Source organism: Acetilactobacillus jinshanensis (genome assembly GCF_004359375.1).
GTDB lineage: Bacteria > Bacillota > Bacilli > Lactobacillales > Lactobacillaceae > Acetilactobacillus > Acetilactobacillus jinshanensis.
Genome location: NZ_CP034726.1, coordinates 865,073 through 1,326,445, shown reverse-complemented (window position 1 = coordinate 1,326,445; position 461,373 = coordinate 865,073). Strand labels below are relative to the sequence as shown.

Here is a 461,373-nt window from a genome sequence, read left to right as displayed (position 1 = left end):
ATGTTTCCCGACGGAAGCGTCGTAAAGTTATCGATACGGTTGCTGCTGAGTTAATTTTACAAACCTATTTAGATCGTAAAGGTCCGTTGACTAAACTAGATTCAAAGAAGTGAGTTGTAATCATGGAAAGTTTAAATAGTAATCAACAGATTTCATTAACCGATAAAGACGGAAATACAGTTGTTTATAACGTCCTATTGACTTTTAAATCGACTGATTTTCATAAATCATACATTTTGATTTATCCTGACGGTCGACCTGAAAATCAGCAGGTTGGCGTTAGGGCATTTGCGTTACCGCCTGATGAAGATCCGGCTAATCCCCAGTCTGGTGACTTAATGCCAATCGAGACCCAAAAGGAATGGGACATGGTCGAGTCCGTTTTAAATACGTTCATTAATCCAAATGAATAATAATAAATATTAAATTATAGCTAGTCTCTCATTCGTTAAAAACATTAGAAAAGAATGAGGGTCTTTTGTTTACTTTCGTTAAAGTTGAGATATGATAAAATGGCACTAGGTTTAGAAGGGACTTTTAATGAGTAACTCGAAGCAAGAACGACTTAAAGTGACTTTAGATGGTCACGTATATACTTTTGTTGGCCAAAGCTCATTAAGAAATATGAAGGCTACAGCTCAGTTGTTACAGAAGCAATTAGGTCAGATCAAAAGATTATCGCCACGGATTAGTGATCAGGACGCCTCAATTTTGTTGGCGTATAACGCGATCTCTAATCAGTTGAAATTGCAAGATCAGTTAGATCGAATGAGAAAGAATGATTAATAATGATCCTTTCTTTAATTATTTTATTTTTAATCATCATTAACCTCTGGACTGGTTATCGTGACGGCTTAGCGTATGAATTCATCAGGATTATCAGTTATATCGTGGGCTGGATAATTGCTGTTCAGTTTACACATCCGTTGGGTTCGTTCATTAATCAGTTCCTGGGCTTTAATCCGATGTTGATTAACGGAATTAGTTTCTTAATTATTTTAGTGGCTTCAGTTTTAATTCTTAAAGCCATCGGCCGAGTGATTAACCGGATTACTAATTTACCGATCATTCATCAGTTAAACGCGATTGGTGGTGCCGTTGCCGGTGCAATCGTCGGCTACGTAATCGTGTTGATTTTATTAGACATTGGCTTAGCACTGCCTAATCAGTGGATTCATAATGAATACATTAATTCACCGGTCGCCATGAAGATTGTTAATCAAACACCTGGAATGACTGATCATTTAATTAATAAGTAATTAAGATGATTTTGGAGGATACGTATGAATCGTAAAATTCTAAAAACTCTTGAATATTCGAAAATTAAGGATAAGATCCATCGCTTTTTAACTACTACGATGGGAGAAGATGCCTTACGTCGTCTTGGCCCCAGTAACAGTCCGTTTCTAATTCAAAAGCGGTTAAACGAGACGGATGATGGTTTCCACCTTTATCGAATTAAGGATGGGATTCCAGTTCCGCGATTATCTGACGTTACCATTTATTTGAAACGGCTGAATATTAACGCATCGCTTAACGGGCCAGAATTGGCTAAGGTCGGTAAGATTTTAGTATCGACCAGTGCCTTAATCCGTTTCTTTGAACATTTGCGAAATAATGGCGTTCATTTTGAACGGTTATATCAAATCATTGAAGCGTTCTCTGATATTCCGGCCGTATCGAAACTATTGCGAAGATCGATCGATGAAGACGGAAACATCTTGGACGGTGCTTCCCATGAACTGTATGGACTGCGAAAGCGTTTAACGGATATTGATTCAAAAATCAGGTCTCAAATGGATCGATATCTAAACGGCAAAAACGCTAAATACTTAAACGGTTCTGAATTAACGGTTCGTGATGGTAGTTATGTAATTCCAATCAAGGCTTCCGCTAAAAATCATTTTGGCGGGATCGTTCATGATCAGAGTGCTTCTGGTGAAACGTTATTTGTTGAACCGGCTAAGATGATCAGTTTAGATAACTATTACCGTCGAACGAAATTAGAAGAACGAAACGAAGAACACCGGATTTTGGTTAATTTATCTAAAACTCTGCGTCCGTACCAAAAGGATATTATTCGAAATACCAAAGTCTTAGGCCATTTGGATTTGATCAACGCCATGGCTCATTATGCCTACGTATCGAGATCCACTAAGCCGACGGTGTCCAAAAAGAACTGGGTTAATCTGAAGCAGGCTCGACACCCGTTGATTGATCTGCATAAAGTCGTTCCGAACGACATTAAGATTGGTGAAAAATACCGAGCCATCGTCATTACTGGTCCGAATACCGGTGGTAAGACCATCACGATTAAGACATTGGGTTTACTGCAGTTAATGGGTCAGTCCGGGATGTTCATTCCGGCAGACGAAGGTAGTCAGATTGGTGTCTTTGATGATATCTTTGCCGATATCGGTGATGATCAATCGATTGAGCAAAATTTAAGTACGTTCTCATCGCATATGGATAACATCGTTGATATTATGCACCATATTACGCCGCACAGTTTAGTTCTGCTGGATGAAGTTGGTTCCGGAACGGATCCAAACGAAGGTGCTGCTTTGGCAATTTCAATTTTAGATGCAATCGGCAAAATCAATAGTATGGTGGTTGCCACGACCCATTATCCTGAATTAAAGACCTATGGGTATGATCATCCAGGCACCATTAATGCGTCAATGGAATTTAATTTTAAGACGCTTAAGCCGACGTACCATTTGATCTTGGGTGTTCCCGGACAAAGTAATGGCTTGAACATCGCAAAGCGGCTAGGATTAGATCAAAGTATTATTGATGAAGCTAAATCACTGACCAGTAACAAGAGTCAGAATATCAATAATATGATTACGCAATTGACCAAACAGACTCATTACGCCCGTTACGACGCTAAACATTTACGCCACGAATTATGGGCTGCTACTAAGCTTCATCATGAATTAGCTAGTGCCTTTGATGACTATAAAAAACATCAGCACAGCCTAAATTTACAGGCTAAAGAGCGGGCTAATCGAATGGTCAACGAAATCAAGAAACGTGCGAACCATATTATTGATGATCTTCACCGAAAAGAGAAAGCCGTTGGTAACGCTCCAGTTAAGGAAAATGAATTGATGAACGATAAAGGGAAGTTAAATTCCCTCCAGCAGAACGTTCATTTAAAGCATAATCACGTCTTAACCAAAGCTAAGGAAGCTAAGGCATTACATCCTGGTGACGACGTTTACGTTAAACCTTATGGGCAACGTGGTGTCTTAATCACCCATTTGAATAGTAAACACCAGTGGGAAGTTCAGATTGGAATCCTTAAGATGGCCATCAGTGATGGTGATCTTAAGAAGATTAAGCCAACCAAACCGAAGCATTCCTACACGATGGTTAAACGAGCATCTTCCAGCGTTGTTCCACCAACGTTGGATTTACGTGGAATGCGTTATGATGCAGCCATGGAAAAGCTAGACAAATATATTGATTCAGCGTTGCTTTCCGATTATGCTCAAGTCACCATTATTCATGGTAAGGGAACTGGTGCCTTGCGAAAGGGTGTCATTTCTTACCTTAAGCGAAACAAGCGTGTTAAAAGTTTTCAATATTCACCGCCGAATGCCGGTGGAAACGGCTCAACAATTGTTAAGTTTAAATAAATGATTTAGACTGTATCTATATCTAATTCTTAATGATTTGTAAAATGAACATGAATTAATGAAATAAGAACAAGGGAGGCATTATCATGGTTTCTGAAACTACAGACAGAACATTTGATCAAGATACAGCTAAAGGGGTTACTTTAACTGATTTCTGGGCAACGTGGTGTGGCCCGTGTAGGATGCAGTCACCCGTAGTTGAACAATTATCCAATGAATTGGGTGATAAAGTAAAGTTCACTAAAATGGATGTCGATAAAAATCCTGAGACTCCCCAGAAATTTGGAATCATGAGCATTCCAACATTGATTATCAAAAAAGACGGTAGAGTCGTTGATAGCGTTGTTGGTTATCATAGTAAAGGCCAATTAAAAAAGGTCTTAGGTAAATACGTTGGTTAAAAATTGAAATAAATAAAGGCCATAACATTCGAGTTATGGCCTTTTATTGTATATAGAGATAGAAACGCGATCTTAAAATGAAAACAATTGTAATTGCTACTAAAAATCAGGGTAAAGCTCGTGAATACCGAAAGATGTTCAAGGCCAAGGGCATTAACGTAAAAACGTTAAATGATTTTGATAATCCACCGAAGATCAAGGAAACGGGTCACAGTTTTGCTGAAAACGCCATGATTAAGGCAAAAGCCGTCGTTAACTGGCTTCACATCCCATCTCTAGCTGATGACTCGGGACTTGAAGTTCATAGCATTAATAATGAACCAGGGATTTATTCGGCTCGTTATGCCGGTGATCATGATGATGCCGCTAATAAGAAAAAGTTATTGAAACGTTTAGCAGGTCATCAGGATCGAAGCGCAACGTTTGTGACTTGCTTGGTGTTATTAAAGCCAAATGGGAAGAAGTTAATCGTTGATGGTAAATTAAACGGTGAAATTCTTAAGACACCCCGAGGGTACAACGGCTTCGGCTACGATCCGTTATTTTACGTTCCGAGTAAGCACCAAACGTTAGCTGAAATGACGACTAATCAAAAAGACGCCATCAGTCATCGGGGGATCGCTGCACGTAAGATGATGAAGCATTTTGATGAATGGTGGCAAGATTAATTATTTGATGTATTTGGCATAACTAATGGTGATTTAGGTAATTTAATTCCATTCTTGGTTAGAGCTTCTAAATAATAGCCCAAGTATTGACGCTGGATTGCCCACTGAGCACCGTTTTTAGTTGTGATGTAGATTTGAATGGCAACTGAACCATCAGGCAAAGTAACCGTTCCTCTGACATCTGGTTTACCAATGATGTCTGAGTTATTAGCCGCATGAAGCTGATTAACTTTTTCAATAACGTTGAGTGATTTTTTAATTGGCGTGTCTGGATTGATCTTAATTTGAATAATTGCAATCATGTTATTACGAGAGAAGTTTGAGATGACGGTAATGTTACGGTTCGGAATATAATTTAACGTTCCGTCGACTGAATTAATTTGGGTAGTTCGGAGGCCGATTGCTCTGACGGTTCCTTCAATGTCACCAATCTTGACGTAATCACCGACGTTTAGCTGATGTTCAAATAAAATAAAAAAGCCGCTAACGATATCGGATACAAAGCCCTGAGCGCCTAAGCCAATGGCTAGACTAAAAATCCCGGCGCCGGTAACTAACGTTCCAATTGGGATGCCGATCATTGATAAAACGGAATATATCCAAAAGATAACGAGTCCGTAGTTTAGTGTATTGATCGATAGGGTGTGTAAAGTTGATATTCGTCTTAACGAAAATTCTTCGGAAGTCTTTTGTTGATGCTTCCTAAATAATCGATTAATGAAAAATAAACCGACCCGTTTAAAGACCCAGAATAAGATCGTTATGAAAATGATCATAACAATCTTTTTAGACAGGTTACTTAAAATTTGATCCCAGTTAAATGTTTTAATGTATCGTTTCAAAAAAGAATTATTAACGACTTGAGCTTGTGTGAGTAGATTCGTAAACATTTCTAATCAGCGCTCCTTACCCGATGAAATTATATCAAGGTTCGTTACCTAGTGAAATATGTTTTGACTTTATTGTCAAAATATTTTTAAAATGCTATTCTTAGTTTAGTTGAAGTTCGAAAGGAAGCATTCCATGACAGCTGGTCAAGTTGCTGGATTATTAGCGGCATTTGCGCTGCTCGTTCTGGTTATTTTTATTGGCATTTTTTTAACAAAATTAGTGTCAACATTAGATAGAGTTAATCATAGTTTAAATGATGTAACTAAAGACATTAACGCAATTTCTAAAAAATCTGAAGGGGTATTAACTGAGTCACGTCAGTTAATTAATGAAGTTAATCATGACATGAACATAGTCCGTCCGGTTTTTAAAGCAAGCGCTGATCTTGGTAAAAGTGTTTCTAACGTTAATCAAACGGTTAGCGATATGGGTAAACATTTTAAAAAGCGTAGAAAATTGAGACGTTCACGTTTTTATAAACTTGGTGCACTTTTATTTAGTATTTTTAGTTTACGTAAGCATAAATAATGGAGTGATTTGTTATGAGTAAAAAAATGGGCTTTCTAGTGGGTCTACTTTTAGGTGGTGCCGCAGCTGTAGTTGCCTTTAAGCGTTTGGATCCTGTTAAGCGACAGAAGTTAATTAACGATGTAAATCGAAAAGCCTCTGATTTAAAGGATAAAGCTGTCGATTATGCTTTTTACGCAAGTGATGCGATGGATAACGCAACGGATCATTTACATAAGGGTACTAAAGGCGCTACTTCCCATGCCAAATCAGCATTGAACTATGCCCATCGACATGCCGTTCAATTAAAGAATCATTTTAACAATCCATTTAATCATGATGATAGTGACCCAAAAGGTAGTACCCAGTTTCATACCGCAGCGGATCACCTTCGTTCAGAATTAAGCCAAAGTTCCGACTCTGACGATATCGTGGTTGACGCCACTAAGAATTTTAATCAAGTTCCTAAATACGCAACCGTAGTTTGTTATCCAGATGGTACCGTTAGAAAATATTAAATTATAAAAAATTATTGTTCAGAGTGGGTCCTATAATTTAGGGCTCTTTTATTTTACGTCAGTTAGCTTGCTAAAAATGGCAGTATCTGTTATATTATGGCTTGTGAAAGCGCTATTTTTATTAAGAGGAAGACTAATAATATGGAAAAACAAAAAGTCACCATCTACGATGTTGCGCATCAGGCGCAAGTATCCATGGCTACGGTATCACGAGTCGTGAATGGCAATTCAAACGTTAAACCTCTTACTAGAAAAAAAGTTCTAAAGGTTATTAAGGATCTGAACTATCATCCAAACGCGGTTGCTCGTGGACTAGCTAGTAAGCGTACCACTACGGTTGGGGTTATAACGCCCAATGTTGCCGATACGTATTTCTCTGAATTAGCTTTAGGAATTGATGATATTGCGGCTATGTATAAGTACAATATTATTCTAGCTAATTCAGATGATAATAGTAAAAAAGAAATTCATGTCTTGAACACGTTACTTACTAAACAAGTTGACGGCATTATCTTCATGGGTAATGAAATCACGGATGCTTTGAGAAAGAAATTCCGTGAAGCTAAAACACCCATTGTTTTAGCTGGATCCATTGATTCCAAAAAGACCGAACCCAGTGTAAACATTGACTACCGTCAAGCGACTAAAGATGAAGTGAGTCATCTAATTGAACGTGGCAACAAGCACATCGCGTTCGTTACGGGATCATTAGACCAAGCCATTAATTCTAAGCATCGATTACTTGGGTATCAGGATGCGTTAAAAAAATATCAGTTACCGTATGATCCTAAATTAGTGTTCTCTACAGATCGTTCCTATCACAGTGGTTATAAATTGAGTCAACGTTTGATCAAATTAAACGTTTCTGCTGCGATGGTGAGTAATGATGAGTTAGCTGCCGGTGTAATGAACGGCCTAACCGATAGCGGGATTCGAATTCCTGATCAATTTGAAATCGCGACTAGTGATGATACTAAATTAACCAAGATGACTCGTCCAACCATGACATCAATTACTCAACCATTATACGATATTGGTGCGGTTGCAATGCGATTACTAACCAAGATTATGAATAAAGATAAAATCACTAATCAGGATGTATTACTTCCGTATGGCTTAATTAAGCGGAATTCAACTAAGTAATTCGTTAAATATTTATTAGTCTTCATTTTAAAGTGCTTTCTTGATTAAAATTATGAAGATTGCTATAATTATAGCCGTTTAACAAGATTCGAAATGAGAGGAGTATGCGATAATGTCAGGACATTCTAAATGGCATAACATACAAGGTCGTAAAGGCGCTCAAGATAAAAAGCGTGGCAAAATTTTCCAGAAATTATCTCGTAACTTATATCAAGCTGCTAAAGCAGGTGACCCTGATCCAGCCAACAACCCAGATCTTCGTTTAGTAATTAGTAAGGCACATGCTCAAAACATGCCAAAGCGTAATATTAAACGTGCGATTGATAAAGCTACTGGTGCAGGTGGCCTTCATTTCGAACAGATTACGTACGAAGGGTACGGACCTGGTGGTACCGCTATTATGATTTTAGTCTTAACTGATAATAAGAACCGAACGGCTGCCGCAATTCGTTCCGCATTTAAGCACCATGGTGGTTCATTGGGTACCAGTGGATCAGTATCATACCTGTTCGATCGTAAAGGCTTAATTGTTATTAACCGTAAGGGACTCGACGCTAGTGAAGATTCCGTATTAATGGATGCTTTAGACGCTGGTGCTGATGACATGAAGACTTATAAAGATCGTTTTGTTATCACCACAGCACCGAATGCTTTGAAGAAAGCTAAAGATACCTTACAGAAGAAATACGATTTAGATACTGCTGAAGTTAAGATGGTTCCAAAGACCGTTACAACGGTACCTGATGATAAGGTTGATCAGTACAAAGGCTTGATTGATGAATTGGACAGTAATGATGATGTTCAGGATATTTATGAAGCCGCTAAATTACCTGATAACGTCAAATAAAACTAAAATTTAATTTTAAAATTATTTTAATCACGATAAGTTTAAAACTTATCGTGATTTTTTTTTACATTTTTTGATTATTTTAAGGTAATTTTTCGTAATTATAGATTGTTGGAGGGTGATGAAATTAAGATTGAAAAATTATTAACGAATTTATGGCAATTTAGCGTTGAGCATCAGGTTTCTGACGTATATTTTTTGCCTAATTCGAAAGGTTATGTCGTGAAATTAAGGATGGTGAATAAGCTAATTATTCAGCATCGACTTTCGTTAGATCAGGGTCAGCAATGTATTAATTACTGTAAATTTCACGGCGGAATGAACATCAGTGAGCATCGGCGGCCTCAGTTGGGATCAGCAGTATTTAATAAACAATATTTTCTAAGGTTCTCAACGGTTGGTGATTTTTATAATCATGAATCAATGGTAATCAGGATAATTAAAAGTTTATCTAATCAACGTTTAAATTTCTTGATTCCAGAGCAATTTACTAGATTAAGGTCATTAGCACAACGACGTGGCTTAATGCTATTTGTGGGTCCAACGGGATCTGGTAAAACAACTTCGATTTATCAGTTGGCGGAAGATTTAGGTCATCAAAAAATGGTCATGACAATTGAGGATCCGGTTGAGATTATTAAGAGTGGTTTTCTACAGTTGCAAATTAATTTAAAAGCCGGAATGAATTACCAACGATTATTAAAAGTTGGTTTAAGACACCGTCCCGATATTTTTATTATCGGTGAAATTCGGGATGCAGATACCGCAAGTGCTGCGGTTCAAGCGGCTTTAAGTGGTCATTTAGTATTAAGTACCGTCCATGCGCAATCTCCAGAAGGTGCCATTGACCGGTTATCACAGCTTAAGGTCGATCGCCATTATTTACAGCAATGCATTAATTCAATTGTGTATCAAAGACTTTTACCAACTCGTGGTGATCAAATTGGGGCGTTATTTAACATCGTCACTAATGATCAATTATGGCAAAAGCCGATCCAAGATGACTCGATTTTGAAATGGAGGCAACAATTACATGACTTGGTTAAAGGACAACAAATTAGTTCAAAAGTTTCTCGACAATTTAAATTCGGGTAAGCTATCAACTAATAATCAAATTACTTTATTTACTTCAATCCATGATTTTTTAAAAAATGGCTTCACGTTAAAAGAAGCCTTTAGCTTTTGTTCCACAGTTCATCCTGAATTAGAGGATGCAATCACTGTAATTAAAAGATCTTTATCAAATGGTAATAGTTTTGCCGATGGCATTAAAACGTTGGTGAATTTTAGAACGTACTGCCAGATCAAAATTGCTGAATATCATGGTGATTTGGTTAAAACGTTGGGTAGCGTTAGTAAATTTCTAAAAATAAAGCAACAGCAGAAGAATAAATTAACAGAACTCATGGTGTACCCGATTTTTCTGCTAATTCTTCTGGTGGGAATTGTTATCACGATTCATTTGCTGGTAACGCCTCAATTTCAGAATTTAAGTTCTGGACAAACTGAACATCATTACGGTCTATGGCTATTAATTAGTTTGTTGCCGATTGCGATTGTTATTTATGGATTTTGGAAATATTGGCGAAATCAGAATCAAATTTGGCGGATTAATCATGAGTTAAAAATTCCGGTTATTGGAAAAATATATCAAGCGTATTGCGCCTATTACTTATCGAGTAATTTAGCGTTAATGATGAAATGCGGGATGGATTTACAACAGATCGTTAAATTTATGATGAATTTTAAATCTAATCCGTTGATTTTAAAATTTAGTCAAGATGTTAAACAGGTCATTAATCAAGGTAATAATTTGCGGTGCTTAAAATCTAAATATCATTTTTTACCGAAACAAATGATGATGCTGATTGATAACGGTGATACGACCAACGTTTTAGCCCAAAAGCTAAATGCTTATTCAAAATTGGAATTTAAATCAATGGTCAAGCAGTCAACACGTTTAATTTCAATGTTACAACCAATCATGTTTTTAATTATCGGTTTGTTAATTGTTGGGACGTATTTGAGTATGTTATTGCCGATGTATAGTTCGATTCGAGGGATTAATTAAAATGAAAAAGAATTACCGAAAACGGAAGGGCTTTACCTTAATTGAAATGACGATTGTCCTTTTCATTATCTCGTTATTAGTGTTGATCATTATTCCAAACATGACGAAGTCTCGAGAGAACGCGAATGCCGTTCATAAAAACGCGATGACATCAGTAGTTCAATCTCAACTGGATGACTATTTAGATGATCATCCTGAAAATGACGAGCCTGGTCGTGGCGTTAGTTTATCCAAGCTCCAAACTAGTGGTTACCTATCCAATGATCAGGTTAAAAAAGCTAGTGCTGAAAAAATTGATATTGATAACAGTAAAGCACCGGTAGTAACTAAGGATGGCAAACCCATTAATAAGTCAGATCAGAATTCTAGTCAGTCTTAATAATGATGAGATATAGAAATGGTTTTACCTTAATTGAAACCACGATTGTCCTGGTTATTTCAGCAATGATCTTGAGCTTGAGTTTATACATGAATCAGCACGTTAATTTGGATCATTTTAAGGATTTTTTCTTCTGGGAAAAATTTCAAAATCAATTTGAGTTAGCTGAAGATGCGGCCATTAATAATAATTCAAGCGTAGCGGTTACGTTTCATCGGCATGGTTTAGTAATCATGAAGTATCGAAATAAAAAGGTGATCTTGCGCCCACCAGAAAATCTGACATTACTAACTAATAAACGGATTGAAATTAAAAATAATGGTTATATAGCACCATATCCGGTTAGATGGTTAGTCGATAAGCATGCGGTATTGGATCAAAATTTTCAACTCGGCTGGGGGAAGTATACTTTTCATTATGAAAGAACGTAAAGGTGTAACGTTAGCTGATTCATTATGTGGCTTGTTTATCCTTAGTTTAGGTTTAGGCCTATATTATCAAGTTAATCAAGTTATGAAACATCAAATCGTGGTTAGTGACCATCAGTTAATGCAGAAACGAAGAATTTATGAACAAACTTTATCGAAGTCAAACCAAAAATAATCGAAATGGTTTTACGTTGGTTGAAACGATGCTTTCGTTGATGATAACGGCATTCGTCATTTTAATCGTCGGCTCGACGTTTTCTGACGTTAGACATAGTCGTTATCACAATGTGATGACTCAATTTTATGTGTATTTAGATGCGATTGAAGATTATAAGGTAACGTCATATGGTGATGGAGAATTGAATTTAAAGAAAGGCCGTAAAAATTATTATGTTGAGCTCCAAGATCATGACTTGATTTTAACCACTCATCATGGCGGTTACATGCCATTTCTATACCATGTGAAAAAAGTTGAATGGCATCGAACGGATAACGGACTTTTAGACCATCACGTAATAATGCAAAATGGCCAGCAATTTGACGGAAAGAGTCGATTAAATGAGTAGACGACAAGGCTCGTTAACGTTATTAAGCTTAAATTTCTTGTTAATGATCAGTATATTAATTGGCTATCAGATATCTAATTATCGATCACGAATTTTGGTTAACCGGACGTTAATTCATCGGTATGATAATAAGATTAATAAAATTTCTAGATAGTTTCACCTTAGATGAGTGTGCTAAAATGTTAATTGAAACTTTTATTAGGGAGGTAGATTACACTGCCTAAGACTAATGTAGAAAAGCTATATGACGTTTTAGATCGATCAAGTAAACTATTAGAAAAAACGATGAATTTATCCTATCTGGATGGTTTTGTTCAAACCGGTCGGAATATTTTAAATAACGACCAGGTTGAAGTAAAGAACGGTCGTCCAAATGCTGAAGACGTAAAAAAGTTAACGGCATTATATAAATCCCTGAATTATCGTCAGTTACCTGCTGAAGTGATTCGACGCGGAATTCAATTGACGATGATTAAAGCGATTCGTGAAGATAAGATCCAGGCTAATCACCAAGTTACACCTGATGTAATTGCCTTTATTATGGGCTATATCATGATTCGAATCGTCGAAAAACATCAGCACTTAAATCTTTTGGATTTAACCGTTGGTACGGGTAATCTTTTATTTGCCGTTATGCATCAATTAAAACAGTCAATCCATTGCAAAATTTCAGCAACGGGAATTGATGTCGATGATACGTTACTGGCAATTTCTCGTGTAAGTGCCCAGATGCAGGGATTAAACGTTAATTTAATTCATCAGGATTCTGTTATGGATTTTGGGCCCAAAGATAATGATTTGGCGATCTCTGATTTACCGATCGGTTATTATCCATTGGATAATAATACCAGTAAATATCAAACTAGAGCCACCAATGGCCATTCATATGCTCATCATCTGTTGATTGAACAAGCTATGAATCACGTGAAGCCAGGTGGCTTTGGTGAATTCCTGGTACCGTCAACATTATTTGATACTCCACAGGCTAAGTCGCTTTTAAAGTGGATGGAAACCGATGTGTATCTACAGGGGATGCTTAATTTACCACCGGAATTGTTTGCTAATAAGCAAGCTCAAAAAGCTATTCTGTTGTTACAACGTCGTGGTGGTAACGCTAAGCAAGCCAAACGAGTTATGATTGGTGAATTCCCATCGTTTAAAAAGCCTGGTGAATTTCAGAAATTTATTGCTGAGATCGTTGAATGGGAAGAACATGACTTATTAAATAATTAATTTGAATATTATATAGCTGGCTAATTACCATCTTTTTTATTAATTTTTACATTCTGATGGTTAGTGATTGCGTGTATACTGTTGTTAAAGGGTGGATAATAAATGAAAAACGGTGAACACGATAATCAATTAGCGCATGGCCTGAAGCCTAGGCATGTTCAGTTAATTGCGCTAGGTGGAGCGATTGGTACCGGTCTGTTTTTAGGTGCCGGTCAATCGATTAAATTAGCAGGGCCTGCAATTATATTTGCGTATTTAATTGCCGGGCTAGTGTGCTTCTTGATTATGAGGGCATTAGGTGAATTATTAATTTCAAATCCTAATTGCCGTTCATATATTGATTTTATTACTAAATATTTAGGTCGAAGAAACGGCTTTGTTGTTGGTTGGACATATTGGATATGTTGGATCACCATTGCGATGGCTGAGATAACGGCTGCTGGGATGTATATGAAGTTCTGGTTTCCCCATCTGCCACAATGGGTGACGGGATTAATTGTTTTAATAATCTTGTTCATCTTGAATTCTAAGAACGTGTCGGTATTTGGTGAAACTGAATTCTGGTTTGCGTTAATTAAGATTTTTGCCATTATCATGTTAATCTTAACCGGAATTATTATGGTGATGGTTCATTATCGAACCCACGTTGGTTTTGTAAGTTTGTCTAATTTAGTTAATTACGGTTTTTTTTCACACGGCTTGAAGGGCTTTTTACTGTCGTTTCAAATGGTCGTATTTAGTTTTGTCGGCATTGAAATGATTGGTATGACCGCTGCCGAGACCAAAAGCCCGCAACGTGAAATTCCTAAATGCATCAATAGTGTTCCAACTCGAATTCTGTTATTCTACGTTGGCTCATTACTGGCCTTAATGTGCATATATCCTTGGATTGATGTGTCAGCATCGTCTAGTCCATTTGTTCAGGTATTTGCTAACGTCGGGATTAAATTTGCGGCATCCATTATTAACTTTGTCGTTTTAACTGCCGCGTTATCTTCATGTAATAGTGCTATTTTTACTACGGGACGAATGGTGTTCTCATTATGTTATAATCACCATTCTAAATTTGGCCGAAAACTTAGTTCCGTATCTAAGAAACATCATGTTCCGACCTATGCAATTGGCTTTTCAACGTTGATTATTGCGATTTCGGTACTATTGAATTTGATGACACCAAGTGGTGTATTCTCATTTATTTCAAGTGTATCCACGACGTGTTTCCTGTATATTTGGGGAATGATTGTCCTTACCCATTTACAATATCGTCGAAAAGTTGCTAAGAAACATCTAACCAGTAAACTAGAATTTAAAATGCCCGGTTATCCAGTCAGTGATTATTTAGCATTAGCCTTTTTAGCATTTGTAATGGTGATCTTGATGTTTAAACCTGAGACATTCATCGCTTTAGTCGGGTCAGTTATCTGGCTGATTTTAATGTACTGGGGCTATTCAATTTATAGTCGAACCGACAGAGATTAATTCTTATATAATAACGATAGATTTTAAGGAGCGACTGCTATGGATCGAAAACAGGTTGATGACCTGGTTCAACAAGCTCGTGCTCATCGAGCTCCTTTAGCTGATATTAAACAGGTTTCTAAAGATAAATTATTAATTAATGGACATCCATATGATTTGATTGTCGATAATCATCATACTTTTGATTTGGATGCCTTTAAATATAGATACAATCCCGTTTATAGCAATTATGGCTATATCTTAGGTGATTGGAGTTACGACCAACTGAGATTGACAGGCTTTTATGATGATAATTGTCACGTCGCTGACGATTTAAAAATTTCTTATTTACAGGATTTCTTGATGGAATATTGCAATTTTGGCGTATCATACTTTATTTTAAAGAACGCTGATGTCACCAAGCGAAGTCATAAACGTCATTTTAAACGACGGTCATTTCATCATCGTCCGTCTAACCGTCAACATAAATCGTTTAAACGAAATCCACATAAGCAATTTCGAATTGCTAAACGTCATTAAGAGAGGAAGAACCTTATGCCTAAATATAAAGGCTACTTTATTGATTTAGATGGTACTGTTTATCGAGGGAAACATCGAATTCCTGCAGCGCGACGATTCATTGAACGTTTGCAGGCTAAGAAGATCCCGTTTTTGTTTGTGACTAATAATACGACCAAAATGCCGGTTGATGTGGTCCGCAATCTATCTGATAATCATGATATTCATGTTAAGCCCGAAAATGTATATACCGCTGGTTTGGCAACAGCAGATTATTTAGATGATATTGCGGATCCCGGTAAAGAGAATCGAACGGTCTTTGTCGTTGGTGAAAAGGGCTTAAAACAAGCTTTAATGCAAAAAGGCTTTGTAATTACACCGCATCACCCGAAGTTCGTTACGGTTGCTTTAGATGACCAGGCAACTTATAAAGATTTTGCGATTGCGACATTGGCGATTCAGCATGGCGCTACATTTATCGGGACTAATATCGATACTAATATTCCAAATGAAAAAGGGATGTTACCTGGTGCTGGAGCCTTAGTCGACATGGTTAGATATGCCACCCAAACTCAACCCATTGTGATTGGTAAACCGAAGACCATTATTTTACGAAATGCCTTAAAATTAATTGGCTTGAAGAAAGATCAAGTTGTCATGGTTGGTGATAACTACATGACCGATATTTCTGCGGCAATTAATTTTGGAATGGATTCGTTATTAGTGTATACCGGAGTTTCCACGCCACAGCAAATTGCCACTAAGAAGATTAAGCCCACTTATCAGATTAAATCGTTAGATCAGTGGAAGCTTTAATGTAAAATGATTTACCGATTAAAAGATAACGTGAAGATATTGACTATCATTATTTTCGTAATTTTATTGTCAGTATTTTTAACGATTAATGTATCTGGTTTGTTTTATTGGATTGCAATTCAGCATTTTCATCTAAGACAAATTTCAGGATTGAGTAGTGCTTCGTTGATGAAGTGCTATTTTTTTATGTTGAGATATTTACAGGTTCCGTGGGATTCTCACTTGAATTTAGAATTCTTTCGAAGTTCTCAGAAGGGGCTTGCTCATTTTAGGGATGTTCGTCATTTAATTATGGCTAACAACCTATGTTTGATTGTTCTTGGTGTCGTTAGCCATATGCTTATTAAGCAGTTAATCAAGAAAGATCTTCTATGGAAATTAATAAATCCATTCAAGATCTTTCTAACGTTTATATTAGTAATAATGAGTATTGCTCTTGTTAATTTTCAGAATTTCTTTATTAAATTCCATCAGGTGATGTTTAGAAACCGAGATTGGGTCTTCAGTGTTCGTTTGGACCCGGTTATTAAGGTATTACCTACAGGTTATTTTGCGTGGTGCTTAATCGGCTTTATCGCGTGTTTAACGTTGATTTCAACCTTGATAATCCATTATTCAAAATAAAAGTGAAATATATTTTAATAACCCATTGACAGTAATATGGGAAACGAGTAAAGTATTAATTGTCGTCGCGTGAGAGCAACGAGTAGTTATCTTAATTAATTATTGATCTTAATTAAAAGATTTAAAATGCTGCTTGACAATATTTCACGGGAGTGATATATTAATAATTGTCACGTGAGCGAGAGCTCATGTGGTTAGCAATTGTAGGTCTTTGAAAACTGAACAAGATTTTGACATCACAAGTGCAAGTGGTCTCGTTATTTTATAATGAGATTTTTAACTTTACGTGCGTTTTTAATAAATTCGTTCGTACAACTAAACTAGTAATTTAATCTTAAGAGCTTGTAATTAAGTTCTTATGTTATTTTTAACATGAGAGTTTGATCCTGGCTCAGGATGAACGCTGGCGGTGTGCCTAATACATGCAAGTCGCGCGCACTCCCGTAGATGATTTTGATGCTCTGCATCAAATGATTCTACATTCGAGTGAGCGGCGGATGGGTGAGTAACACGTGGGTAACCTGCCCTTGAGTCTGGGATAGCATCTGGAAACGGATGATAATACCGGATAACAACTGAAACCACATGGTTTCAGTTTGAAAGGCGCGTTTGCGTCGCTCTTGGAGGGACCCGCGGTCCATTAGTTAGTTGGTAAGATAAAGGCCTACCAAGACGATGATGGATAGCCGAACTGAGAGGTTAATCGGCCACATTGGAACTGAGACACGGTCCAGACTCCTACGGGAGGCAGCAGTAGGGAATCTTTCACAATGGGCGAAAGCCTGATGAAGCAACACCGCGTGAATGAAGAAGGGTTTCGGCTCGTAAAATTCTGTTGCTAGAGAAGAACGTACCAAGTAGGAAATGGCTTGGTAGTGACGGTATCTGGTTAGAAAGTCACGGCTAACTACGTGCCAGCAGCCGCGGTAATACGTGGGTGGCAAGCGTTATCCGGATTTATTGGGCGTAAAGCGAGCGCAGGCGGTTGTTTAAGTCCGATGTGAAAGCCTTCGGCTTAACCGAAGAAGTGCATTGGAAACTGAGCGACTTGAGTACAGAAGAGGACAGTAGAACACCATGTGTAGCGGTGAAATGCGTAGATATATGGTAGAATACCAGTGGCGAAAGCGGCTGTCTGGTCTGTCACTGACGCTGAGGCTCGAAAGCATGGGTAGCAAACAGGATTAGATACCCTGGTAGTCCATGCTGTAAACGTTGAGTGCTAGGTGTTAGAGGATTTCCGTCCTTTAGTGCCGAAGTTAACACATTAAGCACTCCGCCTGGGGAGTACGACCGCAAGGTTGAAACTCAAAGGAATTGACGGGGACCCGCACAAGTGGTGGAGCATGTGGTTTAATTCGATGCTACGCGAAGAACCTTACCAGGCCTTGACATACTTCTGTTAGGCTAAGAGATTAGCTGTTCCCTTCGGGGACAGATCTACAGGTGGTGCATGGTCGTCGTCAGCTCGTGTCGTGAGATGTTGGGTCAAGTCCCGCAACGAGCACAACCCTTGTGACTAGTTGCCAGCATTCAGTTGGGCACTCTAGTCAGACTGCCGGTGATAAACCGGAGGAAGGTGAGGATGACGTCTGATCATCATGCCCCTTATGGCCTGGGCTACACACGTGCTACAATGGACAGTACAATGGGTTGCGAAACCGCGAGGTCAAGCTAATCCCATAAAGCTGTTCTCAGTTCGGACTGCAGTCTGCAACTCGACTGCACGAAGCTGGAATCACTAGTAATCGTGGATCAGCATGCCACGGTGAATACGTTCCCGGGTCTTGTACATACCGCCCGTCACACCATGAGAGTCCGTAACACCCAAAGATAGTGCGGCAACCCCTTCTGGGGAGCCAGCTATCTAAGGTGGGACGAATGATTAGGGTGAAGTCGTAACAAGGTAGCCGTAGGAGAACCTGCGGCTGGATCACCTCCTTTCTAAGGATTTACATTCAATCGGAAACTTGTACAGATATCGAAATCTTGTTTAGTTTTGAGAGACCTATGGTCTCTTACTTGGTTCTTTGAAAACTGGATAATATTTATATTTCCTATTGAAATTATTATTTATTTTAAATTTTAATTTCAACCGAGAACACCGCGTTATTTTTGAATTCTAAAATTATTCAAAATGACCAAAACCGTTGTCACGCAAGTGACAAACATTTAGGTTAAGTTATTATGAGCGTATGGTGGATGCCTTGGCACTAGGAGCCGAAGAAGGACGGAACAAACACCGATATGCCTCGGGGAGCTGTAAGTAAGCTTTGATCCGGGGATTTCCGAATGGGGAAACCCAATCACCTCAGTCGGTGATTACTCGCCAGTGAATTGATTAGCTGGCGAGGGGAAAACGCTGTGAACTGAAACATCTAAGTAGCAGCAGGAACAGAAAGAAATTTCGATTCCCTAAGTAGCGGCGAGCGAACGGGGAAGAGCCCAAACCATGGAGCTTGCTTCATGGGGTTGTAGGACTGAACATTTGAGTTACCAAAAGCATTAATAGTCAAAAGATTTGGAAAGATCTGCCAGAGAGGGCGAACGCCCCGTAGGCGAAATTGATGCTTCTCAGTTCAGGATCCTGAGTACGACGGAACACGTGTAACTCCGTCGGAAGCCGGGAGAACCATCTCCCAAGGCTAAATACCACCTAGTGACCGATAGTGAACCAGTACCGTGAGGGAAAGGTGAAAAGCACCCCGGAAGGGGAGTGAAACAGTTCTTGAAACCATATGCTTACAAGCAGTTAGAGCCCGTTAACGGGTGATAGCGTGCCTCTTGCAGAATGAACCGGCGAGTTACAGTTGCATGCGAGGTTAAGGCGAAAAGCCGGAGCCGCAGCGAAAGCGAGTCTCAATCAGGCGTTGAGTATGTTGCCGTAGACCCGAAACCAAGTGAGCTATCCATGTCCAGGATGAAAGTTCGGTAATACGGACCGGAGGTCCGAACCAGTGTAAGTTGAAAATTGCTTGGACGAGATGTGGATAGCGGTGAAATTCCAAACAAACTTGGAGATAGCTGGTTCTCTCCGAAATAACCTTAGGGCTAGCCTCGGATGAAGAATCATGGAGGTAGAGCGACTGTTAGAATGAAGGACTCGTCTTGAGCTACTGATTTCTGATAAACTCCAAATGCCATTGATTTAAATATCCGGGAGTCAGACTGTGAGTAATAAGATCCATGGTCGAAAGGGAAACAGCCCAGACCACCGATTAAGGTCCCTAAATATGTGCTGAGTGGAAAAGGAAGTGAAATTGCATAGACAGCTAGGATGTTGGCTCAGAAGCAGCCATCATTTAAAGAGTGCGTAATAGCTCACTAGCCGAGTGGTTTTGCGCCGAAAATTTACCGGGGCTAAGCACATTACCGAAATCGTGGACACGCACCGTCAGGTGCGCGTGATAGGAGAGCGTTCTAAGGGCACTGAAGCAGGACCGTGAGGACCTGTGGAGCGCTTAGAAGTGAGAATGCCGGTATGAGTAACGAGAAACTAGTGAGAATCTAGTTCACCGGATGACTAAGGTTTCCTGGGGAAGGTTCGTCCGCCCAGGGTTAGTCGGGACCTAAGCCGAGGCCGAAAGGCATAGGCGATGGATAACAGGTTGAGATTCCTGTACCGGTTAATTGCGTTTTAAGCGAAGGAAAGACACAGAAGGCTAAGTAATGCATGCCGCTGGTTGTGCATGTTCAAGCTGCGAGCCAGGGAATGAGTCAAATGCTTGTTCCCGTTCACGTGAGCAGTGACGAGGACTGAAGTTTAGTAAGGAAGTTACTGACGTCACGCTGTCAAGAAAAGTTTCTAGCTAGTGATTAACCGCCCGTACCGCAAACCGACACAGGTAGTCAGGATGAGAATTCTAAAGTGAGCGAGTGAACCTTCGTTAAGGAATTCGGCAAAATTGCCCCGTAACTTCGGAAGAAGGGGCGCTGCACGTCAGTGCAGCCGCAGTGACAAAGCTCAGGCGACTGTTTACTAAAAACACAGGTTTATGCGAAATCGTAAGATGAAGTATATGGGCTGACGCCTGCCCGGTGCTGGAAGGTTAAATGGATGAGTCAGCTTCGGCGAAGCTCTGAAATGAAGCCCCAGTAAACGGCGGCCGTAACTATAACGGTCCTAAGGTAGCGAAATTCCTTGTCGGGTAAATTCCGACCCGCACGAAAGGCGTAACGATCTGAGCACTGTCTCAACGAAGGACTCGGTGAAATTGAAGTACCTGTGAAGAAGCAGGTTTCCCGCGACAGGACGGAAAGACCCCGTGGAGCTTTACTGTAGCTTGACATTGGGTGTTCATATGACTTGTACAGAATAGGTAGGAGCCGTGGAAACCGGAACGCTAGTTTCGGTGGAGGCGTCTTTGGGATACTACCCCTGTTGTACGAACACTCTAACCCATGCCACTGATCGTGGCAGGAGACAGTGTCAGGTTGGCAGTTTGACTGGGGCGGTCGCCTCCTAAAGAGTAGCGGAGGCGCTCAAAGGTTCCCTCAGAATGGTTGGAAATCATTCATCGAGTGTAAAGGCACAAGGGAGCTTGACTGTGAGACCAACGGGTCGAGCAGGGACGAAAGTCGGACTTAGTGATCCGGTGGTTCCGAATGGAAGGGCCATCGCTCAACGGATAAAAGCTACCCCGGGGATAACAGGCTTATCTTCCCCAAGAGTTCATATCGACGGGAAGGTTTGGCACCTCGATGTCGGCTCATCGCATCCTGGAGCTGTAGTTGGTTCCAAGGGTTGGGCTGTTCGCCCATCAAAGCGGTACGCGAGCTGGGTTTAGAACGTCGTGAGACAGTTCGGTCCCTATCCGTCGCGGGCGTAGGAAATCTGAGAGGAGCCGTCTTTAGTACGAGAGGACCGAGATGGACATACCGCTGGTGTATCAGTTGTCCCGCCAGGGGCACTGCTGAGTAGCTATGTATGGATGAGAGAAACGCTGAAAGCATCTAAGTGTGAAACCCACCTCAAGATGAGATTTCCCATTCCCTTCGGGGAAGTAAGACCACTCATAGATGATGAGTTCGATAGGCTGGACGTGGAAGCGCCGCGAGGCGTGAAGCCGACCAGTACTAATCGGTCGAGGACTTAACCCAAAAAGGTATCCTCGGAGAAGTATGAATATTAGCCAGTTTTGAGAGAACGAAGTTCTCTTGAAAATATAGTGTGGTGGCGATAGCCGGAAGGATACACCTGTTCCCATGCCGAACACAGAAGTTAAGCTTCCGCGCGCCGAAAGTAGTTGAGGGATCGCCCTCTGCGAGGATAGGCCGTTGCCACGCAATCCTGGAGGATTAGCTCAGTTGGGAGAGCATCTGCCTTACAAGCAGGAGGTCATTGGTTCGAGCCCGATATCCTCCATTTTAATATGAGCCGTTAGCTCAGCTGGTAGAGCATCTGACTTTTAATCAGAGGGTCAAGGGTTCAAATCCCTTACGGCTCATACCAGTCGTATATTATTTATGATGCCGACTTAGCTCAGTTGGCAGAGCATCTGTTTTGTAAACAGAGGGTCGAAGGTCCGAATCCTTCAGTCGGCATTATTTTTGCGGAAGTAGTTCAGTGGTAGAACATCACCTTGCCATGGTGGGGGTCGCGAGTTCGAATCTCGTCTTCCGCTTTAGTTAAATATTTATTTAGCTACCTTGCCGGGGTGGCGGAATTGGCAGACGCACGGGATTTAAAATCCCGCGGACATTTTTGTCCATATCGGTTCGAGCCCGATCCTCGGCATGTTATGCACCATTAGCGCAACTGGATAGAGCGCTTGATTACGAATCAAGAGGTTATAGGTTCGAGCCCTATATGGTGCATATATTCTTCGGGAAGTAGCTCAGCTTGGTAGAGCGCCTGGTTTGGGACCAGGAGGTCGCAAGTTCGAATCTTGTCTTCCCGATTGATACTTATTGTATCAACTAATTAAACATTTTCGCGGTGTAGCTCAGCTGGCTAGAGCGTCCGGTTCATACCCGGGAGGTCGTGGGTTCGATCCCCTCCGCCGCGATAAGGTTTTGGACCTTTAGCTCAGTTGGTTAGAGCGGACGACCCATAATCGTCTTGTCGTGGGTTCGAGTCCTACAAGGTCCATTCCTGGAGTACGTAAGCTCTTTAGCAATTTTGGTGGATTACTCAAGTGGCTGAAGAGGACGGTTCTGAAAACCGTTAGGCGGACTGTATCCGCGCGGGGGTTCGAATCCCCCATCCACCTTATTATCGCGGGGTGGAGCAGTTTGGTAGCTCGTTGGGCTCATAACCCAAAGGTCGTTGGTTCAAATCCAGCCCCCGCAATTATATGTTTAACTATGGTTCGTTGGTCTACTTGGTTTAGGACGCTTGCCTGTCACGCAAGAGGTCACCGGTTCGAGTCCGGTACGAACCGTACTTGGCTCGGTAGCTCAGTCGGTAGAGCAAACGGTTGAAGCCCGTTGTGTCGGCGGTCCGATTCCGTCCCGAGCCACTAATTGACAAAAGATATAAATGCGGGTATAGTTTAATGGTAAAACCTCAGCCTTCCAAGCTGATGTTGCCAGTTCGATTCTGGTTACCCGCTTTATAATAAAACTTGGGTCTGTAGCTCAGTTGGTTAGAGCGCACCCCTGATAAGGGTGAGGTCGACAGTTCGAGTCTGTCCAGACCCATTATGGAGAGTTACTCAAGTGGCTGAAGAGGCACCCCTGCTAAGGGCGTAGGTCATCAATTTGGCGCGAGGGTTCGAATCCCTCACTCTCCACTTCTTATGACCCGTTAGTCAAGTGGTTTAAGACACTGCCCTTTCACGGCAGTAACACAGGTCCGAATCCTGTACGGGTCATTAATGGTTCGTTGGTCTACTTGGTTTAGGACGCTTGCCTGTCACGCAAGAGGTCACCGGTTCGAGTCCGGTACGAACCGTTAGACAATTTGATATTATATCTAACATGATATGGCTTGGTAGCTCAGTCGGTAGAGCAAACGGTTGAAGCCCGTTGTGTCGGCGGTTCGATTCCGTCCCGAGCCATTTATGGACGGGTAGCGAAGTCTGGTTAAACGCGGCGGACCGTAAATCCGCTCTCTTACGAGTTCATAGGTTCAAATCCTATCCCGTCCACTAATATACGGATATCTTCCAATTGGTAGGATTATGGTCCCCAAAACCATCGATGCTGGTTCGAGTCCAGCTATCCGTGCTTGTTTATGGCTGTGTTGGTGAAGTTGGTCAACACACACGGTTGTGGCCCGTGCACGCGTGGGTTCGAGTCCCACACACGGCCCTTTTATTTAAATAATTTCTAATGGCGGTATAGCCAAGAGGCTAAGGCAGAGGTTCGCAAAACCTTTATCATCCGTTCGAATCGGATTACCGCCTTATTTTTATACACCCCATTGCCGAAGTGGCGGAATTGGCAGACGCGTTGGATTCAAAATCCAGTGGCCTTTGCGGGCCGTATGGGTTCGAGCCCCATCTTCGGCATCATAATATTTGGTTATAAGGAATCTCATTTAAGAGGTTCCTTTTTTGTTTACCCAAATTAAAGTGAACAAGGGATGATACGATTGCCAATTAGACATAAGGAAACGATACCTAATAATATCGAAGTTTATGGTGCTAAGGTTAATAATTTAAAGAACATCAACGTCTCGATTCCGTTGAATGCGTTTGTTGCCATTACCGGGGTTTCCGGATCTGGTAAGTCATCATTAGCAATGGGCGTTTTATATGCTGAAGGTGCTCGTCGATATCTAAATGCACTGGCAACATACACCAGACGTCGAATTGGTCAGGTCGGTCGAGCAAACGTTAGAAAAGTTAAGTACTTACCAAGTGCGATTGCGCTACGACAAAGACCAGCTGTACCCGGTGATCGCTCGACAGTTGGAACGATGTCAGAAGGATTAAACGTTTTACGACTGATATTTTCTCGGTTGGGTTCCCATCAATGTCCAAATGGTCATCAGGTTCCACCAACAATTAAAGTTGCTCAAGCCATGGATTTACCAGGTGAGGCCATGGGTAAAATTAAATGCCCAACCTGTGGAAAAGTCTTTATGGCACCAAGTGCTGAAGATTTTGCCTTTAATTCCGATGGTGCATGTAAAATGTGTCAAGGAACTGGAAAGGTTCGACAAATCGTTAAATCGCGATTAGTACCAGATGCTAATAAAACCATTAGTGATGGTGCTGTGGCATCCTGGCATTTACCAGGCCGTAACTTTATGCCGTGGGTAGCACGTGAAGTCGGAATCCGAATTAATGTTCCATTTAAGGATCTGACCCAACATGAAAAACGCTTGGTATTTGCGGGACCGAGAAAGACGTATGCCATTAATATTCCATCACGAACCGGAAAAATCTTTCATATGAACAACGCCGAGTATGAGAATGCGTTTGCTGCTGTTAAAGATAGTTTAGCAACTACTCATAACGCTCGGGCTATTAAACGCTTGGATCGTTTCTATGAATTTGGGACGTGTCCACGTTGTCATGGGATGCGCTTTGATCCAACTTTATATCGGACCAAACTAGCCAGTAAAAATATTGGCCAGGTTTGTAATATGACCTTGACGGAATTAAAACCTTTTATGCACAAAGTACTGATGTGGTTACCGAAAACGATGCATAAGTTAGGCCGAACCTTAATTAACGAATTAATGGACAGCATCAAACCGCTTTATGATTTAGGATTAGATTATTTAACTTTATCTCGAGCTGGTAATACTTTATCGACCGGTGAATTACAACGAATTCAATTAGGTCGAACCTTACGGAGCCAAACGACAGGCGTTCTTTACGTTTTAGATGAACCATCCGTTGGCTTACACGCTGCTAATGTCGCTGGATTAGTAAAGGTTTTACGACAGTTGGTTTCACAGGGTAATTCGTTAGTGGTGGTCGATCATAATATCGACATTATTTCCGCTGCAGATTACATTATCGAGATTGGACCAAAAGCTGGTCGATGGGGTGGCACGATCGTTGATCACGGAACGCCAAAAGAAATTGAGAATAGTCCACATTCGTTGATTGCGCCGTTCTTAAAAGGTGACGCTAAGGTTATCGTGCGTCATCGACCACCAAAAGATCAGATCTTTAAATATGGTTATTTACAATTAGGTATTAGTCATCGGTTTAATCTTCATCACGTTCAGGCTAAGTTTCCTAAAAAGCGTTTAACCGTCGTTTCAGGTTATTCCGGAGCTGGTAAATCGACGTTGATTATGGACGGTTTAGTAAAATCGATGCAGAATCAGAGCAAGCATCAGCCGTTACCGTCCTATGTTACTAAATTTAATAACGGGGGCTTAAAACGGGTCATCAAGATCGATTCCGTCCCAATTGGGAAGAACGTTCGATCGACGGTCGCCACGTATTGCGGAATTTGGGATCCGATTCGCAAATTATTTGCGCAGACTTCGTTAGCTAAAAAACGACATTGGCGAGCTGGTCATTTCTCATATAACGTTAAATCGGGTGCCTGCCCAAATTGCCAGGGAACTGGATCTATTTCGTTGGATATTCAATATCTGCCGGATATGACAATGACCTGTCCGGTTTGTCACGGTAAACGTTATTCTCAACCGACTTTACAAGTGAAGTGGCACGGTTATAGTATTGCTGACATCTTAAATTTGTCAGTGAGGGATGCCGAAAAGGTCTTTCGTAACCAAAATAAAATTGAGTTTATCTTAAAAGCTTTAGATCGGATGGGCTTAGGCTACTTAATTTTAGGTGAAAGTACACCAATCCTCTCTGGTGGTGAAGCTCAGCGTTTAAAACTGGTATCCCAAATGGGTCGTCATCAGGACGACACACTATTTGTCTTTGATGAACCGTCAGTGGGTTTACATCCGAAAGATGTCCAAGTTTTAAATCATGTTTTTGACCAGTTAATTGAAAAGGGTGCCACATTAGTTGTAATCGAACATGATTTAGACGTAATTATGAACGCAGATTATGTAATCGATTTAGGACCTAAAGGTGGCATTCATGGTGGTGAAATCGTAGCTACTGGAACGCCACGTGAAATTGCGAAATCACCGAAGAGTCAGACCGGGAAGTATCTTGCCAAGCGGATGCATCTGGATCATTTAATCTAAAGTTTACTAAATGGTAACTAAATATGGTATTATAACTATCGTTATATGTGCATATTCCCGATAGGATTCACTTATTGTGAAGGTGCCTTGTAACCTGTAAAACTTTTTATAGGGGGAACTTTTAAATTGAGAAATAAACATTTGTTTACGTCTGAATCGGTATCTGAAGGTCATCCAGATAAAGTGGCTGACCAGATTAGCGATGCCGTTTTAGATGCATACCTGGCCAAAGATCCGAAGTCTCACGTGGCCTGTGAATGTTCGGTCACGACTGGTTTGGTCCTAGTATTTGGTGAAATCACTAGTAAAGCCCATGTTGATATCCAAAAGGTCGTTCGTCATACGATTAAGCGAATTGGCTATAATACGGATGACTATGGCTTTAACGCTGATACCTGTGCCGTGTTAGTGGCCTTGGATCATCAATCACCTAATATTGCTCACGGGGTTGATAATTCAATTGAAGCTCGTCATGGTGACAAGGATAAGTTCGACAAGCTAGGTGCTGGTGATCAAGGTATTATGTTTGGTTATGCCTCTGATGAGACATCTGAATTAATGCCGATGCCAATTGAATTAGCTGATAAGTTAATGCTTTACACCACGAAAGTTCGTAAGAGTGGTGTGATCCCTTACTTACGTCCAGATGCTAAGTCGGAAGTCACCGTTGAATATGATGATAACGATCGACCGTTCCGTGTTGATACCGTTGTTCTCAGTACTCAACATGATCCTGACGTTAGTATGAAACAGATTCGTCATGACGTAATTAATAAGATTATTAAGCACGTTATTCCAGGTAAGTTATTGGATGACAAGACTAAGTACTTCGTTAATCCTGCGGGTCCGTTCGTTATTGGTGGACCACATGGTGATGCTGGTTTGACCGGTCGTAAGATCATCGTTGATACTTACGGTGGTGCCGCTCGTCATGGTGGTGGTGCTTTCTCCGGTAAGGATCCATCCAAGGTTGACCGTTCAGCTTGCTATGCCGCTCGTTACGTTGCCAAAAACATCGTTGCTGCTGGTTTAGCTCATAAGGTTGAACTCCAATTAGCCTATGCCATCGGTGTTGCTAAGCCCGTTTCAATTACAGTCAATACCTTTGGAACTGGTAAAGTTTCTAACGATGCTTTACATAAAGCCGTTTTAAAGCTTTTTGATTTACGTCCGTTAGCTATTATTTATAATTTGAATTTACGTCGACCGATCTACGAAAAGACCGCTGCCTACGGTCATTTTGGTCGAACCGATATTGATTTACCATGGGAACACACTGATAAGGTTCCGGCTTTAAAGAAGTATTTCCATTTAAAGTAAATTAATGAAGATTAAAATGAAAAATCGTCCTAATTATTAAGATTAGGGCGATTTTTTAGTGTCTCAAATACAATTATAATTTCTGGATTGCGACTAAGATCGGTGGATCGTTAACCTGGTTGATGAACTGATACTTTAAAACGGTGTATTGTTTTTGATTTAATTTGCTAGCAAACTGTAAAACATCGTTCTTTTCCGGTTTGCCACCGGGATGTCCATAATACAGAACTAGAACGATCATGCCGCCTTTTTGTAAGATCATTAAGCATTGTTTGATGGCACTTAACGTCGTTGTCGGTCGAGTAATAATTTTTTTGTTACCGCCAGGTAGATACCCCAAATTAAAAATGGCGGCTGAAATAGACGTCATTCCAATCGTATCTAGAATATGTTGATGTCCAGTGTGATATAAAGTTACCGATTTCGTTAAATTACTTTTAATCAATCGCTGTTTAGTTTTTTGAAGTGCTTGATCCTGAATATCGAATGCGTAGACGTTACCATGATCACCCACTAATTTAGCAAGGAATGCGGTGTCGTTACCGTTGCCCATGGTCGCGTCAATCACGTTATCGCCACGTTGAACGACCTGTTTCAATAGCACGTGGCTATACTTCAAAGCTGCGGGAATTTTCATGTTGATTTACTCCCTTATTTTTAAATTATCTAAGACTATTTTAACTAACTTCGTTATCGTGTGCTATACTAAAAAATGTTCAATATTAAATTGATGTGAAGCGAATTAGTATGTTAACTAATCTTTCAGCGACTGAATGGTTGGTGTGAATTCAGACTTTAGTTAATTGAACTCGTCGTGGATTGTTAAGCTGAAAATAACGTAGGCTTAAACGTTTAGTCAGCGTTAATGATAATCAAGTGCCTTACGTAAGTAAGGAATTTAGGTGGTAACGCGGAAAGATTCGTCCTATTGATTCTACTAAATAAGTAGATTTAATAGGGCGTTTTTCTGTTTACTGTGAAAGGAAGATCCATATGGCATATAATCATATGAAAATTGAAAAAAAGTGGCAGCATTACTGGCTGACTCATAAGACTTTTAAAGCCAGCAATGATTTCTCCAAGCCGAAGTACTATGTATTAGACATGTTCCCGTATCCGTCTGGTCAAGGCCTTCATGTTGGTCATCCAGAAGGTTATACTGCAACTGACATCATCGCCCGTATGAAGCGAATGCAGGGCTTTAACGTTTTGCATCCGATGGGCTGGGATGCCTTTGGCTTACCAGCTGAACAATACGCTTTAAAGACGCATCATGAACCTGGTAAGTTTACTGAAGAAAACATTAATCATTTCCGTCGTCAGATTCAGTCCTTAGGCTTTTCTTACGATTGGGATCGTGAAGTCAACACCACTGATCCTAAATATTATAAGTGGACCCAATGGATCTTTGAACAGATGTACAAGCACGGTTTAGCTTACGAAAACAAGATCGACGTTAACTGGGCACCTGACTTCATGGGTGGTACCGTCGTTGCTAACGAAGAAGTTAAAGATGGCAAGACCGTTCGTGGTGGTTACCCGGTTTACCGTGTTCCAATGCGTCAGTGGGTCCTTCGAATCACCAAGTATGCTGATAAGTTACTTGATGGCTTAAAGACCATTAATTGGCCACAGAGTATTAAACGAATGCAACGAAATTGGATTGGCCGTTCTGAAGGGGCTGCGGTTTACTTCCCAGTTGTAGGTCATCCTGATACCAAGATCGAAGTCTTCACGACCCGCCCTGATACATTATTCGGCTGTACATACATGGTTCTATCACCTGAACACAAAGTCGTCGATAAGATCATGACTAAGGAACAAGCTCCTAAGATTAAGGCTTACCGTAAGAAGATCGCCACAAAGTCTGATTTAGAACGAACCGACTTAAACAAGAATAAGACCGGTGTATTTACCGGTGCTTACGCTAAAGATCCGATTAACGGTCGCAAAGTTCCAGTATGGATCGGTGATTATGTATTACCATCTTATGGTACCGGTGCTATTATGGCGGTTCCTGCCCATGATGACCGTGACTATGCATTTGCTAAGAAGTTCCACTTACCAATGATTCAAGTCATCAAGGGTGGCGACATTAAGAAGGAAGCTTATACCGGTGACGGAACCCACATTAATTCTGGATTCTTGAACGGGATGAACAAGAAACAAGCCATTAAAGCCGCCATTAAGTGGTTAGTTGACCATAACTGTGGTAAACGAAAGGTCAACTACCGTCTTCGTGACTGGATCTTCTCACGTCAGCGTTACTGGGGCGAACCAATTCCAGCAATTCACTGGGAAAACGGTAAGACGACCATGGTTCCTGAAGACCAGTTGCCATTGAAACTTCCTAAGGCCGATGATTTGAAAGAATCTGGCAGTATGGAAAGTCCGTTAGCTAATCTGAAAGATTGGGTCAACGTTACGGATCCAAAGACAGGCATGAAAGGTAAACGTGAAACCAACACCATGCCACAATGGGCCGGCAGTTCCTGGTACTACTTACGTTACTGTGATCCACATAATGATCATGCCTTAGCTAGTCGTAAATCAATGAAGTACTGGTTACCAGTTGATTTGTACGTTGGTGGTGCTGAACATGCCGTTTTGCACTTACTTTACGCTCGTTTCTGGCATAAATTCCTTTACGACATCGGTGTTGTACCAACTAAGGAACCATTCCAGAAGTTAGTTAACCAAGGAATGATCTTAGGTAAACATCACGTTAAGATGTCTAAGTCTAAGGGTAACGTCGTTAACCCTGATGACATCGTTAAGCAATACGGTGCTGATACCCTTCGTCTTTACGAAATGTTCATGGGGCCTTTAACTAAGGCTAAGCCTTGGAGTACTTCTGACATTAAAGGTGTTTACCGCTGGGTCAACCGTTACTGGAACTTGATCATTGATGACGATGGCAAAGTTCGTAGTAACATCGGTTCCAAGAACGATCATTCATTAGACCGAATTTATAACAAGATGGTTAAGGACGTTACTTATCATTACGAACACATGCAGTTCGACCTTGCCATTTCTAAGATGATGGTCTTTACTAACCAAGCTGCTAAAGCTAAGTTCATTCCGAAGAAGTACATCGAAGGTTTCGTTAAGTTAATTTACCCAATTACTCCACACATCTGTGAAGAACTCTGGCAGCGCTTAGGCCACAAAGGTACGATTACTTATCAGTCCTGGCCAAAGTTCGATCAAAGTAAGTTAGTTCAGACCAAGATGAAGATGGCTATTCAAGTTAATGGTAAAGTCCGAGTTGTTCTGACCTTTGATAAGAGCGCTGACAAAGACACTATTAAGAAGACCGCTTTAGCTAATCCACGGATTAAGAAATTTACGGACGGCAAGACGATCCGGAAAGTCATCGTAATCCCTGGTAAGATCGTAAACGTCGTTGCTAATTAGATTTTGAATTAGAGCGTGATAAGTTATGAATAAAAATGAATTAGCTTGTACCACGATGCTAGTTGGTAAAAAAGCTAGCATTGATGGTTCAACTATGATCGCCCGAAACGAAGATTATCCGAAGCCAATCGGACCGATTGAATTTAAAGTCGTTCCGGCCAACTCATTACCATCCGTTTATAAATCACAGGATGGTTTAGAAGTTAAATTACCAAGTCATTCCTATCGTTATACGGCTCAACCGATTAAGGGTAATGATAATCATTACTTTGAAGAAGGCGGCATTAACGAAAAAAACGTTGCCATGAGTGCAACGGAAACCACTTTTACTAATGACCGTTTCATGGGTGCTGATCCATTAGTAGCTAAGGGTGTTAATGAAGAAAATATGCCAACGTTGGTATTACCATTCATTAATAATGCTCGTGAAGGTGTTAAGCGTCTTGGTAAATTAATCGAGAAGTATGGAACCGGTGAAAGTAACGGGATTGCTTTTTCTGATAAGAACGAAGTCTGGTATTTAGAAACTGCCGGCGGTCATCATTGGGTTGCCGAACGAATTCCTGATGACGCTTATGCGATTGCCCCTAACCAGATGATGATTCAGGACGTTAATTTTAATGATCCTGATCACTTTATGTACTCACCTGGCTTAAAGGAATTTGTTGAAAAGCATCATCTTAATAATCATCCGGATAGTTTTAACTTCCGTAATATTGCTGGTACTCATTCCACATGGGACGCTCATTACAATACACCACGTGCTTGGTACGGCCAGAAGATGTTTAATCCAGAAGTTAAGCAGAGCCCGATGAGCCAGAACATTCCGTTTATTCATCACACGGGCCGTAAGTTATCTGTGCAGGATGTTCAGAATTTCCTGTCATCTCATTACCAGCAGACGCCTTACGATCCATTTACCCATCCGGACTTATTCAAGCATCCATTATTCCGACCGATTGCAATCGATCGAAACGCTGCATCTCACATCATGCAGATTCGGAATGACGTTCCTGATAAGTACGCCGCAATTGAATGGTTATCACTAGGGTTTAATAGTTACAGTCCGTTCGTACCGTTCTACACGAATATTAATCAGACTGCTAAGAATTATCGAACCCTTGGCAAACGCATCAGCATGAACAGCGCTTACTGGATGTTCAAATCATTAATGATTTACATTGAGCCTCATTATCACGACTTCATGGATGAAGTTAATGATTACCGAACTAATGTTCAGGCCTACGCACTTCACCGAATTGAAACAGTTGATAATGCTGTTAACTCACTTGATGGCGCTAAGTTAACGGATCAGTTAACTAAGTCGACGGTTAAGACTACTAACCATATCTCTGACATGACGTTAGATTTAATCAGTAGTTTAATGAAGCAATGTTTGAATATGTCACACATTAACTTTTAACAATTAGGTCTTAAGATACAAAAAAGTCGCTTTATCAATTTTGATCGATAAAACGACTTTTTATTTTAGTTATTTTTAAGTTTAACGACGTGCTTCGTGGCGTTTCATATATTGCGGGATGTGGCTGATGATTTGCGTTGGTAAGACGACGTATTGATTTTGTGCTAAATGATCAGCGATGTCACTATGAGCATATACTGCAGAAGCGGTAGCATAAAGTGAGTTACTGAACTGAGCACAGAAGCCACCGACCATGCCGGCCAATGTATCACCCATACCACCGGTAGCTTGAGCAGGTGTGCCGATTGGGTTTTGAAGCATTGGCTTGTCACTATAGATTTGAGTATGGTGAGATTTGAGAACTACGATGCCACCGATTCGGTCACGAGCTTTCTGGTTCTTAGCAATGTCACCTTGATCAGCTAACTTAATGCCGGATAAGCGTTGCCATTCAACCTGGTGCGGTGTGAAGATCAAGTGAGCCTTTGGTAACGGGATGTGCTTTAAAGCCACTAAAGTAATGGCCGAGCCATCGATCACCACAATTTGTTTTGGTGAGATGGCATCAAAAGCTTCCTTCAGGATTTGTTGGCTGTGGGCATCAGTCCCTAAGCCGGAACCAATCACTACGACTTTAGCAGGTTGAATTAAAGCTTTGACCTGTTTGGGATCATTGACATCCGCAATCATGGCCTCAGGTAATCTAGCGTGAAGGCTAGATAAATTAGCCATGTCAGATACGGTCGTTACTAAACCAGCACCAGAATAAACCGCCGCGGAACTAGCCATGATAATGGCACCACCGAAGTGTTTGTTACCACCGACTAAAGTAACTTTGCCGTAAGTACCTTTAAAACTTTGGTTGGGCCGAATTCGAATTGTTTTTCGAAGCAGGTCATCAGTAATCGTTGGGATAGTATCATCTCCGCTTTGATTATATCATCGAACGGATTTATTGCTTCGAATTAGGCTTATCCTGTAAGGCGTCACGAATTTCGGTTAATAACTGATCGGTGGTCGAAACTTGAGCTTTCTTTTCTTTATGGGAGATGGCGTTAATGACTTTAATGATCATAAAGACAACGAAGGCGATGATTAAAAAGTTAATGATGGAGTTAATAAAGTTACCAACCTGGAAATTGGCCTGGCCAACACTGAATTTAATGCTGGAGAAATCAACTTTACCCATGAATAAGCCGATTAACGGGTTAATTAAGTTCTTGGTCAATGATTTGACGATGCCAGTAAAGGCACCACCAATAATGACACCAACAGCCATGTCGACGACGTTGCCTCGTGAGATAAAATCCTTAAATTCCTTAAACATTTGAATTGATTTCCTTTCTGTATGTAAAATATTATTAAGTTAGTAAGGTTGCGATAATTTGAAACATTGGCGAATGTGGCTTGCGTTAGCTGTAGTGGTGATTGTGATTTCGGCGTTGGTAATCTGGACTCAAAATCATTCGGCTAAACCTTGGATTCTGATTTTAGTATGGGCCTTTGTAATCATCATTTTACAGTTAATGTTTATTTACCTGATTGTTGTTAAAAATCACAAATAAAAAAGTGGTAACTCATTATAAAATAGTTACCACTTTTTCTAACTTACTAAGTTAATTAGTGCCCCAAGTAGGATTCGAACCTATACGGGAAAAATCCCACGGCGACCTGAACGCCGCGCGTCTGCCAATTCCGCCATTGGGGCATTACATTTAGTATTATACACGATAGGGAAAGCTTTGAAAAGGATTCTAGTGTAAGCTGATTTAATAATAATGGTTAATCAAAGCTTTTTTTGTTACAATATCAGTGTGATTATAGACATAATCACATTTTTAAATGGAATAAATATCGCTTAAAAATTGAGGAGTAATTAACATGTGTGGATTCGTTGGTTACGTTGACCAAAAGGATGTCCCAAAGGGCACCATCGAAAATATGGCTAACCGAATTAAGCACCGTGGCCCTGATGACGAAGCTTATTTTAATGATGGTCGAGTATCGATGGGCTTCCGTCGTTTATCCATCATTGATTTAGCTCATGGTGGCCAGCCACTATTCAGTCAAGACCACACCAAAGTTTTAACCTTTAATGGTGAAATTTATAACTACAAAGATATTCGAAAAGAACTTAAGAAACTAGGTTACACTTTCCAGACCGATGTTGACTCTGAAGTTATTATCAGAGGCTATGAAGCCTGGGGTGCCGGTATTCTTAAGAAATTACGTGGGATGTTCGCCTTCGTAATTTACGACAGTACCAAGAAACAGATCTTAGCTGCCCGAGACCACTTCGGGATTAAGCCACTGTATTATTACTACGATGGCAAAACGTTCCTGTGGGGTTCAGAAATCAAGACCTTCTTGGAACATCCAAACTTCAAAAAGGAATTCAACACTAAGTTATTACCAATTCACTTGAGTTTTCAATTTATCCCAAGCGATAAGACGTTATTTAAGCACGTTTATAAAGTAATGCCTAGCCAATACGTAATTTATCATATTGATAGTAATCGACTGGAAAAGCATGAATATTATCACTTTAATTATGATCACATCAATAACCAAATGACGACCAAAGAAGCCGTTGATAAAATTCATAAACTGGTTAGTAATACGGTTAAAGCACACATGGTATCAGATGTTCCAGTCGGTTCTTTCTTATCTAGTGGTGTTGATTCAAGCTACATCTTGAATGAAGCTGCTAAGCACACCCCAATTCACTCGTTCTCATTAGGATACAAGAATTCTAAGTACAGTGAATTGAAGTATTCATCTAAATTTGCGAACAGCATTCACCAGAAGAACACTAAGATCTACATGAACGCGGACGATTACTTTAAGATCGTTCCTACCATTATGTACTACATGGATGAACCGCTATCCAACGCTGCTGAAAACCAGGCCTTCTACCTGTCAAAAGATACCCGAAAAGCCGTTAAGGTTGCCCTCAGTGGTGAAGGCATCGATGAATTCTTCGGTGGCTACGTAACTTACATGGATTATCAAGCCTTTGAAAAGTACAAGAAGATCGTACCGAAGTTTATTCGAGTTGGCTTAAGCAAATTAGCTATGAAGTTACCTCGTTTCCACGGTCGTCGTTTCTTAATCCGTGGTGGTCAGCCACTGTGGGAAAACTATTACCGTGTTAACTACATCTTTAATAATCAAGAACGAAACAAGTTATTAAAGAACCCTAGCTTGAACGTTGATTCTGGTAAGTATACAAAACACATCTTTGATCAGGTTAGTGATAAGGATCCTGTAACCCAAGAACAGTACTTTGACATTAAGACCTGGTTACCATTTGATATTCTTCATCAAGCTGATCGAATGAGCATGTCTAACTCGTTAGAGGTTAGAACCCCATTCGTTGATAAAGAAATCGCTAACTTTGCCATGACGGTTCCAGCTCGATTACGAATTAAGAACGGCGTAACCAAATACATTTGGCGAAAGGCCGCTAATTCACAGGTTCCGATGGCTGCTAACCGGCCGAAGTTAGGCTTCCCGTCACCATTAGCTTCATGGATGCGGATGCCAAAGTACCATGAGATGATCATGAAGGTCTTCCATTCCGATGTTGCTCACCGTTTCTTTAACGTTAAATACTTAGACAAACTGGTTAAGCAGCATGATAATGGCAAATCCAACATGCAGAAGATCTACACGCTTTATTGCTTTATCATCTGGTACATGATTTACTTCCCAGAAAACACGAACGTCAACATGCGTAAGAATGTTCATTTAACTAAGAATGACCGGTAAGATACTCCAGCTGGAAGGAAATTTATTTTGAAATTATCAATAAATGTCGATGAGATCAAGACCCTGTTACTGGAACATCATCTTTTAAAATCGATTAAGGTCGGTAAGTTTACGACATTTACGTCCGTAACGTACGATTCTCGAACTACTAAACCCCAAGGGTTATTCTTCTGTAAAGGTAACTTTAAGCCGACTTATTTAACCAGTGCTAAGAATCGTGGCATCGGCGGTTACGTCAGTGAACGACCGTATCAAGAAGGATCCGGTCTTACCCAGATCATCGTCAGCGATATCCAGAAAGCAATGGCTTTATTGGGCGCTTGCTATTATGGTTATCCGCAAGATGATTTATTTGTAATTGCGTATACCGGTACGAAAGGTAAGACGACTTCGTCCTACTTTACGCGTAGTATCTTGCAGTACACTACGCATCAGCGCACCGGGATGTCCAGCACGATTGATACGTTCTTGGGCAAGGGTGAAAAATATAAGTCTCAACTGACGACACCCGAATCCCTGGACACGTTTAGAAACATGCGCCGGGCCGTTGATAACGGAATGAAGACGTTCGTAATGGAAGTTTCGTCACAGTCTTATTTGAGGAACCGTGTTTATGGTCTTCACTATGACGTCGGCTTCTTCTTGAACATTACACCGGATCACATCGGGCCAAATGAACACCCGAACTTTGCTAATTATCTACATTGTAAGGAACAGTTGTTACGAAATTCGCGCATCTGTGTTGTCAACGCTGAGACCCAGCATCTAGAAGACGTTTACCATGCTGCCAAAGCAACAACACCGCCTGAAAACATCTATCTCTTTACACGAAAGGGTAGTCACCCTGAAATCCCGGTTAAAGTGGACTTTACGTTTAAGAGCTTAAAGGATACGATGTCAGCTAATCAGATTGTGATCGACTGCGTTAGCCCTAAAGCTAAGAAATTAAACATCCATGGCACTTATCAGTTAGCCATGCCTGGTGACTATAACGAATCTAATGCGACCGCAGCTGCGATTGCCGCAGGTTTTGACGGTGCAACTCCTGATGACATTTACAAGGGATTGAAACGGGTTACCGTACCTGGTCGAATGGAACGTTATCACACTAAAGATCATGGCACGGTCTTTGTTGACTATGCCCATGATTACGGTAGCATGCACGCCTTATTAAGTTTCTTACGTCGAGAAAATTCAACGGGACGAATTATCTGTGTATTAGGCAGTACCGGTGATAAGGGCGTTAACAGACGTTCTGGATTTGGTAAAGCATTAACTGAAAATGCTCAAGAAGCATTCTTGACGACTGATGATCCAGGTTACGAAAGCCCGTTAAAGATCGCTAAAGAAATTGATCAGCACATTGATCACCATAAGGTCGAAGTTCATTTTGAAATGGATCGACCAACGGCGATTAAAGAAGCGATTAAAGCCGGTAAGCCTAATGATATGGTAATCATTGCCGGTAAGGGCCGTGATCCTTATCAAAAGATCCGAGGTCGCAACGTTCCGTACGCTACTGATTCAACCGTTGTTCAAAAGATTTTGAAGGGATAATAAAAATGAATAAGCAACCAAAATTTACCGTCATTCTATTAGGTAGTGATTTCAATGTCTATGGAATGGCTAGATCTTTATACAGTAAATATGGTCAACCCATTAAAGCTTATGCCCAGCGTCAATTTTCACCAACCCGCTTTACTAAGATCGTTAATTTAACCACGATTCCTGGCTTTGCTAGCGATCCGGTTTGGATTCAGACGATGCGGAAATTAAAGAAAAAGTACGCTTCGCATAAAGAACCCGTTATTTTAATCGGGTGCAGTGATGGTTACGCTGAATTAATTTCCAAACATAAGGACGAATTAAGCGACGTTTTTGATTGTCCTTACGTTGATTATAAGGAAATTAAACAGTTAAATGATAAGGAAAACTTCTACCACGTTTGTGATAAGTATCATCTTCCTTACCCTAAGACTCAGATCATCACCCGTAAGATGTATGATGACAAGTCACCAATCAAGCAACCATTTGGTTACCCTGTTGAATTAAAACCCGCCAACAGTGTTGAATGGCTTAAGATTCAATTTAAGGGCCGTCGTAAGACCTTCACCATTAAGAGTGAAAAGGAATTCAGACACATCGTTTATGAAATCTATAGTCATGGCTATCAGTCTGACCTGATCTTACAGGACTTTATTCCTGGTGACGACAGTAACATGCGTGTCTTGAACGCCTATGTTGATAAGTATCATAAGGTTCGCATGATGTGCTTAGGTCATCCGTTATTAGAAGACTGTACGCCATCTCAGATTGGTAATTATGTTGCCATTTTGCCTGAATACAATAAGAAAATTTATGATACCGTCAAAAAGTTCTTGGAAGCCATCAAATTTGTTGGTTACGCTAACTTCGATATTAAGTTCGATCGTCGTGACGACTCGTTTAAAGTCTTTGAAATTAACTTACGTCAGGGACGCAGTAGCTTCTACGTTTCCTTAAATGGTTACAACTTAGCTGACTGGGCTGTTCAGGATTATGCCTTTGATAGCTTAAAGGGTAAGCCTTGCGTTTATGCTAACAAAGATCCAAAGAAATACATGCTTTGGTTAGGTGTTGGTAAGAACGTCTTCAAGCATTACACCAAAGATAGTCCTGATAAACGGACCGCAATGAAGTTGATTAAAGAGGGTCGTTACGGTCGAACGTTCTGGTACCGTAAAGACCGTAATTTCCATCGTTGGTTATTACTTAAATGGATCGATCATAATTACACCAAGAATTTTGAAAAGTACTTTGCATTAACGAAAGAATAATTAATCAATGAAGCGATTTTTTACAATTTTGGGTGGAATGGGTACTGAAGCCACCGAGAGTTATATTCATCTCTTAAATTTAAGAACGCCTGCTCATTCCGATCAAGATTATTTAAATTACATCTTGGTTAACCACGCCACGATTCCGGACCGGACGAGTTACATCATGGATCACAGTAAACCAAATCCATTACCGGCATTGTTAGATGACGTTCGCCAGCAGAATCTGTTGCATCCGGAATTCTATGCATTGCCGTGTAATACCGCGCACTACTTCTATAAACAGATCAGTGATGCTGCTAACGCACCGGTTTTGCATATGCCGAAAGAAGCCGTTGCTGAAATTAGTAAACGGTATCCGAACGCCAAACGAGTTGGTTTAATTGCCACTCAAGGAACGTTAGCTGATCATATCTATGATGCTGACATCAAGAATCATGGCTATCAGTTGGTGTTACCTGATAAACACGTTGAAGCTGAAACGATGCATCTGATTTATCACGATGTCAAGGCTAATAACGATGCTGATCCAAAGTTGTATCACCATATCTTGGCTGAAATGGTTAACCAATTTCATTGTGACGTTATTATTCTGGGTTGTACCGAATTATCGTTAGCTCAGGAACGAGCTGGCAATCATCGGTATCCGGTAATTGATGCCCAGGCCGTTCTGGTTGATCATTCAATTCAATTGGCCGAAAAGGATCAGAAGAATAAGTAATTAATAAAACGTTTAAAGTCAGGTGATTTAAAATTACTTGACTTTTTGTTTACATTTCTTTAGCAATCAAATCAATTTATGATACACTATTCAATGGTTAGCCATGTTCCGATGGATGAGACGAATAGTGCCTCTTTGGGATGTCTCCGACAAAATGGATCTGAAGGTAGCAGTTGTCCGTTGCACTTGAACCTTGCATGAGAAGAGCGTTGGGACAAAAACCTAAGTGGACATAGAAACCACCGACAACTAATGCTCTAGAACCTGATGGCCACAGGCTGGCTCTTAGTATCAGGAGCCGTGGCAACAATAAAGAATACGTGTTCAACGCAAAAAAAGGTGTTATTCGAGTGGAACTCGGGTAGCACTTTTTTGGTACCATCATGCGCTATAATAAAATCAAGTTGTATTGTTAACGTCAAAAGTTAAGAAAGCTTGATTAAGTTTGGATTTATCTAAGGACATGAATAATATTGTAATGGCACCTTGGACTGGCCTTTACAGTTTTAATTTTAAGATTGCTAAAATTCCAGATTTAATTAATTTAATGTTGGGTGAACCAGGATTTAACACCCCGATGCACGTTAAAGAAGCGGCCGTAAAATCAATTTGGGATAACCATAGCCATTACACGGACCCTCGAGGCCTTTTAAGTTTAAGAACTAACGCTAGCCAATATCTTAAGCGTAAGTATCATTTAAATTATGATCCGAAGACGCAAATGATTGTCACGACGGGCGTTAGTGAGGGCCTTAACTCAACGTTGACCGCCATTTTGAATCCTGGAGACGAAGTGATCGTTCCTACACCTGGTTATCCGTTTTACATTCCGAATATTTTATTGCACGGTGCTAAACCGATTTACATTGATACATCTAAAGATGGCTTTTATATTAAGCCTGATCGGTTAAATCAAATTCTAAAAAGTCACCCCAAGGTAAAAGCACTAATTTTAAACTATCCGGATAACCCGACGGGGATTACTTATGATCAAGAGCAATTAGAAGATCTTGCTGAGGTTATTCAACGGTATCATGTCTTTTGCCTTTGTGATGAAATTTACAGTGAATTAACGTATGATCATCCGCATTATTCAATGGGTAATTTATTACCAGAACAGTCGATCGTTTTTAACGGTGTATCAAAGGCTTTCGCAATGACTGGTTGGCGGATTGGGATCGTTTGCGGTCCCGCTAAAGTTATCAATGGAATTAATAAAGTGCATTCGATCACCGTAACCGCACCAAACACCTTTGCTCAATATGCCGCAAGTGAAGCCTTTAAAAATGGTTATAAAGATGACGTTAAGACTCGTGATGCCTATAGGGTTCACCGAGATATTCTAAAACACGGTCTTGAATCTTTAGGCTTTGATTGTGCTAATCCACAGGGCGCTTTCTATATGTTCCCAAAGATTCCTGCTAAATACGGAGCCAACAGCATGAAATTTGCGTTGTCACTAGCTAGAAATGCACGTGTGGGTGTTGTCCCTGGTAGCATTTTTGGTCCTGATGGAGAAGGTCACGTCAGGATTACGTTTGCCGCAAGTCTCGAAAAGATTAATGAAGCTCTGAAACGGATTAAGTTATACGTTCAAAGCCACTGATAAATAGCCATTCATATAATGATAACTAGAAACATACTTTTAATCTATATCAATAATGTTCTATAATAATCATGCGATTGTGAAATTTATCCCATGATAATTGATGCAATTCTTAAGGAGATTGTTGGTATGGACATGTCAAATCAAATGAGTACGTTTGTTCAGAATATCAAACCAAACGAGATTTTAAGTTTTAATCAGAAAATTTCTGGGATTCCAAATTTAATCAAATTAACTTTAGGTGAACCTGATTTCAATACTCCTGACCACATTAAGCAGGCTGGTATTAAAGCGATTAAGGATAACGAAAGCCATTATACTAATCCGCGTGGTATTTTACCTTTACGTCAGGCCATTTCAAAGTTCTTAAAGGATAAGTATGGTTTACATTATAATCCGAAGAGTCAGATCGTTGTTACATCAGGAGTTACGGAATCAATTCGTGCCGTCTTCAGTGCGATCTTAAATCCTGGTGACGAAGTCATTATTCCAACTCCAATCTTTTCGATTTATACGCCAAACGTTATCTGTGATGGTGGTAAACCGGTAATCGTTAACGTATCGAATGATAACTATTTATTAACACCGCAACGATTAGAAGCCACTCTTAAAGCTCATCCTAAGACCAAAGCCTTAGTCTTGAACTTCCCTAATAACCCGGTTGGTAATACTTACACCAAGGCACAGCTTGAGGCATTGGCCAATGTTATTAAAAAGCACCACATCTTCTGTATATGTGATGAAATTTACAGTGAATTAACTTATAATCAACCGCATACTTCAATGGGAACCTTATTACCTGATCAAGCTATCGTTATGAACGGAGTATCCAAGACGTTTGCGATGACCGGCTGGCGAGTCGGCTTCGTTTGTGGACCTACGAATGTAATCACCGGTGTTAATAATTTACACGTCCTGGACGTTACCTCCGTAACCACCTGTGCACAATACGCTGCATTAGAAGCCTTTAAGAATGGTTACGATGACGGTCCAAAGATGCGTAAAGTTTACAAGAAACGTCGTGACATCTTACGTGCTGGTCTATCTAAAGCTGGTTTTACTAGTCCTGAACCAAGCGGTGCTTTCTATATCTTTGCCAAGATTCCAAGTCAGTTTACTCAGGACAGTTTTAAGTTTGCTTACCAGTTAGCTAAGGAAGCTCACGTTGGCACAATTCCAGGCAATGCTTTTGGACCTGGTGGCGACGGCCACATTCGAATTAGTTACGCCGCCAGTACAGATAACATCAAAGAAGCGGTTCGTCGAATTCAGAAATTTGTTAAAACCCACAAGGATTAAATGAAAAGTGACACGCTATCTTTAAAAGCATAAAATAGGGGATAGAAGGAAGTATAGGTATGGATAAGAATAAAGATATTGCTAAAAAGCTAACTAAAAAGGATAAAGAACGAAAATACAATATTAAGCAGAACCGTGAAAAACGGCTTCAAGTGGTTAAAGATCTAAAGTCCGTAATTAGTGATATCCACGAAATTCTTAAAATCTATAGTAAATTAAACGATGATTCCGGTAATTTAAGTCATCACGCCAAGAAGCAGCTTCGTAAACAGGCTCATGAAGAATTGACCATCACTGAAAAAGGCTTCGCGGATGCTGAACGTGATACCGATGATGTCTTGATTCGGAAGCGGATCAGTAATTTAGAATACAACATTCTTCAATACAAGCCGAACGAAGTCTTTGAAATCTTGGACGGCTTGATCAGTGATGCCCAGAGTGAAGCTGAAAGTAATCTGTTTATTCAGACTCAGTTCAACCCAACTGAAGAAGCATATAACAAGGATAACCTATTGATCTTTGTTGATACGAAGTGGACTCATCAGAAGCCGGAACACTTTTATAATGATGATGGTGTCAGTTATTATGCTTACTACAAGAAGGATAAGAACCACTACATCATTAAGTACGCAACGGCTCGTGAAATCATCAGTGATAAAAACTTCCTGTTCTCTGAACGTGAAAAAGAAATGATTGACAGTCGTTTACAATTAAACGGTTCCACGTTAAATACGCCGTCAATTAGTTTAGAAGAAGCCCAGGCTCGTTTTAACGAAAAGGTTAACTTCTATTAAATCAGAATTTAAATTGAACCATAATAAAAAGCAGATTAATTATTTGATAATTAATCTGCTTTTCTGTTTATTATAAATGGTTTAAACCGCCAATTTAATTCGTAAATTCCGGATGTGCTGAGCAAATTGCGAATTCAAATATAAATTCTCAAGTTTGAGCCGATTTTCAGCACCGATTTTATTGATGGGCAACTTACCGTGTCGAGATTTACTAATTAATTTCTGTGGAACACCGGTTTGATCTGAAATGTATTTAGTCCCGATCTTCGAATTAAAAAGAAGTTCAATCCGAAGATTGATTTCATTACTGTTTTGATACCATTTTTTGATTAGCATCCGAATGGTTCCAGCATCCTTAGCTTGGATAAATCTGTATTCATGACTACTGGGGTCATAGACACAAAGGTCATCTAAATATTTATTATTCTTAAGAGGTTTCTTTAGAATCTCCGTAATTTTTCGATAACTAAGGATTTGGACGTGGCCCCGACGATATAAATACGTATTAAAATTACCGTGAAAATTATTGATGAGGTTGACCAGAAAGCCATCACCGGTAATCCGTTGGATAGCTTCAGCTGTACAGTAGTTTTCAAGTAATTTTGTAACTTCCCTAGATACGCTATTCAATGCTTACACCTCTTCGGGTCCTAATTGTATCACGACTTAAGGCGTGGATCTTTAAAATGAAACACTGACTCTGTACAAGCCTTAATCAATGAGACTATTATGATTAATGTTATTAATTGATAATTAAATATTTTCAAGTTACAAACAATGGGTAGAAAGGAAAAAGCAATGAAAACAAAGGAAACAATGGTGACGAAGGGGATTATGTGGGCCTTTGCGTCTTCAGCAATGTTCGGGATCTCAACCACCGTTCTTCAATTCGTTTCGCAGGGTGAAGCGATTCCAGCGCCGTGGTTCTTGTCTGTAAGAACGTTATTCGCCGGACTGATTTTATTAGTAATTAGTGCTTTTATATATGGTAAACATATCTTTGATATCTTTAAGTCAGTTATGGGTGTGATTAGTTTAGTTGCTTACGCCATTTTTGGTTTAGGCGCTAATTTATTAACGTTTTATTTAAGTGTTCAAAATGGTAATTCCGCAATGTCAGCAATTCTGCAGTATTTAGCACCGCTTTTTGTTGTCATTGGGATGATCATCTTTCAGCATAAACGACCGTTATGGACGGATTTATTGGTCTTTATTATTGCCATGGTTGGTGTGACGTTCGCACTAACGAAAGGTGATTTCTCGGAATTATCAATTCCGATGGTTTCGTTGTTCTGGGGGATTGGCTCTGGTTTGACCCAAGCTTTGTACATTGTATTACCAAGACCATTGGTAAAAAGGCATTATCCACCGATGTTAATCCTAGGTTGGGGCGCTTTAATTGCTGGAGTACTGTTTAACATCAATCGTCCCGTCTGGGTTGGCGTTCCTAAGATTAATATGGCTTTAATTCTAAGCGTTGGCTGTATGATCTTGATTGGGACTGTAATTCCGTTTATTATCGTTCTGCATTCCACTAAGTTTGCTTCGTCCGAAGTTATTAGTTTAGTGGACGCTACTGAACCGATCGTTACTTTTATTTTAAGCATTATTTTCTTTAGTCTTCAGGTTAACGCGATTGAATTAATCGGGGCTGGGATGGTCATTGTGGCCATTGCAATTCTTCAGTTATCGCATGGCCATCTAGAGAAAAAGGCTGAGAAACTAAATAATTAATGTTCGATAATCCTGAAAATAAAGCCACGACATTTGTATGATGCCGTGGCTTTATTTTGCTTGATAATCGTTTTGAAAATTGAAATTGAATAATATTTTTAATTATGTATTTAGAGATTAATCATTAGGCAAATGAATGATACGAAGAGGCTAACTAAGACAATGAAAATAGCGAAGGAGAGAACTGAATAATCATCGTTATCGTTTTTGTCCATCCCGTTCCGGCGAACGTTGGCTTGGATTGCTAATTTCTGAAGCTGTTCTTTATTCATAACACTCATTTCCTTTCGTCATTAATATAGAGCTGGAAGTTACCAGAATTAATTGCATGCAAAAGTATGTTCTTTTATTCACAAGTGGAAATAAAATTAAAGGCCAGATTCTTTGATCATCTTATGGGATTTAAGCGCTTTAATGGAGTAAATGGAACCAAGTCCCTTAACGAATCCATAGCTAAGTGGTAATGTAACGGCAATAATAAGTGAAGCTAAGATACTTAACGTCATAAAAATTGTCCTTTCCAAACTTATAATTATCAATAATGACACGTCAAAATGAATTAGAACATTGTTCAAATATTCACAACTCATTTCACCTTTAAATGTAGTAGCTTTTTTATTAATAGTCAACATTTTTTGTCAAGAAAATAAATTAATTTTGGTTTTAAGGAACATTAATCTAATAAGGTTTATAAATGTGGAGTAAATTAATTTCTAATAAAATGAAATCGTTTAACTAGTAATATATAACTGCCGGCCGGCATGGTTACCCAATAGATTCATTTAATTTATTGACCCGCAATTCCTTTTTAACATACAAGTTGAGGATGCCAATTGGCACCATATTAATGTAACTTGTTTTCATCCCTTTGAAGCGTCCCGCCAATATTATTATGGCGGGATGTTTTTGTTACGCAAAAAGGCCTAGTTACATAACTTTATGTAACTAGGCCTTACGTTGATTTAAATTAATTTTGATTAATTAAATCTTTTAAGATCCTGATCAACGCTTGTGATTAATGACTTTAATGAATAGCTTGGCATGTGATAGTCACCGTAAACTAATTTAGTGGAATAAACTTGATCAGCCTTAACTTTTAAGGCTGCGGTTAGAAGTTCGCGAGCTTCTTTAATATATTCATCAGCACGTTCACCTTGCTTAGCAGTATCGATTAAACTGCTGGCGCGGGTTAAGAGATCAGTTTTAATTTGAACGCCAGAACGATATTGTCCCGTTGGGATGTGATCGGAACCGATATCATCTAATCGAGTTGCGACGTCCTTAATATCTTTGGCGTGTTCTGCAGTTTTTTTAATGTCTAATAATTCATTTTTAACAACGCTAGGTTCTACTTCCATGGTTAGATATCCTTTCCTTGCAGATCTTTACCGTATTTCTTTTCTAAAGCGGCTAATCGAGAATTAATCATTTTATACGGATGGAAAGTAACGTGATAATTAGTTTTACGATTCCAGATTTTGACCATCCGGTGATTAATGATGTTTTCTTCCTGAAGATTACCACGAATTTCATAGTCAGCGATCAACGGGATCCCATATTTATGATGATAATGGCGAGCCGTCCAGCAATAACAGTCGACTCCAAAATTACGGTTACCAGAGCCAATTAATCCTAGGCAATTTTTATAATTGTGATGATAACCTAATTCGTCATTCATCGTCAGGGTGTCCATTTCTTCGATATTCTCAGGAAGTGATGAATCATCGACACGGTGGTAAGCATCAAATTGAACACCACGGACGTAGGTCGGCACGAACACAAAATATTTGTGTGGGATTATGACCAAATCACTTTGATCAGTAATCTCATGCGGCTGGATATTGTTGAATAATTTAGCCATTTCCATGACGAAGTGCCTGGTGTTACCTTCAATGGAAATGTAGTAAACGGGGATCTTCGTAGAGATTTCCTTTCTGAAGTTCGAGTAAAAACGCTTGAAACACTTTTAATTATACAATATTCATGGCTTGTAAATAAAAAGCTTCGTCACATTAATTAACGTAACGAAGCTCATGATTATGATTAAAGCTTCATTTTTAATAAACCGAAGTTGGTAAAATCGACCAAGTTTGGAAGATCATGTAAATCAGTAAAACCGCGAAGACAACGTCAAGTGTGAATTTACCAAAATTACCGCTCTGCTTCTTTCTGAAGTCAGTTTCAACCAAGGCAGCACTTACCAAGCAAAGAATTCCGCTGATGCTAACAACGACCGGTCGAGATTTAAAGTAGTAAAAGGTGATCATAACTTGACTAATGATTAAGCAGATGTAAAAAATTCTGGAAAGAATTAAGCATTTGACTAATTTCTTGGATGAATGTCGATTTAAGCCGACCAAAGCAAAAATTAGAAGAAATAGCCAAAACAAAAAGTTAAGTGTAATCCACATGTTTTTTCCTTCTTTATTAAATTTAACGTCAATTAAATCTGAGACGTTTAAAATAGTCCTCTTATATGATAACATTTATAAATGTAGATATTAGTCATGCGGGCATAGTTCAGCGGTAAAATCTGGGCTTCCCAAGCCTAAGTCGCGGGTTCGATTCCCGTTGCCCGCTCTTGAAAATTAATTTTAATAATTATTTCAATGATAAAAGAGTAGTAGGTTCGAGTAGCTACTTAGCGAGTCTAGATTTGGTGAGAGCTAGATTAGTGAACGGATTGAACGTGCTTTTTAGAAAATAATTCCTTAAGTGGATACCGATCTATCAATAAGAGTGGTACCGCGGGTTATCTCGTCTCTTACAATTTATTTGTAAGAGATTTTTTACTATCTAGAGGAGGATAAAACGTGAATTATAAACAACAGATTGCTAAAGCAGTTTCTAACGCTTTAAATAATAAAGTTAGCGCTAAAGATATCTTATCTAAAATTGAATACCCAAAGACTGATAAAAATGGTGATTTATCATTCCCATGCTTCGTTTTAGCTAAGGTCTTTCATAAGAATCCAAAGGAAATTGCTGACAATTTAGTTAAGAAGATTGACCATACCGGCTTTGACAAAATTGAAGCCGTTGGCCCTTATTTAAACTTCTTCTTTGATCGCAAACAGTTTAGCGAAGACGTTTTAAATAACATCTTAAAAGATGGTTCCCATTATGGTGATAACAACATCGGTAAAGGTCGTAACGTTGTTATCGATATGTCTTCGCCTAACATTGCTAAACCGATTTCAATGGGTCATCTCCGTTCAACCGTAATTGGTAATTCAATTGCCCAGATCATGATGAAGAGTGGTTTTAAGACCATTAAGGATAATCACTTGGGTGATTGGGGCACCCAGTTCGGTAAGTTAATTACCGCCTACTTAAAGTGGGGTAATAAAGAAGCCGTTGAAAAGGACCCGATCAACAAGTTAGTTAAGTATTACGTTCATTTCCACCGCGTTGATAAACAGCATCCTGAATTGGATGATGAAGCCCGTGCCTGGTTCAAGAAGTTAGAATCAGGTAATAAAGAAGCCATGGACCTATGGAAATGGTTCCGTCACGTTTCCTTAATCTCATTCCATAAGACCTACGAAAAATTAGGTGTTAAGTTCGATACCCACCATGGTGAATCATTTTACCGTAACATGTTGCCAGGTGTCGTTAAGTTCCTTAAGCAAAAGGGCTTGCTTCATAAATCACAGGGTGCTCAAGTCGTTGATTTAAGTAAGTATCACTTAAACCCAGCCTTAATCTTAAAGAGTGATGGCGCAACACTTTACATCACCCGTGATATTGCTTGTGCTATCTGGCGTGATCGTAACTACCATCCGGCAATGAACATTTACGTCACCGGTGGTGAACAGATCTACTACTTCAAGCAGTTAAAAGCCGTTTTGAATGAAATGGGCTTACCAAAGAACGTTCATCACGTTCCGTTTGGCTTAATCACTGAAAACGGTAAGAAGTTATCTACACGTTCCGGACGCATTATTCTTTTGAATAAGGTCTTGGACGATGCCGTTCGTTTGGCTAAGAAGCAGATTCAAGAAAAGAACCCAACCTTACCTAATAAAGATGAAGTTGCTCGAGAAGTCGGTGTTGGTGCCATCATCTTCGGTGATCTTAAGAACAACCGAATGGACAGCATTAACTTCAACTTGAAGCAGCAGTTACAATTCGAAGGTGAAACTGGTCCTTACGTAATGTATTGCCGTGTTCGTGCCGAAAGTATCTTAAGAAAAGCCGGAAAAATCGACTTAAAGAATGCTGATAAGGATGTTAAGGATCCAGAAGCCTGGAACATCATTAAGTCGTTAAACGCATTCCCTAAGATCGTTCGTGAAGCTGGTAAAGAATTCGAACCATCTGACGTTGCCAAATACGCTTTACACTTATCCAAAGACTTTAACCAGTACTACGCTCATTCCCGAATCTTAAAGAAGGATCCACAATTGGGTGCTCGTCTATCATTAGTTAAGAGCGTTTCAATTGTATTGAAAGAATCGATGCGCTTATTAGGTGTTAAAGCACCAAACAGAATGTAAATTAGCTTTAATTAAAAAATTAGATTTAAGCGGTATTCCGTATATAACGGAGTACCGTTTTTATTTAGCTTAAAACGATTAACGAAATATAATATAATGTACTCAACTTATGGTTCTTAAGAATTCGGTTATAAAAGAGGATTATTTTGAATTATGAATCAAAACAATTTTGGTAAACAATCCAAAAAATCGGGATCTTTTTTCAAATATAGTGATCGAGTCTGGCAAGGTATTAAAGCCATTAATCATCGTTATCAAATTATTCGTTGGTTAATTCTGATATTTCTAACGTTATTTTTAATGATGAGTATCTACATGACGTATATCGCCAAGACGATGGACGTTAGTAATTTACATTCGTCTTTAAAACGACCGACCATTATTTATGATGATTCTGGTCATCAAGCAGGTCAATTTTCGGGGCAAAAAGGTAGTTACGTTGGCTTAAAGGAAATCTCACCAAATTTACCCAACGCTATTATTTCGACTGAAGACCGTAATTTTTATCACGAACATGGTTTCTCAGTCCGTGGTTATGGTCGTGCCGTTTTATTAATGATCAAAAATAAGCTGCTTCACCGTAACTACATCAGTGGTGGTGGTAGTACGCTAACTCAACAATTGGTTAAAAACACCTACCTAACCCAACAGCAAACCTTTAACCGAAAACTAAAGGAACTATTTATGTCGATTCAGGTTGCGAACGTTTATCCTAAAAACGACATTTTAACGATGTACATGAATAATGCTTACTTTGGTAACGGTGTCTATGGTGTTCAAGACGCTTCAGAAAGGTACTTTGGTCTACCGGCAAGTAAGTTACCGGTTCAGGATGCCGCAATCTTAGCCGGGATGTTGACTAATCCAGGTGCATTTAACCCGATTAATCATCCCAAATTGTCTAAGGAACGTCGGAATGTCGTCCTGTACCTGATGGCTGAAAATCATAAGATTAGCATGAGTAAGGCTCGTGCATTGGCAAAAACGCCGATTAACGTTAAAAATAATTATATTTACCGAAGTTATTATCAATATCCGTATTATTTTGACGCGGTTATTAATGAAGCCATTAACCGTTACGGAATTTCTGAATCGGATATTATGAATCATGGTTACCGAATTTACACGACTTTAAACCAGAAGCAGCAATCAGATTTACAAAATAATTTCAGAAATAAAAATAATTTTCCGCATAATGCCCGTGATGGTGCCAAGGTTCAAGCCGCATCAATTGCGATGAATCCACATACCGGTGGTGTTACAGCCGTTGTCGGTGGTCGTGGTAAACCCGTCTTCCGTGGCTATAATCGTGCTACTCAAATGACTAGACAACCTGGTTCAACCATGAAACCGTTAGCTGTTTATACACCAGCTCTGGAAAGTGGTTATCGTTACGATTCCAAATTGCTTAATAAACCGAAATCGTATGATCATGGTACGTATACACCAAAGAACTATAACAATGTCTACACGGGACACGTGCCAATGTATAAAGCATTAGCCCAAAGTATGAACGCACCGACCGTTTGGTTATTAAATCGAATTGGCGTTGATAAGGGCTTTAAATCAGCTGAGAAATTCGGGATTCCGTTAACTAATCGAGATAAGAACCTTGCTTTAGGCTTAGGCGGCTTATCCAAAGGTGTCTCGCCTCAGCAGATGGCCAGTGCATACACAGCGTTTGCTAATAAGGGGACCCGAACTTCGCCGCATTATATTCGTAAGATTGTTAATGCATCTGGTAAAGTGATCGTTAATAATACCGGTAGTACCACTCATAACGTGATGTCACCAGGAACGGCTAAACAGATGACCAGTATGATGCTAGGCGTCTTTGATGACGGTAGCGGTGTTGATGCTAAACCAAATGGTTATCAGGTTGCCGGCAAAACCGGTAGCACTCAAGCTGATAATACCGGTGATAGTGACGCCACCCGTGATAAATGGATCGTTGGCTACACACCAGACGTTGTCCTAGCTACTTGGGAAGGCTTTGATAAGACGGATCGTGCTCAGCATCTAGAAAACTTAAGTGGAACTGGAATTGGACCGTTATTTAAGACCGAAATGCAGGAAATCATTCCAACCACCAAGGAAACGTCGTTTAACGTTAAAGATGCCCAGACGATTGCCGATAAGAAGAATTCCAGTTCTTCAAATAATTTAGACGACTTTAAACAAAAAGCATCGAAAGTTACCGCTGATTTTGACCAGGGCTTTGATTCGGTTAAGAAGTCAACTCATCAGTTGTTTAATAAAGCTAAGCATTTCTTGGAATAGTGAGGAACTTATGAAATTTATTCATACCGCGGATTTACATTTAGATAGTCCGTTTGATAATTTACGAAACGATGGAACGCCGGATGCGGTCTGGAACTTAGTTTATCACTCAACTTATCAATCGTTTGCTAAGATTGTTCGATCCGCCATCGATCAGCAGGTTGACTTTGTTTTAATCGTTGGTGATCTATTTGATCGACAGGATCAGAATGTTCATGCCCAGAATTTTTTGAAGCATGAATTAAGCTTATTAGATCAGCACCAGATTCCGGTCTTACTGAGCTTTGGTAATCATGATTATTATTCTGGTGATTACCAGAAATTGAGTTACCCAGGGAATACCTACGTTTTTCCTAAACAGGTAACAACTAAATCGTTAAAATTACGTGACGGAACTATCGTGAACGTTACCGGGTTTAGTTATGGTAGTCGTTGGGAACAGCAACGCATAATTAATGATTTTCCGGTCAAACATGATTGTGATTATCAGATCGGGATGATTCACGGCCAAATTAGTAGTGGATCTTCTAATTACACGCCGTTTAGTCTTGATGAACTGCTTAGTAAACACTATGATTACTGGGCCTTGGGTCACATTCATAAGCGTCAGGTTCTTAATAAATGGCCACCAGTTGTTTATCCAGGTAATATTCAGGGTCGAACCCCGAATGAAACGGGCGATAAGGGTTATCTTCTAGTTGATAGCAATCATCAATTTCAACCTGAATTTCATGCTACGTCACTGATTAATTGGGTAACGTTACCGGTTCAAGTAACGACCGTTAAAGATGAAAATGAATTAGTTGATTTAATTTTAAGTACTGTCCAACAGCAGAAATATCAGAAATTCCATCTGGTGAATATCCAGTTGCAATTGACTAATGCTACTAATGTAAATTCTGATTTAATAACGTTGATTAACAATCAGAATTTATTGGATCAGTTGCAAGCCTTGTTACAGAATCATTATCAGGAGTGGAATGCTTGGGTATATAACGTCACTTTAAGTCAACATCATGATTCGAAGCTCCAGCTTAAATCGGATGTCTGGAAAAAGAGTGCTGATCAGGTCTTTCAGATTGGTAATGTTGATCAAATTGCTAAGAAATTATTCCAGCGTTCGTTTATTAATCAGCGGTTTAACAAGTCAAAAGCAATTAATCAGTTAAAACAGCACGTAACGCAATTAATACTTAATCATAGGGGTTCTCAAGATGATAATTAAGCAGGTCCACATCTTTAATTATGGTAAATGGCATGATATAACACTTCCACTTCGGAAGGGTTTAAACATTCTTTACGGACGAAATGAAGCCGGTAAAACAACGTTACTAAGCTTTATTCGTGGTGTTTTGTTTGGTTATGTAAATCGTCATTCTAGTCATAAAAATTATATCCCCAGTAAATCAAAGAATTATGGTGGTCAGTTAGAGATAATTGCGAATGACCAAACTTATATCGTTCAGCGCATGGCTGGGAAAAACGGTGGCCAAGTAACGATTTTAAATAATCATGGTGACCAATTAGATAAGTCACTCTTAAAGAAAATATTAGGGCCGTTTGATCGAAATACGTTTGATGCTTTGTATTATTTTGGAACCGTTGACTTGCGAAAGGTCGGTAAGCTAAAGCAACGTGATTTAATTTACCGGATCCAGAGAATTGGGTTAGCACACAGTAACGACTGGATTGATTATCGGGAAGCTTTAAATAAAGACGCTAAGAAAATATATACCCCACGTGGATATAAGCCACCGTTAAACCAGAAATTAAAGCGCTATGCTCGATTACTTGATCAAATTAAAACGGCTAAATCAGGTTACACAACGTATCAGGAATTACTTAAAGCCATTGACCGATATCATCGTGATCAACACGTAATTCAAGCTCAATTAGATCAACAAAACCAGCGTGTTAAGCAGGTTAACCAAGCTCAAAATACGTGGCTTCAGTATCAAAAAGTAAAGTCTTTACGACCGGTAATGAATCATAAGTTGTTGCCAGGTTTTACGGCTGACGATGCTGATCATTTACAGCAGTTATCTAAGCGGTTAATCAAGGCTCAAGAACACGTCAAATTGATTAATCAGCAAATTGATGAAGCTTCATCACAAGTGGCTAATGATGGGTCTACACGCTATTATGTTCAGCATCTAGATGAGATTAGAAAACTTGCGGATCAATTTAACGATGTTGAGCGTAAACTTCAGCAGGTTAAGTTATCACAAGAACACCTAGCTAATCTAAATGATCAGTTGAAAACGTTACGGTCTAAATATCTAGTTAATGATCATGTTTTAAGGCCAATGAGCCGGGATGATTATCAATCAGTTCAACACGTTGCCGATCAAATTCATCAGAATCAGACTAAGTTGCAAGTATTAAGCCAACGATTATTAATGCTTCAAAATCAATCTGGACCTCATAATTCTGGAAAAGATTATGTCACTTATGGAATTAGCGGTTTATTAATTTTAGTTGGTGCAATTTCATCGATTTGGTTGATTGCTATATTGGGCATTATTCTTGGTATAATTTGGTTTGCCTATCGTCTTCAAGCCATTAAACAAAATCATGCTAAACTCAATAGTATTCATAAAGATGTTCATGAGCACCAACAGGCGACTAATAAATTTAGCCGTCAAATTAACCAATACCAATCGAAATATCACTATCCAGATAGTTCGGTGGAAAAATGGATCGTGATTCAGGATGACCTGAAACGAATCGTTAAACTTACGTCTGAAAGACAAACGTTAAAACAACATATTACTCAACTTACGAATGATTTAAATAAGTACTTTAATGATTGGTCATTTATGAATCGTCAGTTAACACTTAGTTCTGATCGGTCTAGTGAGATCATGCAACTTAAAAATTACGTGGCAAAAATGCACCAAATTTTAACGTTGAATAAGCAGGCTGATCAGCAGCGACAAAAATATCAACAACAATTAGATGAAGCTGATGGTAAGCAAAGGACTGTTAAAGATAACCTTGATCAGTTTTATCAGGATCGACATGTGAAAGACGCTAACGAATTTACCCAGCAACAAAAAGCGCAGACTAAACTAAAGCAACAACAAGCTACTTATCGTGACTTGTCTAAACAGATTGGTAATAAAGAACTTGCAACTTTAAAGCATTATCAATCCTATGGTGAATTAAAGGCTTTAAAGACTCAAATTACCCAGGAAGCAAATACCTTGGAAGCTCGTTTACAGGATGTTACTAAAAAGTTAACTGCTGATCAAGTCAAATTAGATCATTTAATCCATAACGGTAGTTACGATGAACTTCAGCAACGTGCAGCCAACGCTCGAACCGAAATTAATACGTTAGTTGAACGTTGGCTGGATGAAGTCTTGGCTAGCCAGTGGATTAATGCCGCCTTAAATTTGGCAACCAAAGGACGAGTCCCTAAGATTGAACGACAGGCCCAAGCTAACTTTAAAACGTTGACCAATGGTCGTTACGTTTCAATTGTCTTTAATAAGACCCAAATTAAAGTTATGCGTAACGATAAACAACGGTTTACCCTTTATGAATTATCAAAGGGAACCGTTCAGCAGCTTTATTTAGCGTTGATCTTTGCCATGGCTCAGGTCTTTGGCACGGATTATCCAATGCCGATTATAGTTGATGACGGCTTTACTGATTTTGATGTAACCCGTCGTAAAGCGGCCGTTAATTTACTAAAACAACTTAGTGATAAATTACAGGTAATTTACTGTACATCTGACGAAAACTTTTCTAGTGGTCAAGATGTGATGGATCTAAATCAGCTTTAGGAAATATTAGCATAACAAAAAGGGCGTCATCTCATGTTTTTGAGGTGACGCCCTTTATTTTTGCAACAAAAAAAGTCCTGAAAAAATTCAGGACTTAGTATTAAAGATTAAATTTTATAAATTACTTAACGGTAACAACGAATGCACCTTTAACTGGAGTAGCCATGGCAACTAAAATCTTGTCACCTTTCTTAGCTAAACCAGAGTTAACGGCTTCGCTCATTGCTTCCTGTAAAGCACTCTTGAAGTCTGCAGGAGCCTTAGCCATTACTGGGTGAATACCCCAGTCAATAGTTAAGCCGTCACGAATACGTTCAGTAGGAACTAATGCTAATACATCAGCATTTGGATGGTACTTAGAGAACATACGTGGCATGTGACCGTTCTTGGCAAAGCAAACGATGGTCTTAATGCCTAAGTCAGTTGCTTCTAAAGTAGCACTGTGTGCAACTGCTTCTTCAGTGTCACCACCGTCGAACTTTGGACGAGGGTAACCATATTCTGCGAAGTGGTTTTCAGCCTTGGTATCAATACGTGCCATTGAAGCAACGGCATGTACAGGCCAGTCACCATTAGCAGTTTCACCAGAAAGCATCGTAGCATCGGTACCATCAAATACGGCATCGGCACAGTCAGATACTTCAGCACGGCTAGGACGAGGATTAACAGCCATTGAAGCTTCCATCTGGGTAGCAGTGATTACAGGCTTACCGATCTTGTTACAGTAATGAATCATGTGCTTCTGTACTAATGGAACATTTTCGAATGGAATATTAACGGCCATGTCACCACGAGGTACCATGACACCATCGGCAAACTTCATGATCTGTGGTAAGTTATCAATACCTTCTTGATTTTCTAACTTAGGGAAGATCTGAACATCAGTCATGTTTTCATCCTTTAAAATCTTCTGGATATCACGAACATCCTGAGGCTTACGTAAGAATGATGCGGTGATAAAGTTGATATGCATGTTTTCACATGCGAAACGAATATCATTTTCATCTTTCTTAGTAACACCAGGTAAGTTAACAATGGCACCAGGAATGTCGGCAGTCTTACGAGAACCTAAGGTAGCGGTATTTTGCACTTTAACGTGTAACTGACGCTTAGAGCTATCTTTGCTTACACAAATGGTATCTAAAATACCATCATCGAACATAACGTGTCCACCAACGTGAACATCGTCAAATAAGCCATCGTAAGTGGACTGAACTAAGTCCTTGGTAGTTTCTTTCTTACCATCGGCATCCATTCCAATATTAAAGGTGTCACCTGGATGATAAGTAAATTTCTTACCATCTTTGTTAGCGGTAGTACGAATTTCAGCACCCTTAGTATCACAATCGATACCAACGTTCATGCCAGTCTGCTTTTCAGCCTGGACAACCATCTTGTAACGCTTGAAGTGTTCAGGATGACTACCATGTGAGAAGTTGAAACGGAAAACGTTAGCTCCTGCTTTGATTAACTTAGCGATCTTCGGGACCGTAAAGCTGGCAGGACCTAATGTACTTACAATTTTTGTCTTTTTCATAAGTAAATCCTCCTCTTTCCGTTTTAAGTGTATCACAACTCGACCCTTAATTTGTTCATAATTCCTATGATTTTTGGTTTATTAACAAAAAAGCGCCCAATAATCAGAATTGAATTGATTATTAGGTGCTTAAGATTTAATTTACAAAGTTATTGATTACTTAGATGATGACATGTAACCAGCCAAAATATTCTTTAGGCTGTTATCTTGAATGTTAACATCACCGTTTTGTAAGACTTTAGAAACGACCTTATGCATAAGGGAAGCGTTCTTCATTTCCTTATCGGTGATCTGATTTTCTAAAGCGGCTTTATTATCTTTGTAAGTACCACGTTCAGGCTTATGGATCATCTTGATGATCTGATAACCATATTGGGTTTTAACCGGTGTCTTGGTGTATTCACCGTTATGAAGCTTGAAGGCAGCATCCTTGAACTTAGGACTTAACTTAGCGGTGTTGTCAAATGGAGCTAAACGGCCACCATTCTTCTTGCTAGGGTCCTTAGAATACTTCTTAGCAACTTTGGCAAAACTGTCGCCAGACTTTAATTTCGATTCAACGGTCTGAGCCTGAGATTTGCTGGTTACTAAGATTTGGGCAACCGTAACTTTAGGTTCGAAGCTCTTGAACTGCTTCTTTAACATCTTCGGTGTAAAGTCAGTATTATGCTTTACAGCTTCACGTAATAATAACTTACTACGAAGGCTTTGACGTAATTGAGCGGTCGTCATGCCTTGTTGCTGTAATAACATATCGAATTCTGAACCATATTGAGCTTTCATCTGGTTCATAATGGCGTTAACTTGAGAAGATTTAACGTCTTTACCGTAATCTTTGGATAACACTTTATCTAAGATCATCTGTTGTAAGACTTGCTTACCGTTGGCGGTCTTCTTCATATTATTATAATAAGAAGTTCTTGTGATTCGACCACCTTTGGTAGTAGCGACAGCTTGGTTACCACAAGCGGCTAATGATAAACACATTAAGCCACCCATTGCGCCAAGTAAGATTTTCTTTCTTAATTTCATTCTTTTCAAACACCCATTTCTATTAAGTAATCTGTCTTATAACATAACATATCATTCATAAAAATGTTGAGAAATAAATTAATTAGTTTTAGTTTGCTTAATTGATTTCTGTAGTTGATTAATTTTTACTTGAAGCTGATTGACGGAATGATTGGTCCGTTGTTCAATCTTATTCACATCAACGCCCTTAATACTGTGCGTGAAGTTTTGAAGAGCATCTTTAGAAGTTTTTAATTGTTCTATCAACCTGTTAATCAACTGTTTTGATGTGATCAGATACTTTTTAAGGTAGCTGAGGTCCGATTTAACTTCCTTCGGATGAAGTAAACAAGCTAAGCCCAATATAGCTGCCGTTTCACCAGTATACTTAGTGAATCTATTCATGCTTATTTCTCCACGTGTTTTTTAATGTCATTCATAACCTTAGTGAATTTGGCGTTATCGTATTCAGAATTATGGTTAGTGAAGTGCATGGAAAAGCCATCATTTTCCGTATAACGGGGAATAAGATGGAAATGAGAATGGAATACGGATTGAGAAGCTAACTTACCATTGTTATTAAGAATGTTTAAGCCCTTGATCTTAGGATTAGATGCTTTAACAGCACGTGCGATCATCGGGATTCTAGAAAAGACTTCACCGGCATATTTAGCATCATAAGCATAAATATTGGGGATATGACGCTTTGGAATCACTAGAGTATGACCAGGGGTGGTCTGTGAAATGTCTAAGAATGCTTTTACAACGTCATCTTCATAAATCGTGTAACTAGGAACTTTACCTTCAATAATTTTACAAAAGATACAGTTGTCATCGAGTTCGTTACTCATAATCAGACTTCTTTCATCAGTAAATATTATTCAACTTAATTATACACTAACCTTACCGCGTAAATGAGAATCGGTATGATATAATTACTTACGTAATTACGATTTTAATCGATTTAAAGAGATGAATGAAATTAATGTCTTTAGTTGTATCCCATTTAACCGGTGGTTACTCACAGCTTCCGGTCTTACACGATGTTTCGTTTAACATTAAAGATGGTGAATTAGTTGGTTTGATCGGCCTTAACGGTGCCGGTAAATCAACTACGATCAATCACATTATCGGTTTATTGAAGCCGTTTTCTGGTTCCATTAAGGTTAATGGCGTTTCAATCGATGATGATAGTCAGAAATATAAGCAGCAGATCGCTTATGTTCCTGAAACACCGATCTTGTATCCGGAATTGACCTTAAAAGAACATCTGGAGATGACGATCATGGCCTATAATTTGGAACCCAAGAAAGCTTGGCATCGAGCTAAATACCTATTATATCGATTCAGATTATCCAACAAATTGAATTGGTTCCCAATCGATTTTTCAAAGGGTATGAAGCAGAAAGTCATGATTATCTGCGCCTTTTTAACGAACGCTAAGTTATTTATTATTGATGAACCGTTTCTAGGTTTGGATCCGTTAGCAGTTCACGATCTGTTGGCTTTGATCAAAGAACGAAAAGTGCAGGGCAGTAGTATTCTGATGACGACTCATGTTTTAGATACGGCCCAACGGGTTTGTGATCGATTTGTCCTAATCCATAACGGTTACATTCGAACTGAAAGTACTATGGACCAGCTTCGTAAGCAATATCATAAAGATACGCTATCGGATGTGTACTTATCATTAGCAAAGGATGCCAGAAAATGACACGGTTATTTAAGCAACGATTAAGCACTCATTTAGTCCACATGACTAAATACCTTAAATACGTATTCAATGATTTCTTTGTCATTGCGTTACTGTTCTTTGTCGGTGGCTTAGGGCTGGCATACTCTAATTTCTTAAAGACGCTTCGAATCGGAACTTGGTGGCTAACACCAGTAATTGGTTTAGTCATCCTGATTTCAATCCAGCTCGGTCGTTTAGCGACGTTAACGCAGGATCCTGATTACGTCTTTCTTTTGCCTAAAGATAGTGCAATGAAAGGGTACCTGAAACAAGCTATTAAGTACAGTTCTTTTAATGCTGGAATTATCCAAATTGTAGTTTGGTTTGTATTACTACCTTTATTTAGGATCCGTTATCAATTGGACTGGTTAGAATTAATTAGCTGGCTGATAATTATGCTACTTCTTAAAGCTAATTGGTTAACCGCAGAGGCTGATCTAGAATACCAAGATAAGAACCGATTTAGTTCTAGATTAGTTAGTCGGCTGATTTTACCGGTGATTATCATCGCATTTGGCTTGATGTTAACACCGTGGATTAGTTTAATTTTAATTTTGGTATGGTATTTGATCGAAAATTATATCTTTAATCACCAATCTAGCCCAGTTGATTGGCTCCGCATGATTAGAACCGAAAATCATCGGATGCATGATATTTACACCATCTTCAACATGTTTGTTGACGTACCTAACTTTGGCAGCGCAATTACACGTCGACGTTATTTGTCACCACTATTGAAATTAATTAAACGAACCCGAAAAAATACTTATCTGTACCTATATTGGCACGGCTTCGTTCGTGATAAAGAATTTAGTAATTTATACGCTCGTTTAGTTATCATTGGCTTAATTATTTTAATCTTTATTGATGGTACGACTTTGTCAATAATTATGGGTTTAGTATTTGTATATTTAACGGTATTTCAAATCATTCCGTTTTATTTCCATTTTGAATCGAACGCGTTTATTCATATTTACCCATTAAACGGTGTTAACCAGCTTAAGAGCTTTCAAAAGATGCTCTGGACGTTAATGGGGACCGTTGAATTTCTGTTCGTTATCGGTGGCTTGATCAGTGGCCGATCCATAATGTGGGATGTGCTTTTACTGGCTCTAATGATGATCGAAGTATATGGAATGATTAACGTTTATTTACCGAAACAAGTTAAGAAGTATAATTAGGAGGCTATTAATTTGCGTGCAAGACATAAAAAATGGGCGGCACCATATATTGCAGCTCATCCGCAGACGATCGTAACAGACCCTGATCAATTACAAGGTGAATGGGAAGACCGTTTTCCCAAGAAGCAGCCAATTTATTTAGAAATTGGGACTGGCAAGGGTCAATTTATTGACACGATTGCTAAATTACATCCCGAAATTAATTTTATCGGGATTGAACTAGAAGAATCAGTAGTTGCGATGGCTTTAAAGAAAGTTATTGCTCATCACCGTTCTAACGTTCAATTAATCGAAGGTAATGCTAACCAGGTGGTTGACTTCTTCAAGCCACATCAGATTCAATGTCTATTTTTGAATTTTTCTGATCCGTGGCCAAAAAAACGTCATGCTAAACGACGTTTAACGTCATCACGTTTTTTACCACGTTATCATGAGATTTTAGCACCGAACGCACCGATTAAATTTAAGACCGATAACCGGAATTTCTTCGAGTATTCGTTAAAATCCATGAATAATTATGGCTTAAAATTTGATGATATTACGCTAGATTTACACCATAGTAAAGAAAACGAACATAATATCGTTACTGAATACGAAGAAAAAACGATGAGTCACGGGCCCATTTATCGGATTGTAGCTCATTTTCCTGATAAGACAGATAAGTAATTAATTATCGAGAATCAGCTGACCGTTTTGATCCGCTTCGAATCGGTGCTGAAGCCATTGATGATTTTCTTGAACGGTAATTCCACCAATATAGTGATTACCATGCTTTTGGATCCAGGTGCCTTTAATATTAAAGCCCTGATACCTAGATTGAATTTTTTTCAGGATTTGATTTTCGATGTGATCATTATAGAGTCGATTGATTTGGTGGGTACTCAATAACGTAATACCAATACTTAATCCCAATAATATGAGACTGAATTTTGTTAATTTTTTCATGACTGATTCTCCAATCAATTATGTTGGTTTGTTATAGATAAGTTATAATAATTTTAGTACACAAATTCGTTAAAGACCAAAATCTTTAGATCAAAGGAGTTTTTTACATGTTAGCAGCCGGATATAATCCTTCTCAAATGGGTGATATTTTAGTTGTCATCCTACATCAAGATACTAAGCAGCAGAGTGTTAAGATCAATAAAAACGTCGTTAAGATTTTTGACCCAAAGCAAAAAATTACTTTAGGTTTTAATTTCTTAGATGCTAGTCACGTATTACCCGATTTAAAAGGTAAGAATGGTGAAATTCATTTAACTAACGATGACTTAAGCAAGTTAAACCAAGCCATTAAGAACGCTGGCTTCAATGATCAGTTGAAGCAGGATCCGATTCCACGATTTGTGGTTGGTTACGTTAAGACCTGCAAACAACATCCCGATTCCAGTAAATTAAAAATTACCCAAACTGAAATTGATGGTGGTAAGACCGTTCAGATCGTCAGTGGTTCTCCTAACATGAAACAGGGGATTAAAGTCGTGGTCGCTAAAGTTGGTGCCATGATGCCAAACGGTTTAATCATTTGGCCAAGCAAGTTAAAGGGCGTTGAAAGTAACGGGATGATCTGTGCCGGATACGAATTACGCATTCCTGGCGCTCCGCAGCATCCAGGTGCTTTGATTTTACCGGACTCATATAAAGTCGGTGAACCATTTGATTTCAAAACGGCTACCAAATTATTTAAATAATTATATTTAATGGATTTTTATTTAAGGATGAAGAGTAAATGAACCATTATGATGGGCCTGCCTTTTACCGGAAATTTGTACATGACGGTACCGTAAATAAAAATAAAAAGGTTAATGCGATCAGGGAACGTAAATCCAGATATTCCCGTAGTGGTAAACGAAACGTAACGGGATTTTCTCGTGATGTTCAACGGGCTAACTTTAATGACTTTAAGCCTTATAAAACTAGTTCCAGTCACATTGATCTTCAAAATAATCCAATCGCAAGAATGACTGCTGAATTTAAACCGCGACATCATTATGGTACTCCGGATCAGAATGTTAAACAGCCAAGTAGCGCTCCAACGGAATTTGAACGGATTAATACTCATTATCAGCAATTAACGAGTGAATTAAGCCCAAGTGATGATGACGTTATTTTATTGGCTAGTTCAGGCGCATCGGAATCGACACAAAGAACGGACAGTCTTCATTTTAAATTGGCTTCAAGTTCCAGTAATGCTGAAAGTTCTAATTCATTTGAAACGGTTGAACATATACACTCGACTCAATCAGATCAGAACGATGGTCCGTTCGTCAGTGATACTGACTTTAATTCTGATGAGAGAGTCAATGAAAAGTCGAGTTCATCAGAGCAGAGTGTTAATGATGCGGCACCTGAGGGTCAGTCAGAAGCTTCCGATTCCCAGGATAATGAAGTAATAAGTTTTGCCAGTAGTAACTCAGATTCATCATCAGCAAATAATTTTGAGGATAGTTCCGAAGCCGTTGAACATTCGGAATCGTCTTTCTCAAATGGTGTCAAGTCGTCTAATTATGATTCGGATGAAGAGTCAGAATCATCTAATTCATCAGTAAAACCTGACGTTGAATCTTCTGAGAGTGCTGAACCTCTAGGCCATGACTTTTCATCGATTATGCGGGATGAAAAACAGGACATTAAGAATAATCTAGAATTGTTCAAGAAGTCTGAATTGGCTTCAAAGTCAGGAGCAGCCACCAGTAACGAATCGGAGAATGCTTCTAATGAATCCAATATTTCAGAATCATCTAAAGCTTCTGAGGGTTCTAGTCAATCGAATAATAATGAAACAAAATCATTGTCTTCAAATCAAGATGTCATGATTGAGTCGAGTAATACGTCAGTTGAATCTCAATCATCAAGTGACGATGAATCATTTGGCAAACGACCTGATTTTGTGGCTCAAAATCCAACTAACGTTCAACCAAATAGCGATTTTGATGATTCTGATTCGGGTGATGATGAACATCCCGAAATTCAGCCGTCGACCAGTTCTAATTATCATTTTCCAAGTCACGATTTATTGGTGGCACCAAAACGAAATTATGATCAGGGCTTAGATGACTGGATCTTAGATAAGGCTAATACCTTAAATAAGACCTTGAGAGCATTTCACGTGAACGCCCAGGTTGTTGATTGGACGAACGGTCCGACCGTTACCCAATTTCAGGTTAAACTTCATTTAGGGGTTAAAGTCAGTAAGATCAATCATCTATCAGACGATTTAAAGATGGCTCTCGCCGCTAAAGACATTCGAATTCAGGCCCCAATCCCTGGTAAAACCACATGTGGGATTGAAATCCCGAATCCGAAGCCACGTCCGGTTATGCTTTCGGAAGTTGTTAATTCAAAGACCTTTAGAGACAGTAAGTCTGATTTAACAATCGCTTTAGGTGTTGATTTAACGGGTAAACCTCGAGTTACCGATTTAAGAAAGATGCCGCATGGTTTAATTGCTGGTGCGACTGGTTCCGGTAAAAGTGTGTTCATCAACTGTATGTTGGTTTCGTTAATGTATAAAGCAACGCCACAAGAATTAAAGATGATCTTAATTGATCCAAAGGCCGTTGAATTTGCACCGTATAACGGAATTCCGTATCTGTTATCACCGGTCATTTCTGAGCCTAAACAGGCGGCCGCTTCATTGAAGTGGGCAACTAAGGAAATGAACGAGCGTTACGAAAAGTTAGCTGCTGCGGGTGTCCGAAACATTGAACAGTTTAATGAAAAAGCTGAAAGTCATCATCAACCACAAATGAAGATGCCGTATATCTTGATCGTGATTGATGAATTAGCTGATTTAATGATGGTTGCTGGTGACGAGATTGAAACCTACATCGTACGAATTACTCAAAAGGCTCGTGCCGCAGGGATTCATTTAGTCGTTGCTACTCAGCGACCAAGTGTTGATGTCATCACTGGTACAATGAAGAACAACATTCCAACCCGAGTTGCATTTATGGTATCAAGTCAGGTTGATTCAAGAACGATTATTGATCAATCCGGTGCCGAACGCTTGCTGGGTAAAGGTGACATGCTGTTCTTAGGTAACGGCAGTAGCCATCCGATCCGATTACAGGGTTGTTATGTAAGTAACCAGGAAATTGATAAGGTGGCTGGCTTTGCTCGTAAACAACAACCTGCTCAGTACGTATTCCACCCAGGATCATTATTAAAACACGTTAATAAGTTAGAGAATCAGGATAAATTAATGCCACAAGTCTTAGCATACATCGCTAAGGAAAAGACGGTTTCCACGTCTAAATTGCAGCGAGTTTTCTCGATTGGTTATAATCGTGCCGCTAAGATTATTGATGATTTAGAACAGCATAATTATATTTCTGGTCAAGAAGGGTCAAAGCCTCGAGATGTATACTTGACCGAAGCTGACTATAAGAAATTGAACCTGTAATGCTTTATTTGTCATTATTAATATGATATAAATATAGCGAACCAGAGAATTAGAGGAAGATTAGTATGAAACAAAATACCGTTTACTATTTCGTTGGGATTAAAGGTACCGGGATGGCATCAATGGCTTTGATCTTACATGATCGTGGCTACCAAGTCGAAGGTTCCGATATTACTCAAACTACATTTACTCAGAAACCGTTAGAAAAAGCAGGAATTAAAATTCTGCCTTTTAATCCAAAGAATATTCATTCCGGTTTAACTATCATTGCCGGAAATTCATTTACTGATGAACAACCAGAAATTAAAGCTGCGTTGGACCAGGGCTTAAAGGTTTACCGTTATCACCAGTTCTTAGGCAAGATGATCAAGGGTTACACCAGCATTGCGATTGCTGGGACTCATGGTAAAACTAGTACCACCGGTTTATTAGCTCATGTTCTGAGTTCAATCGAGCCCACTGATTATTTAATTGGTGATGGTCGAGGTTATGGTTGTAAGAACGCCAAGTTCTTTGTCTACGAAGCTGATGAATACCGTCGTCACTTCTTAGGCACTAGCCCTGACTACGCCATTTTAAATAACATTGATTTTGATCATCCAGATTATTATACCGGTGTCCCTGATTACGTCGACGCCTTTCAGACGTTTGCTAACCAAGTTCACAAGGGTATCTTTATCTGGGGTGATGACAAGAACTTACGTAAATTAACCGCTAACGTTCCAATCTATACCTTTGGGACTGATGACCGTGATGATTTCCAGGCCAAGAACGTTAAGAAAGATACTAAGGGTTCAACATTTGATGCTTACTTCCACGATAAGAAGTTAGGCACCTTTACCATTCATCTGTTTGGACCTTACAACATCTTACATGCTTTAGCTGTCGTTGCCGTATCCCATATGGAACACGTTGACCTAAAGCAGGTTCAAAAAGAATTAGTTACATTTAAAGGTGAAAAGCGTCGTTTTGCTCATCACCACGTAGCTGATATGGAAATCATCGATGACTACGCTCATCATCCGTCAGAAATTGATGCAACCATCATGGCTGCCCGTCAGCAGTATCCTGACAAGGAATTAATCGCCGTATTTCAGCCACATACCTATAGCCGTACCAAAGCCTACTTATCTGGCTTTGGTAAGAGCTTGAGTCGTGCTGATCGTGTCTACGTCACCAAGATTTACGCTTCACCGCGTGAAAAATCTGGTCAGGTCTCAGCACAGGATGTCGTTGATCGAATCACCAAGCCAAGTACTTTAATTAAAGGAACTGACATGCGTCCGTTACTTAAATATCATCATCAGGTCGTCATTTTTATGGGTGCCGGTGATATTCCAAAGTACGAAGACGCTTATGAAAAGCTATTGAAAGAAACTCATGAATAAAAGGAGCTGTTATATTGAATAACTTCAATTTTAATGAACAACGGCCCGATGTTGATCCTACTAATGGTCGGATTCTCGTTAATGAATCAGAAGGCTTAAATTCATTTTTAACTAAAATGTATGCCTGGATGGCATTAGCCGTTTTAGTTTCAGCTGGTGTTGCTTATTATGCCGGTAGTGTTATGAAAGTTACACCAACCGGTGGCATGAGCTGGATCTTATTGATTGCCTGGTTTATTTTACCGTTCATTTTAGGTCGAGCTGCCATGCGGAATGCCGTCGTTGGCTTTATTGAATTAATGGTCTATGCCGCCTTGACCGGTTTGATGTTTTCTAGTATTTTCATTGCTTATACCGGGACTACCATCACAACCGCATTTGTATCTAGTGCTAGTATCTTCGTTGCCATGAGTGCCGTTGGTTTATTTACCAAGCGGAGTCTAGCAAAGTTAGGTACTCAGTTATTTGGTGCAATGATTGGTTTAATCGTTGCCATGCTCGTCAATCTATTCTTAAAGAGTGGCATGATTGAATTATTCTTATCATTGGCTGCCGTGGTTATCTTCTCACTATTAACAATGTTTGATACCCGTCAGATGAAAGCTTTATACATTAACTTCCATGACCGGATTTCGATGAATGGTTTAGCTATTAATGGTGCCTTGGCATTATACTTAGACTTCATTAACATCTTTATCAGCTTATTAGAAATCTTTGGCGGTGTTGGTAACAACCGTAATTAATTTTTGAAATATTTATTAAAAATAACGGTTTTCAGAATTATTTCTGAGAACCGTTTTTGTTTACTCATCGTTAAACACTAGATATGTTATGTGGTTAGGTACAATATATAGTGCTAAAATGATGGTAGCGTAAAAATGAGGGAGAATTCTATGTCCAAAAAAAGGCTATTATTAATTGATGGAAATAGCATCCTGTTTAAGGCATTCTATGCATTGTATAGATCGATCGATCGGTTCACAAGTCCAACGGGTCTTCATACCAACGCACTTTATGGCTTTAACGTCATGCTTAGTAAGATGCTAGATAAAATCCAGCCAACCGCTGTCTTAGCTGCTTTCGATGCCGGAAGCGTAACGTTTAGAACCAATATATATGCAGATTACAAAGGCAACCGACGCAAAACGCCACCGGAATTAACCGAACAGTTTCCCGTGATGATGAAGTTACTTAAAGCTCGTGGCATTAAGAGTTACGAGATTAAGAATTACGAAGCCGATGACATCATTGGGACGTTAGCTCGTGAAGCTGATGAAGCGGGTTATCAAACGTGGATCGTTACTGGTGACCGTGATTTAACTCAACTCTGTTCTAAACACACGACGGTTAGCATCTCTAAGACTGGGGTTACCCATACGGTTCACTACACCCCGGCTTACTTGAAAAAGACATTGGGACTCACTCCTCGTCAGATTATTGATAAGAAAGCTCTGCAAGGTGATAGCTCGGATAATTATCCGGGAGTCACCAAGGTTGGTAAAAAGACTGCTGATAAACTAATTAAAAAATACGGTAACATCGAAAATTTATATAAAAATGTTGACACCATCCACGCCAAAAAATTACATCAGCATTTAGTTGAAGATAAACCAATTGCATTTTTAGCTAAAAAATTAGCTACAATCGATCGGAATGCACCCATTAAAATTGGTCTAAAGGATATTACTTATCATGGTGACCAAACTAAAGAACTAGTTAAACTTTACCAGAAGTTAGGTTTTCGTAAGTTCTTAAGCCAGATGCACGTCACCTTTAACCAAACGGTTAGTTATCATGTCTTAACCAAAGCTAATCTTGATCAGGCAATGAAACAGATGACTGATCACGTCGAATTTTATCTTGGGATGTTCGGGCTTAATTACCATGTAGCACCGTTTGTGGGTTTTGCGATTGGTAGCACCGGTAATTGGTATGTCTCAAAAGACGTGGATTTACTTAAGCTTGAACCATTAAAGAAATTACTAGAAAGCCAAACGATCACTAAAAACGTTTTTGACGCTAAGCGGACTTACGTAGGCTTACATCGACTTGGCATTAAATTAAATAACGTTGATTTTGACATGTTATTAGTATCTTATCTTCTTAACACCAGTGAAAACGAAAATGATTTAGGTAAGATTGCTAATTTACACGGCTATTTTGGGGTCAAGACCGATAGTGAAGTTTACGGTACCGGAAAGAGTCGTCATTTACCTAAAGATGATCGAATTTTGTTCAATCATTGGACCCGAAAATTAATCGCAATTGATAAGTTGAGAGCTCCATTATTTAAACAACTAAAAGGTCATGAACAGACTAAGCTTTATACTCAGATTGAATTACCATTATCATTTGTCTTGGCACGAATGGAAATTGCTGGGATTACGGTTAACACCAAGATTCTTACTAACATGAAGAGTAAGTATAGTGAACGGTTAGAAGAATTAAAACAGGGTATCTATGAAGATGCCGGCGAAACGTTTAACATTGGTTCACCAAAACAGTTAAGTCGAATCTTATTCTGGAAACTTCAGTTGCCACCGTTAAAGAAAACTAAGACTGGTTTTTCAACATCGGTTGGTATTCTGAAACGTTTAGCACCTGATGCACCAATCGTTCAGAAGATTTTAAAGTACCGTCGGTTATCAAAGATCCTGTCAACGTATATTGATGGCTTATTAAAAGACGTTTATTCATCTGACCATAAGGTTCACACCCGTTATTTGCAGACTTTAACCCGAACCGGTCGTTTATCATCGGTTGATCCAAATCTACAAAACATTCCGGTTCGAACCCCTGAAGGTCGAAAGATTCGCAAAGCCTTTATTCCAAGGAAAAAGGGCTGGGAAATTTGGTCATCGGATTATTCCCAAGTTGAATTAAGGGTCTTAGCTTCAATTTCTGGCGACCATAATATGCAAGAAGAATTCTTGCAGGGTCGTGATATTCATGCTTCGACCGCCCGGCGAATTTTCGGACTGAAGTCGAATAACGAAGTTACGCCGAACTTACGTCGTCAAGCTAAAGCCGTTAACTTCGGGATCGTTTACGGAATTAGTGCCTTTGGTTTAGCCCGAAATACTGGAATTAGTCGAAAACGAGCCAGTATCTTTATTCATAAGTACTTCGATGAATATCCAAACGTTAAGAAGTACATGCATGATTCCGTTGAAAAAGCTCACAAACTAGGTTATGTTGAAACGATTACTCATCGTCGCCGATATTTGCCAGATATTCACTCTAATAATTTCCACACCCGTTCGTTTGCTGAACGAACCGCAATGAATACGCCAATTCAAGGAAGCGCTGCGGATATTATTAAGATGGCAATGATTAAGATGGAGAAAGCCATTAAGAATATGCAGGCAACGATGTTATTACAGATCCATGATGAACTAATCTTTGAAGCGCCCAAGTCCGAACTTCCTAAATTAGCTAAAATTGTCCCTGATGTAATGGATCACGCCGTTAAATTAGCGGTTCCGTTAAAGGTCTCAAGTCATCATGGCGATAATTGGTACGATTTTTAGAAAAACGTTATAGATTCAAAAAGGAAGTTATTAAGACATGCCTGAATTACCAGAAGTTGAAACGGTTAAACGAGGTTTAAACGAATTAGTTAAGGGCTCTACTATTGAACACGTTGACGTTCGTTATCCAAAAATGATTCAAAATGTTTCCGCAAATGATTTTAAAGATCGTTTAAAGAATAAGAAGATCAAGCGGGTCGATCGCCGGGGTAAATACCTATTATTTCGATTAACTGGTGATATGACGTTGGTTTCCCATCTCCGAATGGAAGGTAAATACATGGTTCATAAAAGTGGTGAACCGTTAGATAAGCACGATTACGTCATCTTTCATTTAAACGGTGATCGAGAATTACGTTATAACGATACCCGTAAGTTTGGTCGAATGTGGCTAATTAAGAACGGTCAGGAAAAGACCGTTTCTGGATTGGGGGCATTAGGACCTGAACCGACCGCAAAAGATCTAACGTTTGCTTACATGAAGAAGATCATGAACAAGAGTCGTGGCCAAATTAAGCCGTTCCTGTTAAATCAAAGTCACATCGCCGGTTTAGGTAATATCTATACCGATGAAGTCCTGTGGATGAGTAAAATCCATCCGAAACAAAAGACTAATCTGATCAGTGACGCTAAAATAAAATTACTTCGTAAGAACATTATCAATGAAATTCAAGCGGCCATTAAAGGCCACGGGACAACCGTCTTTACGTATAAGAACGCCTTTGGTAAATCAGGATCTTTCCAGCATCATTTACACGTTTATCACCGAACTGGTAAACCATGTGGCCGTTGCGGAACCCCAATTAAAAAGATTAAAGTTGCTCAACGTGGGACGCATTTCTGTCCTAAATGTCAGAAGCTGGTTAAATGATTATCGGTTTAACGGGTGGAATTGCAACTGGTAAATCCAACGTTAGTAAATATTTAAATCAGCGTGGCTTTTACATTGTTGACGCTGATAAAATTACACATTTGGTTCAAGGTAAAGGTCAACCAGGTTTACATGCCATGATTCAGCATTTTGGCAAACAATATTTGAATTCGGACCAAACGTTGAACCGACGTAAATTAGGTCATTTCGTTTTTACGCACCCACAAGAATTACGGGACTTAGTTCGAATTATCGACCCGTTTATTCGAAACGGGATCGTCACTGAACTAAAGCGTGATTGCCGAACATCAAAGCACGTCGTTTTAGATGCGCCAACCCTTTTTGAAAGTGGTTATCAATATCTAGTTGATAAAATTTTGGTTGTTTCGTGTGATCCCGTTATTCAGCTAAAGCGGGTTATGTTACGCGATCATTTATCGATTAGTAATGCTGAAGCTCGAATTGATAGTCAATGGCCGTTAAGTATCAAGGAACGATTAGCGGATTGGGTCATTAATAGTGATGGTACTAAGCAGCAAACGTTATCGCAGGTCAAAGAATTAATTGATTGTCATCAAATTTAATTTCTAAGGTGATATTATGAGATGTCCACATTGTCATAAGAATGGATCACGTGTGATCGATAGCCGTCCAACCGATGGTGGCAGTGTAATTCGTCGTCGTCGGAAGTGTGAAAATTGTGGCTTTCGATACACTACATTTGAAAGAATTGAAAAGACGCCGTTATTAGTAATTAAAAAGAACGGCACTCGTGAAGAATTTAATCGTGAAAAGATTCTTCGTGGGATTATTCGTTCGGCCGAAAAGCGACCGATCCCAATGAGTAAAATGATCAGTATTGTTGATCACGTTGAAAATAAGATTCGATCCCTTGGTTTAACTGAAGTTTCAAGCCGGCGGATTGGTGAATACGTTATGCACGAATTATCATCCGTTGATGAAATTGCGTACGTTCGTTTTGCCAGTGTTTATCGTCAGTTTAAAGATATGACGGAATTTTATCACGAATTAAAAGAAGTTATGGATCGTGATAAGACCAAGAAGGAACATCAGCAAAAGCAAAATCAAATGAATGACCAGAAGTCTGCTCAGGCTAAACCTCGGCAGTCACAAGCAGCTGATGAACCAAAATCGAAGTCCAACGCAAAAGATTCTAGTCAAGAAAGCCGGAATTAGATATGGACCCGAAGGCTGGCTTTATCATCGTTAGGGATGACAACCTTTCAAATACTCGTCGGCGTTCCTTAGACCTTTTATATCAACCGTTATTACACCCAATCGCCTATGCTTTAACTAATTTACTGTGGCAATTAGGTGAAATCAGTAAGAACCCGTTGTTTAAACGCCCAATCAGTGATCTCTTAGCTTATTTAAACGTGGATATTAACGTCTTTGAAAGGGCTTTGAGACGTGTTGAGGGCGCTGGATTAATGAGAACTTTCTATAAAAAGGATTCGGTTCATCCTTTTTATATTTTTCATTTAATTCAACCGGTTTCAGCTCGTGAGTTTTTTCGATCAGATCTATTAAGTATCGGTTTACTGGAGATCGTTGGTGGTCACCGGTTCTTAACCCTAAGTCGGGATTTAATCGCTAAGCCGTATCAGTTTAACAACGTTCACGATTTAACCCGTAACTTTTTAGAAGTATATAATGTCGGTCACCAGGATATTACTGATCTACCAACGTTGATTAAACAGATTCGGTCAGGAATGACGGCTAAAATGGCTTCAAGTCTTAAGGAAGACCAAAGCTACATCAATGAGTCGCATGATTTTAACTTCGAGTTACTTTTAGATTTAATGAAGCAAAGTTATTCCGATGTCGATGCGGTCAAACGGCATCGTCAGCTCATTTTAACTGAACACACGTTGTATGGCCTAGATGAACCGGCAATGGCCAACTACATTAAACAGGCTACGTCGATCACTAGTAATAAGATTGACTTTAATAAATTTAAATGGCTGATTTCCAAATCGTTCCAAGGCAATCCTGGCATCCCGTCGAAGACTAAATTTAAAGTTCAGCCGGGTCAGAGTATTAAACAGAATCCGAAGGTATCACGTGAAAAGGCTGGTTTAATCAAAGCTGCTGACTATTATTCACCAGTTCAGTTTCTGTATCATTTAAAGAAGCAGATTAATTCTCATGCGATTGTTACGCATCAGGAAGAAAATATCCTTCGTCAGTTAATTGATAACCATGCTTTCCGTGACAATCAGGGTGTAATCAATATTCTGAGTTATTATATGATCGTTGAGAAACACCGGCCAGCTCTGCAGTCAACGTATATGCAATACATTATGGCAGCTTGGGGACAAGCTGGAGTGAATACACCTGCTGAAGCCCTGAACGAAATTGAAAAGTTTAACCGGGGCGTTACCGAACGAAAGAATAAAAGGATTAAGAAAATGCAGGGTAATCACGCTAGGCGATACAGCTACAATCGTCGCAAACCCGTAATCAAACAGAAGTTGCCTAAGTGGGCCCGCTCGGATTACCACGTTAAATTGCATCCGACTAATCCAAAGGTCCAGCGTAAAATTAAGCAACAATTAGCAAAATTGAATCATCAGCCCAATCATGGAAAGGGTGGTAGGAAATGAAAAATGTTCATAATGGCATGAAACGAACGCTAGATTTGATTATGAAGGAGCATCATCTGCTGCCTTATCGTCAAATCATGCATCAGGTCTATAACGATCCTGATGTAAAGGCCTTTATCCATAAATATCGTAGCGAAATGTCACAGGATAATTTAGTTCGTTCAGCACCTAAATTGCATGAATACGTCCAAGAAAAGAATAAATTAAAAAATGGTCAGCAGGGCTTAATGCCAGGTTACGTTCCGCATCTAGTTTTAAATGACCACTCCATCAGTATTGCTTATCAGCCGACTGAACATACTGCTGAAGTAAAACGACAACAAGCGCTTCGTGATCGGGTTCATTCGGTTGCGTTACCAAAACAGGATCAGAATGCTTCATTAACTAATTTTGATAGTCAATCCGATTCAAGTCGATCGACGATCCTTGAAGCCGCCATTAATTTTGTTGGTCAGTATGAAAATAATCCTAATAAGTATCATAAAGGCCTGTATATTTACGGACCCTTAGGTGTCGGTAAAACGTTCTTACTGGCAGCCATTGCCAATAAATTAGCTAAAGATGGCTATGAATCAGCTTTAGTTCATTTTCCGACCTTTGCCGTTGAAATGAAGGCTTCGATTTCAGATAACAGTACCGCCCGTAAGATCCGTTCGATTGAACAGGCCCCCGTCTTAATGCTTGATGATATTGGTGCTAACGTGATGTCATCGTGGATCCGGGATGACATCTTTAGTGTGATCCTAGAATACAGAATGCAGAATGAAATGCCAACGTTCTTTAGTTCTAACTTTTCCATGAACGATTTTGCTAAGACCCGTTTGTCATACGATACGCGTGGTGATGAAGATCCGCTGAACGCTAAGCGGATTATGGAAAGAATTCGTTTCCTAGCCAATGAATATCAAATGTTAGGACAAAACCGAAGGAACCCAAGTCAAAATAATTAAATTAATTCAAAATCCTCTTGACATTTCTAATAATTAATGGCTAAATATAACCATACGAGGAAAACTTTAAGAGATATGATTTAAATCCTTAGGTATCCAGGGAGAAGGAGCCTTGAATGGAAGCTCTTTTATACCGGAATTTAGACCACCGCTCTTATTAGCGCTCAGAGGAAATTCTGAGCCGGATCATGGATCCGTTAGTATCCTAGTTGAGTGTTCATAACTGTTATTTACGGGTAGTAGCGTAAAAGGTTATGGATGAAATTTGGGTGGAACCGCGTTTAATTATTGAAAGACGTCCCTAATGCACATGTTGCATTAGGGATTTTTTAGTATCGTCTGGGACCACCGTATTTTAAAAAGGAGAGGTTTTATATGTCTCAACTTTCTTTTAAATTCCCTGATAATAGCGTTAGAAAATTTGATGCTGGCGTTACTGCAGGTAAGATTGCTAAGTCAATTGCAGTTAGTTTAGCTAAAAAGGCCGTTGCCGCTAAGGTTGATGGCGAATGGGTCAATTTAGATCAGCCTTTAAACAAGGGTGGCAAGATTCAGATCGTCACTGCCGATTCTAAAGATGGCTTAACAGTATTACAGAATACTGCCGCTATCTTCTTAAAGGCCGCTTTAGCTAAGACATTCCCAGGTATTCGTTTCGGTGAAAGTGGTTCTGAAAAGAACGGCTTTTACGTTGATACTGATAAAAAAGGTACTCAGGTCAACTCCGATGACTTAAAGCCATTATCTGACTTAATGAACAAGTTCGTTAAGAATGATACTAAGTTAGAACGTAAAGTCTTATCACTTAAAGACGCCTTGAACCAGGTTGATGGTGATCCATACCAGGCTGAAATCGTTCGTGCCTTTGCTGAAAAGCATGATGGTAAAGTTCCGTTCTATCAGGTTGATGACCAGTTAGTTTACGCTAAGGACGGAGCCTTATCCGATGCTAAGGCCATTAAGTACTTCAAGTTACTTAACGTTGCCGGTGCTTACTGGAAAGGTGAATCCTCTAACCCAATGCTTCAACGTGTATACGCAATCGTATTCTATAAGCAAAAGGGCTTAAAGGCTGAATTGGCTAAGATTCAGGATGCTAAAGAACGTGATCACCGTGTTATCGGTAATAAGTTAGACTTATTCTTCGTTGATCCAAAAGTTGGTCAAGGTCTTCCTTACTGGATGCCAAATGGTGCCACCATTCGACGAGTAATCGAACGATACATCGTTGATAAAGAAATCGCTAACGGTTACTTACACGTATATACCCCAGTATTAATGAACTTAAATGTTTATAAACGTTCTGGTCACTGGGCTCATTACCGTGATGACATGTTCCCACCAATGAAGATGGATAACGGTGAATGGTTAGAATTACGTCCTATGAACTGCCCAAGTCATATCCGAATTTATAACCAGCACATTCGTTCATACCGTGATTTACCAATGCGTATCGCTGAATTAGGTATGATGCACCGTTACGAAAAATCTGGTGCCTTACAAGGTTTACAGCGTGTTCGTGAAATGACCTTAAATGATGGTCATACTTTCGTTGCACCTGACCAGATTCAGGATGAATTCAAACGTATTTTGAAGTTAATGATGGATGTTTACCATGACTTCAACATTGATAACTACCACTTCCGTTTGAGTTACCGTGACCCTAACAACACCAAGAAGTACTTTAATGATGATGCCTTATGGCACAAGTCCCAGAGCATGTTAAAGGGTGCCATGGATGACTTACACTTACCATACGTTGAAAAGGAAGGTGAAGCTGCATTCTATGGCCCTAAGTTAGATGTTCAGACTTACACTGCCTTAGGCAATGAAGAAACTCTATCCACCATTCAATTAGACTTCATGTTACCAAAGCGCTTTGACTTACACTACGTTGGTAAAGATGGTAAGTTACACCGTCCAGTAATGATCCACCGTGGTATTGTATCCACTATGGAACGTTTCGTTGCTTACTTAACTGAACAGTACAAAGGTGAATTCCCGACTTGGTTAGCACCTCATCAGGTTCGTATTATCCCAGTAAGCATGGATAAAGATGGTGACTACGCCAAGAAGTTAGACAAGCAGTTCCGTAGCATGAAGTTACGTTCTCAGTTAGATGACCGTAACGAAAAGATGAACTACTTGATCCGTGATTCACAGACCAAGAAGATTCCTTATACCTTAGTTGTTGGTGATAAGGAAAAGGCTAACAACCAGGTATCAGTTCGTGAATACGGTCATAAAGACAGTAAGGAAATGAGTGTTCCTGATTTCTTGAAGATCATCAAGCACGATATCGCAACTTATTCCAGAAATGAATAAATAAGTATTGACTATCAGGTCAATAATTGATATTATTATAAATGTTGTGATTGAAATCAAGTAGGAGTTCCCGCTTCTCGCCTGACAACTTCGGTCGTCGGGCTAGTCGTTTTCAATTAATTCTTATTAATCGTTTATAATAATAGAATTAATAAATAGCGGGTACTTTATGTACTCGCTATTTTTTTATAAGAAATTCTTGGAGGTGGATAATTATACGTAGACAATATCGTAACAGCCGTACAATTATGAACCAGAAAATTCGAGCTTACAAAGTTCGTTTGATTGATCAAAACGGCAAACAAGTTGGTATTAAAGACACTAAAGAAGCCTTACAGATGGCTGAAGACGCTGGCTTAGATTTAGTACTAGTTGCACCACAGGCTAAGCCACCGGTTGCTAGAATTTTAAATTACGGAAAATTCCGTTTCCAGCAACAGAAAAAGGTTAAGAAAGCCCGTAAGCGTCAAAGAACCGTTCGAATGAAAGAAATTCGATTAAGTCCAACCATTGATACTAACGACTTTGATACCAAAAGAAATCAAGCTAAACGCTTTCTTCATAAGGGTGCTAAAGTAAGAGTATCCATTTGGTTTAAGGGTCGAGCAATTACCCATAAAGAAATCGGTCGTGGCGTCTTGAATAAGATGTACGACGGTTTAAAGGACGTTGCTAAGTTAACCCAGAAACCTAAGATGGATGGTCGTAACATGTTCTTGATGTTATCACCTATCGATATGAAGAAAAAACAATAATTTGAGATCAATAGTTTAAGGGGGATTACAATTATGCCTAAGATTAAAACTAACCGTGCCATTGCTAAACGATTCAAGCGTACTGCCAGTGGTAAGTTAAAGTGTGGTCATGCCAAGACTAGCCACCGTTTCCATGGTAAGACCAAGAAACAGCGTCGTCAGTTAAAGGGTACTCGAATGGCCAACAAGACTATTTCTAAGACTTACAACAAGATGTTACATAACTAATTATTTGAGTTATTGATCGGATTTATATCTAGGAGGAATTATCAATGCCACGAGTAAAAGGTGGAAATACCACTCGTCGACGTCGTAAGCGCATTTTAAAGGCAGCCAAAGGCTACCAAGGCGCTAAACACGCATTATTTAAGACTGCTAAAGACCAGGTTATGAAGTCACGCGAATACGCATTTCGTGACCGTCGTAAGAACAAGGCTAACTTCCGTCGTTTATGGATTGCTAGAATCAATGCCGCAGCTCGTCAGCACGGTATGAGTTACAGCAAATTCATGCACGGTTTAAAGGCTGCTAAGGTTACCATTAACCGTAAGATGTTAGCTGACATCGCAGTTCGTGATCCTAAATCCTTTACCGCTTTAGCTGAACAAGCTAAGAAATCTTTATAATTTAAAAGAATTATAAAAGGATTAAAAAAAGCTTTTGCCTGTATTATGATTAAGGTGAAAGCTTTTTTGTTGTCTTAAGTAGTTTTGAGGCGTAATTTATGATTAACTGGTTCAAACCGACGTGGATGGTCAAGACGATTTATAACGTTTCACCAGCTCGATTAAAACGACATGGCATTTCTGCCATTTTTTCAGATTTAGATAATACACTGATCGCGTGGAATAATCCCGACGCTACGATTCAATTAAAGCACTGGGCGGACTATCTACGTCATCATCAGATTCAATTGGTAGTGGTGTCTAATAATACTCATCACCGAGTTTCAAAAGCTTTACAGGGGTTAAATTTACCGTTCGTTAGCTGGTCAATGAAGCCATCTGCGTTCGGGATTACCCGAGCTAGACATCGATACCATTTAAAAAAAGAGCAGGTCGTTATGGTTGGCGACCAGTTAATGACTGATATTTGGGCTGCACATAATGCCCACGTAAAAAGTATTTGGGTTCAACCATTGATCAAAACTGATAAATGGAATACCCGAATCAATCGTTTCTTTGAACGTCGTATTTTTCACATCTTAAAACGAAAGTATCGTCAAACAATGATTTGGCGGGGGGATATTAATGACTAAGAATAACGATGATGTACTGCGCTGTGTTGGTTGTGGTGCACCAATTCAAACCAAAGATCCGAATAAGCTAGGCTATATTCCGAAATCTGCGTATGAAAAGAATAAACAGAGTGGCAAATTTTATTGTCAGCGTTGCTTCAGATTACGGCATTATAGTCAGATTGCACCAGTTAGTTTAACCAGCGATGATTTCTTAAAATTATTAAACCAAATTCAAAACACCGATGCATTAGTAGTATGCATGGTTGATATCTTTGATTTTAACGGAAGTTTAATTCCTGGGATTAATCGTTTTGCTGGTAATAATCCGGTTATGTTAGTTGGTAACAAGTCAGATCTCTTACCAAAATCGTTTAAATTAAGTAAGTTAGAGGACTGGATGCGTCAGCAGGCTAATTTAGCCGGTATTCGTCCGGTCGATGTTGAACTGGTATCAGCAAAAACGGATCAGCAGGTTGATCATTTACTGGAGAAGATTGATCAATATCGTCATGGTCGAGATGTGTATGTTGTCGGAGTCACCAACGTTGGTAAATCCACGTTAATTAACCAGATTATCCGTGATAATACTGGGATGCGTGAATTAATCACCACGTCCCGTTTTCCAGGAACGACGTTGGATCAGATTAAAATCCCGTTATCTGATGGTCACCATCTGATTGATACGCCAGGAATTATTCACAATACTCAAATTACGCATTATTTAAAGGGTAATGATCTAAAGGTCGCTGCACCGAAAAAAAGAATCAAGCCTCGTGAATATCAGTTGAATCCGGGGCAAACCATTTTTATGGGTGGCTTAGGTCGTTTTGACTATTTAAAGGGTCGTGATAAGTGTCCAGTAACCGTTTACGTTTATAATAAGTTACTGGTTCATCGAACTAAGTTATCCAATGCTGATGAATTTTATAAACGACACGTTGGTGAATTATTAACACCGCCTAGTCATAAGTACATTAAAGATTTTCCGCCATTAATTCATCATCAATTTAAGACGACATACCGGAGTGATCTAGTAATTGCGGGATTAGGTTGGATTACCATTCCCGCCAACATCGTGATTGACGGCTGGGCACCTAAAGGTGTTGCTGTTATGATTCGTCGAGCAATGATATAGATAAGAGGTACCAATATGCATTTACGTGGTAAACAAAAACGTTATTTACGAGCTCGTGCTAATCAGATGCGAGCAATCTTTTCCGTTGGTAAACAGGGCATGACCCAAACGTGGTTAAATGAATTAATTAAAGCCTTGGATAAGCGGGAATTAATTAAGATCAAAGTTCTTCCTAATTCTGGCGAAGACACTAGCGACGTTAAGAAATATATTGAAGGCCACAGTTCAATTGACGTCGTTCAGGAATTAGGTAAAACGTTAGTATTATTTAAGCCTGCTAAGTTAGCTAAATATCAGAAACTGTCTAAGATCGTTGCTAATATTTAGAGGTAATTAATATGAAACGAACTGCACGGACGTCCGTCACGCCCAAGATTAAAGAATTAAGTGAAACCGTTAAAGACATTCCGAAACACCGAATCGGAATTATGGGTGGGACGTTCAACCCGATTCATAACGCCCACTTATTGATCGCTGATCAGGTTATGACGCAGCTGGGTCTTGATCGGGTTGCGTTTATGCCAGATGCTAATCCGCCACACGTTGACCGTAAATTCGCGATTGATGGCCGGGATCGAGCTAATATGATTAAATTAGCGATTCGGTCCAACCCCCGTTTCTATTTAGAAACAGAAGAGCTTCGTCGTGGTGGAACCAGTTATTCTTACGACACGATGCTGAAGTTAACTCATGAACATCCCGAGAATGAATACTTCTTCATTATCGGTGGTGACATGGTGGCCTATTTACCAAAATGGTACCGGATCAATGATTTGTTGCACTTAGTTCATTTTGTCGGAGTTAAGCGTGCCGGTTATCCAGTGAAGTCTAACTTATATCCGGTGATCTGGGTTGACGTACCCTACGTTGATATTTCGTCAACGTTAATTAGACGTTATATTCATCAGGGCCAATCAATCCGTTACTTAGTTCCGGATTCAGTTCGTAAATATATAAAGGAGCACCAGCTTTATCACTAAGGTTATTTTAAAATATCACGAAAATTTAGTTCCGAATAATAGTCGTGATGAATTATTAAAGAAAATGGCTCATGCTTTACGTAAGCCACGTTTTGAACATTGTCAACGAGTTGAACAGATGTCCATTAAATTAGCCAAAATGTATGGTGTGGATCCTGAAAGAGCTGGTATTGCTGGATTGGTTCATGATTATGCCAAACAGCGTCCGGCAAAGGACTTTATTAAAGCCATCAAGAAATATAAGATGGATCCCATTTTACTTCAGTATGGCAACCCGATCTGGCATGGAATGGTCGGTTGGCACTTTGTTCAAAATGAACTGGGTATTAATGATGCCGAAATTCTAGACGCCGTTAAGTACCACACCGTTGGTAATCGATACATGACTAAACTCCAGCAGATCGTTTACATGGCTGATTATATTGAAATGGGTCGAGACTTCCCTGGCGTTGATTTAGCTCGTAAGATCACCTTTAAGAATTTACAGAAGGGTGTTGCTTACCAGACCAAGCATACGTTAGAATACTTAATCCAGAATAATCAGAATGTGTTCCCGAAGACGTTAGATACTTATAACGCCTGGGTTCCCGGTTCCGGAGTTAAATAAGGAGGAATATCATGAGTAACAGTGATGAAATTTTAAAGTTAGTCGTTAAATCGGCTTCTGATAAGCGAGCCCATAACATCGTTGCTTTAAACATGCGTAAGATCGGTGTTTTAGCCGACTACTTTGTAATCATGGACGCATCGAATTCACGTCAGGTTAAGGCCATTGCTAATTCAGTCATTGATCAAAGCAAAAAGAACCACGTTGACGTTTTAGATGTTGAAGGGATGAGCACCGCCAAATGGATCTTAATCGATTTAGGTGGTGTAATCGTTCATGTCTTCAAGCATGAAACCCGTGACTTCTATGATTTAGAAAAGTTATGGTCCGATGCACCTAACGTTGACGTTAGCAAGTGGGAAAAGTAATTAACCATGCTGAATGCCGTTGGGATTATTGCTGAATTTAATCCACTCCATAATGGACATCGTTACTTAATTAAACGGGCTCAACAAACTACCAATGCCGATTTAGTGGTGGTGGTAATGAGTGGCAATTGGGTTCAGCGTGGAATTCCAGCAATCGTTGATAAATGGCAGCGAACCCAAATGGCGTTAGCTGCTGGTGCTGATTTAGTGATTGAGTTACCAGTTCAGTTTGTTGTTCAACCGGCTGACATTTTTGCTTTTCAAGCCGTTAAGTTAGTCAAGCAACTTGATTGTCAGTGGTTAGCGTTTGGGTGCGAGCATTCGAATTGGGATTTTGATCATTTGGCTCAGATTAAGGTCAGTAGTGATCATCAGGCTTTTCAGAATTACCGAGCTACTTACGCAACGTTAATCCGTCAGAATTTTTATCAACAAACGGGATTAAAAATTACCGGTCCCAATGATTTATTGGCGTTAAATTACGCCCGAGCAAAGCGTAGTTTAGAGGCCTCATTTAAGTTGAAACCGATATTACGTTCGTCTGGTCATAATGATAAGGTTGCTGAACAAAGTTCTAAATATGTTAGTTCAGCGGTCATTCGTCGATCGTTATTTAATGACCATAATTTAAATTCAGTAAGCCAGTGGATGCCAAAATCCAGCATCGAATTGATGCAGCAACCATGGTTTAATTGGAACACTTTTTGGCCACTATTACGTTACCGGATTATTGAGTCGTCATTGGCTGATTTACAATCGATTTATGAAATGCGAGAGGGCCTTGAGCATCGTTTAAAGCAGGGTGCTATTCAATCCAAGACCTTTAAAGAATTTATTCAGTTCATTAAAACGAAACGGTATACTTATTCAACACTTCTGCGATTATGTTTTTATGTTCTAATCGGTTTAACTAAAACTGATTGGAAATCGATAAAAACAGAATCGTATTTAAGGATCCTGGGCTTTGATAAAAAGGGCCGTCAGTACTTAAATCAGATTAAGAAACAGGTTATGGTACCTATTATCACGAACGTCACTAAGGATGCGTTAAACAAATATCTTGAATGGGATTTTAGAGCAGGGATGCTTTTTCAAATGGAATCTCATCATTATGAAGACTTGTATCAACACCCGATAATCAAATAGGTATCAAGGAAATCACCTTGACATCTAATTTGACGATAGGTTATAATTATCCTTGTCGAATTGGGATGATTAGTAATGAAGTGGTCTTGGCAACGCTTATCAACGTTGGATGAACCGATTCATATTCATAGAACGATGGCTTTATCGCATCAGTTAGTTTCAAGAGATTCTGATGAAATTTTATCTGCTAGTCCCGTTAAAGTTAACGGTCTAGTTAAATATGATTTTGATAAAGTGGTCGTAAAGGCTCAGGTTAACTGTTCATTAGTAGTTCCATCGAGCCGATCGTTAGTTCCCGTAAAACTGCCGTTAAATTTCCATTATAAAGAAATTTATGTCAAGACTAAGTCTGACATCAAGCCGTATTTACAGGAACATCCCGAAGGGGATACGGTTTTAACTCCTGATCAAAATAATGAAATTGACTTTGAAAAGTCAATCATTGATAATATTATTCTTCAAATTCCGACTAAGGTTTTGTCGCCAAAAGAAAAACGTGATCACATCATGCCCAAAGGGAATGGTTGGAGCGTTATTTCAGAGGATCAATATGAACATCCAAAGACGGCAGGCCATCAAAAAGTTGATCCACGTCTTGCTAAATTGAAATATTATTTTTCTAAAAATAATAAAAAGAAATGAGCAAGGCTTAAAAAGTTTCACTAGTGGATATTTTTTAAGCAGAAGGAGGTGCTAAACGATGGCAGTATCACCACGAAAAACTTCTAAAGAACGTAAGCGTTTGCGTCGTACTAACATCAAGTTACACATGCCTGGCTTAAGCCCATGCCCTAACTGCGGTGCTTTACGTAAGCCTCATTTTGTATGCCCTAACTGTGGCTACTATGATGGCAAAGAAATCATTAACAAAAAGTAAATTAAATTTCTCGAGAAAGAAGCTTTCAGAATGCCTAGGATTCTGTGGGCTTTTTTGTTTTACCTAATTTGGGTAACTAAAAAGGGCAACTAAAATAATTATTTTAGTTGCCCTTAAATATTATATAAATTGTTTTACTTATTATGATTTTTCATAGCTTGATTGTGTTCACGATTTAATTCGTGGATCTTGGCAAGTGTTGGATCATTATTAGATGAACCATTACCAGTCGTTGTCGGTTGAGCGGAATGATTAGGCGTAACCTTAACGGGTTTAACCGGATGAGCTTTGGCGTAAGCAACAACTTTACGTCTAATTCGTGGACGGTACAGGTTAATGATCAACGTCTGGATACAAGCAAAGATTCCACCGATGAAGAAGTAAAGACCTAATCCAGCTGGTGAACTAAAGGTTACGATCAAAATCATAACTGGGTTAAATAACATCATCATCTTCATCTGCTTTTTCTGTGATTCAGGGATTCCAATTAAAGAGATGTAAGCCTGAAGGACATAGATTAGGAATGACAGGACAGCAAGTAAAATACTCTTCTGACCCAAGCTAATTCCCATAAACGTGGTGTGGGCTAATTCTGGTGAATAACGGATAGCTGCGTATAGTGCGGCAAAGATTGGCAATTGAATTAGTAACGGTAAGCAACCAATTCCACCCACCATACTAATGCCGTTGTTTCGGTATAAGGCCATCATTTCTTGGTTGGCAGCCATACGATCTTGAGGATCTCTAGCGTGGCGAAGCTTATTTTGAATAGCCTTTAACTGAGGCTGAATAAAACTGATCTTTTCCTGCTGAACGGTCATCTTTTTCATCTGACTGATCATTAACGGCATTAAGACTAATCTGACGATTACGGTCAAGACAATAATGGCCAAACCATAACTGCCAACGTATTGGGCGATTAGGTTCATAACTTTCTGACCAGGAACGGCTAAGTAATCATATACAAAACCGTATGGCTTGCCACTGGAAGTGGTTCTAACACAACCGGTTAGCAGTGGCATTAAGCCGCCTAACATTGCCAGGACGCTAAGGTGTTTGATATTTTTTTTCATTAAGTAAATCCTCCTAATGTAGTGTATAATTAACGTTATTTAACGCCAAAGAATTTGTAATTACGGTCCGTAATTGGCTCGATGTCTACATGTGAAACGTGTCCGTAGGGTGTCGGTGATCTTTTAACGGCTGCGATAAAACGCTTCATGGCTAATGGTTGAGCCTGAGCGATGATTTTCACGGTACCATCAATTAAATTGATGACGTAGCCGGTTGCCTAAATCATCGGCAACTTGCTTAGCAGCCCATCGGAAGCCAACACCTTGGACACGCCCACTGACGATCATTCGAACTGTTTTTAACATGTTACGGACGACCTCCTTATAAAAGTAAATCAACTTAATTATAACAAATCTCTGAGTGGCTAAATGGATATATTGTATGGTAAGCTAAAAGATGTTAGGTGACATTAATACATGAAAGAAATTAAATCAACTCAAAATAAAAAAATTAAAGAGTGGAGTAAACTCACTCAAAAGAGCGAACGCCGTAGAACTGGCTGCTATTTGATTGAAAGCTGGCACTTAGTTGGAACCGCAATTCAAACTAAACAGCCGATCAAATGGATTTTAACAACTCCTGAACAATTAAATCAACATCGAGACGTTTTAAACCGTTTTGAAAATTTGATTTTAATTACTGATCGGGTTGCTAAACGGTTAGGTTCAACGGTTCATCCCCAAGGGATTTTTGCAATCGTTCAGATGCCTGATTCATCATCGATTGATCCTAAACAGGTCAAAGATGGTCGATGGTTACTATTGGATCAGGTTCAAGATCCAGGTAATATCGGGACAATGGTAAGAACCGCTGACGCTGCTGGCTTTTCTGGTGTGATCTTTGGCTTGGGGACGGCAAGTCCTTATAATCCAAAGGTTGTTCGAGCAATGCAGGGCAGCCAGTTCCATTTGAAGCTTGCTAACGGTAATCTGAAGGATTGGATTACAAATTTAACCACTAATCACGTTCCAGTATACGGAACCATTTTAGATCCGGAAGCAATCGATTATCGAAAGGTCAAGCCATCGGATCGATTTGGCTTAGTAATGGGTAACGAAGGTAATGGGATGCAAAAACAGTTACTGAAGTTAACCACAAAGAACTTATATATTCCAATTAAAGGTCAAGCTGAATCGTTGAACGTTGCCGTGGCTGCCGGAATTTTAATGTTTGAGTTAATTAAATAACTGGAGTGAATTGAATGAAAGCTAACCAGTGGAGACATGATAAGGGATATTTAAAACAGGTCAGTGACCTTTTGGCCAATCCGGCCGTTTTAAAACTCCGTCATTTTACGCATCATCACCATTCTAATCGTCTGGCGCATTGTATTTACGTATCATACGTTAGCTATTTGATTGCCAAAAAACATCATTTAGACGCCCGAGCTGCTGCTAGGGGTGGTCTATTGCATGATTTATTCTATTATAACTGGCGAACCACTAAGTTTAGTTTAGGCACCCATGCTTTTATTCATCCGCGAGTCGCTTTACGAAATGCGGAACGAATTACTAAATTAAGTCCAAAAGAAAAGGACATTATTTTAAAGCACATGTGGGGCTTTACGTTAGCTAGGCCAAAGTATAAAGAAAGTTATATCGTGTCATTCGTTGATGACTACGCGGCGATTCGAGAATTTTTTACTCCAGTCAGAAAAGATTTACATCGGTTATTAACTAAGATTTAAAGGAGGCGTTAAAATGCCCCAAGCTAATAACTCGGTTAAGAAGTCCTTTCATTTATGTCCAAAATTTTATAAGACATTCACGATGTTAGGTAAAAAATGGAACGGTTTGATCATTGAAGCATTATTATGCGAAGGACCGCTTCGTTTTAAGAACCTTTCGAACATCATTAAAAAATGTAGTGATCGAGTGATGGTTGAAAGATTACGTGAATTATGTGAGTGCGGGATTGTTCAACGAAAAACCTTCCGCAATTCGGCATTAATTGAATACTCATTAAACGAGAAGGGACAAGAATTGAAGCCAATTATGAAGGCCGTTCATCAATGGTCTGATAAGTGGTGTCAATGTAAGTGTGATTGCTGTGATGATAAACATTAAAGTTAATCACGTCTTGATTTAACTATCTAAATATTTTATTGTTTAGATGAAAAGTTTTGAAGAAAAAGTAGTAGGCCACTTTGTACAGGAAGAGCGGGTTGACTGAGAACCGTTTCGTTTGGCTAAATTCGTTTTCCGAACTGATATTGGGAATCTAAAAAGACGAAAAATATCCGGTGTCATGCCGTTATCTAGTTAAGAGTGTCTGTTATTATATAATACAGGCAAAATAGGGTGGCACCGCGAAGCTTCGTCCCTTTCTGGGACGAAGCTTTTTTGTTTTGTAAATAAGGAGGATCTTAAAATGTCGCTTAAGGATCAATTAACCCAATTAAGAGACAAGGGCTTGTCTGAAATCAAACAAGCTACTGATTTAAAGACCTTGAACCAGAAGATTAGAGTTCAGCTTCTGGGTAAAAAGGGTCCGATCGTCAAGACGTTACGTGGAATTGGTAAATTACCAGTTAGTCAACGCCCGATCGTTGGTAAGTATGCTAACCAAGTTAAAGGTCAGTTATTCCGCAGCTTAAAAAAGCGTAATCTAGAATTAGCCAAGGCTAAGTTGAATGATGAACTAAAGGCTGAAAAGATTGACGTTACGTTACCAGGTAAACCGGTTAAAGCTGGTCATCCGCATTTAATTCAGGTTGTTATGGATCATATCTGTGATCTTTTCATCGGCATGGGCTACGAAGTCTTAAACGGTAACGAAGTTGAAACTGATGAATACAACTTTGAACGAATGAATTTACCTAAACATCATCCAGCTCGTGATATGCAAGCTACTTTCTACATTACACCGGATAAGAACTTGTTATTACGAACTCAGACTTCTGGGATGCAAGCTCGAACTTTAGAAAAACATGACTTTTCTAAAGGTCCGTTAAAGATGATTTCACCAGGAGTTGTTTTCCGTCGTGATAACGATGATGCAACCCATTCTCATCAGTTCCATCAGATGGAAGGCCTAGTCGTTGGTAAGCACGTTACCATGGCCGACTTAAAGGGAACCTTAGAATTTTTGATTCATAAGATGTTCGGTAACGAATTTGATATTCGTCTTCGTCCAAGTTACTTTCCGTTTACTGATCCATCGGTTGAAGTTGATATGACTTGCTTTAATTGTGGTGGTAAAGGCTGTTCAGTATGTAAAGGTACCGGTTGGATCGAAATGTTAGGTGCCGGTGTCGTTCACCCTAACGTTTTAAAGAATGCTGGTTTAGATCCGCACAAGTTAAATGGCTTTGCTTTCGGTTTAGGGATCGATCGTTTTGCCATGTTAAAGTACGGTGTCGATGACATTCGTGACTTTTACTTAAACGACATGCGTTTCTTATCACAGTTCGATTAAAGCAACAGAGGAGGAATATCGATGAGGTTATCGTACGATTGGTTAAAACAATATTTAGACATTAACGTTCCGGTTAAGCAGTTAGCCGAAAAGATTGAACGAACCGTCGTTGAATATGACGACATTATTGAACCTAGTAAGGGTATGAAGAAGTTAGTCGTCGGCAAAATTTTGAGTTGTAAGAAGCACCCGAATGCTGACCGCTTAAAGATTTGTCAAGTTGATGTTGGTGCAGACAAACCACTTCAGATTATTTGTGGTGCACCTAATTGCCGAGCCGGCAAAAAGGCGATTACCGCGATTCACGGCGCCCGAGTTGGTGTTAATGGTAACGTTAAGATTAAGCGTGCCAAAATGCGTGGTGTTCGATCAAACGGGATGCTTTGTGCCTTAGACGAAATCGGCTTCGATAAGGACGTTGTTCCAAAGAAATGGCAGGATGGTATTTACTATTTACCTGATGATGCTAAGATCGGTGCTCCGGTTTATGATTACTTAGGCATGAATGACCAGATTATTGATCTCTCAGTTACACCTAACCGTGGTGACATGTTAAGCATGACTGGGATTGTTCATGAATTAGCCGCCATTTATAATAAGAAGCCACACTTCACTAAGCCAAGTGTCAATGAAGATCCAACCCATCAGGCTAAGTTTGAAGTTAAAAGCAAAGCTGATCCAAAGGTTGCCCCAATTTATAAGTTAAGGGTTCTCAATAACGTTGATGTTCATGACAGTCCATTATGGTTACAGATTCGTTTATGGAACTGTGGTATCCAGCCTAAGAACAACGTTATTGACGTCACTAACTACATTATGCTTAAGTATGGCCAGCCAATTCACGCCTTTGATTTAGATAAATTAGAAGGCCATGAATTGGTTGCTCGTCACGCTAAGCAGGGCGAAACCGTTGTTAATAATGATAAAAAATCAATTAAGTTGGATCCTAAGGATGTTGTGGTTGCTGATGCTAAACAACCTGTTGCCTTAGCTGGAGTTTCTGGTGGCTTGAAAGCTAACGTTGATTCTAAGACGAAGAATATTGTATTGGAAGCAGCCGCTTTTGATCCAATTATGGTTCGAATGACTTCTCGTCGTCACAGCATTCATACTGAATCATCCAAGCGTTTCGAACGTGGTATTAACCATGCCGGAGTTGGTGAAGCTTTAGATGATGCCGCTCAACTTGTAAACCAGACTTCAAAGGGCCAGGTTGCTTCCGGTATTATTACGGTTAATGACCAGAAGGTTGAACCAAAAGTAATTACGGTTTACTTAGACAGCATTAATAATGTCTTAGGGACTCACTTATCTAAAGACACGGTTGTTGATATCTTCCGCCGCTTAGGTTTCAAAGATCAAATTACTGGTAATCAATTCAGAGTTACGGTTCCTGCACGTCGTTGGGACATTACCATTGCACCTGACTTATATGAAGAAGTTGCCAAGTTATATGGTTACAACAACATTCCAAGTACCTTACCTGGTGGTCCTTTAACCTCTGGTGAATTATCACCAAAGCAAAAGACCTACCGTAAATCACGTCGGGTTCTAGAAGGTGCCGGATTAAGTCACGCCATTTCATATTCATTGACCACCGTTAAAAAGGCTCACATGTTTATGTCAGACGATCATTTCTATGAAACGAAGTTACTTTATCCAATGAGTGTGGACCATGCTGCTTTACGAATGAACTTAATCAGTGGCTTATTAGATGACGTTGCTTATAATCAGGCTCATAAGGTTACCAATACGACATTATTTGAACAGGGTCGTGTATTCTTACGTTCTTCTAAAGACCAGCAGAAGCCAACTGAATTAATGCATGTCGCTGCAATCGTATCTGGTTCCTTAGATGCTGATTCATGGTATCAAAAGGCTAAGCCCGTTGACTTTTACCAGTTAAAAGGCATTTTAGATATGTACTTACGTGAAATGGACGTTGCTGGAACCGTTGAATACAAAGCAACTGATAAGCATCCTGAAATGCACCCAGGCCGAACCGCTGATGTATACGTTGGTGGTCAGCACGTTGGGATGATCGGTGAAGTTCATCCGAAAGTCGCTCATGAATTTAACGTTTCTAAGCCGGCATATGTCTTTGAATTAAGTCTTCATAAACTAATGGCAATGCCAAAGCGTTCTCAGCAGTATCAAGCTGTACCAAAGTACCCAGCAATTAGCCGAGATATTGCTTTACTCTTGGATAAAGACATTAGTAACCAGTCCGTAATTGACTTGATTAAGCAACGCGGTGGTAAGGATTTGACTCAGGTTAAATTATTTGATGTTTATACTGGTAAGCACGTTCCTGCTGGCAAGAAGTCATTAGCATACAACTTAGTATTCCAGAATCCAACGCATACTTTGGTTGAATCCACGGTTAACAAAGCTTTTGATAAGATTCAAAAGGATCTTAAGAGTAAATTTAACGCTCAAATCAGATAGTAAAGATGTTATTTGCTCCTAATTTAAATAGAAATTACAATAATTAACGGAGGAATGCATCTTGAACTCTCAAACTAACTCAGCACATCGTCCGCCGAGTCGCTTTGGTAAAAAAATAATTGTTTCGGTAATTGTGATCTTAGTAATTTTAGGCTTCTGTCTATTTTTACTAGGTCGTAATTACATGAAAGAATCGTTAAAACCATTAAAGCCACACAGTGATGAAATTATTGAGGTCAAAGTTCCGTTGGGTGCGTCTGACAGAAAGATCGGTTCATTACTTCAGCAGCGGAAGGTTGTTCGCAATGGATTAGCGTTTAATTATTATATTAAATCGCACGACGTGAAGAATTTAAAAGCCGGTTATTACTGGTTATCGCCTTCGATGAGTTTGAAGAAGATTACTAATCAGTTAAGAACTGGAGGAACCAAACGACCGGTTCGTCATCCAGCACATTGATTAGTTCGTTTTAGAAATAGATGCTATCAGGGAGTCGTTTAAGAACATGTTAAAAGAGCAAAAGCGTCCCGTTTTAATTGGCGTTTCCGGTGGATCCGGAAGTGGTAAAACTACCGTTAGTGACGCCATTTTCCATCGGTTAGTTGGGAATTCCAATTCATTGTTGATTTTACATCAAGATTCGTATTATAAGGATCAGTCCAAAATGACGATGACCCAACGTCGTGGTGTTAATTACGATCATCCGAACGCTTTTGATATGGACCTGTTAATTAGCCAACTGAAACGACTGTTGAATTATCAACCGGTTGATATTCCAATCTATGATTACGGTAAATTGACCAGAAGTTCTAAGACTCGTCATCAGCAACCTTGTGACGTCATCATTTTAGAAGGTATTTTTGCACTCTATAGTGAACGTTTACGAGATTTGATGGACATCAAAGTTTATGTTGATGCCGATGATGACATTCGTTTGATTCGTCGAATTCATCGTGATCTCCATGAACGACACCGGACTTTAAAGCAGGTTATTCAACAGTATTTAGCGACCGTCAGACCGATGTTTCATCAGTTTATCGAACCAACTAAACGGTATGCTGATGTTATTATCCCTGAAGGTGGTGAAAACCAGGTTGCAATTGATCTTTTGACCACTAAAATTAGATCAATTTTAAAATCACATGGTAATTATCACGAGGTACATTAATTATAAAAAGTAATAATAACGTATAGATTTGGAAAGGATGGCTGTTATGGCTGAAAAAACATACCCAATGACTGCTGAAGGTAAACAGAAATTACAAAAACAATTAGATGATTTACGTCTTCACAAGCGTCCTGAAGTTATTAAACGAATTAAAATCGCTTTGGGATATGGTGATTTATCAGAAAACACCGAATATTCTTCCGCTAAGAATGAACAAAGTCTATTAGAAGGTAAGATTCAGACCATCGAACACATGTTACAATACTCAAAAGTCGTTGATAACAGCGACGTTAGTACTGATGTTGTTAACGTCGGTAAAGTTGTAACCTTTAAAGATATGAAGAGCGGCTCCACCATGAAGTACGAAATCGTTGGTCAGTCTGAAGCCGATCCATTAAAGGGTAAGATTTCTAACGATTCACCGATCGCAAAAGGCTTAATGGGTAAGAAGCAGGGTCAGACCGTTGATATTAAGATTCCTGCCGGTGTCATGAAAGCTAAGATCGTAAAAGTTGAATAACTAATTCGTTAAATATGATTTTAAAAGTCTGATTATTGATCAGGCTTTTTGTTTGTCTTATCCATAAGATACTTTAATAACATTGCCAAGATTGTTAGTAACGTAATCAATGATCCTAACGGTAGATATGGCGGAGTAAACGTTAGTTTGACGTTATGTTTACCAGGTTTGACCTTGGCACCAATGAATTCACCAGCAATTTTATAGATTTTACGTGATTGACCATCAATTTTGAGATGCCAGCCGTTAGTTGCTGGGATACTGGTTCCCATCACCGGTTGATTGACCGTTGATTTAAAGGACCCGGTAACTTTACGGTTGTTAACTATGTGGACGTGGCTGTGGTTCATAAAACGGTGCTTTATGGGTTGTTTATTCAGCTGATACAGTTGGAAAGGCCTTAAATCCAATTTAGATTGAAACGGCTGAATTTGAAAGTGAATGGGCTTAACGTTAGTTCCTGAAGATATGTTTAGAATAATTGGGTGATTGTACGCAGTATTAGGCAGTAATTCATGGCCATTCATGGTAATTTTACAATCCTTGTTGTTGATTTGAGGACCGATTAAAAGATAGTAAGCATGATTTAATTTTGGTCTTAAGGTTAAATTTGAGGTGCCATGAATTAAAGGATTATTCGTGATTAATTGTCCCTGGTGAATTCTGAGGTTATTTTGCCGAACTGAATTAAATAGCAAGGGCTTAAATCTAGCGTCATTCCGATTAGTAATGGCCTGGTACAATCGTTCCTGATTCATTATGGGACCTTGATTTAATTTAACCGTTAGCGCCTTTGGGTATGTAGGAAAAATGAGTGGTAAGACATTGGAATTCTTGTGAATCACTAAGTTGTTATCCCGATGAATTTCCGGATAATTTATTACGTCCGGTCGGTTAATCACGCATTTATTATATTGATGATTGTCATTCGTTAGATAATAGCGGAATCCCAAGAGTTGGTCACTTAATAATGTTCCGTTGGTGTACGTTACAAAGCCTGATCCTTCGGGTTGGCCAATCTGCTCCATGAATTTCGGGGTTGTGTATTCAAGTGATGAGTCAAAAGCGTCACCGCCAATGTAGTTGTTGCTAAACGGATCATCTTTGGATCGATAGAACGTTTTACCAATTCGATTGGGTTGACGAGAATGGATTTTATTAACTGCATAGCTTAAATTCTCAGTGTATTTAGTGTAACTAGCGTTACTAATGTAACTCAGGTTATTTAATGAATTGTTAGCGTTGAGCGTCATTTCAAAGATTGACAGAATCATCAGCGCAAATGAAAACAATCGGGTCCCGTTATGTGTATATATCAACAACACGAAAGTTATCAATAGAAATAAGATTCCAGTTGCAAAGTTGAGTGGTGAGATAAACGGAAATTTAGGTAGGTTAAGAAAGACGTAGATGATGAGTGAACCTAGAATAGCTACGATTATCATCATCGTTATCCAGCTTACTGAGTATGATGAATTAATACCGTGAGCTGCGATCCAGATGATCCAGAAACAAAATATGAACGAAAATCGATCGGGATACCAAATTGGGAATTGACCGGCGTGCCATAGCAGGTCTAGAGGTCGGTAGCACATTGATAAAATAAGGATTAAAGTAATTAAGAAGCTACCCAATCTTTGTCGGAGTGGGATGTCGTGCCGACTTAAGTAGATGAAAAAACTAATTAGAGCAACGCTACCGACAAAAATATTCGGTAAACCATTTGGAAGCTGATTAAAATCTAGCGCCCCGTTAAATAATTTACTGAACATTTTGAATGGAAAATACTCAAATGTAAAACGGACATGTGGGAAGCTATAGTGTGCTTTGCCTTGTTTTAGTGATGCAAGGGTTGGCAACGTTAACCAAGCCGTTAAACAAAAGCTGTAAAACGTGTCGAGAAATAAACGTTTGACAACGAATTTTAATTGAGTAGCGTTAAGTGATGACGTTGTAAATTTAAAAATTACGTAAATTACTGTAAATAAGGCAATCATATAGGCGATGTAATAGTTAGTAATGATTGCTAGGGTCATGGCGATTAAATACGTTTTCGTTGGTTGCCCGTTAAAAATTTGATGGATCCCTAAGACGACTAAGGGTAACCAGATCATGCCATCAAGCCACATGATGTTTAATTGATTGGCGATTATCCAGCCGTTTAAGGCGTAGATTACGGACCACATAATGGTTAACGCTGAATTCGGTTTAATAGATTTGGATAATAAGTAGCCAAAACTTAATCCGGATAATCCGTATTTAATCAAAGTAACGATTAGAATACCTGCCGGTAAGTGTTGAGTTGGAAATAAGAGGAGTAATAGATTAATGGGTGACATCAGGTAATAAGCCCAGGTGCCAAACATTTCACCACCGAATGCTTTTGAAAAAGAATAAAAGAGCCCACTAGGATCGCTTAAAAGGGTGTGGCGAAAGTACGCAAAGAAATCAACATATTGCTGACCTAGATCGACCGTTAAAATACTTCGATTACCAAAGGGCGACATATTGCGATATGCAAAGTAAAATGCCATAATGAATACTGGTAATAAAAAACAAATTAGTAGAGGCCATACCTTTTTATGGGTGGACTTTTTCATTTATTTCACCGCTTTCCGACATGATTTTAAGTAACGATGATTATTTTACATGTTATAGGAGTCATTATAAATCTATCCGTAGCGCTAAGATCTGAAATGTGAAGGAGATTATTTTCTTGAATAATTTTATTAAAGAAATCTTTCATCATCAGAATCACCACGATCAGTCTAAAATTCCGTTTCGACTGAATTTTATTTTTGTCGTCGTGGGACTTCTGTTTGCCGTTTTAATTGGTCAGTTAGCATATTTACAAGTGTTAAACGGACCACAGTTTAGGGCTGAAGTTAATCGTTCTGATAACACCATTAAAACGGGAAATGTTCAACGAGGGATGATTTATGATTCACAAGGCCGTTTATTGGTCGGTAATAAAAGTCATCGAGCAATTACATACACCAAGAATTTTGGTCAGACACCAAGTAAGATGTATAAGACCGCTAATCGATTAAGTGACTTTATTAAGGTTCCTAAAGCCGCATTAACAAAGCGCCAGAAGGCTGATTATTATTTAGCAAGTCCGGCTCACTCTAAAGCAGTCATGAGTAAGATTAACGTCAATAAGAAATCCGAAAGTCAAACTTATAACCGAGAATTAAGTTATGTTAAAAATAGTGGCAAAATTCATTTTACTAAAAAAATGAAGAATGCTGCTGAAATATATCGAACGATGAACGGTGCGTACCAGTTGTCAACTACTAACATCAAGAGTTCGAATGTTAAAGGTAAAGAATTAGCTGAAGTTGGTGAACACTTATCAGAAATGCTAGGTGTTCACGTCGGAACTAGCTGGTCACGTCAATATCCACAGGGTAAATCCATTCAGACTTTAGCCGGAACTGTTTCAAGTGAAAAGGCTGGTTTGCCTAGTGGTGAAGTTAATGAATTGACTTCTGAAGGTTATTCAAGAAATGATAGCGTTGGTCAAAGCTTCTTAGAACAAGAATATGAACCAGCACTTCGAGGTACTAAGTCACAGACTCAGGTTAGAGTTATGGGTGGCAATAAAGTATCAAGTGAAGTTAAGAAATATGGTGGTAAGAAGGGTGATAACCTTCAATTAACCATCAATGGTAAATTTCAAAAACAGTTACAACGACTAGTAAAACAAGCTGATCAAGGTGGCGTTGGTGAATCCAACGGTGCTTACGCAGTTGTTATGAATCCTAATAATGGTGACATTATTGGGATGGCTGGTGTTAACCGAAAGCCATCTAGTGGTAAGGAAACACCTAACGATTTAGGTGCAATTAACAGTGATATTGTTATGGGATCCGTTGTAAAGGGTGCTATGGTATCTGGTGCTTTCATGGATCACGTGATTACACCAACTAACAGTACGATGGAAGATAAACCGATCACCACTAACGGAACCACGAAGTATTCATGGTTTAACCATGGTGGTGGTTCTGATATCCCAGTTACCGCTTCAGACGCCTTAGAAGTATCATCTAACTCGTACATGATGCAGTTAGCCATGAAGGAAGCTCATTTCCATTATCATTACGATGGTAATTTTGATGCTGTCGGTCCGTCGATCTTTAATACTTTACGTGGTTACTTCAACCAGTTCGGTTTAGGTGTTAAGACCGGGATCGATTTACCTGGTGAAACGACAGGGATTAAAGGTCCTAGTGGCCCTGGTGATGTTCAGCAGGCATTGGATGAATCATTTGGTAACTATGATGCTTACACGACGATTCAGTTAGCTCAGTACATGTCAACGATCGCTAACGGTGGTTATCGTCTCCAGCCGCATATCGTTAAGGCCATTCGTGGAACTGGTCATGACGGTAAATTAGGTCGAGTTGAATACTCCGTTGAACCAAACGTCTTAAACGAAATTCCAATGACGGCTGCTGAACGAAGAGTCGTTAAAGATGGTCTATACAAAGTGGTTCATGGTACTAACCCATATAAGACTGGAATTAGTTTAGACCAAATTCATCCAGAAGTGTCTGCTAAGACCGGGACTGCCGAAACGTATTTCCATCATCAGAAGACCGTTACTTTAAGCTTAGCTTCATTTGCACCATCTAATCATCCACAGGTTGTCGTTGCCTTAGCAATTCCTAACTTACCAGAAAGTGCTGAAACCAATAACATTAATTTGGCTAAGGAAATTTACAAGGCATATTGGGCTGATGTTGCCGCTAAGTCTCAAGCCTAAAACATTTATTGCTGTTAAGTAATTTTGTTTGACACCCTGGTATTAGTGGGTAAAAGATGATAATATAATAAAGTATAGATAAATAAGTTCGAGGTGAATCTTGATGCGTGTAAACATTACTTTAGAATGCACTTCATGCAAGAAGGAACGTACTTACTTAACTTCTAAGAACCGTCGTAACAATCCAGACCGCTTAGAATTAAAGAAGTACTGTCCACGTGAACGAAAAGTTACGGTATTCCGTGAAGTTAAATAAGAAGGTCGGGGATTTGATACCCAAACCTTTTTTTATTATCTAGTGAGGTTGTAATGACTAAACAAGCTGCTCGTAAGCTAGTTATTCAACGCTTAAAAAAACATTCTCATTATAATTATCAAGAGCTGTATCATCGTTTATTCACGAATGAAAAATGGCAACAAGCAAAGACGGTTGCCGTCACGATGAGTACGCCGATCGAAATTCCAACGATGCCGATCATTCGCCACGCTTGGCAAGATCATAAGTCAGTGGTTATTCCAAAAACGTTATCGCAACGTAAGATGGTGTTCTGCTATTATGATAGAGATACGAAGTTACAGCGAGATCGGTTCGGAATCTTGGAACCTGTTAAAAATCATGTAATTAATGCAAATAACATTGATTTAATGATTGTTCCTGGGGTTGCTTTTACTAAAAAAGGTGACCGACTTGGCTTCGGTGGCGGTTATTATGATCGTTACTTGAAGAAGTATCATGGTGATACCATTGCTTTAGCTCGTAAGTTACAAGTTTTTGTTCGTCCGATATGGTCCGTAAATAAATGGGATTTAAGCGTTAATGAAGTTATTAGTGAATAAAAGGAGCATTGGGTGATTAATATTAAAGATCGACCATACATAACTGAAGCATTATTAGGGATAATGATTTTAGTGTACCTAGTAATGTCCGTTACGGGTGGTACTAATAATCCATATAATCTGATTCGATTTGGAGCCAAAGTAAATCCGTTAATTATTCAAGGTCAATACTGGCGTTTCGTTACACCAATATTTATTCACCTTAATTTCACACATATTTTGTTTAACGGAATTACGTTTTATTATTTAGGTGTTCAGATTGAAAGACTTTTTGGTCATCTACGATTTTTAATCATCTTTATGATTTCTGGAATAGCTGGAAACATGTTCAGCTTCGCGTTTAATACTTCGATATCAGTAGGTGCTAGTGGGGCCATCTTTGGTTTACTAGGTGCCTTTATGATGATCGGTGAAATTGCGTGGCGGAATCCAGCTATTCGACAAATGACGAAGTTATTCGTTATTTTTATTTTATTAAATTTAGTAAGCGATTTCTTAACCGTCGGAATAGACATTAGCGGCCATATTGGTGGTCTGATCGCAGGCTTTTTGTGTGCATATATTGTTGGTCTTCCGCATCGTTTGGACCATAATTCTATCAAAGGAGCCGTTGCAGCTGTTACGCTAATTATAGTATTAGGGATTATCCTGTACCGAGGCTTTAATGCGTAATAACGGCTATTCATAATGCAATCTGACAAAGGATGTGGGACAATGAAGACGTTATATGATGTTCAGCAATTACTTGAAAAATTCGGCATTCTCGTTTACGTCGGTAAGCGAATGTGGGATATTGAAGCAATGGCCATTGAGATCGATCATTTATACCGAGCTCACGTCATATCGCAAAAACAATTTCTGCAAGCAAAATTGATTTTGACCCGCGAGCATAGATATGAAGTACGTCGAGCTAAGAAAAATCACAAATCAATAGGAGGAATTTGACTATGGCTGATAAATTATTAATTGGGATTGACCTTGGTGGAACCACTACCAAGATGGCTTTCTTAGAAAAAAGCGGTAAAATTATTGATAAGTGGCGTATTAAGACCGATACCTCAGATAATGGTAATCACATTGCACCGAATATTGCTAAGTCGATTAATAGCGAAATGACTAAGACTAACCATACTAAAGATGAATTCTTAGGTATGGGCATGGGTACCCCTGGTACTATTGATAATAAAGCTGGTACCGTTTATGGTGCTTACAACTTAAACTGGGGCGACAAACATCAGGTTAAGTCCGTAATTGAAAAGGGCGTTGGCTTACCGTTAATCATGGATAACGATGCCAACGTTGCAGCTTTAGGTGAATTCCGCCGTGGTGCCGGTAGTAAAGACCAGGATATCGTCTTTGTTACTTTAGGTACCGGTGTTGGTGGTGGTATCATCACTGAAGGTCACTTATTACACGGTTGTAATGGTGATGCCGGTGAAATTGGTCACATTTGTGTCAAGCCTGGTGGCTACATGTGTACCTGTGGTAAGCGTGGCTGTTTAGAACAATATGCTTCTGCTACCGGTGTTGTACATATTGCTCATGACATGGCTGAAAAGTTTACTACTGGCAAATCTCGTTTAAAGCAGTTAGAAGATAAGCACCAGAAAGTTACTTCTAAGATAGTCTTTTACTTAGCTGATAACGGTGATATCTTAGCTAACCAGGTTGTTGACCGCGTTTGCTTCTACTTAGGCTTAGCATTATCCGATGTTGCGAACGCCTTTAACCCAAGTAACATTATTATCGGTGGTGGTGTTTCCAACGCCGGAAATACGTTATTACAGCCAACCACTCGTTACTTCCAGGAAAATGCGTTCCCGCCGGTACGAGACTCAACTAAGGTTCAGTTAGCTCAGTTAGGTAACGATGCTGGTGCCATTGGTGCTGGATCATTAGCATTAAAATTCGATAAATCATCAAAAAATAAATCATCTTGGGACAAATAAGGAGCATTTATAGATGCCTGATTTATTAGTATCAACTAATTTTGTCCTGACGATTGTTTTATTAATTTTAATTATTGCGTGGATTGTTTACTCAGTAATTAACCACATTCGAGTTCATAAAATTGCTAAATTTATTTCTCAAAAGCAATTCGTTAAGGGCAAACGACGAGCTCAAATCGTTGATTTACGTGAACGAAAAGCATTTAACGCGGGCCACATTCTAGGGGCCCGGAACATTCCGTTCTCAACGTTTAGAACTTTTTATAATGGAATTCGTAGTGATATGCCAGTCTACTTATATGATCAAAGTACAGCTTTAAGTTCACGAGCTGCAGTTTATCTGTATAAGAAAGGTTACCGAAAATTATATATCTTAAAAGAAGGTTACCGTAACTGGACTGGTAAGACCAAGAAGAGGGATGTTTAAGATATAAACATCTCTTTTTATTTCCGAGAATTAATATCTGGAGACTAAATAATGAAAAAAGTTTTATTGATTGTTGGCCCAACCGCCGTTGGTAAAACTAAATTATCTTTAAAATTAGCGCATCGTTATAACGGTGAAGTGATTTCATGCGATTCGATGCAGATTTACCGAAGCTTAAATATCGGTACCGCAAAATTAATGCCAAAGGATCGTCAGGGGATCCCTCATCATTTAATCGGAATTCGAAATGTTTATCAGCGTTATTCCGTCGCTAATTTTGTTAACGATGCTTTAAAGTGGATTCAAATTATCCATCAGCGTCGTCATCTGCCAATTATCGTTGGTGGTACAAACTTATATTTGCAGGCGCTTTTGGACAATTTAAATCTAGGTGGTGATCGCTTCAAAGGCTTTGGGACCCGACGTAAATTAAAGTCGTATGGTGATCAACACGGTAAGCAAGCCCTATGGGACTGGCTAAATAAGGTTGATCCAAAGTACGCTGAAAAGACACCATACCAAAATGAACGCCGGGTAATTCGAGCCCTTGAAGTTTATCTAACGACGCATCATCGTTTTTCTGAACAGAAATTAGTGCCAAGAAAGGGCTTGGATTTCTTAATCATTGGCCTTAATACGGATCGACAGTTGTTGTACAAACGGATTAATTCCCGGGTTGATAAAATGGTCAAGCAAGGATTATTGAAAGAGGCCCGATGGCTTTACGAATGCGGTGGTAGTGTGCTACCTGCAGGAATGGGTATCGGTTATCATGAACTATATCCTTATTTTGACCATGAACGATCTTTGCAGGATGCCATTATTCAGATTAAACGTGATTCACGGCACTATGCTAAACACCAATTAACCTGGTTTAGAAATAAGATGAAGGTTAATTGGTATGATTTAATTCAACATCCTGAGCAATTAAAGCCGATGTGTAATCAGATCGATACTTGGCTAGGTAAAAAGACGGAGGCGAACCGATAAAATGGCAACCAGACATAACTATACAAAAAATGATATTCGTAAGATGGCTAAAGATCATAACGTTAGTTTCTTACGGTTAATGTTTACTGATTTATTCGGGACCGAAAAGGACGTTGAAGTTCCGGTTAGCCAATTAGAAAACGTTTTGAATAACAAGATCATGTTCGACGGATCTTCCATTGAGGGATTTGTTCGAATTGAAGAAAGTGACATGTATTTACATCCTGATTTATCAACTTGGATGATCTTTCCGTGGAGTCCTGATCGTGGCCGAATTGCCAGGATCATTTGTGATGTATACACTATGGACGGTAAGCCATTTATGGGTGACCCCCGTAACAATTTGAAGCGGGTTCTTAAGGACATGAAAAGGTCTCATTTTACGTCTTTGGATATTGGACCCGAACCAGAGTTCTTTCTCTTTAAGCGTGATCGGGATGGCAAACCAACGTTACAGCCCAATGATTCCATCAGTTATTTTGATTTAGCTCCGGCTGATACAGGGGCAATCTGTCGCCGTGATATGGTACTAGCGTTAGAAGACATCGGTTTCAACGTCGAAGCGGCTCACCATGAAGTATCACCTGGTCAGCACGAAATCGATTTTAAGTATTCGGATGCTTTAAATACGGCTGATAATATTCAAATTTTTAAATTGGTCGTTAAAGCCGTTGCTAAGAAACATAATTTATACGCAACCTTTATGCCTAAACCAATTACGGGGATTAATGGTTCTGGGATGCACATCAATATGTCGTTATTCCAGCACCATAAAAATGTCTTCTATGATCCAAAGGGCAAGTTAGGTCTATCCAAGATTGCTTATTACTTCTTGGGCGGAATTTTAAAGCACGCCCGAGGATTTACCGCAATCGGTGATCCAATTGTTAATTCATATAAACGCTTGGTTCCTGGTTACGAAGCCCCAGTATACATTGCCTGGTCACCTAGTAATCGCTCACCGTTAGTTCGAATTCCGAGTTCACGAGGGATTCAAACTCGATTGGAATTGAGGAGTGCTGACCCGACGGCCAATCCTTATATGGCCTTTGCGGGTGTATTGGAAGCCGGGTTAGATGGCTTACGTAATAAGATCGTTCCACCAGCAGGGATTAACCGAAATATTTATCGGATGGATGCTCAAGAAAGAATTGCGGACCACATCTATAACCTGCCTGATAATCTGAGGGATGCTATTACCGCATTAAAGCACGATCCAATTATGAAGCGCGCATTGGGGACCAAACTCTTTAATACGTTTATAACGGCTAAGACCTTCGAGTTTAATTCCTATCGGCTTCAAGTGTCAGCTTGGGAATTAAAGCATTATTTGAAGAAGTACTAATTTCTGATGAGGAGAAGTTGAAGTAAACATGAGTCAAGACGTTAAAAAGATCGATGAAAAAAGTGATCAAGCGCTATCCCAAAGCTTAGCTGGTAAATCTAAATATTTACAGCGCCTTCAAGATGCTTTGGATAAAGATGATGACTTATTGGTTTATAAATTATTAAACACTACCAAGTACTACCACGTTATGAAACAGCGACGTTATACCGATAGTAATAATTATCAGACGTTGGTTAAGGATTTACGGCCTGAATTAAGCCATCATTTAAGTCATCGCTTAATCAAATATCTAAAAAAGACTTATCCATTCTTCTATTATTATGAAGATCAGTTAGGCCATTACCAAGTTTACTTTGGTGATTGGTGGGGCCATAAACTTTTTGGCAGCCTTGACGTGATTAATGTTGAATTTAATTTTGATAATAAAGAATTTGCTAAGTTAAAGCGTGCTTTTAATGATCAGCATTTTGATACCCAGGATATGAAGGCCATTCAACAGCAGAATAGCCGCTTAACTGAACTGGCAAAGACTCAAGATAAGCGAAGTAATGAAGAGACAGAATTAAAAGCGGATTTAAAGGCTAATAAGTCCCAGGCCCGAATGCCATGGAATTCGAACCGGATTAATGCTGAATACGCTAAGATTATCGGTCGATTAAAGAAGTTATCGAACCTCGATAAGCAAGCCGATGACGCTAAAGCCAGAATTAAGGGTAATCAACAGAAAATGTTGAAATTATCAACTGAAAATACCGTCATTGACTACGAAAAGAAAAGCGTTAAAAAATACTTTGGTGATTTAAGCCAGTTTAACGACAATAATAAGCAGTTATATTATAATTACGTTTCCAACTTATTAGCCGGAGGCAAAGATTAATCATGGATAAGAAAAATATAACTAACCAACCCGTTTTAAAACAGTACAACGAATCAATTAAAAAGGGCTTAAGAAACGGTATTAAATTTACGAAATTGATTGATCAACTAATTACAACTGAACATCCTTCTGAATTATTATCAGCTGCTAAACAATTAGTATCATATCAATTGAATACCCATTACGTTCAGTTTCCGCATCAATATGGTGCCCAAGATTATTACCTTGTATTTATGAACCGGTTATTATCAATTCATAATTTAGGTGCTCGATTAAGCCTAAAAAGTGACCAGATGAAACTTTACCAGGTCGCAAAAGTTCTTGGTGACAAGGATAACTTTATCTTCAGTTTTGATTTGCAGGCTAAAGGCGATGGCGGAGCTTATTATCAAGATACCCGAAATCACGAGAATCTCTTCTACATTAATTTAGATCGCAAATTATTACGTTTCGACAGTCACGCTTTAACCGAATTATTCATCGTGGACTATTATAATCAAGTTGATCCGCATAAGATTAAACGGTTAGCTGGTACGTTACTTGAATTTGCTACGTTCTTACAAAAGGATTATGACTTCAACGTTGATCTTAGTATTTTAAATGCTGACAACGATCGCTTTTATAAGTTTGCTTCGTCTAAATTACCCGCTGGAATCATGGATAAATTGTTTATCGTTGCGGCAAAGCACCATTATATGTTAAAGTCATACCATCAAAACGGTGCCCAGCTTCGATTAAGTAATGATATTTTGATTAATATCTATCCAGATCAAGACAAACACTGGGGACTTGTCGTTCAGGATTCAAAACAGGATTATTCATGGTTTGATATTCTATTGAACTACGACTTTTTACGTAAATGGTACTTAGATAATCTTGATCAGTTAATGTTAAATTAACGAGAAGGAGTAATTTAGTAATGAACGTTTCTCAAATGTTAAAGGAATCGGTTTTATATCACAGAGAAAAAGAATTACACAGTCGGTTCAGGTATTTACCAATGGTTCGAGTCAAGAACGCATACGTTGTTCTAGATGTCCTATTGGCTAAATTAGCGGATTCAATTGGCTGGTATTATAACCAAGTTCCAAAGAAAGACGCTCATTTAAAGAAACAAATCCTGTCCTTATATGTTAAGGGCCTTGATCATTTCTTCTTAATCGCTAATTTAAAGAATTGGAACCAAATCGTATTGACCTCTGATGAAGAATTGGATCGGTTAAGTGATCGTAAAAAGACTAAATACCTTAGTCAACTATATTTAGCAATTAAAAACATGCTTTATGATAGCTACTTTAACCACAACATCAATGACTTAATGTATTCGTGGAAGCTTTATCTGAAGTTGGGCTTAAGTGATTTAGGCTTGACTAAAAATGGAATTGCTAAGGCTTTTAATCAAAAATATGGCCAGAAGCCACTTAAATGACTGATGAAGAGTTGACTTTGTAAGCCAAATTTAATACAATATTAAGTGTCGTCACTATGTCGCAGTGGCTCAGCTGGATAGAGCAACGGTCTTCTAAACCGTGGGTCGTGGGTTCGAACCCCACCTGCGACATTGACCTATGAAAGACATGAGTTTTACTCATGTCTTTTTTATTTTCAGGTTGATAATTAATAAATATCCAGGTATACTTAAATTGTTGTAATTGTGGACTTCCCACAGCTGCAACCGCACGATTTTGAGCTTAAGTTCTATTTAATTTAATAGGCGCTTGATTCGGCGAGTCTAAGTAAATTAATAAGGAGGTGCACTTAAATGTACGCAGTTATTGTAACTGGCGGTAAGCAGTACCGTGTTGCCAAAGGTGACACCGTTTATGTTGAAAAGCTTAACGCCAAAAAAGGTGACAAGGTTACCTTTAAGAACGTCGTATTCGTTGGTGGTAAATCTGTTAAGATTGGCACTCCAACCGTTAGCGGCGCATCCGTTGAAGGTTCTGTTGTAAAGCAGGGCAAAAACAAGAAGGTTACCCTTTTCCGTTATCATGCTAAGAAGGGCCATCATTCTAAGAAAGGTCACCGTCAACCATATACAGCAGTTAAGATCAGCGCAGTTAATGCCTAATTATTATGATTAGAGCAACTGTTATTTACCACAATCATTTGATTAACGGCTTTAAATTAATTGGTCACGCTAATTCAGCTAATTATGGACATGATATTGTCTGTGCAGCTGTATCAGCATTATCGATCACGACCGTTAATAGTTTATCTTCACTTGCTAGCATCAAGCCTCAGGTGAAACAAGATCAAGTGAATGGTGGTTTATTAATCGTTAAAATTCCTGAAGTTCATGACTACGTTAAAAAATTAAAAGTTCAGACGTTGTTACAAAGCTTTGAATTAGGGATCAAAATGATTGCTGATCGATATCATCGTTATATAAAATTAAATATTATTCGTTAAAATATACGGAGGTGTAAAACATGAAATTAGTAATGGATTTACAGTTCTTCTCAACCCATAAAGGTACTGGTTCTACTGGTAACACCCATGATTCAATTGGTCGTCGTTTAGGCTGTAAAGCTGCCGATGGATCTACTGTTACCGCCGGTTCTATCTTATATCGTCAACGTGGTACTCGTGTATATCCTGGCCTTAACGTTAAGAAAGGCGGGGATGATACTTTATACACCACCATTAAAGGTGTAGTTCGATTCGAACGTATGGGTCGTCGTAAGAAGAGAGTATCAGTATACCCTGTATCTGAAGCCGCAAAGTAAATTAGAATTTATTATGACAAAAGGGGCCCAACTTATGAGTCCCTTTTTATTATTGATTTTTAAAGAGATGAACATATTATGGCAAAAATTTCTTCAAATTCATTTCGACCTGGTATGACGATTATTCTCAAAAATGCCGTTTGGCGTTTAATTAAGGTCGTCCACGTTAACCCAGGCCGTGGTAGTGCTTTTGTACGTACTCGGATTAAGAATCTTCAGGATCAGTCTGTAATCGAAAGAACTTTCCGTGCTGGTGAAAAAGTACCTCAGGCAATCATTACTGATCATGCTATGCAGTACTTATACAAAGGCAGTGCTGGTTATGTATTCATGGATTCCAAGACCTATGAACAGGTTACCGTTCCGGCTGCCAACATTAAGCCTGCTTTAAAGTACTTAAAGCCTAATTTACCAGTTACTCTATTTGAATTTGATGGTAAAATCTTAGGAATTAAATTACCTAATACCGTTACCTTGACCGTTAAGCAAACTCAACCTACTATTAAAGGTAATACCGCATCAGGTGGTTCTAAGCCAGCTACTATGGATACTGGTTTAGTAGTTCAAGTTCCGTTCTTTGTAACTAATGGCCAGAAGTTAGTTATTAACACGCAGGACGGAACCTATGTTTCAAGAGCTTAATGATTATTTAGCCGCGTCTATTTAATGAGGTGATACTTTGGCTGAAGACGTAAATATAACCCTTAAATCGGGTCAATCTAGCTTGGGTAAAATTAAAATCGCACCCCGTGTCTTAGAAATTATTGCCAGCATCGCTGCTGTACAGGTTAAGGGTGTCAACCGGATGCGCGGTTCCTTAGCAACGAGCGTTAATGAATTATTTGGCCATCGAGAATGGGGCAAAGGAATTCGTTTAGCTTTTAATAAGCACCATGAATTGATCGTTGATATTTATGTGTACATTAATTATGGCTACTCGGTTCCAAAAGTTGCCTTACAAATTCAGGATAAAGTTAAACAACAACTGTTGTTTATGACCGAATTAAACGTAGGTACGGTTAATGTTCATGTTGAAGGAATCGTACCGAAGAAGAAAACATCTCATGTTGATCCAAACCATTTATTTAAGGATAATCAGGGTGAACAAAATTGAATTTAACTAGACATCGTATCCGTGAGGTTGCGTTTCAAACACTGTTCGCGATGAACGCTAATCCCAAAGCTGATCCGATTCAATTGTTTCAGGCATTAATTAAGAGTCAGGATGCTAATTATCCTGAATACCTGATTCAATTGGTTGATGGTGTAAACAAGGATCGCAAGGCCCTTGATGACCAGATTAGCAAATACCTAAGTTCCGATTGGACCATTGACCGAATTGCTAAGACGGATTTAATCATTTTGAGAATTGCCTTTTACGAAATCGATAATGTAGAGGCAGTTCCTGATAAAGTTGCCGTGAATGAAGCATTACAATTAGCCAAAGAATACAGCGATGATCGTTCTCGTCGTTTTATTAATGGTGTTTTAGGCAATAAAATTAAATAAATATTATAATGTAAGGCGGATTTATAATTATAAATCCGCCTTTTCATATCTAAAACTAAGTATGATAAACTTGATTTAGTCTTTATGAGAGTAGTGATTGATTTTTGTCTATTATTGATGGTCGTATTGATGGTCGAAAATTAGCTAAACAATTAAGTTTAAAAACCAAAGAAAACGTGGCATCTTTACGTAATATAGGTGTGGTGCCCACGTTAGTTGAAATTTTAGTTGGTAATGATCCCGCTAGTCGAATGTATTTGAATTTAAAGCATCGAAAAGCCGGACGATTAGGGATTAAGTCAATCGTTAAACGATTACCTGCTGATACAACCCAGGATCAGTTGTTAAACCTAGTCCAGCAGTGTAATTTAAATGATGATATTGACGGAATCGTTGTTCAGTCACCGTTGCCAAAACACATTAACGAACGGGTGATCAACGCTGCAATTAATCCTGGCAAAGATGTTGACGGGGTCAATCCGTTGAACGAAGGTCAGTTATTCGAAGGTAGTCAGAGCAACTATCCAGTTGGATGTACGCCCAAGGGGATTATGACGATGCTGCATCATTATCACGTTCCGTTACGTGGCCGTCGAGTAGTTGTAATCGGTCGAAGTCGCATCGTGGGCCGACCAATGACTAGTTTATTAATTAACGCTGGTGCGTTGGTAACGGACCTTAATCACTATGCCAAACCGATTCGTGATTTTACTAAACAGGCAGATGTAATCATTAGTGCAACCGGTCACATTAATTTATTGAACGGTGATGACGTTAAGCCCGGTGTAACCGTAATCGATGTTGGTGAAAATATGAATGCCAACGGTAAATTAGTCGGTGACGTTAATTTTAAGAGCGTCGCTAAAGTTGCTGGTTTGATTACACCGGTCCCCGGTGGCGTTGGCCCGATGACGGTTGCTACATTAATGCAGCAAGTTGTTGACTTAACCGAATGGAGTCGAAATGATGACTAATCACAAGTATTTAACGGTAACTGCCCTTAGCCAGTACATCAAGCGAAAATTTGATTATGATCCTTATTTAGGTCGAGTGTACCTAATGGGTGAAATATCTAATTATCGATATCGCCCCAACGCTCATCAATATTTTAGTTTAAAGGATGACCACGCCAAGATCAGTGCCGTGATGTTTCGTTCCGAATTTTCCCACGTTAAATTTCGACCTGAAGAAGGGATGAAGGTTCTAGTTACCGGTCGGATTTCGGTTTATGAACCGCAAGGCAGTTATCAGATTTATGTCGATCACATGGAACCTCAGGGTGTTGGTGAACTATACGAAGCTTATGAACAGTTGAAGAAAAAGCTGTCTAAGGAAGGCCTGTTTAATCCTGCTCATAAGAAACCATTACCGCATTTTCCAAAGCGGATTGCCGTGATTACGTCCCGTTCAGGCGCCGTGATCCGTGATATTATCGTCACCACCCGTCGGCGGTATCCGATCGTTCAGATCGTGTTATTCCCGGCAATTGTCCAGGGTAACAACGCGGCCGATAATCTAGTTAAACAAATTCACCGAGTTGACCAGGACAGTCATTTCGATACGTTGATTATTGGCCGTGGTGGTGGATCGATTGAAGATCTGTGGCCATTTAACGAAGAAAGCGTTGTCCGAGCCATTTATAACTGCCGGGTTCCGGTAATTTCTTCGGTTGGTCATGAAACTGATACGACACTTGCCGATTTAGTAGCCGATGTCCGAGCGGCCACGCCAACAGCGGCTGCTGAATTAGCTACGCCAGTTTTAACCGATGAAATCACTAACATTGTTAACCTTAGGGAACGAATTATAACTGCGTTCCGTGATAAGTTGGCATTACTTCAACAGCGTTTAACTAAAATTCAGCAATCATATGTTTTTAGACAACCGAAACGATTATACGAAACGTATATTCAACAGGTCGATAACTTGAAGGCTAATTTACGAAACGTTGTTCAACAGTATCTGACCAAGTATCAGCGTCGATTACAATCTGATGTTTATCAGCTGAATTATCATTCACCCAAGCAAAAGATTGTTAATTATCGTCAGCAAATCCAATTAGCAACCCAGCAATTGAAGACCGCAATGCAGACCATCGTTAATAATAAAAAAGCCGTTTTTCAAAATGCCGTTAGCTCATTAGATCATTTAAGTCCGTTAAAGACCATGAGCCGTGGCTACAGTTTAGTAACTAGACAAAATCATTTGATTAAGGGAATTAAAGACTTGAAACCAAAAGATTCGGTGACTTTAAACTTTCGTGACGGGACTGCCAATGCGGTTGTTAATCGAGTTCAACCGAACAAGAAAGGGAAATAATTATGCCAAAGAAAAAAGTAAGCTTTGAAGATAATTTACAAAAGTTAGAAACCATCGTCAACCAACTTGAAAGCGGCGACGTTCCGTTAGATAAGGCCTTAGATCAGTTTAAAGATGGCGTCAAGTTAAGCAATAAACTTCAGAGTACCTTATCCAATGCTGAAAATACTTTAACTAAAATGATGACTAACGATGGTAAGGAAGTCCCTTACGACCGTGATAAGAACGGTCAAGATGTTAATAATAGTGTTGGTGGCAACCAGGGAAATGACCAGCGATGAGTAAGGATCCACGTTTAGCTAAGTTTGAGTCCATGTATCATCCTAAAATTAACCAATATTTAAAGGATAATTTAAAAAAGGATGTTGATCAGAAGACCTTAAATCAAGCCATGAATTTCTCAGTCTTAGCCGGTGGTAAAAGGTTACGACCGATGTTAACTTTAGCGACCTTAAAGACGTTAGGCGCTAAATTAACTCCGGCTAAGATGAAGGCCACTTGCGCTTTAGAATTACTTCACACCTATTCTTTGATCCATGATGATCTGCCAGCAATGGACGATGATGGCTTACGTCGGCATAAACCGACTAGCCATGCCGTCTTTGGTGCTGGAATGGCTACGTTAGCTGGGGATGGCTTATTAACGTTAGCTTTTCAGTGGCTAGTTGATAATTCGTTATCAGTTGACACCAAAGTTAAGTTAGTTGATGGCTTATCTAAAGCTGCTGGACCGAGCGGCATGGTATCCGGTCAGGCTAGCGATATTGAATTTGAAGATCATCAGTTACCATTAAGCCGTTTAAAAGTTTTACATCGGCATAAAACGGGTGCTTTAATTCATTATGCGGTTCAGGCCGGTTTAATCATGGGTCATGCAAAAAAAGAGTTGGTTAAGCCATTGTTACGCTTTGCGGATTGTTTTGGTTTAGCTTTCCAAATCTATGATGATATTTTAGATGTCGTGGGGAGCGAAGTTGAACTTGGTAAGCCCGTCGGTCAGGATTCTGGTAAGAACACTTACCCAAATTTATTGGGCTTAGTCGGAGCTTATGATCAATTAGAAGCAGTTCTTGATCATGGTCGACGTGATCTAGATGATTTGAATCGTAAATCATCAATTGATACCGGATTATTAAAATCCTTTTTTAGTTATTTTCAAGTTAAGAGACGCAATCGTCGGAGATAATAGATATGAAAGATAAAGAACGTGTTGACGTTTTATTAGTTAAACAAGGACTGTTCAGCAGTCGAGAAAAGGCTAAACGAGCTGTAATGGCCGGCCAAATCTTAGGTAAAAATAATATGCGACTGGATAAGCCGGGAACTAAGATTCCCGCTAGTACGCATCTGCATTTTAAAGGTAAAAAGATGCCGTACGTTAGTCGTGGTGGTCTGAAATTAGCGAAAGCCTTAAATGTATTTCACATCAGTGTAAAAGGCAAAGTCGTCCTGGATATTGGCTCATCAACCGGTGGCTTTACCGATGTAATGCTACAGAACGGTGCCAAACGAAGTTATGCCCTTGATGTGGGTACCAACCAGTTAGTATGGAAATTACGAACGGATCCCAGGGTTATCGTTATGGAACACACTAACTTTAGGTACAGTAAACCAAGTGATTTTAAGAAGGGTCAGCCAGAATTCGCGTCAATTGATGTTTCATTCATTTCATTAAAGCTGATCTTGCCACCGTTAAAGCCCATTATTAAGCCTGGTGGTGAAGTAGTTGCCTTAATCAAACCCCAGTTTGAAGCCGGCCGTGACAAAGTTGGTAAGCATGGGATCGTCCGTGATCATAGTGTTCACGTTCAGGTGATTAAGAACGTCATCGGTTACGCTATGCATTCTGGATTTTCCGTATTAGGCTTAAGTTTCTCACCAATTGAAGGTGGCAAGGGTAACGTTGAATTCTTAATTCATTTAAAGTCCGCAGCAGTACCGAAGCTAAATCCAGCCATTTCAATTGATAAAACAATTGACGCCGCTAGAAAGCAGTTTGACATCAACAATTAGTTTTTAAGAAAGGTAATCTGAAATTGATCCAAGAGTTAGATATTCAAAACTTAGCAATTATCGATCACCTTAGGATTAGTTTCTCGTCAGGGATGACGGTTCTAACTGGTGAAACTGGTGCCGGTAAATCCATTATCATTGATGCCTTGAATTTACTTACTGGTAGTCGGGGCTCGAAACGGTACATTCGAACTGGTTGCAAAAAACTGGTTCTTCAGGGACTGTTCGTCTTTCCTAAAAATTCATCTGCTTATCGTATTTTGGATCAGTTAGGAATTGATCATAGTGACGGCAGCGTTATCATTCAACGTGAAATTTACCGGAACGGTCGTAACCTATGCCGAATTAACGGTTTGTTAGTGAACACTAGTGCTCTGCGTAAACTAGGTAGTCGAATCGTTGATATTCAGGGTCAGGATGCTCATCAGACTTTAATGGATCCGGCGACTCACTTAAGGCTCTTAGATGCTTTTGATAAGAAGCATATCCAGCCGGTCCTTGATAAATATCAGCGCTATTACGCTCGTTACCAGAAATTAACGAAATTGGTTCACGAAAGAACCGCTAATCAGCAGGAGTGGGCTCAACACATTGACATGCTAAAGTTCCAGAGTCATGACATCAAAAAGGCTAATTTAAAACCGAATGAAGACGAAACGCTAACTAATAAAAAGAATTTATTAAAGAATTATCAGAACATTAGCACTGCCTTGCAGAAAAGCTATGAGTACATTAATGGCAATGATTCTTATTCACCGTTAGACATGATTGGTAGTGCCATGAACACCATGCAAAACATTAGTCAGTATGGTGATAACTTTAAGAAAATTCAACAGCAGTTAGCGAATGCCTATTATGATCTCCAAGACGTCGCCAATACCATTTCTGATCAATTGGAATCCCAGACGTTTGACGAAGACGAGTTAAATCGAATCGAAAGCCGTTTGGATTTGATTGATCAATTAAAGCACAAGTATGGTAATTCCATTGATAAGATTTTGATGTATTACTCTCGGATTACCGAAGAATTGAACAAGCTGCAGACCAATAAAAACAGTGGCGAAAGCGTTACTAGCCGGTTGAAGAAATGTAAAGACCATCTCCAAAAATATGGTCAGCAACTTAGTGTGCTCCGTCATCAGATTGCAACTAAATTAGAAAAGCGAATTAAACGTCAGCTCAAAGATCTTTACATGGGTCAAGCGATTTTTAAAGTTCATTTTGAAAACACTGATGATTTTCATTCGTATGGTACCCAGAAGATTGAATTTTACGTTCGAACTAACCCTGGTGAAAAATTGTTGCCGTTAGCCAGCAGTGCTTCCGGTGGTGAACTTTCCAGGATCATGTTAGCTTTGAAGACCGTCTTTGCTAAGGTTCAAAACGTTAGTACAATCGTCTTTGATGAAATTGATACTGGTGTTAGTGGTCGGGTTGCTCAGGCAATCGCTGATAAAATGGTCATGATTTCACGACATGCTCAAGTACTTTGCATTACTCATTTACCACAGGTTGCCGCAATGAGCGATCATCATTTCTTGGTAAAGAAGCACGTTAGCAAGAATCAGACTAGTACCCGGCTGAAGAGATTAAGTCATCAAGGTAAAATTGATGAACTCGCTCGAATGTTAGCCGGAACTAAAGTGACGAAATTAGCTCTGGAACACGCAAGCGAATTATTGAAACTAGCGGATCAGGCTAAGCAAAAAATTAGTTTTACTGGTTGATAAATGAATCATAATCTTTCATAATATAGTATGTATCTTTAATCGAAAGGAACTGGACATGTCTAAAAGAGGGATGCTAATCGTCTTATCAGGACCATCTGGTGTTGGTAAGGGGACCGTTCGTAAGGCTTTATTCAATAAGTCTAACGTTGATTTTAAATATTCCATCTCGATGACGACTCGAAAGCCGCGTCCTGGTGAAAAAAATGGCAAAGATTATTTCTTTGTTACCAAAGATCAATTTAAGCAACATATCCGTAAGGGTGAAATGTTAGAATACGCCCAATACGTTGATAATTATTATGGGACACCGTTACCGTACGTTAACAAGATGCGGGACGAGGGCCATGATGTCTTCTTAGAAATTGAAGTTAACGGTGCAATGCAAATTCGTTCTAAATGTCCAGATGGCGTCTTTATTTTCTTGACTCCGCCTAGCATACCGGCATTAAAAAAACGGTTAATAGGTCGAGGCACCGAAAGTATGCCTGTCATTGATAAACGCATTGAAAAGGCTAAACGAGAAATCCCGATGATGCGTAACTATGATTACGTCGTTTTAAACGATAAAGTTTCAAAAGCCGTTGAAAAAATCATGACGATTATTAGAAGTGAAAGACTACGGGTTAATCGTGTGATGCCCGATTATTTAGCTAAGTTAGGAGACGACAAGTAATGTTAATGTATCCAACCATTGATAAATTACTAGAAAAGGTTCCATCTTATTATTCATTAACAATTTTAGCCAGTAAACGTGCTAAACAGTTAGATGCTGGTGCTAAGCCGTTATTAAAGCATTATCATTCTAAGAAAAACGTTGGTAAAGCCTTTGAAGAAATCGCTGCCGGCAAATTAAAGATCGATCATAATAAGTAAATTAATGACAATCAGTCAAAAGTAAGCCTTTGTGGTATTGTTACCCAAAGGCCTTTTTATTTAGGTGAGAGTTATGGACCATATGAATATTGCAGTTTATGTAACGGGCAGTGTTGCGTGCTATAAAACGTTAATTCTGATTAGAATGTTAAAACGGCGTGGTGCTAACGTTAGGATAATTATGAGTAATGGTGCTCAGCAATTTATCAAACCGTTACCGTTTCAGGCGTTATCGGGACATTCGGTAATTCGCGAACAAGCTGTAAACCCGTCAACCCACGGAATTCCACACGTTGATTTAGCGCGATGGACTGACGTTGCTATCATAATGCCAGCTACCGCAAACGTAATTGCTAAAATGGCGAACGGAATTGCTGACGGCATCGTTAGCACCTGTTTATTAGCAACTTCCGCTCCAAAAATTATTGTTCCAGCAATGAACAATTTAATGTTTATTAATCCAGCTACTCAACGGAACTTACGTTTATTAAAGGGCTATCCCAATTATTATCAATGGGGCCCGACGTACGGTAAACTAGCGGAAGGTTACCCTGGTAAGGGTCGAATGATTGAACCCAAACAAGTGATTAATAAATTAGGTCAATTATTAAATCGTCATCAGTTTTTACATGGCTTGCGTTTATTAGTAACCGCAGGTGGCACCGAAGAACCCATTGATCCGGTTCGTTTTATCACCAACGGTTCCAGTGGCAAAATGGGCTATGCGGTTGCTGAAAGGGCTCATCAAATGGGTGCTGATGTAACGTTGATTAGTGGGCATGCTAATATCCCTGTTCCTAGCGGGATAAAAGTGATTAAAGTCCAAACTACCGAAGATATGGGACATGCTGTTTTGGATCAGTATCCAAAAGCGGATGCTTTGGTAATGTCGGCTGCGTTAGCTGATTTTGAGCCTGTTCATATGGCTGATCAGAAAATTAAAAAGGGTCCGTCGAGTCATCATATGATCTTAAAATTGAAACGGACTCCAGACGTACTAAAGCGAGTGGCTAAAATTAAAAAGTCTGGTCAATTAACGATTGGCTTTGCTGCGGAAACTCAGAATTTAATTGATAATGCAACCCATAAATTAAAGGCTAAAAAATTGGATTTAATTGTTGCTAACGATGTGTCTAATCCAAAGATTGGTTTTGGTGGCGATAATAATCAGGTTACGTTTATTGACCGAAATGGTCATCAACAAAAAACGCCCGTTGAATCAAAATTAAAGGTTGCCGATCAGTTATTGAAGATTATTGCTAAGTTAAAGGGATGATTGTTCTTGAAACTGGCTCAAGTAATTGTAGATGTACCAACGATGCAGACGGACGTTCCGTTTACATATTCCATTCCTCAATCACTATTAGACCGGATTAAACCTGGAATGAGGGTAATCGTCCCGTTTGGTAACGGTGGTCGTAAAATTCAGGGCTTTGTGATTGGTTTTACTGACCACAGTAAATATCGGTTGAAGCCGATTAGTGCCGTCATGGATTTAACACCGGTTGTCGATGATGAATTGCTTCAGCTCTCAAAATGGTTAGCTAAAACTACGTTCTCGTTTCGGATTAGTTGTCTCCAAACGATGCTGCCGAGCGTAATGAAGGCTAAATACGCTAAACGAGCAACTTTACTAAAGCCAATTAATGATCCCAAGGTTAAGCAATTATTTGATCATCAGGCTAGCCTAACGTATCGACCTAATAAATTAACGCCTGATCAACAAGCTTTGATTTACCAACTACGACAACGGGGCTTAATAAAGGTTACGTATTTAGTTAAAAATCAAGCCCGTTCCGAAATGGTGAATGCGTTTACCAGTCGATTACCAGTAGCTAGAATTAAATACCTCTTAAAAGCTATATCGACACGTAACGTTGGCCAGGTCACATTACTCCGGTTTCTGTTAGAACATCCCACAGGAACTTACAAAATCGCTGAAGTGACGAAATATCGTCAGCATTTAAGTTCTTCAGTTATTAATCAGGCCGCTAAAAAAGGCTGGCTCAAGAAATTAAAGGTTCGAAAATACCGCAATCCCTATAAACAACCGGTAAAGAAGAACCACCCCTTCAAATTAAATTCTGATCAATGGCATGCCGTTAATCAGATTGATTCATCAATCGTTAATGACCAATTTGCCGTTTATCTATTGGAAGGAGTCACGGGATCCGGTAAGACTGAAGTATATTTACAGGCCATCAGTAAGGCTTTACAGCAGGGTAAGACCGCTCTGATGTTAGTGCCTGAGATCTCGTTGACACCCCAGATGGTTACCTGGGTCAAAGGTCGTTTCGGTGATTTAGTTGCCATTTTACACAGTGGCTTGTCATCCGGTGAAAAGTATGACGAATGGCAACGGATTCAAAGTGGTAACGCCAAAGTGGTTGTCGGTGCCCGTTCCGCAATTTTTGCGCCCCTTAAGAATTTAGGGATCATCATTATGGATGAGGAACATGACACCAGTTATAAACAGGAAGATACACCACGATATCAGACCCGTTCGGTCGCCAAATGGCGTGGTAAGTATTATCACTGTCCGGTCGTTTTAGGCAGTGCAACGCCATCGTTAGAATCCCGGGCCCGAGCCACCAAGCACGTCTATCATTTATTGAGATTGCCGCACCGAATTAATCATCAAGCGTTACCGACCGTCCACATCGTTGATATGCGAAAAGAAATCATGAAACATCACGGCATTAATTATTCATCGGCTTTATTAGACGCCATTAAATTGCGTTTAAAGCGTCATGAACAAGTGGTCTTGATGCTAAATCGTCGGGGGTATTCTAATTTCGTGATGTGCAGAAACTGTGGTTACGTTCCAAAGTGCCCAAATTGTGACATCTCGCTAACGTTTCATTGGCATTCACATAGTTTACGTTGTCATTATTGTGGCCATGAAGAACCGATTCCAAGAACCTGTCCAAAGTGCGGAAGCCGTAAAATCAGGTATTTAGGTACTGGAACTGAGCAGGCTGAATTAGAATTAAAACGTTTTATTCCAGGAATTAAGATCGTTCGCATGGATGTAGACACCACTTCTAGAAAGGGTGCGCACGCTAGATTACTTCATGAGTTTGGTTCAGGATACGCCAACGTGTTGTTAGGGACTCAGATGATTGCGAAAGGGCTTGATTTTCCAAACGTCACGTTAGTTGGCGTTCTTAATGCAGATACGTCACTGATGTTACCAGATTTTCGGTCCGAAGAACGAACGTTTCAGTTGTTAACTCAGGTGAGTGGTCGTGCTGGTCGAGCCAAGAAAAAGGGTGAAGTCTTTATTCAGACCTTTAATCCTGATAATTACGCAATTCGATTGGCTCAGCAGCAGAATTACGAACGCTTTTATCTAATTGAGATGACCCGTCGTCACGCGTTGAATTATCCACCGTATTACTACAGTGTTCGGTTAACTGCCAGTTCGAAGAACCGTCGATTAGCAATTGCCAGTATGGCGTCGATTAAGCAATACTTGCAGACTCGGTTATCACCTCAGACCATTATTTTAGGTCCCGCACCGAGCGCCATCACGAGAATTAAGCAGAGGTATTACTTCCAAATGGTGATAAAATATAAACATGAACCCAATTTGCAGGAAACGCTGGATTATATATTAAATCACTATCAGATTGGCGTTAGAAACGGATTATTTATTTCGATCGATCCAAATCCTGTGAATTTTATGTAACGAAAGGAGCCGGTTAAATGCCGTCAGTAGTTGTAATGGGAACGCCTCAATTTTGTGTTCCTGTTTTAAAAGGTTTAGTTGATAAAAAATATCAGGTTAAGGCGTTAGTTACTCAGCCTGATGAACCAGTCGGCCGTAAACATCGATTAACACCACCACCTGCCAAAGTGGCTGCACAAAAACTAGGAATCCCAGTCCTTCAGCCCAAGAAATTAGGTGGCAGTCCTGAAATGGCAAAGGTAATGCAGATGAAGCCTGATTTCATCGTTACCGCCGCTTATGGCCAGTTCTTACCGACTAAGTTATTGAAGTCTGCTAAGGTGGGCGCAATTAACGTTCATGGATCACTATTACCTAAGTATCGTGGTGGTGCACCGATTCAGCGAGCCATTATGAATGGTGATCAAGAAACTGGTGTCACGATCATGTACATGGTTAAGAAGATGGATGCCGGAAACATTATTGCGCAGAAGCCGTTGCCGATTACACCTGTTGACGATGCCGGTTCGATCTTTAGGAAATTAAGTTTAGTTGGTCGTGATTTACTTCTAGAAACGATGCCAAAGTTAGTCAACCATACGGCTAAATCAATTCCGCAGGATTCGAAACAAGTTGTCTTTGCACCTGTTATCAAGCATTCTGAAACTAAATTAGACTTTAGTAAGTCGGCAAAGGCGATTGATTGTCATGTTCGTGGCTTACGACCGGATCCTGGTGCTTACATGATGATGGGCAAGAAACGGGTTAAAGTCTGGAAGACAACCCCGTTAGATCAAGATACTAAATATCCAGCAGGTACGATTGCCATAAAGACCAAGCATCAGTTGGCGATTGCTACGGGTGATCACAAGATGATTGCAATCGATGAATTACAGCCCGCTGGAAAATCAAAACAGAAAATTACCGATTACCTAAATGGTGCCGGTCAAAAGCTTAAAGTTGGGGAGCAAGTTATTAAATAATGAAAATGGATCAGCCGCGGTATTTAGCCGTTAAAGTATTAAACCGAGTTTATAAGGGTGCTTATTCCAATATTGAATTGAATAACGCACTAGAAAATCATTCCATGAAGCATCAAGATGCTGGTCTGTTGACTCAGATCGTGTACGGGACCTTACAGCATCGTTTAACGTTGCGTTATGATTTAACACCGTTTGTTAAACGACCAAAAGGTTTGCAGCAATGGGTAATAATTCTGTTAGAAACCGCTCTGTATCAGATGATTTATCTATCCCGAATTCCTAATTATGCAATTCTGAAGGAATCAATTCAGATTGCTAAAGAACGTGGAAATCAGGGTGCTCGCCGTCTAGTAACAGGAGTTCTCCATAGCGTAATTCGTAAAGGCGTTCCCGATGTTAAAAAACTTCCTGATAAGTTAACTCAACTGTCGGTTGCTTACAGCGTTCCCACTTGGTTAGTTAAAGAATTAATTAATCAAGTTGGCGCTGATAAGACGCTTCAAATTTTACAAAGTATTAACCAACCCAGTTCAGTATCGGTTCGGGTTAATACGGTTTTGACCGATGTAACCGCCGTTAAAAATTCATTAACAAATGAAGGATACTCGGTTGAAGATAGTTCTTTAGCTGAAAATTCATTGATTGTAAGCGGTGCGTCCGTTGCTCAAAGTGATGAATTTAAACGTGGCTTGATCACCATTCAAGATCAAAGTGCTTCGTTGCCGGTTGAATCAATGGATATTCAACCAGACGAAAAAGTCTTGGACGCCTGCGCTGCACCTGGCGGTAAAACGTGTCAGATTGCTGAACGAATTGATCCAAAACGGGGCGGCTTGGTTTATGCCCTTGATCTGCATCAGAATCGTTTGAACCGGGTTAAGAAGAACGCTAAGCGGTTACATGTTAATCATGCCGTAACAACGAAGATGCTGGACGCTAGAAAAGCGGGTCAGTTCTATTCCACCCAAAGTTTTGACCAAATTTTAGTTGATGCACCTTGTTCTGGATTAGGCTTGATTCGCAATAAGCCTGAAATTCGTTACTTTAAGTCGATTGATGACGTTAACCGCCTTCATCAGATTCAAACCCAGATCTTAGCGTCAGTTGCACCACTCGTTAAGGTTAATGGTACGATAACATACAGTACGTGTACGATTTTGGATCAGGAAAATCAAGATACGATTAAGGCCTTTTTAGATCATAACGATAACTTTGATGTCGTGAAAACGACGATTAAACATTCTGTTCATGGTCAAAATCAGTTTAAGTACCTTAAGTTATACCCAGATGATTTTAAATCAGATGGCTTCTTCGTTTGTACACTGAAAAGAGTTAAGTAAGTGAGAGGTGATCAGATGCCCGTTGGCAAAATTTATCAATCACTTGGTGGCTTTTATGACATCGCTAGTCATGGTCATATGTACCGAACCCGTGCTCGGGGTAACTTTCGTGCGAAGCGGATCAAACCAATCGTGGGCGACGTTGTTGATTTTAAGAGCGGTTATGTACTAAGTGTTCATCGCCGGATAAACCGGTTATCCAGGCCACCGTTGGCTAATCTAACCCAAGCCATTATCGTGACGTCAACCCAGGAGCCACGTTTTTCAGCGGGTCTACTGGATCGTCAGTTAGTCGCACTGGGTGTCCAGCACATTAAGCCATTGATTTACTTTTCAAAGCTTGATCTCTTGGATCCTGAACAACAGGCTCATTATTTAAAGATCGCTAAATATTATCATGATATCGGATACGATGTCTTTGCACCTAAAAAAGCGTTCTGTCCCACCACGTTAGATTTACTTAAGAATCATTTGACCGGCCAGGAAACAGTTGTAATGGGTCAGACGGGTGTCGGTAAATCCAGTTTACTTAACCACTTAAAGCCTGGTTTAAACCTTAAAACGGGCCAGGTATCCAAAGCCTTACACCGTGGTAAGCATACGACTCGCCGGGTTCATTTAATCATCATGAATCACGGTTTAATCGCTGATACACCTGGGTTCTCATCATATGAGATTCTTAACGTTGATATTTATCACCTTAAAAATTACTTTCCGGAATTCGTTAAAAATTCTTCGAGATGCAAATTTAGAGAGTGTCTCCACGTGAACGAACCCAAATGCCAGATTAAGCAAATGGTCAAAGACGGCAAGATTATGAAGAGCCGTTATGATACCTACCTGCATTTATTTACGTTAATTAAAAATCGAAAGCCAATTTATCATAAGAAACATTAATTTAGGGGGATGTAAGCATGATTAAAGTTGCACCATCAATTTTAAGTGCTGATTACGTTAATTTAGAAGCTAGTATTAAGAAAATTGAACATTCAGCCGATGCGATTCACATCGACATTATGGACGGTCAGTTTGTACCGTCAATTGCCTACGGTCCGGGTTGGGTCAAAGCCATTCGTCCGATCACTAACCTGAAGTTAGATATTCACATGATGGTCGAAAACCCAGAACGTTTTGTTAAGCCGCTTGCTGATGCCGGTGCCGACATTATCGACGTCCATAAGGAAGCTACACCACATATTCACCGTGCTTTACAGATGATTCATAAAGCCGGTTGTAAAGCAGGGGTCGTTATTAATCCTGGGACCAGTGTTGAATCCATTCGTCCAGTCCTTTACTTAGCTGATCAAGTCTTAGTTATGACTGTTAACCCTGGTTTTGGTGGCCAGAAGTTTATTCCTGAAATGGTTAATAAGATCCAGGAATTAAGTGATTTACGTAAGAAGTACGGTTATAAGTACGACATTGAAATTGACGGTGGCGTTAATAACCATACCGTTAAGAGTGCGTATAAAGCAGGAACTGACGTTGCGGTTGCTGGATCATTCGTCTTTGATAACCCTGACCCTGCAGCACAGGTTCGTTCCATTAAACAGGCCACTAAATAATGAAGGTTATTAATTTATTGGTCGGTGGTCCAACTGCTGAATGGCCTGAAGCCTTAAAAAAAGGTCAGATTAAGGGCCCATGGATCGGTGCCGATCGTGGTAATTTACGGTTGATTAAATTAGGTATTAACCCGACGGTTGCGATTGGTGATTTCGACTCAATGTCCACCGATGAATTAAAGGTTGTTAAGCAGCACGTTAAAGACGTTCGTACATTTCCTGCTCGTAAGGATTTTACGGACACGGAATTATTGTTGATGTGTGCAATTCGTGATTATGATCCCCAGATAATTCGGATCTACGGAGCGACTGGTGGTCGGATTGACCACTTTCTTTCGAATCTATTTATGGTCTTAGAGCCCCGATTTCGCAAGTATGCCGAACGGGTAAAATTAATTGATGATAAGAATTCAATTGGTTTTTACTTGCCAGGTAAACATTTAATTCATAAGGAACCTGATAAAAAATATTTGGCATTCGTTCCGTTAGGTGGGATGCACGTTTCCTTATCACATGTTGAATATCCGCTTGATCATCATTGGATTGGCTTTCCGAGATCTTACTCCAGTAACGAATTTATTGGTGATTATGCTAAATTCAGTTTTGATCAGAATATTATGTGTGTCATTCAGAGTAAAGATTAAAGAATTAAATAAAATTAAAAGCGAAGTTAATATTTTTAACTTCGCTTTTTCTGTATAAAAAAAGACCGATTATAAAGCTTATAAATCGATCCTGACTGAATAATTTTATTTTGAATTATACGCGCTTGATCTTACCAGATTTTAAGGTACGAGCACTAACCCAAACTTTCTTAGGCTTACCGTTAACAAGAACCCTAACTTTGTGTAAATTAGGCTTCCAGGAACGACGAGAATGGTTTAAAGCATGGGAACGGGTGTTACCGAACTGAGTATGCTTACCATTAAAGAAATCTTTAGCCATAGTTTTGCCTCCTTGTTTGTGGAACGAGTCCGAGATATTTAATTACACTTTATTAACATAGCATATTAACGGGTCTAAATCAATCCCTATCAAGTATTTTAACTTGACAGCCAATAACGTTATAGAATGGGTGCTGATCCGACCTAAATAGATAAAGAATACCGGATATGGTATAATTTAATTATCGGTAATAAATCATATTTAAGGAGATGTAATAATGACAGTTAAAATGAAAGACAGTTACGGAACGATTGATCTTAACAAAAAAGTCATTGCAACCGTAGTTGGTGGTGCTGCCACTGATAATTACGGTGTTGTTGGGATGGCTAGTCAAAATCAGCTCCGTGATAACGTTAACGTCATTTTACGTCGTGATGATTACTCACGTGGAATCGAAGTTCATCAGGATAAAGACGGGATCTCAATCGATATTAACATCATCGTTAGTTATGGAACTAAGATCTCCGAAGTATCCAAGAACGTTCAAGCTAAAGCAAAATATAACTTAAAAGAAATGCTGGGCTTAACGCCTAAGGCAATTAATGTGATTGTACAAGGAGTTCAAGTAAACGAATGAAAACGCAATCTAAGAAAGAAGCGACTGTAGTGTCAGCTCAAGAGATTAACGTGGATTTATTTAGCAAAATGGTTCAAGCTGCAGCAATTGAGTTGGATCACAACGCTAAATTTATCAATTCATTGAACGTCTTTCCAGTACCTGATGGTGATACCGGAACCAACATGAAGATGTCGATGGCAAGCGGCGAAAAATACGTATCACAGGATTCAACTCAATCAGTTGGCCAATTATCCGGCTCGCTTGCTAAAGGCTTATTAATGGGTGCTCGAGGCAATTCGGGTGTTATTTTGTCCCAAATTTTCCGTGGCTTTTATAAGTCTGTCCAGAATAAGCAAACGTTATCAGCTCAAGATGTAGTTGATGCTTTTGCTTACAGTGCTAAAGCTGCTTACAAAGCCGTGATGAACCCAACCGAAGGAACGATTTTAACCGTTATTAGAATGGCTGCTCAAGCTGGCTTAGATACCATTAAGAGCCATTCTGATTTACCAACGATCTTTGATGCAATCTACAAAGGTGCTAATAAAGCTTTAAAGAAGACTCCTTATTTATTACCAGTTCTGAAAAAAGTTGGCGTCGTTGATTCTGGTGGCCAGGGCCTCGTTCTGGTCTTGAAAGCCTTCAATGCCGTTATTCATGGTAAATCCGTTAAGGATGATCGTGGTAATTTGACGACATCTGATATGACCCAGATGATTAATGCCGCCCATCATAAGAGTGCTCAAAGTAAGTTGAACCCCGCTGATATAAAATATGGTTATTGTACTCAGATGACGGTCCGTTTCGGCCGTGGCAAAGAAGTTGACCGTAAATTTGAATACAAACCGTTTTATGATCATCTAGCTAAATTAGGGGATTCCTTACTAGTTGTCAATGATGATGAAGTCGTAAAGGTTCACGTTCATACTGAACATCCTGGAAAAGTCTTGGCATGGGGCCAGCATTTCGGTGATTTAACGAAAGTTAAAGTCGATAACATGCGTCTCCAGCAGGAAGATATTATCGATCATGATAAAGAAGTCCAGACTGACGCCAAAGAGAAATTAGCTAAAGAAGAAAAGCCAAAGAAGACCGCTGTAATTGCCGTTGTAAGTGGCCACGGTCTTAAAGTTCTCTTTAAGAGCTTAGGTGTTACTGATTTCGTAAGCGGCGGTCAGACCATGAACCCAAGTACTCAAGATATCTTGGACGTTATTAAACGATGTAATGCTAAACAGATCATTATCTTACCAAATAACGGTAATATTTATATGTCAGCTAAAGCTGCCGCTAAAGTATCTAAGAAGCCGGTGGCTGTTATTCATTGTAAGACCGTTAATCAAGGGATGGCCGTAATGTTAGGCTATGATCCAAACGCTTCTCTGAAAGATAACGAAGCTGAAATGAATGATAACCTGGACGAAGCCAAAAGTGGTGAGGTTACTTACGCCACTAGAGATTCGACCATCGATAACGTTAACGTTAAGAAGGGTCAGTACATTGGGATCGTCGATGGTAAGATTACCGTTACTGATTCAGATATGACTAAAGCGACCGTCAAAATGGTTAAATCTATGTTAGACGATATGAGTGAAGTCGTCACCATTATCTATGGTAAGGACACTAACAAGAGAGCTGCTAGCCAGGTCGAAAAGGCCGTTAAAAAACTTGATTCTGATTTAGAAGTGGAAGTCCACGAGGGTGATCAACCCGTTTATCCATTCCTAATTTCGGTTGAATAATCTTAATTAATTGATGCTTTACCTAATGATTAAGGAGTGAATCCGCATGAAAAAATTGAGTGATTCAGTTTCTGCACTAAAAGGTGTTGGGGCAAGGCGTCAAAAGGATCTAGCCCATTTAGGGATTAATTCGATTCAGGATTTACTGACTTATTTTCCAAGACGACTTTATAGTTCTGACGTTGTAACGTCTCCGGAACAGTTATCTGGACTTAAGAATAAACAAAGAGTAACTTTAAAAGGAATCGCTACCAATCCAACACTAGTATTTTATGGTTACCGTAAAAGCCGGGTTAATTTTAGCGTGGTAATTGGTAATAATCCGATTAAAGTTACTTTTTTTAATCAACCGTGGGTCAAGAAACGGGTTCATCCGCAGCAAACGATTTTAATTAGTGGCTATTTTGATAAATTCAGTCAATCAGTAAAAAGCCCCCGAATAAATTCAACGGTAGTTTACCCCGCCAGTAAAGAAGTTCGACAGGCGACTATTAAACGTTTGATCAAGGAAGCATACGGTGAATATCATAATCTGATTAAAACCTATGTACCCCCGTTAATTCAGCATCATTATCGGCTGGAGACTGAGCAGACGATGATCCATGATATGCATTTTCCTAAGGATCGTCGCGCTGAACAACTTGCAAGACGAACTGCAAAATTTAACGAATTTTTCCTTTTTGAAATGCGTTTACAGGTCATGAAACAAATTGAAGATCGACACCGTGGCGTTCAGATCCATTACCAAGCTGATAAAATCGGTACTTTCATTAACCGATTGCCATATCAGTTAACGGCCGCTCAAAGAAAAGTCATTGGTGAAATTGATCATGACTTATCACGGCCGGTTCAGATGAACCGATTACTCCAGGGTGACGTTGGTAGTGGTAAAACGATTGTTGCAGCAATTGCAATTTATGCTACAATTACTGCTGGTTATCAAGCGGCTTTAATGGCGCCAACCGAAATTTTAGCTGAACAACATGCTAATAATTTTGTTAAAGTCTTTCAAGGTCTGGGAATTAACATTGCCTTATTGACTGGTGATACTAAACCAGCTGCCCGAAGGGAATTATTGCCACGACTCGCTAATGGTCAAATTGATTTGGTGATTGGAACTCACGCTCTGATTCAAAAGGGCGTCAAATATCATCGTTTGGGCTTGGCGGTAATTGATGAACAACATCGTTTTGGTGTTGCTCAGCGTGAAGCTTTGCGCAAAAAAGGGCATAATCCTAACGTTCTGGCAATGACTGCGACGCCGATTCCACGAACCTTAGCATTAACGGCTTATGGCGATATGGATGTTTCAATCATTGATCAGTTACCAAAGGGCCGAAAACCAATTGAGACCCGGTGGATTCGTTCAAAACAATTTCCGAACGTTTTACCGTTTATTAAGCATTTTCTGGCATCTCATCAGCAGATTTATATTGTTGCGCCGTTAATTAAACCTTCAGAGGCGGTGTCAATGGCGGATGCTGAAACGATTTACAAGAAATTTAAGGAGTACTTAGCTCCTGAATTTAACGTTGGCCTATTAAATGGTCAAATGAAGGATGATCAAAAGAATCAGATCATGCGAGATTTTGAAGCTAATAAATATCAAGTCTTAGTGTCAACGACCGTGATTGAAGTTGGTGTTGATGTTGCCAACGCTAATATGATGATCATCTTTAATGCGGATAATTTTGGCCTATCGCAATTGCATCAATTACGGGGTCGAGTGGGTCGAAGCAGTAAACAAGCATATTGTTTATTAGTGGCTGATCCAAAAAGTGAAACCGGTAAAAAGCGAATGTCCGTAATGGAACGAACTAATAACGGCTTTCTTGTTTCGCAAGAAGATTTGAAATTGAGGGGTCCTGGTCAAGTTCTGGGTAAGGAACAGTCCGGGATCCCACAATTTAAGGTCGCTGATCCAATTGCTGATGAAGTGATATTAAGCTGTGCCCAGCAGGAAGCCATTAAGATCGTCAGTGTGAAAAATTGGCAAAAACAGCCAATTAATCGAGAGTTGGTTCGTCGTTTACGAATGGGTCGAACCACAACCGTTTTTGATTGAATAATAAAAGCAAACATAGATAAGGAGAACCTTTACATTGAAAATTGCAGTCGATGCATTAGGCGGTGACTATGCCCCTAGTGAAATCATTAAGGGAATTGAAATTGCTCGAGATAAGTATTCTGATGTTGAATTCTTATTATACGGGCCCGTAGATAAAATTAAACCGATGATAAAGAACCCAACTCGAATTAAGCTAGTTCAAGCCGATCAATTCATTAAGATGGGCGACGAACCCGTTCGTTCGGTATTGACTAAACGTCATTCCAGTATGGACATGGCCGCTCAAGCCGTAAAGGACGGCAAGGCTGATGCCTTCTTATCCGCTGGTAATTCCGGTGCGATCTTGGCATCCGGATTATTTATTGTGGGCCGGATTAAAGGAATTGCCCGTCCAGCATTTACCGTTGCTTTACCGACGGTTAAAGGTAAGCACGACCGTTTCGTTATGTTAGATGTTGGTGCCAATGCTGAATCAAAACCATTTAACCTTTATCAGTATGCTTTTATGGGTAAGTACTATGCTCAGAAGGTCTTGGGTATTGATAATCCCCGAATCGGTCTGTTAAATAATGGGACCGAAGCAGATAAAGGTGATTCCTTACATAAGACTGATTATCAGTTATTATCACACACCAAAGATTTAAACTTTATCGGGAACATTGAATCTCGAGAATTATTAAATGATGTCGCAGATGTTGTGATCGCCGATGGCTTTTCTGGTAACGCCGTCCTTAAAGGGATGGAAGGCACCGCGTTATCATTAATTTACTACATTAAACACTGTATTTTAAGCAGTGGGATTGGTGCTAAATTGGGTGCCTTGATGTTAAAGCCAACTTTTCATAAGATTGGTAATAAATTAGATTATTCTAAATATGGTGGCGCCGTTCTGTTAGGTGTTAACGCACCATACGTTAAGATGCATGGTAATACTAAGTCTCCAGTAGTTGTTAATACCGTTGGTCAGATTAGAACCATGATCAAGTCGCAGACGACGGATGATATTGTTAACTACTTCAACGCTCATGCTAAAGAAATGAGCGATATTAAGAAACGCGCCCAGAATTATTAATTTTGTTATAATAAAATCGGTTTTATGAAACGAGGGAATTTAAATGGATAAAAAGACTATTTTTAATCAGGTTGCCGCTGTAATTGCCAAGCAGTTCGACATTGATCAGAGTAAGATTAAAGGTTCGTTAAATTTTAAGAACGACTTAGATGCTGACTCCATTGATTTAATTGAAGTCGTTATGAGTTTAGAAAATAAATTTAACGCTAAAATACCTGATACAGAAGCTCAAAAGTTACAAACGGTTGATGACGTTGTCAATTACATTTCAGCACATCACCAGAATTAATAAATAAGTGATTACTGTTAAGTAATCGCCTTTTGTTTAAGGGAGGTCAATATTTTGTCGACAGAATTCGATAATTATTTAGCTAATAAATTTGGGATCCGTTTTCATAATGAAGCGTTATTGGACGCAGCTTTTACGCAAGCTTCATACGTTAATGAACATCCTGGCCGTCATTTAAAATATTATCAGCGATTAGAATTTTTAGGTGATGCCGTTTACGAATTAGTGGTTTCAACTTACATTTTTAAGCACTATCCAACGCTTCCTGAAGGTCGTTTGACTCGTCTGCGTGCTGCAATGGTTGATCGACAGAGCTTTAGTAAGTTAGCTAAGGAATGCCATTTTGATAAGCACATTCTGTTGGGTAAAGGTGAAGAAAAGGCCCATGCCCGTAACCGAGTTAAGTTACTTTGTGATATCTTTGAATCCTTCATTGCGGCTGTTTATATCGATCAAGGCATGAAACCCGTCGTCCGTTTTTGTAATCAGGTTATCTTTCCTAAACTTGGTCAGGGATGGTTCGATGAATATTTTGACCATAAGACTGACTTACAGGAACGCGTTCAGGAACACGGTCCCGTAAAGATTCAGTATCATGTCTTAGATGCTAACGGTCCTGATAATAAACGTAAGTTTAAGGTGTCCGTTACGATTAATAATAAACAGTTAGGGATTGGCGTTGGTCATTCCAAGAAGAATGCTGAACAGCACGCCGCTAAAAAAGCTCTAGAAGTCATCGATAAAAATAACTAATTAACGCTATTAATCTCATAAGTAAGAGGCTGAATTCTTGAAATTAAAATCGGTTGAATTAATTGGTTTTAAATCATTTGCCAAAAAAACGAGAATAAACTTTCCTACAGGGATTACCGAGATTGTCGGTCCAAACGGTAGTGGTAAAAGTAATATCATTGAAGCCATCCGTTGGGCTTTAGGCGAGCAATCTGCTAAAAATCTGCGAAGTTCACGAATGACCGACGTTATTTTTTCAGGTTCTCAATCTTACCCGGCTTTAAATCGAGCTAAAGTAGCGCTTGATTTCGATAACAGCGATCATTTTATAGATACTAACTATACTGATTTGCAGATTGCTAGAACCGTTTATCGAGATGGGACTAATAACTATTATCTAAACGGTAAACCATGCCGATTACGTGATATTCAGGATCTATTCATGAACACCGGGATCGGTAACGGATCGTTTTCCATAATTTCACAGGGTAAAGTCGCTCAGATTTTCAAGAGTAAGCCGGTCGATCGTCGATTCATCATTGAAACGGTTGCTGGAATCTATAAGTACCGTTCCCAAAAGGAGATCGCGGCCAATAAGTTATCCCACGTTGACAATAATTTTACCCGAGTTAGTGACTTAACTTATGAATTAGGTAAGCGACGTCATAATTTAGGTCACGAAAAGCAGGTTGCCCAGGATTATCTAGCTAAAAAACACGTTGCCGGTCATTTAGATATTGATTGGCTTTTAGTGATTTCCAAGCAGGTTAATCAAAAATGTAAAGTTATTCAAAAGCATGCCCAAGGGACGACTAAACGGTTTAATCAGTTTCAACAGCTTGAATCCCAGTTACAGGACAAGAATAATAATATGAATCAGCGTTTGGCCCAATTAACTAAGCATTATGACCATACTCAAGAAGCGATTTTAAATCGTTCCCGTCAATTAGACGTCTTGTCTAATCAAAAGAGTTTAAGTCAGCAAAAGGTGTCATTTTGGCGTCACCGGATTGAACATTCTAAAACTGATGTTAGAAAGATTAAGCAAACTATTGATGCCTTAAACTCTAAGCATTTGAAATTAAAACAAAGTCATCGGCATTTCTCGCAAAAGGCGACGGCCCTTACAAAACAGCTCAATGATTTAAAGCCTAAACGAATGCCTCAATCGACTGGCCATCTTCGTGATAAAATTACTCAGTTTCGTAATCAATACATTGATTTAGTTAAACGGTCAGCAAATATCCAGAGTCAAATTCAAAATCAGCACCAAAATTATCATGAAAACCAAGTCCGTGCTAATCACTTAAAGGCTCAATTAAAGAACGGTAAACAATTAATTGCAAAATCACGTCAGCAGTTAATTGAAACGAATAAAACGTTGATTCATTTGAAACAGCAAATTGCTCGTGAAACTAAGCAGATTGAGACTTTACAGAATGAATTAAGTCAAGTATCACAGCGTCTTAGAGTCATAAAAAATAGTTATGATCACGATATTCGTAAACAGCAGAGTATTCGAATTAGATCACACGGCTTAAAACGAATCAATGATCAGCACTCTAATTTATATAATGGGACCCGGAATTTATTAGCTCATCAAGATCGTTTTAACGGTATTTTGGGGACAGTTGCTAATTTTATCAAAGTGCCAGATCAATATATCCAGGCCATTGAAACAACTTTACGTTCTCAGCTTCAACAAATTATTGTTGATAGTACGCTAACTGCTAGAAATATCGTTAAATTTATGTCTGTAAATCATTTGGGTCGAGTAACGTTATTACCGATTAACGAAATTTCAAAGCGATGGATCAATCCATCAATTATTGATCAGTGTCGACAAATTTATGGTTTTATAAACGTTGCGGCTAATTTAGTTCAAATGCCTGATCAGTTTAATGCCGTTAAACTACATTTATTGGGCAACGTCTTGGTCAGTAAGGATATTTCCTCTGCCGTTCAGATTAGTCACGCTGTTCATCGTCGTTATCGAGTTGTAACTTTAGATGGCAACGTGGTTAATGCTGGCGGATCCGTTACTGGTGGTCATGGGCGATATCGTTATCACGGTTTATTATCACAAAAAGCAAAAATAGACCATTACCAAAAATTGCTAAAGGATTTAAATTCGATTGTTAACCGTGAAAAAGATAAGGGTCTTCAAGTTAGTAAGCAATTGAGTCAAGTTCAACAGACACTGAAAGCTAAGCAAGCTCATCTCAACAAAGATCAGCAACGCTATGCCGTTCAAAAGAATGTCGAGGAACGATTATCTGACGAATTACGTAATTACCAGACCATTTTAGATCAACGGAAGCAAATAATTGATAATCCTGATGGAACCGACGATTCGATTCAAAAATTTAAACGGACCCAAAATCAGATTAAAGCTTCGTTGAAAGTTAATCATCAGAAGTTAATTGATGTGCAAAAGAAAGTCGACAAACAATCTTCCGTAGCTAATGAATATGATCAAAAGTATCAACGTCAGCATGAATCACTCATTAAAATTCAAAGTCATGCTGAACAATTGAGCCATGATTTGAAAGCTAATTCAGTTCAATTATCAGAAGCTAAGCATAATTTGGCCCAGGCTAAGAAGGATATTAGTCAGTTTACCCAAGATATAAAGCATCAATCTCAGCAGGTTAAATCTAACGGCAATTTAATGGCTTTGAGTAAACAGATTGATAAACTAAATAATCAAAAGACTCATTACCACGAATTAATTATTAAAGATAAGAATTCACTTTATAAAGTTAAGAGTCGTTTATCAAGTCTTCAGAATCAGTTACTGGACTTACGCAGTCGACTGAATCAATATCGATTGACCAGTCAGGAAGCTGAGAAAAAGGCGCATGAAGTTAACGGTGTCTTATACCGAAAGTACCAAATTGACGTGACTAAAGATAACGTGGCCAAGCCAACAATGACTCTAAATCAAATCAGTTCTAAATTATTTAGGGCTCAAAAAGCGTTGCAGGAAATTGGCCCAGTTAACGTTAACGCCATTAAGCAGTTCCAAAAGATCGATCGTCGTTATCAATTTTTTACGAAACAAATTAATGATTTGGTTACGGCTAAACACCAATTAATGACGACGATGAACCAAATGGATTCCAAGATTAAAGTTCGTTTTAAGGATACGTTTGATAAGATTAATGCCGCGTTTAAAGTTACGTATTCACAGATTTTTAAGGGCGGTCGAGCTAAACTCGAACTAATTGATCCGAAGCATCTTTTAACGACCGGCGTTAACATCATGGCACAGCCACCGGGCAAACGATACCGAAACATGGAATTATTGTCTGGTGGAGAACGGGCATTAACTGCAATCGCTTTACTGTTCGCCATCTTGAAGATTAAACCGGCACCATTTTGTATCCTGGATGAAGCTGAATCGGCATTGGACGCCGTAAATATTGACCGCTTCGGTGATTATATGCAAAAATTGAAGTCAAAGACCCAGTTTATTGTGATCACACATCGCAAGACGACGATGTTATATGCCGATAATTTATACGGAGTCACGATGCAGAATTCGGGAGTTTCTAAGATTATCTCGGTTAATTTAAGAAAAGCTAAGACAGAGGGATGAGAACTATGGGATTATTTAGTATTTTCAAACGTCATTCAAGAAAAAAGAAACAAGCATCATTAAAAGCTAAATCATTAGCAAATGAAAAGGCAAAAGCCAATTCAAGTCAGAATAACGTAATCAACGAAGCTCAGGCCAGCAGTTCCGTCAGTGCTAGTAGCGAAGTAAGCTCCAGCGCGGTTGAAGCTTCAAGTGTTAGTAGTTCAGTTGAGTCTAGCAGTTCTTCTGAATCGATTACTTCAACTTCTTCTAACGCCACAAAGTCTAGTGAGTCTGCTTCTGAATCGGCTTCGGAAAGTAAAAGCGCTAGTTCAGAGGCTAAATCGGCAAGCTCATCTGCTGAATCTGAATCAGCAGAAACCAAACCGGCTAAGTCAGTGGAAACCAAGTCTGCTAGCTCACAATCTAAGGAATCTAACATAACTAAGACGGCTAAACAGAACGGTAAGATTTACGCCCGTGGTTTGGCACGTTCTCGATCCACGTTTGGCCAGAAATTAAACCGATTATTTGCGAACTTCCGGTCGGTTAACGATGAATTCTTTGATGATTTAGAAGATACGTTAATCGAATCCGATGTTGGTGTTGATATGGCCGTCAAGATTAGTGACGCCTTACGTAAAGAAGTTAAGTTAAAGAACGTTAAAAAGCGTTCTGAAGTTCAAGACGTCATTATTCAAAAGATGATCGAGCTTTACGATGAAGACGGTAAAAATGAAGACAATCAGATTCACTATGCTAAACAGGGACCAACCGTTTTTCTCTTCGTCGGTGTTAACGGTGCTGGTAAAACTACTACCATCGGTAAAATGGCTTATATGTATCATCAACAGGGCAAAAAGGTTCTGTTAGCCGCTGCTGATACTTTCCGTGCTGGTGCTATTCAACAGTTAGACGAATGGGCCAAAAATGACCACGTCGACATCGTTAAACGTCCTGAACACAGTGATCCGTCATCCGTTGTTTATGATGCGGTTCATAAGGCTAAACGTGAAAATTACGACATTCTCTTTGTTGATACTGCCGGTCGTTTACAGAACAAAGTTAATTTGATGAACCAGTTATCTAAGATGAATAAAGTCCTGACCAGAGTTATTCCTGACGCTCCGCATGAAGTTATGCTGGTAGTTGATGGTACTACCGGTCAAAACGCTTTAAATCAAGCCAAGTTATTTAATCAAGTTGCCAAAATTACCGGGATCGTCTTAACTAAACTGGACGGGACCGCCAAAGGTGGGATTGTCCTTGCAATCCGTCATGAATTACATATTCCAGTTAAATTCATCGGTTTTGGTGAACACGTTCATGATTTAACACCGTTTAACGCCAGTGATTTTGTCAACGGCTTGTTTGAAGGATTGTTTAAATAATAGGACTATAATATAATTATTACTTACGGAGGTTAGTATAAGTGGACTTAGCCAAAAATTATCGTGTCAATTCACTTTTGGAATTTTATTATCCGTTGCTGACTAAAAAGCAGCGAGAATATATGCAATGCTATTTTATTGACGATTATTCACTCGGTGAAATATCACAGGACTTTAAAGTCAGTCGACAAGCCGTGTACGATAACCTCCGTCGGACAGTTTTAATTTTAGAAAAATACGAAAAAGAACTTCATTTATATAAATATTTTATTGCTCGAAATCGTTTGATCGATCGAATGCAAAGGTACACTCAAAAACGGTATCCTAACGATAAACACATTAGTTCCATGATTAAGAAATTAGAGCATATTGAAGATGAATAACGAAAGTGGTGAACTGAAATGGCTTTTGAAGGACTTACGAGCCGTTTACAAAAAGCCTTTCGTGATTTAAGTGGTAAAGGTCACGTTAGTAAATCAGATTTAAGAAAAACAATGCGTCAGATTAGATTAGCTTTACTCGATGCTGATGTTAACTTTGACGTTGTTAGAAAATTTGTTCGACAGGTTCAGGACAAGGCCGTTGGTGCAAACGTTCTGGAAGGTTTAAACCCAAGTCAGCAGATCGTTAAGATCGTTGATGAAGAATTGACCAAGACGATGGGAACTAAAGCGGTTCCGTTAAATAAAGCTAAAACGATTCCAACTGTCATTATGATGGTTGGTCTTCAAGGTGCCGGTAAAACTACAACTGCCGGCAAGTTAGCTTTACGTTTAAAGACCGCTCACAAGGCCCATCCATTAATGATTGCTGCTGATGTTTACCGACCAGCCGCCGTTGATCAATTAGTTCAGGTTGGCCAGCAAATTAAAGTGCCAGTTTTCCAGATGGGAACCCATCATGATCCGGTTGACATTGTAAAAGCTGGGTTAGCACAGGCTCATCGTGATCATAATAATTACGTGATTATTGATACCGCCGGTCGTTTACAGATCGATACCAAATTAATGAATGAACTGAAGCGAATTAAAGCTTTAGCTAAGCCGAACGAAATTCTGTTAACGGTTGATGCCATGACCGGTCAGAATGCCGTTAAAACGGCTAAGGGCTTTAATGATGCTTTGGACATCACTGGAGTTGCCCTAACTAAATTAGATGGTGATACCCGTGGTGGTGCCGCACTATCGATTCGTGCCGTCACCCATAAACCCATCAAATTCGTTGGTGAAGGTGAAAAACTTCAAGACCTAGATATTTTCCATCCAGACCGAATGGCTTCCCGGATCCTAGGGATGGGTGATATCCTAACCCTGATTGATAAAGCTAAAAAGGGCTACGACAAGAAAAAGGCTGAAAAGCTTACTAAGAAGATTCAGGAAAACACCTTTGACTTTAATGATTTCTTAGCTCAGTTAAATAAGATCCAGCACATGGGCCCGTTAAAGAACATCATGAAGTTAATTCCTGGGATGGCTAATAACCCGATCATGAAGAAGGCTAATATGAATCCAAAGCAGATGGATCATATTAAAGCCATTGTTTATTCCATGACTAAACAAGAACGAGCTCATCCTGAAATCTTAACTCCGTCCCGTAAGCGACGCATTGCTCGTGGATCAGGTCGACCGATTCAAATCGTTAACCGAGTCATCAAGCAATTTAATTCCATGAAGAAATTAATGAACCAGATGTCCAACGGTAACTTTGGTGGTCTTGGTAAGATGAACAAGATGATGAAGCGCATGGGCGGTAAGAATCCCATGGGTGGCATGATGGGCAACAATCCAATGTCACAGATGTCTAAATTTGGCATGCGTGGAATGGCCAAGAAAGCTAAACAGGCCAAAAAGAAACGTCGTCGTTTACAAAAGATGCTAAGACGTAGATAATTAATTATGATTAAAAAGAGGATGATGAATAATCATCCTCTTTTTGTAAATAAGGAGTGTAACGAATGGCGTTATCTTATCGACAATTATTGGTTGCGGTACCGTTAGTGATTAAAGGTGGCAACGTCCCTAACATCGTTGGTGAAGCCGGGATTGGTAAATCGGCTCTGGTTCAGGACGTTGCTAAACGAAATCACGCTAAACTTTTTACTACCGTAGTGAGTTTAGTTGAAAAGGGTGACCTATCAATCCCGGTTCCGCCGCTAACGTCCGATTCATTTATAAAAACGAAGCACTACGGAACCTTAGCGGACGTTCAGTTTGGTTATTCACATACGTTAATTGAGATTATTAAGTACGCTGAACGTTATCCCGACACCAGTATTTATTGGTTCCTAGATGAATTTAACCGTGGTAGTCAAGCCGTTCAGAGCGAATTAATGAATTTAGTTCTACAGCGATCGGTTAATAGCTTAAAACTACCGAAACAGGTTCATATTATTATCGCAGAAAATCCTGATTCTTCAATGACGGGATTCGGTCAAACTGATTACGGTGTCGTCAGCGGCGATGCTGCGATTAAAGACCGAACCGTAAGATTAGTAATGAAAGCTAACTTAAAGGATTGGTTAGCCTGGGCCAATACGCAGGATCTTAAACGACATCGCCAGATGATTCACCCATCAGTGATCAAGTATTTGCAGGAAAATCCAGGGATGCTGCATAACCCAAAGATGAGCCAAGATTTATACCCGACCCCACGAGCCTGGGAACGAGTTTCCGATAATTTATATGAATTGGATCAATTAGATAATCAAGACCGTCAGTCAATTCAACTGGATGTCTTATCCGGTGATTTGGGTATTGAAACGGCAACGGCCTTTAATTCATTTTTAAATCAGTCGTTAGTTGCGATTACACCTAAGAGTTTTGTGCAAGATTCGTTAGACAAATTAACGGAACGTTTTAATAAAATGGATGAAGCTCAAAAAGAGCATACCCTTAGGATGATTTTGAAAGCTAAATTGTCCTTGAATGACGATTTTGCGAAGAAGTTTTTAACGTTACTTACAAAAGTCAGTTCAGATGGACAATATTCACTAGCGTTATCACTTAGTCACACCGACTGGTTTGATCATCTTTATAATCAAATTAAATCTAGTCAGTCTTTAGATTTACAAAAATTATACGAAGCATTTATTAAGATTAGTTTAGCTGGCTATTAAGCAATGAAACGGGTGATTAGATGCGATTGACATTAGGTCAACAGATTATTCATTATCAACAGCAACGAAATTCGAACAATTCTCAGCTGTTGTGTGATCGAATCATCAGCCGGGGAATTATCCATCTGATTCAACGTCAGCCGTTTTACGGGATTTTACTAGCTAAAATTGATCGGATCAATAATCAACGCCTTCAGTCACCGTTTAGCTTAGGTTGGTACCAACATAAGATTAAGCTTGAATACAACCCGGACGTGTTCGCAGAATGGATAAATACTGAGCGTGATCTATTATTTTGGCTTGAACATGAAGCACTGCATTTAATCTGGTTACACCCGGTTCGTTATCCGCGAGCTAACGAGTTAACTCAGATGGCTACCGATATTGCCGTTAATCAGTTGATCCCGATTAAAGTCCAAAATCAGGTTACTTTAGAGCAAATTAACCGTAGTTGGGGCCTCAGCTTAATTCCTAACATGAATTCTAAAGTGTATTTGAATCAGTTAAAGCAATTTTTAGATAAACAGCAGGGTAAATCCAAAGATAAACGACTCGTTAATCGTAAAATTAAGCACGTATTGAAACGAAAAAGTGATGACCACCGTTTCTGGGGCAGTGAATCACAAGTCAGTCGACAAGCTAAAACGGTTCAGTTAAAACGATTAATTAAACGTTCGTATCAAAATACGGGTGCAAAAGCCCGTGGTACCTTGCCTGGACGAGTGCATGAACAGCTTCAGAAACTTAATGTTCATAGCAGTATTAACTGGCGAGCATATGTCAAAATGGGTCTTGGTAGCGTTCCGTTTGGCCGGAAGACATCACGAGCCCGCTTTAACCGTCGCCAAGCCTATCGGATGGATCTGATGGGCACCGTCAGTAATTATATTCAGCCGGTTCAGATTTTCGTTGATAATTCTGGATCAATGGGTGATCAAGAAATTAGCTTCTTATTAGCTCAGTTAGGTGATTTTCTGAAACACATGCCGGTTAACGTTGGCGTTTATGACTTCGATACTGAAGTTCACGTGTTGGAGCATTATCACGCCAATAATTATCACCAGCTTAAATTTACCCGAGTTGGTGGCGGTGGAACTTGTTTTCAATGTATTTTTAACTACTGCCACCAACACTTGAACACGAATCGAAATCAATTAATTATTATCTTAACCGATGGTTTTGGTGAAGATCATTTGCGATACTACGGCTTTGATAATTTACTCTGGATCTTGACCGAACCTAAGACTAAATTCTCGGTCAAAAACGTTCGTGGTCAGTTAATTTCATTAGTTAATGATCCAATTCTGCGTGCAAATAGGGGGCTCTAAAATGAAGCTTTTGCAGCCTGATATATTAAAGAAATTAATTCAGCATGATAAATCCGTTACGTTTGCAATCAACATGCTTGATCAGCATTGGTCGAACGTTATTGCTAAATACGGTCCACAAACTAAGATTGATGCACCGACGGTTGTGATGGCAAAACAATTAGCTGATTCTGGATGTTTTTCCAAGCCAATTAATTTTAATAATTATGCTGAAGTTCAAAAATATTTAATTCGAAATGATGTGTATATGGGTGTTACGGGAAAGCAAGAACTGCTGAAGCCCTTTAAAGAATAAGTAATTATGGTGTAAAGAAAAAATCCTTTACAGGTCTTTACATGCTGTCTAAATCCTGGTATATTAATACTCGTTAAGTAATCAAAGTAGGAGGTGTATTTGCATGTTAAGAATTCGTTTACGTCGTATGGGTTCAAAGCGTAATCCATTTTACCGAATCATTGTTAGTGATGCTCGTAAATCAACCCGTGGTAGCTTCGTACAGCAGGTTGGCTATTACAATCCATTAACTCATCCATCAACCGTTAAACTTGACGGAGAAGACGTCATGAAATGGTTAAAGAACGGTGCTCAGCCTTCTGATACCGTTAAGAACTTATTATCTCGTGCCGGTATCATGAAGAAGTACCATGATGCTAAGTACGCTAAGAAATAAGTGATTAATAGTTATGACTAATTTTGATGAGTTAATCAAAACGATCGTAAAACCTTTGGTGAAACATCCAGAGGACGTTACGATTAAGCACAAAGAAACGGATCGTTTTCATGAATACCATTTGCAGACTAATCCTAGTGATATTGGTCGCATTATTGGTAAGAAAGGGCACGTTGCCCAAACGATTCGGACCATCGTTTATAGCGTTCGAGTATCCGGTAACAAACGGATCCGTTTAATTATTGATGATGGTAAAAATAAGAACTAAGAGCTCTTGAATGGATAAATACTCCGTTTAGGAGTCTTTTTTATTATAAAGGAGACTGAATTCATGAATTATTATGACGTTGGTTACGTTGTGAACACCCACGGAATCAAGGGTGAATTAAAAGTCGCATCCAAGACGGATTTTCCTAAGCAGCGTTTCGCAAAGGGAAGTCAGGTATATCTCAAGACATCGTTAAAACGCATTCCGTTGACCGTTGACGGTTGCCGGACGCAAATGGACTTATATTTAATTCACTTTAAGGGCTATGACAACATTAACGACGTTCTGTTTATGAAGCATCATCTCCTTCAAATTGATGAAAAAGCACATCAACAGATTAATCTGAAGCCTGACCAATACTTTTATCAGCAGATTATCGGCTTAAAGGTCGTCGACGTTCAAGGTCATCCGATTGGTACCGTTTCTAATATCATGAAGACCGGTGCTAATGACGTTTGGGTTGTTTCACGCCCTGGTAAGCACGAACTCCTTTTACCGAAAATCAAACAGGTCATCAAGAAAGTCGACTTTAGTCATCATCAAGTTATCGTTCAATTAATGGAGGGCATGTAAATCGATGAAAATTGACGTTTTGAGTTTATTCCCCGACATGTTTAAAGGTCCCATGGGTGAATCCATGATCGGTAAAGCTATCGAACGGGGAATTCTAAATCTAAAAATCACTAATTTTCGTGATTATTCTAAAAATAAACATCATGACGTTGATATGCCTCCATACGGTGGCGGAGCTGGCATGTTACTTCAGCCTCAGCCGTTAATCGATGCGTACCAGGCGGTTCAAAAACAAAACCAGGCTAGCGGGATTCCAAAGGGTAAAGTCTTGTTAATGGATCCTGCTGGGAAACGTTTTACTCAGCACGAAGCCGAAAAATTGTCGCACGAAAAGCACTTGACGTTTGTCTGTGGTCATTACGAAGGTTATGACGAACGGATTAAATCGATTGTGACCGATGAATATTCGTTAGGTGACTTCGTTGTAACCGGTGGTGAATTACCAGCCATGATTATGATTGATGCTATTTCCCGGTTAATTCCCGGAGTATTAGGCGATAAACAGTCGGCACCAACCGATTCATTCTCAATGGGCCTGTTAGAATTTCCTGAATACACTAGACCTGCTGATTTCCGCGGGATGAAGGTTCCGTCAATCCTGTTAAGTGGAGATCATCAGAAGATCCGGTTATGGCGTGAAAAGCAAGCTCTAAAAAAGACCTTGCTTAAACGACCGGATTTATTAAAGAAAAAACATTTATCGTTAAAACAAAAACACATGTTATCCGATATTAAAATCGATCTGCGTGATCATCAAGACTAGATTTACAACGTATGTCGATTATGATAATATTAACTTGTTAAATAACGGTAGTCCGCTGTCGGGGTAATAACCGTTAAGAATGCCGGTGAAAGGAAGTATTTTGATGCGTCAAAATAAATTAATTGCTAAGATTAACAGCAAACAAACTGCTAAGAAGATGCCTACCATTAAGATTGGTGACACCGTTCAGGTCAACGTTAAAGTTACTGAAGGTAAGTCCACTCGTCTTCAATTATTTGAAGGTGTAGTTATCAAGAAGCACGGTTCTGGCATCCAGTCAGATTACACCGTACGTCGTACCGCCAGTGGTGTTGGTGTTGAACGTGTATTCCCACTTTACTCACCAGTCATCGATAGCGTAAAGGTAGTACGTCATGGTCGTGTACGTCGTGCTAAGTTATACTACTTACGTCACTTAAGTGGTAAAGCTGCACGTATTGGTGAAGCTCGTCGTCACTAAATTTAAAATTAATTTAAAAAATGCGTTAAGCTCTAATTAGTTGCTCTAATTAGGGCTTTTTTGTTAAATTAACGGGAGGAAATTATTATCAATACTTATTCAGTATATTTAATTCGACACGGTCAGACTTATTTTAATTTAATGCATCGGATGCAGGGTTGGTCTGATACACCACTGACCCAAAAAGGAATCAACGAAGCCGTAGAAGCTGGTAAAACATTGCGGACAAGTGGCTTAAAGTTTGATAAACTGTACACCAGTGATTCAGGACGTGCAGTTCGAACTGCCCAAGCGATCGTTGAAAGTCTGCAACGTCCCGTTCGGATTCAGATTAACCAAGGTTTGCGGGAACAGTTCTTTGGTAGCTACGAAGGGGTTAAGATCGCGAACGTCATTAAGATGGTTGCTAAATTAACGCATTGTGCCACGATTCCTGAATTCATCAAAAAATACGGCATGGGTGCATTCCAAAATATTTTATCTAAACAGGATCCGTTACATCTAGCTGAAAATGATCAGCAATTTTGGGCTCGTTATGGAAAAGCCGTGATGAGTATTATTCACCACGGTTCACCAGATAAGCCCATCGTAATGATTGCTCACAGTCGAGTAATTACCGCCATTATGGCAAAGTTTGCACCTAAATTGTTGAGCCCGATTATTCCAGACAACTTATCAATCACGAAATTAGAAATTCCTGAAAATCAATTTAAACCCAAAGTCGCTTATTATAATCGACCGTTAATCAAAGCGAAATAACCGAAAGGGGCCTTATTGAATGTCCGAAAGTAATTACATCGTGATTCACGATGCTTACCAGAACAATTTAAAGCACGTGAACCTTAAGATTCATAAACACGCCATTACCGTCTTTACCGGGCTATCAGGAGCCGGTAAATCATCACTAGTTTTTGATACATTAGCCGCAAGTTCACGTCGGGAATTGAATGAGACCTTCCCGAGTTTTACTCAGCAGTATCTGCCTAAATATGGTCAGCCGCACGTAGGTCGAATTGATAACTTGCCGGTTGCAATCGTGATCCAGCAGAAAAAGGTTGGTAAGAACCCACGCTCAACCTTATCTACGTATACCGGAATTTATTCATTGATGCGGTTACTGTTTTCTCGTGCTGGTAAACCATGGGTTGGTTATTCGGATACGTTCTCATTTAATCTGCCGGAAGGGATGTGTAAACATTGCCAGGGCTTAGGCTATGTTCATCACATTGATCCGAATAAGATCATCGACTGGAATAAATCATTAAATCAAGGTGCCATTACGTTCGTTAGTTTTCGTCCGCATACTTGGCGCTGGAACCGTTATGGCCACTGTGGCTTATTCGATGATGATATGCCAATCAAGGATTACACTAAAAAACAAAAGGATATGCTATTGTACGCGCCTCAGCAGAAATTAAAGAATCCACCAAAGATCTGGCGTAAACATATCTTATATGAAGGTTTAATCCCGAAGATTCTGCGTTCAATCGTTAACAGTCGTGAAGGTCGTCATCATAAGCAGGCAATTGCTAGGGCCGTTAAGAAGGAAGTTTGCCCGGTCTGTCACGGGACTAAGCTTCGTCAACCAGTCTTACATTGCAAGATTAACGGTAAAAACATTGCTCAAGTTATGAGTATGGATCTGGTTCACGCCTTGAAGTTCTTGCACAGTATCAAGGCCCCGTTGGTCCAGGAAATCATTCGTGAATTATTGACCAAAATTGGTTCGTTGATTGATTTAGGCTTGGGTTATTTAACCTTAGACCGAAATACCGATACCTTATCCGGTGGTGAAACCCAACGAATTAAGATTGCTAAATTCATGGACAGTTCGCTGGTCGATATGGTCTACATCCTAGATGAACCCAGTGTCGGCTTACATTCACAAGATATTAAATTGATTAAACGAGCTTTAATTAAGTTAAAGGATAAGGGCAACACCGTTGTAATTGTCGAACATAATCCAGAATTGATCCCGATTGCCGATTACGTTGTCGAAGTTGGTCCGAAAGCGGGCCGTCAAGGCGGTCACATCACCTTTAACGGTACCTATCAGCAATTGCTTCATTCTCACACCTTAACCGGCGATTACATGCGGAAGGAATTGACCTTTAGTCATCCGCGTCCTGTTAAAAAGACACTAGATTTACATGACGTTACGATCCATAATTTAAAGCACGTCAACGTTAAGATTCCGTTGGGCGTTGAAACGGTAATTTCAGGGGTTGCTGGATCCGGTAAGAGTTCGTTGATAGACGCCATCAAAAAGAAACTGACTAAGCAATATATTGACTTATCGCAAGATCCAGTTGGCGCTAATATTCGAGCCACACCGGCAACTTACTTAAATATCCTGAACCCGATCCGAAAGATCTTTGGGGATGCCAATGACGTTTCCAGAACCTTATTTAGTTATAATGGCAAGGGCCGTTGCCCGATGTGTAAAGGTAAAGGTGTCACCATCACAAACATGGCCTTCATGGATCCCGTTATCCAGGTTTGTGAAGAATGCCATGGCAAGCGTTACAGTAAGCAAGCTCTTCAATATCATTACCATGGTAAGGACATTAGTCAGGTCCTGAACATGACAATTGAAGAAGCCGCTGATTTCTTTAAGGATAAGTCAAAGATTGCTCATAAGTTAATCAATATGAAGCGAGTTGGCTTAGGTTACTTAACCTTGGGTCAATCACTAAGCACGTTGTCCGGCGGTGAATTGCAACGCTTAAAATTAGCTCTGGAATTGAACCGAACCGGTACCATCTATCTATTGGACGAACCAACGGCTGGTTTACACATGAAGAACGTTGCCCGAATCGTGAAGTTATTCGATAGTTTAGTCAATGCTGGTAATACGTTGATCATCGTTGAACATAATCTCCAGGTGATCAGTAAAGCTGACTGGATGATCGACGTTGGCCCGCACGCTGGTCGTTATGGTGGCCAAATCCTGTATTCAGGGACTCCCGAAGCTGCTTTGAACGATCCAAAATCAACGACCGGTCGAGCTATGAAGTACTATAACGAAATTAGAAAATAATTGAAAATCCTAATGAATTAAGCCTGGTAATATTTGATTACCGGGTATTTTGTTTAGTGTAATTAACAAACTTTCCCTAGCGGAATTCCCTTTAAATAAAAAAATTATAGGAAAATTTTACAATCCAATTATCTATTTTATAATGAATTATAAATTATTTTTAAGGATGAGATTAACGTGCAAATTGTGTATGTAATTGGCGGTTGCAATCCGGAATACGAGGGCTGGCTTCAAATTAACGCTATGAAAATCAAGCCAACGTTACATTTAAAGGTCACACCCAACAGTGATTATTTACGGAAATTGGTCACAGATTACGTAAATGGATATATGTTACCAGCAGGTCAAAAATATCGGCTTTATTGGGCCTCAGTAAGTAAATTATCACTTGATCAAGTTTATCAAGCGTTAAAAATGTGCGTAATTCCACGATATGATCATTCGAGATGGTTCAATACCGATGTTTGGACGATTCGTCAAATTTTACGTGATAATGATGATTTAAAAGCTAATTATCGTCGATTAAAGCCAATTGATTTGGCAAAATATTTGGATAATAAGTATCAGAATGAGTTAAGTAATCTTCTAATTCATTCTCATGACGCTAAGGAACAGCGTTTCAAACGTGATTTTTATAACGAATGGCATTTGTCTAAAATAGATAGTGAATCGATCAAACGTGTTATTAAGATGTTTTCAGCATTCTTGTTACTAAGAAACCTGGTTAATACCGTTCCAAAAGGGTGCCGAAAGATGTTTCGGAAATTAGTTCCGTTAAACATGGATGATTTGGGTTATGATCAAAGATTACTTGATTATAAATTTCATTTAAATAAAATGATTCATATTAAGCATCAAATTAACATGTTACTAGGGAAGCCATTCGGTACTGCTGAATTTACTAATCAATATCTAAAAAGTCACGTTAAATTTTTGAAAATTTTCAACCCAAAATTATTAAAACAAAATTTTAATCTGTAAGGAGTACATCGCATTATGAATTCAAAACCGAGAATTAATTGGACTAAAGGGTATCGTTATTTATTGACGTTACCATTGATCAACGTTACTAAGAAAGTCGAACAAAGTACCAAGTTAGATAAAATGCGGAAACAGCCGATCGTCGCTAAATATAAGAAGACCGTTGATATGATGTTGCATACGCCATTTGAAAAGTTAGACAGCGGGATGTGGCTAGCGTTTATTGGTAATGGTTACTGGTTCTATAATTATCTGGACCAAAAAGGCATTGCTGAAGAAGATGTTCAGAAAGCTAAGCAGTATTATCAAGATTACTGCCAAAAGTACGCTAAATATTTGGGTGATGCTACACAAGCTGAAAAGGATATTGCTGGAATTACCGGTCAGATTCACATTAAGTAGGTGATAAGATGTCAGTTACCTTTAGATTTGCCAAGTCGACGGATGTACCATTCATTACGAGAGTGTATAATCAGAATATTCCTAAGCGAACCGTCACGGCTGACTTAACACCAGCTTCGGTTACTGATGAATTAAAATCCTTTAAGCAACACAACGCTCAACGACCGTTATGGATGATTGAAGATAATGGTCAAAAGGCTGGTTACGTTAGTCTTGAATCGTTTTATGGTCGGTCGGCATATCATAACACGGTCGAGATCAGTATTTACATTGATAATCAGTTTCAGCATCGTGGTATCGGGACCCAAACGTTGAAATATATTGCTGAACAGACTAAAAGATTAAATATTCACACCATCTTGGCCTTTATTTTCAGCGTTAACATCCCTAGCCAAAGGTTATTTAAGTCAGCTGGATTTGAAATTTACGATCACTTGCCCAAAGTGGCTGATATGGGTAACCGAATTATTAGTTTGGATATCCTGGGTAAAAAGTATTAGAGAAACGGGCTGATATTATGTTTACATATCAGATAAATCATGATGTGTCATTAGCAATTCCTAATCCGCGACGGGATGCAGAACCATTATTTAATTTAATTAATAATAACCGTGACTGGTATAAACAGTGGCTGCCATGGGTCGATTACATTAAGAGTGTCACCGGTGAGATTATTTATCTGCATCGGTGTTTAGTGGACTTTGCAAATGAAAGATCGTTGAATGCCATTATTATGGATAAAGGCAAAATTGCCGGAATGATTAGCTTCAACGGCTTTCGTCAGCTAGATCATAGCGCTGACATCGGTTACTGGCTCGGTTTGCCGTATCAGCACCATGGGATTGCAACGAACGCCACACATGGATTATGTCAATTGGGATTCAATGATTATAATTTAAATAAAGTGATTATTAACGCCTCAGTCGATAATCACGCCAGCAATGAAGTTGCTAAACGGTGCAGCTTTCATCTTGACGGCCGTTTACGAGCTAATGAATTACTAAATGGCATTTATCATGATGAAAATCGTTGGTCATTATTAAAAGCTGAATTTAAATAAAGTTGTTATTAGCGTAAAAAGAAAGGGCCGTGATTGAATAATCACAGCTCTTTAATTTTTATTCGGTTAATCAATCTTTTGATTAATTCGTTTAGCAATTTTAAGGTCATCAGTGATCAAATAACTGGAAATTCCCCAGTAGTAAAAGATCAACGATGCAACGATAATGATCAGAAAATCAAACGGATACGGGATCCAATTGATTCCGCCAAAATGGAAGCTGCCTAGTTTAGAAATAACTGACATAAATAGTAGATAACCGATTAACCATAAGCTACTTCTAACTTCATCCATAGTGTGGACCCAATGGTTTCGCCATTCAAAATAGATATAAAACGGTAAACCTAGCAAAATTAGACCGATGACTTCAATCGTTGTCGGCCACATGGCCCAGTACACGGCTAGGCTAGTTAAGACGAACGTCAACGGTGCCAAAAATTTAGCGTGCCAGAGTTTGATCGGCCGTTTAAAATGCGGGGCAATCTTGCGTAAAGTAACGACGGCAACCGGTCCTGTTAGATAAGAGATTAGAGCAGAGGTTGCGATGGCACTAGCCAATGCGTTCCACGAACGGAACAAACTTACTAGACCCATGCTTAAGAACAAATCAACGATCATGGCGACTCGCGGAATGTGCCATTTGGAATTAATTCGACCTAGGATCTTCGGAACATGGCGATTTTTAGCCATTGCTGCTAAGGCTCGACTGGTCTGAGCAACAAACGAAACGCCAGTGCCGAACGGTGATACGAAGGCATCGATGTACAGAAAGACGTTGAGCCAATATAAGCCCAAAATCATTGCCAAGTCAGCGAACGGTGACTGCATATTAATTCCATGCCAGCCAACTCTAGCAAGCATTCTTGGCGGAACGGCACCGATGAACGTAAACTGCAAGGCAACGTAGATTACGATGCTAATGGCCAGCGAGATAATGATTCCCAACGGAATGTTTCGCTTCGGATTTTGGATCTCATGGCCCATATTAATGACAACTTGAAAGGCATTATACGAGAAGATGATTCCAGCACTGGTGGTCGCCGTAAAGATGGCGGCGCTTCCGTATGGCATAAAACCGCCGATTTGCTGGCCAATCTCGTTCCCAGGATGAAAGCCCGACATTAAAATCAAAACGACCGTTAGGATTGGGATCACCATTTTAAAGATTGAGATGAAACTGGTGAACCGAGCTAATAGATCGATTGACCAATAGTTAATTAACGTGAACACGAGAATAAATAGAAAGACAACTAGTAGACCCTGATTAGAGATTTTACCATCGATGATAAATCCGGATGTCCAACGGGCCCATCGCCACGGCCACGAGCTCATGTATTGAACTGCCGCAACGGCTTCAATCGGGATCAAGGTAACTAATGAAACCCAGTTGGCCCAAGCGGAGATAAAGCCTAATAACGAACCATGGGTATACTGTGCATACCGACTCATTCCACCAGTTTCTGGGAACATGGTTCCTAATTCAATATAATTAAACGCAATAATACCGACGACGATTGCACCAATGATCCACGATAAAATTGATGCTGGTCCAGCGACTTTCGAGGCTTCCCATGAGCCAAACAGCCAGCCGGAACCAATAATGGAACTTAATCCTAACATTACGATTGAAAACAAACTTAATTTATGACTAGTTTGCATAGTCTTACTTCCTTATATAATCAGGCATCAAGATGTAAAAAAGCCCCACATTTCATGTCGAACCGTGAGGCGATTTGCTAATTTACAAAGTTATAAGAACGGATTTAATCTAGAATCTGATCCACACAGTTCGAATGGGACTGTATGGCGTAAATATCTTGATGCAACCTAAACATACAGCCCTAGTTATTCGTAAATTGAGCGTAACTAGGGACTGGAGCCGTAATGTTAGCATTATTTTGAACGTTAAGGTATTGCATCAAAATATCTCCTTTCGATTAATTTTTACTCACATCTATTATCATAAATAACATTGGTGAAGAGTCAAACATTAGTGTCGATATTATTGATAATTTTTATAGTTGGATTAGTCACTAGCGCTGGTATGATTGAATTAGAAAACGGGGGATGTTCGAATTGAGTTATGATTTAGAAAACAATATTAACGAATTGAGACGTCGTCTGCATAGGCAAGGTCCTTTTAATCCAAGTCGTCTCCATGGTACTGACGTTAAGGAAGTTCGTCATGCGTTATCACAATTCTGTCATTTCAATATTACTCAACAGATTTTTGCGGATGTCATGGGTTTCCAGCCAACGATCGTTGAACTATGGGAAGACGGTTTAGCTGAGCCCAATACTCGATCTTCTAATATGATAAGAGATATTCGGAAACATCCCAAACGCGTGCTGTTAGCGCTACAAGGGAAGGGCTACATTAAAGAGAGACATTAACACTACGATATCGATGGGTATGCTAAATCCAACTTAGATGTTATACTTTCAATATAAGATTTTAAGGGAACGCACACTTAAAGGAGAATTTGTAAATGAACGTATTTGTGATTGGCGCTCACGGTCATGTGGGACACACCACTGCTCTAAAATTAGTTAATAAGGGTAATCATGTTATGGCTGGCGTGCGAAATGAATCAGAATTCACATCATTGCCTAAATCAAAATTGATTACACCCATTAAATTTGATTTAACCAAATCTATTCAAGATATGACACGAATCTTTAAAGATAATCACGTTGATGCCGTTATCTTTTCAGCCGGTGCTGGTGGTGGCGTATCACCAGAGACTACGCTTAAAGTTGATTTAGACGGTGCCGTTAAGTCAATTAAAGCGGCTAAAAATGCTGGGATTACTCGTTATTTAATGGTTAGTGCTGCTGGATCTGATAATCGTAAGGTTTGGAACACTAAATTTGGTAATTTCCCTATGTATACCTATTATTTATCAAAGCATTATGCGGATCTTTATCTCCACAATTCCGGATTGAATTACACGATTTTACATCCGGTTGCCTTATCTAATCATGCTGAAACTAATAAGATTCAACTTAATCCTAAGGATTTAACCAAAGCATCCGTTTCTAGAGCTGATGTAGCAAATGTATTGGTGGAAACTTTGTCTAATCCTAAAACGTATAAAAAAGATTATACATTTTCATCAGGACCCGTATCGATAACCAAAGCATTTTAAATTAATTTAAGAGCTCGAAAAACGTTGTTAATTACAGCAACGTTTTTAATTTTATACTAATAATTGATTGTTTTGAATCTTAATTTGACGAGAATTTATAGGCAATTATTCCATATAAAGTCCATCCCGCAAACGTCACTAATGAGCCGCCGATTAAAGCTACACTGCCAGTAGCATATAATGCATATAGGCTATAGATTGACCCAATAAAAGCAAAGACATTCGTCATTCTCCGCTTGTTCGTGGGTACATGTTCATTAATCTGCATGGTCTTAAGTGCACCCATCGATAAAATATACGGGATAACGTTGGTCACTACGGCTAAGTTAACCAGGATTGTAAATTGTTTAGATAGCGTTGGGCTAATGGTCATTAATGACAGGATTGATTGTAGGATTGTAAGGAGGACCAGGCCGATTATCGGGGCTCCGTTTTTAACGACTTTCTTGAATATCTTGGGGAAGTATCCCGCAATAGCAGACGATTTGAATACGTCAGCCATCGTAAATTGCCACCCCAATAGGGAACCAAAGCATGATATTATCATTAAAGCCATAATAATTTTACCAATCACTGGGGAGAACATCTGGCTAAATACTAATCCAAAAGGTGCGTTGGTGTGGGCTAATTTAGAAATCGGGGTAATCCCTAACATGACGTTAGTTGATACAATATACATTACAGCGGCCCCAATCGTCCCACCCAATACAGCGATGGGAACATTTTTGGCCGGGTTTTCGACTTCATCCATATTTTCAGAAGCTGATTCTAAGCCCAAAAAGGCCCACAGGGTAATGGAAATTGATTTACTGATTCCCGTGAAGAAATTATAACCATGTGGATTCCAGTCACTTATATACTGATGGCCACTAAAGAAGAACCAGCCCGCAACAGAAAGGGTAATTAACGGAATAATAACGCCCCAAATTGTAAACGTACTGATTTGTCCGGTAATTCTGGCACCACCAAAGTTTAGGACGCTTGCAAGCCAAAGGATAACGATCGTTCCAATTGCCGTCGCAAGTGGATTGAGATGCCAATTAAATAGGTCGGCCATATATCCGACAGCAGAAATTGCCATTGCGACGTTAGCAATTACCATTGAAATCCCATAAGTGTAATTTGATAGAAACGAACCGCTTTTGCCATAAACGTATTCAGCATAGCCACTCATTCCACCTTGCTTAGTAGTATACATACCTGCCCGTGAGAACGCGTAAGCTAGAGCCATAGCGCCGACGGATGTAACTAACCATGATAGGACAGACATGGTGCCGACTTGAGCAAGATTAGTTGGCAACATGATGATTCCAGAGCCCATGATATTGATGGCCGTAACAATCGTAAGTTGATATACGTTCATCTTTTTATTACTCTTGGCCATCGTAAATCGTCCCTTTGTATAGCTAATTTGCCTTTTTACGCCTTAAAGTATACACCAATGCAGCGGTAATTAAGCCACGTTAGGTTTCGTCGGTAACAATTTGATATAGCTTTGAGAATAATGTCAACCTACTCCCGTCTAAAGGCGGGAGCATGATGGACATCGCCCCTATGAATAGCACAGGGCAATCGAGCCATCAGTAGATTAGCTGCGGGAGTTATCTAGAAGCCTTACGGTTTCCCCGACAGAGCCTACCAAGCTAATCCATATTATTAAGCTCTCTATAAGACTTTGATTCGCCGGCTGACTGCGGTCTTACTCAGAATTGCACACGTGCAATTCTAGACTTTAGAGAGCTGAGCTGCTTATTCTGCAGCCCGATGAAATTCAAAGGTTAAGTTCGGACGACTATCAAGTTCCTGTGGAGTACGTTTGCGTTTTAACCTAATCAGATTTTGACGTTGCTTCACAAGGATTTCTTTTTGTCCACGTCTCAGAATATTAACAGCCGCATTCCGATCACGGATATGGTAAGTGTGACAAATAGGACACCACCAGTATCTATCATCTAAGTCTAGATGCTTGCCATGCTTTTTAGCATAGCCGTTATGCTTAGTACAAACGAAGCCACAGTGACTACATTTCTGAGTAGTATAAGCAGGATTAACTAAAATTACTGTTTTTCCATACAGCTTAGCTTTGTACTGAAGCATCGATAGAAATTCACGCCAGCCACAGTCACTAGCTTTCTGGGCAATCTTATGGTTACGAAGAATGTTAGAGCTTTTTAGATTTTCAGCGACTATCAAATCATGGTTCTCGATAAGTCTAGTCGAAATCCGATCTAAGAAAGCTCTTCGTTCATTTTTAATGTAGCCATAATACTTAGCACAGCGTTTTCTAGCCCGTTGATATCCTTTATCAACCGTTAGGTTGATGTGATGACTTTTAGCATAACGTCGTCTACGATTTTCCCGCTGCTGCAGGAACTTTAAGTACGGTAATCCATGAGTGTAGAACTTAGGGTTAGAGACTTGATGCCCATAATTATCCATAAGGGAATTACAGATGTTCAAGTCGATTCCAATAGCAGAGTGAGTCTGCGGCTGATAGGATTTAAACGGTGTGTCACTAGCTAATTGTAGGGAAACCCAGAATTTATCGGTCGCATCCTTATAAATCGTAACGGTACCAATTAACGTATCGTCAGGCATTTTACGGGTTGTGCCTAATGTGATTCTGCCAAGGACTGGTAATACTAAGTGCCTGTTATCAGTAAAATATATATTGGACTTGCGTTTCCCTTTAGATTTCCAGGTAATCCTCGATGTCTGATATTTCCATTCATAAGGATGGTCTTTTTTACGATGGAATTGAGGCTGTCCTTGTAGGCCACTAGCGTGGTTCTTATAAGCCAAGTTATTCGATTGATTTGTCTTGGCAAAGTTCAGACTGTCAATATACTTATCACGTAGCCAGCTAATTCGTTTTCGGACTACTGATTCATGGAGCGTGTGTTTATAATTAGCAATTATTTTTCGTTTAAGATCACCATTCCAGTAAGATGTATGTATAATCCACCCTAATTTGCGTTTATTAGCAATTAGATGATTATAGAAAGCTCGTCTCACATCGGCATTCACTTTAACAACCTGTTTTTGGGTATCCGAAGGATACCAACGGTACTTAGCACCAAAATGATACTGTAATTGTGACATTGATTTCATTTGAACTCACCTCTTCCTACACTTATAATTATACTGTGTCGATAGATTGATTACAATAAGCTATAATAACTATAATATAAGTGTTTAAGGTGATATGTATATGGACAAGAAATACGATTATGACAATGCCGTTCACATGAGAAATTATGTTTATAACATCCATTGCCATTTAGTTTGGGCAACTAAATATCGCAATAAGGTTTTTACGACTCCAGAGTTAGTTCAAGGCATGGAGAAATTATTAAAGTACATCGCTAAATGTAGCCAAGTTAAAGTCGAGAATATTAAAGTTATGCCAGATCACGTCCATATGTTAGTATCATTTAGGCCTAAGTTATCAATTACAACGATGGTTAGAACCTTAAAGGGCAACAGTGCTCGATACTTTCTACGTAATCATCCGAAACTTCGGAAAGAACTATTCTGGGGAAATCATTTATGGTCACATAGCTATTATGTTGGCACCGTAGGTGATATGAGTAGAAAAACTGTTGAGAAGTACATTGACGATCAATACCAAAATAGCCCATATCCTGATTTAGACAAAAGAAAGCGAAAATGACGAACTTCATCTCCCGTTTGAAAGCGGGAGTATTAGTTCTATTTTCGCTAAAATTCGATAAACTGAATTTTACGAACCATAAGCTATCTTTCAGATGGTTCAACACTTCTAATTTAATCTCATATACAACTTGGGTCGTGGCTTCGTTTCTTGGTGCTGTAGTCACCAATGTCATACCTAATCCGCAAAAGTTAGGCATTAATTTCGTGATTATTGCGATGTTCATCGGAATACTATATTTACAGTTTATATCCAATCAAGTCTTAGATAAGAAGCTTCAGTTAATCGTAATTGGTACCGTTCTGATTCTGGTCTACTTCGGAATGGTCGTTATTCCAAGTGATTTATTGATCTTAGTCATTACGTTATTAGGTTGTTTTGTGGGAGTATTATTGAAACATGCCATCAACTAGTTTTATTGTCATTACAATTATTTTATGCGGGTTAGTTACATGGGCTTCACGCAGTATGCCGTTTGCAGTCCTAAAGAAAGTCAAGATGCCGAAATCATGGGTCGAATTCTTGTCATTCGTTCCCATTGTCATTATGTCTTTGATGTGGTTCGAAGGGCTGTTTACCCAGCATCTGGGCCATTTTCCGTCGATTAATTATCCAAACCTGTTTGCGTCCGTACCAACTGTCTTGAGTGCCGTTCTAACTAAGAACTTGTTAGTAATCGTATTGGTGGGTGCCGTTTCGTTAGCCATTATTAAAGATTTCATCATGGGCTAAAGAACGGGCTTCTGCTATACTGAACGTAAAGAGGGTTCTCATATGAAAAAACCTGCATTGATCGGCAAAAAGCATCTAGAAGAAGCTCATAAAATCTTTTTATTGCTAAGCAATCCAAATCGATTACAAGTTCTCAATGTCTTAGAACAGCGAGCTATGAACGTTAATCAGCTAAGTAAATTATTAGGCATTGAACAGTCATCGTTATCCCATCAACTTGCTAAACTAAAGAAATACCAGCTAGTTGATGTATTTCCCGTTAAAAAATCAAGGTACTATAAATTAGATGATCCGCACATTATGGACATCGTCAGTGAAACCATTTCTCATGCGGATCACGTGATGCGTGGTAAGCCACACGGTGAATAAGTTGGGTAATTATTTTTAATTACCTCTTTATTTTAGATAATATATGAATTATTATTCATATGTGGTGATAATCATATGAATAACTTAAACATGGATAACAATTCATTAATTAAAAAGGGCTTCCATACCGAATATTTCTCAACTGGATGGATGGCCTTTGAATTTTTAGTTGGTTTCATTTCGGGATTAAAAGCCGGATCAATTTTATTAATCGCCTTTGGCTTAGATAGTCTGCTAGAAATCGTTTCTGGGAGTGCGTTAATCTGGCGATTGCATAAATCTGCCGAACATGCGGAAGAATCAGTAATCAAACATGCTGAGAGGACGTCGTCGTTAATCGTCGGGACGGTGTTATTAGCATTGTCCGTTTACATTACGGTTATTTCAGTATTTAACTTGATTACTCATCGGGCTGCAGAAAACAGTCCGTCGGGGATGGCCATCGCAATTGCTTCGGTAATTTTAATGCCAATTCTAACGTTAAGAAAACGGAAGTTAGGCAAACTTTTAAAGTCCAAAGCTTTGATCGAAGATGGTATGTGCAACATTACTTGTGCTTGCATGGCTGCTACGGTCTTAATCGGAACCGCATTGAACGCTGCATTTGGTTTATGGTGGTCTGATTCCGTCATGGCTTTTGTATTGGTGTACTTCATTGCTAGCGAAGGCTGGGAATCATTTCAGAACGGTAGAAAGCCAAAATAAAATGATGCCTTTAAAATAATCAGTAGTTTGTTATTATAGTGATAAGAAAAAAGACGTTGTTATCAAAACAACGCCTTTTTTACATAATCATGAAATCAAGGTGTCTGCCATTGATAATTAAATTACTGATATTAGGTTTCTTAGTTGGAGGTGTCATCATCGCTATGGGTGGTGGCGGTGGAGCTTTTTACTTATGGATATTGACAAACGTTGCTGGTGTATCTGTCGCCAGTGCCACAGCTACATCTTTATTCACAGCTTTACCAGCTTTGTTAGTCGGTGCTCACAGTAATTATCAAACCGGTAACATGCACTTTAAAGCCGGAAACCGAATGGCAATTTCAGCGGTACCCATGGTGTTCGTCGAAAGTTGGCTCTCTGGCTTCTTCTCCGAACGAATCTATAGCATCGTGATCGGAATTATATTTTTGGTAATGAGTTTACAAGTCCTAAATCAATCATTCAATAAGCATGCTAAGCCAGGAACTTATAAACCGATTGAAGCGTACGCATATGGTGCCCTAAGTGGAGCCTTAGTTGGTGTCGCCGGACTTAGCGGTGGCGGACTTTAGTTACAGGTCTCTTAATCATGGGACGGAGTATGCCCGAAGCGGCTGCTACATCTTCCTATGCTCTGATAGTCACGACGATTATCGGAATGTTAGCACATATCACCCAAAGTTCAATTGCCTGGAAACCAGGTCTGTTATTAATGGCGGGCGCAATTATCGGTTCCGCTATTACGTCACGCATTATGGCAAAGTTCAGCCGAGAACGCCTGACTCTAATCTTTAGACCGATTTTAGGTTTTCTTACACTGTTAATGGCATTGTCTTACATCTTTTAAATATCACCTAACATGTAAAATAAGGTAAACAAAAATGCCCATTATTTAATGAGCATTTGTTAATTTTAGAGGCGATAATCAATTCTCATTTAAGATCCAGAGGAAGAACAGGAAGATGATTGCTAAAGCGTACATGATCCCGTTTACTTCTTTAGCTCGTTTAGTTGCGATCATGGTGATGGGATACATGATGAAACCAATGGCAATTCCATCAGAAACACTGTAAGTTAATGGGATTCCGATCATGGTCAAGAAAGCTGGGGTGGCAATGGCGAAATCTTTCCAGTCGATTTTAGTTAACGATTGTGCCATTAAAATTCCGACGATAATCAGAGCAGGTGCCGTAACCTGATTAGTAATTACACTTAACAATGGTGAGAAAAATCCACCGATAAGAAATAGTAATCCCGTAACAATAACGGTAAACCCGGAACGTCCGCCAATCGAAATTCCGGTTGATGATTCGATGAAAGCACCCGTGGGTGATGTGCCTAGCAATGAGCCAATTACCATATCAGAAGAGTCGGCGACTAATGTCTTGCCAATTCGCGGGATGTGATTATTTTTAATGAAGCCCGCTTGCTCACATAGACCGACCAGTGTACCGGCTGTATCAAAGAACGTTACTAACAGAAATGTTAATACGACAACTAGCATCTGAAGTGAGTTGATTTTATCCAAATTCTTTAAAGCTACCAAGAATGTCGGCTTTAAACTTGGCATCCCTGATACAATTTTTGTTGGTAACGGGATTAATTTGGTGGCCATCCCGAAGATCGCCGTTGTACACATTCCAATCAGGATTGCAGCCGGGACCCGCATCGTGAAGAGAATAATTGTTAAGACTAAACCAAAGATAGTCAGCCAGGTCGTTCCAACATGAAGCGAGCCTAAACCAACTAAATTACTCTTGTTAGCAACGATCAAGCCACCGTTTTGAAAACCGATAAACGCAATGAACAGGCCAATCCCGCCGCCGATCGCATTTTTCAAATCGGCCGGGATAGCGTTAATAATTAATTCCCGAATTTTAAATGCAGTTAAAATGACAAAAATAATTGAAGCTACAAAGACTCCGGCTAACGCGGTCTGCCAGGGGATATGCATCCCGATACAGACAGAGTAGGAGAAAAAGGCGTTAAGTCCAAGGCTAGTGGATAAGGCAATCGGATAGTTAGCTATCAGTCCCATAATGAAACAGCCAATTGCGCTTGATAACGCTGTGGCAGTAAAGACAGCACCTTTATTCATCCCGACAACGCCTAAGACGTTTGGATTGACAAATAGAATATAAGCCATAGCGGCAAAGGTTGTGAAACCAGCTAGTGTTTCCGTTTTCAGATCAGTGCCTAATTCTCTGAAACGGAAATACTTGGCAATCATTGATTTCATAGGAAATCTCCTTTCAGTTTGAAATCAGATTACCGAAATTAAAGTCTCAGAAATGTAAAAAGGCCTAATTTCCGTTTGAGAAATTAGGCTGCTAGCACTAGATCAGAGTAAGAAATTCTGTAATAGCTACAGCAAAGATTGCTCCAAGGCCTAGAAATGGAAGGCCCTAATTTCGGTAAAAATTTAATTAACAAAGTAAGGGTACCACCTTGATAACAGAAATCAAAGTTATGCCAACGTTTATAAAAAATGAGAAATTTAATCACCAATTTCTTAGAATGGACTTAAAAATTAACGTAAATATGATATATTTTAACCGTTAATTATTATCGAAAGGATGATTCAATGGCCTTGTTCAAAGTCAGGGACCTAACGTTTACTTACAAAAATAAATTAGCTGTTAATCACATTAATATGGACATTAACCGGGGCGAACTCGTAGCTTTCCTAGGGCCGAACGGTGCCGGTAAATCCACCACGATGCGGATGCTGACTGGTTTAACTAAGCCTAGCTCTGGTTCAATCTCTTTAAACGGGATTTCACCATCAAATGGTAATTACGATCATCACATCGGGATTACTTTCCAGGATAACGCGTTGGACGATAGTCTAACCGTTAAGCAAAACCTAAAATTACGTTTTAGAATGTATCATCATCTGGATCCATCTTTTATGGAGATGTTGATTCGGTCTTTTGGCTTAACAGGTTTTCTAAATCAAAAGTACGGAACGCTATCCGGAGGACAGAGACGGCGAGTCGATATCACCCGAAGCCTAATTAATAAGCCTGAATTATTATTTTTGGATGAACCGTCAACGGGCCCGGACCTTCAGACCCGTTTAGCCATTTGGCGCGTCTTACGTCAGTTGCGAGAGAAATGTCAGTTATCGATTCTGCTGACAACTCATTATTTAGAAGAAGCCGATCATGCCGACTACGCCTACGTGATTGACAAGGGCTCGATTATCGCGCACGATACGATGAATAATTTACGTGATAAGTACGCAGGATATGTATTAAGCGTTACATCGTCAAAGATTCCCGAAATCATAAAGTTATTAAATCCAGATTGGAAATATCAGGTAAATCATAATCACGTTAAAATTTTAGTTCCAGGGTTACAGTCAGGGATTAAATTTCTAAATCGGATTAAAAATCTAGTTAGCAATGTTGACTACCGCAGAGGTGATATGAACGATATCTTTATCGCTTTGACAGGGAAAGGTGTTCAGTGATGTGGAGCTTAGTTCAGAGAAATCTATTATTGTACTTCAAAAATAAGGGCCGGATCTTCTTTTCGTTGCTCGGTGCTTTGATCGGCCTCTTTTTATATCTGATCTTTTTACAAAGCACCATTAAATCGGACTGGACTAAAGTTCCCGACGCCACTAAATTATTGGATCTGTGGCTCATCTCGGGTGTCCTGGCGATCACCGCCATCACCACGACTTTAAACGCCCTCTGTCAGATGATTAACGATCGACAGTCGCACCAGATCAATGATTTAATGCTGACGGATCAATCGGACCTGGCTATTCAGACATCTTATTTATTAAGTGCCGTTATTATCGGTACGTTAATGCAATTAGCATCATTTATCATCATGGAGATCTATTTTCAGTGGGCTGATAAAATTCATTTTAATCTAGGTTTAACGCCTAAGCTTATCGGAGTAATGATCCTCAGTAGCTTAGTTTGGACCGCTTTCGGGATCTTAATTTTAAGTTTTGTCCATAAAGTCGAATCGTTGGGATTAATTAATACCATCATCGGTGCCGCAGCCGGTTTCTTCGTCTGCGTTTACATTCCGATCGGTTTAATTCCTAAATCGGCCCAGACGTTTATTAAGTGCACTCCGGCACCGTATAACGCCGCAATTTATCGTAAGATTCTGATGGGATCTCAGTTAAGCCAATCATTTAAGCACATCCCGACCAGTGTCCTCACTCATTTTAAGAATTATATGGGAGTCAACATCAAGTGGGGTAGTGTCTTAAGCATGCCGAAGCTAACCATGACCTTTATTGCTTTTGGTATTATTTTTGGCCTGTTAGCGATTCCGTTATCCAAGATTAATAGAAGATATAAAGTTAGATAATTAACGATTCTTAACTAAAGAGATGATATTTATCAATGAACTTTATTAAAAGAGTGATAAAAGATACTTTGGATATGGAATCACGTTTTGTAATTCCATTATATGTAGTGTGTATCTTGGTAAAGGGTAGCTTAGATTATTTTAATAAAGGCTATTTAGATTGGAGCTATTATTGGTATCTATTTATTAATGACGCTCTAATCGGTGGAATATGTTTCTTTCTGTTATTAAGTATTATTGATGTTGGTTATCACCAGTATAAGATAAGTAAATCTAGATGAAATTTATGTTTATTCAAAAACACGCTCAACTTTAAATAAGTTGAGCATTTTAGTTTACCATCATTTAAGTTTAATGAATGCAAGTTTGATGTATTTAGATAATAATAGTGCAATGAAGAATGAGATAGTTAGCAACATAATAATAAATATAGCACCTGCTGTAGTGAGAACTTGATAGGACATAGCCATATAAGTGATGCCTCGTGCACCAAAACTATGGGCTAAATAGAACCAGCTATTCAAAATTAAATCAATAAGTGACACAAATAAAATAAAGCATAAAGAAAGTTTATTCGTAATCACATAACACCATCTCTTATAATTAATGATTAAGAATATTAAATTAAGGGACAAAAATAAAAAGGTAAAATTAAATATTCTTAAGTCATAAACAGTTGTTGGATAGTAACTAATTAATAAAATTACGTTTAAAAAATAAGAAATAAAAATAGCTTTACTTATCTTGTTCGATTTACCACTCAGAAGATTAGACGTTGATACTCCATAAATTTTACTTAATTTATCTAGCATCTGATAACTAGGTTGGCTTCGACCGTTTTCCCAGTTTGAGATCGTTTTCCTCGAAACATGTAATTTATTAGCTAATTTAGTTTGGGTATAGTGTTTCTTTTGTCGATATATCTTTAGATTATTAGCTAATTTCATGTGAATAATCAATCTTTCTATCATGATGTAGTAAATTCATTATATCATAGCCACTTAAATCAATCTCTAGAAATGTTGATGTGATAGGTGGAAATCGATGGGAAAGATAATGAGACATGCCAAAATGACGCATGTCCAAGAATTAGAGCTTGGCATGAGACACATTCTTTAATAAACTAACAATTGAAAATTATGAGGAGGTGTCTTTAATGCCAATCGAGATGACTATGGGTGGATAAAATCTTAAGTATGATTGCTGTTACTGCCATCTTAGGCTTGATATTTGTTCCCAGTCCTTATGCCAATTGTTATCACGTTCCTAAAAGTGCTGTAAAAAGTGGGATTACTGTTGATGCTAATGTGAAACGTAATGACAAATGCATTGCTAGACATTATACAAAAGTTCATAAAGGACAGGCATTAGAACTTACGGTCGAACAAGATGTGCTTTTTGCCAAGCATTATCATGGTAACAAAATCAACCGTGAATCATATGATCGTAGTAATAAGGTATTTTCATTGAATTTTAAAAGTAATTAAAGATTTAAAGGAAATGATATTATGTTAAAGAAGCAAAATATGGACACTATTTTTCAGCAATTACATCCAAAGGATGGTCAATGGCATCTTATCGAATTGGAAGGCATTAGCAGCTTCAGATTCTCGATGATTAAGAAAAATCATAGTCAAGAATTTTTTACTAATCACTATTCGCTAGATTTAAATAAGTTTATCGACAAACTACGCCAAAATCATTATAAAATTATTAATGTTAATACTCAGGTAGTGCCCGTAGGTCTAAATATTAATCGTGTTCATTATTGTACGGAAATAAGGTATGAATAAAATTCCGGTTCTATTTAACATATTGACATTTTGCTTCCACAAGTGGCATTATATTTACAATTATTCATGAAATTTGGAGGTCCGTTAAATGATCATTTCAACTACAGAACACTTACCTGGCCACCAGTATAAAGTTCTGGGTGGCGTCATGGGAATCGTTACGATGTCACCTAATGTCGTTAGTAATTTAGGTGCTAGCCTTAAGAATTTAATCGGTGGTGAGATTGGGGCTTATACTAAAATCGTTGCTAAATCACGTGATCGGGCTCTTAACCGCATGAAGAGTAATGCTCAGAAATTAGGCGCCGATGCGGTCGTTATGATGCGTTTTGACTCTGATTCCATTTCTCGTGATATGGAAACCGTGATTGCATATGGCACGGCCGTCAAATTTACGGATAAGTAAAGGGCCTGGTGATCCAAGATGTCGTTTGCACCATTTTATATGCCAACTAAGAGTACTCTAAGGCCTTATCTATATAAGAAATCAGTTGTTATTAAGGAACTAATGCGGTATAAAATCGTATACTTCGGTGGTGATGGAATTGCCGTGAATCTAGGCCCCACTAAACTATTCCGGATAACACTTCATCATGGCAAATCAAGATATTATTCGTTAAGAAATATGCATAAGATTCAAATCAGCCGAAAAGGTATTCAGAATCGTTTAATTGTTAATAATACTGCTATTTTTACGTGGTGTACAATTGGTAAAAATTCGTATTCATACAAGAAAATGAATAAGCTAATTAGGATCGTTAAACGAAAATTAAAGATTAACCAAATTAATGCTTAACATTATCCATCAGATTTTCTGGTGGATTTTTATTTTGGCTAAAATTTGGTACACTACATTTAATAAAACTAATCATCAAAGGATAATAAAATAATGAAAATTCTTGTTATTCAAGGCAGTCCAGACGCAAAGTCATATACTCACGCTAATGCCTTATACTATTGCAAAACCGCAAAGAAAATGCAGAAAGACGTTAAATTAGTCGATTTAGCTACTGATCATTTTGATCCTGTTTTAAGATATGGTTATCGTCAGCACATGGATGACGAAAGTTATCCGAATAAGATGCAAGAATTGATTAAATGGGCTGATCATTTAGTGTTCTTCTTCCCGGTCTGGTGGTCTGCTGAACCATCAATTTTAAAAGGATGGATTGAACGAGTTTTTACACCTGGCTTTGCTTATCATTTCGAGGGCTTAAAGTCAATCCCGTTATTGAAAGGGCGAACCGCTGAAATGTTTCTAACCTGTCACGCACCAACGTTCTTCTATAGCTTATTTGGCGGTGTAATCACCCGTTGGAAACACTTTATCTTAGGTTCATGTGGAATTAAGTTAACTCGTCACTTAATTATGGGGAGTATGGACTCTGCTAAGGACACGCTTTCAAGAAGGATTACCTTTATGAGAAAGTGTTCATCTGAATTAAAGCATTTATAGAGCGATGATTGAATGACTGATAAGGATTTAACTAAGAACGCAATTTTCTTATATTATTTACTATTTTTATTTATAATTGCTTTTATATTAAGGAAATATTTGTTCAAAATATATTTACCAGTCGTAATTCCGGTCGTGTTGCTTTGGCTACCCGTTGTAGAAATGTGGTTCTTGTGGTTCTTAAGTGACACGATCGGATATTATAACGTGGTAGATTACCTAAAGTTAGTTCGTCAACACTGGCTTGCTCACGTGATTATTTACGGAATGATATTAGTAGTATTAACGATTTTCCTAGTGATAAAAGGAGTTGCAACGTGGTAATATCAATCGCATGAAGATTCATGATACTCTGGATCTTTATTGTGGAAAGCTAGTGACGTTATTGCTAACGTAGAAATACATGGCTATTAGTTTAATTAGCTATCTGTAGGATAAGGAGATAGATATTATGACTAAACACGTTGCAATTATTTTAGGTTCAACCCGGCCAACAAGAATTAGCCCAGAAATCGCTAAATGGGCACAAAACATTTTGAACCAGGGATCCATTCAGTATGACATTATTGATCTAAAGAAAGTTAATCTGCCATTCTTGGATGAAGAAGAAATGCCGATGACCGGTAAATATCATAAACAGCATACTCTTCAGTGGAGCAAGACGATTAAATCATACGATGGGATTATCTTCTTATTCCCACAGTACAACTGGGGCTATCCTGCAGTTTTGAAGAACGCCATCGATTACTTGGGCAAAGAATGGCAAAATAAGCCGGTTAGTTGCATTACCTATGGCTTTCACGGTGGTGCTCAGTCGTATGCTTCAATGCTCTTAGTCATGAGTTGCTTAAAGATGAAACGAATGGCTGTTAATCCATCAATCTCCATTAGTCAAAGAATGTTTAATGGAAGTAGCTTTATCGATATCGATAAGGATCTAAAACCTTATGTTAATGACATTAAATTACTCCATATGAATTTTGTGAATATTTTGGAATAAGCTTTGATTTATAGTTATATTTCTTAAAAATTAACAGTATCCGGCTGACTAATGAAAAGATTATCCATAAAATAATTTGGTATCTTGGACATGAAAGGCCGGATAATATGAATAAATTCACTAAGAAATTATTAACCGTCATTGCATCATTAATAGTATTTATGTCATTAGCTGGCGGATCCGCCAACGCCAATACGAAAACTGTCAAGAAGCCAACTCCACCGTCAAATGTCGCTAATGTTAATCCAAAGGACCAAATTAAATCACGGATTGAACATCTGAAGCGAGAAATGAAGCGTTTGAAGAAACACCGGCGAATCTTATCGACCGAATATAGTAATGACTTAAGTTTACTGAATCGTCTAGAAAATAAATTAAATCATAAATAATTATTTAATTTTATTCTTAATGATTTCGATCATGTCTGCAATGTCTTGCGTCGTAACGGGATGAACGGTAGGCGCAATATGGCAGCCGTGAATGGTTTCCATGAAATAGGGCTCTCTAGAATTTAAAGAGCTTTTTTGTTCCCTAAAATATTCAGCGTCCGATAAGTCATGCTGACGTTTTGCGGCGATAATATTGTTCTTCAATAAATCTAACGCATCCCGGTAGGTAATTAAGCCAAATTCATTGTAGAATTTCTTAATGTTAAATTCTGGCTGGCAGATTTTAATAATGCTATTAATAAGGCCTTCAAATGATTCGTCATGATTAAATGCATTGGCCTTAATTTGATTTAATTGCTTAATTACGTTTTTAGTCATTAATATCGATCCTTTTAAATAATCATTATATCTTATTTAAATAATTTATCGAAATGACGTTTGAAATTAACGTCATTTTTTCATCTGTAAATTAGCCAGAGTCTAGGTTAAATATCATGAGATAACCAAGTTGTCATCGCCATACTATGAAGATAGTGAAGTATTCTGCTTTTTTGTAGAGAGGTTGGTGCATATGACCGGTTTAAATTTAAGTAAGCTCTTTAATAAATTTGTCTTTCAAAAGGTCATGGTTTGCCTAGATGGCTCAGATGATTCTAAATTAGCGTTCCGTTACGCCGTTAATAAGGTCCGCCGGGTGGATTATTACCAATTAATTCTGTGTTCAATCATGGAAATTAAGCATTATGGGGACACTTTTCACAGTACTTTTGATAAGCTATCTTCATACGACGCTTACAATAAAAAGGAAAAATTAATTGATCGCCTCAAGCGCTACAAAAAGATCGCTGAAAAAGCGGGTGTCAGACATGTAAAATTAATCATTGATTCTGGTAACCCAAGTGAAGTAATTGTCAAAGACATCATCCCAGAAGTTCAACCCGATTTATTGGTCGTCGGTTCCAGAGCTAAAAAAGGTGCCAAGCACCATTTAGGCAGTCAAGCTGCATACATAACCCGATACGCTAACGTTCCCGTAATGGTGGTTCGTTAGCTATATAAAAGTCACTCTTCAGGTTAAATAGAGGGGATGTGCGTGATACCAAAAACGTGCTTCCTTGCGTAAGACCAGATTTCTTAGTTATTTAATTGTTTTGGTAATTAATTTATATCCATGGTTAAACGCACAAACCGTCCCCGTTCCAATCATCCGTTAATTTAAGATTAGCGGATGATTTTTTCTGATAAAGATAACGAATTAACCAGAGTTAACCTAAATAATCAAAAGGTTTTCGGGTTACCAATCTTGTTATCTTATAGGTGATATAGAAAGGGAGCGGTTAGTAATGAAATGATTAGGACTGACCCGGCTAGAAAGGATCGTAATAATTTTATCTGGAGATTAATCATCTTCTCAATTTTATTGTTTGGCCTGTTTTGCATTGCGTTTCTATTATCTGTAATCTGAAAGGTAATTATCTTATGGATAAATGTGATCATTTCCTGGAGTTCATATTGTATTCAGTTACATTATTAATTCTTTTAGACATCCTTTATATAGCGATCTAGTTTAAAAATGAAGATACATATCCACCCTAAACAATATGCATCAAATTACCTTAGATTCTCCTTGAAAAACGTCTGGTTATTAAATCAGGCGTTTTTTCTACATGAAAAATAACCTGGCTTTATGAAGTCAGGTTATTTTTGGATTGGGAGATGTTTGTTAACTATTCAACGGAACGCTTGGTACTGGTTCGCCAGTCATAAAAGATCCAGGCAAACGCAATGAAGGCAACGGGCCCAACGAATGCCCAGAATTCATCTACATAATCGTGTAAGATTAATGGCTGAACGAAGCTGAAGATAACCCCAAAGACCAGCACGAACAGAACAACGATCGTTGCGCACCAGGTCGAGAATTTACTATGGAAAGCCACGTATGGTCGATCAAGATGAGCAACTTCCTTGAAGAACGGAAAGGCTAGAATAACTGGGATGTACTGTGCCGTTGAAGCAACGTTCGACATATCAGTTAAGATCTGAAACAGTTCCTTAGCGCTGTTACCACCGAATGAGATGAAGAATAAGACAGCACAAACGATAATACCTTGAATCGTCATGGCACGGCTTGGCATCCCATGTTTATTTAAATGCAGGATCCATTTCGGCCAAATCTTAGTGTTGGAGCCAAACATGAAGGATTTAAGTGGTGAGTACAATAGGACGATGTAACCACCAATCCCGGTGATCACCGTCGCGATCCCGGAAAAGATTACTAAGCCATGTCCAACGGCTGCTGACAATGACGTTGACCAGCCTAGGGCGGCACCAAGACTTAAACCTAGGTTATACATTAAAACGTACGCAACGTTACCGATCGTGACGCTGCTTTTACCCATTACAGATTTCCAATTAACGACAGCTCCGCAAAGGATGATACAGATCATGTACAGCAGAACGGTAAACACGACCGAGATCAGAACGCCACGTGGGAAGTTTTTACCGGGATTCTTTAAGTGGTTAATAACACCGCTGACGGCTTCGACACCAGCATATGAAAAGATCGCGTAAACTACGAATGACATGATTGAAGCCGTTGATTTAAACTGCGGATTCGGTGAGAATAAAAAGCTTTTGACACCCGAAATTGGCTGGGCCAACTGACCATGATTTAAAATAATTAATAGAATTGAGAGTAAGCAAAAGACGATGGGTAGAATAATTACTAACACACCACCGATTGTCGTAGCCCAGGTAATCTTATCCAGGCCCTTAATAGCAATAAACGTCGTAACAAATACAAAAGCCAGTGACATGATCCCTAGGCACTGTGTACTGGTAAGATTACCGATGAAATGCCAGTGCTGAGTAGTATCACGGCCGAAGATTCCGGCAGATGCTGATACCCAAAGGTTCGGCACCGCTTGAATTAGCGAAATCACCCAAGTCGATAGCCACATAAACGTACCAATAAAGGCCCAGCGAGAACCGATCCCGGCTTCAATCCAGTTATAATACCCACCGGACTTAGTCTTTAATGCTGAGCCGTATTCAGCAAACATTAACGACGACGGTAGAAAGAACGCCAACGCACCAACAATGTACCAAATAATACTCGCGTAGCCCATCTGTTCATAAGCGATTGGGGCGTTACTAAAGCCAAACGTCGTGGACAGAATCATTAGGACTAACGCGGTTAATGAAATCTTTTTTCCTTTATCCATTGGTCATCAAATCTCCTCAATAACCCACACAATTTACAAGAAACGTAATTCAGTTGAACGCCCAAAATTAATAATAGATAAGCCGAATGTGGATCCAAAGGGATTTGACCGAAACGGGGAAATAGACACAATTGAGGACAAAATTGACAGTCAAAAAAGCATTCGTAAATTATTAATTACGGATGCTTTTGATTTAGATTGAAATAAGATTAGATCCAGAAAAGAAGGGTGCAGATTATTAATATTGCTAAGATCGTCAAGTTGGCCATTTCGGTTCCCGTCATGTGAACATCAGAATTTAGTTCCTTATTCAGTTTAGCCGTGTTAATCCGTTGCCAAACTGAATTTACTTTTGGCAGGTAACCTGGCCAACGATTCTTCATAAAAATATTCATAATGCACGCCTCCTGCAAGATTCAAAATGAGATATTAGAAATATTGTGAACCATAGCCATAATTACGATTATAGAAGCTTTGGCATCGCTTCCATAATCTATAATACACTAATATTTATCACTAGCAAGAATGAGTGCTAACATAATTGAATTTTATTAAATTTGACTTACTAAAAGATAGTGATAATATTAAAAGTGAAGTTTGAAGTAACGATTAATTAAAAAGGTAGTGAATAAGTTATGATTAGTCTTAATATGTGCTGTTGTTGTTTGGCTAATGTTAATGCTAATCATGACCATTTGCGCAACAAATAATTATCGTTAATTATTTGAAAATTAGGTTTTAATAAACAAAAAGCGTCGTGAATTAGTGTTAACGATCATCATTAATCCACGACGTTTTTTTCGTTGCTTTGAACTTCAAAATTCAGATTAAAAGGGGATCTGTATGAAATGAAGTTCTTTAGAAAGTTAGGAAAGTAGCTTTAGTGCTTTTAGGTGTATTCGGCACGGGTGCTATTTTAACAGCTTGTGGCGCTCAAAGTACAGCGAGTTCTGAATTAGTTCATCCCCATCATTTAACGATCGGGATGGAAGCCATGCTGCCGCCGTATTCCTACCGAAGTACTGGCGGTCACGTTAAAGGCTTTGATGTTGATCTAAGTCATGCGATTTCTAAACAGTTAAAGTTAAAGACGAACGTTAAAACCACGAAGTGGAGCGGCTTAATTGCTGGCTTAGGGAGCCATAAGTTTGATGGTGTGATTGATAATATTACGTATACTCCAGAACGAGCTAAATCGTTTAATTTCTCGAAACCGTACGCTTATTCACCGTACATGCTGATGGTCAATAAGAAGTACCCAATTAATAATGTTCATCAACTTAAAGGCAAGACGTTTATGGAAGGTGTCGGTACCGATAACCAGTTTGTAGCCCGTAAATGGGGTGCTCATACTAAACCAGCCACTAGTTTTGCCGAAATCATGCTAGCCGTTAAGGAAGGCCGTGTCCAAGGGACCATTGATTCCGTTCAGGCTTGGAAAGCTTACGCTAAGAGCAATAACACCAGTAAGATCAAAGCCTACCCAATTCCAGAATCAACTCAGGCACCCGCTAAGATTTCGGTTCTTTTTAACAAGCATGACCCGGCTTTACAGAAGAAGGTCAATAAAGTCTTAGCTAAGTTACGTAAGAACGGAACTTTGAGGCGCTTATCCGAAAAGTACTTCCATACGAACATTACCGTTAAGAAGCAGCAAATGTGATTAATAATAAGATATTGCTTTAAACACCTGATCGATCGTCAGGTGTTTTTTGTTGCCACAGGTCGTTGAACATAAAAAGTTTAAAGCGTTTTCATAAACCATTGCTTTTCATGTTCATTTTATTTTAGAATTAGAAGTATTGAACACAAATATAAAAATACGAAAGGAATAATTTTATGCATTTCGCGTTGTGGCAATATTTAATTATGTTGCCGATTGGTATCCTGGGCGGAATTGTTTCCAGCTCAGTTGGGATGGCCTCGTTAGTTACGTATCCCGCATTGCTTTACTTGGGTGGAATTCCTCCGGTAACCGCGAACGTTACTAACACGTCATCAATGATCTTCTCCGGTTTTGGATCGATTTTTTCGTCTTTACCTGAATTAAAAGGCCACGTTAAGGAAACCATCAATGCATTAATTTTGACGTTAATTGGTGGTATCGGTGGTGTTTATGCTTTATTAGCTGCACCTAAGAAAGATTTTGAATTTGCCGTGCCGTGGTTCATTTTAGTTAGTGCACTTTTGATCTTATGGCCCAAGAGTAAAAAGGCTGGCCAAAAGAAGTTAATTCACAGTAAAAAAGGCATGGTAATTGCACTTACCATTACGTTCTTAATCTACGGTGCTTACTCAAGTTACTTTTCAGCCGGTGCAGGTGTCTTAGCATTAGGAATCTTAGCATTTATTTCAACGGAACCATTCCCAGTTTATAATGCCATTCGTAACGTTGCCGCATTATCGGCTAACGTAATCAGTATCGTGATCTTTACTTTAAAGACGACGGTTTACTGGAGCATCGCGTTACCACTAGGGATTGGGATGATGATCGGTGGTTACATTGGACCGGTAATCGTCCGTTACGTTCCCGAAAAAGTGATGAAGTTGACCGTTGGAATCCTAGCTTTAGGCTTAAGTGCTTACTTCTTCTACACAACTTATTAATTCAAAATTTCCAAAATAAAATGACGCTTGATTATTTATAATCAAGCGCCATTTTTTTAATGATGGAGTGACAGCTTATTTAATGATTTTGGGATTCATAGTGAACGTTGTCGGCAATCATTCTTCTAGCACGATGGTAAATCCCGTAATGATACATTACGGTTGAAAGAACCAAGAAGAGTAATGGACCGGCGACCGTCCAGAATGCGGTAGAGTACTGACCTTGCATAATTGGCATGATGACGTTGAATACAACGGCGATCGTCATGGCAACAAATAGAATGGTAACGATGGTATAAACAGAACGCATACTGTGGAAGAATACGATAGGTCTTTCAAGATCGTGACGCTTCTTGAAGTGGACGAAACCAAAGACGATAAAGAAGTAAGGAACGACGGCACCAACGTTACCCATATCAACGATGATCTGGTAGAACTGCTGACCATTATGACCAGAAATGGATACGAATAACAGAGCAACTACGATGATGCCACATTCAATCCACATTGCGCATGCTGGCATCCCGTGTTTATTAAAGTGGGCAACTTTGTTTGGCCAGAGGTCTTTTGATGATCCGGCAATCAAACCTTTAACTGGTGAGTAAATTCCAACGGTCAATAGACTTAACAGTGGAATTAAAGAACCGATTGAAAGGATTCGAACTAGGTTCTGACCTAATGAAGCACCAACGGATGGTGATAAGCCAAAGGCTTGGGCCATGCCAACACCTAAGTGGTTGAACATTGCGAAACCATTGTTATAAAGGTTAACGCCTTTAACGCCTAAGACTTTCTTCCAGTTGGTACCCATACCACAGACGAACATACCAACGGCATAGAGTACCATCATAATGCCGGCGACCCACATCATAGCGCGGGGATAATCTTTACGTGGGCTTCTTAATTTATCAATGAAACCACTGGATGCTTCTAAGCCACTGTATGCAAACATTGCGTAAATAATGAACGATACGATGGCTAATGGTGACTGGAATTGCGGATTCGGTGAATGAATAAATGATGAAGCACCGTGGATTGGCTGTGAAAAGGCCCCATGGTTAGAAATAAAGATAATAACGGAAGCAATAATGAAAATAGCGATCACACTAAGTGAGATGATCCCACCGATCGTGGCGGTAACGGCAACCTTATGGAAGCCCTTGGTAGCGAAGTAGGTCGTTAAAATGATTAAAACGATTCCCATCAGGGCTTCAATTTCGTTCCCATCAAAGGGACCAAAGTGCCAGCTTTGCGAAGTATCACGGCCCAGGATTAAACCAGAAATGTTAATTCCTAAGCCAGAAACGTTTTGTAACAAGTTGATTAGAATTAAACCAATCCAGACGAAGGTCCCGATAAAGGCACCTCGTTCACCGATGGAATTGATTAACCAACTGTAAAATCCACCATGATCTTTTCTTAATGATCCACTATATTCGGCAAAAATCATGGCCAATGGAAATAGGTAAATAATCGCGGTAATAATGTACCAAATAATGCTGGCATAACTCATCTGGTTATAACCAGTAATAATGTTACTGAAACCGAATTCAGTCGCAATAATAATCAGAACTAGGCTCCAGCATGAAATTCGCTTGTCTTTCTGATTCGACATAATTTAATCTTCCTCAAATAAAGCATTTATCTACTAAATAATCTCTAAACTAAAAAATTCTTGATAATAACGATGGTTCTGAAATTGGGTCAGATGATTTAGCGATATTAACGTCACGTGGTAAATCCTGATCTTCAAGAACGTTTCTGAGGTCAATGTAATCTTCTTTATTCAGGCATCGGTGACGGCTGACCAATACCGCAACGTACAAGTTATAGCCATGCTTGGAATTAAGATAAAAATGACTGACCTTGCGCATTAATGGGTACAGACATTTCGCTTTTTTACGGTCACTAAGTGAAACGGATAGCGTTCGAACTGCTAATTGGACTATGTCTTTATTTCCGTTTGCATTCTTAGCGGCTAGCTGGAAATCTTTATGTAGATAATCATTAAAAATCTTCAACTTATGGTGTAATTCAGACATATAACATCATCTCCTGATTTATTAATAATTATAAGTCAAGAGATTTAAGGATAGTATTAAAAAGGGTAATATATTTCGAATTAATTGTAATTATGTTTCTTAACAGTAAGCTAAATTGGGACCGCGCCAGTCTTTACTTCACTTCTAGTGAGACAGAAAAATCTCCGTTATATAAATTAATCTAATTTATATAACGGAGATCATAATGGAAACTTGTTCGGATTATTAATAATAACTCAAGCCTTTCTAGCTTTCATTGAATTTAAGCGATTATTTTCACGAGCATCTTTAAAGTCGTAGCAGAAACTGATTGCTTTAACGAATGCGTAATTAACGGGTAACGTAATTAAGATGATTAAAAATGCTAATGCTGATAAAGTCATAACAACTCAACCTTTCTTTACTAATTATTACATTCAACTCATTTCTTCTTTACAATCGTTATAATATAGTAATAATTTGTAAAATGCAATAATTTTAATTAAATATCTATTAATAATTAATTTGTCTTTATAATTATTCTAAAGTAGTGTAACATAGTATGTGATATAATTATCAAGTAATAATATCGATAAAGGAGGTCGAAGAGATGACACCAAAAGAAATTAAAGCTTATCAACATTCTCTAAAGGTCTTAAAGGGGCACCACATTCGGATTACTCCGCAGCGTCAGTTACTGCTCAGATATTTAATCTGTAATCATACGCATCCAAGTATCGATCAGATTCATAAAGCTCTCAGCCAACAAATGTCCAACATGAGTGTCGCAACGCTCTATAATTCTCTGGACCTTTTCAATAAATTGGGCCTGACGATTTCTCTTCCTGGTAAGGATAATCGAGTTCGATTTGATTACTTCGGCAAACCTCACTTTCATGCCATTTGTAAACGATGCGGAAAAATCTTTGATATCTTTGATAAAAACTACCCAGAGTTAAACGAACGTTTAAAGAAATTGGCTAAGGATCAAGCTGATTTCGATTTTGCTGAGAGTAAAGTTGAGATCTTTGGATTATGCTCGAAATGTAAAAAAGAATTAAGCAAGAAAAATTAATTAACATTTGCGATATAATTTATTTAGGTCATGACCATAATCATGGCCTTTTTATTTGCTAAATTTAGAGGGAATACCATTGAGTCATTTACCAACGTGGAAACGGAATTTATATGTATTATTACCGGGGACGTTTATTACCAGCGTTGCCTTTGGTGAATTCTTTCCGTTTATGAGTTTATACGTTAATCAACTTGGATCTTATACCAAGGGTCAGTTATCCATCCTGAGTGGAATTGTCTATTCGATTACATCCTTGGTTGTCATGTTAACGGCTTCCTTCTGAGGCCATTTTGCTGATCAGCACGGCCGTAAATGGATGATTCTGCAAACTTCGTTGGGTTCCGCAGTAACGATTGCGTTAATGGGGATGATTCATAGTGCCTGGGCCTTTATCTTTTTACGTGGTCTCCAGGGCTTTTTTGGTGGTGTCATCCCTAATTCCACGGCCTTAATTGGAACTGAAGTTCCCAAGAAACATGCTCAGTATATCTTGAGCGTCTTTTCAATTGGTTTTACCAGTGGTGATTTAGTGGGCCCGTTAGTTGGTGGCCTTTTAGACCATTATTTTTCAATTCGTGATACGTTCTTCATCACGGGATTACTGCTGTTCCTTTTCTTTATCATTGCTTTGATCTTTGTTAAAGAAGACTTTAAACCGAAAGCCGTTCATAAAACAAAATTTCGCTGGAATTTTATGCAGAGTTTTAACAACAAGCGCCTAATTGGTTGGATATTGATAACCACCGTCTTGGTTCAGATTGGAATCAACGTTGTTTACCCAATCATTACGTTATATATTAAGCAGCTCATGCATAACCACGGTCCTATTGCGATCGTTTCTGGGGTCGTTACCGCAATTCCTGGCATCTTTGACATGACGATGTCGCCGCTTTGTGGCAAATTAGGCGATAAATACGGAACGGGTAAACTGTTAATGATCGGTCTGATCTTATCCGGTTGCTGTTATATCCCGCAAGGTTTAGCCGTGGGTGTCTGGATGCTAGGGTGCGCTCGAGCCATTAACGGAATCGGTGACGCGATCGTATTTCCGTCAATTGATACGTTATTATAAAAAGAGACGTCTGCTAAAAACACCGGGATGGCGTTTAGTCTAAACATGGGTGCTCAAGCGATGGGAAGTAGCATGGTTGCCTTGTTAGGTGGCTTTATTACCAATCTCTTTAATTACAATGGTGCCTTTTATTTTGCCGGGATCATTCTTTTAGTTAACTACGTTTTGCTAAAGTGGCGAGTCCTGGAATTAAATAATGATTAATTTGGGACTTGAATAATAAACATAGTATGCTACACTTATTAATTGTCGAGAGGGTGGTGCCAATTCAAAACAATAATATTGGTTATTTAATCTATATAGCCCACGTTGTTTTAAGTAAATATTTCAACAATTCAATTCATAAAATTCTACCGACACTGACGGGTGTCCAGTTTACGATCCTAATCTATCTGTATTATCATCGTGATAAAATCGTAACCCAGCGCGAAATTACTGATTATTTACACCTTCGTCATCCTACGGTCCGTCACATCATTAAATTGATACTGAAGAAGCATTTGATTGTTTCTGGACCGTTACCAACGGATCATCGGCAGGTCCAACTAATGATTTCTAATAACGGTAATCAGTTAATTAAATCACATCTCCCAGCAATTAATCATGATTATCAGCAGATGAATCAAATCATTACTAATCACATGGATAAATCTTCAGTTCATAATTTAGAAGATTTATTAACACAGTTAATCAAAAATTTTGAAGAATAAAATTAATTTTTAAAATAAAATGTAGCATACTATATGTTTGGAGGTAGACTATGTCAAAAGATATCAACGGTGAAACTTATAGCCAGAAAATCTTGATGGAAATCGTTCTATCAGGAGCATTCGTGGCTTTATTAGCCGAAACTTTTTTAAACAATGGATTAACGACCATTATGAAATCACTTCAGGTCAGCCAAGCAACGGCACAATGGTTAAGTACCGCTTATCAATTAGTGATGGGACTGATGATCCCGTTATCCGCTTGGGTCTTCAATAATTTTAAAACAAAAGATAGTTACAAAGGGATGCTAGCGATCTTTACGTTTGGTTCGTTCGTCTGCTTTATTGCACCCAACTTTGCAATCCTATTAGTAGGGCGAATTATTGAAGCGATCGCCGCCGGTGCTTTAATGCCATTTATTCAAAACATTGTCTTGGCATTATTCCCACCCGAAAAACGTGGCTTAGGTTTAGGAATTACCGGTTTGGTAATTGCCTTTGCTCCAGCTACGGGTCCATCAATTGCTGGACTCTTACTGAAATTCTTTAACTGGCGAATCTTATTCTTGGTTTTAAGTGTATTATCAGGGATCGTCTTTTTAATTTCATTTAGCTATTCCAGAACTTTAAACAAGGTTCATCGTTCTAAGTTAGATTTCTTATCATTACTCTGGTCAACGATTGGTTTTGGTGGCCTGTTATATGCTTTCTCAGCAATTGGTAATTCTGGTCGAATTGACTTAGTTGAAACCATTACCTTTATCGTAGGAATTATCTTCATCGCTCTATTCTGCATTCGTCAGAATCACTTAACGAAACCCGTTGTCAGCATGAAGGTCTTCAAAAACGGGATCTTTAATCTTTCAACGATCTTAAGCACCTTGAGTAACTTTGCAATGTTAGGGATTGAATTAATCATCCCGTTATACCTACAGAACGTTCGTGGCTTATCAGCTTTAGATACTGGATTAATCTTAATTCCAGGTGCCGTATTAACAGGGATTTTTAATCCAGTTGCAGGTGTAATTTTCGATAAAATCGGTGCTCGTAAAGTATCAGTAATCGGTTTCGTATTGCTAACGTTAGGTACGGTTCCAATGTTAACGTTTGGAACTGAAACCAACATTATCTGGATCATGTCCTTGTATGCCTTACGTTTAGTCGGGATTACGTTTATCACGATGAACGACTTTACTGCAGGAATTAATGCATTGAATCCTAGATTAAAAGCTCATGGGAATGCCGCATCGTCTACCGTTAGACAGATTGGTAGTTCATTAGGGACCGCTTTATCAATTACGATGGTTACCCTAGGGATGAACTTCAATCATAACCTTGGCAAAATGAGTTCACTGGTTGTCGGCTACCACTGGGCATTCATGATGATGACGATCGTTGCTATAATCGGTTTAGTATTATCATTCTGGTTACCGAAGAAGGTCCAGAAAGCCACTAAATAGATAGCTTCCTTTTATCACAACAAGTTAGTAAGAGTCCTTACCGCAATGGTAAGGATTTTTATTTTATAATCAAAAGTAATATACTGTGAAATGTATCACAATTCTAGAGGCATCGTTTTTATGAATATTTTAATTGGACTAATCCCCGCGTTATTTTGGGGCTTAATGCCAATCGTCGTTACTAAATTTGGTGGGAAGCCCGTTAGTCAATTAATGGGTACTGTTTACGGCTGTTTGATCGTTGGGCTAATTTCTTATGCGATTATCAGACCAGACATCTCGATAATGACCTTTATCTGGTGCTTTATCGCTGGAGCCGGTTGGTCAATTTACTCAGTACTGTGCTTTTCCGAGGGTTGGGGTCTCGATCACGTTTCCGATGTATACAGGAATGCAACTAATTGGGACCACGATCGTGGGTGCCTTATTTTTCGGCTGTTGGCAAATGGCTGAAGCTAAAATGATTGGGATTATTGCGATTATCTTAATTATTATCGGGGTCTGCATGACTGCGTTTCATGAAAAGACTAATCACATTAGTCCCCATAATTTTAGGGTTGGTGTCTTATTAAGCGTTTTTGGTTCATTTGGCTTTATTGCCTGTAATTCATTGCCTAAAATTCCTAGTGCGTCAGGATGGGAAATGCTGTTACCATTAAGTCTGGGGATGTTATTTTCTGCAGGAGCGATTAGTTTATCGACGTCATCCATTCGTCAGCAACATCCATTTTGGAATGTTACCGTTTTTAGGAATCTATTAACTGGGATTATGTTTGGACTCGCTCAATGCGGATACTTCTTCTCGATGGAAGCAAACGGTTTGTCAACTGGATTCGTCCTTTCCCAGATGTGTGTGATTATATCGACGTTTGGCGGGATTGTTTTCCTACATGAACACAAGACTCATCACGAATTATTGCTGACCATTCTCGGTCTATTTCTGGTCCTGAGTGGCGGGATAATGATTAGTTTTATCTGTTGAAGTTACTACTAAATTAAAATCCTCCATAATTATTAATTTAATAATTATGGAGGATTTTTTTACATGAAAATAAAAGACTTAACTCCAATTAAATCTTGGGATTAAGTTTTCAATATAGTTTAGTTATTTTCGTTAAAATGATGACTGCAGTTAGCAACGCCTCTTGCGACAACAGTTAATGCTGCTACGCAAGCTACTGCTAAGATTGCTGCTGAAGAAAATGACATTCCTAATCACCTCGAACTTATAGAATATTGTTTTGATATCTGTATATTAACATAGTTCTTAATAAATGCAAAATTCGCTTAAAATGACTGGCTAGGCAGTGATAACCGCTTACATGCCTAAAAATAAAAGGATCCTGAAATTGATCAGTATCCTAACTTTATTTATTATTTTAATTTATTTGTTAATTTATTTTAAATAAGTCTTTAAATTCTGTTTCTCTTGATGATGATACCAAAGCCATGCGATTGCACTGAAAAACACGGGGCCGATAGCTGTCCAAAAGGCGGTAACGTAATCATGTTCAATCAATGGTTCCCAGATCGTAAATAGCATCCCAATTACCAACGTTGTTAATACGATCAATGAAATTACGTCAGTCGACCATTTAGTTTTAAAGAAAACAAACGGTCGTGTCAGGAACGTTTTTCGTTTGAAGAATGGGAATGCACCCACTAGAAACAAGTAGGGGAACGCCATTGATAAATTAGTCATGTCCGTTAAGATTAAGTAATACTTTTGGGAATCATGACCACCAAACGAAATCATCATTAAAATGACGATTACGATTCCTGCCTGAATCCACATAGCATTTGCGGGCATTTGGTGCTTATTTAATTTAACCAAGTTATACGGTAGTAAATGCTTTGAAGCTCCCATGATAAAGGATTTTAGTGGTGAATACAGTAATACAAAAAATGATCCACCGTAGCCAAGCCACAAACTTAAACCAGCAAACCGGTCAAAACTATTCCCGATAATTACTGAGGTGCCTGATGTAAGACCTAAACTTTTCCCTAGGGTGTAGCCTAGATTATTAATGATCACGTACAAAACATTACCCAGATTGACGTAGTTATTACCGAGAACCTTGGTCCAATTGGTACTAACTCCGCATAGGAAGATAGTTCCTGCATAGGTAACGGCAATCGCAACGGCACCAATTACGATCCCAAGCGGAAAATTTTGGGCTGGATTTTTTAATTTATCGATCATCCCACCTAACGATTCAATTCCACCGTAGGCAAACATAACGTAGGTGATGAACGAAATAATCGAGATCTTAGTCTGAAAGTTGGGATTCGGTGACTTAGTAAAATCAGTAACATTATGAAGGGGCTCTGCTAGCTGGCCATGATTAATTAGTAACAAAGCTAACGAAGCCAGGCAGAAGACAACGACCACCATTACAATGAACGATCCACCGATTGACGAGATTCGGGTGATGGACTTAATGCCCTTGCTATCACACCAGGTAACTAGTATCATCCATAAGATTGCCAAGACCCCGACGGTTGCAGTCGGACTTAAATCAAATATGTGCCAGGTTTGAGTACTGTCATGACCCGATAGTAACGTCGAAAACGGGATCCAGATTTTGGGCGACATCGAGATCATCCAGACGATCCACGAGGCGTACCAGGTGAATGTCCCGATAAACGCAGTCTTTTCACCAACGGAACCCTTTAACCAAGAGTAGATCCCACCATGTTCGTCTTTGAATGCCGAACCATATTCGGCAAACATCAGTCCACAGGGGAGAAAGAAAATCACGGCCATCAACAGATACCAGATAATACTGGAATAGCCCATCTGACGATAGGCGATCCCGGTATTATTGAAGCCGAAAGTCGAGATTAAAACCATTAAGACAAAGCTGAAAAGCGAAATTTTAGTTGCTTTATTTTTCAAATTAATCCCTCATCATAAATTCAGATCCTGGTGATAGTTTAGCGGTGAATAATCGGCTGCTAAAGCTATCAGATGACCCGTGAGTTTACGGTAGTCTTTGATTGCTAATTTAGCTTCGCCATTACTAACTTTATTAACTAATTTAACGAGCTGATCTGATGATAACTGCTTAGCATTAGCATCAACATCTTTAATGGAGTTTAAGTAATGAATATTCAGTTTAGCCTGAAGAGCTTCTAACTGCGGATTAAATTGTAGGTAATGACTGTCGACCATGATGCCGGCCAATTTAAAGGCCCAGTAAGCAGAATTGTGCTTGTAATCATGGACACCGTAATGGTAAGCGGTTGGTGTTCCGGTAATTCCACTGAAGAACGGGACGTAGGTACTTTGAGCGGCAACGCCCATGGCTAACCAGTGGATCCCAGTGGTTTCCTTTGGCTGATTTGGACGCATCTGCATGATGTGAGATTCTTGAGTCTTAGCTAAGCTGATTGGACGGAACCGTTTTCGATCCTGAGGCTTGCCTTCACCAACTGGATCGTACTTAGTACCTTGATAATGGGATGCTAAGAAGGCTTCAGCATCGTTAATCGATAATTTACGATGACTCTTTCTGATGAATGGCAGGTTCTGACTCTGCGGATCCTGCTGAATTTCAGGATTGAACATCTTTTGACCATACCAAACCCGTGGCGTGTTGTAATAAGTATCAGCTAAGGTATGCGTCCCGAAGATTTGACGGAAATTGAAGTTACCGTGAGTACTTGGGTTAAGGTGATACTTATTGACGAATTCACGAATGTGTGGAGCCCACATAAAGTTATTTGGATCGTTGAAATCAATATCTTGGATTGCGGACTGGTTAGCGATTACTGCGTAGTAATCATCGGGGATCCGTTCAGCGACCCACTGGTGACCACCACCGGTTTCCATGTACCAAGCGGAATTCTTATCAGCAAATAAAATACCGTTGGATTCGTCGGTACCGTACTTCTCGATGATTTTGCCTAATCGTTCGATGCCTTCACGCGGTGTTTTAATGTATGGCAAGACGACCGTAATCATGGCTTCTTCACCAATGCCGTCTTTAACTAACGGATCAACGCCCAAGACGGTTTCGTTACTGTAAGTACTTTCGGTAGCACTCATGGCAACGTTATATTCGTTGATACCGTCTTCTTCAAACAGACCATATTTTTTGGTCCATTCAGGGGTTGCGTCATATTTAAAGCGAACTTTTGGTAACGTTAATTTAAATTTATTATCAGATGATTTAAAAACGGGATTCGATTTTGATTCATGATGCGGATGAACAATATAATGTTTCGGCCAGGCGGCTCTTGCGTCTTCGTTACGACCGATCATTACAGATCCGTCAGTACTAGCCTTTTTACCAATTAAAATACTGGTACATGCAGAATATTTTTGAGCGTCCATATTGTTTCCTTCTTTATTTATATATGTAACCATGCTAGTATTTTACCAGATTTACGTAATCATTGTTAACCAAAGAAGCGGTTAAGTAAATTAAAAAGAGGAATTAACATGAATAAACAACGTTACATCATGGTAATTGATGAGGGGACAACTAGCGCCCGTGCCATCGTTTTTAATCATCAGGGTAATATTGTGTCGATGAGTCAAAAATCAATCAAGCAATACTTCCCACATCCCGGCTGGGTTGAACAGGATCCCGTTGAGATCTGGAAAGATGTTGAAAGTGCACTTATCGAAGCGTTAATTAAAAAGAATATCGAACCATACCAGATTCAATCGCTTGGGATTGCGAATCAACGTGAAACTGCAGTGGTCTGGAATAAAGATACTGGGAAGCCAATCTGCAAAGCAATCGTTTGGCAATCTAAGCAGACCAGTAAAATTTCGGACCAGATTAAAGAGGCTGGTTACTCAAAAATGATCCACCATAAAACTGGCCTGATCATTGATTCCTATTTCTCGGCAACTAAATTAAAATGGATCCTGGATCACGTTCCTAATGCCCGGGAAGATGCCGAAGCTGGTAAGTTATTGTTTGGAACGGTCGACACCTGGCTACTATGGAATTTAACGGGTGGCAAGGTTTTCGCTACGGATTATTCCAACGCTAGTCGAACCATGATGTTTAATATTCATACGCTGAAGTGGGATCCCCAGATATTACGGCTACTGAAGATTCCTTCACAGATGTTACCTAAAGTTTACCCGTCTGATCATTTATACGGTCATACGGGTGATTATACATTTGAAGGCTTAAAGATCCCGATTACTGGGATTATGGGTGATCAGCAGGCTTCTTTATTCGGGCAACTAGCTTTGTCTCCAGGAATGGTCAAAAATACATATGGTACCGGTGCTTTTATCATGATGAATACCGGTGAAAAGCCAATTTTATCCGATAACGGCTTAATCACAACGATTGCCTACGGGTTTGACGGCAAAGTGAATTACGCTTTGGAAGGTAGTATCTTTGTTGCCGGATCCGCAATTCAATGGCTTAAAGATGGGATGCGAATTATTAACGATCCCGGTGAATCCGAAGTTATGGCCAGAGAAGCACCCAATCATTGCGGTGTCTACGTAGTTCCAGCATTCAGTGGATTAGGTGCTCCTTATTGGAACCAGCAGACCCGCGGTGCCGTCTTTGGCTTAACTCGGGGGACAACCCGTGAAGAGTTTGTTAAAGCAACTCTAAATTCCTTAGCTTATCAGACCAAAGACGTTTTAAGAACCATGCAAAAGGATACCCATATCGACTTGAAGAACCTGAACGTCGATGGTGGCGCAACCAAAAATGATTACCTAATGCAGTTCCAAGCTGATCTATTAGGAATTCCAATTCATCGAGCGGTCGTCAGTGAAGTTACGGCTCTTGGGATCGCTTATCTATCGGGTCTTGCTTCTGGATATTGGAAAGACCTTGACGAAGTTAAGCGCTGCGGTGAAAAGCGGGATGAATTTAAGCCCAAGATGAGTGTTAAGGAACGTAATCATTACTACTTAGGCTGGTTGAATGCCGTTAAAGCGGCTCAGGTTTTTAAGGGAATTAAATATTAGAATACAAAAAATGGCCTTGTGATTTAATAATTATCACAAGACCATTTTTAGTCCTTAAAGAATAATATTTAATAAGGTAAACCGAGATAACTCTTTAGGTAACGGGCGACCCCGTCATGATCGTTATCATATTCAGTTACATCATCAGCGACGGCCTTAACATCAGGCAGACCGTTCTTCATGGCGACTCCATGGCCAACGAACTTCAGAGTGTTGTAATCATTATCCTGATCACCAAAGGCGATGATGTCCTTGTTGGCGATGTGATAATACTTAGCTAGTTTCTTGATTCCGGTTACTTTGGTAACGTTCTGCGCTGCGATTTCGATTACGTTTAAACTGCCACCCCAGACGGCCGGTTTAACAATTCCTTTATAATTAGTCCGCAGATATTTAGTAACCAATTGCATACAAAACGGCTGGACTTGAACCGCTAGGCATACCGGGTCGAAGTTGATGTTATCTTGCGTTAAGATCTGACCCGATTTTAAACGTGACGGAAAGTAATCCAGGGTTTCACGGGCTAATTTAGCATTTGAAGGCTTGTTGGCCATTAAATGCGAACGGTCTTCGGCAGCCATTAGATTAAGGCCCAATTCACGCTGGCGTTTAAAAATGGTGTTAACGATGTGACGATCAAAAGTGATTTGGTAGGCTCCTGGCCACTTTTCGCCGGGGATTAAACCTAAACCACCGTTAAAGGTGATTAACGGACTGGTCAAACCAAGTCGCCGGTAAAAGGGCATCGCGATTCGGTACGGTCTGCCGGTGATGATACTAACGATGTTACCGAGGCTGGCCGCTTCTTGAATGATGTATCGAGTGGTATCAGTAATTTTTGAGTCAGAATTTAAAGTCGTTCCATCTAGGTCTAAAATAATTAATTTTCGATTCATCTGTATCATCTCGTTTAATAGAAAGTTTATAATAGCGCTTGTAAAAACATTATCATAAATAATGTTTTCGATTGTGTCAAACATTTAGGAGGGTAACCGTGAAATTACCGAAAGAATTTTGCCAAAAATACCAGAAATTAATGGGCGATCATGCCGAAGCTTTTCTTAAAAGTTTTGATCGAGAACCCACGCAGGGCTTCCGAATTAACCCGTTAAAAGCCCATACACCAATTGAAGAAAAGCTGGATGATCCGATTCCATGGGCCAAATGGGGCTACTACGGAAAGGTTCGTGGCCGAACGGTCGATCATCAGAGTGGTGCTGTTTATGATCAGGAACCAAGCGCCATGTACGTTGGGACGGTCGTTGATCCGAAGCCTGGTGAAAAGGTGTTAGATTTATGTGCTGCACCAGGGAGTAAGACAACGTATTTAGCTAGTTTGATGAATAATCAGGGCTTGCTAGTGGCTAACGAAATCATTCCAAAACGGGCTAAGGTCTTAGCCAGTAATTTAGAACGCTTTGGTGTTACTAACGCTTTGACCTTAAATGAACCTCCGCATAAAATGACGAAATCATTTAAACGGTACTTTGACAAAATTTTGGTAGACGCACCGTGCTCTGGTGAAGGGATGTTCCGTAAAAATCCCGAAGCGATTAAATATTGGTCATTAGATTACCCAAAGAAATGTGCCGAACGGCAACGAAAGATTTTAAACCAGGCCGTTAAGATGTTAAAGCCTGGCGGAACGTTGGTCTATTCAACGTGTACCTTTGCACCTGAAGAAGACGAACAGGTCATTGCGTGGTTACTGGATAATTATGATTTTAAGACGGTGCCCGTTAAGAAGTATCCAGGGATGCTAGGTGGCCAGCCACAGTGGGCTAACCATAATCCTGAATTGAAGAATGCCGTTCGAATCTTTCCTAACCGAGTTAAGGGTGAAGGGCACTTCATTGCCAAGTTACAGAAGGGTACCCAAGGCAGCCCAAAGAAAATAAAAACTCAGCGCAGTAATGTTCCGCACCGAGATCGTGATCTATGGAATCAATTCGCAAAAAAGGATTTAGTTGATTTTCAGCCTAAGAATTTAATTGAATTCGGACGTCAATTATACGCATATAATCCTGACATCCCGAACCTCAAGAAGCTTCAGGTCGTTAGCCCAGGACTTCACTTAGGAACGTTAAAGAAGAACCGCTTTGAACCATCATATGCGTTAGCCTTGGCTTTACATCCGGATCAGGTTAAACATCACGTCACGATTTCCATTGACGAATGGAAAAAGTACGTTCATGGTGACACGTTACCGGTTGATCCGAAGTTACCCAAAGGCTGGTACCAATTAATCTGCTGGAAACAACCAATTGCGTTTGGTAAAGTCGTTCAGGGTACCATCAAGAATTTCTTCCCGAAAGGGCTCCGTTTTCTCGTTCGATAATCAGTATGTTAGATGTCGCTGATGTAAGTAACTAATTAAAGATGGACTTAGTAGTAATCTTTGTTGCTGCAACTGAGCGATATCTTTATATCCTAGCATGGTCATAATGATCTTAAGACCACGCTGCCAATCTTTAATCATTTGAATCGTTTTATCAGGTCCTCGTCTTAGGAGTGAATGCAAGATGACGCCAGCAACGCCGACTGCACTTGCACCTAACGCGAGGGCTTTTGCGATGTCAAGCGGATTTTTAATTCCACCTGAAGCAATGATCTTCATCTCAGGTTCAAACGGACGAGCCTCAAATAATGATTCTGGAGTAGTTAGGCCCCATTTCTCAAGATAAGAAAGATCCTTTTCAGGACGACGGTAGTTTTCAATCTTGGCAAAATTAGTTCCACCGTGGCCACTTACGTTAGCGTATTTAACACCAATTGACTGAAGTTGTTTGAGCGTTTCTTTACTCATTCCGAAGCCGACTTCTTTGATGATCACCGGTTTTTTAACGTTGCTAACGACCGATTTAATATTTTTTAACCAATGAAAAGAGCGGTGGCCTTCGGGCATAATTAATTCTTGTGGCACGTTAAGGTGGATTTCTAACGCATCCGCATCGATTATGTCAATCACTTTTTGAGCATCTTGATATGAATGGGATGCCCCTAAATTAGCAAAAATGATTCCCTTGGGATTAACTTTTCGGACGATCGAAAAAGTCTTGATTAACTTCGGGTCCTGTAAAGCAACACTTTCGGAACCAACAGCCATGGCTAAGTCAGTTGCTTTAGCAATTTTTGCCAATTGGGCGTTTAATTGTCCAGTCTGTCGGCTGCCACCGGTCATGGCCTCAATATAAAAGGGCCATTTTAACGTCAATGGTCCTAATTTAGTCGAAGGATTAATTTGTTGATAATCAGTTTCTGGGAGACTTTGATGGACAAAGCGTAACTGATCAAAGTAATCATGATGATTGGCTCGATTAAAATATTCCGCTAAGGAAACGTGTTCATCCTTACGGTGAGAATGCTGATTAATCATGATGGACAACTCCTGATGATTGTTGGGTAACCTTAAACTTTAACGGCTGAATGTGGTTCTGTTTCCATTCGTCTAAAATCTGCTTAATGGGTGACTGACGATTAACAACTGTGATCCCACAGTCACCACCGCCGGCTCCAGATGATTTTGCGGAACCACCGTAGTGAATTGCAATTCTTGATAATTTCTTTAACTGTGGGGTCTCAATGTCAACCTTGGTAAAATCACCCAATTGATTCAATAATTTTCGGTTAACAGCGATTTCATGCTTGATTAGCTTAAGTGAGCCTTCCCGAAAGCCGTGAATCATTTTAATTAGGCATTTCTTGCTGGCTTTAAGGAATTGGTTATACTTTTCTGGATTATGAGCTCGACCTAATGAAACCTTATCAACTAAGTGCGAGGTTGATGCCGGGGTGCCGGTCCAACCAATCAAAAGTTGAAGACTTTCTGGAACCGTTAATTGTTCAATCTTGAGGTTTGGCCAAGGCATATTAATCAACGTTTTAATGGATGAATTTCGCTGCATGATCTTTAACCATTGATGGTCAAAAGTCCGGAAAGCAATCCAACCACCATAGACACTGGCAGCGATGTCACCTAACGAACCGTTGCCTTGAACTGAGAAGTGGGCGATAGCCGACAGTTTAAAGAGCTGTTCCTTATTGATTGGGATGTGATAAAAGGCGCATAAAGCGTTGATCGTAGCTACGGTAACAGCGGCCGATGAACCTAAGCCGTATTTCTTACCGTCAGGGCTATCAAGTTGGCTATCAATTTTAAGGTGATATAAGCCTAACTTAACGTGTAACGATCTTGCATATTGCTCCGTAATTTTAATGGCCGATAAAATATAGCGAAATGGATTATCTCGATTATCAAAAATCATTTGGTTACCTTCACGGCGCCAATAAATGGTGCTGGCTTGGTACTGTTTAGAAATGATGCTGCCGTATTTATGGCCAGCGGAAATTTCAACCGTTATGTATTGGTTCAACGCCACGACGATTGACGGCATCCCGTCAACAACGGCATATTCACCAGCGATATACAATTTTCCAGGAGCTATTACTTTTATCAAACGATCAGACCTTTTCTTTCTACTATTGATAATCTCTAATTTATTTCTGAATTAAATGGGCGCCTGGGCCAGGCCCCGAAATCACAATTTTATTTGGGTTAAAGAATTTCGATAAATAACGTTTAATCCGTAAACTGTCACAATGCTGACAAATGACCTTAACGTTCGGTCCGGCATCGATCGTGTAGTAACAATTCACACCCTTAGCCTGCAGATCATTAATTAGATCAATAATTTTAATGGTGTCACCGTTGAAATACATGAACGGCGGATCAGCACTCAGTGTTAAGGCGTGCATGCGCATCGCGTTGGTTTCTGCAACATGTCCCAACGTCCTAAAATCATCATTTTGAAGTGCGTTAACCGCCGTCGTTAGATCCTTAGCGGTCGTTTCTTTCCACGCTCCATAATAGGGTGAAGTCTTGACGCTTCGACGCATTCCTTGACGACTGCTAATCTTTTTCGGTGTCTTTTTAATGATAATCGCAATCATATCAACATCATTTAAGGTACTGTCTTTGATTGGAAACGCGTATGACGAATGATTGTCATGGCCACGTTGCCATTCGACCCAGCCACCGAAAATCGAGCGGGATGCCGAACCAGAACCATGACGTGCTAAACGGGACAGATCCTGTTTTGATAAGCGTAACCCGGCAGCATAGCTACTGGCTAACGCTAAAGCTGATAAGCCAGAAGCAGATGACGCTAATCCAGCCGACGTTGGAACGTGATTAACCGAATTAACCACAGCGTGAGCTTTAGTATTAGCTAGTTTACGGACTAGATTTAATACCGCCATGATTTTTTTACTTACGGGAATCCGCTGATGATTAATCCTGATTTGATCCTGCTTTAAATCATTTAAGAATTTAACGGCGGTGTCTGTATAAAATTCCTTTAGCGTTAAGGATAGGCTGCTGCTCTGTGGAATAATGATCTTTTCGTCAGCTTTACCCCAGTATTTAATGACTGCGATGTTCGTATGAGCACGTGCTAAGACTGGCTCTTTACTAAGCATTCTGACCTCCCGAAGCCAAACTAAAAGGCTGAAGCCAGGTATCGACAGCTCCAGCTTTTAGTAACGCTTTCGAAACTTTTTTAGCTTGGGCATCATCTTTAACTAACGCAATCATGCAGCCACCAAGGCCACTGCCGGTTAGTTTAGCACCGTAAGCACCGTTAGCTTTTGCGGTATGGATTAGGTTATCTAACGGATCACAGCTGACCCCTAATTTAGCCAAGTGGTACTGAGCATTACTCATATCCTGGCCTAGTTGAACGATCTGATTATTAGCTAATCGTTGCTTAGCGTCTTTGGCTAATCTCCCAAGACCTTGAATATGAGTTTTACCAAACGTTGGATCGTTAACGACCTTTTCATGGACTGAATTAACGGCAATATCGGTTCGACCTTTAACACCACTATCGGCAATTACCAATTCGCCATCCAAATTAATCGATGTTGATTGAATCGGCTGACCCTTTGTGAACCAAACCGGTTGACTAGCGGCAGTGGTGGCCGCATCCATACCACTCGGATTACCGTGCGTAATCTTTTCTTCAATGTTGGCATCCTTTAATAACTGAGTATGGGTCAACGGTTGCTTGAAGTACTTATATAAAGCTCTGGTGACGGCTACGGCAGTCGCAGCCGATGAACCCATCCCTCGTTCAGACGGAATCGTGCTTTCAATTTGCATTGAAAAGGTGGCGTTAGTTTGATGAAAACGGGTTAATAACGATTGAATCAATCGTTGCGTACCCAGCATATTAGAAGGGGCCTTTTCGATTGAACCAATAAAATATTTACATTGTAAAATTCGATTGTTTAAAGTTGGTTTAATTGTAACGGTCATGCCAACGTTTGAAATCGGTAATACCACAGCAGGTTCACCATAAACGGCACTGTGTTCGCCCATTAAAATGATTTTAGCGTGACTTTTTCCGATCGCTTGGTGTAACAAAAATATCATTCTTTCAATAATTGATAGACATTTTAAATAATATCACATCGTATAACCTAGTGAAACGACTCCCGTATCATTGCACCGCTGGATAATTTGTCCGAATGTTTCTCAAGCTAAAAGAAAGTGTAGTACGATAGGAATAGACGTAATTTTGATAATAGATTGGTGAATGTTTATGAATAAAAAGACTATCTACTCAGTAGTCGACCTTGAAGCGACCGGAACCGACGCATCAGCTGATGACCGCATTATTCAGTTCAGTTGTACGTTTGTTCAAGACCAAAAAATAATTGATTCTTTCTCAACTTTAATCAACCCGCTAAAAGCAATCCCCGAACGAATTACACAATTAACCGGGATTACCAACGCCATGGTGAAAAATGCGCCGAGTTTTCGAGATATTGCGAGCCTTTTGTATCACATGCTACAGAACACCGTATTTGTGGCCCACAACGTCAATTTTGACTTTCCGTTCCTTAATTATGAATTGAAACAAATTGGTTATCCACAGCTAAAGATCAAGGCAATTGATACGGTCACGATGAGCCAGATTCTTTTACCAACGCTGCCCAGTTATCAATTACGTCGAATCAGCAGCTATTTTAATATTATTCATAAACATCCGCATTCCGCCAGCAGTGACGCCTACGCAACGGCTTATTTATTAATTCTTTTAATTAATCGGTTACGAAGTCTCCCGTACGACACCCTAAAGGGCATCATTAAGATTCAGCCTAAGTTGCCACGGAACACGATGGAGATGTTTAAGGACACCCTTCAACAAGTTAAAGATATTCACCGACCGTTATCATCATACTTAAGAGTAAAGCGGGGACTAGTCCTAAGACGTAATAACATTAACCGTCGTCATGACGATAAAACGACCTACAAATTTCCGACGTCTAAGCCTGAAAAACTTCGGTTATACCAAAGTCAATTGGAATGGTATCCTCAGCAGGCCAAGATGATGAACGAAATCTACCGCAACTACACTAAGGATAAAAAGCCAAGTAACTGGATGTTCGAAGTTGCGATGGGGATGGGCCGAAAGATTGGTTACACGTTACCGTTAGCTTACCTAAGTCATAATCAGCACCAGGTCGTTATCATTAGTACGGCTTCCAAACTTCTACGCAAGCAGTTATGGGACCAGACGATTCCAACCCTGAATAATTTATTGCCGTTCCATGTCTCTAAGTTAATCATTAAGGACAGTGCTAATTACATTGATCTAAACCGGTACTTTAATACGCTTCGGGTTCATGAAAAATCTAATCAGACCCAGCTCGTTAAAGCAATGATTTTAGTCTGGTTAACGATTACGACAACCGGTGACTTAAATGAACTCCACATTAACCCAAAGATTCCGTACCTTAATGAAGTGCGTCATTATCAAGATCAGACTCAGCACCGTCACAATCCGTTTTATTACCAGGACTTTATTCGTCAGCATCAAATTGCCGCCCACCGGGTTAATTTCATCATCGTCAGTCATTCATATCTATGTACCCACGCTAAAGAACTCAGTCATTTGAGTAAACATCCGTATCTGGTGATTGATGAAGCTGATAAGTTGCCACAGGCTGAGATTAGCCAGTACCGCTTCAACTTTAATTTGAATCTAATTAATATTGAGACTCGTAAAATTATGGGTGATCTTCACCAGACACATAACCATAATCTTTACGATATTTTACCTAATCACTTTACCGTTAGACGCAAATTAAAGTTAATCCAGGGTGCGTTAGCGGAATTAAGTCGAGCTTATCAAAAGATCATGTACCGGTTCTCAATTACGTTTCTCCAGCGACGGTTATTAACACCTGTCGGTAAACATATGCTAACGATGCCGTCGTTAAAGAAATTTCAAAAATACATTAATAAGGAAAACCCTAATTTTCAGGTTTTGAATCACGATATTAACATCATCAAGAAGATTACCAATTACTTCCAGGACATGAGTGGAAAGCGCAGTTATCGCCGGATTAACCGCCTTGAAATGGATAACTATTACCACCACGTCAGCATGTTAATTAACGCTAAAGATATGTTCAACGCCATCATCGATCAAATCCAGTCTCATCCCGAAAACTGTATCTTTAAAGCCATCACTAACGAGCCTCACAATGTAGCGTCATGTTATTTAAAGGGTGGCCTAATCAGTATCGGCAATCATTTGGAAAAAGACTTGTACCAATACTTCAGACCAATGATTTTTACGGATCATGCGTTGATGGTAAACGGCGCTAAGCTCACTAATTCCAGGATGAAACTACCGTTATCTAATACTCGTCAGAAATCAGATTTAGACAAGATCAGTGAAGCGAAGCCTGCTATTAACGTCTACCAGACTTCGTCATTATTTCATCAGCCGGATCAATATTGTAAAGCTCTAGCAACATTAATATTGGCGAAAGCCAGCAAGAAACCCCAGCGATTATTAGTTGGTTTTTCATCTCTAAAGTTAATGACCGGAACTTTCAACGTTTTGACGGACGTTGATCAAGTCGAAGAACCCGTCTATGCACTTGGAATCAACGGCAGCAAGAAACGGATCTTGAAACGCTTGACCAACGCTCAGAGAGCAATCGTGTTCACTAACTTGACCTGGTTTAACCAGTTAAATTTTAATTACCCCAAGGAATTCGGTGAGTTAATCATTGCGGATTTACCGTTGGATACGAACGAGAACATGTATTACAAAGCTAAGGTCCATCAAATTAAGCAGTCACATCAAGACGTGAAACGTCTGATGCAGTTACCAGAAATAATTTTAATTATTAAACGGAGCTTGAATTATCTGCCGACTCATAAAAACAGGCTCGTAATTTTTGACGGCCGAATTTTGAATCATCCGTACTTTAAGCAGTTTGCCCGAGCATTGCCACAGGGCGTTATAATTAATCAGCGGAAGGTCAAATTTAATGGGTAATTTTAACCCAGATTTGATATAATATTTTTATCGGCACTAAATCATGTTATTTAAGGAAGTTCATCGTGAGAATTATGCAAGCGGAAACGTTGCGTAAACAGCGTGACCGAAAATTATTAAAGTCAATCTCCATCGTTGTTTTAGTCATCATCATCGGCTTAATCATTATGCTGTTTATCGCTCAGCGACCGATGCGTCAAGCTCGGGTCCAATCATTTAATACCGCTCAGAAAACTGAAGGCATTAAACGTGCTAACAGTTTTTACATGAGTGATCTTAATCATACGTATTACACCATTGGTGGACCCAACAAGCGTGATAAAAAGATGTACGTGATTATGAATAAGCACCATAAATTAGTGCGTACCGTTTCAATTAACAGCGGGGTTAGTCGATCAGCAATTATGAATCGAGTTAGGGTTCAGGATCACGCCCGTAAAATCATTAGTGTCGCACCAGCGATCTTTAATGGTAAAACCGTATGGATCGCTAGCTATGAAAATCATAATAAACAACTTTGCTACCATACTTTTAAATACAGCACCGGTAAATCACTACAGCTTATAACTAATGTATAAAGAAAACTTTAGAAATGTTATACTTAAAGCACTAAGTATTGGAGGGAACCCGAATTGAAACAAATTCATATTGCAGACGCTAAAGATCATGTTGGCGAAACCGTCAAAATTGGTGTTTGGCTAACAGATAGAAGATCAAGTGGAAAGATTGTATTCTTACAGTTACGTGATGGAACTGCTTTCTTCCAGGGAGTCGTTAACCAGAAAAACGTTTCCGCTAAATTAATGGACGTTGCTAAACATATCGGTCAAGAAACTAGTATGTGGGTAACGGGTACGATCGATGAAGATAAGAGATCTCACTTCGGTTACGAAATGCAGGTCAAGGACATCGATGTAATTCAAAAGGCTGAAAATTACCCGATCACACCAAAGGATCATGGGATTGACTTCCTTTTGGATCATCGTCATTTATGGATCAGATCCCGTCGTCCATTTGCCGTTTTAAAGATTCGAGACGAAGTTAAACGTGCTACGTATCGTTTCTTCCACAAACACGGCTTTGTTCAATTTGACGCTCCAATCTTTACCGCTAACGCACCTGAAGGTACTACTCATTTATTCCATACTGAATACTTTGATCACGATGCTTACTTATCCCAAAGTGGTCAGTTATATGAAGAAGCCGGCGCTGAAGCATTCGGTCGTGTCTATTCATTTGGCCCGACATTCCGAGCTGAAAAATCAAAGACCCGTCGTCATTTAACTGAATTCTGGATGATCGAACCAGAAATGGCATTTTGTCATCAGGATCAAAGTTTAAAGATTCAAGAACAGTACATCGCATACTTAGTCCAAAGTATCATTGATAACTGTCAGTACGAATTAAAGTTATTAGGTCGTAACGTTGATACTTTAAAGGCTTATACTAAGTTACCTTATCCTCGTATCACCTATAATGAAGCCGTTAAGATGCTTCATAAAGGTGGCTTGGACTTTAAGTGGGGTAATGGTTTTGGTTCTCCAGAAGAATCATTCTTAGCTGATCAATACAAACGACCGGTCTTTGTTATGAACTATCCTAAGTCCGCTAAGCCGTTCTACATGAAGCCTGATCCGGATGATGATAAGTTAGTAATCTGTGCCGACTTATTAGCACCTGAAGGTTATGGTGAAATTATCGGTGGCTCTGAACGTGCTACTGACTATAACTACTTAAAGAAACAGATTAAGAAGTATGGCTTAAACGAAAAGTCTTATGACTGGTATTTAGACTTACGTAAGTACGGCAGTGTTCCGCATTCCGGATTCGGAATGGGCTTAGAACGATTCTTAACCTGGATTACGTTAGAAGACCACGTTCGTGAATGTATTCCATTCCCACGTCTTCTAAATCGTTTACACCCATAAAAATCATTAATTTTATAAAAAAGGGCGGCCGTTTTATAGCTGCTCTTTTTTGTACCCAACATCACGGATGAGAAGGGATTAACATGGATTCATTTGCGCTTAAATTAATTGAGAACGGCCAGACGACCATTTCCAATTATCTACTTTCCAACTTTACGAAACTGAATATGAACCCTAATGAATTAGTAATGTATTTACAGATTAAACGTTACTCCGACGAAGGAATTAAGTTCCCGGACGTCAATTCATTGATTAAGTCCACTGGATTTTCTAAAAATCAGGTTTATGAGATTTTACACAAACTGATCCAAAAGAAGTTAATGACGATCAACACTACTCAAGATGAAGATCATCATGAAACGGATGCCTATGACTTTTCTTTGATGTACCAGAAACTAGATCAATTAAGTCATAGCAATCAGGATAATAATGAAAACTGGTCGCTAAACAATATTAGCCGGACTAACACTAATTCAGTTACCGTTTCCGCCCGAGACCAAGTTTTTAGGACGATTGCTAAAGAATTTGGGCGTGACCTGTCACCGATGGAAGCGCAGACGATCGATGGTTGGATGACTGATGATCATTATTCACCAAAAATGATTGTGTTAGCTTTACGGGAAGCCGTTTTAAGTCAGGTCTATAACCTCCGCTACATTGATCGAATTCTTAACAGTTGGGAAAATCGTAACATTCGGACTCCGCAGGCGTTACAGAACGCTATTAATCAGGAAAAGAATCAGCATCGTCTCAACAATCATCCCACTAATGATCAAAAGGGTCCCGATATTCCAATCTTTAAGATTTAATTTCTATATCAAAGTAAAATAAAATGCCAGCTAACAATTAAGTTAGCTGGCATTTTTTATTATCATTCAACAAATCTTAACTTGGTTGTGACGTGCTAGAAGCATTGCTGTTTTGACTGTTCTTAGCTTGAGGCTGACTTGAATTCTGGGTACTGTTTGTTGAAGCTTTACCCTTCGGTACGTCAGTATCGTTAGACTTACTAGAACTTGATTTATCATTATTTCCAGAACCGTTGTTACCAGAAGAAGTCTTATGGTTTTCAGTTGAACTGGAAGAACTAGAATCAGAGTTTCTAGAATTATCTTTCTTATCTTTGTTAGTATCACTGGTCTTAGCGGCCTTACTAGACGAATCATTAGTCTTAGCTTGAGCATCACCAGGATGACCAACTACATAGTATTCGGTTCGGCCATCACGCTGGATACTGCCAACGTCGCTTGGTTGAGTCCAGTCTTCGTTCGGCTTGTTACGCTGAGCGTATTGCATTGCGTACTTATAGAAGTTTTGGGCAATATTGACTTCCGAACCGCTAACGTAATGACCTGGTTTCATCTGATGATCATAACCGGTCCAGATCGATAGGGCATAGTTCTTGGTATAACCGGTGAACCATGAATCCATTGCGGCATAACCAGGAAGACTGCCATGGAAACTGGATGGGTATTGAGTAGTACCAGTCTTACCAGCTTCGTTTAAGCCATTAATCTTAGCGGCGGTACCAGAACCTTTAGGATCGGTGATGACACCTTTAAGCATATTAGTCATCATAAAGGCGGTTGCTGGTGACATTGCGCGGTGCCCATGACTCTTAAAATGATGAGCCTGACCATCGGGTTCAACAACTTTGTTGATAGTGTATGGACGGTGATAGATTCCACCGTTAGAGAATGCTGAGTAGGCAGCGGCTTCCTGTAATGGTGAAATGTAAGCACCAATCCCGTTTTGTAACTGTAGCTTTTGGTTGAACGTCATCCCTAAGCCTTTTAAGAACTTAGTGGCGTGGCCAATTCCAACGTGATGAAGCGTTCTGATGGCTGGAATGTTACGAGATTCAACTAAGGCTCGGCGCATCGTAATGTTACCTTCGTACTTATCATCAAAGTCCTTTAATTTAATGTCAGTGCCAGGGTACGTATATGGCGTATCTTGAACAGGTTGATAAGTTGGGAAGTAATCATATTGAATTGCAGGGCCATAGTCCATTAACGGCTTCATTGTGGAACCACTGGAACGGTCGGTACGAACGGCACGGTTAAAGCCAAACGGAACGGTCTGCTTACGGCCACCTAACATGGCGTTGATCTTACCGTTCTTGGCGTCAACCATAGCCGCTCCAATCTGGAATGCATTGTTAGGAAAGCCAACTTTACCGCCATTCTTATTGGCTAAATTATAAAGTTTCTTCTGGTCGGCATAGTTCAAATTGGTGTAGACCTTTAAACCGGAATGTAACTTATATTTGTGAGCCTGTAATTCCTGAATGGTCTGCTTTAAGTAGGCATCGATAACTTTTTCATGCTTATCATTGATATTGGCGTTTGGATGAGTCTTAGCTAATCCTTGTTTGATCGGTGTGGCGGCAGCTTGGCGTTCCTGAGTCTTACTGATCTTATGATTATTATACATTGAGATCAAAACTCGGTTACGACGCTGAGTAGCGTACTTTGGATAAACATATGGATTATACAAAGATGGTGACTGTGGCATCCCGGCAAGCAGAGCCGTTTCTGGAAGGTTCAACTTATTAAGCGGTTTGTTGTAGTAGAATTCGGCAGCAGTCTTCATTCCGTAGGCGTTGTTACCCATGTAGACCTTGTTAACGTAGTATTCCATGATCTTATATTTTGGATAACGGTGATCAACCTTTAGGGCTAACCAAGCTTCTTGGGCCTTACGTTTTAACGTTCGGTCTGAAGCGGCAGTTGAGAATACAGATAATTTAACCAACTGCTGAGTTAACGTACTACCACCTTGCAAACCTAACTTTGAACCGGTTAAATCAGCAAAAGCGGCTTTAGCGGTACGAACTGGATCGACACCATGATTTTTATAGAAGTGACGATCTTCAGTTGAAGTAATCGCATCCTTTAACTGTTTAGGAATTTGTTTAGCGGATGCATACTGTCGATTTTGGGCACCTAAGCGTGAAATAATGTGACCGTTGGCGTCGTAAATCTTAGTCGAATTATTACTAGATAGGGCGGCCGTAGTGACTTTAGGTGCGCTTGCAACATAGAAAAAGAACAAACAAGTACCCAGGATCAAGAACAAAACGATGACCGCTAGAATACCCAGAAAGATCTTTTTAAACAGTTTAGGTTTGTGGTCTGACTCTTCAGCCATCTCACGCGCCTGAACTCTCGTTTCAGGTTTCATATAAAATGGATCTCCTTTTTTGTCTGTTTAGACAAATTAGATATGAATAATTTTATTAACACCATCTAAATACGGTATGAGAGGTTCAAGCCGATAGGGGATCTTGTAACCTCGCTGGTCAATCACCTTTTTTGGAATTGATTTTCGGCCGCCATGATATTGGGCGTCCCAATAAGAAAACAAATCAGTTGCTTTAAAGACGTAAATTTCGTTAGTTTTTACGAATTTAATAAGGCCGAAACAAATTCCACCCTGGCGAACACATTCACGCATATGTTCAACCTGATGACGGTGAAAATTGCGGAGCGGAAACGCAGTTTTGTTCTTAGTTTCCTTAGCATCGAAATCAATGTAATGCCCTTTATAGACACCGTTGTAATCAGTTGTTGAAGCCTTACTAAAGTACGCTTCTCGAATAACGGCGGCACTTCGTTTTGGGTAATCAACCTTAACGATCGAAATCGGAGTGGGCTTTTTGTGAACCACGGCGATTCCTTTGGCGAGGTAGTAGGCGTTACTCTTGTTGATTTCATGTTCAAGCGACATCCCACGATCACCAAAGGTCGTCAAACGATGTTTATGATTAAGATGCTGGGGATGATAACGAGAATAACCCATTCCATTCGGATAATTAATTTTCGTTATTGTCATCTTCTTATATGGAGTTTATAAAGGTCTATTTAAAAACATTATACCAAGTGTCCAAATAATATGGAAACTGGTTTATCATTATAATATATGTAGAAAGCTGATGATGATGTGAAAAGATTATGGGTGACTGGATACCGCAGTTATGAATTAGGCGTTTTCAAGGATGACGATCCAAAAGTAAAGATAATCAAATCAGTCCTAAAGGATCAGATCTCACAAGCCGTGATCAATGGTTTCACCTGGTTCATTACGGGTGCTCAACTAGGTGTTGAACAGTGGTTTGTTGACGTTGCTTCAAAATTAAAAAAGAAGTATACGCATGAATACCAGATTGCGGTAATGCTGCCGTTCACCAATTTTGGTCAGCATTGGAACGATCGGAATCAGCTTCGAATGAAGCAAACGATTAAAAGGGCTGACTTTTCGCGTCCAGTCAATAACTCAGATTATTCATCACCACAGCAACTTTTTAATTATCAAAATTTCATGCTGACCCATACCGATGCGGCACTTTTGATCTATGACCCTGAGTATCCTGGGAAGACCAAGTATGACTATGCCCAGATTCAAAGGTATGCTAAGCGGCATAATTATCCTGTGACCACGATTACCATGGATGATTTACAGGACGCTGCGAATGAATATGAGATAGTTTATCGAGAAAATCACAAAAAAGATTTGCAACATAAGCAACATTTGTTATAATAGGCGTTGTTCTAAACGTGTTTGAGTTGAGGTGTAATTAGATATGGGAAAGATTCATTTTACTCCAAAAGATATTCTCCAAAAAGATTTTAAACAAAAAATGAGGGGTTATGATCCTACCGATGTTGATAGCTTCTTGGATATGGTTATTCGTGATTACGAAACTTTTGATAAGACGATTCAACAATTACAAGACGAAAATGATCAATTACGAACTAAGGTTGATCAGTTAACTAAGTCTGGAGCTACCGTTAATAATAACGTAGCTTCCCCTCAAATGGCTCAAACGCGGGATCAAAATCAGGATCGTCAGCCACAGAGTTCTGCGGCTCAGCCTGATAACGCTACTTATATTAATATCTTAAAGCGGTTATCTAATTTAGAAAATCACGTTTTTGGTTCAAACATGAATCAAAATCATAATTCTGACCAATTTTAAGATAAATTAAATTAATACATAGGCATAAATTCTGAGTAATCGCGCCTAGCTTTTGCTGGGTGAGGAAAGTCCACTCTCGCACAAGCTGAGATGCTTGTAGTGTTCGTGATCGGTGAAAAAATAAACCGGTGAATCACTTTTATTAGTGACTACGGCGGAGAAACAAGCTAAGGTTCTGCTATGCTTTAATACTCCTGAAAAGTGCCACAGTGACGAAACATTGGAGAAATCCAATCGAATGGAACGCGGTAAACCCCTCGAGCGGAGAACTCAAATTTTCGGTAGAGGAGCTTCACGCACGGAAAATGAACCAAGCGTGGGGACCGCATCATATTTATGATGCGATAGATAGATGATTACTGCTCATATGATTTGACCTGACATTTCATGTGAGTACGAAACGTGGCTTATAGGAATTTATGTCATCAGGAAAGGGTGAGGGCTTATGCTCTCACCTTTTTTGTTAAGTCGATTAAATATTTAAAAAATTAGATCGTAAGGTGAAAATCGGTGCAAAAATTTCATCTCGTTGCTACAGCAGCTGCTGGAATTGAATCCGTCGTTGGTAAGGAACTTCAGCAATTAGGCTATCAAACTCAAATTCAAAATGGCCGAGTTTTATTTGATGGAACGTTAGATGACGTCGTCAAAACTAATCTATGGTTACGAGCCGCTGATCGAGTCAAAATCTTAATTGGTGAATTTCCAGCTAAGACATTTGATGAATTATTTAATAAAACTTATAGCTTAGCCTGGGATCGTTATCTACCAATGAATGCGACATTCCCGGTTGAAGGAGTTTCTGTTAAATCACAGTTACACAGTACCCCTGACGTTCAGGCGGTAGTTAAAAAGGCCATTGCTAAAAAAATCGGTCATGTCTACCACCGTCGAAGCCGTCTACCAGAAACGGGTCCCGTATACCCGTTAGAAGTATCCGTTCGTAAAAATATGGTTCGTCTGACGTTGGATACCACCGGTCCCAGTCTTTTTAAACGAGGCTATAAGATCTTAAAAGGGCCCGCACCGTTGAAGGAAAACATGGCTGCTGCATTAATTGAATTGACCGACTGGCATTCTAAAACAATGCCGTTCGTTGATCCAATGTGTGGATCCGGAACGATTCCGATTGAAGCTGCGTTAATGGGTAAGCACATGGCCCCAGGATTAAACCGTCATTTCACTTTTGAAAAGTGGGAATGGATTAATCCAAAACGAATTGAAGAAATTCGTGAACAAGCTAAAGCCGCAGCTAAACCTAAGCAGCCTGTTCAAATTTTTGCGTCAGATATTGATCCGAAGATGGTTAACGCCGTCAAAATTAATTCTGCTGAAGCGGGATTATTAGATGACTTACACATTCAGCAACTTGACGTTAAAGATTTTAAGACTGATTTAACCGATGGCGTAGTAGTTTCTAACCCACCATATGGTCAACGAATGGAAACGCCGGCTGAAGTTCATAAGCTATACCGAACCTTAGGGAACGTCTTTAAACCGATGACTAGTTGGTCAAAGTATTTCTTAAGCAGTGACCTTAATTTTGAACATTATTACGGTCAACGAGCCACGAAGCGACGAAAGCTTTATAATGGTTCGTTAAGAACTGATTATTTCCAGTTCTGGAGCACCAACAATTATCACGGTAAGCATTAATTTGAGGAGCTTTTTACATGAAGACTAAAATTGCGATTATCGGCGGTGGCATCGTTGGTTCGACCGTTGCTTATTACTTGAGTCAATTAAAAGGCCATCAGGAAATTGAAGTCACCATGTTTGATGATGGTCATGGTCAGGCCACCAAAGCTGCGGCTGGAATTATCTGCCCATGGTTATCAAAACGACGAAATAAGCAATGGTATCATTTGGCACGGGCTGGCGCTCAGTTGTTACCAAAATTGGCAAAAACAACGGCAATGCCCGCTAACGAATATAATCAGTCCGGTGGCATCATTACGAGAAGTACTGATGATGCTGTTAACGCAGTATATCAATTAGCAATTCAGCGCAAAGTTAATGCGCCAACTATGGGTCAGATCCGAAAGTTAACAGCTCAACAGGTCAAAGATCAAATCCCCGTTTTGGATCATTCTCAGCCTGGTGTAATGGTAACCGGTGGTGCTCGAATAAACGGTCAAAAGTTATCTGAACATCTAATCAAGATTGCTCAAAAACGTAATTTAGCGGTGATTCCAAAAAATGTCCAAATGGTAAATGATCATGAACTGAAGACCACTGATCATGATTATAAATTCAGTAAAATCGTGGTCGCTACCGGGGCTTGGATCAGAAAGACCTTATTACCCTTAGGGATTAAAGCTGACATTCGCCCACAAAAGGGTCAATTGATCAGGGTTCACGTTCGTGATACTCCTGAAAAAGAAAACATGCCGGTATTAATGCCCGAAGGTGAGTATGATTTCTTACCGTTTGGTCATGGTCAATTAGTAATTGGGGCTACTCATGAGGACCAGATGGGCTTTGATTTAAGACCTAACCATACGAACGCACTTAAGTTACTAAGCAGTGCTCAGAAGTTAGTGGACCATGTAACACCTGATGACATTGATCAAGTGCGCACCGGTACTCGTGGTTACACTGGTGATTACGGACCGTTCTTTGGTGCAATTCCACAACATCCTGATCTGTTAACCGGTGGCGGTCTAGGTTCATCCGGATTAACGACCGGTCCTATCATCGGTAAATTCTTGGCTCAAATGATTTTAACCGATCCTGTGATTAATTTTGATTATTATGAAAAACCAATCAAGAAATACTTTCGGTTCAACGATTAAGTTTTTAAAGAAGGATCATTATAATTATGAAACAGCATCATTTTTATTATCAGCCTAGTCCAATCTTCAGCACGATTGACTGGTGCTGGACATTCGTGGTCCTCTTAACGGGGATCATCTTTTGGTTAGAGGTTACTCATGTCCAGTGGATTACGATTACCTTTTTTATCGCTTTCTTTATCATCGCTGGATTAGAATTCCTTAACCGACGCTTAATCATTGCTGGATCAACCATTATTATTAAAAATATGTTTGGTCGTCAGTGGCGTCGATTTAACATTGATCACAATTCGGACCGTGTTTCATTCAGTAAGTACACCATGACAATTGAAAAGAATGGTAAGAAATACCAGTACAGTTTATTTCCTAGAGATCTTAAGAAGATCAATCAAATTATAAAAGCGGTGAACAGATAATTTATGTGGATCTACTACGCAATCATTTTATTTATTGCGATTTTAGGTGCTGATCAGTTTTCAAAATTCTGGATCGTAAATAATATCAAAACTTTAAGTGAACATGAATTTATTCCAGATTTTTTATCAATTACGAACGTTAAAAATACCGGTGCCGCATGGAGTATGTTCACCGGTAGTCGGGGGTTCTTCGTAATCATCGGGATTGTTGCAATTGCTATCGCAGGCTATTATCTATGGAAATGCCGTTACGACTTTGGTTACGAAACGGCCATTACGTTGTTTATCGCCGGCGCTTGCGGTAATTTAATCAGCCGAATCGTTCATGGTTACGTAATTGACATGATCCAGACCGATTTTATCAACTTTCCGATCTTTAACGTTGCCGATTCAGCATTAACGGTTGGTGTAATCCTGTTAATGATCCTGATTGGCTTTAATAAACCCTTAAGGAAACGTGATTAAATGACGATTAAGCACTTAGTAATTACAACTCAACGGGGCCGAATTGATAAAGTCGTTTCCGAAATGATCAGTAAGTTGAGCCGATCCCGAATTAAGAAGTTAATCGACAAGCACCTAGTTTGGGTCAACGGTAAGTTGACCAAACCGAAGTATAAGGTTAAAGCTCATGACAAAATTACCGTGAAGATTCCGGCACCTAAAAAACTAAGTCTGGTTCCCGAAAAGATCCCGTTAGACATTATCTATGAAGATCGCGACGTCTTGGTGGTTAATAAGCCACAGGGGATGGTCGTCCATCCCGCTCCAGGACATCCGGATCATACCTTAGTTAACGCGTTACTATATCACACACCACTATCCAACATTAACGGAACGTATCGACCTGGAATCGTTCACCGAATCGATAAAGATACGTCAGGTTTATTAATGGTGGCTAAAAACAATCTTGCTCATTATTCGTTATCTGATCAGCTTCGTCATAAGACCAACGTCCGTGAATATATTGCCCTAGTGCACGGTAACATTAAAGAAAAGGGTGGCACCGTTGATGCGCCACTGGGACGGTCTAGACGGAATCGTAAAAAACAGGCCGTCGTTAGTGACGGTCGGCATGCCGTAACGCATTATAAAGTTCTGGAACGATTCGGTAAGTACACGTTGATTGCTTGCCGGCTAGAAACTGGTCGGACTCACCAAATCCGAGTTCATATGAAGTACATTGGTCATCCGTTAGTTGGCGACCCGTTATATGGACCTCGCAAAACGATCAAGGGCCATGGTCAGTTTCTTCACGCTTGGAAATTGGGCTTTCATCATCCCCGAACCGGAAAGTTACTAATTTTTACTGTGCAAATGCCAGTAATTTTTCGACAGGTATTAGACAAGTTAAGACGACAGAAGTATTGTGGTAAGCAGAATTATTAATTCTGACGAATTCAATCTAAAAACGGAGGTAGCAGAATGCGGAAATTAATTATGGATAAAATGGCTATGCAACGAGCTTTAACTCGAATTACGTACGAAATTATCGAACGTAATAAAGGGATTAAAGACCTAATGATAATTGGTATCAAGACTCGCGGTGTTTACTTAGCTAAGCGAATCGCCAAGCGTCTTGATCGGCTCGAAAAGGCTAAAGTTCCGGTTACCAGCCTTGACGTCACTAAATATCGTGACGATATTGATCACGATAGCTCCCATAAGGATCCTAACGTCGTCCCTGATAATAAGTCGGTTTCCATCGAAAAGAAGAACGTCGTTTTAGTTGATGACGTTTTATATACCGGCCGAACCGTTAAAGCGGCCTTAAGTGCCTTATCCGAATTGGGCCGGCCCCGAACCGTTCGTTTAGCCGTTCTGGTTGATCGTGGCCATCGTGAATTACCAATCCGTGCTGACTTCGTTGGTAAAAACATTCCTAGTTCCAGAAAAGAACGGATTCGAGTTTCCGTAATGGAAAAGGATCATCGGGATGCCGTTGAAATCATTCATTAATGTAGGTGATCGTTATGATGGGCTATCGATACCTGATTTTAGCTGACGGGACTTCTTATCGTGGCTACGGCTTTGGCTCAGACGCCACGACAACAGGTGAATTGGCCATTAATTCAAACATGCTAGGTTATCAAGAATCAATGACTAACCCGGCTTATTATGGCCAAATTATTGTTTTTACTCAACCGTCAGTTGGTAACACCGGAATTAATGATAAAAGCTACGAGTCGATTCAGCCCCATACCAAAGGGATCATCGTTCGTGAATACGCTAATATTTCCACTAACCGAAACCACCGTTTATCCCTGGATGAATTTATGAAACAAAACAACATTCCTGGGATCTGTGGCTTAGATACTCGTGAAATCACCAAACACATTCAGAAGCACGGTTCAATGATGGCCAGTATCGTTGACGTTAATGATAAACATGCCTTTGACCAACTGCATGCGACCGTTATTAACCATCAGCAGGTCGCCCAAGTTGCAACACCGAAAGCTTACCAAGATCCAGGGACTGGGTATAATATTCTGGTCGTTGACTTTGGTTTAAAGAGTAATTTATTAGGTGCGTTAACTCAGCGACAATGTAACGTCACCGTGGTTCCTTGGGATACTACTGCGCAACAGATTTTTAATTTAGATCCTGACGGAGTGGTTCTATCAACCGGACCTGGTTCACCTGAAAACGTTCCTAGATCAGTATTAAAGATGATTCAGAAAGTCCAGGCCAGAATTCCGTTATTTGCAATTGGTCTTGGCCATGAGTTATTTGCTCGAGCTAACGGGGCGAAGACCTGTCGCATGCCAGCTGGATATTTTGGTAGTAATCATCCCGTTAAACGAATTATTACTGGTCAGGTGGTCCACGTTTCCCAGAATCAGGGTTACCAAATCGCAACGTTGTCGTTAAGACACACCCCGTTATTCGTAACTTACATTGATTTGATTAATCATTCCATTCAGGGCCTTCATCATCAGGATTATCCCGCATTCTCCGTTCAGTTTAATCCGAATGGTGGTCCTGGACCGAAAGACAGTTCCGAATTATACGATGAATTTCTTGAAAACGTTCATTCATTCAGAAGTAAGAGATGACACCAATGAATGCTGCTAATTCGAAAATTTTAATCATTGGTAGTGGCCCCTCGTCCATCGGTAACGAAAATGAATCCGATGCGGCGAGTTTTCAGATTATTACCCAGTTAATTAAGCATCACGTTACACCATTCGTAATTGATGACAACGCATTTTCAGTAACCTTAAGTTTATTAGATAAGTCTCAGGTCTTTATTAATAAAATCACGATTCATAACGTTATCCAGGCCATTAAAAAAGCCCGTCCGGATTCAATCTTACCTACGTTAGGTGGAAAACGAGCCGTTAAAATCACCCAGTTCTTGTTAGCACGTGGCGTTTTAACCAAATATCACGTTAAGATCGTGGGAATTTCTGATGAAGCCCTTAAATTAGTTAGTAATCCGCTCCGTTTTGGCGAAGTGGTTCATGACTGTAATGAACCCACGATCACTTCAACGATTGTATCATCATTTCAGGATGCTGAATTAATTGCTGATAAAATTGGCTATCCCGTCATGATCAAATCGCTCTCACCACGCTATCGAATTCGCCGTCGAATCTGTAAAGATCCCGAAAAGTTAAGGGTTAACCTTAAAAAGTACCTTAATGATTCCGAAATTAATAAATGTATCATCGAACCTGATATCACCGGATACCAGGAATTCAGTATGATCGGTGTTAGAGATGACCAGGGAACCCGGATGATTATTAACAGTATTGAAGACATCGATGCTTTCGGGATTCATCCCGGTGACTCATTAACCATCACACCGATTCAAACCTTAACTGATCCGCAATACCAGCGGTTACGCAACGCAACGTTAAAGATTATGGACACACTAGATATTAACGGATTCTGTGGGGTTCAGTTCGCATTTAACCGCAGTGGAAACTACTATTTCATTACCAAAGTCGTTCCGTATTATACCCGTGCCGTTGCTTTATCATGTAAAGCTTCTGAGTATCCGTTGTTAGAAGTCTATACGGATTTTCTAATGGGACAGAATTTTTCGACGCTTAAGTTATCGAACGAGTATGATCCGAAGACAAAGTGCTTGGAACCATCATTAGATCACGTTTTAGTTAAGATTCCGTTATGGCAATTCAAAGACATCAAGACTTCCGATCAGCATTTAGGAAGTTTAATGCAGTCCGTTGGCTCATCAATTGGGGTTGGTCGGACGATCGAAGAAGCATTACTGAAAGCCTTACGGAGTTCACAGTTCAGTCCAAAAGATGTTCTACCAAACCGGCGTAACATGTCGGATGATGAATTAATTGATCAGTTGATTCACCCGCAAGCCAGTCGAATCTTAGTTTTGATTGAAGCGTTACGTCGTCATTATCCGGTTCATGACCTAGCGGAATTAACTAAGATCCAGCCGTTTTACTTTTATAAGTTAAAACGACTCTTGGCCGTTGAAAAGAACATTCTAAATAAGCCGGGCAATATCGACACCATCAAACGAGCTCACGAAAGTGGCTTTGGTGACGGGATGTTGGCTGAAACCTGGAATCAGTCGCTAGCTCAGATTCGGGATGCTGACCAGAAGGGCGAAACTAGACCCACCTATAAACAGATTGAACCGTCGGCCGGTGAATTTATTCAGCACACCCGGACTTATTACAGTAGCTATGAGCACGAGAATGAATCTGCTCAGTTGTCAGATCGGTCGGCATTGGTCATCGGTCGAGGCGGTAATCAGTTAGGACCAAATACATCGGCTGATTATTACACCGCTGAAACTCTAATTCAGATGCATAAACTCGGCTTCAAGACAATCATTATTAATAACAATCCAAATGCTGTTTCCTTAATCCCACGCATTAGTGATAAGCAATATATCGAGCCCGTTCAGCTTGGTAACATCACCGATATTATTCATCTGGAAAAGCCCCAGTTGATCGTGGTTCCAGGGAACCGTCACTTTTTACTTCGCCAGTTGACCCGGCGTTTCCCAGATCAAGCCATTATTTTACCGCCTGACCAGAAGACCGGTGTCACGATCCCGAAACGAGCTAGTGTCGGCTTAGACTTCTTCGTTTCAACGCACCAGCAACAGTTGATTACACCGATGAAATTAATTAGCCGGTTCCATTCGGAACTTAAATACGTCAACGAGATCAAGCCGTTTCAGATTAACGATGACAAATTGCTCCATACCTTAAAACATCAGGCGATCCACGTCATTAATCAATCGAATTGGAAGGGCTTGGTCCAGGTCTTATTTAAGACCGGTCCAAATGGTTATTCGTTAGTAGGAATTCGACCGTTGCGAACCACTGAAACCGTCTTCTTAAATCAAATTTCTAACGTTAACTGGATCAGAGCTTTGATTCAGTTATATACTCATCAACTAACGCCTGCTCAGTTTGTCAGCATCTTCAAACGACTTAAAGTTTTGCCTGCTAAAATGACCGATACGTTTCCGTTTAAACAATTGTCGGTTGTTAAGCCTCATCTAAAGCCGAAGTTTAATAATAATCATGCCGTGGGTGCAAGATTAACGTTACTTTAATTGAACTAAACTAAAATCCCGTTTTGATATTGATAATCAAAACAGGATTTATTTTTACGGTTATTTAGTTGTTATTTATTCTGCCGTAAGTGTTTAATGACGGATGCTTTCGGCGTTACAAATAGGGTGTGTTGATGACGATAGATTACGAAGCCTGGTTTACCACCGTTTGGCTTTTTAACGTGTTTAACTAAGGTATAGTCAACGGGAACGTTGGATGATTCGCGACCTTTAGAGAAGTACGCAGCTAGTAATGCAGCTTGCGTTAACGTTTTTTGACTGGGTTTGATCGATTGAACAATGACGTGCGAACCATGAATTTGTTTGGTGTGCATCCAGGTGTCACGTTTATCAGCTGATTTAGTTAAATGATCATTTTGAAGGTTGTTTTTACCAACGTAGATTGGGGTGCCATCATCAGAAATGAAGCGTTCAGGTTTGCTGACCTTATGGCGACGTTTCTTAGAATGCCCTTTTTGATTATTTTGGTGATCTTTAAGGTAGCCTTCCTGCTGAAGTTCTAGTTTAATGTCGTCTAAATCACTGGGTTTAGAAAGTTGGATCTGGTCCAGGATATTTTGAAAATAGTTAACGTTAACTTTAGCTTCTTTAGTCTGTTGCTTAGCGTAGACACCGGCATGCTGCTTTTTACGGTATTGCTTGAAGTACCACTGAGCATTTTCGGATGGGGTGCGGTCGTAAGACAATTTAATGTCAACGGTTTTACCGGGATGGTAAAAATCCGGTAATTTAACGTTGCTCATCCCAGTTTTAACCTTATACATATAAGTAGTTAAGATTTCACCTTTATGCTTATATTCGTTGGCGTGTTTACTGGAGTAGTACGTTTTCTTTAATTTCTTTTGTTTGCGTTGATTTTTCTTTAATTCGTTCCGGGCGACTTTAATCAGAACGGCACCTTTTTCACGAACTCGGTCACGTTGAGCCCGGGTCTGATAATAATAGTCCAATAGTTGACTTAAATCAGGAAACTTCTTGATGACTTCCTGGTGGCGGAAAGGATAAACTGAAAAGCTAGTTTTACCCTTAGCGTTTTTAACCAGTACCGGTTCCGGATGATTGAAGTAATTAAAGAACTTCTGAAACTGTGACTTAAGGTCACCTGGTTGATGAAGCCACCAAGCTAGGTCACGAGCTGTGGAACGTCCTAGGCCCTGGATGAAATGCTGAAGATGCTTTGCTAATACATTCTGGTTGGGGTATTTGTCCATCAGAACCTTTAGTTGATCGTATTGATCGAACGTAAAGGGATTAAGAGATGTCTGTTTTGGTGGCTGAACGTATTTAAAGCCTGGTAAAATTTGACGATAACGATCCTTGTTTTTACTGATTCGACGGGATGCATCGATAATCGTCATATCACTGGCGTCCACTAAGATGATATTACTGTTTCGCCCCATGATTTCGTCAATTAAGATCAGGTGTTGTAAATCTCCTAGTTCATTGCGTGACCAGATGTGGAAACGAAGAACCCGGTCGTTAGTCATCTGCTGGATCCGGGTTAGATGACCACTCTGTAAATACTTTCGCAGTGTCATCGTGAACGGTGTTGGAACCGGTGGATTAACGTATGGCACCTGGGTAATCTGAACACGTGAATAGGTTGGGTTAGCTGACAATAATAATGGATAATTGTGATGATTCGTTCGAACCACCATAATTACTTCGTTGGGATACGGCTGATTAATTTTTGAAATTCGGCCACCAACGAGTTCTTTCGTTAATTCCGCAGCCATTGCGTGTGTAAACGCACCGTCAAAGGACATCCAATCACTCCTAACTAAAAGGTTACAGACTAATTATAACAAAATTCGTATAAATCAGATACCATTAAATGTTATAATAATCTTATAATAAGGTTATCAAAGGGGATTTTTGATTAAATGAAAACCGCAATCGTTACCGACAGTTCAGCATATTTATCACGAGCCGAGTGTGATAAGTACCACATTACGGTAATCCCGCTCTTGATCAACATGGACGGTAAAAGTTACCGAGAAGGAATTGACATTGATAATCAAACGTTCTATCGCAAGTTAAAAGCTTCGACGACATTACCAAGCACCTCAGAATCACCAACTGGAATGATTATTAAGACTTATAATAAGTTGGCTGCCGAAGGGTACGATAACGTGATTAGTATTCATTTGGCTAGTACGATTTCGGGGATGTACCGTCAGATTTGTGCCATTGCGCCAACCATCAAGAACATTAAGGTCATCCCTTACGATTCACACATCACCGTTAGATTAATGGGTGATTTAGCAATTGTTGCCGCTAGAATGGCCCATGCTGGTAAATCCGTTAAAGACATTTTAAAACGACTTGACGATTTACGATCCACGATTGACGAAGTCTTCGTTGTGGATGATTTGAAGAACTTGGTAAAGGGTGGTCGTTTATCGAACGCATCCGGATTTATCGGTAGTCTTCTTCGCATTAAACCGTTATTAACCTTTGATAACAAGACCGATAAGATTGTGGCTTTTCAGAAAATTAGATCCCGTAAACGTGCTTTAAAGCGAACCGAACAGATTTTTGCCGAAAAAGTCAAAGCTGCTGATTACCCAATTCGAGCCACCGTTTTTAACGCTAACGACCCACAGGGCGGTAACTTCCGGGCTAAGCATATCCAATCAATGTACCCAGACATGAAAATTGAACAGAGCTTCTTTGGACCCGCCATAGGTACTCATTTGGGTGCTAAAGCCCTTGCCCTCGGGTGGATTAAAGATTTTGACAAGGATTGACACGATCGTTGACTCTTCCCTGCTTATATTTAGTATTGATTATGGAAGCTGAGGTAGGCCTCCAGAGTTAATAGTTTGTTTAAGTTAAGGAGGAATCATTATGAGTAACGATTTAATGGACCCATTTAATGATGATTTTGATGAACCAATGAATAACTTCTTCGGTAACTTAGGCCGAAGCATGGTTGAATCAATGCCAAAGATGGCTAACAACATGCGAACCGATGTTACTGATGATGGTAAAGCTTATCACGTAACCGCTGAATTACCAGGCTTCAAGAAGAGCAGTATTCACATGGATTACCGTAATAATACTTTACGAATTGAAGCTACTCATAACATGCACCGTGAAACTAAGAACAACAAAGGCCGTGTCCTCCGTAAAGAACGTTCTAACAGCAACGTTGCTCGTGCATTTTACTTACCAAACGTTAACTTTAGTAAGATCAGTGCCAAGTATGATGGGGGGTCTATTAAAGGTTAACTTACCAAAGCAAGCCTCTAAGCAAAATGATGGCCACAACATCAACATTAAATAAATTCATTTGCCATAATTAATATTCAAAAAGAGCACCGCCCAAAACGACAGCGCTCTTTTTGTATCCTAAACTAAGAAGGTTTTATAATGCGAAAATCAGTCACACTTCAACTAAGTCGACAGGAAGCGAAGTTATTAATCATCTGGGCAATCCAGGATCAGAAGCAATCTTATGCTAGTAAAGCTTGTAAGATTTTTGATGATCGATTAATTGATAAATTACGTCAAAAATTTAATGAATAAGGGTAAATAAAAAGTCGCTAATAATTTAGCGACTCCATAATTATATTAATAAATGTTTAATAACCAATTAACTTATGATCAAGCGATTTAACTTGATCTTGATACCATAGCAAGCTTGAAATAATGGATTGGGTTCGGGTGTCAAAGACGTGCCATTCATACTTTTTACTTCGTGTAAAGCAGTCACGAAAGGCATTTGCAACATCGTGGACTTGACCAGGTGTTAAGACTTCTGGAAGTTTTGCCATTAACGAATCAATCTGCTGAGGCTTAATCATCTTAAACTTTGGATCCTTTAATTGAATTGTCACTTTAGGATCGGTACAAATTACACCGACTCGTGGTATGACGTTAATATGATGCGGAATTAAATCTTCAACGGCATCGTAGTTAACGTTTAGTTCATTCTTTAAATTAATAACCGATTGTAAATTATGATAGCGTTTTGACTTAATGTCGCCACTGGCAATTTCATCGTTTCGATTAACGATCAATGGGTTGGCAACGTTATCCAATAACGTAAATGCAAAAACACCTTTTGAGTTAATAACCAAGAGATCGATTTGATGAGTAATTCGGTCATGAATTAAACGTTGGTAGGGGAACCGTAAATTTACGTGTAAGAAGACGTTTTTCTTAGCCGGATTTTTAGCACCGTGACTAAAAACATCAGCGATTATCATTTCTTGATTACGAGCTTTTTCTTCAACGTGATATTCATGAAGAATTATATAATATTGATGAATTAGTCGTTTTAATCCGTGCGGGAAGTTAACCTGCATTGGTAAATCTAAATGATAATTAATGTCATCAATTTCAGCTTGAATGACCTGAAGTGATTTTATTAACTGATTAAATTGATTATAATCACTATGCTGACTGACGTATTTATTAATTTTATCAAGCTGGGTCTTTATCGTCTGTAAATATACTTCTGGGGTCGCTTTAAAGTGATCACTAATACCTTTTAGATGAAAATTATTCAGACGATTTCGAGTGGCATAAACATGGTTACTATGATGATGGTGAAATTTACTCATTCGAGAAGTTTTACTTTCGTCAATTAAGTTATGACTGTGAATCGCCATCCAAACATTAATGACGATTACGATGACGACAAATTCAATTTCAGACACCAGGGCTTCATGTGCTACGTTAACACCAACGGCCCAGCACAGTAGGTAAACCAATAAGACCCCACCAATTAAGTTAAGAATTCTTGATAGGCTACAAGTTAGATAATAAAGGACACTTACCAAGATTACTATCGATACATCAATCAGCATATAATTTCTTCTCTCGTTACGTTTTTATTTCCTACTAATATTATATAATATTAATGAATAGTTAAGTAGACCGAATTTTGTTTATAATTTAGAAAGCGGTATATTATGCATCAATCCAGATTAATACGATGGATCATCTTTTTTTATCATCTATGTATACTGGGTATCGTTGCATTATTAATTCTTTTATCACTAGCTTTAGGAATTATGTTAATTAATGACCTAAATATTGTTAGTGTTATCATTATTCTGTTAGTAGCTGTATTAATGGTCTTTTTATTTCGGAAGGTTCATTAATTTTAATTTAACGTGATATAATTATTAATGTAATTACTTTTAACCGAATTTGAAAAACAACAGGGTGATTTTTATTCAGAAATTCTATTCATTAACATACCATGACGCTAATCAATCAACCATGGTCGGAATCATCGAACATAATTCGAAAGCTAATCGTGAATATATTTACATGTTAAGTCCGCAGCCCAGCCTTGATGCTGTCGTTGGTCAAGATTATCTAACTAATTTATACCATTTTGCTTGGATTTTAAACGCGTTAAATGATCATCATCTAACACCGCAAAAGTTTGGGATTACTGATCCGTTAGATTGGTTATCAGCTCATCCAGCAAAGACTGCCAACACGTTATTGGCAATCGATGACCATTTCCGAGTTAGTCCAATGAAGACGACTGATAAAGATAATTTATCGTCATTATATGAAAATAAGGTTTCTCATAAACGTCGTAAGATGTTATCGAACTTTGACGTCAGATAAGTACTAATCAAAAGAAAAGAATGGAAGTAACCAAAATCTATGTCAGCTTTTCTTTCTTTGATGCAATTTGATATTGGAATTATGGATTTATTATGGATCTTTAACGTGATTCGTTACATCACGTACGATATTCATCATGGTTTACGAGCCAAGTTAGACGTTACGTTAACGGTAGGCTTATTTTTAGAATCATTGGGAATTGCGTTTATCCATAATATTTTCTTGTTAATTCCGTTGTTCTTAGTTTTAATTATTTTAACTGCTTGGTGTATCTCATACGTTGTCTATGATCAGATGAAGATATTGGATCGAACGATGAGATAGCATTTAATATATTAGATATAAAAAAATCCTAATTCCATGAATTTGATGTGAATCAGGATTTTTATTTTATTCTTGTCTATAAAAAATATATTAAGACTAGTGATTAACTATATGTTAATCACTAGTCTTTTTATAATTACTAATAGCATAGGAATTATACATGATTTCTAAAATTACGTCCCACATATATCCCACATCAACAACAAAATGATGTTTTGACTATTTAATATGCTTTTCAGCATTATAAATATCGGCAATTTGATTTGGTGCTGACTGAGCATAAATCTTCATCGTAATATCTGGGTTTGCATGACCCAATATTTTAGACACCATAATGATATTTACACCATGCGAAATCAATCGACTTGCAAACATATGACGAAATGAATGCGGTGTAAATCTACCTTTCATTTTACTTAATCCGCATTCATCTAATAATTGCTTCAGTTTAACTGGAACCATATTTGGACGTAATGGCTTACCATGCTTCCCTCGGATAATTAATGGACTATCCAAATGAAAATGTTTTTTGCAATATATGGCGTATTTTTTTAGCAAGTCATTTAACTGCGGATTAATCGCAAACGTTCGAATACTATGACTAGTTTTGGGTCGGCGTAATCCAAAATTATCTCGTGTGTGACGAATTTTAACAATTCGTTTATTAAGATCAACATCGTTCCACGATAACCCCAATAATTCTCCCAATCGCATTCCAGTATGTTCTAACGTTTCAAAAATCACTTGAACTAATAACGAATGATGCTTTATATTTTGATTGAACTTCTTTAATTGCTCATCATTCATAATCATCTTACGCGGTCGTTGATTTCGATTAGATAATATTGCGTGTGCAATTGGATTGATTTTTAGGAACTGATTTTTAACGGCAGAATTAATTACCGTTTGAAAACGTGCGTTAGCATTAACAATCGTTTTGCGAGATAAGCCACGTTGATATAATTTACTAATGCATTGATTTTCATAAGTATTCATTCGTAAGTCAACCAATTTAACGTTACCAACATATGGAATAATGTCTTCGTCTAATAAACGTTTGTAATTATAATACGTTGTTACTTTACGAATTGGTTTAATGGTGATGAGAAATTGTTGACACCATTGAGCAACCGTATAATCATGAGTTGTCATACTTTCAACATATCGATTAGCTTTTCGTTGAGCTTGTAATGCGTCACGACTGGTACTAAAGCCACGTTTACTTTTTTCATGGCGTTTATGATTAGCGTCAAAATAAGTGATTCGGTATCCATAACAGCGTTTCCCATTTTGATGGTAGTAAAAGATGCCTTTATTAGTTTTTAAATAAAAGTACTTCAACTCATGATTCATCTCTAATCATTTCAGTAAATTATGATGCCACTTACACAATTTAACGGTTTGCTGCATCAACATGGCAATCGTCATTGGCCCGACGCCGCCAGGTACCGGTGTGATTTTACCAGCAACTTTTTCAGCATTAGCAAAATTGACGTCACCAACTAACTTACCATTAGCATCATGATTTTCACCAACGTCAATAATGGTACAACCAGGTTTAACGTCTGAGCCATTTAACAAATTAACTTGACCAGTTGCTGAGATAATTATGTCAGCTGATTTAGTATATCTTGCTAAATTTTTGGTAAAAACATTCAATACCGTTACCGATGCATTAGCGTTAATCATCAATCCTAATAACGGTCGGCCAACGATTTGGCTAGCTCCAATAATAACAACATTTTGCCCTTTAAGTCGGACACGATATTCTTTCAATAATCGTATAATACCTAACGGCGTACAAGCAACTGGATAAAATCCAGGTTCATTTAGAAACAATCGACCCATGTTAACGGGATTAAAGCCATCAACATCTTTCTTAGGATCAATCTGGTAATCAATTAATTGTTCGTTAATGTGCTTTGGCAATGGTGATTGAACTAAAATTCCGTTAATCTTAGGATCACGATTATACTTATGAATAATCTGAATTAATTGAACCTGAGTAATCGAATCTGACAAATGATTAACAATTGATTTAATCCCTAATCGTTTTGCCATCCGATCTTTCATGTGAACGTACAATAAATTAGCGGGATTCTCACCAACCATGATTACAGCTAATTCAGGTATGATATCGTGTTGCTTTAACAAATTAACTTGCTTTCGAGTATTTTGGTTAACTTTTCTAGCAAGCTTTCGACCATCAATTAACGTTGCCATCTAATCGCCCTATTAATCGTGAATTGGATGCTGACTGGTTAATTGATGAACTTGTTTTTTAACATTGCTCAAAGCGGAAGCATCGTTAAAATGATGAATTACCGTTAGGATTAACTTGGCGACTTCTGCAGCATCGGCTTCTTTAAAGCCACGAGATGTAATCGCGGGTGTTCCTAAACGTAAGCCACTGGTTTCAACAGGTCCACGTGGGTCATTTGGAATAACTTCCTTATTAGTTGTAATGTTAACGGAGTCTAATTTATTCTGAAGATCGTTACCAGTTAAATTAGTCTTACGAAGATCGAGGATCATTAAATGATTATCTGTACCACCGGAAATGACTCGGACCTGTGAATCATTATTAAAGACTTCGGCCATTGCCTGCGCGTTCTTGATGATCTGCTTACAATACTGCTTGTATTCAGGCTGTAGGTCTTCGTATAACATAGCGGCTTTACCAGCGATAACGTGCTCTAACGGACCGCCCTGGTAACGTGGGAATACAGCATGATTAATCCGTTTAGCATATTTAGCTTGGGATAAGATCATACCACCACGCGGACCACGTAAGGTTTTATGGGTAGTTGTCGTGACAACGTCAGCAATACCGATTGGACTGGGATGTAAGCCGGTGGCAACTAATCCCGCAATATGAGCCATGTCGACCATTAAGTAAGCACCAACAGCATCGGCAATCTTTCTGAATTTCTTCCAATCAATGATTCGACTATAAGCAGAAGCACCCGCAATGATTAACTTTGGTTGGTACTTCTTAGCTAATTTAGCAACTTGATCATAATTAATCCGTTCCGTCTTTGGATCCAAGCCATAAAAATGAACGTCATATAAATGGCCGGCTTGACTAAATGGCGCGCCATGACTGATGTGGCCACCAGCGTTAAGTGACATACTTAAGATCCCGTCACCACGCTTAAGAAACGCAGCATAGGTTTCCAAGTTTGCTTCAGTACCTGAATATGGCTGAACGTTAGCGTATTCGGCATGGAATAATTTCTTGGCACGATCGATTGCTAATTGTTCAACTTGGTCAATATACTGACAACCACCGTAATAACGATGGCCAGGATAACCTTCAGCATACTTATTAGTTAATACCGAGCCTTGTGCGGCACGGACCGCATTTGAAACGATGTTTTCAGACGCAATTAATTCAATAGTGTTCTGTTGACGTTTTTCTTCGTTCGCAATGGCACCCCATAATTTGGGATCAGCCTTCTTATAATCGTATCTCACTTAATAATGACCTCCGTCTTTGTCATTTTATTAATAATTTATAATTAATTATAAATTACAGGATTATTATTGATTCTGTTTTTGCCAAGCGGTAAATTGCTTAGTAATCATTTCATTAACTTGTTTAAGAACGTTTGGTTTACCGGTAACGTCTGGATCACTTAATAAATCAATTTCTTTATCAAAGTTAATCTGAGTCATTTTATTTAACTGTTTCAGTTCAAAGATGGCGTCGCCCGGGTCTAACGTACTAACGTTTTGTAAAATTAATTTGTATAAATCTTCAGCAGGCATTTAATATGCATTCTTTCTTATTAAATATTAATAGTAGGCACTCATAGCTAAGCCTACAATAATAGTTGCTAGAATAACGATTACGATGATTGTGGTTAATACTTTATGGCTATGTTTGGGATGCTTTAAATTATGGTGCGTTTCACCCTTCCAATTGTGGTGGGTAGTGACACCATGATAATTCAAGCCGTTCTTAGCTTCAGTTGAAAGCACAATTATTTCATCCTTTCACAATGATATAGTTTTATTTTACCATAAAGTTAATTTCCCTTACGATGTGACTTAAATAAAGGAGTTAAAAATATGCAGTACCAAGCGATTCTATTTGATATTGACGGAACTTTAATTGATAGCTTTCCGCCCTACGCCAAAGTGATGACGAACGTTTTAGCAATACATAATAAACCGATATCCGTTGAACAACTTAAGAAGACGTTTTCGATGACTTTAGATCGAGCTTTTAAATATCTAAGAATTCCTGAATCACTTCAGGATCAATTTGAAATGGAATACTTAAACGAAAAAGCTCGGCTAAATTTAAAACCAGTTCTTTTTAAGGGGATTTCGCATGTCTTTAAAAGCCTTAACCAAAAAACATTACCAGGAATCGCAATCGTGACTTCTGGTGGTGATCAAGAAGTTAATGAATTATTAAACGCCTATCCATTCATGAAGAAGATTTGGACAGCCGTTACCGCAGACACAATTCCATATCATAAACCAGAGCCAGAACCCTTACTGCATGCTGTCAACCAAATGGGTATCAATCCTAAGCATGCGTTGTACATTGGGGATGCCTTAGTTGATATGAATGCCGCTAAAAACGCAAAAATGGACTTCGGCATCGCCGGCTGGGGCGCTGATCCAAAAGTCCATTTCACTCAATACCGTTACTGCTTTAAGCAGCCACGGGATATTTTAAAATTATTTTAATTACATTTGTGGTAAGTTCCAACCACTATCTGGGTGCTTAACACCATCGAAGAAAATGGTTGGTACAGATGTAACGCCACTGTTCTTAGCTTCAGATTTAATCTTGTCCTTAGCTTTAGAACTAACGATGGGCTTAGCATTGAGCTGAGTCTTTAAAAAGTTAACGACATCTTTATCGTTAGTTAAGTTATCTAAGATGTCTTGATGCTTGTAAACGTTCTTAACGAATAAAGCACCATCATCAGGATTGTTGTAATCAACAAAACCGTTAGCAACGTTACCATTATGTAATGGCTGTTTTGGCTTATTCAAGAACTTTAAATGAGCAGATAACTTGTGTTCCTGAACGTCTTTCATCATGGCAGCCCAGTTATTAACGAACCAGCGCTTGCACCATGGGCAACCTAAATTAGCAAATACAACGACACTATGGTCAGCTGTGGCATCACCTAAATTTAAGGTGGTATTATTATCAAAACTTAAATCCATAGAAAAAGCCTCCTAAAAATAAAATAAAGGACCGCAATGTTATACCACACTGCTGTCCCCTAAGATTAATCAAATGTAATATTAATTACTTATTAACGTTATCCTTTAAGCCTTTGCCAGCTTTAAAGGCGGGTACATTACGTGCAGAAATTTTAATGGCCTTACCGGTTTGTGGGTTACGACCTTTACGGGCGGCTCGATGACGAACGGTAAAACTACCGAAACCGATTAATCGAATGCCCTGGCCCTTAGCTAAGCTGTCTTTAACAGTTGCTACAAAAGCATCTAATGCCTTGGTAGCATCTTTCTTAGTTAAGCCGGTCTTTTTGACCATACTAGAAAGTAATTCGGATTTATTAACCATACTAAAACCTTCCCTTTCATATCAGTAATTGCATTATACCAACCATTATCCTTGATAACAAGCCACTGGTTTCGCTCCAGACTGGAATTTATTGTAGAATGAAAACTAGAAATCAGGCGTTGTTATGATAGAACTTAAAATTAGCTTCAATACGCTCCGTAAAAAGTACCAAGCGATTATTACATCATTGGTACCACGTAAAATGTGGGAAATCTCAATTCCAGCACTTGAACGAACGACCTATGCTCAAACGGGATTAATCCTGAAGAAAGGGCCAAAATTTGATACGCTGACCGACAACGGAACCACTAATAACGGGAATGCCTTTAGCCACCCTGGTGAAATCAGTCGTCAGCTTCATCAACAGATGATTAAATATAACGTGGACGTTTCTGGTAATGAATTCTACACTTGCCAATTCCCGGGCGATAATGCCAAACTATTGGTTCAACGGATTCAAGATATGATTAACTTTCTGACTTCACTAGATCAGATTATGAAACAACACTTATAATTAGAACAGATCAGCCATTGCTTGATTGATTCTTTTATTAACTAAAGCATAGGTAATGTTTTCTGGTGTTAAATGCAGCTGATGCATTACGGCACCATGCTTAAGAAACCAGTCTTTAATGGTAAACTTTTGATTACCCTGTGACGCAATTACGTCATCCAAACCGTTGGATTGATCAACGATGTTATGAGCATCAATTAATTCTTGGATTAATCCACATTCCATAATAATAACCTCTTTTAGAAAGCTTGATTTAATAATGAATAAATTATCACACAGTGAAAAGGAATGGATCTTACGCTGGATGGGCTGTGAAGAAGCTCAGTACCGAAAAGATCCTCATTTAAAAAACAGTGATAAAGACAAACGGGAACTAGCCAAGGAAGAAGCCGAGGTCATCAATGATCTGGATCTCGACACCGTTGATAGCTACGATGACCCGTTACTCTTTTACCGTCGTTACGTTAAAGGTGAAAAATAGCCTTATTTGTTTCGCCATGACGTATTGAATTTAACTTCAACGAATTTCATGTAGGCATGAATGTCTAAATGCTGATATAGCCACCAGCGCATCTGCTGATTGTAGAAACGAAGTCGTTTCCCATTTAAATAGACGTTTTGATGCTCCGGCATATCAGTTACTTTGATGACTTTACCATACTCATGATATTTATCAAGTGGATCATCATGGCCTTTTAAGACTTGTTCAGTATACGGATCAGAAGAGTGATTAACGTCACTCTTTTTTTCTTGTTTCGTAGCAATCTTAATGAAATGATCAATTCCATGTAAATCGTTTTTAATTAAGAAAACCCGATTGGTTCGTGGTAACTGATTGAAGCCGACCAACTGCCACTGATGCGTTTCAACATTCCATTTAGCTCGTTGTAAAAATAGGTACCGATGTTTAGTTTGATTACCCATAATAATCCACTGAAACATCTGCAGAGCATGCACATACTTATCTTTGGATAGAATTGCCATGTGCATCTTCTCTAGATCCTTCATGACAGCATGTTCATCAAATGGTTCTGTGCTGGGATTCTTTCCATGGTATGCCAAATAATTAGCTAATGCCCAATCAGCCACTGCGGGATGACTTAAGTGATTACTGGGTGTCGGTCCCTGCCAACTTCGCAAGGTTGCCCCGTTCGCTTCAGTTAATACGGGTTTATTACCATGTTTTTCTACTTCGACCCGGTTGTTTGTGTCTTTTGAGACGAATCGATACAACGGTGATGGGATGATGTCCAGCATCATGGCTTTAACGTTATCAAATAGTACTTTGTCATTCGTCTTTTTACTAACGTCCATGACGTACATACCATCGGTGTTGGTTGAGGGGACCCGGCCGCCAGCTAAAGTTTCAGCTTCACCAATTCTCCAGGCAAAGAGCTGGCCAATGATCCGCATAGAGATAATAGCATTGTTCATACGTAGATTATTAGTAAATGAACCCGCACCAACACCAGATCCAGCATTTAATAATAATTTACGCAATTTCTGCTGAAGATTGATCTTTTCCCACTGCGGTGAATGTTTAGTGTACTTACGTAACTGATGCTTTAAATGTAATCGTTCGATGTACAAATGCCGGTACATGTCCGTTGGTTGATCATGTGGCCAAAACGAACCCAATCGGGAAATTAGCATTGGGTAATATCCACTAAAATCTTCGTGTTGGCACGAATCGACCGCAATATAAGCGTACCGTTTTCGGATCACATACCGATCTGAATGGGATAACTTTCGCAATAGGTGTGGTGGCTCTAAAGTTCGCCACTGAGCACCATGAATAGTCCCTTTCACGTACGGTCGGGTTGCAATAATCTGACCACGATTTTTAATAATAAACGTGGAACCAATCCTTTCGGCACCCTTTTGGTCAGCACCAAATGACTGTTTCATTAAATCTTGAAGATGTTTCATCTTTTTCCAGTGTCGAACGTCTTCGAGATACTTCTTTTGGTTAAATTCCAGGCCGTGAATTCCACCGATGCTAAAGGTGACCATGCAAGAACTGGGTTTACCATCTTTTTTAATGTATGGCATGTCCATGTTCTTTGACCGTAAATACGGTTTGATCTTCATGTAAGGACTAATCCAGCGCGGAACACCATCAAGATCATTCCTTTTTTCATGTTTACTAATTCCCGTCTTAGGATCACAGAGATCAGGATTGACGTTGTGATATTGCATAATTAGATAAACGACGTACACATGGAAAAAGTTTCTGGCGATGGAACCGCCCGTATGATACTTACGGTCCTGTTCACGAGCCCATCGCATTGTGTTATCAAGGACGTTAACGGGATATTCAGGTAAATATGGATCATGGGGATGTTCTTGATGTAAGATCTTGAGAACTCGTGGGTCCGGGTAAAGATAATTTAACCCAGGAATGTCCTTCATCGCATGATACGGCGCAATTACATTAATGATGAATTGAGCTGAACTAAAATCGGAATTCAGTCGCGTGAAGCGAAGATTATCAGGTGCAATCATTACGTCTTTAGGGGTTGCCTTTTCACGAGTTACTTTCTTCGGATCATAACTATAAATTAAAGCTGGAAACTTCTTTAATAGGATTTCCCGTAACGTTAGCGCATCCTGGTAAACCGGCAACTTGAAGGTTAACCGGGTCGCATACACGTCATTCAAATTATACGAGATAAAGTCAGCCAGTTCATCCACATTCTTAACGCCACGTTTACCCTTTTCAATCTCGGGTAACGATTCATTAATCTGCATGCCCATCGCAGCTTCAATTCGTTTTAACGAAACCCGACGGTTAAGGTCTGAGATGTCTAAGTAACGATTAGTCTGCTTCCAACCTTTATAAATGTACCACGGTACCGTTTCAATTCGTTTGAAATAGGTCTGGCCATCATGCTTAATCAACGCTTGAACCATGTTCTGACGATATTGAGAACTAAATAACAGATTATTGAAATCACGCATAAATTTCGGTTGCAGAATTGCATTTAATTTCTCAGCATCGGCTTTAATCGTTCTTCTTGGCCAATGAACTCTTGACTTTTTACTGTTTTTACGAATTTCATTAAGAACCGCACGAACGACCGGGACCTCAATTAAACTACCCAAGAAATGCGCAATCATTACTAGATCATAATCAGCAGAGTTATAGCCAATCATTTCGCCATGCCCGTAACGAATCGGGTTAAACCCTGGATCAGTTCGCTTAACAGGATAATACTTAAAGTTAATGTTATAGGCGCCGGGGATATCCTTATAAGGATTATCAGCATAAGAAGCCAAATCATCATTGTATTCTTTAATGTTAACGGGCTTGGTATGATGAACGAGATTGATGGAATTCCCACCGTAATAACGCCGAGCGTCATACTGGGACGGTGGTAAGATCTGGCCTTTATTATTCATATATGCTAAAGCCGCGGTTGCATTAGTTGCAACACCATATAATTTAAAGTAGCGCTTTAGATTAGCAACATTTTTTAAATTATAGAAGTTAATCTGCAACGATTTATCCAGGCGTAATTCGGGTAACGTCTGTAAAATTCGGTGACGGATCACATCGGCAATTGATTTTCCGGGCTTAATCTCATGATCAAAGTCTTCAGCGCCTTTCACACCACTTAGATAAAAGATTTCGATCCGATGCTGAGCTACAAAATAATGGGTATCAATAAAAAGATTATTGACGGATTCAATATCAAAAATGTTATCAAAGATGCGGTAATGATAAGCCATAGATTAAGCCCCCTTATTAAATAAGTTTTCATCAGGTTGCTGCGCATGATAAAATTAAAAATAGATCCACAAAGGAGAATAATAGATATATGAAATTGTTTCGCAAAATTAGTACAGGAATTGTAGCGGTCTTATGCCTATTCACGTTAGCCGCTTGTCAAAACAATCAACAGCGTCAGGCTGCCGAACAGAAAAAAGTAAGTAAAGAAGATAACACGTTACCTTCCGGAAATTACTTTTCTGATGATAGTCAGAACACACTTAACAATGAACAACGTAAACGAGCCATTCATAACGTTACTAACCAAATGAATAATAATTATAAGAAGATTGGTAGCGTTAAGAGTACCGGTAATACGATCACCCTATCTTTAAAGGGTAGCCAAATGCAGCAGATGGTTCAATATGCCCAACAGGGCAACGGTCAAGCCAATAAATTCTGGAATGAACTTACTGATGGTATGACAAAAACATCCAAGACCTTATCACATCAGTTAAAGGATAAGTCATTGACCCTGAATATCATGAGCCCAAGTAATAAGTTAATCTACTCCGCTCATAACGGTAGTGTAACCACTAATCAATTTAAGTAATTAAATCGTTTAAGATAAAATTAATCGGGCTAGATTATAAATCCAGCCCGATTTTTTATTATTTTAATAAATTCCGTTGCTTAAGGTCAGCAATCGTTTTGATCTGGGTCATTAATTCCAGAATGCGATGGGTATAGGCTTCAACGCTATTTAATAACGGCATCTGAATGTAGAAGCAAGCCTTTTCTGGATCATAACCAATGCCTAAACGTTGCTGATAAAATTGAATTGGTTTAAAATTCAATAAATCGCCGAAGACTTTGTGGGCGTAACCATGATCAGTTAAGCGATAGCCCTTTTGATTTTTAGTTAAGTCAAAGGTAATGTGTGGGAATTGAGTTCCAATTGAAACTTCTTCTAAAATGTAGAAGCCCAAGCGATAGTATTTGTCCTCGTTATCACGAAATACCTTGACCGGAATGTCGTTACTTAAACGGTAGTCAACGCCTTTAATTTCTTCATCAGTAAACGGTAATTGATTCATTATAAAAACCTTTCTATGAAATAATATCTGTCTTTATTTTACTATGTTATTAGCCGTCTGAAAATTCTTAATATTAATATTTTATGTTATCATAAATAATAAGTAATAGTAGAAAAATAGATCAGAACCAGGATGATTACCATGACTACTATCAGTCTCCTATCACTTGCGCTCATCGCCATAATTGGATTTGCCATAATCAACCTGTTTTTATGGCTTCTAGAATTCCTTGCGGCTACGGCCAAGTGCCTTTTGGCTTACTTATTATCTAAGCCCCACAATTGGAAACAGAGCTATTTCGACATTCGGATGTTATTCACGAGGTTGTTGCTCGTTTTTTCGTTCGCAATGTTATCGCCTGAAACGGTGGTTAAGCACCAGGATTACGTCAGCCACTACCAAGCAAAACAATACAAATTAAAGCATGAAATGCTCCGTAAATTTAATAAAAAGCAGTATAAATAAACTTCAGGAGGAATTTTAATGACTAATCAGGTAATCCTCTACGATCGTTTAGCCAACGTCGTTAAGTTAATTGACGGCATTAAATCCATTTCGTTAAAAAAGGCTCAGCAGATGGGCTTTACCCCTGCATATTTAATGCAGATTGCCTGTAATTTGTTATCACTTGATAACGACAAACAAAGTCAGCAAGCCCTAAAATTAGTTGAAGCAGCTTTACAAAAATGCCCCACCAGTAAATATGATCACGTGGGTTACATCATTTCTTATGATCGCATGAGTGATAAAGTTAAAATCTTTGGCGGTGCAATTACCGTTCCATTTAAGATCGCGTTACATAAAGGAATTACTCCTGAGCACATGATCCAGATGGCGATTCAACTTCTGTCATTACATGATGATTCTAAATCTAAAGTGGCCCTTAGCTCGGCTAAAGAAGCTCAGGAAGCCTGCCATATCGTTCAGGAAACCCAGCCTAAGTATAAAAATAAACGTTATCGCTAATTTAATCATTTGAAGATAAACAAAAGGAACTCAATATTTTGAGTTCCTTTTAATTTTTAATTTTTAGATATCTTTTTATCGTAACGGGTAAAGTAGATTACAGTCATTAAAACTAGAAATACGACTCCGATTGCTAACGGAATCTGAGTAGTCGGATTTAACGCCATAAAGACTAACGTAATTGCCAGAAGTAACAACGCCATGTAATTACTGTACGGCGAAAACGGCATCTTAAACGGATGGTGACTTAATGATTGAGGCTCAATCTGTCGGAACCGCATTTGGCTAATTAAAATTACGGCCCACGGTACCATTCCTGGTAGAACACTTGAACTATAAACCATCACAAAGATCTTGCCACCATTGTTAACGAGCATTGGTAAAATTACGTTTAAGATGACGCCAACGAAGATTCCTAATGAAACGGCGATTACCGCTACGTATGGCACTCCATGTCGATTAAGGTGGCTAAACTTCGGTGATAACTCACCCTTTTTAGCTAAGATGTATGCCATGCGGCTAGTACTATAAATTCCAGAGTTACAACCGGACAATGCCGCCGTTAAAACGACAAAATTAATAATTCCGGCAGCTACGGTGATGCCTAACTTAGCAAACGTTTCAACGAATGGTGAATCCATGGCGTTTAATTTGTTCCATGGATAAATACAGACGATGACAAAGATTGCACCAATGTAAAAGATTAAAATTCGCCAAATCGTGGACTGGATTGCTTTGACAATTGAATGCTGGGGATCCTTAGCCTCACCGGCGGTAATGCCAATAAATTCAATCCCTTGATAGGAAGCTAAGACGATTGAAAAGGCAAAGAAAAAGCCCTTCAAACCACCGGCAAAGAAACCGTATCGCCAAAGGTTGCTAATGCCGATCGGGTGCATGCCGTTGCCAAAGCCAAAAAAGATCATTCCAAATCCGGCAATGATCATCAAGATAATGGTCAGAACTTTAATAAACGAGAACCAGTATTCGAAATCACCGTATGATTTCACCGAAATTAGGTTAATGCTACACAAGAAGGTAATCGCAATTAGTCCTGGAATCCACCCTGGTAAACTTGGCCACCAAAAACGACAGTAACTACCAATCGCAATCACTTCACTCATGCCAATCATAACCCACTCAAAGATGTTGCTCCAAGCGGTAAGATAACCAAAGACCGGGTGCATATACATACTGGCAAAGTCTGAAAACGATCCGGTAACGGGATGAACGTATAGCATTTCACCCATTGCCCGCATAATCAGATACAACGTGAGTCCGGCAATGGCATAGTCAATTAACACCGACGGCCCCGTCCAGTCAATCGTCGAAGCGGAACCCATAAACAGGCCAACCCCGATGGCACCACCTAACGCGATCATCTGCATTTTATTGACGCTAAGGCTTCGTTTCAACTCTGGTTTATTTTTTTTCATCAAATCATTGCTCCCATTGAGTCATTATACTACGAATACTACGACTCCCTAGTCTTAACGCAACTCTCAATATTTTTAGCGATGCAGTAGAAATAATCCAGGTATTCCTCATGTACATTTTTAGGAGCAACCTTGCTTAAATCATCGTGTAATTTTAGATGACCCCGGTCATCGATTATGTAATAATGAAGAATTATACCGTTAGTGTTCAGAACTAAAACAACGTTATTATGGGTATCTAAATCATTAACGATGATAGGATGTTGTCCGGTCCATTTTTGATGACGAACCGTTAAATTGGCAGGACTGACCTGATGATACATCGTAAAAGCTTCGCTAATCTTAATGAGTACAACGGAGACGGATGATTTAGTACCGTCATTCCACTCATTGATTAGGCTTTTTAAATTAGTAAGGCCAGACTTAGCATTTAGATTAATTTTATACATTAAATCACTACTTTAAATAATTCTCGATGAAAATTTTTAGGAAGAAATAAATCATGATTACGAATGAGACATAACGAATGAATAACTCTTCGTAACCGCCGGTTCGATATAATAATGGATTCCAGTGCTTACGACGCTTGTATAGATGACCCATTCGAGAACGCTGAAACTTTTGAAACGGATAGAACCAGCAAATCCCCTGCACCGAAAACATGTCTTCAAATAGATGAAGCAGGTAGCCGACGGCAATCATAATGTACAACAAACGTAGATAATTCATCGGTGCGGCATTAAATGATGCTGGGACCGGTAAAAACATCGCCAGCCCAAACATTATAATCACAGCCCAAATTGAATGCGTCCAGGTGCGGTGCTTGAACATTTTACCAATCATTTTACCAATGAAGCCTAATTTTCGGTTAATCGGGGTTTCGCCAGTGTCAATATCGGGTAACTGGACACCGAACCATGTCCCTAAGACACTGACGATGTCAACTGGCATCGGCTGTTTAGTAATGTATAAACACCCACTGACCAAGGCTTCTGATAAGAAAATATGCGTTGCACGTAAAGCCAATTTGATTTCTCCCTAAATAAAAGCTGCTTTTTAGTATACCATAGGTTATATGGTGGTGATTAGATATGACGAAAATTAAAAAGAATCAGAAACGGAAATTAACCGCTGATCAGGTCTTGCGCAAAATGAAACGCAGCCAAAGTAAATGTACCAATGATAGCCACCATCGTCATTGTTACTGCTACCGAAATCACGTTAAATAAGTATGGTATAATAATTTATGAATTTCAGATCAGAATCGAGTGGATTGTATGGATTTGACTATCAAACAGCTGGCTAGCCAACTTAAGATCAGCCGACCGACTGTCGAAGTAAGAATGAACCACATTCCTGACTTCCGTGATAAGTACACCAAAAAACAAGGCAATAAAATTATGATTAATGATGAGGGATGTAAATTGATCGCTCAGACAAAAGCAGCCCCGCATCACGCCCATCATAGTCAGGTTTCTAACCATCGCGATAAGGCCATCGTTCTAAAAGTCTTTCGTGATCGGGCATTAGAACAAAGCCATATGATCAAGAGTCAGGATCAGACCATTAAAAAACTGACTAAACTGTTGGATCAGCAACAGCAGCTTCAATTATCAACCGAAGCTGAAAACAAGACCTTAAAGCACCGGGTTAAGAAGTTAACCCATGTATCAACTAAGAATACTAAAGATAACGTCTTGGCTTTCAATAACAAGAATTTATCCAGTATTGGTAAAATTACTAAACCCAAAGATGATAAAAAGAAAAAGCCGTCCAAGCAAGCTCAGCAGAAAGCTAAACAGACTCAGGCTAAGAAAACTAAAAAGGCCAAAAAGAAGTCGCGTCATAAGAAATTCTGGCGTCGATTCTTCGGTAAATAGTTTTGAATTTCAAATTAATTTAAACAAACTAAAAAGTCGGATGATTTAAAAATCATTCGACTTTTTAGTTTATGGATTTATCTAATGGTTACTTGTTGTTTTCTTTTTTAAGCTTATCTTCATGAGCTACAGCAACCTGACCTAAGATGTTCATGTAGTTGAATGGAGCATCGAAGTAAGGCTGGAATAGCATATCGACCATTGCCAACTGATCAATTGTGTTGTCATTTTGAATCAAGATTGATAATGCGTTGGCGGCCATTGAAACATCATGTTTACACATGAAGGCACCACCTAAGATCCGACGGGTCTTAGGATCATATACCAATGACATTAAGACTGGTGCAGTCGTTGGCATGAATGATGGACGGTAGTTAGTTTCAGCAACTACCTGGTGAACGTTCATGTGGAACTTCTTAGCCATACCCATGTTCATACCTGAAGCAACGATGGTTCGGTCATAAAGCTTTAAACCAGATGATGCTTGGGTACCCATGTATCGAACGGTTGGTTCAACGATGTTCTTACCAACTAAGAGACCTTGACGGACGGCGTTGGTAGCCAATGGTGCATAGAATAATGATTTAGTTGGGTTATAGTAAATCATTGAACAATCACCGGCAGCAAAGATATTAGGGTCAGATGACTGCATGTAACGGTTGGTAACGATGGTACCACGGATCATCTTAACCTTGCCATCTAATAATTGTGCATTTGGACGGAAGCCAACACAAAGGATTACGATGTCAGACTTAAATTGGCTACCGTCACTAGTGGTTACGATAACGGGCCCGTTACCACTAATCTTCTTAACTTGCTGGTTCATTGCTAAGGTAACGTTATGAGCTTCATAACTCTTGGTAATGATATCAGTAAAGCGCTTGTCAAAGTACTTGCCTAACGGACGAGAACCTTGATCGATTAAGTAGACTTTATTACCTTGGTTAGAGAATGAATCAGCTAATTCAGCACCGATCATTCCACAACCAATCACGGTAATTCGTTTCGTGGTCTTCATCTTGTTAAAGATTCGCTTGGCATCGTTCCAACTCTTACATAGGTAAACGTTTGGATTCTTGACACCTTCGATCGGTGGAATAAACGGTCTGGAACCAGTCGACATAACTAATTTATCGTAGTGGTCTTTAGCAACTTTACCGGTTTTAAGGTTCTTAACGGTAACAACCTTATTCTTAGTATCGATATTTTGAACGTCGTGGTTGATTTCAACTTTAGCGCCCTGTTTTTCTAATTGCTGAGGACTGGAATAGAATAGACCTTTTGGGTTAGCAATCTTTTTATCTAACCATAAAGCAATCCCACATGACAGGAATGATACGGTATCGTTACGTTCATAAATCGTGACTTGAGTACCTGGATGTTCTCTTAAAATTGTACTAGCAGCATACGTACCGGCATGGGTACAACCAACAATGATCACTTTCATAATTATCACACTTCACAAACTCTTATGAATTATCATCCATTTCATCAACCATTTTCATGATAGCGCTTTCTATTCATAAATCATAAGAATTGCTCTTGTAAGATATATCTTTCTAATCACTAATAAATCAACAATTCAGTGTGAAGAATGATTACAACATATTATATCGTGTACAATCGTTTTCATTCTGGTCATTTCACTAAATATCAAGGCCGTTTCACATGCTCAATCCGATTAAAGGTGCTTATTCTGTTCATCTCTGCTATTATTAACTTAGCTAAAACTAGTTATCGATATTGAAGGATGATAATCTAATGAAAACCCGTATTTATTCAACTAATCAAATTGATTTAGCGGCAAAGGATATTCAAAATGGTCAAGTCGTGGCATTTCCTACCGAAACCGTGTATGGTGTCGGTGCTGATGCCACTAATCCGGAAGCCGTTAAAAAGGTCTTTGCTGTTAAGCACCGTCCTCGTAACAACCCGTTAAACGTTACCGTTGATGGATTAGATATGGTCAAAAAGTACACGACTAAGATCTCAGATGCAGCTAAGAAGTTGATTAAACGCTTCTGGCCTGGCCCGTTAACAATTATCCTGCCGTTAAAGCCGGGTACCCTTTCGTCAGTAATTAATGGTGGCTTACGAACGATTGCTTTCCGTGATCCTGACACCAAGATTACCCTGGATTTAATTCGTAAAGCCGGTGTCCCAATTGTTGGACCATCTGGCAATATTTCGGGTAAACCAAGTCCAACATTACCACAACACGTGATGCACGATATGAACGGTAAAATTGCCGGGATTATTGACGGTGGCGAATGTGACATTGGAATTGATTCCACGGTAGTTGATATGACTCGTGACATTCCGTTAGTTTTACGCCCGGGAACCGTTAGTATCCAACAGTTAGAAGACACAATTGGTAGTAAAGTTCAAGATATTACTAAGTTACATCCATCTGTAATTCGTGATACCGACCCCAGTTCTAAGTTACGTCACTACGCAACATCCAGTCCCGTTTTAATCGTTAATAAAAATGAATGGCCAGATGTTGCTAAATGGGCTAACAATCAGGAATTCCGGGTTGGTGTTATGGCGACTGATGATGTCTTGAAGAACGTTAAATTCCCAAGCACCGTTAATCCTTATCGTTTAGGTAAAGGCATTAAGGATGCCGATCGTCGTTTCTTTGGTGGTTTACGTTACTTTGATGAAATTCCAGCTGTTAAATACATTATGGTTCAGGCCTTTCCTGATAAAGGCATCAGTGAAGGTTATATGGACCGCTTAAATAATTCAGCTAACAAGATGTATTTTGAAAAGGTTATTCTCCATAGGTGATTTTTATTCTAAGAAAAGGGAATTCTGACAGGGAAAAGTTTAATAAAATCAATATCTTAGTTAAATCAATTATGATTTTGATTATTCTTGCGATCTTTAATCACTTTGTCCCGATGTCGTTTATTATGAACTTAATGATTTTCATTGGTGCAGATTTACTCGCCATCTTTATTAATAACTAATTCCAGGCCTCCTGTGTCAAAACAGAAGGTCTTTTTTTGTATCTGGTTATACAATCACCATCCCTCACCACCCAAAGCAACATGCATCCCCCTCCAACTTCATCTATCATATAATACTCATGGGAGGTGCATACGATGTTAGCCTTTATCTTACTAATCATCTGCACAATTATATTTGCCTGCTTTATTGTTCATATTGCTTATAATCACAATATCTGGTCTTTTCGCACGGTTGGCCTATTACTAGGCATTGGTATCCTATACGCCATCATGCTGACGATCTGCCACTCATTTTCGTAAAATAAAAAGAGCTTGAAAAATTCAAGCTCCCGAATCATTTACGTTATTAAATTTTAGTTGTTAATATCGTTAACTAAATCTTTATTAATGGCTGCTGGTTTATTGAGTGCTTTCTTACTTCGTAAGTTCTTAATCGATAACATTGCGAATAAGCTAATTACGTATAACACCGATAAGAAGACCACGATAGCCATTAATGAATAATGATCCATTAGGTAACCGATAACGACTGGTGAGAATCCACCAATTGCTTTACCGCAACTCATGATGAAGCTATTAGCAGTGACTCGGATGTTCATTGGGTATAACTTACTAACGATGACACCAAAACCGGTGTAGGTAGCTCCAGCAAAGAAACCAACTAAGGTACTGGCAATCAATAAAGTAATCCCGTTATTGGCCATGACGATGGTGTACATGAAGATTGCGGCACCGACTAAGAAAATGGTGAAGGCCCAGCGTGGTCCCCACTTATCCATGATCTTACTGAAGACGACCATCCCAAGTGAAATTCCCACGATGGTAACGATCATCCAAAGTGATGATTTAGTAATACTAATGTGTAACTTTTGCTGCATGATCGATGGCATCCAGTTTAAGACACCATAGTATCCAGCGGCTTCAACGACCACCATCATAATAATGGCGATTGTCTGCCAAGCAATCTTTGGCGTTGCGAATAATCGACTGAACGGGACCCGTTTCTGATGGGTCTTTTTTAATGCTTTAGCATTATGAACGAACTTTGGATTTTCCTTTAAGTTCAAACGAACGAAGAATGCTAGAACGATTGGGATTAAACCGAATAGGAATAAGACGTGCCAGCTGTAATTAGCTAAGACCATTGATGAAATTACGGCAGCTAATATGGCACCCGTTTCACCAAAGACCTGAACGTATGATAATAACGTGGCAACGTGCTTCCGATGATTAAAGTTTTCCATTACCAACGTAACACCGGTTCCGTATTCACCACCGGTTCCAATTCCGGTTAAGAATCGTAACAGGTAAATAAAGTAAATGTTGTTAGCAAAGTACATTAAACCAGTCGCTAAGGCAACGATTGATAACGTGTAGGTAAACACTCTAACTCGACCAAAAGCGTCAGCTAGCATCCCGAAAATCAGTGCACCAAGCAGCATCCCGATATTAGTAACTGAACTCATCATTCCACCGGCGGCACCACTGATGTGCAACTGGGTAATAATTGGCGTCATTGCGAACGAGATGAACATGACGTCCATTCCTTCTAACGATGAACCTAAAGCAGTGGACGCAACCGTCCACTTTTGATTAGCTGAATATTTGCTTTCCAAAACAAAGTTCCTCCCTGAAGTTGTAATTGCTTCAGGTTGATCAAAAAGTATAAAAAACAAAAAAACACTTGATCCGTGTCTATACAAATCAAGTGTCTTTCAATTTCTTTTGCTTATAGTCCGGACTTATACGGTTCCGGGTAGAAACTGACCAACCACATCTTGGCATTATATAGGCAATTACTATGTGTGTGACTATAGAATACCAATTTTACATGATTACGTCAATAACTGAACAAAAATTTCTTATTATTTATAGAATAACGGTGATAATGCCGCAACGTACGGAAGATTACGGAAACGCTGCTGGTAATCGATCCCGTAGCCAACGATAAAGACGTTTGGAATCTTAAAACCGACGTAGTCAGTATCAACTGATACTTCCCGACGTTGAGGTTTATCCAATAATACACAAATCTGAACTGATTTAGCGCCTAGCTCCATAAAATGATGCTTTAAGAATTTCAACGTGTGGCCACTATCGATCATGTCTTCAACAATCAAAACATCCCGACCTTTAACGGGTGCAGTAGTATCTTTAACCAGTTTTACTTTTCCGGTTGACTGGGTGCCGTTAAAGTAACTAGAGGCGTCAACGAAATCGATTTGAATTGGCAACTTAATCTGACGGATCAGGTCAGTCATAAAGACCATAGCACCCGTTAAGACACCAACGACCAACGGATGTTTACCCTGATAATCACGGGTGATTTGACGACCTAACTGAGCACAGCGCTGCTGTAACTGTTCTGGACGATATAATACTTTTTGAATTGGGTTACTATTCTTTTTTACCATCATACACATTTATTAAGCCTTCTTAACACTTAACGATTAATCCAAGCCAACCCGATGGAAGATGTAGTTGACGTAACGCAAGTGGTAATGATAATCAAACGCATCATCGATATCAGCTTGGGATAACCGTTTTCGAATCACTGGATTATTTTCAACAAGTTTCTTAAACGAAATCCCCTTTGTCCACGACTTGGCCGTTAACGGTTGAACTAAATCGTAGGCCTGTTCACGGGTCATCCCGGTATTAATCAATTTCAATAAGAACCGCTGGCTGTAAATTAAACCATGCGTGATGTTCATGTTCTGTTTCATCCGTTTCGAGAAAACAGTTAGATTACTTAGAATATGATTAAAGCGGTGAAGCATAAAGTCTAACAGGATCGTGGTGTCAGGCATGATGATTCGTTCAACACTTGAATGTGAGATGTCACGTTCATGCCATAACGGAACGTCTTCATAAGCAGAAATGATGTGGCCACGGACCACTCTGGCTAAGCCACAGATGTTTTCATCAGCGACTGGGTTTCGTTTGTGCGGCATGGCACTGGATCCTTTTTGACCTGGGGCAAAGTGTTCTTCAACTTCATGGATTTCGGTTCGCTGCAGACTGCGGATTTCAGTCGCAAAGTCTTCTAACGTCGTGGCAATTAAGCCCAGTGTACTGATGTAATCAGCGTGCAGATCACGAGGTAAAATCTGACTGGTAATTTCCTGAGCCCGTAAACCAAATTTATGGCAAACGTAGGCCTCGACCTGCGGTGGCACGTTAGCAAAGGTACCAACGGCACCGGAAACTTCACCGGCTTCAACTTCCTTTGAAGCAAATTTAAAACGTTTCAAGTTTCGTTTCATCATGGAATACCAACGGGCCAACTTCAAACCGAACGTAATCGGTTCAGCATGAACCCCGTGGGTTCGGCCGATCATCACGGTATTTTTATATTTGAGGGCCTTTTCAGCAATTGTATGCTTCAAGGTTAACAGATCTTTCATTAAGATTTTGTTAGCTTCTTTATAGCGGATCCCGTAAGCTGTATCTTCAATATCGGTGCTAGTGACACCGTAATGGATCCATTTCCGTTCAGGTCCAAGTGATTTTGAAACGTCACGGGTAAAAGCCACCATGTCATGATGGGTAACGGCTTCAATCTTAGCGATTTCTTCATCAGTAAACGATGCGTTCTTCTTAATTTTTTCGACGTCACTTTTCGGAATCTTGCCTAATTTAGCCCAACCTTCGTCAACGGCAATTTCAACCATCAACCAGGTTTGATACTGATGATGTAAAGTCCAAATGGCTCCCATTTCAGGTCTTGTATATCGATCGATCATTATTTATCGGCCTCCTGCCAAACGTTCTTCAAGATATGCGTGTGATCACGGCTAGCACCAACGGCAAACGTATCTAACGGAACACCGACCATCTTTGATACTGATTCTAGATAGTTCCGAGCATTCTTTGGTAATTCAGCAACCGTCGTGCAACAAGTAATGTCTTCATCCCATCCTGGGAAAACTTTATAGATCGGCTGGCATTCTTCCAGGACCCGGTTATTAGCTGGATAATTATCAATTCGCTTGCCATGGTATCGATAACCAACACAAACTTTAATGTCACCGATACCTGATAAGGCATCTAAACAGTTCAATGACAGATCCGTAATCCCTGAGATTCGAACGGCATGTTTCAGAACGACAATGTCTAACCAGCCTAAACGACGTGGACGGCCGGTGACAACGCCATATTCATGAGCCGCATGTCTGATGTGATCAGAGACCTGATTATGCAGTTCCGTTGGGAACGGACCGTCACCAACACGGGATGTATATGCTTTACATACCCCGACAATACGGTTAATGCGATTAGGACCAATTCCAGAACCCACGGCGGCATTACCAGCAACCGTATTCGATGAAGTAACGAATGGATAGGTCCCATGATCAATATCTAGCATTGATCCTTGAGCGCCTTCAAAGAGAACGTGCTTGCCTTCATCTAAGGCATGATTAATTAAGTAAGACGTATCACAGACGAACGGTTTAATGATCTGGCCATAGTGATAATATTCTTTAAACATTGAATCAAAATCAAGCGGCTTACGATTAAACACTTTAGTTAAAATAATGTTTTTAATCTTTAAAGCTTGCTTTAATTTCTGAGCGAAGACTGGTTTATCAATCAAATCAGCCATGCGGATGCCAATTCGTTCTAATTTATCCATATAAGCTGGGCCAATTCCTTTACCGGTCGTCCCGATCTTCTGGCCTTTCAACGATTCCTGTAAATGATCGAATAAGATGTGATATGGCATTAATACCTGGGCTCGGTTAGAGATTCGGAGATTGTGAACCGGGATGCCGTTCTGACGTAAGTAGTGAATCTCGTGCAATAACGACTTGGGATTAATTACCATGCCATTACCGAGGACACCTAATTTATCCGGATATAAAACCCCTGAGGGAATTAATGATAGGTGGATGTGTTTCCCGTTTGTGGCGATGGTGTGGCCGGCATTGTCACCACCCGAAAACCGGGCAATGATGTTGGCTTTTGAACTAAGGAAATCGGTAATTTTACCTTTTCCTTCGTCGCCCCATTGACTACCAATAACTACAATAGATGACATAAATAAAGACCTCTCAATATAAATCACCTACCGAAATTGGTACCTTAAAAAAGCATGAAAAATGGGCTTAATTTCATCTCTAGAAATTAAGCCCTCACACTTAACGAAGTAAGAAATTGTGTAACTTGATACACTAAAGATTGCTTCGAAGTCTCAGCAAACGCCAAGACCTAATTTCGGTAGTTATTTAATTAACAAGTAGATAATAGCATTAATTTGAACGAAATCAATGCTATTTTAATGTTTATTAATGTTTATTTATGATTTGAACTTTAAATAATGAACATTGCAGACCAAATGTGGATCAACAGCCATCATTTTATTACCTGGCAATTTCTTAAAGCCGTTGATAAATAAACGAGTTGCAGTCCGCTGACAAAAATCACACTTTCGATCGACCGGCATTGTAACGTCACACCACGTCATTAAAAATTTACTGGTTGGAATTTCATCATCGGTCCGACCAAGTGTCGCAATGTAATACTGGCATCCCGCAAAAATAATCGGCACCGTCGGATCAATGTCATTAAAAATATCTGTTAATTGAACCAACTGTTGCTTGGATAAAAATTGTGCCCCGTCAACTAAAACGTGATTAACGGGAAATTGTTCCTTAGCCTGTTGTTTAAAGCGGTTTAACGATTTCTGATCCCATTTCTCAGGGACACGTAGAGTTATGTCGCAGACTTCATGACCGTTATTAACTTGGCCTTTGTCTTCACCTGACATCAGGATATCTCGACCGTGATCATGCTTGATAAGTCGTAGAAGTCGAGTCGTTTTACCCGACGTTTGTGGCCCGTATAAAAAAATCTTCTTGCTCATGATTATAATTTACCGTGTTCCTTACATTTATCGTAAAAATCAGCTAATTTTTCAACGATCTTCGAATCCAGCATCCGAACGGAGATTTCGTGATGACGGAGCTTGGAAATTGCTGATTTACGTAAATGACACTGCGTTTTAAATTTCTTGTTGGGAACATTCATATCCCGAATAATTTTTTTAGCTTTTTTCACGGTTTCTATGTCCATTGACGATCATCCTTTTTATCTAGTTCTGCTGTTGCAATTCAGAATACTCGGTACTTCAATACCGAGATAAATAAACGTTAAGCAACAACTTTTTAACGTTTATAGTTAATTAATTGATTGTTAATATATTTCTCAATCATTTTTCTAGACATGTCACCAACGGTACCTGCATAAAATGTAGGTGACCATAAATGACCGCTCCATAGCTTCTTCTTAGTTTCTGGAAATTGCTGAAACCATATCCTAGCGGATAAGCCTTTAAAAGTTTTAATAACAGATGAAATAGCATCAGCTGGTGGAAAACTGACCAATACATGAATATGGTCTGGTAAGACCTCTATCTTTTGAATTACGATGTGATGATTATCAGCAATAAACTTAATAATTCGTTTCATAGCATGCTGTAGGTCTTTAGTAGTAAATACCATCTTACGATATTTGGTGATCCAAACTAAATGGTAATTGAGATTATGCACATTAGTACGATTTTTAACTAACATATACATCAGCTCCTATACACTGGTAATAATAGCATTCTATCTGATATATTAACAGTCATATGTGATATAATATAAGTGCATTAAGGAGGTGAAAATAATGTTAATTACAAAAGGAATTAAAGCAAAGTTGTATCCTAATCAATACCAACAAACGTGGCTAAACCAACAGCTCGGAGACATTCGGTTCATCTGGAACCACTTCTTAGCGATTGAAAAAGCTAAGTGGCTTAGTTATGCTGACAGCCGTTCGCTTCAATGTGAACTAGGCATCTTGTACCAGTCGTATCAGAATCTGTTTCAGCACCGTTCCAAAGCGCCAAAGTTCAAGTCTAAGAAATATTATAAGCAGTCCTATCGGACTACCAGTATTCCCAAACAGATTAATAAGCCACACGTATTAAAATTGGCTAAGTTAGGATATATGAAAGTCCATTTCAATCAACCACTAGTCGGTAAGATTAAACAGGTCACAGTCACACATGACTCCACTGGAGACTACGTCGCAAGTCTTACGGTAGAATACGAGAACCAAGTATCATTGCCGAAGACGAATCAAGCAATTGGAATTGATGTAGGATTAAGCAACCTCGCTATCTTATCTACTGATATGAAATGGAACTTTAAATATTACAATAAAGCAAATGAAGCTAGAAAGCACAAATGGCAAATCCTATCAGCTAGGCGTAGACGTGATGCCATTAAGGATATTCGATATAATCAGCATCTCCAGAAGAAGATGCCTAACCATCACGTCAAAACTTTAGTTGAATATCATAACTATCAGAAAGCAAAGCGTGAAGTAGCTAAAATTAACCGTCATATAAAGAATCAACGGATTAATTATCTACAAATTCTAACCACATGGCTAGTAAAGCATTATGATTTCATAGCAATCGAAGACCTAAAAGTCTCTAATATGCAACATAATCATAGACTAGCTCGGGCGATTGCCTGTGCTTCGTGGTATCACTTTAGGACATTATTAGCCTATAAGTGTGTATGGTATGGTAAGCATCTCGAGCTAGTTAATCCTAAGGATACTAGCCGTATTTGTCATACTTGTGGTAAAAACACGGGCGTAAAGCCACTGGATATTCGTAGCTTCGTTTGCCAGTATTGCCATACTAAACAAGACAGAGATGTGAATGCCAGTATTAATATACTGCATTTAGGCTTGGAACAAGCCATGGCTAACAACTCTACCTCTGTTCAAGATACTTCTCTACAGTTGTGTGTTGAATAAGCACGAGCGTTCCCAAGAACAGGTACGTAAGGTGCTAAGCTAGAAACTCGGTACTTTAGTACCGAGTAGTTCATAATTGACAACAGTAATTATAACATTGGGAGGAAAAGATATGAGTACAAACCTGATTCCGGCAGACGTTGCCATGCTTCATGTTTTGGAATCGTGGCGCGTTAAAGACCTCTTTGGTTATCCCGCCGGATCCCTAAATTCATTAATGAATGCTTTAAATTATGAACATCAACGCATCAACTTCATTCAAGTTCGTCATGAACAAGTCGGTGCCCTGGCGGCTTCAGCTCAGGCTAAATTAACGCATCACATCGGGGTCGCTTTTGGCTCTGCTGGTCCCGGTGCCGTTAATATGCTAAATGGTTTATACGACGCAAAGGAAGATCACGTTCCAGTATTAGCGATCGTTGGCCAGGCCAACAGCGATAATCTCAATTACGATTATTTTCAAGAATTTCCGGAAGCTCCAATCTTCAGTAATGTGGCCTGTTATGACCGGATTGTGATGAACGCTCAGAGTCTTCCCCACGTTGTCGACCGAGCAATCCGGGAAGCTTATCAACATCAAAGTGTCGCTGTAGTGATCATCCCTAACGACTTAGGCTTCGTTAAAATTCCCGACCGTAAATATAGTTCAGCTCCGCATACTATTGTTAAACCAAGTTATCCAAAAATATTTCCGCAAATCATTAATCAATTCTTGAAAATGGTAAAACAAGCGAAGCACCCCGTTTTTCACGTTGGTAAACAAATCGGTGACAGTGGGAAGTTACTGGTTAAATTATCACAACAATTACAGATTCCAATCATGATCGATGGTACGGCAAAAGGATTAATTCCTGGTGAAGTTACTGATCTAGGGACTGGCAACCGAATCACGTCAAAAGTTGCCAATGAGCTAATGGACACGACCGACTTGGTAATCAGTCTTGGAAGTGAATTCGCCCTGTCACATCGCTATTATGATAAGCATCCCTTTAAATTTATTCAGGTTGACCGACGCCAAAACTGTCTCGGTTATCATCATCCGTTAGATTTAGGCATTTGGGCTGATCCAACCGAATTCATCAAGGCTGTCCTTAAGACTAGCGTTCACACTATTCACCAACTCTACTATTCATCCGTAATTAAGGACATTCAAAACGAAAATCAATATCGTCATCATCTAGCCATTAAAAAGACTAACCCAATTTTACCCACACAGGTCTATCATCAGATCAACCGAATCGCGAATGATAAAACGATCTTTTCAGTCGACATTGGTGACAATACCGTCAACAGTTTTCGCTATTTAAAAATGGGCACTAATAATCAGCTCGTCTTTTCAGCGCATTTTGCCACGATGGGATGCAGCATCCCTGGTGCGATCGCCGCTAAACTATCGTATCCGCATCGACAAGTCTTTAGTATTGCTGGTGATGGTGCCTTTTCGATGGTCATGCAGGATTTAGTTACCGAACGCAAATACCATTTACCAATCATTAACGGTGTGACGTCTAATAATTCCACTAGCTACATCAAGAGTCAGCAAGCTGATTTATCGATGAAATATTTTGGTGTTAAATTAACTGGTCAAGATTTTGCAATGATTGCTAAAGGGATGGGTGTTAAAGCAATTACGATAACTCAATTTAGTCAATTAGCTCACACCTTTGATCTTGCTAAACGGGTTACCCAAAATGGTCAGCCAATCCTACTCAACATTGTCATATCTGATCAACGTGCCCTACCGATGAAAAAACTGCATATCCACAAACAAAACGGTAAATTCATCGAAGTCTGTGACAATCAATCTGATTTACATCAATTTTTTGCTAAATATAACGGGAAATCACTGAAATCACTGCCAGAATTACTTGCACAAGTTGCGAAGCAGCGCCATTAGTGAGAAAATATGAATTGGATTATAATCCATTTCCACAAGGAGGGAATTGTATGCAAATTTCTGGTAGCGTGGCTACGTTCTCTAAACCCGAAGTTAAAGTACTTCATCAGGTTATGAAGGTCCAAGATTACGTCAAGAGTAACAGCGCTGGTGACCAAAAGCATTTAGATACCCCTGGTATCACTAATTTAGCCGATATTAACGATGCTATTCAAAAGGACAACAAATTAGACTTAAACAATCGTCAGGATTTAGATACCCCTGATTATGCTCATGCATTAATCAATTACGTTAATACATTTGCTGTATACGCATCATCAATGAACACGTATACTCCACAGATCGACAAAGTATGTAAGAGTATCGTAAGTCAGCTCAAAGACTACTTAAAAAGCGCTAAAAAGTAATCTTTGATTAATCAAGTATTCCGTAATCAAGAATACATAATACTATAAAAAGAGATCCTTAAATGATTAATTATTTAGGGATCTCTTTTTGTTTTATTTCTTATGGTAAAAAGAAAGATGCTTAAAAGCGCCATTCTTTAATCTTTCAGCAAGTAACCAACTTGCCACGGTGATTAACTGTCTTGATGTTCACCTATAGAATAACAGATATTCAATCATCTTTAATTATGATAAGATTATTTTGTTAGGCTACATCTTTTTGTCCCAGCTACTTGATAGCAAAAGAGGTGATAAACATTCATACGTTTATAGTTCTAATTTTCTCTGCAGTCTTGGGCTTAATTTCCAATTTAGCGTATTTTATAATCACTAATTGGATGAAGCGCCATTCCCACCATAAGAATTAACTTAAGGGCGTGGTTAATATCCATGCCCTTTTTTGATAAAAAAACCTGTTACCAATTGGCAACAGGTAAAAAACATTCACACGTTTGTTCTAATCTCTCTGCACTTTTAATATATCGTAAGTATCTAATTATGTCAATCGTATGGTCTATTTAAAAGTTAAATGTTTACCCCACACAATAAAAACGCCCGATGATTAATCGGACGCTCATTAATCGGGGTATAAATTTGTGGAAGATATTTATTTACGCCAAAGCATTATGCTGGCAATGAGAATTGCACAAACAATAATTCAGGACATGGTAAATAACTAGGACGAAGATTTAATGAAGATGACAACTTGTGATTGTTTGCACAATATCTCATCACCAAACATTATAATATATAATTTCGTTATATGTGTTGATTTTGTTTATAATTATTGATTTATAAACATATTTTATATTGTAATACTTAACTTTATAAATTATTTGATAAAACTAAAAAAGAGCGTCGTTTTAGGCGCTCTCTTTGATGGATTAAATGCATAACCAAAGGGACTAACCTTTAATAATGCATTGCTTAAGTTATAACAAAATATGGAGGATATCGGGCTCGAACCAATGACCTCCTGCTTGTAAGGCAGATGCTCTCCCAACTGAGCTAATCCTCCAAGACACACTAATTATAACACACATGACTGACGCATCAAGCCTATTGAAGCTAATAAAAAATTAATAATTAACACGACGATCAATGTTAACCTGAAGCTGGTCAACTAAATCAACGACCTTCTTAGATACTCCACGGTTATCTAAAATCATGGTGGTGTAATCTAACATTCTGTTCATAACAACAACACTGTTACTTACGATAACTTTGATGTTCTTAATAGCGCTCTTCATGGCAGCAACGCTAACCTTGATGTTGCGGATTTCACGTAAGTTAACACTCTTGGAATTATAAACGTAGTTAACAGAGTCAACATCGGCACTGATCATCTTGACGTCGCTTAATACCATATTAACTAAGTTAACACGGACATCATTCATATTAGCGGCAACGTGATCAACGCTAGATAATAACTTAACGCTTACAGCATCAGCTTTGTTAGCAACTACGGCATTTTCAAGAGCACGAACGACCTTAACGGCTACGACGTTCTTAACAACGTCTAAGTTTCTAACAACGTTCATAACATGGACGACGTTAACATCACTAACGTCAATTTTATGCTTGATAGAATTAACGTTGGCGCTAACTACATTCATCTTGTTAGATAGATTCTTGACCAGGTTAACCATGTGCAGCATGGAAGCAACATTGAATTTTGATACATTATTTACGTTTGAGACATTAACCTTTGGGACATAACTTTTGACATATAAAGGTTCCTCTCTGTTCAAAACCAAATAAATATAATCAACATTATAAGATGTCATACGAGGCCTCATATGACTATGTATGTGGATACTTAAAAAGCCTCACAATTCATAACAATCGTGAGGCATTATATACGTAGTTTATTAACGATGATGTGATTCCACACGATTGTTATCACTCGTGCAGAACGATTATGTAAAGATACTTAAATAGGCTGTTGAGCGCACGAGCGTTTTAGAAATAATGTATGCACTAAGACGACAACGTTAACATTGACTCGTTTAAGCATTTTTATCTCCCTTTCGTGATATTGTTTACACTTATAATAATAAACTATTAAATATAAATATCAGATAATTATTTAAAATATATTAATAATATTATGAAATATTAAAATAATGTTTGCAAATTAACGCCATTTTATCAACCAACTAAAAAAGAGCGCCCAACTTACTTGGACGCCCTTTCTTAAATTCTGAACGAGATTAATTATTGAAGTTAAAAACGATTCATAGTAATTCCGTAAAGAATATCCACACATGGTGCGATCGTACTACTTATCACACTTAAATGTTTATTCATTGTAATTGTATAGGAGGCAACTAACTTTCAGGAGTTAGACGGCCCCACCAGCGAGCATCTGTTTGCCGCCGATCAGCAATCGTTCCTTAATGGATGCGTTGCCGAACGCTGACGCAGAAGCTCGTGCTAATGAAGACGTACCGTTTAACAAAGCATTATTCTTTAACATAATACTCAACTCCTTACTGATCAGCCACCCCGCTGTAGCGGACTGGCTTCCGAACACAAAAATCATTACATGAAATTGAACTTAAAATCGCGTCTTTGTCCTTTCGGACGGGCATATGTTCTGTCTTTTGCACTGGAGCCATCTCCTTTATGGATCTCGTAAGTGAAATCTAGTCAACCCCGATTTCAGCTTACGGTTATGTTATATAACTTATTTATAGTTTTGTCAACATAATATATAAAATATTTTAAATTAGTTTAATAAACAGAAAGTATTTAATATAATGATTACTTTTAGTTCCTTTATTCATTAAATACAGTACCAAAAAAGGCACTCGACCAACTATGGGTGAGTGCCTTTTGAACGCCTAACAAACTAAGCAACATAATAATAACAATTACTAATACATGCTTACCTCACCAGACATTATTAACTGTACATGACTTTGGATTCCTAATGATGTTCGTTTCAGCATCTGCGATGTGTTCAAAATTAAGTTAATTAACGACCTTTACTTATTATTTTCACGTAAAGCTTTTTGAGCAACCACGTTCAAGATGTTCCATGGACGGTCAAAGCCTGGCTGGAAGAAGAAGTCACAGTAAGCTAAGTCCATGACGGTTAAGTGCTGCTGAATAGCTAATGAAATGACGTTGATGTCGCCAGTTTCGTTCATCTTGGACATTACCTGGCCACCTAAGACACGCATCGTCTGTGGATCGTAAGTTAACTTGAAGTAAACCTTGGCGTTACCTGCTTTGTTTGGTACGAACTTTGGACGATAAGTATCAACAACGAAAGTTGACTTAGCGTTAATGCCAAAGTGAGCAGCGCTGTCCTGCTTAACACCGGTTGATGCAAATTGGTAACTGAAGACATGTAATGCACTGGAACCAGAAACTGCAGGAACTTTCTTGTGAGCACCTAAAGCGTTCATAACGGCAAAACGGCCACCACGACGAGCGTTAGTGGCTAAAGCAATTCGAGCGGTCTTACCCGTCGGTGCATAACGAACGGTAGTTGCATCACCAACACAGTAGATGTCAGGCTGACTAGTCTGCATGTAATCGTCAACTTTAACTAAGCCACGTGGAGTTAAGTCAACAACACCTTTTAACCACTTGGTATTTGGCTTAATACCAGCGGATTCAATAACTAAGTCAGCTGGGTAAGTACCCATTTCAGATTTAACGGCAGTAACGTGGCCGTTTTTACCGATAAACTTGGCCGCGGATTGTTCCATCTGAACGTTAACGTTATGGGTTTCCATTTCGTCAGTTAACATCCCGGTGTATTCATGATCCAAGTAGTTACCTAAAAGCCGCTTGTTGCGGTCAATCAAGGTAACGTGCATACCAGCCTTAGCGAAGACTTCGGCAGCTTCGATACCAATGTAACCACCACCGATGATGGCAACGTTCTTAATTGCTGGGTTAACGGTTGCTTCTTTAAGCTTAATGGCCCAGTCACGACCACGCATTGCGTAGATACCTTTCAAATTACTACCTGGTACAGGTAACTTGTTAGGATCGGCACCACAGCTTAAGATCAGTTTATCATAAGATTCGTCACGTTCTTTGCCAGTCTTATGATCAACAACGTGAACTTTATGAGCCTTTGGATCAATCTTAGTGATTTCCTGCTGAATGAAGACGTGGACACCGTGTTTTTTGGCCCATTCAGGGGTGGCATAACTAATAGAATTAACGTGCTTAGCAATTCCTTCTAAATAGGTCTGCATCCCACAAGATAGGAATGAAATAAAGTTGGTCTTTTCGTACCATTGAATGTCAGCGTCAGGTTTACTCATTAAAATCTGACGGACTGCTTCGTAACCACCATGTGATGATCCAACAACGATAAATTTCATAACAGTAACCTTCTTTTTGCTTTCTAGATTAAACTCATTCTAACTTCATTATCATTTTAACAAATTCTCGCTCCGTGGATATTATATTTGACTTGATTATTTCGGGAATGATTTAAATTCACCCTCGTTAATACCCATTGAATAATGTTAAAATAACGAATGTTTCAAAATCTGTCGAGAATAAAGGAATGACCTGTTTATAATGAAAAGTAATCGCCTCGGATTAACGGAACTCACCTGTCTGGTGATTGGATCGATCATCGCTGGTGGAATCTTTAATCTAATGCACGATGTCGCAACAGGAGCCGGTGCAGGTGCCGTCTCCATCAGTTGGTTAATCACTGGAATCGGAATGGGCAGTTTAGCCCTGTGCTTTCAGAATCTAGTAACTAAGCGTCCGGATCTAAACGCTGGAATTTATAGCTATGCTGAAGCTGGATTTGGTAAATACATGGGCTTTAATGCCGCTTGGGGGTACTGGCTATCAGCTTGGTTAGGTAACGTTGGTTATATTACTCTATGTATGAGTGCCCTAGGCTATTTCTTACCGGTCTTTGGTAACGGCCAAAATTGGCCGTCGATTATTCTGGGGTCAATTATGCTGTGGGGATGCCATTTTATGATCCTGCACGGGATTAAATCGGCATCCTTCGTTAACATCGTCGTGACAATTGCGAAGATTATTCCAATCATCTTATTCTTGATTATCGTTTTCCTATCGTTCAAACTACATATTTTTGAGCATGATTTCTGGTATACACCTACCGGAAAATTTCAGTTCGGTGATGTCATGCGCCAGGTTAAAAGTACCATGCTAGTCATGGTCTGGACCTTTACCGGAATTGAAGGTGCCGTGATCTTTTCCGGAAGAGCTAAGCACCGAAAAGACGTTGGCTTAGCCACGATCCTAGGCATCAGTTCAATGATCCTACTGTACATGCTTATGACATTGCTATCGTTTGGGGTCATGAGTCGTTTACAGTTATCTCATCTCAGACAACCAGCCATGGCATCGATTCTAAAGCAATTGGTTGGCCCCTGGGGAGCCATCGTCATTAATGCCGGAATTGTGGTCGCCTTAGTGAGTGCCCTGCTAGACTGGACAATGTTTGCCGGTCATGTTCCTTACATTGCTTCGATCCATGGCACTTTCCCAAAACTGTTCAGTAAAACGAATCACCATAACTCACCGATTAATTCGTTAATCATTACCGACGTTTGCGTGGAAATCTTCATGTTTAGCTTCTTAATTACACCACGTGCCTACAATTTCATGTATTCAATTGCGAGTTCAATGGTCATGATTCCGTACACCTTCTCGGCAGTTTATCAGCTTAAATATTCATTGATTGGTGATCACACTAATCACCGAACCCGCAACATCATAATTGGGATTATTGCTTCGACCTATTCCGCATGGATTGTCTACGCAACGGGCCTTACTTATTGGCTATTATCGGCATGGCTATTCGCGTTAGGCATTCCCTGTTACGTGTACTTACAGAAGCATGATAATCATAGACAAAAGGTCTTTAAGACCTGGGAACGCTGGGTCGCAATATTAATCGTAATTACCGCAATCTTTGGTGTATACGCCTTGGTAACGGGGCAAATTGCCATTTCAGGCAACGTCTAGGATTGTGAAAGGATACGCAAATCAGTTATAATTAAAGTATCCAATCTAGAGGAGTGAAACTATAGTATGGAAGCACAACCAACTAGTCCAAAGGGCAGTCAATTCATGCCCATCATCAAGGGTTACTTGGATCAGCATCATCTAGATCCAAAGATCAACCCGTTATTCACCAGTCGTCACATGAACTATGACGTTGGTCTTTACGAAAGTTTAAACGTATTCTTAACCTTGGTCGCAGCTTTAGACGCATCTAAACGTGACCAGATCGTTAAATTCTTAAACAGTGAAGCTATGCAGGCTTTACACAACGAAGAATTCCGCTTAGACAGCGAAAATCCAAGTCGTCAAAAAGCTTTAGACTTCATCAAAAAGATTACTAAATAATTTAATCTTCAAGCAAAACAAAAAATCCAGCTCTAATCCAAAATTAGATTAGAACTGGATTTTTGTTTCATTTATGAACGGGATCAATAATTTCGATAAGTGAACATTTACGATTATCGGATTGGCGGAAAGTCTTACATTTCAAGACTTTAATGAAGCGTCCAGAGACTTTAACGTGGTTGGACCAAGGGGCAAGGCGACTTTATCATTAATTAATCGATTACCAGCAAAGTCGTCAAACATCTTTGGTTTATTCATCATAGATGAACGGAACATAGCAGAGAACTTAGATAAGTTCATCGCACCTTTAGCAAACCACTTCTTAGATAGTTCTAACGTGTTCATCATAATAAAATCTCCTTAGCTATTCGTCATCCCGACTTCTAGACTTCGGGACAACTTCCAAATACAAGATTGACGATCAATAAATAATGAATTTACAATTTCACTCATGCCCACATGGACATGATGAATATGTTTAGTCTTTTGCATTGGAGTAGCCTCCTTCTAAAGAGCTTTTCATATGCATCTATCAACTAGATTCATATTTCTCTTTACAATTATGATTATATACGTTATTCGTTTATTGTCAACATAATTATTAAATTAATTTAATTTGTTTTAATATATCTATACTTTTATCGTTAATTTAGCAAAATATAATGATAAAGTTAATTTATATTGATATAATAAGGCCATATAATTAAAAGACCTTCTGAAAGGATTGATTAATCGTGGAAATTATGCTGGCTGGATTCTTATTACTCATTGTTGTTGCCCTATTTATGATCAAGAAACCGTTCAGCTATATGCTGTCCGCTGAAAATTTGGCAGACGACCTGTTAGGCCTTAGTAATCCTCATAATAAGACAGACAACACAAATCACGTTGAAAAAGTAATCACCAACATTTCAGACTCAATGAACCAGCTATGAAAATTAAATAAAAATAGATAGTTAATCTCTCTATAAAATTTGTTTTTAAGAGAAATTCCGATAAGAGAAGAATAAAAATACTCGATAATCATTAGATTTAACATCCGATAACTATCGAGTATTTTTTACTTACTATTTGATTAAATCACTCCTGGTACTTCATGCGTTCCAATCGTTCGATCCTTTTATCCAACGGTGGATGAGTATCAAAGAGATTGGCGATTGACCAATGATGTTTCGGCTTATGCGGATTAACGATGAATAACGAATTACTGGCAGGGTTAGCCGCTTTCATCGACGGTCGATGCCTTAAAGCTTTTAAAGCTCGAATGATTTCGTCCGGATTACGGGTTAAATCAACACTACCGGCGTCGGCTAAGTATTCTCGGTTTCGAGATAAAGCCATTTGACCTAAGTAACTCAAACCGGAACAGATCCAACTAAGGACGGCCAAACCAAGCCCAATCACGATCAAGACACCATGACTATCATTGTCATCCCGATCGTCATCGTCACCCCAGTCAAACCAGCTGGCATCCCAGGTAATTCGCCAAAGGAAGCCACCTAGAAAAGCAAATAAAGCGGTCAAAGCAACCCCAACCGTTTCAACTTCGGTATCACGGTCTTTAATATGGCTCATTTCGTGGCCGATAACGCCTTCGACTTCGTACTGGTCCATCATATTCAATAGCCCCGTCGTGGCTCCGATTGCCGAATTTTTGGGGCTATTACCGGTCGAAAACGCGTTGGGTGATGGATCCTTAATAATGAAGACCCTTGGCATCGGTAAATTAGCGGCAATTGCCATGTTCGAAACAGCATTCCACAAGACCGGTGCTTGCTTCTCACTCTTGATCTCCTGACCGTGGTTCATCGCCATCACAACGTTAATCGACTGACTCATCATGATGAGAATGTAAATGACGCAAATCACGAATGTCCAAAGGCAAGCCTTAATAATCGTCTGAACGATTCCGGTACTCCCTTCACCAGAGTTAGCACCGACGAACCAGCCAACGAGGCCTCCGAAAAGATCAACGATTAGTAAAAAACAGATCATGATCAAGACGGTCTTACGTTTATTGGATCGAATCTGATCAAATAGCACGATATCACTTCCTAAAAAGAAAAGCCGTAGCCATCACTACGACCTAGTTTTATTCTGTAATTAGTTTAATTCTTGAAGTCACCGAAATGAACGTTCGGAACGGCTTTAGCGCTTTCCGGAGCCTTTAAGTAGTCACGTTTAGTAAATTTACTACCAGCAACTAAGTTGTTCGGGAAAGTCCGGATCATAGCGTTGTAACGAGCAATGACTTGATTGTATAGCTGACGAGCATAAGCAATTTTGTTTTCAGTGTTGGTTAATTCAGCCATTAACTGCTTAAAGTTTTCGTTAGCTTTTAAATCTGGGTAACGTTCACTAACGGCGAATAAACTCTTTAAAGCACCGGTCAACTGATTACTGATGTTCATCATCTGCTGACGAGTAACACCTGATTTACTGCTATTTGGATCGATGTGAACCATCTGACCACGATACTTAATAACCTTTTGTAAGGTATTACTTTCATAATTAGCGTAACCCTTAACGGTGTTGACTAAGTTAGGAATTAAATCGTTACGTCGCTGAAGCTGAACATCGATCTGGCTCCAGGCGTTATCCGTATCGGTCTGAGCATGAACTAATCGGTTATAGATTAGGACCCAGGCTAAAATAATAATTACTACGATGGCAATAATAATTCCAATTACCATGATTAATCACCTCAAAATAAATTATCGATTATAGTCATTTGCTTTATTAACGGCGTCAATGACCGCTCGGCGGAAATTACAGCGTTCCAGCATGTTGACACCTTTAATGGTAGAGCCACCAGGAGAAGTAACCAAGTCCTTTAAATAGGCTGGGCCATGGTTAGACTGATAAAGCATGCTACCACTACCGGCAACCATGCTAGCGATGACCTTATGAGCAATGTGACGGTTCAAGCCGTTTTCAACGGCCGCATCCCCCATGGCATCCATGAAGACATCAACAAATGCCGGACCACAACCACTTAAAGTGCCGATGATCGGCAACTGATATTCGTGAACCGGAATGACGTCACCCAACGAACTGAGTAACTTCACGGTGACTTCCTGCTGTTTTTCGGTTAAATCACTTAGGGTGGCACCAATTGTCCCACGATTAACCGTTACCGGGATATTAGGAATAATCTCAGCGATCGGGTTATTCGGTAATGCCTGTTTAAGCGAAACGATCTTAACACCAGCTGCTGCCGAAATAATAATGGTGTCAGATGATAAATCAGTAAAGTGACTTAAAATCTGAACCGTAATCGGAGCAGGTGTTGTTACGATCAAAACATCCAAATGGTTCTTTTCTAAATCTACATATTGGCTGTATAAATTAAAACCAATCTTAGATTGAAAAGCCGCTACCTTTGGATTAACTGGATTCATTGCGTAGATATCTTTAGCGTCGTACACGTTTTTAAGACCTTCAATGATGGCCTTGCCCATGTTACCGACACCGAGAATACCGATTTTCATAAAAAATTCGACTCCTTAATTCAAGTTGAAATTCTTATCCGATTAAAATTTGTGATAAACACGTACTTAGTATGTTAATATGCATGCATCAATTTATCAAAACATATTACTTAGTTTCGTTTAAATACATTCCCGTAGTGCATACCGCAAAGATGGTGATGACGATGGGTAAAATAATTCCGTTATGACTCTTATAAAGATAAATGAGCCAGAATAATGCGGTTAAAACCCACATTACAAACGCAATTGCTAATAAACTTTGTGAGGTAAATTTTGGATCTTGCATTTAAATCCCTTTCTATTTATTCAGCTACCCTAATAATACTACGAACCCATGAATTTATAAATTGCGGATTGCCCTGATTTGACAAATACTGTAGATGCGGTAAGATAATAAATGTCAACGAGATATCGCTGATAACATTATGGCTGTGTTGGTGAAGTTGGTCAACACACACGGTTGTGGCCCGTGCACGCGTGGGTTCGAGTCCCACACACGGCCCTTTGTTATTGGGCTATAGCCAAGTGGTAAGGCATCGGGTTTTGATCCCGAGATGCGCTGGTTCGAACCCAGCTAGCCCAATTGGTTATTTTAAAGTAAGTCAGTCTTTTGACTGGCTTTTCTTTTTGCCTAATTTTAAGATGTAATACTATTAACGATTAAAGGAGCTTTTATATGTTACGTTTAACCCCCGCTCAATTAAAGCATTACAACGGTAAAGACAAACCTGAAATGTACGTTGCCGTTAATGGCAAGATCTATGACGTCACCCACGTTAAACAATGGGCTACGGGCAGTCACCATGGCCATAAGCCAGGAACGGACTTAAGCGAAGCCATTCAGCACGCCCCGCATAAGACTAAGGTCTTAAAATGGTTAAAGTGCGTTGGCACATTAGTTAAGCCGAATAAATAAGATTAATAATTATTAATAAATGGCTCGCTATTCAATAGCGGGCCTTTTGTAACGACATAAAATTAAATCCCCTATGTTATTTAACTAACGTAAGGGATTTAATAATGATGTTTAGCTGATGGTCAAGAAAATTTCAGGATTATTGATCAGATTACTTCTTTAATGAATCCATGCCCTTCTTAGCAACTTTACGTAAGGTTGCGGCAGACTTCTTCATTAGAGTTTCTTCTTGGTCATTCAAAGGAACCTGAATGACTTTAGCAATTCCTGAAGCGTTAATCACGGTTGGCGAACCAATGTAAACGTCTTTCAAACCGTATTCACCATTCAAAGGTGCATCGGTTGGTAAAATGGTGTTTTCGTTCTTAAGAACGGCTTGACAAATTCGGGTCAAAGCTTCGGCAACACCATAGTAGGTAGCACCTTTGGCATTAATTATGTAGTAGGCCTTGTTACGAACCTTAGCAACTAATTTCGTCAGTTCATCTTTGCTGATGCCGGCTTCTTTGATCATGCTCAATAATGGACGGTTACCAGCGGAAGCTTCGGCTAAGTCAGCGAATTCAGAGTCACCATGTTCACCCATAATGTAGGCGTTAATGCTCTGTGGGTTTAAATGTAACTTCTTACCTAAGGCAACCTGAAGACGGGTGGTATCTAAGGAAGTACCAGTACCAATGACTTTGTTCTTTGGCCAGCCAGATAACTTCTGAACTGCAGCGGTAATAATATCAACCGGGTTAGCGGAAACAACGAAGATTCCTTTGAATCCAGATTGAACAACTGGTTTAACAATCGAAGCTACGATGTGCATGTTACGGCTAACTAAAGCTAAACGGGTTTCACCCTTCTTTTGAGGAGTTCCGGCGGTGATTACAACGATATCAGCATCTTTGCAATCTTTATAGGTGCCGAAATAAACGTGTTTAGGTTCAGTGAAGACCTGGGCATCTTCTAAGTCCATGACATCACCCTTAACTTTGTTTTTGACGATATCAATGATTGGGAATTCTTCACCAAGGCCTCGGTTCATCATTGCGTATGCATATGAAGAACCAACGGCACCATCACCAACTAAGACTACTTTACGTGGCTTAATCATAATATTACTCCTTTCAAACAAATAATATGTATTATTTTTACGATTTCTATATCTATCCGCCTTTCATTCTTAACTATAGTTAACAAGGCGTTAGATATTCTTTTGGTTTCCTACATCGTTTGTGTCTTTTTACTGATTCTATTCAGAGAATTACTACTAACTAATTGGGTTATTGATTTAATTGTGGCTAACACTGTATAATCAACATAATGCTTAATGTTAAAAGGATTGATTAAAATATGACTAATAAACTCAGCTGGCAACGTTTACAGGTCAGCATGAATAACTTTCAAATCAATAAATTAATGAGCTTTACCGATATTAAAAACAAACTTAAGATGGCGATTGCTGGTAAATCCGATCAAAAAGATGCTAATGCTAAACAGATTGCTAAATTAATTAAAGGCTTAGACAGCAAGGACGACTTTATCGTTGATAACAAACATAACCAGTCAACTTTCAAGCAGGTCCAAAAAGCCATGAAACCGTTAGTCGGCTACGCCAAAGTCGCTAATCCAATCACCAATCAGCTTAATAATTTATTTAAGCAGGCTTCAAAAAAGAATCCAGAAGCCATGAAGCAATTCAACATTAGTGCTCACAAGAAAGATCACATGAGTGCCCAGCAAGCGATGCTCAATATCATTGGTGAAGAGACGAAACGTGAACACAATAAAAAGTAAATTACTTTACGATAACGACAAAAAACATCTGATAATCAATTAACGATTATCAGATGTTTTTATATGTGATATTCTTTTTAACTTAATTTATAAAATGCAACCCTGGTAATAAACGGCAGCACTCTTTAAAGCACTCTTGCTTAAGTGCTTTGGAAGCTGTTTGCCCATTGGGTCTGTGTAATTATCTAAAGCGATGATCTGTAAGTAACCTTTTTCGTAATTAGCGTTGTGAGCTAATCTGTGGTTAACCTTAGCATTTAAGGCATCATTGAAGCCCTGGTTATAAACTTTATTCTTTGGGAACTGGTTTAAAGCCTTGTTAACACGAACGTTATAAGCAGCAGCTGCGCCTAAACGCATCCCTTTCGCAACATGTTTATGAGCCCGCTTGTTGTTACGTTTCATAACCCGAACGACTCTAGCGTGATGTACACGGTGAGCACTTACTGAAGCTTCGTTAACAGAAGCTAACGGAATGATCAAAGCCAAGCTGGCTACAACCATTGAAATTTTTTTAATTAAATTCTTTTTCATAAACATATTGTTCACTTCCCGTTTCTCATTACATCTGTAATATTAGTGTTACATCTGTAATAAGTCAAGCGAATTTTAAAATTAATTTAAATTCTTTGTATGTACTACTACATCAATGATTAGAACAATCTAACGTTACTAATAAATTTACGTTCTGTTACAAAGAATGTAACAAAGTAATCTAATCACCATACTATATATAATTTATAACTAATGCCAAATATAGTGTTGTTACACTCTACCTGGACTACCTGTGCTACTACCAAGTTACTATTAAATCAGCTATGATAAAAATACAGAAAGCGGTGTTTTGCATGGAAAATTGGACTAATGATAACGATGTAAAAACTATATATAGTAATGAGCATCAATTACTAACACAATATAATCTCCTGATGGATAAATGTCATCATCAACGGATCGTCTTTCAGGAAGTCGTGCATAACGCCAATTTAAATTTTCTTAATCCTTACGTTCTTGAAGCACTTGAAATCTCACCAAATTCGATTGGCCATAATCGTTATTACTACACGTGGAACGTCATCGGTACTGACCGTTACAACATTAACATTAGTCTGGACACTAGTCGACGTAATCATGCGGATACTTATGTTACGACCCATTACGCTAACGAATGGTTCTTTGACACTTTACAGATGTGCTACGAACAAGCCCGTAAATATCAACTCGGGACCCGTGTCTTCTTAGTCAATTTAGAACTTAATCACTACCGCCAGACCTATCCAAAACGTCATCAAGCTAAAATTAATCACATGAAGAAATGGATCAATAATGGTGACAAAGATGTTGGTCATCAGCCAATTCCAATCTCTGAAGACAATCTACCATTTTAAAAATCAGTAAATGCTAAGATACTTAAAAAACGCCATCATAATTATTCGTCTTTTGATCAACTAATAATTATGATGACGCTTTTTATTTAGGAGACGTGCTTAACTAAACTTAAATCAATCGATTATTTCTGATGATATTTAACAAACTTCTGGATTCGTTTAACGGCGGTCCTGATGTTATCAGTGCTGGTAGCATAAGAGAACCGTAAATGACCTTCCCCACCGGGGCCAAAGGTCGAGCCCGGCATGGCGCCAACTCGAGCTTCCTTAGCTAATTGCTTAGCGAACTGTAAACTGTTCTGGTTGAACTGACTCGGGATTTTAGCGAAGATGTAGAAAGCACCACCAGGTTCTGGACTGGTAAAACCAGCCTTATCTAGACCGGCTCGTAAGATGTCACGGCGCTTCTTGTAAACGTCACGCATCTTTAAGCCATCATCACGGCCGTTCTTAAAGCCTTCAGCTGCGGCGTATTGAGCACAAGTGGTAATTCCATTTGTAAAAAATGAATTCAAGGCGTTCATCTGCCGAATTACCGGAGCGGGACCAAAGACTAAACCAATTCGCCAACCGGTCATGGCGAATGATTTCGAGGCACCGTTCATAACGATGGCCTGATCGGGGATGATGTTGCCCATCGAAACGTGCTTACTATCGTAACTTAATTCACTGTAAATTTCGTCACAAACACAGAAGATGCCGTACTTTTTAATAACTTTAGCTAGACCGGTCAACTGATCTTTACTGTAGACATTGCCAACCGGATTGTTTGGATAGTTCAATACTAAGGCTTTGGCGTGTGGATACTGTTTCAACGTTGCCTCTAATCGTTGTGGTGTTAGGACGAAATTATCTTTAGACGTATCAATTTCAACTACGTGGGCGCCAACGGCTTGAGCATTTGGTTTATAGAATGGATATGCCGGAGTTGGAATGATGACATCATCACCAGGATTAATGATCGACGCAAAGACTGCATGAATAGCTTCAGTAACACCTAAAGTAACTAAGACCTGCGTTTTAGGATCATAACTTAAGCCGTATTTATCGTGCATAAAGTCCGCAGTAGCTTTTCTTAATGCTGGAACCCCCTGAACGTCTGGATAATGACTATGGTTATCTTCAATCGCTTTAATGGCGGCCTTCTTAATGTGTTCGGGCGTGTTAAAGTTTGGTTCGCCAATGGTTAACGTGATCATCCCAGGAATCTTGTTAAATTCTGCCGTCATCGCATCAATTGGATCTTCAGTACTTAATGATTTAGCAAAGTTATTCATTCGTTTAGACATATCCATAATGATTTTCCTTCCTACACAATCATTCAAAGGTCATCCATTATCAAACGGATAATAAATAAAAAGGCATGGCAAAAATTCTTTGCCAATGCCTAAATCTCATTTGATATGGATTCATGACATCGACATCAATCTAATTCTCCTGCTTCATCTTTCAGTTCTAGGATCAAACAGGATTGCCAGTTAATTTCATCCTTTAAATTCATAAAGTTATTAAATAACATCAGCATTTCTCTCGTCCTGTCTATAAATAATCATTTATTTACTTATTAGAAACATATAATTTATATAATATTATTATGTTCACTTTTAATGATAATCATTTGGTTACAAAAAGCAAGTGGTCTTGTGTCTAAAAATGACAAAAATTCCCGTTAATTAGAGAACTATGTCTAATTAACTGGAATTTAATTTAGATTATTCAATTTCACATTTCACAAATGGATTTCAATTTGCTTTAGGTATTTCTTAATGTTCTTAAACGGCACGATACTAGCGTGCTTGATGTTAGCCCAATCAATGCTGGACCAAGCCCGAATAATTTTGTCTAACTGTTGATAATCCTGGTCATTACCAAAGATCTTAACGTTCATGTCGGAAGCAACGCTCGAAATTAATTGTAGGTCTTCTTCTAAATTCATTCGATCGGTCGCTAACGGCTCTGTATACTTATGAACGTGCCAAGCCTTTTCACCAACGCTGGTGGCTCGGTTAATATCCGTTAAATTATTAATGCATCCCTGGGTATTGGACATCGCTCGCTTAATGATCACGTCAAAAATTGCTGCATCCTGTTGCATATCGGCATCTCCTCTAAGTTAACAAATTCAATTTTAAGATATCACGAATATAAATAAAAATTATTAAAATTTATTTCAATTAATTCAAAAAGTCAATTTCACAATAACTAGAAAAAGTCCATTGCACTCGACACTAATTTAATACCAAAATTTCACATACTTTCACTAAAAGCCCAAGTTAGTCAATCCACTCAACAATCCTAAAAATCAACATAGCCGCCAGTTTTAATTTATGCTACATTAAATACCGTCTTAGAATTATGGAAAAGAAGGACTGATACTTATTATCACTAAAGCACAACAACTTAACCAGCTTCTAAGTGAATTAGATAAATCCACACCTAATCTGACACCGCAACAATGGATGCAGAGCTTAGCGTCAATTGTTAAGCATACGCCTACGTATAAATATCATCTCGGTAACGATAATTATATTCTGAGCCGTAACTACGTAAATCGCTTGGATCCAATTGATGCCAGTATCATGGGTGATCAACTCAATCAGTCAATTCCAAAGACCCAACAATTTTTTGTTATTCAGGAACATCATTTGAATCATCAATTGATCGGCCGATCTTATCGGCAGTTAACTTTAGATGACGTAGTACTTACAGCCTTTTTACAACGCTCGTTACTGGGTGAAATTTAATACTAAAAATGGGGATGCTAAATAGCATCCCCATTTTGTTTACTATAATTTTCTGACCTTATAACCACTATTGAGCAGGCCAGCAACCTGTCGAATGGCATCCATAGGTGTCTTAACGGGTGTTAATCTGGGTTGATCCACACCATAATTAAAGTATGATTTATGCGGTAATTGAAATTCGTCCTGGCTCATGAAGCCCCCGTCAACGTAGCTGATGTGAAAATGAACCCCCTTTGTATCGGATTTCGGCCGCAAGTAGACGCTCCACTTGTTTTTACCTTTAGCACGGTTAAACGTTACTTTACCAAATTTGTGAGTTTGCATTAATTCATTAATAATTGGTTGTTTATCGAGTTGCATTTAGATCACGTTTCTATCAATAATTTAAGTATAATGTAGCATGCTTTCTAAGAACATCAAAACTAAAAGGCCATTCCTAATTAGGAATAAACATTTGTAAATCACATAATGTTATTAAATTAGAACACAAAAAAGCTTCAAAATAAATAATTTATTTTGAAGCTTTTTCTGTACAAGTATACAAATATAATATATTACGTTTACGGGCATAGTATGTTATATAACGCCTATACTATATAATATTAATAATTAATCTTCAATACGAAATCAGCATAAAAGCGAATAAAATAATCCACATTTAATTCAAAGGTTAAGAATTATAAATAATCATCCAAGTTGGGACATAATACGCTTCACAAACAAAAAGAACCCGCTTCTTTTCAGAAACGAGTTCTAATCAAATCTTAATTCTTAATTTATTTCATAATCTGAACGAAGTTCTTGTTAGCAGTTACGTATTTGCCATTCGTTAGTAACAGACGAGTTTGTTCAAAACTCTTGCCATGCTTACCAATGAAGATAACCTTCTTGACATGTAATACGGTGCCAACATGAATTGGCTTGATCAATGTCTTCTTGCCATAACGTTGACTTGTGTACATCTCACATTCATGAGTTACACGAACCGCGTGAGCACGTTTAGCATTAAAGTCGCTCTTCTGCCAGTAAGCATTCGGTACGTAGTCATCACGAGCGGTTACCATGTAATAATGATGATTAAGCTTAATCTCATAACGAACGTAGTTAGCTTTCTTAGTATGTGCTACGTAAATCCGGTTAATAAAGATCGTCAATAAGTGATGTGACTTTAAAGCTTGAACAAACTTACGAGTATTACCAATATTAGTCATGTGTAAGTGAGCTAAAGTGTCCTTAGTTATCCAGAAGTAACGGAAATGATTTGGCACACTGACTCTAGCAAACTTATGGCCGTAGTAACTTACAATTTCACCAGGAGCAGCGGCCTTCAAAGCGTTATCTAAACCTCTAGAAGTCCAAACATGCTTAGCAGGCTTATCAAAGTCAATTTGATCAACGGCACGAATCGTATTCGGTGTCATCGTGTGCGGTACAGGTAAACTAGTCGATACGATCTTGCTCTTGTACCGGTAAACTGGTTTGCCATGTCTCTTAACGACTTTGCCACGTTTATTACGTACAGGAACACGAACCTTAACGGTAATCGTACTCATGCCATTAGCATAATGAACTGGATACTGTTTACCTTTATAAGTAACCATATCAGGATCACTACGTGTTCCAGCATTATACTGAACAGGATCACCTAAGTTAGTTTCCGTTCCTTGTGCAACAGGTTTAGTTGTATGAGTTTGCGGAGCTGGAGTAGCTGGGGTAGTTGGTGCAGGAACATACGGTGCTGGCTGTGGAACAGCCTTTACATAGACATCAACCGTTTGCGTACCTTTATTAAACTGATACGTATTATTAATAACTTTACCAGCAAATTCATAACCACTTGGTAAATCTGAACCAGATTCATACTTAGTCACATCAAATGGTGTTGGATATCTGCCAGTTCCATCCGGAGTAAACGTTGATACTGGTGCAATAACAGATGTACGACTTATTACATTACTTGGATCATTAGCATTAACATAAATTATGTTGATGGTTCCCTTACGCATCTGGAATTTGACATAGACTGTATGATTCTGTTCATCAAAATCACTAACAGGCTTATTATTTGGCGTCCAAATAGTATCTACAGGTGTTGTGTAGTAATCACTTGGAATACCATTTAAGAACAATTGTAAATTGAACTTCTGGCCTTTATAACCTTGGTGGAATCCAGCTGGATAAATTGGGAAGCCATTCATACTATCTTCATAATAAACCGTGATTGTAGTGCGTAATGGTACAACTTTAACTTCTTGGGTATCAGTGCCACCCTGTTTTGAGTTAAAGGTAACACTCGCATTGAATCCAGGAGTTAACTGATAATCACTAGGAATACTAGCCATTTCAGTCATATTATCATTTGTTGATAAGTTAGGAAATACCTGATCAGAGCCAACTTGCGCACCAGTATTATTATTAATTAATTTGATAATGCCGGTATAACTAGTGGCATCAGTGGCTTCACTTTGGTTGTATACATTAACAGTTGCCATCGCATTATTTGGTGTAAAACTTACGATAGCTGCTGGATCAACTAAATCATCTCCACTTGGCAAAGTTAATGCACTTGCAGGTTTTGATACATTACCAGATAATCCAGAAATGCTTTGTGTACCAACTTGTGTACCATTATCCATGAAGTCAACAGTCCCAGTATATGTTGAAGGTGTTGTTGACGTACTGGACTTTGATTTTGGTGCAACATGAACCACTGCCGTTGATTGATCAAAGTCAAATTTGACTAATGCCGTAGTACTTGGTGAAGCTAATTGATAATCACTTGGTAACTGTGCCGTTTCTGCAGTTGTTGTTTCCTTACCTGATTTACGACCTTCATATAAATTACCAACTGGTAAGTTAGTAAACGTCTGGTCTGAGCCAACTTGGTTACCAGCATTATCAATTAACTTAATAATTCCTGTGTAGTTAGTAATCTGGTTAACATCAACCGGAATAGTTTTCTTATTTACACTGAAGTTAATAATACTATCAGAGCTATTAGCTAAGGTGTAACCACTTGGTGGGGTAACTAATCTAGTAGATGAATATTTACTGCTCAGTTCACCATAATTATCACTACCAACTTGTGTACCATTATCCATAAATACGATCTTTGCTGGATACGTAGTTGGTGTTGTAGTACTACTTGATGAATTCTTTACAACATTTACAACAACAGGGCTAGTAGTCTTAGCAGTAAAGTTAATTAATGCTGTATTAGGTGCAGTCAATCCTGGATTAGTTGGAGCTAACTGATAACCACTTGGTAATGTAACTGGTTCTGTAGTCGTCCTATCACTTGGTAAATCAGGGAATACTTGATCAGACCCAACTTGCTTATGAGTAGCACTATCAACTAATTTGATAGTTCCAGTATATAGCTTCGTTAAGTTAACAACTTGTGTAGGATTAGATACATTAAGTACCACATGAGCTGAAGAACCTTTAGCAACTTTATAATCACTAGGGATCTGAACAGTTTCAGGTGTATCACTATCACCACTTAAGCCATTAAACGTAAAGTCAGAACCAACTTGCTGACCATTATGCATCAGTTTTATCGTCCCATTATATGGATTATGGTGCACATTAATAACGATTGTCTGATTACTGTTAGTAAAGTACATATTGTTATTGCCATATGTGACTTTCTTACCACTAGGTTCTACATATTCGGTGTTGTCATACGTATAGTCTGGTGAAGCAAGAACATCAGCCATATATGGAGCAATATCAAACTTCTGATCCCATTGATTTTGTGGATCATAAGTGGCAATGTTATTCTTACCATCCATAACCTTAACAAAGATCGTACTACGATAATGATCTAAATTAGTAACTTGTACTTTTACAAGCTGCGGATGTTCAGTATAGTCAAATGTACTATCAGCAGGCTGACTAGAATCAGTATCATTCTTATCAAATGTTACATCTGATCTATTAGTAATGTAATGATCTAATGCATAATGATGAGAATTATAGAATATATCTGACGTGGCATAATTTTTGGGCATAAATGGTGTCAACGTCCCATCAATATCATAAGCATTACCATCTAGTGCATGGCTGGTACCAATAACACCAGTGCTTGAAATGATACCCGTTTTTGGATTAACAGATAAATCAGAACGATTTATATCTGATGGAATAGTAGGTGTTAATACAACATCTGACCCACCATTTTGTGACGGAGTAACAAATTCAAAATTAACAGTACCTAATTTTTCACCATAAATGTTTAATGTTGGCGTTGTTGGAGTACCATTTTTACTTCCAGGTGTAAAATGATTATTTTCTTCAGTTTCAATATTTTCAATGTCAGGAAAGACACCACCAACAGAATTTGGCTGATATGGATTAGGTGTCTTGCCTGTTGGTGATGCAGCATCACTAACATCACTTGGGTAATCATTAGCACTGTCATCGGATCCACCACCAGCGGGTAATAACCATTCTGTCGTTGTCCCGTCAGCATTATGAACAGGGAACTCATAACGCTGATAAGTAGTATAAGTAGTCCCATCTGATTTATTTACATGTGTTACAGCATTTTTTTGCAATTCACTCTTTAGTTGGTCTAAGTTAACACTATCAGATTTAAGTAACTTAGGCTTAAGCTTACCTTGCGAATCAACATCATAATACCAATATTTAACCATGGCTGTATGAACTATAGGATTAACCACAACATATACATTTTGAGTCTTATTTGTATAATAAGTAGGTACTTTACCAACAGTTGGTAATGGGGTGCTTAAATTAGACACATCTAAAGTATATCCAGCTGGAATAAATTCATTATAATTAGCTGAATTTTGTAAATATTTCTTAGTTGCTAGTGGTACTGGATTGTTCACCACTAATAGTACGAGTAGCATAATTAATATCAAATGACGTGCCACTCGGTGTGTTAGGATTATCAGACTTATCTGCTCCATATAGCATACCATTGGATACAATCTTATAATACTTACCATCTGATGATTTAATATACTTACCATCTGATGACTTTGCATCAGATGCAGTTGGTTGACTAACAGATACAGGTACTACAAAGTAAACAGCAATGTCCCCCTTACCAGCAGGTGTTGTAGGATTAACACCAATCTGAACATCGGTTTGCCCATTAACAGTAAATTTACCAGTTACCGGTTTTGTATTACGAACATATGCATTTGGTTTTACAAACTGTAGTAACATGTTTAAATATGGAACAGAATAATTAAAATCTGAGGTCCCTGCATATTTAAACGTCTTGCTAGTAATAAGGGTATTGCCTTGTTTATAATTTATAGTTTCTGATAAAGTAGACTTTGGATTTGATTGATTAGTAAACCAATACATATTTGGAGTATATGATGATCCAGGATAATCTACTTGTACTAGTTGTTGATCTTTAGACACCCATGGATTTGTAGTTGTATAAAAATCTTTATATGTTTTCCATGTATGTGTTATATGAGTTCTTGGATCAGTATAACTTGTTGGTGCCATCTTATCCGAAATAACGTTATAAAATGTTTTGCCTGGATTATATTGATGATTTGCACCACGTAAATCCGTTACTGAAGGATTGGTTATACCAACTTTAATATAACCAGCATGATCTGATGAGAAGAAATCCGTCGTATTAGCTTCAGCCGTACTAAAATTAGGGCCAAATTTAATTGCATTTAGCATGTGTAAATCATTAGATTGCCAAGTAGTACCATTTGGTTCATAGAATACATTCTGCATATTAGTTACATTTTTTGTATTTAAATCAAAGTTTACAGAATTTAAACTTGGGTCATTATAGAACATTTGATGCATATCCGTTAAACCAGTCGTATTTAACCCATTAAATTCTACAGATTGTAAACTTGGATCACTATAAAACATACCAGACATCGTCTTAATATCTGAGGCATCTTTAACATTATCAAATTTAACAGTTTGTAAATCAGAAAAGTTATTAAATGATAGGTCTGAAACGCCATTAAAGGAAACATCTGACTTAAATTCAATTGACTTTAAGAGACTTACAGGGAATGGTGTATTCATATCATGCGACAAAAAGCCATCAGAATTATTATCACTAATCGTACCGTACGGAGTACTTGTAAATACAATAGAATTATTATTCTTATTATAATCGTAAGTCATACCATCCCAGACAGGTGCAACATCTAAATTTACTGTATGGGGTTTGGTTTGGATAGCTTCTGATATAGAAGTAGTAACTGGATGCCCTTGTCCATCAACAATTTGCCAATTGTTATTGCTTATATTGACATCTTTAGATTTACCAATTACACCTGTGAGATGTTGGTCCGATGGTAACGGTGTGGATATACCACTAGGCGTATCAACTCCATCAGAATTACCATAAATATCATTAAAATGAACAGTTGTTACTGGACTAGTAACATAGACGGTTTGATTGTCACTTTGATTTGCAGAAAAGACATAATCACTATTAAAGCTAACGCCACTAGATGGTAATGTGTATCCGTTTAATGCGTTTTTTGTTTGTTGTGACAAATTTGACTTAATCTGATCAGCATTTTCAGTAACATTGCCCTTTAAATTACGGAATTGTTCACTTCCTAAAGTGGTGTCGCTCATGCCATCGCTACCTTGAACTTTAAAAGTAATTTTACCGGTATATGGTAAGGCATGATATGCTTCCACAGGAATAATAACTTGAATTTTACCATAAACGGATTCATCGTTGTTAGATGCTTTTGTTTGTAAATCAGATAAAGTCGTATTAGCTGGCTTTAGGTTTTCAGCTTTAATTTCATATTTATCTGGTAAAATGCCATCACGCTGTAACTTAGCAGATTCGGCTTTCCAATCTGATGGATGTGAAAAGATACTACCAGTATCTCCTAAAAAAGCAGATATTGAGCTAGAGTTCTTTATAGCATTAATTATTTTACTGTCATCAGAATTTGTATTACCTGTTTGATCTGAGATTAATGATCCAACAGTTTTGTTATCTGATGCATCAACAAAATGAATAAAATCAGTTGCAGTGGAAAGTCCTGGCTTTACCTCAATGGTTTGATTTTTGTATTAGAAGTAAAGTTAACGGTTGTTTGATTCTTCTTAGGATTATTCGATAATACATAGCCCTTTGGTAAAGTAACATTTACATTAGTTCCATTACTTGTATCACTTGGTAAATCAGAAAATGTTTGAGTATCACTGGTGCTGCCAGTTAATACCTTGTCATCATTTGTAACATCTTTAAATGTAACAGTGCCTGTATATGTCTTAAATACTGGAATATTCACTTTAATAGAACCGAAGGAAATCGGATTAAGATCTATATAACCTGAGTTACTTATACTCTTGATGTGTAATTTAGAGATAGCATTATTTAAATCACTTGCCGTAGTGGTATAGTTCTTAGGGAAAACGCCTGCATCTTGCAGAGTCTTTATTTCAGAACTAAAAGCAGGTTTAGGATCACTGCTATTAAAAGTGTTCATGTCATCAAGTAAGGTTGCTAATTCGCCATTATTGAAAGCCATTTTTAAGGCAGCATCAGACTTATTTATGGGGCCACCGTCAGATTGTTTATATAATGGCATAATCACATTACCTGATTGATCAACATAGTTAATAAAATCTTTATCTGATGGTACTTTAGTTTTTGGTGGCTTTGGTGCATTATTATACGTTGCTAATGGAATAGTGATATTAAGTTGGCCATAATTATAAGGATAAGTATTACCATCACTCAAATCACCCAAAGCAGATTGAAGATTAGTATTATTTGATTGCTCTTTATTTATAGCATCGCTAGTTACGGTATCACCGGAAGGAAGGAGCTCATTAATATCTGATACCTCTACATTTTCGATAGCCGTTAGTAATGAAATGAATTTATTAGCTCCCTTATCAGGGTCATCAGACGATCCTTTACTATCGTATAATGCGTTATTATTATAATAAGCAGGAACTACCTTACCCTTATAAGTAAGGTAAATAGAATCTGATACTTGTGCCGATAAATTCTGTCTATTCATTACATAGTTCCAAGCCTTATTATTATTTGGAACATTAAATGTATTCATAGTAGCATTAGACTGACTACCGTTCTCTCCAGCATGCTTCTTAACCTGGTTAACTTCAGAACTTAGAACTTCAGCACCAGCTTTACCAGCTGGTGAATTCAAATACTTCTGCATAGCAGCATTAGGCTTATTTGAAACAACGCCCTGTTTTTTCCAGGCTTCATCTTTATTGGTTAAATTATCTGGAGTATTGTCACTATTTGTTGCAGGTTTACCACCATCTGAGACATTATTCGATTTCGTATTAGAAGTACTATCATTCGATGATTTTGCGTATGCACTTGAACTTACACTCTTTGGTGCAGAACTAGAAGCTGAACTCACATTATTTAAAGCACTATTAGATACTGATTGTAATTCTTTATCAGTAGCTGATGCTGGTGCTTTAGCTTGCTGATTAGCTGAATTAGACTGGGAATTAGTAGCATCCGCATGTGCCGCATGAATTTCTAAATTACCTAATAAAGCTTTAGCTTGTTTTTCGATCGATGGCTGAGCTTCGGCCGTTGCCGTTTCAACATGAGAGACTGAGCCCGTATTAATAGCAGCACCTACACCCAACATAGCTAACATAGCAACCGATACGGTTACCCAATGTTTACCAATCTTGTGTAAGACCTTTTTATCATTGGCCTTCCTAAACTGTTTCTTGTTATATAACATTTAAAAACGCCTCTTTAACAAATGCTTTTCTCATACTTATATATATTAAACAGTTAATTTAGTTAACTTAATTACAATTTAATGGATATTTAAAAATGATATTCACAAAATTGTTTTCTTCTCTCCTATATACAGTTACGACCTTATTAAAGCACTAAATTTTAATAATGTAAATACCTTTCTTACTTAATGTAAGCCTTTACTATATTTTTCATAGCGGGATTGATCCGCTTACAATAAAATTTTCATTTATTTCTCTAATTTTTAGCAAAATAAAAGAGCTTACTCCTTTTAGAAGTAAACTCTCACTAAATATTAAATTTAATTATAGCAATGAATTATTAAAAGTACCTTAATCAATTTACTTATTCAACTCTTAAAGTACAATCGGCGAAATCGACAAATTTAAGCTTATTTTAAATTAAATGTGCCATATAATAATTATATACTTTATCTAATTTGCCGTTGCGGGTCAGAATACTCGGTACTTTAGTGCCGAGATGAATGACCGTTAAGCAACGGCTTTTTAACGTTTATAATTGATTAATTGATTATTGATATATTTTTCAATCGTTTTTCTAGACATATCACCAACGGTGCCAGCATAGAATGTGGGCGACCACAAGTGCCCGCCCCATAGCTTTTTCTTAGTCTCTGGAAAATGCTGGAACCATATTCTAGCTGATAAGCCTTTAAAAGTCTTAATCACAGAAGATACAGCGTAAGCTGGCGGAAAACTAACCAGAATATGAATGTGGTCTGGTAGGATTTCCATCTTTTGAATTACGATATGGTGACTGTCAGCAATAAATTGGATAATCCGTTTCATAGCATACCGCAGGTCTTTAGTAGTAAAGACCATTTTACGATATTTAGTAATCCAAACTAAATGATAATTCAGATTATGCACATTGGTACGATTTCTAACTAACATATACATCAGCTACTATATACTATTCATAATAGCATTATAGCCAATACATTTGTAGTCATATGTGGTATAATATAAGTGTATTGAGGAGGTGAAATAATGTTAATCACTAAAGGAATTAAAGCAAAATTATATCCTAACCATGACCAGCGGGCATGGCTTAGTCAGCAGTTCGGTGATATCCGTTTTGTTTGGAATCATTTTCTAGCGATTGAAAAAGGCAAATGGAATAGAGCGAAGCTCTATAAGATGGCTAAGAAAGCGATTCCTAAGCCACTCAAGTTTCCTCGTAAGTATGACTTATACAACCAATTAAAGTCATTAAAAAAGAAATATAAATGGCTCGCATATTCGGACAGCCGTTCACTGCAGTGCGAATTAGGCATTTTGTATCAATCTTATCAGAACCTGTTTCAGCATCGAGCTAAAGCTCCGAAGTTCAAATCTCGGAAATACTTCAAGCAGTCCTATCGGACTACTAGTATCCCTAAGCAGATTGGCAAAAGTCATGTGTTGAAATTAGCTAAATTAGGATATATCAGAGTCCGTTTCAATGAGCCATTAGTCGGTAAAATCAAGCAAGTCACAGTCACGCACGATTCCACGGGAGATTACTCGGCTAGTCTTACGGTTGAGTACGAAAGCCAAGTACAATTACCTAAGACCGACCAAGCAATCGGAATCGATGTAGGACTAGATGACCTAGCTATTTTGTCGAATGGCATGAAATGGAATTTTAAGTATTACAGTAAAGCAAATGAAGCTAAAAAGCATAAGTGGCAAATTAAGTCAGCACGTCGTAGACATGGCGCAATCAAAGATATTAGATATAATAAACATCTCCAAAAGAAGATGCCTAACCATCACGTTAAGACATTAGTTGAATATCATAACTATCAGAAAGCTAAACACGAAGTAGCCAAAATTAATCATCACATTAGAAATCAGCGAGTCAATTACTTACAATTTTTAACCACATGGCTAGTTAAGCACTATGATTTCATAGCAATTGAAGACCTAAAGGTCTCCGATATGCAACATAACCACAAGTTAGCTCGAGCCATCGCTTGTGCTTCATGGTATCGATTTAGGACATTACTGACTTATAAGTGTGCATGGTATGGCAAGCATCTAGAGTTAGTTAATCCTAAGAATACTAGTAGAATTTGTCATACTTGTGGCAAAAATACGGGTGCTAAGCCATTAAACATTCGTAGCTTTGTTTGTCCGTATTGCCATACTAAACAAGACAGAGATGTGAACGCCAGTATTAACATACTGCATTTAGGCTTGGAACAAGCCATGGCAAACAACTCTACCTCTGTTCAATACACTTCGCTACAGTTGTGTACTGAATAAGCACGGGCGTTCCCAAGAACAGACTTAGGGTGCTGAGTTAGAAACTCGGTACTTTAGTGCCGAGTAGTTCATGTAAGTAAATTTAGCGATAAAGCAAAGCTTGTGAAGAATGCTTTTATGAGACATTATTGAAAAATGTGTCTCATGCTAACAATGCACAAAAAAGACGTTGATAAATTAATATCAACGCCTATTTGTATATTATATTATTCAGTTAAATCTACTTAAATTAGTCATCACATCTTGTTTAGCCACTTTAGAACCATGAATCCATTGAATAAATTTGTGGACAGTATCATCATTAAGATTTAGATAATGCTTTAAATCGTTAATCGTTAACGGTTTAATGGTTAACGCTTTCCAGTTGACTTCGTAAATATTTTGAACCCGAGCGTGATTTAAACGTTTTAAACACATTAGAATATGCTGGAGTCCGTATAATTCAATGTTGACGTTCGTATAATCATACAATGTCCGTCTAATCTGGCGTTTCTGGTAATATTTAATGTAACGCTGACAGCCTAGAATTAAGTCGTTAATTGCACCAACCGACGTATCTTGGCAGTCAATTAAATGATCATTTGGGATTCGATCTCTGACAATATTAATTAATTTATTGTAAATTTGAGTTGGCAGATTCAGTTTAGTTGATTCTGGCTTGGGTCTAGCTATCTTAGCTTTTTCTTTTTGCAGTTTACGAAGATAAATCTCATATTCCACTAAATCTTGATGATTGAATTCGTGTAATTCACTGGGCCCGATATGCTCATCATTAAAACTTATCACCCATAAATTAGTGGGATCAGACTTTTTTAATTCATCTACATCTTGTTTTTCACTTGGTAATACTTTGGTTGCGCCATTCCTAAGGCTTGCATCTTTAGAATTACTGAAGAACGCTTCATTCTGAACGTCCCGTTTTAAGATATTCAGAATTTGTTTAGGTGTACCCACTTTAGCGCTGGACATATGATATTTAGCATCCCACGTCATAATCGAGAAGACATAAAATTCTTTTTGCCAGGTATGACTACCGTAAAGTAATTTCTGGGCATTAATTGATTTAAGAAATAATAAGAATAATTTACTTGGTTCGTTCATGGATATTAAGACCTTTTATTTCAAAATAACTCATTAGTGTTTTCATTATATTTAAGAATTATCCTGAATGGTAGCAACTTGCCCAGGAACTATTCCGCAATAAATTACCAAGCACTTCATTATAAATAACAGACTTAGATTGTATTTTGTATACAAAAAAGGCGTTGATACATTAATATCAACGCTCATCACTAGATATAGCTTATTTCATAAACGATTATTTATTAACAGCGTTCTTTAAGCCCATGCCAGCCTTAAATGCTGGAACGTCACGTGCTGGAATCTGTAATGGCTTACCAGTTTGTGGGTTACGACCCTTACGAGCAGCACGATGGTTAACCTTGAATGAACCAAAGCCGATTAAACGAACACCCTGCTTCTTAGCTAAGGCATCGGAAACGGTGCTAACGAAAGCACTTAATGCGGCAGTGGCATCTTTCTTAGTTAAACCAGTTTTCTTAACCATACTGTCAACAACGGCAGTCTTATTTAAATATTTCATTATTAAACCCTCCTGAGTGGTTATAATAGCAACCTATTTGGCAGAATTCAAATCTTAGTTCCTATTCGATGGGCATATTTACGTTTCGAAGCACTCTATTTTGGTTGTGAAATCTCGAACGATATACTGGAAACTGAATTAATTTTGAGGAGTGTTAACGTGGACATCAATAAGATCAATCAAGTTAGATCCAGTTGGGAAAAGACGGAAGACGCCAATAACGAAGGCTTAGATAAGCATCCCAAAGGAATCATCCGTTATGACAACCTATTATATGGGACTAACACGAAATATAATTTGCTGGACGTTTACCGACCGACTAAGGACATGAATAAAACGATCCCGTTAATCATTAATATTCACGGTGGTGCCTGTATCTATTCGTGTAAAGAACACTACCAGTACTATTGTATGAAATTTGCTCAAAAAGGCTTTGCCGTAGTCAACTTTGATTATCGGCTAGCTCCTGAATATCCGTATCCGTCAGCGTGGGATGACATTATGACGGTGATCAGATGGTGCATCTTACACCATCAGCAATATGGCTTTGATTTAAGTCGCGTCTTCATTATTGGTGATAGTTCGGGTGCTACTTTAGCTGAACAGTTACTTGTTTTATACAGTAATCCAGAATTTGCTCGGAAGTGTAATTTTAAATTATCAGGAATTAATATCCTGGGCGGCATTTGGCATTCAGGTGTTTACTTTCCTAAGGATACCACCGGACTAATTGATGATTTAATGAGTACCTATTATTTACCTGACGTTATGAAGTTACATGAACCGCTAATGAATGCGTATAAATATATCACTAATGACTTACCACCCGTTTTCATTACGTCTGCTAACCAAGATTGGATGTTGGGTCAAAACCAAAAGATGAATCAGCTCTTAAATAAACGTCACGTTAAGCATGAATACAAAGAATACGGTGATAAAGATCATCAATTACCGCATGATTTTCAGATTTTCACCTTTAAGCAACAGGTTAGCCAGGATTGTATCCAGACGGCAATTAAGTTTTTGAAGAATCTGTTGCAATAACGTTTATACAAAAAAGAAGTCGTGATGTATAAAAGCATCACGACTTCTTTTTCTATTTATGAGATTAAGGAAATCTAATTGATTAACGAATTAATTAGTACCAGTGATGAGCCTGCCAGAACTTTTTGGCGTTGACCCAAGAACCGTAACGGGACTTAGCATATGCATCAGCAACTTTAACCTGATGTTTATGATTTAAATTAACGTGACCATGACGCTTACCTAAGTAAGCAGGATCCATTTGGAAGTAACCAATACAACGGCCACCGTAACTTAAAACGTTCCATTCGTCTCGGCTTTCGTGCCAAGCAACCCAGGCACGAGCCTTTAAGTTACGTTTACTTAAGCCATCATTGAACCAGTTATTAGCCTTTTTATTGGCCTTAGCTTTATGAGTGGTCTTCTGGATTAATTCAGTCTTATTCTGGTTTTTGTACTGAGTATTACTAGCCTGATGACTAGTGGCGGTATCGGCATGAATATTACCAGACACACCGATGAATAATAGACCGGTAATTAAGACGGTATAAACTAAATAGAAGACGAATGATTTACTAGATTTTTTATTAAGTAAAGAACTCATAAAGTAATTCCTTTCTGAATAACGATTGCTTTCAATTTGTTGACCTCTCGATCAACCTGACAATTGTTATATTAGAGGACGGATATTAAAGAGTGATTATGAGAGTGTTACAGAAGCATGACGCTATATTAAATGAACGTAATAATAAGCCAAAAAAGTGGATAATCCCTATTAACATGGTGCTCGTCAAATGGTATATTTTAGGTGAAATATTCATAAGGAAGGCAAAATTAATGAATAAAACATTGAAAAGAATCTTAACGGGATCCGTTGCTGCACTTATGTTAGCCAGCGTGGGTGTTGCTTCAAGTAATAATAACGTCGTTAACGCTCGACACCGACGTACGCATCGTGTCTATCACGCTAGTTACCGTGGTATCCCTGCCGCAATCAGAGGTCATTACGCTTCCTATAAATACATCCGTGGCCACATTCGTCATGACGAAAGAAACTTAGTTAACCTAAATCGTTCATCGGCAACGTTAATGCCAAAAGGTGGCTCAGACCCGTTTGGATTAAGTAACGTTAGAACTAGAAAACTTAATGAAAATACCTATCTAATTACTGGACACGTTATAAGCGTTGCTGGACAAGGTCATGGTAGTATCACCGTATACAAGCATGGCCGCCGTACTTACATGAAATTCTCCAGTAATTTAGGCCGCCGTTTAATGAATGATAATTACTCTCGTAAAGGCTATTCTTACAACTTTAAAGTAATAAATAGCGAATTTTAATTGATTATTAAATAACTTTTAAAAGGATAGTGATATATTAATCACTGTCCTTTTAATTTTACTTATCAATCGAGGCTCAAAAATGAACTACATTAATGGACACTTAATAATATTTATGCTCCTGGCCTTAGTAATCATGCCCTTGGTTACTGCTGAAATTCTCAGACTGCTAGGTAATTACACTAAGCAACGGCTAGTCGATAATTTTGGTAATAATAGTCAGATCGTGATTGGCGGATTAGGCGTCATCATTCATGAACTTGCCCACCTAATTACAGCTTGTATTTTTCTGCATTGCATCGGAAAATTTAGTCTACTGGAACCTAGAGCTTACCAATATACTGGTAACCTAGGCTACGTTAATCATTATTGGCACGCTGGTAATTTGTACGAATCATTAGGCAACTTCTTCACCGGTTTAGCGCCCTGTTTTGTGTGTTCCGAAGTGTTATGGATGATTCATGGCTTCCTATTTAGTACTCCTACGTACAACTACAGCGGTGCTTACAATTTATCAGGTGCATTTAAGCTTGCTTTAACTAACGTAATGTATCCCTTCGGAAATTTTAGCTGGCAGCTAATCATTTATCTGATTTTAATTGTCATGATTTCCAGCACCGGATACGGATTATCAAGCGACGATATGCGAAACGTGTACTCAGGATTACCCTACTGGATCGGTCTATTAATCATCATCTATATATTGGTAGCGTTCTTAGGACTATCATCGGGATTGATCACGCTATTATGGAAAGCAACGGTGATGTGGTTAACGTTCTTGGGCCTAGGTTTAATTTATATCGTGACATCATTAATAGTTATCGATTTCGTGGCCTTTTGTAAGAACATATAATATCTAAAGTCATAATCCCCACTAACACAATTAGTGAGGATTTTTATTTACGCTAAAAAATTGGAATTACGTATTTTTAATGCTACGATATAAACATATATTGCAGTAATAACAAACATATATTCAATAAATATACATAATGTTTATAAAGTGGTGATTATCAATGAATAAAAAGATTACTAAAGGAATTTTGTTAGCCATCTTGGCTTCCTTTTTATGTGGTGCCGCTGATACGTTACTTCAATTTGTTTCGCAGAATGAAGCGGTCCCGGCAAAGTGGTTCTTATCGATTCGACCCTTGTTTGCGGGGATCATTCTACTGTTAATCTGTTTAATGCTTTACGGCAAAAAGATATTTAGCGTCTTTAAAGATTTCAGGTCCATCGTGTGTATCGTCTGTTACGGAATTTTTGGGATGAGCTTCAATTTCTTAGCTTCATACCTTTGTATTCAAGATGGCGGTAATGCAGCGATGATGTCAATCTTGCAATACCTATCACCACTTTTTGTTTTAATTGGAACGATTATCTTTCAAAGATCTCGGCCGTTATTTGGTGATGTCATTGTTTTTATCCTTGCTATGATTGGAATTACATTAGTCCTTACGAAAGGTGATTTATCAGAATTATCCATCAGCAAGATATCCCTGATGTGGGGCATCGGAGCCGGATTAGCTCAGGCCTTATACTTAACGCTACCCAGACCGTTAATCAAACAGCACTATTCACCAATCCTGATCGTAGGCTGGGGAGCTTTCATCAGTGGCCTTGCTTTTAATATTGACCGACCATTTTGGATCGATACCCCTAAGATCACACCGACACTAGTTATTAGTATGAGTGGCATCATTTTATTAGGAACGATTTTATCATTTATGATCTTCTTGATGGCATCGAAATTTGCCCCATCAGAAGTCGTTAGTCTAACGGATGCCGTTGAACCAATTACTGCGTTTGTCCTAGGCATTATCTTCTTCAGTATGAGTGTTAACGTGATTGAGATTATCGGTGCCGTTATGGTAATTGCTGCGATCACATTCTTGCAGTGGTTCCATGTAAAAGCAGTTAAATGAATCCCGTTTTTCAGTTAAAATAAACATCAAGCATCTATTCTTTAATCTCTGGTATAATGTGTTATTCTAAAGATGTTAAAAGCATTTGTTATATATTTTGTCTTTTACCGACCTGGCTATTTTTAATAGTTAGGTCGCTTTTTCGTCTCGGAACTAATGGTTTTTAACAAGGAATGAATAACATGTATAAGGCCGTTGTCTTTTTCGACTTAGATAATACCCTTTTAGATTCAAACAAAAAGTTCAAGCCAGTACACTGAAAGCTTTGAATCAGTTACGTAAAAATAACGTTTTACCCGTTATTTCCACCGGTCGAAACACATCGATGATTAAATCAATCATCAAAGTGACCGGCATTCAAACTTTAATCTGTAATAATGGTGGATATCTTCAATACCAGGGCAAACCATTAAATACGATCGCAATTCCTACACCTGTATTGGAGAACTTAGTTAACATGGCGTCAAAGTATCATAATGCTTTAGATTTTCAGGATCCATACCAAATCGTTCTTAGCCAAGCTAATGCATTAACAACTGACTTTTATGCACACCGAATTACTCTGAATCCCCCGGTCAACAAGAAATTTTACCAAAGTCATCCCATTGTTTTCGTCCACGTATTCACACATAAAGAGGATGGCCACGACTTAGATTACATTAATCATTTCAAAGGTCAGTTACACATCTTAAGAAATAATCCTTATACGCTTGACGTTACTAAAGTCGGCGTCAGTAAGAAGCTTGGAATCCAAATCTTGCTAAAGAAATTACACCTACAGAATATCCCCACCTACGCCTTTGGTGATGGTGCCAATGACATTGAGATGCTTGATCAGGTTGATTATGGTATTGCCATGGGTAACGGAGTGAAAGCATGTAAAGACAATGCATCCTTCGTAACGGATACCGATGATCGAGATGGGATTGCGAAAGGATTAAAGCATTATCATTTAATCTAAATATTCAAAATCATAATAAATCAAAAATGCACTATTTTTTTAAAAAGTAGTGCATTTATTTTACAGAGATTATTAATCTATTCATCATCGCTATGGTGTGCTTTAACCACCCTGATACATATATAGACACAAACGTAAATAAATAACGCACCAACGATGCCAATCACGATCGGAATTCCTTCTGAGCCCATTAGCGCAAGAATAACGATTGCAAAAATGGACGCACCAGCGGTGGATAAGCAACCGACGCGCTTGTTGTGATTACCGTTATCAGTATTATTGTTGTTTTGATAAAAACTATTCGATGCCATATTAAGACCCCATTTTCAGTTTTTATTTTAGGCATCCTCTGGCAACTTCTGCTTGGCAATTCCCACGTTTTAAAATGTTGATTTTTACCATTAGAGTCGTTGTAGACAAAAAAGCCAACTGGAAATAATTATCCAGCTGGCTTTTTCATGCTATATAACAAAAATCAATTAAGACTATTTACAGTATATAATATTTTGAGGTGATGTACATTAATTTAGCACTGAATTCGCAAAATTAAATGTTACAATTGTCAAAAAAGTATTACCAATTTAAGATTAATTGGTTATTATTATAAATGTAAACATTCGATTGAACTATGCAATTAAAGGTGTGAATATCTATAAATAATTAACGAGGCAGATGTGGAAATGATGATCAGGGAATGGATTTTGCATCGTATATTTGAAGAATTAGTTGTATTGGGCTTAATTTTATGCTTTGGATTTACGACTAACGCATGTTCAGCTAGTCGAGTTCATAGTTACCACTATCGAGTCAGTCGTGGAATCAGTCGCAAATCACCCCAAAAGCGGAGCCATAAAGTCAGTGTAACTGAACGGAACTGCTACGAACTTTATAAGCAAGCCATCGCTGACGTTAATCGGGACCGTCGACATTATAAGTTACCCAATTTAAGTGTGAATCAACGCTTATCCTATGTCGGTAACGTCCGCAGCCATCAGATCCAGACCCATTTTTCACACTATAGCCGGAAGCACCATATCGAATGCCAGTATTTAATCAACCGCAATCACATCAGGTGTCATTATTTTGGTGAAAATCTTGCGAGCAGCCCAATCGGTTCAGTTAACACCTTAGCGGTTGGTCAATGCGTAACCAATCTAAGACCGTGTGCTGCAAACTATGCACCTAAAAATGGCTATCAATTAGCAAATGCCTTTAATAACGCATCCATGTATCATGATGCTGATGATTACGATGGTCACCGTGACAACATCCTATCAAGAAATTTCCGGCAGATCGGAATTGGCACTTCCTATGATCATCATGATCAGAATTACTACATCGCCATGGAGTTCGTTGGTTAAATTAAATTAAAAATCAATCAAAATAAAATGAGTCATTTAAATAAATGGCTCATTTTTAGCTGCTCTTAACAAACCCAAAGGCAACGATCACGACGATTAGAATCGCACCGGCAACCAACAACGCTTTTGAACCGAGGATCCCCATGACAATCAGGATAATCGCAGCGGCTCCTGCAAAGCCTAGGCATCCCCACTTTTTACTATTTGTATTTGAATTATCATCATCATTATTTTCGTTATATTCATAGTCAGTAAAATTATTTCGCTTCATAACAGCACCACCCCATTTATTAAAATAAAGCCATTAAGTCGCTTAGGTATGCTTATTTATAATGATCATTATGTGTAATTCCCGTTGTTTCTAATTGATGGGTCTAACCACTTGAATTAAACAGTCCCTTTCTAGGATTACGGCAATTTATGAAAGCGCTTTCGAGTTATTCTAAATCATGAAGTAGTGAGCTTCTGAATATAATATTTAGGAAGGTGTTGCATTATGGATTTATTAGGTGATTTAAGAAAAGTTTACCGTAACGAAGGTAAGATTACTGAAATCTCAATGAGCCGAGACAACCGAAACGCCATCGACCACTACGCACTTATGGACCAAAGCCTTGTGCTGAACTTAATCAACGCCATTGAAAAACAGCCAAACCCTCAGATGAAGCAGTAAATTTTGTAAGTGTGCCAAATTACAAAAAAGACTGCCCCAAATCAGCAGTCTTTTTTGATTGAGATTGGTTTAATTATCGAATTAGACGTATATACATAAGCAACTAGAATCAAGGGACCAATTATGTTTATGTCAAAATATAAGTACATTATCTACGCAAAGGGTTGCGTTAACCATGCAACCCGTAAAACCATCGGTAAATCCTCTTCAGCTTATGTTTATCAAATCTTTAGAATGAACGTCTTTACGAAAAAACGAAAACTATATCATAAGGGTTCACGTAAACTATATGAATGCCCAAGTAACGCTTTGGACCAGCTCGCGTTTGTTGAAGCCATGAAATATTTGGTCTATCAGTCACCCAAACGTTACGTGGAAACGCCCTGCACCATTAAGACGTCAAAGCTAAACATCTGGGCCTGGCTTAAGCACTTTCACCAGGTCCTGCTCTTTAATAATACGTTAGAAGATGAATTAAGCCAGTTATTCCTTGGCTTCGCTAAGATTCAGTTAGATGAACCCACGTCACGAGTTGACTCGATTACTGTTCATAAAACATTGATGATGGCTCGGAAACTGGCTCATAACAGTAAGCAGTACAATATTATGACGTATTACAAACACATGAAGCTCCTTAAATCCAACGATAATAACCGGAAATGGGTCATCAATGCCTCTAAAGATCTCTGGTCACGTGAATGGATCAACTTAATCACTAGATCCTGGATTAAATATTTTAAACACACCCACAAATTCCCGAAATCACACCATCGATTATTGATCCTTAGTCATGATTGCAACTACACAGTCAAGACCGACTTCCCAAAGGATCGAAATAAATTGAGGTTCCTGGCGCTGCCGAGCAGTAGCACCGGCGATACATTAGTCTTAGTTAATAAAAAGACGACCGATGCTAACAGCGTCCCAATCTATCGACTCGAAAAATTCTTTAAAAAAGCAATCGGCAAAAACATTGGGTATTTGAAGCATAATTACTTCAGGATCATTAACGTCAATATGGATCTATTCAGATGAAACTCAATCATCAAAAAATGTCCCATTATCGTTGACTTTTAAACGATAATGAGACACTTTATTTTTAAATTGATTTAATTCTATTTCTTACTGTCTTGATACTTTTGGACTAACTGTTTCAAATCTTTAATTACGGATTTAACCTGATCCATATTAGCAACTTTAGCACCACTGGCTAACGGATGACCACCACCGTTGTACTTAGCGGCTAAATGATCAATTGAAGGTTTATGAGAACGTAGACTGACCTTAAAACTACCGTCACTCTGTTCGGTAAAGACGGCCCAGGCGACAATTCCCTTTACGTTACCAGGCAAATTCTTGGAGATGAATTCATTATCGTTAACGTGATACTTCTTCATCATCTTTTGAGTAATGATGTAATAAGCCGTCCCGTTATCGAAGACCGGCATATGTTCCTGCAAATCACCGTAAAGCCGTTCAATCGGTAAACTGACGACACATTCGTTCTGGTTGACCTGGTTCATAGAGAATTTATACTGGGCTAATTTAGCGACCACGTTAAAGGTGTGACTAGTGGTACACGGAAACATAAAGCGGCCAGTATCACCGATGATGCCGGCGTACAGTAATTCAGCAGCTTTATCGTTCATCTTTAACTTACCGTGAGACGCCGCACAGATGTCATAAATCATTTCAGAAGCACTGGATGCTTCAGGCTTTACCCAAGAAAGCTTTCCGTAGTGGTCAACATCTGGATGGTGGTCAATCTTGATCAGCATCTTACCCCGGTTATAGCGTTGATCGTCAACCCGTGGCCGGTTAGCCGTATCGGTAACGATAACTAATGCGTCTTTATAGACGTCATCCTTAATCTTGTCGGTCTTACCTAACCAGCTCAGGCCTAGATCATCTTTTCCAACGCAGTACACATGCTTTCCGGGAAACGTATGCTTAATAATCTCTCCGAGGCCCATCTGCGAACCGTATGCATCCGGGTCAGGGTCAGTATGGCGGTGTAAGATAATCGTTGAATAGCTTTGAATTGCTTTAATAATTTTTTGAATGGTTTGTTCAGTAGTCATGATTAGTAATCCTTTTTATAATTGATTTATATTCATTATAACCGATTTCATTTGCTAAGACGCTTGTTTTATAATCGCCAATAGTGTGTTTATTAATCAACCGGTTGATATGACTTCTTCTTATGGACGGCCCGTGAATCCTTCTTGATGTCACTGGTGCTCATGCCCGATTTATCGATGTCTTTTTTATTAACCTTGGTTGATTTCTTAGACTTTTTCGTTTTTGGCTTGGCGGCCTTGTGGCTCATGTGATGATGATGAACTTTCTTAACGGCCGTCGTCTTGGGATGAGAACCGTGATGATGAATCGGCTTTGATCCACATCCCGTCAGCATCAATCCCGCAGCCATTAAGCTTACGAATAACGTTAGACCTTTTTTCACGATAAAGATCCTTTCATATATAATGGATAATCAATTAACATAATACCACGCAATCCCAACGAGAGGAGTTTGTTTTATGAAATATAATTCTAAATGTCCGTTCTGCACTAAGCCCAACGATGAAATTATCGTCCAGAACCACTACGCCAAAGCGTTCTTTGATACTAAACCTGCTAATCCAGGCCATGTTCTGGTGGTTCCCAAGGAACACGTCCGGACGATCTTTAACTGTTCAGCAATTCAGATCTTAGCCATCCGTAAACTAGTTCTAAAAGTTAAGCACTTCTTGGACAAGAACTTTCACCCCGGTGGCTACCAGATCGGCATGAATTGTTACCCGGTCGGTGGCCAATCTGTTCTGCACGCTCACGTGCACATCATCCCGCGTTACCGGGGCCAGAAGCGTCGTCAGATCTTCCCAACTGATAAATCTAAACTATGGAAAAACGCTGATGAGTATAATAACCCTGACGTCTGGAAAAATGGCAACACGGTTAAAGAAGCCTGGCAAAAAGAATTCAAGGTCATGGATAAACTTCGTGCTAAGGGAGAAAAAGTTACCTACATGTCCCATTACTTCCATACTTTTCGTTAGTGAATTTGTATTTACTTGGCACCCTATTCTATAATGGGACTACACTTTTACTAAGGAGTGACTGAATGCCCGATCGACATAAGAATAAAAAGTTAAAGAAATCCAGAATCCGCAAATCACGCATCAAGAAATTAATGTCGCAGCGTGCCAAATTCACGAAATCGCACTTTACGAAGTCCCATTACTTCGCTAAATCTCATTACAACAATGGTGGAAAAGTTATTCATACTGGAACTACCAAGCATGACGCTAATATGGACCCAATCCAAAAGGACGTCGAAAAGGAAATCGCCAAACTCCGGGTCAGCTTTATCGCGGCTGACGCCGTCTTCATCGGCATCATTTCCTATATTATCTTCCGGAATTAATCAAATTAGACAAAATTAAAAGCCTGACAATCTATCAATGATTATCAGGCTTTTAATTTTTAAAAGAGGCGTTCAACATTATCTAAGAAATTTCCTTTTCAATAGCGACGTGGCAACGGGTTCTTACATAATCTGGCAGAATTCGATGGCTTCGTGGTTAGGACCTTGGATCTTGAAGAATTTGATACCGTTGTTCCAGTAACTAGGAATGGATTCAATATGGTCATCTAACATGTGGTAACCTTCAGCTTTAGCTTCTTTGAAGGCATCTTTAACATCGGTACAGTTAACGGCCATGTGGTTAATAGCACCATCTTTGTTAGCACAAGGATCGCCATCCCAGGTTTCGATCATTAAGGTACCGTACTTCATGAAAGCACAGTTACTTGAGCCGTTCTTAAATTTGCCGGCTACTTTGAAACCTAATGATTTGTAGAACTTGATGGTCTGGTCTAAGTTGTTTGCAGGAACACCAACATGCTGAATACCAGTAAAGTACTTACTTAACATAATAAGATCTCCTTTGGATCTAAAATTAATAAACTAACAACAACTAGATTAATAACTCGCTAATCTCTACTGAAGAGATCAATGGGTCGGCATTGCCCGCCGATTGCGATGCCGAATACGATATTGATTCGGTGACATCTTCAGTAAGTTATGAAAGACCTTGTAGAAATAGGACGGATCTTCGTAGCCCACACGATAGGCAATTTGATCAATTGGCAGCTTGGTCTGAGTTAAGTATCGAGCTGCCACGTTAATCCGCTGCAAATGCAGCAATTTAATGAACGATAACCCAGTGTGATTCTTTAGATATGATGACAGGTAGTTCGGATTTACCCGCAGGTGCATTGCCATCGATCCTAACGTTACCGTAGCGTAATGACGTTCGATATAAAGCAGGATCGTTAGTAATGAACCCGGTGCGCTTCGGTTAGTTTTGACTGTCGATTTACTCTTGGCACAGTCATTAACCAACTGAACTAGCAGCATCATAATCCAGAGGTGCATCATCTGAAAGGCTTCGACGCCCATCTTGCGGTGGCAACGAACGATCTTCATAACCGTTCCAATGATGTCTTGATAATGATGAAAATTGAACAGTATGTAATTATTATCATGCGGATTACTGTCAGTCAGTAATCTGTATAATTCATTCGAGACCTGGCTTTGTTGATTCCAAATCGTATCTAATTCGTTTAAGGAAAAGAGTGAATTTGAAATCAATAAGTTCAGAACTAAGGCATGATCATCAACGTGGTTGGTCTGATGGATCATATGGCGTCCACACACCATGAGGTTCCCCGGTTTTAAGTGAAGTGACTCGTTAACAGTTTGGACATCACAGCTTCCGGCTAGCGGAATCTTGATTTCCACCTGATCACAGTAATGAAGCGGAATGTATGTATCCTGTGGCTGCATGAATATTTTGATATCCGGCTGGTCAGCATCATAGATATCAAAATTGATCGGGCCAGCTTTATATACAGTGGCGGATCCTAGTTTTAACACCGGATGCAAATTCCGTTTACAGTATTCACGATTCTCACTATTAGGAATCGCTTTATTCTTTAATAGCATTAACAAATCTTCATCCATAAAAGTCACTCCTTAATCCATCCACTAATCGGGTGGATTGATTTAATGTTAGTTACACGTTATTTGCCTCAGTCCTTGTCTTAAAATGAATTATTAATGTCAAGTTGAGTGTCAATCAATATGTATAGCTATAGTCCTTTTAAAAGGGCTATAGCTGAACGATCGTTTCACAACGATCGTTAAATATGTCAATCTAAATTAGTTGGCTAATTATTTAGTGCTTACAACACACTTACCAACACGCTTGTCTTTACCACCAAGAACGTCGGCGACTTCGTCCAACTTAAGAACGTTCTTAACGATAGGTGCAACCTTAACTTTACCAGTTGAAAGTAATGCTAAGGAGTCAACGAATGCGTTAGGGTTGATAAATGAGCCATGAACAGTTAATTCTTTCTGATATACCTTGTAGGTATTCATGGAGAAGTGCTGGTTTGGTTTGCCGACACCAAATAGAATTACCTGTGCACCTTTAACGGTTGCGTTTACGGCAGCTTCTTGAGTCTGTGGTAAACCAACGGCATCAACGGTTACATCGTACTTAGCAGGGATCTTTTCCTTGGTTGCGTTGATTACGCGGTCAGCGCCAACGGCTTTCTTTTCTTCAGCTAACTTGTCGTCATGACGACCAACTAAGGTAACTGAACGAACACCGTAAGCCTTTAAGATCTGGCAGAAGAGTAAGCCTTCGAAACCATCACCAATTACTAATGCACGTTGGTATGGTGATGTATGAATTAACTTAACACCATGTAAAGCACATGATACTGGTTCAGTCGTAGCAGCATCCTTTAACGGAACGTTAGCTGGAACGTGGTATACGTTAGTAGCTGGAGCAGTGAAGTACTGTTCTAAACCACCGTTACGGGTAACACCAACGGCTGATAAGTTATCACACATTTCAGGGATACCAATGTGGCAGTAACGGCAGTGACCACAGTAACAGTTAGGATCCATTGTTACACGGTCACCCTTCTTGAAGCCTTTAACGTTCTTACCAACTTTGGCAACAACACCGGCAGCTTCATGTCCTAATACGATTGGTGGAACAGCTGGAGCTGAACCCGGAAGTCCATTGTATAAACCAAAGTCAGTACCACAAATACCAGCGTAGTATGAATGAATTAATACTTCGTTGTCCTTAGTTTTCGGAACTGGAATATCTTCAACTTTTAACTGCTTTACGCCTGTTAATACTAATGCCTTCATCATAAGCACTCCTTTTCACAAACAAGTGCTGGAAGCGGTTTCATTTATGTGAAAAATTATAGATCCGCATTCCATCACTAAACATCATCAGTATGTATGACCGTGGCATTTCGCCACAGCCAGAAAGCGGTTCATTAATTGTTGATCAGGGGCAATCTCACAAACCGTAAGTACTCTCGGATAGCTCCATCTCACTATCCGGGTCTTACAGTAGACCATGTCGATAACTCATTAGTTGTTGTTTTACACAACGAGTATGTCGATTTCGTAGGTCGCTCTAGATCGGTGATTCAGCATAATAATGCTTCTTAGCCAGTGACAGGTTACCGATAATCGCTAACTTGCTGCTGGAAAGATCTGGCATCTGAATGTACTTGTCTAAATTCCCAACTGGAACGTAGTTGTTTAATAGTTTCTTGAATTGCACTTTGATCTTGCGAAGTTCAATTGGGTTCATAATGGCACCGCCGAAGATTATCTGCTGTGGACGGATGAATAACGTAGCCTGAACAGCACATTGTGCAATGTAATAAGCTACGATATCCCAGATTGGGCAAAACATTGAGATTTCCTTAAAGCTCTTGTGGAAACGAGCTTCAAATGCTTTGCTGGAAACCAGTCCTTCAAGACAGTCACCCTGGTATGGGCAGACACCCTTGAATGTCATGTCCTTTGGGTTACGCTTTGGAATGATATGGCCAATTTCGGGGTTGCCTTGGTCACCAATGAATTGACCTTGGTTAACGATACCAACTCCGACACCTTTACCAATCGTGACGTAAGCCAATGAACGAATCGGGTGATTGTCTAGAACCGAGTGAATATATTCACCATAGGCAGAGCTGTTGACGTCAGTTGTCCAGGACATCGGAATGTTATTGAGATAATGCTTCATCGTCCCAACAACGTTGGTGTTCTTCCATCCCTTTCGTGACGTATCAGTAATGTAACCATACTTAGGTGAATAACTTCGAAGCTCGATTGGACCGAATGATGAGATTCCCAAAGCCTTTAAGTTCGTGAAGTGACGGAAGTAAGTGATTACTTCTTTAAAGGACTTCTGTGGCGTAGTGCGCGGAACTTCGATCTTATCCAAGATCTTACCGTGACCATCACCGACCGCACAGGTCAAGTTCTTATCACGAGCTTCTAAACTACCTAAAAGCATTTAGATCACCTTCTTTAGTCGTTTTTGTGTGCTTCGATTTCTTTACGTAAGTTTTCGTATCCAGGTTTACCTAATAGAGCAAACATGTTGTTCTTGTAGTCTTCAACACCTGGCTGGTTAAATGGATTGATACCATTCAAGTAACCGGAAACGGCGATGGCGAATTCGAAGTAGTAGATCAGGTAACCTAAGGTAAATGGTGTCTGATCTTTAATGTCAACGATCATGTCCGGAACACCACCATTGGTATGAGCAATTACAACAGCCTGAAGAGCTTTCTTGTTGGCAAAGTTCATGGTGTGGCCTTGTAAGTAGCCCAATTCATCTAAGTTACTCTTTTCGCTTGGAACGGTTTCGTTGTATGGTGCGTTTTCAACCTTTACAACGGTTTCCATTAAGTTACGCATTCCTTGCTGGATGTACTGGCCTAATGAATGTAAGTCAGTGCTTAAGCATGCTGATGTTGGGTAAATACCTTTGTTGTCCTTACCTTCGGTTTCACCAGCTAATTGTTTCCACCATTCAGCTAAGTAACGCATGTTTGGTTCGTAGCTTTCGAAGATTTCGTTGGTGTAGCCCTTACGGTAAAGGATGTTACGGTAAGCAGCGTACTTTAATGCATCGTTATCAGCAATCTTCTTGTGGCTGGTTAAGTCGCTTTCAGCTTGAGCAGCGCCACCCATTAACTTGTCGATATCAACACCGGATACGGCGATTGGTAAGAGACCTACTGGGCAAAGTACTGAGTAACGGCCACCAATGCCATCAGGAATTACGTAAGAATGGTAACCCTTGGCTTTAACTTCTTGACGAAGTGCACCGTGTTTAGCATCGGTTGATACGTAGATCCGGTCTGCGGCTTCCTTTGCACCGTACTTCTTAACTAATAACTTACGGAAGATGCGGAATGCAATGGTTGGTTCAGTAGTCGTACCTGACTTGGATACAACGTTAACTGAGAAGTCACGGTCACCGATCATGTCGATTAAACTATGAACATATGATGCACTTAATGAATTCCCGGCAAAGATTACTTGTGGATCTTTACGACGACTGTCAGGCATGTAGTTGAAGAAGCTATCATGTAAGAAATCAATCGCCATACGGGCACCTAAGTAGGAACCACCGATACCAATGACAACTAAGATCTTGGAGTCGCTGCGAATCTTTTTAGCAGCTTGTTTAATTGCTTCAAATTCTTTACGGTCATAATTCTTTGGTAAGTCGAGCCACTGACGCATTTCACTGCCAACACCAGTACCGTTCATTAATTCACTTTCGGCGGTGTCAATCATTGGTTCGATTTCCTTTAATTCACTTGGCTTAACGTATTTCTTTAAGCCAACGTTATTGAAAGAAACTGCGGTCATGTTAATCAACTCCTCTAATTAATTAGTCGACCTTAACGATGTTTTCTTTGTAGTACTGACGAAGTGCTAATGCAAAGTCACCAACTGTAGCAGAACCATTGTGTGGGCACTGTGGCATGGTGATGTAATCATTTAAGTCACCAACGTCTAAGTAGTTGTTGAATAACTTCTTAAAGTGTTTACGTACCATCTTTAAGAATGGTTCACTAACAACACCACCACCGAAGATGATGCGCTGTGGACGAATGAATAACGTAGCTTGAACAGCAGCTTGTGCTGTGTAGTAAGCCATGATGTCCCATGCAGGATCGCTTAATGGAACTGTCGGACCTGGTTTGCCACAACGTTTTTCAAATGTAGGACCAGATACTAGACCTTCTAAACAGTCACCATGGTATGGGCAAATTCCTTTGAATGGTTTGCCATCAACAGTAGTATCGTTCTTAGCACGCTTTAAACGAACATGGCCTAATTCAGTATGACCCATGTATCCGATGAAGTGGCCTTTATATACGATACCACCACCAACACCAGTACCGATGGTATAGTAAACCAAGGTACTTAGCGGACGATGTCTCATAATTGAGGTGATGTATTCACCATATGCAGAACCATTAACATCAGTGGTCCAGAACATTGGAATATGAAGTGCTTTCTTCATCGTTCCTAAGAAATTAGTGTTTGCCCAATGTGGCTTTGGGGTATCTGTAATATAACCATACTTAGGAGCGTTTCTACGGATTTCGATTGGTCCGAAGGATGCAATTCCCATAGCATCTAAATTCTTAAACTTCTTAAAATACTTGATGCAACGACCTAACGTTTCTTTAGGTGTTGTAGTTGGAATATGAACACTGTCTAAAATCTGATATTTTTCATTACCAACTGCACATACAAACTTAGTTCCGCCGGCTTCAATGCTACCAAAGAGCATTTTAAGACCTCCTTCTGTTCACAAGTCATACTTAAAGCAGTAGAGACAATCTTTATTAGTTTCTTTCGGGAAACGAGATGCTTTAAATATGATCTCTCGCGATGTTTATTTCTTACATCCATCTCTCGACACTTTTAATATAACGCCTCGTGAAAGCGGTTTCACGTAATAAAATTGTAACATTGGTTCAACTATGCCGAACGTTCGGGAATGTAAACAGTTGCAAAACAGTGTCGAAAAAATTTTCGCGAGTCATTTTCTTTTACATCACCAGAACTTTTGCGTAATATGGACATGATTAATTGGAAGCGGTATCATAAGTTGATATCAGGAAGATTAATTTCTTTATATATAAAGGAAGTTTTAATAATGAATGACCAAGAATACTTAAATAAACTCATTCAAAACGAGCGTGAGAGTGTTCAGCTATTCCGTCATCGTAACCAGAAGCTGAACAGCGAAATGGCCGGTGGCTTAAAAAAGATGCCGAACTTAGTTAACCAACGCTTAAAGGACTTCGGTGTCAACGTTAACGGTGGCGCCGGCAGTACTTGGGCTGAAAACGGTATCTTTAGTGACGATGATTCATTAAGCTTCGTTGTCAACTATGATACCGGTAAGGAAACGTTAGCTCGTTCCATTAGAGTCATGGTGATCTCTAAAGACATTGGTAAGAGTTATAAGGTTAACGCCAGTCCAATTAAGAAGATCGATCTAAAGAACGTTTATCAAGTCGAATTCTTAGAACGGTTACTTAATCACCTTAATAAGGTTCACCATGTTTATATTGAATACCGTAAAGATCTGCATGAAATCCGAATTCAAGGTCGTCGTCAGGTTCATAAGGAAAACTATGGTAAGATCAACTTCACTAAAGACGGTAACGATCAGTTAGCTATGAAGAAAGCCTTTGATGAAGTCGCTGACGAAATCAGCGTCATGGTCTTAGCATGGATTGCAACCATTCAATTCAAATGATCTAAAGTGATTAGTCATCCTTTAACATTAATAAAACGAGCTGATTTATTAGAATCAGCTCGTTTTTTTCATGTCTTGATTAAAGGATTAATCTTGCGCTTTTTTAAAACTAGCGTGGATCATAATCAAAGCAATGATCACTAAGGCAAACAGAACACCGAAGCACCACTGGCCCCCAATGAACATGGCGTGAACTTTGGTCGCTGCTGGATTAAACGTTCCAGCTAACGAAATGATTAACGATAGTAAGCAGGTCCCAACGGCACCACCATAAATCTGAACGGCGTTAAAGATGGCGTTACCGTCACCCCGTTGCTTAATCGGTAAGGTCTGCAGGCCACTCGTCAAAACGTTACTAAAGCAGATTGCCTGACCGAGGTTATAGACGATATACGCAAATAGGATTGTTCCTGGGCCTAATGACTTCGCAATCACCGTCATTACGAGGAAGTACCCTGCCATCAGACTTAAACCAATGTAAATCGGTAGTCTAGGACCGTAATGATCCAGCATGGCACCACCGAACGGCATACTGATGATGCGAAAAATGTTCCCTGGCAGCAGGATCAATCCGGAGACCAAAGCGGTAACCCCTAACGCAACCTGTGAGAAGTTTGGGATCAAGAGTCCCGACAAGCCAATGTTGGTTAACTGAATCAGGAAATACGTGATGACGGCTAACGTAAAACGATGGTTACTGAAAACTCGAGTATGTAAAATAGCCTTTTCCTGATGACCATGCTTAACGAACCATACTAATGCGATAATCCCAATGATGAACATGATCCAGGTCCAAACTGACGCTTGACTTAATGAATTTAACCCGATCGCGATCACGCTGAAAGCGACGGTAATCAAGGCCAAGCCTTTCCAATCTAGCGACAGGTTATGATGAATCGGCAGGTGATTAACGATTGCGTAAAAACCAATCAGCATTACCACCAGAATAACTGGAATTACAACGACGAAAATCATTCGCCAGTTAAAATATGTATTGATGAAGCCACCATAAGTTGGCCCTAACGATGGTCCGGTCGCAACCACGGTTGCCCCTAACGCCATGTAGAAGCCAATCTTGGATTTCGGCACCAGCTTCGGGATCACGTTGAACATCAAAGGTGTACAACTACCAATGCTGACACCGTCAAGAAGGCGACCAAACAGAAACAGCCAGTAATTAGTCGCAAACGTACATATAATTAGACTTAATAATAACGATCCGGTCGCAACGAAAAAAACGGTCCGGTCATTAAAACGCTGATCAGCATATGCTGAACAGATCATCGTGATTGCGGAAACAATCATAGCTCCGGTCGAGAACCATTGCACACTCGATAATGGGACTTTAAAGTAATTAACTAACATCGGAAAGTTAACGTTCACTCCGGTGGTCATCAAGATCCCGACAAACGAAACCAGTGCAATGCTGAAGATTTCAGTTAGATCTTTAGTTGTCGGTTGTCGATTCAAATTATCATCTTCCTTTCAAAAAAATAAAGCATCACTGAAACTAATCAGTGATGATTTCTATTTATTATAAGAGCCAGCCCTTTTGTGGGCTATCGTGAGCATGAGCATTTATTCTAAATTTTAATCTTCATTATTGTCCCAACTGGCGTGGAACTTCGTGGCGATCATCTCAACGTAAGCGTCCATATCCAATTTCTGGGCAATCTGTTTTGATCTTGCCAACGAAATTTCGTTCAGGGCGTGATCTTCGATCAAAACATTCTGGTGGACCGGCATGCTTGGTAGCTTGGCAATACTGCCTTTGTAATTATAACTACTGTAGCCGCTACCAGCGTTATCGGATAATGATCGGTCACCCCAGTTATCGAAAATTGCGATGACATCAGGATCATTCTTAAGCTGATCCAACTTACCTTTATCCTGCAATTTTCTAAAGGTCGCTTCCTGAACTTTTTGACGAGAAGCCAGGAACAAGGAATTACTGATTAATTGACCCTTCTTATTCTTTGGGTGCTTCATTAAGAATAAACGATTAGTATGCGGAATCGCGATGGCGGTCTTTTTCAGATCATCATCCGATTTCCAGACATACGGCTCACGTTCTTCCTTTTTGGTACTCAACGGATTATAGACCGGATTCTCAACCTGCTTTTCACAACGAATGTATGGGTAACGATGTTTATCCGGATTACTGGCGATGACCCACTGGAAGAAGGTCATCCCGTCCTGACGCACTGCAGGATCCTTGCTCAATAATTCCTGACGCTTCTTTTCGATCAATTTGTAGATCACGTCAGTCTTAAACTTTGAGTTACATGGATCCGGCTGATAAGCCAAGTAATGAGCCAAAGCGTAATCAATGATGGCCGGATGACTAATGGTTGCCGTGACGGACGGTCCCATCCAACCGTTTAGGGTCGCACCCTTCGCTTCGGCTAGCACTGGTTTCGGTTGCTGTTCAGTCCCATGATTTTCAACTTCGGCACGGTTGTTTGCATCTTTAGATACGAAACGAACTAACGGTACTGGGCTGATGAACAGCGTTAATGGCGCAACGGTTTCCTGTAACGTCTTATCGTTAACAGGACCTGGAATGTTCTGCAAATATTCACCATCGGTGTTGGTGGACGTTACTTTGGCGTTCATCCCGGCCAGACATTCGGCCTGACCCATTCGCCAGGTAAACAGCTGCCCCATCATGCGCATGGAGATAATTTTATTATTCATTCGGATCGAATTAAAGAATTTTGCATCGCCGGCACCGGAAGCGGAGTTCAGCAGCAACTTACGTAACAGTTGCTTAATGTTGATCACGTTCCACGGGTGACTGTTCTTGGTGTACTTCTTTAATTGATGCTTCAAATGAAGACGTTCAACGTAGATCTGATGATAGGTATCCTTTGGTTCGTCATGTGGCCACATAATACCTTCACGAGAAATCAGCATTGGGTAATACCCACTGAAATCTTCGTGTCGAACGGCACCAACGGATACGTAGTCGTAGTCGTCATTCAGGATGTAACTGCTGCCACTGGGGTGCTTATATAATAACGGTTTATCATTTTTCCATTTAGCGTTCTTACCGGAACCCTTAACGAAATCCTTCGGGTTCAACGGTGTGCCGTGGTAATTAATGAACGGTCGCTGCTTAGCTAACTGTGGGGTCAACTTCAAAGTGTTGCGGAAGTAATCGATTTGCTTCTGTTTCTTAACGTACTTTTTATAATCGTTGATGTACTTATGAAGTTTAAATTCGACCCCATGAATACCACCGTAACTAAAGGTCGCGATAGTCCCGGTTTCATTACCGTCACGGTGTAAATACGGAATGTTGGCGTTGGTATGGTGAAGCAGATCCGTCATGTCTAAACTTGGACCAACCGTTTCTAATTTACCCAAGACGTTATACAGTTTCTTTTTACTACCTTTTAAGGTGTCATTGGCGTTATGGCCTTCAACTTCACGGTATAGATCATAGATCGGCTGAAAAGTCTTAGCTAAACTATGACCATCATGTAAGATGGTGTCTTCGTTAGCCGGTGGTAAATCACTCAAACCGTACTTTTTATCGACCTTTTTGGCCCAGTTCATGGTGTCATCAAGGACGTCGAACGGTTTCTTAGGTAAAATATCGAGCATTTCGGGATGTTTAGCCCGGAAGATCTTTAAAGCACGTGGATCTGGGAACCAGAATTCGATATCTGGCCAGTCTTCCATCGAATGATAAGGTGCAATTACGTTACTTATCAATTTAGCGGAAGTTGCATCATCGGTCAACGGACTAAAGCGCAGGTTATCCGGACGCGGATCGGCATCCTGCGGATCAGCTGCACTGCGGGCTTTTTGATAATACTTGTACATTTTAGATGACTTATTGCTGTGGATTGCTTCCTTAATCCCGCTGATCTTGTTCTTGGCGTTGATCTTTTCAACGGGATTGAGGTTACCCTTATCGATATGCTTGATGGTTCGCTTGTAATAGCGAGTCAGTGCGGGCTTTAACTTAAAGTTGTACGTTAACTGCGGGAATTTTTTCAGCATAATTCGACGTAAAGTTAACGCATCTTGGTATTGAGCCAGTTCAAAGACCTGTTTAGTAACTTGGACATCCGAATTGTTATATCCGATTAAATCGGCAATCTGGACGATTCCGTGGATTTCGGTCGTGTTGGCGGTAACGTTTTTTGATTCTAAGATTTGCCAACCTTCCATAGCGGCAATTCGTTTCAACGGAACAAACTTCATGTGTTCATTCAAGTTAGCAACATCTAAATAACGGTTGCTGGTCATCCAGCCTTTATAGATGTAGTAAGCCGGATTATCAATCTGTTTGAAGAAACTCTTGCTGTCGGCTTCGTCACGAGGCTGTAAATCAGGCTGGTGTTGGAGCAATTGCGGCATTGATCGTTTATAAGTCGTGAATAATTCGTTGTTAAAATGACGGAAGAATTCGGGGCTTAAGATCGGGTAACCCGTTAAATTCTTGGGATCCTTTTCCTTTTGACCATCTAATAATAATGTTCGGTCATGATTTAAGCGACTGTCACTTGGGTATGACCATTCGTCCTTGGCTAACTGCGAATTCTTGTTACACAGTTCGTTAATATAGTTTCGGGCGTAGGTATTATGGACAACATGACCCAGAAATGCGGCGATCATGGTCAAATCATAATTATCGGAGTTAAATCCCATCGTGATGCCGTACTTCTTTTTGTCGTACTTCGGATCGGTTCGTTTAACCGTGTAATACGGTGTGACCATGTTGCATGAATTAGCCCCACTATATTCTTTACCGCTTAGTAAAGCGTTATTATAAGCATTTTCTGAGACCCACTTGGCATGCGGTCTTGAGTTATGTTTGCGAGCATAATTCAATGATCGGTCGGTGACCGGGTGAATCTGTCCCTTCGCGTTCATGTAATTCAGTGATGAATTTCTGGTTGGCGTTAAGCCCCAGAAATGACAATATTTAGCCAGGTTCATCGGTCGCCGTAAGTTACGGAACCGAATCCCCAACGGATTATCTTTATCCTTAGCTAGCTCACGGAGACTTTTGTTACATTGCAAAATCTTTTTAGAGATCTCCAAGCTAATCGATTGGTGTGTCTTCGGATCAGCCTTGTCAAAGTCATGATAACCTTCAACATCACTTAAATAGTAAATGATGGCTAAATTCTGAGCCGGATAATAATGGGTATCGACGTACAAATTTGTCATCGATTCAATATCAAAGATATTATCATGCGGCTGATAATCATATGCCATTTTTTGAGCCCGCCTTTCGTTTAATAAGAAGTAAGCAATTATTATTATAGTCTGATTTAAGAAACAGAAAAACTGCTGAAAGCAGATTAATAAAATCAATAAAATTGCATTATTCCGCTTGTGAAGTATAATACAAAGTAATACAGGATATGTAAACGATCACATCACTTTTGGTATGCAATGTTTTTAAATATTAGATAATTAGGATTGGATTGATAAATTAATCTTAGTGATTTACTAGTCGCCTTATCCACCATTGTGAAGTGTAATGTATGAATACCTAAATATGTAAACGATCACACGGACATAACCGTTATGACGGTTCAAAATAACGAAAACATCACATCATAACGGAGTTTAGAACAGGTTTATTTTAGTTAATCTAATTAATATTTAATTGGAGGCGCTTATTATGAGTTTTAAACGGGTTATTAAAAGCTTACTAATTTTTGTCTCCGTCATCGTGATGTTAGTGGGTTTTGGTGCTTTCGCCAAATCTATTAACGTCAACGCTAATCACACCCGAACAAGTGTGATTATTAGTCATAAACATCGCGTTCGTCATAGCACTAAATCACTTAACCAACGCCAATACTATCGATTACTGGTTCTTTTTCACGACTATAACGATTCATGTGATCATCAACAGCTCAGGACTGATCAAAAACGAATTAATGTCCTGTTGGCTCATAACTGGTGTCGCTTATCCAGTTTCCAGTTTGAACATCTGATCTTGAATTACGACGTCAGAGCCGTTTTAACGTCTAAATACAATCGACGTCAGTTCAACCTCAAGATTAGACACATCAAATCCCGTTTACAGGCCACGAACCAAGTCCATCGCTTAAAAAATCAGGGCTCAACCCTTAATAACGCTATTCGCACCAATTTAATTAAAGACATCAATTCGACCCGGAAACGACATGGGCTTCGTCCGTTAATTATCGATAACGCCATGCAAAGCACGGCCAACTACCGTAACCGTCATCTTCAGTACGCTTACGAAAATCCTGACGAGAGCATTAAATATGAGCATTTAACTAAGGTTCAATTCAATGTATCCCAAGGCTACACCGAAAACTGGATTCACGGCTTTGACAACCATACCGACGGTGAAAGCTTCCTGCTTAAACATCATTACGGCTTTAACGGCTGGGGCGAAAACGCTAGCGACTGGTTCGTTACCAACTATCATGATTACTATAGCGACGGTACGCTTGATAAATATATCGACAATACACCGTATAACATCGCTTACGACGCCAACGATGACATTATGAACCACGACAGTCTGTCTAATAATGGTCATCGTGAAAACGAACTGGACCCCGACTGGAGATACCTTGGCGTCGGCATTAGCTATGATAAGATCCGCAACTTAGGAACGTTAAATGAACAATTCGCAGACTAACTCCATAAGACCCAAAATACCCAGTAGATATCAAATCTGCTGGGTATTTATTTGGGCTTGATGCAACTGAAAGAAGATTTAAGTTTTAGAAATGATGAAATGTTTGAATGTTGGGACACTGTATTGTTTATAAATAATCGCTCCTTTAATAAGTCAAGTGCGGGATTAAGGCAACTTAAGTTTCAATACTTCATCGGTGTCATCCTCCTTCGATCACTTTAAATTATAAGAAATCTAGAAGTGATGACAATAAATGGTGCATTAATTCATATCTTAAGATTACTATGCACACGGCTATTAAATGTTCTTATAAAATAAAATTAAATTAATATGTAATCGTTTCCGCTAACTATTGCTATACAAAGCGAAACATTAAATTAAACGGCTAAATTTATGGTAAGTCTTGGTTAGCCAATGAGCCACCTGATGCCACCATGTTATCCGGTGTGGAGCTTTTAAGTGGATCTTTAAATTGGGCTTATCAACATCGGCACTGCTTCGTGGATTCCGGCTACCGAAGTCTTCAGCTAAATAAAACTGGTGTTTACGTTGACTATATGCGACACCGACGCCAATTAACGTGTTATCACTACTCAAAATGTTCTTACGATGGCCATTATTTTCCAACGAATCATAATTCATCATGGCATCGTTACTCATGTTTGCCATTTCAATTCCGTTATGATTATGGTAAACTTTCGGATCACCAATCACGGTACAGTTGCCTAGCCCGGCACTGGCAATATTTTCGGAAGCTTGAAAGCCATGCGGTAAATCCACTCGATTAGCATCAAGCGTCGTCATTGGTCGATGATTTTTATCATAATGGCTAAAATGTTGGGCAATCTGGTGAGCGCGAATGGTGGCCAAGCGATTCAATTTATGATTGGGTTTAATTGATGTTGAGATGTGTTCCGCCCGTTCAACATCAATATCATGAAGAGTCTGCCGTTTAAACTGACGGAGATCAGCGTTAATCTGAGCCTGATTCAGATAATCATAGGTTGGTTCCTTATTTTCAATTTTATAAATAGTATTACCAAAGTGGAACGTCTGTTCATGAGCATCTGACTTGATACTGGCTGACATCAATAAAATTGCTGTCAACGTAACGATTAATAAGCCCTTTCGCACTCTATCACGACCCAAACAAAAAAGCCCTCAATAACGGGCACCGTTACCAAGAGTTATCTAAGCAAATTATTAGTTATTTATTATCCATGTGATCAATGTGACGTTTGTTGTAACGATCAATTCGTTTCTTTAACCATTTCTGGACGTACTTACGATCGAAATCAGTTAATTCAGCAGGTTCATAGTGAGCCTTTTCAGCAATAATTGCGATTGAAGGATTGGTTTCAATGCCCTGCTTTAATAATTCCTTGTTCCTTTTTCTGATTTCATGAATATTCTGTTCATTATCTTCTACCATTGGTGCGGTTCCACCCACTTGTTATTATAGTATCTTCACCATTAGTTTACTAAAAATTATCCATCATCATCAATCAAAAACACGAATTTTATCGAATTAATTAATGAATAAAGCCAGTCATGACTCCACCGATCACAGTCAGAATTAAGCCCGCAATCGTGTAAATCAAAGCTTTTCGAGTCTTATGTTCATGCAGAATAAATAAACCACCTAAGGTCCCAACGACGATCGACATTTGGGATAACGTAAAGGCCGTTGATACACCGTTGATCATTAACGATACTAAGTAACCAAACGTACCTAAACCGGTGTTGAATCCAGTCAGCATGTTCTTGAACGTATGTTTACTAAAGAGTAATTTCTTGCCACGGTACTGCTTAAGAATTAACGATAGTAAGACTGCCGTGACGATCATCCCAACGGCCTGCGGTGGAAATGCCGACCAGCCGTTAGTTCCCGGAATCTTTGGTAAAGTCGAACAACAACCGTAACCAAATAAACTACCAAAGATTAATTCAATTACGTATTTAGCAGAATTATTCCGTTGCTTAGGGGTACTTTGCTGATCAGTCTTAGTAGTTAAGTAAACACCCAACATTACCAAGACGACTGCCGCAAAGCCAATTACTTTGGCCATCGGTGATTTCCAGCTCCCAAAGAACATGACGCCGGCTAGGTTAACTCCGACCAGCTGTGTTCCAGCAGAAATTGGTGTAGTCGTAGCAGCACCTAATTTAATGAAACCTTCGAATTGGGTCAACTGACCAACTGACCATCCGACACCGGCTAAGAAGCACCACAGAAAATCCCAGGCGGTAATCGTTGGTTGTTTAAAGATAAAGATTAATAAGCCGATAATAAAGGCACCATAAGTAGCACCTAACAGCTGCTCAATAGACTCACCACCACAAAAGTGTGCCCAAAGTGGGTTACAGCCCCATAGAATTGCGGGTGATAAGGCGATTAAAATATTCAATTTAAATTCTTTTCCTTTCATGAATTAACGTTTACACCAACTATTATAGTGGTTTTACGAACATTTCTTAAGGTCAATTTGACATTGCTCGAGAACATGGTATTCTTAAAGCGTTAATTCAATTGACCGAAATTAGGGCCTCATATTGATGGGCCTTGGAGCAATCTTTGATGCATTCAGTTGCATATTTTCTTACTCCAATCTGGTATGCCGACCTAGTTTCTGAATGAAATTAGGCCTTTTTTACTCGCTCGGGACCTCGATTTCGGTCGTAAATATCCAACCGAAAGGAGATCTCGACATTGAGATCAATGATTGCTAAATACTTCCATTTCAAGGAGTTAGGCACTAACTTGAAAACGGAAACCCTAGCCGGAATTACTACTTTTACGGCGATGGCTTACATCTTGTTCGTCAACCCAAACGTCTTGGGAGCCGCGGGTATGAATAAAGGTGCCGTCTTTACAGCGACTGCCCTAGCTAGTGCACTGGGCTGTTTTATCATGGGGATCGTTGCAAACTACCCAATTGCCCTTTCATCTAGTCTAGGGATCAACGCCTTCTTTGCTTATTCGGTCTGTGTCGGGATGCACATCCCTTGGCAAACCGCTCTAGCTGGTGTTTTTGCAGCTTCAATCATCTTCGTCATCTTAACTGCATTTAAGATCCGTGAACTGATCATCAACGCCATTCCTGCTGACTTCAAGCGAGCCATCAGTGGCGGAATTGGTCTGTTCATTGCGTTCATCGGTTTTCAGAACGGTGGTTTGATCGTTGCTAATAAGAGTAACTTGGTTGGCCTAGGTTCACTTCACGTCGGGACCACCTGGTTGACCGTTTTTGGTCTAGTATTAACCATCGTTTTATTCACAATGCGGATCCCTGCCGCCATTTTCATTGGCATGATTTGTACCACAATCTTAGGGATTTCCACTAAGTTAATTCCGTTACCAACTAAAATCGTTTCTGGAATGCCAAGTTTAAAGCCAACCTTCTTAGTCGCTTTAAAGAATTTAGATAAAATTAATACATTACAATTAGCGGTTGTCGTTCTAACGTTCCTACTGGTTACCTTCTTTGATACTGCTGGTACGTTAGTTGGTTTGTGTGAACAAGCCGGTTTAATTAAAAATAACCACATTCCAAGGATTGGTAGAACTTTAGTCGCCGATTCGTCAGACATGGTCATCGGTTCACTATTAGGGACTTCCCCAATGGGTGCCTTCGTTGAATCATCCACCGGGATTTCCATGGGTGGTCGTTCAGGCTTCACCGTTGTCGTTACTGGATTACTGTTCATCATCGGTGGTTTCTTCTCACCGTTACTAAGTGTCATCACCGATCAGGTTACCGCTCCGGCTTTAATCATCGTTGGGATTTTAATGGCCCAATCCTTAGCTAAGATCAACTGGAAAGACTTTGCCATTGCTACCCCAGCTTTCTTAATCATGATTGGAATTCCGTTGACCTACAGTGTTTCTGATGGAATTGCATTAGGCTTCATCATGTACCCAATCACGATGCTTGCTACGAAGCGTGCTAAACACGTTAATATCATCATGTATTCATTAGCCATCGTGTTCCTGTTCTTCATGTGGATCTTGAATGAAAATTAATGATTGATAATTTGCACATATAATTCTATCAAGTCCGTTTGGGTCAATCCCAACGGGCTTTTTAGTTTGCGAAGATCTTGAATAAACGTTATCCTGTAAACAATTAGGAAGTGAAAATATGCTAGGAATGATTGGAATTACTGTCATGACGGTGATAATCGTTTTATTATTAATCATCGGGATCATCACGGTAACTTACGTGATTGCTGGCCATCATGATCTAGCCAAACGAGCAATGGCTGCAATCAGTTACATCCTTTACTTTATGGTTAGTTTCTTCGTTGGTGGCCTGATCAGTAATGCAACCATCCCGCCAGTTGCTGAATATCCAACCACAACGGAAGTCGTGAAATTATCAGTGTGGTCACTGATTGCCTTTATTATTATCGGTTTGATCTTTGGCTTTGTTTTTCATAAATTGTGGGAAATGAAAGATCATAACGTCAGCTATCCAAAGAAGTTTATTAAAGGTCTAAACATTACCTATCTGATTGACATCATTGTGTTTTCCCTAACGATTGTTTATTCAATCACAGAACATGATATTATCTGGATCGACGTAATCGCATTGCTTGCAACGGTAATTGCCGTAATTTTAGGTTTTGTATTCTTCTTTATGGTGGTTAAAACGTTGAAATTACGCTGGTATTTATATGGCTTATCACTGCAGGGACTCTTTATTATTTTAGTATTGATTGGTTTTTCGGAATCGTGTATGTAATAGATACAAAAAAGTTACGTAATACTTAATGTGTTACGTAGCCTTTTTAGTTATGATTAAAATTTACGTACGATTATTTATTCAAGGCCCTCAATTTAACCTTCCATGACAGCTTCGCGAGCTTCTTTAGATTCTAAAAATTTTTTACTAAAGTGCAAACTTTGAGCAAACTTAATTTCTTTATCAGTAAACATAATATGACGGCCCTTTCCATATTATATTTTTGATTTAATTATATCACAATGTTCAAAGAAAACTTTTGTTCGTTTACCAATATCATAACACGAATCATTTACATTACGATTTAAGAAAACATAAAGCAACTTATTTAATATCTCATACTCTTGCTTTAAAAGCGTCCGTGAACTATATCAGCATATTCACATCAATCCTTTTAAATTTAACGTTAACTGACCATGAGCTTATCTTAAATTCTAAAATTGTTTAGAACGGTCAAATAAAAAATAAAACCCATCATAAATTGCTTTACAATGGCATTGTCCAAAAAACACATAGAAAGGCAATTTATAATGAGCAATGTCAGTATAACATTATCGCAGCGCGGAAGCATTTATGCTTATCTTCAGGAAGGTTTGTCCTACGGACAAATTGCATTACGGTTACATCATTCTAAATCAGTTATCTGGAATGAAGTTCATCGTTTAACGTATTATAATCCTGATAAAGCTCAAGCAGATGAGAAAAAGAAGCGTAGTCATTGTGGACGTCACCCAATTCTAAACGGGTATACCGAAAGTATTATTTATAATGATTTAAAGCTTAAGTATCCACCTGAGATAATCGCACATGAGCTGCATATTGCGGCTAGTTCTATTTATAACTGGATATACAAGCATCGAATAACTGGCGTAACTTTAAGCTTATTGCCAGAGCATGGCCTAAGACGCAAAAGAAAACGTGACCGTCGTGGGCACTTCCCTATTAAAAGGCTGATTAATGAACGTCCTGCTGACGTTAATAATCGATCATTGTTCGGTAATTGGGAAGCTGACACAATCATGTCACCGCGAGGTAAAGCAAAGCCTTGTCTGGTAACTTTCATTGAACGTAAAACACGACTTTTATGGTCGATGATCATACCGAATCGAACTCATAAGTCATTTGCGGTGGCCATGAAAATATTCATGAGCCACTTTAAGCCTTACGTTAAGTCCATAACTACGGATCATGGTCGTGAGTTTTCTCATAATTATATCCAAGCCATGGTATATCATCTTCGCTTTTACTTCTGTCACCCATATTCGCCATGGGAACGTGGCACAAACGAAAGGATGAACCGTAAGTTACGTGGTTATTTCCCGAAGGGAACTAACTTCAATAATGTAAGCCAAGATGAAGTCTTTGATGCCGTACGTCAAATAGACACCAGGCCTATGGAAGCTCTTAATTACAGGACAGCTATTCAAGCTTTTCGTGATGAGATTAATAAATTACCAAATCGTTCTAAACAAAGTTGAAATCTAGCCGACAAAAAACTAATCTTGAAACAATTTATTAAAGTTTTAGACAAAAAGCCACACAACAAAATCAATTGCCATGTGGCTTTCTAACTCATTGGAATATGATAATTTTAACATAAACTTGTTATTTGATTAATTAAAGTCATTTTGAGTGATGAATCAGATATAGGCTTCCACCTATACCTATTAAAGCAACTATTAATCTGGTAGCTCCCCAGCCACCAAACGTATTAATCCACATAGTTATCAATTGTGGCCAATAATACGGTATAAAAAATGCGGCTGATGTACAAACACACCCAAAAAAATTGTAAACTTAATTGAAATCTCAGATTCTTAATTAAATATTTTGGTAACACATCAAATAAAAATAACACTAAGCCTATCAAAATAATATAGCAAATACTATTTAAATTGTAGATCATATAATTTTACTCCTTTATTATTAAATATCTATTATCTCTCACCTAATAACTAATGCGTATAAATATTCTTTCTATGTATGAAAAAGGCGCATTAATAAATACGCCTTCAAAAAATTATTAATTTAATATAATTTCATATACCTCTTAAGTCCAGTTATAAATCCACCATTATTCAATACAAAGCGTGTCATATTACCAATACGAACTATACGTTTCACATTTAACATTATACTGGGGTGCAAAGACTTAACAGCATTCCCTTTCGTAAAATTCTTACTACTGTGAACCATGCATGGTTTCTTAACCAGAGTATAACTCCCGTAACGAACTTTTCTTACGGGATAGTACTCACTGCTTAACTTAGTTTTCTTATAGGTACCACATTTAACAAAGATTCTCTTCGTTACCTTAGCATAGATCACACCATGCATAATATGCTTCATATGCTTAAATGCAACGTGATATGTAACATTACTACCTTTACGAGCAGCAGATATTATTTTCACATTCCTAGTAGCAACACGAGCAATTTGATCATTGCTGATTTGAACCTTAACATGCTTACGGTTCATAAATGATGGCTTTATATTCTTAATGTAGCCATAAATATGACCGATTAACTTGCCAATCTTAACGGTGTACTGAATCTTATGACTTTTAAGATATGCTGATAATACTTTAGTATTCTTAGCAGCTTTACGAGTAATTTTAACGGCATGGCCATGTACGTAGAAATGATTACGCCTAGTAACATCCGTTAATGCAATAAAGTTATTTGGTACAGTGGCGTAATGACCATTAGATCCTTTACCTGATTGTTCTTTATTACTTACAACATTACTAACTTTTAGACTAGTACGAGTAACAATGGAATTATTTGATGGTACATTTGTTGCATTCGGTGTAATTATAGTGGATGGTACATTCGCAGTGTTATTAGAATTAGTTGATGAATCAGGTACTGGTTCATTCTGATTATTATCATTAGTACTGGCACTAATTTCATGGCTCGGTTGTACATTTGTTGTATCTTCAGGAACTATAGTGTCATCTTTAAATTGATAACTAGTAATACCAGCGTTACTCGGTATACCTGTTACTTTGTATGGCATGTTACGAGTATCATCATAATCTAATACAGTGTACATCTGACTAACATCTGGTAAGTAAGCTTCAATAGTATCATTATCTAAATAAAACTGGACATTAGATAATTTATTAATAGTTAAATTAACAAAATTATCGTCATTTAAATCAGTAACCCCATTAGCGCTACCTTGTCGAGTAACTGTGAATTTACCATTATTGAATTTGAATTCAACATTATTACGAGCATTATTAATACGAGAAAATGTTATGTCAAAATTATTTGTTGGTTGATTAAATTTAATACTGACCTTGCCATTCACTTTAAAATTCCCATTATTATCTCTATCTGACAAGTTATTTATAATTGGTTCAATGGGAGTCGAATTTAAAGTATTAGTAGAGTTATTCCAACTAATGTAACGTGGTAATGTAAATCCTCCGGCATGTTTTCCATTAAAATAGGCCCAACTGTTTGACCAACCAATAAATACTAATTCATTATCATTTAATTGAGCGAAATTACCAGCATAAACATCATGACCTAAATCAACTCTTCCTATGTGAGAATTCGGTGATAATTGAAAGATACCGTTATTTAAAGAACCGGTTGCGTAAATAATACCTTCAGTATCTTTATCACTAGTGTCTTGTTCACTCATAAATAGTATTGGTGTGCCATTTAAAATTGCTACATATGGTGTTTCAGCACTATTTATATTATGAGAATCATTATTATTAAGTGTATAATTTAATAATTTATGAACATTAATGGAAGAAGCTAATACCCAATTAACAGCATCGCTACTAGACAATACATAAATTTTTTGATCTGTTCCTCCAGCACAATATGCTAATAACTGATTGTGATTTTCCGGATTAATAATCACGTATGGATCTCGAGTATTACCAAGCGCAGCGCCAGAAGTCTTTGTTGTAAAAACATTTTGCTCACTATATGGCCTGAATTGTTTATAGCCGACGATTGTTCCATTACTATAAATTGGGTTAGCATATGCTAAATAACAATCATCGTTATTCCCATAATTAGCAAAGTAAGCCAATCTGGCATTCTGATCAATTGGGTTTCCAGTAATAACATCATGAGTTAACCATTGACCATTCCCATGCTTATTTGGAATAACAGATCCACCAGCGACTTGATGCCATGGGATTCGAATAGATACTGGAATGTCTGATGAATTTACTTCAATCCTATTTTGACCATTAATTTCATATTCAGGATTAGGAATAGCAACATTTTTTAATGATACTGGATTATTAATATCTACAGGATAAAATTGTTTAAAATCAGGTGTTGCTCGTGCCCAGCCCCATTCATCATAGGCACTTTGCCCAGGATTACCAGGATCAGGGTTCCACAAATAATAGACATCCCAATAATCAATCTCCCCATTATCATCTTTATGAGGAATAATAGATTCAATATCATTATTTTGCCCTTCTGGATTATTAAAATGATAATTCTGATTCCACTGATTATCAGTTAACGTGGGATAAGTTTTGGCTAAAGTGTCATTTGGATTAGTAATTGGAAATGCTATATAACCCGCTACAAATGTACCTATGTTTCCATAAAGAAAATTGTTTGGTGTGTCTGAATAGGTATTATTTGATAATTGCTTATACATATTTATTGGCGTAGAAAAAGCTTCGCTATTAAATTTAGTACCATTAGATTTAATAGTCAACTGATTTAATGCTGAAGAATTAAGCATACCATCCATATTTACTACATTACTTGTGTTGAATAATGGTGAAAATATTATTTTTTGTAAAGAACCTGCTCCCCAGAACATACTAGCCATTGATGTGACGCTATTAGTATTAAAGCCCTCGGGAAATTCTAATGATTTTAATGCACCATCATCACAAAACATCCAACCTAAATCAGTCAAGTCACTGCTAGTCTTAAGTGATGATAAGTCTAGGTCTGACAGACTAAAGTCACTCTCAAACATACTATGCATTGTAGTCACTTTATTACCGTTAAACGTACTCGGTAGATTAAGTGATTTTAGATTATAGTTATTATTAAACATCCCACTCATGTTTGTTACATTACTAGTGTCAAATGATTCTGGTAATGTTAAAGACTGTAGCGAATGATCGTTCCAGAACATACTGTCCATCGATGTAACGTTACTAGTGTGAAATGTATTAGGTATGTTAACCGACTTTAAATTAAAATCACTACAGAACATCCAACCCGTATCAGTTAAATCACTAGTTGTATTAAATGATGATAAATTTAAATCGGATAAATTTTCATCACTCTCAAACATGCTATGCATTGTAGTCACTTTATTAGCGCTAAATATGCTTGGAAAAGTGAGTGATTTGATATTAGTATCACGAGTAAACATATTAGCCATGTCAGTAACGTTACCAGTATTAAAGCTATTTAAATTTAAGTCTACTAAACTAGGGTCATTATTGAACATGCTATTCATGTTGGTTACGTTGCTGGTATTAAAATTATCACCAAAATTAAGGTACCTTAGATTAGTGTTGCCTTGAAATGCAGCTTGCATATTGGTTACATTTTGAGTATTAAAGTTGGGGCCTAAATCTAATGAGTATACGGAACCATTACCACCAAATAGATTTCTTAATGATGTTAGATTCGATGTGTCAACAGCACTGTCAAATTTAAGGGATTTGGCATTTCTAATAGTGGGATTCTGAATATTATAGCCAAACGGACCATCTACCGTAGCATTTGCAACATCGCTGTCTAATTTACCACTAGTAAATTCAACGGCATTTGCTTTTTGGCTATATTGCCAATTTAAGCCATAATATGCAGCCTGACTTAATTCAGCATTAGTTTTCCAATCATTAAATTGGGTATCACTAGCGTATTGCTGAGTACTATTATCATAAATCCAATGACTATCGCTAGCCTTATTTTCTTCGTTATGCTGTGACGGAGTAGATCCTAACTCTACGCCAAAATTAGCTTTCTTAACATTATTCTGAGAACTTGCAGTGGTTTTATTTATCTGACTATTATCAGAATTCACCTTAGGTGTAGTAGCTACCTTGGCACTATTATTTTCTTTACTACCTAAATTATTAAGCTTTGCTAAATTAGATGGATTAGCATTCTGATTATTGTTTTGGGTACTAGTGGATTTTAATTCAGCAGTATTATTTGGTTTAGTAGCTGCATTAGCTACGATATTATTTAATAAGTTATTTGCTTTTTTAGTAATTACCTTGTTAGAATTCACGGGCTGCTGTGTAGTATTGGCATTAGCTGATGCGTTAACAGCAAAAGCACCCAACAAGGCAAAAAATAAAGCGCTAGTAATTAGCCATCCCTTTTTTGAATGGAATAACTTCGTTCTATTAAAGGTATGACTCATTAAAAAGGCTTTATTTCGTAACATTTTCTTATTCAAAATTGAGCACTTCCTATAAAGTATACATTTAATTTATAACATTACATTATATTTATCAAATTCAAATTAAATATAATTATAGGAAAAAATATGTATAAAAAAAGAGTACTAAAATTGATTAGTACACTTTTTTAGAACATAAATTGTGCCAATTTAAACTATTTATTGGCAGATTTTTTAGCAGCTTTATGTGCTTTATGACCTTTTACAGCCTTTTTAGCTGATTTCCTTGCATGCTTTTTGGAAGCTTTCTTGCCACGCTTCTTAGTGACTTTCTTAGAATGCTTCTTTGCATGTTTCTTGGAAGCTTTCTTGTTAGAATTCTTAACAGCCTTTAAACTCTTCTGAGCTTTGCTTAATTTAGCCTGAGCTTTCTTTAATGCTTTGTAAGCAGCTCGCTTAGCTTTCTTACCCTTAGCATTCTTGAATGCAGCTTTCGCTTTAGCAACGCCTTTCTTAGCAGACTTTACTGACTTAGTAGCAGCCTTGTAATTAGTGTCGAAAACAACTTCAGCTTTAGCTGCTTTAGCTGCTTTTACAGACTTAGTATATTTAGCCTGAGCTTTCTTTAATGCTTTGTAAGCAGCTCGCTTAGCTTTCTTACCTTTAGCATTCTTTAAAGTAACTTTAGCTTTAGCAACACCCTTCTTAGCAGACTTTACTGATTTTGCAGCAACATTTGCTTTATGTACAAGAGTTGCGTGAGTAGCAACTACAGGTGCCGTAGTACTTTCACCACTATGATAAGTTGCACCTAAATGTAATTCGGGTGTGTTATTATTAGCTTGTGCGAATGAAGCACCGCTAACAGCTCCAAGAGCTAAAACGGATAATCCACAAATTAGAACTTTTTTCAAATTCATCTTTATTGCATCCACCTTTCTATGAGGTATAATAACTTTTTTATAGCTTAATGTCTATACTTTTTTCTATAAATTTCGTAAATAAAGTAAATAATTCCAATTAATGATAATAAATAGTAAACATAATACATTCGATTAGGCTGAATTTTAACTTTTATTAACTTAGAGCCTTTTGATAATCTATTTAACGTTAATAAGCATGTATTATTCTTATAACTTGGTACAAGATGATGATCATCATATACTTGATATTTAACACCATTATAATCTACAAATGGTAATGCAAAATTATGAATTGTTCTATGATTCTTATGGAGCAATTTAAAAGTTCCATTATGCAGTGGCTTTAATTTCTTAGTATGAAGTCCATAAGACCCTAAATCTTCAGATAAATTTTCACGTTCAATAAAAGACTGCTTCGGGTAATAATCTGGATAATCATTTACAGGAAATGGCGTGTCCAAGGCATTTTTCAGATCAGAATCTTTTGATATCTTATAATTTAAAAATGGCTCATTAAATTTAGAATTATAATGCTTATTATAAGTATCATTCTTAAACATCGGTCTACTAAGTTCATAACAATCACTACGACTAGCTAACGTAATAACCTGTTGTTGACAGGATAACTGACAAACGATCGAAGTAACCAATACAATTGGGACATAAAAATAAACTAATTTTGGTTGGATATATTTAGTAATACATGTAGAAAGAATATAAATGAAGAATAATTGAGGGACCATATCTAATCGCCACGGAAATTGAATAATACTCAGTGGTGTTTTAGATAATGATTGTTCCCAAGGAAACATCCCTGTTGAAAAAATAGCAAATCCGAATGAAACCCAATACGCTTTTTTAATAAACGGACTGAATTTTCTATAAAAAATAAGTGGAGCAATTACAAGACCAATCACGGCAAATAGACTGAATCCCCAAGACATCGTAATGTTATTGGTTACCGATGTATAAATCAATGAGAGTAAATCCAGGCTACTGGGCATTCCAAAATTAATGGGCTTTTTAATTGTATTTGTCATTAAAAAGACAACTGCTGGAATCCATAAAAATGAAGTTGTGAGTACGATTACTAATACAGATTTACCAATATTCTTTATTCTGGTTTTGTTTTTAAGTGTAGCCTTTAAGTCAGTCAATAGCCACACAAATACAAAAGATGCGACTAATAAGACACTTAAAACATGCGTAAAAATAAGCAAAATTACACCAATTGTCATTTCAGTCCAATGATTATCACGCATTAAATGGATAAAACCAAAAATAACTAAGGGCATATACGTAAACGATAATAAAGCCCCAATATCCATGTTAGTAAACGAGAACGTCATAAATATTGCAGATGTGCAATAAAGAATCGCAAAAACATATGATGTTAGAATATTTTTACTTATACTTTTACTACTATAAAAACTAATTAATAATCCAATAAAATAAATAACAGAAAAGAATATATAAAATAATGTAATTGTAAATTTAAAGAAAGATAAAACAATAACAAATGGAAGCAACGTTATGTAAGGATACAAAAGCATAATAGCTGTCCCATTCTGGCTCATCGTATTTACATTAAAATGTGGCAAAAACACATGATCATGAAAAGATTCAACTAATTCATATATTCGTCCCCAATGAAACGGTAAATCCCATGCTCCATCAATAACGTGAGCTTTTAAAAGCAAAGACACATTTAATATCGCAATTATTGCAAAAGTAAATATAATTATGCTATTATTTAATAATTTTTTATTTTGTTTATTAATCACTTAAACGGCCTTCTTTTCTGTAATCCAACTCAGCCATGACAAAATAAGCAATGAATATTAGAAATCCTAAAATGGTTAAATATTTAGATGCATTAATAATATGCGGATATATTACCTTAATGTGTAATTTATAGTACCCATGATGCAATACCTTAGTAACTAACAAATGATCTTTACCATAACTACTATGAATTCGCTTATTCCCAAGATATATTTGATACCTTATCCCGTTGTATTTAACAATTGGTAAATTTAAATTATAAATAGCATTGGGTTTAACGTGAATGTTATAATATCCGTTATTTAATGATCTAAAATGAACTGTCTTAACACCAAGATATGACCCATTAGATTCTGAGATAAATAAATTCATTGGTTGCGAAGCCGCAGGATAATAATCAGGGATTGTTGAGGCAGATGTACGAGATCGTAAAACGTACTTTAACTGACTATCTCTATTAATGTAATATCGATTTTTCGAGTATTTTATACGGTCCCGATGAAAAATATAACGATTAATTGGTAATACATTAGCTCCCTTAGCACTATTAAGTACTTGAAATTGATTATTAATCTGCAAGATAACAGCTAATATAATTACTGCAGGTACAACTAATTTACGAATATTTAAATATTTAACTAGACATACTGAAGCAATATACATTAAGCATAATTCTGGAATAACATCTAAGCGCCAACAAAACTGTAAAATAGCAAGTGGTGTACGCGCAAGGATAATCCACGGAGCAACTCCTAGCTGAGACCATGGAAGAATTCCCGTTGTTAGAATTAATGTTGTAATGGACACAAAAGCTAATCCTTTTGTATCGTCATCAAGCTTCTTCCAAAACACTAATGATAAAATTAATCCAATTACAGCAAAGAAACTGATCATATCTGACATTTGGATATTATCGTGTAAGCCAACCGTTATCAAATGAACAATATCAGTAGCGCCAACTAAATCAAAATTTCTGGGATATCTTAAATTATTTTTCATCATTAAATACAGACATGGTAGCCACCATATAGCAGTACATAATACTGTAATGACAAATATTTTTGCGACACTAATAATCTTTGCAACATCAAACTTTTTATAATCACATAATGCCCAAATGAGTAAAGTAACAATGAGAAGTAGTGATGTTAATACATGCGAGAAAATCAATAGAATCAAACCTATTGTTAATTCCATCCAAGAACCATCATGTAACAAGTTTAAAAAGCCAAAAATCGCTAATGGTAGAAATAGCATTGCCATTAGTACACCTAGATCAATAGCTTCCAAGGCATAGAACATTATCATTGATGATGTGCAGTATAAAATGGCAAACGTATAACTAATCAATTTATTATGACTAATACTTTTGCTACTGTAATAGCTAATTATGAGACCTACGAATACAAGTATCATGAATGCAAAATAGATACTAGATATTGTAGGTCTAAATAAAATAAAAAAGATGGCAATCGGATACAACGTAATATAAGGATAGAATTGCATTACTGCATTACCATTACTACTCATCGCATTAAATGTTAATCGGGGCAATAAATGTCCAGATTGGATTGCTCGAGATAAATCTTCAACTCTTTGGAAATGGAACATCATATCATAACCACCATCAATTCCATTTCCACCATAAATTATATGAGAATGCAGTAAACATATAATACTGACAAATGATATTAATAAAAATGAAATAATTATTGATAAATTAAATAGGTATTTATTATGAGTCACTTTTTGATAGTAACTGTTAAATATATGCATTATGTCGCCAACCCTAATATCCTAAATACTTAACATTAAATTATTAATTTAAAAATACATTTTAATTATAGAATACATTAAAATCTTAATTAAGCCCTAAATTATAAATTTCAATTAAATAACCAAAAATGTCCCACAACCACTCTCATGATTGTGAGACATTTTTAACTCATAACTTGTACCCTATTAATAAGTACCTTATATTAAACAAATAACGATTCTGCTAGAACAGCTAACAGACCAACAACGGAAATCACGGTCGTTAGAACGGTCCATGATGCAAAGGTCTGCTTCAATGACAAGCCAAAGAATTCTTTGACCATCCAGAAACCGGCATCGTTAACGTGATCACAGAAGATCGATCCGGCACCGATAGCAAGGACCATTAATGCAGGGTTGATACCACTGGAAACCATTAACGGGCCAACTAATCCGGCAGATGTTAACGAAGCAACGGTGGATGATCCTAAACTAACACGGATGATGGCAGTGATTAACCAAGCGGCGATCAACGGTGACATGCTGGTGTGAGCAAACATCGTTGAAATGTACTTGGCAACCCCACCGGAGACTAGTACTTGTTTAAAAGCACCACTTCCGGCAATGATCATCATCATCATGGCGATCTGTTTGATGGCCTTTTCCATTGACTGGCCAACCTGTTTCATCTTACGGCCCTGGGCAATGCCCATTGTGAAGATGGCGATGATTAATGAAATCAGCATTGCGACATCGGGTGAACCGATGAACTGAATGGCTTGACTAACTGCCCATTTCTTTGGCAAAGCGTAGTTAAAGATGGTCCCTAAAGCAATTAAGATAACTGGCATAACGGCAGTGATAACACTGACACCAAAGCTAGGGGTATCTTTTAAGTTAAACTTTTTAACTTTACCTAAAGCAGGGATCACAATGTGCTTCTTGTAAATACTTGGGTAAACTTTTCTTAAGACATGGTTGAATACCGGACCTGCAATAATGATGGTTGGGATTGCGGCAATTAAGCCTAAGATAATAACCTGACCCAACGGAGCTTTCAATGAAGCAGCAACGGCAGTCGCAGCCGGATGCGGTGGTAAGAAACCATGCATGATGTTCAAAGTAGCAGCCATTGGAAAACCTAACATGGCAAGTGGCATGTCAGCTTCATTAGCGATGACATAAATAATAGGTAGTAATACAACTAAGCCAACTTCAAAGAACAGAGCCAAGCCGACGATGAACGATGTCAAGATTACCGCGATCTCGATGTAACGACGGCCAAATTTCTGGATCAAAGTATGGGCAATTCGGTAACCACCACCGGAATCGGACAGTAGTTTACCAAGCATGGCCCCAAATCCAAAGACAATGGCGATGGTCCCGAATTGGCCACCTAAACCTTTTTCAATCAGCGTCGGCAGCTGTGCAACAGGCAACCTCAGCATTAAAGCAACTATAAATGATGTAATGATTAGTGAGACGAACGTGTTCATCTTGAATAACGTGATTAACAGGATGAGCAGAACGACTCCAGCAGCAACAATAACTAAGGGCGTATGAAATCTTCCCTTTCAACAGTGATTTTCCAAACTAACAGATTTATTAGTAAGGTAAGCGCTTACATATCTTTTTACGGTTACTATATTAAAGGATTGGTGTCCATCTCTGGTGCTCATATCGTAGCCTAACTATGTCCATTTCACAGATTTGTGAATTATGGATAGCTAATTAGTGATATTAACCATGTTGGAATGTGAAATTAGATAAAAGAAAAGACCTGCCTTAACGGCAGATTTGTTTATCTGATAAACTTAATTAATTTTCACCAACACCACTTCACAAGACCTAGTAGGGTGCAATCTCCACACCCACATGATATGATAATAATTACTAGGTATAACAAGCTAATCAAAGGAGCTTCTTTCATGAAAATTCCAGTTTACTATGTTTCTATCGAAGGTAATACTAAGCACTTTTTAACCAAGATGAGCCAGATTTTTCATAACGTTGATTTACACCAGGTCGATAACCAGACCGATCTCTTTAAGATCAACCATCCCTACTTCGTCTTCGTACCGGCCTACGCCACCTATGAAGATCACCAAAAGAAGTGCGTGGAATTACCACAGACTTTCCCGATGACCGAAGAACTTGCCTGGCAAAAGAACTACAAGTACTGCTTAGGTTCCGTTGGTAGCGGTAACCGTAACTTTAGTCAAGATCAATGGATCTGGACCGCTAAATTATACCGTAAGATGTTTAACATCCCAATCATCGCATCCTACGAACTCCGCGGTAACATGTACGAAGAAAACGTTATTAACCAACGAATGGTTCGCATTTGGAACCAGAATACCAAGCCCAACCAGCACGTTAAAGAAGTAAACGTTCATCACGTCAACCCGCGTTTAGCAAAACTTGAAAAGAAATACGGTCGTAATCTCCAAGGAGAACGGATGTAATTAATCCTGATTATCCAATTAATTCGCTTAATCCTTCGCAAATCATCGCGTTACCGGGCTGAAATAAGTTATAATTAACTCAGTCCGAACGAAACGAAAGGATGATTCTATGGAAATCAACTTAAAATGTAATAACGGTTCTGCTAAATTAGTAATGCCAAAAGCAGGTAACGACGTTAAATCACCGTACGTACCCGCTAAGATCGTGGTGGACTTAACTAACAGTGACCTTCAACAGAAGATTGCGATTCGTTGCGTCGCCCAACCGAAAGTATTAGGTTCTGACAGTAAAGATGCCTTGGTTATGAGTCATGGCAACTTCATCGACGTTATGATGACTAACACCACTTCGAAACTAAAAAAACTGGGGATTAACGTTAAGATTAACTCCAGCATTATTAAGTAATTAATTTAATTTTTCATAATTTATGCATTGCTTGATCGGAAAAGATCGGTCAATGTATTTTTTTGTACCCTATTTACCACTCTGTAGACACTGAACTAACTTTTCCTCTTCAGTCTTCAGAAACCACATCGTATCATGATCGATTTTATGATGTGGCTTGCGACGAACGATCTTCAAGGCTGATTTAAGTTGAAAGGCAATTTGATAAGGTTCACTGGGGTATTTAACTCTAGCTAAGATATGGGTCGTAATGCGATCGGCTTTTGTCGCGTCATCACTCACGATGGCCCGAGCTAAACGATTAATTAATTCTTGCATCTGGACACGCTCCTTTAAACAGGTTCTATTTTAGCAAATTTTCCAAAAGAAAAAGAACCCGAATTCACAATTTTCGAGCTCTAGATTAATTATCAAAATTACTTTTCGTATTTATTCTTGTGGCCGTTGCATAACTCGTAAAGATCGTCCATTTCTTCATCAGTTGTGTAATAACCGTGGGTATCGTTTTCGCTGGCTAAAATCTTTTTAGCTTTTTGAATGTCCATCTTATACCCCTCTTTACTTTGAATTTACAAATTAATACTACCCTATCAGTTGATAATTAATCAAATTACGTGATTTTCGGGTCATATCACTAAACATGCTATAATATAAGTAACGATAGTCATTTAAGGAGTTAATATTATTAATCCAATTCAAATCATTCTGGACGGGATCTTACAGCGTCAGATCGACGTTAATTATCGACCGCACCTGAAGCCTGAACATGACGGTGATCCAATCGATCCACCTAGTCCACGTGAATACCAAATTAATAACATTAAAAAGATCATCGACAGTGGTGACGTGCTGACCGTCAAGCGCAAAAGCACCCTTGGTAAAGCCATCGTTGCCTACTATAAAACTCCTTACGGAAAACGATTGATTCATCACTGGTTACTTTCCAAAGCGATGATCAAGCAACCACATAAAAAGCCGAAGATCATGATGGTCATGTTATTTGCCAACGGGATTTTCAAGGATTCGTTAGCCCCCGAAAACTTTATCATGTGGCTAATTACTGACTACGGAATTAAATAACTTTAACTAAATCTAAAAAGCAGCGTTATTTTTTAATCAATAACGCTGTTTTATTTATTTTTTAGCTTTTTTAATCAATTCTGAAATGGTTGGATTATTCTTGATATCCTTTTGACTAGCGCTCTTAATGCGAATCTTACGAGAATGATGACGCTTACGGTGATAGATAAAGGTCTGCTTCTGATCATAATCGTAATTGGCGGCATATTGATTAGCTAAATCACGACCGGGCGCAATCTTTGAATTAGCTTTACTAGGATCGTAATCCGGAGCGCTGACCAAATACCATTTATGAGCCGGATCATGATTACCGACCCCATCGTTAATGGCTTGCTCGATGGCGTCCATAAAGTACCGATCGGTACCGGACCATTCTGGTGTACTGTAAATAATCCGAATGTTAGCTAAATTAAGCAAGAACGGTTTCGTGTGTTTACTAATGACCATTAAAAATTGTCCTTTCTGAAGCAGCGGATATCGTCCAATCATTACTACTTCAATTATATCACGCCTTGTGAAGTGAATTCTTCACGAACTTCATTAGCTTATACAAGCCATAGCATAGCATCAGTAGCCAACCCACAATGCTTAACGTACTCATAACTTTAAAGAACTCGCCAGGCTGGTATTGAATACTGAGATGATTAGTTACACCACGCTTTAAACGGAGCTGAATAGCACCCACAAGTGACTTTTTAGGATCGATCCGGTGACCATTCAAGCGAACGATCGAGTGTCGGTAATCAGTGACCGGTACCAAGATCCGTTTACGAGTCATCCCAATCTGGCCTAGATTATTCAAATTAGCCTTTCCTGGTAAGCGCCAGCTTAGATTAATCTGATGACTTTTAACTTGCTTCTTAAAATGAATTGGGTTATTAATGTAGGCTTTCGCATAGTCACGATATATTGGTGAGCTATAATAACCCTTCTGTGTCATCTGATGCGGAGTTGGTAAATAATCCGTCGTAATCTTATTAACGATCGTTAGGCCCCGGTGAAGATTATGGCTTCGGTAAGCTGATCTTAATAATGGACCGTCGAAGCGATGCTTAGAAATTCCACCGTTGAAATGAACGACGTAGTTACGGTTCCAAACGGTTGAAGACGCCCATTTAATGTAACTCATATTAGGTACTAACGTTACGATGAAGATGACGATCATAAAGAGACTTAGGACGCTGCGATTAATACTCGGCCAAGGTCTAATTACGGCCCGTTCCCAAACGTTAGTAATAATTCGGCCCAGTAACAGGAGTAATAATAATAGTGCGACGGGCAAGAAACGAGCCGGAAACTGAATGATACTGGAAATCTTGGGCCAGATTGGCCATAAATGATCCCACGGGAAATAAGCCGATGATAGCCATAGAAAACCTAGTCCATCAACCAAGATCGTCCAATCCAAGATGCGCAGGTGTTTCCACTGAAAAATTGCGTAAAGCAGAATTACGATCAGTAAAAATTCACCGGCCGGAATTTCAATGTGGTTAGAATGAAGCATTAACGCATTTTCCATCGACTGCATATGAAAGACTGGGTACGTCGGGATCAACTGGTTGGATGAATAAATATCGTAGATCGTCCCCAGAACGTTACCACTTAAAAGTGCCGTGATAATTACGGCAACGGTGCCGTTAATCAGCATTTTAATCGTATGATGAGTAAGAACGATCCCAACGAGAACGAAAGGAACCAGTGCCAATACGGCAATTAGGCTCGTCATGAGGTGAATCTGCAGGATCACCGCCATTGGCAAAGCTAGGTACAGGATCCGAATCCGACGACGCTGAACAATGTCAACACCGGCCATGATGATGAATGGTAAAAACGCGGCACCGAGGCCCATAAATTCGGAATTCCCGAACCAACTTGAGATGATTGGGTGAGTCAACATGTACATAAACGCTATGAAGATTGCGACAACGTGATTGACGTGACATTTTTTGGTCAACAGATACATCGCAACTCCGCTTAACGTTATCGTGATGAATAATAGCCAAAGTTGGAAATGAACCCAGCTATGGGTTGCCAAAAGCAACAGCCCACCTAAGTAGTTAAAGACCGGACCATATAACGCGTTTACGACTCGCCCACTCTGACCAAAGCCATACAGCGACATAAAATAACTGTAGTGACCAGTCGCAATCTGACGAGCGGCCTCGTAAAAACTGTTCATGTGAAAATGAGTATCAAGGCCACCGATAAACGATTGGCTACGAATTCCATATGATAACAGAACCAGCGTAAATGCCATGATCAATAAATATGGAATACCGTTAATTCCAATTCGTTTCCATTTTTTCAACATCATTACTACCCATCGATATATTTAGTGTCGTAATAATTATACATTATCCGGACTGTTGATAACATTGCCTGCATAGTATAGGTAGTAATAAAAAATGCCCCAGCTAAAAGGAGCTGAGACATCAACGATTGTTACAATATTTGATGATCTAATTATCGAACTGATCTAACGGTATATGCTTCTTAACGGCATCCCAATAATTTGGCACGAACTTCTGTTTCTTAAGCATCTTAATCTCATACGGATGTGGTGAAACAGATTTACCGTTAATGTCCTTAATAGACGGCGTTTCCAAAATCTTGGGAACGTTAGCTAGTTGTGGATGGTGGGCCACGTAATTCAAAGCTTTAAAACCGATGTGGCCCATGCCGATGTCTTGATGACGGTCCTTATGAGCACCACGTGGGTTCTTGGAATCATTCAGGTGAACGACCTTTAATCGATCCAGGCCGATGACATGATCGAATTTATTAAGGACGCCATCAAAATCGTCTTTGATGTGATAACCAGCATCACTGGTGTGGCAAGTGTCAAAACAAACAGCCAGCTTATCGTTATTCTGAACACCACTGATCATTTCAGCAATCTGTTCAAAATTACGGCCAACTTCGGTCCCCTTGCCGGCCATGGTTTCAATCGCAATCTGGCAGGTTTGATGCGGATCAATCACGTCGTTCAAGCCCTTAATGACGGACTTGATACCCTTTTCAGCACCGGCACCAACGTGAGCGCCCGGATGCCAGACGACTTCCTTAGCACCTAACGCTTCGGAACGTTTAACTTCGGTCCTTAACATCTGGACACCAAAGCCAAAGGTTCGCGGTCGTTTGGTGTTTGCTAGATTAATGATGTATGGTGCATGGACCACAACAGGCTCCATCTGATGATCTTTCATAAACGCCTTAGCTTCAGGAATATGAAGCTTAGATAACGGGGTTCGCTTTGAACTATATGGAGTTCCCGTAAAGACCATGAAGCTATTTTCACCGTAATCATAGGCCTGTTTAACGGATCCTAAGAATTGATCCTTGCCTTTCATACCAACGTGTGAACCGATTAAAAATCTACTCAATGATTTCACCTTCGAATTCGTTCAATTAATTGTTCTAATTCAGGTAAATTGTACCATATACAATACAGATCCTCGTTAATCAGCCCCTAAACTAAAGAGTCTTAGCTAAATATAATTAGCCAAGACTCCTTAATCGAGCGTTATTATAACTTCTAACGGATGATTAGTCCTTAGTCTTCATATAGGATAAATAATTATTGATTTGATTATCAATCGATTAATTAGGTCAATCATGTTGATTTTTACGAATACGTTCAAATCAATTGTCTTTGGTGATTTTTCGCCTTATATTGGAAAGTAAACTCATAAAGGGGTCAATCGAATGTATAAAGCAGTTGTATTTTTTGATTTAGATGGAACATTGTTAGATTCAACTAAGCATGTCCAGGCCAGTACCTTAAATGCCCTGACTTCATTACGGGATAACCATGTCTTACCAGTCATCTCTACCGGTCGCAATCTACTGATGATTTCTGACATTATGCGGGTCACCGGTGTTAAGACGGTTATCTGCAGTAACGGCAGTTACATTCAGTACCATCATAAGGTCTTAAATACAATTACGATCCCGAATGCGATTCTTCAAAAGTTAAGCTTGATGACCATCAAGCACCAGGACGCTATTTCATTTCAGACTCAGCATCAGGTCGTTCTTAACCAGTCAACACCTTTAACGGTCGCCAATTATGAGCATTTCAACGTTGACCCACCGATTCAGGCCAACTTCTACCAGAATCACCCGATTAATTTCGTTAATCTTTTCACCGATAAACTAGATCGATATTACATTAATCAATTTAAAGGTGAACTGCATATCGTTCGGAACAGTCCCTACTGCCTTGATGTTATGAAATCAGGTGTCAGTAAACAGTTGGGCGTTCAGATTTTGCTTAAAAAATTACACTTAGAAAACGTCCCTACCTATGCATTTGGTGACGGTATGAATGACATTAACATGTTTAATGAAGTTGACTATTCTGTTGCCATGGGCAACGCTTTAGCACCGTGTAAAGCTAACGGATCATTCATCACCGATACTAATAACCGTAACGGGATCGCTAAAGGCTTAAAACACTATGCCTTAATCTAAAAATCTAATAACGCAAAAGAGCTAGCTTCTCAGCTAGCTCTTTTTACGACAGTAGAAATGTTTTACACGATAGTGAATAGGACTTGAAGTATTCCAGAGGGGCATACTGTGGCATACCGACAACTGAATGGGGACAAAAACCTATGTATTATTTCTACCTGTCATTCCTATGTCTCAGCTTTAATATTAAATATTTACGCACGCTTTCCTGTGGCAATTTACGAGGACTAGCGTGTTTATTTTATGGTATTCATGTAATTTATAATTAATTATAAATTACAATTCTAAATCATGCTCACACACCGAAAAGTGAAGTAAAATTATTCACAAATTAAATATTTATGAATAAAAGTGAACATAGTGTTGACTGTTTTATTAAAATGTTTATTATTAAAGTTGTAGATAAGAAAAAGCGTATGCCAATATGAATATTGATCCTTACAATTTATTAAATAATTGTAAGGATTTTGAGTACCAAAATCTTTTAAGAGGTGGATGAATTATGACTCATACTAAAGGTCATAAGATTAACGCTTTAGAAGCTTTTGCATTGTCACTAGCCACCATGGCTCCAACTGGATCCATGGCCGGGAACACCGGTCCAGGTGCTAAATTCGCCGGTGTCAACCTACCGCTTTCATTCTTAATCGCCGCCATCGCGATGCTACTAGTTGCGACCGGCTTCTACGAAATGTCAAAACGAGTGGCTGCTGATGGATCAATTTATGCCTACAACAGAGTTGCATTAGGTGAACACTGGGGCTTTGTCTCAGGCTGGATTATCATGTTAAGCTATACTGTATTAAGTGTTGCTATGGCTGGTCAAGCTGGGATGTATGCTTCATTAGTACTTAAGAATATTGGGATTCAACTATCATCTGCAATGTGTGGTTTCATTATCTTGATCATCATGCTACTAATCCTTAGTCATGGGATTAAGTTAACCAGTAACATTTCCCTAGTTACTGAAGCACTTGCCGTTACCTTCCTATTGGTAATGAGTATCATCATTATCGCTAAAGGTGGGGATCAAGGTATCACGATCAAACCTTTCATTCCATCCACTAGTTTCTCTGGCATCGGTCAAGGTGTTGTTTACACCGTTCTTTGCTTCGTTGGTTTCGAAGTTGTTTGTACCGTTGCTACCCGTTGTAAAGAACCAAAGAAAGCCGTTCCGCATGCATTACTAGCTACAATTTTCGGTGGCATGGCAATCTTCGTATTCGTTAGTTATGCCGTTGTTATTGGCTATGGTACTGGTCACATTGGCACATTAGCTGCTTCTCAGACCCCATTAAACTCCTTAGCCGTTAGATTCATGGGACCTGAAATGGCATTCGTCGTTGATTTAGCCATTTTCATCAGTTGTTTTGGTGCCGACCTTTGTGTTACGAATGCCGCTATCTACATGTACTACGCCTTAGGTGAACACCACTACTTACCAAAGAGCTTAGGTGTATTTAATACTAAACACAACGCACCTAGTCATGCTGTATATACCGTATTAGCAATTTCCATCGTATTATACGCACTAGTTGCCTTTAAGTTCGGTGCCGTTAATGATTATCTGTACTACGTTACTTTAGGTGCCCTTTGCATGATCGTCATCTACATGCTTTCTTGTGTTGGTTCATTTGTATTCTTCAGAAAGCACAAGGACATCAAGCATTCATTCATCAAGCATGATTTTGCACCAATCGTTGGTTTTGTTGTTTTGGTATTTCCGCTAATTTCTAACATCTATCCAGTACCACAGTTCCCATTGAACTTAATGCCATATGCCGTTCTGGTATGGGGCGTAATTGGATACTTCATGAGTGTTCATCATACCAAGAGTTCATATAAGTCAATTTCCAGTAAGTAAATTCCAACCCTAAAATCAATTAAAAGCATCACGATTAATTCGTGATGCTTTTTTATTTGTCTCTATGATGACCATGATGATAATGTTTTGGCGGTAAGATAAACCAGATGATCAGCATGATTAACGCTATAAAGATGATCAACGCGCCTAGTCCGAACATCCCGGCAAAGATGTAACCGAGCCAGGTCTCCCAATTCTGCGGCATTTTATCGCTTCCACTTCTTGTAAATAATTACACCCACCAGGGCAACAACTAACCAGGTCAACGCTTCGGCAATTGGGTATGGAAGCCCCAGTGTATCCGAAAAGATCTTTTCGGTCACGAAATGTAAAAATTTCATAATAAACCGTGCGGCAACAACACCGCCATGAACCAAGATGTCCATCAATAATCACCCTATCGTTAGATATATTCTATCTGAAATCGCCTTAATGTTAAAATATAGGCAGTCTAAAACAAGGATCGATAAACATGAACACCGGAATCTTTAAAATTAAATACAATCATCACATCATTATGACAACCTTAATCGAAGGCTGCATCTACCTACGGGTCAGCGACGTGGACCACTTTTTTGCCTTTGATGATATTGAAATGATCAAGAACGAAGACGTAATGGGCCTCGGCAACGTCGCCGTCATCAATAACGATCGTTACGCAGACGTAACGGCCATGATGACGTTATTGTTCAACGAACTCACTAATGAAGACATTCAGAACACCCATTACGCAACGAACATGCGTAATTTCTGCCGTTGGCTGGTGAGTCCCGAATTCAATCAACAGGTCATGGAATACGTCTCCGGCTGGTGCCTAACTTGGGATACGTCTGATCATACACATTTCCTAAAGTACAGTGATCGGGATCGCAAAGTTGCCAATCTAGGCGGGATTTGTAACAACTACGTGCGATCAAATCAAAATTATAACATCCCATTCGATAACAAACCCCTAGAAGAAATCCTTGGTGAAACCTTAGAAGCCGTTGAAAACCAAAAGGAATCCATCATGGAAAAAGCACCGAAGACGCCGTTCTACTGGGGTAACATTCGTTGTCAACAGTTACCCGCGAGTGTTATTCACGGTAAGAGCCGTCTCTTGCGTAATGGCTTTTGGACGTATAATCATCGCTTGTTAGTTGTTTATCAACAGTATCTAGCATTATAAAAAGAAACATTTAATCACATATTTAAGTAATTAATTTAAAAAGATTAAATCTCACCCGTTAGTAGCCTATTATTAAGGCTGGGAGGTTAATATTTATGAAATACGCAATTTTAGGCGCTGGCGCAATGGGATTACGGTTCGGTGTCCTACTTCAACAAGCTGGCTATCCGGTTGATTTCGTCGATACGTGGAAACCACAGGTCGGCACGATCCGTAAGCAACACGGTGTTTATATTTCCAGAGATGGCAAGGGCCGACATTTAGTCAAGGTCAACATTTATTCACCCGAAGAATACCAGGATCATCCCGACATCGTCATGTTTGAACCCAAACAGATGGGTTTAGACGAAATGTTAAAGCGCTGCAAGCACTTTTTTAATGACAAGCAATATGCCATTACCTTTATGAACGGCATGGGTCACATCCCGAAAATCGATAAATACTTTGATAAGAGTCATGTTATCGGTGGAACCGCAATGATCGCAACCGTTCTTAACAAGGCGGGTGACGATAACTTCATCGGCAAACCCGGTAGCGGATCCTGTCATATTTGTAAGCAGGATGGTAAACCTGGCAAGGTCACCAAAGAATTAATTAAGGAATTCCAGAAAGCTAATTTAAACCCGCATTACACCACGAACTTCATTGGGATGTTCCTAAACAAACTTCTATTGAACTCCGTGGGTAATACCCTATGTACCGCATTCCAGTGCAACATGGGTCAGTTCATCAGTTCACCCGCATCAAAGCCGTTATCAATTAGCTTGATCAACGAAGCCTACGACGTTTGTGAACGTGCCGGAATTCACTTACTCAACGACCGTCAAACAGAATGGCAGAATATGTACCACGCCGCAAAGTACGCCATGCCAGAACATTACCCGTCAATGTGCCAGGATATGTTCAAGAATCGACCAACCGAAGTCGACTACATCAACGGCTACATTTACCGCTTAGGCCTCAAATATCATTATGTAGCCCATAACCAAAAAATGGCAATTGACTTAGTTCACCTGGCTGAATCTCTACATAAAATTAAAAAATAAGCCATTATATCAATAAATAAAAAGGCATCTGATTAATTAATCAGGTGCCTTTTTGGACGGGAGATTACTTTAATTGTAATTACAGAGGCTTACGAACGAACGGATTAGAACTGAAGCCCTTGCTTAAAATGGCTTTGATCCATTCCTTAGCACAGAAAAGTGAATGGTCACGATAATTACCACAACTGTATTTAGTGTGAGCGGGAACGTCAGACCAAGTAAACTTATCTTCAATTTCTTTAAGGGCCGACGTCAAAGCTTTGCCAACTTCGTTAACACTGTGGTGACCCAAGAGAATTAAGTGAAAACCGGTTCGGCTAGCAAACGGTGAATTATCAATGTAGCCGGTTAAACGATCCCTTAATAAACTAGCTAATGAATGTTCAATCGTATGAAGGCCACCGGTTGGGATGACGTTACCGCAGTTCGGCTGAACGAAACGACAGTCAAAATGTTTAATCTGGTCACCCTTCGGACCCTTTTGAGTCTGTGCTAAATAAACGTAAGGTGCTTTAACTTTAGCTAAATCAAAATCTAATTTTTCACTCATTTTGAAAATCTCCTTTAATCTCGCACGATTTCACATCTATCTACATCAACTAAAAATCATTAAATCGGTTTGCGAACGTATGGGTCAGTACTGATCTTTTCGTTCAGAATTCGTTTAGCCCACCACTTAACTGAAAACAGTGAAAGGTCATTAACGTTGGCACAATTATGTTCGTTGACTCTTGGAATATCTTTCCAGGTGACCTTATTTGCGATTAATTCCAGGATCTTCTTTTCAGCTTTCGCAACTTCAGTGGTTGAATGTTCACCCCAGAGAATTAAGTGAAAACCGGTCCCACAGCCAAAGGTTGAACAGGCAACGTAACCCTTTAAGTACTTAGGGAAATACTTTGCGAATAAATGTTCTAAAGTATGAAAACCAGCGGTTGGTAAGTAAGCTTTATTTGGTTGAGAAACTCGAACGTCAAAATTGGAAATTACGTCGCCCTTTGGTCCATTAGAAGTATCAATTAAACGAACGTACGGTGCCTTAACTTTAGTATGATCCAATGAAAAACTTTCAACTTTAGCCATAATCAAGATCTCCTTTTTAATAATTAAGCATTAAATGCTGGATAACTAACGTCTTTATATAAACGATGAATAACTTTGATGACTGCCGGGGTGTGGTAAGCACGCACGATTTCTTTATAAATCAGATTATTTCGTTGTGATTTCTTAGTAATGATAATATTGATCCAAGGTTTGTTAACCTTTAACTTCGGGTTCGGGTTAATTCGATAAATTGAATCCGTGACGGGATTCTTATGGTTAGCCTGAACGAAGTTACTGTTGGTAATGCCTGCCGAGAAGTCAGGTAATAATTTCATGATCGCTCCGGCATCAACCTCTTCAATCTTCAAATGCTTAGGATTTGAAATAATATCCTGTGGTGTCGGCATGATCCCTTTCTTTGGATTAAGTTTAATTAAACCGGCATGTTGTAAAACATCTAGAGCTCGCCCGGCATTCGTTGAATCGTTCGGGATTGCGATTGAACCATGATCTTTAATGTGGTGAATATTCTTGAGATGCTTTGAATAAATGTTTAACGGTTGAATATAAGTCTGACCAACCGAAACCAGATGAAAGCCATCCGACTTGTTTTCGTTATTCATGAAAGCGTAGTGTTGACAGGCATTTAGATTTAATTGCCCATCATTAGTTGCCCGATCGACCTGAATTCCGTTGGCAAACGGAATGGTCTTCACGTAAATGTGCTTTTTTGCCAACTTATGATTAACGGCGTTCCAAATCGGGTTATCATTCGTTCCGATAACACCCACTTTGATGATCTTGTCGTTGGCAATGCTGTGGTTATAAGCGATCCCCTGGAAACATAAGAGCCCTAGCACTAGCACTGCTATGATCAGGAACCAGCTCCTGAAGCTGTGAATTTTAAATTTCATGGCATCACTTCCAGTTAATTAAGCGTTAAATCAATGAGTGGTCTTGTTGCTCAGGAACGTTCCCGAGAGCTGAATTACTGATACCATCAACAGTAATACGATAATACAGGCGATCGTAACGTCGAATTCGTTCTGCTGGTAGCCATATTGGATGGCATAGTTACCAATGCCACCACCACCAACGACACCGACGATTGCGGTCAAACCAACTAGATTAACTAACGTCGTGGTGGTCATCCGAATGATGTCCGGCAGGCTCTGTCGTAAGTAAATTGCTTTAATGATCTCAAACGGCGATAAACCAATTGCCTGCCCCGTTTCGATTAAACCTGGGCTAACCGAAGCCAGAGCGGATTCAATCTGACGGGTAAAGAACGGTGTGATACCAACGATCAAGGGAAACAAGCTACCTTTAACCCCAATCGCGGTTCCGCTGATCAAGTTCGTCAGCGGAATCAAAGCCACGATCAGAATGATGAACGGGATTGAACGAAACAGGTTAATTAATTTATCTAACGTGTTCCAGATCACCAAATTCTGTAAGATTCCCTTTTGTTTGGTAACCGTTAAGATTACACCAAGGATAATACTTAAGATAAATGAAATAATACCAGTGATAATGATCATCTCAATCGTTTGAACGATTGAAATCGTGAAATCACTGTAGTTAGTTGTAACGTTTGGGAACCAATGTGCAAGAAAACTAATCATTGTCGATCACCTTCAAACCGATACTCTTAATTTGCTTTAGATAAGCTAACGTATGACTGATATTTTGGGAATCACCGGATAGCGCTACTAATAACCCACCAAATGGTGAACCCTGGAGAATATCAACGTCGCCTAAAATGATGTTGACGTCGACGTTGAACTTTCGGGAAATAATCGAGATTAACGGGACGTTAGTAGTACCCTTCTTATAAAGGATTTTGATTAACTTACTGTGTTCCGGTAATTTGATCGCATCTAGTGATTTCCGATCAATACTCAGATGAATGACCGTGTTGACAAAGTTCTGGGTCAACGATTTCTGCGGATTAGAAAAGGTCGAATAAACACTACCCTTTTCAATGATCTTGCCATCATGCAATACGGCAACGTAATCACACAAGTCTTCGATTACTTTCATCTCATGGGTGACAACCACTAATGTGATCCCTTCCTGTTGGTTCAACTTCTTTAGTAGTTTAATAATCGATCCGGTAATTTCAGGATCCAGAGCACTTGTCGCTTCATCACATAAAATGATTTTCGGCTGACTAATTAAAGCTCGAGCAATTGCGGCCCGTTGCTTTTGACCGCCGGATAACGAAGACGGATAATCATTGGCTTTATTCAACAAGCCAACTAACGAAAGGACCTTGGTTACTTTTTTGTGAACCAAGTTTCGATCCAGATGTAAATATTTAATGGGTAACGCAACGTTTTCGGCGATTGTATATAGCGGTAATAAATTAAACTGCTGGAAGATCATCCCAATCTCAGACCGGATCTTCAGCATCTGATGATTATCTAACTTATTGACCTGATGACCTTTAAAGATCACGTTACCGCTGGTCGGTTTTTCAAGACCATTGATACAGCGAAGTAACGTTGATTTACCAGCACCACTGTGACCAATGATGCCAAAGACGCTGCCCTGCGGGATGTTTAGGTTGACCCCATCAAGGACCGTTTGAATCCCGTCCGAATGACGGTAATTTTTCTTAACGTTCTGCAAACTAATGATTGATTCACTCATAATTTAGATCCTCCTTCCGATATGGGGACGAAAAAACGCCCCTGAATTATACGGTCGATTAAGAAATTAATCGCATAATTCAGGGGCGCTACTTTATGTATTACGAGTATCGCTGTGCCACCCATATGTTCAACGGCCCAATTACTCAGGTCGTCCTTAATGAGCACACTTCTTAAAAGAAGTAAGCTCAGATATTGATAATGAATATCGACTCATAAACAGTTTGCCGATCAGCTCGCTGTTCATCGCTCCTAGACCATTTTCGTTAAACATCGGTAACTTGCCTCTCACCAAACGCAATTCGCTGTACCAACTGATGAATAATTACTTATCTATTCATTGCGATTAATCTATATTTAATTCAACTTTCACTTAACAATGATAAACATATTTTTGATTTTGTCAAGAATATAAATAACATTTTACATTTTAATCAGTCTAATCATCTAATTTAATCAGATCATAATTAATTCATATTAATAAAAAGTTAACTATTTAATTAAATCTAGACAAAATGGCGTCTAATAACGCACTTACAATTGTCGGAACCAGATTGTCGCTAAAATAACTGACTACTAAACCGATTAACAGGATTAAAAATAATCCAATACTGATTGAATAAAATTTAGCGTTCGTTGTCATATTAATCACCCATCTTCGAAATCTCTAATCATTATCTTCACCATGATCAATGCATGGTCATTCCACCAGTAATGTTGATTGCTTGACCGGTCATGTAATCAGATAAGTGACTGCCTAAGAACAAGGCGATGTTGGCAACGTCCTGTGGCTGACCGGTGCGACCAAGCGGAACCTGGCTAATGTCTTCTTTCTTGATGGCTTCAGGTGTCGTGTGTCTGATCCGAGCGGCGTCACGACGTTCACGGTGCTTCATAGCCGTTTCGATAATTCCTGGGCAAATGGCGTTGACGTTGATGTGGTACTTAGCAATTTCTAAGGCCAGAACCCTTAAGATCCCTAAGATTGCGTGCTTAGAACCACAGTAAGAAGCTTCAAAGCGGTAACCATTCTTACCGGATTGTGAATCAACAACGATGATCTTGCCAGGGATATGATGCTTAACTAATAAGCGACCAAAGTATTTCGCAACGAAGTAAAAGCCACAGGTATTGGTATCAAAGTTTCGGTAAAAGTCACTGGTCTTACTTTCTAACATATAATCCAAAGTTGAAATCCCAGCGACGTGAATCACGATTTCTGGAACGATATGGTGAGCGTCCATATACTTAGCTAAATCGATAATTTCCTTTTCGTTTCGAACGTCGACATGAATTCGGTAATAATGATCATTGATCTTGGTTAACTTTGGATATTTTTTAGCGTCGAAACGAATATCAGCGGCATAGACAATCGAGCCTTCGTTTAAATAATTATCGACGATCGATTTACCAATACCACGATAACTGCCAACTACTAAAACACGTTTATTCTTTAATTCTTTAAACATCTAATCAATCCTTTCTAAATTATCAAATTACTTGGGTACGAAAAAACGCCCCTGAACTATACGATCGATCAAAATTAATTAATCGCATAATTCAGGGGCGCTAATACTAATATGTATGCGCTGTGCCACCCATATGTTCAATGACCCGATTACTCGAGTCATCCTTAATAAGCACACTTCTTAAACGAAGTAAGCTCAGATACTAATAATGAGTATCGACTCATAAACAGCTTGCCATTTAACTCACTGTTCATCGCTCCTAGACCATTTTCGTTAAACATCAGTAGTTTGCCTTTCACCTGACGCAACTCGCTGTGTCAACTGATGAATAATTACTTATCTACTCATCGCGATTGATTTATGCTGATTTGAATTTTCATTTAAATATCTTAGACCCTAATTTAAATCTGTCAAGGGTAAAATTAACTTTTATTTAATAAAATTATTTAATTACCTATATATTCAAAATAAAAATTAATTTATTTTAGAAATAAGTTTATTATTTATTTGACATGGCCATTTTTAAGTTTTACGGTACTTCATGAAATTTGAATTAAGCAATTATTTGATTACGTCGAATGAATAAGTAGTTAAATCATTGATTCTAAAGAGAACTGGGCTTGATGAGATCCAGGAATTAAATGGTTAACGAAATGGTTCAAGAGTAATTTAGCCGCGAACTTTTAAGCTAGCGGCTAACGTTCAACGTTCGTTATTACGTTCTGATATTCAATTATGAGTATCCAGTAAAGGGTAACCCGTTATGGATTACTGAATTAGGAGTGGCACAGCGCTTCATACATAATAACAACGCCTCTGAGATTTACGTAAATGATACGTAAATTTTGGAGGTGTTTTTTTGTTTATCAATTTAAATTCGCAGCAAGGAGGATCAATAATTTATGCCTAAATACAATCATCAATATTTACATTATGATATCGTCGGTAGTTTCTTAAGACCGAAGCCGTTAAAGTCAGCTCGACAGGCCTATCGTGAACATCGCATCACTCACGAAGACTTGACGCAGGTTGAAGACGCTGAAATCGCTAAACTGGTTAGGAAAGAAATCAATTCTGGATTAAAGATCGTCACGGACGGTGAATTCAGACGCAATAATTGTTTCTTGGATACCGTTGCTGGTTTCAACGGGATTGAAAAGACCGGTCAATACAACGTGATCCCGTTCAAAAACGATCCGTTAAAGGTTCCAGCCATTAAGGTTACCGGAAAAATCTCGTTTAACCCAAATCATCCCGACTTGAAAGCCTTTAAATATCTCCATGAACTAACGGCTGACGAACCGGTAATTCCACGGCAAAGTATCCCAGCTCCAGCCCAGTTCTATAGCATGCTGGCCCTGGATAAAAAATGCTTTGCATCACTAAAGCAATATTATTCTGACATCCGCTCGTTCATTAATGATCTAGGCAAAGCCTATCATGATCTGATCATGGTTTTATATCATGCCGGATGTCGGGACCTTAAGTTAGATGATTGTACCTGGGCAGCGCTATGCAGTTCGACCTTTTGGAAAATCATCGGTAAAGGTCGCAGTCGTAAAGCGACGAAACGCTTAACGTTAAAGCTCGATAATGCCGCATTGAAAGATTTACCGAAAGACTTAAACCTTTCCACCCACGTCTGTCGTGGTAACTTCGCATCCCACTGGATGACTTCCGGTGGTTATGAATACGTAGCACCCTGTTTATTCAATCGTGAAAAATTAAACCAGTTCTTCCTGGAATTCGACGATGACCGTTCGGGTGGCTTTGAACCGTTAAAACACGCTAACAACAACGACCAGATCATTTTGGGATTAATCACCAGCAAACGTCCACAGTTGGAAAATTCCGATCATTTGATTGACCGGATTCATCAAGCATCAAAATATGTCCCAATTCAAAATCTAGGCCTAAGTCCGCAGTGTGGTTTTGCGTCAACCGAAGAAGGCAATCACCTTACCGAGCAGCAACAATGGGCCAAGATCAGATTAATGGTCAATACCGCTCAGAAAGTTTGGAACTAAAGATTTATGAAAAGAAAGTGTGATTAAAATGACTGAATTCGTTCATTATGATACCGTTGGCAGTTTCTTAAGACCAAAGGATTTAAAAGAAGCTCGTAAAAATTATTTTGATAACCATTCAATTTCTAAAGACCAATATTTAGCAATTTTACATAAGGATATTGATGCGGTCGTTAAAAAACAAAAGGATCTAGGTTTGAAAATCGTTACCGATGGTGAATTTAGCCGAACGGACTTTGCGGACAGCACCATCAGTAGCTTCTCGGGCGTTGATGTTCCGAGAAATCAGCATTCCATCGTACCATTCCATCACCAGCGCCGTAAATTACCGGCCCTTCGCTTAGTTGGTAAGATTGCTTTTAATCCAGCAGAATCGAAGGATTTACGGGATTTTAATTATCTCAAGAAAGTCGCTAAAAAATATCACGTTACACCTCGTCAAAGTGTTTCAGCACCTGTTAATACCTTCTGTTTCCTGTTCAGTCAGCCTGCCAACAGAAAGGCTTTAAAGAAGTATTACCCTAATTTTGACGACTTTATTCACGATTTCTGTTCTGCCTATCATCAACTGTTCTTATCATTATACAAGGCTGGCTGCCGAGACATTAAAATCGATGACCCCGCATTTACAGGATTAAACGATGTTCACGCCTGGCCGTTCATCACTGGTGGTCTATTTGGTCGAGACCAAGCTAAACGTGTCTTTATCACCCTAACAAACGGTGCTTTAAAGGATCTGCCGTCAGACTTAAGATTATCCACCCATCTATGTCGAGGCAATAACGGCTCCGACTGGCTATACTCTGGTGGATATGACTACATTGCGGATGCCGTCTTCGCTAAGGAAAACGTGGGTTCATTCTTCCTGGAATACGATGACAAGCGCTCCGGTGGCTTTGAGCCCTTAAAGTACGTGCCAAAAGGTAAGAAAGTCGTTCTAGGTTTAGTTACCAGTAAACGACCTGAATTAGAGAAGCCCGCGGATCTAATTAAACGCATTCACGAAGCATCTAAATACGTCCCGCTAAAGGACCTAGCTTTAAGTCCACAGTGTGGCTTCGCCTCCACCGAACAAGGTAATCACCTCACTGAACAGCAGCAGTGGGCCAAGATTAAGTTAGTTATCGATACCGCTAAAAAAGTTTGGGGTTAACCCATTTTATAAATAAATAATTTAAATTAAAGGAGGACAATTCTTATGCCTAAGTTTAAGAACCAAGATTTACATTATGATATTGTTGGAAGTTTCTTACGTCCCAAGAATTTAAAGCGAGCTCGTCTAAATTATCATCTGGGAAATATCTCTCGGAATGATTTAACCCAAATCGAAGACGCGGACATCGCTAAATTAGTTCAAAAAGAAAAGCAAAACGGCTTAAAGATCGTCACCGATGGTGAATTTCGCCGTAGTTGGTGGCATTTAGATACTTTCTGGGGCTTTAACGGGATCGCCCACGTCAAAGATAAACACGGTTATCAATTCCATGGTGAAGAAACCAGAAAGGATTCCGCTAGAGTAAGCGGTAAGATCTCCTTTAATCCGGGTCATCCCGACTTAAAGGCCTATCGCTATCTTCATAACCTAATCAGTGATGATCCCGATATCGTTGCTCGGCAAAGTATTCCGTCGCCAGCTCAATTGTTTAACGAATTGATCCGCGGTCCTGAAAATATTAAGGCCTTGGAGAAATACTACTCCAATCTCAAAGACCTAATTCATGACGTCGGCAAAGCTTATCATGATCTAATTATCGCTTTATATAATTCTGGCTGTCGTGACGTTAAGCTAGATGACTGTACCTGGGCGACGCTTTGTGACCCAAGTTTCCATTCGCTAATTGATAAGTTAGCCAAGAAGTCGTCCCTTAAGATCGATTGGCCAAAACTAATCAAACTGAACTTAGTCTTTAATAACGAAGCCATTAAAGACTTACCGAAAGATTTAGTAGTCAACACCCATAGCTGTCGTGGTAATTATGACTCCCATTGGGCTGCTCAAGGTGGCTATGAACCCGTTGCCAAAGAATTATTTGGCAAAGAAAATGTCGATAACTACTACCTAGAATACGATACCAAACGTAGCGGTGACTTTAAGCCGTTGCAATACGTCAATGGTAATAAGGGCGTCGTCTTAGGCTTAGTTACCACCAAGAAACCTGAATTAGAAAGCCAGCAACATCTAATCCACCGTATTCATGAAGCCACTAAATACGTTCCATTGGATCGGTTATCAATCAGTCCGCAATGTGGCTTTTCATCAACTGAAGAAGGCAACCATCTAACAGAAGCGCAACAGTGGGCCAAGATTAGGTTAGTTGTTGATACGGCTAAGAAAGTCTGGAATTAATTATCAACATCATTGATAACAAAAAATCCTCTAACTGCTAGGCCTAAAGCTTAGTAATTAGAGGACTTTTCAGTTCACAGATTAATTTAGTTTTTAGTATTTAGTAACCAATTTCTTATTCGAAGTAAACAGGTCTAAGTGACCATGGTGAATACCAACGGCTTTAGTCATGTAACCAGTACGCTTGTGATAAACGGTAATGTATTTAACGACCGTTAAAACCACGTTGGGGTTAACGTGACCGATAAATTTACCCTTCAAGGTATAAAGGTTGATGCCGTGACGGCCGGTTACCTGTAATAAATGAACTCGCTTGGAACGGTAATAGTTCGGGTTATAGGTGATCTTGGCACGGGATCTACGATTATTACGACGATAATTCGTCTTAACAACCTGTTTCTTGATTACTTTCCGAGCGGAACGAGTTCGACGAATCTTTGGCTGGGCGTTTGAATCAGACGCAATCTGCATCTTAGCCTGACGTTTAGTAACGTTTTTACCAGTCCAGAATGACATTGGTTTATTAGCACCATCTGGAAAGACGGAAGCATCAACTCGTTCTCTCAAAGCCGGACTGTAATGGGAATCAGTGTATTGCCATAAATCATAATGGTAAGGCAAGTTTGGTTCTGGACCGTATTGAGCGACCCATAAGCCATCATAAGCATTTCTGGTTTGCGGCGTCGTGTGAGTATTCATAAAGTATGATCCACTGTATAAGATTGCTGGTTTAGTGGTGATCTGATGAATTTCGTTGGCCCAAGCCTGGGTTGAAGCGTTGTACTGACTGCCAGCAAGATTTTCTTCGGAATCATTGACGTAGAAGTTAGCCTGTGGAGCACGCTGGTATAATGCTTTAGCTTCGGCAGATGCCTGAGCGGGATTGGCGTAGACACTGTAATCATAAGCACCATACGGAATGTTGTTCTTCTGCATTTCGTAGGCGTTGTGATTGAACTGATTATCAGTTACTAGGCCACCTTGTTCAGCCTTTAAAATCATAAAATTAACCTCATGTTTTAACTGGCCAGCCTGCTGATTATTAATGTAGCCTTGCCAGCCCGAAATATCATAGGCGTTCGCAGCGTTAACTGAAGTCGTGTTTGACAAGTTAGCGCCACCGATAAACAAAGCAAGCACAAGACCGATCGTTAGGACGACTGGCCATAAAATAGTTTTCAACAATTTATGATCTTTAACCATAGAAAAATTTCCTTTTACCAATTAAAGATTTAACAGAAGTTCCTTTAACTTTCATTTAATATATTAACGGCTCATGATTACGTAACCGTTACAAAAACTTAACTTTTTTAATATACCAACTGATCTTCGTAAAATAAAGGGCCTGATGCTTATTGCATCAGGCCTTTTTGAATTATTATATTTAATATTTATTATTAATTAATTTTAACTAATTTATCAAAATCACCCTTCAGACTCTGGTACAAGTCTTTATAGAGCTGATAGTACTTATTGTAAATCTGATGATTCTTCGGGTTTGGTTTAACCGGCTGACCTAAGACCTGCCACTGCTTGACTTGGGATAATTTCAATTGATGAGTAGTTAGGCCAGCCATAATGGCGTCACCCAATCCAGCTTCCGCGTTGTTCTTCGGAATTCGAACTGGATAACCTGTTACATCAGCAAACATCTGAACCCACTGCGGTGAATGGGTTACTCCACCAGCAATAATGATATAGTCGCCAAGGTTGGTGCCAATCTGTTCCATACTATTCCGTAATGCATAACAGACCGCTTCTTCAAAAGCGTGGAATAAATCATACTTGCTGTGGCTTAGTGACAAGCCAAAAATCACACCACGGGCGTTTGAATTCCAGATCGGAGCTCGTTCACCCATGAAGTACGGCAGGGCCACGATCCCATTACTACCGGGTTTAACGTTTTTAGATTTTTGATCCAATACTTTATAGGTATTTGGTCCACCATGTTTTTCAGCGGTAAACTCTTTCTGAGCCATTTCGTTCCGGAACCACTTAACGATTGCACCAGCTGTGGCGGCACCCGAGAAGTTATAGGTCAGGTGCTTAGAATTAAACGGGTACGGCCATGTAATCAATCGTTTAGCTTTAATTGGCTTTTCTGTGACCAATGAAGCGTTCATCGATGAACCGATGTCAGCGACATAATGACCGGGTTTAAAGGCACCCATCCCGACACCGGTAGCACCAACGTCAACACCACCGGAGATGATTGGGATATCAGGCTTTAAAGCCATCTTCTTGGCAAACCAGTTATTCAGATAACCGACAACGGTCGTGCCATCAACCATCCGTTGTGGCATCATTTGCATTGGAATGCCCATGGCTTTCATCATTTCTTTTGACCAGCAATGCTTATTAATGTTATAGATTCCGCCGATGTTACCAGCTGCCGAATGATTGATCGCAATCTCACCAGTAAACTTATAGATAATGTAATCAGCTGGTGGCATAAAGAGTTTAATCTTTTTCCAATTCTGCGGCTCGTGGTTCTTAATCCAAAGAATCTTGGTGTAACCATAATAAGGGTCAACGACATCATCACCAGTGATTTCGGCTAAGCGCTTGGTGTCAACATGCTTCTTGACCCATTCACATTCCTTTTGAGCGCGACGGTCCATCCAAATCAATGCGGGCCGAACTGGTAACATACTTTTATCCAACGGAATCCCGGAGCCACCGTACAAGCCACTGATGCCAATCCCTTTAATCTGGTTAACGTTAACTTTCGACCGTTTGACAACGTTACGAATTGTATCCTGAACGGCCTTTAACCAAACATTCGGCCACTCTTCAGCCCACAATGGCTTGGACGTTAATAAATTATATTCTTCTAGATCCTGAGCGATGATCTTACCAGTCGTATCGATCATGATACTTTTGGTACTTGAAGTTCCGATATCAGTTCCAATCAAATAATTCATAAAGATGGCCCCCTAAAACAGCTGATGGTTTAATAATGCTGTTTGTTTATAAATCTGATGGTAGACCGGATATAGATGATTATAAATTTTGACGTTATTATAGCGAGGTCGATAAACTTCACCAAAGTGAACGAATTTCTTAGCGCATTTTTGAAAATCAGGGAACCAGCCGAGACCAACGGCAGCGATCATTGCGGCACCAATGCCAGGCCCTTGTTCATTGATTAATTTATAGACGTTGGTATTAAGCATATCTGCTTCGATTTGTGGCCAGAGTGGGCTGCGGGAGCCACCGCCGATTGCGACAACTGATTTAACGTGGGTCCCCCGCTTCCGATAGATATTTGCTAGATCACGAAAACTAAAGCCGACACCTTCCATGACGGCCCTGACAAAATCACCGACGTTATCAGTGGCATCGACACCGATAAAACTGCCCCGAATTCGGGTATCAGCATACGGTGCTCGTTCACCGACTAAGTACGGGGTGAATAGTAGTCGATTTGATCCTACGGGTGCTTTCATAGCTAGTTTGTCCAGATCTTTCATGGGTTCATGTTTCAAAAATGTATTCCGGAACCAACGGAGTGATTCACCAGCTGACAACGTAACACCCATTGAGTAGTAAGTCTTAGGAATGGCACCGTCTTCGCACTGGAGTTGACCCTGATAATTAACGTTCTTGTCAGGTTCATACTTTAAGACCACGCCAGAGGTACCTAAACTAGTTGACATCATCCCAGGCTTAATAATCCCGGAACCAACGGCACCCGCTGCGTTATCTGCAGCGCCAGCGAAGACCTTAGCCTTAGTAGACAGGCCCGTTAATTTAGCACAGGCTTCACTCACGTTACCTACATAGCTAGTTGAGTCAACTAACGGCGGGCACATCGATCGTGAGATATGGAACGTCTTCAAGATTTTTGGGTCCCACTGCTGAGTCCGCATGTTTAGCATTATGGTTCCCGTAGCGTCGGAGTAATCAACATTTAATTGATCGGTCATTTTCAAACGAACGTAATCTTTAGGCTGGCAAATGTAAGCAACCCTTTGCCAGAGTTTCGGTTGATTTTCCTGCACCCACATAATTTTTGGTAACGTAAAGCCGGCTAACGGCTGATTATGGGTGATCTTGATAAATGATTGCCCCATCTTATCCATAATTTCATGACATTGTTGAGTAGTCCGAGTGTCGTTCCAGAGGATTGCCGAACGTAACGGCTGATAATTTCGGTCTAGTAAGACTAGGCCATGCATTTGACCAGAATAGCTGAGACCCTGAATTGATTCAGGCTGTAACTGACTATTTTTCATTAAATAATGGATCGCGGCCTCGGTACCTTTGACCCAATCATCAGGATTTTGCTCATTATAACCCGGTTTGGGCTGAATTAACGGATAATGACGGATTGCTTGAGCCGCTAAACGACCCACGTGGTCGACCGCCGAGACTTTAACCGCACTGGTCCCTAAATCGATTCCTAAAACATACTTTTGCATCTGGATCACCCTTGTCTATAATAATGATACCGCTTTCATTATTGGGGTAAAAACAAAAGGTCTGGTGATTTCCACCAAACCTTTCTCAATATTAATATTCATATTTAATTTATTCTGTCTGATGTAACTTGGTTTGGATCTGATAGCGATCGGCATCACCGCTTTTATCACTACCGTGGTTCAAAATGCAAAGTAAAGTTAATAAACTAAGTGTGCCAAGTTTGTGATGAGAACTCTTAAGGGAATCCTGAAGAGACTTCAAGAACATCATGACAGATAATACCTTTCTATTGAATCAATCAATTCAACATAATTACTACACAATTCGTTATCTGTTGTAGCATGTTCATATCATCTGTTAAGGGGTTTGCACAAAAAATTTAAAAAAGTTTATTTGTAACATCGCAGATGCTGATGAGCGAATTTTTTATCGTACGCAATAATCTGTCGATATCTGTAGCAGCCCACCACGTGGTCATTTATTACCCCGGCACCCTGAAGATACGAATACAAAATCTTCGGACCGATGAATTTAAAATGATATTTCTTGAATAGCGGTAAGTATAAATGCACGAAATGCTTGGTCGGTAACGCATAATTATGGTGCTTACGGTGAGTAACCGGATGGTATTTAACCGGTAGCCACGTCAATCGGGACAATGACTGATGATGCTTATGCATCTTGATTAAAACCCGAGCATTATTGATCGTTGCTTTGATCTTCATTTTATTGCGAATGATTTTTGGGTCGTTCATAATCCTTTTCAACCGACCGGATCGCATGTGACCGATCTTGATCCAGTCGAAATGTTGAAAAGCACGTTCAAACGCCGGTCGTTTCTTCAAAATCAATTTCCAGGTTAATCCCGCTTGAAACGTTTCTAGCGTCAACATCTCAAATAATTGGCGTTCGTCAGTCTTAGGAACGCACCAAATGTGGTCATGAAAATATTTGCTTTGTGGACTCTCATTAGCGAACGGACACGTTTGCAAACTATCGCCCCGTTTTATTTACTTAATCGATGCCTTAGCAGCCGCCTCATAACAAGCTTTGATCAAACGGTCAAAAGCCGTATGAATCTCCTGATTAGTGGATAGATTAACGTCACCAGACGGCGTTTCCTGGTAGATGCATTTGGCATCCTTAATCTCCGAGATCTGTTTAGCAGCGTCCCGAATCATCGGGTTAATCTCGTTTTTACCGTCGATATTGGACGGTAATTCGCTGTATAAATAGCTATATAGTTCTTCACCGGTACTTAACCGATTACTCTCCATGATGTTTAATAACGAGACCCCAGTTGTCCCCAGTTTACTTTCAAAGTGGGTACATTTATCCATGGCAATCGAGAAGAACTGATAACGCTTTTCAACGTCGTCAGATTTTAAATGGGTTAATCGATCTTCAATTTTCGATAAATATTTCGCTAATGATTTAGCTTCAGATGGTAAATTCATATAATCATCCCTAAATTATGTTTGGGTTAATCAAAATTGCCTGCATTCGTTTCTGACCGTACTTTTTAACGCTCAGAACACCGTACTTCATTACGTCAGTGTCGACTGAATCACCTGGATGCAGCTGATTAGTCGCGCTGGGGTAATAACGAAAATGAATCGGTGTCATCGCGATGTTTTCTAAATATCCCTTAACAAGATGTTTAGTAGTATTATCATACAAGTGAGCCGAATGAAAACGCACGTTTATCAATTCCTTTAATTCGAATCTTACGCCCTTATTATAGCAAATTATGTTTTTGAGCCAACTTTTAACGTTTGAGTAATCCCGTAACGAATGGGATTAAACGGCTTTCTTAATTAATAATTAAACATGTCTGTAGAATGATGTATAATTAATTTATCCCAATCAGAAAGGTGGTTTAAATCATGGCAGAACAGAAAGCTGAGAAGCTGATCGACATCATTAGCCGTCAGATCCTTAATTACAAGAAAAATAACGGTTATGACTCGAATTTAAGGAATGTCTTAAAAGCCACCATCAAGAACTTTAAGCACGTCACTTCCGAAGGTAAGGTCAATCTGAAGGAAGATTGTTACGTGTCGCTTGATAAACACGGTATCATTATTTTCCATCTAGCTAAGGATCCTAAGAAAGGGATTGCTGATGTCTCGATCATTAACAAGGTTCACATCGATCGGATCAAAATCGGTCATATCTTAGGTCCTAGTTTAATCGTATTCCTTAAGGATCAAGTCCTGAATCCGTTCAACAAGAAGTTACGTTTCAAGATTCAGACGACTAGCGATGACAAGTCATTCTTAAACCGTAACGCCAAGCGTTTACCAAAGATTTTAGATTCTGAACACTACGTATATGACGATTAAGAACTAATTGATATTAAAATAATTGGTTCTTTTTGTTTTACGATCACGCAAAAATCCGCCCTGAATTTAATTCAGGACGGATTATTTTTTTATCGTATTCAGATTAGCGCTTATTTATTAAGTTGGTCCTTAACTGATTTACCGTTGATCACGTCATAAATATCATTCAACGAAATCTCGACCATGTTCTTGACCGAGTTATCGGTGTCATAAGCGACATGCGGTGTAATTAAGACGTTTGGCATGTTAATTAACTGTTTGATGTACTGATTCGGAATCGTGCCTTTGTTGTCACGGTTAAAAGTATTGCCTTCGTCTTCGATGGTATCTAAACCAGCAGCCGCGATTTCGTGGTCCTTTAAAGCGTCAATCAAAGCATTGGTGTCAACAACGGCGCCACGGGAAACGTTAACGAAGATGACTGAGTTCTTCATTAACTTAAATTCTTTAGCACCGATCATGTGACGGGTCGATTTCAATAACGGTGTATGAAGAACAATTACGTCAGCAGTCTGCAATAAGGTCTTTAACGGGACGTAAGTTAAAGTGGACTTTAACTGCGGATTCGGGTAAGGATCACTGCCCAAGACTTTGGCACCTAAGGCCTTATAAATCTTAGCGGAAGTTCCACCGATCTTACCAGTTCCGATGACACCGACGGTCAGGTTATGGATCTCACGGGCTTCATCCCCTGCCCATAAGAAATCACCTTTGGCTTCGCGCTGACGAATGTCACCAATGTGACGTAATAGGTACATTACGTGGGTTAATGCCATTTCAGCAACTGAACGTGGCGAGTAACCAGGGACGTTAGTAACGACCAGATGATTCTTCTTAGCAGCGTCCAAATCAACTTCGTTATAACCGGTCTGACGAACCCCGATGATCTTGACACCGAACTTATGTAAACTTGAGTAAAGGCTCTTTTCCGGTGAATTAAAGTGGATCGAGATCCCGTCAGCACCCTTTGCTAGGCCAACGTTCTTAGAAGTCAACTTATCTGGCGTTCCAGCAAACGTAACGTCCGGATGCTGTGCAGCAAAGTGCTTGACGAACGGCTTTTCCATATTCAGTAAGTTGTACATAAATATTTTTTTCATAATAAGTTATTAATCCTACCCCTAAAATTTATGTTTTTTGCAATTGACATCTTCATAATAACCGTTAAATGATATACTTTAAACAGAATATTGATTTGGAGGAATCGTTTTTATGACGTTTGGTCAAAAATTAGCGGAAGTTAACAGTACTATTTCACTCTGGAACTGGATCACCATTGCGATTGCCGTTCTATTCGTTGTCGCGTTAGTTACCGCGATCGTATTAACCGTTAAGAATAAGCCAAAGGGTTTCTTTGTCTGGTCGACCTTTGCCTTAATCTTAATTTTGGCTATTTCCTGTGGAATTAACTTCGGTGAACGCAATCGCTACAAGAACTACGAAAATCAAGCCAATTACTTTTATTTAAAGACCCAGATTACGCCCCACGCCGTCCAGAAGGTTAAATTCAACACCTTTGAAAAGGCCGTTCATAATCTGCATAAGCGTGATCAGATCATCGATAAAAAGATGCAGGGCCAACAATAATTGTTAATTCAGTCATATCTTTAGCCATTAAGTCAATTCTTAATGGCTTTTTATTGTCTCGCCATGTGAATAATCGACACCATTGTTATGTAAAACGAGCACCTATTTTAGCCACATCAACCCTATCGTAAGAGTTGGAAAGAGCCTGAAAGGGCTTACAATACTATTGCAAAGAAGGCTTTAATATGGCTGCTAAGAAACAAAAGCAATACACTAACATTTTAGTACCAGTCGATGGTTCTCATAATTCTAAATTAGCCTTATTACGAGCTTTAGATATGGCAGAAAGACATCCTGACACCACTAAGCTCCACATTGCTCATGTAATCAACGAAGTAACTAACTTCGCCGGCGCCAGTGATCAGTTTATTTTAAAGATGACTAATAATGACCGAAAGATGCTTAATAAGTACCTGAAAGTTGCTAAAGAACATCACGTCAAGGCCGACATTAAGATTATGTACGGTTCGCCAAAAGCTACGATCGCTCATGACTTAACGGACTTATACCACCCAGACTTAATCGTAATGGGCGCCATCGGTCTTAGTAAGATCGAACGAGTTCTATTAGGATCGGTCGCCGTCTACGTTTCACGTGAAGCTCCATGTGACGTATTACTAGTCAAGGAAGATCATCAATCTAAAGCTAAAGCAAAGAAATAAGGAGGCCATCGATATGACGAAAGCTAAAACCACTTATTATAACAACATCATCGTACCTTTAGATGGTTCTCATAACGCCAAACTAGCGTTTCAGCGAGCTTTAGTCATGGCTGAGCACCATCCGAAGACAACGAAGCTGCATTTAGTCCACGCCATTAGCGAAGCCGCTGACTTAACTACCGCTGATGACGCTTTTGTTCACACGGTTACTAAAATTGATACCAAGAAGATTAAAAAGTACCAGGCCGTTGCTAAGAAGCACCACGTTAAAGCTGACTACTTAATCGCATGTGGCCCGCCAAAAGTCTTAATCGCACACAATTTCGTTGACCATTTCCATGCCAACTTAATCGTAATGGGATCAAACGGATTAACACCCATTGAAAGAGTTCTGATGGGTTCCGTCGCCGTTTACGTCGCTCGTGAAGCACCTTGTGACGTACTCTTGGTTAAAGATCCTTTAAATCATAGATAAATCTACTACCTCTTAACAAAAAACGACCCTGAAAAATCAGGATCGTTTTTAAATTTGCCTAAAATAAGTTATTTAATACAAGCGTAGGCGTGTTTTACGTCGTGCAGATCCGATTTACCATCATACTTTACGACGGTGGCTAATGCTGTCGTGATTCCTTTAACGTCCTGGGCTAGAGTCAAACTCGGCAACTTACTGAATTTACCAATCGTTTGACTGGGTAAAAACGGGATGTGAATGAAGCCGGCCTTAAGATGTGGAAATTCCTTGTCACGCATGTACTGAACCGAGTACATAATGTGATTACAAACGTAGGTCCCGGCGGTAGTTGATAACCCGCTTGGGATCCCGATTTTACGGATGGCTTTAACAATTGCCTTGACTGGTAACTGAACGAAGTAAGCCGCTTGACCGTCTTTTGCGATTTGTTGGTCAACGGAATTATCTCCAATGTTGTCCGGAGCGCCGTCATCGAGGTTAATAGCAACTCGTTCGGGTGTAATTCCCTTTCGACCACCGGCTTGGCCGATGTCAATTACGTAATCGGGATGATCCTTTTCAATTGCCTCATGAACAACTTTAGCCGAACGTTTAAATTCAGTTGGTATTTCTAGCTTAATAATTTGTGCACCAGCAATCTGATTGGGTAACCTTTTAACGACTTCAATCGCAGGATTGACCTTTTGTTTACCAAATGGATTGAAGCCCGTAACTAAAATTTTCAAGCTAATTTTCCTTTTATTTCTTAATTAATCCATGAACTAATAAGTAATGTCGAGCCACTTTGCCAGCACTTTCGTGCTTGATCGTGACTAAGTAATTCATTTCTTGCATCTGCCTATCAGTGATGTGACCCGATAACTTCTCTAAAGCCTTTTTAATGGAACGGTGTCGACTCAAGAACGACTGTTTCATTAACGGCGCACCCTGATATGGCGGGAAGAACTTATGGTTATCTCGTAATGGTTGTAGATGATATTGCCGAATCTGCGGATCAGTTGTGTAACCATCAACAATGTTGACCCGGTCGTTAGCGATTGCCTTATATCGAATCGCTGGCGACATCGTCTTGTACTTGAACTTCAAATCGTAGTTCTTACTAACACCAGGATAACCATCCCGTTGTTTAGCAAAATCCGGATCAAAGCCGGCGTGCAACTTTGGTGCAATCCGTTTTAAATCTGAAATCGTGTGCAAATGATACTTTTCGGCAAAGCTCTTACGAACCGCTAAGGTGTAACCATTCTGGTAATGCATCGGTTTTAGGTAGCTCATGTCAAAATCACGTTTCAAACCATCTCGAGCGATTCGATAAGTTACTTTCGGATCACGATTAATCAACTGGGGTTGCTTCGTTATCGATTCCAAGACAGTCCCCGTGAATTCAGGATAGATATTGATTCGGTTTGACTTCAACGAATTAATGAGGAATTCGGTCGTCCCAAAGTTTGGCTTCACAGTAATCTTTTGGTGGGGATCCTGCTGATGGATTAAATCTTTGTACATGTGAATCAAGATATCAGGTTCACTGCCCAATTTACCAGCGATCACCACGTTTTTAGCCTGTTGAGCACTACTGTAGGCATGATAACCAAGGCCACCACAGATGATTACTAATAGCGTAATCAACGCAATTACCATCTTTTTTAGCGACAGCTTGGAAATCAATTTAATCACACCACTGAAGACCAACGCTAACAATGCTGAAAGTACGGCACCAATGATCAGTAAACTATTATTATTGGTTTCAATTCCCAGTAGAATGTAGGTCCCTAAGCCACCGGCACCGATCAAGGCGGCTAAGGTTGCGGTCCCAATAACTAGAACGGTCGCAATTCTGATCCCAGAGACAATCATTGGCATCGCCAACGGTAATTCATAGATCCATAGTCGTTGCCAGTAACTTAAACCAAAAGCGTGGCCAGCTTCTTCTAAAGAATTATCAATTGACGTTAATCCAGAATAAGCGTCCTGAAAAATCGGCATGATGGCATAGACAACTAACGCAATAATGGACGGTGTGGTCCCAATCCCAACGAACGGAATTAAAAGGCCTAACAAAGCTAAACTCGGAATCGTCTGGAAGATCCCGGTGATCTGCAAGCAGAATTCGGCAAGGTGTTTATGACGACGTAAAACAATCGCCAACGGCACGGCAATCACGATTGCAATTAGAATTGAGATTAATGATAAAGCAACGTGTTGACCTAATGCAGAAACGACCTGCTGACGCTGCTTAATTAAAACTGAAATGACGTTATGCATGACTACCGAGCCCCTTACTAATGAACCGCAACAGATCTTTGACGGTGATCCGCCAAAAACGATGTTGATACTTGACCTTCACGGGTGATTTCTGAAGCCGTGAGGCTAAAGTGGCTAAGGAAGCGTTCGGTGAAATTAAAGCTTCATCGGTCGATTCGTTAACTGGTGTCGCTAGCCCCTGTTGAATCAAATCATAAACGTGCTGTTGATCATTTGGCTTAAATAGCTTCCTGACGATTTGGTTTCGCGGATGCTGCAAGATTTCTTGTCCGGAACCAATCTGTTGAATCCGACCGTGGTATAAAACCGCAATTTGCTGACCCATCTTTAACGCTTCGTGCATATCATGGGTAATGAAGACAATCGTGTTATTTAATTCATGATGTAACTTCAGTACTAGATTCTGTAACTTCCGTCGAATGATCGGGTCTAAGGCACTGAACGGTTCATCCATTAAAATAATTCGAGGATTAACGGCTAAGGCTCTGATAATGCCAATCCGCTGCTGTTCACCACCCGAAAGTTCATCTGGATACCGTGAGCCATATTTATCGGGATCCATCCCGACTTTTGCCAATAACTTTTGGGCAATTTTAATTCGATCTTTTTTCGGTTTCTTTTCAGCTCGTAATTGAACGCCGACGTTCTGTTCGATCGTTAAATTCGGGAACAATGCAATGCTTTGCAACACGTAGCTCATTTTTAAACGGAGTTGCCGTAACGGATAATCACCAATCGATTTATGGTTAATAATAACCTTGCCACCCGTCGGCTCAATTAATCGGTTGATCATTTTTAACATGGTGGTCTTACCGCTGCCACTGGGACCGACGATAACGAAGATGGAATGAGCAGGGATCGTTAGATTGACGTGATCGAGCGCCACTGTCTTGCCATACCTTTTACTAACGTTTTTAAAACGAATCATTAAATCGCGACTTTTCACAATTAGCTCTTCACAATCAGGTTATAATTCAATATTATCACTAAATAATAGTAAGCTGTGCCCTATTCATGTTGAATATTTGATATAATTCACATGTATCAACATAAAGATAAGGAAGTAATATCATTACTCTAGCTGAAATCATGAAGTTATTAGCGTTTTTCCCGGTTGGCCTGATTTCCGGTATTTTGGGCGCTGTCGTGGGCATTGCCTCTTTGGCATCGTACCCAGCACTGATCATGTTCGGTCTGCCACCGATCACTGCAAACGTCACTAATCTAACTTCACAAGGCCTATTGTGCATTGGATCATTTTATTCATCACTTCGTGATATCGTGGGTCACGGTAAACAGACCTTGATCTATACGATATTATTGCTAGTTGGTTCCATTATCGGAACCATTATCGTTCTACATGAATCGAGTGCTTCGTTCGCTAAAATTGTCCCATTCTTCGTGTTAGCTGCCACCCTTCTGATCTTAAAACCCAAAACTAAGGCAGCAAATAAGACCGATAAAAAGAAACTCTGGGTCCGATACTTAACGATGTTCATCCTGTTCTTGTTAGGAATTTACTGTGCCTACTTCGGCGCCGGATCTGGAATTGTTTATCTAGCTTTAATGGCAACCGTTAGTACAGCACCGTTCAAGGTCTATAATTCGATCCGGAATGTGTCAATGGTCGGGCCAGCCGTTGTATCAACAATCGTGTACGCAACGTTGGCACCGGTTAATTGGCTAGTGGTAGTTCCATTAGGCTTAGGCATGCTAATTGGTGGTTATCTTGGCCCGATTATCGTTCGTCACGTTAACGAAAAATATATTAAGAGCTTCGTTTCAATATGTGGAATCGTATTAACGATCTATCTATTTATGAAAGCTTATTAATCACATTAGAGAGCAAAACAACCCGTTAAGCTAATCGCTTAACGGGTTGTTTCTTTTTTTTGGACAAAATAAAAAGACTTGCATCTCAGCAAGTCCACGTTGAAATATGTAATATAACAAGCATCAATTCATAAAACAAATGATAAAAAAGAATTACCACGCTTTTAATAGTAACATGTTTCCTAACAATGACAAGTTTTTTGACGAAAAAAGTTAGCCTTATTTAAAGTTTTCTTTGAAACGGCTAAAAGTCATCGAATTCCTCTCGACCAATACCGCTGACGCATCGTATTATACCAGTGTTGACACTGGAGTGGCGACCAGTGATGATAGTACGTTCGATGATAATAATTACCATTGTTATAATTGGAATAATTGCGGTAACCGTAATTTCGGTAGCCATAGTTATTGTAGTTATTGTAGTTATTGTAGTTATTGTAGTTATTGTAGTTATTGTAGTTATTATAGTTATTCCAGTAATTACGGTGATAGTACGGATTATTATTGTAATTATAAGTATTACTATAGCCAGAGTAATTATTATTACCGTATCCATAGCTATTCTGACGGTGATAATAGTCGTTAACGTAATTCTGACGGGTTGTAACACCGGTGATTACCGAACGACCGATTCGATAATCAAACTTTACACCAGGCTGCTTATTGTATAAGTAGACGTTAAAATCTAAACTACCGTCAGTTGAACGAGCCTGCATGTGAACGCCACTGGCCATTTCATTGTCACCATGAAAGACCGGTGTGACCTGATAAATAACTTTTTCGCCACTTTCCAACGATTGACGGACTTCTGATTCAAAGATCGTCTGGATCTGCTGGTTACTGTAAGCGGTCTGGGTAAATAAATTCTTCGGATTGTTCTGATCACCAGCTTGATCATGACCGTTGTAGTGGCCATCTTCGTCAATCCCGCGGGACAACGAATAAGCGATTTCGTGACCACGATTAATGATCCAGTCACCATTAACTCGTTTCTGGTGCCAGCCGGTCGGATCAACGTCCTGTTCTTGGCGTAAAGCGTCGTTAGTTAAATTTTTACTTTCTAAGTATGCGGTGTCTTTACCCGATCGGCCTTCACTATCTAAATCAGCGTAATGAACGTGATCATATTTCCAACGTTTCGATAACGTACTCTGGTCGTTATTAACGTCTTTATAATAGCCAATGTCGTTAGTATCCGCATTTGCCATTGGTGCCATCGACGTTGACGCAATGACGATCCCGAAAGAAGCGGAGATTGCTAAGATCATTCGTAATAACTTTGTACTCTTCATACCTTTACCCCTAATCTCAAAATGCGGGTGTAGTATCACACAGAATGCTTAACACATCAAGTATTTATCCCTGTAAGTACTTGTGGGGATGAATAAGCATCTGGAAATGAGAACTTATCACCATTAAAATTACGAGATAAACAATGCCAATATTCGGGATAAACATAATCAAGGCGAACCACTTATTGACCCCAATATCATGATTACGACGAGCAACTAAACAAAAGCTCAAAATCTTGACGATCAGGTTATACGGAAGATAGAAATATAGCAAATAGTAGCCGGTCACACGAACGACTTGCGGGTTTTGTTTTTCAACCAGTAATCCCGCTAAGGTTAAAAATAAAAGAATGCTTAACAAGATTGGAATAATAACGCACATGTACTTTGCACGGCCGGTCTTTCCTTTGGCCTTAAACATTAATCTGAAAAACTGTCCCCAGGCTGACGTAAAACCCTTCCACATGTTCTTAATTGCTTTCACTGAACGATCGCTCCCTAATTAATCAATTAGGTAAATTTTAGCACGCAAAAAGGCGCTTATCACATTTCGTAACAAGCGCCATTTAACCTATTTCAAATGATAATTTTTTCGTTTCTCGATCTGTTTCTTAAGTTCTTGATTTCGCTTTTCGGTCTTCGCCAACCGTTGTTTTAATTCACGCAATTTACGATAGTGTTCATTTTTTTCACGGGTGATCTGAACCTGCGACTTCAGATGATTAATCTGCCGCAACTTAGCATCGGCTTCCTTAAACGACTGCTTGATCTCAGCAATCCTTTTTGGGTCCGAATAATGGGCTTCATCACCCGTCGAAGCCACGTTAACGTGCTTCTCAAAATACTCGATTAGATGGATCATACTGTCTTTTGATGATAAACGAGCACCGATCACGTCGGCCGCGGTTTCTTCGTTTTCCGTGTTGATTCGTTTAGCATGAATAATACTGTGGGCCACTTCATGAGCTAATAAAGCTTTTAATTCTGACTTATTCAGCTTTTCAATCGCACCCGACGAGACATCGATCTCAATTCCAGGTGACGTTGAAGCCCCAATCTTATCGGTGTTGAACTGAACCACCGACATCATCGAGATCCCGGCTTTCTTACATAACCGATGAATTTCGTTGGTAATGAACGAATGGTTCTTCTCATCATACGGAATCTTTTTGCGGGTCTCACCAATTTCAGCATTAAAACGGTTCTTAATTTCACTAATTGGTAAGTTAAAGAAATGGTTCGGATCCATATTCGATAATGGATCACCGTTCGCTTGATCAGGATCATACAGAGTCTTACGTAACGTAAAGTCACCCCAGTTGATCCCGTCTTCATGAAACGTTAGCACGTGAATCACCTTATTCGTTATTTTCGGTCCGTTTGAAACCTTGGTCAAGATCGTCAAGTGAAATCGTGTTGATGTCACCCAACGTTAACTTGTGAATATCTTTCGCATGGGTCGCAATTCGATATTCATGACAACTAATTACCATGTGCAGTAAGTTTCGCATCAGGCGGGCGTTACTGTTTTCATGGTGTTTCTTGGAATACTTGATGAAGTAGCTGAGTTTACTCTTCAGAAAGTCCTTTTCCTTTGGGCCTAAGATACAGTGCGTCTTCTTAGCGTGATACATGAAGATCTGGTACATTTCATGATTACTGTAGTCCGGAAACAGGACCTTGTGGTTAAACCGTGAACGTAAGCCTTCGTTCGACTTATTGATTAATTCTTCCATCTTATCCTGATAACCAGCTAAGATAACAACCGTATCATGACGGTGATTTTCAGCCATTCTTAATAGTTCACTGACGGCGTCGTTCTTGGTACTATTTTCAGCATCTCCCTGGTCGCCAGTCGGTGCTAAAACGTAGGCTTCATCAATGAATAGCACACCACCGCGGGCACGCTGCATCAGTTTATGAGTCTTTAATAAGGCTCCACCAACTAACGTACTCATTAGGTCACGGGCACTGCACTCTAGAAAGAGCGGTTTTTTAACAATGTGCTTCTGGAACAGGATCTTACCAACAATTCGGGCAACTTCGGTTTTACCGGTTCCTGGATTACCCATAAAGATCATGTTAAGTGAAGCCATCTTGTTGTCCTGGCCCAGTTCACGGGCCCGCTGATCAATCTCGGCACTAGCGATGTAATGCTTGATCAAATCTTTAACGGATTTAAGGCCAATCATCCCATCTAACTGTTTAACACCGTCTTCAGTCGGGTCGATCGTATCCTGATACTTAATGTGATACTTCTTAGCTAATGCACTCCGGGTCTTACTGGGGCCCTCGTACTGACTGCTATCCGACGTTGGTTTATGATCCTGGGGCTTGCCTTCACTTAGCTTAGCCTCATAGTTACTCTGTAGATCATGTTCGCGTCGGAGTTCTTTCTGTAAATCACTAATTTTTTGATCGAAATGCTTATCTTGAAAAGCTGACACGTAATTCATCTCGGTTATCTAATGCTTGTTATATTTATAATCCATTATATCATTGCTTTTCTAGATATTAATTAATGAGAGTTCACAATCTCGGAAATGGATTAATTAGATAAAACGCTGATCCCTACAACAAGATCAACGTTTTATATCAATAATGATAGTGGCATGACTCAATGATAAAGTCATCTGAACTATATAAATAAACCAATCGGTTAGCCTTATCAATCCGTCTAGACCAGATATCAGCACCAAGATATTTCAATGGCTCCGGCTTCCCAATTCCATTTTGTGGACCATTCCTCAATATGTCACTGATTAATCGATTAATTCTTCTTAAATGTTTCTTATCTTGAAATTCCCAATATTTATATTCATTCCAAGCGTCTTGATCAAAACTAATGTTCATAGTCTAAATGATGCTTTTTGTTGGATGTTTTACTATTCATAATTCGTTTTTTTAAGTCATTAGTTGAAGTTGGCTTCCCGTATTTAGCGTAAGGATTCCTAGGAAGCGCTGTCGAATATGGTAACCGTTGTTGCATCGCAATTTGATTAATGCACATATTTAAAGCTGTTGATAATGACAAGCCTAATTTATTAGTAACCTTAGTGGCCATATCCTTTGCTTCAGGTGTGGTGGTTACTGAAATTTGGATTTTTTTCAAAATATCACTTCCTTTACATGATTATATCATATTTATACATTAATGTAGTGTAATTATAGTTAATATACATTTATAAATAGTTTATCTAAAGCACCACAATCTCCCTTCACTATACATTACGTAACAATTCACATTATTAACTAATTTTCCACCTCTAATTATTAATAAATTTCGAAACTATATTTTAGTAAGCACCCATCATATTAATAAGGTTGCCTATTTTATACAATTATTCAAAAATAATTTAATAAAGTTTCCTAATCTCCTTGACATCCCATAGAATTCTTCTACACTTAAGAAACGTAAAGGAAAACATATCGATTGAAAGAAGGTATTTTGATGCGACGATCGTGCCTGAGTATGTTTAATACTTTGACAGATTCTCAAATTATTACAGTCATTGCGATTTTAGTGATTATGGTCTTAGTCTTAGTCATTATTATTCATTGACTGTGTGGGTATTTGAGAATTCATTTTGTCGCATCAAATAGTATTCACACAGGGATAAAATCTAAACTGTGTGGATGCTTCTTTTAACACTGAAATTAATACTTAAAAGATAAAGTCCTCATGGTTTGGGTAATAAATCATGAGGACTTTTTTCATCGGTAAATAATGTTTAGGAGGAATCAATATGGCAGAAAAATTTCACCATAAGTTGTACGTTATGAATACATATCTACGGAAAGACTTAGATAACGCTCATCAGCACGCTAACACCGCAACCGGCGTTACCAACACAGCGGTTGATACGTTAGGTCATCAGTTAGAAGACATGAAGAAAGCTAACAAGATGCGTCATTTAGTCAACTCCGTTCGGAATTTCTATCAGCAGAGTTCAAAGGAATACAGCTTAAAGGTCGCTATCTTCGTCAGCCGTCACAAGGTCTTGGATAACGGCGACTACGCTAAGTTACAAGACGCTTTAACTAGCAAGAATTAATATTGATTAATAAATTGGGGAGATAATAAAGATGTCTAAGAGTAAATCCAAGAAACGATATATGTCCGTTGCGGGCATGGTTTTAGCGATTATCGCTACCGACTTCGGTTTCGGTAATTCAATTACTGGTTATAACCAAATGGGTTACGCCGGGATTCCATGGTATATTATCTGTGGTTTTGTTTATTTACTTCCACTAGCCATCATCTTTTCTGAATATAGTGGTGCCATCAGAGTCGATCATGGTGGCTTCTATAGTTGGTTACTTAATTCCGTTGGTGAAAAATGGGCCTTCATCGGAACCTTTATGTGGATCGGCCTCTGGGTCATCAGCATGCTTCAAATCGTTTCCGGCTTAGGAATTCACTTCTCTGGCCTGTTCTTAGGTTACGATACCTCACTGAACTGGCACTTGGGCTTCCTCACCAGTAATGATATCGAAGCTTTGATCGGTGCTGCATTCATGGTCTTCTCCATCTTCTTAGTAACTCGTGGTTTTCATCAGGTTGCTATGATTGCCATGATCAGTGGTGCTATTTCATTAGGTGTTATCGCTTTATTCGCCATCATTTCCGTTATCATTTTCTTCGCTAACCACGGTCAGTTAGCACAGCCAATCACCGGAGTTAGTTCATTTGTTAAATCACCGAACGTTCAGTTCCAGTCACCAATTGCTATCATGTCATTCGCCGTTTACGCAATGTTCGCTTATGGTGGATTAGAAGCCACCAGTGGTTTCTTAGACCGTATGAAACACCCGCGTAAGCAATTCCCAAAGGCTATGATGATCACTGCTGCTTCCATGGTTTGCCTTTACGTATTTGGTATCTTTATCTGTGGTTTAGCTACTAACTGGGCTCACGTATTCAAGAACCCAAAGGTTGATCTTTATAACAATGCCTTTTACATGATGGCCAACGCTGGTGACAGTTTAGCCAAAGCATTGGGCTGGTCCCCTGCTACCGGTGCTATGATTGGTCGTAGTTTAGTTCGTCTTCTATCAATCGGTGCTTTGATTCCTACTTTAGGCTTAGTTGCCGTTGTATCTTACTCACCAATCAAAGGTTTGATCGCTGGTTCTTCTAAGGACCTATGGCCAAAGAAGATTTCTACATTTAACAAGCATGATATGCCATCCGTTGCCCTATGGATCGAATGTGCAGTTATCGCTGGTGCTTTAGTATTAGTTGCTTTAACTGGTAAGACTGGTCAAGAATTCTACCAGATCATCGTTGATATGAACAACATCGCCGTTATCGCACCATACACCTTCATTGCCATCGCATTCGTTGCCTTTAAGAAGCGTAAGGATATCGAACGTCCAATCGAATTCTTACACAGCATGAAGTCAGTTTACTTTACCGTTGGTGTATTAGTTGTTGCCATGGCATTAGCTACGTTATTCAACTTAATCTTACCAATCACTCAGCATCAGTACGCTGTCGCATTCTGGACCTTCGCCGGACCGGTACTATTCTTCATCATTTCAACTATCATGTACCACTTAGGTATCATGCACCGTGCCCGTCGAATGGTTGCCGATAACGTTCACTACGAAAAGCACCATGACGTTAACTTATAATTAACTCAAGAGATGAGAATATGCATAAGCCATTATCATGTACATCAATTTTAGTCGGTAAGGACGCCACGATCGACGGATCAACCATCATCGCCCGAAACGGTGATTGGTACAACACGTGCGGACCCAAGAAATTAGTCGTAAGACCAGCTCGTAATAAGCCGGATAATCTGTACGTGTCGCCGCTGACCCACGTCAGGATTCCATTACCGTCACGTTCCTACCGCTACATCTGCGAACCCAGTACCTGTGTTGAAAAACAGCTTCACTTACCGCCGTCCAAGTACCCGGTCTATGAAGAAGCCGGGGTCAACGAAAAGGACGTTGCCATGAGCGCCACCGAAACGACCTACACGAACCAGCGCTTTCTGGGTTGTGATCCCTACGTTAAACACGGGGTCAACGAAGAAAGTATGGTTACGATCGTTTTGCCGTTCGTTAATACCGCCCGTGAAGGTGTCCGTCGTCTGGGTGATTTAATCCAGAAGTACGGCACCGGTCAGAGCAACGGAATTGCTTTTTCCGATCACGACGAAGTCTGGTACTTAGAAACGGTTGGTGGTCACCACTGGGCGGCGGTTCGCATCCCTGATGACGCTTATGCCATCGCACCAAACGAGACCAGTATTGAACAGATCGACTTTAATGATCCTGATCATTACATGTATTCACCAGATCTAAAGTCGTTCGTCGAGCAGAATCATCTCAATCCCGATCAAAAAGGATTCAACTTTCGTAAGATCGCCGGGACTGCCGGTGAATACGCGGACTGGGATAATCAGCTCGACATCAAATACAATACTTCGCGTGCCTGGTACGGTCACCTATTATTCTCACCGCATGAGATGAAGTCACTTGGCTTAACTGATCAGCCAACTAGTCAGAAGATCCCCTTCATCATGAAACCGGAACAGAAACTGACGGTGGAAGATTGCGAATATTTCCTGTCTTCTCACTACCAGCAGACCCCCTACGACCCGGTGAAGTTGAAGAAGCCGATCTTTCGGCCGGTCGCCCTTGACCGAAATCAGTTGTCACACGTGATTCAGCTACGGAATGACGTGCCGAAAAAGTACTCCGCATTGATGTGGGTCGCCATGGGACTATTTGCTTTCAGTCCTTACGTCCCCTTCTACGCGAATATCACCAGGACACCCAAGAATTACGCTACTGCTACCAGTAACGTATCACTCGACAGCGCCTTCTGGTTATACAAGACCTTATCCGCACTGGTTAATCCTCACTATCATCAGTTTGTCAACACCGTCAACCTCTACAAAAAGAAGTGCCAAGCGTATGACATTAGTCGGATTAAGCAGACGGATCGTAAGGCATCTAAACTAGATGATAATCAGCTTCAAACCCTGCTGACTAAGTCGTCATGCCAAACTGCTGATCATATTACGAACATTACTAAGCAATTAATTGATAAGATTATCAAAAATTCATTGAATTCACCTAATTTGTACTATTAATGTTATTATTAACGTATACGAGTTAAATTTAGGGAGATTTTACAATGACTCATTTAGAACAATTGCAAAAATGGACAAAGGATCATCATCTGGACTTTACCTACTTAAGTAATCCCAAGACGATCCAATATCTAACCGGATATTATAATAACCCTTACGAACGTGTCATGGGCTTAGTCGTCTTCCCTGACGACGAACCGTTCATGTTCGCACCGGATTTACAAGTTGAAGAAATTCAAAAGAGTACCTTTAACGGCCCAGTATATGGCTATGCCGATGCTGAAGATCCCTGGAGTAAGATCGCAAAACACGTCGAAAAGCGCGTTAGTGATCCGCACCACGTCGGCTTTGAAGCCACTAACTTAGTCTATTCACGTGTAATGGCCTTACAAGGTGCTTTCGAACACGCCAGTTTTGATCACGACGTTTCTGAATTAGTTAAGCAGATGCGAATGGTCAAGACCCCTGAAGAAATCAAGAAGTTAGCGGGTGCCGGTCGTGAAGCCGACTTCTGCTTCAAAGTTGGTTTCCATGCCGTTAAGGTTGGTGCCACCGAAGATCAGATTTCCGCTGAAATCAAGTATGCTTTAATGAAGCGTGGCATTATGTTTAACAGCTTCCCGACCTTAGTCCAAGCTGGTGCCCATGCTTCCGAACCGCATAACTTTACCAGTGAAAACCGGGTCAAGAATAACGAACTAGTATTGTTCGACTTAGGTACCGTTCACGATGGCTACATGTCCGACTCCTCCCGTACGGTCGCAGTTGGTCACCCTGACCAAAAGAAGTTAGACATTTATAAGACCGTTCGTGAAGCTCAGCAGATGGCCATGGACTACGCTAAGCCTGGTGTTACCGCTGAATCTATCGATAAAGTCGCTCGTGACCACATCACTAAAGCTGGCTATGGTAAATACTTCTTACACCGTTTAGGCCATGGCATTGGCCTTAGTACCCACGAATTCCCAACCATTCGTGGCGGCAACAAGACCATCATCAAGCCTGGCATGTGCTTCTCCATCGAACCCGGAATTTACGTCCCCGGCGTTGCCGGTGTTCGAATTGAAGACTGTGTCCATGTAACTGAAACGGGTGTTGAACCATTCACCCACACACCGAAACACTTAATTTATGTTGACTAATTTATAGGGTTCCGCCCCCTTAAACTAGTACCTTCTATCATTTATTATCCATCATTAAAAGACGGTTCATTGATCTGCGTGATTAATGAGCCGCCTTTTTAGTTTACGGAATTGTACACCATTAAAGCGATAAATGGACACAAAATAATATTGATAAGCTAGTAGACTATCAAATGAATGGTGATTAATAAGCTTTATCCACTTTTGGACGTTTAATTCAAAGGAAACCATTATGCATGAAAAAAAGATGAATGTCTTTCAGCTTACCGTTGTCACCATCATCAATATGATGGGATCCGGAATTGTTTTGTTGCCCGCTAACTTAGCGGAAGTCGGTACCATTTCTGTACTGTCATGGGTCATCACCTTTGCAGGTGCGATGGCCCTCGCCTACGCATTTTCCAAGGCCGGACTGTACACTACCAACCAGGATGGAATGGGTGGTTACGCCCAATACGCCTACGGCAAAAGTGGTGCGTTCCTGGCTAACTATACATATGGGATTTCGCTGCTAATCGCTGATGCCGCTATCGCGATCTCAGTCATGGGATACATAGCCGTGCTATTCAACTGGCACCTTGATCCGTTACAGATTGCCTTAGGAACGATTGCCCTGCTCTGGTTTGGGACCGTCCTGAATTTTGGTGGTGCCCGAATGACCGGTGATCTAAGTATCTTCAATATCTTAGGAATCATCGTGCCGATCGTGGTCCTATCAATCGTCGGTTGGTTCTACTTCAGCAGTGCTCGGTTCATTGGTGCCTGGGATCCCCATAATTACAGCATCTTTAAAGGTGTCAGTAAATCCATTCCAATCACCCTTTGGGGCTTCATGGGCTTAGAAACGGCGCCCGCCAACATGAACGTCGCAAAACACCCGAAGCATGATGTTCCGATTGCCGTCGTCTGCGGGACGATAGGTTCAGCTATCTTATATGTAGCTTCAACTAACGTCATTATGGGCATTACTCCACTTGGTAAATTAGCCAACTCGAACGCCCCATTCGGTTTAGTCTTCAGTGAAATGTTCTCACCGATCGTTGGTAAAATCGTTATGGCCGTCATGATTATTTCCTGTTTTGGTTCATTACTAGATGGTCAATGTACGATCGCCGATGTCTTTAAAGCATCGTCGTATGCCGGATACTTCCCGAAGATCTTTAGAGAAACGATTCGTAATGGTTCACCGATCATCGGGATGTTCATCACGACCGGACTCCAAACTTTACTAGCCTTAATGACGATCAGTCCAACCCTATCCAGACAATTCTCAATCCTGGTTAACTTAGCCGTCGTTACAAACGTGGTTCCATATATTCTGTCAATGGGGACCTTGAATTCGATGCAGATCATCGAACGAGCGCCGATCCGGAAACGGACCTTTACTAACGCGATTGCGTTTATCGCGTCAATGTACTGTCTGTACGCACTGTACACTACCGGTCCAGTAGCACTAATGTGTGGTGCCCTAGTAACGTTTGCCGGCTGGCCACTGTATGGTCTAATCTCACATCGATTCGTTAACTTATATTGATATAAACTAACAGCAACTGGAAAAGCGTTGATTTCAACTCAATGAAATCAACGCTTTATTTTTATTTATGATAAATGCTTCAAATAATCACTCTTACTCAACTTTCGTCGAGGCTTACACGGCACGCCATAAGCAACCACACCGGACGGAATATCATGGGTAACTACACTACCAGCACCGATAATCGTGTGAGCACCAATCGTGACACCGCCTAAAATCGTGGAATGAATGCCAATAAAGGCACCATTCCCGATCTTAATTGGCTTACTGATCATCGTTCCGCCTAATCGTTGCCGGTAAATCAACGGATGACTGGTACAACTAATGCACACCTTCGGTCCAATAAAGACGTTGTTACCGATGTCGACCGGTGAAGAATCCTGGATCATACATCCCGAATTAATGTACACCGTCCCGTGCGCACGAATGTTAAAGCCCAAGTCGCAATTGAACGGTGGAACGATTCCCAATTTATCTTCTGACGTCTGATTGGGTTGTAACAACTTTCTACGCAGCACATCTAACTGCTTCGTATCATCCAGCGGTGTATTATTGTACGCCCAGCATAAATTACGAGCCCGATCCTGCAAATGATTAGGTAAATTCTGCCAATTGGTAACGTATCCCTGATGTGAACGCATTAATTTATAATAGTCGATAGTATCATCCGATTCCTAGATTTATTCTCATGTACCCTATTATAAGCCAAAAAGAAAGGGCATTAGCCTCGTTATAATGAGGTTAACGCCCTTTTAATTTATCAAATTTTACTTATTATTTAATCCACTTTACATAGTTCTTATTAGACGTGACGTAATCACCGTTCGTCAATTCAAAACGAGTCTGACGATGGTACTTATTGCCAATGAAGAATACCCTCTTGACTCTAAGCGTCGTCCCGCTATGAAGCGTTCTGACTTGATTCTTCTGAGTGTAATGCGGTGAACGATATTCGATCGCTTCACGAACCAACTTGATCCAGTGCGTCTGGTGACGGTTCAGATCAACCGGCTGCCAATATGAGTTCCGAACATAGTATGGATGACCAGTTACGTAGTAATCATGACCACCATAACTTACGACATAACGAATTCGTTTCGTGCCGTGGTATTGAATCGTGAAGATCCACTTGATGGCCATCGTTAAGCCTTGGCTTGGTTTCAAGACTTTGACTGCGTTCCGTTGACTGAAGACTGGATCAGTGTGGAGCTGAATCCCATTAATAAGCCATAAGTATTTGTAATGGTGTTTATTAGACTCTCTGGTTACAGTTCTACCTTTGTAAATCCCGGTCTGGCCAACGTTAAGAACTTTGACATCCTTTACACTGTGAACGGATGTTGGCAACGTATGACGTCGAGCAATTGGCATCGAACCACGGTGGGATGGTGTCAATGCTTGTTTGGTTTCAAGTGAATTAACCACTGCATTCAATTTGTCAATCTCAGCAGTGTTGTCATTAACCTGAGCCGTATTGTCATTACCAATTACCGTTGGCGTCGTGTTCTGTGGAATCTTGTTCATCTCAGAACTTACGCTGGATTTGTCGGCTTTTGCAGCGTCCAAACTAGTTGCAGCTTTAGAATTATTACTGATGCCAGTACTTGCAGAACTACTCAAATTAGAAACGTCCACTCGCATTGCACCTAAGCCTTTAGACAGACTAGAAATATTACCAGAATTAGTACTTACAGAACTACTCAAGTTATTAATACTAGTTTCTAAAGCACCGATAGATGTACCACTGATTGATCCAGATAAGTTAGCTATATCAGATAAATTACTATTGATGCTTGAGGCATTATTATTAATACTGTTACTCAAACTATTAACGCTAGACTTATCAGCTTTCTTATTATCTAAGCTAGATGCTGCATTACTTGCAGAAATACTTAGTGAACTAGTTATACTGTCAACATAGTATTTAGCATAACTAGATGCATTGCTGTAAGCACTTGAAGCACTTACAGATGCTCTAGAACTAGCAGCATAAATACTGGAACTTACAGAACCAGCTAAACTAGCAACACTTGAACTGGCACTAGCCGATTGACTATTAGCGTAACTTGAAGCATATTTAGATGCATTTGAATAAGCACTAGAAGCACTTGCTGACGCAACAGAACTAAGAGCTGCAATGCTGGAACTAGCAGAAGTGCTCAAACTAGTGATGTTCGAAGCATTATTACTAATACCAGAACTTACTGAGACACTTAAGGCGTTAATACTGGAACTAGCGGAATTACTCAAACTAATAATGCTTGAACTAGTGTAACTCGATGCATAACTGTATGCACTCGATGCGCTGGCGGAAGCTCTGGAACTGGCAGCACTGATGCTGGAGCTTACGGAACTTGCCAAGCTGGATACACTGGCACTGGCACTTGAGGACTGGCTGTTTGCATAACTAGATGCGTAACTTTCAGCATTACTCTGAGCATTCGATGCACTTGCAGAAGCATCCTTGCTGTTAGCAGTGAACTGAGCATTCACGCTACTCTTGTCAGCTTTAGCACTGTTCAAACTACTAATACTCTTAGAGTTAGCAGTGATATTACCAGTGTTCGTAGCGATACTAGTGGCATTAGCAGCAATCTTATTAGCATTAGTCTTAATGGCTGTACTATTCGTAGCAGCACTCTTCAATGCATTGGATGCACTGTCGGATACACTACTCAAACCAGCTTCGTCGTTACTCATCCTAGTGTCAGCAGAATTACTCATCGAGCTCACACTGGTCTTGTCAGCTTTAACACTGTTCAAGCTACTAATGTTGCTGGAGTTAGATACAACACTACCTGAGTTAGCAACTACCCAACTATCAGCACTTTGTGCACTTGCTGAATTAGCAGATACCCAAGCATTGGTTGAGCTTACGGAATTAATAACACTAGTCAGACTAGTCTGATCAGCTTTCGTGTTAATGGCATTAGCTGCCGAAGTACTCAAACTACTCAAGCTAGACTTATCAGCTTTCTTGCTGTCTAAGCTTGATGCGTAACTTAATACACTGGCACTTACAGTACTAATGTTCTGACTATTAGTAACAATACTCTTGGCATTATTACTAATACCTGTACTAGTTGATGAACTCAAACTGGTAATATTACTACTATTATCAGAAATTCCAGTACTAGCGGAACTACTAATGGTAGTAACAGAATTACTTACAGCACTTAACTGCGTAGCATCTGTACTTGCTTGAGTTGAACCATTCTTAGCATTATTCGATACAGAATCAAAGTTAGTTTCAATCGAGCTTACACTCGTTGAATTGTTCTGTACCCATGTCTCAGCAGATTTAGCACTTGCAGAAGCACTGCTCAAATTTGCGGAATTGGATGCGATCCATCCCTTATTAGACGTAGTCTGAGTCGACGTACTACTGATGTTCGCGGAGTTAGCTGAAACATAACTGAATGCATTACTAGCATTATTGGATACCGATAAGTAATTAGTTTCAATTGTGTTGACACTACCAGAATTACTACTGATCCAGCTAGTGTTATCACTAATACTACTGTCGGCTTTCTTCATTCTACTGTCAGCAGAACTGAATCTAGTATCGGCAGAACTACTCAAGCTGGTAACATCAGTCTTGTCAGCCTTATGAGTATTCAAGCTACTGATACTACTAGAATTAGAGGCAATCTGATTACTATTAGCTTTAACAGATCCACTTAACGTAGAAATGTTCTGACTATTAGTACTAATACTGTTACTCAAGCTGTTTACACTACTGCTCAAGCTGGTGATATCACTACTGTTATCATAGATTCCGGTACTAGCGGAACTACTAATGGTAGTAACACGATCACTTAAACTATTAACGCTACTACTTGCGTAACTTTCAGCATTCTTTTGTGCATTTGCGGCACTAGTAGATGCATTAGCACTGTTAGTATTAATAGTAGTCTCATCAGTACCAACACGACTGTTCAAACTGCTAATACTGTTGGAATTAGAACTAATGCTAGATGAATTACTCTTAATACTATTTTCATCGGTACTGATTTTACCAGCGTTTACGCTGGCTTGACTTGAGCCACTGTAAGCATTGTTAGAAACGGTATCGAAGCCACTTACAACTGAACTTACGTTAGCTGAGTTAGCAGATACCCAACTATCGGTCGAGCTTACTGAGTTAACTACACTAGTTAGACTAGTTTCGTTAGCCTTATGTGCGCCTAAGCTACCGATACTTGATGAGTTGGAAGCAATGCTGTTGGCATTATTCTTAATACTAGTTTCGTCAGTTGATACGGATCCACTTAACGTAGAAATGTTCTGACTATTAGTACTAATACTATTGCTCAAGCTGTTTACACTACTCTTATCAGCCTTAGCAGCATCCAAACTACTGATATGACTTGTCACACTAGTAGAATTAGAAGCTACCCACTTATCAGCATCTTCAGCACTGGATGAATTCTTAGCGACCCAACTATCAGCACTTTGTGCACTAGCAGAATTACTGTTAAGCCACTTCATGTTGTTAGTAGCATCAGTGTAAGCCGTGTTCAAACTACTCTGATGAGTGCTGATCCAGTTACTGTTAGAACTAGCCTGGGTGACGGCACTTTCAAAGGCACTTGAACTGCTGGACAAGAACTTACTAGTAGCATTAGCTTCATTAGATACGTTACTGATGTTAGTTTCGTTACTAATAATCCGGTTGGAATTACTAGTAATATTTGCTTCATCACTGGTGAACTTAGTATTAACACTAGTTTCGTCAGTGCCGGCACGACTATTCAAGCTACTAATACTATTAGAGTTGGAAGCAATACTGTTGGCGTTGGCAACAATGCTATTCTTCGCTGAAGTACTTAAACTGCCAATACTGCTACTTGCATAACTTATAGCATTACTCTGAGCATTCGATGCTGAAGCCGCTGCATTAGCACTATCCGTACTAATATCCGTTGAATTGGTACTAATATTAGTTTCATCAGCACTCATCCGTGCATTAGCAGACTCAGATGCTGACGATGCCAAGCTACTTGCATAAGTTGATGCACTAGTGTATGCACTAGATGCATCCTTTGCGGCTTGATCCTCAGCATTACTTTGGGCCTGGCTAGCAAATGAACTTGCGGACGAAACAGCACTATTGTACGAATCCTGAATGTGATCATTCAATGACTTAACGGTACTACTGATTGACGTCTGTGCCGAACCCATCAAGCTATTAGCATAACTAGATGCACTGTTGTAAGCACTGCTCTTAGCATCGCTTGCGAATGAGCTAGCTGAAGCAACCGCACTAGCATAGGATGAGTTAATGTGACTATCAGCTGACGTACTCAAACTAGTAATGTTACTACTATTAATACTTGCGCTCGTTAGGGCACTAACTGCACTGCTAGAAACATTACTTATGTTAGTTTCGTTAGCACTCATCCGTGCATTAGCGGAACTACTCATGGAAGCAGCACTGGTCTTGTCTTCCTTCTTATCATCTAAGCTACCTGCATAACTCTTGATGTTAGAATCAGCCGACGTACTCAAACTACCAATACTGGAGCTTGCGTAACTTTCAGCACTTATCTTTGCATCACTTGCAGCACTAACGGCACTACTGTATGAACTATTAATGTGAGAATCAATTGAGGTCACAGTTGAACTCATCGAAGTATTGATCGAATTCGATGCAGATGTCGTTAAACTCTTAGCATAACTTGAAGCATTACTATAAGCACTTGCTGCTTGTGAATCAGCATAATTTTGAGCCAACTTCTGAGCATTATCTGCATCAGTCTGAGCCTGGCTTAAAGCACTGCTGTAAGAACTATCAATATGACTATTTAATGAACTTACCGTTGAACTTACAGAAGCTTTGATTGATAACGATGCAGCCTTTGACAAACTATCTGCATAACTCGATGCACTAATAAATGCGTTCGATGCACTTGCTGTAGCACTTGCTGATGCTGAAGCAATACTACTGTTAATTGATGTGATTCTTGCTTCAATTGAATTCGATGCCGAACTAGATAACATATTAGCGTAACTAGATGCACTGCTATATGCACTCACAGAATCACTTGCAGCGACAATAACAGCATTTGAATAAGCTGTACTAGCATAATTGCTAGCTGAATTAACTGCACTGGTGTAGGCACTAGCAATACTAGATGCAGCAGACAAGCTTAATGCACTAATACTGGAACTAGCTGATGTACTTAATGCTTGAATGCTAGAACTGGCAGAAGTAGTTAATGCCGCAATGCTTGAAGTATTATTACTAATGCTAAGACTCAAGCTATCAACACTAGACTTATCGGCTTTCTTAGTATCTAAGCTACTTGCGTAACTGGAAGCATAACTCAAAGCTGTGGATGCACTCTTGGAAGCATTCTGACTATCAGTAATAATATTATTACTATTATTATTAACAGACTTAGTTAAACTAGTAAGACTTGTTTCATTATCATTAATACCCTTGGATGCAGAATTACTCAATGATGTAATATCGGCACTAACACTAGTCTTGTCGGCTTTTGATGCAATATTTGTACTATTAGTAGAAATATTTTGAGCATTAGTACTAATATTCTGACTTAAACGGTTAGCATAACTTAATACACTGCTGGATGCACTAGCTGATACACTGTCAACATGACTGCTCAAACTAATAATACTTAAGGAATTGGAATTAATACTAGAGGTATTAGCCTTAATACTATTTTCATCAGTACCTGCACGGCTGCTTAAGGAACTAATGTTCAAACTATTAGAACTAGCACTTGTTAATGCATTTGAAGCGTTATTGGAAACAGAACTGTAATTATTTTCCATAATGCTGACACTGTTGGAATTACTACTAATCCAGCTTTCGTCAGCACCTACAACAGATGAGTTTTCAGATTCCCACTTATCCGCACTTTCTGCACTAGCAGAATTAGAAGCAACCCAACTATTAGTAGATTTTACAGAATCAATTACACTATTAATGTTTTTACTATTAGTGGTTGCTTGATTAGATCCACTCAAAGCATTAGCTGAGGCCGTGCTCAAATCATTGGAATTATCATGAATCCACTGTGAATTAGATGAAGCCTGAGTAACAGCACTTTCAAAAGCTTGAGAACTACCGGCTAAGAATTTACTGGTAGCATCAGCCTCTTTAGATACATTACTCAAATGGCCTTCATCAGAAGCTATCGTAGCGTCTTCAGCAATAAATTTGTTACTAGTTGAAGTGTTCAAGCTACTAATATTATCAGCGTTAGTCTTAACACTGCCTGAATTACTATTAATCCAGCTCTCGTCAGTACTTACACTGCTAGAGTTAGCTTGTACCCAAGAATCAGCATCAGTTGCACTATTATATGCACTAATGAAACTATTAGAATTCTTAGTTACCCAACTACTAGCACTCTGAGCATTATTAGAAATCGTATTAATACTATTTTCAATATTATTAATACTAGTCTTATTACTGTTAATCCACGTAGTATTAGAATCAGCTTCACTAGATACTTTACTACCATAACTACTTACCCAATTATTAGCACTTTGAGCGTTATTGGATATGTTACTGTAATTATTTTCAATCGTAGTAATATTATTCTGATTATTGTTGATCCATTTACTATTAGCAGTAGCCTGGATAGACGTACTAGTAATGTTTGCAGAATTAGAATTAATGTAACTAATGGCATTACTTGCATTGGTATAAACCGAATCAAAACTACTCTTATGTGAATCAACCCAATTACCAGTAGACTGAGCTTCACTCAATGCATTCGAAGCACTAGAACTAACGTTACTTAAACTAGCTGAATTATTAGCGACCCAATTATTGATAATCTGAGTAACACTGGAATTCTTTTGAACCCAATTATTATCATTAGTAATATTGGTCTGATTATCCTTAATCCAGTTACTGTTATTTGATGCATTTGTGTATGCACTAGCTAAACTAGAAGAATTATTAGTAATCCATTTCGAATTAGAAGTAGCTTGACTGGATGCGCTCTCTAAACTACTGGAGTTAGCGTATACCCAACTATCAGCATTTGAGGCACTGCTTCCGTTACTATTAATCCATTTTTCATCAGCAGATACACTACCTTTATTATCGTTAATCCACTGAGAATTATTAGTAATGGTGGTTTCATCATTAGTCATTCTACTTTCATTAGAAGTAAATCGACTATCAACACTGCTTTTAGCACTATCTAAACTACTAATGTGCTGAGAATTAAGAGATACACTACTGGAGTTACTATTTACCCAGTTATAAGCGATTTGGGCGTTGTTACCGTTCTTGGATACCCAACTATTAGCAGTTGATGCATTATTGGATACAGTATCGTAATTGCCTTCAATGCTGTCAATCTTACTATCATTATTAGCTACCCAACTGTCGGCATTTTCAGCCTTAGCTGAATTGCTATTTACCCAATTATAAGCAGTATTTACACTACCAGAATAATTAGCAATCCATACTGAATTAGACGATGCATAAGTAGATACACTACTACCGTACTTAGTTACCCAACTATTAGTATTAGATGCATTACTGGAAACAGTACTGCTATTAGCGTATACCCAACTGTCAGCACTGCTTGCACTAGATGAATTAAGGTGTACCCAGCTATCAACATCGCTGGCACTAGATGAATTACTAGCAAGCCAATTTTCATCAGCACTAATACTAGTCTTATTACTGTTAATCCAAGTAGTGTCTGAACTCAATTCAGTAGAATGAGAACTGATCCAGTTACTATTAGATGATGCATTAGTATAAGCCGTGCTTAAAATACCCGCATTATTTGTAATCCAGGTTTCATTAGATAAAGCTTGTGCAGATCCTTCAGATGCATTAGTAGATGCTTGATTATATTTAGTTTCATCCGTATCGGCACGCTTACTTAAGCTAGTAATACCTTTGGAATTAGAAGAAACAACTGCTGAATTAGCAGCTACCCAACTATTAGTCGACGTTACTGAATTAACTACACTATTAATGCTTGAACTAGCATAATTTACAGCGTGATTATAGGCACTAGTAGCACTATTAGACGCAGTCTGACTATAAGCCGTTACAGATCCAGTCAAACTATTAAGACTAGCTGTATTAGCTTTAATACCTTGATCGGCGGAACCACTCAGGGTATTAACACCTTTACTTAAATTACTAACGTTAGTTTCATCAGTATCAGCACGTTTGCTTAAACTAGTAATATTAGTAGAATTAGATGAAACAAAGTGCGAATTATTGGTAACCCAATCATATGCACTCTGAGCACTATTAGATACAGAATCATAGTTACTTTCAGTACTATCCACAAAGCCGGAATTCTGAGATACCCAGCTATTAGTACTTTGAGTAACTTTTGAATTATTAGTAACCCATGTGTTTGCATTCTGAGCATTACTAGATACTGTACTGTAGTTACCTTCCATACTACTAAGCGACTGAGAATTAGACTGTACCCAACTATTAGCTGATGATACTGAATTAGAAAGACTAACAATACTGTTACTAGTAGCCGTAGACAAACTAGCCACACTTGAACTGGCACTAGATGATAACTGATTTGCATATCTTGATGCATTACTATAAGCACTTGCCGCACTAATACTTGCATAGGATGATGCAACCGCTTCAGCACTTGTTGCATCAGTCTTGGCTTTATTAATTGCATCACTATACGAACTATTAATGTGACTGTCAATTGAAGCAACAGTACCGGCAATCGATGACGATGCAGACGTTGCCAAACTATTAGCATAATTGGATGCACTACTAAATGCACTAGACGCACTTAAAGAAGCACTGGAACTCTCTGCTGCAATTTGTGCATTAGTGTAACTGGAAGCAGATGAGTAAGCATTCTTTTGAGCCGCAGCTGCAGAAGCAGTGGCATTAGAACTGTCATTTTTAATATTGGTTGAGTTTGTAGTAATATTACCAGCATTAGTACTGATAGCTTTTGAATTATTAGTAATGTTGGTTTGATTACTAGTAATGTAACCTTTATTAGTACTAATTGCTGATGAATTAGCAGCAATATTATTTTTATTTGCAAGAATGCTGGTATTCGCAATACCTAATGAAAGTGTTAAATTATTAACCTCAGCAATAAGCGAAGCCAATTCAGACGATACCGCAGATGAACTATTGTAAACCCAACTATCAGCATTCTGTGCACTAGTTGAATTAGCAGCAACCCAGCTATCAGTACTATTTACGCTACTAGCATTATTATTAATCCATGTAGCATTACTACTAGCCTGACTAGAACCTTTTGCTGCTTCACTTGAAGCCGAGCTTAAACTAGCTGAATTATTTTTAATCCAGGTGGAATTACCACTAATGTTAGTTTGGTTACTAGTAATATTACTAGCATTGGAAGTAATATGTTGATTAATAATATCTTCAGCACTTTGGACAGCCTTAGAAGCAGCAATAGAGGCATCATTTAAACTAGTAATCTTTCCTGCATTACTTGTAATATTAGAAGCATTATTACTAATACCATTACTAGCAGAATTGCTTAGGCTTGTAATATGGGATGCATTACTACTAATACCAGTACTTGCCGAACTACTCAATGCACTAACACTGGAACTAGCCACAGCACTTACACTAGCGTTAGCTGAGGCATTTGCACCTTCACCAACTAAAGTCATAGCATTACTGTATGCCATGTAAGCAGATGAATCCTGGCTCAAGGCGTTATATACTTCACTATTTTTGTCACTTATCGTAGCTTCATAACTAGTAACCGCAGTTGATGCACTATTGTATATCTTCGTGTCATCACTAAGCATCGTTGTGGTATTAGGCGATATACTAACTTTAGGATTCGATTGAATCTTAAAGCCATTAAACAATGCATCAATACTACTAATGGAAGAGCCATAAGCACTCATCGACGAATTAATATTATTGTAAGCATCACTAATTAATCCAACTTCGATATATTGCGTGCCTTTTAACGTAATCGTCTTATCTGGATTAATAAAGTAATAATTTTTACTTAAAGACGTATACCCATTAGCTTCACTAGTTGGCAAAGGTAAACTTCTAATCTGCTTAGTGTAACCAATATCAGACGGGGGAATCTGTTTAACAGCAACATCATTATTATTTGGATCAATATAAATGATATTATTCTGATTAGCATTAGGTGTTTTTACAAAGATACCTTGGTTATCAGTTGTATTCCCACTGAACGGATGCTGATCAGGTTCTGTAAACCATGTATTTGAGTATGGATCTTGCTTAGTTTGCTTATACAGGCCAATTGAAGTTGGCGTTGTACCAACCATGAAGACCGGTGAATCGATTTCTAATTTAGTAAACGGATCACCACTAAATATCTTATTCATATCAGTATTTGTAGTTACGGTAGTACCTGGATCAAATGTAATTGAATTAGCATGCTCAACGGCATAATTATTTGAGAAGTTACTTAAATCACCGATAGCATTACCGTTAACAAATTCAAGATTACCTGTATTCTTATCATACTTATAGGTTAATCCATCATTCACCGGAGCGACATCGACTGTTTGGTTAGTACCGTTGGTACCATACTTAAACTGTTCGCTACCATTAATTAAGGTACCGTCGGGGTTAACTAAAGCCCATCCAGCGGGCAATGATGATGGCGATACTAAATAATTATCAGAAGGTAGACCCGATGATGCAAAACCTGCTGGCGCATTCATACCGTCAATATCTCCATAAATATCTTTAAAGCTAACCGTGTTGCTAATGGACTTTGGTGCAACGGTAACACTATAATTTCCGTTCGGCTGATATAATACGTTATCTCCTTTTGTAACACGATACTTATAAGGCACAGAAGGTACATCATTATCAATAGCTGTTTGAGCGCTAGTGTTGTATGGGCCACTAATTGTTGCACGGCCAATGCGCTTACCATTAGCATCTGAATAATTAACGGTACCACTTACAGTATCTGGTTCGACATTGACATAATAAGTTTGACCATCAAACATGAAGGTGTCGCTACCCATCACATGGTAGTGTGGTGAAATACCTGGGGCGTTAGTGTTAGAAATCGTAAATGTAACAGGATTTCTTCCTGACAGATAATCATTACCTGTAAGTACATCACTACCCCTAAATTCATGCGCACTTAAAGTGGTACCATTTAATTTATAAATAATGGTATCGTGTAATTGTTTTGGCGTTACGTATACTTTCAGTGAATGATTTAATGATGTACTCCCATCTTTATTTGTTACCATTGATGTGTAGTTTTGCTTGTCAGTTTCATTTAATACCGTATAACCCTTAGGAACACCCTTTATCAATATCGCTTTTCGCACTAGCATCATATGAGCCATTAATCGTTACTAGACCAACCTGTTGCGGATTAGCATCAGAACCATACTCATAATAAACGGTACTGGTTTCATCATCAGGTTTTATAGGCACATTATGTGTCTGGCCATCATAATTAAATCGATAAGATCTAGGAACCTTGGGGTTCATATTCGTTCTCGTTATATGATAATATCTAGGAATACCAGGGTCGTTAACACTATTAACGATGAATGTGCCATTTACCCCAGTAAGGTAATTATTACCCGTAAATTTATGACTAGCTTGAGTCGTTCCGTCATATTGATAATTAATGGTGTCAGTTACCTGCTGTGGTCTTATCTGAATATGATATGAGCCATCTGATACAATGACACCGTCGATATCCTTATTCTTTAATACATAACCATTAGGGACATGGGATTTTTCTTGAGATGTATTCCCAGTATCTGAAAGTTGAAGAGTATAGATATCTGTTTTACCAGCAGGATAGTCAGAATCAGAATAAATAACCAGACCCTTCGTATTATTTGGCAGAACTTCTACGTCATACGTCCCACCATTATCAACTACTGTAATATCATTCTGATTGTTTAGATGATAATTAGCTGGTACATTTTTACTTATATCAACCTGAAATTCACCATTAGTTGGATCCATAAGTCCCGTTAATTGAACAGGGTTACCAACCTGTTTATTGTTATTATCTTTATCCTGATAAATAATCGTGTCAGGCTTTAATATAGCAGGCTTTACAAACGTGCCTAAATTACCTTTAGTAAAATCATTAGGTTTTGCTGATGTATAAAAATCACCTTGACTATTTTTATCAGATGATTGTTGATACAAATAAGGTAATTTCGTTTTAGCATTGCTTGCTAACGTAGTCTTAGGAGAATTTATCGTTAAACTCTTAATTGATGTATCTGAAAACATATTATTAAAATCAGTAACTTTACCAGTATCAAAGGCATTAGACAAAGTTAGTGCCTGTAATTTATGGTCATTTTCAAACATATCTGACATGTTAGTAACATGGCTAGTATCAAATGAATTACCGAAATTAATTGTATTTAGATCAGAATCACCCTTAAACATGCCAGACATGTTAGTAACTTTACTGGTGTTGATACCATTATCGAACGTAATGGATCTAGCACCTTTAACAAGAGAATTATTTGAAGAAAAGTTACTTAAATCATTAGTATTTATTGTCCCGTTAATGAATTCAATGCTGTTATTATTTTTATCATATTTATAAGTTAAGCCATCGTAGACCGGAGCAACGTCCACTGTCTGGTTAGTGCCATAATTAAACTTTTCGTTACCATTAACTAAAGTCCCATTTGGGTTAACTAAAACCCATTTGCTGTTTGGTGCTGATACAGAATAATCACTAGTTGGTAAATCAGATTTCGTTTTATAGTCTAATAAATTTAACTGTGCACTTAAGCCATCAATATTCCCATAAATATCATTAAATTTAACGGTATTACTAACAGGATTCATTGCAACTTTCACATTATAAGATGCATTTGGCTGATATGATACCTTATCACCACTTACAACATGATATTTATAAGGATTGAAAGGCGCATTATTATCAATAGCTGTTTTAGCACTAGTGTCATACGGGCCATTAATCGTGGCACTACCAATATGATTGCCATTGGCATCTGAATAATTAACAGTACTATTTACAGTATTAGGCGCAATAGCAACATTATGCGGTTGGCCATCATACTCAAAAGTATTATTAGTATCACTGGCTACATGATAGTAAGTCGGGATATCTGGATCATTAGTATTAGAAATAGTAACTGTAGTTGATTTTACTCCTGACCGATAGTCATTACCTCTGAACACATGTGAACTTAAAGTTTTACCATTTAACTGATAATTAATGGTGTCAGATACTTGAGATGGTGTTACCTGAACATAAAATGCTCCTTTTGGCGTATAAATCCCCGTCGTATGTTTTTTATTATCTAAGGTAAAACCTATTGGTACGTTCTTCGGATTATTAATGGCTGATGTTGCATCACTACCATAATTACCTTTAATAACCTGAACACTTTTAAGAGGCTTTTTAATGTCAGAATAGTAATAATAAACCATATCAGGCTCAACATTAGGTGAAACAGCAACGTCATGAGTTTTACCATCTTCTAGCACTGTATCACTAGCAGCCAAATGATAATCCGATGGCACATTTTCACTTACGTTTACCTTATATATCCAGTCGTTACTATCTAAGTAACCTTTGATTGTCAATGGCTTACCAATATTAGTAGTCTTATTTGTTTTCTTATTATTATACTGATATTGGATCGTGTCAGACGTCGGGTTATTAGCCTTATAGAACGTTCCCTTTAATGATGCAGATGCATTTGGACCATTTGTACCATTCATAAAATTATGTGGAGTTGGCAAAGTATAATAATTACCTTTGGGATCTTTCTCATTTGATTGGAGATACATGCCATATGGTAAGTTATTTCTGCCATTAAACTTACTGTCACTTGACGTGACCGTAATCGATTGTAAGTCATTATCATTGGCAAATAATTTAGTGGCATTTTCGCCATTGATGATATTACCTAAAATAATATTTTTAAGATTTTTGTAATCACCAATAAAATCAGATGGTGGTGTAGCTTTAAAGTTAATCGTTGTATTGCTCAAATCGATAGTGCCAATATCACTACTCCATGGATTCCTATTCTTATGAGTCTTCTGATCTATATCACTACCTTTAAGGGTTGCTAAAGCTTTGTTGTTATCAACAATAAACGTTACAGGTTTTGTAAATTTCAATGTCCATTGGACTGGTTGTTGAGCTGGTGCTTTTATACGAGTAATTGTAAAATCACCTGAGTTATATCTACGTGTAACATTACCAAAACGATCAACAGTATAATACTTTGTCTCTGTACCATCTTTTTTAATCTTAGACTCTGGAGGAATTTTATTAATGTGTACATGTACGAAGTCTTCGAGTAATGGACGTTTAAGAAAGTCAAGGCTGGCAACATCATTTTGAGTATTATCAGAGATGGTAATTGTGTTATCACTATTAATTGTTACGAGTAATTCAACCCCGTTATCCAGAATGTAATCTTGATCATCGTTTAAATTATCCGCAATTGGGAACAGTACGTGAGACTTAAAGACGTTAGCAAGGCTTTTGGTATCAGAAAATGGATATACTTGATAATTTGATGGGTCAACTAAGAATATATTCGTACTAACACGACTACCACCTGGAAGTTTTGGATTAGGAATGGTGGTACCAATAAATTTCACATTAGATGGAAACGGGTGCGTTAATTGAGTATCCGTAACACTAGAACCAATAAGGTTCCATATAATAGCTTTAACATTCTTCATATTAGAGGGCGCTGACAAGTCTGTACCAGTAAATACGTAAGTAGCATTAATGACTTTCTTACTCTTAATATTAGCAATAACCGTTGTAAAGTTATTGGGCTTAATATTAGCTAAATAAACTGAACGATAATAATTCAAAAATGTTACAGCTTTAACCTTCGAAGCATCCATGTTGAAAGTCAACGTACCATACATTTTAGTGACATCAATATTGTTCTTAGTTAAAGCGTTATTAATATATTTTGGTATCTCGCTAATATACTCTTCATTATATGTTGTAGCCTTATTCTGATCAAACGTTAACGTTAAATCACTATCATTATAATAGCCGGTCCCAAAGTGAGGGATAGTAAACGGCTTCATCGGCTGGACAGTCGAGTTCTGTACATTTGGTTGACTCGGTTGAACACTAGTCTTATTTGCATTATTTTGCGTATCTAATAACTGTGCACCAAGAACTGGGGTCTGTTGCTGATTACTACCCTTATTAGCGGTCTGATCTTCAGTAGTTAATAAGTGCATATCAGTCTTACCTAATGCGGAATTTTGGCCAGTATATCCCTGACCGTGATTATTACCAGATGACTGCTGAGAAGATAAAGACTGATTTAATGATGAATTCTGTGAGCTATTTGTGGTATTTGTAGATTGGTCCGGTCCAGAATCAGCGGCTAAACGCATCAAGTTACGGTGCATCGTCTTTGAAGTGGCCATGATCGCGTCACTATTAGTGGTCGTATTATGACTGCCAGATGCTGCTGAGCCACCAGAAGCCTGGTTTGAGACTTGGCTTTCAGCTACCGGGTTATTAGTGTGGTTAGCCTCTTCTTCGGCTCGAGCGTTAACGGTAGTGGTAGCACCTGCAGCGCCCAATGCCATCAGAAGAAACGCCGAGATAACGACCCATTTCTTGCCAATCTTATGAAGTAACTTTTTATCATTTTTAATTGAATACTTATGCTTGTTAATCATAATGTGGCACCTTCTTTGTCTGATTCATAATATGAACTGACACTTTTAATTTCATAATTTTGATAAACAACACGACAACAAATAATTACGATCGATCCTTCCACGACTAGATTTCAATTATATAGTTGTGATGTATCCTGTATCACATAAAGATACACTAGTCCAGTATTATGTTTTTAATCTATTTTATTATAGCAGATAAATAGTGTGGAATGTATGCTAATCTTGAAATTTTACTAATTAATTTCACAAAGTTTATTTATTTGGCTACTTAATCGTTTACAAAAATGGACTGTGATGAAAAAAGGTTCGAATTCTATTGATGTAATAAAATTCAAACCTTTCGCATATTATAGCCATTTTACATAATTTCTATTAGACGTTACATAATCACCATTCGTTAATTCAAATCTGGTCAATCCATGATGTTTAGAACCCATGAAGATAATCTTCTTGATACTTAACGTCATCCCCGGACGCAACGTTCTTACATGAGCTGATTTTTGATAGCTTTTCGAACTATATTCATAGCAAGCATGCTCAACCCTAATTCGTCCTGAACGATGAACCAAATCACTTGGTTGCCAGTACGAATTACCGTGGTAACGCTTATCACCGGTTATGAAGTAGTCATGGTCATGATAGCTAACCATGTAACGAAGCCGGTCTTTTCCATCATAATGAATCTTGTAGATTCGTTTGATTGCCAACGTTAAATGCATAGACGGCGATAAACACTTAACAGCACTCTTTCCATAGCGTTTATTAAAGAACGGACTGGTGTGCAACCCGAGTCCCTTGATAATCCGTAAGTATTTGAAGTGATGCTTAGTCGATAATCTAGCAATGGTCTTGCCATGGTAAACACCGCTATCACCCACGTTAAGCTCATTTAGGTGCTTAATAGTATGAGTAGCGACTGGGAATGCCTGTTGTCTCGATGGTAAATCATTAATTATTCGATACAGGTCATTGATGCGATCGGTATTACTATCGACCTGGTATTGATCGGCACCACCGATGATGTTCTGAGGGATCCTCTTAACAGTGTCTGTGATGTCGGCACTTTCATGGGTCTTGTCTTCTTTATTGGAGTCAAGACTCGAGATGGCATTACTATTATGACTGGTGGACGTGCTTAGACTAGCAATGTGAGTGGCGTTGGTGTTGGCTTGATTGGAACCGTGTTGGGCATCGTTGGAGACGGTGTTGTAGGTGCGCTCGATGGTTCCTAAGTTGGATGAATTAGAAGCAATCCAGGCGGTGTTGTGGCTAACATTAGTGGTTACGGCATTACTTAAATTAGAAAGGTTAGTCTCCAAGTCACCAACGGAGGTATTGCCAAATGAAACATGTAAGTTACTGATGTCAGCGGAATTGCTGCTGATGTTCTTTTTATTGGCGGCAATGCTGGCGGCATTTGTGCTGATAGTAGATGCATTACTGGTAATATTACTTTCGTCATTACTCATTCTAGTATTAGCAGAATTACTCATGGCAGTAATGTTGGCCTTGTCGGCTTTATTATTGTCTAGGCTACTAATATTGGAAGAATTGGTAACAACATCATTCCTATTAGTACTAATCTGATTACTATTAGCCTTTACTAAACCACTTACAGCACTTAATTGGGTAGCGTCCATATCAGCTTTAGCGGACCCGTTCCTAGCATTATTCGATACAGTGTCGAAGTTGGTCTCAATCGAGTTTACACTCGTTGAATTATTGTGTACCCAAGTATCAGCATCACTGACACTAGAATATGCCTTGCTCAAACTCTTGGAATTAGATGTGATCCATCCCTCATTAGAAGTAGTTTGAGTAGATGTACTGCTAATGTTTGCGGAATTAGCCGATACATAACTAAATGCCCCACTAGCGTTGTTGGATACCGATGAGTAATTGGTTTCCATCATCTTGACACTACCAGAATTACTACTAATCCAACTAATGTTATCACCGATACTACTATCAGCTTTATTCATTCTGCTGTCAGCGGAAGTACTTAAACTAGTAATATCTGTCTTGTCAGCCTTATGGGTGTTCAAACTACTAATATTACTAGAATTAGTAGATGCGACACCCCTCAGCGTATTCAATTCAGTAGAATTACTACTGATATGATTCTCATCAGTGGATATATTACCACTTAAAGTATCAAAGTCACTTATATTAACTTTAGACTTGAGAGCGTTGCTGTTAGCATTGATACTATTTTCATCATTTATGAATTTAGTATTAGCAGAGCTACTCAAACTAGTTAGACCAACTTCATCGGCTTTAGCACTGTTTAGACTACTGATTCTGGAAGAATTAGTAGCAATTCGACCTTGATTTGTATTGGCTAAACTACCTAATCTACTGATGTTACCGGAGTTTGTAGCAGTACTAGTAGCATTATTCTTAATACTAGTTTCATCACCACTTATGCGAGTTTCGTTACTACTAATGTTTCCTGTATTAGCAGCAATGCTGGAAGCGTTAGTACTGATAGATGATGCATTACTGGCAATCTTACTTTCATCATTGCCCATACGAGTATTAGTGGAATTGCTCATTGAAGTAATACTGGTCTTGTCAGTGCCTAATTCGGCAGCATTACTTTGGATATTGCTGTTAATTGTACTAAAGGTTGTGGCAATAGAATTAGAAGCTGAAACTTTTAAGCTATTAGCAAGACTTAAAGCATGGGCGTACGCACTTGATGCACTAGAACTAGCAAAGGATTCAGCATTGGACTTAGCCGTGTCAGCATATAAACTTGCAAATGATTTTGCTTTATCGGCATCCAGACTAGCTTGATCAATGGCACTCTGGTAAGAGTTACTAATGTCTGTACTAATTGAATTAATTTCTGCACTAATTGAATTAGATGCAGATACTGAAACACTATTAGCATAACTCGATGCGTAACTTATAGCAGAATTGTATGCACTCGATGCACTATTTGATGCAATCTTTTCTGCAATAGCTACCGTACTATTAGCATACGAACTAGCCCATGAAGTTGCACTTGCATATGCATTGGTAATACTAGTACTAGTAGATAGACTCAAAGCACTGATGCTCACACTAGCAGAAGTGCTCAAGCTAGTAATGTTACTAGCGTTAGTACTTACTGAACCGGTTACTTTACTCAACTCAGAAGCATTACTCTTAATACTGGTTTCATTATTAGTAACTTTGCCACTTAAGGTGCTGATGCTTTGACTATTGGCCGATACAGACCCTTTAAGTGATGTTAATTCAGTGGAATTACTACCAATGTTCTTTTCATCCAGTGATTTAGCAGAATTTAAACTACTAATTTCACTAGAATTGGTTACAACACTACTAGAATTAGCAACTACCCAACTATTAGTACTCTGGACACTTGCTGAATTAGATGACACCCAAGCATTAATCGAACTTATTGAGCTAACTACGCTGATTAAACTAGTTTGGTTAGCTTTAGTACTGTTCAAACTAGTAATACTGTTTACGTTCTTGCTAATATTTGATTCATTACTACTGATATGACTCTCATCAGTATCAAAGCGACTATTAATACTAGTATCATCAAATTCAGTATTATTTAAACTACTGATGGAACTTGAGTCGGAGGCAATACTCTTTTCATCTCCACTAATCCGAGATTCATTACTACTAATACCACTAGTGTTGGTAGCAAATATTTTGAGCATTCTTAGTAATGTTACTAGTATTATCAGAAATGCTCTTTTCATCTTTGGTAAACCTAGTATTAATGCTACTCTTATCAGCTTTATCATTATTCAAGATAGTAATACTTTGGGCATTAGTATCAGTACTATTTAATGCATTTGAAGCATTATTGGATACAGTACTTCCATAGCTAGTTACCCAATTATTAGCATTCTGAGCATTGCTAGAAACATTGTCGATGTTATTTTCAATTGTACTTATACTAGATGAATTCGTGTGAATCCATGTCTGATTATCGCCAGCTAATTGACTTGCCTCACTAGCAATACTTGACGCTATAACAATATTTCCGCTTAACGTGTTGTGATCATTAGTTACCGTTGACGTATCAGCTTTAGTATTAATAGCAGAATTTAAAGCTGAACTATCAGCCGTAATCTTACTATTAATACTCGACCATTCACTACTCAAAGATAATACACTAGCTGAATTAGTAGAAATCCATCCCTTATTAGTTGTAGCCTGTGTTGACGCACTAGTAATATTACTGGAGTTAGCAGTAATGTAATTAAATGCGTTATTAGCGTTGGCGGAAATTGCATTGTAATTTGATTCTATAGTACTTACACTAGTCGAATTAGCATGTATCCAATTATCAGCATCAGTGGTACTATTAAATGCACTAGTCAAACGGGATGAATTGCTTGCAATCCACCCGGAGTTTGAAGTTGTCTGGATCATAGTACTGGTAATACTTCCAGAATTGACGGATACATAACTAATGGCATTACTAGCATTATTTGATACAGTATTACCATTAGAAGACACCCAGGTATTAGCGTTCCGGGCATTGCTAGATACAGTACTATAATTACTTTCCATTGAATTAACAGTAGAATAATTCGTGGAAATCCAACTATTATTCGAACTTATGGCATTAGAAAGATTAGCAATACTATTACTAGCAGATTTACTCAAACTACTAACTAAATTAGAAGCCTGTGAATATGCACTCGATGCACTAGAACTAGCAAAACTTTCAGCTGATGTTATGGCATTAGATGCATCTGTGTTTGCTTGACTAATAGCCTTGTCATAAGCATCACTAATACTAGTATTAATTGAATTGATAGAATGGGCAATAGAATTCGATGCTGCAGATGATAAACTATTTGCGTAACTTGAAGCGTTACTGTAGGCGCTTACTGCGGAAGCAGACGCATTGGCACTAGTAGTTTGAATGTTAGTTCTATTAGTAGAAATTGAAGTTGCGTTATTACTAATATTCTTTTTGTTAGTAATAATGCTCTTATAATTATCATTAATAAAACTATTATTATCTTTAATTGCTTCCACAGCATTAGCAATAGCTTTACTATTAGCATTCGCACTCGTTAATGCATTCCTAATCCCAGTACTTGCTGAACTACTCAAGCTACCAATATTTGAAGCATTATATTCCTCACCTTTTAGCGTCATAGCGTTACTGTAGGCCATATAGGCTTGAGACATTTGACTCATTGCATTATAAACTTGATCAGAAGCACTTCTATAACCACTTACGGCAGCTGAAGCACTACTAAACATGGTGCTATCAATTGCCCACATAGCATCGATCGTTGGATCGTGACTAATTTGAGAATTACTATTAAATGCATTACTAAGACTAGTCATTTCCGATGTATAACTACTAATGTTGTTATTAACATCGCTATAAGCATCACTAATTGGCTCAATATCAACAGTAACATCACTATTGCTATGTAAAGAAATAGTTTTATTAGGATCAACAAAAACATAGCTAACATTCTTATCACTAGTCGTTCGATTAGGAATTGGAAGGTTCTTAATCTGAACCGTATAACCATCATCTGCTGACGAAATTTGTCGAGAATTAATCTGTTTGCCATCATAATTATAGATAATAAAGCCATTCCTTATATTCGGACTAGGTTTAGGCGCAAATGTCTTACTAAGAAATGTACCTATATTACCTTTACTAAAATCATTAGGCGTTGGAGAAATTATCTGACCATTATTACTTTCATACAGGTCTGGTACATCAGAAGAATTTTTAAAAGTAGTGTCGCTTGATTGAATTGTAATGCTATTTAAAGATGTGTCGCCTTTGAACATGTCACTCTTATCACTAATATCTGATGTTTTAAATGACGGGCCGAAATCAAGTGATTGTAAGTTAGTATCACCCTTAAACATACCATCCATATTTTTAACGTATTTTAAATTAATACCTGGATCAAATGTAATATGGTTAGCTCTCTTAACGTATGGATTATCCAAAAAATCGCTTAAATCGCTATGAGCTAACCCACTAACAAATTCAATACTATTATTACTTTGATCATATTTATACGTCAGGCCATCATCATTAGGAGCAATTAAGACGGATTTACCGTTGTTACTGTTACTAGCCATAACTAATTTTGGAAAACGTGTTGTACCAATGAGTTGAGTACTAATATTACCGTATTGATCAACAAAATTCCAATCTGAAGGCAGCGTAATTGGGCCCTTTTTATGCGAACTACCAGGATTTTTCTGTTGATATTGTGGTGTTGGTATACCACCATCAATATCACTATAAAGATCCTTGTATGTAACTCTATGTAGGTCTCTAGATATTACTATTTCACCGTTATTTTGGTCAGATACATCAAATAGACTATCTCCGAAAGTATCAGATTTAGGATTATAATCTAATAAATCTTGGTAGCAATTAGTTAATGGCTCCGTTGCATTCCTTGCTTTCCTCCCTGTAATTACTAAAGGGATTATTGTGCCTTTGGGCAATGTAATTGAATTAATATTAGTTGGAATTAAATTAGGATATATTTCAACTGTAGGGAATGTCGGATGTGTATTACTACTATATTTAGGATCTTGAGGCGTAAGATTTAATGTTATATTCATATCACTTGATGGTAATTTAAAAGAATGTTTTGGATTAGGAATCATTATCCCTGCAGATGGGATTTGCGCATCAATAACTAATGTTTTAGCCGTAGGGTGCTGAAGATCACTGAGTAAGTCGCTAACATTGCTTTTGTTAAGAGATCCCATATTTATCATCTGGACATCAGATTTATTAACTGATATCTTAGGGGAGCTCTGAATTTTTGATTCAGCCAGATTACGAACTGTTCCAAACATTAAAGACTTGTTATGATTATCACCGCTTGATGCTACTTGATTAGATGGTACATTCTGAGAATTATTAAGCATTTCATTCTCAGATGACCGATCAGAATTATTAACTAAGTTGCTATGCATAATTTCTGATGCATTCATAATCTGTGAGGTTTGTGTATTAGCACCCTTATTATTACTAGAGGATGTAGCTTGGGATGCAACTTGACTTGTAGCAACTGAATTAGTACTCTGATTATCTTGTACAGTAGCATGCACATTGGTAGTAGTCGTTGTTCCTGCAGCACCCAATGCCATCAGGAGAAAGGCCGAAATTACGACCCACTGCTTACCGATCTTATGAAGTAATTTTTTATCATTATGGATAAATAACTTACGTTTATTAATCATAATATTAAGGCCATCTTTTTATAAAATCGACACTTTATTTGTTATATACAATTATTATACTAGCTTTATTCAAGTTATATCGTCAATATCAGATTAAAATGTAGACTCTTTATTAATTTCAAAAAGAAAAAGCTTCGTTTAATTGAGTTTATCAACTAAACGAAGCCTTTATATCTATAATCTGATTTAATCATTTACTAGCGCGATCGATGTTTTCCTTATCTTCATCGAAGACTTCACTATCGTTAGAGATGTCTGGATCACTAACGTCGTTCTTCATCTGCTTCATGGTGTGGATAAAAAGATCGTCCTTGTCGAGTTCTTTATCCTGAGTGTCAGAATCTTTATGAGCAGCCTTAGCTTTGTCTAAACTCTTGGCTTCGCTGACGTCCTTCTTGTATTGACCCTGTTCCTTGTTAAAAAGATCTTCGATGTCTTTTTTGGTTAATACCATCATATCAGTTCCTTTCCCGTGTCTATTCGCCCCTATTATAGCAAGTTGTGAGATGAGGCGCTACTGGAAAATAACTTTTGGTATACCTAAACACTATAAGATAAAGTACACCACTTATAAGGAAACTTTTGATATACTTATATCTGTCATCTCAAAATGAGGAGGTGATAGCCTTGTGGCAGTTATGTCTAGAATTTCTCAATGCCGAATTAAGCGTAATTGCTACAGTTACAGCTTATCTAATAATTCACTGGATAAACCACCATTGGTTTAATTCATAAGTTATTAACATTTTACTGTTGTAGTATTCGTTTAGGTCGTCCTTAACTGGACGGCCTTTTTATATACAAAAAAAAAGCCTACTTTTCAGTAGACTTTTTTAAAACCTTGAGACAATTAAGTCTAGATTTCTCAATGCATCTTCAGAATATCGTATTATCCATAAATATTCAAATATTTACATGAGTTATTTAAATAAAAATAAAGGCACTTCAAACTGAAGTGCCAATTATATTGCATCTCGGGTTATCGTCCCGCGACATCCTATAACTATTTGTTACTCACATTCGTACTTATATAATATCATAAATCCATCAAAGCAAACACAAAAAGTCCACTTTTCAGTAGACTCTCTGTAAATCTTGAAACCATTGCGTGTCAAAATTCCTTAACGCAACTTTAAAATATCGTATTTTCTATGAATATTCAAATTATTTATCAGGGTAAAAGAAAAGCGCTATTTGAAGCGCCATTCCTTTGAATAAGTAATCCAATTGATCGCCCTAGCTATTCTTACCATAATTTATATTATCATTAATAAATTAAGATAGAAACCTAAGGCGCTACTTGGTATTCATCACTGTAACTATAGAATATCACATCTTAGCTAATTACTTACCAAACTTATCCGATATAAACGCCCTGGCAACTTCAGCCAAATGAGGTAAGTCTTTATAGCCAACTAGCCTGCCACCGGTGCCACGCTTAGTTTCATGACCATGGTAATACAAGCCCTTTTGGTCCACATAATAGATCTTGGCCTGGTCAAAGTACTTCTGAATATTTTTTGGGATTGGTGGATTGATCGCACCACCCGGCTTATGCTGGGCTTTTGCTAATTGGGTTTCGAACGTCTTCGTCTGCTCAGGTGATAGTTCCATGATGACGTTTTCGATCGTCTTCATGAAGGTATCCAGACTGATGGCACCGTGCTTATTTTCGTCCAGAATCTTTTTAAAGACCTTATCGATTCGATCACTCGTGATTGCAGCCAAAGTAATCACCTCTACTTAGTCTGTAAAGCTTTAACGATTGCTGGTTCCATCTTCTTCGGCATTACCGGTGTAGCGTAACGATGGATTAACTTACCATTTCGGCCAATCAAGAATTTGGTGTAGTTCCATTTGATGAAGCCGTGGCCGGATTCTTTCTTCAGATACTTAAAGATCGGTGCAGCATCTTTACCGTTGACTTTGACCATTGTGGTCATCGGGAATGTAACACCGTAGTGCATCTTACAGTATTGACTAGCCTTTTTACTGGAGCTTAATTCCTGACGGAACTGATTACTTGGGAAGCCGACGACTTCTAGACCGTCCTGATGATACTCCTTGTATAAAGCTTCCAAGCCCTTTAATTCCTTGGCAAAGCCACACTTACTAGCGGTGTTGACGACGATAATTACTTTACCCTTATAATCACTGAAATCGATCGGCTGGCCGCTGACTTCGGTGGCTTTAAAATCATAAATATTCATTATTTTCATCCTTAATACTTTTGACTTGTTTTCCTATTATAGATACTGGATTACGAACATCAGGATCGGGATCACAACGATGAACATGACGGTCGAGATCGATACGACGTTAGCCGAGAACTTAACGTCACCATGGGCGTTATGAACCAAGATCGGTAAGACCGCGATGGCTGGTACTGCTGACTGGATGACCATAGTCTGGGTCAGTAACTTTGGCAGAGTTGCGAATTTCATGGCAACTAACAATACCCCGATCATGATGGCTGGGACACAGACGAAACGGCCGATCATGACCATGACGGTATCAAGGTCAAAGCGCATGTTCTTTAGTCCGGCGTTGGCCAAAATGATCCCGATGTAGATTAATGACAACGGTGTGACTAGACTACCGATGTAGGTCAATGATGACTTAACGAAGGTAATCTTGAGGATTGGGATATTGAACAGTAGGACTACGATCGCGATGATAAAAGCCAGTAACGGAACCGGTAATATCTTGTGCCAGTCCAAGTAGGTCTTCTTGTTCTTAGTGGTTGGATCATCACTGTTGACGATAAACAGTCCGGCAGTCCAGGTCGAGAAGACATCCAGCACGTAGTAGACCAGGAAGTAAGTTAAACTCTGGTTACCAAAAAGTGCAACGTTCAACGGCAAACCAATGAAGACGGTATTAGGGTTCGTAATCCCGTTGATAAAGGTCCCGATTCGACCGGTGCCGACGTGGGCCACTCTTGCCCAGACGATTGACAGAACGTAACTGATGGCAAAGGCAATTACACCGAGTAACAAGTATCCGGAGAAACTTGCTAATTCGCCACGGTTCAGCTTTTCTAACACGGTAACGAAGATCGCAGCTGGTAACGAGATGTTCAGAATCAGTCGCGCAATATCGTTACCAAAACTATCCGATAGCCACTTCTCTTTTCGTAATACGTAACCAAGTGCCATGATCAGAACGATGACCAGGACGCTTTGAATGGAATTCCATAGAACTAGCATGTTAAACGCTTCCTATAATAATGCTCTTTTATTAGTTGAGTCCATTATAATACGAAGTGGACATTATTTAAGAGGAAAGCGAACACCATGGACGCGAATATCATTAATTTGTTTAAGATTTCAAAGCACATCGTCTTTTTAACGGGTGCCGGAGTGTCGACACCGTCGGGAATTCCTGATTACCGATCCAAAAATGGTTTATATCACCGCAGGAAAAAGCAGAAACGATCAGCGGAATGGTACTTAAGTCATGACTGCTTAATGCACCATCCCAAAACGTTTCATAAGTTCATGGTCAAGTATATGTATCATCCCCAGGCTAAACCGAACGTCATTCACAATGTCCAGGCTAAACTAACCCGGATGGGGAAAGCCACCATTATTACTCAGAACGTGGATAATCTGTATCACTTAGCTCATGCTGATCCGCAACGGCTAATTGAATTTCACGGTAACATTTACGACTGCGAATGCATGAAGTGTCACCGGAAAGTTGATTGGCGACAGTACGTTAAGTCCCCTGTTCATCAAGCGGACGGCGGATTGATTCGACCCAACTTAGTTTTATATGGTGAAAGTATCAATCAGAAGAAATTTAAACGTAGTATGAACGTGATGCTGAACGCCGACTTAATTGTAATCGTTAGTACAGCTATGAAAGTTGAACCGTTCGCAGATCTAATCAAGTATCATCAGCCAAACGTCCCAATCATCGCGATCAATAAGCAGCCGTTACACTTTTCGTACAACGTGGGCTTAATCATGATTAGGGAAGATGCTGTGAAGTTCTTTAGCCAGTTAGCACTATTAAATTAGGTAACAAAAATGCCTCAATTATAGCGGAGGCATAATGAGGCATATACGAAGCGAACGAATTTGTCTGGTGAAAGTTAGGATTCGTGAACGCGAATGCTGTCGGCTAACTTGTTCAGTTCAGCCTGGTGAGCGTTGTGTTTAAATGATAAGTCATCATATTCGCTCATCAAACGAGCTAAAGTTTGTGGACTCTTACTAGATGAATTCTGGTAAGCTTTAACACCTTTTTTAAAAGCACCTAATGTTACTTCCATCATTTTGATCACTTCCTATAATCTATTTAATCCCCCTGCTGCCAAGATTGCCATTATAAAGTATCTGTTTATTCTTGTAGTTATTGCGGTCATTCTCAAGGGTTTGAAAAACGCCACAGCGCTAATTAAATTTAGCCAGTAAAAATGAACTAACCCTGAGATGAGCGAGAGCTCAGGGACCTTAGTGGTTTTATACCAAATTCAACTAATTATTATTAATCATTAGCGAATTGCACATCCCGCCATATCAAGATTATCCGTCTATTTACGTCATAAACGACTAAATCCTAGCTATATCATCAAAATAGCTTTTAAATAATAAATAAAAGGGACGAAATAAATCAAAAGGTTCGTTAATGATTAAGACGTACATTCAGTAACCCTGCTGACCGTACTTTAATTGATTCATTGAGAAAGGAGCTGTTTTCTATGAAGAGTAGTGAAGTCCTCAATAAATATGTTGACAGCAGAAAGCCAAAGAATAAGTGGGTGTTAAACGTTAGCCAGGTCCTGTATAAATTCTTTAAGCGTAATCCGCACATGGCGGTCACCCATGATAAACTTAACGTCCACTATCTGACCGTCCGCAACGCTAAGAAATACGTTACTAACCAGTATAAGCATGGTGATAACTTAGGTACTCTAAGCACCTACATGGCTTACTTAAAGAAACTTAACAAGAAGTTCATGGTCAGCGTCTTCTATAAGCCAAAGTCCACTGGTAACGCCAGCACTGATGAAGCCGATGACTCCATTAACAATCCTGATACACCAGGCTGGAAGATTATGCTACCAAACCCAATCAAGTTATTAGAACGTGTCGACAAGAATAACCATTCGAAAGCCAGTGAATTACAGGCTCAGTTAAGCAATGCTTTATAAATAAGTTCTCCTTTGAATTATTAAACTTATGGCCACCAATTAAATTGGTGGCCTTTTTATTTCACCATTTGGCCGGCTAATTAAGCTAATCTAAAATAATGTTAACTAAATCAACACCTTTTTTATAAATAATCACAAGGTAATGAACTCAAATCGTCTCTATAATAATCATACTTAGTTGATAATATCCCTAGATTTACATTAAGAAAGGTGGTTGTTACATGGAATACCTGAAATTAATTGGGATTGTTCTAATTATTATTGGTTTTGCGTTGAAAATTGATTCTTCGGCCGTCGTTGTAATCGCGGCAGTCGCGACCGCAGCCGTTTCTGGATTAGATATCAATCAAATCCTGACCATCATGGGCAAAGGATTTATGGAAAACCGCATGATTTCCCTATTCTTCCTAACTTTACCAATGATCGGTATCATGGAACGGCATGGTTTACGGGTCGAAGCCGCTCGTTTGGTCAAAAAGCTGAAGTCACTGACACCTGGTAAGATTTGTGATGCTTATACCTTCATTCGTGAAATTGGCTGTGCTGCCGGAATTCAGTTACAAGGTCAAGTTCAGTTCATTCGGCCTTTAGTCTGCCCGATGGCAATTGCAGCCGCTAAGGTAAAACAACATAAGATTACCCGAAAACAATCCGATGGAATTAAATCATTAGCAGCCGCCGATGAAAACTTAAGTAACTTCTTTAGTCAGGATTTAAGTATTGTTGCCGGCGGTTCATTACTGATAGCAAGTTCAATGAAGTCCATTGGTTATCCAATCGACATTACCAAGACGTTAGTCTATTCCATTCCATCAGCGATCATCATCCTTATTCTCGTTGTAATTTATAACTACATCTTCGATAAGCGTTTACAGAAATAGGTGAATACTGATGGTTAATATTTTAATGACGACGTTCTACATGCTGTTAGGCGTAATGTTCCTAACGGCATCGATTCAAACGCTACTTGATAAGACGAATCCGGTTCGGTTTGGAACTTCATTATTTTGGTTAATTAACGCCGTTATCTTCTCGATTGGTCAATGGCTCGGTTATGAAATTGTCGGCATTTTAGTTGTCATTACCGGACTCTTATTACTATGTAAACAAGTCAAGGTCGGCCACATTAAACCGCTGAATAAAGTGATTGCATCTAAATCCGCAGATAAACTCGGCGCCTGGATCTTCGTACCCAGCTTTATCCTGGCCATTTTAGCAATCGTAATTACGAAAGTTGGCCACTTTGGTAATAACGGTAGTCAGATTGGAATCGGAATTGCCGCAATCATTTCATTAATCTTCGCAATGGTCATGGCAAAGTCTGGCCCGAAGACCCTTTATGAAGATACTCAGAGAATGGTTCGACAGGTTGGTTCAGCCGGAATTCAGCCCCAGTTATTAGCGATGTTAGGTGTTATCTTCACCGCTTCAGGTGTCGGCAAAATCGTTTCGCAGACAATGGCTGGTGTCTTCCCGCCTGGTAATCATTTATTGGGCGTCACGGTTTACTGTGTTGCCATGGCTCTATTTACATTCGTCATGGGTGATGCCTTCGCTGCGTTTGCCGTCATCACCACTGCGATCGGGGTCCCGTTTGTAATTGCGCAAGGTGGTTCACCCGTTGTGGTTGCTTCGATCGGAATGATCGCTGGATATTGTGGAACGTTATTGACGCCAATGTCAGCCGCCTTTAATTCATTACCGGTTGGCCTATTAAAAATTCACGATTCATACGGTGTTATTAAGAAACAGATTTTAATTGCGTTAATTATGCTCTTAGTTCAGATTATTACGATGTACTTCTTAGCATTTTAATTTACATACATAGAAAGGCCTGTTACTTATGAAAATTTTAGTTACGGGATTTGATCCTTTTGAAAATGAACCGATTAACCCAGCCATTGAAGTTGTTAAACGGTTACCTGATACCATCGATGGTGCTCAGATTATTAAACTAGAAATTCCAACTGAATTTAAGCGCTCTGGTGAAAAAGTCCATGAAGCCATTAAAAAATATCAGCCAGATTATGTTTTAGACGTTGGTCAAGCTGGTGGTCAAATTGGTCTAACCCCTGAAAAAGTTGCCGTCAATATCGATGATGGTTCAGTCCCTGATAACGCCGGCTACCGACCAATGGACAAGCCGATTGCTAAAGATGGTGAAACGGCATACCTTTCACAATTACCGGTTAAGGCAATGGTCAAAGCAATCCGAGATGCTGGATTACCAGCCTGTTTATCAATGACAGCGGGAACATATGTTTGTAACCATGTCATGTACGCTGTTCAATACATGCGTGATAAGGAATTTCCACATCTTAAGGCCGGTTTCATTCACATCCCGTACATCCCAAGCCAAACTAAGAACAAACCTAAGGGAACTCCGAGTTTGACGTTACAACAGAACGTTAAGGGCGTAACTGCCGCAATCAAAGCAATCGTGAAATTCGATGGCAAACCTGACCTTAAGGATATTGGGAATGCTTACCATTATAATAAAGTAAATAAATAACCCTTTCTGAATTACATTTTTAACGGCCTTTGATAATTTCGAGATTATCAAAGGTTTTTATAATAATGATACGTTTTGCAGAATGTGTAATTTCCAGTTGTTTCCTATTATGTCGGGGTTAAGCGTGGTTTTTCATTATTCTTAAATTATCGAAAGACCATTAGTTTAACGATTCTCGTATAATGCTCATCGTTAGGAGAGATTTATATTGAGCACAACTAAACTTAATCATGTAATTCAGATTGCCGTCATGGCTGCGATTATGCTGGCATTATCATACATTCCGGGAATTCCGTTAGGACCAACCCCAATCGTTCTGGAAAACTTAGGTGTCATGTTAGCGGGCCTGTTGTTAGGCAGTAAACGTGGAACGATTGCCGTTCTACTGTTCATCTTGTTAAAAGTGATCGGTTTATCCGGTACCGGTGGCTTGACGTTATTATTAGGCCCGACCTGCGGTTACGTTTACGGCTGGATCTTCGTTCCGTTCTTCATGTGCTGGTTCATGAAGATGTGCAGGAAGCACATGAATCTATTGGTGTTATTCTTAATTGTCGCAATCGTCAACATCATCGTGGTTGACGAAATTGGTGGCAGCCTTGGTCTAATGGCTACGGTCCACTTCCCGATGATGAAAGCTGTCGTTTATAACTTACTGTTTGCCCCTGGTGACATCATTAAAGCATTGGTTGCTGCATTAGTGTACTGGGAAGTAAGAAAATCCAGTCATATGCGTGAATTGTTAAAATAGATTATTTGAAAATTAGCCAAAATAAAAAGGTCCACATCAATTTGTGGGCCTTTTATAGAAGGTTTCATAACAGCAGAAAATAACGTTAAAATTATATTTATTGAATTCTTGGTTATTTCCCCGCCTAAAATGGCGGCCAAGAGTGAGTATCAATAAGCCAGCATCTCCAACATTAGCCACTGCGTTGCGATTGCTAGAGATATACACTCTGTTAATATAATACCACAGTTCTGAATTGGTTATTAATACTTTTGAAATATAAAAATTTTCTAGAAAATCTCGTTGGGGTTTTATTTAATGGGTAAAAACGGTTATAATAAGCATTGAAGCTTCTCGACGAGTAAATATTTTTGTCGAGGAAAGTAAAATATTTTTATAGGAGGCCTATCATATGGCAGTAAAACAGTATATCCGTAAAAAGCCACATGTAAATATTGGTACGATTGGCCATATTGATCATGGTAAAACAACATTAACTTCAGCCATTACTAAAGTCTTATCTGAACAGGGCTTAGCTAAGGATGAAGATTACAAGCAAATTGATAAAGCACCAGAAGAACAGCAACGTGGTATCACGATTAACAACGCCCACTTAGAATATCAGACGCCTTACCGTGACTATGCCCATGTTGATGCCCCTGGACATGCCGATTACATCAAGAACATGATCACCGGTGCCGCTCAGATGGATGCCGCCATCTTAGTTGTTGCCGCTGATGATGGTCCGATGCCACAAACTCGTGAACATATCCTGTTAGCACGTCAGACTGGTGTTAAGTACATCGTTGTCTTCATCAACAAAGTCGACAAAGTTAAAGATAAAGAATTAATCGACTTAGTTGAAATGGAAACTCGTGACTTATTATCCGAATACCATTACGAAGGTAAAGATGTTCCAGTTGTACGTGGTTCAGCTTTGAAAGCATTACAGGGTGATAAGAAGGCTCAGGAACAAGTTAAGAAGTTAATGGAAATCATTGATGAATACGTTCCTACTCCAACTCGTGCTTACAACAAGCCATTCTTAATGCCAATCGAAGATGTATTCACCATCACTGGTCGTGGTACCGTTGTTACTGGTCGTATCTCTCGTGGTACTATCAAGATCCAAGATCCTGTACAGATTGTTGGTTTAACTAAACAGAAGACTGATACTGTATGTACTGGTTTACAGACATTCCGTAAGAACTTGGATGTCGGTGAAGCCGGTGATAACGTTGGTATCTTACTCCGTGGTGTTAAGCGTACAGGCGTTGTTCGTGGCCAAGTATTATCTAAACCTAATACCGTTGACGTTCACACTAAGTTCAGTGCCCACGTTTATGTATTAACCAAGAAAGAAGGAGGACGTCATAGTCCATTCTTTACTGGTTACCAGCCACAATTCTACTTCTACACCAGTGATGTAACTGGTAAGGTTACCTTACCAAAAGGTACTAAGATGGTAATGCCTGGTGATAATGTAAGTTCATTAGATGTTGAATTACAGAAGCCAGTTGCCATGGAACCTAAGACCCGCTTCACTTTCCGTGAAGGTGGCCATACCATTGGTGCCGGAGTTGTTACTAAGTTATTAAACTAAATACGACTTATTAAATTAATAATTAATTTTAAGAGCCTTGCTTTTGCAAGGCTCTTTTTTGTTACTCAAATTAACTAGATAAACAAAAAACCGTACTTTTTTCAAAGTACGGTTTTCCGCTATATGCTATATAACAAAAATCAATTCAAGAAAATTAATTTACTTGTTAACGGCTTTCTTTAAGCCCTGGCCAGCTTTGAATGCAGGAACGTCGCGTGCAGCGATCTTTAATGGCTTACCAGTCTGTGGGTTACGGCCTTTACGAGCTTTACGATGGTTAACCTTAAAGGAACCGAAGCCGATTAAACGAACACCCTGCTTCTTAGCTAATGCAGCGGAAACAGTGTCAACAAATGCGCTTAATGCAGCAGTTGCGTCTTTCTTAGTTAAGCCGGTCTTCTTGACCATGCTTGAAACAACAGCAGATTTATTTAAGTATTTCATAGTACTTACTCCTTTTTATGGTTATATTATACCTAAGTTATGAGCCAACAACAATGCTAAGCCCCGTTAAATTAGGTATTAACCAACCTTTTTCATGGTTAATGATACATTAACGACTTTCCCGATTCAACTTTTTTGCCATGAAAATCCCTAAGGCATTAGGATTCGACCTACTTTCGTGATCGTTTATCTAATATCCAATCTCTAGTACAATGGAGATGTAAATGAAGATGAATTAAAAAGCTAAAAAACGTAAGAAGGTAACAATATGGATCCTAAGATTCAAAAATTATTCGATAAATCGAAACACATTGTCTTTCTGACCGGTGCCGGAGTTTCTACCGCATCCGGAATCCCGGATTACCGTTCCAAAGGTGGCCTATATACCCAGAACAAGGCTAATAACAAGCCTGCCGAATGGTACTTAAGCCATGATTGCTTAATGAACTACCCAAAGACTTTCTACAAGTTCATGAAGGCTAAGATGTACTATCCAGACGCTAAACCCAACGCTATCCATGAAGCTCAGGCTAAGCTGACCCGTGAAGGCCGTGCCAGCATCATTACCCAGAACGTCGATAACCTGTATAATAAGGCTCACGCCAAGAAAGACCGCTTAGTTGAATTCCATGGTAACATTTACCATTGCCACTGCCTAAAGTGTGGTAAATCCATTCCTTGGCAACAGTATTTAAAGAGTCCCATTCATAAAGAAGATGGCGGTCAGATCCGACCGAACCTAGTTCTTTATGGTGAAGGCATGAAATACAGTAGCATTATCCGTGCCTTACAGATGATGCGAGAAGCTGATTTAGTCGTGATCGTTGGGACTGCTATGGCAGTTGCTCCGTTCAACATGCTTAACCAGTACAAGAGCCCAAGCGCACCGGTCATCATGATCAACGAACAGAAGATCAACCGCATCCCGTTCGTTCCACATTTCACGATGCTTCAGATGGACGCCACCAAGTTCTTTAAGGAATTACACGTTTAATCAATTAGAAATTAATTAATCTAAAGTCCCGTTCAATCGGGGCTCTTTTTTGTTACCCACTCCGATCGTTAATGGTATACACTGTAAGGGCAGAATATTTAGCAAAGAAGTCGATCATAATGCGTGAATTCACGATGCGTAAACATGAAAAGCGCTCAATTTTTAAAAACTCAATCTTAGTCTTTTTACTACAAGTCCTATTAACCTTCATCGTGTTGGCTTTAGGACTTAGTTTTACCACCTGGTCCACTGATCAGGGCCAACACCCTAAACTCAACCGGGTCAAAATCATCAATCAGCACCAAAACGCCCTAACGTCTTACATTAAGTTGGGTAATTTTCATTTCGTCAATAACCGGGACTACGCAGAGCCCAATAATTACAGCCTACATTACAATCAAACCTTCAACCCCTACCGACACTTGAATTTTGCGGGTGGTAACCAGCGAATGAATTTTAAACCCTACGCTCGCCTAAAGAATCTCGATAGTGAACACAATCCACAGAGTATCGCCATTACCAATCACGGCACCCTTTACGTAACTCACCGAGTCGATAACCGTGGTGAAATTCAGATTATTCGTTATCACATTACCGAAAAGCGTCATCATTTACAATTTACGAATTATGCCGCTGGTCCGGTCTTTAAAGGTGGCCATGGCCAAAGTTTAGCTTATAATCCCAAGACGCATAAATTATGGATGTTGACTAACGAAGAAGGTGCGTCCTTCATGACCAGCATTCAGGAAATCGGTAAAAAGAGTCTGAACCCGATCAAACAAATCAACTTCATCATGTATCCATATCCGATGGGTGACGTCCTGACCTTCGATAAGCATGGTAATGCCTACACTTGTACGAGAACCTTTAACCCGCGTGGTGGCGCTAATATGGGTAGCCTTAAGCTATATAAAGGTAAGATCAGTCATAACCAGGTCCAGTTCCACATGGTCCAGGGAATTCGAAACGCCCCCGGATTGATCATGCAGAACATGGGCTACGATCCTAAACATAACCGCATCTACTTCGTAACCGATGGTGAACTGATGTCGGCACCGACTAAGTACTTCAATCATTTAAGACCGAATGACATCAAGGCCACCAAGTTGACCGGTCACTATGAATTCGAAGACATCGCCTTTTATCATGGTCACGGGTACTTATTACTGCATTATCCATCTGAATTATTAATTAATTAGGGTAAACAAAACGACCGCATAATAGTGTGGTCGTTTTTAAGTTGACTACTAATTATCTATCGCTATATTTTATTTGGTTGTTAAATCATGACCAAAGTACTTAATCGATAATTTCTTGAGGGTACCATCTTTTCTTAATTCTTGAATGGCCTTACTGATCTTCTTCTGTAACTGCGGTGACTTCTTATTAAGTAACGGTGCTACCAAATCCGGTTTCTGTTCACTGGTTGGTACTTTAACCATCTTCAAGCCCTTAACGTTCTGGTACTTTTTATCACCATACCAGTTAGGAACCGAGGCAATGGTTGCCTTAGCACGACCTTCACGAAGGAACGGTAAAATCTCGCTACCGTCAACGGGCATGAATTTAGCGTGCCACTTTTCAGCAATTAGTGAGTTATCGGTCCCACCTTGATCAGCAACCTTCTGGCCACGTAACTGCTTCAAGTCTTTGATGTGTTCATCCTTAGGCTCCACGATATCGGTATATGAATACATGTACGGAGTCGCAAAGCGGAAGTTCTTCTTCCGTTGTCTAGTAACCGAGATGTTATTGAATACGGCATCGTATTTACCGGTTCCTAGACCAGAAATTAATCCGGCCCATTTGGTAACGACAAACTTTGGCTTTAAGCCCATCTTATGGGCAATGTCCTTACTCAAATCAACTTCAAATCCCGTTAGATGACCATTAGAATTGCGCCCGGCATACGGAAACGTCTGAGCAGACATCCCGATCGTTAAGTAATGCGGGTGAACTAATTCAGACTTTGCCGTGTTACTGGCTCCACAAGCTGTTAAAATGGCACCTGTGCTGACAACAGTAATCAGCACTAACATATATTTGACAAGCTTCTTCAACAATTGCATTTCTACATTATCCCCTTTTATAAGTAGATTTGACGTCTTTTAATTTTGATCTTAAATTAACTGCTGATTAATTAACGATTACTCAAGATTCGGTTGATCATGACTAGCGTTAGCGTTAACTAAACAACAGCAACAATTCATTAAACTAATCATGATTAACTTCATCCCTTTCTAGATCAGTTACTTCAAATTTCAATTTCTACTTTAGCACTTAATTTTAGTAAGTCAATATTGATGTGGTTTTTTGATATTTTTACCAATAAATAGCCATATTAACGAATAACGTATTTTAAATGATCTGCCGGAGTAACTTTCCGGTAAGCTCGGCACGGTGTCCCAAAGGCCACCACGTTAGCTGGAATATCTTTGGTAACGACACTCCCGGCGCCAATGACTGAATGATCGCCGATCGTTACGCCACCCTTTACGAAGGTATTGGCACCTATCCAGACGTCCTTGCCGATCGTAATCGGAGCACTGGTCATCACACCTTCATGACGTTGATGATAATCGACCGAATGACCGGCGCATGCTAAGCAAACGTTAGGCGCAAGCAAGGTTCCATCACCAATCGTAACGGGCGAGGTATCCAGAATAACGTCACCGTAATTTAGAAAAGCTCTTCCCTTCACGTGAATATTAAAACCATAGTCACAGTGAAACGGCGGGTTAATCCCAATTTGGACATCCTTACCAAAGAGTTGTTTTAAGATCCGTTGACGTTTCTTTTGATCATTCGGATCACAGATGTTGTACATCCAGCAGAGATGATAAGCCTGTTTCTGTAACTGGTCAGGCATCTTGGTGAAGACGATTGAGTACGGTTGTTGTGATTTAATTAATTTTAAAATGTCCATTAAACTATCCCTCGATATTCTGAATCAATATTACCACGTCCCAAATGCCTGATAAATTCGGCATTCCGCTCGTCAAAATGCTAAAATGGAATTAACTCGTCATTAAAGAGGTTATTCTAAATTGACATTGCTAATTACGTTACTTCCGGCATTACTCTGGGGTTTCACGCCAGTTTTCGTTCATTTTCTGGGTGGTAAACCCATCGAGCAATTGTTAGGAACGACATATGGTGGATTAGTTATCGGTCTAATTATTTTTCTAATTAAAAGGCCAACCATCACTTTCTGGGACTTCTTCTGGTGCTGCATCGGTGGCGCTTTTTGGTCTGTCGGTCAACTAGCTCAGTACCACGCTTACAATCGATTAAGTGTATCGACCACCAGCCCGATTAATTCCGGGGTCCAGCTAGTCGGTGTCAACATCGTCGGGGTCCTGTTTTTTGGCAGCTGGGCCAGTCCATTAGCTAAGATCATTGGTTTTTCAGCCGTGGCTTTCATCATCTTCGGGGTTTACGTCAGTACCCGTGGTGGTAAAAAGACACCGCTTAAATCAACGTACATTCAGAAGAAACAGTTTGCGGCTAACGTTACTAAGTTGATCCTAGGTGCCGGGATTGGTTATACGATCTGTTCAACGTTCCCGAGAATTCCAGATGCTTCCGGCTGGGTTACGTTTCCGTCTCAGACGGTCGGGATGTTCTTAGGTGCCGTCATCTTGGCATTGATGTCCAAGAAAGACCGTCATTGGAACGTCTTCTTTAATAAATCAGCTTTCCTGAATATTATTGAAGGCTTTAACTCCAGTCTAGGAACGTTCTTCTATCAGACCGCAATGATGTTAACCAGCGTCTCAACGGCATTTACTCTATCTCAGATGACACCGGTAATTTCCACGATCTGTGGACTAACGATCCTGCACGAACGCAAGCACGGCAAGACCTTATTCTACACGCTAAGTGGAGTTTCCGTTATCGTTGTCGGCGGGATCATGACAAGTTTCTTACGTTAATTAGAACTTAAATGAGATACAAAAAAAGCCCGTTAGGATAATTCCTAACGAACTTTTTTCTAACTTTGACGGCACAAATTCTTGTTTAAAAACGGTGGAAACAGAATTGTGATAAGTCAAAAACAGAAGCCATCGCAGTTAGATAATGCAATCTATCGATACCTTACATCTAGGTACCAACCTTTCAATTACATCTCCTGCAGTGTGTTTTGCTAGTTTAACTTAATCATTATTGGTTTAATTGTTCGTTATTTCGCATACAAGTAACATTCGATTTACCAAAGGTTTAAGAAATTTAATTATTGGCCTTTCTGGCAGCTTTGTCTAAAGCGTGGATTTTAGCATCCTTAGCTTCATAAGCGAAGCTAATGCCTTTAACTAAGGCATAACTTAGTGGCAAAGTAATAGCAATAATTAAAAATGCTAAAACACTAAGAGACATAAGCATTTCCTCCTTCTCAAACTTTTAATAGATTCGACCATTAAAGGTCTCAGAAGAAAGACATACGATTATATCAATCGACGTGTATTAGTATATCATATTCATGATTATATTCAAAAATTAACTAAAGATTAATTTAAGGCCATAATGGATAAGAAACGATGATCGCAGCCACGATTTCTGACATCAAGAAGACCACGACACGCTGAAAGCTACTGTTTTTACGCCAAGCATGAATCATGCTAAATAATACGATAAAAATGAAGAACCAAATTAATTCTGTTGAAATAATCTTTGCGATCATGTGAATCTCTTTCCCTTTAAAGTGCCCTTGTAGCACCTTTTACTTTCGTCACAATAGACTATAGCACCACTCGAGCGACATTGGTATAATGTATCACAATTATGTGGATTATTTCAAGAACGTATCGACTTCATGCATCGCTTGACGGAAACCGTGTTTATAGAAGCAGTGATCACCATGCGGAATCGGTACTAATTTAGCGTTTGAATAAACCTTGGCGGCAGTCTGAGAATATTTAAAATTAACCAGATAATCAGCGGTGCCATGACAAATCAGCACGGGTCCATGATAATTCTTAATCTGTTTCCACGGGTCCAACTTTTGACCGTCCACGACGTAACGAGCACCAATTCGGGCACCGTCGTAGCTCAAGATTGGGTGGCCACTCTTCATGTTATCCGGAATGCTAAAGCCGGGATAAAACAGGATCATTTTATCAATTAACTTTGGGTAGTCATTGGCAACTAATGCTGACACTAGGCCACCCTGTGAGCATCCCATCAAGATTAAACGTTTGGGATGGAAATTCTTTTCCATATCCTTGATTACGGTAATCAAATCGACCTTTTCGGTCAAGACACTGGCGTCTAATTCATCAAAATCACGACTTCGACTGGATCCGTATCCGCCAAAATCAAACAGGCAAATTGCATAACCTGTTTTGATCAATGGGTTAACGTAGCGAAACGTCGACTCCATCGTGGCGCTATAACCATGACTCACGATAATGATTCCTTTAGGTTTAACGTTCTCTGGAATATACATCTCACAAGATAATTGGTAATGAAAGACCTGTGGTTTACCTCGCCATGACGTTAACGAATTACTGGCGGGAATCCTGAATTTTCTAAGTAACACACTATTTACTCCCTAATTTAGCCAAAATAAAATCTCTATAACACGGAAACGTTATAGAGATTATTTTAATCAAATCAATTAGTTATTATTTCTGACTATTGTTCGACTGCGCATTGTTATTTGATTGAGTACCAGTGTTGGTCTGACTGGACTTAGACGTTGTCTGAGTAGTCTGACGACTGTACTGACGTTTTGGCGTGGTCGCCTGACGATAAGTAGTAGCTGCACCATTGTTACGGTTGCCACCACGATTACGACGAGCGGCTTTACGGGCAGCTTTTCGTTCGGCAGCTAACTTCTTTTGAGCTAACTTTTTAGCACGACGAACCTTCTTAGCACGCTGGCGAATGGTTTTTTCTTTGCTACTTTCCTTAGTGGCGTGCTTCTTGGACTTTTTGGCCTTATGATACGTTGGCTTTTTAGCAACCTTGGTAACTCTCGTATGGTGACTCGGCTGTGATTTAGTCGAATGATGACTACCGTAAATATTTGCACCAAAAATAAATAATACGATGACAACGACGATGCCAAGAACGATGTACCAGAATTTGCGGTGGTGATTATTGCCGGACGGCATGAAACCATCACTACCCTTGGTCTGCCTGGATAGGCCGATCAAGAAATTTCGTTCACCTGATGGATTGACTTTCTTAGACATGGTTGACCTCCCCCTCTAAAAGTAATTTTAAAACAAACTCGACGAAGTCCCTAATATTTCAACTTAACGGAGTTATTTGAAGACTCTAAACCGCTTTTCGTCACTAATAAAGGTCTTCGGGTGGGCTGACTTTTCAATCGAGCCAAAGACCATTTCAGTCCGTAACCACCAGTTACTTGGAATCTTGAACTGTTTAGCGATATTGTCAGAAACGGTCGTCCCTAATAGCGATGCATAATGATGAATGCTGGCACCAATCTTCTGTTCAGCTAAAGCATCCCAAACGGCACTCTGGGCATTGCCCTGGGCCTGTTCAGCCCATTCGGAGAAGTTAATGGCCGGAAAGCCAGCAAACTGTTTGGCACTTTGTTTAACAACGTTGACATCGGTGTAGAACATAACTGTTCCATAACCTGCTTTAAAGCTGGTAACCTTTGGAGCAAAGGCCTTTTGATACTTATCTTCACCAACGACCGATTTAACGGAATCTCTAATAACGTCCCATAACTTATCCTGAGCCTGACCTGTAACGATCACGGCTCGAACGGACTGGTTATTGAACGGTGTCGGTGCTAGCTTGACGGCATTTTCAATTAAATCAATCACTTCATCCTGACTTAATTTAACGTCACGGCCCAGATGATAAATACTGCGGCGCATTTTAGCGATTTTTAACATGTTGGATTGCATTCTGTCGGATCCTTTCACGTATAATGACTTTCATAGTTAACTTTACCAAAATGAGAATAAAAAGAAAAGCGCCGTTCTTTTCGAACGACGCTTCGCTTAAAATCGAAGGGATCCATATGCAGACCAATCACTACTGATTTGCTTTCATGATCTCAGGCAATGATTTCAGGCCCTGACCATGATACTGGTTAAAGAATTGACGTAAGGTGTAGTGACCACCGTTGGCCTTGTCTTGGCGGTATGTTGGTGCAACGGTTTCACTGACTTTACCATTGACCGAGTGGATTTGGAGGTCTTCAACCGGAAGAGCTCGTTCATCAACAACCTTGGCGTCAATTAGAAATGGGTGGCCCTGTTTCATCGTTTCTTCAGCTTCATCTAAAGCTTTAGGAATTTGTTCAGGTTTAGTAATCGTTACGGCTTTAACACCCATGGCTTCAGCAACCTTAGCGAAGCTTAAGTCCTGTAAGTGTAAACCGAAGAACTTCATCGGGGCATCTTCTTGTTCACCCATGATGAAGCCTAAGTCACGGTTCGAAGTAACGATGTTCAAGACTGGTAAGTCATATTTATGCAAGGTTACTAAGTCTTGGATGACCATCGTCATGGCACCATCACCACATAAGTCGATGACCTGACGGTGCGGGTAGTCTAACTGAGCGGCAATGGATGCTGGTAAACCGTAACCCATGGTTGCGAATAATGCCGATAATGACCATTTATGATGATATAGATTTAAGTAACGGAAGCTATCAATGGTATTATTACCGGTATCGATTGAGTAGATGGCGTCTGAATCGGCCTTCTTGTTCAACCAGTAATAAATCTGTTGGGTGTGAATGTATTTCTTTGGCATGGTCTGAATGTGATGAATATAGTCGTCCCAGTTATGCTTATCAACGACCATGTCATCGAAGAACTTGGATGATCCGGCATCGTGACTGGCTCTTAAGGCTTTAGTCAAGAAGTCACCGGCATCGGCCCAGATACCTAAGTCTAATGAGTGGTGCTTACCTAATTCGCTACGGTCGTTATCGACTTGAACGTACTTAAATGGATGTGATGCGTAGTAAGTCTGAGCGAATGAGAAGTCACCACCGATTGCGATTACTAAGTCAGCTGACGAAATAGCTTCATCGGCTGGTTTAGTAGCCGCACGGTTAGCTGATCCCATGTAACCTTCGTAATGGGAATCAATCAAGCCACGGGCTAAGCCATCGACACAAACTGGAATCCGAAGTTTCTTGGATAAACGAACGACCAAGTCACCATTGCCATGAATACCACGGCCAACGTGCATTACTGGGCGCTTGGCTTCTTTGACCATCTTTAAGAATTCAATAATCTCACGATGGGTTGCCTTTGGTTGTGGCGTAGCCTTTTCCATTGATTTGGAAGCACTGGTGTAGTTACTGTCTGGGATCTTTACATAACCAAAGTTGTTTGGTACGACAACGACCGAGACACCTTTGTTCTTGTATGCTTGCTGAACGGCTTCATTAATAACATGTGGTAAGCTTTCTGGTGTCATTACAATGCGGTCGTACTGAGCAATGTTAGCGAACATTGGAGATTCCGGAAATTCTTGGAAGAAGTCATAGTTCATTAACTTATTAGATGTCTGACCGATTAATGCCAAAACTGGAGCATGATCGTCTTTCGCATCATACAGACCGTTAATCAGGTTAGCGGCACCTGGACCAGCTGAACCAAAGCAGACACCGATCTTGCCAGTTAATTTAGCATGGGCACTAGCAGCTAGCGCAGCTACTTGTTCATGACGGACCTGGATGTATTTAACGTTATCCTGTTCTTGATCCAATGCATTAAGCAGAGAATTAACAGAACCTGCTGGATAACCAAACATATCTTTAACTCCATATGATTCTAGAACCTTCAATCCAGCAACATATGCTTCGATATCTTTAGTCATTGAAAAGATCTCCTTAATCTTTCATTTATTAATCAATCATTAATCCCATCAGCTAATCAGTCAAAGTATTCCTGATAGCGTTCCTTATTCCGTAAGTAGCGAGCGAAGTTCTTTTCATCGCTGTTACGTGTTTCATAACCCAAGCTAATTAACTTTACTAAAGCATAGCTTAAAGGTAATGCGATTAAGATAATTAATGCAGCTAATACGGAAATGGTCATTGTATTACTTCCTTTACAAACAGCCACTTGATAAGTTCACACTTATGCAAGCGCTTACATTTTCTTGGCCAATCAGCTTTATGATTTCTCACATCATTCACCTCCTATCATATGGATTTGGATCATCATAATCATGGCTCAAACCCACTCAATAGGTGTTGATTTCACACATTCAACATTCCACTTTCACAAGCTAACTTAGGTATCTTAAGTAGTCTCTAGAGTAATGGTGACTCTTCTTAAGGTGCATCCACTTAAAGTGATTCATAAACCACTTTTTATTGATCAAGCGCCATTTATTATGTCTGATGATGTAGATAAACGTAAAGGTTGCTAAGAAGATGACACCGATCAACAGCGGAATCTGAGTATCAGGGTTAAACATCATCACGATCAAGGTTGCGAACAGGATCGCTAACGCACCATAGTTACTGAATGGTGACCACGGCATCTTGAACGGATGATTATGTAATGACTGAGGTTCAATCTTTCTGAACCGCATCTGACTAATCAGAATGACGATCCAAGGGACCATGCCTGGCAGAATCCCGGCACTGTAAACCATGACGAAGATCTTGCCACTGCTCTTGATGAAGAACGGCAAGATAATGTTCAATACTAGTCCTAGGAAGATCCCGATCGAAACGGCAAGTACGGCAATGTACGGTACCCCGTTATGGTTGATCTTCGTGAAGCTTTTCGGTAATTCATGCTTACTAGCTAAGTTAAAGGTCATTCGACTGGTACTGTAAATCCCGGAGTTACAACCAGATAATGCAGCAGTTAAAACAACGAAGTTAATGACACCGGCAGCAATCGTAATCCCAATCTTTGAGAAGGTTTCAACGAACGGTGATTGTTGAGCATCCAACTGATTCCACGGAAAGATACTGACAATTACGAAAATGGAACCAACGTAAAAGATCATGATTCGCCAAATGGTCGACTGAACGGCTTTCACAATCGAATGCTGCGGGTCTTCAGCTTCACCGGCGGTAATCCCGATGAATTCAACACCTTGGTATGAAGCAATGACAACCGCAAAGGCAAATAGGAAGCCTTTCAAGCCATGACCAAAGAAGCCGTGTGACCAAAGGTTACTAACACCAACGGGATGCATGCCGTTACCAAAACCAAAGATGATGACACCGAGTCCGGCAATAATCATCAGGATAATGGTGACAACTTTAATCATTGAGAACCAGTATTCGAAGTTACCATATGACTTAACAGAAATCATGTTGACACTGCATAGGAACACGATGGCAATTAATCCTGGTACCCAACGCGGTAAACTAGGCCACCAGTAATGACAATATGTACCCATCGCAATGACTTCACTGGTACCGGTGATAATCCACTCAAAGATATTACTCCAGGCGGTGAGATACCCGAAAATCGGGTGCATATAATAATTGGCAAAGTCGGCGAACGAACCAGTAACCGGGTGAACATACAGCATTTCACCTAGGGCTCGCATAACCAGATAGATAACAAATCCGGCAATTGCGTAGTCCAGTAAGACTGATGGACCGGTCCACTGAATGGTGGATGCTGAACCCATGAACAGTCCAACACCGATGGCACCACCTAAGGCGATCATCTGCATTTTAGCTGGCGTTAGCGTTCGCTTTAACTTTACTTTTGGTCCGCCATGTGACGCTTGCATAAATGTCAGCTCCCTTCTAAATATAGAAAGAAAAGCCCTACTAATTAACTAATCAGCAGAGCCCTCCCTCAGATAAAATATTTGATTGTTTTATAGGACAACATGACTATGCTTGCCAAGTGGAAAGCTCTTTCTGGTTAAGAAACGAACCTGCTTGGTGTTGAGCATTCTAGTCGTTTGCGGTACGTAAACGGGAGTGCTTTTAAGTTCTAATTCAATGTTTTCATGTAATTCATACATAATCACATCTCCCATCCATTTCTAACGATAGACCCACTGTCTACTCAACAGGGTGTTTAGTCTTCATGTCCTTTCTGGCTATTTACTTTAAGGACCTGAACTTGATATAATAAATCTGTCGGGGTTATCAAGGCTCCGATATAATTACGACAACACTAAAAAACGGCGTTACTTCTTTTTGAAGCAACGTCGTTTTTTCTGTCTTATTAACTTGATTAATTAACGTAAGCCCTTGCTTGGATGACCATGACCATCGGTTAAATTACCGGGATCCTTGCTGACGTCAACGGGTTCGACCTTGAATTCACCGATGCTGTCTTCTTTGTTATAGTGCAATAACTTCACGATCTTATACTTTTCCTGAAGCTTTTTATCTGGCATGTTGTTCCATACTGTTACGGTCTGGCCGGGCTTGTATTCGTCTTTACTCTTAATCATAAAAGTTCTGGTCATTGTAATACCTCCGATAATTTCCAAATTACATGTCTAATTATAAAACATTCATGTAAATTAATCAGGGGCGACTTTCAAATTATCAAAACTTCAGTTCATTCCGGACCTGACGACTCATCTTGAAGAACGCGTCACTGTTTCGATCGCGTGGGAACTTCAAGTTATTTTGAATGACGTCCTTGATCCGACCGGGACGTGGCGTCATGATCACGATTCGGCTACTAAGGTAGACCGCTTCGTTAATATCATGGGTAACCAAAATCATGGTCATCTTAGATTTATGCCAGATCCGGTAAATCACACCTTGAATATCAGCTCGGGTAAAGGCATCTAAGGCGCCCATTGGTTCATCTAGTAACAATAATTCGGGTTTCATGATGATCGAACGGGCTAATGCAGCTCTTTGTGCCATCCCACCAGATATTTGGTGCGGATAAGCGTTCGCGAAACGACTTAAGCCCATTAACTGTAAATACTTGTCAACTAACGAGCGATCATAATCATTACCATGAACCGCTTTTAAACCGGAGCCAATGTTCTGTTTGATCGTCTCCCAGGGAAATAAACTGCCGTGCTGGAAGACGTAACCGATGTGAACACCAGGCTTAGTGACTTCGTGATCCTTTAGAACTACTCGTCCAGTCTTAGGCTTCGCTAATCCGGAAATAATTCGAAGCATGGTAGTCTTACCACATCCGGAAGGTCCGATAATTGCGACTAACTCACCAGGATTAACGTCTAAGTTAATGTCCTTTAAAGCGTGAACCAGTCGGCCCTGGTTATCAACGAACTGCTGAGAAACGTTTTTAAGCGATAATAATGACATATTAGGACTCCTATTCATTCGAATCGTTCCATGATAAGACCCGATCATGAAGCTTGTTGACTAACGCAAAAATCACCGAGAACAGAATCGCCATGATCACGATTGCGGCATAGACCTGCGGATAGTTACCAACGCTTTTGGCGTAGTTAATGTACCAGCCTAAGCCGATCTTGGCGCCCATCATTTCAGAGATGACTAACATCGTAAACGACAGGCCCATCGAAGTGTACATCCCGTTAAAGATACTTGGCATCGATCCCGGGATAATGACTTTCCGAATAATCTGGCCTTCACTAAAGCCCAACGTCTTAGCGGATTCAAAGTAATGGGATGAAATCCCCTGAACACCGTTAATCGTCATGAAAGCAACCGGGAACCAAACCGCGAATACAATCAGAAAGATCTCGGCTAGATAATTAGTTGGAAATACAACTAATACAATTGGCATTAAGGCAACGGGTGGAATAATGCCGATAACCTTTAGAAACGGAAAGGCCCAATAGTTAAACCGTTTATAGTGACCCATCATGATCCCAAGGAATACGCCTAGTAACGTGCCGACCACGAAACTGATCAGCCAGAGACCGAATGATGATAACGTTGATTCCCACAGGATTTGGACGTCAGCCCGCATCTGATCCAGGATCTGAGCAAAACTTACGAAGAACGGTAAGTGTAATAACTGAAGTTTTTCAGTCACCAAATCCTGGAAAATCAAAACGATACCTAAAACGGTGTTTAACGGTGCAAAATGACCAGCATAGTAATGTAAATGGATATGACTACGCTTGAAAGCACCGAAACCGTAAACAATTAATAAATAAATTAGATAAATCCACAAGAACCATTGGTATGCCGTATTGTTGACGGGTTCTGTCGTCTTTACGAAGCGATTCTCTAAAATTGCAATTATCAAAACAGCAATGTTAACGATATTCCACGTTGGTTTCCAGCCTCGCCAGTATTTACGTTTCAATAAATAATCCTGGCGACGCTGCTTTTCAATTCGATTCAAACTTGTTCATCCCCAACTTATTTCGATTCTGAATTCCAATAAGCATACTTTAATAACTGGTTAACGTTGGTATCTTTCTTCAAGTAACCAGCACGCTTTAACTGAACGATGTAATTCTTAAAATCAGCCTTGCCATGATTAGCGCTGAAGTGAAATTTTTCACTGCTCAAAATGTTGGTCAGGTGTTTCATGTTGGTATATTTCGTACGTGAAACGAAATGATCCTTTAATTCAATCTCAGCAGTCTTCTTCGGGTGCCGGTTGATCCAGTTAGCGGCTTCATGATAAGAACGAACGATTGCACGGGCCTTAGCCGGATCTTTACGGATCAAACGGCTAGATAGATACAAATAGCAGCATGAGCCGTGTTTCCGCATGCCCATCTTGGCCATGTGATTATTACCATAACGATTATTGTTATTAACTAAGACCCGAAAACCGTCCTCGTGTTGATATTGAGACGCAAACGGGTCAACGACGCCGATGGCTTGAACTTGACCCTTCTGGGCAGCTTTGCCTAATAAATTATTCGGGTAGCTCCGCCACTTAACACCGTTCTTAGGACTAACTCCCGAGTGTTCCAAAGCCATTGAAGTGACGAACATCGGTGTCGAGCCGGGTGCTGGAACCCCGATGTTTTTATTCTTCAACTGCTTAACACTGTGAATCTTGGAGTTCTTAGGAACCAGAACCTTTACACAACCTTGATGAAGACCGGCAACGGCTTTAATCGGTGCCCCGTTTTGAATTGCGGGTAAGTATTGAAAGTCCCCGTTATTAACGTCGTACTTGCCACTGGCAAAACCTGCTTCTAAGACGCTAATGTCCTTGGGACTGGCTCGCAGATCCGGTTTCAAGCCGTTCTTTTTGAAGAAGCCCTCTTTGTCAGCGATATAATTTGGGGCGTTACAGATTGAACCGTCTTTAGCCGGAGCCACCACGGTTCCATATCGATAGCCAGGTTCTTTTGCGGCATGGCTAGCACAGCCACTTAACAAACCAACGACCGTTAAACTACTTAATAAAAGTACGATTGCTTTCTTAATTTTCATTATTTTTCATCTCTCTTTTGCTTAAAAATATTTGTCTAAGTTAAACATCACGATACCATCAGAACTCGCTGATCAGTTACCTCAACTCCTTTAATCAACTAAAGAAAAAACGCCCTTTGAAATTTAATTCAAAGGACGATCATATAAACCGCGGTCCCACCTTAATTGTGTGCTAGGCACACCGGTAACTTGATTGGATCGATAACGAGATCGACCGAACCGTTAGCGTTCACTAACGTTGCCGAACCAAAACATTTTGAATTAATTAAGAAACCCATAGAACGAAAAAAGCCGTCCTTTGAATTTAATCAAAGGACGACTTTCGCCGCGGTTCCACCTTTTATTGTGCGTGTTGCACCGTAATTTCTTAATTAATTCATAACGCGATTGACGGACGATTAGCTTCCACTAACCATTGATCTAGCCAGTGCAACTTCGTTAAAGGCTTGTTACGCCCTTCGCATCGGTTTTAGTGGCGCTCGCTAAAGCAAGTTCCCTTTAACTACTATCTGGTTTTAATCATTTTATTACTTACTTATAATTAGTTATTTCTAAGTTCATAAACAATTATAGTGCTGATTTATGATGACATCAAGATAATATCAACATAAAATCAAATTTATTTGATAATCTTTTCTGGACAAACACAGACGCCTTCCGGAACGCGGAAATCCTTCTGGACCATCTTTAATTTACCGGTCATTGAATCCCGTGTGTACAAAGTGGCGTTGTTAGTATTCTGATTAAGAACGATCATCATACTCTGATCATGATTGAAGTTGAAGTCCCGTGGAAAATCGCCGGCAACCGGAGCTTGCTGGATCAAGGTTAACTTGCCACTTGGATCCGACTTAAAGACGGCGATCGTGTTGTAACCACGATTGGAAATGTAAATGTATTTTCGGTCGTTAGACATTCGAATGGCGGCAGCACCGTTGTGCTTAGTCCAGGTATCAGGAATTGTCGAAATCACCTGTTTAAGGGTAAATTTGCCGGCCTGCTGATCATAATTCATGACGGCAACGTTACTGCTAAGTTCGGCAGAAACGTAAGCAACGCCCTTTTTCGGATCAAAGACGATGTGTCGAGGACCGAAGCCTGGTTTGAACTGGAAATGGCTAACGGGTGTTAATTTACCAGCGTCACTTAAGTCGTATAAGTACAACCGGTCCTGACCTAAATCAACGACGACTAAACGACGGTCAGGCGTTAAGTCAGCAAAGTGCGGGTGAGCACCGTCCTGCTGTTCAGGACGCGGACCGGTGTGACCCTTATCCTGAACACGGTCGGTTTCCTTCAGTGAACCGTCGGCCTGGATCTTATAGACGATTACGACACCGGTATGATAATTAGCGGTAAAAGCCATCTGATCCTTTTCGTCAATGTCGACGTATGCCGGTGAAGTACCTGGGTTCAAATTATAACTAAGGGCCATTGCTGGACGTGAACTGTTGTCTAAGACGGCAATGCCACCACGTAACTTAGCGTCTTCTTCACCCCAGTTATGATCCCAGACTTTATCAATGGCGTAAAGCCGGTTCTTCTTGGATAAAGCTAAGTACGTCGGGTTACCAGCGGCAGCCACAAAACGTAGGTTCTGTAAACGTTTAGTATCATCATTCAGTTCTAATTCATAAATCCCATGACTCGGTTTTAAGTCAAACGAATAAGTTCCGATTAAAAATTTTTCGATCATTAGAATCGCTCCTCTATATCTACGCTTTGAACATAACATACGATCCTAAATTATGTAAGCGTTTACACTTATGAGAATAAAAAAGAGCTACGCCAATTGACGTAACCCGATCAGTAATTAATTAATTAAATTCACTGTTCAAAGTATGGATCTTTTTCGGCTTCAAGGGTAGCCTGCTTATCAGCGTTAGCTAAGTTGATGACCGTACTAGCCTTCATGGTTCGTAAGTCTTCCATCGTAAATTCACTAACGTAGCGTTCTAAGTAAGCCTGAGCCTTTGCTTTAGTTGTAAAGTATTTCTTCATCATATTAATCACCTTATTTTAATTCAGTGTTCACTAATATAATAACATGATTGATCGGCCCTTTTAATCATCAGGTCGTTCGAGCTTCGATAATTTATAATTAATTATTTATTATTTATCTAAAATTTAGCTAGGAGCTGATCAATGCCGGACTTTTTACCAACGTTATTAAACGTGATGGCATCATTCAGGACGTAATTAAATTGATACCACCACATCCGATGTTCAAAGCCCGGTTTGCTTGGGTAAACATTGTTGTAGCCCCTGTAGAATTCAGCATTAAAGTTACCGTAAGAACTTGGCATCTTGGTCAGCGATAAATCCAATTCACGATCACCAAAGATCACGTTGGGATCGATCAGCATCGGTTTCCCATCGGTTGTAAATTCACAATTCCCGGACCACAGGTCACCATGCAGAAGACTTGGTATGACCTTGTTCTTAGGATCTGCATAGTAATCAATAAAGGCTTGCCGCATCTTACGATAGTGTCTTTCACGAAAATCGCTCCAGCCACCGTGTTGCTTTAAATATTTAACACTAGGATCCAGACGTTGTTTAACGTAAAACGTGCTCCAGCTGGTCTGCCAATGGTTGTCTTTCGGAATATCACCCAAATGAAAGCCATAGTTAAAGCCGAATCGTTTGGCATGAATCTGATGCATTTTAGCAACCATTTTGCCTAATTCATATTGATTACCTTGATCGAACTTCATAAATTTCTGCCACTTTAGGATCAGATAGCCATCTGATCCGACCTGACCGTAAGTAACCAGTTTCGGTACCGTAGCCGCTTGACTAACTAATTTCAGGCCATCGACTTCGTATTGGAAAAATCGTTTGCCTTTCCCAGGTTGCATCTTCATAAAGTACTTTTGGTGATCATCTGTCTGTAAGCAGTAAGCAGCGTTCATAAAACCACCTGAAACGGGCGTCACGAATTTAATGTTTTTAATCGGCAACTGAGCAATCCAGTGTTTATCAATTAACACTTTTAATCACTCCTAATAAATAGAAACAATTTAAATAATTTACTTACTTAATGTTATTAGATATACGTTATATATACTTTAGCATATCCATAATTAGATTAAAATTCGTTAATCAATAAATTCAGCCAAATAAAAAGGCCCACGGAATTAATCCGTGAACCTTTTATGGAATGAATGATAAATGGGTTAGAGCTAAAGTTTTACTTTAAGCTTGATGAGTTCAAACCTAACTTGCCCCAGAAGTTATTATCAGCTGGTGAGTAACTGAAGCCAGTTACACGGTGGTTAACTGGTGACCAGTCTAAGCTGAATGTATCTGGGCCATATGCGGCAACTTTGTTCATGTACTTCTGCCACTTCTTGAAGATCTTGACACGGTACTTCAAGTTGAATGACTTCTTACTGTTCATTTCGTTAAGTAACTTAGTATTTTCTTTGGAAGCGAAGTGGCCCATGTTGAATGGGGATTCAATACCGAAGAAATCAGTTGGTGTTGGTTCGGAGTTAGTACTGAATGCACCTAAGAATACATCCATGCTGGACTGCTTAGGCTTTTCTAAGTTGGAGTAGAAGCTGTTTATTTCGATCGGCTTACCATTCGTGTACTTAGCATCAATGCCTAACTTACGCCACTGCTGCATCATGTACTGGTACTGAGCATCAGCAGTTGCGGAACCGGACATTGCACCTAAGTGAACAACTAGCTTCTTACCGTTTGGCTGGGATACGTACTTACTGCCATGACGTTTCTTGTAACCAGCAGCCTTCAATAAACTCTTAGCTTTGCTCATGTTGTAGTTAAATCCAGGAGTAGACTTGTAAGAACTGTGGTACTGCTTGAATACAGGTGGAATCAAGGTATTGGCACGGTAATCAATGCCATGACCAAACTTCTTGGCTAATTCGTTCAAGTTAACGGCATAAAGCATTGCACGACGTAAGTTCTGGTTATCCATCTTCATGTGCTTACCCATGACTTGCTTACCAGACTTAGTAGCATGACCAACGTTGAAGCCAAAGTAACTGAATTCTAAGCCTGGGTGAGCGACATCAGAGTAGTCCTTTAAGGTCTTAACACGTGGGTACTGAGTAGATGGTGCACCAAATACGAAGTCGTACTTCTTAGTCTTCATAGCTTCAGTGAAGTTATCGGTGGATACGACCTGGATATTGATATGCTTAATCTTTGGCTTTGGACCCCAGTAGTGTTTGTTAGGTACCCAGCTAGTTGATTCACCGGAGACCTGCTTCTTTAACTTGTAAGGACCAGTGAAGATTGGGTGCTTACGAACCTGAGGAGCTGACATTAACTTACTGATCGGTACGTTCTTCATGTATTCGTAAGGTTCAACGGCACCCCACATGAAGTCGTTACCATTGTACTTTAAGGCAGGTGTTAAGTGATTGTAGTGAATTACGGTAACACGGCCCTTAGGACCATCTGGGAAGGTAATCCCAGAAATCTTGCTTGCTTTACCAGCATGGTAAGCCTTCATACCATTGATGTCGTTCATATCAGTGGTGTACTGCTGAGACTTACTGTTCTTGTTGGCAATGATTTCGTATGGATATTCAACATCCTTAGCGGTAACTTTCATCCCGTTAGACCATTTGGCACCCTTACGTAAAGTAATGGTTGCGGTGTTATTCTTTTTATTTAACTTTAAGTTAGCTAAACCGCCTTTGGTGATTTCGTAGTTCTTGTTCTGGTTGAACAAACCACCTTCACCACCGGGTGAATAAACATCACTATCTTCACCGTTACTCTGTAATGATGGATACGGAATCCCAGCGAATGGTGCATCATTAATTTCAGCAACTTTTAACGTACTCTTGTTACCGGCCTTAGTAGCTGGTTTAGAAGAACTATAACTTTCTGACATGTGTACCGGCTTATTACCGTTGGCACCTTTTGAACAGGCAGCTAAGCCCATTGCAGAGAGAGCAGCAATACTTAGTACTACCCACTTTTTAGATTTTCTCCCAAACATTGATTGTTTACCTCCTGTGATTAAATAAACAATTTAAAACACTAAATTACTTATAGTTAACCTTCACCTCTAAAAAAATGAGATTAAATATTAATTAAAAACAACTAACTAAATTTAACGGTTGCCACGACGCTGCTGAGCATTGACTGAACGACGTAAGACTTGACCAACGTAACTGATTGCCAGGCATAAGATAATGATTTCTAATGCGGCTGGTAACCAAGTCCACCAGTACTGGGTAATGTTGGTTGGATCTTGGGCGTTGGCGATTAAAGTACCTAATGACGGGGTACCATCTGGTAGACCAAAGCCTAAGTAAGATAGTCCAGTTTCAACACCAATGTTTGATGCGAATGACAATGTAGTATCAACGATGATCAATGAAGAAATATTTGGCATAACTTCACTAAAGATGATATGGAAATCACTACAACCAGCCATCCGTGCGGCTAAGACATAATCCTTGTTGGATTCAGCAAGTGTTTCAGAACGAATCAAACGTGAAGTACCCATCCAATAGAATAGTGACATGATTAAAGTCAAAGTAATGGCATTGTAGTTATGAATGATAGTAACTAATACAATGATGAACATCATCATCGGAATAATCATGAAGAAATCATACATACGTTGCATTACCAAATCAACGAAGCCTCCGTAGTATCCGGAGATTAAGCCCCAGACAATCCCAAAGGTTGAGGAAATTACGGTTAAGCCGATCGCAATTCCGATGGAATTACGAGAACCAACGATCATTTGACCGGCAATCGAACGGCCGGCTGAATCGGCACCAAATAGGTAACCTTGCGAAAACGGTCGAGCATAGTAACCCATGATATGAGTCTGCATCATATTTGGTACGTTGATAAAGAACGATGCAATGATAACGAATGCAATTAATGCGATGATAAATCCGGCCGACCATAGTGCTGCTTTATTGGTCTTGAATTCATCCCAGATGACCTGAGCATTCGAAGCAACAATCTTGGTCGGCTTAGTAGATTTAGTTTGTTTCTTACTTGCGGTAGCCTGTTTATCCATTCTTGTTCACTCCTTATTTAATCCTGATCCGTGGATCAATGACACTGGTGATGATATCTGATAGTAACGTCCCCATCAGGTTCAAGAATCCATAAAGTAGTACCAATACGATGATTACGGTGTAATCACGGTAGTTAATGGCGTTCAGGAATAGTAATCCCATGCCAGAATATGAGAAAATCATTTCAACGAATAATGATCCATCTAGTAATCCGGTAATGGAATAACCAGCGAACGCAGCGATTGGTAAGAGTGAATTTCTGAAGATATGGTGACGGTAAACATTTCTGACGCTGACACCTTTTGAACGGGCGGTCTGAACGTAACCGGAATGTTTAGCATCGATAACTTCACTACGTAAGTATTGAACAACGAACGTGGTTCCGAAGACGGCACTTAGAATTCCTGGCAACAGGATATGGCCAAGCCTCGATATCATGGTGCTGCCTAAACCAGTTGCGGATGATGATACCGAGCCACTGGTTGGGAACCAGCCAAGTCCATAACCGAAGATCCAAATCCCAATAACCAGGATAACGAAGAACGGAATTGACATGGTTACGTAACTGAAGATTCTGATCAAGGTATCTGACCATTTACCTTCATGACGTCCGGCGATAATACCTAAAGGCAAGCTAATGATATAGGTTAATACCATTGAAAATGCTTCTAACCATAAGGTATTAGCACCACGTTCTTTAACCAAGGTAACAACGGGTTCTTGATATTCGTAACTTTCACCCAAGTTACCATGGAACAGATGGACAACCCAGTTCCAGTACTGCTGGTACCAGGGATCATACAAGCCATCAATCTTCATTAAATGATGAATTTGTGAAGCACTTAAACGCGGGTTGATCTTTCCAGTGAATGGATCACCAGGCATTGCTTTAGCTAACAGAAAGACGATGAGGCTTAGAATGATCAATTCTGGAATCATGATCAGGACTCTTCGTAAAATTGTTTTCCACATAGTACTAAGCCTCCCCTTTCAATTTCTGCTCTAGCTTGGCAACCCGATCTTTTGGTAATGCAACCCAATGCGTAGGTGAAACTTTAGTCATTGGGAACGGATCACCATTTTTCTGATAATAGAAATCTTTATCATCCTGGAATTCTTTTTCAACCTTCAAACGGTGCTGACGATGTTCTTCACGGTGAAGAACGTCAATTTCAGGAATTGCCGATAGTAATCGACGTGTGTAAATATGTAACGGACGATTATAAATATCGTCACGGGTTCCGATTTCTAACAAATGTCCATGATTCATGATGGCGATATTATCACACATATGACGAATAACACCTAAATCATGTGAAATGAATAAGTAAGAAATGTTAAACCGTTTTTGAATTTTCTTCATGAAGTTCAAGACTTGGGCTTGAACGGATAAGTCTAATGCTGATACTGGTTCATCAGCAACGATCAACTTCGGATGCGTAATAATAGCACGCGCAATATCAATACGTTGACGTTGACCACCAGAGAACTGGAACGGATATTTATACATATCAGATGCATGTAAACCAACGATCTTTAAAATGTTACCGATATGTTGATGGATCTGTTCTTTATTTAAATTAGTAAAGTTAATTAACGGCTGATCAATGATATCCTTAATCCGTTTCTGAGGGTTCAAACTAGAAGCGGCATCTTGGAAAATCATTTGAACATCATGATTATACTTAAGGGCTTTGCGCTCATGCTTAGTCGTAACGTCATGACCTTTATAATAAACTTTACCCGAGGTGATCTTCTGTAAGCCAACGATTGCTCGGCCCAAAGTGGATTTCCCAGAACCAGATTCACCAACTAAGCCATAGGTCTCACCAGTGTTAATCGAAAAGCTGATGTCATTAACAGCCTTGACATACTTGACGACGCGGTTCCAAAATCCACCCCTGATCGGGTAGAATACTTTCAAATGTTTGAGTTGAATTATTTTGCTCATTCTAAATCACGCGTCCTTTTCTTCTTTTTCATGTGGAAAGTAAAAGTGTTTGTAACAAGTGCACCGAACCCAATGTCCATCACCTAAGTCGTGCATCTTAGGATTAGCTTCATGGGCTGAAGCCGGAATCCAAGGGATTCGAGCTGCGAACCGATCGCCATGGGTTGGCATTGCGGTAAGCGGAGGAACCGTCCCGTGAATAACGTATAAGTTCTTGCCAACTTCGTCTCGTTGTGGAACTGACCGTAATAATGAACGAGTGTACGGATGCTTAGGATCCAAGAAAATCTGTTTAGCACTGCCTAATTCAACGATCTGGCCAGCATACATAACGGCAACTCGATCAGCGATTTGAGCAACGACGCCCAAATCATGGGTAATCAAGATAATCCCGGCATGACTGATCTTTTGAATCTTACGGAGCAGATCCAAAATCTGAGCTTGAATCGTAACATCCAACGCGGTGGTAGGTTCATCAGCAATAATTAACTTCGGATGACAAATAATCGCTAAGGCAATCATTACTCTTTGTCGCATCCCACCAGATAACTGGTAAGGAAATTCGTTAGCAACCAATTCTGGATTAGGTAAACCAACTTCACCCAAGATCTTAACGACTCGCTTGTAACGGGCATCATGATCTAACTTGGTGTGGTAATAAAGTGATTCACCAACCTGTTTACCAACTTTCTTTAACGGGTTCAATGCTGAAAGTGAATCTTGGAAGATCATTCCAATCTGTCCACCACGGATCTGGTTGTATTCATTTTCACTGATCTTAAGCAGATTTTTCTTACTACCATTGAAATAAATTTGGCCACTGGCTTTAGCATCTTCATCTTCTAAGCCCATAACGGTCTTAGCTAAGGTACTTTTACCACAGCCAGATTCACCAACCAGAGCCAGGATTTCATCACTATGAACGTCCAGATTAATATCTGAAACGGCGTTGTAATAATGACCGTTGATCTTATATGCGGTATTCATATTTCTAATCTTTAACAGTGGCTCTTGACTTTCAGACATTGACATCATCCTCATAAATTGATTTAACGAATCCTTGATATAAACAGAAACAATAAATTTACTTCTTATAAGCAAAGTTCACTTATTATAATACCACGAATTTTATAAATCGCAACCTAATTTTTAAACAAATTTTAAAGGTTCGTAAATCTCCTGCTGTTAATTTTATTAGATTTAAGAACGACCGACCATTTAAGAACTTATAAAAACAAAAAAGAACTGGGATTAAATATCCCAGTCCTTCCAAGAGGTTTGTTTATTTGTGTTGGCAATTTTAAGCACTCTGATCTAGTTTTTTAACGCCTTGGGGAACGATCTTAACAAGAATTAAATTATGAAAGTAGGCCCGAAGTAATAACTTCGGGTTATTTAAATCAATGTTATACGACTTTAAGCATGCGGCTGATTTGAACATCACCACAAAATTACGAGCATTGGAATCTAGACACTCATTGATGTTATCACCCAATGGACTTACGTCTTCATGCTGATATTCAGGCAGAATTTCTGCTAACCATTCCACAAAATTCCGATTGACCTTCATTGTCTTAAACATATAACTTCACCAGGTTTTAATAATTTTAACACTATCCATTTATCATTTAATACTAGCAACTTGAAACGGGCTTTTTAGACCGAAATAATGACTAAAATTCGAAGAAGAAGCACGATCATAACCATGAATAACAACGTTTTAAAATGATACCGTTTATTAGTTAACATAATTAATCCCTCTTTTTGAATTTTAGTCATTAATTAATTCCAAATTTCTTTGTTAGCAACTTAATAGTCTATCAATTAATCACCAATGTCAAGCTATTATTTAATAAATATTAACTAATTTATTATTATTTTATATAATGTTTATATTTTTTTGATAGAGAAAATAAAAAAGGCCCAACTCCCTTAGAGTTAGACCTCAAATATTAATTAAATTAATCTAATTTAAGCTTCAGTCTCACGACGCATGTGCCAGTCATAGAATAACCAAGCACCACCACCGAAGATTACTGGTCCTAAGAAGGTCCAGAAATCAGTCATGTATTGATGAGCCAATAATGGCTGAACGAAATTGAAACCAATTCCGAAGGCTAAGACGAATAGCACCAGGATCGTGATGACCCACGTCGTCTTCATACTATGGTAGACAACGAACGGTCGATCCAGGTTAGCAAGTTTCTTAAAGAACGGGAATGCTAATACGATCAAGATGTACTGGAAAGCAGTCGAAACGTTGTTCATATCGGTCAAGATCTGGAATAAGGCCTTGGCATCGTTACCACCAAAGGTCAGGAAGAACAGAACAGCGACTAAGAAGCCACCCTGGACCCACATGACGTTGCCAGGCATGCCATCACGGTTCAGACGTAAGCTCCACTTTGGCCATAACTTCTTGTTGGAGCCGAACATGAATGACTTGATTGGTGAATAAGCTAATACCAAGAAGCCACCAGCACCGCCCCAGAGGTTAGCAAAACCAGTGTAACGAGCTAAGAAATGACCTAGAGCCAACGTACCAGACGGACTTAAGTCTAAGCCGTGGCCTAAACTAAATCCTAAGTTACCCATTAATACGTACATTACATTACCTAAGGTAACTCCGTTTTGACCCATTACGGCTTTCCAGTTAACAACGAATCCACAAAGGATGATCGATACCGTGTAAAGAACGAAAACTAAGGCGGTCGCGATCATAACACCATGTGGGAACGTTTTAGCTGGGTTCTTTAAATGGTTAATGACCCCACATAGGGATTCAATTCCGGCATACGCAAAGATTGCATAAACCACGAAAGAAATCGTGGAAACTGGCGTCTGAAAACTTGGGTTCGGCGAAACGATAAAGCTCTTGAAACCGGTAATGGGCTGAGCCAAATGGCCATGGTTCAAGAAAATCAAAATTACGGATAAGATACAGAAAACAAAAGCGATTGAAGTTGCTAAGAAACCACCGATCGAGGCGATCCAGGTAATATTACCTAGGCCCTTTACGGAGATCCAGGTTGCCGCAATGACAAAGAGAATCGATAACAGGCCTAAAGTTTCAGTACTGTTAAAATGCAGGAACGTCCAACTCTGGGTCGTATCATGACCGTAAATCATAACTGATAATGAAACCCATAGGTTTGGAACCCCGAACAGCATCGTGATGACCCAGGCACTTAACCAGGTGAAGCCACCGATAAAGGCCCAACGTTCACCTAGTCCGGATTTAATCCAGGAATAAATCCCACCGGCGGAATCCTTTAATGCTGAACCATATTCAGCAAACATAAACGACGTGGGCAGGAAGAATGCCAATGCACCCACAATGTACCAAATGATACTAGCATATCCCATCTGATCAAAGGCCGTTGGCACGTTAATAAAGCCAAAGGTCGTTGATAAAATCATTAGGACTAAGCTAGTAAGTGAAATTCGCTTAGCTGTCATAAAATAAAAACCTCTAATCTTAAGATTTCGAAGAGGATTAGCGGCACATGATGAATCACAGTCTGAATAAAGAAAAAAGTCCTTTATCTGGCGCTTAGTCAAATAAAGGAATCCAATTACTAACTGAGATTCGATTCTTGTTTGAATAAAGCGCTCCACGGGTGGGTCCGTGACAGTCCGCAGCATATTAAGCTACGTCCCAGAACACTGTTAACCGTCAATAACAGCACTTCGGCGACGTCCCCTTTTAGTTAACTTCAATATCATAACGGTGACTCGGTCAACTTACTAATGTCAGTCGCAACCTCTTCGATTTTTACATTTACATTACAAAGTATACCACAATTTATGGTCATTTATCGGCCAATTGCGGCAAAAATCAACCCAATCACCATAATAAACATGGGTACGGGGCCAATTAACCAACTAAGTAGATCTTGATGTTGATTTAACACATTTATCACTCCAACACGACCATTGTAAAAAGAAAGGCCCGTGATGTGAAATTCACGAGCTTTTGTTAATAATTATCAATTATTTACTTGCGATGAGTAATTCGTCCGGTCAAATTGCCTTCATCATGATTACGATGATGTTTACCAAACAACTGACGGAATAGATGATGCTTATGATCGTTAGACTGACCATTACCTAAGAAGTCACCACCGAAGTCGTTACCTAGATTACCAAAGGCTTGGTCCATTTGTTTGAAGCTTCGATTCATGTCTTCGTTCATTTTCTTCATCTGGTTCATGGCATCTCTCGGATTGACCTTGTGGCCGTTCTTTGAAAAGTGACGCTTTACATGGCCGTTAACGTTACTATAAGTCGCGCTAAAGCTGTGAACGCCATTGTGATTGCCATGACCAAAATGTTTAAAGAAATCATTATCATTATTATGATTATTGTGGTTAAAATCATCGTTATGATCATTAGATCCCATTACGTGCGGATGAATGCGATGTACGACTTTACTCATATTCTCACCTTCAAAAAGTTATTTTAGAAAAGCTACGATAACATTAGTGATGAGAGTGATTATCAAAAGAATGGTGCAGATCAATTCACCAATTGGTGAATTGACGGCGGCAGTTACAAAGCCACCCAATGTCAATAATAATAAAGCAAAGTAGGAATATAAAAAGATTTGATTACCTTTTGGTAAATCTTTGAATTTAGTGTGGTTATTAGCCATTAAAATCACCTTAAATATCGATTAATTAGTTCACCGTCAAGTATATCACAGGTAGTCAAAGCACTTTACTACCTATATGTAAGGGCCTTATTATTATCCATAGGAGATGAGATCGATGATGTTTTTAGACTTCTGGTTATGGATCCTTGTTGGCTTAGTTACCGCAGGAATTATGGCATTGATCTTTAAATACTTAGACAAATGCGTTAAATCCATTAAGAAGACCGGTAACAAGGTCTGGTTCACCTGCATCATTACCGTTGCTTTATGGGTTGCCTTGGCACTCGTCGTTTGCCCATTTAAATAAAAAGAAATGCTTCATCAAAAATAAATTGATGAGGCATTTTTTACGCTCAATTTTAATTATTTTTCGTAGCCGTTTGGATGCTTTCGCGTCCACTTCCAGGCGCTGCTAATAATCTTATGAATATCATCATACTTTGGCTTCCAGCCTAAGATTTTCCGGGCTTTCGACGAATCCGCAATCAACGTACTTGGATCACCGGGACGGCGCGGTGCCATACTGGCGGAAATTGGCTGACCCGTTACGTCACGAGCTGCCTGCAACATCTGAAGATTAGAAAAACCGGTCGACGAACCTAGATTAAAGATGTCAGAATGGCCACCCCTTAGTAGCCACTTCATAGCTAAGATGTGGGCGTTAGCCAAATCTAAAACGTGGACGTAATCACGGACGTTGGTCCCGTCTTTAGTAGGATAATCATCCCCGAAGATCTGGAGCTGATTTCGTTGGCCCAGAGCAACCTGTAAAATAATCGGGATTAAATGGGTCTCCGGATTATGATCTTCACCGATACTGCCATCTAACTTAGCACCACCAACGTTAAAGTAACGTAAGGCGATGAAGTGAATCCCGTAGGCAACGTCCGCCCAGTTCATCATTCGTTCCATCATTAATTTAGTTTCACCGTATGGATTTGTTGGAACCTTTGGATCGCTTTCCTTAATCGGCATTCGCTTTGGATCTCCATAGACCGAAGCGGACGAAGAAAAGACGATTCGTTTAACGTTATGGTCACGCATCGCTTCCAATAACGTGATGGTCCCTTCAACGTTATCATCAAAATAATGTAAGGGATCCCGCATTGATTCGGGAACAATCGATACCGAAGCAAAGTGAATGACACCGTCAATGTGTTCACGGTCAAAAACGTGACTTAAGAAATTAGCGTCACGAACGTCACCCTTATAAAAACGAGCTTTCGGATTAACGGCCTGCCGATGACCGGTTACCAGGTTATCCACCACAACGACATCGAAGCCACGGCGAATTAAACAGTCAACAGTATGCGAACCAATATAGCCGGCGCCACCGGTTACGAGAATTGTCATAAACTTTACTCCCTATATATAACGTCTATTAATAATCGATTCCTAGGTGTTCTACTTTAATAGGTAGACAACATGTAAAAGCATAAGATATATTGGATCTAATGTTTATACTTTAGGCGAATTTGTAACAAATCTTAATAATTAAAACGCCTTAACTTTTTATAGCTAAGACGCAATAATCTAATTATTTTTCTAAAAATTAATCTTCATCAGTAACGCTACTACGATCGCCCTTATCCTTTACATAAGAAACGATCAGACCAATTACTACCCAGATAATGATAATATATGGATACAAGTTACCAGGGAACTTTGGAACTGGATAGATATTGCTCAAGAACGGTAAGATCAAAACGGCAACCCCAACTAACGGGATCAAGAAGTGACGGAACCACGAGAAATGAACGTCAGACCGACGAGCAAAGTAAATTCCGCTACCAATACAAACCATCATGTACACGATCAATAGTCCCATGACGCCTAACGTTGAAGCGTTAGAATACACAACTTGATAGCCATACGGTACACCGAAAATGGCGTAGGCAATGGCACACATGATCATCGTAACGTCAACTGCATTCTTAGGACTATTTAAATTTTCATCAAACTTACCAAGAAAACCCGGTAAATAATGGTTGGCACCTAATGCATACATCATGTAAGCACAGGCGTTAGCACATCCTAAAACGGAAGCTAAACCACTTAACAGAATCGCGAGGTCCATTACCATCGCCATGGCGTTACCTAAATAAGTTGATGACAATGCATCCAATGGGGACGGTGAATTGGCGAACGCCGCAATGTTCTTAATGCCAAAGCCATTAACTTCAACAAAAGTAACGGTCAAGTAGAATGCGGCAATCAAAATTACGGTCCAGATCAAAGTTCTCGGAACGGTGTGCTTTGGATTCTTGGCCCGGAACGACACGGTACTGATCTCTTCAAAACCAGCGTAAGAAAGGATCGCAAAGATCATTCCCTGACCAATTCCACCGTAGTTATTATGCGGAATAAACGGTTTTGGATCAATTGTTCCAGACATACCGGCCTTAATCAGGATAATGGCCGATAAAATAATCAAAATCAATAACGATACACCTTCGGTAATGAAGGCAATCTTACTGGTAACCTTAATTCCAAATAACGAGATGATCCACATGGACACGATGATGATAAAAGTCATCCAGTTAATCGACCATGTGATTCCGAAATGATGCAAAAAGACGTTGACGTAATTAGCAGTCAATCCCGGCTGAGATATCAGCAATACAAAATAGGCAAAGACCATTACCCAGCCGGTGATAAAGCCACCCTTTTCACCAAAGGCCGCTTTGTTATAAGCGTAAGCTGAGCCAGCACCTGCAATGTGCTTGGCCATGGCCGCAAAACATAATGCAACGCATAAAATCCCGAGACCACCAAGCAGGAAGGACAACGGAACATTATATCCAGCAACTCGAGCGGTTGCTGTAGTACTGTAGGCCATTGAACCGGTGGGCGCAATCCCGGAGATTGCTAAGGCAAACAGGCCAAGGACGGACAGTTTGCCCCGATTATTTCTATTTTCTTCCATATAAACATTCATCCTATCTAACAGATATAATTATACCTTTCAGACTAGGGATAGGTCCAGGGTACAAGAAAAATCCCCGCAAAAAGTTAATTTTTGCGAGGAAATTTAATTTTATATATCGTTTAAGATTTAATTCCGAAGTAATTTTGAATATTTATATGCATAACGCATTAATTTAGCGCTGTCATGCCACTGATGATCATCATGTAGTACTACGGTAATAATGCGATGATGTCCAGGCATTTGGGCAGTACCAACAAAACAGTATCCAGCTCTTGGTGTCCAACCGGTTTTTAACCCATCAACATGGAGACCTTTAACTAAGTATGGATAGTCCCGATCTGGTAAGAATTCGTTGTAATTATATAAATTCTGACCATCTTCATGCATATCGTTAATCTTAGAATACTTCAGAAACCATGGTTCGTCTTTAATGATATGATACGCGATAACGGCTAAGTCTTTAGCGGAGATTTCGTTACCGGCAGCGTTACCATATCCTTTAACACCATAGCCCCATGGCTTTAAATCACCATTTTCTAGACCGGAAGCTGAAATAAAGTGATCATGTAAGTGCCATAAACGATCCTGCTTATTTTCCATGTACAAGAAGTGGTGGTTGGTGTAGCCAACCCATTGGCCTAGGGCAATTGCTGCATTATTTGATGACGCGATAATTCCAGCCTTCATTAAATTACCAACGTTATAATGATGACCATTAATAAAGTGGTAACCACCATCATTACCGTCATAACTCATCCGGCGAAGACCATTGTTAACGGCAACGTTTTGATTCCAAGCACCTGGCGTATTGTTAATCTTACGACCAGCTAAGTATAAGGTCATTAATTTACCAGTAGACGCAATTAAACGGCGCTGATTATCATTCTTTTGGTAAACAATCTGACCAGTTTGTGCATCCATTGCGACCGCTGCACTAGCGTGTGGTAAATATAGCTTATGCCGATTGTTGATTAAATCGTTACTACCAACCTGCTGGTTATTATCATAACTGTAAACGGTTGAAGCGTTAATCTGATGCCCAGCTAAACTCCCCACCGTTATTAAACAAGCTAACGCAAGGCTTGCTATCAAAATGTGCTTAAAATAATATGACACATTATGTAGCCAATTATTTTGATGCATTTAAATTAACTCCTCTTAATATGTAATAATACGATAATTATACAAAATTTAAGCTAGATTTGTTAATATAATTTATATATTATTACTTACAATATTAACAAATTCTGTTAAAAATATTATTATAACTCTAGATTATTCTAATCAATTTAAGGAGCTTTTCATGAATAAATTCAAACGAATCGCTTTCGGTTTAGTAACAGGCCTTGCCGGTGCTTTACTGACGGTATCCATCGCAAGTGCCTCAACTAACCAGGATCAAAATAACAATGACGATAATGTTCAGGACACAATCACCCGCCAGGTTAGCCACATGAGCTGGCGTCAAAAGATTAGCCAGATGATAGTTGGTGCCAACCTATCCAATAATCCTAGTCAAGCTGCCAAAGAAGTCCGTCGTTACCAATTAGGAGGAGTCCTGTTAAATGGTAACATCACCCGTGATAAACGGCTTGACTACAGCATGCAACGGGCATCCCATAATTCTCTATTGATCGGTACTGATCAAGAAGGCGGTGAAGTTTCCCGACTCAGTTATAATCCAAGCCGTTATCCGTCACCACGTGCTGCTTATCGTCGTGGTGGATGGCGTGGAATCACTAAAGCTTACAGTTATTCAGCTTGGAAACTTCGTAAATTAGGCATCAACTGGAACTACGCCCCGGATGCTGACGTTGCCACTAGTGGCTACATGAATCAATACCAACGTTCTTTTGGTAAGGGTCCCAAGATGACCGCCAAATACATTAGTTATGCCGTTCCAGCCATTCAACATCAGCACGTCGCCGCAACTTTGAAGCACTTCCCAGGTTACGGCAACGCCAATAAAGATACTGATTTTGCATCCGTCATAAGTAACCGTTCCATTGCTTATTTAAAACGCAATGACTTCTTACCATTCAAAGCCGGAATCAATAAAGATGTCGATTCTGTAATGATCACCAACATCATCTTAAACAAGGTTCAACGTGGCGTTCCTGCTACTTTATCTCGTAAAGACATCAGTCTTTTAAGAAATGATTTACACTTCAACGGTGTCATCGTTACCGATAGTTTAGATGCTAAATCCATTTCTAGTTATGCGTACCGTCATCATGTTTCACCTGCTTTCTTAGCTATGAAAGCTGGCAACGATATGATCATGACGAGTGGTTCCAGAAAGTACACTCCTCAGTTAACCTGGGCTGTTAAACACGGTAAGCTTTCTAAGAAACAGATTAACGCTTCCGTTCGTAGAATTTTAACCATGAAAGCTAAGTTAGGTTTAAACTACTAAATAATTTAATTTAAATCCCCGCCAATCAACGAGGATTTATTTTTATCCTATTTATAATAAATAATTAATTATAAATTATTTAATCCACATAATTCCCTGAAAATCCTTAACCTAATCACGCTTCTCAATTGTAAGACGACGGGATTATGTACTATTATTTAAGTAGTCAATCCAAATTTGATTAAGAATTCGAAATAAATTAAAGGAGCGTATACCATGAAAAAAGATTTAGCTTGTACCGCGATTTTAATTGGTAAGGACGCTACCGTCGACGGCTCTACCATTGTCGCTCGTAACGAAGATGGTTACGGCCCGGTCGGCCCTAAACGTTTTATTGTTCGACCAGCTCGCGACAAGCACCATAATATGTATGTATCACACGAAACGGGTGCTAAAATCCCGCTTCCGGTTCATGCTTACCGTTACACGACTGAACCAAGTGAACCATCTACTCACCCGACCTACGAAGAAGCCGGCATCAATGAAAAGAACGTTGCCATGAGTTCGACCGAAACGACCTACTCTAACCAGCGTTTCTTAGGTTGTGATCCACTCGTTAAACACGGCAGCGTCAACGAAGGCTGCATGTTAACGGTCGTCTTACCTTACATCAACAGTGCCCGTGAAGGCGTTAAACGTTTAGGTAAGTTAATTGAAACTTATGGTACCGGTCAGAGTAACGGGATTGCATTTTCTGATCATAACGAAGTCTGGTACATGGAAACCGCTGGTGGTCATCACTGGGTTGCCGTCCGCATTCCTGACGATTCATACGCCATTGCCCCGAACCAGATCAATATTCAGGACATCGATTTTCACGATCCTAAGAACTACATGTTCTCCAATGATTTACCGGAATTCGTTCGTAAGAATCATTTGAACTTAAGTTCCGACCCAAAGGAATTCAACTTCCGTAACATCGCTGGTACTCATACCGAAGCGGATGCTCATTACAACACGCCTCGTGCATGGTACGGTCACTTATTGTTCTCACCAAAGCAAATGCAGAAGCTCGGTTTAGCTGACAAACCAACTAGCCAGAACATCCCGTTCATCATGAAACCTGAACACAAGATGACCGTTGACGACGTTGAATACTTCCTGTCATCTCACTACCAGCAGACTCCTTACGATCCATTCACCCACAAGAACGAACTTAAGAAACAGACCTTCCGTTCAATTGCTTTAGATCGTAACCAGATCTCACACATTTTACAGATCCGCAACGGGATTAATCCACAGTACGCCGCCATCGAATGGATTGCCTTGGGCTTCTTTGCTTACAGTCCATACGTTCCATTCTACGCCAACATTCTTAAGACGCCCGAAAACTACGCAACTGCCGGCAATCACGTTTCCATGCGCAGTGCCTACTGGATGTACAAGATCTTGTCGGTAATCGTTGAACCTCACTATCATCACTTTATTAATGAAATCAATACTTACCGAAAGGCTTGCCAGGCTCACGCAATTCACCGTATCAAAGTCACGGATTCCAAAGTTAAGAATAAATCATTAAATGGTAAGAAATTAACCGAATTCTTAACCAAGGCTTCTGATAAGACTGCTGATCAGATTACCCATCAGACTAAAGAAGTTATGGGCAGCTTAGTTAAGCAGGCTTTGAACCTATCTGATCTTCACTTTGAATCCGGAGATAATCTATAGATCTAAATTTACTGATAACAAAAACGGTTCTGAATTTTAAATATTCAGAACCGTTTTCTTTTACGCTAATTGAATTAATTTCTAATTATTTACTCATTTCACGGGTAACTTTACGAACCTTACTGATGCTTTGTAGACCGGTCATTAAGTCCTTCAATTGTTTAAGGTTATGAACTTCGACCTTCAGATGCATCGTAACGTCAGTCTGCGTATCGTAACCACCTGAGAACGAGATAATCTGGCCAGCTTTTTCACTGCCGACCTGAATAATATCTTTAACCAGGTTGCCACGATCATAAGCATCAATCGATAACTTAGTAGCGTAATACGTACTGGTTTGATTACTGTTAGACCAATGGGCAACCACTAACCGCTGCTGAGACTTGTCGTCAGCGATGTGCGGACAATCACGACGGTGAATCGAAATCCCGTTGCCATGGGTAATGTACCCAACGATTGGATCCCCAGGCACTGGATAACAACAGTGACTTAATCGAACTAGAACGTTATTAATGCCACCGATGACAATCCCCTGGAACGACTTCTTAGTGGTGTCGGCTGGTTCCAACTGATGTGGACGTTGAGATAAAACAACTTTCTTATTAGATGAATTAGCAGCGTTTTGAATCCGCTTTTCTTCATCCAACCGATCCTGTTTAGCCCGTTGTTCCTTTACGTAACGACCAAGGTTGTTCACGATTGAGTTAACGCCCACGGCACCGTAGCCAACGGCAGCTAACAAATCTTCCGTTGAATTAAAGTTACGGCGGTTAGCAATCTCTTCGATCTGATCCGAGTTAATCAGGTTAGCCGGATACTTGTGGTCACGAAGCGAGCGCAGAACTTGGTTGCGACCTTCAGCAACGTTTTCGTCATGATCATGCTGCTTGAAGTACTGACGAATCTTACGTTTGGCGTTCCGACTCTTAATGATTCGGTACCAATCACGGCTCGGCGTTGCTTTCGTCGACGTCATGATGGCAACGGTATCACCATTATGTAAATGACAATCCAGCGGAACGATCTTACCATTGACCTTCGCACCCATGGCATGGTTACCAACTTCGGTATGAATTTGGTAAGCGACGTCTAATGGTCCGGCACCCTTAGGTAATTCAAGAACATCACCGTTAGGGGTAAAGACGTAGACGTGGTTACTGAACAGATCACTCTTCAGGTTATAAACCGGCTGATTAGCCTTGCTTTCCTGAACGGCGATCATGCGTTTGAACCAGTTCAATTGAGAATTGTTGTTGTTAGTATGAACCTTGCCTTTAATGCCGGCTTTATAAGCCCAGTGCGCAGCAACACCATATTCAGCGATGTGGTGCATCTTACGGGTTCTGATTTGAATTTCGAACGGCCGTTTCTTAGGTCCAATGACGGTGATATGTAATGAACGGTAACCATTGGGCTTGGGGTTAGCAATGTAATCCTTGAATCGACCGGGCATCGGTAGCCAGTGGGTTTCGATAGCACTTAAAACGGCATAACATTGACTGACCTTGTCGACGATTACACGCATTGCCAAGAAATCAAAAATCTGGTCAAACGACTTATGACGAACGGTTATTTTGTGGTAGATCGAGTAAATATGCTTCGGGCGTCCATATAATAACGGATGGTGGAGATGCAGATTCTTGATGAAGCCACGGACCTGCTTAATTGCCGAATTAATATACTCGTTACGTTGGGTACGCTTAAAACTCAGGTGACTGGCGATCTTATGGTATGCCTCAGGTTTCAGATACTTAAGGCACAGATCCTGTAACCGCCACTTGATCGCACCGATCCCGAGTCGGTCAGCTAACGGCGCGTAGACGTCAAACGTTTCCCGTGATGTCGTCTTTTGTTTAGCTGCTGGTAAATAACGAAGAGTTTCCATATTATGCAGCCGGTCCGCTAGTTTAACGATCATCGATCGAATATCTGGACAAATTGCCAATAAGAGCCGACGGAAATTAATCGTCAGTTTCTTGTTCTTGTGCGGATGATATTTGATTTTATCTAATTTGGTAACTCCATAAACGATTAGAGCAATGGTGTCACCAAATTTGGCCTTAACCTGTTTCAGAGTCACGGGAGTATCCTGGACAACGTCATGTAGAAAGCCGGAACAAACCGTTTCTTCATCCATCTTTAATCCCGCTAAAATGTAAGCAACTTGAGTTGGATGCGAAATGTACTTATCACCAGACTTACGGTACTGCCCTCTGTGGGCCTTGTTAGCAAATTGGTAAGCTAACTCTACCTTGCTAACTTCGGCAGGACTCATGTAAGTCTGAGCTTTCTTCATGACGTCCTTTGGCGTCCATATTCGTGGCTTGGTCATCAAGTTTCATCTCCCTAATCTTCTTATTGTTTAACACCATTATAGTTACCTTAACCCTGTTACGTCAAAGCATAAATCGTATATACACACCATTAAGATATTAATTCAACATAATGTTTGTTTATTTATGAAGTATCATGGTGTTTATTTAGTATATTTTTCGTTTTATTAATCTTGAACGTGTCATTCACACCCAAATTCCGAAGAAAATTAATAAAATTACCAATTATTTTCTAATTAGTATTAGAATAATGTTGTAACTACCAACGTTAACGAAGGAATGAGAATTTATGACTAACAACGGTTTTCAGCAGTCCGGTAAAATTGCTCGTCGAATTGCTCAGATGCCAAGCACGACCGGATCACTGAAAAATATGCACGATAAAGAAATCGAAAAACGAGATCACGCAATCAAGATTCCATATCGAATCTCTGACACCAGTCGCAGTTTAAAAGAGATTAATAATAAGATGCAGCCTGATTACAATTGGATCGTAACTACAACCGAACCGCAAGTTGGTGCTGAAATGATCATGGCCAAGGACTTAAAGCATAAATTAACCCCTGAAGCCATCGGTCATATGTACGATACCGGTGAAGCAATCACCTTTCACGTTAAAAGCGCTGACGAATACGTAACCTGGGTCAAGAAATAACGAAAGGAAGATTGGATGTCGAAAGCACTTCGACCGGAACGAGCTATTAAGCCCGGTACAATCAAAACGATTAATTCGTTCATGAAGTTAAAACATGAAACTGTCAAAATTCCGTACACCAACCGATTAGCTGGTCGTGACACGATCTTACACGCCCCTGACGTCGCTGGTGTAGTCATCGCCAAAAAAGACGGCAAACCACAAATAATCTTAGAAAAGCAGTGGCGACAATCGGTTAATGAATTTACGCTAGAAACTCCAGCTGGGAAGCTTGATCCACGAGATGCTGATCATCCCCATCATGCTTTTATGCGTGAAATGAACGAAGAACTTCGGGTCGTTCCACAGACCGTAAAACTGTTAACACCCAAAGCATTATACGGAAGTCCAGGCTGCACTGATGAAGCCACCTACTTCTATTACGCCACGGATTTAAAACCCGTTGATAAGGATCTGCCACGTGATTTAGGTGAATACATGAAGCTTGAATACTACACGATGCCACAAGCCCTTAAGTTAATGACCTCTGGTAAGGTCCGTGACATGAAGACTAATCTGGCAATTCTATATTGGTTAAAGATTGCGAACGAAAAATAATCAATCTAAACATTAATAATGGTAATGAGCCGACCAAGTTAATCTTGATTGGCTCTTTTTTGTGCTAAAACCTGTGAAATAAATACTTCAGATATCCTTTTTAACAACCTTTTTTCTTTCGTAATTTTATATTATGTAAATGTAGGTAAAGATTAAGGTAGAAAGGAAATCTAACATGACCAAAATTGCGTTAATCACCGGTGGCAGTCAAGGTATCGGTAAATCCATTGCCAAAACTTTAAGTGAAGATGGCTTTGCAATTTCAATCGTCGCTCGAGACAAAGAAAAGATTAAGCGCTCCGTTGATTACATAAATAATCATAACGGTGACGCAGCAGGTTTCGTCGCGGATGTTACCAAGCCTGAAGACGTTAACCGAGCTGTTGAAAACACCGTTGAAAGATTTGGTGGCTTAAGCGTCTTCGTTAACAACGCCGGAGTTTCATACATCAAACCATTACTTAGAATTAGTCCTAAAGAAATGAAGAAAGTCTTGGACGTTAACGTAATGGGTACGTTCTATGGTATTCAGGCAGCCGCTAACCAGTTCATCGCTCAGAATACACCAGGTAAAATTATTAATGCTGGCTCATTCTGTGGCCAAACTGGTACCGTTAACTTAGCTGCTGATTCAACATCTAAATTCGCCGTTAGAGGTTTAACTCAGGTTGCCGCTAAGGAATTAGCTAAGTACCACATCACTGTTAACGCTTACTGCCCAGGTATCATTATGACACCAATGGCAGAAAAGGATGACTTCATGATGGACCGTACCAACCACGTCAACAAAGGTGTTGAATTACACCGTGCCGTCGATCAATCAGCATTGAAACGAGCTGGAAAGCCTCAGGACGTTGCCAACTTAGTTTCATTCTTAGCTAGCCACAAGTCAGATTACGTAACCGGTCAGTCTTACGTTGTCGATGGAGGTATTACCTATCATTAATCCATTCCAACTACCTACGATCACAATATTTTAAAGATCTTCATCAAACGATCTGGTTCTGATGAAGATCTTTTTGTATCGTGCCACTTTGCCTACTGAGTAACCACCACGGTAAACCGATAAAATCAAAAGGGTTATTGTTGACGGGATTTGTTACCTTATAGATGAAGACCAAATATAGTCCATATAATAGTAACCATTTCCCTTGAAAGAGTCCCAGAGTTAGAAAACTGAGGCCCTTTCTTTTTATTACGGAGGCGAGAGTCATGCTTAGTTATCTCAGAAATCTTCATGATATTCATAAACAACGTCGGAGACTTCGTAAGCGAATCCGGCTGCAGAAAAAACGTGATTTTTGGACACGGATAAGTTAAGTCCAAGGCCATTAAGTTAAAAAGACTGCTAATGAAAGCAGCCTTTTTAATTTTATAAAAATGAACTAACATTAAAGAAAAAGAAATGAGGGATTATTTAAATGAATAATCTAAATTCATGGAACAATACCCCTAGGCCCAGGCAGAATGACTTCAGTAATCAATTCAAACCATCGAGCCAAAAACCTAACCGTCAACTTAATCACAACCATAAACTTATTACCCTAGTATTTTTCGTCATTATTGTAATTGTCTTCGTTGGTATCTGTTATCTAATCTTTACAAAATTAACTGGCTATTCATTTATCCCAAATTAAAAATAATAAAAAGAACAGTGCCCGATTTTACAGTGATTGTGGTGATAAATCGGATTTATTAAATTAATAATTGTTGGTGCAACGGCACGTTGGACAATGTCTCAGACAACAAACCATACATTCAATGTAAAAAGACCGCACTGTCCATTTTGTTTTCGGTGCCTATAACCACAGTAATCATGCTATTCTCAGGATTGATGAGATTTAGGCTTTCCTTAGAAAGGGCTGGTTATATGTACATTGCATTAATTGTGTTCCTAGTACTTATTATCATTGTATTGTTCAGCATTCGGAAACCGTCACGTCGAATGCTTTCGGCAGAAAACTTGGCAGATGACCTGTTAGGAACGAGTAACAATTCTCAATCTAGTCCAAGAATGGGTGTATCCAACAAAGAGATCAACTTTGCTAATGTACTGGCAGCCATTTCAGCATCGATCAAACTGGCGATGAGAGATAAAGGCCGAACCAATAAAGATTTAGCTGATGATCGTGAACAGATTAAAGATATGATTCAGAATATTGAAAAAGAGAATACTAAATAATTAATCTAAAATCTAAAAAGGCGCACGTTTAATATTATCCTGTGACAAAGATAATCCAAACGTGGGCCTTTTATTTACATTCCTACAAAATAGACAGTGACCAATAACTAGCAACCAGCCTTAGAACCCAGTATAATAATGTACTTCATGAATGAGGAAGACTTACAATGCGTTATTCAAATTACGGTAAAAAGACACCTAAATCTGAAGTTGATTCACCGAATAATTGTCAACCGAAAGTCCGTTGGGCTGACAAGCATTCAACAGGCAAAATAATATTAGCTGTAGTAATCCTACTTGCCCTAGTACTCGTGCTGGTTTTTGGATTAACCAGACCTAGACATTCCCTTTCTCATCCTGCACATCACGTCAGCATGGAACGGGTGTTGCAGCAAAACAATTGGCATCCCTCGATCAGAAGTTCATCCTCACGGAAATACAACCTAGGTGAAACGAACCGGAACGAATTATCTGGTTTAACCTGGAAATTTAAGAAAAATGGTACTTTGAATTCGAATGATCAACACCCGAACGATTTCAAATACAAAGCAACTAAAAATACGTTAACGATCACCTGTAAAAATTACAATAAGAGCAAGAGCGTCGGTACATACATGCTAAGCGGTGCCAAATATAAATTAGTTGAGAAAGACGGCCATGAATACATATTTAAGCCAATTAAATACTTTGGCAACACCCCACAGCCCCAAGCTAAGCTTGGGATAAAATATCTAAAACTAATTTTGACTAAAGCTAAACATTAATACAATTGTATATAAAAACGCCCGATGATTAATCGGACGCTTTTTTGTATTGATCAACAGTCAAATGACACTCACCCATGATACTAATCACAAGGCCTGAGGTCATTTCACCATGTACAATAATCATACCGGGAATTATCGTTGTATTTATGGTCATTTGGACATGTTTCCTGTGGTCAAAAATAGCCCCAGCTGCTTAACTGGGGTTATGGACTAAACTTTATGAAAATTTGTTAATGCACCTGATTAAATAAATCATCTAGTAATCAATCCACTAAATAAATTATTTAATCAGACATTATTAATCATAGCCATATTTAGAGTTCCTATACTTTTGATAGTAAATATTTGTTATGTCGATTTCACATGTTGATTTTTACTAAATTAGACTAAAAATGACAATATCAATTTATAGATGCCATTCTTTATAGTGTTTATCCCAGATCTTATTAATCAGCATGGTATATTTACCGACGTTCTTCATATCGCCCATGTTAGCAGCATGATTTAACTTCAATTGATAGTCTTCCATTTTTAACTGAAACTTGGGGTAAGCCTGTTTCTTCGCTCTAATCTTATTCATCCGCTTGGAATCCATGAATATCTCTCCCTACTTGTCCAAGTGATATTATACATTAAGTTTAGGTTAACCTAAACTTATGTTTTATCGTACCTAAATCATGCTATAATAAAAATGCAGTTAGAAAGAGTGTTGATTAACCAGAAAATGCTTATGAAAGGAAGACTTTCGGATGATTAAATTAGATAATGTTGGCCAGCAGGCCGTTTATTTTACGTCACCTTATTTCTCTAACATTGATTTAACGGGTGCTTATGTCAAAGCCGTTAAATGGGACAAATCAGGTAACGAAGGCGTTATGATCGTTGACAAAAATAACACCTACTTCAAGATTGGTTTATTCCCTAAACTTTATCATGGCCAGGGCGATTTAGAACGCAAGACACTGCATGATGTGCATGGCACCGCTCGTAAGATCACTGCCAACCTTACTCGAGTGGGCACTCCTCATTTTAAGTTAGGCTTCATTTATAATTTAAAGCAATTGTCTTAAATGTGTTTTCCTTTCCACATTTGTTTAATCTAAACATATTCAACCTAGGCAAGGTCATCAAGATCTTGCCTATACATACTGAAAGGTAAATTCTATGGATAAGACTATACATCTGATTAATAAATTATATGGTAATCATCATTACGTTCTTGATAACGTTGCTGATGTCATGGGCTCCAAAACTGATAATCAACAGGAATTAAATCGAATCGAAGCTCACGGATATCAACCAGTAAAAGCTGCGGAGGAAGATAGTCATCGCTTTAGCTATGATAATTTAGGCTATCCAGAAGATGCCATTAATAATGCTAAACGAGACATCCAAGATATTGAACACAGTAAAACCGCTCAAACTTCGCGTGATTTTCAAGCTGAAATTGATTTTGATAAAAGACAGATTGATCGTGACGAAAAGGTCCCTGCTCATGAATTAGTCATGATCAGCAGATTAAATAACGGTAAGATCACTCACCTTTCTAAACCGATGGACATTGAAATGATTTATCACAACACTCATTCCAGTATGAACGAGATCATCAATCGTCATCCAAATACACTAGCTTATACTGCTCAAGATGCAAAATTAGATGCTAAAAGAGACTTAGAATAAATTATAACTACGACTCACAAAACATATAAGGCACGTTACTAACAAAATAACGTGCCTTTTGATAACAAAAAAAGCCGTCAAAATTACATTGACGACCGGGTTGACAATAGTCATACAGCAGAAAGAAATGTGAAGTTAGTGCTTATTAATCACTAAAAATAAGGGTAATATTCATAAGCATTAATTTAGACTCACAAAACATTTTTATTATATCACTAAAACATCACTGAACCATTATGTTTTTTATCAATGAAAATACCAAAAAACGCCCGACTAAAAATTGGGCGTCTATTATTTTGCATATAAAAAGGACGCCATAATGGCGCCCTAGTGGATTGACAAAAGAATTATTCAATAATTCTTTCACTTGTAAGTTTATCATACTCACTGGGTACTAAAAAAGGGGGTGTCATCACTGACATCCCTTTTTCAATTACAAAGTAATATACTCACGATTATCATTATACCAGTAACATCCAATTTATAACCAAAAATTAGACAAAAACAAAAAGGCCTAGTTTCTAAGCTAGCTCAAACACACAACAGACACAAACGCTTTTACACGATAACTTGGACTTGCCATGCGCCAGACGAACACACTGTGGCATCCGACAACTAACATAGGACATAGAAACCTTTTTGCAATTCTTATATTAAACACCATTGCAAGTTTACTTCGTGGTAATTTCCAAGGTATTACATGTCGATTTTTAGTAAACAAAAAGAACGTCTCGAAAAGACGTTCTCATCTCTTAGTGTTTATTCAGGTTATTATCCTGAACAACGTTATTTTAACATTTTTAACATTGCTTAAACATTAATTTAGGTTGAGCGAACAATTTTCCAAAAATAAATATGTAAATTAGCGAACGATCATTACCGGAATGTTTGCATACTTAGCCATATATGCGGCTTGACTACCGAAGCGCTTAGCAATCCCTTTCTTAGATTTTGATCCAATGATCAGTAAATCGGGTTCAACATGCGGAATAACGTCCTTAATGATGACTTCACCAGCGGATTCACCTTCATCAAGAACTAATTTAACGTGCTTAACGCCCTGCTTTTCAGCAAATTTCTTATATTTATTGAGATACTTGACGGCATCGTCACTTTCACCGTAAACGAAGCTTGGTTCGAGGCTTTGGAATACGTTTTCGTGCCGTTCACTCATTACGGTACATAAAATTAATAGATCGTCAGTGTTTTTGACTCGGCTGACTGCATAACGAAATGCCAATACGGAATCGGAGGAACCATCCATTCCGACCATAATCCGCTTAAATCTGAAGTCATTTTCTGATTTACTCATGGGGCACATCTCCTAAACAAAACACATATCCATTATTTACTTTCCACTTGAATAGTACCCCTTTAATAATGCGATGTAGATTATAAAGCTCATGGTGTCGGAGATTATTCAAACGAAATTTATCTAATGTAGGATTATCCTCTTATCATATATAGAAACCTTATCTTAAAAATATAAATTAATTTATAAAATATAGTTTACATTAGAATTAATAATGCTATATTAGGTTGTGAAAAGAGATGTAATCAATATGTTATTAATTAGACAGTTCAATTTATTACTAACATCCTCCACAGATTCTCAAAGCACGAGTTCTTCATCTTCTAGCTTTGAAAACCTGCGGGAATAATTAATAACGTATTGATTGTTATTAAGCTACGCAGGAGGATAATTCTGGACTGCGTAGCTTAACGAGCCAAGTAATCGAACCTGATCAAATTAAAAATTTAAGCCACGCGGTTCAGAAACTTGCGTGGCTTTTTAGTTATCTAATTTGAAAGGGGTTGTAATTATGGTTCGACATGCTAGACATCTTCAACGTGAGTTAACACCGCGAAAAATTCAGATGATCGCCCTTGGTGGAGCGATTGGTGTTGGTTTGTTTATGGGCTCGGCTTCCACGATTGACTGGACCGGACCTTCAGTTTTAATTGACTATGCTATAGCTGGACTCGTTATGTATCTGATTATGCGAGCTCTAGGTGAAATGTTATACATCAAGCCCGTCACGGGATCATTTGCCGATTTTGCTACTAAATATATGCACCCGGTATTCGGTTACCTGTCAGCTTGGAGTAACATCTTCGAATGGGTCATGGTCGGCATGAGTGAAGTTGTCGCCATGGGTGTCTACTGCAGTTTCTGGTGGCCAAACCTACCGAAATGGATCCCAAGTTTAATCGCAATCGTCTTCTTAGAAAGCATTAATCTAGTTTCGGTCAGATCATTCGGGACTCTTGAATACTGGTTTTCGTTTATTAAGGTCTTCACCATTATTCTAATGATCATCGCTGGATTTGGTGTGATCCTCTTTGGCTTCGGTAACGGGATGCATCCCACTGGCATCAGTAACCTTTGGACCCACGGCTTCTTTGCCGGCGGCGTAAAAGGTTTCTTCTTCGCCTTTGCGATCGTTTTAGCTTCATATCAAGGCATCGTTGAATTCATGGGTACGACCGCTGGTGAAGCTAAGAACCCAAAGCGGTCGATCATTAAAGCTACTCAGTCGACCATTTATCGAATCTTAATCTTTTACATTGGTTCTATTTTCGTAATCATCAGTATTTACCCTTGGAACGAATTAAAGACCATCGGTTCGCCATTTGTTGAAATTTTCGTTAAGTTAGGCATTACAGTGGCTGCCGGAATCATTAATTTTGTTGTTTTGACCGCAGCCTTCTCAGGTTGTAATTCAGGAATCTATAACATCAGTCGCATGGCTTACGCACTAGCTAAGAAGCACGAATTACCGAAGAGCTTCGCTAAATTGAACCGACGCGGTGTTCCATACATCGCGGTTCTTGCCGTTGCGATTGGTCTGTTATTAGGTGTCGTTCTAAGCATCGTTCTACCAATGGTTCTTAACGATGGCAGCAAAGTCTTCGTTATGATTTACAGTTCAAGTGTTCTACCTGGCATGGTACCGTGGTTCGTAATTTTGGTCAGCCAGCTGAAATTCAGAAAACAAGAAAGTCCGGCAATTATTCAAAAACATCCATTCAAGATGCCGTTCTCACCAACCAGTAATTACTTCGTCTTTATCATGTTAGGATTGACCGTTATCTTTATGGCTTTAAACCCTGATACCCAGATTCCGTTACTGTTAGGTGTCGTCTTCTTAATCATTATGACGATTATCTACTACGCTAAATATAACAAACAGGTAACGAAGTAATAGTTAATAAAAAAGGCGCTATTTCAAGCGCAGCAGGCGTTACTATCGATTTAGTAACGTCCTTTTTATTGTAAAATTAACATCTTAGCACCTTATTTATCAACACACATTCACCCCTAGACTTATTTACCATGAATGTAATGCATAAATGAGGAGACCATACCATGTCATTTTTGATTTTAATTATCAGTACCCTAGTTTTCATTGGGTTAATTATGTATATCTGCTACGTGCGATCCATTACCTGGAGTACGGTACTTATGCTTTTGGGAACGATCGTCGTCTATGCCGTAATTATCTATTGGGTTCACTAAAATTTCATGTGATACCGTTTAATTAACTGCTCACCCAAGAACGGCCGTTTGAATTCGTAAGTGATCAACCATTGATTACGCAATGGATTTAACAGGTTTCTAAAGTTAACCAAATCACGGTCCAAATATTTTAACGAATGCATAATCTCGTCCATTGACTGCGGTTTAGCGTGTTTAAAGAACCGGTTAATGACTTGAGTGGTATATTTGCTGCTCTCCTGTTCCTTTTTGGTTGAATGCCGCAAGTAAAACTCAAGTGGTACCCAGACGTCAAAGGTAAGCGTTCGAACCTGCTGAATATATCGGGAAATATTCTTTAAATAATGCCAAGTGTACCAACTTTGCTTGGTATTCATCCTGACGTGGCACATATTAAGGTTAAGATCGTTTAAATAATTGAATAAATGATAATACATATTAAGCAATAAGGGCTCTAAATGTCGAACATCCTGATAGACCAACCGATGATGATCCTTATCAGTTATCAATCTTTGATAAATTCGACGGATCATTGCGTTTTTGACCCCGTGCAACGCCGCAATGCTTCGGTTAATTCGGTGAATTCTAAGGTCATACATATCACCACTGTTATTAATGTAGACACTAACTAACGCAATAATCAACGGTGCGTACACTGTCCAAAAAATCGTCTCTTGGGGTGACACATTACCATCTCCGATCAATAATGTTCAACAAAATCAGATCCAATCATCGTCTACTTTTGCTGATTCAGTTTCTTTAGTAATTGTTCAATCCTAGCTAAATGTTGATTGATCTTTGGCAAGTACTTAGTGATGGCTTCATCAGCGTCTTCGTGCGGATCAGACGTTGATCCAGGCGTATCGTTTTCCTTGATGGCCTGGTAATCAGGTGACTCCATCCATTTATTCAACCGAACCTTATCTTTAGATGATGGATTATGAGTTCGATTAGCTAATTCCTTGATCTGAAACATCGACATGTGAGCCATCTTTTGTCTGAATTTCTTCTTTTCTTCAGCATTCATGTTATTACCTCGATTCTTACTCAATCTATAACGAATTTTAGCAGATTACACGATAAAATGACTTGTGTTATTCACTATTACAGTGGTCGTTTTTTAGCTTCTACCAATGAGCTTACGGCACCACCGTATTTAATGTGCATATCATGGCATTCACACTCGACCACGACCGAGATGTGCTTGACGGCTTCCGGATTAACTTCGTAATTAATGACCAGGTCGATCTTTTTACCATAAAACGGGTTGGGCAGATGGTTAACCAAGATTTCACTCATTCGATCGATAAACGTTTTCAGATATCCTGACATATCAAGGCAGTATACTGGCGTTCCTAATATAACCACGTCAGCCTTTTTAACGTCCTGACAGATTTTCGCGAAATCATCCTGATGACTACCCTGCTGGCCAATCTGTTTGATGTTCTTATCAATTAAGTTCACCGTGATATCAGGCATTCCACCAATCAAAGTATGTGCCATTTTAGCCACGTGACCGTGTCGATGGATACTAGCGTTAATAAATAATGTTTTCACGAATAATACCCTCCAAAATAAAAAAATCCCGCCAAACGGGATTCCAAATTGATTAATTAATTTTGACTATTTATTCTGGTTCATCTTAGCAACTACCTTATCATAAATCGTTGATAAGTAATTAGCGTAGGAATTTAAGAGTTGATAAGCGTGCTTCTTGGTTTCTTCGCTGTAGTCACTACTTAAAAGTGATGAAGCATTGGTAACGCCAAAGCTGGTCACCGTAACGTAAAACCGATGATCATACTTGTGGCCGACAACAGCTTTCCAGGTCCAGTCTAAATCTTTGTCACGATTTGGTTCGAAGTAGCGATCTAGACTAACCCGGCAGTAGAAGTCGTCTGCATTATCATTCATAATTCGTGCTAATTCGTTGAATAACGTTTGTGTATCAATCACAATAATTCATCCTTTAGCGGGTTTAATATCTGATTTTATCTCGGCTGTCATTAATGACCTTTAAATCACCAGGAATGTTCTTGAACTGGTAATTAGTAAAGTCATTGCGTAATGAACTTACCACGTTGCAAGGCGGGAATAGGTATGTGGCCTGAAAAGCAGCGTCGTAATACTTAGCGGCTGCTTTGTGATCACCCTGCTTAACAGCTTTTTGGCAAGCTTCAAAATTCTTCTTAACATCTTCTAGACCCTTTGGTGTATTAAACGATTGTGTATTTTTCATAAATTGAACCTCCGTTTAAAAATCACTCAATAAGTCACTCGCCTGTGATGGGAACAAGCGAACCATGTTTTCGATTTGTTCATTGGTGGCGTGTAATGAAATCAGGATAGCGAGCATACTAATGGCATCATCGGCACGGCCACTGATTTCTTCAGCACCAACTAATCGGTTAAAACGGTTAAAGACTAATGCTCGAGCGGCAACGTGTGTCTGGCCGGTAGCTTTGTACCACATGTGATTTCGTAGATCTTTGGTAACAATCTTAAAGTTGCCGGGATGCTTCTGGTTACCTGCTTTAGCCTGATCCACATCGACTCCAACTTTCGCAATTCGTGGTGACGAGTAGACGGCCGTCGGTACAGCAGGCATTGCCATTGGTTTATTGGTTTCACCCGTCAATAAGCGAGTTAAATACTTGGTTTCGTAAGTAGCGGTTGGTGACAGCTTTTCAATCTTGCTGTCGATCGCATCCCCAGTAGCGTAAACATTTGGTACGCTGGTCTGCATGTAGCCGTTAACTTCAATTCCATGACGGTTGTATTTAACGTTGGTATTTTCTAAGCCTAAATGTTTAAGGTTTGGTACTCGGCCACTGGCGTCTAAGACATAGTCAGTAGCTAATTCCTGATGATCACCGTATTCAACAACTAAGTGGTTACCCGACTTCTTGAAGCCAGCAACTTTAGCACTCTTAACGAAGTGCATCCCCTGTTTTTCTAGGCTCTTAACCAATTGATCAGCAAATGGTTCATAGAAGCCACGTAACGGGCGATCATGGTGCATCATGACGGTGACGTCAGCACCACCAGCATTCGCAACGGTTGCCAATTCGATCCCAACGTAACCGGTACCGATCACAACCATCCGTTTCGGTAAATCATCTAATGATAGGAAGTTCCGGCTATCATGAGTTAGTTCAGTTCCGGGAACGTTTAAATGGTGCGGTGTCATCCCTGGGACCAAGACTAATTTATCAGCGGTAATCTTTTGATCATCGACCTTAACGGTATGGTTATCCAATAAGGTCCCGTGAGTCATATAAGTCTTAATCCCGGCGGCTTTGATCCGGTGTTCCATTCCGGTGGCCGGACCACTATCAATATTGCGGTGCTTACGTGCCATGTCACGTTTCCAGTTAACGTGTAGTATATTGCCACCGTAGATATGTGAGAACTGGTTAGCTCGGTAAGCTAACTGAGCGGGCGCATCTAAAGTATATTTAGCTGTACAGCCCCAGTTCGGACAAGTACCACCGATAGCTTGCGATTCAACGATCGCAACCTTGTAGCCACGGTTGGCCAACGGTACGGCACCGTTGACTGATCCAACACCAGCGCCGATGTAAATTACGTCATAGTCATATTTTTTACTCATTAAATATACGCCCTCTTCTTTTAAATTGTCACTTACTTAAGATTACTACTAATCAGTAAGGAGTACAAAGGGTTTACTTTTCTGCCACCTGAAATTAACGAACATTTTCATAATGAGCTATTATAAAAATGTGGTCTTAATCCGAGGTGAAATTCATGAAAAAATTAGGTAAGAAATTGATGACTGGTTTATTATCCATAATTTCATCTAAATCGAGCAAAATCCGCAAAGATACTCGGTAATTTATTGCCGAGAGGCATTGCGTAGATTTTGCTCTTCACTTCCTTTCAAGTTGTAGTCAAAATGCTTGTGGTAATAGGGATTATCTAATATACTGCACTTCGTAGAAAAGTGGTGAACTCCTTATTAAACAAGCAATCGTATTAAAAACTAGGTTATATCCTAGTCAGCAACAAGGCTTACTATTCTCACAAGTCTGTGAGCAATATCGTAAAGCCTGTAATTATGCTTCAAGAGTTTACTTTAAGCATAACTGTAACCTTTCGGTTACGGCATTCCATTGTTTAACATACCGAACGATACGAGCTAAATACGGACTTAAATCTCAATTAGCAGTATCAGTCCCAAGAACGATTAAAGCCCGATACCAAAGTGTAGATACGCAACTTCGGCACAAGTCTTATTCGTTTCAAAATCAGAACACTAAACAGTGGTATCACGGTTATAAGAATATTGGTTGGCTGTGGAACCCGATTAAATTTAATCGACCTCAAGCTGACTTAGTAGCTAACCGTGACTGGAGTTTGACTGATAACTGTAATCATTTATCAGTCAATACCCTTAAAAAGCGTGCTGTCCTTGATTACTATTTACCAAAATATTTTAAGAAATATCTCGGTATGACACATAAGTTAGGCACAGCTAAGTTGCTTAACAGACAAGGACACTGGTACTTGCATATTGCATGTACTGTTGATACCCCAGATTTCGATTATCATAAGCAAACTGAGAATACCGTAGGTATTGACCGTGGATTAAGATTTTTAGCGTATACTTATGATAATCATAGGCACTCATTGAGCTTTAACGGCTTGAAGATTAGACGTAAACGGTGTCATTTCTTAAAGCACCGTGCAGTCCTACAAGCTAAGGGAACTAAATCAGCAAAACGTAAATTAAAATCAATAAGTGGACGAGAAAACCGTTGGATGACCAATGTAAACCACCGTGTCAGTAAGGCACTCGTCAGACATTATGGCAAACGAACTACGTTCGTTTTAGAAGATTTACGTGGCGTTAGATTTAGCACTGAACAGGTATCTAAGAAATACCGTTACTCGCAAGTAACTTGGACGTTCTACCAATTAGAACAGTTTCTTAAATACAAAGCAAAACTCAACCAGTCAATCGTGATTAAAATTAATCCTAAATACACTAGTCAGCGTTGCCCGCATTGCGGACGAGTTCTAGCTCAAAATCGTCAGCACCATATCCATAAGTATATCTGTGAATACTGTGAATATAGCTCGAATGACGACCGTATCGGAGCAATGAACATTAGATGGCTCGGTCAGCAAAAAGTGCAATCAATCAAGAAGCACTTCAAGCCAACGATTAATCCTAATCTGATTATCAAAGATAACGGGCAACTCGCCTTGTTTTAAACGTTAAGTCACGTAACCAACCGTGATAACTATTGGAGTATATCTCTAGTAGTTAGGGCTACTTATCAACTAGCCCAACGACCTACCACTGAATACTGATAGGTCAATGTAACCGCTTTGCCGTGGAAGCATACCGTTAGGTATGCACTAACTACCACAGGTATGACGACTATTGAACATTAGTCGCCATGTGAGTTACAAGCTCGGTACTTTAGTGCCGAGTTGTTGACTACTCACCTTTTCAGCTACGAACGTTAAATCCAATCATTCCGCTCACGCTAAAAGTAATCAGCAAAGCGCCATGATGACGCATCAACGTAAAATGAACAATAAAAAGAAGCGTTGGCACCGTAAGAAACGTGGCCACAATCTTAATTCGACCAAACCGTCCGTTACTACTCATCAGGGCGTCAGAAACACTAAGCAACAGGTCAAAGGTCAGCAAAAACCTAAACTTGCTAAACACGTCCGGAAACAAGCTAGCCAGAAACCAACTAAAAACGACTGGTTCCGTGATGGCTTAAGTAACTCTGAACTCAGCGCCAGAAACTGGATCTCGTTCCATGAATCAGGTCATCGATGGAACATCCTTAGCTACGGTGGCCGCTGTATCGGCTATTTCCAGCTGGATCCGTCCTACTTAGGTCGTAAGAACGGTCACATTAATCTAAATCATCAGCATCAGGTTAAGGTGGCTGATGCCTACGTCCATTCTCGATATGGATCTTGGCAAAACGCTAAACGGTTCTGGCAAGCTCATCACTGGTATTAAATAAAGTCTTTAAATTTTCGAACGTAAAATACATTAGTCGTCAAATTATTTGGCGGCTATTTTTTATCGCTAGCACAACTGACCTTTAAAGGCATTCGGTTTAACATGATTAAAGTCATAATCAACCAAAGGTTTAATACTATTAAAGGACGCGTCGGCACTGGCACCGATCATTAGATTAGTTTTACTGCGATCGGTCCGTAACGCAATCACCGGTTTGCCTAAAGCTTTAGCTTGACCAATCTCATAAGAAGTGCCGCTATCAATATCATGGCCATCGAAGTCCAGAATGGCCACCACGACATCACTCGACTTCAAACCGTTCATGTCACGATGATAAATTTCTTTACCCCACTGCAAACTACCAGGTTCGGAGTTGGTTCCTTGTTCTAAACGAGCCGAGTAAAAACTATCGACCGTGGGATTCTTCTTCAAAGCCCATTCTAAAGTCTTAACTTTATTAACTTGATTATCGCTGAAAAACGGTGCGCTGATAAATACTCTTACCATGATGTTTTCATCCCTTCGAATTATAATTTATCAATTCTTTGTTAATGTCTTCACTATATTGCAAAATAAATGTACCATATCTATGAGCATATTCAAAATGATATACTATATCTTGTATTATGGCTTGTTTTCAAGCCGGTTTCGTGGTAACTTGTTAATCGTTGAACAAATGATACGGAAAGGGATGTTATCTCATCTTGATCACATTAGCAGGCGTTATCGGAGCTGGAAAGACTAGTCTAACCGAAAAGCTGTCAAAACACCTCGGCTCCAAACCGTTTTATGAACCCGTGAAAAATAACCCCGTTTTACCGCTATTCTATCGTGGTAATAAATTAGTTGCTGAAGGTAAATGGAAGACCAATCCATACACCTTCTTACTGCAGATTTATTTCTTAAACATCCGTTTTAAGATGATTAAAGAAGCCATGCAGGAAGACAACAACGTCTTAGATCGCTCCATTTATGAAGATCGTCTTTTTATGAAGATGAATTATGAAATGGGCAACGCCACCAAACCAGAATGGGATATTTACCAGAGCCTACTGGCCAACATGATGGAAGAACTACCGTACGCAGCTCATAAAAAGTCGCCTGACTTGATGATCCTCATCAAGGTCAATTACCATACGATGCTTCACCGAATCGAAAAGCGTGACCGTCCGTACGAACAACCCAGCCAAAATCCGGCATTGACGAAGTACTACAAGAATTTACTTAAGTACTATGCCGTCTGGGCTAAACAGTACGATGCATCCCCACTCTTAATTATCGATGGTGACAAATATGACTTTGTAAGCAGCCATCGTGACCTAGAGATCGTTCTCAATAAAATCGATAAGGCTTTAAAGAAAGTCCACGCTAAATAATAAATAAGCATTCAATTAAAAGGTGATAATTAATTATGGATCAAGTCTATTTAGCAGCCCCGTTTTTCAGTCCGCTTCAGATCAAACGGGTCCACGCAGTCGAAAACGCGTTGAAAAAGAACCCGACCGTTCACAGCTTTTATTCCCCACTCCACTACCAAAAGGCTGACTATCCACAGAATACCGTTCAGTGGGGCCGGCAAATCTATAATCTGGACGTTCAAAGAGTTCACGGCTGTAAAACGGTCGTTGCCATCATCGACATGGACGGTGGCGACGTTGACAGTGGAACGTCATTCGAATTAGGCATGGCTAGACAAGCCGGTAAAAAGATCGTCGTCGTTAAGTTCGATCCAAAAGAACACACCAACTTGATGATTGGCATGTGCTGTGATGCCTACTTAACCAGTGCTGATGAACTTGCTAAGTATGATTTTAAATCATGTCCAACTAAGCCTTTCGAAGGTAAAGTCTTTTAAATTTAGTCAATCCTTAATCATTATCCACATATTTAATCAACTATTTAATCCCATCAAAAAATGCCCGGATTTCAGAAAATCCGGGCATTTTACTGTCTTATGTATTTTTTAATAGGTCTTACGTAATTCATGATCAAACATCAACAATGCCACAACAAGGATTACCAGACTAATCAGTAAAACTCGTTGATTAAACATGAATATCATAAAGAAGACACTAAGATCACCAATCATGGCGACAAACGATGCCCAGTTCGGCAATCGATTGACTCTGTTTTGATGAATCTGAAAACAAATTGCGATGAATCCGAAAAGACTAAGGATTACGGTTACAAACGTTCCAACGTTATTGATGTAGAACGGTCGAATCAAGCCTTGAACACCCAGGAAGAACAACGTTCCTGCATCTAAAACGTTAAGGATCAAAGCAATCCAGTCTAAGCCAGTCAATTTAGCTTTCGAATACTTCAGGACGTTATGAGTACGCTGACCTTCGTTTTGATCAGGGTCGGTATAACTATGATTTGAATGTTCATCTCGTGAAATCCGAGATTGCTGGTAGCCACAGTACGGGCAAATTACAGCATCAGATTTAATTAACTGACCACAATGTGGACAAGTTTTCATAGAGGAACACCTCCTAGAAATTATGCTTCAAGCTCGGCCAGATCCACTTATCACTGTATTTGATAACCGGTCCGGTCAGGAAGAAGTAGCAGACGGTAGCGATGCTGACGGCATAAACATGCCACAGCATTAGTGAACAGACGATGATCGCGATCACGGGTAACGTTAAATCAAGCACCTGTGACCAGACGGCGCTGCCGTGTAAATAATCAAAACGTAAAATGTTAGACATATCATCGTTTGGATGCATTAATAAATTAGCCCGCTGGTAGATCGAGATTGAGACCCCAATTAAGGTAACTCCGATCAACGAAATAATCGTTCGAAATAACCAACTGCACTGGGGTAAGCCCAGCCAGTTTAAACCGTGGGTAAATATATCGATAAAATAACTGAAGAAAAAGGTATAGAAAATTCCTTTACAGAAACGCATTACGTCAACGTGCCGAATCAGAAACTGGTTAATAATGGCGTTCAGTAAGCCCCATCCAAAGATGTAGATACTGATGCCGATCCCAGTCAATTCATACAAATCGACTGATGCAGCGGTATAGACTGCTGACCCGGTGTTCGACGAAACGGTCAAAGCATTACCAAACGCATTTAGCGCCAAACCAACTAATAAGGCTAGCACACGGGTTCGCATTCGATTTGGATCCTGTCGAGTTAACTTTACTTTCATCATTTTGGACTGACCTTCAAAGTTGAATCCAGAGCGTTTTCAACCATCCATAGCATCGAGTTACCGTGGTACTTAGCCAGGTATTCCTGGTTAACGGTCTTGTTTACGAACGAAGACCGATCGACCGGTGCGAACTTAACGCTTAACTGATGGCCGTCTAATTCGGCTTGTCCAGTCCCCTGTTTAACAGCAGACTGATACCATTTTGACCTAGGACCGCGATACGCTCGAACGTACAGATCATTACCGACCCTGACGAACCAGACGATGATCGGTGTTAAAGCTCGATGGTCTGCATAATCAGGGGCTACCTTGATCGTCTGTTCGTTCGTTAACGATTTCAATAGTTGTGGATCCCATTGCTTTGCCAAAAAATTACCTTCTTTATGTATTAATTATATCATTATCCGTTAAGAATAGGTGTAAAATAGATCTAGATGAGAGAATGGAAGGTCCTTATCATCACACCTGATAATCAAGCTAATGAATTCAACGTGCCGCGAAAGATGTATCATTATGCTCAGCATCACCTGCCGTTAACGCAGGTTCAGCTAATGATCGTCCATCCACCCCACAAGATCACGCCATTATTCAACGTGGTGGGCTGCATGCACGGCATTCAGATCATCGGTAAATTCAACCAGTTTCAGAAATTTGTCGGTTGGTTTATTCATATGCATAAGCGGCCGTCAAACAAGTTTAAGTTTACACTTCGGCAGGCTCATCTGCATTACTTTGCGGGAGTTAATAAAGATAATCGTTACCTTTATGCCAAAGTTAAGCGCAATAATTATAAATCACTAGAAAACAGCCTCTTTCGTCTGTTCGAAGTTGCGACCTTTATCGAGCCTAAGAACCCGACTCAGCCACAGCTCGTCAAGACGATCAATAAGGAATTGAGCAAATGCAACCAGAAACAATTAATGGTGGTTCAGAAATTCCTTAAAGACCTCCTGGCTCGGCAAAAGAAACTGGCTAAAAGCCGTTTTAAAGACCGTTTAAATTAAAAATCAATGCTGCGCATCACGTTAATTCGTGATGCATTTATTTTCCGTTGGTAATTAAAAAAATAGAAACATTAACAATAATATCGAATCAAATTTATGTGCTTTCTTGACTATGATTTTGATTATATTATCCTTATAGTTAATGAAAGGAAATTAAATCCTCACGATTCCTAAAAGAATTGTGGGGCCTTTTTTAATTATGAATGGAAAATAGGAAGTGCATATTCATGGACTTGTCGAACAAAATTAATAACTATGTCAAAACGATGCAGCCCGATGCGATCATCGGTTTTGATCAAAAGATTTCAAAATTTCCTGATCTCATTAAGCTTACGTTAGGTGAACCTGATTTCAACACCCCGGAACACATCAAAAAAGCTGCGATTAAAGCGATTGAAGATAATCACAGTCATTACACCGATCCACGCGGGATTTTACCGCTTCGTAAAAGCGATCTCTAAATTTTTAGATGATAAATATAATACTTACTATAATCCGGATTCTCAGATTGTCGTTACCGCAGGTGTATCAGAAGGAATTCGGGATGTCTTTAGCACCATTCTTAATCCAGGTGACGAAGTCATCGTTCCCACCCCAATCTTTTCACTATACGTTCCAAGTATTTTAGCCATGGATGCTAAGCCGGTCTACGTTAATCTATCCAAGAGTAACTTCCTTTTAACTCCTGATAAATTAGAATCCACGTTAGAAGCTCATCCAAAGACCAAGGCAATCGTCTTGAACTATCCAAATAATCCAGTTGGCAATACCTATAACCGTAATCAATTAGAAGCCTTAGCTAAAGTGATTAAGAAGCATCAGATCTTTTGCGTCAGTGATGAGATTTACAGCGAATTAACCTATGTTCATCATCATACATCAATGGGTGAACTACTTCCTGACCAGGCAATCGTTATGAATGGCGCTTCAAAGACCTTCGCAATGACCGGCTGGCGAATTGGTTTCGTCTGCGGAGCTCCTAAGATTATTACTAAAATCAATTCTGTCCATACTGCTAATATCACGTCAGCCACGACGTGTGCACAATACGCCGCAACCGAAGCTTTTAAGAATGGTTACGATGATGGTCTCAAGATGCGCGATGTTTATAAGAAACGTCGTGATCTTTTACGAGATGGTCTAGCTAAAGCTGGCTTCACGAGTCCTGAACCAAGCGGTGCTTTCTATATCTTTGCCAAAATCCCCAGTAAATATACTCAGGACAGCTTTAAATTCGGTTATCAACTAGCTAAAGAAGCTCACGTTGGTGTTATTCCGGGTGCCGTCTTTGGCCCCGGCGGTGACGGTTACTTACGGATTAGTTACGCCGCTAGCACTGACAAGTTAAAGGCAGCCGTTCGACGAATTCAGAAGTTCGCTAATGAACATTAGATTTTGAACCGAATTAAAGGAGATTATAAAGATGCCACGAAAAATTGGTGTAATCGGGATGGGCAACGTTGGTACCATGGTTGTTCAATATCTTTTAACTAGTGGAATCGTTGATGATTTAGTAATCTTTGATAAAAATAAAGCCAAAGCTCACGCCAACGCTTTAGACATTCGTGATGGCTTACCTAATTTACCCGATCACGTTAATATTCAAGAAAATGATTACTCAGCTTTAAAGGATGCCGACGTCGTTATCTCAACGTTAGGTGATTTAGGTGCTGAATTACATCCGAAAGACCCCAAGCGCTTTGGTGACCGGATGATTGAATTTCCATTGAACACGCCTGAAGTTAAATCAGTTGCTAAGCACATTAAAGTATCTGGCTTTCATGGGATTTTAATAGTCGTTACTAACCCGTGTGATGTCATGACTTATTTATATCAGAAGATCACTGGCTTACCGAAAAATCAGGTTATTGGGACTGGGACTTTATTAGATTCCGCCAGAATGAAACGACACGTTAGTGAAGCCTTTCATGTTGACCCACGTTCTGTACAGGGATTTACCTTAGGTGAACACGGAGGTTCTCAGTTCATTGCCTGGTCAACCGTCCGGGTGCTCAGTCAACCAATCATTCCGTTAGCCAAAAAGATGCATGTTGACCTAAATTCCATTGAACAGTCAGCTCGCAAAGAAAGTTTCGTCGTTTTCCGTGATAAGCAATGCACCCAGTACGGGATTGCGGCTGCAGCCGTAAGGTTAGCTCGAATCATTATGAGCGATGCCCGAACAGAAATTCCGGTATGTAACTATCGGGATGAATACCAGACTTACCTTTCCTATCCTGTAATCGTTGGCCAAAAAGGTGTTGTAAGGCATGTTCATCTGAATTTAACTAATGAAGAGAAGAAAAAGTTAACTCATTCAGCTGACTGTATTAAAAAAGACATTAATTCAATGAATTAATTGAAGATTATTAATTAAAGATAAATAAAAATCCTGATTCTGGCATTTACTTGGAATCAGGATTTTTTATTGTTCAATTTTACAAAGGCTCCGTATCTTATCTGTCGCCTTATTTATAATAATCATTGATACAATAGAAAAATCACATTTACCAAGACAGATTAATTAGTACGGTGTCTTTTTAGTGTAATTCTCATGAACCCTTACAAATATGTTCCGGAAGTTATACCCATCATTACAAGGGTTGTTTTAAGTCATTTACCGAAAAGTTATATTTCAGTTACAGTAAATTTATGGCGGTACACTTTCTGGGGTTGGATCAGTGACTGTCATTTTGACAGTCTCTTTATTTTCGTTTCTAAAAATGGTAAAAAGAAAAGCGCTAATTAAAGCGCCCTACTTTAATCGTTCAGCAAGTAACCGACTTGCTACGGTGATTGACCGCTCTACAATTTCAACTCTAGAATAACAGATATTACCGGATTGTCAATTATGATATGATAATTAACGTATGCTTAAGCTTAACCCGCTTAATTTATAGCATACAAGGCGGTGAATAAAATGGCCGCTCTACAGTTTTTGGTAATTCTCGCTTTATATCTAAGTGTGATTGCTGTCGATCTGTCAAAATTTTCGACGATGCTCGATGCCTGTCGATCAGTAGTTAATTCTATTAAACGATTATGGCATTCTATTCATCATCGAGATGAATAGATGGTCGAGAAAAGGATGATGCCCTAGAGGGTCGCCCTTTTCTTCATAGTTTGCTTGATAATCATATTACATTGCATTAATTATTTATTAGAGTTACATTCCGTAGAGTTAAAAGTTATGCTTTACTAACGTTCTTTAACTTCCGGAAGTTCGGCAACGTCAGCATAATCACAAAGCTGAACAGATACATTGCCGACAGGATCATGATGACCATCGTTAATGAATAGTTATCCATTAATAATCCGATGATTGCCGGTGAAAAGCCACCGACAGCTTTACCAACGTTCATAATGAAGTTATTTGCGGTGGCTCTAACGTTCATTGGATATAACCGGCTAACGACGGCACCATAACCGCTGTACATCCCGTTAGTAAAGAAACCGACGACCGTACATGCGAATAGTAGTGTTCCCGCATTAAAGGCAACGGTGATCAGGAATACCGCAGCTGCTGCAGCGATTAAGAAGATCCCGTAAGAGAACCGTGGGCTAAATCGATCCATTAGATAACCAAATGCCCACATACCTAGACTCATACCGATGATGGTAACGATCATCCAGAGTGATGACTTTGAAACGCTGATGTGCAGATGCTTCTGCATGATCGATGGTAACCAATTCATTAAGCCATAGTAACCGGCAACCTGAACAACGACCATTAAGATTAAACCGATCGTTTGCCAGACCATCTTTGGTGTGTTAAACAACTGTTTAATTGAAACCTTTTTCTCATAATTCTTCGTGTGTGAACGCATCTTGAATTGATGATTTTCTTTTAGATGACGCCTAACAAAGAACGCGAAGATTGCTGGTGCTAATCCAACCAGAAACAAGGCATGCCAGCCAAATGCCGGAATAACTACGGAAGCTAGACCAGCAGTGATAATGGCACCGACCTGGCCACCAATTGATGCATATGACGTCAAACGCCCGATCTCACGGCTGGGAAAGTTTTCAGCCAGTAACGCAACACCGACACCATATTCTCCACCTTCGGCAAAACCACCGAAGAAACGGAGGATATAGATGATATCGATGTTGTTGGCAAAGTACATCAGACCGGTTGCTAACGCAAACAGGAAAATGGTGTACGAGAAGATTTTAACTCTGCCAAAACGATCTGCTAATAGACCGAATAACACACCACCGAACAACATTCCGACGTTGGTAACCGACGGAATTAAGCCACCTGCAGCCGCACTAATCCCTAGCGTTGCAATCATTGATGACATCGTAAACGACACGATGTTATAATCAATGTTCTCTAAAGCAAAACCAGCTGTGGTGGAAGCCAGCGTCAATCGCTGATTATGCGACATAGCCGACTTAGAATTGACATGTTCCATTGTGTAGACCTCCAAAATGAATGCTCACAGACATTCGTTATTTTAAGGGTGCTGATACTCAAAAGGCCTACTTACTTTTAGGCAAGCAGACCCCTCATAATTTTAATGATTGATTTCATTGCAAAATTATTTGGTATCTTGCTAGCCTCACAGGACTAGGATTAAAGACCCTTATTAATTCATGTTGAGTATAACGCGGATTCTGTGATTTCGCAACATGGTCTTAAATCATGTGTTTTAGATAATAATGAACACGAGCCTTGAATTCATGACCAATAGCCATTTGATGCTGTGGTGTATAACTCGTGTACGCAGTGCTATCTAATGGTTGACCGTTATCATCGGTCTGAGCATGAAAATAACTCGTTGGGAAGACTGAGCAATGGTTAATTAATTGCTTATCATCCTGTGGTGCCAAGGCGTACTTTAGGAAGTGAGCTGAAGTAATGTAAGGCTGATCATTCAAACGACTTTCTAAATCGTTCCGTTTAGCAATTCGGTTAACGAAGTCTAACGTTTCGGTCACATTTTTATCCATTGGTTTGGCAGCCCAGATTGGGTTAGCACTAATGGCACCCGGACGTGAAAGACCGATGAATGATTGTCGGTGCATCAACGGATCCAGTGACTTAAACATTCGGGTGTGGACGTTCAAGTACACACCACCCATTTGACGTAAAGCCATTAAGCGAACGTAGTCACTGATTGCTGACCAGTTTTGCTGTTTGGCCGCACGACGGGTAAATAATTTTTTATTAACGTTAAAGTTTTTCGGTGTCCAGCAAATTAATTTGTACTTAGGGCAGCATCTCTTCCAGGATTGGATGTTATCTTTAACGTCCTGGGGCATGGCACCCTTTTCAAACCAGCTGTAATGAATAACGTTTGGAATTTCGTTCATATGATTAATCTTTCCTTGTATTTTAATGTTGTATTGTTAATTTTAACATATCAAAGGCTTTCCGAGCCCCGATTTCTAAAAATCCTGTTAGAATTAAGGGTGAAATTATCCATAGAATCGAAGTGTTCACTACCCCAACTCTAAAAGATAAATTAGATCAGTTCTTTGCCCATCGTTCACCGGCCGCCATTGCTAAAGACTTAATCGGCCGCACGATGTACTATCATGGTTCTCAAGGAACCTTAGCCGGCTATATCGTCGAAGACGAAGCCTACGGTGGCGCTAATGATTCAACATCATATGCGTATAAAAATCACGTCACCAAATCAAGCAAACCGTTATACGGTCTTCCGGGAACCATGTATATCTATAAAATTCACGCTAGGGAAGTCTTCGGAATCGTTGATCAACCGAAAGGTCAACCCAGTGGAATCATGATCCGGGCTATCGAGCCCGCTCGGGGCAAATACTTTATGGTGCGAAACCGTAAACAACGTGGCGTCAATATTACTAACGGCCCAGCTAAATTAATGCAGGCCTTTGGGATCACTAATAATCGTTATAGCTTGACACTTTGTAACAACGGCCCGTTGGGAATCGACCTTGACCATAAGCGAACTGCTAAACGGATTATTCGCAGCGCTCGAATTGGCGTCAGCAAGGGACCTAACCAGGGAGATCAGCTTCGATTTTACGTTCAGGGTAATCCTTACGTTTCACAGATGAGTAAACGTGACGTTTTACCCAATAACGGCTGGAAAATAAATTAAAAAATTAAATTAGACAATAAAAAATCTCGATTCACCAAAGCTATGAACCGAGATTTTTTATTATTGCTTGATAATCTTCTGCAATGCAAATTTAGAGCTCTTTAACGATCTTAATAACGTCCTGACGATTAACGGGACGGTGCTGAACAGCATTATAAAACATTGGCTGCTGAGACTGGATTATTTTCTTATCAATATCGTTCATTTTCAGATGCTGATAATTACAATGGTGTAGCCAGTCACACGGATCAATGATGTCATGGAGATTTAATGAGTAATGATAATCACTCATAATGTTACCCAACACCACGTCAGGACTTTCGTAGGTCAACTCATCTAGGTACTTCTGTTTACCCAACGTACTTGATGTAGTCACCATAACCGTCCTTTTTCATGTCAGATAGCGGAATGAACTTCAGCGATGCTGAATTAATGCAGTAACGGAGGCCACCCTTGTCAACTGGACCGTCATCAAAAACGTGACCTAGATGCGAATGGGACTTCTTACTGCGAACTTCATTTCGAACCATCCCAGCACGGGTGTCAACGTCAGAAGTCAAAGCACCTGGAATGGCCGTGGTAAATGCTGGCCAGCCACAACCGGAATCATACTTGTCGGCTGAACTAAACAGTGGTTCACCGCTGACCAAATCAACGTAGATGCCCTTTTTATAGAAATCATTGTACTTACCAGTAAAGGCCCACTCGGTCCCCCGCTGCTGAGTACATTTATATTGTTCAGGAGTTAATTTTTTGATGTTTGCTTCGTACTTACTGTTTTTCATGCAACGGCCTCCAAAAATTAGTTAAGCGTGTTTAGCTAATACGGCTTTCAACTGATCTTCGCTGTGAACACCGGTGACCCGGTCAACGATCTTACCGTCCTTTTTGACGACCATGGTTGGAATTCCCATGATCCCTAATGCACGGGCGGTCTTTGGGTTAGCATCGACGTCCATTTTGTAGACGTTAACTTTATTACCCAAGTCTTTTGCTAATTTAGCGATGATCGGTGCTTCCATGTGGCAAGGACCGCACCAGCTAGCACCGAAATCCGTTAAACTCAAACCTTTAGCAGTATCTTGATCAAATTTTTGATCGCTAGTTTCATTAACCATGAGAATTCCTCCTGTCTCTCTAAACAGTGTATCCTAAATAAACTTTATGGTTTATCTTCATTTACAATTATCATTATAGGCATATTTATATCGTATACAACCCTTTTGTGCAAGATGTATATATAAAAATAAAAGAGATGCCAAAAAATCGGCATCTCTTTTATATGAGAAAGGCATACGAGTATCTTAAATTAGAGATTCATCCAGGCGTCACTAGCGATCGACGGGAACAAGTAGACAAGCCGACCAATCTGCTGCTTGTTAAGCTTCAGTTCAGCAGCAGGTAATAACGTATCAATCGCGTCGTCGGCTTTATCACTGACTTCGGTAGCACCTACTAACTGATGATGTTTGTTAAATACAAGGGAGACATCAGCAACGGGCTCCTGATCGACCTGACGATACCAGTCCGCTGTCAAGTCGTGATGAACGACCTGGTACTGATCGCTCTTTTCGGCTTCGGCAACTGGCACACCCATTTCAGCGATACGAGGAGAAGTAAAGACGACCGTAGGGATAATTGGAAAATCGATCGGAGCTTTGGTTTGACCAGAGAAAAGCTTCATCAAATAGGTGCTTTCAAAGACAGCGGTTGGCGTTAATTTCGGTTCTTTACTGTCGATGACGTCTCCGGAAGCATAAATATTACTTACACTAGTCCGTAAATGATCATCAACGGCAATTCCTTTCCGAACGTCATACTTAACACCGACTTTATCCAAACCGATGTTTTCGACGTTCGGAATTCGACCGCTGGCGTCTAGGATGTAATCCACGTTTAATTGTTTGCTATGACCGTACTTAACGACTAAGTGATCACCGCTCTTGGCGAAACCGGCAACGTTAGCGTTCGGAACGAACTTAACGCCCTGCTTCTTCATTTCAGCCATTACTTTTTTAACGTAAGGCTGGTAGAAACGACGAAGGGCCTGGCCATGATGCATCAGGACGGTTACCTGGGCACCACTGACGCTGGCGATCGTGGCAAATTCCATGGCAACGTAACCGGCACCGACGATCGCAATCTGTTTTGGTAACTTGCTCAGATTAAGGAAGTCCTTACTATCATGAGCGAGTTGCTTACCAGGAACATCTAACCGATGCGGACGTAACCCAGTTGAGATCACGATGTTCTTGGCGGTCTTAGTCTTATCACCAATCTTGACCGTGTGTTTATCAACTAAAGCTGCGTGGCCATGTAAAATATCGATATCATCACTCTTCAACATGCCACCGATGGCCTTTGGTAAGCCATCGATCACCTGATGTTTGTGTTTCATATTCTTTGACCAGTCAATTGAAGTATGACCGTTTAAAATATTTTTAAGATTTTCTTGTTCACGAGTTAATTTAACGGGAGCATCCAAAGTAATCTTGGCGTTACAGCCCCAATTTGGGCAAGTCCCACCAATTCGATCTTCTTCAGCGACGCCGACCTTAACACCCTGTTTAGCTAACGGTGCGGCACCGTCAAACGTGCCATGTCCGGCACCAATGTACAAAACGTCGTAGTCATATTTATTCATAACTTGTCAGCTCCTTTCACGTTTTTAAGATTATCACGATAATGTGTAGTACACAAATATAAAGTACACGATATTTCAAAATAATACAAAACGTGATCATATTTAATGTGATCTTAATATTTGTTATTCTTTCTTAAAATTGATTAATCTGAACGTAATGTAAAAGTTGCTATGATAGTAATTAGTGTGGGTAATATTACTGAATTTAATCTTATGTAACGGTCCTGTAATATTCTCATAATCTCCCGTTAACATTCCGAGCGTACTATATAAAATGTCGAGTTGGCCAGAGAGCCAGCAAATCTATTTAATCTATTTATCGAAATTAGGGATGTTATTTATGAAGTTAAGTCGGAAAGTTTATTTAGCGCTGTTCTCATTAATGATGTTTGTTGGTGTTGGTGCTAGTATTAATCAGCAATCTGCACAGGCTAGTCAGGTTAACACCACTGCCATTAGTAAGAAGAACGTTCGAAAGCAGCAAACTGCTCAAAATAAACCTAACTTAATGAATAAAGTAAATAACAAAGCCCAAACTAGTCATAAGAATAACTGGTTCCGTGACGGTTTAAGTAAACAGGAATTAGCAGCTGGTTACTTAGGCTACAAGAACGGTCACGTTAACTTAAACCATAAGCATCAGGTTAAAGTCGGTGATACTTATGCTAAGACCCGTTACGGTTCCTGGGTTCACGCCAAACGTTTTTGGATGAGCCATGGCTGGTACTAAATTTAAAACTAACTTAACACACATACCTAAAAGATAGACACAAAAAAGACGTTCAATTAATTTGAACGTCTTTTTTGTATTCTCAATTAAATTACTATTTCGATTTCAAGAGCAGTTTTCTGATGTAATCAACGGGCATTCGTTTCCCGGTCCAAAGCTTAAATGAAGCGGCGCCCTGTTCTAAGAGCATCCCTAGTCCATTGTAAACATGTTTGACATGAGCCTTTTTAGCAACGTCCATAAGACAGGTTTCTAACGGTGCATAGACCGTATCATAAACTACCATATCCGGATGGAACCACGATGGATCAGTAACTACACTTTGATCCTTTAATTTACCAAAGCCCACACTAGTGGCGTCACAGAAAATATCACAATCATGAAGTGCCGCTTTTAATTTTGCCCGATCATTTAAATCAAAGACTTTTGCTAAACCGGGATGACTCTTGTTAATCAACTTGGCATTTCGTTCAGCGTTCCTAAAGCTATGCCCATTTTTACGGTTGAAGATTAATAACTGCTTAGGCTGTTCTTCCGCCGTCTGCATTGAGATTGGAGTTGCGGCGCCACCAGCACCGACAATGATCACGTTCTTGCCCTTGATCCCAATTCCACGGTTTAACAGTGAGTTAACGAAACCGATCCCGTCGGTCGTGTAACCCGTTAAGACACCGTGATCATTGACGACGGTATTAACTGCATGAGCTAATTTTGCGGTCTCATCCAGGTGATCCATGTAAGGCATAATGGCTTGCTTATAAGGCATGGAAACGTTAATCCCACGCATGTCTAGCGCTCTAATTGCTCGAACGGCATCCGAGAACTGGTTCTTCAGAGCATCAAAAGCTAAGTAAACATAATTAAGGTGCAGCTTCGCAAACGAATTATTGTGCATCAACGGTGATTTAGAATGTCGAATCGGGTGGGCTAGAACCCCCGTTAAAATCGTGTGTCCATCAATATTAACCATTGGTGACCATCCCTAAC

Annotated in this window: 455 protein-coding genes, 30 tRNA genes, 3 rRNA genes, 1 other RNA gene, 4 pseudogenes, 3 riboswitches and 4 other annotated features (2 of these 500 only partly in view); of the genes and pseudogenes, 295 read left to right on the top strand and 198 right to left on the bottom strand. The window is 39.3% G+C overall.

Annotated elements, in window-relative coordinates:
* From ruvX to ELX58_RS06365, 7 genes are all read left to right on the top strand, one after another.
* Positions 1-113: the end of a Holliday junction resolvase RuvX gene (gene ruvX / locus ELX58_RS06395; RefSeq protein WP_133442294.1), read on the top strand. 337 nt of this gene lie to the left of the window's left edge; the window shows 113 of its 450 coding nt (coding positions 338-450); its start codon lies beyond the left edge, outside the window; its stop codon occupies positions 111-113.
* Positions 114-122: 9 nt separating this feature from the next.
* A complete protein-coding gene (locus ELX58_RS06390) occupies positions 123-413 on the top strand; it encodes a DUF1292 domain-containing protein (RefSeq protein WP_133442293.1) in 291 nt (96 codons plus the stop codon).
* 127 nt (positions 414-540) lie between these two features.
* Positions 541-786 (top strand): cell division protein ZapA, encoded by a 246-nt coding sequence (zapA, locus tag ELX58_RS06385; protein ID WP_133442292.1) that lies wholly within the window; start codon positions 541-543, stop codon positions 784-786.
* 2 nt (positions 787-788) lie between these two features.
* Entirely contained in the window at positions 789-1,259 is a 471-nt protein-coding gene (locus ELX58_RS06380) for a CvpA family protein (protein WP_133442291.1), read from the top strand.
* Positions 1,260-1,283: 24 nt separating this feature from the next.
* Positions 1,284-3,644, top strand: a complete 2,361-nt coding sequence (locus tag ELX58_RS06375) for an endonuclease MutS2 (protein WP_133442290.1) — start codon at positions 1,284-1,286, stop codon at positions 3,642-3,644.
* Positions 3,645-3,730: 86 nt separating this feature from the next.
* Positions 3,731-4,045 carry a thioredoxin gene (gene trxA, locus ELX58_RS06370; RefSeq protein WP_133442289.1) on the top strand — a complete coding sequence of 105 codons (315 nt, stop codon included), beginning with the start codon at positions 3,731-3,733 and terminating at the stop codon, positions 4,043-4,045.
* A gap of 77 nt (positions 4,046-4,122) precedes the next feature.
* Positions 4,123-4,713 (top strand): XTP/dITP diphosphatase, encoded by a 591-nt coding sequence (locus ELX58_RS06365; RefSeq protein WP_133442288.1) that lies wholly within the window; start codon positions 4,123-4,125, stop codon positions 4,711-4,713.
* On the opposite strand, the gene ELX58_RS06360 is transcribed toward ELX58_RS06365, so the two are convergent.
* A complete protein-coding gene (locus tag ELX58_RS06360; protein WP_133442287.1) occupies positions 4,710-5,603 on the bottom strand; it encodes a mechanosensitive ion channel family protein in 894 nt (297 codons plus the stop codon). The genes ELX58_RS06365 and ELX58_RS06360 overlap by 4 nt on opposite strands.
* A gap of 133 nt (positions 5,604-5,736) precedes the next feature.
* Here ELX58_RS06360 and ELX58_RS06355 point away from each other — a divergent pair, with 133 nt between their 5' ends.
* From ELX58_RS06355 to metK, 44 genes are all read left to right on the top strand, one after another.
* Positions 5,737-6,132, top strand: coding sequence for a DUF948 domain-containing protein (locus ELX58_RS06355; protein ID WP_133442286.1), 396 nt, complete (start codon positions 5,737-5,739; stop codon positions 6,130-6,132).
* Between the two features lie 14 nt (positions 6,133-6,146).
* Positions 6,147-6,629, top strand: a complete 483-nt coding sequence (locus ELX58_RS06350; RefSeq protein ID WP_133442285.1) for a hypothetical protein — start codon at positions 6,147-6,149, stop codon at positions 6,627-6,629.
* A 141-nt stretch (positions 6,630-6,770) separates the two neighbouring features.
* Entirely contained in the window at positions 6,771-7,772 is a 1,002-nt protein-coding gene (gene ccpA, locus ELX58_RS06345) for a catabolite control protein A (RefSeq protein WP_133442284.1), read from the top strand.
* A 112-nt stretch (positions 7,773-7,884) separates the two neighbouring features.
* The gene (locus ELX58_RS06340) at positions 7,885-8,619 is read left to right on the top strand and encodes a YebC/PmpR family DNA-binding transcriptional regulator (protein ID WP_133442283.1); all 735 of its coding nucleotides are present in this window, start codon (positions 7,885-7,887) and stop codon (positions 8,617-8,619) included.
* Between the two features lie 108 nt (positions 8,620-8,727).
* On the top strand, positions 8,728-9,714 hold the full coding sequence (gene comGA / locus ELX58_RS06335; protein ID WP_335878560.1) for a competence type IV pilus ATPase ComGA: 987 nt from the start codon (positions 8,728-8,730) through the stop codon (positions 9,712-9,714).
* Positions 9,653-10,690, top strand: a complete 1,038-nt coding sequence (locus ELX58_RS06330; RefSeq protein ID WP_133442281.1) for a type II secretion system F family protein — start codon at positions 9,653-9,655, stop codon at positions 10,688-10,690. Before comGA ends, ELX58_RS06330 begins: the two co-directional genes overlap by 62 nt.
* A 1-nt stretch (position 10,691) precedes the next feature.
* On the top strand, positions 10,692-11,069 hold the full coding sequence (gene comGC / locus ELX58_RS06325) for a competence type IV pilus major pilin ComGC (protein ID WP_133442280.1): 378 nt from the start codon (positions 10,692-10,694) through the stop codon (positions 11,067-11,069).
* 2 nt (positions 11,070-11,071) lie between these two features.
* Complete coding sequence (locus ELX58_RS06320; protein WP_133442279.1) at positions 11,072-11,500, top strand: prepilin-type N-terminal cleavage/methylation domain-containing protein; 429 nt, start codon at positions 11,072-11,074, stop codon at positions 11,498-11,500.
* Positions 11,487-11,672, top strand: a complete 186-nt coding sequence (locus ELX58_RS06315; RefSeq protein ID WP_133442278.1) for a hypothetical protein — start codon at positions 11,487-11,489, stop codon at positions 11,670-11,672. Before ELX58_RS06320 ends, ELX58_RS06315 begins: the two co-directional genes overlap by 14 nt.
* Positions 11,638-12,063 (top strand): prepilin-type N-terminal cleavage/methylation domain-containing protein, encoded by a 426-nt coding sequence (locus tag ELX58_RS06310; protein ID WP_133442277.1) that lies wholly within the window; start codon positions 11,638-11,640, stop codon positions 12,061-12,063. The genes ELX58_RS06315 and ELX58_RS06310 overlap by 35 nt, the downstream gene beginning before the upstream one ends.
* Positions 12,064-12,348: 285 nt before the next feature.
* On the top strand, positions 12,349-13,296 hold the full coding sequence (locus ELX58_RS06305) for a class I SAM-dependent methyltransferase (protein ID WP_133442276.1): 948 nt from the start codon (positions 12,349-12,351) through the stop codon (positions 13,294-13,296).
* A 102-nt stretch (positions 13,297-13,398) separates the two neighbouring features.
* Complete coding sequence (locus ELX58_RS06300; RefSeq protein ID WP_133442275.1) at positions 13,399-14,775, top strand: amino acid permease; 1,377 nt, start codon at positions 13,399-13,401, stop codon at positions 14,773-14,775.
* A gap of 39 nt (positions 14,776-14,814) precedes the next feature.
* Positions 14,815-15,294 (top strand): YutD family protein, encoded by a 480-nt coding sequence (locus tag ELX58_RS06295; protein ID WP_133442274.1) that lies wholly within the window; start codon positions 14,815-14,817, stop codon positions 15,292-15,294.
* 15 nt (positions 15,295-15,309) lie between these two features.
* Positions 15,310-16,089: a TIGR01457 family HAD-type hydrolase gene (locus tag ELX58_RS06290; RefSeq protein ID WP_133442273.1), complete on the top strand. Its 780-nt coding sequence runs from the start codon at positions 15,310-15,312 to the stop codon at positions 16,087-16,089.
* Between the two features lie 6 nt (positions 16,090-16,095).
* Positions 16,096-16,713, top strand: coding sequence for a TIGR01906 family membrane protein (locus ELX58_RS06285; protein ID WP_133442272.1), 618 nt, complete (start codon positions 16,096-16,098; stop codon positions 16,711-16,713).
* 368 nt (positions 16,714-17,081) lie between these two features.
* Positions 17,082-18,657 (top strand): 16S ribosomal RNA (locus ELX58_RS06280).
* A gap of 231 nt (positions 18,658-18,888) precedes the next feature.
* A 23S ribosomal RNA gene (locus ELX58_RS06275) occupies positions 18,889-21,813 on the top strand.
* A 69-nt stretch (positions 21,814-21,882) separates the two neighbouring features.
* A 5S ribosomal RNA gene (rrf, locus tag ELX58_RS06270) occupies positions 21,883-21,999 on the top strand.
* Together the 16S, 23S and 5S rRNA genes with 24 tRNA genes alongside form the textbook arrangement of a ribosomal RNA operon.
* A gap of 6 nt (positions 22,000-22,005) precedes the next feature.
* Positions 22,006-22,078 (top strand) — tRNA-Val (locus ELX58_RS06265).
* Between the two features lie 9 nt (positions 22,079-22,087).
* Positions 22,088-22,160: transfer RNA gene (locus ELX58_RS06260), tRNA-Lys, on the top strand.
* Between the two features lie 24 nt (positions 22,161-22,184).
* Positions 22,185-22,257, top strand: a tRNA-Thr gene (locus tag ELX58_RS06255).
* 8 nt (positions 22,258-22,265) lie between these two features.
* Positions 22,266-22,337, top strand: a tRNA-Gly gene (locus tag ELX58_RS06250).
* 27 nt (positions 22,338-22,364) lie between these two features.
* Positions 22,365-22,450: transfer RNA gene (locus ELX58_RS06245), tRNA-Leu, on the top strand.
* Between the two features lie 6 nt (positions 22,451-22,456).
* A tRNA-Arg gene (locus ELX58_RS06240) sits at positions 22,457-22,530 on the top strand.
* Between the two features lie 9 nt (positions 22,531-22,539).
* Positions 22,540-22,613 (top strand) — tRNA-Pro (locus tag ELX58_RS06235).
* A 34-nt stretch (positions 22,614-22,647) separates the two neighbouring features.
* Positions 22,648-22,721 (top strand) — tRNA-Met (locus ELX58_RS06230).
* 9 nt (positions 22,722-22,730) lie between these two features.
* Positions 22,731-22,804 (top strand) — tRNA-Ile (locus tag ELX58_RS06225).
* Positions 22,805-22,836: 32 nt separating this feature from the next.
* Positions 22,837-22,925, top strand: a tRNA-Ser gene (locus ELX58_RS06220).
* A 6-nt stretch (positions 22,926-22,931) separates the two neighbouring features.
* Positions 22,932-23,005: transfer RNA gene (locus tag ELX58_RS06215), tRNA-Met, on the top strand.
* Between the two features lie 16 nt (positions 23,006-23,021).
* Positions 23,022-23,096 (top strand) — tRNA-Asp (locus tag ELX58_RS06210).
* 5 nt (positions 23,097-23,101) lie between these two features.
* Positions 23,102-23,174 (top strand) — tRNA-Phe (locus tag ELX58_RS06205).
* 22 nt (positions 23,175-23,196) lie between these two features.
* Positions 23,197-23,267, top strand: a tRNA-Gly gene (locus ELX58_RS06200).
* Between the two features lie 14 nt (positions 23,268-23,281).
* Positions 23,282-23,355: transfer RNA gene (locus tag ELX58_RS06195), tRNA-Ile, on the top strand.
* A 4-nt stretch (positions 23,356-23,359) separates the two neighbouring features.
* Positions 23,360-23,447, top strand: a tRNA-Ser gene (locus ELX58_RS06190).
* A gap of 8 nt (positions 23,448-23,455) precedes the next feature.
* Positions 23,456-23,528, top strand: a tRNA-Glu gene (locus ELX58_RS06185).
* A 5-nt stretch (positions 23,529-23,533) separates the two neighbouring features.
* A tRNA-Asp gene (locus ELX58_RS06180) sits at positions 23,534-23,608 on the top strand.
* Between the two features lie 33 nt (positions 23,609-23,641).
* Positions 23,642-23,714, top strand: a tRNA-Phe gene (locus ELX58_RS06175).
* Positions 23,715-23,719: 5 nt separating this feature from the next.
* Positions 23,720-23,804 (top strand) — tRNA-Tyr (locus ELX58_RS06170).
* Positions 23,805-23,811: 7 nt separating this feature from the next.
* Positions 23,812-23,883: transfer RNA gene (locus ELX58_RS06165), tRNA-Trp, on the top strand.
* Positions 23,884-23,893: 10 nt separating this feature from the next.
* Positions 23,894-23,967, top strand: a tRNA-His gene (locus tag ELX58_RS06160).
* 23 nt (positions 23,968-23,990) lie between these two features.
* Positions 23,991-24,062 (top strand) — tRNA-Cys (locus ELX58_RS06155).
* Positions 24,063-24,081: 19 nt separating this feature from the next.
* Positions 24,082-24,167: transfer RNA gene (locus ELX58_RS06150), tRNA-Leu, on the top strand.
* An 89-nt stretch (positions 24,168-24,256) separates the two neighbouring features.
* Positions 24,257-26,791, top strand: coding sequence for an excinuclease ABC subunit UvrA (locus ELX58_RS06145; RefSeq protein WP_236747725.1), 2,535 nt, complete (start codon positions 24,257-24,259; stop codon positions 26,789-26,791).
* Between the two features lie 36 nt (positions 26,792-26,827).
* A riboswitch (SMK box riboswitch) is annotated at positions 26,828-26,919 on the top strand.
* Positions 26,918-28,111 (top strand): methionine adenosyltransferase, encoded by a 1,194-nt coding sequence (gene metK / locus ELX58_RS06140; protein WP_133442270.1) that lies wholly within the window; start codon positions 26,918-26,920, stop codon positions 28,109-28,111. Its footprint overlaps the riboswitch before it by 2 nt.
* A gap of 73 nt (positions 28,112-28,184) precedes the next feature.
* Here the strand turns inward: metK and mnmM are convergent, their stop codons facing one another.
* Positions 28,185-28,748 carry a tRNA 5-(aminomethyl)-2-thiouridylate-methyltransferase MnmM gene (gene mnmM / locus ELX58_RS06135; RefSeq protein ID WP_133442269.1) on the bottom strand — a complete coding sequence of 188 codons (564 nt, stop codon included), beginning with the start codon at positions 28,746-28,748 and terminating at the stop codon, positions 28,185-28,187.
* A gap of 86 nt (positions 28,749-28,834) precedes the next feature.
* Positions 28,835-29,042 (top strand) — a binding site (T-box leader).
* Positions 29,043-29,104: 62 nt separating this feature from the next.
* Here mnmM and leuS point away from each other — a divergent pair.
* Together leuS and ELX58_RS06125 are read left to right on the top strand one after the other, a co-directional pair.
* On the top strand, positions 29,105-31,528 hold the full coding sequence (gene leuS, locus ELX58_RS06130) for a leucine--tRNA ligase (protein WP_133442268.1): 2,424 nt from the start codon (positions 29,105-29,107) through the stop codon (positions 31,526-31,528).
* 25 nt (positions 31,529-31,553) lie between these two features.
* Positions 31,554-32,951, top strand: coding sequence for a C69 family dipeptidase (locus ELX58_RS06125; RefSeq protein WP_133442267.1), 1,398 nt, complete (start codon positions 31,554-31,556; stop codon positions 32,949-32,951).
* Between the two features lie 81 nt (positions 32,952-33,032).
* Here the strand turns inward: ELX58_RS06125 and ELX58_RS06120 are convergent, their stop codons facing one another.
* Positions 33,033-33,824: an NAD(P)H-hydrate dehydratase gene (locus tag ELX58_RS06120; RefSeq protein WP_335878651.1), complete on the bottom strand. Its 792-nt coding sequence runs from the start codon at positions 33,822-33,824 to the stop codon at positions 33,033-33,035.
* 79 nt (positions 33,825-33,903) lie between these two features.
* Positions 33,904-34,278 (bottom strand): large-conductance mechanosensitive channel protein MscL, encoded by a 375-nt coding sequence (mscL, locus tag ELX58_RS06115; RefSeq protein ID WP_133442265.1) that lies wholly within the window; start codon positions 34,276-34,278, stop codon positions 33,904-33,906.
* 58 nt (positions 34,279-34,336) lie between these two features.
* Here mscL and ELX58_RS06110 point away from each other — a divergent pair, with 58 nt between their 5' ends.
* Positions 34,337-34,516 carry a hypothetical protein gene (locus ELX58_RS06110; RefSeq protein ID WP_133442264.1) on the top strand — a complete coding sequence of 60 codons (180 nt, stop codon included), beginning with the start codon at positions 34,337-34,339 and terminating at the stop codon, positions 34,514-34,516.
* Positions 34,517-34,575: 59 nt separating this feature from the next.
* Here ELX58_RS06110 and ELX58_RS06105 read toward each other — a convergent pair.
* Positions 34,576-34,659, bottom strand: a tRNA-Leu gene (locus tag ELX58_RS06105).
* Positions 34,660-34,832: 173 nt separating this feature from the next.
* Here ELX58_RS06105 and asnB point away from each other — a divergent pair.
* From asnB to ELX58_RS06070, 7 genes are all read left to right on the top strand, one after another.
* Complete coding sequence (gene asnB, locus ELX58_RS06100; RefSeq protein WP_133442263.1) at positions 34,833-36,722, top strand: asparagine synthase (glutamine-hydrolyzing); 1,890 nt, start codon at positions 34,833-34,835, stop codon at positions 36,720-36,722.
* A gap of 24 nt (positions 36,723-36,746) precedes the next feature.
* Complete coding sequence (locus tag ELX58_RS06095; protein WP_133442262.1) at positions 36,747-38,279, top strand: UDP-N-acetylmuramoyl-L-alanyl-D-glutamate--2,6-diaminopimelate ligase; 1,533 nt, start codon at positions 36,747-36,749, stop codon at positions 38,277-38,279.
* 5 nt (positions 38,280-38,284) lie between these two features.
* Positions 38,285-39,538, top strand: a complete 1,254-nt coding sequence (locus ELX58_RS06090) for a carboxylate--amine ligase (RefSeq protein WP_133442261.1) — start codon at positions 38,285-38,287, stop codon at positions 39,536-39,538.
* A 7-nt stretch (positions 39,539-39,545) separates the two neighbouring features.
* Positions 39,546-40,259, top strand: a complete 714-nt coding sequence (locus ELX58_RS06085) for an aspartate/glutamate racemase family protein (protein ID WP_133442260.1) — start codon at positions 39,546-39,548, stop codon at positions 40,257-40,259.
* A 445-nt stretch (positions 40,260-40,704) separates the two neighbouring features.
* Entirely contained in the window at positions 40,705-41,865 is a 1,161-nt protein-coding gene (locus tag ELX58_RS06080; RefSeq protein WP_236747663.1) for an aminotransferase class I/II-fold pyridoxal phosphate-dependent enzyme, read from the top strand.
* A gap of 129 nt (positions 41,866-41,994) precedes the next feature.
* On the top strand, positions 41,995-43,164 hold the full coding sequence (locus ELX58_RS06075) for an aminotransferase class I/II-fold pyridoxal phosphate-dependent enzyme (protein WP_133442259.1): 1,170 nt from the start codon (positions 41,995-41,997) through the stop codon (positions 43,162-43,164).
* A gap of 59 nt (positions 43,165-43,223) precedes the next feature.
* Positions 43,224-43,958, top strand: coding sequence for a hypothetical protein (locus tag ELX58_RS06070; protein WP_133442258.1), 735 nt, complete (start codon positions 43,224-43,226; stop codon positions 43,956-43,958).
* 81 nt (positions 43,959-44,039) lie between these two features.
* Here ELX58_RS06070 and ELX58_RS06065 read toward each other — a convergent pair whose 3' ends face one another.
* Positions 44,040-44,588: a hypothetical protein gene (locus tag ELX58_RS06065; protein ID WP_133442257.1), complete on the bottom strand. Its 549-nt coding sequence runs from the start codon at positions 44,586-44,588 to the stop codon at positions 44,040-44,042.
* Positions 44,589-44,756: 168 nt separating this feature from the next.
* On the opposite strand from ELX58_RS06065, the gene ELX58_RS06060 reads away from it, so the two are divergent.
* The gene (locus ELX58_RS06060; RefSeq protein ID WP_133442256.1) at positions 44,757-45,692 is read left to right on the top strand and encodes a DMT family transporter; all 936 of its coding nucleotides are present in this window, start codon (positions 44,757-44,759) and stop codon (positions 45,690-45,692) included.
* Between the two features lie 110 nt (positions 45,693-45,802).
* Here the strand turns inward: ELX58_RS06060 and ELX58_RS07960 are convergent, their stop codons facing one another.
* The 5 genes from ELX58_RS07960 to ELX58_RS06045 form a co-directional block, all read right to left on the bottom strand.
* A complete protein-coding gene (locus ELX58_RS07960) occupies positions 45,803-45,964 on the bottom strand; it encodes a hypothetical protein (RefSeq protein WP_162614669.1) in 162 nt (53 codons plus the stop codon).
* A 96-nt stretch (positions 45,965-46,060) separates the two neighbouring features.
* Positions 46,061-46,198: a hypothetical protein gene (locus tag ELX58_RS07955; protein ID WP_162614668.1), complete on the bottom strand. Its 138-nt coding sequence runs from the start codon at positions 46,196-46,198 to the stop codon at positions 46,061-46,063.
* A 471-nt stretch (positions 46,199-46,669) separates the two neighbouring features.
* Positions 46,670-47,050: a hypothetical protein gene (locus tag ELX58_RS06055; protein WP_133442255.1), complete on the bottom strand. Its 381-nt coding sequence runs from the start codon at positions 47,048-47,050 to the stop codon at positions 46,670-46,672.
* Between the two features lie 2 nt (positions 47,051-47,052).
* Positions 47,053-47,559, bottom strand: coding sequence for a class Ib ribonucleoside-diphosphate reductase assembly flavoprotein NrdI (locus ELX58_RS06050; RefSeq protein WP_133442254.1), 507 nt, complete (start codon positions 47,557-47,559; stop codon positions 47,053-47,055).
* A 190-nt stretch (positions 47,560-47,749) separates the two neighbouring features.
* Entirely contained in the window at positions 47,750-48,103 is a 354-nt protein-coding gene (locus tag ELX58_RS06045; RefSeq protein WP_162614667.1) for a DUF1516 family protein, read from the bottom strand.
* Between the two features lie 98 nt (positions 48,104-48,201).
* On the opposite strand from ELX58_RS06045, the gene ELX58_RS06040 reads away from it, so the two are divergent.
* The 5 genes from ELX58_RS06040 (at position 48,202) to ELX58_RS06020 (ending at position 56,262) form a co-directional block, all read left to right on the top strand.
* Positions 48,202-48,272, top strand: a tRNA-Gly gene (locus ELX58_RS06040).
* A gap of 233 nt (positions 48,273-48,505) precedes the next feature.
* The gene (gene argS, locus ELX58_RS06035; protein ID WP_133442252.1) at positions 48,506-50,191 is read left to right on the top strand and encodes an arginine--tRNA ligase; all 1,686 of its coding nucleotides are present in this window, start codon (positions 48,506-48,508) and stop codon (positions 50,189-50,191) included.
* Between the two features lie 153 nt (positions 50,192-50,344).
* Positions 50,345-52,471, top strand: coding sequence for a transglycosylase domain-containing protein (locus tag ELX58_RS06030; protein WP_133442251.1), 2,127 nt, complete (start codon positions 50,345-50,347; stop codon positions 52,469-52,471).
* 10 nt (positions 52,472-52,481) lie between these two features.
* Positions 52,482-53,696: a metallophosphoesterase family protein gene (locus ELX58_RS06025; protein ID WP_133442250.1), complete on the top strand. Its 1,215-nt coding sequence runs from the start codon at positions 52,482-52,484 to the stop codon at positions 53,694-53,696.
* Positions 53,686-56,262, top strand: a complete 2,577-nt coding sequence (locus ELX58_RS06020) for an ATP-binding protein (protein WP_133442249.1) — start codon at positions 53,686-53,688, stop codon at positions 56,260-56,262. Before ELX58_RS06025 ends, ELX58_RS06020 begins: the two co-directional genes overlap by 11 nt.
* A 121-nt stretch (positions 56,263-56,383) precedes the next feature.
* Here ELX58_RS06020 and pyk read toward each other — a convergent pair whose 3' ends face one another.
* The 4 genes from pyk to ELX58_RS06000 all read right to left on the bottom strand — a co-directional run bounded on the left by pyk (position 56,384) and on the right by ELX58_RS06000 (position 59,661).
* Complete coding sequence (gene pyk, locus ELX58_RS06015; protein WP_133442248.1) at positions 56,384-57,799, bottom strand: pyruvate kinase; 1,416 nt, start codon at positions 57,797-57,799, stop codon at positions 56,384-56,386.
* Positions 57,800-57,955: 156 nt separating this feature from the next.
* Positions 57,956-58,831, bottom strand: a complete 876-nt coding sequence (locus ELX58_RS06010; protein ID WP_133442247.1) for a peptidylprolyl isomerase — start codon at positions 58,829-58,831, stop codon at positions 57,956-57,958.
* Positions 58,832-58,909: 78 nt separating this feature from the next.
* A complete protein-coding gene (locus tag ELX58_RS06005; RefSeq protein WP_133442246.1) occupies positions 58,910-59,215 on the bottom strand; it encodes a hypothetical protein in 306 nt (101 codons plus the stop codon).
* 2 nt (positions 59,216-59,217) lie between these two features.
* Positions 59,218-59,661, bottom strand: coding sequence for an HIT family protein (locus ELX58_RS06000; protein ID WP_133442245.1), 444 nt, complete (start codon positions 59,659-59,661; stop codon positions 59,218-59,220).
* Positions 59,662-59,795: 134 nt separating this feature from the next.
* On the opposite strand from ELX58_RS06000, the gene ELX58_RS05995 reads away from it, so the two are divergent.
* The 3 genes from ELX58_RS05995 to trmB are packed head-to-tail and all read left to right on the top strand — an operon-like array spanning position 59,796 to position 62,392.
* Positions 59,796-60,524, top strand: coding sequence for an ABC transporter ATP-binding protein (locus ELX58_RS05995; RefSeq protein WP_133442244.1), 729 nt, complete (start codon positions 59,796-59,798; stop codon positions 60,522-60,524).
* On the top strand, positions 60,521-61,726 hold the full coding sequence (locus ELX58_RS05990) for an ABC transporter permease (protein WP_133442243.1): 1,206 nt from the start codon (positions 60,521-60,523) through the stop codon (positions 61,724-61,726). Before ELX58_RS05995 ends, ELX58_RS05990 begins: the two co-directional genes overlap by 4 nt.
* A 12-nt stretch (positions 61,727-61,738) precedes the next feature.
* The gene (gene trmB, locus ELX58_RS05985) at positions 61,739-62,392 is read left to right on the top strand and encodes a tRNA (guanosine(46)-N7)-methyltransferase TrmB (RefSeq protein ID WP_133442242.1); all 654 of its coding nucleotides are present in this window, start codon (positions 61,739-61,741) and stop codon (positions 62,390-62,392) included.
* Here the strand turns inward: trmB and ELX58_RS05980 are convergent, their stop codons facing one another.
* Positions 62,393-62,671 carry a hypothetical protein gene (locus tag ELX58_RS05980; protein ID WP_133442241.1) on the bottom strand — a complete coding sequence of 93 codons (279 nt, stop codon included), beginning with the start codon at positions 62,669-62,671 and terminating at the stop codon, positions 62,393-62,395.
* Between the two features lie 107 nt (positions 62,672-62,778).
* On the opposite strand from ELX58_RS05980, the gene ytpR reads away from it, so the two are divergent.
* The 23 genes and pseudogenes from ytpR to rpmF all read left to right on the top strand — a co-directional run bounded on the left by ytpR (position 62,779) and on the right by rpmF (position 84,930).
* The gene (ytpR, locus tag ELX58_RS05975; protein WP_133442240.1) at positions 62,779-63,417 is read left to right on the top strand and encodes a YtpR family tRNA-binding protein; all 639 of its coding nucleotides are present in this window, start codon (positions 62,779-62,781) and stop codon (positions 63,415-63,417) included.
* 38 nt (positions 63,418-63,455) lie between these two features.
* On the top strand, positions 63,456-66,131 hold the full coding sequence (locus ELX58_RS05970) for a DNA translocase FtsK (protein WP_133442239.1): 2,676 nt from the start codon (positions 63,456-63,458) through the stop codon (positions 66,129-66,131).
* Positions 66,132-66,196: 65 nt separating this feature from the next.
* Positions 66,197-67,519 (top strand): UDP-N-acetylmuramate--L-alanine ligase, encoded by a 1,323-nt coding sequence (murC, locus tag ELX58_RS05965; protein WP_133442238.1) that lies wholly within the window; start codon positions 66,197-66,199, stop codon positions 67,517-67,519.
* Positions 67,520-67,533: 14 nt separating this feature from the next.
* On the top strand, positions 67,534-68,262 hold the full coding sequence (locus ELX58_RS05960; protein ID WP_236747662.1) for a Bax inhibitor-1/YccA family protein: 729 nt from the start codon (positions 67,534-67,536) through the stop codon (positions 68,260-68,262).
* 150 nt (positions 68,263-68,412) lie between these two features.
* Positions 68,413-71,049 (top strand): DNA polymerase I, encoded by a 2,637-nt coding sequence (polA, locus tag ELX58_RS05955; RefSeq protein ID WP_133442237.1) that lies wholly within the window; start codon positions 68,413-68,415, stop codon positions 71,047-71,049.
* 37 nt (positions 71,050-71,086) lie between these two features.
* A complete protein-coding gene (gene mutM, locus ELX58_RS05950) occupies positions 71,087-71,920 on the top strand; it encodes a bifunctional DNA-formamidopyrimidine glycosylase/DNA-(apurinic or apyrimidinic site) lyase (protein ID WP_133442236.1) in 834 nt (277 codons plus the stop codon).
* Positions 71,917-72,504 (top strand): dephospho-CoA kinase, encoded by a 588-nt coding sequence (gene coaE, locus ELX58_RS05945; RefSeq protein ID WP_133442235.1) that lies wholly within the window; start codon positions 71,917-71,919, stop codon positions 72,502-72,504. Before mutM ends, coaE begins: the two co-directional genes overlap by 4 nt.
* Positions 72,505-72,520: 16 nt before the next feature.
* Positions 72,521-72,994 (top strand): annotated as a pseudogene (gene nrdR / locus ELX58_RS05940) (transcriptional regulator NrdR); the annotation flags it as partial.
* Positions 72,995-73,119: 125 nt separating this feature from the next.
* On the top strand, positions 73,120-74,547 hold the full coding sequence (locus tag ELX58_RS05935) for a replication initiation and membrane attachment family protein (RefSeq protein ID WP_133442233.1): 1,428 nt from the start codon (positions 73,120-73,122) through the stop codon (positions 74,545-74,547).
* Positions 74,544-75,497 carry a primosomal protein DnaI gene (dnaI, locus tag ELX58_RS05930; RefSeq protein WP_133442232.1) on the top strand — a complete coding sequence of 318 codons (954 nt, stop codon included), beginning with the start codon at positions 74,544-74,546 and terminating at the stop codon, positions 75,495-75,497. Before ELX58_RS05935 ends, dnaI begins: the two co-directional genes overlap by 4 nt.
* 375 nt (positions 75,498-75,872) lie before the next feature.
* Positions 75,873-77,822, top strand: a complete 1,950-nt coding sequence (gene thrS, locus ELX58_RS05925) for a threonine--tRNA ligase (RefSeq protein ID WP_133442231.1) — start codon at positions 75,873-75,875, stop codon at positions 77,820-77,822.
* 52 nt (positions 77,823-77,874) lie between these two features.
* Positions 77,875-78,015 (top strand) — a sequence feature (ribosomal protein L20 leader region).
* A 55-nt stretch (positions 78,016-78,070) separates the two neighbouring features.
* Entirely contained in the window at positions 78,071-78,577 is a 507-nt protein-coding gene (gene infC / locus ELX58_RS05920; protein ID WP_133442230.1) for a translation initiation factor IF-3, read from the top strand.
* Positions 78,578-78,610: 33 nt separating this feature from the next.
* Positions 78,611-78,805, top strand: coding sequence for a 50S ribosomal protein L35 (rpmI, locus tag ELX58_RS05915; RefSeq protein WP_133442229.1), 195 nt, complete (start codon positions 78,611-78,613; stop codon positions 78,803-78,805).
* A gap of 44 nt (positions 78,806-78,849) precedes the next feature.
* Entirely contained in the window at positions 78,850-79,203 is a 354-nt protein-coding gene (rplT, locus tag ELX58_RS05910; RefSeq protein ID WP_133442228.1) for a 50S ribosomal protein L20, read from the top strand.
* 98 nt (positions 79,204-79,301) lie between these two features.
* Positions 79,302-79,835 carry a YqeG family HAD IIIA-type phosphatase gene (locus ELX58_RS05905; RefSeq protein ID WP_133442227.1) on the top strand — a complete coding sequence of 178 codons (534 nt, stop codon included), beginning with the start codon at positions 79,302-79,304 and terminating at the stop codon, positions 79,833-79,835.
* Positions 79,828-80,952 carry a ribosome biogenesis GTPase YqeH gene (gene yqeH / locus ELX58_RS05900; protein WP_133442226.1) on the top strand — a complete coding sequence of 375 codons (1,125 nt, stop codon included), beginning with the start codon at positions 79,828-79,830 and terminating at the stop codon, positions 80,950-80,952. The genes ELX58_RS05905 and yqeH overlap by 8 nt, the downstream gene beginning before the upstream one ends.
* A 15-nt stretch (positions 80,953-80,967) precedes the next feature.
* Positions 80,968-81,279, top strand: a complete 312-nt coding sequence (locus ELX58_RS05895) for a YhbY family RNA-binding protein (protein WP_133442225.1) — start codon at positions 80,968-80,970, stop codon at positions 81,277-81,279.
* A gap of 11 nt (positions 81,280-81,290) precedes the next feature.
* Entirely contained in the window at positions 81,291-81,932 is a 642-nt protein-coding gene (locus ELX58_RS05890; protein WP_133442224.1) for a nicotinate-nucleotide adenylyltransferase, read from the top strand.
* A 64-nt stretch (positions 81,933-81,996) separates the two neighbouring features.
* Positions 81,997-82,539 carry a bis(5'-nucleosyl)-tetraphosphatase (symmetrical) YqeK gene (gene yqeK / locus ELX58_RS05885; protein WP_133442223.1) on the top strand — a complete coding sequence of 181 codons (543 nt, stop codon included), beginning with the start codon at positions 81,997-81,999 and terminating at the stop codon, positions 82,537-82,539.
* A gap of 11 nt (positions 82,540-82,550) precedes the next feature.
* Positions 82,551-82,907, top strand: coding sequence for a ribosome silencing factor (gene rsfS, locus ELX58_RS05880; RefSeq protein ID WP_133442222.1), 357 nt, complete (start codon positions 82,551-82,553; stop codon positions 82,905-82,907).
* Positions 82,908-82,913: 6 nt separating this feature from the next.
* Positions 82,914-84,053, top strand: coding sequence for a nucleotidyltransferase (locus ELX58_RS05875; protein WP_133442221.1), 1,140 nt, complete (start codon positions 82,914-82,916; stop codon positions 84,051-84,053).
* Positions 84,054-84,128: 75 nt separating this feature from the next.
* Positions 84,129-84,695 (top strand): DUF177 domain-containing protein, encoded by a 567-nt coding sequence (locus ELX58_RS05870; protein ID WP_133442220.1) that lies wholly within the window; start codon positions 84,129-84,131, stop codon positions 84,693-84,695.
* A gap of 58 nt (positions 84,696-84,753) precedes the next feature.
* A complete protein-coding gene (gene rpmF, locus ELX58_RS05865; RefSeq protein WP_133442219.1) occupies positions 84,754-84,930 on the top strand; it encodes a 50S ribosomal protein L32 in 177 nt (58 codons plus the stop codon).
* Between the two features lie 134 nt (positions 84,931-85,064).
* On the opposite strand, the gene yidC is transcribed toward rpmF, so the two are convergent.
* The 3 genes from yidC to ELX58_RS08020 are packed head-to-tail and all read right to left on the bottom strand — an operon-like array spanning position 85,065 to position 86,309.
* Positions 85,065-86,003, bottom strand: coding sequence for a membrane protein insertase YidC (yidC, locus tag ELX58_RS05860; protein ID WP_133442218.1), 939 nt, complete (start codon positions 86,001-86,003; stop codon positions 85,065-85,067).
* A gap of 35 nt (positions 86,004-86,038) precedes the next feature.
* Positions 86,039-86,185: an acylphosphatase gene (locus ELX58_RS08025; protein WP_250645248.1), complete on the bottom strand. Its 147-nt coding sequence runs from the start codon at positions 86,183-86,185 to the stop codon at positions 86,039-86,041.
* Positions 86,186-86,192: 7 nt separating this feature from the next.
* Complete coding sequence (locus ELX58_RS08020; RefSeq protein WP_250645247.1) at positions 86,193-86,309, bottom strand: acylphosphatase; 117 nt, start codon at positions 86,307-86,309, stop codon at positions 86,193-86,195.
* A gap of 111 nt (positions 86,310-86,420) precedes the next feature.
* Here ELX58_RS08020 and ELX58_RS05850 point away from each other — a divergent pair, with 111 nt between their 5' ends.
* From ELX58_RS05850 to greA, 8 genes are all read left to right on the top strand, one after another.
* Complete coding sequence (locus ELX58_RS05850; RefSeq protein WP_133442217.1) at positions 86,421-87,191, top strand: TrmH family RNA methyltransferase; 771 nt, start codon at positions 86,421-86,423, stop codon at positions 87,189-87,191.
* Between the two features lie 14 nt (positions 87,192-87,205).
* A complete protein-coding gene (locus ELX58_RS05845) occupies positions 87,206-87,691 on the top strand; it encodes an HD domain-containing protein (RefSeq protein WP_133442216.1) in 486 nt (161 codons plus the stop codon).
* 13 nt (positions 87,692-87,704) lie between these two features.
* Positions 87,705-88,070 carry a winged helix-turn-helix transcriptional regulator gene (locus ELX58_RS05840; RefSeq protein WP_133442215.1) on the top strand — a complete coding sequence of 122 codons (366 nt, stop codon included), beginning with the start codon at positions 87,705-87,707 and terminating at the stop codon, positions 88,068-88,070.
* 47 nt (positions 88,071-88,117) lie between these two features.
* Positions 88,118-88,331: a binding site (T-box leader), on the top strand.
* A 43-nt stretch (positions 88,332-88,374) separates the two neighbouring features.
* On the top strand, positions 88,375-89,421 hold the full coding sequence (gene pheS, locus ELX58_RS05835) for a phenylalanine--tRNA ligase subunit alpha (protein ID WP_133442214.1): 1,047 nt from the start codon (positions 88,375-88,377) through the stop codon (positions 89,419-89,421).
* 21 nt (positions 89,422-89,442) lie between these two features.
* The gene (gene pheT, locus ELX58_RS05830) at positions 89,443-91,869 is read left to right on the top strand and encodes a phenylalanine--tRNA ligase subunit beta (protein ID WP_133442213.1); all 2,427 of its coding nucleotides are present in this window, start codon (positions 89,443-89,445) and stop codon (positions 91,867-91,869) included.
* Between the two features lie 61 nt (positions 91,870-91,930).
* A complete protein-coding gene (locus tag ELX58_RS05825; RefSeq protein WP_133442212.1) occupies positions 91,931-92,329 on the top strand; it encodes an endolytic transglycosylase MltG in 399 nt (132 codons plus the stop codon).
* Between the two features lie 46 nt (positions 92,330-92,375).
* Positions 92,376-93,038 (top strand): uridine kinase, encoded by a 663-nt coding sequence (gene udk / locus ELX58_RS05820; protein WP_133442211.1) that lies wholly within the window; start codon positions 92,376-92,378, stop codon positions 93,036-93,038.
* A 46-nt stretch (positions 93,039-93,084) separates the two neighbouring features.
* Positions 93,085-93,558, top strand: coding sequence for a transcription elongation factor GreA (gene greA / locus ELX58_RS05815; RefSeq protein ID WP_133442210.1), 474 nt, complete (start codon positions 93,085-93,087; stop codon positions 93,556-93,558).
* Between the two features lie 32 nt (positions 93,559-93,590).
* Here the strand turns inward: greA and ELX58_RS05810 are convergent, their stop codons facing one another.
* On the bottom strand, positions 93,591-96,158 hold the full coding sequence (locus tag ELX58_RS05810) for a YfhO family protein (RefSeq protein ID WP_133442209.1): 2,568 nt from the start codon (positions 96,156-96,158) through the stop codon (positions 93,591-93,593).
* Positions 96,159-96,274: 116 nt separating this feature from the next.
* Between ELX58_RS05810 and ELX58_RS05805 the strand changes: the two genes are divergently transcribed.
* The 34 genes from ELX58_RS05805 (at position 96,275) to ELX58_RS05640 (ending at position 124,129) form a co-directional block, all read left to right on the top strand.
* Positions 96,275-98,326 (top strand): peptidoglycan D,D-transpeptidase FtsI family protein, encoded by a 2,052-nt coding sequence (locus ELX58_RS05805; protein ID WP_236747660.1) that lies wholly within the window; start codon positions 96,275-96,277, stop codon positions 98,324-98,326.
* A gap of 103 nt (positions 98,327-98,429) precedes the next feature.
* The gene (rpmG, locus tag ELX58_RS05800) at positions 98,430-98,582 is read left to right on the top strand and encodes a 50S ribosomal protein L33 (RefSeq protein ID WP_133442208.1); all 153 of its coding nucleotides are present in this window, start codon (positions 98,430-98,432) and stop codon (positions 98,580-98,582) included.
* A 53-nt stretch (positions 98,583-98,635) separates the two neighbouring features.
* Positions 98,636-99,163 (top strand): 5-formyltetrahydrofolate cyclo-ligase, encoded by a 528-nt coding sequence (locus ELX58_RS05795; protein ID WP_133442207.1) that lies wholly within the window; start codon positions 98,636-98,638, stop codon positions 99,161-99,163.
* 12 nt (positions 99,164-99,175) lie between these two features.
* Positions 99,176-99,835, top strand: coding sequence for a rhomboid family intramembrane serine protease (locus ELX58_RS05790; RefSeq protein ID WP_236747659.1), 660 nt, complete (start codon positions 99,176-99,178; stop codon positions 99,833-99,835).
* A gap of 42 nt (positions 99,836-99,877) precedes the next feature.
* Positions 99,878-100,108: a YqgQ family protein gene (locus ELX58_RS05785; RefSeq protein ID WP_133442206.1), complete on the top strand. Its 231-nt coding sequence runs from the start codon at positions 99,878-99,880 to the stop codon at positions 100,106-100,108.
* Positions 100,109-100,110: 2 nt separating this feature from the next.
* Complete coding sequence (locus ELX58_RS05780) at positions 100,111-101,112, top strand: ROK family glucokinase (protein ID WP_133442205.1); 1,002 nt, start codon at positions 100,111-100,113, stop codon at positions 101,110-101,112.
* A 13-nt stretch (positions 101,113-101,125) separates the two neighbouring features.
* A complete protein-coding gene (locus ELX58_RS05775) occupies positions 101,126-101,539 on the top strand; it encodes a rhodanese-like domain-containing protein (protein ID WP_133442204.1) in 414 nt (137 codons plus the stop codon).
* Between the two features lie 51 nt (positions 101,540-101,590).
* Entirely contained in the window at positions 101,591-102,529 is a 939-nt protein-coding gene (gene miaA, locus ELX58_RS05770; protein WP_133442203.1) for a tRNA (adenosine(37)-N6)-dimethylallyltransferase MiaA, read from the top strand.
* Position 102,530: 1 nt separating this feature from the next.
* Positions 102,531-103,874 (top strand): type I glutamate--ammonia ligase, encoded by a 1,344-nt coding sequence (gene glnA, locus ELX58_RS05765; protein WP_133442202.1) that lies wholly within the window; start codon positions 102,531-102,533, stop codon positions 103,872-103,874.
* A gap of 28 nt (positions 103,875-103,902) precedes the next feature.
* Positions 103,903-104,754 (top strand): exonuclease SbcC, encoded by an 852-nt coding sequence (locus ELX58_RS05760; protein WP_133442201.1) that lies wholly within the window; start codon positions 103,903-103,905, stop codon positions 104,752-104,754.
* A gap of 2 nt (positions 104,755-104,756) precedes the next feature.
* Positions 104,757-105,653 carry a hypothetical protein gene (locus ELX58_RS05755; RefSeq protein WP_133442200.1) on the top strand — a complete coding sequence of 299 codons (897 nt, stop codon included), beginning with the start codon at positions 104,757-104,759 and terminating at the stop codon, positions 105,651-105,653.
* A 20-nt stretch (positions 105,654-105,673) separates the two neighbouring features.
* On the top strand, positions 105,674-106,183 hold the full coding sequence (locus ELX58_RS05750) for a hypothetical protein (protein WP_133442199.1): 510 nt from the start codon (positions 105,674-105,676) through the stop codon (positions 106,181-106,183).
* A gap of 58 nt (positions 106,184-106,241) precedes the next feature.
* A tRNA-Arg gene (locus tag ELX58_RS05745) sits at positions 106,242-106,315 on the top strand.
* A gap of 102 nt (positions 106,316-106,417) precedes the next feature.
* Positions 106,418-106,498, top strand: a sequence feature (ribosomal protein L21 leader region).
* Between the two features lie 18 nt (positions 106,499-106,516).
* Positions 106,517-106,825 (top strand): 50S ribosomal protein L21, encoded by a 309-nt coding sequence (gene rplU, locus ELX58_RS05740; RefSeq protein ID WP_133442198.1) that lies wholly within the window; start codon positions 106,517-106,519, stop codon positions 106,823-106,825.
* 5 nt (positions 106,826-106,830) lie between these two features.
* The gene (locus ELX58_RS05735; protein WP_133442197.1) at positions 106,831-107,166 is read left to right on the top strand and encodes a ribosomal-processing cysteine protease Prp; all 336 of its coding nucleotides are present in this window, start codon (positions 106,831-106,833) and stop codon (positions 107,164-107,166) included.
* A 20-nt stretch (positions 107,167-107,186) separates the two neighbouring features.
* Positions 107,187-107,483 (top strand): 50S ribosomal protein L27, encoded by a 297-nt coding sequence (gene rpmA / locus ELX58_RS05730; protein ID WP_133442196.1) that lies wholly within the window; start codon positions 107,187-107,189, stop codon positions 107,481-107,483.
* A gap of 78 nt (positions 107,484-107,561) precedes the next feature.
* Positions 107,562-108,125, top strand: coding sequence for an elongation factor P (gene efp, locus ELX58_RS05725; RefSeq protein WP_133442195.1), 564 nt, complete (start codon positions 107,562-107,564; stop codon positions 108,123-108,125).
* Between the two features lie 37 nt (positions 108,126-108,162).
* The gene (locus ELX58_RS05720) at positions 108,163-108,597 is read left to right on the top strand and encodes an Asp23/Gls24 family envelope stress response protein (protein WP_133442194.1); all 435 of its coding nucleotides are present in this window, start codon (positions 108,163-108,165) and stop codon (positions 108,595-108,597) included.
* Entirely contained in the window at positions 108,594-108,992 is a 399-nt protein-coding gene (gene nusB / locus ELX58_RS05715) for a transcription antitermination factor NusB (protein WP_133442193.1), read from the top strand. Before ELX58_RS05720 ends, nusB begins: the two co-directional genes overlap by 4 nt.
* Before the next feature lie 104 nt (positions 108,993-109,096).
* Positions 109,097-109,966 (top strand): bifunctional 5,10-methylenetetrahydrofolate dehydrogenase/5,10-methenyltetrahydrofolate cyclohydrolase, encoded by an 870-nt coding sequence (locus tag ELX58_RS05710; RefSeq protein WP_335878545.1) that lies wholly within the window; start codon positions 109,097-109,099, stop codon positions 109,964-109,966.
* On the top strand, positions 109,956-111,311 hold the full coding sequence (gene xseA / locus ELX58_RS05705; protein WP_174919253.1) for an exodeoxyribonuclease VII large subunit: 1,356 nt from the start codon (positions 109,956-109,958) through the stop codon (positions 111,309-111,311). Before ELX58_RS05710 ends, xseA begins: the two co-directional genes overlap by 11 nt.
* Before the next feature lie 2 nt (positions 111,312-111,313).
* Positions 111,314-111,592, top strand: a complete 279-nt coding sequence (locus ELX58_RS05700; RefSeq protein WP_133442192.1) for an exodeoxyribonuclease VII small subunit — start codon at positions 111,314-111,316, stop codon at positions 111,590-111,592.
* Positions 111,589-112,497 (top strand): polyprenyl synthetase family protein, encoded by a 909-nt coding sequence (locus ELX58_RS05695; RefSeq protein WP_133442191.1) that lies wholly within the window; start codon positions 111,589-111,591, stop codon positions 112,495-112,497. The genes ELX58_RS05700 and ELX58_RS05695 overlap by 4 nt, the downstream gene beginning before the upstream one ends.
* 5 nt (positions 112,498-112,502) lie before the next feature.
* Positions 112,503-113,324: a TlyA family RNA methyltransferase gene (locus tag ELX58_RS05690; RefSeq protein ID WP_133442190.1), complete on the top strand. Its 822-nt coding sequence runs from the start codon at positions 112,503-112,505 to the stop codon at positions 113,322-113,324.
* 23 nt (positions 113,325-113,347) lie between these two features.
* A complete protein-coding gene (gene recN, locus ELX58_RS05685) occupies positions 113,348-115,051 on the top strand; it encodes a DNA repair protein RecN (RefSeq protein WP_133442189.1) in 1,704 nt (567 codons plus the stop codon).
* Positions 115,052-115,109: 58 nt separating this feature from the next.
* Complete coding sequence (gmk, locus tag ELX58_RS05680) at positions 115,110-115,727, top strand: guanylate kinase (RefSeq protein ID WP_133442188.1); 618 nt, start codon at positions 115,110-115,112, stop codon at positions 115,725-115,727.
* Positions 115,727-115,927, top strand: coding sequence for a DNA-directed RNA polymerase subunit omega (gene rpoZ / locus ELX58_RS05675; RefSeq protein ID WP_133442187.1), 201 nt, complete (start codon positions 115,727-115,729; stop codon positions 115,925-115,927). The genes gmk and rpoZ overlap by 1 nt, the downstream gene beginning before the upstream one ends.
* Positions 115,928-116,000: 73 nt before the next feature.
* Positions 116,001-117,203 (top strand): bifunctional phosphopantothenoylcysteine decarboxylase/phosphopantothenate--cysteine ligase CoaBC, encoded by a 1,203-nt coding sequence (gene coaBC, locus ELX58_RS05670; protein WP_133442186.1) that lies wholly within the window; start codon positions 116,001-116,003, stop codon positions 117,201-117,203.
* A 42-nt stretch (positions 117,204-117,245) separates the two neighbouring features.
* Complete coding sequence (gene priA / locus ELX58_RS05665; protein WP_236747724.1) at positions 117,246-119,618, top strand: primosomal protein N'; 2,373 nt, start codon at positions 117,246-117,248, stop codon at positions 119,616-119,618.
* 17 nt (positions 119,619-119,635) lie between these two features.
* Positions 119,636-120,580, top strand: a complete 945-nt coding sequence (gene fmt / locus ELX58_RS05660; RefSeq protein ID WP_133442184.1) for a methionyl-tRNA formyltransferase — start codon at positions 119,636-119,638, stop codon at positions 120,578-120,580.
* Complete coding sequence (gene rsmB, locus ELX58_RS05655; protein ID WP_133442183.1) at positions 120,580-121,920, top strand: 16S rRNA (cytosine(967)-C(5))-methyltransferase RsmB; 1,341 nt, start codon at positions 120,580-120,582, stop codon at positions 121,918-121,920. The genes fmt and rsmB overlap by 1 nt, the downstream gene beginning before the upstream one ends.
* Positions 121,921-121,935: 15 nt before the next feature.
* Positions 121,936-122,817 (top strand): ribosome small subunit-dependent GTPase A, encoded by an 882-nt coding sequence (rsgA, locus tag ELX58_RS05650; RefSeq protein WP_133442182.1) that lies wholly within the window; start codon positions 121,936-121,938, stop codon positions 122,815-122,817.
* A gap of 17 nt (positions 122,818-122,834) precedes the next feature.
* Positions 122,835-123,485 carry a ribulose-phosphate 3-epimerase gene (gene rpe / locus ELX58_RS05645; RefSeq protein WP_133442181.1) on the top strand — a complete coding sequence of 217 codons (651 nt, stop codon included), beginning with the start codon at positions 122,835-122,837 and terminating at the stop codon, positions 123,483-123,485.
* On the top strand, positions 123,485-124,129 hold the full coding sequence (locus tag ELX58_RS05640) for a thiamine diphosphokinase (protein ID WP_133442180.1): 645 nt from the start codon (positions 123,485-123,487) through the stop codon (positions 124,127-124,129). Before rpe ends, ELX58_RS05640 begins: the two co-directional genes overlap by 1 nt.
* Positions 124,130-124,244: 115 nt before the next feature.
* Here ELX58_RS05640 and rpmB read toward each other — a convergent pair whose 3' ends face one another.
* On the bottom strand, positions 124,245-124,430 hold the full coding sequence (gene rpmB, locus ELX58_RS05635) for a 50S ribosomal protein L28 (RefSeq protein ID WP_133442179.1): 186 nt from the start codon (positions 124,428-124,430) through the stop codon (positions 124,245-124,247).
* A 217-nt stretch (positions 124,431-124,647) separates the two neighbouring features.
* Here rpmB and ELX58_RS05630 point away from each other — a divergent pair, with 217 nt between their 5' ends.
* The 24 genes from ELX58_RS05630 (at position 124,648) to ELX58_RS05515 (ending at position 148,524) form a co-directional block, all read left to right on the top strand.
* The gene (locus ELX58_RS05630) at positions 124,648-125,007 is read left to right on the top strand and encodes an Asp23/Gls24 family envelope stress response protein (RefSeq protein ID WP_133442178.1); all 360 of its coding nucleotides are present in this window, start codon (positions 124,648-124,650) and stop codon (positions 125,005-125,007) included.
* On the top strand, positions 125,004-126,731 hold the full coding sequence (locus ELX58_RS05625; RefSeq protein ID WP_133442177.1) for a DAK2 domain-containing protein: 1,728 nt from the start codon (positions 125,004-125,006) through the stop codon (positions 126,729-126,731). The genes ELX58_RS05630 and ELX58_RS05625 overlap by 4 nt, the downstream gene beginning before the upstream one ends.
* Before the next feature lie 46 nt (positions 126,732-126,777).
* Positions 126,778-128,796 (top strand): ATP-dependent DNA helicase RecG, encoded by a 2,019-nt coding sequence (recG, locus tag ELX58_RS05620; protein WP_133442176.1) that lies wholly within the window; start codon positions 126,778-126,780, stop codon positions 128,794-128,796.
* A 37-nt stretch (positions 128,797-128,833) separates the two neighbouring features.
* Complete coding sequence (gene plsX / locus ELX58_RS05615) at positions 128,834-129,871, top strand: phosphate acyltransferase PlsX (RefSeq protein WP_133442175.1); 1,038 nt, start codon at positions 128,834-128,836, stop codon at positions 129,869-129,871.
* 43 nt (positions 129,872-129,914) lie between these two features.
* Positions 129,915-130,160 carry an acyl carrier protein gene (gene acpP / locus ELX58_RS05610; protein WP_133442174.1) on the top strand — a complete coding sequence of 82 codons (246 nt, stop codon included), beginning with the start codon at positions 129,915-129,917 and terminating at the stop codon, positions 130,158-130,160.
* A gap of 54 nt (positions 130,161-130,214) precedes the next feature.
* Complete coding sequence (gene rnc, locus ELX58_RS05605; protein WP_133442173.1) at positions 130,215-130,913, top strand: ribonuclease III; 699 nt, start codon at positions 130,215-130,217, stop codon at positions 130,911-130,913.
* Between the two features lie 37 nt (positions 130,914-130,950).
* Positions 130,951-134,493 (top strand): chromosome segregation protein SMC, encoded by a 3,543-nt coding sequence (gene smc / locus ELX58_RS05600; RefSeq protein ID WP_133442172.1) that lies wholly within the window; start codon positions 130,951-130,953, stop codon positions 134,491-134,493.
* A gap of 5 nt (positions 134,494-134,498) precedes the next feature.
* A complete protein-coding gene (gene ftsY / locus ELX58_RS05595; RefSeq protein WP_133442171.1) occupies positions 134,499-135,863 on the top strand; it encodes a signal recognition particle-docking protein FtsY in 1,365 nt (454 codons plus the stop codon).
* A 41-nt stretch (positions 135,864-135,904) separates the two neighbouring features.
* Positions 135,905-136,246 carry a putative DNA-binding protein gene (locus tag ELX58_RS05590; RefSeq protein ID WP_133442170.1) on the top strand — a complete coding sequence of 114 codons (342 nt, stop codon included), beginning with the start codon at positions 135,905-135,907 and terminating at the stop codon, positions 136,244-136,246.
* 18 nt (positions 136,247-136,264) lie between these two features.
* A complete protein-coding gene (gene ffh, locus ELX58_RS05585; protein ID WP_133442169.1) occupies positions 136,265-137,752 on the top strand; it encodes a signal recognition particle protein in 1,488 nt (495 codons plus the stop codon).
* Positions 137,753-137,817: 65 nt separating this feature from the next.
* The gene (locus tag ELX58_RS05580) at positions 137,818-138,978 is read left to right on the top strand and encodes a Rho GTPase-activating protein (protein WP_133442168.1); all 1,161 of its coding nucleotides are present in this window, start codon (positions 137,818-137,820) and stop codon (positions 138,976-138,978) included.
* 20 nt (positions 138,979-138,998) lie between these two features.
* Positions 138,999-140,306 (top strand): vWA domain-containing protein, encoded by a 1,308-nt coding sequence (locus tag ELX58_RS05575; RefSeq protein WP_133442167.1) that lies wholly within the window; start codon positions 138,999-139,001, stop codon positions 140,304-140,306.
* 1 nt (position 140,307) lies between these two features.
* Complete coding sequence (locus ELX58_RS05570; RefSeq protein ID WP_133442166.1) at positions 140,308-140,601, top strand: hypothetical protein; 294 nt, start codon at positions 140,308-140,310, stop codon at positions 140,599-140,601.
* A 103-nt stretch (positions 140,602-140,704) separates the two neighbouring features.
* Entirely contained in the window at positions 140,705-140,977 is a 273-nt protein-coding gene (gene rpsP / locus ELX58_RS05565) for a 30S ribosomal protein S16 (protein ID WP_133442165.1), read from the top strand.
* A gap of 13 nt (positions 140,978-140,990) precedes the next feature.
* A complete protein-coding gene (locus tag ELX58_RS05560; protein ID WP_133442164.1) occupies positions 140,991-141,245 on the top strand; it encodes a KH domain-containing protein in 255 nt (84 codons plus the stop codon).
* A 63-nt stretch (positions 141,246-141,308) separates the two neighbouring features.
* Positions 141,309-141,818, top strand: a complete 510-nt coding sequence (gene rimM / locus ELX58_RS05555; protein WP_133442163.1) for a ribosome maturation factor RimM — start codon at positions 141,309-141,311, stop codon at positions 141,816-141,818.
* A gap of 4 nt (positions 141,819-141,822) precedes the next feature.
* A complete protein-coding gene (gene trmD, locus ELX58_RS05550; RefSeq protein WP_133442162.1) occupies positions 141,823-142,581 on the top strand; it encodes a tRNA (guanosine(37)-N1)-methyltransferase TrmD in 759 nt (252 codons plus the stop codon).
* Positions 142,582-142,684: 103 nt separating this feature from the next.
* Complete coding sequence (rplS, locus tag ELX58_RS05545) at positions 142,685-143,041, top strand: 50S ribosomal protein L19 (protein ID WP_133442161.1); 357 nt, start codon at positions 142,685-142,687, stop codon at positions 143,039-143,041.
* Between the two features lie 141 nt (positions 143,042-143,182).
* Positions 143,183-143,800, top strand: coding sequence for a histidine phosphatase family protein (locus tag ELX58_RS05540; RefSeq protein WP_133442160.1), 618 nt, complete (start codon positions 143,183-143,185; stop codon positions 143,798-143,800).
* Between the two features lie 19 nt (positions 143,801-143,819).
* A complete protein-coding gene (locus ELX58_RS05535; RefSeq protein ID WP_133442159.1) occupies positions 143,820-146,081 on the top strand; it encodes an ATP-binding cassette domain-containing protein in 2,262 nt (753 codons plus the stop codon).
* Between the two features lie 177 nt (positions 146,082-146,258).
* A complete protein-coding gene (locus tag ELX58_RS05530) occupies positions 146,259-147,062 on the top strand; it encodes a hypothetical protein (protein WP_133442158.1) in 804 nt (267 codons plus the stop codon).
* A gap of 15 nt (positions 147,063-147,077) precedes the next feature.
* The gene (locus tag ELX58_RS05525; RefSeq protein WP_133442157.1) at positions 147,078-147,464 is read left to right on the top strand and encodes a hypothetical protein; all 387 of its coding nucleotides are present in this window, start codon (positions 147,078-147,080) and stop codon (positions 147,462-147,464) included.
* An 8-nt stretch (positions 147,465-147,472) separates the two neighbouring features.
* On the top strand, positions 147,473-147,964 hold the full coding sequence (locus ELX58_RS05520) for a GNAT family N-acetyltransferase (protein WP_133442156.1): 492 nt from the start codon (positions 147,473-147,475) through the stop codon (positions 147,962-147,964).
* A gap of 17 nt (positions 147,965-147,981) precedes the next feature.
* Positions 147,982-148,524, top strand: a complete 543-nt coding sequence (locus ELX58_RS05515) for a GNAT family N-acetyltransferase (RefSeq protein ID WP_133442155.1) — start codon at positions 147,982-147,984, stop codon at positions 148,522-148,524.
* Between the two features lie 66 nt (positions 148,525-148,590).
* Here the strand turns inward: ELX58_RS05515 and ELX58_RS05510 are convergent, their stop codons facing one another.
* On the bottom strand, positions 148,591-150,183 hold the full coding sequence (locus tag ELX58_RS05510) for an APC family permease (protein WP_133442154.1): 1,593 nt from the start codon (positions 150,181-150,183) through the stop codon (positions 148,591-148,593).
* 408 nt (positions 150,184-150,591) lie between these two features.
* On the opposite strand from ELX58_RS05510, the gene ELX58_RS05505 reads away from it, so the two are divergent.
* Positions 150,592-150,918, top strand: a complete 327-nt coding sequence (locus tag ELX58_RS05505; RefSeq protein WP_133442153.1) for a helix-turn-helix domain-containing protein — start codon at positions 150,592-150,594, stop codon at positions 150,916-150,918.
* A 95-nt stretch (positions 150,919-151,013) separates the two neighbouring features.
* Positions 151,014-151,673, top strand: a complete 660-nt coding sequence (locus ELX58_RS05500) for an NAD(P)-binding oxidoreductase (protein ID WP_133442152.1) — start codon at positions 151,014-151,016, stop codon at positions 151,671-151,673.
* Positions 151,674-151,752: 79 nt separating this feature from the next.
* On the opposite strand, the gene potE (ELX58_RS05495) is transcribed toward ELX58_RS05500, so the two are convergent.
* A complete protein-coding gene (gene potE / locus ELX58_RS05495; protein WP_133442151.1) occupies positions 151,753-153,057 on the bottom strand; it encodes a putrescine-ornithine antiporter in 1,305 nt (434 codons plus the stop codon).
* Between the two features lie 365 nt (positions 153,058-153,422).
* Positions 153,423-154,784: an RNA-guided endonuclease InsQ/TnpB family protein gene (locus ELX58_RS05490; RefSeq protein ID WP_133442150.1), complete on the bottom strand. Its 1,362-nt coding sequence runs from the start codon at positions 154,782-154,784 to the stop codon at positions 153,423-153,425.
* Positions 154,785-154,884: 100 nt separating this feature from the next.
* Here ELX58_RS05490 and tnpA (ELX58_RS05485) point away from each other — a divergent pair, with 100 nt between their 5' ends.
* From tnpA (ELX58_RS05485) to ELX58_RS05460, 6 genes and pseudogenes are all read left to right on the top strand, one after another.
* A complete protein-coding gene (gene tnpA / locus ELX58_RS05485) occupies positions 154,885-155,346 on the top strand; it encodes an IS200/IS605 family transposase (protein WP_133441655.1) in 462 nt (153 codons plus the stop codon).
* Complete coding sequence (locus ELX58_RS05480) at positions 155,343-155,759, top strand: hypothetical protein (RefSeq protein WP_133442149.1); 417 nt, start codon at positions 155,343-155,345, stop codon at positions 155,757-155,759. The genes tnpA (ELX58_RS05485) and ELX58_RS05480 overlap by 4 nt, the downstream gene beginning before the upstream one ends.
* A complete protein-coding gene (locus ELX58_RS05475) occupies positions 155,746-156,078 on the top strand; it encodes an AzlD domain-containing protein (RefSeq protein WP_133442148.1) in 333 nt (110 codons plus the stop codon). The genes ELX58_RS05480 and ELX58_RS05475 overlap by 14 nt, the downstream gene beginning before the upstream one ends.
* Positions 156,079-156,120: 42 nt before the next feature.
* The gene (locus ELX58_RS05470; RefSeq protein WP_133442147.1) at positions 156,121-156,447 is read left to right on the top strand and encodes an ArsR/SmtB family transcription factor; all 327 of its coding nucleotides are present in this window, start codon (positions 156,121-156,123) and stop codon (positions 156,445-156,447) included.
* Between the two features lie 75 nt (positions 156,448-156,522).
* Positions 156,523-157,152, top strand: coding sequence for a cation efflux transmembrane domain-containing protein (locus tag ELX58_RS05465; RefSeq protein WP_133442146.1), 630 nt, complete (start codon positions 156,523-156,525; stop codon positions 157,150-157,152).
* 110 nt (positions 157,153-157,262) lie between these two features.
* A pseudogene (locus tag ELX58_RS05460) lies at positions 157,263-157,999 on the top strand (sulfite exporter TauE/SafE family protein).
* Between the two features lie 78 nt (positions 158,000-158,077).
* Here the strand turns inward: ELX58_RS05460 and ELX58_RS05455 are convergent.
* Complete coding sequence (locus ELX58_RS05455) at positions 158,078-159,391, bottom strand: NCS2 family permease (protein WP_133442145.1); 1,314 nt, start codon at positions 159,389-159,391, stop codon at positions 158,078-158,080.
* Between the two features lie 345 nt (positions 159,392-159,736).
* Between ELX58_RS05455 and ELX58_RS05450 the strand changes: the two genes are divergently transcribed.
* Positions 159,737-160,627: an ABC transporter ATP-binding protein gene (locus ELX58_RS05450; RefSeq protein ID WP_133442144.1), complete on the top strand. Its 891-nt coding sequence runs from the start codon at positions 159,737-159,739 to the stop codon at positions 160,625-160,627.
* Positions 160,627-161,490 (top strand): ABC transporter permease, encoded by an 864-nt coding sequence (locus ELX58_RS05445; protein WP_133442143.1) that lies wholly within the window; start codon positions 160,627-160,629, stop codon positions 161,488-161,490. The genes ELX58_RS05450 and ELX58_RS05445 overlap by 1 nt, the downstream gene beginning before the upstream one ends.
* 341 nt (positions 161,491-161,831) lie before the next feature.
* Here ELX58_RS05445 and ELX58_RS08115 read toward each other — a convergent pair whose 3' ends face one another.
* The gene (locus ELX58_RS08115) at positions 161,832-162,437 is read right to left on the bottom strand and encodes a helix-turn-helix domain-containing protein (RefSeq protein ID WP_162614666.1); all 606 of its coding nucleotides are present in this window, start codon (positions 162,435-162,437) and stop codon (positions 161,832-161,834) included.
* Positions 162,438-162,668: 231 nt separating this feature from the next.
* Between ELX58_RS08115 and ELX58_RS05435 the strand changes: the two genes are divergently transcribed.
* The 6 genes from ELX58_RS05435 to ELX58_RS05410 all read left to right on the top strand — a co-directional run bounded on the left by ELX58_RS05435 (position 162,669) and on the right by ELX58_RS05410 (position 166,128).
* The gene (locus ELX58_RS05435) at positions 162,669-162,977 is read left to right on the top strand and encodes a hypothetical protein (protein WP_133442141.1); all 309 of its coding nucleotides are present in this window, start codon (positions 162,669-162,671) and stop codon (positions 162,975-162,977) included.
* Positions 162,978-163,371: 394 nt separating this feature from the next.
* Complete coding sequence (locus ELX58_RS05430) at positions 163,372-163,689, top strand: heavy metal-binding domain-containing protein (protein WP_133442140.1); 318 nt, start codon at positions 163,372-163,374, stop codon at positions 163,687-163,689.
* Positions 163,690-163,707: 18 nt separating this feature from the next.
* A complete protein-coding gene (locus ELX58_RS05425) occupies positions 163,708-164,079 on the top strand; it encodes a hypothetical protein (RefSeq protein ID WP_133442139.1) in 372 nt (123 codons plus the stop codon).
* Positions 164,080-164,172: 93 nt separating this feature from the next.
* Positions 164,173-164,739 carry an NAD(P)H-dependent oxidoreductase gene (locus ELX58_RS05420; RefSeq protein ID WP_133442138.1) on the top strand — a complete coding sequence of 189 codons (567 nt, stop codon included), beginning with the start codon at positions 164,173-164,175 and terminating at the stop codon, positions 164,737-164,739.
* Positions 164,740-165,190: 451 nt separating this feature from the next.
* Positions 165,191-165,739, top strand: coding sequence for an NADPH-dependent FMN reductase (locus tag ELX58_RS05415; protein ID WP_133442137.1), 549 nt, complete (start codon positions 165,191-165,193; stop codon positions 165,737-165,739).
* 107 nt (positions 165,740-165,846) lie between these two features.
* Entirely contained in the window at positions 165,847-166,128 is a 282-nt protein-coding gene (locus tag ELX58_RS05410; protein WP_133442136.1) for a hypothetical protein, read from the top strand.
* Here ELX58_RS05410 and ELX58_RS05405 read toward each other — a convergent pair whose 3' ends face one another.
* Complete coding sequence (locus ELX58_RS05405; RefSeq protein WP_133442135.1) at positions 166,129-166,506, bottom strand: hypothetical protein; 378 nt, start codon at positions 166,504-166,506, stop codon at positions 166,129-166,131.
* A gap of 193 nt (positions 166,507-166,699) precedes the next feature.
* Here ELX58_RS05405 and ELX58_RS05400 point away from each other — a divergent pair, with 193 nt between their 5' ends.
* The gene (locus tag ELX58_RS05400; RefSeq protein ID WP_133442134.1) at positions 166,700-167,179 is read left to right on the top strand and encodes a universal stress protein; all 480 of its coding nucleotides are present in this window, start codon (positions 166,700-166,702) and stop codon (positions 167,177-167,179) included.
* Between the two features lie 676 nt (positions 167,180-167,855).
* On the opposite strand, the gene yjeM (ELX58_RS05395) is transcribed toward ELX58_RS05400, so the two are convergent.
* Together yjeM (ELX58_RS05395) and ELX58_RS05390 are read right to left on the bottom strand one after the other, a co-directional pair.
* Positions 167,856-169,352, bottom strand: a complete 1,497-nt coding sequence (gene yjeM / locus ELX58_RS05395) for a glutamate/gamma-aminobutyrate family transporter YjeM (RefSeq protein WP_133442133.1) — start codon at positions 169,350-169,352, stop codon at positions 167,856-167,858.
* Between the two features lie 209 nt (positions 169,353-169,561).
* Complete coding sequence (locus ELX58_RS05390) at positions 169,562-169,747, bottom strand: hypothetical protein (protein ID WP_133442132.1); 186 nt, start codon at positions 169,745-169,747, stop codon at positions 169,562-169,564.
* A 488-nt stretch (positions 169,748-170,235) separates the two neighbouring features.
* Between ELX58_RS05390 and ELX58_RS05385 the strand changes: the two genes are divergently transcribed.
* Both ELX58_RS05385 and ELX58_RS05380 read left to right on the top strand, forming a co-directional pair.
* On the top strand, positions 170,236-171,015 hold the full coding sequence (locus ELX58_RS05385; RefSeq protein WP_133442131.1) for a transporter substrate-binding domain-containing protein: 780 nt from the start codon (positions 170,236-170,238) through the stop codon (positions 171,013-171,015).
* A gap of 176 nt (positions 171,016-171,191) precedes the next feature.
* Positions 171,192-171,959 carry a sulfite exporter TauE/SafE family protein gene (locus ELX58_RS05380; RefSeq protein WP_133442130.1) on the top strand — a complete coding sequence of 256 codons (768 nt, stop codon included), beginning with the start codon at positions 171,192-171,194 and terminating at the stop codon, positions 171,957-171,959.
* Positions 171,960-172,038: 79 nt separating this feature from the next.
* Here the strand turns inward: ELX58_RS05380 and yjeM (ELX58_RS05375) are convergent, their stop codons facing one another.
* From yjeM (ELX58_RS05375) to ELX58_RS07950, 3 genes are all read right to left on the bottom strand, one after another.
* Positions 172,039-173,574, bottom strand: coding sequence for a glutamate/gamma-aminobutyrate family transporter YjeM (gene yjeM, locus ELX58_RS05375; RefSeq protein WP_133442129.1), 1,536 nt, complete (start codon positions 173,572-173,574; stop codon positions 172,039-172,041).
* A gap of 49 nt (positions 173,575-173,623) precedes the next feature.
* Positions 173,624-174,001: a hypothetical protein gene (locus ELX58_RS05370; protein ID WP_133442128.1), complete on the bottom strand. Its 378-nt coding sequence runs from the start codon at positions 173,999-174,001 to the stop codon at positions 173,624-173,626.
* Positions 174,002-174,237: 236 nt separating this feature from the next.
* Entirely contained in the window at positions 174,238-174,384 is a 147-nt protein-coding gene (locus ELX58_RS07950) for a hypothetical protein (protein WP_162614665.1), read from the bottom strand.
* A gap of 206 nt (positions 174,385-174,590) precedes the next feature.
* Between ELX58_RS07950 and ELX58_RS05365 the strand changes: the two genes are divergently transcribed.
* From ELX58_RS05365 to ELX58_RS05335, 7 genes and pseudogenes are all read left to right on the top strand, one after another.
* Positions 174,591-175,055 (top strand): Fur family transcriptional regulator, encoded by a 465-nt coding sequence (locus ELX58_RS05365; protein ID WP_133442127.1) that lies wholly within the window; start codon positions 174,591-174,593, stop codon positions 175,053-175,055.
* A gap of 79 nt (positions 175,056-175,134) precedes the next feature.
* Complete coding sequence (locus ELX58_RS05360) at positions 175,135-175,341, top strand: hypothetical protein (protein WP_133442126.1); 207 nt, start codon at positions 175,135-175,137, stop codon at positions 175,339-175,341.
* A gap of 33 nt (positions 175,342-175,374) precedes the next feature.
* The gene (locus ELX58_RS05355) at positions 175,375-176,130 is read left to right on the top strand and encodes an MFS transporter (RefSeq protein WP_133442125.1); all 756 of its coding nucleotides are present in this window, start codon (positions 175,375-175,377) and stop codon (positions 176,128-176,130) included.
* A gap of 27 nt (positions 176,131-176,157) precedes the next feature.
* Positions 176,158-176,334 carry a multidrug efflux MFS transporter gene (locus tag ELX58_RS07945; protein ID WP_162614664.1) on the top strand — a complete coding sequence of 59 codons (177 nt, stop codon included), beginning with the start codon at positions 176,158-176,160 and terminating at the stop codon, positions 176,332-176,334.
* Positions 176,335-176,390: 56 nt separating this feature from the next.
* Entirely contained in the window at positions 176,391-176,840 is a 450-nt protein-coding gene (locus ELX58_RS05350) for a MarR family winged helix-turn-helix transcriptional regulator (protein ID WP_162614663.1), read from the top strand.
* Positions 176,841-176,890: 50 nt separating this feature from the next.
* Complete coding sequence (locus ELX58_RS05345) at positions 176,891-178,297, top strand: MDR family MFS transporter (RefSeq protein ID WP_133442123.1); 1,407 nt, start codon at positions 176,891-176,893, stop codon at positions 178,295-178,297.
* Between the two features lie 90 nt (positions 178,298-178,387).
* A pseudogene (locus tag ELX58_RS05335) lies at positions 178,388-179,279 on the top strand (GRP family sugar transporter).
* A gap of 414 nt (positions 179,280-179,693) precedes the next feature.
* Here the strand turns inward: ELX58_RS05335 and yjeM (ELX58_RS05330) are convergent.
* Together yjeM (ELX58_RS05330) and ELX58_RS05325 are read right to left on the bottom strand one after the other, a co-directional pair.
* Positions 179,694-181,196: a glutamate/gamma-aminobutyrate family transporter YjeM gene (yjeM, locus tag ELX58_RS05330; RefSeq protein WP_133442120.1), complete on the bottom strand. Its 1,503-nt coding sequence runs from the start codon at positions 181,194-181,196 to the stop codon at positions 179,694-179,696.
* A 12-nt stretch (positions 181,197-181,208) separates the two neighbouring features.
* Positions 181,209-182,636, bottom strand: a complete 1,428-nt coding sequence (locus ELX58_RS05325; RefSeq protein ID WP_133442119.1) for a C69 family dipeptidase — start codon at positions 182,634-182,636, stop codon at positions 181,209-181,211.
* A 108-nt stretch (positions 182,637-182,744) separates the two neighbouring features.
* On the opposite strand from ELX58_RS05325, the gene glpK reads away from it, so the two are divergent.
* On the top strand, positions 182,745-184,253 hold the full coding sequence (gene glpK, locus ELX58_RS05320) for a glycerol kinase GlpK (protein ID WP_133442118.1): 1,509 nt from the start codon (positions 182,745-182,747) through the stop codon (positions 184,251-184,253).
* Positions 184,254-184,321: 68 nt separating this feature from the next.
* Here the strand turns inward: glpK and ELX58_RS05315 are convergent, their stop codons facing one another.
* Entirely contained in the window at positions 184,322-185,149 is an 828-nt protein-coding gene (locus ELX58_RS05315) for a Cof-type HAD-IIB family hydrolase (RefSeq protein ID WP_162614661.1), read from the bottom strand.
* Between the two features lie 98 nt (positions 185,150-185,247).
* On the opposite strand from ELX58_RS05315, the gene ELX58_RS05310 reads away from it, so the two are divergent.
* Positions 185,248-186,591, top strand: a complete 1,344-nt coding sequence (locus ELX58_RS05310) for an RsmB/NOP family class I SAM-dependent RNA methyltransferase (RefSeq protein ID WP_133442116.1) — start codon at positions 185,248-185,250, stop codon at positions 186,589-186,591.
* Here ELX58_RS05310 and fni read toward each other — a convergent pair whose 3' ends face one another.
* The 4 genes from fni to mvk are packed head-to-tail and all read right to left on the bottom strand — an operon-like array spanning position 186,592 to position 190,677.
* On the bottom strand, positions 186,592-187,629 hold the full coding sequence (gene fni / locus ELX58_RS05305; RefSeq protein WP_133442115.1) for a type 2 isopentenyl-diphosphate Delta-isomerase: 1,038 nt from the start codon (positions 187,627-187,629) through the stop codon (positions 186,592-186,594).
* Positions 187,622-188,710: a phosphomevalonate kinase gene (locus ELX58_RS05300; protein WP_133442114.1), complete on the bottom strand. Its 1,089-nt coding sequence runs from the start codon at positions 188,708-188,710 to the stop codon at positions 187,622-187,624. The genes fni and ELX58_RS05300 overlap by 8 nt, the downstream gene beginning before the upstream one ends.
* Before the next feature lie 40 nt (positions 188,711-188,750).
* Positions 188,751-189,731, bottom strand: a complete 981-nt coding sequence (gene mvaD, locus ELX58_RS05295) for a diphosphomevalonate decarboxylase (protein WP_133442113.1) — start codon at positions 189,729-189,731, stop codon at positions 188,751-188,753.
* Positions 189,724-190,677 (bottom strand): mevalonate kinase, encoded by a 954-nt coding sequence (gene mvk, locus ELX58_RS05290; RefSeq protein ID WP_236747657.1) that lies wholly within the window; start codon positions 190,675-190,677, stop codon positions 189,724-189,726. Before mvk ends, mvaD begins: the two co-directional genes overlap by 8 nt.
* A gap of 178 nt (positions 190,678-190,855) precedes the next feature.
* Between mvk and ELX58_RS05285 the strand changes: the two genes are divergently transcribed.
* The 4 genes from ELX58_RS05285 (at position 190,856) to ELX58_RS05270 (ending at position 196,349) form a co-directional block, all read left to right on the top strand.
* Positions 190,856-193,612, top strand: coding sequence for an exonuclease domain-containing protein (locus ELX58_RS05285; protein ID WP_162614660.1), 2,757 nt, complete (start codon positions 190,856-190,858; stop codon positions 193,610-193,612).
* Positions 193,613-193,686: 74 nt separating this feature from the next.
* Entirely contained in the window at positions 193,687-194,190 is a 504-nt protein-coding gene (locus tag ELX58_RS05280) for a cell wall elongation regulator TseB-like domain-containing protein (protein WP_236747721.1), read from the top strand.
* A 54-nt stretch (positions 194,191-194,244) separates the two neighbouring features.
* Positions 194,245-195,540, top strand: coding sequence for an asparagine--tRNA ligase (gene asnS / locus ELX58_RS05275; RefSeq protein ID WP_133442109.1), 1,296 nt, complete (start codon positions 194,245-194,247; stop codon positions 195,538-195,540).
* A gap of 83 nt (positions 195,541-195,623) precedes the next feature.
* Positions 195,624-196,349, top strand: coding sequence for a DnaD domain protein (locus ELX58_RS05270; RefSeq protein ID WP_133442108.1), 726 nt, complete (start codon positions 195,624-195,626; stop codon positions 196,347-196,349).
* A gap of 76 nt (positions 196,350-196,425) precedes the next feature.
* Here ELX58_RS05270 and ELX58_RS05265 read toward each other — a convergent pair whose 3' ends face one another.
* Positions 196,426-198,726, bottom strand: coding sequence for a transglycosylase domain-containing protein (locus ELX58_RS05265; protein ID WP_217423161.1), 2,301 nt, complete (start codon positions 198,724-198,726; stop codon positions 196,426-196,428).
* Positions 198,727-198,762: 36 nt separating this feature from the next.
* On the bottom strand, positions 198,763-199,377 hold the full coding sequence (recU, locus tag ELX58_RS05260; protein WP_133442107.1) for a Holliday junction resolvase RecU: 615 nt from the start codon (positions 199,375-199,377) through the stop codon (positions 198,763-198,765).
* A gap of 108 nt (positions 199,378-199,485) precedes the next feature.
* On the opposite strand from recU, the gene ELX58_RS05255 reads away from it, so the two are divergent.
* The 11 genes from ELX58_RS05255 (at position 199,486) to ELX58_RS05205 (ending at position 209,289) form a co-directional block, all read left to right on the top strand.
* Complete coding sequence (locus tag ELX58_RS05255; protein ID WP_133442106.1) at positions 199,486-200,082, top strand: SLOG family protein; 597 nt, start codon at positions 199,486-199,488, stop codon at positions 200,080-200,082.
* Positions 200,083-200,125: 43 nt separating this feature from the next.
* Entirely contained in the window at positions 200,126-200,521 is a 396-nt protein-coding gene (gene gpsB / locus ELX58_RS05250; RefSeq protein ID WP_133442105.1) for a cell division regulator GpsB, read from the top strand.
* Positions 200,522-200,548: 27 nt separating this feature from the next.
* Positions 200,549-200,936, top strand: an RNA gene (gene rnpB, locus ELX58_RS05245) — RNase P RNA component class B.
* A 95-nt stretch (positions 200,937-201,031) separates the two neighbouring features.
* The gene (locus ELX58_RS05240; protein WP_133442104.1) at positions 201,032-202,177 is read left to right on the top strand and encodes a THUMP domain-containing class I SAM-dependent RNA methyltransferase; all 1,146 of its coding nucleotides are present in this window, start codon (positions 201,032-201,034) and stop codon (positions 202,175-202,177) included.
* Between the two features lie 17 nt (positions 202,178-202,194).
* Positions 202,195-203,316: an NAD(P)/FAD-dependent oxidoreductase gene (locus tag ELX58_RS05235; RefSeq protein ID WP_133442103.1), complete on the top strand. Its 1,122-nt coding sequence runs from the start codon at positions 202,195-202,197 to the stop codon at positions 203,314-203,316.
* A gap of 26 nt (positions 203,317-203,342) precedes the next feature.
* Entirely contained in the window at positions 203,343-203,732 is a 390-nt protein-coding gene (locus ELX58_RS05230; RefSeq protein ID WP_133442102.1) for an EbsA family protein, read from the top strand.
* Between the two features lie 3 nt (positions 203,733-203,735).
* A complete protein-coding gene (gene lspA, locus ELX58_RS05225; RefSeq protein ID WP_133442101.1) occupies positions 203,736-204,197 on the top strand; it encodes a signal peptidase II in 462 nt (153 codons plus the stop codon).
* The gene (locus ELX58_RS05220) at positions 204,198-205,121 is read left to right on the top strand and encodes an RluA family pseudouridine synthase (protein ID WP_133442100.1); all 924 of its coding nucleotides are present in this window, start codon (positions 204,198-204,200) and stop codon (positions 205,119-205,121) included.
* Between the two features lie 36 nt (positions 205,122-205,157).
* Complete coding sequence (gene pyrR / locus ELX58_RS05215) at positions 205,158-205,691, top strand: bifunctional pyr operon transcriptional regulator/uracil phosphoribosyltransferase PyrR (RefSeq protein ID WP_133442099.1); 534 nt, start codon at positions 205,158-205,160, stop codon at positions 205,689-205,691.
* Between the two features lie 17 nt (positions 205,692-205,708).
* Positions 205,709-206,788, top strand: a complete 1,080-nt coding sequence (locus ELX58_RS05210) for a carbamoyl phosphate synthase small subunit (RefSeq protein ID WP_133442580.1) — start codon at positions 205,709-205,711, stop codon at positions 206,786-206,788.
* 5 nt (positions 206,789-206,793) lie between these two features.
* Positions 206,794-209,289, top strand: coding sequence for a carbamoyl phosphate synthase preATP-grasp domain-containing protein (locus tag ELX58_RS05205; protein WP_162614659.1), 2,496 nt, complete (start codon positions 206,794-206,796; stop codon positions 209,287-209,289).
* 71 nt (positions 209,290-209,360) lie between these two features.
* Here ELX58_RS05205 and ELX58_RS05200 read toward each other — a convergent pair whose 3' ends face one another.
* Positions 209,361-211,076, bottom strand: coding sequence for an NFACT RNA binding domain-containing protein (locus tag ELX58_RS05200; protein ID WP_133442097.1), 1,716 nt, complete (start codon positions 211,074-211,076; stop codon positions 209,361-209,363).
* A 117-nt stretch (positions 211,077-211,193) separates the two neighbouring features.
* On the opposite strand from ELX58_RS05200, the gene ELX58_RS05195 reads away from it, so the two are divergent.
* From ELX58_RS05195 to ELX58_RS07940, 3 genes are all read left to right on the top strand, one after another.
* Entirely contained in the window at positions 211,194-212,060 is an 867-nt protein-coding gene (locus ELX58_RS05195; RefSeq protein WP_133442096.1) for a DegV family protein, read from the top strand.
* A gap of 100 nt (positions 212,061-212,160) precedes the next feature.
* On the top strand, positions 212,161-212,544 hold the full coding sequence (locus ELX58_RS05190) for an Hsp20/alpha crystallin family protein (RefSeq protein WP_133442095.1): 384 nt from the start codon (positions 212,161-212,163) through the stop codon (positions 212,542-212,544).
* Between the two features lie 141 nt (positions 212,545-212,685).
* A complete protein-coding gene (locus ELX58_RS07940; protein ID WP_162614658.1) occupies positions 212,686-212,841 on the top strand; it encodes a hypothetical protein in 156 nt (51 codons plus the stop codon).
* A gap of 56 nt (positions 212,842-212,897) precedes the next feature.
* Here the strand turns inward: ELX58_RS07940 and ELX58_RS05185 are convergent, their stop codons facing one another.
* A complete protein-coding gene (locus ELX58_RS05185; RefSeq protein ID WP_133442094.1) occupies positions 212,898-214,127 on the bottom strand; it encodes a hypothetical protein in 1,230 nt (409 codons plus the stop codon).
* Positions 214,128-214,488: 361 nt separating this feature from the next.
* On the opposite strand from ELX58_RS05185, the gene ELX58_RS05180 reads away from it, so the two are divergent.
* Positions 214,489-214,905, top strand: a complete 417-nt coding sequence (locus ELX58_RS05180) for a hypothetical protein (RefSeq protein ID WP_133442093.1) — start codon at positions 214,489-214,491, stop codon at positions 214,903-214,905.
* A gap of 39 nt (positions 214,906-214,944) precedes the next feature.
* Complete coding sequence (locus ELX58_RS05175) at positions 214,945-215,229, top strand: hypothetical protein (RefSeq protein ID WP_133442092.1); 285 nt, start codon at positions 214,945-214,947, stop codon at positions 215,227-215,229.
* Positions 215,230-215,448: 219 nt separating this feature from the next.
* Here the strand turns inward: ELX58_RS05175 and ELX58_RS05170 are convergent, their stop codons facing one another.
* The 5 genes from ELX58_RS05170 to ELX58_RS05150 form a co-directional block, all read right to left on the bottom strand.
* The gene (locus tag ELX58_RS05170; protein WP_162614657.1) at positions 215,449-216,570 is read right to left on the bottom strand and encodes a tyrosine-type recombinase/integrase; all 1,122 of its coding nucleotides are present in this window, start codon (positions 216,568-216,570) and stop codon (positions 215,449-215,451) included.
* A gap of 18 nt (positions 216,571-216,588) precedes the next feature.
* A complete protein-coding gene (locus ELX58_RS05165) occupies positions 216,589-217,452 on the bottom strand; it encodes a bifunctional 5,10-methylenetetrahydrofolate dehydrogenase/5,10-methenyltetrahydrofolate cyclohydrolase (protein ID WP_133442090.1) in 864 nt (287 codons plus the stop codon).
* Between the two features lie 12 nt (positions 217,453-217,464).
* Positions 217,465-218,706 carry a serine hydroxymethyltransferase gene (locus ELX58_RS05160; protein ID WP_133442089.1) on the bottom strand — a complete coding sequence of 414 codons (1,242 nt, stop codon included), beginning with the start codon at positions 218,704-218,706 and terminating at the stop codon, positions 217,465-217,467.
* A 66-nt stretch (positions 218,707-218,772) separates the two neighbouring features.
* Positions 218,773-219,000: a hypothetical protein gene (locus tag ELX58_RS05155; protein WP_133442088.1), complete on the bottom strand. Its 228-nt coding sequence runs from the start codon at positions 218,998-219,000 to the stop codon at positions 218,773-218,775.
* 27 nt (positions 219,001-219,027) lie between these two features.
* Positions 219,028-219,213 (bottom strand): hypothetical protein, encoded by a 186-nt coding sequence (locus ELX58_RS05150; RefSeq protein WP_133442087.1) that lies wholly within the window; start codon positions 219,211-219,213, stop codon positions 219,028-219,030.
* A gap of 90 nt (positions 219,214-219,303) precedes the next feature.
* On the opposite strand from ELX58_RS05150, the gene ELX58_RS05145 reads away from it, so the two are divergent.
* Positions 219,304-219,933 (top strand): HAD family hydrolase, encoded by a 630-nt coding sequence (locus tag ELX58_RS05145; RefSeq protein WP_133442086.1) that lies wholly within the window; start codon positions 219,304-219,306, stop codon positions 219,931-219,933.
* Here the strand turns inward: ELX58_RS05145 and ELX58_RS05140 are convergent, their stop codons facing one another.
* On the bottom strand, positions 219,934-220,422 hold the full coding sequence (locus ELX58_RS05140; protein ID WP_133442085.1) for a thioredoxin domain-containing protein: 489 nt from the start codon (positions 220,420-220,422) through the stop codon (positions 219,934-219,936). It abuts the gene before it with no gap.
* 85 nt (positions 220,423-220,507) lie between these two features.
* Entirely contained in the window at positions 220,508-220,786 is a 279-nt protein-coding gene (locus ELX58_RS05135) for an HU family DNA-binding protein (protein ID WP_133442084.1), read from the bottom strand.
* A gap of 124 nt (positions 220,787-220,910) precedes the next feature.
* Here ELX58_RS05135 and ELX58_RS05130 point away from each other — a divergent pair, with 124 nt between their 5' ends.
* Positions 220,911-221,300 (top strand): hypothetical protein, encoded by a 390-nt coding sequence (locus ELX58_RS05130; RefSeq protein WP_133442083.1) that lies wholly within the window; start codon positions 220,911-220,913, stop codon positions 221,298-221,300.
* On the opposite strand, the gene ELX58_RS05125 is transcribed toward ELX58_RS05130, so the two are convergent.
* The gene (locus ELX58_RS05125; protein WP_133442082.1) at positions 221,301-221,525 is read right to left on the bottom strand and encodes a hypothetical protein; all 225 of its coding nucleotides are present in this window, start codon (positions 221,523-221,525) and stop codon (positions 221,301-221,303) included.
* A 34-nt stretch (positions 221,526-221,559) separates the two neighbouring features.
* On the opposite strand from ELX58_RS05125, the gene ELX58_RS05120 reads away from it, so the two are divergent.
* Complete coding sequence (locus ELX58_RS05120; RefSeq protein WP_133442081.1) at positions 221,560-221,781, top strand: hypothetical protein; 222 nt, start codon at positions 221,560-221,562, stop codon at positions 221,779-221,781.
* A 2-nt stretch (positions 221,782-221,783) separates the two neighbouring features.
* Here ELX58_RS05120 and ELX58_RS05115 read toward each other — a convergent pair whose 3' ends face one another.
* Positions 221,784-225,032, bottom strand: coding sequence for a hypothetical protein (locus ELX58_RS05115; protein WP_133442080.1), 3,249 nt, complete (start codon positions 225,030-225,032; stop codon positions 221,784-221,786).
* A gap of 89 nt (positions 225,033-225,121) precedes the next feature.
* Here ELX58_RS05115 and ELX58_RS05110 point away from each other — a divergent pair, with 89 nt between their 5' ends.
* On the top strand, positions 225,122-225,625 hold the full coding sequence (locus tag ELX58_RS05110; protein WP_133442079.1) for a hypothetical protein: 504 nt from the start codon (positions 225,122-225,124) through the stop codon (positions 225,623-225,625).
* 58 nt (positions 225,626-225,683) lie between these two features.
* Here the strand turns inward: ELX58_RS05110 and ELX58_RS05105 are convergent, their stop codons facing one another.
* Positions 225,684-226,109 (bottom strand): hypothetical protein, encoded by a 426-nt coding sequence (locus ELX58_RS05105; RefSeq protein ID WP_133442078.1) that lies wholly within the window; start codon positions 226,107-226,109, stop codon positions 225,684-225,686.
* 324 nt (positions 226,110-226,433) lie between these two features.
* Here ELX58_RS05105 and ELX58_RS07935 point away from each other — a divergent pair, with 324 nt between their 5' ends.
* Both ELX58_RS07935 and ELX58_RS05100 read left to right on the top strand, forming a co-directional pair.
* Positions 226,434-226,574, top strand: a complete 141-nt coding sequence (locus ELX58_RS07935; protein WP_162614656.1) for a hypothetical protein — start codon at positions 226,434-226,436, stop codon at positions 226,572-226,574.
* An 18-nt stretch (positions 226,575-226,592) separates the two neighbouring features.
* Positions 226,593-227,075: a hypothetical protein gene (locus ELX58_RS05100; RefSeq protein WP_133442077.1), complete on the top strand. Its 483-nt coding sequence runs from the start codon at positions 226,593-226,595 to the stop codon at positions 227,073-227,075.
* Positions 227,076-227,131: 56 nt separating this feature from the next.
* On the opposite strand, the gene ELX58_RS05095 is transcribed toward ELX58_RS05100, so the two are convergent.
* The 3 genes from ELX58_RS05095 to ELX58_RS05085 are packed head-to-tail and all read right to left on the bottom strand — an operon-like array spanning position 227,132 to position 229,537.
* A complete protein-coding gene (locus ELX58_RS05095) occupies positions 227,132-228,490 on the bottom strand; it encodes an amino acid permease (protein WP_133442579.1) in 1,359 nt (452 codons plus the stop codon).
* A gap of 59 nt (positions 228,491-228,549) precedes the next feature.
* Positions 228,550-228,960, bottom strand: a complete 411-nt coding sequence (locus ELX58_RS05090; RefSeq protein ID WP_133442076.1) for a hypothetical protein — start codon at positions 228,958-228,960, stop codon at positions 228,550-228,552.
* A gap of 7 nt (positions 228,961-228,967) precedes the next feature.
* A complete protein-coding gene (locus ELX58_RS05085) occupies positions 228,968-229,537 on the bottom strand; it encodes a metal-dependent hydrolase (RefSeq protein WP_162614655.1) in 570 nt (189 codons plus the stop codon).
* 65 nt (positions 229,538-229,602) lie between these two features.
* Between ELX58_RS05085 and ELX58_RS07930 the strand changes: the two genes are divergently transcribed.
* Together ELX58_RS07930 and ELX58_RS05080 are read left to right on the top strand one after the other, a co-directional pair.
* Positions 229,603-229,740 carry a hypothetical protein gene (locus ELX58_RS07930; RefSeq protein WP_162614654.1) on the top strand — a complete coding sequence of 46 codons (138 nt, stop codon included), beginning with the start codon at positions 229,603-229,605 and terminating at the stop codon, positions 229,738-229,740.
* Between the two features lie 48 nt (positions 229,741-229,788).
* Positions 229,789-230,391 (top strand): DUF536 domain-containing protein, encoded by a 603-nt coding sequence (locus ELX58_RS05080; RefSeq protein ID WP_133442074.1) that lies wholly within the window; start codon positions 229,789-229,791, stop codon positions 230,389-230,391.
* Positions 230,392-230,479: 88 nt separating this feature from the next.
* Here the strand turns inward: ELX58_RS05080 and ELX58_RS05075 are convergent, their stop codons facing one another.
* On the bottom strand, positions 230,480-231,838 hold the full coding sequence (locus tag ELX58_RS05075; RefSeq protein WP_133442073.1) for an FAD-dependent oxidoreductase: 1,359 nt from the start codon (positions 231,836-231,838) through the stop codon (positions 230,480-230,482).
* 314 nt (positions 231,839-232,152) lie between these two features.
* Between ELX58_RS05075 and ELX58_RS05070 the strand changes: the two genes are divergently transcribed.
* The gene (locus ELX58_RS05070) at positions 232,153-233,184 is read left to right on the top strand and encodes an L-threonylcarbamoyladenylate synthase (protein WP_133442072.1); all 1,032 of its coding nucleotides are present in this window, start codon (positions 232,153-232,155) and stop codon (positions 233,182-233,184) included.
* Between the two features lie 535 nt (positions 233,185-233,719).
* On the opposite strand, the gene ELX58_RS05065 is transcribed toward ELX58_RS05070, so the two are convergent.
* The 7 genes from ELX58_RS05065 to tnpA (ELX58_RS05035) all read right to left on the bottom strand — a co-directional run bounded on the left by ELX58_RS05065 (position 233,720) and on the right by tnpA (ELX58_RS05035) (position 239,941).
* Positions 233,720-234,982, bottom strand: coding sequence for an MFS transporter (locus ELX58_RS05065; protein WP_133442071.1), 1,263 nt, complete (start codon positions 234,980-234,982; stop codon positions 233,720-233,722).
* A gap of 96 nt (positions 234,983-235,078) precedes the next feature.
* Positions 235,079-235,178: riboswitch (purine riboswitch) on the bottom strand.
* A gap of 53 nt (positions 235,179-235,231) precedes the next feature.
* Positions 235,232-235,789, bottom strand: a complete 558-nt coding sequence (gene hpt / locus ELX58_RS05060) for a hypoxanthine phosphoribosyltransferase (RefSeq protein WP_418620860.1) — start codon at positions 235,787-235,789, stop codon at positions 235,232-235,234.
* A 27-nt stretch (positions 235,790-235,816) separates the two neighbouring features.
* Positions 235,817-237,112 (bottom strand): adenylosuccinate lyase, encoded by a 1,296-nt coding sequence (purB, locus tag ELX58_RS05055; RefSeq protein WP_133442070.1) that lies wholly within the window; start codon positions 237,110-237,112, stop codon positions 235,817-235,819.
* Positions 237,112-238,407 (bottom strand): adenylosuccinate synthase, encoded by a 1,296-nt coding sequence (locus ELX58_RS05050; RefSeq protein ID WP_133442069.1) that lies wholly within the window; start codon positions 238,405-238,407, stop codon positions 237,112-237,114. The genes purB and ELX58_RS05050 overlap by 1 nt, the downstream gene beginning before the upstream one ends.
* A gap of 258 nt (positions 238,408-238,665) precedes the next feature.
* On the bottom strand, positions 238,666-239,232 hold the full coding sequence (locus ELX58_RS05045) for an ATP-binding protein (protein ID WP_133442068.1): 567 nt from the start codon (positions 239,230-239,232) through the stop codon (positions 238,666-238,668).
* A gap of 2 nt (positions 239,233-239,234) precedes the next feature.
* Entirely contained in the window at positions 239,235-239,441 is a 207-nt protein-coding gene (locus ELX58_RS05040; RefSeq protein ID WP_133442067.1) for a hypothetical protein, read from the bottom strand.
* A gap of 92 nt (positions 239,442-239,533) precedes the next feature.
* Positions 239,534-239,941 carry an IS200/IS605 family transposase gene (tnpA, locus tag ELX58_RS05035; protein ID WP_133442066.1) on the bottom strand — a complete coding sequence of 136 codons (408 nt, stop codon included), beginning with the start codon at positions 239,939-239,941 and terminating at the stop codon, positions 239,534-239,536.
* Positions 239,942-240,038: 97 nt separating this feature from the next.
* Between tnpA (ELX58_RS05035) and ELX58_RS05030 the strand changes: the two genes are divergently transcribed.
* The 3 genes from ELX58_RS05030 to ELX58_RS05020 all read left to right on the top strand — a co-directional run bounded on the left by ELX58_RS05030 (position 240,039) and on the right by ELX58_RS05020 (position 243,488).
* A complete protein-coding gene (locus ELX58_RS05030) occupies positions 240,039-241,184 on the top strand; it encodes an RNA-guided endonuclease TnpB family protein (protein ID WP_133442065.1) in 1,146 nt (381 codons plus the stop codon).
* A gap of 112 nt (positions 241,185-241,296) precedes the next feature.
* Positions 241,297-243,081: a pyruvate oxidase gene (gene spxB, locus ELX58_RS05025; RefSeq protein ID WP_133442064.1), complete on the top strand. Its 1,785-nt coding sequence runs from the start codon at positions 241,297-241,299 to the stop codon at positions 243,079-243,081.
* A 50-nt stretch (positions 243,082-243,131) separates the two neighbouring features.
* Positions 243,132-243,488, top strand: coding sequence for a hypothetical protein (locus tag ELX58_RS05020; RefSeq protein ID WP_133442063.1), 357 nt, complete (start codon positions 243,132-243,134; stop codon positions 243,486-243,488).
* Positions 243,489-244,472: 984 nt separating this feature from the next.
* Here the strand turns inward: ELX58_RS05020 and ELX58_RS05015 are convergent.
* From ELX58_RS05015 to ELX58_RS05005, 4 genes are all read right to left on the bottom strand, one after another.
* A tRNA-Val gene (locus ELX58_RS05015) sits at positions 244,473-244,545 on the bottom strand.
* A gap of 61 nt (positions 244,546-244,606) precedes the next feature.
* Positions 244,607-245,314: a hypothetical protein gene (locus ELX58_RS05010; protein ID WP_133442062.1), complete on the bottom strand. Its 708-nt coding sequence runs from the start codon at positions 245,312-245,314 to the stop codon at positions 244,607-244,609.
* Positions 245,315-245,871: 557 nt separating this feature from the next.
* Positions 245,872-246,006, bottom strand: a complete 135-nt coding sequence (locus ELX58_RS08090; protein WP_257791755.1) for a hypothetical protein — start codon at positions 246,004-246,006, stop codon at positions 245,872-245,874.
* A 511-nt stretch (positions 246,007-246,517) separates the two neighbouring features.
* Complete coding sequence (locus ELX58_RS05005) at positions 246,518-247,876, bottom strand: FAD-dependent oxidoreductase (protein WP_133442061.1); 1,359 nt, start codon at positions 247,874-247,876, stop codon at positions 246,518-246,520.
* 202 nt (positions 247,877-248,078) lie between these two features.
* On the opposite strand from ELX58_RS05005, the gene ELX58_RS05000 reads away from it, so the two are divergent.
* Together ELX58_RS05000 and ELX58_RS04995 are read left to right on the top strand one after the other, a co-directional pair.
* On the top strand, positions 248,079-249,512 hold the full coding sequence (locus tag ELX58_RS05000; protein WP_133442060.1) for a basic amino acid/polyamine antiporter: 1,434 nt from the start codon (positions 248,079-248,081) through the stop codon (positions 249,510-249,512).
* 66 nt (positions 249,513-249,578) lie between these two features.
* A complete protein-coding gene (locus tag ELX58_RS04995; RefSeq protein WP_133442059.1) occupies positions 249,579-249,896 on the top strand; it encodes a hypothetical protein in 318 nt (105 codons plus the stop codon).
* Positions 249,897-250,037: 141 nt separating this feature from the next.
* Here the strand turns inward: ELX58_RS04995 and ELX58_RS04990 are convergent, their stop codons facing one another.
* The 6 genes from ELX58_RS04990 to ELX58_RS04970 all read right to left on the bottom strand — a co-directional run bounded on the left by ELX58_RS04990 (position 250,038) and on the right by ELX58_RS04970 (position 253,673).
* On the bottom strand, positions 250,038-250,244 hold the full coding sequence (locus ELX58_RS04990; protein WP_133442058.1) for a hypothetical protein: 207 nt from the start codon (positions 250,242-250,244) through the stop codon (positions 250,038-250,040).
* A 12-nt stretch (positions 250,245-250,256) separates the two neighbouring features.
* Positions 250,257-250,388 (bottom strand): hypothetical protein, encoded by a 132-nt coding sequence (locus tag ELX58_RS08085; protein WP_257791754.1) that lies wholly within the window; start codon positions 250,386-250,388, stop codon positions 250,257-250,259.
* Positions 250,389-250,976: 588 nt separating this feature from the next.
* Positions 250,977-251,939, bottom strand: coding sequence for a M48 family metalloprotease (locus tag ELX58_RS04985; protein WP_133442057.1), 963 nt, complete (start codon positions 251,937-251,939; stop codon positions 250,977-250,979).
* A gap of 65 nt (positions 251,940-252,004) precedes the next feature.
* Positions 252,005-252,589 (bottom strand): LemA family protein, encoded by a 585-nt coding sequence (locus ELX58_RS04980; RefSeq protein WP_133442056.1) that lies wholly within the window; start codon positions 252,587-252,589, stop codon positions 252,005-252,007.
* Positions 252,590-252,610: 21 nt separating this feature from the next.
* Positions 252,611-253,387: a pyrroline-5-carboxylate reductase gene (proC, locus tag ELX58_RS04975; protein ID WP_133442055.1), complete on the bottom strand. Its 777-nt coding sequence runs from the start codon at positions 253,385-253,387 to the stop codon at positions 252,611-252,613.
* A gap of 106 nt (positions 253,388-253,493) precedes the next feature.
* Positions 253,494-253,673: a hypothetical protein gene (locus tag ELX58_RS04970; RefSeq protein ID WP_133442054.1), complete on the bottom strand. Its 180-nt coding sequence runs from the start codon at positions 253,671-253,673 to the stop codon at positions 253,494-253,496.
* Between the two features lie 142 nt (positions 253,674-253,815).
* Here ELX58_RS04970 and ELX58_RS04965 point away from each other — a divergent pair.
* The 3 genes from ELX58_RS04965 to ELX58_RS04955 all read left to right on the top strand — a co-directional run bounded on the left by ELX58_RS04965 (position 253,816) and on the right by ELX58_RS04955 (position 254,303).
* A tRNA-His gene (locus ELX58_RS04965) sits at positions 253,816-253,889 on the top strand.
* 9 nt (positions 253,890-253,898) lie between these two features.
* Positions 253,899-253,970: transfer RNA gene (locus tag ELX58_RS04960), tRNA-Gln, on the top strand.
* Between the two features lie 93 nt (positions 253,971-254,063).
* Positions 254,064-254,303 (top strand): cytochrome b5 domain-containing protein, encoded by a 240-nt coding sequence (locus ELX58_RS04955; protein WP_133442053.1) that lies wholly within the window; start codon positions 254,064-254,066, stop codon positions 254,301-254,303.
* Between the two features lie 151 nt (positions 254,304-254,454).
* On the opposite strand, the gene ELX58_RS04950 is transcribed toward ELX58_RS04955, so the two are convergent.
* Entirely contained in the window at positions 254,455-255,405 is a 951-nt protein-coding gene (locus tag ELX58_RS04950) for an L-lactate dehydrogenase (protein ID WP_133442052.1), read from the bottom strand.
* 239 nt (positions 255,406-255,644) lie between these two features.
* Between ELX58_RS04950 and ELX58_RS04945 the strand changes: the two genes are divergently transcribed.
* Positions 255,645-256,088 (top strand): MDR/zinc-dependent alcohol dehydrogenase-like family protein, encoded by a 444-nt coding sequence (locus ELX58_RS04945; RefSeq protein ID WP_133442051.1) that lies wholly within the window; start codon positions 255,645-255,647, stop codon positions 256,086-256,088.
* Between the two features lie 87 nt (positions 256,089-256,175).
* Here ELX58_RS04945 and ELX58_RS04940 read toward each other — a convergent pair whose 3' ends face one another.
* Positions 256,176-256,622: a hypothetical protein gene (locus tag ELX58_RS04940; RefSeq protein WP_133442050.1), complete on the bottom strand. Its 447-nt coding sequence runs from the start codon at positions 256,620-256,622 to the stop codon at positions 256,176-256,178.
* 314 nt (positions 256,623-256,936) lie between these two features.
* Between ELX58_RS04940 and ELX58_RS04935 the strand changes: the two genes are divergently transcribed.
* Positions 256,937-257,476, top strand: a complete 540-nt coding sequence (locus tag ELX58_RS04935) for a hypothetical protein (RefSeq protein ID WP_133442049.1) — start codon at positions 256,937-256,939, stop codon at positions 257,474-257,476.
* 122 nt (positions 257,477-257,598) lie between these two features.
* On the opposite strand, the gene ELX58_RS04930 is transcribed toward ELX58_RS04935, so the two are convergent.
* Positions 257,599-258,771, bottom strand: a complete 1,173-nt coding sequence (locus tag ELX58_RS04930; RefSeq protein WP_236747656.1) for an aminotransferase class I/II-fold pyridoxal phosphate-dependent enzyme — start codon at positions 258,769-258,771, stop codon at positions 257,599-257,601.
* Between the two features lie 434 nt (positions 258,772-259,205).
* Positions 259,206-259,571 carry a hypothetical protein gene (locus tag ELX58_RS04925; RefSeq protein ID WP_133442048.1) on the bottom strand — a complete coding sequence of 122 codons (366 nt, stop codon included), beginning with the start codon at positions 259,569-259,571 and terminating at the stop codon, positions 259,206-259,208.
* 364 nt (positions 259,572-259,935) lie between these two features.
* Between ELX58_RS04925 and ELX58_RS04920 the strand changes: the two genes are divergently transcribed.
* Positions 259,936-260,220: a hypothetical protein gene (locus ELX58_RS04920; RefSeq protein WP_133442047.1), complete on the top strand. Its 285-nt coding sequence runs from the start codon at positions 259,936-259,938 to the stop codon at positions 260,218-260,220.
* Between the two features lie 42 nt (positions 260,221-260,262).
* Here ELX58_RS04920 and ELX58_RS04915 read toward each other — a convergent pair whose 3' ends face one another.
* The 3 genes from ELX58_RS04915 to ELX58_RS04905 form a co-directional block, all read right to left on the bottom strand.
* A complete protein-coding gene (locus tag ELX58_RS04915) occupies positions 260,263-260,580 on the bottom strand; it encodes a hypothetical protein (protein WP_133442046.1) in 318 nt (105 codons plus the stop codon).
* A gap of 416 nt (positions 260,581-260,996) precedes the next feature.
* Entirely contained in the window at positions 260,997-265,109 is a 4,113-nt protein-coding gene (locus tag ELX58_RS04910; protein ID WP_133442045.1) for a DUF5776 domain-containing protein, read from the bottom strand.
* The gene (locus ELX58_RS04905; RefSeq protein ID WP_133442044.1) at positions 265,048-266,892 is read right to left on the bottom strand and encodes a BspA family leucine-rich repeat surface protein; all 1,845 of its coding nucleotides are present in this window, start codon (positions 266,890-266,892) and stop codon (positions 265,048-265,050) included. The genes ELX58_RS04910 and ELX58_RS04905 overlap by 62 nt, the downstream gene beginning before the upstream one ends.
* A 40-nt stretch (positions 266,893-266,932) precedes the next feature.
* Between ELX58_RS04905 and ELX58_RS04900 the strand changes: the two genes are divergently transcribed.
* Entirely contained in the window at positions 266,933-267,172 is a 240-nt protein-coding gene (locus ELX58_RS04900) for a hypothetical protein (RefSeq protein ID WP_133442043.1), read from the top strand.
* An 82-nt stretch (positions 267,173-267,254) separates the two neighbouring features.
* Here the strand turns inward: ELX58_RS04900 and ELX58_RS04895 are convergent, their stop codons facing one another.
* Positions 267,255-268,949 carry a hypothetical protein gene (locus ELX58_RS04895; protein ID WP_133442042.1) on the bottom strand — a complete coding sequence of 565 codons (1,695 nt, stop codon included), beginning with the start codon at positions 268,947-268,949 and terminating at the stop codon, positions 267,255-267,257.
* A 526-nt stretch (positions 268,950-269,475) separates the two neighbouring features.
* Positions 269,476-269,883: an IS200/IS605 family transposase gene (gene tnpA / locus ELX58_RS04890; protein ID WP_418620855.1), complete on the bottom strand. Its 408-nt coding sequence runs from the start codon at positions 269,881-269,883 to the stop codon at positions 269,476-269,478.
* Positions 269,884-269,979: 96 nt separating this feature from the next.
* Between tnpA (ELX58_RS04890) and ELX58_RS04885 the strand changes: the two genes are divergently transcribed.
* Entirely contained in the window at positions 269,980-271,239 is a 1,260-nt protein-coding gene (locus tag ELX58_RS04885) for a transposase (RefSeq protein ID WP_236747655.1), read from the top strand.
* Between the two features lie 210 nt (positions 271,240-271,449).
* Here the strand turns inward: ELX58_RS04885 and ELX58_RS04880 are convergent, their stop codons facing one another.
* On the bottom strand, positions 271,450-272,340 hold the full coding sequence (locus ELX58_RS04880; protein WP_133442040.1) for a hypothetical protein: 891 nt from the start codon (positions 272,338-272,340) through the stop codon (positions 271,450-271,452).
* Between the two features lie 217 nt (positions 272,341-272,557).
* Entirely contained in the window at positions 272,558-272,842 is a 285-nt protein-coding gene (locus tag ELX58_RS04875) for an HU family DNA-binding protein (RefSeq protein WP_133442039.1), read from the bottom strand.
* Positions 272,843-273,001: 159 nt separating this feature from the next.
* Between ELX58_RS04875 and ELX58_RS04870 the strand changes: the two genes are divergently transcribed.
* Positions 273,002-273,886 (top strand): alpha/beta hydrolase, encoded by an 885-nt coding sequence (locus ELX58_RS04870; protein WP_133442038.1) that lies wholly within the window; start codon positions 273,002-273,004, stop codon positions 273,884-273,886.
* Between the two features lie 94 nt (positions 273,887-273,980).
* On the opposite strand, the gene ELX58_RS04865 is transcribed toward ELX58_RS04870, so the two are convergent.
* Positions 273,981-274,469, bottom strand: a complete 489-nt coding sequence (locus ELX58_RS04865; RefSeq protein WP_133442037.1) for an aggregation-promoting factor C-terminal-like domain-containing protein — start codon at positions 274,467-274,469, stop codon at positions 273,981-273,983.
* A 233-nt stretch (positions 274,470-274,702) separates the two neighbouring features.
* Between ELX58_RS04865 and ELX58_RS04860 the strand changes: the two genes are divergently transcribed.
* The 4 genes from ELX58_RS04860 (at position 274,703) to ELX58_RS04845 (ending at position 278,092) form a co-directional block, all read left to right on the top strand.
* The gene (locus ELX58_RS04860) at positions 274,703-275,206 is read left to right on the top strand and encodes a hypothetical protein (protein ID WP_133442036.1); all 504 of its coding nucleotides are present in this window, start codon (positions 274,703-274,705) and stop codon (positions 275,204-275,206) included.
* An 82-nt stretch (positions 275,207-275,288) separates the two neighbouring features.
* Positions 275,289-276,059, top strand: coding sequence for a hypothetical protein (locus tag ELX58_RS04855; protein WP_133442035.1), 771 nt, complete (start codon positions 275,289-275,291; stop codon positions 276,057-276,059).
* A 163-nt stretch (positions 276,060-276,222) separates the two neighbouring features.
* Positions 276,223-277,131 (top strand): DMT family transporter, encoded by a 909-nt coding sequence (locus tag ELX58_RS04850; protein ID WP_133442034.1) that lies wholly within the window; start codon positions 276,223-276,225, stop codon positions 277,129-277,131.
* Between the two features lie 265 nt (positions 277,132-277,396).
* Positions 277,397-278,092, top strand: a complete 696-nt coding sequence (locus tag ELX58_RS04845) for a Cof-type HAD-IIB family hydrolase (RefSeq protein WP_162614653.1) — start codon at positions 277,397-277,399, stop codon at positions 278,090-278,092.
* 77 nt (positions 278,093-278,169) lie between these two features.
* On the opposite strand, the gene ELX58_RS04840 is transcribed toward ELX58_RS04845, so the two are convergent.
* Positions 278,170-278,403, bottom strand: coding sequence for a hypothetical protein (locus ELX58_RS04840; RefSeq protein WP_133442032.1), 234 nt, complete (start codon positions 278,401-278,403; stop codon positions 278,170-278,172).
* A 390-nt stretch (positions 278,404-278,793) separates the two neighbouring features.
* Here ELX58_RS04840 and ELX58_RS04835 point away from each other — a divergent pair, with 390 nt between their 5' ends.
* Complete coding sequence (locus ELX58_RS04835) at positions 278,794-279,453, top strand: CAP domain-containing protein (protein ID WP_162614652.1); 660 nt, start codon at positions 278,794-278,796, stop codon at positions 279,451-279,453.
* A gap of 55 nt (positions 279,454-279,508) precedes the next feature.
* On the opposite strand, the gene ELX58_RS04830 is transcribed toward ELX58_RS04835, so the two are convergent.
* A complete protein-coding gene (locus ELX58_RS04830; RefSeq protein ID WP_133442030.1) occupies positions 279,509-279,724 on the bottom strand; it encodes a hypothetical protein in 216 nt (71 codons plus the stop codon).
* Between the two features lie 225 nt (positions 279,725-279,949).
* Between ELX58_RS04830 and ELX58_RS07925 the strand changes: the two genes are divergently transcribed.
* Positions 279,950-280,126, top strand: a complete 177-nt coding sequence (locus tag ELX58_RS07925) for a hypothetical protein (protein ID WP_162614651.1) — start codon at positions 279,950-279,952, stop codon at positions 280,124-280,126.
* A gap of 129 nt (positions 280,127-280,255) precedes the next feature.
* A complete protein-coding gene (locus tag ELX58_RS04825; protein ID WP_133442029.1) occupies positions 280,256-281,161 on the top strand; it encodes a hypothetical protein in 906 nt (301 codons plus the stop codon).
* 80 nt (positions 281,162-281,241) lie between these two features.
* Here ELX58_RS04825 and ELX58_RS04820 read toward each other — a convergent pair whose 3' ends face one another.
* Complete coding sequence (locus tag ELX58_RS04820; RefSeq protein ID WP_133442028.1) at positions 281,242-282,207, bottom strand: DHH family phosphoesterase; 966 nt, start codon at positions 282,205-282,207, stop codon at positions 281,242-281,244.
* Between the two features lie 92 nt (positions 282,208-282,299).
* Positions 282,300-282,590, bottom strand: a complete 291-nt coding sequence (locus ELX58_RS04815) for a hypothetical protein (RefSeq protein ID WP_133442027.1) — start codon at positions 282,588-282,590, stop codon at positions 282,300-282,302.
* A 76-nt stretch (positions 282,591-282,666) separates the two neighbouring features.
* On the opposite strand from ELX58_RS04815, the gene ELX58_RS04810 reads away from it, so the two are divergent.
* Positions 282,667-283,185 carry an HIT family protein gene (locus tag ELX58_RS04810; RefSeq protein WP_133442026.1) on the top strand — a complete coding sequence of 173 codons (519 nt, stop codon included), beginning with the start codon at positions 282,667-282,669 and terminating at the stop codon, positions 283,183-283,185.
* Between the two features lie 65 nt (positions 283,186-283,250).
* Positions 283,251-283,553: a hypothetical protein gene (locus tag ELX58_RS04805; RefSeq protein ID WP_133442025.1), complete on the top strand. Its 303-nt coding sequence runs from the start codon at positions 283,251-283,253 to the stop codon at positions 283,551-283,553.
* A gap of 123 nt (positions 283,554-283,676) precedes the next feature.
* Here ELX58_RS04805 and ELX58_RS04800 read toward each other — a convergent pair whose 3' ends face one another.
* The 6 genes from ELX58_RS04800 to ELX58_RS04775 all read right to left on the bottom strand — a co-directional run bounded on the left by ELX58_RS04800 (position 283,677) and on the right by ELX58_RS04775 (position 289,836).
* On the bottom strand, positions 283,677-284,063 hold the full coding sequence (locus tag ELX58_RS04800) for a VOC family protein (RefSeq protein ID WP_418620851.1): 387 nt from the start codon (positions 284,061-284,063) through the stop codon (positions 283,677-283,679).
* A 78-nt stretch (positions 284,064-284,141) separates the two neighbouring features.
* Positions 284,142-285,155 (bottom strand): helix-turn-helix domain-containing protein, encoded by a 1,014-nt coding sequence (locus ELX58_RS04795; RefSeq protein WP_133442023.1) that lies wholly within the window; start codon positions 285,153-285,155, stop codon positions 284,142-284,144.
* Between the two features lie 210 nt (positions 285,156-285,365).
* Entirely contained in the window at positions 285,366-286,364 is a 999-nt protein-coding gene (locus tag ELX58_RS04790; RefSeq protein ID WP_133442576.1) for a zinc-dependent alcohol dehydrogenase family protein, read from the bottom strand.
* A gap of 277 nt (positions 286,365-286,641) precedes the next feature.
* Positions 286,642-287,532, bottom strand: a complete 891-nt coding sequence (locus tag ELX58_RS04785) for an ROK family protein (protein WP_133442022.1) — start codon at positions 287,530-287,532, stop codon at positions 286,642-286,644.
* Positions 287,533-287,546: 14 nt separating this feature from the next.
* Entirely contained in the window at positions 287,547-288,902 is a 1,356-nt protein-coding gene (locus tag ELX58_RS04780; RefSeq protein ID WP_133442021.1) for a glucose-6-phosphate isomerase, read from the bottom strand.
* Between the two features lie 22 nt (positions 288,903-288,924).
* Positions 288,925-289,836: an ROK family protein gene (locus tag ELX58_RS04775; protein WP_133442020.1), complete on the bottom strand. Its 912-nt coding sequence runs from the start codon at positions 289,834-289,836 to the stop codon at positions 288,925-288,927.
* 369 nt (positions 289,837-290,205) lie between these two features.
* Here ELX58_RS04775 and ELX58_RS04770 point away from each other — a divergent pair, with 369 nt between their 5' ends.
* On the top strand, positions 290,206-290,814 hold the full coding sequence (locus ELX58_RS04770; RefSeq protein WP_133442019.1) for a hypothetical protein: 609 nt from the start codon (positions 290,206-290,208) through the stop codon (positions 290,812-290,814).
* 87 nt (positions 290,815-290,901) lie between these two features.
* Here ELX58_RS04770 and ELX58_RS04765 read toward each other — a convergent pair whose 3' ends face one another.
* On the bottom strand, positions 290,902-292,284 hold the full coding sequence (locus ELX58_RS04765; protein ID WP_133442018.1) for an MFS transporter: 1,383 nt from the start codon (positions 292,282-292,284) through the stop codon (positions 290,902-290,904).
* 120 nt (positions 292,285-292,404) lie between these two features.
* Positions 292,405-296,049, bottom strand: coding sequence for a hypothetical protein (locus ELX58_RS04760; protein ID WP_133442017.1), 3,645 nt, complete (start codon positions 296,047-296,049; stop codon positions 292,405-292,407).
* A 412-nt stretch (positions 296,050-296,461) separates the two neighbouring features.
* Here ELX58_RS04760 and ELX58_RS04755 point away from each other — a divergent pair, with 412 nt between their 5' ends.
* Positions 296,462-297,460: a CAP domain-containing protein gene (locus tag ELX58_RS04755; RefSeq protein WP_133442016.1), complete on the top strand. Its 999-nt coding sequence runs from the start codon at positions 296,462-296,464 to the stop codon at positions 297,458-297,460.
* 372 nt (positions 297,461-297,832) lie between these two features.
* Here ELX58_RS04755 and ELX58_RS04750 read toward each other — a convergent pair whose 3' ends face one another.
* From ELX58_RS04750 to ELX58_RS04740, 3 genes are all read right to left on the bottom strand, one after another.
* Entirely contained in the window at positions 297,833-298,609 is a 777-nt protein-coding gene (locus tag ELX58_RS04750; RefSeq protein ID WP_133442015.1) for a CAP domain-containing protein, read from the bottom strand.
* A gap of 58 nt (positions 298,610-298,667) precedes the next feature.
* Positions 298,668-298,892 (bottom strand): hypothetical protein, encoded by a 225-nt coding sequence (locus tag ELX58_RS04745; protein WP_133442014.1) that lies wholly within the window; start codon positions 298,890-298,892, stop codon positions 298,668-298,670.
* 100 nt (positions 298,893-298,992) lie between these two features.
* Positions 298,993-299,868 carry a GRP family sugar transporter gene (locus ELX58_RS04740; protein ID WP_162614650.1) on the bottom strand — a complete coding sequence of 292 codons (876 nt, stop codon included), beginning with the start codon at positions 299,866-299,868 and terminating at the stop codon, positions 298,993-298,995.
* A 302-nt stretch (positions 299,869-300,170) separates the two neighbouring features.
* Here ELX58_RS04740 and ELX58_RS04735 point away from each other — a divergent pair, with 302 nt between their 5' ends.
* The 3 genes from ELX58_RS04735 (at position 300,171) to ELX58_RS04725 (ending at position 303,683) form a co-directional block, all read left to right on the top strand.
* Positions 300,171-301,484, top strand: coding sequence for an NCS2 family permease (locus ELX58_RS04735; protein WP_133442012.1), 1,314 nt, complete (start codon positions 300,171-300,173; stop codon positions 301,482-301,484).
* Between the two features lie 118 nt (positions 301,485-301,602).
* Positions 301,603-302,205, top strand: coding sequence for a hypothetical protein (locus ELX58_RS04730; RefSeq protein ID WP_133442011.1), 603 nt, complete (start codon positions 301,603-301,605; stop codon positions 302,203-302,205).
* Between the two features lie 593 nt (positions 302,206-302,798).
* A complete protein-coding gene (locus ELX58_RS04725; protein WP_162614649.1) occupies positions 302,799-303,683 on the top strand; it encodes an IS30 family transposase in 885 nt (294 codons plus the stop codon).
* 550 nt (positions 303,684-304,233) lie between these two features.
* On the opposite strand, the gene ELX58_RS04720 is transcribed toward ELX58_RS04725, so the two are convergent.
* The 5 genes from ELX58_RS04720 to ELX58_RS04700 form a co-directional block, all read right to left on the bottom strand.
* Entirely contained in the window at positions 304,234-308,625 is a 4,392-nt protein-coding gene (locus ELX58_RS04720) for a BspA family leucine-rich repeat surface protein (RefSeq protein ID WP_133442009.1), read from the bottom strand.
* A gap of 158 nt (positions 308,626-308,783) precedes the next feature.
* Positions 308,784-309,488 carry a hypothetical protein gene (locus tag ELX58_RS04715; RefSeq protein ID WP_174919249.1) on the bottom strand — a complete coding sequence of 235 codons (705 nt, stop codon included), beginning with the start codon at positions 309,486-309,488 and terminating at the stop codon, positions 308,784-308,786.
* A gap of 47 nt (positions 309,489-309,535) precedes the next feature.
* Positions 309,536-311,275, bottom strand: a complete 1,740-nt coding sequence (locus ELX58_RS04710; RefSeq protein ID WP_133442008.1) for a glycosyltransferase family protein — start codon at positions 311,273-311,275, stop codon at positions 309,536-309,538.
* Positions 311,268-313,052 carry a hypothetical protein gene (locus ELX58_RS04705; RefSeq protein ID WP_133442007.1) on the bottom strand — a complete coding sequence of 595 codons (1,785 nt, stop codon included), beginning with the start codon at positions 313,050-313,052 and terminating at the stop codon, positions 311,268-311,270. The genes ELX58_RS04710 and ELX58_RS04705 overlap by 8 nt, the downstream gene beginning before the upstream one ends.
* A gap of 203 nt (positions 313,053-313,255) precedes the next feature.
* On the bottom strand, positions 313,256-314,578 hold the full coding sequence (locus ELX58_RS04700; protein ID WP_133442006.1) for a gluconate:H+ symporter: 1,323 nt from the start codon (positions 314,576-314,578) through the stop codon (positions 313,256-313,258).
* Between the two features lie 381 nt (positions 314,579-314,959).
* On the opposite strand from ELX58_RS04700, the gene ELX58_RS04695 reads away from it, so the two are divergent.
* Positions 314,960-315,496: a class Ib ribonucleoside-diphosphate reductase assembly flavoprotein NrdI gene (locus ELX58_RS04695; RefSeq protein WP_162614648.1), complete on the top strand. Its 537-nt coding sequence runs from the start codon at positions 314,960-314,962 to the stop codon at positions 315,494-315,496.
* A 109-nt stretch (positions 315,497-315,605) separates the two neighbouring features.
* A complete protein-coding gene (locus tag ELX58_RS04690; protein ID WP_133442004.1) occupies positions 315,606-315,902 on the top strand; it encodes a hypothetical protein in 297 nt (98 codons plus the stop codon).
* A gap of 69 nt (positions 315,903-315,971) precedes the next feature.
* Here ELX58_RS04690 and ELX58_RS04685 read toward each other — a convergent pair whose 3' ends face one another.
* Positions 315,972-316,220, bottom strand: coding sequence for a hypothetical protein (locus ELX58_RS04685; RefSeq protein ID WP_133442003.1), 249 nt, complete (start codon positions 316,218-316,220; stop codon positions 315,972-315,974).
* Positions 316,221-316,318: 98 nt separating this feature from the next.
* Positions 316,319-316,447: a hypothetical protein gene (locus ELX58_RS08080; protein WP_257791753.1), complete on the bottom strand. Its 129-nt coding sequence runs from the start codon at positions 316,445-316,447 to the stop codon at positions 316,319-316,321.
* A 301-nt stretch (positions 316,448-316,748) separates the two neighbouring features.
* Here ELX58_RS08080 and ELX58_RS04680 point away from each other — a divergent pair, with 301 nt between their 5' ends.
* Positions 316,749-316,982 (top strand): hypothetical protein, encoded by a 234-nt coding sequence (locus ELX58_RS04680; RefSeq protein ID WP_133442002.1) that lies wholly within the window; start codon positions 316,749-316,751, stop codon positions 316,980-316,982.
* Between the two features lie 54 nt (positions 316,983-317,036).
* Here the strand turns inward: ELX58_RS04680 and ELX58_RS04675 are convergent, their stop codons facing one another.
* The 3 genes from ELX58_RS04675 to ELX58_RS04665 all read right to left on the bottom strand — a co-directional run bounded on the left by ELX58_RS04675 (position 317,037) and on the right by ELX58_RS04665 (position 320,365).
* The gene (locus tag ELX58_RS04675; RefSeq protein WP_133442001.1) at positions 317,037-317,429 is read right to left on the bottom strand and encodes a hypothetical protein; all 393 of its coding nucleotides are present in this window, start codon (positions 317,427-317,429) and stop codon (positions 317,037-317,039) included.
* Positions 317,430-317,487: 58 nt separating this feature from the next.
* Positions 317,488-319,296, bottom strand: a complete 1,809-nt coding sequence (locus tag ELX58_RS04670) for a 6-pyruvoyl-tetrahydropterin synthase-related protein (protein WP_133442000.1) — start codon at positions 319,294-319,296, stop codon at positions 317,488-317,490.
* A gap of 145 nt (positions 319,297-319,441) precedes the next feature.
* Positions 319,442-320,365 (bottom strand): deoxyribonuclease IV, encoded by a 924-nt coding sequence (locus ELX58_RS04665; RefSeq protein WP_257791752.1) that lies wholly within the window; start codon positions 320,363-320,365, stop codon positions 319,442-319,444.
* A gap of 322 nt (positions 320,366-320,687) precedes the next feature.
* On the opposite strand from ELX58_RS04665, the gene ELX58_RS04660 reads away from it, so the two are divergent.
* Positions 320,688-321,455 (top strand): Cof-type HAD-IIB family hydrolase, encoded by a 768-nt coding sequence (locus ELX58_RS04660; protein ID WP_133441998.1) that lies wholly within the window; start codon positions 320,688-320,690, stop codon positions 321,453-321,455.
* A 502-nt stretch (positions 321,456-321,957) separates the two neighbouring features.
* The gene (locus ELX58_RS04655; protein WP_133441997.1) at positions 321,958-323,319 is read left to right on the top strand and encodes an APC family permease; all 1,362 of its coding nucleotides are present in this window, start codon (positions 321,958-321,960) and stop codon (positions 323,317-323,319) included.
* Between the two features lie 52 nt (positions 323,320-323,371).
* Here ELX58_RS04655 and ELX58_RS07920 read toward each other — a convergent pair whose 3' ends face one another.
* The gene (locus tag ELX58_RS07920) at positions 323,372-323,524 is read right to left on the bottom strand and encodes a hypothetical protein (protein WP_162614647.1); all 153 of its coding nucleotides are present in this window, start codon (positions 323,522-323,524) and stop codon (positions 323,372-323,374) included.
* A 1-nt stretch (position 323,525) separates the two neighbouring features.
* On the bottom strand, positions 323,526-323,705 hold the full coding sequence (locus ELX58_RS04650; protein WP_133441996.1) for a hypothetical protein: 180 nt from the start codon (positions 323,703-323,705) through the stop codon (positions 323,526-323,528).
* An 86-nt stretch (positions 323,706-323,791) separates the two neighbouring features.
* Here ELX58_RS04650 and ELX58_RS04645 point away from each other — a divergent pair, with 86 nt between their 5' ends.
* Positions 323,792-324,487 carry a hypothetical protein gene (locus ELX58_RS04645; RefSeq protein ID WP_133441995.1) on the top strand — a complete coding sequence of 232 codons (696 nt, stop codon included), beginning with the start codon at positions 323,792-323,794 and terminating at the stop codon, positions 324,485-324,487.
* Between the two features lie 95 nt (positions 324,488-324,582).
* A complete protein-coding gene (locus ELX58_RS04640; RefSeq protein ID WP_133441994.1) occupies positions 324,583-325,533 on the top strand; it encodes a ketopantoate reductase family protein in 951 nt (316 codons plus the stop codon).
* 79 nt (positions 325,534-325,612) lie between these two features.
* Here ELX58_RS04640 and ELX58_RS04635 read toward each other — a convergent pair whose 3' ends face one another.
* The 6 genes from ELX58_RS04635 to ELX58_RS04610 form a co-directional block, all read right to left on the bottom strand.
* A complete protein-coding gene (locus ELX58_RS04635) occupies positions 325,613-326,083 on the bottom strand; it encodes an S-ribosylhomocysteine lyase (protein ID WP_133441993.1) in 471 nt (156 codons plus the stop codon).
* Positions 326,084-326,142: 59 nt separating this feature from the next.
* On the bottom strand, positions 326,143-326,616 hold the full coding sequence (locus ELX58_RS04630) for an S-ribosylhomocysteine lyase (protein WP_133441992.1): 474 nt from the start codon (positions 326,614-326,616) through the stop codon (positions 326,143-326,145).
* Between the two features lie 23 nt (positions 326,617-326,639).
* Positions 326,640-327,491 carry a MetQ/NlpA family ABC transporter substrate-binding protein gene (locus ELX58_RS04625; RefSeq protein ID WP_133441991.1) on the bottom strand — a complete coding sequence of 284 codons (852 nt, stop codon included), beginning with the start codon at positions 327,489-327,491 and terminating at the stop codon, positions 326,640-326,642.
* 30 nt (positions 327,492-327,521) lie between these two features.
* A complete protein-coding gene (locus tag ELX58_RS04620; RefSeq protein WP_133441990.1) occupies positions 327,522-328,202 on the bottom strand; it encodes a methionine ABC transporter permease in 681 nt (226 codons plus the stop codon).
* Positions 328,195-329,232: a methionine ABC transporter ATP-binding protein gene (locus ELX58_RS04615; protein WP_236747654.1), complete on the bottom strand. Its 1,038-nt coding sequence runs from the start codon at positions 329,230-329,232 to the stop codon at positions 328,195-328,197. The genes ELX58_RS04620 and ELX58_RS04615 overlap by 8 nt, the downstream gene beginning before the upstream one ends.
* A gap of 688 nt (positions 329,233-329,920) precedes the next feature.
* Positions 329,921-330,700 (bottom strand): SDR family NAD(P)-dependent oxidoreductase, encoded by a 780-nt coding sequence (locus ELX58_RS04610; protein ID WP_133441988.1) that lies wholly within the window; start codon positions 330,698-330,700, stop codon positions 329,921-329,923.
* 902 nt (positions 330,701-331,602) lie between these two features.
* On the opposite strand from ELX58_RS04610, the gene ELX58_RS04605 reads away from it, so the two are divergent.
* From ELX58_RS04605 to ELX58_RS04595, 3 genes are read left to right on the top strand one after another with little or no spacing between them, the layout of a single operon-like run.
* A complete protein-coding gene (locus tag ELX58_RS04605; protein ID WP_133441987.1) occupies positions 331,603-332,727 on the top strand; it encodes a 5-methyltetrahydropteroyltriglutamate--homocysteine S-methyltransferase in 1,125 nt (374 codons plus the stop codon).
* Positions 332,728-332,755: 28 nt separating this feature from the next.
* Positions 332,756-333,880: a uroporphyrinogen decarboxylase/cobalamine-independent methonine synthase family protein gene (locus ELX58_RS04600; RefSeq protein WP_133441986.1), complete on the top strand. Its 1,125-nt coding sequence runs from the start codon at positions 332,756-332,758 to the stop codon at positions 333,878-333,880.
* 45 nt (positions 333,881-333,925) lie between these two features.
* A complete protein-coding gene (locus ELX58_RS04595) occupies positions 333,926-335,074 on the top strand; it encodes a 5-methyltetrahydropteroyltriglutamate--homocysteine S-methyltransferase (RefSeq protein WP_133441985.1) in 1,149 nt (382 codons plus the stop codon).
* A gap of 93 nt (positions 335,075-335,167) precedes the next feature.
* On the opposite strand, the gene ELX58_RS04590 is transcribed toward ELX58_RS04595, so the two are convergent.
* The 7 genes from ELX58_RS04590 to ELX58_RS04565 all read right to left on the bottom strand — a co-directional run bounded on the left by ELX58_RS04590 (position 335,168) and on the right by ELX58_RS04565 (position 341,200).
* The gene (locus tag ELX58_RS04590) at positions 335,168-336,277 is read right to left on the bottom strand and encodes a GH25 family lysozyme (protein WP_133441984.1); all 1,110 of its coding nucleotides are present in this window, start codon (positions 336,275-336,277) and stop codon (positions 335,168-335,170) included.
* Between the two features lie 194 nt (positions 336,278-336,471).
* Positions 336,472-337,998: an FGGY-family carbohydrate kinase gene (locus tag ELX58_RS04585; RefSeq protein WP_133441983.1), complete on the bottom strand. Its 1,527-nt coding sequence runs from the start codon at positions 337,996-337,998 to the stop codon at positions 336,472-336,474.
* A 12-nt stretch (positions 337,999-338,010) separates the two neighbouring features.
* Positions 338,011-339,498, bottom strand: coding sequence for a xylulokinase (xylB, locus tag ELX58_RS04580; RefSeq protein WP_133441982.1), 1,488 nt, complete (start codon positions 339,496-339,498; stop codon positions 338,011-338,013).
* Positions 339,499-339,607: 109 nt separating this feature from the next.
* Positions 339,608-339,769, bottom strand: a complete 162-nt coding sequence (locus tag ELX58_RS07915; RefSeq protein ID WP_162614646.1) for a hypothetical protein — start codon at positions 339,767-339,769, stop codon at positions 339,608-339,610.
* 119 nt (positions 339,770-339,888) lie between these two features.
* On the bottom strand, positions 339,889-340,491 hold the full coding sequence (locus tag ELX58_RS04575) for a DNA-3-methyladenine glycosylase I (RefSeq protein ID WP_162614645.1): 603 nt from the start codon (positions 340,489-340,491) through the stop codon (positions 339,889-339,891).
* An 18-nt stretch (positions 340,492-340,509) separates the two neighbouring features.
* Entirely contained in the window at positions 340,510-340,956 is a 447-nt protein-coding gene (locus tag ELX58_RS04570; protein WP_133441980.1) for a hypothetical protein, read from the bottom strand.
* A gap of 10 nt (positions 340,957-340,966) precedes the next feature.
* The gene (locus ELX58_RS04565; RefSeq protein ID WP_133441979.1) at positions 340,967-341,200 is read right to left on the bottom strand and encodes a hypothetical protein; all 234 of its coding nucleotides are present in this window, start codon (positions 341,198-341,200) and stop codon (positions 340,967-340,969) included.
* Between the two features lie 185 nt (positions 341,201-341,385).
* On the opposite strand from ELX58_RS04565, the gene ELX58_RS04560 reads away from it, so the two are divergent.
* On the top strand, positions 341,386-341,844 hold the full coding sequence (locus ELX58_RS04560; RefSeq protein ID WP_133441978.1) for a hypothetical protein: 459 nt from the start codon (positions 341,386-341,388) through the stop codon (positions 341,842-341,844).
* A gap of 110 nt (positions 341,845-341,954) precedes the next feature.
* Here ELX58_RS04560 and ELX58_RS04555 read toward each other — a convergent pair whose 3' ends face one another.
* Complete coding sequence (locus ELX58_RS04555) at positions 341,955-342,944, bottom strand: D-2-hydroxyacid dehydrogenase (protein WP_133441977.1); 990 nt, start codon at positions 342,942-342,944, stop codon at positions 341,955-341,957.
* Positions 342,945-343,056: 112 nt separating this feature from the next.
* On the opposite strand from ELX58_RS04555, the gene ELX58_RS04550 reads away from it, so the two are divergent.
* From ELX58_RS04550 to ELX58_RS04540, 3 genes are all read left to right on the top strand, one after another.
* A complete protein-coding gene (locus ELX58_RS04550) occupies positions 343,057-343,431 on the top strand; it encodes a hypothetical protein (protein ID WP_133441976.1) in 375 nt (124 codons plus the stop codon).
* Positions 343,432-343,616: 185 nt separating this feature from the next.
* Positions 343,617-344,093 carry a universal stress protein gene (locus ELX58_RS04545; protein WP_133441975.1) on the top strand — a complete coding sequence of 159 codons (477 nt, stop codon included), beginning with the start codon at positions 343,617-343,619 and terminating at the stop codon, positions 344,091-344,093.
* 13 nt (positions 344,094-344,106) lie between these two features.
* Complete coding sequence (locus tag ELX58_RS04540; RefSeq protein ID WP_133441974.1) at positions 344,107-344,568, top strand: universal stress protein; 462 nt, start codon at positions 344,107-344,109, stop codon at positions 344,566-344,568.
* Between the two features lie 68 nt (positions 344,569-344,636).
* Here ELX58_RS04540 and pcp (ELX58_RS04535) read toward each other — a convergent pair whose 3' ends face one another.
* The 3 genes from pcp (ELX58_RS04535) to ELX58_RS04525 are packed head-to-tail and all read right to left on the bottom strand — an operon-like array spanning position 344,637 to position 347,779.
* Entirely contained in the window at positions 344,637-345,293 is a 657-nt protein-coding gene (pcp, locus tag ELX58_RS04535; RefSeq protein WP_133441973.1) for a pyroglutamyl-peptidase I, read from the bottom strand.
* Positions 345,294-345,306: 13 nt separating this feature from the next.
* Positions 345,307-346,833, bottom strand: coding sequence for an ABC transporter permease/substrate-binding protein (locus ELX58_RS04530; RefSeq protein ID WP_133441972.1), 1,527 nt, complete (start codon positions 346,831-346,833; stop codon positions 345,307-345,309).
* Entirely contained in the window at positions 346,826-347,779 is a 954-nt protein-coding gene (locus ELX58_RS04525) for an ATP-binding cassette domain-containing protein (RefSeq protein ID WP_236747653.1), read from the bottom strand. Before ELX58_RS04525 ends, ELX58_RS04530 begins: the two co-directional genes overlap by 8 nt.
* 143 nt (positions 347,780-347,922) lie before the next feature.
* On the opposite strand from ELX58_RS04525, the gene ELX58_RS04520 reads away from it, so the two are divergent.
* A complete protein-coding gene (locus tag ELX58_RS04520; RefSeq protein ID WP_133441971.1) occupies positions 347,923-348,666 on the top strand; it encodes a sulfite exporter TauE/SafE family protein in 744 nt (247 codons plus the stop codon).
* 251 nt (positions 348,667-348,917) lie between these two features.
* On the opposite strand, the gene ELX58_RS08100 is transcribed toward ELX58_RS04520, so the two are convergent.
* The 6 genes from ELX58_RS08100 to ELX58_RS04490 form a co-directional block, all read right to left on the bottom strand.
* Complete coding sequence (locus tag ELX58_RS08100; protein WP_133441970.1) at positions 348,918-349,958, bottom strand: DNA/RNA non-specific endonuclease; 1,041 nt, start codon at positions 349,956-349,958, stop codon at positions 348,918-348,920.
* A 64-nt stretch (positions 349,959-350,022) separates the two neighbouring features.
* Positions 350,023-350,442: a DUF805 domain-containing protein gene (locus ELX58_RS04510; RefSeq protein ID WP_133441969.1), complete on the bottom strand. Its 420-nt coding sequence runs from the start codon at positions 350,440-350,442 to the stop codon at positions 350,023-350,025.
* A gap of 87 nt (positions 350,443-350,529) precedes the next feature.
* Positions 350,530-351,306, bottom strand: a complete 777-nt coding sequence (locus ELX58_RS04505; protein WP_133441968.1) for a M48 family metalloprotease — start codon at positions 351,304-351,306, stop codon at positions 350,530-350,532.
* 10 nt (positions 351,307-351,316) lie between these two features.
* A complete protein-coding gene (locus ELX58_RS04500; protein WP_162614644.1) occupies positions 351,317-352,405 on the bottom strand; it encodes an AAA family ATPase in 1,089 nt (362 codons plus the stop codon).
* A gap of 148 nt (positions 352,406-352,553) precedes the next feature.
* Positions 352,554-352,811 carry a Txe/YoeB family addiction module toxin gene (locus tag ELX58_RS04495; protein WP_133441966.1) on the bottom strand — a complete coding sequence of 86 codons (258 nt, stop codon included), beginning with the start codon at positions 352,809-352,811 and terminating at the stop codon, positions 352,554-352,556.
* Complete coding sequence (locus ELX58_RS04490; RefSeq protein WP_133441965.1) at positions 352,801-353,070, bottom strand: type II toxin-antitoxin system RelB/DinJ family antitoxin; 270 nt, start codon at positions 353,068-353,070, stop codon at positions 352,801-352,803. Before ELX58_RS04490 ends, ELX58_RS04495 begins: the two co-directional genes overlap by 11 nt.
* Before the next feature lie 634 nt (positions 353,071-353,704).
* Here ELX58_RS04490 and ELX58_RS04485 point away from each other — a divergent pair.
* The 5 genes from ELX58_RS04485 (at position 353,705) to potE (ELX58_RS04465) (ending at position 359,746) form a co-directional block, all read left to right on the top strand.
* Entirely contained in the window at positions 353,705-354,013 is a 309-nt protein-coding gene (locus tag ELX58_RS04485; protein ID WP_133441964.1) for a hypothetical protein, read from the top strand.
* A gap of 31 nt (positions 354,014-354,044) precedes the next feature.
* The gene (yjeM, locus tag ELX58_RS04480; protein ID WP_133441963.1) at positions 354,045-355,595 is read left to right on the top strand and encodes a glutamate/gamma-aminobutyrate family transporter YjeM; all 1,551 of its coding nucleotides are present in this window, start codon (positions 354,045-354,047) and stop codon (positions 355,593-355,595) included.
* A gap of 20 nt (positions 355,596-355,615) precedes the next feature.
* The gene (locus ELX58_RS04475) at positions 355,616-357,070 is read left to right on the top strand and encodes a C69 family dipeptidase (RefSeq protein ID WP_133441962.1); all 1,455 of its coding nucleotides are present in this window, start codon (positions 355,616-355,618) and stop codon (positions 357,068-357,070) included.
* A gap of 44 nt (positions 357,071-357,114) precedes the next feature.
* Complete coding sequence (locus ELX58_RS04470; protein ID WP_133441961.1) at positions 357,115-358,212, top strand: M24 family metallopeptidase; 1,098 nt, start codon at positions 357,115-357,117, stop codon at positions 358,210-358,212.
* 232 nt (positions 358,213-358,444) lie between these two features.
* Positions 358,445-359,746, top strand: a complete 1,302-nt coding sequence (gene potE, locus ELX58_RS04465; protein WP_174919247.1) for a putrescine-ornithine antiporter — start codon at positions 358,445-358,447, stop codon at positions 359,744-359,746.
* A 65-nt stretch (positions 359,747-359,811) separates the two neighbouring features.
* On the opposite strand, the gene ELX58_RS08095 is transcribed toward potE (ELX58_RS04465), so the two are convergent.
* The 9 genes from ELX58_RS08095 to ELX58_RS04420 all read right to left on the bottom strand — a co-directional run bounded on the left by ELX58_RS08095 (position 359,812) and on the right by ELX58_RS04420 (position 386,851).
* A complete protein-coding gene (locus ELX58_RS08095) occupies positions 359,812-360,387 on the bottom strand; it encodes a sugar O-acetyltransferase (protein ID WP_133441960.1) in 576 nt (191 codons plus the stop codon).
* 133 nt (positions 360,388-360,520) lie between these two features.
* Positions 360,521-371,983 carry a DUF5776 domain-containing protein gene (locus tag ELX58_RS04455; protein ID WP_133441959.1) on the bottom strand — a complete coding sequence of 3,821 codons (11,463 nt, stop codon included), beginning with the start codon at positions 371,981-371,983 and terminating at the stop codon, positions 360,521-360,523.
* 46 nt (positions 371,984-372,029) lie between these two features.
* Positions 372,030-376,421 carry a BspA family leucine-rich repeat surface protein gene (locus ELX58_RS04450; RefSeq protein ID WP_133441958.1) on the bottom strand — a complete coding sequence of 1,464 codons (4,392 nt, stop codon included), beginning with the start codon at positions 376,419-376,421 and terminating at the stop codon, positions 372,030-372,032.
* A 350-nt stretch (positions 376,422-376,771) separates the two neighbouring features.
* Positions 376,772-380,104 (bottom strand): DUF5776 domain-containing protein, encoded by a 3,333-nt coding sequence (locus ELX58_RS04445; protein ID WP_133441957.1) that lies wholly within the window; start codon positions 380,102-380,104, stop codon positions 376,772-376,774.
* Positions 380,076-383,642, bottom strand: coding sequence for an autotransporter outer membrane beta-barrel domain-containing protein (locus ELX58_RS04440; RefSeq protein WP_133441956.1), 3,567 nt, complete (start codon positions 383,640-383,642; stop codon positions 380,076-380,078). The genes ELX58_RS04445 and ELX58_RS04440 overlap by 29 nt, the downstream gene beginning before the upstream one ends.
* A 190-nt stretch (positions 383,643-383,832) precedes the next feature.
* Positions 383,833-384,099 carry a hypothetical protein gene (locus ELX58_RS04435; protein ID WP_133441955.1) on the bottom strand — a complete coding sequence of 89 codons (267 nt, stop codon included), beginning with the start codon at positions 384,097-384,099 and terminating at the stop codon, positions 383,833-383,835.
* Positions 384,100-384,986: 887 nt separating this feature from the next.
* A complete protein-coding gene (locus ELX58_RS04430; protein WP_133441954.1) occupies positions 384,987-385,370 on the bottom strand; it encodes a hypothetical protein in 384 nt (127 codons plus the stop codon).
* A gap of 11 nt (positions 385,371-385,381) precedes the next feature.
* The gene (locus ELX58_RS04425; protein ID WP_133442573.1) at positions 385,382-385,855 is read right to left on the bottom strand and encodes a glutathione peroxidase; all 474 of its coding nucleotides are present in this window, start codon (positions 385,853-385,855) and stop codon (positions 385,382-385,384) included.
* Positions 385,856-385,888: 33 nt separating this feature from the next.
* Positions 385,889-386,851 carry an AEC family transporter gene (locus ELX58_RS04420; RefSeq protein ID WP_133441953.1) on the bottom strand — a complete coding sequence of 321 codons (963 nt, stop codon included), beginning with the start codon at positions 386,849-386,851 and terminating at the stop codon, positions 385,889-385,891.
* Positions 386,852-386,938: 87 nt separating this feature from the next.
* Here ELX58_RS04420 and ELX58_RS04415 point away from each other — a divergent pair, with 87 nt between their 5' ends.
* Positions 386,939-387,667 carry an NAD-dependent protein deacylase gene (locus ELX58_RS04415; RefSeq protein ID WP_133441952.1) on the top strand — a complete coding sequence of 243 codons (729 nt, stop codon included), beginning with the start codon at positions 386,939-386,941 and terminating at the stop codon, positions 387,665-387,667.
* 74 nt (positions 387,668-387,741) lie between these two features.
* On the opposite strand, the gene ELX58_RS04410 is transcribed toward ELX58_RS04415, so the two are convergent.
* Positions 387,742-387,924 (bottom strand): hypothetical protein, encoded by a 183-nt coding sequence (locus tag ELX58_RS04410; RefSeq protein WP_133441951.1) that lies wholly within the window; start codon positions 387,922-387,924, stop codon positions 387,742-387,744.
* 426 nt (positions 387,925-388,350) lie between these two features.
* Here ELX58_RS04410 and ELX58_RS04405 point away from each other — a divergent pair, with 426 nt between their 5' ends.
* From ELX58_RS04405 to tuf, 6 genes are all read left to right on the top strand, one after another.
* A complete protein-coding gene (locus ELX58_RS04405) occupies positions 388,351-388,803 on the top strand; it encodes a hypothetical protein (protein ID WP_133441950.1) in 453 nt (150 codons plus the stop codon).
* Positions 388,804-389,024: 221 nt separating this feature from the next.
* Positions 389,025-389,684 (top strand): 5-oxoproline transporter, DUF969 family subunit, encoded by a 660-nt coding sequence (locus ELX58_RS04400; protein ID WP_133441949.1) that lies wholly within the window; start codon positions 389,025-389,027, stop codon positions 389,682-389,684.
* Positions 389,685-389,694: 10 nt separating this feature from the next.
* Complete coding sequence (locus ELX58_RS04395; RefSeq protein WP_133441948.1) at positions 389,695-390,618, top strand: DUF979 domain-containing protein; 924 nt, start codon at positions 389,695-389,697, stop codon at positions 390,616-390,618.
* 28 nt (positions 390,619-390,646) lie between these two features.
* Positions 390,647-391,315 carry a pyroglutamyl-peptidase I gene (gene pcp, locus ELX58_RS04390; protein ID WP_133441947.1) on the top strand — a complete coding sequence of 223 codons (669 nt, stop codon included), beginning with the start codon at positions 390,647-390,649 and terminating at the stop codon, positions 391,313-391,315.
* 208 nt (positions 391,316-391,523) lie between these two features.
* The gene (locus ELX58_RS04385; RefSeq protein ID WP_133441946.1) at positions 391,524-392,066 is read left to right on the top strand and encodes a biotin transporter BioY; all 543 of its coding nucleotides are present in this window, start codon (positions 391,524-391,526) and stop codon (positions 392,064-392,066) included.
* Between the two features lie 391 nt (positions 392,067-392,457).
* Entirely contained in the window at positions 392,458-393,648 is a 1,191-nt protein-coding gene (gene tuf, locus ELX58_RS04380) for an elongation factor Tu (protein ID WP_133441945.1), read from the top strand.
* 159 nt (positions 393,649-393,807) lie between these two features.
* On the opposite strand, the gene ELX58_RS04375 is transcribed toward tuf, so the two are convergent.
* Positions 393,808-394,092 carry an HU family DNA-binding protein gene (locus tag ELX58_RS04375; RefSeq protein ID WP_133441944.1) on the bottom strand — a complete coding sequence of 95 codons (285 nt, stop codon included), beginning with the start codon at positions 394,090-394,092 and terminating at the stop codon, positions 393,808-393,810.
* 268 nt (positions 394,093-394,360) lie between these two features.
* On the opposite strand from ELX58_RS04375, the gene ELX58_RS04370 reads away from it, so the two are divergent.
* Together ELX58_RS04370 and ELX58_RS04365 are read left to right on the top strand one after the other, a co-directional pair.
* Positions 394,361-395,086, top strand: a complete 726-nt coding sequence (locus ELX58_RS04370; RefSeq protein ID WP_133441943.1) for an NAD-dependent protein deacylase — start codon at positions 394,361-394,363, stop codon at positions 395,084-395,086.
* Positions 395,087-395,205: 119 nt separating this feature from the next.
* Entirely contained in the window at positions 395,206-396,285 is a 1,080-nt protein-coding gene (locus ELX58_RS04365; RefSeq protein WP_133441942.1) for a hypothetical protein, read from the top strand.
* A gap of 69 nt (positions 396,286-396,354) precedes the next feature.
* Here ELX58_RS04365 and ELX58_RS04360 read toward each other — a convergent pair whose 3' ends face one another.
* Positions 396,355-397,155, bottom strand: coding sequence for a transporter substrate-binding domain-containing protein (locus ELX58_RS04360; protein WP_133441941.1), 801 nt, complete (start codon positions 397,153-397,155; stop codon positions 396,355-396,357).
* A gap of 272 nt (positions 397,156-397,427) precedes the next feature.
* On the bottom strand, positions 397,428-398,012 hold the full coding sequence (locus ELX58_RS04355; protein WP_133441940.1) for a sugar O-acetyltransferase: 585 nt from the start codon (positions 398,010-398,012) through the stop codon (positions 397,428-397,430).
* A 121-nt stretch (positions 398,013-398,133) separates the two neighbouring features.
* Here ELX58_RS04355 and ELX58_RS04350 point away from each other — a divergent pair, with 121 nt between their 5' ends.
* A complete protein-coding gene (locus ELX58_RS04350; protein ID WP_133441939.1) occupies positions 398,134-399,021 on the top strand; it encodes a GRP family sugar transporter in 888 nt (295 codons plus the stop codon).
* Positions 399,022-399,316: 295 nt separating this feature from the next.
* Here the strand turns inward: ELX58_RS04350 and ELX58_RS07910 are convergent, their stop codons facing one another.
* The 25 genes from ELX58_RS07910 to ELX58_RS04250 all read right to left on the bottom strand — a co-directional run bounded on the left by ELX58_RS07910 (position 399,317) and on the right by ELX58_RS04250 (position 422,013).
* Positions 399,317-399,463, bottom strand: a complete 147-nt coding sequence (locus ELX58_RS07910; protein ID WP_162614643.1) for a hypothetical protein — start codon at positions 399,461-399,463, stop codon at positions 399,317-399,319.
* Positions 399,464-399,599: 136 nt separating this feature from the next.
* Positions 399,600-399,767: a hypothetical protein gene (locus ELX58_RS07905; protein WP_162614642.1), complete on the bottom strand. Its 168-nt coding sequence runs from the start codon at positions 399,765-399,767 to the stop codon at positions 399,600-399,602.
* Between the two features lie 108 nt (positions 399,768-399,875).
* Positions 399,876-400,625, bottom strand: coding sequence for an alpha/beta hydrolase (locus ELX58_RS04345; protein WP_133441938.1), 750 nt, complete (start codon positions 400,623-400,625; stop codon positions 399,876-399,878).
* Positions 400,626-400,710: 85 nt separating this feature from the next.
* Complete coding sequence (locus tag ELX58_RS04340) at positions 400,711-401,283, bottom strand: hypothetical protein (RefSeq protein WP_133441937.1); 573 nt, start codon at positions 401,281-401,283, stop codon at positions 400,711-400,713.
* A 72-nt stretch (positions 401,284-401,355) separates the two neighbouring features.
* Complete coding sequence (locus tag ELX58_RS04335) at positions 401,356-401,973, bottom strand: nitroreductase family protein (RefSeq protein WP_133441936.1); 618 nt, start codon at positions 401,971-401,973, stop codon at positions 401,356-401,358.
* 130 nt (positions 401,974-402,103) lie between these two features.
* Entirely contained in the window at positions 402,104-403,906 is a 1,803-nt protein-coding gene (gene spxB, locus ELX58_RS04330; protein WP_133441935.1) for a pyruvate oxidase, read from the bottom strand.
* 56 nt (positions 403,907-403,962) lie between these two features.
* Positions 403,963-404,127, bottom strand: coding sequence for a hypothetical protein (locus ELX58_RS07900; protein ID WP_162614641.1), 165 nt, complete (start codon positions 404,125-404,127; stop codon positions 403,963-403,965).
* A gap of 193 nt (positions 404,128-404,320) precedes the next feature.
* Positions 404,321-405,796 (bottom strand): amino acid permease, encoded by a 1,476-nt coding sequence (locus ELX58_RS04325; RefSeq protein WP_236747652.1) that lies wholly within the window; start codon positions 405,794-405,796, stop codon positions 404,321-404,323.
* Between the two features lie 90 nt (positions 405,797-405,886).
* The gene (locus tag ELX58_RS07895; RefSeq protein WP_162614640.1) at positions 405,887-406,036 is read right to left on the bottom strand and encodes a hypothetical protein; all 150 of its coding nucleotides are present in this window, start codon (positions 406,034-406,036) and stop codon (positions 405,887-405,889) included.
* Positions 406,037-406,255: 219 nt separating this feature from the next.
* Positions 406,256-406,489, bottom strand: coding sequence for a hypothetical protein (locus ELX58_RS04320; protein ID WP_133441934.1), 234 nt, complete (start codon positions 406,487-406,489; stop codon positions 406,256-406,258).
* 82 nt (positions 406,490-406,571) lie between these two features.
* Positions 406,572-407,315, bottom strand: coding sequence for an ABC transporter ATP-binding protein (locus ELX58_RS04315; protein WP_133441933.1), 744 nt, complete (start codon positions 407,313-407,315; stop codon positions 406,572-406,574).
* 10 nt (positions 407,316-407,325) lie between these two features.
* Positions 407,326-408,330 carry an ABC transporter permease gene (locus ELX58_RS04310; protein WP_174919245.1) on the bottom strand — a complete coding sequence of 335 codons (1,005 nt, stop codon included), beginning with the start codon at positions 408,328-408,330 and terminating at the stop codon, positions 407,326-407,328.
* Between the two features lie 17 nt (positions 408,331-408,347).
* Positions 408,348-409,382, bottom strand: coding sequence for an ABC transporter substrate-binding protein (locus ELX58_RS04305; protein WP_133441932.1), 1,035 nt, complete (start codon positions 409,380-409,382; stop codon positions 408,348-408,350).
* A 619-nt stretch (positions 409,383-410,001) separates the two neighbouring features.
* On the bottom strand, positions 410,002-411,078 hold the full coding sequence (locus tag ELX58_RS04300) for a lactonase family protein (RefSeq protein WP_133441931.1): 1,077 nt from the start codon (positions 411,076-411,078) through the stop codon (positions 410,002-410,004).
* Between the two features lie 131 nt (positions 411,079-411,209).
* Positions 411,210-411,386, bottom strand: coding sequence for a hypothetical protein (locus ELX58_RS07890; RefSeq protein ID WP_162614639.1), 177 nt, complete (start codon positions 411,384-411,386; stop codon positions 411,210-411,212).
* A 116-nt stretch (positions 411,387-411,502) separates the two neighbouring features.
* On the bottom strand, positions 411,503-412,375 hold the full coding sequence (locus tag ELX58_RS04295) for a fructosamine kinase family protein (RefSeq protein ID WP_133441930.1): 873 nt from the start codon (positions 412,373-412,375) through the stop codon (positions 411,503-411,505).
* 200 nt (positions 412,376-412,575) lie between these two features.
* On the bottom strand, positions 412,576-414,366 hold the full coding sequence (locus ELX58_RS04290) for an ABC transporter substrate-binding protein (RefSeq protein WP_133441929.1): 1,791 nt from the start codon (positions 414,364-414,366) through the stop codon (positions 412,576-412,578).
* A gap of 114 nt (positions 414,367-414,480) precedes the next feature.
* Entirely contained in the window at positions 414,481-415,407 is a 927-nt protein-coding gene (locus ELX58_RS04285; protein WP_133441928.1) for an ABC transporter permease, read from the bottom strand.
* 13 nt (positions 415,408-415,420) lie between these two features.
* Entirely contained in the window at positions 415,421-416,380 is a 960-nt protein-coding gene (locus ELX58_RS04280; protein WP_133441927.1) for an ABC transporter permease, read from the bottom strand.
* A gap of 4 nt (positions 416,381-416,384) precedes the next feature.
* The gene (locus ELX58_RS04275; protein ID WP_133441926.1) at positions 416,385-417,359 is read right to left on the bottom strand and encodes an ATP-binding cassette domain-containing protein; all 975 of its coding nucleotides are present in this window, start codon (positions 417,357-417,359) and stop codon (positions 416,385-416,387) included.
* A gap of 6 nt (positions 417,360-417,365) precedes the next feature.
* Positions 417,366-418,385: an ABC transporter ATP-binding protein gene (locus tag ELX58_RS04270; RefSeq protein WP_133441925.1), complete on the bottom strand. Its 1,020-nt coding sequence runs from the start codon at positions 418,383-418,385 to the stop codon at positions 417,366-417,368.
* Between the two features lie 274 nt (positions 418,386-418,659).
* A complete protein-coding gene (locus ELX58_RS04265; RefSeq protein WP_133441924.1) occupies positions 418,660-418,941 on the bottom strand; it encodes a hypothetical protein in 282 nt (93 codons plus the stop codon).
* Between the two features lie 389 nt (positions 418,942-419,330).
* Positions 419,331-420,818: a glutamate/gamma-aminobutyrate family transporter YjeM gene (gene yjeM, locus ELX58_RS04260; protein WP_133441923.1), complete on the bottom strand. Its 1,488-nt coding sequence runs from the start codon at positions 420,816-420,818 to the stop codon at positions 419,331-419,333.
* Between the two features lie 140 nt (positions 420,819-420,958).
* A riboswitch (Lysine riboswitch) is annotated at positions 420,959-421,136 on the bottom strand.
* Between the two features lie 220 nt (positions 421,137-421,356).
* A complete protein-coding gene (locus ELX58_RS04255; protein WP_133441922.1) occupies positions 421,357-421,797 on the bottom strand; it encodes a hypothetical protein in 441 nt (146 codons plus the stop codon).
* A gap of 18 nt (positions 421,798-421,815) precedes the next feature.
* The gene (locus ELX58_RS04250; protein WP_133441921.1) at positions 421,816-422,013 is read right to left on the bottom strand and encodes a hypothetical protein; all 198 of its coding nucleotides are present in this window, start codon (positions 422,011-422,013) and stop codon (positions 421,816-421,818) included.
* Between the two features lie 115 nt (positions 422,014-422,128).
* On the opposite strand from ELX58_RS04250, the gene ELX58_RS04245 reads away from it, so the two are divergent.
* The gene (locus ELX58_RS04245; RefSeq protein ID WP_133441920.1) at positions 422,129-422,320 is read left to right on the top strand and encodes a hypothetical protein; all 192 of its coding nucleotides are present in this window, start codon (positions 422,129-422,131) and stop codon (positions 422,318-422,320) included.
* 56 nt (positions 422,321-422,376) lie between these two features.
* Here ELX58_RS04245 and galE read toward each other — a convergent pair whose 3' ends face one another.
* From galE to ELX58_RS04230, 3 genes are all read right to left on the bottom strand, one after another.
* Positions 422,377-423,366, bottom strand: a complete 990-nt coding sequence (galE, locus tag ELX58_RS04240; protein WP_133441919.1) for a UDP-glucose 4-epimerase GalE — start codon at positions 423,364-423,366, stop codon at positions 422,377-422,379.
* Between the two features lie 199 nt (positions 423,367-423,565).
* Positions 423,566-424,939 (bottom strand): APC family permease, encoded by a 1,374-nt coding sequence (locus tag ELX58_RS04235; RefSeq protein WP_162614638.1) that lies wholly within the window; start codon positions 424,937-424,939, stop codon positions 423,566-423,568.
* Positions 424,940-425,068: 129 nt separating this feature from the next.
* Positions 425,069-426,085, bottom strand: coding sequence for a D-alanyl-D-alanine carboxypeptidase family protein (locus tag ELX58_RS04230; RefSeq protein ID WP_133441917.1), 1,017 nt, complete (start codon positions 426,083-426,085; stop codon positions 425,069-425,071).
* Between the two features lie 160 nt (positions 426,086-426,245).
* Here ELX58_RS04230 and ELX58_RS04225 point away from each other — a divergent pair, with 160 nt between their 5' ends.
* Together ELX58_RS04225 and ELX58_RS04220 are read left to right on the top strand one after the other, a co-directional pair.
* Positions 426,246-427,358, top strand: a complete 1,113-nt coding sequence (locus tag ELX58_RS04225; RefSeq protein WP_133441916.1) for a glycoside hydrolase family 3 protein — start codon at positions 426,246-426,248, stop codon at positions 427,356-427,358.
* Positions 427,359-427,574: 216 nt separating this feature from the next.
* Entirely contained in the window at positions 427,575-429,026 is a 1,452-nt protein-coding gene (locus tag ELX58_RS04220; protein WP_133441915.1) for a C69 family dipeptidase, read from the top strand.
* An 85-nt stretch (positions 429,027-429,111) separates the two neighbouring features.
* Here ELX58_RS04220 and ELX58_RS04215 read toward each other — a convergent pair whose 3' ends face one another.
* Positions 429,112-431,358: a RelA/SpoT family protein gene (locus ELX58_RS04215; protein WP_133441914.1), complete on the bottom strand. Its 2,247-nt coding sequence runs from the start codon at positions 431,356-431,358 to the stop codon at positions 429,112-429,114.
* A 290-nt stretch (positions 431,359-431,648) separates the two neighbouring features.
* Between ELX58_RS04215 and ELX58_RS04210 the strand changes: the two genes are divergently transcribed.
* From ELX58_RS04210 to ELX58_RS04190, 5 genes are all read left to right on the top strand, one after another.
* Complete coding sequence (locus tag ELX58_RS04210; protein WP_133441913.1) at positions 431,649-432,014, top strand: hypothetical protein; 366 nt, start codon at positions 431,649-431,651, stop codon at positions 432,012-432,014.
* 15 nt (positions 432,015-432,029) lie between these two features.
* Positions 432,030-432,611 (top strand): NUDIX hydrolase, encoded by a 582-nt coding sequence (locus ELX58_RS04205; protein WP_133441912.1) that lies wholly within the window; start codon positions 432,030-432,032, stop codon positions 432,609-432,611.
* A gap of 175 nt (positions 432,612-432,786) precedes the next feature.
* A complete protein-coding gene (locus ELX58_RS04200) occupies positions 432,787-433,557 on the top strand; it encodes an SDR family oxidoreductase (RefSeq protein ID WP_133441911.1) in 771 nt (256 codons plus the stop codon).
* A 924-nt stretch (positions 433,558-434,481) separates the two neighbouring features.
* Complete coding sequence (locus ELX58_RS04195; protein ID WP_133441910.1) at positions 434,482-434,793, top strand: hypothetical protein; 312 nt, start codon at positions 434,482-434,484, stop codon at positions 434,791-434,793.
* 167 nt (positions 434,794-434,960) lie between these two features.
* On the top strand, positions 434,961-435,557 hold the full coding sequence (locus ELX58_RS04190) for a hypothetical protein (RefSeq protein ID WP_133441909.1): 597 nt from the start codon (positions 434,961-434,963) through the stop codon (positions 435,555-435,557).
* Positions 435,558-435,966: 409 nt separating this feature from the next.
* Here ELX58_RS04190 and ELX58_RS04185 read toward each other — a convergent pair whose 3' ends face one another.
* Positions 435,967-436,155, bottom strand: a complete 189-nt coding sequence (locus tag ELX58_RS04185) for a hypothetical protein (RefSeq protein WP_133441908.1) — start codon at positions 436,153-436,155, stop codon at positions 435,967-435,969.
* A gap of 154 nt (positions 436,156-436,309) precedes the next feature.
* On the opposite strand from ELX58_RS04185, the gene ELX58_RS04180 reads away from it, so the two are divergent.
* Positions 436,310-436,630 (top strand): hypothetical protein, encoded by a 321-nt coding sequence (locus tag ELX58_RS04180; RefSeq protein ID WP_133441907.1) that lies wholly within the window; start codon positions 436,310-436,312, stop codon positions 436,628-436,630.
* A gap of 94 nt (positions 436,631-436,724) precedes the next feature.
* Positions 436,725-437,240 carry a hypothetical protein gene (locus ELX58_RS04175; protein WP_133441906.1) on the top strand — a complete coding sequence of 172 codons (516 nt, stop codon included), beginning with the start codon at positions 436,725-436,727 and terminating at the stop codon, positions 437,238-437,240.
* An 862-nt stretch (positions 437,241-438,102) separates the two neighbouring features.
* On the opposite strand, the gene ELX58_RS04170 is transcribed toward ELX58_RS04175, so the two are convergent.
* Positions 438,103-438,552, bottom strand: a complete 450-nt coding sequence (locus tag ELX58_RS04170) for a universal stress protein (RefSeq protein ID WP_133441905.1) — start codon at positions 438,550-438,552, stop codon at positions 438,103-438,105.
* 511 nt (positions 438,553-439,063) lie between these two features.
* Between ELX58_RS04170 and ELX58_RS04165 the strand changes: the two genes are divergently transcribed.
* Positions 439,064-440,446 (top strand): amino acid permease, encoded by a 1,383-nt coding sequence (locus ELX58_RS04165; RefSeq protein WP_133441904.1) that lies wholly within the window; start codon positions 439,064-439,066, stop codon positions 440,444-440,446.
* A gap of 164 nt (positions 440,447-440,610) precedes the next feature.
* On the top strand, positions 440,611-440,760 hold the full coding sequence (locus ELX58_RS07885) for a hypothetical protein (RefSeq protein ID WP_162614637.1): 150 nt from the start codon (positions 440,611-440,613) through the stop codon (positions 440,758-440,760).
* Here ELX58_RS07885 and ELX58_RS04160 read toward each other — a convergent pair.
* From ELX58_RS04160 to ELX58_RS04135, 6 genes are all read right to left on the bottom strand, one after another.
* Positions 440,757-441,425 carry a hypothetical protein gene (locus ELX58_RS04160; RefSeq protein WP_133441903.1) on the bottom strand — a complete coding sequence of 223 codons (669 nt, stop codon included), beginning with the start codon at positions 441,423-441,425 and terminating at the stop codon, positions 440,757-440,759. The genes ELX58_RS07885 and ELX58_RS04160 overlap by 4 nt on opposite strands.
* Before the next feature lie 50 nt (positions 441,426-441,475).
* Positions 441,476-441,790 carry a hypothetical protein gene (locus tag ELX58_RS04155; RefSeq protein WP_133441902.1) on the bottom strand — a complete coding sequence of 105 codons (315 nt, stop codon included), beginning with the start codon at positions 441,788-441,790 and terminating at the stop codon, positions 441,476-441,478.
* Positions 441,791-441,843: 53 nt separating this feature from the next.
* The gene (locus ELX58_RS04150; protein ID WP_162614636.1) at positions 441,844-442,296 is read right to left on the bottom strand and encodes a flavodoxin family protein; all 453 of its coding nucleotides are present in this window, start codon (positions 442,294-442,296) and stop codon (positions 441,844-441,846) included.
* A gap of 66 nt (positions 442,297-442,362) precedes the next feature.
* A complete protein-coding gene (locus ELX58_RS04145) occupies positions 442,363-442,695 on the bottom strand; it encodes a hypothetical protein (RefSeq protein ID WP_133441900.1) in 333 nt (110 codons plus the stop codon).
* Between the two features lie 22 nt (positions 442,696-442,717).
* Positions 442,718-442,978 carry a hypothetical protein gene (locus tag ELX58_RS04140; protein WP_133441899.1) on the bottom strand — a complete coding sequence of 87 codons (261 nt, stop codon included), beginning with the start codon at positions 442,976-442,978 and terminating at the stop codon, positions 442,718-442,720.
* A 15-nt stretch (positions 442,979-442,993) separates the two neighbouring features.
* A complete protein-coding gene (locus ELX58_RS04135) occupies positions 442,994-444,352 on the bottom strand; it encodes a dihydrolipoyl dehydrogenase family protein (protein WP_133441898.1) in 1,359 nt (452 codons plus the stop codon).
* Positions 444,353-444,717: 365 nt separating this feature from the next.
* On the opposite strand from ELX58_RS04135, the gene ELX58_RS04130 reads away from it, so the two are divergent.
* Together ELX58_RS04130 and ELX58_RS04125 are read left to right on the top strand one after the other, a co-directional pair.
* Complete coding sequence (locus ELX58_RS04130; RefSeq protein WP_335878650.1) at positions 444,718-445,977, top strand: transposase; 1,260 nt, start codon at positions 444,718-444,720, stop codon at positions 445,975-445,977.
* Positions 445,978-446,278: 301 nt separating this feature from the next.
* A complete protein-coding gene (locus ELX58_RS04125) occupies positions 446,279-446,749 on the top strand; it encodes an aggregation-promoting factor C-terminal-like domain-containing protein (RefSeq protein WP_133441897.1) in 471 nt (156 codons plus the stop codon).
* A gap of 69 nt (positions 446,750-446,818) precedes the next feature.
* Here the strand turns inward: ELX58_RS04125 and ELX58_RS04120 are convergent, their stop codons facing one another.
* Positions 446,819-447,259, bottom strand: a complete 441-nt coding sequence (locus ELX58_RS04120) for a nucleoside 2-deoxyribosyltransferase (protein WP_133441896.1) — start codon at positions 447,257-447,259, stop codon at positions 446,819-446,821.
* Between the two features lie 197 nt (positions 447,260-447,456).
* Between ELX58_RS04120 and ELX58_RS04115 the strand changes: the two genes are divergently transcribed.
* Complete coding sequence (locus ELX58_RS04115) at positions 447,457-448,128, top strand: deoxynucleoside kinase (RefSeq protein ID WP_133441895.1); 672 nt, start codon at positions 447,457-447,459, stop codon at positions 448,126-448,128.
* Positions 448,129-448,163: 35 nt separating this feature from the next.
* Entirely contained in the window at positions 448,164-448,607 is a 444-nt protein-coding gene (locus tag ELX58_RS04110) for a nucleoside 2-deoxyribosyltransferase (RefSeq protein WP_133441894.1), read from the top strand.
* Positions 448,608-448,715: 108 nt separating this feature from the next.
* Here the strand turns inward: ELX58_RS04110 and ELX58_RS04105 are convergent, their stop codons facing one another.
* The 3 genes from ELX58_RS04105 to ELX58_RS04095 are packed head-to-tail and all read right to left on the bottom strand — an operon-like array spanning position 448,716 to position 450,287.
* Entirely contained in the window at positions 448,716-449,234 is a 519-nt protein-coding gene (locus ELX58_RS04105) for a zinc ribbon domain-containing protein (protein WP_133441893.1), read from the bottom strand.
* Between the two features lie 13 nt (positions 449,235-449,247).
* Positions 449,248-449,919, bottom strand: a complete 672-nt coding sequence (locus ELX58_RS04100) for a DUF6198 family protein (RefSeq protein ID WP_133441892.1) — start codon at positions 449,917-449,919, stop codon at positions 449,248-449,250.
* Positions 449,916-450,287: a DUF2255 family protein gene (locus ELX58_RS04095; RefSeq protein ID WP_162614635.1), complete on the bottom strand. Its 372-nt coding sequence runs from the start codon at positions 450,285-450,287 to the stop codon at positions 449,916-449,918. The genes ELX58_RS04100 and ELX58_RS04095 overlap by 4 nt, the downstream gene beginning before the upstream one ends.
* A 66-nt stretch (positions 450,288-450,353) precedes the next feature.
* On the opposite strand from ELX58_RS04095, the gene ELX58_RS04090 reads away from it, so the two are divergent.
* The 3 genes and pseudogenes from ELX58_RS04090 to ELX58_RS04080 all read left to right on the top strand — a co-directional run bounded on the left by ELX58_RS04090 (position 450,354) and on the right by ELX58_RS04080 (position 453,282).
* Positions 450,354-450,923: a hypothetical protein gene (locus ELX58_RS04090; RefSeq protein ID WP_133441890.1), complete on the top strand. Its 570-nt coding sequence runs from the start codon at positions 450,354-450,356 to the stop codon at positions 450,921-450,923.
* Positions 450,924-451,150: 227 nt separating this feature from the next.
* Positions 451,151-452,315, top strand: a pseudogene (locus tag ELX58_RS04085) (aminotransferase class I/II-fold pyridoxal phosphate-dependent enzyme).
* Positions 452,316-452,346: 31 nt separating this feature from the next.
* On the top strand, positions 452,347-453,282 hold the full coding sequence (locus ELX58_RS04080; protein WP_133441889.1) for an L-lactate dehydrogenase: 936 nt from the start codon (positions 452,347-452,349) through the stop codon (positions 453,280-453,282).
* 829 nt (positions 453,283-454,111) lie between these two features.
* Here ELX58_RS04080 and ELX58_RS04075 read toward each other — a convergent pair.
* On the bottom strand, positions 454,112-455,341 hold the full coding sequence (locus ELX58_RS04075; protein ID WP_133441888.1) for an MFS transporter: 1,230 nt from the start codon (positions 455,339-455,341) through the stop codon (positions 454,112-454,114).
* A 223-nt stretch (positions 455,342-455,564) separates the two neighbouring features.
* A complete protein-coding gene (locus tag ELX58_RS04070; RefSeq protein ID WP_133441887.1) occupies positions 455,565-456,242 on the bottom strand; it encodes a glycosyltransferase family 32 protein in 678 nt (225 codons plus the stop codon).
* A 122-nt stretch (positions 456,243-456,364) separates the two neighbouring features.
* Between ELX58_RS04070 and ELX58_RS04065 the strand changes: the two genes are divergently transcribed.
* A complete protein-coding gene (locus ELX58_RS04065) occupies positions 456,365-457,012 on the top strand; it encodes a DNA-3-methyladenine glycosylase (RefSeq protein WP_162614634.1) in 648 nt (215 codons plus the stop codon).
* Positions 457,013-457,103: 91 nt separating this feature from the next.
* Here ELX58_RS04065 and ELX58_RS04060 read toward each other — a convergent pair whose 3' ends face one another.
* From ELX58_RS04060 to ELX58_RS04045, 4 genes are all read right to left on the bottom strand, one after another.
* Positions 457,104-457,391, bottom strand: coding sequence for a hypothetical protein (locus ELX58_RS04060; RefSeq protein WP_133441885.1), 288 nt, complete (start codon positions 457,389-457,391; stop codon positions 457,104-457,106).
* Positions 457,363-457,797, bottom strand: a complete 435-nt coding sequence (gene msrB / locus ELX58_RS04055; RefSeq protein ID WP_133441884.1) for a peptide-methionine (R)-S-oxide reductase MsrB — start codon at positions 457,795-457,797, stop codon at positions 457,363-457,365. Before msrB ends, ELX58_RS04060 begins: the two co-directional genes overlap by 29 nt.
* Positions 457,798-457,818: 21 nt before the next feature.
* Complete coding sequence (trxA, locus tag ELX58_RS04050) at positions 457,819-458,130, bottom strand: thioredoxin (protein WP_133441883.1); 312 nt, start codon at positions 458,128-458,130, stop codon at positions 457,819-457,821.
* 191 nt (positions 458,131-458,321) lie between these two features.
* Positions 458,322-459,656, bottom strand: a complete 1,335-nt coding sequence (locus ELX58_RS04045; RefSeq protein WP_133441882.1) for a dihydrolipoyl dehydrogenase family protein — start codon at positions 459,654-459,656, stop codon at positions 458,322-458,324.
* A gap of 340 nt (positions 459,657-459,996) precedes the next feature.
* On the opposite strand from ELX58_RS04045, the gene ELX58_RS04040 reads away from it, so the two are divergent.
* Complete coding sequence (locus tag ELX58_RS04040; protein ID WP_133441881.1) at positions 459,997-460,386, top strand: aggregation-promoting factor C-terminal-like domain-containing protein; 390 nt, start codon at positions 459,997-459,999, stop codon at positions 460,384-460,386.
* A 94-nt stretch (positions 460,387-460,480) separates the two neighbouring features.
* Here the strand turns inward: ELX58_RS04040 and aroE are convergent, their stop codons facing one another.
* Positions 460,481-461,356, bottom strand: coding sequence for a shikimate dehydrogenase (aroE, locus tag ELX58_RS04035; RefSeq protein ID WP_133441880.1), 876 nt, complete (start codon positions 461,354-461,356; stop codon positions 460,481-460,483).
* Positions 461,349-461,373, bottom strand: the end of a protein-coding gene (locus ELX58_RS04030; RefSeq protein ID WP_133441879.1) for a shikimate kinase. Its footprint extends 494 nt past the window's final position; 25 of the gene's 519 nt are visible here — the last part of the coding sequence; the start codon falls outside the window, past its right edge — the gene reads right to left on this strand; its stop codon occupies positions 461,349-461,351. The genes aroE and ELX58_RS04030 overlap by 8 nt, the downstream gene beginning before the upstream one ends.

Excerpts from the sequence above, each read along its gene's own strand:
- ELX58_RS06390 (WP_133442293.1), top strand. The coding sequence starts at position 123 with ATGGAAAGTTTAAATAGTAATCAACAGATTTCATTAACCGATAAAGAC.
- zapA (WP_133442292.1), top strand. The coding sequence starts at position 541 with ATGAGTAACTCGAAGCAAGAACGACTTAAAGTGACTTTAGATGGTCAC.
- ELX58_RS06380 (WP_133442291.1), top strand. The coding sequence starts at position 789 with ATGATCCTTTCTTTAATTATTTTATTTTTAATCATCATTAACCTCTGG.
- ELX58_RS06375 (WP_133442290.1), top strand. The coding sequence starts at position 1,284 with ATGAATCGTAAAATTCTAAAAACTCTTGAATATTCGAAAATTAAGGAT.
- trxA (WP_133442289.1), top strand. The coding sequence starts at position 3,731 with ATGGTTTCTGAAACTACAGACAGAACATTTGATCAAGATACAGCTAAA.
- ELX58_RS06365 (WP_133442288.1), top strand. The coding sequence starts at position 4,123 with ATGAAAACAATTGTAATTGCTACTAAAAATCAGGGTAAAGCTCGTGAA.
- ELX58_RS06360 (WP_133442287.1), bottom strand. The coding sequence starts at position 5,603 with ATGTTTACGAATCTACTCACACAAGCTCAAGTCGTTAATAATTCTTTT.
- ELX58_RS06355 (WP_133442286.1), top strand. The coding sequence starts at position 5,737 with ATGACAGCTGGTCAAGTTGCTGGATTATTAGCGGCATTTGCGCTGCTC.
- ELX58_RS06350 (WP_133442285.1), top strand. The coding sequence starts at position 6,147 with ATGAGTAAAAAAATGGGCTTTCTAGTGGGTCTACTTTTAGGTGGTGCC.
- ccpA (WP_133442284.1), top strand. The coding sequence starts at position 6,771 with ATGGAAAAACAAAAAGTCACCATCTACGATGTTGCGCATCAGGCGCAA.
- ELX58_RS06340 (WP_133442283.1), top strand. The coding sequence starts at position 7,885 with ATGTCAGGACATTCTAAATGGCATAACATACAAGGTCGTAAAGGCGCT.
- ELX58_RS06330 (WP_133442281.1), top strand. The coding sequence starts at position 9,653 with ATGACTTGGTTAAAGGACAACAAATTAGTTCAAAAGTTTCTCGACAAT.
- comGC (WP_133442280.1), top strand. The coding sequence starts at position 10,692 with ATGAAAAAGAATTACCGAAAACGGAAGGGCTTTACCTTAATTGAAATG.
- ELX58_RS06320 (WP_133442279.1), top strand. The coding sequence starts at position 11,072 with ATGATGAGATATAGAAATGGTTTTACCTTAATTGAAACCACGATTGTC.
- ELX58_RS06315 (WP_133442278.1), top strand. The coding sequence starts at position 11,487 with ATGAAAGAACGTAAAGGTGTAACGTTAGCTGATTCATTATGTGGCTTG.
- ELX58_RS06310 (WP_133442277.1), top strand. The coding sequence starts at position 11,638 with ATGAACAAACTTTATCGAAGTCAAACCAAAAATAATCGAAATGGTTTT.
- ELX58_RS06305 (WP_133442276.1), top strand. The coding sequence starts at position 12,349 with ATGAATTTATCCTATCTGGATGGTTTTGTTCAAACCGGTCGGAATATT.
- ELX58_RS06300 (WP_133442275.1), top strand. The coding sequence starts at position 13,399 with ATGAAAAACGGTGAACACGATAATCAATTAGCGCATGGCCTGAAGCCT.
- ELX58_RS06295 (WP_133442274.1), top strand. The coding sequence starts at position 14,815 with ATGGATCGAAAACAGGTTGATGACCTGGTTCAACAAGCTCGTGCTCAT.
- ELX58_RS06290 (WP_133442273.1), top strand. The coding sequence starts at position 15,310 with ATGCCTAAATATAAAGGCTACTTTATTGATTTAGATGGTACTGTTTAT.
- ELX58_RS06285 (WP_133442272.1), top strand. The coding sequence starts at position 16,096 with ATGATTTACCGATTAAAAGATAACGTGAAGATATTGACTATCATTATT.
- mnmM (WP_133442269.1), bottom strand. The coding sequence starts at position 28,748 with ATGAAAATTCCCGCAGCTTTGAAGTATAGCCACGTGCTATTGAAACAG.
- leuS (WP_133442268.1), top strand. The coding sequence starts at position 29,105 with ATGGCATATAATCATATGAAAATTGAAAAAAAGTGGCAGCATTACTGG.
- ELX58_RS06125 (WP_133442267.1), top strand. The coding sequence starts at position 31,554 with ATGAATAAAAATGAATTAGCTTGTACCACGATGCTAGTTGGTAAAAAA.
- mscL (WP_133442265.1), bottom strand. The coding sequence starts at position 34,278 with ATGTTTAAGGAATTTAAGGATTTTATCTCACGAGGCAACGTCGTCGAC.
- asnB (WP_133442263.1), top strand. The coding sequence starts at position 34,833 with ATGTGTGGATTCGTTGGTTACGTTGACCAAAAGGATGTCCCAAAGGGC.
- ELX58_RS06090 (WP_133442261.1), top strand. The coding sequence starts at position 38,285 with ATGAATAAGCAACCAAAATTTACCGTCATTCTATTAGGTAGTGATTTC.
- ELX58_RS06085 (WP_133442260.1), top strand. The coding sequence starts at position 39,546 with ATGAAGCGATTTTTTACAATTTTGGGTGGAATGGGTACTGAAGCCACC.
- ELX58_RS06075 (WP_133442259.1), top strand. The coding sequence starts at position 41,995 with ATGGACATGTCAAATCAAATGAGTACGTTTGTTCAGAATATCAAACCA.
- ELX58_RS06070 (WP_133442258.1), top strand. The coding sequence starts at position 43,224 with ATGGATAAGAATAAAGATATTGCTAAAAAGCTAACTAAAAAGGATAAA.
- ELX58_RS06060 (WP_133442256.1), top strand. The coding sequence starts at position 44,757 with ATGAAAACAAAGGAAACAATGGTGACGAAGGGGATTATGTGGGCCTTT.
- ELX58_RS07960 (WP_162614669.1), bottom strand. The coding sequence starts at position 45,964 with ATGAATAAAGAACAGCTTCAGAAATTAGCAATCCAAGCCAACGTTCGC.
- ELX58_RS07955 (WP_162614668.1), bottom strand. The coding sequence starts at position 46,198 with ATGACGTTAAGTATCTTAGCTTCACTTATTATTGCCGTTACATTACCA.
- ELX58_RS06055 (WP_133442255.1), bottom strand. The coding sequence starts at position 47,050 with ATGGAAGTAGAACCTAGCGTTGTTAAAAATGAATTATTAGACATTAAA.
- ELX58_RS06050 (WP_133442254.1), bottom strand. The coding sequence starts at position 47,559 with ATGGAAATGGCTAAATTATTCAACAATATCCAGCCGCATGAGATTACT.
- ELX58_RS06045 (WP_162614667.1), bottom strand. The coding sequence starts at position 48,103 with ATGTGGATTACACTTAACTTTTTGTTTTGGCTATTTCTTCTAATTTTT.
- ELX58_RS06030 (WP_133442251.1), top strand. The coding sequence starts at position 50,345 with ATGAATCAAAACAATTTTGGTAAACAATCCAAAAAATCGGGATCTTTT.
- ELX58_RS06025 (WP_133442250.1), top strand. The coding sequence starts at position 52,482 with ATGAAATTTATTCATACCGCGGATTTACATTTAGATAGTCCGTTTGAT.
- ELX58_RS06020 (WP_133442249.1), top strand. The coding sequence starts at position 53,686 with ATGATAATTAAGCAGGTCCACATCTTTAATTATGGTAAATGGCATGAT.
- pyk (WP_133442248.1), bottom strand. The coding sequence starts at position 57,799 with ATGAAAAAGACAAAAATTGTAAGTACATTAGGTCCTGCCAGCTTTACG.
- ELX58_RS06010 (WP_133442247.1), bottom strand. The coding sequence starts at position 58,831 with ATGAAATTAAGAAAGAAAATCTTACTTGGCGCAATGGGTGGCTTAATG.
- ELX58_RS06005 (WP_133442246.1), bottom strand. The coding sequence starts at position 59,215 with ATGAATAGATTCACTAAGTATACTGGTGAAACGGCAGCTATATTGGGC.
- ELX58_RS06000 (WP_133442245.1), bottom strand. The coding sequence starts at position 59,661 with ATGAGTAACGAACTCGATGACAACTGTATCTTTTGTAAAATTATTGAA.
- ELX58_RS05995 (WP_133442244.1), top strand. The coding sequence starts at position 59,796 with ATGTCTTTAGTTGTATCCCATTTAACCGGTGGTTACTCACAGCTTCCG.
- ELX58_RS05990 (WP_133442243.1), top strand. The coding sequence starts at position 60,521 with ATGACACGGTTATTTAAGCAACGATTAAGCACTCATTTAGTCCACATG.
- ELX58_RS05980 (WP_133442241.1), bottom strand. The coding sequence starts at position 62,671 with ATGAAAAAATTAACAAAATTCAGTCTCATATTATTGGGATTAAGTATT.
- ytpR (WP_133442240.1), top strand. The coding sequence starts at position 62,779 with ATGTTAGCAGCCGGATATAATCCTTCTCAAATGGGTGATATTTTAGTT.
- ELX58_RS05970 (WP_133442239.1), top strand. The coding sequence starts at position 63,456 with ATGAACCATTATGATGGGCCTGCCTTTTACCGGAAATTTGTACATGAC.
- murC (WP_133442238.1), top strand. The coding sequence starts at position 66,197 with ATGAAACAAAATACCGTTTACTATTTCGTTGGGATTAAAGGTACCGGG.
- polA (WP_133442237.1), top strand. The coding sequence starts at position 68,413 with ATGTCCAAAAAAAGGCTATTATTAATTGATGGAAATAGCATCCTGTTT.
- mutM (WP_133442236.1), top strand. The coding sequence starts at position 71,087 with ATGCCTGAATTACCAGAAGTTGAAACGGTTAAACGAGGTTTAAACGAA.
- coaE (WP_133442235.1), top strand. The coding sequence starts at position 71,917 with ATGATTATCGGTTTAACGGGTGGAATTGCAACTGGTAAATCCAACGTT.
- ELX58_RS05935 (WP_133442233.1), top strand. The coding sequence starts at position 73,120 with ATGGACCCGAAGGCTGGCTTTATCATCGTTAGGGATGACAACCTTTCA.
- dnaI (WP_133442232.1), top strand. The coding sequence starts at position 74,544 with ATGAAAAATGTTCATAATGGCATGAAACGAACGCTAGATTTGATTATG.
- thrS (WP_133442231.1), top strand. The coding sequence starts at position 75,873 with ATGTCTCAACTTTCTTTTAAATTCCCTGATAATAGCGTTAGAAAATTT.
- infC (WP_133442230.1), top strand. The coding sequence starts at position 78,071 with ATGAACCAGAAAATTCGAGCTTACAAAGTTCGTTTGATTGATCAAAAC.
- rpmI (WP_133442229.1), top strand. The coding sequence starts at position 78,611 with ATGCCTAAGATTAAAACTAACCGTGCCATTGCTAAACGATTCAAGCGT.
- rplT (WP_133442228.1), top strand. The coding sequence starts at position 78,850 with ATGCCACGAGTAAAAGGTGGAAATACCACTCGTCGACGTCGTAAGCGC.
- ELX58_RS05905 (WP_133442227.1), top strand. The coding sequence starts at position 79,302 with ATGATTAACTGGTTCAAACCGACGTGGATGGTCAAGACGATTTATAAC.
- yqeH (WP_133442226.1), top strand. The coding sequence starts at position 79,828 with ATGACTAAGAATAACGATGATGTACTGCGCTGTGTTGGTTGTGGTGCA.
- ELX58_RS05895 (WP_133442225.1), top strand. The coding sequence starts at position 80,968 with ATGCATTTACGTGGTAAACAAAAACGTTATTTACGAGCTCGTGCTAAT.
- ELX58_RS05890 (WP_133442224.1), top strand. The coding sequence starts at position 81,291 with ATGAAACGAACTGCACGGACGTCCGTCACGCCCAAGATTAAAGAATTA.
- yqeK (WP_133442223.1), top strand. The coding sequence starts at position 81,997 with ATGGCTCATGCTTTACGTAAGCCACGTTTTGAACATTGTCAACGAGTT.
- rsfS (WP_133442222.1), top strand. The coding sequence starts at position 82,551 with ATGAGTAACAGTGATGAAATTTTAAAGTTAGTCGTTAAATCGGCTTCT.
- ELX58_RS05875 (WP_133442221.1), top strand. The coding sequence starts at position 82,914 with ATGCTGAATGCCGTTGGGATTATTGCTGAATTTAATCCACTCCATAAT.
- ELX58_RS05870 (WP_133442220.1), top strand. The coding sequence starts at position 84,129 with ATGAAGTGGTCTTGGCAACGCTTATCAACGTTGGATGAACCGATTCAT.
- rpmF (WP_133442219.1), top strand. The coding sequence starts at position 84,754 with ATGGCAGTATCACCACGAAAAACTTCTAAAGAACGTAAGCGTTTGCGT.
- yidC (WP_133442218.1), bottom strand. The coding sequence starts at position 86,003 with ATGAAAAAAAATATCAAACACCTTAGCGTCCTGGCAATGTTAGGCGGC.
- ELX58_RS08020 (WP_250645247.1), bottom strand. The coding sequence starts at position 86,309 with ATGTTAAAAACAGTTCGAATGATCGTCAGTGGGCGTGTCCAAGGTGTT.
- ELX58_RS05850 (WP_133442217.1), top strand. The coding sequence starts at position 86,421 with ATGAAAGAAATTAAATCAACTCAAAATAAAAAAATTAAAGAGTGGAGT.
- ELX58_RS05845 (WP_133442216.1), top strand. The coding sequence starts at position 87,206 with ATGAAAGCTAACCAGTGGAGACATGATAAGGGATATTTAAAACAGGTC.
- ELX58_RS05840 (WP_133442215.1), top strand. The coding sequence starts at position 87,705 with ATGCCCCAAGCTAATAACTCGGTTAAGAAGTCCTTTCATTTATGTCCA.
- pheS (WP_133442214.1), top strand. The coding sequence starts at position 88,375 with ATGTCGCTTAAGGATCAATTAACCCAATTAAGAGACAAGGGCTTGTCT.
- pheT (WP_133442213.1), top strand. The coding sequence starts at position 89,443 with ATGAGGTTATCGTACGATTGGTTAAAACAATATTTAGACATTAACGTT.
- udk (WP_133442211.1), top strand. The coding sequence starts at position 92,376 with ATGTTAAAAGAGCAAAAGCGTCCCGTTTTAATTGGCGTTTCCGGTGGA.
- greA (WP_133442210.1), top strand. The coding sequence starts at position 93,085 with ATGGCTGAAAAAACATACCCAATGACTGCTGAAGGTAAACAGAAATTA.
- ELX58_RS05810 (WP_133442209.1), bottom strand. The coding sequence starts at position 96,158 with ATGAAAAAGTCCACCCATAAAAAGGTATGGCCTCTACTAATTTGTTTT.
- rpmG (WP_133442208.1), top strand. The coding sequence starts at position 98,430 with ATGCGTGTAAACATTACTTTAGAATGCACTTCATGCAAGAAGGAACGT.
- ELX58_RS05795 (WP_133442207.1), top strand. The coding sequence starts at position 98,636 with ATGACTAAACAAGCTGCTCGTAAGCTAGTTATTCAACGCTTAAAAAAA.
- ELX58_RS05785 (WP_133442206.1), top strand. The coding sequence starts at position 99,878 with ATGAAGACGTTATATGATGTTCAGCAATTACTTGAAAAATTCGGCATT.
- ELX58_RS05780 (WP_133442205.1), top strand. The coding sequence starts at position 100,111 with ATGGCTGATAAATTATTAATTGGGATTGACCTTGGTGGAACCACTACC.
- ELX58_RS05775 (WP_133442204.1), top strand. The coding sequence starts at position 101,126 with ATGCCTGATTTATTAGTATCAACTAATTTTGTCCTGACGATTGTTTTA.
- miaA (WP_133442203.1), top strand. The coding sequence starts at position 101,591 with ATGAAAAAAGTTTTATTGATTGTTGGCCCAACCGCCGTTGGTAAAACT.
- glnA (WP_133442202.1), top strand. The coding sequence starts at position 102,531 with ATGGCAACCAGACATAACTATACAAAAAATGATATTCGTAAGATGGCT.
- ELX58_RS05760 (WP_133442201.1), top strand. The coding sequence starts at position 103,903 with ATGAGTCAAGACGTTAAAAAGATCGATGAAAAAAGTGATCAAGCGCTA.
- ELX58_RS05755 (WP_133442200.1), top strand. The coding sequence starts at position 104,757 with ATGGATAAGAAAAATATAACTAACCAACCCGTTTTAAAACAGTACAAC.
- ELX58_RS05750 (WP_133442199.1), top strand. The coding sequence starts at position 105,674 with ATGAACGTTTCTCAAATGTTAAAGGAATCGGTTTTATATCACAGAGAA.
- rplU (WP_133442198.1), top strand. The coding sequence starts at position 106,517 with ATGTACGCAGTTATTGTAACTGGCGGTAAGCAGTACCGTGTTGCCAAA.
- ELX58_RS05735 (WP_133442197.1), top strand. The coding sequence starts at position 106,831 with ATGATTAGAGCAACTGTTATTTACCACAATCATTTGATTAACGGCTTT.
- rpmA (WP_133442196.1), top strand. The coding sequence starts at position 107,187 with ATGAAATTAGTAATGGATTTACAGTTCTTCTCAACCCATAAAGGTACT.
- efp (WP_133442195.1), top strand. The coding sequence starts at position 107,562 with ATGGCAAAAATTTCTTCAAATTCATTTCGACCTGGTATGACGATTATT.
- xseA (WP_174919253.1), top strand. The coding sequence starts at position 109,956 with ATGATGACTAATCACAAGTATTTAACGGTAACTGCCCTTAGCCAGTAC.
- ELX58_RS05700 (WP_133442192.1), top strand. The coding sequence starts at position 111,314 with ATGCCAAAGAAAAAAGTAAGCTTTGAAGATAATTTACAAAAGTTAGAA.
- ELX58_RS05695 (WP_133442191.1), top strand. The coding sequence starts at position 111,589 with ATGAGTAAGGATCCACGTTTAGCTAAGTTTGAGTCCATGTATCATCCT.
- ELX58_RS05690 (WP_133442190.1), top strand. The coding sequence starts at position 112,503 with ATGAAAGATAAAGAACGTGTTGACGTTTTATTAGTTAAACAAGGACTG.
- gmk (WP_133442188.1), top strand. The coding sequence starts at position 115,110 with ATGTCTAAAAGAGGGATGCTAATCGTCTTATCAGGACCATCTGGTGTT.
- rpoZ (WP_133442187.1), top strand. The coding sequence starts at position 115,727 with ATGTTAATGTATCCAACCATTGATAAATTACTAGAAAAGGTTCCATCT.
- coaBC (WP_133442186.1), top strand. The coding sequence starts at position 116,001 with ATGGACCATATGAATATTGCAGTTTATGTAACGGGCAGTGTTGCGTGC.
- priA (WP_236747724.1), top strand. The coding sequence starts at position 117,246 with ATGCAGACGGACGTTCCGTTTACATATTCCATTCCTCAATCACTATTA.
- fmt (WP_133442184.1), top strand. The coding sequence starts at position 119,636 with ATGCCGTCAGTAGTTGTAATGGGAACGCCTCAATTTTGTGTTCCTGTT.
- rsmB (WP_133442183.1), top strand. The coding sequence starts at position 120,580 with ATGAAAATGGATCAGCCGCGGTATTTAGCCGTTAAAGTATTAAACCGA.
- rsgA (WP_133442182.1), top strand. The coding sequence starts at position 121,936 with ATGCCCGTTGGCAAAATTTATCAATCACTTGGTGGCTTTTATGACATC.
- rpe (WP_133442181.1), top strand. The coding sequence starts at position 122,835 with ATGATTAAAGTTGCACCATCAATTTTAAGTGCTGATTACGTTAATTTA.
- ELX58_RS05640 (WP_133442180.1), top strand. The coding sequence starts at position 123,485 with ATGAAGGTTATTAATTTATTGGTCGGTGGTCCAACTGCTGAATGGCCT.
- rpmB (WP_133442179.1), bottom strand. The coding sequence starts at position 124,430 with ATGGCTAAAGATTTCTTTAATGGTAAGCATACTCAGTTCGGTAACACC.
- ELX58_RS05630 (WP_133442178.1), top strand. The coding sequence starts at position 124,648 with ATGACAGTTAAAATGAAAGACAGTTACGGAACGATTGATCTTAACAAA.
- ELX58_RS05625 (WP_133442177.1), top strand. The coding sequence starts at position 125,004 with ATGAAAACGCAATCTAAGAAAGAAGCGACTGTAGTGTCAGCTCAAGAG.
- recG (WP_133442176.1), top strand. The coding sequence starts at position 126,778 with ATGAAAAAATTGAGTGATTCAGTTTCTGCACTAAAAGGTGTTGGGGCA.
- acpP (WP_133442174.1), top strand. The coding sequence starts at position 129,915 with ATGGATAAAAAGACTATTTTTAATCAGGTTGCCGCTGTAATTGCCAAG.
- ftsY (WP_133442171.1), top strand. The coding sequence starts at position 134,499 with ATGGGATTATTTAGTATTTTCAAACGTCATTCAAGAAAAAAGAAACAA.
- ffh (WP_133442169.1), top strand. The coding sequence starts at position 136,265 with ATGGCTTTTGAAGGACTTACGAGCCGTTTACAAAAAGCCTTTCGTGAT.
- ELX58_RS05580 (WP_133442168.1), top strand. The coding sequence starts at position 137,818 with ATGGCGTTATCTTATCGACAATTATTGGTTGCGGTACCGTTAGTGATT.
- ELX58_RS05575 (WP_133442167.1), top strand. The coding sequence starts at position 138,999 with ATGCGATTGACATTAGGTCAACAGATTATTCATTATCAACAGCAACGA.
- ELX58_RS05570 (WP_133442166.1), top strand. The coding sequence starts at position 140,308 with ATGAAGCTTTTGCAGCCTGATATATTAAAGAAATTAATTCAGCATGAT.
- rpsP (WP_133442165.1), top strand. The coding sequence starts at position 140,705 with ATGTTAAGAATTCGTTTACGTCGTATGGGTTCAAAGCGTAATCCATTT.
- ELX58_RS05560 (WP_133442164.1), top strand. The coding sequence starts at position 140,991 with ATGACTAATTTTGATGAGTTAATCAAAACGATCGTAAAACCTTTGGTG.
- rimM (WP_133442163.1), top strand. The coding sequence starts at position 141,309 with ATGAATTATTATGACGTTGGTTACGTTGTGAACACCCACGGAATCAAG.
- trmD (WP_133442162.1), top strand. The coding sequence starts at position 141,823 with ATGAAAATTGACGTTTTGAGTTTATTCCCCGACATGTTTAAAGGTCCC.
- rplS (WP_133442161.1), top strand. The coding sequence starts at position 142,685 with ATGCGTCAAAATAAATTAATTGCTAAGATTAACAGCAAACAAACTGCT.
- ELX58_RS05540 (WP_133442160.1), top strand. The coding sequence starts at position 143,183 with ATGCATCGGATGCAGGGTTGGTCTGATACACCACTGACCCAAAAAGGA.
- ELX58_RS05535 (WP_133442159.1), top strand. The coding sequence starts at position 143,820 with ATGTCCGAAAGTAATTACATCGTGATTCACGATGCTTACCAGAACAAT.
- ELX58_RS05525 (WP_133442157.1), top strand. The coding sequence starts at position 147,078 with ATGAATTCAAAACCGAGAATTAATTGGACTAAAGGGTATCGTTATTTA.
- ELX58_RS05520 (WP_133442156.1), top strand. The coding sequence starts at position 147,473 with ATGTCAGTTACCTTTAGATTTGCCAAGTCGACGGATGTACCATTCATT.
- ELX58_RS05515 (WP_133442155.1), top strand. The coding sequence starts at position 147,982 with ATGTTTACATATCAGATAAATCATGATGTGTCATTAGCAATTCCTAAT.
- ELX58_RS05510 (WP_133442154.1), bottom strand. The coding sequence starts at position 150,183 with ATGCAAACTAGTCATAAATTAAGTTTGTTTTCAATCGTAATGTTAGGA.
- ELX58_RS05505 (WP_133442153.1), top strand. The coding sequence starts at position 150,592 with ATGTTCGAATTGAGTTATGATTTAGAAAACAATATTAACGAATTGAGA.
- ELX58_RS05500 (WP_133442152.1), top strand. The coding sequence starts at position 151,014 with ATGAACGTATTTGTGATTGGCGCTCACGGTCATGTGGGACACACCACT.
- potE (WP_133442151.1), bottom strand. The coding sequence starts at position 153,057 with ATGGCCAAGAGTAATAAAAAGATGAACGTATATCAACTTACGATTGTT.
- ELX58_RS05490 (WP_133442150.1), bottom strand. The coding sequence starts at position 154,784 with ATGAAATCAATGTCACAATTACAGTATCATTTTGGTGCTAAGTACCGT.
- tnpA (WP_133441655.1), top strand. The coding sequence starts at position 154,885 with ATGGACAAGAAATACGATTATGACAATGCCGTTCACATGAGAAATTAT.
- ELX58_RS05480 (WP_133442149.1), top strand. The coding sequence starts at position 155,343 with ATGACGAACTTCATCTCCCGTTTGAAAGCGGGAGTATTAGTTCTATTT.
- ELX58_RS05475 (WP_133442148.1), top strand. The coding sequence starts at position 155,746 with ATGCCATCAACTAGTTTTATTGTCATTACAATTATTTTATGCGGGTTA.
- ELX58_RS05470 (WP_133442147.1), top strand. The coding sequence starts at position 156,121 with ATGAAAAAACCTGCATTGATCGGCAAAAAGCATCTAGAAGAAGCTCAT.
- ELX58_RS05465 (WP_133442146.1), top strand. The coding sequence starts at position 156,523 with ATGAATAACTTAAACATGGATAACAATTCATTAATTAAAAAGGGCTTC.
- ELX58_RS05455 (WP_133442145.1), bottom strand. The coding sequence starts at position 159,391 with ATGAAATCAATGATTGCCAAGTATTTCCGTTTCAGAGAATTAGGCACT.
- ELX58_RS05450 (WP_133442144.1), top strand. The coding sequence starts at position 159,737 with ATGGCCTTGTTCAAAGTCAGGGACCTAACGTTTACTTACAAAAATAAA.
- ELX58_RS05445 (WP_133442143.1), top strand. The coding sequence starts at position 160,627 with ATGTGGAGCTTAGTTCAGAGAAATCTATTATTGTACTTCAAAAATAAG.
- ELX58_RS08115 (WP_162614666.1), bottom strand. The coding sequence starts at position 162,437 with ATGAAATTAGCTAATAATCTAAAGATATATCGACAAAAGAAACACTAT.
- ELX58_RS05430 (WP_133442140.1), top strand. The coding sequence starts at position 163,372 with ATGATCATTTCAACTACAGAACACTTACCTGGCCACCAGTATAAAGTT.
- ELX58_RS05425 (WP_133442139.1), top strand. The coding sequence starts at position 163,708 with ATGTCGTTTGCACCATTTTATATGCCAACTAAGAGTACTCTAAGGCCT.
- ELX58_RS05420 (WP_133442138.1), top strand. The coding sequence starts at position 164,173 with ATGAAAATTCTTGTTATTCAAGGCAGTCCAGACGCAAAGTCATATACT.
- ELX58_RS05415 (WP_133442137.1), top strand. The coding sequence starts at position 165,191 with ATGACTAAACACGTTGCAATTATTTTAGGTTCAACCCGGCCAACAAGA.
- ELX58_RS05410 (WP_133442136.1), top strand. The coding sequence starts at position 165,847 with ATGAATAAATTCACTAAGAAATTATTAACCGTCATTGCATCATTAATA.
- ELX58_RS05405 (WP_133442135.1), bottom strand. The coding sequence starts at position 166,506 with ATGACTAAAAACGTAATTAAGCAATTAAATCAAATTAAGGCCAATGCA.
- ELX58_RS05400 (WP_133442134.1), top strand. The coding sequence starts at position 166,700 with ATGACCGGTTTAAATTTAAGTAAGCTCTTTAATAAATTTGTCTTTCAA.
- yjeM (WP_133442133.1), bottom strand. The coding sequence starts at position 169,352 with ATGGATAAAGGAAAAAAGATTTCATTAACCGCGTTAGTCCTAATGATT.
- ELX58_RS05390 (WP_133442132.1), bottom strand. The coding sequence starts at position 169,747 with ATGAATATTTTTATGAAGAATCGTTGGCCAGGTTACCTGCCAAAAGTA.
- ELX58_RS05380 (WP_133442130.1), top strand. The coding sequence starts at position 171,192 with ATGCATTTCGCGTTGTGGCAATATTTAATTATGTTGCCGATTGGTATC.
- yjeM (WP_133442129.1), bottom strand. The coding sequence starts at position 173,574 with ATGTCGAATCAGAAAGACAAGCGAATTTCATGCTGGAGCCTAGTTCTG.
- ELX58_RS05370 (WP_133442128.1), bottom strand. The coding sequence starts at position 174,001 with ATGTCTGAATTACACCATAAGTTGAAGATTTTTAATGATTATCTACAT.
- ELX58_RS07950 (WP_162614665.1), bottom strand. The coding sequence starts at position 174,384 with ATGACTTTATCAGCATTAGCATTTTTAATCATCTTAATTACGTTACCC.
- ELX58_RS05365 (WP_133442127.1), top strand. The coding sequence starts at position 174,591 with ATGACACCAAAAGAAATTAAAGCTTATCAACATTCTCTAAAGGTCTTA.
- ELX58_RS05355 (WP_133442125.1), top strand. The coding sequence starts at position 175,375 with ATGATTCTGCAAACTTCGTTGGGTTCCGCAGTAACGATTGCGTTAATG.
- ELX58_RS07945 (WP_162614664.1), top strand. The coding sequence starts at position 176,158 with ATGGCGTTTAGTCTAAACATGGGTGCTCAAGCGATGGGAAGTAGCATG.
- ELX58_RS05345 (WP_133442123.1), top strand. The coding sequence starts at position 176,891 with ATGTCAAAAGATATCAACGGTGAAACTTATAGCCAGAAAATCTTGATG.
- ELX58_RS05325 (WP_133442119.1), bottom strand. The coding sequence starts at position 182,636 with ATGGACGCTCAAAAATATTCTGCATGTACCAGTATTTTAATTGGTAAA.
- glpK (WP_133442118.1), top strand. The coding sequence starts at position 182,745 with ATGAATAAACAACGTTACATCATGGTAATTGATGAGGGGACAACTAGC.
- ELX58_RS05315 (WP_162614661.1), bottom strand. The coding sequence starts at position 185,149 with ATGAATCGAAAATTAATTATTTTAGACCTAGATGGAACGACTTTAAAT.
- fni (WP_133442115.1), bottom strand. The coding sequence starts at position 187,629 with ATGATTAATCAGCATTCTCACCGTAAGGATGAACACGTTTCCTTAGCG.
- mvaD (WP_133442113.1), bottom strand. The coding sequence starts at position 189,731 with ATGCTTAGTAAAGAGCCAGTCTTAGCACGTGCTCATACGAACATCGCA.
- ELX58_RS05285 (WP_162614660.1), top strand. The coding sequence starts at position 190,856 with ATGAATAAAAAGACTATCTACTCAGTAGTCGACCTTGAAGCGACCGGA.
- ELX58_RS05280 (WP_236747721.1), top strand. The coding sequence starts at position 193,687 with ATGCAAGCGGAAACGTTGCGTAAACAGCGTGACCGAAAATTATTAAAG.
- ELX58_RS05270 (WP_133442108.1), top strand. The coding sequence starts at position 195,624 with ATGGATTCATTTGCGCTTAAATTAATTGAGAACGGCCAGACGACCATT.
- ELX58_RS05265 (WP_217423161.1), bottom strand. The coding sequence starts at position 198,726 with ATGAAACCTGAAACGAGAGTTCAGGCGCGTGAGATGGCTGAAGAGTCA.
- recU (WP_133442107.1), bottom strand. The coding sequence starts at position 199,377 with ATGACAATAACGAAAATTAATTATCCGAATGGAATGGGTTATTCTCGT.
- gpsB (WP_133442105.1), top strand. The coding sequence starts at position 200,126 with ATGGGAAAGATTCATTTTACTCCAAAAGATATTCTCCAAAAAGATTTT.
- ELX58_RS05235 (WP_133442103.1), top strand. The coding sequence starts at position 202,195 with ATGAAGACTAAAATTGCGATTATCGGCGGTGGCATCGTTGGTTCGACC.
- ELX58_RS05230 (WP_133442102.1), top strand. The coding sequence starts at position 203,343 with ATGAAACAGCATCATTTTTATTATCAGCCTAGTCCAATCTTCAGCACG.
- lspA (WP_133442101.1), top strand. The coding sequence starts at position 203,736 with ATGTGGATCTACTACGCAATCATTTTATTTATTGCGATTTTAGGTGCT.
- ELX58_RS05220 (WP_133442100.1), top strand. The coding sequence starts at position 204,198 with ATGACGATTAAGCACTTAGTAATTACAACTCAACGGGGCCGAATTGAT.
- pyrR (WP_133442099.1), top strand. The coding sequence starts at position 205,158 with ATGCGGAAATTAATTATGGATAAAATGGCTATGCAACGAGCTTTAACT.
- ELX58_RS05210 (WP_133442580.1), top strand. The coding sequence starts at position 205,709 with ATGGGCTATCGATACCTGATTTTAGCTGACGGGACTTCTTATCGTGGC.
- ELX58_RS05205 (WP_162614659.1), top strand. The coding sequence starts at position 206,794 with ATGAATGCTGCTAATTCGAAAATTTTAATCATTGGTAGTGGCCCCTCG.
- ELX58_RS05200 (WP_133442097.1), bottom strand. The coding sequence starts at position 211,076 with ATGTCCTTTGACGGTGCGTTTACACACGCAATGGCTGCGGAATTAACG.
- ELX58_RS05195 (WP_133442096.1), top strand. The coding sequence starts at position 211,194 with ATGAAAACCGCAATCGTTACCGACAGTTCAGCATATTTATCACGAGCC.
- ELX58_RS05190 (WP_133442095.1), top strand. The coding sequence starts at position 212,161 with ATGAGTAACGATTTAATGGACCCATTTAATGATGATTTTGATGAACCA.
- ELX58_RS07940 (WP_162614658.1), top strand. The coding sequence starts at position 212,686 with ATGCGAAAATCAGTCACACTTCAACTAAGTCGACAGGAAGCGAAGTTA.
- ELX58_RS05185 (WP_133442094.1), bottom strand. The coding sequence starts at position 214,127 with ATGCTGATTGATGTATCGATAGTAATCTTGGTAAGTGTCCTTTATTAT.
- ELX58_RS05175 (WP_133442092.1), top strand. The coding sequence starts at position 214,945 with ATGTCAGCTTTTCTTTCTTTGATGCAATTTGATATTGGAATTATGGAT.
- ELX58_RS05165 (WP_133442090.1), bottom strand. The coding sequence starts at position 217,452 with ATGGCAACGTTAATTGATGGTCGAAAGCTTGCTAGAAAAGTTAACCAA.
- ELX58_RS05155 (WP_133442088.1), bottom strand. The coding sequence starts at position 219,000 with ATGCCTGCTGAAGATTTATACAAATTAATTTTACAAAACGTTAGTACG.
- ELX58_RS05145 (WP_133442086.1), top strand. The coding sequence starts at position 219,304 with ATGCAGTACCAAGCGATTCTATTTGATATTGACGGAACTTTAATTGAT.
- ELX58_RS05140 (WP_133442085.1), bottom strand. The coding sequence starts at position 220,422 with ATGGATTTAAGTTTTGATAATAATACCACCTTAAATTTAGGTGATGCC.
- ELX58_RS05135 (WP_133442084.1), bottom strand. The coding sequence starts at position 220,786 with ATGGTTAATAAATCCGAATTACTTTCTAGTATGGTCAAAAAGACCGGC.
- ELX58_RS05130 (WP_133442083.1), top strand. The coding sequence starts at position 220,911 with ATGATAGAACTTAAAATTAGCTTCAATACGCTCCGTAAAAAGTACCAA.
- ELX58_RS05125 (WP_133442082.1), bottom strand. The coding sequence starts at position 221,525 with ATGGAATGTGGATTAATCCAAGAATTAATTGATGCTCATAACATCGTT.
- ELX58_RS05120 (WP_133442081.1), top strand. The coding sequence starts at position 221,560 with ATGAATAAATTATCACACAGTGAAAAGGAATGGATCTTACGCTGGATG.
- ELX58_RS05115 (WP_133442080.1), bottom strand. The coding sequence starts at position 225,032 with ATGGCTTATCATTACCGCATCTTTGATAACATTTTTGATATTGAATCC.
- ELX58_RS05110 (WP_133442079.1), top strand. The coding sequence starts at position 225,122 with ATGAAATTGTTTCGCAAAATTAGTACAGGAATTGTAGCGGTCTTATGC.
- ELX58_RS05105 (WP_133442078.1), bottom strand. The coding sequence starts at position 226,109 with ATGAATCAATTACCGTTTACTGATGAAGAAATTAAAGGCGTTGACTAC.
- ELX58_RS05100 (WP_133442077.1), top strand. The coding sequence starts at position 226,593 with ATGACTAATCAGGTAATCCTCTACGATCGTTTAGCCAACGTCGTTAAG.
- ELX58_RS05090 (WP_133442076.1), bottom strand. The coding sequence starts at position 228,960 with ATGTATAAAATTAATCTAAATGCTAAGTCTGGCCTTACTAATTTAAAA.
- ELX58_RS07930 (WP_162614654.1), top strand. The coding sequence starts at position 229,603 with ATGACGAAAATTAAAAAGAATCAGAAACGGAAATTAACCGCTGATCAG.
- ELX58_RS05080 (WP_133442074.1), top strand. The coding sequence starts at position 229,789 with ATGGATTTGACTATCAAACAGCTGGCTAGCCAACTTAAGATCAGCCGA.
- ELX58_RS05075 (WP_133442073.1), bottom strand. The coding sequence starts at position 231,838 with ATGAAAGTGATCATTGTTGGTTGTACCCATGCCGGTACGTATGCTGCT.
- ELX58_RS05070 (WP_133442072.1), top strand. The coding sequence starts at position 232,153 with ATGAAAACCCGTATTTATTCAACTAATCAAATTGATTTAGCGGCAAAG.
- hpt (WP_418620860.1), bottom strand. The coding sequence starts at position 235,789 with ATGTGTATGATGGTAAAAAAGAATAGTAACCCAATTCAAAAAGTATTA.
- purB (WP_133442070.1), bottom strand. The coding sequence starts at position 237,112 with ATGATCGATCGATATACAAGACCTGAAATGGGAGCCATTTGGACTTTA.
- ELX58_RS05050 (WP_133442069.1), bottom strand. The coding sequence starts at position 238,407 with ATGTCATCTATTGTAGTTATTGGTAGTCAATGGGGCGACGAAGGAAAA.
- ELX58_RS05045 (WP_133442068.1), bottom strand. The coding sequence starts at position 239,232 with ATGAGCAAGAAGATTTTTTTATACGGGCCACAAACGTCGGGTAAAACG.
- ELX58_RS05040 (WP_133442067.1), bottom strand. The coding sequence starts at position 239,441 with ATGGACATAGAAACCGTGAAAAAAGCTAAAAAAATTATTCGGGATATG.
- tnpA (WP_133442066.1), bottom strand. The coding sequence starts at position 239,941 with ATGTTAGTTAAAAATCGTACTAATGTGCATAATCTCAATTACCATTTA.
- ELX58_RS05030 (WP_133442065.1), top strand. The coding sequence starts at position 240,039 with ATGTTAATTACAAAAGGAATTAAAGCAAAGTTGTATCCTAATCAATAC.
- spxB (WP_133442064.1), top strand. The coding sequence starts at position 241,297 with ATGAGTACAAACCTGATTCCGGCAGACGTTGCCATGCTTCATGTTTTG.
- ELX58_RS05020 (WP_133442063.1), top strand. The coding sequence starts at position 243,132 with ATGCAAATTTCTGGTAGCGTGGCTACGTTCTCTAAACCCGAAGTTAAA.
- ELX58_RS05010 (WP_133442062.1), bottom strand. The coding sequence starts at position 245,314 with ATGACATCTTATAATGTTGATTATATTTATTTGGTTTTGAACAGAGAG.
- ELX58_RS08090 (WP_257791755.1), bottom strand. The coding sequence starts at position 246,006 with ATGTTAAAGAATAATGCTTTGTTAAACGGTACGTCTTCATTAGCACGA.
- ELX58_RS05005 (WP_133442061.1), bottom strand. The coding sequence starts at position 247,876 with ATGAAATTTATCGTTGTTGGATCATCACATGGTGGTTACGAAGCAGTC.
- ELX58_RS05000 (WP_133442060.1), top strand. The coding sequence starts at position 248,079 with ATGAAAAGTAATCGCCTCGGATTAACGGAACTCACCTGTCTGGTGATT.
- ELX58_RS04995 (WP_133442059.1), top strand. The coding sequence starts at position 249,579 with ATGGAAGCACAACCAACTAGTCCAAAGGGCAGTCAATTCATGCCCATC.
- ELX58_RS04990 (WP_133442058.1), bottom strand. The coding sequence starts at position 250,244 with ATGATGAACACGTTAGAACTATCTAAGAAGTGGTTTGCTAAAGGTGCG.
- ELX58_RS08085 (WP_257791754.1), bottom strand. The coding sequence starts at position 250,388 with ATGCAAAAGACTAAACATATTCATCATGTCCATGTGGGCATGAGTGAA.
- ELX58_RS04980 (WP_133442056.1), bottom strand. The coding sequence starts at position 252,589 with ATGGTAATTGGAATTATTATTGCCATCGTAGTAATTATTATTTTAGCC.
- proC (WP_133442055.1), bottom strand. The coding sequence starts at position 253,387 with ATGAAAATCGGTATTCTCGGTGTCGGTAACATGGGCAAGGCCATCATT.
- ELX58_RS04970 (WP_133442054.1), bottom strand. The coding sequence starts at position 253,673 with ATGCAAGATCCAAAATTTACCTCACAAAGTTTATTAGCAATTGCGTTT.
- ELX58_RS04955 (WP_133442053.1), top strand. The coding sequence starts at position 254,064 with ATGTTACGTTTAACCCCCGCTCAATTAAAGCATTACAACGGTAAAGAC.
- ELX58_RS04950 (WP_133442052.1), bottom strand. The coding sequence starts at position 255,405 with ATGATTAAGCCACGTAAAGTAGTCTTAGTTGGTGATGGTGCCGTTGGT.
- ELX58_RS04945 (WP_133442051.1), top strand. The coding sequence starts at position 255,645 with ATGACTAATAAACTCAGCTGGCAACGTTTACAGGTCAGCATGAATAAC.
- ELX58_RS04940 (WP_133442050.1), bottom strand. The coding sequence starts at position 256,622 with ATGAAAAAGAATTTAATTAAAAAAATTTCAATGGTTGTAGCCAGCTTG.
- ELX58_RS04935 (WP_133442049.1), top strand. The coding sequence starts at position 256,937 with ATGGAAAATTGGACTAATGATAACGATGTAAAAACTATATATAGTAAT.
- ELX58_RS04930 (WP_236747656.1), bottom strand. The coding sequence starts at position 258,771 with ATGGATATGTCTAAACGAATGAATAACTTTGCTAAATCATTAAGTACT.
- ELX58_RS04925 (WP_133442048.1), bottom strand. The coding sequence starts at position 259,571 with ATGCAACAGGATGCAGCAATTTTTGACGTGATCATTAAGCGAGCGATG.
- ELX58_RS04920 (WP_133442047.1), top strand. The coding sequence starts at position 259,936 with ATGCAGAGCTTAGCGTCAATTGTTAAGCATACGCCTACGTATAAATAT.
- ELX58_RS04915 (WP_133442046.1), bottom strand. The coding sequence starts at position 260,580 with ATGCAACTCGATAAACAACCAATTATTAATGAATTAATGCAAACTCAC.
- ELX58_RS04895 (WP_133442042.1), bottom strand. The coding sequence starts at position 268,949 with ATGTTATATAACAAGAAACAGTTTAGGAAGGCCAATGATAAAAAGGTC.
- tnpA (WP_418620855.1), bottom strand. The coding sequence starts at position 269,883 with ATGTTAGTTAGAAATCGTACCAATGTGCATAATCTGAATTATCATTTA.
- ELX58_RS04885 (WP_236747655.1), top strand. The coding sequence starts at position 269,980 with ATGTTAATCACTAAAGGAATTAAAGCAAAATTATATCCTAACCATGAC.
- ELX58_RS04880 (WP_133442040.1), bottom strand. The coding sequence starts at position 272,340 with ATGAACGAACCAAGTAAATTATTCTTATTATTTCTTAAATCAATTAAT.
- ELX58_RS04875 (WP_133442039.1), bottom strand. The coding sequence starts at position 272,842 with ATGAAATATTTAAATAAGACTGCCGTTGTTGACAGTATGGTTAAGAAA.
- ELX58_RS04865 (WP_133442037.1), bottom strand. The coding sequence starts at position 274,469 with ATGAGTTCTTTACTTAATAAAAAATCTAGTAAATCATTCGTCTTCTAT.
- ELX58_RS04860 (WP_133442036.1), top strand. The coding sequence starts at position 274,703 with ATGAATAAAACATTGAAAAGAATCTTAACGGGATCCGTTGCTGCACTT.
- ELX58_RS04855 (WP_133442035.1), top strand. The coding sequence starts at position 275,289 with ATGAACTACATTAATGGACACTTAATAATATTTATGCTCCTGGCCTTA.
- ELX58_RS04850 (WP_133442034.1), top strand. The coding sequence starts at position 276,223 with ATGAATAAAAAGATTACTAAAGGAATTTTGTTAGCCATCTTGGCTTCC.
- ELX58_RS04840 (WP_133442032.1), bottom strand. The coding sequence starts at position 278,403 with ATGGCATCGAATAGTTTTTATCAAAACAACAATAATACTGATAACGGT.
- ELX58_RS04830 (WP_133442030.1), bottom strand. The coding sequence starts at position 279,724 with ATGAAGCGAAATAATTTTACTGACTATGAATATAACGAAAATAATGAT.
- ELX58_RS07925 (WP_162614651.1), top strand. The coding sequence starts at position 279,950 with ATGGATTTATTAGGTGATTTAAGAAAAGTTTACCGTAACGAAGGTAAG.
- ELX58_RS04825 (WP_133442029.1), top strand. The coding sequence starts at position 280,256 with ATGTCAAAATATAAGTACATTATCTACGCAAAGGGTTGCGTTAACCAT.
- ELX58_RS04820 (WP_133442028.1), bottom strand. The coding sequence starts at position 282,207 with ATGACTACTGAACAAACCATTCAAAAAATTATTAAAGCAATTCAAAGC.
- ELX58_RS04810 (WP_133442026.1), top strand. The coding sequence starts at position 282,667 with ATGAAATATAATTCTAAATGTCCGTTCTGCACTAAGCCCAACGATGAA.
- ELX58_RS04805 (WP_133442025.1), top strand. The coding sequence starts at position 283,251 with ATGCCCGATCGACATAAGAATAAAAAGTTAAAGAAATCCAGAATCCGC.
- ELX58_RS04800 (WP_418620851.1), bottom strand. The coding sequence starts at position 284,063 with ATGTTAAGTAAGTACTTTACTGGTATTCAGCATGTTGGTGTTCCTGCA.
- ELX58_RS04795 (WP_133442023.1), bottom strand. The coding sequence starts at position 285,155 with ATGGATGAAGATTTGTTAATGCTATTAAAGAATAAAGCGATTCCTAAT.
- ELX58_RS04790 (WP_133442576.1), bottom strand. The coding sequence starts at position 286,364 with ATGAAGGCATTAGTATTAACAGGCGTAAAGCAGTTAAAAGTTGAAGAT.
- ELX58_RS04785 (WP_133442022.1), bottom strand. The coding sequence starts at position 287,532 with ATGCTTTTAGGTAGTTTAGAAGCTCGTGATAAGAACTTGACCTGTGCG.
- ELX58_RS04780 (WP_133442021.1), bottom strand. The coding sequence starts at position 288,902 with ATGACCGCAGTTTCTTTCAATAACGTTGGCTTAAAGAAATACGTTAAG.
- ELX58_RS04775 (WP_133442020.1), bottom strand. The coding sequence starts at position 289,836 with ATGCTCTTTGGTAGCATTGAAGCCGGCGGAACTAAGTTTGTATGTGCA.
- ELX58_RS04770 (WP_133442019.1), top strand. The coding sequence starts at position 290,206 with ATGAATGACCAAGAATACTTAAATAAACTCATTCAAAACGAGCGTGAG.
- ELX58_RS04760 (WP_133442017.1), bottom strand. The coding sequence starts at position 296,049 with ATGGCATATGATTATCAGCCGCATGATAATATCTTTGATATTGAATCG.
- ELX58_RS04755 (WP_133442016.1), top strand. The coding sequence starts at position 296,462 with ATGAGTTTTAAACGGGTTATTAAAAGCTTACTAATTTTTGTCTCCGTC.
- ELX58_RS04745 (WP_133442014.1), bottom strand. The coding sequence starts at position 298,892 with ATGGTAGAAGATAATGAACAGAATATTCATGAAATCAGAAAAAGGAAC.
- ELX58_RS04730 (WP_133442011.1), top strand. The coding sequence starts at position 301,603 with ATGCTAGGAATGATTGGAATTACTGTCATGACGGTGATAATCGTTTTA.
- ELX58_RS04715 (WP_174919249.1), bottom strand. The coding sequence starts at position 309,488 with ATGAATTTGAAAAAAGTTCTAATTTGTGGATTATCCGTTTTAGCTCTT.
- ELX58_RS04705 (WP_133442007.1), bottom strand. The coding sequence starts at position 313,052 with ATGCATATATTTAACAGTTACTATCAAAAAGTGACTCATAATAAATAC.
- ELX58_RS04695 (WP_162614648.1), top strand. The coding sequence starts at position 314,960 with ATGAAAATTCCAGTTTACTATGTTTCTATCGAAGGTAATACTAAGCAC.
- ELX58_RS04690 (WP_133442004.1), top strand. The coding sequence starts at position 315,606 with ATGGAAATCAACTTAAAATGTAATAACGGTTCTGCTAAATTAGTAATG.
- ELX58_RS04685 (WP_133442003.1), bottom strand. The coding sequence starts at position 316,220 with ATGCAAGAATTAATTAATCGTTTAGCTCGGGCCATCGTGAGTGATGAC.
- ELX58_RS08080 (WP_257791753.1), bottom strand. The coding sequence starts at position 316,447 with ATGGACATTCAAAAAGCTAAAAAGATTTTAGCCAGCGAAAACGATACC.
- ELX58_RS04675 (WP_133442001.1), bottom strand. The coding sequence starts at position 317,429 with ATGGTCATTAGTAAACACACGAAACCGTTCTTGCTTAATTTAGCTAAC.
- ELX58_RS04670 (WP_133442000.1), bottom strand. The coding sequence starts at position 319,296 with ATGATGTTGAAAAAATGGAAACGAATTGGAATTAACGGTATTCCATAT.
- ELX58_RS04660 (WP_133441998.1), top strand. The coding sequence starts at position 320,688 with ATGTATAAAGCAGTTGTATTTTTTGATTTAGATGGAACATTGTTAGAT.
- ELX58_RS04655 (WP_133441997.1), top strand. The coding sequence starts at position 321,958 with ATGACTCATACTAAAGGTCATAAGATTAACGCTTTAGAAGCTTTTGCA.
- ELX58_RS07920 (WP_162614647.1), bottom strand. The coding sequence starts at position 323,524 with ATGCCGCAGAATTGGGAGACCTGGCTCGGTTACATCTTTGCCGGGATG.
- ELX58_RS04650 (WP_133441996.1), bottom strand. The coding sequence starts at position 323,705 with ATGGACATCTTGGTTCATGGCGGTGTTGTTGCCGCACGGTTTATTATG.
- ELX58_RS04645 (WP_133441995.1), top strand. The coding sequence starts at position 323,792 with ATGAACACCGGAATCTTTAAAATTAAATACAATCATCACATCATTATG.
- ELX58_RS04640 (WP_133441994.1), top strand. The coding sequence starts at position 324,583 with ATGAAATACGCAATTTTAGGCGCTGGCGCAATGGGATTACGGTTCGGT.
- ELX58_RS04635 (WP_133441993.1), bottom strand. The coding sequence starts at position 326,083 with ATGAGTGAAAAATTAGATTTTGATTTAGCTAAAGTTAAAGCACCTTAC.
- ELX58_RS04630 (WP_133441992.1), bottom strand. The coding sequence starts at position 326,616 with ATGGCTAAAGTTGAAAGTTTTTCATTGGATCATACTAAAGTTAAGGCA.
- ELX58_RS04625 (WP_133441991.1), bottom strand. The coding sequence starts at position 327,491 with ATGAAATTTAAAATTCACAGCTTCAGGAGCTGGTTCCTGATCATAGCA.
- ELX58_RS04620 (WP_133441990.1), bottom strand. The coding sequence starts at position 328,202 with ATGATTAGTTTTCTTGCACATTGGTTCCCAAACGTTACAACTAACTAC.
- ELX58_RS04615 (WP_236747654.1), bottom strand. The coding sequence starts at position 329,232 with ATGAGTGAATCAATCATTAGTTTGCAGAACGTTAAGAAAAATTACCGT.
- ELX58_RS04610 (WP_133441988.1), bottom strand. The coding sequence starts at position 330,700 with ATGTTTAAAGAATTAAAGAATAAACGTGTTTTAGTAGTTGGCAGTTAT.
- ELX58_RS04605 (WP_133441987.1), top strand. The coding sequence starts at position 331,603 with ATGCCTAAATACAATCATCAATATTTACATTATGATATCGTCGGTAGT.
- ELX58_RS04600 (WP_133441986.1), top strand. The coding sequence starts at position 332,756 with ATGACTGAATTCGTTCATTATGATACCGTTGGCAGTTTCTTAAGACCA.
- ELX58_RS04595 (WP_133441985.1), top strand. The coding sequence starts at position 333,926 with ATGCCTAAGTTTAAGAACCAAGATTTACATTATGATATTGTTGGAAGT.
- ELX58_RS04590 (WP_133441984.1), bottom strand. The coding sequence starts at position 336,277 with ATGGTTAAAGATCATAAATTGTTGAAAACTATTTTATGGCCAGTCGTC.
- ELX58_RS04585 (WP_133441983.1), bottom strand. The coding sequence starts at position 337,998 with ATGAATTATTTGATTGGAACTGATATCGGAACTTCAAGTACCAAAAGT.
- xylB (WP_133441982.1), bottom strand. The coding sequence starts at position 339,498 with ATGCAAAAGTATGTTTTAGGAATCGATTTAGGGACCAGTGCGGTTAAA.
- ELX58_RS07915 (WP_162614646.1), bottom strand. The coding sequence starts at position 339,769 with ATGATGTTCTTGAAGTCTCTTCAGGATTCCCTTAAGAGTTCTCATCAC.
- ELX58_RS04570 (WP_133441980.1), bottom strand. The coding sequence starts at position 340,956 with ATGAATTTACCATCTGAAGCTAAATCATTAGCGAAATATTTATCGAAA.
- ELX58_RS04560 (WP_133441978.1), top strand. The coding sequence starts at position 341,386 with ATGGCAGAACAGAAAGCTGAGAAGCTGATCGACATCATTAGCCGTCAG.
- ELX58_RS04555 (WP_133441977.1), bottom strand. The coding sequence starts at position 342,944 with ATGAAAAAAATATTTATGTACAACTTACTGAATATGGAAAAGCCGTTC.
- ELX58_RS04550 (WP_133441976.1), top strand. The coding sequence starts at position 343,057 with ATGACGTTTGGTCAAAAATTAGCGGAAGTTAACAGTACTATTTCACTC.
- ELX58_RS04545 (WP_133441975.1), top strand. The coding sequence starts at position 343,617 with ATGGCTGCTAAGAAACAAAAGCAATACACTAACATTTTAGTACCAGTC.
- ELX58_RS04540 (WP_133441974.1), top strand. The coding sequence starts at position 344,107 with ATGACGAAAGCTAAAACCACTTATTATAACAACATCATCGTACCTTTA.
- ELX58_RS04530 (WP_133441972.1), bottom strand. The coding sequence starts at position 346,833 with ATGCATAACGTCATTTCAGTTTTAATTAAGCAGCGTCAGCAGGTCGTT.
- ELX58_RS04520 (WP_133441971.1), top strand. The coding sequence starts at position 347,923 with ATGAAGTTATTAGCGTTTTTCCCGGTTGGCCTGATTTCCGGTATTTTG.
- ELX58_RS08100 (WP_133441970.1), bottom strand. The coding sequence starts at position 349,958 with ATGAAGAGTACAAAGTTATTACGAATGATCTTAGCAATCTCCGCTTCT.
- ELX58_RS04495 (WP_133441966.1), bottom strand. The coding sequence starts at position 352,811 with ATGAACATTAGTTTTGATCAAGACGCTTGGAATGAATATAAATATTGG.
- ELX58_RS04485 (WP_133441964.1), top strand. The coding sequence starts at position 353,705 with ATGGCAGAAAAATTTCACCATAAGTTGTACGTTATGAATACATATCTA.
- yjeM (WP_133441963.1), top strand. The coding sequence starts at position 354,045 with ATGTCTAAGAGTAAATCCAAGAAACGATATATGTCCGTTGCGGGCATG.
- ELX58_RS04475 (WP_133441962.1), top strand. The coding sequence starts at position 355,616 with ATGCATAAGCCATTATCATGTACATCAATTTTAGTCGGTAAGGACGCC.
- ELX58_RS04470 (WP_133441961.1), top strand. The coding sequence starts at position 357,115 with ATGACTCATTTAGAACAATTGCAAAAATGGACAAAGGATCATCATCTG.
- potE (WP_174919247.1), top strand. The coding sequence starts at position 358,445 with ATGCATGAAAAAAAGATGAATGTCTTTCAGCTTACCGTTGTCACCATC.
- ELX58_RS08095 (WP_133441960.1), bottom strand. The coding sequence starts at position 360,387 with ATGCGTTCACATCAGGGATACGTTACCAATTGGCAGAATTTACCTAAT.
- ELX58_RS04455 (WP_133441959.1), bottom strand. The coding sequence starts at position 371,983 with ATGGTAACAAATAAAGATGGGAGTACATCATTAAATCATTCACTGAAA.
- ELX58_RS04450 (WP_133441958.1), bottom strand. The coding sequence starts at position 376,421 with ATGATTAACAAGCATAAGTATTCAATTAAAAATGATAAAAAGTTACTT.
- ELX58_RS04445 (WP_133441957.1), bottom strand. The coding sequence starts at position 380,104 with ATGCTCAAAATATTTGCTACCAACACTAGTGGTATTAGTAGTAATGAA.
- ELX58_RS04440 (WP_133441956.1), bottom strand. The coding sequence starts at position 383,642 with ATGATTAATAAACGTAAGTTATTTATCCATAATGATAAAAAATTACTT.
- ELX58_RS04435 (WP_133441955.1), bottom strand. The coding sequence starts at position 384,099 with ATGATGGTATTAACCAAAAAAGACATCGAAGATCTTTTTAACAAGGAA.
- ELX58_RS04420 (WP_133441953.1), bottom strand. The coding sequence starts at position 386,851 with ATGCTAGTTCTATGGAATTCCATTCAAAGCGTCCTGGTCATCGTTCTG.
- ELX58_RS04415 (WP_133441952.1), top strand. The coding sequence starts at position 386,939 with ATGGACGCGAATATCATTAATTTGTTTAAGATTTCAAAGCACATCGTC.
- ELX58_RS04410 (WP_133441951.1), bottom strand. The coding sequence starts at position 387,924 with ATGATGGAAGTAACATTAGGTGCTTTTAAAAAAGGTGTTAAAGCTTAC.
- ELX58_RS04405 (WP_133441950.1), top strand. The coding sequence starts at position 388,351 with ATGAAGAGTAGTGAAGTCCTCAATAAATATGTTGACAGCAGAAAGCCA.
- ELX58_RS04400 (WP_133441949.1), top strand. The coding sequence starts at position 389,025 with ATGGAATACCTGAAATTAATTGGGATTGTTCTAATTATTATTGGTTTT.
- ELX58_RS04395 (WP_133441948.1), top strand. The coding sequence starts at position 389,695 with ATGGTTAATATTTTAATGACGACGTTCTACATGCTGTTAGGCGTAATG.
- pcp (WP_133441947.1), top strand. The coding sequence starts at position 390,647 with ATGAAAATTTTAGTTACGGGATTTGATCCTTTTGAAAATGAACCGATT.
- tuf (WP_133441945.1), top strand. The coding sequence starts at position 392,458 with ATGGCAGTAAAACAGTATATCCGTAAAAAGCCACATGTAAATATTGGT.
- ELX58_RS04375 (WP_133441944.1), bottom strand. The coding sequence starts at position 394,092 with ATGAAATACTTAAATAAATCTGCTGTTGTTTCAAGCATGGTCAAGAAG.
- ELX58_RS04370 (WP_133441943.1), top strand. The coding sequence starts at position 394,361 with ATGGATCCTAAGATTCAAAAATTATTCGATAAATCGAAACACATTGTC.
- ELX58_RS04365 (WP_133441942.1), top strand. The coding sequence starts at position 395,206 with ATGCGTGAATTCACGATGCGTAAACATGAAAAGCGCTCAATTTTTAAA.
- ELX58_RS04360 (WP_133441941.1), bottom strand. The coding sequence starts at position 397,155 with ATGCAATTGTTGAAGAAGCTTGTCAAATATATGTTAGTGCTGATTACT.
- ELX58_RS04355 (WP_133441940.1), bottom strand. The coding sequence starts at position 398,012 with ATGGACATTTTAAAATTAATTAAATCACAACAACCGTACTCAATCGTC.
- ELX58_RS07910 (WP_162614643.1), bottom strand. The coding sequence starts at position 399,463 with ATGTCTCTTAGTGTTTTAGCATTTTTAATTATTGCTATTACTTTGCCA.
- ELX58_RS07905 (WP_162614642.1), bottom strand. The coding sequence starts at position 399,767 with ATGATCGCAAAGATTATTTCAACAGAATTAATTTGGTTCTTCATTTTT.
- ELX58_RS04340 (WP_133441937.1), bottom strand. The coding sequence starts at position 401,283 with ATGTCTAAGAAAGTCAATCCATCAGGTGAACGAAATTTCTTGATCGGC.
- ELX58_RS04335 (WP_133441936.1), bottom strand. The coding sequence starts at position 401,973 with ATGCAATCCAACATGTTAAAAATCGCTAAAATGCGCCGCAGTATTTAT.
- spxB (WP_133441935.1), bottom strand. The coding sequence starts at position 403,906 with ATGACTAAAGATATCGAAGCATATGTTGCTGGATTGAAGGTTCTAGAA.
- ELX58_RS07900 (WP_162614641.1), bottom strand. The coding sequence starts at position 404,127 with ATGACCATTTCCGTATTAGCTGCATTAATTATCTTAATCGCATTACCT.
- ELX58_RS04325 (WP_236747652.1), bottom strand. The coding sequence starts at position 405,796 with ATGCAAGCGTCACATGGCGGACCAAAAGTAAAGTTAAAGCGAACGCTA.
- ELX58_RS07895 (WP_162614640.1), bottom strand. The coding sequence starts at position 406,036 with ATGTATGAATTACATGAAAACATTGAATTAGAACTTAAAAGCACTCCC.
- ELX58_RS04320 (WP_133441934.1), bottom strand. The coding sequence starts at position 406,489 with ATGACCAGAACTTTTATGATTAAGAGTAAAGACGAATACAAGCCCGGC.
- ELX58_RS04315 (WP_133441933.1), bottom strand. The coding sequence starts at position 407,315 with ATGTCATTATTATCGCTTAAAAACGTTTCTCAGCAGTTCGTTGATAAC.
- ELX58_RS04305 (WP_133441932.1), bottom strand. The coding sequence starts at position 409,382 with ATGAAAATTAAGAAAGCAATCGTACTTTTATTAAGTAGTTTAACGGTC.
- ELX58_RS04300 (WP_133441931.1), bottom strand. The coding sequence starts at position 411,078 with ATGATCGAAAAATTTTTAATCGGAACTTATTCGTTTGACTTAAAACCG.
- ELX58_RS07890 (WP_162614639.1), bottom strand. The coding sequence starts at position 411,386 with ATGATGAAGAAATACTTTACAACTAAAGCAAAGGCTCAGGCTTACTTA.
- ELX58_RS04290 (WP_133441929.1), bottom strand. The coding sequence starts at position 414,366 with ATGTTTGGGAGAAAATCTAAAAAGTGGGTAGTACTAAGTATTGCTGCT.
- ELX58_RS04285 (WP_133441928.1), bottom strand. The coding sequence starts at position 415,407 with ATGGATAAACAGGCTACCGCAAGTAAGAAACAAACTAAATCTACTAAG.
- ELX58_RS04280 (WP_133441927.1), bottom strand. The coding sequence starts at position 416,380 with ATGTGGAAAACAATTTTACGAAGAGTCCTGATCATGATTCCAGAATTG.
- ELX58_RS04275 (WP_133441926.1), bottom strand. The coding sequence starts at position 417,359 with ATGAGCAAAATAATTCAACTCAAACATTTGAAAGTATTCTACCCGATC.
- ELX58_RS04270 (WP_133441925.1), bottom strand. The coding sequence starts at position 418,385 with ATGTCTGAAAGTCAAGAGCCACTGTTAAAGATTAGAAATATGAATACC.
- ELX58_RS04265 (WP_133441924.1), bottom strand. The coding sequence starts at position 418,941 with ATGTTTAAGACAATGAAGGTCAATCGGAATTTTGTGGAATGGTTAGCA.
- yjeM (WP_133441923.1), bottom strand. The coding sequence starts at position 420,818 with ATGACAGCTAAGCGAATTTCACTTACTAGCTTAGTCCTAATGATTTTA.
- ELX58_RS04255 (WP_133441922.1), bottom strand. The coding sequence starts at position 421,797 with ATGAGTAAAGTCGTACATCGCATTCATCCGCACGTAATGGGATCTAAT.
- ELX58_RS04250 (WP_133441921.1), bottom strand. The coding sequence starts at position 422,013 with ATGGCTAATAACCACACTAAATTCAAAGATTTACCAAAAGGTAATCAA.
- ELX58_RS04245 (WP_133441920.1), top strand. The coding sequence starts at position 422,129 with ATGATGTTTTTAGACTTCTGGTTATGGATCCTTGTTGGCTTAGTTACC.
- galE (WP_133441919.1), bottom strand. The coding sequence starts at position 423,366 with ATGACAATTCTCGTAACCGGTGGCGCCGGCTATATTGGTTCGCATACT.
- ELX58_RS04235 (WP_162614638.1), bottom strand. The coding sequence starts at position 424,939 with ATGGAAGAAAATAGAAATAATCGGGGCAAACTGTCCGTCCTTGGCCTG.
- ELX58_RS04230 (WP_133441917.1), bottom strand. The coding sequence starts at position 426,085 with ATGCATCAAAATAATTGGCTACATAATGTGTCATATTATTTTAAGCAC.
- ELX58_RS04225 (WP_133441916.1), top strand. The coding sequence starts at position 426,246 with ATGAATAAATTCAAACGAATCGCTTTCGGTTTAGTAACAGGCCTTGCC.
- ELX58_RS04220 (WP_133441915.1), top strand. The coding sequence starts at position 427,575 with ATGAAAAAAGATTTAGCTTGTACCGCGATTTTAATTGGTAAGGACGCT.
- ELX58_RS04215 (WP_133441914.1), bottom strand. The coding sequence starts at position 431,358 with ATGACCAAGCCACGAATATGGACGCCAAAGGACGTCATGAAGAAAGCT.
- ELX58_RS04210 (WP_133441913.1), top strand. The coding sequence starts at position 431,649 with ATGACTAACAACGGTTTTCAGCAGTCCGGTAAAATTGCTCGTCGAATT.
- ELX58_RS04205 (WP_133441912.1), top strand. The coding sequence starts at position 432,030 with ATGTCGAAAGCACTTCGACCGGAACGAGCTATTAAGCCCGGTACAATC.
- ELX58_RS04200 (WP_133441911.1), top strand. The coding sequence starts at position 432,787 with ATGACCAAAATTGCGTTAATCACCGGTGGCAGTCAAGGTATCGGTAAA.
- ELX58_RS04195 (WP_133441910.1), top strand. The coding sequence starts at position 434,482 with ATGTACATTGCATTAATTGTGTTCCTAGTACTTATTATCATTGTATTG.
- ELX58_RS04190 (WP_133441909.1), top strand. The coding sequence starts at position 434,961 with ATGCGTTATTCAAATTACGGTAAAAAGACACCTAAATCTGAAGTTGAT.
- ELX58_RS04185 (WP_133441908.1), bottom strand. The coding sequence starts at position 436,155 with ATGGATTCCAAGCGGATGAATAAGATTAGAGCGAAGAAACAGGCTTAC.
- ELX58_RS04180 (WP_133441907.1), top strand. The coding sequence starts at position 436,310 with ATGATTAAATTAGATAATGTTGGCCAGCAGGCCGTTTATTTTACGTCA.
- ELX58_RS04175 (WP_133441906.1), top strand. The coding sequence starts at position 436,725 with ATGGATAAGACTATACATCTGATTAATAAATTATATGGTAATCATCAT.
- ELX58_RS04170 (WP_133441905.1), bottom strand. The coding sequence starts at position 438,552 with ATGAGTAAATCAGAAAATGACTTCAGATTTAAGCGGATTATGGTCGGA.
- ELX58_RS04165 (WP_133441904.1), top strand. The coding sequence starts at position 439,064 with ATGGTTCGACATGCTAGACATCTTCAACGTGAGTTAACACCGCGAAAA.
- ELX58_RS07885 (WP_162614637.1), top strand. The coding sequence starts at position 440,611 with ATGTCATTTTTGATTTTAATTATCAGTACCCTAGTTTTCATTGGGTTA.
- ELX58_RS04140 (WP_133441899.1), bottom strand. The coding sequence starts at position 442,978 with ATGAAAAATACACAATCGTTTAATACACCAAAGGGTCTAGAAGATGTT.
- ELX58_RS04135 (WP_133441898.1), bottom strand. The coding sequence starts at position 444,352 with ATGAGTAAAAAATATGACTATGACGTAATTTACATCGGCGCTGGTGTT.
- ELX58_RS04125 (WP_133441897.1), top strand. The coding sequence starts at position 446,279 with ATGATGACGCATCAACGTAAAATGAACAATAAAAAGAAGCGTTGGCAC.
- ELX58_RS04120 (WP_133441896.1), bottom strand. The coding sequence starts at position 447,259 with ATGGTAAGAGTATTTATCAGCGCACCGTTTTTCAGCGATAATCAAGTT.
- ELX58_RS04110 (WP_133441894.1), top strand. The coding sequence starts at position 448,164 with ATGGATCAAGTCTATTTAGCAGCCCCGTTTTTCAGTCCGCTTCAGATC.
- ELX58_RS04105 (WP_133441893.1), bottom strand. The coding sequence starts at position 449,234 with ATGAAAACTTGTCCACATTGTGGTCAGTTAATTAAATCTGATGCTGTA.
- ELX58_RS04100 (WP_133441892.1), bottom strand. The coding sequence starts at position 449,919 with ATGATGAAAGTAAAGTTAACTCGACAGGATCCAAATCGAATGCGAACC.
- ELX58_RS04090 (WP_133441890.1), top strand. The coding sequence starts at position 450,354 with ATGAGAGAATGGAAGGTCCTTATCATCACACCTGATAATCAAGCTAAT.
- ELX58_RS04080 (WP_133441889.1), top strand. The coding sequence starts at position 452,347 with ATGCCACGAAAAATTGGTGTAATCGGGATGGGCAACGTTGGTACCATG.
- ELX58_RS04075 (WP_133441888.1), bottom strand. The coding sequence starts at position 455,341 with ATGGAACATGTCAATTCTAAGTCGGCTATGTCGCATAATCAGCGATTG.
- ELX58_RS04070 (WP_133441887.1), bottom strand. The coding sequence starts at position 456,242 with ATGAACGAAATTCCAAACGTTATTCATTACAGCTGGTTTGAAAAGGGT.
- ELX58_RS04060 (WP_133441885.1), bottom strand. The coding sequence starts at position 457,391 with ATGGTGACTACATCAAGTACGTTGGGTAAACAGAAGTACCTAGATGAG.
- msrB (WP_133441884.1), bottom strand. The coding sequence starts at position 457,797 with ATGAAAAACAGTAAGTACGAAGCAAACATCAAAAAATTAACTCCTGAA.
- trxA (WP_133441883.1), bottom strand. The coding sequence starts at position 458,130 with ATGGTTAATGAAACTAGCGATCAAAAATTTGATCAAGATACTGCTAAA.
- ELX58_RS04045 (WP_133441882.1), bottom strand. The coding sequence starts at position 459,656 with ATGAATAAATATGACTACGACGTTTTGTACATTGGTGCCGGACATGGC.
- ELX58_RS04040 (WP_133441881.1), top strand. The coding sequence starts at position 459,997 with ATGAAGTTAAGTCGGAAAGTTTATTTAGCGCTGTTCTCATTAATGATG.
- aroE (WP_133441880.1), bottom strand. The coding sequence starts at position 461,356 with ATGGTTAATATTGATGGACACACGATTTTAACGGGGGTTCTAGCCCAC.